The organism is Citrobacter sp. Marseille-Q6884, from assembly GCF_945906775.1.
In the GTDB taxonomy this organism is placed as follows: Bacteria; Pseudomonadota; Gammaproteobacteria; order Enterobacterales; family Enterobacteriaceae; genus Citrobacter.
Window position 1 is genome coordinate 115,344 of the sequence record NZ_CAMDRE010000002.1, and the last position, 461,373, is coordinate 576,716.

414 protein-coding genes, 9 tRNA genes, 3 rRNA genes, 4 pseudogenes and 1 other annotated feature (2 of these 431 running past the window's edge) are annotated in these 461,373 nt (G+C 52.0%); of the genes and pseudogenes, 270 read left to right on the forward strand and 160 right to left on the reverse strand.

From position 1 onward, the window contains the following. From dgcN to N7268_RS15595, 3 genes are all read right to left on the reverse strand, one after another. Positions 1 to 1,220 carry the 5' portion of a diguanylate cyclase DgcN gene (dgcN, locus tag N7268_RS15585; RefSeq protein WP_260863628.1) on the reverse strand. Its footprint begins 7 nt before the window's first position, so only the first 1,220 of its 1,227 coding nucleotides appear in the window; its start codon is at positions 1,218 to 1,220; its stop codon lies off the left edge, out of view. Then, positions 1,213 to 1,731 carry a YfiR family protein gene (locus tag N7268_RS15590; RefSeq protein WP_198906343.1) on the reverse strand — a complete coding sequence of 173 codons (519 nt, stop codon included), beginning with the start codon at positions 1,729 to 1,731 and terminating at the stop codon, positions 1,213 to 1,215. The genes dgcN and N7268_RS15590 overlap by 8 nt, the downstream gene beginning before the upstream one ends. 158 nt (positions 1,732 to 1,889) lie before the next feature. Beyond that, positions 1,890 to 2,264 (reverse strand): DUF2799 domain-containing protein, encoded by a 375-nt coding sequence (locus tag N7268_RS15595; protein WP_260863629.1) that lies wholly within the window; start codon positions 2,262 to 2,264, stop codon positions 1,890 to 1,892. Between the two features lie 216 nt (positions 2,265 to 2,480). On the opposite strand from N7268_RS15595, the gene aroF reads away from it, so the two are divergent. Together aroF and tyrA are read left to right on the forward strand one after the other, a co-directional pair. Beyond that, positions 2,481 to 3,551 carry a 3-deoxy-7-phosphoheptulonate synthase gene (gene aroF / locus N7268_RS15600; protein WP_198906345.1) on the forward strand — a complete coding sequence of 357 codons (1,071 nt, stop codon included), beginning with the start codon at positions 2,481 to 2,483 and terminating at the stop codon, positions 3,549 to 3,551. A gap of 10 nt (positions 3,552 to 3,561) precedes the next feature. Beyond that, positions 3,562 to 4,683, forward strand: coding sequence for a bifunctional chorismate mutase/prephenate dehydrogenase (gene tyrA, locus N7268_RS15605; protein WP_045446352.1), 1,122 nt, complete (start codon positions 3,562 to 3,564; stop codon positions 4,681 to 4,683). A gap of 43 nt (positions 4,684 to 4,726) precedes the next feature. Here tyrA and pheA read toward each other — a convergent pair whose 3' ends face one another. The 4 genes from pheA to bamD all read right to left on the reverse strand — a co-directional run bounded on the left by pheA (position 4,727) and on the right by bamD (position 7,487). Beyond that, positions 4,727 to 5,887 (reverse strand): bifunctional chorismate mutase/prephenate dehydratase, encoded by a 1,161-nt coding sequence (gene pheA, locus N7268_RS15610; protein WP_260863630.1) that lies wholly within the window; start codon positions 5,885 to 5,887, stop codon positions 4,727 to 4,729. Positions 5,888 to 5,909: 22 nt separating this feature from the next. Then, positions 5,910 to 6,035: a sequence feature (Phe leader region), on the reverse strand. Then, on the reverse strand, positions 5,987 to 6,034 hold the full coding sequence (pheL, locus tag N7268_RS15615) for a pheA operon leader peptide PheL (RefSeq protein ID WP_100250063.1): 48 nt from the start codon (positions 6,032 to 6,034) through the stop codon (positions 5,987 to 5,989). Its footprint overlaps the feature before it by 48 nt. 102 nt (positions 6,036 to 6,137) lie before the next feature. Beyond that, the gene (gene raiA / locus N7268_RS15620) at positions 6,138 to 6,476 is read right to left on the reverse strand and encodes a ribosome-associated translation inhibitor RaiA (RefSeq protein ID WP_005130418.1); all 339 of its coding nucleotides are present in this window, start codon (positions 6,474 to 6,476) and stop codon (positions 6,138 to 6,140) included. Between the two features lie 273 nt (positions 6,477 to 6,749). Next, positions 6,750 to 7,487 carry an outer membrane protein assembly factor BamD gene (gene bamD / locus N7268_RS15625; RefSeq protein WP_198906347.1) on the reverse strand — a complete coding sequence of 246 codons (738 nt, stop codon included), beginning with the start codon at positions 7,485 to 7,487 and terminating at the stop codon, positions 6,750 to 6,752. Between the two features lie 131 nt (positions 7,488 to 7,618). Here bamD and rluD point away from each other — a divergent pair, with 131 nt between their 5' ends. The 8 genes from rluD (at position 7,619) to N7268_RS15665 (ending at position 19,057) form a co-directional block, all read left to right on the forward strand. Beyond that, a complete protein-coding gene (gene rluD / locus N7268_RS15630; protein ID WP_260863631.1) occupies positions 7,619 to 8,599 on the forward strand; it encodes a 23S rRNA pseudouridine(1911/1915/1917) synthase RluD in 981 nt (326 codons plus the stop codon). After that, the gene (gene yfiH / locus N7268_RS15635; protein ID WP_260863632.1) at positions 8,596 to 9,327 is read left to right on the forward strand and encodes a purine nucleoside phosphorylase YfiH; all 732 of its coding nucleotides are present in this window, start codon (positions 8,596 to 8,598) and stop codon (positions 9,325 to 9,327) included. The genes rluD and yfiH overlap by 4 nt, the downstream gene beginning before the upstream one ends. Before the next feature lie 129 nt (positions 9,328 to 9,456). Further along, positions 9,457 to 12,030, forward strand: a complete 2,574-nt coding sequence (gene clpB, locus N7268_RS15640; RefSeq protein ID WP_260863633.1) for an ATP-dependent chaperone ClpB — start codon at positions 9,457 to 9,459, stop codon at positions 12,028 to 12,030. Between the two features lie 449 nt (positions 12,031 to 12,479). Then, a 16S ribosomal RNA gene (locus N7268_RS15645) occupies positions 12,480 to 14,021 on the forward strand. 85 nt (positions 14,022 to 14,106) lie between these two features. After that, positions 14,107 to 14,182: transfer RNA gene (locus tag N7268_RS15650), tRNA-Glu, on the forward strand. 221 nt (positions 14,183 to 14,403) lie between these two features. After that, a 23S ribosomal RNA gene (locus tag N7268_RS15655) occupies positions 14,404 to 17,309 on the forward strand. Positions 17,310 to 17,404: 95 nt separating this feature from the next. After that, a 5S ribosomal RNA gene (gene rrf, locus N7268_RS15660) occupies positions 17,405 to 17,520 on the forward strand. The 16S, 23S and 5S rRNA genes sit together here with 1 tRNA gene alongside, the layout of an rRNA operon. A gap of 238 nt (positions 17,521 to 17,758) precedes the next feature. Beyond that, positions 17,759 to 19,057 carry an MFS transporter gene (locus tag N7268_RS15665; protein WP_260863634.1) on the forward strand — a complete coding sequence of 433 codons (1,299 nt, stop codon included), beginning with the start codon at positions 17,759 to 17,761 and terminating at the stop codon, positions 19,055 to 19,057. On the opposite strand, the gene N7268_RS15670 is transcribed toward N7268_RS15665, so the two are convergent. The 5 genes from N7268_RS15670 to trxC form a co-directional block, all read right to left on the reverse strand. Further along, positions 19,054 to 19,389 (reverse strand): YfiM family lipoprotein, encoded by a 336-nt coding sequence (locus N7268_RS15670; RefSeq protein ID WP_409929198.1) that lies wholly within the window; start codon positions 19,387 to 19,389, stop codon positions 19,054 to 19,056. The two genes, N7268_RS15665 and N7268_RS15670, sit on opposite strands and share 4 nt — an antisense overlap. Before the next feature lie 32 nt (positions 19,390 to 19,421). Continuing rightward, positions 19,422 to 20,777, reverse strand: coding sequence for a CDP-diacylglycerol--serine O-phosphatidyltransferase (gene pssA, locus N7268_RS15675; RefSeq protein WP_260863635.1), 1,356 nt, complete (start codon positions 20,775 to 20,777; stop codon positions 19,422 to 19,424). A gap of 114 nt (positions 20,778 to 20,891) precedes the next feature. Then, the gene (locus N7268_RS15685; RefSeq protein ID WP_260863636.1) at positions 20,892 to 23,552 is read right to left on the reverse strand and encodes a bifunctional acetate--CoA ligase family protein/GNAT family N-acetyltransferase; all 2,661 of its coding nucleotides are present in this window, start codon (positions 23,550 to 23,552) and stop codon (positions 20,892 to 20,894) included. A gap of 36 nt (positions 23,553 to 23,588) precedes the next feature. Then, a complete protein-coding gene (gene tapT, locus N7268_RS15690; protein ID WP_260863637.1) occupies positions 23,589 to 24,287 on the reverse strand; it encodes a tRNA-uridine aminocarboxypropyltransferase in 699 nt (232 codons plus the stop codon). Between the two features lie 69 nt (positions 24,288 to 24,356). Further along, positions 24,357 to 24,776 carry a thioredoxin TrxC gene (gene trxC / locus N7268_RS15695; RefSeq protein WP_198903278.1) on the reverse strand — a complete coding sequence of 140 codons (420 nt, stop codon included), beginning with the start codon at positions 24,774 to 24,776 and terminating at the stop codon, positions 24,357 to 24,359. Positions 24,777 to 24,982: 206 nt separating this feature from the next. On the opposite strand from trxC, the gene N7268_RS15700 reads away from it, so the two are divergent. Continuing rightward, the gene (locus tag N7268_RS15700; protein ID WP_198903279.1) at positions 24,983 to 26,062 is read left to right on the forward strand and encodes a tRNA/rRNA methyltransferase; all 1,080 of its coding nucleotides are present in this window, start codon (positions 24,983 to 24,985) and stop codon (positions 26,060 to 26,062) included. A 33-nt stretch (positions 26,063 to 26,095) separates the two neighbouring features. Here N7268_RS15700 and ung read toward each other — a convergent pair whose 3' ends face one another. Then, positions 26,096 to 26,785, reverse strand: coding sequence for a uracil-DNA glycosylase (gene ung / locus N7268_RS15705; RefSeq protein WP_260863638.1), 690 nt, complete (start codon positions 26,783 to 26,785; stop codon positions 26,096 to 26,098). Positions 26,786 to 27,104: 319 nt separating this feature from the next. Here ung and grcA point away from each other — a divergent pair, with 319 nt between their 5' ends. Further along, entirely contained in the window at positions 27,105 to 27,488 is a 384-nt protein-coding gene (gene grcA / locus N7268_RS15710; protein ID WP_198903281.1) for an autonomous glycyl radical cofactor GrcA, read from the forward strand. A gap of 80 nt (positions 27,489 to 27,568) precedes the next feature. Here the strand turns inward: grcA and eamB are convergent, their stop codons facing one another. Next, positions 27,569 to 28,156 carry a cysteine/O-acetylserine transporter gene (eamB, locus tag N7268_RS15715; protein ID WP_260863639.1) on the reverse strand — a complete coding sequence of 196 codons (588 nt, stop codon included), beginning with the start codon at positions 28,154 to 28,156 and terminating at the stop codon, positions 27,569 to 27,571. 102 nt (positions 28,157 to 28,258) lie between these two features. Between eamB and N7268_RS15720 the strand changes: the two genes are divergently transcribed. Next, positions 28,259 to 29,155 (forward strand): LysR family transcriptional regulator, encoded by an 897-nt coding sequence (locus tag N7268_RS15720; protein WP_260863640.1) that lies wholly within the window; start codon positions 28,259 to 28,261, stop codon positions 29,153 to 29,155. Between the two features lie 16 nt (positions 29,156 to 29,171). Here the strand turns inward: N7268_RS15720 and srmB are convergent, their stop codons facing one another. Next, the gene (gene srmB / locus N7268_RS15725) at positions 29,172 to 30,500 is read right to left on the reverse strand and encodes an ATP-dependent RNA helicase SrmB (protein WP_198903284.1); all 1,329 of its coding nucleotides are present in this window, start codon (positions 30,498 to 30,500) and stop codon (positions 29,172 to 29,174) included. Between the two features lie 130 nt (positions 30,501 to 30,630). On the opposite strand from srmB, the gene trmN reads away from it, so the two are divergent. Continuing rightward, positions 30,631 to 31,368: a tRNA(1)(Val) (adenine(37)-N(6))-methyltransferase TrmN gene (gene trmN / locus N7268_RS15730; protein ID WP_260863641.1), complete on the forward strand. Its 738-nt coding sequence runs from the start codon at positions 30,631 to 30,633 to the stop codon at positions 31,366 to 31,368. On the opposite strand, the gene nadB is transcribed toward trmN, so the two are convergent. After that, a complete protein-coding gene (gene nadB, locus N7268_RS15735; protein WP_260863642.1) occupies positions 31,353 to 32,975 on the reverse strand; it encodes an L-aspartate oxidase in 1,623 nt (540 codons plus the stop codon). The two genes, trmN and nadB, sit on opposite strands and share 16 nt — an antisense overlap. A gap of 262 nt (positions 32,976 to 33,237) precedes the next feature. Here nadB and rseD point away from each other — a divergent pair, with 262 nt between their 5' ends. The 12 genes from rseD to acpS all read left to right on the forward strand — a co-directional run bounded on the left by rseD (position 33,238) and on the right by acpS (position 42,936). Then, a complete protein-coding gene (rseD, locus tag N7268_RS15740; RefSeq protein ID WP_198903287.1) occupies positions 33,238 to 33,402 on the forward strand; it encodes a rpoE leader peptide RseD in 165 nt (54 codons plus the stop codon). Continuing rightward, entirely contained in the window at positions 33,399 to 33,974 is a 576-nt protein-coding gene (rpoE, locus tag N7268_RS15745; RefSeq protein WP_003037573.1) for an RNA polymerase sigma factor RpoE, read from the forward strand. The genes rseD and rpoE overlap by 4 nt, the downstream gene beginning before the upstream one ends. Before the next feature lie 31 nt (positions 33,975 to 34,005). Then, positions 34,006 to 34,656 (forward strand): anti-sigma-E factor RseA, encoded by a 651-nt coding sequence (rseA, locus tag N7268_RS15750; RefSeq protein ID WP_198903288.1) that lies wholly within the window; start codon positions 34,006 to 34,008, stop codon positions 34,654 to 34,656. After that, entirely contained in the window at positions 34,656 to 35,612 is a 957-nt protein-coding gene (gene rseB / locus N7268_RS15755; RefSeq protein ID WP_260863643.1) for a sigma-E factor regulatory protein RseB, read from the forward strand. The genes rseA and rseB overlap by 1 nt, the downstream gene beginning before the upstream one ends. Further along, the gene (gene rseC, locus N7268_RS15760; protein ID WP_260863644.1) at positions 35,609 to 36,088 is read left to right on the forward strand and encodes a SoxR-reducing system protein RseC; all 480 of its coding nucleotides are present in this window, start codon (positions 35,609 to 35,611) and stop codon (positions 36,086 to 36,088) included. The genes rseB and rseC overlap by 4 nt, the downstream gene beginning before the upstream one ends. 264 nt (positions 36,089 to 36,352) lie before the next feature. After that, positions 36,353 to 38,152, forward strand: coding sequence for a translation elongation factor 4 (gene lepA / locus N7268_RS15765; RefSeq protein WP_198903291.1), 1,800 nt, complete (start codon positions 36,353 to 36,355; stop codon positions 38,150 to 38,152). 15 nt (positions 38,153 to 38,167) lie between these two features. Then, positions 38,168 to 39,142, forward strand: coding sequence for a signal peptidase I (lepB, locus tag N7268_RS15770; RefSeq protein ID WP_260863645.1), 975 nt, complete (start codon positions 38,168 to 38,170; stop codon positions 39,140 to 39,142). 270 nt (positions 39,143 to 39,412) lie between these two features. Continuing rightward, on the forward strand, positions 39,413 to 40,093 hold the full coding sequence (gene rnc, locus N7268_RS15775; RefSeq protein ID WP_198903293.1) for a ribonuclease III: 681 nt from the start codon (positions 39,413 to 39,415) through the stop codon (positions 40,091 to 40,093). Beyond that, entirely contained in the window at positions 40,090 to 40,995 is a 906-nt protein-coding gene (gene era, locus N7268_RS15780) for a GTPase Era (protein WP_198903294.1), read from the forward strand. The genes rnc and era overlap by 4 nt, the downstream gene beginning before the upstream one ends. Before the next feature lie 30 nt (positions 40,996 to 41,025). Then, the gene (gene recO / locus N7268_RS15785; RefSeq protein WP_260864686.1) at positions 41,026 to 41,754 is read left to right on the forward strand and encodes a DNA repair protein RecO; all 729 of its coding nucleotides are present in this window, start codon (positions 41,026 to 41,028) and stop codon (positions 41,752 to 41,754) included. A 70-nt stretch (positions 41,755 to 41,824) separates the two neighbouring features. Beyond that, positions 41,825 to 42,556: a pyridoxine 5'-phosphate synthase gene (gene pdxJ / locus N7268_RS15790; protein ID WP_260863646.1), complete on the forward strand. Its 732-nt coding sequence runs from the start codon at positions 41,825 to 41,827 to the stop codon at positions 42,554 to 42,556. Continuing rightward, complete coding sequence (acpS, locus tag N7268_RS15795; protein ID WP_198903296.1) at positions 42,556 to 42,936, forward strand: holo-ACP synthase; 381 nt, start codon at positions 42,556 to 42,558, stop codon at positions 42,934 to 42,936. The genes pdxJ and acpS overlap by 1 nt, the downstream gene beginning before the upstream one ends. Here acpS and N7268_RS15800 read toward each other — a convergent pair. Next, positions 42,933 to 43,193 (reverse strand): YfhL family 4Fe-4S dicluster ferredoxin, encoded by a 261-nt coding sequence (locus N7268_RS15800; RefSeq protein WP_003037590.1) that lies wholly within the window; start codon positions 43,191 to 43,193, stop codon positions 42,933 to 42,935. The two genes, acpS and N7268_RS15800, sit on opposite strands and share 4 nt — an antisense overlap. 55 nt (positions 43,194 to 43,248) lie before the next feature. Further along, a complete protein-coding gene (locus N7268_RS15805) occupies positions 43,249 to 44,097 on the reverse strand; it encodes a MurR/RpiR family transcriptional regulator (protein ID WP_260863647.1) in 849 nt (282 codons plus the stop codon). A gap of 117 nt (positions 44,098 to 44,214) precedes the next feature. Between N7268_RS15805 and murQ the strand changes: the two genes are divergently transcribed. The 4 genes from murQ to tadA are packed head-to-tail and all read left to right on the forward strand — an operon-like array spanning position 44,215 to position 47,675. Continuing rightward, complete coding sequence (gene murQ, locus N7268_RS15810) at positions 44,215 to 45,108, forward strand: N-acetylmuramic acid 6-phosphate etherase (RefSeq protein WP_260863648.1); 894 nt, start codon at positions 44,215 to 44,217, stop codon at positions 45,106 to 45,108. Positions 45,109 to 45,117: 9 nt separating this feature from the next. Then, positions 45,118 to 46,482, forward strand: a complete 1,365-nt coding sequence (locus N7268_RS15815) for a PTS transporter subunit EIIC (RefSeq protein ID WP_260863649.1) — start codon at positions 45,118 to 45,120, stop codon at positions 46,480 to 46,482. A 3-nt stretch (positions 46,483 to 46,485) separates the two neighbouring features. Further along, positions 46,486 to 47,121: a phosphatidylglycerophosphatase C gene (yfhb, locus tag N7268_RS15820; protein ID WP_198903300.1), complete on the forward strand. Its 636-nt coding sequence runs from the start codon at positions 46,486 to 46,488 to the stop codon at positions 47,119 to 47,121. Between the two features lie 17 nt (positions 47,122 to 47,138). After that, positions 47,139 to 47,675 carry a tRNA adenosine(34) deaminase TadA gene (gene tadA, locus N7268_RS15825; RefSeq protein ID WP_260863650.1) on the forward strand — a complete coding sequence of 179 codons (537 nt, stop codon included), beginning with the start codon at positions 47,139 to 47,141 and terminating at the stop codon, positions 47,673 to 47,675. A gap of 36 nt (positions 47,676 to 47,711) precedes the next feature. Here tadA and mltF read toward each other — a convergent pair whose 3' ends face one another. Further along, positions 47,712 to 49,265: a membrane-bound lytic murein transglycosylase MltF gene (gene mltF / locus N7268_RS15830; RefSeq protein WP_260863651.1), complete on the reverse strand. Its 1,554-nt coding sequence runs from the start codon at positions 49,263 to 49,265 to the stop codon at positions 47,712 to 47,714. 268 nt (positions 49,266 to 49,533) lie between these two features. Between mltF and purL the strand changes: the two genes are divergently transcribed. The 5 genes from purL to glnB all read left to right on the forward strand — a co-directional run bounded on the left by purL (position 49,534) and on the right by glnB (position 57,856). Continuing rightward, positions 49,534 to 53,421, forward strand: a complete 3,888-nt coding sequence (purL, locus tag N7268_RS15835) for a phosphoribosylformylglycinamidine synthase (protein WP_260863652.1) — start codon at positions 49,534 to 49,536, stop codon at positions 53,419 to 53,421. 532 nt (positions 53,422 to 53,953) lie between these two features. After that, positions 53,954 to 55,384 (forward strand): two component system sensor histidine kinase QseE/GlrK, encoded by a 1,431-nt coding sequence (qseE, locus tag N7268_RS15840; protein WP_260863653.1) that lies wholly within the window; start codon positions 53,954 to 53,956, stop codon positions 55,382 to 55,384. Between the two features lie 22 nt (positions 55,385 to 55,406). Beyond that, positions 55,407 to 56,123: a two-component system QseEF-associated lipoprotein QseG gene (gene qseG, locus N7268_RS15845; protein WP_260863654.1), complete on the forward strand. Its 717-nt coding sequence runs from the start codon at positions 55,407 to 55,409 to the stop codon at positions 56,121 to 56,123. Continuing rightward, positions 56,123 to 57,457 carry a two-component system response regulator GlrR gene (glrR, locus tag N7268_RS15850; RefSeq protein WP_313958464.1) on the forward strand — a complete coding sequence of 445 codons (1,335 nt, stop codon included), beginning with the start codon at positions 56,123 to 56,125 and terminating at the stop codon, positions 57,455 to 57,457. Before qseG ends, glrR begins: the two co-directional genes overlap by 1 nt. 60 nt (positions 57,458 to 57,517) lie before the next feature. After that, a complete protein-coding gene (glnB, locus tag N7268_RS15855) occupies positions 57,518 to 57,856 on the forward strand; it encodes a nitrogen regulatory protein P-II (RefSeq protein WP_002914032.1) in 339 nt (112 codons plus the stop codon). A gap of 100 nt (positions 57,857 to 57,956) precedes the next feature. On the opposite strand, the gene hmpA is transcribed toward glnB, so the two are convergent. Further along, positions 57,957 to 59,147, reverse strand: a complete 1,191-nt coding sequence (gene hmpA / locus N7268_RS15860; protein ID WP_260863655.1) for an NO-inducible flavohemoprotein — start codon at positions 59,145 to 59,147, stop codon at positions 57,957 to 57,959. A gap of 326 nt (positions 59,148 to 59,473) precedes the next feature. Between hmpA and glyA the strand changes: the two genes are divergently transcribed. Further along, on the forward strand, positions 59,474 to 60,727 hold the full coding sequence (gene glyA / locus N7268_RS15865) for a serine hydroxymethyltransferase (RefSeq protein ID WP_198903308.1): 1,254 nt from the start codon (positions 59,474 to 59,476) through the stop codon (positions 60,725 to 60,727). A gap of 68 nt (positions 60,728 to 60,795) precedes the next feature. Here glyA and hcaD read toward each other — a convergent pair whose 3' ends face one another. Genes hcaD through hcaE form a run of 5 tightly spaced genes read right to left on the reverse strand, consistent with a single transcriptional unit; the run spans position 60,796 to position 65,013 of the window. Further along, the gene (hcaD, locus tag N7268_RS15870; RefSeq protein WP_260863656.1) at positions 60,796 to 61,998 is read right to left on the reverse strand and encodes a phenylpropionate dioxygenase ferredoxin reductase subunit; all 1,203 of its coding nucleotides are present in this window, start codon (positions 61,996 to 61,998) and stop codon (positions 60,796 to 60,798) included. Positions 61,999 to 62,007: 9 nt separating this feature from the next. Beyond that, positions 62,008 to 62,820, reverse strand: a complete 813-nt coding sequence (hcaB, locus tag N7268_RS15875; protein ID WP_260863657.1) for a 3-phenylpropionate-dihydrodiol/cinnamic acid-dihydrodiol dehydrogenase — start codon at positions 62,818 to 62,820, stop codon at positions 62,008 to 62,010. Then, entirely contained in the window at positions 62,817 to 63,137 is a 321-nt protein-coding gene (gene hcaC / locus N7268_RS15880; protein ID WP_260863658.1) for a 3-phenylpropionate/cinnamic acid dioxygenase ferredoxin subunit, read from the reverse strand. The genes hcaB and hcaC overlap by 4 nt, the downstream gene beginning before the upstream one ends. Further along, the gene (hcaF, locus tag N7268_RS15885) at positions 63,137 to 63,655 is read right to left on the reverse strand and encodes a 3-phenylpropionate/cinnamic acid dioxygenase subunit beta (RefSeq protein ID WP_260863659.1); all 519 of its coding nucleotides are present in this window, start codon (positions 63,653 to 63,655) and stop codon (positions 63,137 to 63,139) included. Before hcaF ends, hcaC begins: the two co-directional genes overlap by 1 nt. Continuing rightward, positions 63,652 to 65,013 (reverse strand): 3-phenylpropionate/cinnamic acid dioxygenase subunit alpha, encoded by a 1,362-nt coding sequence (gene hcaE / locus N7268_RS15890; RefSeq protein WP_198903313.1) that lies wholly within the window; start codon positions 65,011 to 65,013, stop codon positions 63,652 to 63,654. Before hcaE ends, hcaF begins: the two co-directional genes overlap by 4 nt. A 135-nt stretch (positions 65,014 to 65,148) precedes the next feature. Between hcaE and hcaR the strand changes: the two genes are divergently transcribed. After that, positions 65,149 to 66,042, forward strand: coding sequence for a DNA-binding transcriptional regulator HcaR (gene hcaR, locus N7268_RS15895; protein ID WP_260863660.1), 894 nt, complete (start codon positions 65,149 to 65,151; stop codon positions 66,040 to 66,042). A gap of 3 nt (positions 66,043 to 66,045) precedes the next feature. Here the strand turns inward: hcaR and N7268_RS15900 are convergent, their stop codons facing one another. Next, the gene (locus tag N7268_RS15900; protein WP_260863661.1) at positions 66,046 to 67,239 is read right to left on the reverse strand and encodes an ROK family transcriptional regulator; all 1,194 of its coding nucleotides are present in this window, start codon (positions 67,237 to 67,239) and stop codon (positions 66,046 to 66,048) included. Positions 67,240 to 67,353: 114 nt separating this feature from the next. Between N7268_RS15900 and N7268_RS15905 the strand changes: the two genes are divergently transcribed. The 4 genes from N7268_RS15905 (at position 67,354) to N7268_RS15920 (ending at position 74,211) form a co-directional block, all read left to right on the forward strand. After that, complete coding sequence (locus tag N7268_RS15905; RefSeq protein WP_260863662.1) at positions 67,354 to 70,620, forward strand: DUF5107 domain-containing protein; 3,267 nt, start codon at positions 67,354 to 67,356, stop codon at positions 70,618 to 70,620. A gap of 72 nt (positions 70,621 to 70,692) precedes the next feature. Further along, on the forward strand, positions 70,693 to 72,132 hold the full coding sequence (locus N7268_RS15910; protein WP_260863663.1) for a sugar porter family MFS transporter: 1,440 nt from the start codon (positions 70,693 to 70,695) through the stop codon (positions 72,130 to 72,132). Further along, positions 72,132 to 72,974: an aldose 1-epimerase gene (locus N7268_RS15915; RefSeq protein WP_260863664.1), complete on the forward strand. Its 843-nt coding sequence runs from the start codon at positions 72,132 to 72,134 to the stop codon at positions 72,972 to 72,974. The genes N7268_RS15910 and N7268_RS15915 overlap by 1 nt, the downstream gene beginning before the upstream one ends. Positions 72,975 to 73,062: 88 nt before the next feature. Beyond that, on the forward strand, positions 73,063 to 74,211 hold the full coding sequence (locus tag N7268_RS15920) for a 3-phenylpropionate MFS transporter (protein ID WP_198903319.1): 1,149 nt from the start codon (positions 73,063 to 73,065) through the stop codon (positions 74,209 to 74,211). Here N7268_RS15920 and csiE read toward each other — a convergent pair. The 7 genes from csiE to N7268_RS15955 form a co-directional block, all read right to left on the reverse strand. Continuing rightward, positions 74,206 to 75,483 carry a stationary phase inducible protein CsiE gene (gene csiE, locus N7268_RS15925; protein WP_260863665.1) on the reverse strand — a complete coding sequence of 426 codons (1,278 nt, stop codon included), beginning with the start codon at positions 75,481 to 75,483 and terminating at the stop codon, positions 74,206 to 74,208. The two genes, N7268_RS15920 and csiE, sit on opposite strands and share 6 nt — an antisense overlap. Positions 75,484 to 75,725: 242 nt before the next feature. Next, positions 75,726 to 76,331 (reverse strand): SIS domain-containing protein, encoded by a 606-nt coding sequence (locus tag N7268_RS15930; protein ID WP_260863666.1) that lies wholly within the window; start codon positions 76,329 to 76,331, stop codon positions 75,726 to 75,728. Continuing rightward, the gene (locus N7268_RS15935; protein WP_260863667.1) at positions 76,328 to 77,965 is read right to left on the reverse strand and encodes an FGGY-family carbohydrate kinase; all 1,638 of its coding nucleotides are present in this window, start codon (positions 77,963 to 77,965) and stop codon (positions 76,328 to 76,330) included. The genes N7268_RS15930 and N7268_RS15935 overlap by 4 nt, the downstream gene beginning before the upstream one ends. A gap of 17 nt (positions 77,966 to 77,982) precedes the next feature. After that, positions 77,983 to 78,936: an ABC transporter permease gene (locus N7268_RS15940; RefSeq protein WP_260863668.1), complete on the reverse strand. Its 954-nt coding sequence runs from the start codon at positions 78,934 to 78,936 to the stop codon at positions 77,983 to 77,985. 1 nt (position 78,937) lies between these two features. Further along, complete coding sequence (locus N7268_RS15945) at positions 78,938 to 79,927, reverse strand: ABC transporter permease (RefSeq protein ID WP_198903324.1); 990 nt, start codon at positions 79,925 to 79,927, stop codon at positions 78,938 to 78,940. Continuing rightward, a complete protein-coding gene (locus tag N7268_RS15950) occupies positions 79,920 to 81,428 on the reverse strand; it encodes a sugar ABC transporter ATP-binding protein (RefSeq protein ID WP_260863669.1) in 1,509 nt (502 codons plus the stop codon). The genes N7268_RS15945 and N7268_RS15950 overlap by 8 nt, the downstream gene beginning before the upstream one ends. Before the next feature lie 103 nt (positions 81,429 to 81,531). After that, entirely contained in the window at positions 81,532 to 82,515 is a 984-nt protein-coding gene (locus N7268_RS15955; protein WP_260863670.1) for an autoinducer 2 ABC transporter substrate-binding protein, read from the reverse strand. Positions 82,516 to 82,931: 416 nt separating this feature from the next. On the opposite strand from N7268_RS15955, the gene N7268_RS15960 reads away from it, so the two are divergent. Together N7268_RS15960 and N7268_RS15965 are read left to right on the forward strand one after the other, a co-directional pair. Next, positions 82,932 to 83,570: a DUF1007 family protein gene (locus N7268_RS15960; RefSeq protein ID WP_260863671.1), complete on the forward strand. Its 639-nt coding sequence runs from the start codon at positions 82,932 to 82,934 to the stop codon at positions 83,568 to 83,570. Continuing rightward, positions 83,561 to 84,541, forward strand: coding sequence for a nickel/cobalt transporter (locus N7268_RS15965; RefSeq protein WP_260863672.1), 981 nt, complete (start codon positions 83,561 to 83,563; stop codon positions 84,539 to 84,541). Before N7268_RS15960 ends, N7268_RS15965 begins: the two co-directional genes overlap by 10 nt. 56 nt (positions 84,542 to 84,597) lie before the next feature. On the opposite strand, the gene suhB is transcribed toward N7268_RS15965, so the two are convergent. After that, positions 84,598 to 85,401, reverse strand: a complete 804-nt coding sequence (gene suhB, locus N7268_RS15970) for an inositol-1-monophosphatase (RefSeq protein ID WP_032939467.1) — start codon at positions 85,399 to 85,401, stop codon at positions 84,598 to 84,600. Between the two features lie 118 nt (positions 85,402 to 85,519). Between suhB and trmJ the strand changes: the two genes are divergently transcribed. The 11 genes from trmJ to sseB all read left to right on the forward strand — a co-directional run bounded on the left by trmJ (position 85,520) and on the right by sseB (position 94,229). After that, positions 85,520 to 86,251 (forward strand): tRNA (cytosine(32)/uridine(32)-2'-O)-methyltransferase TrmJ, encoded by a 732-nt coding sequence (trmJ, locus tag N7268_RS15975; protein ID WP_198903329.1) that lies wholly within the window; start codon positions 85,520 to 85,522, stop codon positions 86,249 to 86,251. Between the two features lie 183 nt (positions 86,252 to 86,434). Beyond that, positions 86,435 to 86,926: a Fe-S cluster assembly transcriptional regulator IscR gene (iscR, locus tag N7268_RS15980; protein ID WP_003037674.1), complete on the forward strand. Its 492-nt coding sequence runs from the start codon at positions 86,435 to 86,437 to the stop codon at positions 86,924 to 86,926. Positions 86,927 to 87,038: 112 nt separating this feature from the next. After that, the gene (gene iscS, locus N7268_RS15985) at positions 87,039 to 88,253 is read left to right on the forward strand and encodes a cysteine desulfurase (RefSeq protein WP_198903330.1); all 1,215 of its coding nucleotides are present in this window, start codon (positions 87,039 to 87,041) and stop codon (positions 88,251 to 88,253) included. 23 nt (positions 88,254 to 88,276) lie between these two features. Then, positions 88,277 to 88,663, forward strand: coding sequence for a Fe-S cluster assembly scaffold IscU (gene iscU, locus N7268_RS15990; RefSeq protein WP_132726084.1), 387 nt, complete (start codon positions 88,277 to 88,279; stop codon positions 88,661 to 88,663). A 20-nt stretch (positions 88,664 to 88,683) separates the two neighbouring features. Next, positions 88,684 to 89,007 (forward strand): iron-sulfur cluster assembly protein IscA, encoded by a 324-nt coding sequence (gene iscA, locus N7268_RS15995; RefSeq protein ID WP_003835203.1) that lies wholly within the window; start codon positions 88,684 to 88,686, stop codon positions 89,005 to 89,007. Between the two features lie 108 nt (positions 89,008 to 89,115). Next, positions 89,116 to 89,631 (forward strand): co-chaperone HscB, encoded by a 516-nt coding sequence (hscB, locus tag N7268_RS16000; protein ID WP_260863673.1) that lies wholly within the window; start codon positions 89,116 to 89,118, stop codon positions 89,629 to 89,631. Between the two features lie 14 nt (positions 89,632 to 89,645). After that, a complete protein-coding gene (gene hscA / locus N7268_RS16005) occupies positions 89,646 to 91,496 on the forward strand; it encodes a Fe-S protein assembly chaperone HscA (protein ID WP_260863674.1) in 1,851 nt (616 codons plus the stop codon). A gap of 1 nt (position 91,497) precedes the next feature. Beyond that, a complete protein-coding gene (gene fdx, locus N7268_RS16010) occupies positions 91,498 to 91,833 on the forward strand; it encodes an ISC system 2Fe-2S type ferredoxin (RefSeq protein ID WP_003037690.1) in 336 nt (111 codons plus the stop codon). An 11-nt stretch (positions 91,834 to 91,844) separates the two neighbouring features. Further along, complete coding sequence (iscX, locus tag N7268_RS16015) at positions 91,845 to 92,045, forward strand: Fe-S cluster assembly protein IscX (RefSeq protein ID WP_260863675.1); 201 nt, start codon at positions 91,845 to 91,847, stop codon at positions 92,043 to 92,045. Between the two features lie 53 nt (positions 92,046 to 92,098). Beyond that, a complete protein-coding gene (gene pepB, locus N7268_RS16020; protein WP_198903334.1) occupies positions 92,099 to 93,382 on the forward strand; it encodes an aminopeptidase PepB in 1,284 nt (427 codons plus the stop codon). Positions 93,383 to 93,452: 70 nt separating this feature from the next. Further along, a complete protein-coding gene (sseB, locus tag N7268_RS16025; RefSeq protein ID WP_198903335.1) occupies positions 93,453 to 94,229 on the forward strand; it encodes an enhanced serine sensitivity protein SseB in 777 nt (258 codons plus the stop codon). 36 nt (positions 94,230 to 94,265) lie between these two features. Here sseB and timP read toward each other — a convergent pair whose 3' ends face one another. Further along, positions 94,266 to 94,394: a small toxic inner membrane protein TimP gene (timP, locus tag N7268_RS25220; RefSeq protein WP_409929199.1), complete on the reverse strand. Its 129-nt coding sequence runs from the start codon at positions 94,392 to 94,394 to the stop codon at positions 94,266 to 94,268. 338 nt (positions 94,395 to 94,732) lie between these two features. Continuing rightward, positions 94,733 to 95,584, reverse strand: coding sequence for a 3-mercaptopyruvate sulfurtransferase (gene sseA / locus N7268_RS16030; protein ID WP_260863676.1), 852 nt, complete (start codon positions 95,582 to 95,584; stop codon positions 94,733 to 94,735). 206 nt (positions 95,585 to 95,790) lie between these two features. Here sseA and N7268_RS16035 point away from each other — a divergent pair, with 206 nt between their 5' ends. From N7268_RS16035 to N7268_RS16110, 16 genes are all read left to right on the forward strand, one after another. Further along, positions 95,791 to 100,722 (forward strand): alpha-2-macroglobulin family protein, encoded by a 4,932-nt coding sequence (locus N7268_RS16035; RefSeq protein ID WP_260863677.1) that lies wholly within the window; start codon positions 95,791 to 95,793, stop codon positions 100,720 to 100,722. Next, on the forward strand, positions 100,723 to 103,035 hold the full coding sequence (pbpC, locus tag N7268_RS16040; RefSeq protein ID WP_260863678.1) for a peptidoglycan glycosyltransferase PbpC: 2,313 nt from the start codon (positions 100,723 to 100,725) through the stop codon (positions 103,033 to 103,035). It begins immediately after the preceding gene. Between the two features lie 148 nt (positions 103,036 to 103,183). Next, positions 103,184 to 103,615: a nucleoside-diphosphate kinase gene (gene ndk / locus N7268_RS16045; protein WP_003037710.1), complete on the forward strand. Its 432-nt coding sequence runs from the start codon at positions 103,184 to 103,186 to the stop codon at positions 103,613 to 103,615. Between the two features lie 194 nt (positions 103,616 to 103,809). Beyond that, the gene (locus N7268_RS16050) at positions 103,810 to 104,976 is read left to right on the forward strand and encodes a bifunctional tRNA (adenosine(37)-C2)-methyltransferase TrmG/ribosomal RNA large subunit methyltransferase RlmN (protein WP_137384795.1); all 1,167 of its coding nucleotides are present in this window, start codon (positions 103,810 to 103,812) and stop codon (positions 104,974 to 104,976) included. 283 nt (positions 104,977 to 105,259) lie between these two features. Next, entirely contained in the window at positions 105,260 to 106,261 is a 1,002-nt protein-coding gene (gene rodZ, locus N7268_RS16055; RefSeq protein ID WP_260863679.1) for a cytoskeleton protein RodZ, read from the forward strand. 26 nt (positions 106,262 to 106,287) lie between these two features. Beyond that, on the forward strand, positions 106,288 to 107,406 hold the full coding sequence (gene ispG, locus N7268_RS16060) for a flavodoxin-dependent (E)-4-hydroxy-3-methylbut-2-enyl-diphosphate synthase (RefSeq protein ID WP_198903341.1): 1,119 nt from the start codon (positions 106,288 to 106,290) through the stop codon (positions 107,404 to 107,406). A 109-nt stretch (positions 107,407 to 107,515) separates the two neighbouring features. After that, entirely contained in the window at positions 107,516 to 108,790 is a 1,275-nt protein-coding gene (gene hisS, locus N7268_RS16065) for a histidine--tRNA ligase (protein ID WP_260863680.1), read from the forward strand. Between the two features lie 13 nt (positions 108,791 to 108,803). Further along, the gene (locus tag N7268_RS16070) at positions 108,804 to 109,424 is read left to right on the forward strand and encodes a YfgM family protein (RefSeq protein WP_260863681.1); all 621 of its coding nucleotides are present in this window, start codon (positions 108,804 to 108,806) and stop codon (positions 109,422 to 109,424) included. 10 nt (positions 109,425 to 109,434) lie between these two features. Next, a complete protein-coding gene (bamB, locus tag N7268_RS16075; protein ID WP_198903344.1) occupies positions 109,435 to 110,613 on the forward strand; it encodes an outer membrane protein assembly factor BamB in 1,179 nt (392 codons plus the stop codon). Positions 110,614 to 110,730: 117 nt separating this feature from the next. Then, positions 110,731 to 112,203, forward strand: coding sequence for a ribosome biogenesis GTPase Der (der, locus tag N7268_RS16080; protein ID WP_260863682.1), 1,473 nt, complete (start codon positions 110,731 to 110,733; stop codon positions 112,201 to 112,203). Between the two features lie 300 nt (positions 112,204 to 112,503). Continuing rightward, on the forward strand, positions 112,504 to 114,048 hold the full coding sequence (locus tag N7268_RS16085; RefSeq protein ID WP_260863683.1) for a peptide MFS transporter: 1,545 nt from the start codon (positions 112,504 to 112,506) through the stop codon (positions 114,046 to 114,048). Positions 114,049 to 114,107: 59 nt separating this feature from the next. Then, positions 114,108 to 115,190 (forward strand): Gfo/Idh/MocA family oxidoreductase, encoded by a 1,083-nt coding sequence (locus N7268_RS16090; protein WP_260863684.1) that lies wholly within the window; start codon positions 114,108 to 114,110, stop codon positions 115,188 to 115,190. A 52-nt stretch (positions 115,191 to 115,242) separates the two neighbouring features. Next, entirely contained in the window at positions 115,243 to 115,458 is a 216-nt protein-coding gene (locus N7268_RS16095; RefSeq protein WP_198903348.1) for a zinc ribbon domain-containing protein, read from the forward strand. 219 nt (positions 115,459 to 115,677) lie between these two features. Further along, on the forward strand, positions 115,678 to 117,864 hold the full coding sequence (gene sinH / locus N7268_RS16100) for an intimin-like inverse autotransporter SinH (RefSeq protein ID WP_260863685.1): 2,187 nt from the start codon (positions 115,678 to 115,680) through the stop codon (positions 117,862 to 117,864). A gap of 38 nt (positions 117,865 to 117,902) precedes the next feature. Next, complete coding sequence (locus N7268_RS16105) at positions 117,903 to 118,868, forward strand: SinI family autotransporter-associated protein (RefSeq protein ID WP_260863686.1); 966 nt, start codon at positions 117,903 to 117,905, stop codon at positions 118,866 to 118,868. Between the two features lie 108 nt (positions 118,869 to 118,976). Further along, a complete protein-coding gene (locus N7268_RS16110; protein ID WP_409929200.1) occupies positions 118,977 to 124,544 on the forward strand; it encodes an adhesion domain-containing protein in 5,568 nt (1,855 codons plus the stop codon). Positions 124,545 to 124,574: 30 nt separating this feature from the next. On the opposite strand, the gene xseA is transcribed toward N7268_RS16110, so the two are convergent. Next, positions 124,575 to 125,960: an exodeoxyribonuclease VII large subunit gene (gene xseA / locus N7268_RS16115; RefSeq protein ID WP_260863687.1), complete on the reverse strand. Its 1,386-nt coding sequence runs from the start codon at positions 125,958 to 125,960 to the stop codon at positions 124,575 to 124,577. Positions 125,961 to 126,121: 161 nt separating this feature from the next. Here xseA and guaB point away from each other — a divergent pair, with 161 nt between their 5' ends. After that, positions 126,122 to 127,588: an IMP dehydrogenase gene (gene guaB, locus N7268_RS16120; protein WP_198903353.1), complete on the forward strand. Its 1,467-nt coding sequence runs from the start codon at positions 126,122 to 126,124 to the stop codon at positions 127,586 to 127,588. A gap of 68 nt (positions 127,589 to 127,656) precedes the next feature. Beyond that, on the forward strand, positions 127,657 to 129,234 hold the full coding sequence (gene guaA / locus N7268_RS16125) for a glutamine-hydrolyzing GMP synthase (RefSeq protein WP_260863688.1): 1,578 nt from the start codon (positions 127,657 to 127,659) through the stop codon (positions 129,232 to 129,234). Positions 129,235 to 129,498: 264 nt separating this feature from the next. On the opposite strand, the gene N7268_RS16130 is transcribed toward guaA, so the two are convergent. After that, complete coding sequence (locus tag N7268_RS16130; RefSeq protein ID WP_198903355.1) at positions 129,499 to 129,690, reverse strand: YfgG family protein; 192 nt, start codon at positions 129,688 to 129,690, stop codon at positions 129,499 to 129,501. A gap of 29 nt (positions 129,691 to 129,719) precedes the next feature. Here N7268_RS16130 and N7268_RS16135 point away from each other — a divergent pair, with 29 nt between their 5' ends. Continuing rightward, on the forward strand, positions 129,720 to 129,881 hold the full coding sequence (locus tag N7268_RS16135) for a hypothetical protein (protein WP_260863689.1): 162 nt from the start codon (positions 129,720 to 129,722) through the stop codon (positions 129,879 to 129,881). Between the two features lie 162 nt (positions 129,882 to 130,043). Next, positions 130,044 to 132,314, forward strand: coding sequence for a sensor domain-containing phosphodiesterase (locus N7268_RS16140; protein WP_260863690.1), 2,271 nt, complete (start codon positions 130,044 to 130,046; stop codon positions 132,312 to 132,314). Here N7268_RS16140 and ppx read toward each other — a convergent pair. The 4 genes from ppx to purM all read right to left on the reverse strand — a co-directional run bounded on the left by ppx (position 132,294) and on the right by purM (position 137,829). Then, entirely contained in the window at positions 132,294 to 133,835 is a 1,542-nt protein-coding gene (gene ppx, locus N7268_RS16145; protein ID WP_260863691.1) for an exopolyphosphatase, read from the reverse strand. The genes N7268_RS16140 and ppx overlap by 21 nt on opposite strands. A gap of 4 nt (positions 133,836 to 133,839) precedes the next feature. Next, complete coding sequence (gene ppk1 / locus N7268_RS16150; RefSeq protein ID WP_260863692.1) at positions 133,840 to 135,906, reverse strand: polyphosphate kinase 1; 2,067 nt, start codon at positions 135,904 to 135,906, stop codon at positions 133,840 to 133,842. Positions 135,907 to 136,153: 247 nt separating this feature from the next. Next, a complete protein-coding gene (gene purN, locus N7268_RS16155) occupies positions 136,154 to 136,795 on the reverse strand; it encodes a phosphoribosylglycinamide formyltransferase (protein WP_198903359.1) in 642 nt (213 codons plus the stop codon). Next, positions 136,792 to 137,829 carry a phosphoribosylformylglycinamidine cyclo-ligase gene (purM, locus tag N7268_RS16160; protein ID WP_260863693.1) on the reverse strand — a complete coding sequence of 346 codons (1,038 nt, stop codon included), beginning with the start codon at positions 137,827 to 137,829 and terminating at the stop codon, positions 136,792 to 136,794. The genes purN and purM overlap by 4 nt, the downstream gene beginning before the upstream one ends. A 296-nt stretch (positions 137,830 to 138,125) precedes the next feature. On the opposite strand from purM, the gene N7268_RS16165 reads away from it, so the two are divergent. The 4 genes from N7268_RS16165 to N7268_RS16180 all read left to right on the forward strand — a co-directional run bounded on the left by N7268_RS16165 (position 138,126) and on the right by N7268_RS16180 (position 142,549). Then, positions 138,126 to 139,556 carry a 6-phospho-beta-glucosidase gene (locus tag N7268_RS16165; RefSeq protein ID WP_260863694.1) on the forward strand — a complete coding sequence of 477 codons (1,431 nt, stop codon included), beginning with the start codon at positions 138,126 to 138,128 and terminating at the stop codon, positions 139,554 to 139,556. Positions 139,557 to 139,739: 183 nt separating this feature from the next. After that, positions 139,740 to 140,366: a uracil phosphoribosyltransferase gene (gene upp / locus N7268_RS16170; protein ID WP_096756189.1), complete on the forward strand. Its 627-nt coding sequence runs from the start codon at positions 139,740 to 139,742 to the stop codon at positions 140,364 to 140,366. 96 nt (positions 140,367 to 140,462) lie between these two features. Then, on the forward strand, positions 140,463 to 141,752 hold the full coding sequence (uraA, locus tag N7268_RS16175) for a uracil permease (protein ID WP_260863695.1): 1,290 nt from the start codon (positions 140,463 to 140,465) through the stop codon (positions 141,750 to 141,752). Positions 141,753 to 141,847: 95 nt separating this feature from the next. Next, complete coding sequence (locus N7268_RS16180) at positions 141,848 to 142,549, forward strand: DnaA inactivator Hda (RefSeq protein ID WP_260864688.1); 702 nt, start codon at positions 141,848 to 141,850, stop codon at positions 142,547 to 142,549. A 36-nt stretch (positions 142,550 to 142,585) separates the two neighbouring features. On the opposite strand, the gene arsC is transcribed toward N7268_RS16180, so the two are convergent. Together arsC and bepA are read right to left on the reverse strand one after the other, a co-directional pair. Beyond that, entirely contained in the window at positions 142,586 to 142,945 is a 360-nt protein-coding gene (gene arsC, locus N7268_RS16185; RefSeq protein ID WP_260863696.1) for an arsenate reductase (glutaredoxin), read from the reverse strand. A 12-nt stretch (positions 142,946 to 142,957) separates the two neighbouring features. Then, positions 142,958 to 144,421, reverse strand: coding sequence for a beta-barrel assembly-enhancing protease (gene bepA, locus N7268_RS16190; RefSeq protein ID WP_198903365.1), 1,464 nt, complete (start codon positions 144,419 to 144,421; stop codon positions 142,958 to 142,960). Positions 144,422 to 144,645: 224 nt separating this feature from the next. Here bepA and N7268_RS16195 point away from each other — a divergent pair, with 224 nt between their 5' ends. After that, positions 144,646 to 145,710: an AI-2E family transporter gene (locus N7268_RS16195; protein ID WP_198903366.1), complete on the forward strand. Its 1,065-nt coding sequence runs from the start codon at positions 144,646 to 144,648 to the stop codon at positions 145,708 to 145,710. Positions 145,711 to 145,748: 38 nt separating this feature from the next. Here the strand turns inward: N7268_RS16195 and bcp are convergent, their stop codons facing one another. Continuing rightward, positions 145,749 to 146,219 carry a thioredoxin-dependent thiol peroxidase gene (bcp, locus tag N7268_RS16200; RefSeq protein ID WP_198903367.1) on the reverse strand — a complete coding sequence of 157 codons (471 nt, stop codon included), beginning with the start codon at positions 146,217 to 146,219 and terminating at the stop codon, positions 145,749 to 145,751. Then, a complete protein-coding gene (locus N7268_RS16205) occupies positions 146,219 to 146,791 on the reverse strand; it encodes a glycine cleavage system transcriptional repressor (protein WP_198903368.1) in 573 nt (190 codons plus the stop codon). Before N7268_RS16205 ends, bcp begins: the two co-directional genes overlap by 1 nt. Before the next feature lie 144 nt (positions 146,792 to 146,935). Here N7268_RS16205 and dapA point away from each other — a divergent pair, with 144 nt between their 5' ends. The 6 genes from dapA (at position 146,936) to ypfH (ending at position 153,490) form a co-directional block, all read left to right on the forward strand. After that, complete coding sequence (gene dapA, locus N7268_RS16210) at positions 146,936 to 147,814, forward strand: 4-hydroxy-tetrahydrodipicolinate synthase (protein ID WP_260863697.1); 879 nt, start codon at positions 146,936 to 146,938, stop codon at positions 147,812 to 147,814. A 16-nt stretch (positions 147,815 to 147,830) separates the two neighbouring features. Beyond that, complete coding sequence (gene bamC, locus N7268_RS16215; protein ID WP_260863698.1) at positions 147,831 to 148,865, forward strand: outer membrane protein assembly factor BamC; 1,035 nt, start codon at positions 147,831 to 147,833, stop codon at positions 148,863 to 148,865. Positions 148,866 to 148,975: 110 nt separating this feature from the next. Next, positions 148,976 to 149,689 (forward strand): phosphoribosylaminoimidazolesuccinocarboxamide synthase, encoded by a 714-nt coding sequence (purC, locus tag N7268_RS16220; RefSeq protein ID WP_003835086.1) that lies wholly within the window; start codon positions 148,976 to 148,978, stop codon positions 149,687 to 149,689. A 131-nt stretch (positions 149,690 to 149,820) separates the two neighbouring features. Continuing rightward, entirely contained in the window at positions 149,821 to 150,687 is an 867-nt protein-coding gene (locus tag N7268_RS16225) for a neutral zinc metallopeptidase (protein ID WP_260863699.1), read from the forward strand. Between the two features lie 15 nt (positions 150,688 to 150,702). Next, positions 150,703 to 152,718 carry a tRNA(Met) cytidine acetyltransferase TmcA gene (locus tag N7268_RS16230; protein ID WP_260863700.1) on the forward strand — a complete coding sequence of 672 codons (2,016 nt, stop codon included), beginning with the start codon at positions 150,703 to 150,705 and terminating at the stop codon, positions 152,716 to 152,718. A gap of 73 nt (positions 152,719 to 152,791) precedes the next feature. Further along, entirely contained in the window at positions 152,792 to 153,490 is a 699-nt protein-coding gene (gene ypfH / locus N7268_RS16235) for an esterase (RefSeq protein WP_260863701.1), read from the forward strand. 61 nt (positions 153,491 to 153,551) lie between these two features. Here ypfH and N7268_RS16240 read toward each other — a convergent pair whose 3' ends face one another. The 3 genes from N7268_RS16240 to N7268_RS16250 are packed head-to-tail and all read right to left on the reverse strand — an operon-like array spanning position 153,552 to position 155,267. Continuing rightward, the gene (locus tag N7268_RS16240) at positions 153,552 to 153,752 is read right to left on the reverse strand and encodes a YpfN family protein (RefSeq protein WP_003835080.1); all 201 of its coding nucleotides are present in this window, start codon (positions 153,750 to 153,752) and stop codon (positions 153,552 to 153,554) included. Between the two features lie 27 nt (positions 153,753 to 153,779). After that, the gene (gene dapE, locus N7268_RS16245; RefSeq protein ID WP_260863702.1) at positions 153,780 to 154,907 is read right to left on the reverse strand and encodes a succinyl-diaminopimelate desuccinylase; all 1,128 of its coding nucleotides are present in this window, start codon (positions 154,905 to 154,907) and stop codon (positions 153,780 to 153,782) included. 3 nt (positions 154,908 to 154,910) lie between these two features. Then, positions 154,911 to 155,267 carry an ArsC family reductase gene (locus N7268_RS16250; RefSeq protein WP_260863703.1) on the reverse strand — a complete coding sequence of 119 codons (357 nt, stop codon included), beginning with the start codon at positions 155,265 to 155,267 and terminating at the stop codon, positions 154,911 to 154,913. 389 nt (positions 155,268 to 155,656) lie between these two features. Here N7268_RS16250 and ypfM point away from each other — a divergent pair, with 389 nt between their 5' ends. Further along, a complete protein-coding gene (gene ypfM / locus N7268_RS16255; RefSeq protein WP_001386977.1) occupies positions 155,657 to 155,716 on the forward strand; it encodes a protein YpfM in 60 nt (19 codons plus the stop codon). A 121-nt stretch (positions 155,717 to 155,837) separates the two neighbouring features. Here the strand turns inward: ypfM and acrD are convergent, their stop codons facing one another. Then, positions 155,838 to 158,951: a multidrug efflux RND transporter permease AcrD gene (gene acrD / locus N7268_RS16260; protein WP_260863704.1), complete on the reverse strand. Its 3,114-nt coding sequence runs from the start codon at positions 158,949 to 158,951 to the stop codon at positions 155,838 to 155,840. A 184-nt stretch (positions 158,952 to 159,135) separates the two neighbouring features. Then, on the reverse strand, positions 159,136 to 160,833 hold the full coding sequence (gene narQ, locus N7268_RS16265) for a nitrate/nitrite two-component system sensor histidine kinase NarQ (protein WP_260864689.1): 1,698 nt from the start codon (positions 160,831 to 160,833) through the stop codon (positions 159,136 to 159,138). A 260-nt stretch (positions 160,834 to 161,093) separates the two neighbouring features. On the opposite strand from narQ, the gene aegA reads away from it, so the two are divergent. The 3 genes from aegA (at position 161,094) to N7268_RS16280 (ending at position 164,884) form a co-directional block, all read left to right on the forward strand. Further along, positions 161,094 to 163,073: a formate-dependent uric acid utilization protein AegA gene (gene aegA / locus N7268_RS16270; protein WP_260863705.1), complete on the forward strand. Its 1,980-nt coding sequence runs from the start codon at positions 161,094 to 161,096 to the stop codon at positions 163,071 to 163,073. A gap of 67 nt (positions 163,074 to 163,140) precedes the next feature. Beyond that, the gene (nudK, locus tag N7268_RS16275; RefSeq protein WP_198903379.1) at positions 163,141 to 163,716 is read left to right on the forward strand and encodes a GDP-mannose pyrophosphatase NudK; all 576 of its coding nucleotides are present in this window, start codon (positions 163,141 to 163,143) and stop codon (positions 163,714 to 163,716) included. Between the two features lie 124 nt (positions 163,717 to 163,840). Further along, positions 163,841 to 164,884 (forward strand): DUF1176 domain-containing protein, encoded by a 1,044-nt coding sequence (locus N7268_RS16280; protein WP_260863706.1) that lies wholly within the window; start codon positions 163,841 to 163,843, stop codon positions 164,882 to 164,884. A gap of 15 nt (positions 164,885 to 164,899) precedes the next feature. On the opposite strand, the gene tkt is transcribed toward N7268_RS16280, so the two are convergent. Next, on the reverse strand, positions 164,900 to 166,897 hold the full coding sequence (gene tkt / locus N7268_RS16285) for a transketolase (RefSeq protein ID WP_260863707.1): 1,998 nt from the start codon (positions 166,895 to 166,897) through the stop codon (positions 164,900 to 164,902). A 278-nt stretch (positions 166,898 to 167,175) separates the two neighbouring features. On the opposite strand from tkt, the gene maeB reads away from it, so the two are divergent. The 18 genes from maeB to eutR all read left to right on the forward strand — a co-directional run bounded on the left by maeB (position 167,176) and on the right by eutR (position 184,401). After that, positions 167,176 to 169,455: an NADP-dependent oxaloacetate-decarboxylating malate dehydrogenase gene (maeB, locus tag N7268_RS16290; protein ID WP_260863708.1), complete on the forward strand. Its 2,280-nt coding sequence runs from the start codon at positions 167,176 to 167,178 to the stop codon at positions 169,453 to 169,455. Positions 169,456 to 169,616: 161 nt separating this feature from the next. Next, positions 169,617 to 169,952: an ethanolamine utilization microcompartment protein EutS gene (eutS, locus tag N7268_RS16295; RefSeq protein WP_003037995.1), complete on the forward strand. Its 336-nt coding sequence runs from the start codon at positions 169,617 to 169,619 to the stop codon at positions 169,950 to 169,952. A 12-nt stretch (positions 169,953 to 169,964) separates the two neighbouring features. Beyond that, positions 169,965 to 170,444, forward strand: a complete 480-nt coding sequence (gene eutP / locus N7268_RS16300; protein WP_198903383.1) for an ethanolamine utilization acetate kinase EutP — start codon at positions 169,965 to 169,967, stop codon at positions 170,442 to 170,444. Next, positions 170,422 to 171,126: an ethanolamine utilization acetate kinase EutQ gene (gene eutQ, locus N7268_RS16305; RefSeq protein WP_260863709.1), complete on the forward strand. Its 705-nt coding sequence runs from the start codon at positions 170,422 to 170,424 to the stop codon at positions 171,124 to 171,126. The genes eutP and eutQ overlap by 23 nt, the downstream gene beginning before the upstream one ends. Before the next feature lie 9 nt (positions 171,127 to 171,135). Further along, positions 171,136 to 171,939, forward strand: a complete 804-nt coding sequence (gene eutT / locus N7268_RS16310; RefSeq protein ID WP_260863710.1) for an ethanolamine utilization cob(I)yrinic acid a,c-diamide adenosyltransferase EutT — start codon at positions 171,136 to 171,138, stop codon at positions 171,937 to 171,939. After that, complete coding sequence (gene pta / locus N7268_RS16315) at positions 171,936 to 172,952, forward strand: phosphate acetyltransferase (protein WP_260863711.1); 1,017 nt, start codon at positions 171,936 to 171,938, stop codon at positions 172,950 to 172,952. The genes eutT and pta (N7268_RS16315) overlap by 4 nt, the downstream gene beginning before the upstream one ends. A 38-nt stretch (positions 172,953 to 172,990) precedes the next feature. Beyond that, positions 172,991 to 173,284 (forward strand): ethanolamine utilization microcompartment protein EutM, encoded by a 294-nt coding sequence (gene eutM, locus N7268_RS16320; protein ID WP_003835054.1) that lies wholly within the window; start codon positions 172,991 to 172,993, stop codon positions 173,282 to 173,284. A 113-nt stretch (positions 173,285 to 173,397) separates the two neighbouring features. Next, positions 173,398 to 173,685 (forward strand): ethanolamine utilization microcompartment protein EutN, encoded by a 288-nt coding sequence (gene eutN / locus N7268_RS16325; RefSeq protein WP_198903387.1) that lies wholly within the window; start codon positions 173,398 to 173,400, stop codon positions 173,683 to 173,685. An 11-nt stretch (positions 173,686 to 173,696) separates the two neighbouring features. Then, entirely contained in the window at positions 173,697 to 175,100 is a 1,404-nt protein-coding gene (locus tag N7268_RS16330) for an aldehyde dehydrogenase family protein (protein ID WP_260863712.1), read from the forward strand. Positions 175,101 to 175,122: 22 nt separating this feature from the next. Next, complete coding sequence (eutJ, locus tag N7268_RS16335; protein ID WP_260863713.1) at positions 175,123 to 175,962, forward strand: ethanolamine utilization protein EutJ; 840 nt, start codon at positions 175,123 to 175,125, stop codon at positions 175,960 to 175,962. Then, positions 175,952 to 177,139 (forward strand): ethanolamine utilization ethanol dehydrogenase EutG, encoded by a 1,188-nt coding sequence (gene eutG / locus N7268_RS16340; protein WP_260863714.1) that lies wholly within the window; start codon positions 175,952 to 175,954, stop codon positions 177,137 to 177,139. Before eutJ ends, eutG begins: the two co-directional genes overlap by 11 nt. Positions 177,140 to 177,166: 27 nt before the next feature. Further along, positions 177,167 to 178,399 (forward strand): ethanolamine utilization protein EutH, encoded by a 1,233-nt coding sequence (eutH, locus tag N7268_RS16345; protein WP_260863715.1) that lies wholly within the window; start codon positions 177,167 to 177,169, stop codon positions 178,397 to 178,399. Continuing rightward, positions 178,396 to 179,799 carry an ethanolamine ammonia-lyase reactivating factor EutA gene (gene eutA, locus N7268_RS16350; protein WP_260863716.1) on the forward strand — a complete coding sequence of 468 codons (1,404 nt, stop codon included), beginning with the start codon at positions 178,396 to 178,398 and terminating at the stop codon, positions 179,797 to 179,799. Before eutH ends, eutA begins: the two co-directional genes overlap by 4 nt. Before the next feature lie 11 nt (positions 179,800 to 179,810). Then, positions 179,811 to 181,172 carry an ethanolamine ammonia-lyase subunit alpha gene (gene eutB / locus N7268_RS16355; protein ID WP_003038029.1) on the forward strand — a complete coding sequence of 454 codons (1,362 nt, stop codon included), beginning with the start codon at positions 179,811 to 179,813 and terminating at the stop codon, positions 181,170 to 181,172. 20 nt (positions 181,173 to 181,192) lie between these two features. Beyond that, on the forward strand, positions 181,193 to 182,089 hold the full coding sequence (gene eutC, locus N7268_RS16360) for an ethanolamine ammonia-lyase subunit EutC (RefSeq protein WP_260863717.1): 897 nt from the start codon (positions 181,193 to 181,195) through the stop codon (positions 182,087 to 182,089). 9 nt (positions 182,090 to 182,098) lie between these two features. Continuing rightward, on the forward strand, positions 182,099 to 182,758 hold the full coding sequence (gene eutL / locus N7268_RS16365) for an ethanolamine utilization microcompartment protein EutL (RefSeq protein ID WP_198903394.1): 660 nt from the start codon (positions 182,099 to 182,101) through the stop codon (positions 182,756 to 182,758). An 11-nt stretch (positions 182,759 to 182,769) separates the two neighbouring features. Further along, entirely contained in the window at positions 182,770 to 183,300 is a 531-nt protein-coding gene (gene eutK, locus N7268_RS16370) for an ethanolamine utilization microcompartment protein EutK (protein WP_198903395.1), read from the forward strand. A gap of 48 nt (positions 183,301 to 183,348) precedes the next feature. After that, positions 183,349 to 184,401, forward strand: a complete 1,053-nt coding sequence (eutR, locus tag N7268_RS16375) for an HTH-type transcriptional regulator EutR (RefSeq protein WP_198903396.1) — start codon at positions 183,349 to 183,351, stop codon at positions 184,399 to 184,401. 78 nt (positions 184,402 to 184,479) lie between these two features. Here the strand turns inward: eutR and hemF are convergent, their stop codons facing one another. Together hemF and amiA are read right to left on the reverse strand one after the other, a co-directional pair. After that, positions 184,480 to 185,379 (reverse strand): oxygen-dependent coproporphyrinogen oxidase, encoded by a 900-nt coding sequence (gene hemF / locus N7268_RS16380; RefSeq protein ID WP_260863718.1) that lies wholly within the window; start codon positions 185,377 to 185,379, stop codon positions 184,480 to 184,482. Positions 185,380 to 185,381: 2 nt separating this feature from the next. After that, the gene (amiA, locus tag N7268_RS16385; RefSeq protein ID WP_191228355.1) at positions 185,382 to 186,251 is read right to left on the reverse strand and encodes an N-acetylmuramoyl-L-alanine amidase AmiA; all 870 of its coding nucleotides are present in this window, start codon (positions 186,249 to 186,251) and stop codon (positions 185,382 to 185,384) included. Positions 186,252 to 186,463: 212 nt separating this feature from the next. Between amiA and N7268_RS16390 the strand changes: the two genes are divergently transcribed. From N7268_RS16390 to cysM, 10 genes are all read left to right on the forward strand, one after another. Next, positions 186,464 to 186,889 (forward strand): GNAT family acetyltransferase, encoded by a 426-nt coding sequence (locus N7268_RS16390; RefSeq protein ID WP_198903399.1) that lies wholly within the window; start codon positions 186,464 to 186,466, stop codon positions 186,887 to 186,889. Further along, on the forward strand, positions 186,876 to 187,325 hold the full coding sequence (locus N7268_RS16395) for a DUF2919 domain-containing protein (RefSeq protein WP_260863719.1): 450 nt from the start codon (positions 186,876 to 186,878) through the stop codon (positions 187,323 to 187,325). The genes N7268_RS16390 and N7268_RS16395 overlap by 14 nt, the downstream gene beginning before the upstream one ends. A gap of 59 nt (positions 187,326 to 187,384) precedes the next feature. Beyond that, a complete protein-coding gene (locus tag N7268_RS16400) occupies positions 187,385 to 187,960 on the forward strand; it encodes an RpoE-regulated lipoprotein (RefSeq protein WP_198903401.1) in 576 nt (191 codons plus the stop codon). Positions 187,961 to 188,051: 91 nt separating this feature from the next. Continuing rightward, positions 188,052 to 188,951 (forward strand): Dyp-type peroxidase, encoded by a 900-nt coding sequence (locus N7268_RS16405; RefSeq protein ID WP_260863720.1) that lies wholly within the window; start codon positions 188,052 to 188,054, stop codon positions 188,949 to 188,951. Positions 188,952 to 189,143: 192 nt separating this feature from the next. Then, complete coding sequence (gene ucpA / locus N7268_RS16410; RefSeq protein ID WP_260863721.1) at positions 189,144 to 189,935, forward strand: SDR family oxidoreductase UcpA; 792 nt, start codon at positions 189,144 to 189,146, stop codon at positions 189,933 to 189,935. A gap of 155 nt (positions 189,936 to 190,090) precedes the next feature. Continuing rightward, positions 190,091 to 191,107, forward strand: coding sequence for a thiosulfate/sulfate ABC transporter substrate-binding protein CysP (gene cysP / locus N7268_RS16415; RefSeq protein WP_260863722.1), 1,017 nt, complete (start codon positions 190,091 to 190,093; stop codon positions 191,105 to 191,107). After that, positions 191,108 to 191,941, forward strand: coding sequence for a sulfate/thiosulfate ABC transporter permease CysT (gene cysT, locus N7268_RS16420; protein ID WP_260863723.1), 834 nt, complete (start codon positions 191,108 to 191,110; stop codon positions 191,939 to 191,941). Continuing rightward, on the forward strand, positions 191,941 to 192,816 hold the full coding sequence (gene cysW, locus N7268_RS16425) for a sulfate/thiosulfate ABC transporter permease CysW (protein WP_260863724.1): 876 nt from the start codon (positions 191,941 to 191,943) through the stop codon (positions 192,814 to 192,816). The genes cysT and cysW overlap by 1 nt, the downstream gene beginning before the upstream one ends. Then, positions 192,806 to 193,903, forward strand: a complete 1,098-nt coding sequence (cysA, locus tag N7268_RS16430) for a sulfate/thiosulfate ABC transporter ATP-binding protein CysA (protein WP_198903407.1) — start codon at positions 192,806 to 192,808, stop codon at positions 193,901 to 193,903. Before cysW ends, cysA begins: the two co-directional genes overlap by 11 nt. Before the next feature lie 69 nt (positions 193,904 to 193,972). Then, positions 193,973 to 194,884 (forward strand): cysteine synthase CysM, encoded by a 912-nt coding sequence (gene cysM / locus N7268_RS16435; RefSeq protein WP_260863725.1) that lies wholly within the window; start codon positions 193,973 to 193,975, stop codon positions 194,882 to 194,884. A 51-nt stretch (positions 194,885 to 194,935) separates the two neighbouring features. Here cysM and N7268_RS16440 read toward each other — a convergent pair whose 3' ends face one another. Continuing rightward, positions 194,936 to 195,652, reverse strand: coding sequence for a type 1 glutamine amidotransferase (locus tag N7268_RS16440; RefSeq protein WP_260863726.1), 717 nt, complete (start codon positions 195,650 to 195,652; stop codon positions 194,936 to 194,938). Between the two features lie 13 nt (positions 195,653 to 195,665). Next, positions 195,666 to 196,958, reverse strand: a complete 1,293-nt coding sequence (ptsJ, locus tag N7268_RS16445; RefSeq protein WP_260863727.1) for a transcriptional regulator PtsJ — start codon at positions 196,956 to 196,958, stop codon at positions 195,666 to 195,668. An 82-nt stretch (positions 196,959 to 197,040) separates the two neighbouring features. Between ptsJ and pdxK the strand changes: the two genes are divergently transcribed. Together pdxK and N7268_RS16455 are read left to right on the forward strand one after the other, a co-directional pair. Further along, on the forward strand, positions 197,041 to 197,907 hold the full coding sequence (gene pdxK, locus N7268_RS16450; protein WP_260863728.1) for a pyridoxine/pyridoxal/pyridoxamine kinase: 867 nt from the start codon (positions 197,041 to 197,043) through the stop codon (positions 197,905 to 197,907). After that, a complete protein-coding gene (locus N7268_RS16455) occupies positions 197,904 to 198,143 on the forward strand; it encodes a cytoplasmic protein (RefSeq protein WP_198903412.1) in 240 nt (79 codons plus the stop codon). The genes pdxK and N7268_RS16455 overlap by 4 nt, the downstream gene beginning before the upstream one ends. A gap of 66 nt (positions 198,144 to 198,209) precedes the next feature. Here N7268_RS16455 and crr read toward each other — a convergent pair whose 3' ends face one another. The 5 genes from crr to cysZ all read right to left on the reverse strand — a co-directional run bounded on the left by crr (position 198,210) and on the right by cysZ (position 203,070). Then, positions 198,210 to 198,719 carry a PTS glucose transporter subunit IIA gene (gene crr, locus N7268_RS16460; protein WP_000522253.1) on the reverse strand — a complete coding sequence of 170 codons (510 nt, stop codon included), beginning with the start codon at positions 198,717 to 198,719 and terminating at the stop codon, positions 198,210 to 198,212. A gap of 40 nt (positions 198,720 to 198,759) precedes the next feature. Next, positions 198,760 to 200,487, reverse strand: a complete 1,728-nt coding sequence (gene ptsI, locus N7268_RS16465) for a phosphoenolpyruvate-protein phosphotransferase PtsI (RefSeq protein WP_260863729.1) — start codon at positions 200,485 to 200,487, stop codon at positions 198,760 to 198,762. A gap of 45 nt (positions 200,488 to 200,532) precedes the next feature. Next, complete coding sequence (gene ptsH, locus N7268_RS16470) at positions 200,533 to 200,790, reverse strand: phosphocarrier protein Hpr (protein ID WP_043017126.1); 258 nt, start codon at positions 200,788 to 200,790, stop codon at positions 200,533 to 200,535. A 383-nt stretch (positions 200,791 to 201,173) separates the two neighbouring features. Beyond that, positions 201,174 to 202,145, reverse strand: coding sequence for a cysteine synthase A (gene cysK, locus N7268_RS16475; protein ID WP_260863730.1), 972 nt, complete (start codon positions 202,143 to 202,145; stop codon positions 201,174 to 201,176). A 163-nt stretch (positions 202,146 to 202,308) separates the two neighbouring features. Next, positions 202,309 to 203,070 carry a sulfate transporter CysZ gene (gene cysZ, locus N7268_RS16480; protein ID WP_198903415.1) on the reverse strand — a complete coding sequence of 254 codons (762 nt, stop codon included), beginning with the start codon at positions 203,068 to 203,070 and terminating at the stop codon, positions 202,309 to 202,311. Positions 203,071 to 203,302: 232 nt separating this feature from the next. On the opposite strand from cysZ, the gene zipA reads away from it, so the two are divergent. From zipA to N7268_RS16495, 3 genes are all read left to right on the forward strand, one after another. Further along, positions 203,303 to 204,295: a cell division protein ZipA gene (zipA, locus tag N7268_RS16485; protein ID WP_260863731.1), complete on the forward strand. Its 993-nt coding sequence runs from the start codon at positions 203,303 to 203,305 to the stop codon at positions 204,293 to 204,295. 71 nt (positions 204,296 to 204,366) lie between these two features. Then, positions 204,367 to 206,382 carry an NAD-dependent DNA ligase LigA gene (ligA, locus tag N7268_RS16490; RefSeq protein ID WP_260863732.1) on the forward strand — a complete coding sequence of 672 codons (2,016 nt, stop codon included), beginning with the start codon at positions 204,367 to 204,369 and terminating at the stop codon, positions 206,380 to 206,382. A gap of 1 nt (position 206,383) precedes the next feature. Beyond that, positions 206,384 to 206,602, forward strand: a complete 219-nt coding sequence (locus N7268_RS16495; RefSeq protein WP_260863733.1) for a DUF3820 family protein — start codon at positions 206,384 to 206,386, stop codon at positions 206,600 to 206,602. On the opposite strand, the gene N7268_RS16500 is transcribed toward N7268_RS16495, so the two are convergent. Further along, on the reverse strand, positions 206,599 to 207,597 hold the full coding sequence (locus N7268_RS16500) for a bile acid:sodium symporter family protein (protein ID WP_260863734.1): 999 nt from the start codon (positions 207,595 to 207,597) through the stop codon (positions 206,599 to 206,601). The genes N7268_RS16495 and N7268_RS16500 overlap by 4 nt on opposite strands. Positions 207,598 to 207,686: 89 nt before the next feature. Between N7268_RS16500 and N7268_RS16505 the strand changes: the two genes are divergently transcribed. Continuing rightward, positions 207,687 to 208,613 carry a LysR family transcriptional regulator gene (locus N7268_RS16505; RefSeq protein ID WP_198903420.1) on the forward strand — a complete coding sequence of 309 codons (927 nt, stop codon included), beginning with the start codon at positions 207,687 to 207,689 and terminating at the stop codon, positions 208,611 to 208,613. Here the strand turns inward: N7268_RS16505 and N7268_RS16510 are convergent. Continuing rightward, on the reverse strand, positions 208,604 to 208,942 hold the full coding sequence (locus N7268_RS16510; RefSeq protein ID WP_260863735.1) for a FlxA-like family protein: 339 nt from the start codon (positions 208,940 to 208,942) through the stop codon (positions 208,604 to 208,606). The two genes, N7268_RS16505 and N7268_RS16510, sit on opposite strands and share 10 nt — an antisense overlap. Before the next feature lie 78 nt (positions 208,943 to 209,020). Between N7268_RS16510 and N7268_RS16515 the strand changes: the two are divergent. Then, positions 209,021 to 209,278, forward strand: a pseudogene (locus tag N7268_RS16515) (transposase); the annotation flags it as partial. Positions 209,279 to 209,290: 12 nt separating this feature from the next. On the opposite strand, the gene N7268_RS16520 reads toward N7268_RS16515, so the two are convergent. After that, positions 209,291 to 210,442 carry an IS30-like element IS30 family transposase gene (locus N7268_RS16520; RefSeq protein ID WP_001254932.1) on the reverse strand — a complete coding sequence of 384 codons (1,152 nt, stop codon included), beginning with the start codon at positions 210,440 to 210,442 and terminating at the stop codon, positions 209,291 to 209,293. Next, positions 210,439 to 210,519 (reverse strand): annotated as a pseudogene (locus N7268_RS16525) (hypothetical protein); the annotation flags it as partial. The gene N7268_RS16520 and the pseudogene N7268_RS16525, both read right to left, overlap by 4 nt. Between N7268_RS16525 and N7268_RS16530 the strand changes: the two are divergent. Then, positions 210,507 to 211,412 (forward strand): annotated as a pseudogene (locus N7268_RS16530) (IS3 family transposase); the annotation flags it as partial. The pseudogenes N7268_RS16525 and N7268_RS16530 overlap by 13 nt on opposite strands. Before the next feature lie 140 nt (positions 211,413 to 211,552). Here the strand turns inward: N7268_RS16530 and N7268_RS16535 are convergent. The 4 genes from N7268_RS16535 to N7268_RS16550 all read right to left on the reverse strand — a co-directional run bounded on the left by N7268_RS16535 (position 211,553) and on the right by N7268_RS16550 (position 211,953). After that, positions 211,553 to 211,628 (reverse strand) — tRNA-Lys (locus N7268_RS16535). A gap of 4 nt (positions 211,629 to 211,632) precedes the next feature. Continuing rightward, positions 211,633 to 211,708: transfer RNA gene (locus tag N7268_RS16540), tRNA-Val, on the reverse strand. Positions 211,709 to 211,755: 47 nt separating this feature from the next. Next, positions 211,756 to 211,831 (reverse strand) — tRNA-Val (locus N7268_RS16545). Positions 211,832 to 211,877: 46 nt separating this feature from the next. Further along, positions 211,878 to 211,953, reverse strand: a tRNA-Val gene (locus N7268_RS16550). 258 nt (positions 211,954 to 212,211) lie between these two features. On the opposite strand from N7268_RS16550, the gene gltX reads away from it, so the two are divergent. Beyond that, entirely contained in the window at positions 212,212 to 213,627 is a 1,416-nt protein-coding gene (gene gltX / locus N7268_RS16555; protein ID WP_260863736.1) for a glutamate--tRNA ligase, read from the forward strand. A gap of 56 nt (positions 213,628 to 213,683) precedes the next feature. On the opposite strand, the gene N7268_RS16560 is transcribed toward gltX, so the two are convergent. Beyond that, complete coding sequence (locus N7268_RS16560; protein WP_260863737.1) at positions 213,684 to 214,076, reverse strand: MerR family transcriptional regulator; 393 nt, start codon at positions 214,074 to 214,076, stop codon at positions 213,684 to 213,686. 1 nt (position 214,077) lies between these two features. Then, positions 214,078 to 214,440 (reverse strand): YfeC-like transcriptional regulator, encoded by a 363-nt coding sequence (locus N7268_RS16565; RefSeq protein ID WP_198903424.1) that lies wholly within the window; start codon positions 214,438 to 214,440, stop codon positions 214,078 to 214,080. Positions 214,441 to 214,661: 221 nt separating this feature from the next. Between N7268_RS16565 and N7268_RS16570 the strand changes: the two genes are divergently transcribed. After that, positions 214,662 to 214,737 (forward strand) — tRNA-Ala (locus N7268_RS16570). A gap of 42 nt (positions 214,738 to 214,779) precedes the next feature. Further along, positions 214,780 to 214,855, forward strand: a tRNA-Ala gene (locus N7268_RS16575). A 147-nt stretch (positions 214,856 to 215,002) separates the two neighbouring features. Here N7268_RS16575 and nupC read toward each other — a convergent pair. Continuing rightward, positions 215,003 to 216,205: a NupC/NupG family nucleoside CNT transporter gene (gene nupC, locus N7268_RS16580; protein WP_198903425.1), complete on the reverse strand. Its 1,203-nt coding sequence runs from the start codon at positions 216,203 to 216,205 to the stop codon at positions 215,003 to 215,005. Between the two features lie 344 nt (positions 216,206 to 216,549). Between nupC and N7268_RS16585 the strand changes: the two genes are divergently transcribed. Beyond that, positions 216,550 to 217,788 carry an Nramp family divalent metal transporter gene (locus N7268_RS16585; protein WP_260863738.1) on the forward strand — a complete coding sequence of 413 codons (1,239 nt, stop codon included), beginning with the start codon at positions 216,550 to 216,552 and terminating at the stop codon, positions 217,786 to 217,788. Positions 217,789 to 217,820: 32 nt separating this feature from the next. On the opposite strand, the gene ypeC is transcribed toward N7268_RS16585, so the two are convergent. Then, positions 217,821 to 218,147, reverse strand: a complete 327-nt coding sequence (gene ypeC, locus N7268_RS16590) for a DUF2502 domain-containing protein YpeC (protein WP_260863739.1) — start codon at positions 218,145 to 218,147, stop codon at positions 217,821 to 217,823. A 128-nt stretch (positions 218,148 to 218,275) separates the two neighbouring features. Then, positions 218,276 to 219,274 carry an L-glyceraldehyde 3-phosphate reductase gene (gene mgrA, locus N7268_RS16595; RefSeq protein ID WP_260863740.1) on the reverse strand — a complete coding sequence of 333 codons (999 nt, stop codon included), beginning with the start codon at positions 219,272 to 219,274 and terminating at the stop codon, positions 218,276 to 218,278. A gap of 182 nt (positions 219,275 to 219,456) precedes the next feature. Here mgrA and N7268_RS16600 point away from each other — a divergent pair, with 182 nt between their 5' ends. Continuing rightward, positions 219,457 to 221,109, forward strand: coding sequence for an alpha-keto acid decarboxylase family protein (locus N7268_RS16600; protein ID WP_260863741.1), 1,653 nt, complete (start codon positions 219,457 to 219,459; stop codon positions 221,107 to 221,109). On the opposite strand, the gene N7268_RS16605 is transcribed toward N7268_RS16600, so the two are convergent. Continuing rightward, positions 221,110 to 222,345, reverse strand: a complete 1,236-nt coding sequence (locus tag N7268_RS16605) for an ion channel protein (protein WP_260863742.1) — start codon at positions 222,343 to 222,345, stop codon at positions 221,110 to 221,112. Positions 222,346 to 222,549: 204 nt separating this feature from the next. Between N7268_RS16605 and glk the strand changes: the two genes are divergently transcribed. The 5 genes from glk (at position 222,550) to N7268_RS16630 (ending at position 225,143) form a co-directional block, all read left to right on the forward strand. Then, the gene (glk, locus tag N7268_RS16610; protein ID WP_260863743.1) at positions 222,550 to 223,515 is read left to right on the forward strand and encodes a glucokinase; all 966 of its coding nucleotides are present in this window, start codon (positions 222,550 to 222,552) and stop codon (positions 223,513 to 223,515) included. Between the two features lie 244 nt (positions 223,516 to 223,759). Then, positions 223,760 to 223,933: a hypothetical protein gene (locus tag N7268_RS16615; RefSeq protein WP_260863744.1), complete on the forward strand. Its 174-nt coding sequence runs from the start codon at positions 223,760 to 223,762 to the stop codon at positions 223,931 to 223,933. Continuing rightward, entirely contained in the window at positions 223,934 to 224,347 is a 414-nt protein-coding gene (gene ndhC / locus N7268_RS16620) for an NADH-quinone oxidoreductase subunit A (RefSeq protein ID WP_260863745.1), read from the forward strand. It abuts the gene before it with no gap. A gap of 123 nt (positions 224,348 to 224,470) precedes the next feature. Next, complete coding sequence (locus tag N7268_RS16625; RefSeq protein ID WP_260863746.1) at positions 224,471 to 224,671, forward strand: hypothetical protein; 201 nt, start codon at positions 224,471 to 224,473, stop codon at positions 224,669 to 224,671. 154 nt (positions 224,672 to 224,825) lie between these two features. After that, positions 224,826 to 225,143 (forward strand): DMT family transporter, encoded by a 318-nt coding sequence (locus tag N7268_RS16630; RefSeq protein ID WP_198903438.1) that lies wholly within the window; start codon positions 224,826 to 224,828, stop codon positions 225,141 to 225,143. Positions 225,144 to 225,263: 120 nt separating this feature from the next. On the opposite strand, the gene N7268_RS16635 is transcribed toward N7268_RS16630, so the two are convergent. From N7268_RS16635 to N7268_RS16645, 3 genes are read right to left on the reverse strand one after another with little or no spacing between them, the layout of a single operon-like run. Then, the gene (locus N7268_RS16635; protein ID WP_260863747.1) at positions 225,264 to 226,181 is read right to left on the reverse strand and encodes a M14 family metallocarboxypeptidase; all 918 of its coding nucleotides are present in this window, start codon (positions 226,179 to 226,181) and stop codon (positions 225,264 to 225,266) included. A gap of 34 nt (positions 226,182 to 226,215) precedes the next feature. Beyond that, a complete protein-coding gene (ypdB, locus tag N7268_RS16640) occupies positions 226,216 to 226,953 on the reverse strand; it encodes a two-component system response regulator YpdB (protein ID WP_260863748.1) in 738 nt (245 codons plus the stop codon). Positions 226,954 to 226,967: 14 nt separating this feature from the next. Beyond that, positions 226,968 to 228,665 (reverse strand): sensor histidine kinase, encoded by a 1,698-nt coding sequence (locus N7268_RS16645; RefSeq protein ID WP_260863749.1) that lies wholly within the window; start codon positions 228,663 to 228,665, stop codon positions 226,968 to 226,970. A 388-nt stretch (positions 228,666 to 229,053) separates the two neighbouring features. Here N7268_RS16645 and alaC point away from each other — a divergent pair, with 388 nt between their 5' ends. After that, a complete protein-coding gene (gene alaC / locus N7268_RS16650) occupies positions 229,054 to 230,289 on the forward strand; it encodes an alanine transaminase (protein WP_260863750.1) in 1,236 nt (411 codons plus the stop codon). A gap of 66 nt (positions 230,290 to 230,355) precedes the next feature. Here alaC and ypdK read toward each other — a convergent pair whose 3' ends face one another. Next, the gene (gene ypdK, locus N7268_RS16655; protein ID WP_115193904.1) at positions 230,356 to 230,427 is read right to left on the reverse strand and encodes a membrane protein YpdK; all 72 of its coding nucleotides are present in this window, start codon (positions 230,425 to 230,427) and stop codon (positions 230,356 to 230,358) included. Positions 230,428 to 230,768: 341 nt separating this feature from the next. Between ypdK and N7268_RS16660 the strand changes: the two genes are divergently transcribed. Continuing rightward, positions 230,769 to 231,383: a lysozyme inhibitor LprI family protein gene (locus N7268_RS16660; RefSeq protein ID WP_198903444.1), complete on the forward strand. Its 615-nt coding sequence runs from the start codon at positions 230,769 to 230,771 to the stop codon at positions 231,381 to 231,383. Between the two features lie 44 nt (positions 231,384 to 231,427). Here the strand turns inward: N7268_RS16660 and lpxP are convergent, their stop codons facing one another. Beyond that, positions 231,428 to 232,348, reverse strand: coding sequence for a kdo(2)-lipid IV(A) palmitoleoyltransferase (gene lpxP, locus N7268_RS16665; protein WP_260863751.1), 921 nt, complete (start codon positions 232,346 to 232,348; stop codon positions 231,428 to 231,430). 441 nt (positions 232,349 to 232,789) lie between these two features. On the opposite strand from lpxP, the gene N7268_RS16670 reads away from it, so the two are divergent. Next, a complete protein-coding gene (locus tag N7268_RS16670) occupies positions 232,790 to 233,032 on the forward strand; it encodes a YfdY family protein (protein ID WP_260863752.1) in 243 nt (80 codons plus the stop codon). A gap of 178 nt (positions 233,033 to 233,210) precedes the next feature. Here the strand turns inward: N7268_RS16670 and N7268_RS16675 are convergent, their stop codons facing one another. The 3 genes from N7268_RS16675 to N7268_RS16685 form a co-directional block, all read right to left on the reverse strand. Beyond that, on the reverse strand, positions 233,211 to 233,750 hold the full coding sequence (locus N7268_RS16675) for a DUF2058 domain-containing protein (RefSeq protein WP_260863753.1): 540 nt from the start codon (positions 233,748 to 233,750) through the stop codon (positions 233,211 to 233,213). A 327-nt stretch (positions 233,751 to 234,077) separates the two neighbouring features. Beyond that, a tRNA-Arg gene (locus N7268_RS16680) sits at positions 234,078 to 234,152 on the reverse strand. 75 nt (positions 234,153 to 234,227) lie between these two features. After that, positions 234,228 to 235,169, reverse strand: a complete 942-nt coding sequence (locus N7268_RS16685; RefSeq protein WP_260863754.1) for a formate/nitrite transporter family protein — start codon at positions 235,167 to 235,169, stop codon at positions 234,228 to 234,230. Positions 235,170 to 235,456: 287 nt separating this feature from the next. On the opposite strand from N7268_RS16685, the gene mlaA reads away from it, so the two are divergent. Further along, positions 235,457 to 236,212 carry a phospholipid-binding lipoprotein MlaA gene (gene mlaA, locus N7268_RS16690; RefSeq protein ID WP_096756318.1) on the forward strand — a complete coding sequence of 252 codons (756 nt, stop codon included), beginning with the start codon at positions 235,457 to 235,459 and terminating at the stop codon, positions 236,210 to 236,212. Between the two features lie 72 nt (positions 236,213 to 236,284). Here mlaA and fadL read toward each other — a convergent pair whose 3' ends face one another. Then, positions 236,285 to 237,634, reverse strand: a complete 1,350-nt coding sequence (fadL, locus tag N7268_RS16695; protein ID WP_260863755.1) for a long-chain fatty acid transporter FadL — start codon at positions 237,632 to 237,634, stop codon at positions 236,285 to 236,287. 371 nt (positions 237,635 to 238,005) lie between these two features. On the opposite strand from fadL, the gene N7268_RS16700 reads away from it, so the two are divergent. From N7268_RS16700 to sixA, 4 genes are all read left to right on the forward strand, one after another. After that, a complete protein-coding gene (locus N7268_RS16700; RefSeq protein ID WP_198903449.1) occupies positions 238,006 to 238,290 on the forward strand; it encodes a YfcZ/YiiS family protein in 285 nt (94 codons plus the stop codon). Between the two features lie 175 nt (positions 238,291 to 238,465). After that, positions 238,466 to 239,776, forward strand: coding sequence for an acetyl-CoA C-acyltransferase FadI (gene fadI / locus N7268_RS16705; protein ID WP_198903450.1), 1,311 nt, complete (start codon positions 238,466 to 238,468; stop codon positions 239,774 to 239,776). Then, entirely contained in the window at positions 239,776 to 241,920 is a 2,145-nt protein-coding gene (fadJ, locus tag N7268_RS16710; RefSeq protein WP_260863756.1) for a fatty acid oxidation complex subunit alpha FadJ, read from the forward strand. The genes fadI and fadJ overlap by 1 nt, the downstream gene beginning before the upstream one ends. Positions 241,921 to 242,132: 212 nt before the next feature. Then, a complete protein-coding gene (sixA, locus tag N7268_RS16715) occupies positions 242,133 to 242,618 on the forward strand; it encodes a phosphohistidine phosphatase SixA (protein WP_048234808.1) in 486 nt (161 codons plus the stop codon). A gap of 90 nt (positions 242,619 to 242,708) precedes the next feature. Here sixA and smrB read toward each other — a convergent pair whose 3' ends face one another. Beyond that, positions 242,709 to 243,260, reverse strand: a complete 552-nt coding sequence (gene smrB, locus N7268_RS16720) for an endonuclease SmrB (protein WP_260863757.1) — start codon at positions 243,258 to 243,260, stop codon at positions 242,709 to 242,711. Between the two features lie 166 nt (positions 243,261 to 243,426). Between smrB and prmB the strand changes: the two genes are divergently transcribed. The 25 genes from prmB to N7268_RS16845 all read left to right on the forward strand — a co-directional run bounded on the left by prmB (position 243,427) and on the right by N7268_RS16845 (position 266,740). Then, positions 243,427 to 244,359, forward strand: coding sequence for a 50S ribosomal protein L3 N(5)-glutamine methyltransferase (gene prmB / locus N7268_RS16725; RefSeq protein ID WP_260863758.1), 933 nt, complete (start codon positions 243,427 to 243,429; stop codon positions 244,357 to 244,359). A 38-nt stretch (positions 244,360 to 244,397) separates the two neighbouring features. Continuing rightward, positions 244,398 to 245,483 carry a chorismate synthase gene (aroC, locus tag N7268_RS16730; RefSeq protein ID WP_260863759.1) on the forward strand — a complete coding sequence of 362 codons (1,086 nt, stop codon included), beginning with the start codon at positions 244,398 to 244,400 and terminating at the stop codon, positions 245,481 to 245,483. 3 nt (positions 245,484 to 245,486) lie between these two features. Continuing rightward, positions 245,487 to 246,311 (forward strand): penicillin-insensitive murein endopeptidase, encoded by an 825-nt coding sequence (gene mepA / locus N7268_RS16735; protein ID WP_260863760.1) that lies wholly within the window; start codon positions 245,487 to 245,489, stop codon positions 246,309 to 246,311. Continuing rightward, a complete protein-coding gene (locus N7268_RS16740; protein WP_260863761.1) occupies positions 246,311 to 247,120 on the forward strand; it encodes a sulfite exporter TauE/SafE family protein in 810 nt (269 codons plus the stop codon). Before mepA ends, N7268_RS16740 begins: the two co-directional genes overlap by 1 nt. After that, on the forward strand, positions 247,120 to 247,668 hold the full coding sequence (locus N7268_RS16745) for an elongation factor P hydroxylase (RefSeq protein ID WP_260863762.1): 549 nt from the start codon (positions 247,120 to 247,122) through the stop codon (positions 247,666 to 247,668). Before N7268_RS16740 ends, N7268_RS16745 begins: the two co-directional genes overlap by 1 nt. Positions 247,669 to 247,700: 32 nt before the next feature. Next, positions 247,701 to 247,994, forward strand: coding sequence for a YfcL family protein (locus N7268_RS16750; protein ID WP_260863763.1), 294 nt, complete (start codon positions 247,701 to 247,703; stop codon positions 247,992 to 247,994). A gap of 521 nt (positions 247,995 to 248,515) precedes the next feature. Next, positions 248,516 to 248,743 carry a Flp family type IVb pilin gene (locus tag N7268_RS16755; RefSeq protein WP_260863764.1) on the forward strand — a complete coding sequence of 76 codons (228 nt, stop codon included), beginning with the start codon at positions 248,516 to 248,518 and terminating at the stop codon, positions 248,741 to 248,743. A 328-nt stretch (positions 248,744 to 249,071) separates the two neighbouring features. Further along, on the forward strand, positions 249,072 to 250,013 hold the full coding sequence (locus N7268_RS16760) for a hypothetical protein (protein ID WP_260863765.1): 942 nt from the start codon (positions 249,072 to 249,074) through the stop codon (positions 250,011 to 250,013). 99 nt (positions 250,014 to 250,112) lie between these two features. Continuing rightward, entirely contained in the window at positions 250,113 to 251,522 is a 1,410-nt protein-coding gene (locus N7268_RS16765; protein WP_260863766.1) for a type II and III secretion system protein family protein, read from the forward strand. 13 nt (positions 251,523 to 251,535) lie between these two features. Beyond that, positions 251,536 to 252,660, forward strand: a complete 1,125-nt coding sequence (locus N7268_RS16770; RefSeq protein WP_260863767.1) for a hypothetical protein — start codon at positions 251,536 to 251,538, stop codon at positions 252,658 to 252,660. 45 nt (positions 252,661 to 252,705) lie between these two features. After that, positions 252,706 to 253,995: a CpaF family protein gene (locus N7268_RS16775; protein WP_260863768.1), complete on the forward strand. Its 1,290-nt coding sequence runs from the start codon at positions 252,706 to 252,708 to the stop codon at positions 253,993 to 253,995. Beyond that, positions 253,992 to 254,906 carry a type II secretion system F family protein gene (locus N7268_RS16780; protein ID WP_260863769.1) on the forward strand — a complete coding sequence of 305 codons (915 nt, stop codon included), beginning with the start codon at positions 253,992 to 253,994 and terminating at the stop codon, positions 254,904 to 254,906. Before N7268_RS16775 ends, N7268_RS16780 begins: the two co-directional genes overlap by 4 nt. A gap of 1 nt (position 254,907) precedes the next feature. Continuing rightward, entirely contained in the window at positions 254,908 to 255,765 is an 858-nt protein-coding gene (locus N7268_RS16785) for a type II secretion system F family protein (RefSeq protein ID WP_260863770.1), read from the forward strand. Then, positions 255,759 to 257,066 (forward strand): tetratricopeptide repeat protein, encoded by a 1,308-nt coding sequence (locus N7268_RS16790; RefSeq protein WP_260863771.1) that lies wholly within the window; start codon positions 255,759 to 255,761, stop codon positions 257,064 to 257,066. The genes N7268_RS16785 and N7268_RS16790 overlap by 7 nt, the downstream gene beginning before the upstream one ends. A 112-nt stretch (positions 257,067 to 257,178) precedes the next feature. Beyond that, positions 257,179 to 257,538 (forward strand): hypothetical protein, encoded by a 360-nt coding sequence (locus N7268_RS16795; protein WP_260863772.1) that lies wholly within the window; start codon positions 257,179 to 257,181, stop codon positions 257,536 to 257,538. Between the two features lie 85 nt (positions 257,539 to 257,623). After that, positions 257,624 to 258,166, forward strand: a complete 543-nt coding sequence (locus tag N7268_RS16800; RefSeq protein WP_260863773.1) for a roadblock/LC7 domain-containing protein — start codon at positions 257,624 to 257,626, stop codon at positions 258,164 to 258,166. A gap of 17 nt (positions 258,167 to 258,183) precedes the next feature. Continuing rightward, the gene (locus N7268_RS16805; RefSeq protein ID WP_260863774.1) at positions 258,184 to 258,681 is read left to right on the forward strand and encodes a hypothetical protein; all 498 of its coding nucleotides are present in this window, start codon (positions 258,184 to 258,186) and stop codon (positions 258,679 to 258,681) included. A 72-nt stretch (positions 258,682 to 258,753) separates the two neighbouring features. After that, positions 258,754 to 259,176: a prepilin peptidase gene (locus N7268_RS16810; RefSeq protein ID WP_260863775.1), complete on the forward strand. Its 423-nt coding sequence runs from the start codon at positions 258,754 to 258,756 to the stop codon at positions 259,174 to 259,176. 1 nt (position 259,177) lies between these two features. Beyond that, a complete protein-coding gene (locus tag N7268_RS16815) occupies positions 259,178 to 259,675 on the forward strand; it encodes a TadE/TadG family type IV pilus assembly protein (RefSeq protein WP_260863776.1) in 498 nt (165 codons plus the stop codon). A 16-nt stretch (positions 259,676 to 259,691) separates the two neighbouring features. Then, positions 259,692 to 260,297, forward strand: a complete 606-nt coding sequence (gene tadF / locus N7268_RS16820) for a tight adherence pilus pseudopilin TadF (protein ID WP_260863777.1) — start codon at positions 259,692 to 259,694, stop codon at positions 260,295 to 260,297. A gap of 29 nt (positions 260,298 to 260,326) precedes the next feature. Next, a complete protein-coding gene (locus N7268_RS16825; RefSeq protein ID WP_260863778.1) occupies positions 260,327 to 262,219 on the forward strand; it encodes a pilus assembly protein in 1,893 nt (630 codons plus the stop codon). A 15-nt stretch (positions 262,220 to 262,234) separates the two neighbouring features. After that, positions 262,235 to 262,888: a lytic transglycosylase domain-containing protein gene (locus tag N7268_RS16830; protein ID WP_260863779.1), complete on the forward strand. Its 654-nt coding sequence runs from the start codon at positions 262,235 to 262,237 to the stop codon at positions 262,886 to 262,888. Between the two features lie 256 nt (positions 262,889 to 263,144). Next, on the forward strand, positions 263,145 to 263,678 hold the full coding sequence (locus N7268_RS16835; RefSeq protein ID WP_260863780.1) for a GTP-binding protein: 534 nt from the start codon (positions 263,145 to 263,147) through the stop codon (positions 263,676 to 263,678). A gap of 37 nt (positions 263,679 to 263,715) precedes the next feature. Then, positions 263,716 to 264,075 carry a hypothetical protein gene (locus tag N7268_RS16840; RefSeq protein WP_260863781.1) on the forward strand — a complete coding sequence of 120 codons (360 nt, stop codon included), beginning with the start codon at positions 263,716 to 263,718 and terminating at the stop codon, positions 264,073 to 264,075. Between the two features lie 226 nt (positions 264,076 to 264,301). After that, a complete protein-coding gene (locus N7268_RS16845) occupies positions 264,302 to 266,740 on the forward strand; it encodes a sulfatase-like hydrolase/transferase (protein ID WP_260863782.1) in 2,439 nt (812 codons plus the stop codon). A gap of 51 nt (positions 266,741 to 266,791) precedes the next feature. On the opposite strand, the gene mnmC is transcribed toward N7268_RS16845, so the two are convergent. Next, positions 266,792 to 268,807: a bifunctional tRNA (5-methylaminomethyl-2-thiouridine)(34)-methyltransferase MnmD/FAD-dependent 5-carboxymethylaminomethyl-2-thiouridine(34) oxidoreductase MnmC gene (mnmC, locus tag N7268_RS16850; RefSeq protein WP_260863783.1), complete on the reverse strand. Its 2,016-nt coding sequence runs from the start codon at positions 268,805 to 268,807 to the stop codon at positions 266,792 to 266,794. Between the two features lie 159 nt (positions 268,808 to 268,966). Here mnmC and fabB point away from each other — a divergent pair, with 159 nt between their 5' ends. Both fabB and N7268_RS16860 read left to right on the forward strand, forming a co-directional pair. Continuing rightward, complete coding sequence (gene fabB / locus N7268_RS16855; RefSeq protein ID WP_260863784.1) at positions 268,967 to 270,187, forward strand: beta-ketoacyl-ACP synthase I; 1,221 nt, start codon at positions 268,967 to 268,969, stop codon at positions 270,185 to 270,187. Positions 270,188 to 270,427: 240 nt separating this feature from the next. Then, positions 270,428 to 271,606 (forward strand): MFS transporter, encoded by a 1,179-nt coding sequence (locus N7268_RS16860; protein ID WP_260863785.1) that lies wholly within the window; start codon positions 270,428 to 270,430, stop codon positions 271,604 to 271,606. Here N7268_RS16860 and flk read toward each other — a convergent pair. Then, positions 271,603 to 272,604: a flagella biosynthesis regulator Flk gene (gene flk / locus N7268_RS16865; protein WP_260864690.1), complete on the reverse strand. Its 1,002-nt coding sequence runs from the start codon at positions 272,602 to 272,604 to the stop codon at positions 271,603 to 271,605. The two genes, N7268_RS16860 and flk, sit on opposite strands and share 4 nt — an antisense overlap. 108 nt (positions 272,605 to 272,712) lie before the next feature. On the opposite strand from flk, the gene pdxB reads away from it, so the two are divergent. The 15 genes from pdxB to hisP all read left to right on the forward strand — a co-directional run bounded on the left by pdxB (position 272,713) and on the right by hisP (position 287,080). Next, positions 272,713 to 273,849, forward strand: coding sequence for a 4-phosphoerythronate dehydrogenase PdxB (gene pdxB, locus N7268_RS16870; RefSeq protein ID WP_260863786.1), 1,137 nt, complete (start codon positions 272,713 to 272,715; stop codon positions 273,847 to 273,849). A gap of 67 nt (positions 273,850 to 273,916) precedes the next feature. Further along, on the forward strand, positions 273,917 to 274,930 hold the full coding sequence (locus N7268_RS16875; protein ID WP_260863787.1) for an aspartate-semialdehyde dehydrogenase: 1,014 nt from the start codon (positions 273,917 to 273,919) through the stop codon (positions 274,928 to 274,930). After that, positions 274,930 to 275,742, forward strand: coding sequence for a tRNA pseudouridine(38-40) synthase TruA (gene truA, locus N7268_RS16880; RefSeq protein ID WP_260863788.1), 813 nt, complete (start codon positions 274,930 to 274,932; stop codon positions 275,740 to 275,742). Before N7268_RS16875 ends, truA begins: the two co-directional genes overlap by 1 nt. A 79-nt stretch (positions 275,743 to 275,821) precedes the next feature. Next, positions 275,822 to 276,481: a DedA family protein gene (locus N7268_RS16885; RefSeq protein ID WP_198903484.1), complete on the forward strand. Its 660-nt coding sequence runs from the start codon at positions 275,822 to 275,824 to the stop codon at positions 276,479 to 276,481. Between the two features lie 149 nt (positions 276,482 to 276,630). Further along, entirely contained in the window at positions 276,631 to 277,545 is a 915-nt protein-coding gene (gene accD / locus N7268_RS16890; protein ID WP_198903485.1) for an acetyl-CoA carboxylase, carboxyltransferase subunit beta, read from the forward strand. A gap of 192 nt (positions 277,546 to 277,737) precedes the next feature. Further along, positions 277,738 to 279,006 carry a bifunctional tetrahydrofolate synthase/dihydrofolate synthase gene (gene folC / locus N7268_RS16895; RefSeq protein WP_260863789.1) on the forward strand — a complete coding sequence of 423 codons (1,269 nt, stop codon included), beginning with the start codon at positions 277,738 to 277,740 and terminating at the stop codon, positions 279,004 to 279,006. Next, a complete protein-coding gene (gene dedD, locus N7268_RS16900; protein ID WP_198903487.1) occupies positions 278,996 to 279,652 on the forward strand; it encodes a cell division protein DedD in 657 nt (218 codons plus the stop codon). The genes folC and dedD overlap by 11 nt, the downstream gene beginning before the upstream one ends. Before the next feature lie 246 nt (positions 279,653 to 279,898). Continuing rightward, the gene (gene cvpA, locus N7268_RS16905; protein ID WP_096756345.1) at positions 279,899 to 280,387 is read left to right on the forward strand and encodes a colicin V production protein; all 489 of its coding nucleotides are present in this window, start codon (positions 279,899 to 279,901) and stop codon (positions 280,385 to 280,387) included. A 33-nt stretch (positions 280,388 to 280,420) separates the two neighbouring features. Continuing rightward, positions 280,421 to 281,938, forward strand: coding sequence for an amidophosphoribosyltransferase (gene purF, locus N7268_RS16910; protein ID WP_198903488.1), 1,518 nt, complete (start codon positions 280,421 to 280,423; stop codon positions 281,936 to 281,938). A gap of 97 nt (positions 281,939 to 282,035) precedes the next feature. Further along, positions 282,036 to 282,605, forward strand: coding sequence for a UbiX family flavin prenyltransferase (locus N7268_RS16915; RefSeq protein ID WP_260863790.1), 570 nt, complete (start codon positions 282,036 to 282,038; stop codon positions 282,603 to 282,605). 287 nt (positions 282,606 to 282,892) lie between these two features. Next, the gene (gene argT / locus N7268_RS16920) at positions 282,893 to 283,675 is read left to right on the forward strand and encodes a lysine/arginine/ornithine ABC transporter substrate-binding protein ArgT (RefSeq protein WP_198903490.1); all 783 of its coding nucleotides are present in this window, start codon (positions 282,893 to 282,895) and stop codon (positions 283,673 to 283,675) included. Between the two features lie 245 nt (positions 283,676 to 283,920). Beyond that, the gene (gene hisJ, locus N7268_RS16925) at positions 283,921 to 284,703 is read left to right on the forward strand and encodes a histidine ABC transporter substrate-binding protein HisJ (protein ID WP_003028120.1); all 783 of its coding nucleotides are present in this window, start codon (positions 283,921 to 283,923) and stop codon (positions 284,701 to 284,703) included. Positions 284,704 to 284,902: 199 nt separating this feature from the next. Further along, positions 284,903 to 285,589, forward strand: a complete 687-nt coding sequence (locus N7268_RS16930) for a histidine ABC transporter permease HisQ (RefSeq protein WP_198903491.1) — start codon at positions 284,903 to 284,905, stop codon at positions 285,587 to 285,589. Then, the gene (gene hisM / locus N7268_RS16935; protein ID WP_198903492.1) at positions 285,586 to 286,299 is read left to right on the forward strand and encodes an ABC transporter permease; all 714 of its coding nucleotides are present in this window, start codon (positions 285,586 to 285,588) and stop codon (positions 286,297 to 286,299) included. The genes N7268_RS16930 and hisM overlap by 4 nt, the downstream gene beginning before the upstream one ends. A 7-nt stretch (positions 286,300 to 286,306) precedes the next feature. After that, on the forward strand, positions 286,307 to 287,080 hold the full coding sequence (gene hisP / locus N7268_RS16940; RefSeq protein WP_260863791.1) for a histidine ABC transporter ATP-binding protein HisP: 774 nt from the start codon (positions 286,307 to 286,309) through the stop codon (positions 287,078 to 287,080). 51 nt (positions 287,081 to 287,131) lie between these two features. Here hisP and N7268_RS16945 read toward each other — a convergent pair whose 3' ends face one another. From N7268_RS16945 to yfcG, 4 genes are all read right to left on the reverse strand, one after another. Continuing rightward, positions 287,132 to 287,638 carry a GNAT family N-acetyltransferase gene (locus tag N7268_RS16945; protein WP_260863792.1) on the reverse strand — a complete coding sequence of 169 codons (507 nt, stop codon included), beginning with the start codon at positions 287,636 to 287,638 and terminating at the stop codon, positions 287,132 to 287,134. A gap of 70 nt (positions 287,639 to 287,708) precedes the next feature. Beyond that, complete coding sequence (locus N7268_RS16950; RefSeq protein ID WP_260863793.1) at positions 287,709 to 288,602, reverse strand: TIGR01777 family oxidoreductase; 894 nt, start codon at positions 288,600 to 288,602, stop codon at positions 287,709 to 287,711. 19 nt (positions 288,603 to 288,621) lie between these two features. Next, positions 288,622 to 288,984, reverse strand: a complete 363-nt coding sequence (folX, locus tag N7268_RS16955) for a dihydroneopterin triphosphate 2'-epimerase (RefSeq protein ID WP_005129505.1) — start codon at positions 288,982 to 288,984, stop codon at positions 288,622 to 288,624. A gap of 64 nt (positions 288,985 to 289,048) precedes the next feature. Further along, positions 289,049 to 289,675 carry a GSH-dependent disulfide bond oxidoreductase gene (gene yfcG / locus N7268_RS16960; RefSeq protein ID WP_260863794.1) on the reverse strand — a complete coding sequence of 209 codons (627 nt, stop codon included), beginning with the start codon at positions 289,673 to 289,675 and terminating at the stop codon, positions 289,049 to 289,051. A 215-nt stretch (positions 289,676 to 289,890) separates the two neighbouring features. Here yfcG and yfcF point away from each other — a divergent pair, with 215 nt between their 5' ends. Genes yfcF through yfcD form a run of 3 tightly spaced genes read left to right on the forward strand, consistent with a single transcriptional unit; the run spans position 289,891 to position 291,744 of the window. Beyond that, a complete protein-coding gene (yfcF, locus tag N7268_RS16965) occupies positions 289,891 to 290,535 on the forward strand; it encodes a glutathione transferase (protein WP_260863795.1) in 645 nt (214 codons plus the stop codon). Between the two features lie 55 nt (positions 290,536 to 290,590). Beyond that, on the forward strand, positions 290,591 to 291,142 hold the full coding sequence (gene yfcE / locus N7268_RS16970) for a phosphodiesterase (protein WP_260863796.1): 552 nt from the start codon (positions 290,591 to 290,593) through the stop codon (positions 291,140 to 291,142). Between the two features lie 59 nt (positions 291,143 to 291,201). Further along, positions 291,202 to 291,744 carry an NUDIX hydrolase YfcD gene (yfcD, locus tag N7268_RS16975; protein ID WP_198905356.1) on the forward strand — a complete coding sequence of 181 codons (543 nt, stop codon included), beginning with the start codon at positions 291,202 to 291,204 and terminating at the stop codon, positions 291,742 to 291,744. 86 nt (positions 291,745 to 291,830) lie between these two features. On the opposite strand, the gene pta (N7268_RS16980) is transcribed toward yfcD, so the two are convergent. Together pta (N7268_RS16980) and ackA are read right to left on the reverse strand one after the other, a co-directional pair. After that, positions 291,831 to 293,975: a phosphate acetyltransferase gene (pta, locus tag N7268_RS16980; protein ID WP_260863797.1), complete on the reverse strand. Its 2,145-nt coding sequence runs from the start codon at positions 293,973 to 293,975 to the stop codon at positions 291,831 to 291,833. A gap of 197 nt (positions 293,976 to 294,172) precedes the next feature. Beyond that, positions 294,173 to 295,375, reverse strand: coding sequence for an acetate kinase (ackA, locus tag N7268_RS16985; RefSeq protein ID WP_198903500.1), 1,203 nt, complete (start codon positions 295,373 to 295,375; stop codon positions 294,173 to 294,175). Between the two features lie 338 nt (positions 295,376 to 295,713). On the opposite strand from ackA, the gene yfbV reads away from it, so the two are divergent. From yfbV to N7268_RS17005, 4 genes are all read left to right on the forward strand, one after another. Beyond that, positions 295,714 to 296,169, forward strand: a complete 456-nt coding sequence (yfbV, locus tag N7268_RS16990; protein ID WP_045445597.1) for a terminus macrodomain insulation protein YfbV — start codon at positions 295,714 to 295,716, stop codon at positions 296,167 to 296,169. Between the two features lie 83 nt (positions 296,170 to 296,252). Further along, positions 296,253 to 296,747 carry a YfbU family protein gene (locus tag N7268_RS16995; RefSeq protein ID WP_198903502.1) on the forward strand — a complete coding sequence of 165 codons (495 nt, stop codon included), beginning with the start codon at positions 296,253 to 296,255 and terminating at the stop codon, positions 296,745 to 296,747. Continuing rightward, on the forward strand, positions 296,740 to 297,417 hold the full coding sequence (locus N7268_RS17000) for a sugar phosphatase (RefSeq protein ID WP_260864691.1): 678 nt from the start codon (positions 296,740 to 296,742) through the stop codon (positions 297,415 to 297,417). The genes N7268_RS16995 and N7268_RS17000 overlap by 8 nt, the downstream gene beginning before the upstream one ends. 77 nt (positions 297,418 to 297,494) lie before the next feature. Next, positions 297,495 to 299,327, forward strand: coding sequence for an SLC13 family permease (locus tag N7268_RS17005; protein WP_260863798.1), 1,833 nt, complete (start codon positions 297,495 to 297,497; stop codon positions 299,325 to 299,327). Positions 299,328 to 299,375: 48 nt separating this feature from the next. On the opposite strand, the gene yfbR is transcribed toward N7268_RS17005, so the two are convergent. Then, complete coding sequence (gene yfbR, locus N7268_RS17010; RefSeq protein WP_198903504.1) at positions 299,376 to 299,975, reverse strand: 5'-deoxynucleotidase; 600 nt, start codon at positions 299,973 to 299,975, stop codon at positions 299,376 to 299,378. An 83-nt stretch (positions 299,976 to 300,058) separates the two neighbouring features. Further along, the gene (gene alaA, locus N7268_RS17015) at positions 300,059 to 301,276 is read right to left on the reverse strand and encodes an alanine transaminase AlaA (RefSeq protein ID WP_198903505.1); all 1,218 of its coding nucleotides are present in this window, start codon (positions 301,274 to 301,276) and stop codon (positions 300,059 to 300,061) included. Positions 301,277 to 302,145: 869 nt separating this feature from the next. Here alaA and N7268_RS17020 point away from each other — a divergent pair. The 16 genes from N7268_RS17020 (at position 302,146) to nuoN (ending at position 320,105) form a co-directional block, all read left to right on the forward strand. Further along, complete coding sequence (locus tag N7268_RS17020) at positions 302,146 to 303,126, forward strand: IS5-like element ISKpn26 family transposase (RefSeq protein WP_000019445.1); 981 nt, start codon at positions 302,146 to 302,148, stop codon at positions 303,124 to 303,126. Next, positions 303,108 to 303,362, forward strand: coding sequence for a hypothetical protein (locus N7268_RS25140; RefSeq protein WP_313958418.1), 255 nt, complete (start codon positions 303,108 to 303,110; stop codon positions 303,360 to 303,362). The genes N7268_RS17020 and N7268_RS25140 overlap by 19 nt, the downstream gene beginning before the upstream one ends. A 45-nt stretch (positions 303,363 to 303,407) precedes the next feature. After that, entirely contained in the window at positions 303,408 to 304,346 is a 939-nt protein-coding gene (lrhA, locus tag N7268_RS17025; protein WP_260863799.1) for a transcriptional regulator LrhA, read from the forward strand. A 625-nt stretch (positions 304,347 to 304,971) separates the two neighbouring features. After that, a complete protein-coding gene (gene nuoA / locus N7268_RS17030) occupies positions 304,972 to 305,415 on the forward strand; it encodes an NADH-quinone oxidoreductase subunit NuoA (RefSeq protein ID WP_003028077.1) in 444 nt (147 codons plus the stop codon). Between the two features lie 15 nt (positions 305,416 to 305,430). Beyond that, the gene (gene nuoB / locus N7268_RS17035; protein ID WP_003028075.1) at positions 305,431 to 306,093 is read left to right on the forward strand and encodes an NADH-quinone oxidoreductase subunit NuoB; all 663 of its coding nucleotides are present in this window, start codon (positions 305,431 to 305,433) and stop codon (positions 306,091 to 306,093) included. 85 nt (positions 306,094 to 306,178) lie between these two features. Then, a complete protein-coding gene (gene nuoC / locus N7268_RS17040) occupies positions 306,179 to 307,981 on the forward strand; it encodes an NADH-quinone oxidoreductase subunit C/D (RefSeq protein WP_260863800.1) in 1,803 nt (600 codons plus the stop codon). A gap of 2 nt (positions 307,982 to 307,983) precedes the next feature. Continuing rightward, the gene (gene nuoE / locus N7268_RS17045) at positions 307,984 to 308,484 is read left to right on the forward strand and encodes an NADH-quinone oxidoreductase subunit NuoE (RefSeq protein WP_003028069.1); all 501 of its coding nucleotides are present in this window, start codon (positions 307,984 to 307,986) and stop codon (positions 308,482 to 308,484) included. Next, on the forward strand, positions 308,481 to 309,818 hold the full coding sequence (nuoF, locus tag N7268_RS17050) for an NADH-quinone oxidoreductase subunit NuoF (protein WP_198903508.1): 1,338 nt from the start codon (positions 308,481 to 308,483) through the stop codon (positions 309,816 to 309,818). Before nuoE ends, nuoF begins: the two co-directional genes overlap by 4 nt. A gap of 81 nt (positions 309,819 to 309,899) precedes the next feature. Then, the gene (gene nuoG, locus N7268_RS17055; RefSeq protein WP_198903509.1) at positions 309,900 to 312,626 is read left to right on the forward strand and encodes an NADH-quinone oxidoreductase subunit NuoG; all 2,727 of its coding nucleotides are present in this window, start codon (positions 309,900 to 309,902) and stop codon (positions 312,624 to 312,626) included. Further along, a complete protein-coding gene (nuoH, locus tag N7268_RS17060; protein WP_003028063.1) occupies positions 312,623 to 313,600 on the forward strand; it encodes an NADH-quinone oxidoreductase subunit NuoH in 978 nt (325 codons plus the stop codon). The genes nuoG and nuoH overlap by 4 nt, the downstream gene beginning before the upstream one ends. Before the next feature lie 14 nt (positions 313,601 to 313,614). Next, complete coding sequence (gene nuoI, locus N7268_RS17065; protein WP_005129470.1) at positions 313,615 to 314,157, forward strand: NADH-quinone oxidoreductase subunit NuoI; 543 nt, start codon at positions 313,615 to 313,617, stop codon at positions 314,155 to 314,157. Positions 314,158 to 314,168: 11 nt separating this feature from the next. Next, on the forward strand, positions 314,169 to 314,723 hold the full coding sequence (gene nuoJ / locus N7268_RS17070) for an NADH-quinone oxidoreductase subunit J (protein WP_045445570.1): 555 nt from the start codon (positions 314,169 to 314,171) through the stop codon (positions 314,721 to 314,723). Further along, positions 314,720 to 315,022: an NADH-quinone oxidoreductase subunit NuoK gene (gene nuoK / locus N7268_RS17075; RefSeq protein ID WP_006683663.1), complete on the forward strand. Its 303-nt coding sequence runs from the start codon at positions 314,720 to 314,722 to the stop codon at positions 315,020 to 315,022. The genes nuoJ and nuoK overlap by 4 nt, the downstream gene beginning before the upstream one ends. Continuing rightward, positions 315,019 to 316,860, forward strand: coding sequence for an NADH-quinone oxidoreductase subunit L (gene nuoL / locus N7268_RS17080; protein WP_260863801.1), 1,842 nt, complete (start codon positions 315,019 to 315,021; stop codon positions 316,858 to 316,860). Before nuoK ends, nuoL begins: the two co-directional genes overlap by 4 nt. 251 nt (positions 316,861 to 317,111) lie before the next feature. Continuing rightward, the gene (gene nuoM / locus N7268_RS17085) at positions 317,112 to 318,641 is read left to right on the forward strand and encodes an NADH-quinone oxidoreductase subunit M (protein ID WP_003027692.1); all 1,530 of its coding nucleotides are present in this window, start codon (positions 317,112 to 317,114) and stop codon (positions 318,639 to 318,641) included. A 6-nt stretch (positions 318,642 to 318,647) separates the two neighbouring features. Further along, positions 318,648 to 320,105, forward strand: coding sequence for an NADH-quinone oxidoreductase subunit NuoN (gene nuoN, locus N7268_RS17090; RefSeq protein WP_198903511.1), 1,458 nt, complete (start codon positions 318,648 to 318,650; stop codon positions 320,103 to 320,105). A gap of 58 nt (positions 320,106 to 320,163) precedes the next feature. On the opposite strand, the gene N7268_RS17095 is transcribed toward nuoN, so the two are convergent. Then, entirely contained in the window at positions 320,164 to 321,168 is a 1,005-nt protein-coding gene (locus N7268_RS17095; protein WP_260863802.1) for a chemotaxis protein, read from the reverse strand. Between the two features lie 64 nt (positions 321,169 to 321,232). Then, complete coding sequence (gene rbn, locus N7268_RS17100; protein ID WP_260863803.1) at positions 321,233 to 322,150, reverse strand: ribonuclease BN; 918 nt, start codon at positions 322,148 to 322,150, stop codon at positions 321,233 to 321,235. A 67-nt stretch (positions 322,151 to 322,217) separates the two neighbouring features. On the opposite strand from rbn, the gene N7268_RS17105 reads away from it, so the two are divergent. The 8 genes from N7268_RS17105 (at position 322,218) to menE (ending at position 330,215) form a co-directional block, all read left to right on the forward strand. Continuing rightward, positions 322,218 to 322,670 (forward strand): GNAT family N-acetyltransferase, encoded by a 453-nt coding sequence (locus N7268_RS17105; protein ID WP_260863804.1) that lies wholly within the window; start codon positions 322,218 to 322,220, stop codon positions 322,668 to 322,670. Between the two features lie 53 nt (positions 322,671 to 322,723). Then, complete coding sequence (gene elaB, locus N7268_RS17110) at positions 322,724 to 323,029, forward strand: stress response protein ElaB (RefSeq protein WP_198903515.1); 306 nt, start codon at positions 322,724 to 322,726, stop codon at positions 323,027 to 323,029. Positions 323,030 to 323,133: 104 nt separating this feature from the next. Continuing rightward, the gene (menF, locus tag N7268_RS17115) at positions 323,134 to 324,432 is read left to right on the forward strand and encodes an isochorismate synthase MenF (RefSeq protein ID WP_260863805.1); all 1,299 of its coding nucleotides are present in this window, start codon (positions 323,134 to 323,136) and stop codon (positions 324,430 to 324,432) included. Between the two features lie 84 nt (positions 324,433 to 324,516). Continuing rightward, positions 324,517 to 326,187, forward strand: a complete 1,671-nt coding sequence (menD, locus tag N7268_RS17120; RefSeq protein WP_260863806.1) for a 2-succinyl-5-enolpyruvyl-6-hydroxy-3-cyclohexene-1-carboxylic-acid synthase — start codon at positions 324,517 to 324,519, stop codon at positions 326,185 to 326,187. Next, positions 326,184 to 326,942, forward strand: coding sequence for a 2-succinyl-6-hydroxy-2,4-cyclohexadiene-1-carboxylate synthase (gene menH, locus N7268_RS17125; protein ID WP_260863807.1), 759 nt, complete (start codon positions 326,184 to 326,186; stop codon positions 326,940 to 326,942). The genes menD and menH overlap by 4 nt, the downstream gene beginning before the upstream one ends. A 14-nt stretch (positions 326,943 to 326,956) precedes the next feature. Then, the gene (gene menB, locus N7268_RS17130; RefSeq protein ID WP_260863808.1) at positions 326,957 to 327,814 is read left to right on the forward strand and encodes a 1,4-dihydroxy-2-naphthoyl-CoA synthase; all 858 of its coding nucleotides are present in this window, start codon (positions 326,957 to 326,959) and stop codon (positions 327,812 to 327,814) included. Next, on the forward strand, positions 327,814 to 328,776 hold the full coding sequence (gene menC / locus N7268_RS17135) for an o-succinylbenzoate synthase (RefSeq protein ID WP_260863809.1): 963 nt from the start codon (positions 327,814 to 327,816) through the stop codon (positions 328,774 to 328,776). The genes menB and menC overlap by 1 nt, the downstream gene beginning before the upstream one ends. Positions 328,777 to 328,787: 11 nt before the next feature. Further along, positions 328,788 to 330,215, forward strand: a complete 1,428-nt coding sequence (menE, locus tag N7268_RS17140) for an o-succinylbenzoate--CoA ligase (protein WP_260864692.1) — start codon at positions 328,788 to 328,790, stop codon at positions 330,213 to 330,215. A 9-nt stretch (positions 330,216 to 330,224) separates the two neighbouring features. On the opposite strand, the gene arnF is transcribed toward menE, so the two are convergent. The 8 genes from arnF to nudI form a co-directional block, all read right to left on the reverse strand. Further along, positions 330,225 to 330,611: a 4-amino-4-deoxy-L-arabinose-phosphoundecaprenol flippase subunit ArnF gene (gene arnF / locus N7268_RS17145; protein ID WP_260863810.1), complete on the reverse strand. Its 387-nt coding sequence runs from the start codon at positions 330,609 to 330,611 to the stop codon at positions 330,225 to 330,227. Next, the gene (gene arnE, locus N7268_RS17150; RefSeq protein WP_260863811.1) at positions 330,611 to 330,946 is read right to left on the reverse strand and encodes a 4-amino-4-deoxy-L-arabinose-phosphoundecaprenol flippase subunit ArnE; all 336 of its coding nucleotides are present in this window, start codon (positions 330,944 to 330,946) and stop codon (positions 330,611 to 330,613) included. Before arnE ends, arnF begins: the two co-directional genes overlap by 1 nt. Then, a complete protein-coding gene (arnT, locus tag N7268_RS17155) occupies positions 330,943 to 332,601 on the reverse strand; it encodes a lipid IV(A) 4-amino-4-deoxy-L-arabinosyltransferase (protein ID WP_260864693.1) in 1,659 nt (552 codons plus the stop codon). Before arnT ends, arnE begins: the two co-directional genes overlap by 4 nt. Continuing rightward, positions 332,598 to 333,497 (reverse strand): 4-deoxy-4-formamido-L-arabinose-phosphoundecaprenol deformylase, encoded by a 900-nt coding sequence (gene arnD / locus N7268_RS17160; RefSeq protein WP_260863812.1) that lies wholly within the window; start codon positions 333,495 to 333,497, stop codon positions 332,598 to 332,600. Before arnD ends, arnT begins: the two co-directional genes overlap by 4 nt. Next, positions 333,494 to 335,476, reverse strand: a complete 1,983-nt coding sequence (gene arnA / locus N7268_RS17165; protein ID WP_260863813.1) for a bifunctional UDP-4-amino-4-deoxy-L-arabinose formyltransferase/UDP-glucuronic acid oxidase ArnA — start codon at positions 335,474 to 335,476, stop codon at positions 333,494 to 333,496. The genes arnD and arnA overlap by 4 nt, the downstream gene beginning before the upstream one ends. Beyond that, positions 335,473 to 336,456, reverse strand: a complete 984-nt coding sequence (arnC, locus tag N7268_RS17170) for an undecaprenyl-phosphate 4-deoxy-4-formamido-L-arabinose transferase (protein ID WP_260863814.1) — start codon at positions 336,454 to 336,456, stop codon at positions 335,473 to 335,475. Before arnC ends, arnA begins: the two co-directional genes overlap by 4 nt. Then, positions 336,449 to 337,597 carry a UDP-4-amino-4-deoxy-L-arabinose aminotransferase gene (gene arnB, locus N7268_RS17175; protein ID WP_260863815.1) on the reverse strand — a complete coding sequence of 383 codons (1,149 nt, stop codon included), beginning with the start codon at positions 337,595 to 337,597 and terminating at the stop codon, positions 336,449 to 336,451. Before arnB ends, arnC begins: the two co-directional genes overlap by 8 nt. A gap of 303 nt (positions 337,598 to 337,900) precedes the next feature. Then, on the reverse strand, positions 337,901 to 338,326 hold the full coding sequence (gene nudI, locus N7268_RS17180; protein WP_198903529.1) for a nucleoside triphosphatase NudI: 426 nt from the start codon (positions 338,324 to 338,326) through the stop codon (positions 337,901 to 337,903). Positions 338,327 to 338,554: 228 nt separating this feature from the next. Between nudI and N7268_RS17185 the strand changes: the two genes are divergently transcribed. Next, the gene (locus tag N7268_RS17185) at positions 338,555 to 339,097 is read left to right on the forward strand and encodes a YfaZ family protein (RefSeq protein WP_260863816.1); all 543 of its coding nucleotides are present in this window, start codon (positions 338,555 to 338,557) and stop codon (positions 339,095 to 339,097) included. A 137-nt stretch (positions 339,098 to 339,234) separates the two neighbouring features. Beyond that, the gene (locus N7268_RS17190; protein ID WP_260863817.1) at positions 339,235 to 340,431 is read left to right on the forward strand and encodes a nicotinamide mononucleotide deamidase-related protein YfaY; all 1,197 of its coding nucleotides are present in this window, start codon (positions 339,235 to 339,237) and stop codon (positions 340,429 to 340,431) included. A gap of 70 nt (positions 340,432 to 340,501) precedes the next feature. Here the strand turns inward: N7268_RS17190 and N7268_RS17195 are convergent, their stop codons facing one another. The 4 genes from N7268_RS17195 to glpA all read right to left on the reverse strand — a co-directional run bounded on the left by N7268_RS17195 (position 340,502) and on the right by glpA (position 345,733). Further along, a complete protein-coding gene (locus N7268_RS17195) occupies positions 340,502 to 341,443 on the reverse strand; it encodes an Rpn family recombination-promoting nuclease/putative transposase (RefSeq protein WP_260863818.1) in 942 nt (313 codons plus the stop codon). A 225-nt stretch (positions 341,444 to 341,668) separates the two neighbouring features. Further along, entirely contained in the window at positions 341,669 to 342,859 is a 1,191-nt protein-coding gene (gene glpC, locus N7268_RS17200) for an anaerobic glycerol-3-phosphate dehydrogenase subunit GlpC (protein WP_260863819.1), read from the reverse strand. After that, positions 342,859 to 344,115, reverse strand: a complete 1,257-nt coding sequence (gene glpB, locus N7268_RS17205) for a glycerol-3-phosphate dehydrogenase subunit GlpB (protein ID WP_260863820.1) — start codon at positions 344,113 to 344,115, stop codon at positions 342,859 to 342,861. Before glpB ends, glpC begins: the two co-directional genes overlap by 1 nt. Next, complete coding sequence (gene glpA / locus N7268_RS17210) at positions 344,105 to 345,733, reverse strand: anaerobic glycerol-3-phosphate dehydrogenase subunit A (RefSeq protein ID WP_260863821.1); 1,629 nt, start codon at positions 345,731 to 345,733, stop codon at positions 344,105 to 344,107. The genes glpB and glpA overlap by 11 nt, the downstream gene beginning before the upstream one ends. 270 nt (positions 345,734 to 346,003) lie before the next feature. Here glpA and glpT point away from each other — a divergent pair, with 270 nt between their 5' ends. Together glpT and glpQ are read left to right on the forward strand one after the other, a co-directional pair. Beyond that, positions 346,004 to 347,362: a glycerol-3-phosphate transporter gene (gene glpT, locus N7268_RS17215; RefSeq protein ID WP_260863822.1), complete on the forward strand. Its 1,359-nt coding sequence runs from the start codon at positions 346,004 to 346,006 to the stop codon at positions 347,360 to 347,362. Positions 347,363 to 347,365: 3 nt separating this feature from the next. Next, positions 347,366 to 348,433 (forward strand): glycerophosphodiester phosphodiesterase, encoded by a 1,068-nt coding sequence (glpQ, locus tag N7268_RS17220; RefSeq protein ID WP_260863823.1) that lies wholly within the window; start codon positions 347,366 to 347,368, stop codon positions 348,431 to 348,433. 120 nt (positions 348,434 to 348,553) lie between these two features. Here glpQ and yfaE read toward each other — a convergent pair whose 3' ends face one another. From yfaE to ubiG, 4 genes are all read right to left on the reverse strand, one after another. Next, positions 348,554 to 348,808, reverse strand: a complete 255-nt coding sequence (gene yfaE, locus N7268_RS17225; protein WP_198903538.1) for a class I ribonucleotide reductase maintenance protein YfaE — start codon at positions 348,806 to 348,808, stop codon at positions 348,554 to 348,556. Then, a complete protein-coding gene (gene nrdB, locus N7268_RS17230; RefSeq protein WP_198903539.1) occupies positions 348,808 to 349,938 on the reverse strand; it encodes a class Ia ribonucleoside-diphosphate reductase subunit beta in 1,131 nt (376 codons plus the stop codon). Before nrdB ends, yfaE begins: the two co-directional genes overlap by 1 nt. Positions 349,939 to 350,050: 112 nt before the next feature. Next, positions 350,051 to 352,336, reverse strand: coding sequence for a class 1a ribonucleoside-diphosphate reductase subunit alpha (gene nrdA, locus N7268_RS17235; RefSeq protein WP_260863824.1), 2,286 nt, complete (start codon positions 352,334 to 352,336; stop codon positions 350,051 to 350,053). A gap of 396 nt (positions 352,337 to 352,732) precedes the next feature. Then, complete coding sequence (ubiG, locus tag N7268_RS17240; RefSeq protein WP_260863825.1) at positions 352,733 to 353,461, reverse strand: bifunctional 2-polyprenyl-6-hydroxyphenol methylase/3-demethylubiquinol 3-O-methyltransferase UbiG; 729 nt, start codon at positions 353,459 to 353,461, stop codon at positions 352,733 to 352,735. Between the two features lie 158 nt (positions 353,462 to 353,619). Here ubiG and gyrA point away from each other — a divergent pair, with 158 nt between their 5' ends. Both gyrA and rcsC read left to right on the forward strand, forming a co-directional pair. Further along, entirely contained in the window at positions 353,620 to 356,256 is a 2,637-nt protein-coding gene (gene gyrA, locus N7268_RS17245) for a DNA topoisomerase (ATP-hydrolyzing) subunit A (RefSeq protein ID WP_260863826.1), read from the forward strand. A gap of 121 nt (positions 356,257 to 356,377) precedes the next feature. Further along, a complete protein-coding gene (gene rcsC, locus N7268_RS17250; RefSeq protein WP_260863827.1) occupies positions 356,378 to 359,224 on the forward strand; it encodes a two-component system sensor histidine kinase RcsC in 2,847 nt (948 codons plus the stop codon). Between the two features lie 49 nt (positions 359,225 to 359,273). Here the strand turns inward: rcsC and rcsB are convergent, their stop codons facing one another. Further along, complete coding sequence (gene rcsB, locus N7268_RS17255) at positions 359,274 to 359,924, reverse strand: response regulator transcription factor RcsB (protein WP_003027592.1); 651 nt, start codon at positions 359,922 to 359,924, stop codon at positions 359,274 to 359,276. Between the two features lie 16 nt (positions 359,925 to 359,940). Continuing rightward, entirely contained in the window at positions 359,941 to 362,610 is a 2,670-nt protein-coding gene (rcsD, locus tag N7268_RS17260) for a phosphotransferase RcsD (RefSeq protein WP_260863828.1), read from the reverse strand. A 740-nt stretch (positions 362,611 to 363,350) separates the two neighbouring features. Between rcsD and N7268_RS17265 the strand changes: the two genes are divergently transcribed. The 7 genes from N7268_RS17265 (at position 363,351) to mqo (ending at position 372,662) form a co-directional block, all read left to right on the forward strand. After that, positions 363,351 to 364,475, forward strand: a complete 1,125-nt coding sequence (locus tag N7268_RS17265) for a porin OmpC (protein WP_260863829.1) — start codon at positions 363,351 to 363,353, stop codon at positions 364,473 to 364,475. Between the two features lie 115 nt (positions 364,476 to 364,590). Next, a complete protein-coding gene (gene apbE / locus N7268_RS17270; protein ID WP_260863830.1) occupies positions 364,591 to 365,646 on the forward strand; it encodes an FAD:protein FMN transferase ApbE in 1,056 nt (351 codons plus the stop codon). Positions 365,647 to 365,725: 79 nt separating this feature from the next. Continuing rightward, positions 365,726 to 366,790 carry a bifunctional DNA-binding transcriptional regulator/O6-methylguanine-DNA methyltransferase Ada gene (gene ada / locus N7268_RS17275; protein WP_260863831.1) on the forward strand — a complete coding sequence of 355 codons (1,065 nt, stop codon included), beginning with the start codon at positions 365,726 to 365,728 and terminating at the stop codon, positions 366,788 to 366,790. Next, complete coding sequence (gene alkB / locus N7268_RS17280) at positions 366,790 to 367,440, forward strand: DNA oxidative demethylase AlkB (RefSeq protein ID WP_409929203.1); 651 nt, start codon at positions 366,790 to 366,792, stop codon at positions 367,438 to 367,440. Before ada ends, alkB begins: the two co-directional genes overlap by 1 nt. Before the next feature lie 75 nt (positions 367,441 to 367,515). Then, positions 367,516 to 369,159 (forward strand): multidrug ABC transporter permease/ATP-binding protein, encoded by a 1,644-nt coding sequence (locus tag N7268_RS17285; RefSeq protein ID WP_260863832.1) that lies wholly within the window; start codon positions 367,516 to 367,518, stop codon positions 369,157 to 369,159. A gap of 148 nt (positions 369,160 to 369,307) precedes the next feature. Next, on the forward strand, positions 369,308 to 370,744 hold the full coding sequence (mgtE, locus tag N7268_RS17290) for a magnesium transporter (RefSeq protein ID WP_260863833.1): 1,437 nt from the start codon (positions 369,308 to 369,310) through the stop codon (positions 370,742 to 370,744). A 256-nt stretch (positions 370,745 to 371,000) separates the two neighbouring features. Next, complete coding sequence (mqo, locus tag N7268_RS17295) at positions 371,001 to 372,662, forward strand: malate dehydrogenase (quinone) (RefSeq protein ID WP_260863834.1); 1,662 nt, start codon at positions 371,001 to 371,003, stop codon at positions 372,660 to 372,662. A gap of 46 nt (positions 372,663 to 372,708) precedes the next feature. On the opposite strand, the gene eco is transcribed toward mqo, so the two are convergent. Beyond that, entirely contained in the window at positions 372,709 to 373,206 is a 498-nt protein-coding gene (eco, locus tag N7268_RS17300; RefSeq protein ID WP_260864694.1) for a serine protease inhibitor ecotin, read from the reverse strand. Between the two features lie 413 nt (positions 373,207 to 373,619). Here eco and napF point away from each other — a divergent pair, with 413 nt between their 5' ends. From napF to N7268_RS17375, 15 genes are all read left to right on the forward strand, one after another. Further along, positions 373,620 to 374,111 carry a ferredoxin-type protein NapF gene (gene napF, locus N7268_RS17305; RefSeq protein ID WP_198903557.1) on the forward strand — a complete coding sequence of 164 codons (492 nt, stop codon included), beginning with the start codon at positions 373,620 to 373,622 and terminating at the stop codon, positions 374,109 to 374,111. Continuing rightward, positions 374,101 to 374,364, forward strand: a complete 264-nt coding sequence (gene napD, locus N7268_RS17310) for a chaperone NapD (protein WP_260863835.1) — start codon at positions 374,101 to 374,103, stop codon at positions 374,362 to 374,364. Before napF ends, napD begins: the two co-directional genes overlap by 11 nt. Further along, the gene (gene napA, locus N7268_RS17315; protein WP_260863836.1) at positions 374,361 to 376,847 is read left to right on the forward strand and encodes a nitrate reductase catalytic subunit NapA; all 2,487 of its coding nucleotides are present in this window, start codon (positions 374,361 to 374,363) and stop codon (positions 376,845 to 376,847) included. The genes napD and napA overlap by 4 nt, the downstream gene beginning before the upstream one ends. 6 nt (positions 376,848 to 376,853) lie before the next feature. Then, on the forward strand, positions 376,854 to 377,549 hold the full coding sequence (gene napG, locus N7268_RS17320) for a ferredoxin-type protein NapG (protein WP_260863837.1): 696 nt from the start codon (positions 376,854 to 376,856) through the stop codon (positions 377,547 to 377,549). Then, the gene (gene napH, locus N7268_RS17325; RefSeq protein ID WP_260863838.1) at positions 377,536 to 378,399 is read left to right on the forward strand and encodes a quinol dehydrogenase ferredoxin subunit NapH; all 864 of its coding nucleotides are present in this window, start codon (positions 377,536 to 377,538) and stop codon (positions 378,397 to 378,399) included. The genes napG and napH overlap by 14 nt, the downstream gene beginning before the upstream one ends. Continuing rightward, positions 378,396 to 378,845: a nitrate reductase cytochrome c-type subunit gene (gene napB, locus N7268_RS17330; RefSeq protein WP_198903562.1), complete on the forward strand. Its 450-nt coding sequence runs from the start codon at positions 378,396 to 378,398 to the stop codon at positions 378,843 to 378,845. The genes napH and napB overlap by 4 nt, the downstream gene beginning before the upstream one ends. Positions 378,846 to 378,854: 9 nt before the next feature. Next, positions 378,855 to 379,457 carry a cytochrome c-type protein NapC gene (gene napC / locus N7268_RS17335; RefSeq protein WP_003027548.1) on the forward strand — a complete coding sequence of 201 codons (603 nt, stop codon included), beginning with the start codon at positions 378,855 to 378,857 and terminating at the stop codon, positions 379,455 to 379,457. A gap of 19 nt (positions 379,458 to 379,476) precedes the next feature. Next, positions 379,477 to 380,097, forward strand: coding sequence for a cytochrome c biogenesis heme-transporting ATPase CcmA (gene ccmA, locus N7268_RS17340; protein WP_260863839.1), 621 nt, complete (start codon positions 379,477 to 379,479; stop codon positions 380,095 to 380,097). Then, the gene (gene ccmB, locus N7268_RS17345) at positions 380,094 to 380,753 is read left to right on the forward strand and encodes a heme exporter protein CcmB (protein WP_045445367.1); all 660 of its coding nucleotides are present in this window, start codon (positions 380,094 to 380,096) and stop codon (positions 380,751 to 380,753) included. The genes ccmA and ccmB overlap by 4 nt, the downstream gene beginning before the upstream one ends. A 126-nt stretch (positions 380,754 to 380,879) precedes the next feature. Then, positions 380,880 to 381,617, forward strand: coding sequence for a heme ABC transporter permease (locus N7268_RS17350; RefSeq protein ID WP_260863840.1), 738 nt, complete (start codon positions 380,880 to 380,882; stop codon positions 381,615 to 381,617). Further along, complete coding sequence (ccmD, locus tag N7268_RS17355) at positions 381,614 to 381,823, forward strand: heme exporter protein CcmD (RefSeq protein WP_260863841.1); 210 nt, start codon at positions 381,614 to 381,616, stop codon at positions 381,821 to 381,823. Before N7268_RS17350 ends, ccmD begins: the two co-directional genes overlap by 4 nt. Continuing rightward, on the forward strand, positions 381,820 to 382,299 hold the full coding sequence (gene ccmE / locus N7268_RS17360; protein ID WP_047409891.1) for a cytochrome c maturation protein CcmE: 480 nt from the start codon (positions 381,820 to 381,822) through the stop codon (positions 382,297 to 382,299). The genes ccmD and ccmE overlap by 4 nt, the downstream gene beginning before the upstream one ends. Then, positions 382,296 to 384,251, forward strand: a complete 1,956-nt coding sequence (locus N7268_RS17365) for a heme lyase CcmF/NrfE family subunit (protein WP_260863842.1) — start codon at positions 382,296 to 382,298, stop codon at positions 384,249 to 384,251. Before ccmE ends, N7268_RS17365 begins: the two co-directional genes overlap by 4 nt. Further along, positions 384,248 to 384,805, forward strand: a complete 558-nt coding sequence (gene dsbE / locus N7268_RS17370; RefSeq protein ID WP_260863843.1) for a thiol:disulfide interchange protein DsbE — start codon at positions 384,248 to 384,250, stop codon at positions 384,803 to 384,805. The genes N7268_RS17365 and dsbE overlap by 4 nt, the downstream gene beginning before the upstream one ends. Beyond that, positions 384,802 to 385,851, forward strand: coding sequence for a cytochrome c-type biogenesis protein CcmH (locus N7268_RS17375; RefSeq protein ID WP_260863844.1), 1,050 nt, complete (start codon positions 384,802 to 384,804; stop codon positions 385,849 to 385,851). The genes dsbE and N7268_RS17375 overlap by 4 nt, the downstream gene beginning before the upstream one ends. A gap of 83 nt (positions 385,852 to 385,934) precedes the next feature. Here N7268_RS17375 and narP read toward each other — a convergent pair whose 3' ends face one another. From narP to N7268_RS17415, 7 genes are all read right to left on the reverse strand, one after another. Next, positions 385,935 to 386,582 carry a nitrate/nitrite response regulator protein NarP gene (gene narP, locus N7268_RS17380; protein WP_198903568.1) on the reverse strand — a complete coding sequence of 216 codons (648 nt, stop codon included), beginning with the start codon at positions 386,580 to 386,582 and terminating at the stop codon, positions 385,935 to 385,937. A 565-nt stretch (positions 386,583 to 387,147) separates the two neighbouring features. Further along, a complete protein-coding gene (locus N7268_RS17390; RefSeq protein WP_260863845.1) occupies positions 387,148 to 387,645 on the reverse strand; it encodes an Hcp family type VI secretion system effector in 498 nt (165 codons plus the stop codon). 2 nt (positions 387,646 to 387,647) lie between these two features. Next, the gene (locus N7268_RS17395; RefSeq protein ID WP_260863846.1) at positions 387,648 to 387,995 is read right to left on the reverse strand and encodes a putative T6SS immunity periplasmic lipoprotein; all 348 of its coding nucleotides are present in this window, start codon (positions 387,993 to 387,995) and stop codon (positions 387,648 to 387,650) included. Positions 387,996 to 388,033: 38 nt separating this feature from the next. Continuing rightward, complete coding sequence (locus N7268_RS17400) at positions 388,034 to 388,549, reverse strand: type IV secretion protein Rhs (protein ID WP_260863847.1); 516 nt, start codon at positions 388,547 to 388,549, stop codon at positions 388,034 to 388,036. A 597-nt stretch (positions 388,550 to 389,146) separates the two neighbouring features. After that, positions 389,147 to 389,223, reverse strand: a tRNA-Pro gene (locus N7268_RS17405). Positions 389,224 to 389,298: 75 nt separating this feature from the next. Beyond that, complete coding sequence (gene yejM / locus N7268_RS17410) at positions 389,299 to 391,059, reverse strand: LPS biosynthesis-modulating metalloenzyme YejM (RefSeq protein WP_260863848.1); 1,761 nt, start codon at positions 391,057 to 391,059, stop codon at positions 389,299 to 389,301. Between the two features lie 31 nt (positions 391,060 to 391,090). Next, positions 391,091 to 391,318, reverse strand: coding sequence for a YejL family protein (locus N7268_RS17415; RefSeq protein ID WP_003027506.1), 228 nt, complete (start codon positions 391,316 to 391,318; stop codon positions 391,091 to 391,093). Between the two features lie 134 nt (positions 391,319 to 391,452). Here N7268_RS17415 and yejK point away from each other — a divergent pair, with 134 nt between their 5' ends. Further along, a complete protein-coding gene (yejK, locus tag N7268_RS17420; protein ID WP_260863849.1) occupies positions 391,453 to 392,460 on the forward strand; it encodes a nucleoid-associated protein YejK in 1,008 nt (335 codons plus the stop codon). Positions 392,461 to 392,582: 122 nt separating this feature from the next. Here the strand turns inward: yejK and rplY are convergent, their stop codons facing one another. The 4 genes and pseudogenes from rplY to N7268_RS25235 all read right to left on the reverse strand — a co-directional run. Beyond that, positions 392,583 to 392,867, reverse strand: a complete 285-nt coding sequence (gene rplY / locus N7268_RS17425) for a 50S ribosomal protein L25 (protein ID WP_260863850.1) — start codon at positions 392,865 to 392,867, stop codon at positions 392,583 to 392,585. Positions 392,868 to 392,991: 124 nt separating this feature from the next. Next, complete coding sequence (locus N7268_RS25225) at positions 392,992 to 393,987, reverse strand: DEAD/DEAH box helicase (protein ID WP_409929217.1); 996 nt, start codon at positions 393,985 to 393,987, stop codon at positions 392,992 to 392,994. A 71-nt stretch (positions 393,988 to 394,058) separates the two neighbouring features. Continuing rightward, entirely contained in the window at positions 394,059 to 394,127 is a 69-nt protein-coding gene (locus N7268_RS25230; protein WP_409929219.1) for a hypothetical protein, read from the reverse strand. A 220-nt stretch (positions 394,128 to 394,347) separates the two neighbouring features. Next, positions 394,348 to 394,905: pseudogene (locus tag N7268_RS25235) on the reverse strand (DEAD/DEAH box helicase); the annotation flags it as partial. Here N7268_RS25235 and rsuA point away from each other — a divergent pair. From rsuA to N7268_RS17445, 3 genes are all read left to right on the forward strand, one after another. Then, on the forward strand, positions 394,904 to 395,611 hold the full coding sequence (rsuA, locus tag N7268_RS17435; protein WP_260863852.1) for a 16S rRNA pseudouridine(516) synthase RsuA: 708 nt from the start codon (positions 394,904 to 394,906) through the stop codon (positions 395,609 to 395,611). The pseudogene N7268_RS25235 and the gene rsuA overlap by 2 nt on opposite strands. Positions 395,612 to 395,626: 15 nt before the next feature. Then, the gene (locus tag N7268_RS17440) at positions 395,627 to 396,823 is read left to right on the forward strand and encodes a Bcr/CflA family multidrug efflux MFS transporter (RefSeq protein ID WP_260863853.1); all 1,197 of its coding nucleotides are present in this window, start codon (positions 395,627 to 395,629) and stop codon (positions 396,821 to 396,823) included. A 328-nt stretch (positions 396,824 to 397,151) separates the two neighbouring features. Then, positions 397,152 to 397,496, forward strand: a complete 345-nt coding sequence (locus N7268_RS17445; RefSeq protein WP_198903577.1) for a YejG family protein — start codon at positions 397,152 to 397,154, stop codon at positions 397,494 to 397,496. A gap of 3 nt (positions 397,497 to 397,499) precedes the next feature. Here the strand turns inward: N7268_RS17445 and yejF are convergent, their stop codons facing one another. The 9 genes from yejF to N7268_RS17490 form a co-directional block, all read right to left on the reverse strand. Next, positions 397,500 to 399,089 (reverse strand): microcin C ABC transporter ATP-binding protein YejF, encoded by a 1,590-nt coding sequence (yejF, locus tag N7268_RS17450; RefSeq protein ID WP_260863854.1) that lies wholly within the window; start codon positions 399,087 to 399,089, stop codon positions 397,500 to 397,502. 1 nt (position 399,090) lies between these two features. Next, on the reverse strand, positions 399,091 to 400,116 hold the full coding sequence (locus N7268_RS17455) for an ABC transporter permease (RefSeq protein WP_260863855.1): 1,026 nt from the start codon (positions 400,114 to 400,116) through the stop codon (positions 399,091 to 399,093). Next, on the reverse strand, positions 400,116 to 401,210 hold the full coding sequence (locus tag N7268_RS17460) for a microcin C ABC transporter permease YejB (protein WP_260863856.1): 1,095 nt from the start codon (positions 401,208 to 401,210) through the stop codon (positions 400,116 to 400,118). Before N7268_RS17460 ends, N7268_RS17455 begins: the two co-directional genes overlap by 1 nt. Further along, entirely contained in the window at positions 401,211 to 403,025 is a 1,815-nt protein-coding gene (locus N7268_RS17465; RefSeq protein ID WP_260863857.1) for an extracellular solute-binding protein, read from the reverse strand. 116 nt (positions 403,026 to 403,141) lie between these two features. Next, positions 403,142 to 404,698: a cyclic di-GMP phosphodiesterase gene (locus N7268_RS17470; protein WP_260863858.1), complete on the reverse strand. Its 1,557-nt coding sequence runs from the start codon at positions 404,696 to 404,698 to the stop codon at positions 403,142 to 403,144. A gap of 170 nt (positions 404,699 to 404,868) precedes the next feature. Continuing rightward, positions 404,869 to 405,438, reverse strand: coding sequence for a bifunctional murein DD-endopeptidase/murein LD-carboxypeptidase (gene mepS, locus N7268_RS17475; protein WP_198903583.1), 570 nt, complete (start codon positions 405,436 to 405,438; stop codon positions 404,869 to 404,871). 413 nt (positions 405,439 to 405,851) lie between these two features. Then, a complete protein-coding gene (locus tag N7268_RS17480) occupies positions 405,852 to 406,565 on the reverse strand; it encodes a phosphatase PAP2 family protein (RefSeq protein WP_260863859.1) in 714 nt (237 codons plus the stop codon). Positions 406,566 to 406,598: 33 nt separating this feature from the next. Next, positions 406,599 to 407,585 carry a CobW family GTP-binding protein gene (locus N7268_RS17485; protein ID WP_260863860.1) on the reverse strand — a complete coding sequence of 329 codons (987 nt, stop codon included), beginning with the start codon at positions 407,583 to 407,585 and terminating at the stop codon, positions 406,599 to 406,601. 118 nt (positions 407,586 to 407,703) lie between these two features. After that, positions 407,704 to 409,170: a mannitol dehydrogenase family protein gene (locus tag N7268_RS17490; RefSeq protein WP_260863861.1), complete on the reverse strand. Its 1,467-nt coding sequence runs from the start codon at positions 409,168 to 409,170 to the stop codon at positions 407,704 to 407,706. Positions 409,171 to 409,372: 202 nt separating this feature from the next. Here N7268_RS17490 and uxuA point away from each other — a divergent pair, with 202 nt between their 5' ends. After that, positions 409,373 to 410,563: a mannonate dehydratase gene (gene uxuA, locus N7268_RS17495; RefSeq protein WP_260863862.1), complete on the forward strand. Its 1,191-nt coding sequence runs from the start codon at positions 409,373 to 409,375 to the stop codon at positions 410,561 to 410,563. Positions 410,564 to 410,608: 45 nt separating this feature from the next. Here the strand turns inward: uxuA and N7268_RS17500 are convergent, their stop codons facing one another. Then, a complete protein-coding gene (locus tag N7268_RS17500; protein ID WP_260863863.1) occupies positions 410,609 to 412,081 on the reverse strand; it encodes a PLP-dependent aminotransferase family protein in 1,473 nt (490 codons plus the stop codon). 166 nt (positions 412,082 to 412,247) lie between these two features. Between N7268_RS17500 and torC the strand changes: the two genes are divergently transcribed. The 3 genes from torC to torD are packed head-to-tail and all read left to right on the forward strand — an operon-like array spanning position 412,248 to position 416,511. Then, positions 412,248 to 413,381 carry a pentaheme c-type cytochrome TorC gene (torC, locus tag N7268_RS17505; protein ID WP_260863864.1) on the forward strand — a complete coding sequence of 378 codons (1,134 nt, stop codon included), beginning with the start codon at positions 412,248 to 412,250 and terminating at the stop codon, positions 413,379 to 413,381. 9 nt (positions 413,382 to 413,390) lie between these two features. Continuing rightward, entirely contained in the window at positions 413,391 to 415,889 is a 2,499-nt protein-coding gene (gene torA / locus N7268_RS17510; RefSeq protein WP_260863865.1) for a trimethylamine-N-oxide reductase TorA, read from the forward strand. Next, positions 415,879 to 416,511, forward strand: a complete 633-nt coding sequence (gene torD / locus N7268_RS17515) for a molecular chaperone TorD (protein ID WP_198903591.1) — start codon at positions 415,879 to 415,881, stop codon at positions 416,509 to 416,511. The genes torA and torD overlap by 11 nt, the downstream gene beginning before the upstream one ends. A 56-nt stretch (positions 416,512 to 416,567) precedes the next feature. Here the strand turns inward: torD and yeiP are convergent, their stop codons facing one another. Beyond that, positions 416,568 to 417,140, reverse strand: a complete 573-nt coding sequence (gene yeiP, locus N7268_RS17520; RefSeq protein WP_198903592.1) for an elongation factor P-like protein YeiP — start codon at positions 417,138 to 417,140, stop codon at positions 416,568 to 416,570. A gap of 224 nt (positions 417,141 to 417,364) precedes the next feature. On the opposite strand from yeiP, the gene N7268_RS17525 reads away from it, so the two are divergent. Further along, positions 417,365 to 417,619: a YkgJ family cysteine cluster protein gene (locus tag N7268_RS17525; protein ID WP_198903593.1), complete on the forward strand. Its 255-nt coding sequence runs from the start codon at positions 417,365 to 417,367 to the stop codon at positions 417,617 to 417,619. A gap of 88 nt (positions 417,620 to 417,707) precedes the next feature. Here the strand turns inward: N7268_RS17525 and betA are convergent, their stop codons facing one another. The 4 genes from betA to speB form a co-directional block, all read right to left on the reverse strand. After that, positions 417,708 to 419,396 carry a choline dehydrogenase gene (gene betA / locus N7268_RS17530; RefSeq protein WP_260863866.1) on the reverse strand — a complete coding sequence of 563 codons (1,689 nt, stop codon included), beginning with the start codon at positions 419,394 to 419,396 and terminating at the stop codon, positions 417,708 to 417,710. Positions 419,397 to 419,432: 36 nt separating this feature from the next. Beyond that, a complete protein-coding gene (locus tag N7268_RS17535; RefSeq protein ID WP_260863867.1) occupies positions 419,433 to 420,941 on the reverse strand; it encodes a purine-cytosine permease family protein in 1,509 nt (502 codons plus the stop codon). 129 nt (positions 420,942 to 421,070) lie between these two features. After that, entirely contained in the window at positions 421,071 to 422,582 is a 1,512-nt protein-coding gene (locus tag N7268_RS17540) for an aldehyde dehydrogenase family protein (protein ID WP_260863868.1), read from the reverse strand. An 80-nt stretch (positions 422,583 to 422,662) separates the two neighbouring features. Further along, complete coding sequence (speB, locus tag N7268_RS17545; protein ID WP_260863869.1) at positions 422,663 to 423,640, reverse strand: agmatinase; 978 nt, start codon at positions 423,638 to 423,640, stop codon at positions 422,663 to 422,665. Between the two features lie 153 nt (positions 423,641 to 423,793). On the opposite strand from speB, the gene N7268_RS17550 reads away from it, so the two are divergent. Continuing rightward, a complete protein-coding gene (locus N7268_RS17550; RefSeq protein ID WP_260863870.1) occupies positions 423,794 to 424,705 on the forward strand; it encodes a LysR family transcriptional regulator in 912 nt (303 codons plus the stop codon). A gap of 196 nt (positions 424,706 to 424,901) precedes the next feature. Here the strand turns inward: N7268_RS17550 and setB are convergent, their stop codons facing one another. Then, positions 424,902 to 426,083: a sugar efflux transporter SetB gene (setB, locus tag N7268_RS17555; protein ID WP_260863871.1), complete on the reverse strand. Its 1,182-nt coding sequence runs from the start codon at positions 426,081 to 426,083 to the stop codon at positions 424,902 to 424,904. Positions 426,084 to 426,451: 368 nt separating this feature from the next. On the opposite strand from setB, the gene fruB reads away from it, so the two are divergent. The 3 genes from fruB to fruA are packed head-to-tail and all read left to right on the forward strand — an operon-like array spanning position 426,452 to position 430,225. Next, on the forward strand, positions 426,452 to 427,582 hold the full coding sequence (gene fruB / locus N7268_RS17560) for a fused PTS fructose transporter subunit IIA/HPr protein (RefSeq protein ID WP_260863872.1): 1,131 nt from the start codon (positions 426,452 to 426,454) through the stop codon (positions 427,580 to 427,582). Continuing rightward, on the forward strand, positions 427,582 to 428,520 hold the full coding sequence (gene fruK, locus N7268_RS17565) for a 1-phosphofructokinase (RefSeq protein WP_003027446.1): 939 nt from the start codon (positions 427,582 to 427,584) through the stop codon (positions 428,518 to 428,520). Before fruB ends, fruK begins: the two co-directional genes overlap by 1 nt. Positions 428,521 to 428,536: 16 nt before the next feature. Continuing rightward, entirely contained in the window at positions 428,537 to 430,225 is a 1,689-nt protein-coding gene (gene fruA, locus N7268_RS17570; protein ID WP_260863873.1) for a PTS fructose transporter subunit IIBC, read from the forward strand. 107 nt (positions 430,226 to 430,332) lie between these two features. Here the strand turns inward: fruA and N7268_RS17575 are convergent, their stop codons facing one another. Then, a complete protein-coding gene (locus tag N7268_RS17575) occupies positions 430,333 to 431,631 on the reverse strand; it encodes an anaerobic C4-dicarboxylate transporter (RefSeq protein ID WP_198903602.1) in 1,299 nt (432 codons plus the stop codon). Positions 431,632 to 431,708: 77 nt separating this feature from the next. Beyond that, positions 431,709 to 432,428: an aspartate/glutamate racemase family protein gene (locus N7268_RS17580; protein WP_260863874.1), complete on the reverse strand. Its 720-nt coding sequence runs from the start codon at positions 432,426 to 432,428 to the stop codon at positions 431,709 to 431,711. Between the two features lie 344 nt (positions 432,429 to 432,772). Between N7268_RS17580 and hypT the strand changes: the two genes are divergently transcribed. Beyond that, entirely contained in the window at positions 432,773 to 433,678 is a 906-nt protein-coding gene (gene hypT / locus N7268_RS17585) for a hypochlorite stress DNA-binding transcriptional regulator HypT (RefSeq protein WP_260863875.1), read from the forward strand. Between the two features lie 52 nt (positions 433,679 to 433,730). Here the strand turns inward: hypT and nfo are convergent, their stop codons facing one another. Together nfo and N7268_RS17595 are read right to left on the reverse strand one after the other, a co-directional pair. Then, positions 433,731 to 434,588 carry a deoxyribonuclease IV gene (gene nfo, locus N7268_RS17590; protein WP_260863876.1) on the reverse strand — a complete coding sequence of 286 codons (858 nt, stop codon included), beginning with the start codon at positions 434,586 to 434,588 and terminating at the stop codon, positions 433,731 to 433,733. Positions 434,589 to 434,731: 143 nt separating this feature from the next. Then, positions 434,732 to 435,781 carry a YeiH family protein gene (locus N7268_RS17595; protein ID WP_260863877.1) on the reverse strand — a complete coding sequence of 350 codons (1,050 nt, stop codon included), beginning with the start codon at positions 435,779 to 435,781 and terminating at the stop codon, positions 434,732 to 434,734. A gap of 120 nt (positions 435,782 to 435,901) precedes the next feature. Between N7268_RS17595 and yieE the strand changes: the two genes are divergently transcribed. Then, complete coding sequence (gene yieE, locus N7268_RS17600) at positions 435,902 to 436,780, forward strand: DNA-binding transcriptional regulator YeiE (protein ID WP_198905363.1); 879 nt, start codon at positions 435,902 to 435,904, stop codon at positions 436,778 to 436,780. 190 nt (positions 436,781 to 436,970) lie between these two features. Next, positions 436,971 to 438,440 (forward strand): lysine-specific permease, encoded by a 1,470-nt coding sequence (gene lysP, locus N7268_RS17605; RefSeq protein ID WP_260863878.1) that lies wholly within the window; start codon positions 436,971 to 436,973, stop codon positions 438,438 to 438,440. Positions 438,441 to 438,527: 87 nt separating this feature from the next. On the opposite strand, the gene N7268_RS17610 is transcribed toward lysP, so the two are convergent. Continuing rightward, positions 438,528 to 440,513 carry a ligand-gated channel protein gene (locus tag N7268_RS17610; RefSeq protein WP_260863879.1) on the reverse strand — a complete coding sequence of 662 codons (1,986 nt, stop codon included), beginning with the start codon at positions 440,511 to 440,513 and terminating at the stop codon, positions 438,528 to 438,530. Positions 440,514 to 440,910: 397 nt separating this feature from the next. Further along, positions 440,911 to 441,747: an S-formylglutathione hydrolase gene (gene fghA, locus N7268_RS17615; RefSeq protein WP_260863880.1), complete on the reverse strand. Its 837-nt coding sequence runs from the start codon at positions 441,745 to 441,747 to the stop codon at positions 440,911 to 440,913. 321 nt (positions 441,748 to 442,068) lie between these two features. On the opposite strand from fghA, the gene folE reads away from it, so the two are divergent. The 6 genes from folE to mglC all read left to right on the forward strand — a co-directional run bounded on the left by folE (position 442,069) and on the right by mglC (position 448,990). Then, positions 442,069 to 442,737 carry a GTP cyclohydrolase I FolE gene (gene folE / locus N7268_RS17620; RefSeq protein WP_043000121.1) on the forward strand — a complete coding sequence of 223 codons (669 nt, stop codon included), beginning with the start codon at positions 442,069 to 442,071 and terminating at the stop codon, positions 442,735 to 442,737. A gap of 14 nt (positions 442,738 to 442,751) precedes the next feature. Beyond that, a complete protein-coding gene (gene yeiB, locus N7268_RS17625; RefSeq protein WP_260863881.1) occupies positions 442,752 to 443,909 on the forward strand; it encodes a DUF418 domain-containing protein YeiB in 1,158 nt (385 codons plus the stop codon). Positions 443,910 to 444,053: 144 nt separating this feature from the next. Further along, positions 444,054 to 445,076, forward strand: coding sequence for an HTH-type transcriptional regulator GalS (gene galS / locus N7268_RS17630; RefSeq protein WP_260863882.1), 1,023 nt, complete (start codon positions 444,054 to 444,056; stop codon positions 445,074 to 445,076). Positions 445,077 to 445,373: 297 nt separating this feature from the next. Further along, positions 445,374 to 446,372: a galactose/glucose ABC transporter substrate-binding protein MglB gene (gene mglB / locus N7268_RS17635; RefSeq protein WP_260863883.1), complete on the forward strand. Its 999-nt coding sequence runs from the start codon at positions 445,374 to 445,376 to the stop codon at positions 446,370 to 446,372. Positions 446,373 to 446,443: 71 nt separating this feature from the next. Next, positions 446,444 to 447,964 (forward strand): galactose/methyl galactoside ABC transporter ATP-binding protein MglA, encoded by a 1,521-nt coding sequence (gene mglA / locus N7268_RS17640; protein WP_260863884.1) that lies wholly within the window; start codon positions 446,444 to 446,446, stop codon positions 447,962 to 447,964. A 15-nt stretch (positions 447,965 to 447,979) separates the two neighbouring features. Further along, on the forward strand, positions 447,980 to 448,990 hold the full coding sequence (mglC, locus tag N7268_RS17645; RefSeq protein ID WP_003027393.1) for a galactose/methyl galactoside ABC transporter permease MglC: 1,011 nt from the start codon (positions 447,980 to 447,982) through the stop codon (positions 448,988 to 448,990). Between the two features lie 92 nt (positions 448,991 to 449,082). Here the strand turns inward: mglC and N7268_RS17650 are convergent, their stop codons facing one another. The 5 genes from N7268_RS17650 to N7268_RS17670 form a co-directional block, all read right to left on the reverse strand. Beyond that, complete coding sequence (locus tag N7268_RS17650; RefSeq protein ID WP_260863885.1) at positions 449,083 to 449,322, reverse strand: DUF2542 family protein; 240 nt, start codon at positions 449,320 to 449,322, stop codon at positions 449,083 to 449,085. A gap of 2 nt (positions 449,323 to 449,324) precedes the next feature. After that, positions 449,325 to 450,044, reverse strand: coding sequence for an outer membrane permeability protein SanA (gene sanA / locus N7268_RS17655; RefSeq protein ID WP_198903616.1), 720 nt, complete (start codon positions 450,042 to 450,044; stop codon positions 449,325 to 449,327). Positions 450,045 to 450,209: 165 nt separating this feature from the next. After that, on the reverse strand, positions 450,210 to 451,094 hold the full coding sequence (gene cdd, locus N7268_RS17660) for a cytidine deaminase (protein ID WP_260863886.1): 885 nt from the start codon (positions 451,092 to 451,094) through the stop codon (positions 450,210 to 450,212). Positions 451,095 to 451,242: 148 nt separating this feature from the next. Next, a complete protein-coding gene (locus N7268_RS17665; RefSeq protein ID WP_198903618.1) occupies positions 451,243 to 451,938 on the reverse strand; it encodes a CidB/LrgB family autolysis modulator in 696 nt (231 codons plus the stop codon). Beyond that, positions 451,935 to 452,333 (reverse strand): CidA/LrgA family protein, encoded by a 399-nt coding sequence (locus tag N7268_RS17670; protein ID WP_260863887.1) that lies wholly within the window; start codon positions 452,331 to 452,333, stop codon positions 451,935 to 451,937. The genes N7268_RS17665 and N7268_RS17670 overlap by 4 nt, the downstream gene beginning before the upstream one ends. A 216-nt stretch (positions 452,334 to 452,549) precedes the next feature. Here N7268_RS17670 and dusC point away from each other — a divergent pair, with 216 nt between their 5' ends. Continuing rightward, a complete protein-coding gene (gene dusC / locus N7268_RS17675; RefSeq protein WP_260863888.1) occupies positions 452,550 to 453,488 on the forward strand; it encodes a tRNA dihydrouridine(16) synthase DusC in 939 nt (312 codons plus the stop codon). A gap of 59 nt (positions 453,489 to 453,547) precedes the next feature. Here dusC and ssuB read toward each other — a convergent pair whose 3' ends face one another. From ssuB to ssuE, 5 genes are read right to left on the reverse strand one after another with little or no spacing between them, the layout of a single operon-like run. Continuing rightward, the gene (gene ssuB / locus N7268_RS17680; RefSeq protein WP_260863889.1) at positions 453,548 to 454,315 is read right to left on the reverse strand and encodes an aliphatic sulfonates ABC transporter ATP-binding protein; all 768 of its coding nucleotides are present in this window, start codon (positions 454,313 to 454,315) and stop codon (positions 453,548 to 453,550) included. Next, on the reverse strand, positions 454,312 to 455,103 hold the full coding sequence (gene ssuC / locus N7268_RS17685; protein ID WP_260863890.1) for an aliphatic sulfonate ABC transporter permease SsuC: 792 nt from the start codon (positions 455,101 to 455,103) through the stop codon (positions 454,312 to 454,314). Before ssuC ends, ssuB begins: the two co-directional genes overlap by 4 nt. A 10-nt stretch (positions 455,104 to 455,113) precedes the next feature. Beyond that, positions 455,114 to 456,259: an FMNH2-dependent alkanesulfonate monooxygenase gene (gene ssuD, locus N7268_RS17690; RefSeq protein ID WP_260863891.1), complete on the reverse strand. Its 1,146-nt coding sequence runs from the start codon at positions 456,257 to 456,259 to the stop codon at positions 455,114 to 455,116. Further along, on the reverse strand, positions 456,259 to 457,230 hold the full coding sequence (locus N7268_RS17695) for a sulfonate ABC transporter substrate-binding protein (RefSeq protein ID WP_260863892.1): 972 nt from the start codon (positions 457,228 to 457,230) through the stop codon (positions 456,259 to 456,261). The genes ssuD and N7268_RS17695 overlap by 1 nt, the downstream gene beginning before the upstream one ends. Beyond that, entirely contained in the window at positions 457,223 to 457,798 is a 576-nt protein-coding gene (gene ssuE / locus N7268_RS17700; RefSeq protein ID WP_260863893.1) for an NADPH-dependent FMN reductase, read from the reverse strand. Before ssuE ends, N7268_RS17695 begins: the two co-directional genes overlap by 8 nt. A 243-nt stretch (positions 457,799 to 458,041) precedes the next feature. On the opposite strand from ssuE, the gene pyrD reads away from it, so the two are divergent. Beyond that, the gene (gene pyrD / locus N7268_RS17705; protein ID WP_260863894.1) at positions 458,042 to 459,052 is read left to right on the forward strand and encodes a quinone-dependent dihydroorotate dehydrogenase; all 1,011 of its coding nucleotides are present in this window, start codon (positions 458,042 to 458,044) and stop codon (positions 459,050 to 459,052) included. 166 nt (positions 459,053 to 459,218) lie between these two features. Next, complete coding sequence (gene zapC / locus N7268_RS17710) at positions 459,219 to 459,761, forward strand: cell division protein ZapC (protein WP_198903625.1); 543 nt, start codon at positions 459,219 to 459,221, stop codon at positions 459,759 to 459,761. Here zapC and N7268_RS17715 read toward each other — a convergent pair. After that, positions 459,758 to 460,867 carry a YcbX family protein gene (locus N7268_RS17715; protein WP_260863895.1) on the reverse strand — a complete coding sequence of 370 codons (1,110 nt, stop codon included), beginning with the start codon at positions 460,865 to 460,867 and terminating at the stop codon, positions 459,758 to 459,760. The genes zapC and N7268_RS17715 overlap by 4 nt on opposite strands. 98 nt (positions 460,868 to 460,965) lie before the next feature. Between N7268_RS17715 and rlmKL the strand changes: the two genes are divergently transcribed. Next, positions 460,966 to 461,373 carry the 5' end (the start) of a bifunctional 23S rRNA (guanine(2069)-N(7))-methyltransferase RlmK/23S rRNA (guanine(2445)-N(2))-methyltransferase RlmL gene (rlmKL, locus tag N7268_RS17720; protein WP_260863896.1) on the forward strand. 1,701 nt of this gene lie beyond the right edge of the window, so the window shows 408 of its 2,109 coding nt (coding positions 1-408); it begins with the start codon at positions 460,966 to 460,968; its stop codon lies off the right edge, out of view.

Below are 461,373 nucleotides of genomic sequence, written 5' to 3' on the forward strand. Positions count from 1 at the left end.
TGAAGTATGCGTTCAGAACGCAAATGTTTGGCCTGATACATATTATGATCGGCAAGTTCTTGTAGTTTTTCAGCAGAGGCATGTTCCCACGTCAGCGCAAAACCGATGCTGAGTGTCATGCTTGCCAGATGCCCATTGTGAAGATCAAAAGGTCGGTTAAACTCTTGCGAGAGTGCCGCGCAGATGCGTTGAACTTCGTACTCCGAATGAACGCTGTAAAGCACCATGGCAAATTCATCACCGCCAAGCCGGTACGGTTTATGGCGATTTCCGCCAAATTCAGCCAGCCTTTTGGCAACTTCGATCAGCACACGGTCGCCCGCAGCGTGTCCCCAGGTGTCATTAATAAATTTAAAATTATCGCCATCAAGGAATAACAATGCAGAACTGCTGTGGGCTGTATTGTCATTCATTAACGCATTGATGCTGCTACGAAATGCGGCTCGATTCGCAAGACCGGTAAGAGGGTCATGTAATGCGGTACGTAAAAGCTGTGCGTTCTTCGCCTGCAGCCTGAGTTGCCACTCTTCCATCTCGTCCAGCAGACTATTAAAGTCTTGTGCGAACAGATGAAACTCTTCAATACGTTCTTCAGAGACTCGCCGTGAGAAATTACGGTTGGTGCGAACATCGTGCACTACTTCGGTAATATTCTGCAGCGCTTCCACGACGCCATTGTGTAAATAGCGGGTGAGCATTAATGCAATACCCGATGCCAGCAAAATGCATCCGGTAAGGACGGCCAGCGACAAATAAATAAAATGGCTGATCACACTATCGCGCGCAATCAGGCGCACTTCTCCGATAGCGTTGCCGTTATGCAAAATGGGCTGAGTCACTGGCTGCGGGAAGAGCCAGTGGCTAATCAGGCCGCTGAGTTTGTCGGTGGTATCTTGTGCGTCATACCGCCAGGAGGCGATCACTTTTTGGTTTTTATTGCGCACTTCTGCCACAGAGAATTGACCCTGTTGCCCCAGCGCAGCCAGCGTTTCTGTTGCTGCAAGGCCATCCGAAAAGACCAGCGCTGCTTCAAGCGTATGACTCATGGTTGCGGCGGTCAGAGCCAGATTCTTTTGTGCATATTGTTTTAATGCCAGCACGGAAGAAATACTCAGCAGCAGCCAGATCAGCGTCATGGTGACCAGTACGCTGACGATGCTGATACGCCGTAACGTTCGTTTAAACGTCGGGCGTGCTATAGGAGAAAGATCATTATCCATGCTTTGTATTCCGCGCAAGCATCAATACATCAGGACTGACCCTTACACCACTGCGTGACAGGGAATCCATATTTACGGAAAATCTCACTTCTTCATCATTAATTATGAGGCAAAAGGCGCTGCCAATAACGCAATCGGTATTTTGTTCGGCAATTAATAACAATGCCTTAGTCGGATATTTATTCTTTAATTCCACCTGATAGGTAGGGGATTCTTTGCCAAAATAAAAACCGTCACACTGCGAAACTAAAATTTCTTGTTCCGTATGAATGATGACGGGGCGATAGGGTAATGCTCCAGCGCTGGTATCTTGTAATACGTTAGAAAAACGTGATGAAGAGAAGATACACAGTGTTGGCGGGCCTGAAAGTGTAGGCCAGCGTGTATAACTGACGATGCCGGAAACCATTGAGCGTACAGATTTTGCCTCTTCAGAAACGCTTTGGGCATACAAGGGTAATCCGGTCAGTAGCAGCGCCAGTAGAAGTATGAGTCGGTAAGAAAAGCTCATGAATAGGTACCTACCAGCGTTCGCTGTAATACGTCATAATACATTCGAAATTGTTTGCAATAAAATAACATTATTTTGCCAGGTCGTCATTATACGTGGCAGAGTAATATTGATGATTTAAGGTAAATCTTAATAATATAATTATGCTAACTTACTGTTTAATTTAGTCTTATTGACCCGACACCTTCGTTTTCTCCTTTTTGCCAGGCACTGTGTAACTCACTGACATTTTCGACTGTATCACAACTCAGCGGGAAGGTTTTTCCGGCCAGTCCCCTCGCATAGACAAAATCGCGCTGGCAGATTTTTCGTTGTCCTTCCACATAACCCTTAAGATATTCTCCTCGATCCACGTCGGGGTCATTGTAGTTTTCGGCAAGCATTTCATTATCTTTAACGGCATAGCCCGAAATCGCGTCTTCTATGCCTGCATCGTACCAGTCGGTACTGGTCCAGGTGGGGGCATGGGTATAGGGATCTATCTGACATCCGCTAAGAAGAAATAAAAATACGATACTGGTGAGTCGCTTCATTGCCTGGTCTCCCTGGTTTTTTTAAAGCATAGCGGATCCATAAACTAGCGTGTGTAAATTTAAGTGTACGATTGGTGGGTGATTAATTGGCTGGTAATTTAGTTGTGTAAATTAAAATTTACGGATTGTGGATTGAAATCTTTACCCGTTATGTTATCGTAATCACCTCCTCACTGAGGAATAACTATCGCAAACGAGCTAAACAGGATCACCATCATGCAAAAAGACGCGCTGAACAACGTACATATTACAGACGAACAGGTTCTGATGACCCCAGAGCAACTTAAAGCGGAATTCCCGTTGAGTCTTGCGCAGGAAGCGCAAATTGCCCAATCACGTAAAACCATTTCTGACATTATTGCGGGGCGCGATCCGCGTCTGCTGGTGGTGTGTGGCCCATGCTCAATTCACGATCCTGAAACTGCTCTGGAATACGCTCGTCGATTTAAATCCCTTGCCGAAGAGGTCAGCGATAGCCTCTATCTGGTGATGCGCGTCTATTTTGAAAAACCCCGTACCACCGTTGGCTGGAAAGGGTTGATCAACGATCCTCACATGGATGGCTCTTTTGATGTCGAAGCAGGTCTGAAAATTGCGCGTCAGCTGCTGCTTGAACTGGTGAATATGGGTCTGCCGCTGGCAACAGAAGCGTTAGATCCAAACAGCCCGCAATACCTGGGCGATCTGTTTAGTTGGTCAGCGATCGGCGCGCGTACGACGGAATCGCAGACGCACCGTGAAATGGCTTCCGGTTTGTCGATGCCTGTTGGCTTCAAAAACGGCACTGATGGCAGCCTGGCGACAGCCATTAACGCCATGCGTGCAGCGGCACAGTCACACCGTTTTGTGGGTATTAACCAGGCAGGGCAGGTTGCGCTGTTGCAAACTCAGGGCAACCCGGATGGACATGTGATTCTTCGCGGCGGTAAAGCGCCGAACTACAGCCCGGCAGACGTCGCACAGTGCGAAAAAGAGATGGAACAGGCGGGACTCCGTCCATCACTGATGGTAGATTGCAGTCATGGTAACTCCAATAAAGATTACCGTCGTCAGCCTGCCGTGGCCGAGTCAGTGGTTGCACAAATCAAAGATGGCAACCGTTCAATCATCGGTTTGATGATTGAAAGTAATATTCACGAAGGCAATCAGTCTTCCGAGCAGCCACGCAGTGAAATGAAATACGGCGTGTCCGTAACAGACGCCTGCATTAGCTGGGAAATGACGGATGCATTGCTACGTGAGATTAGTAAAGATTTAAACGGCCAGCTGTCGGCGCGTGTAGCATAAGAGGTTGGTTATGGTTGCTGAATTGACCGCATTGCGCGATCAAATTGATGAAGTGGATAAGGCGCTGCTGGATTTACTGGCACGCCGCCTGGAGCTGGTTGCCGAAGTTGGTGAGGTGAAAAGCCGCTTTGGGTTACCTATCTACGTGCCGGAGCGGGAGGCATCTATGCTGGCTTCCCGTCGCGCGGAAGCCGAAGCGCTCGGGGTGCCGCCAGATCTGATTGAAGATGTATTGCGTCGTGTTATGCGCGAATCCTACTCCAGTGAGAATGACAAAGGCTTTAAAACGCTCTGTCCTTCTTTGCGACCGGTAGTGATCGTCGGTGGCGGTGGGCAGATGGGACGGTTGTTCGAAAAGATGCTCACGCTGTCCGGTTATCAGGTGCGCATTCTCGAACAGCAGGATTGGGATCGCGCGCAGGAAATCGTTGCTGATGCCGGCATGGTGATCGTCAGCGTACCGATCCACGTCACTGAGCAGGTCATCGCAAAGTTACCGCGTTTACCTGCCGACTGTATTCTGGTCGATCTGGCTTCGGTAAAAAACGGCCCGCTTCAGGCGATGCTGGCGGCGCACGACGGTCCGGTCGTTGGGTTACACCCGATGTTTGGCCCGGACAGCGGCAGCCTGGCAAAGCAGGTAGTTGTGTGGTGTGACGGACGTCAGCCGGAAGCGTATCAATGGTTCCTGGAACAAATTCAGGTCTGGGGCGCGAGGCTGCACCGGATTAGCGCGGTTGAGCACGACCAGAATATGGCGTTTATTCAGGCGCTGCGTCACTTTGCGACATTCGCTTACGGGCTGCATCTGGCAGAAGAGAATGTTCAACTGGAACAGTTGCTGGCGCTCTCTTCGCCGATCTACCGTCTTGAACTGGCGATGGTCGGGCGTCTGTTTGCCCAGGATCCGCAGCTCTATGCCGACATTATTATGTCGTCCGAGAGTAACCTTGCGCTGATCAAACGTTATTACAAACGTTTTGGCGAGGCGATTGGTTTACTGGAGCAGGGGGACAAACAGGCCTTTATCGACAGTTTCCGTAAGGTGGAGCACTGGTTTGGCGATTATGCGAAACGCTTCCAGAGTGAAAGCCGTACGCTGTTGCGCCAGGCTAACGACAGCCGCCAATAAGTCACATGCCGGATGGCGTAACGCCCTCCGGCATTGTCACACGTCAGCTCGGATCGACCGGCACCACGTTCTCACTGGGGTAGCAGCCCAGCACTTTCATCGAACGCGTAATCTCACCCAATTCCTTCAATGCTTTTTGCATCTCAGGTGATTCCAGGTTGGCCTGGATATCAAGATAAAACATCTCTTCCCATGGGTTGCCATGGATCGGGCGTGACTCCAGTTTAGTCATAATCAGATTATGGTTACGCAGGACCAGCAGCGCCTCTACTAATGCGCCTGCCTGTTGTCCGGTGGCCATCAGCAGCGTGGTTTTCGCCGGAACCTGGTCGGAAACATTGATTGCCTTACGGGCAAGCACTACAAAGCGGGTAATGTTTAGCGTCTGATTGGCTTCAATATGTTCGAGAACCTGCAAACCATGCAGTACGCCGCCCGCTTCACTGCCCAGAGCCGCTACGCGCGGGGAGTTAGCCTGCGCGACCTTCTCCATTGCAGCTGAGGTGCTCTCGGTATACTCAATTTTCCAGTGTGGATAGCGGTTCAGGAATTTGCTGCACTGCTGGAAGGGCTGGGGATGGCTATATACCGTTTCAATGCTGTCCAGATCGGTGGTTCCTGACACCAGTACACAGTGGTCGATGGTAATGGTCATCTCCCCGACGATAGAAAGACTGGTGTGTTGCAGCAGGTCGTAAACGTCGTTAATTGCACCGGAACTGGTATTTTCAATCGGCACGACGGCGTAGTCGGCCTGGCCGGTTTCAACCTGATTAAATATATCGGCAAATTTCGCGCACCCGCTTTCAATAAATTGCTCAAAATGGCGTGCGGCGTACTGACGTGCGGCGAGGTGAGAATATGAGCCTTTAGGCCCCAGGAAGGCAACGCGGGCAGAGTGCGGGTTGATCTTGTTCAGATGTTGCTGAAGGAGCGCCTGCTGGGTGAGAACGGAGTCTTCGATAATGAGCTGGAACAGTCGGGTAATGTAGTGCGCATCCAGATGATGCGTTTTACCCAACTGAATCAGTCTGTCCAGCAGGTCGCGTTCACGGTCGATATCGCGTACCGGACGATGAGAAAGCAGCTTAGCTTTACCCACTTCGACGGCCAGCCCACGTCGCTCGGCCAACAAAGCCAGTAATTTTTCATCCAGCGTGCTGATCTTTTCGCGCAGCGCCAGTAACGGATTTTCCGATGTCATAGTGTTGCCTTTCTTGTTATCAATAAAAAAGGCCCCCCGTTGTGGGAGGCCTTATTGTTCGTCTTCGCATTCTTTATCACACGACGAAACGCCTCCCATTCAGGGGAAGGTAAAAAAGAATGCGAAGAAGAACGGGACAAGTTTCATGTAATTTTCCTTTGGCTACCTCAGTAAAGTACCCGTACTGTTTTCACCCTGTCAACAAAAAACGCGCCCGAAGGCGCGTTGGCGATACACTCAATGTAAGGGACTACTCTTCTTCTGCTTCGACGAAGTTGGCGTCTTTTACTGAAGTTGTTGCACGACGGGCTTCGCCTTTGTGCTGCACTTTATTGAGCTGCCGTTCCAGCTTGTTGATCAAATCGTTAATTGCGGTGTACATATCTTCGTGTTTTGCACTGGCAACCAGATGTCCGTTCGGTGTGTTGATGGTGGCATCAGCAATGAAACCCTGTGGCTCCTTAGACAGAATGATATGTGGATTAATCAGATGAGTTTGCCATTTATCCAGTTTGGCGAGACGGTCTGCGACATGCTGGCGAATTGCCGGAGTAATTTCCATTTGTTTACTGGTAATGTTCATTGTCATAAATTTTACCTCTTGTCTTTCCCGTCTTGGTGATTCCAGCATACCGTTCTTAATGTCAAAATGTGTGATGTAAATCACATTATTCTGTCGCTTTTTGTCAAGAAAACCTTTTTGTGAGGCACCGCAGGAACAGGCGATATTTAACTTGAGGAATACCGGAAAGCAGGCCATATTTGATGGGATGCGTTGCAGCTAAACCGCTTCAGTTGCGGCGTCAACGGATAAAAAAACGGCAGCCAGAGGGCTGCCGTTTTGCATTCTGTCTGATAGCAATCAGGTATTGCTGTTGTTGGCGGCAATAATTTTCGCCACTTTTTCCGCCTGTGCATTCATCTGCATCTGGCGATAGGCGTTTTCCATCAACGGCAGAGCATTACGCGTTGCTTCTGTGTCCGGGAAGTCACGCAGCATACCTTCTACACGGTTCACGACAGCAACCCATGCGCCACGAGCAGTGTAGTATTCCGCGACGGAGTACTCATACTTCGCCAGGCGATTCTTCAGGAATACCAGACGCTTGGTGGCATCCGTCGTGTACTGACTGTTTGGATATCCACGCACCAGTTTGGAAAAGTCATTAAACGCAGCTCGGGCGTGCTGTGGATCGCGATCGCTGCGATCAACACCAAAGAATCCTTGCAGTGCGCTGTCATCCAACGCCATATTGGTCAGGCCACGCATATACATGACATAATCAATGTTAGGATGAGTCGGGTTCAGACGAATAAAACGATCGATGGCAGCCTGAGCAAGTGGCAGATCGGCGTTTTTGTAGTAGGCGTAGATGAGATCTAATTGCACCTGCTGAGAATACGGTCCAAATGGATAGCGGTTATCCAACGCTTCCAATTGCGTTATTGCCTGTTTCCAGTTACCGTCCTGCAGCTTTTGCTGAGCAGTCGCGTAGATTTCATTTGGCGGATTATCGGGCACCTCTTCCTTTGAACCAGAGCAACCCGCCAAAAACAGGCTCAACGTGGCTGCTGCCACCAGATATTTCATGCGCGTCATGACGTTTTGACTTTCCTCAAAATGTTTTACGGGAGATTCTCTGTTCCTGCTCCCGGTTAAGACCAGCTACAATAGCACACTATATTAAACGGCAAAGCCGTAAAACCCAACGTTAAACAAAGAAGCAGTTTATGGCACAACGAGTAGAACTCACCGCAACAGTCTTTGAAAATCAGCTCGGTCAACGCTTAGATCAGGCTTTGGCCGAATTGTTCCCTGATTATTCGCGTTCACGCATAAAAGAATGGATCCTCGACCAGCGCGTGCTGGTAAATGGTCAACTTTGCGATAAACCGAAAGAAAAAGTGTTGGGCGGAGAGCGTGTCTCCATCAATGCTGAAATTGATGAAGAAATACGTTTTGAAGCTCAGGATATCCCGCTGGATATCGTATACGAAGATGACGATATTCTTGTCATCAACAAGCCTCGTGACCTCGTAGTGCATCCAGGTGCGGGTAATCCTGATGGCACGGTTCTGAATGCGTTACTGCATTACTACCCGCCAATCGCGGATGTTCCTCGTGCCGGTATTGTGCATCGTCTGGATAAAGACACCACGGGGTTGATGGTTGTGGCAAAAACGGTGCCAGCGCAAACGCGTCTGGTGGAGTCGTTACAGTTACGTGAAATCACCCGCGAATATGAAGCAGTGGCGATTGGTCATATGACCGCAGGAGGGACGGTTGAGGAGCCGATTAGCCGTCATCCGACCAAACGTACTCACATGGCCGTGCACCCAATGGGTAAACCGGCGGTGACGCATTACCGCATCATGGAACACTTCCGTGTGCACACGCGTCTGCGGCTGCGTCTGGAAACCGGACGTACGCACCAGATCCGCGTGCACATGGCGCATATCACCCATCCGCTGGTGGGTGATCAGGTCTACGGCGGCCGTCCGCGCCCACCGAAAGGCGCTTCAGACGCGTTTATTTCTACACTGCGTAAGTTCGATCGCCAGGCTCTGCACGCAACGATGCTGCGTCTGTATCATCCAATCTCCGGTATTGAAATGGAATGGCATGCACCGATTCCGCAAGATATGGTTGAGTTGATTGAAGTTATGCGCGCTGATTTCGAAGAGCATAAGGATGATATTGCCTGGCTATGAGTAAGCTAATTGTCCCGCAGTGGCCCCTGCCGAAAGGCGTCGCGGCCTGCAGTTCTACGCGTATTGGCGGTGTGAGTCTGCCGCCTTATGATTCTCTGAATCTGGGAGCGCATTGTGGCGATAACCCGGAGCACGTTGAAGAGAACCGCAAGCGGCTATTTGCTGCGGGCAACTTACCGTCGAAACCCGTCTGGCTCGAGCAGGTGCACGGTAAGGACGTCCTGAAACTCAGCGGTGGACCTTACCTGTCTAAACGTGCGGATGCGTCCTGGAGCAATACACCCGGTACTGTGTGTGCGGTGATGACCGCAGACTGTCTGCCCGTCCTTTTTTGTAATCGTGCGGGAACCGAAGTCGCAGCTGCTCATGCGGGCTGGCGCGGGTTATGTGAAGGCGTACTGGAAGAAACGGTGGCGTGCTTTACCGATAAGCCTGAAAACATTATTGCCTGGTTAGGTCCGGCAATTGGCCCGAGCGCGTTTGAAGTTGGCGCGGAAGTCCGCGAAGCCTTCATGGCAAAAGATCCGCAAGCGGACAGCGCTTTTACACCGCGCGGTGTAAAATACCTGGCCAACATCTATCAGCTTGCACGTCAGCGTCTGGCCAATCTCGGGGTTACTGACATTTACGGTGGTGACCGTTGCACCTTCAGCGAAAGTGAGACTTTCTTCTCTTATCGCCGCGACAATACCACGGGTCGTATGGCAAGTTTTATTTGGCTGATATAACCTAAAGAATCAAGACGATCCGGTACGTGTAATTTTCTTTTCACATAATTCAGGTCATTCACCTTGAATAATTGAGGGATGACCTCATTTAATCTCCAGTAGCAATTTTGACCTGTTATGGGAGGAGTTATGCGTCTGGATCGTCTTACTAATAAATTCCAGCTTGCTCTTGCCGATGCCCAGTCACTCGCATTGGGGCACGACAACCAATTCATCGAACCACTTCACTTAATGAGCGCCTTGCTGAATCAGGAAGGGGGATCGGTTCGTCCTTTGTTAACGTCCGCTGGCATTAATGCTGGCCAGTTACGCACGGCTATTGATCAGGCATTGAGCCGTTTACCGCAGGTCGAAGGTACCGGCGGTGATGTGCAGCCTTCTCAGGAGCTGGTACGTGTTCTGAACCTTTGCGACAAGCTGGCGCAAAAGCGTGGGGACAACTTTATTTCGTCAGAACTGTTCGTTCTGGCAGCGCTTGAGTCGCGCGGTACGCTGACCGATTTATTAAAATCAGCGGGGGCGACCACCGCCAATATCACTCAGGCAATTGAACAGATGCGTGGAGGTGAAAGCGTGAATGACCAGGGGGCTGAAGACCAACGTCAGGCCTTGAAAAAATATACCGTTGATCTGACTGAGCGTGCCGAACAGGGCAAGCTCGATCCGGTTATTGGCCGTGATGAAGAAATCCGCCGTACCATTCAGGTGCTGCAACGCCGTACTAAAAACAACCCGGTATTGATTGGTGAGCCGGGTGTCGGTAAGACAGCTATCGTTGAAGGATTGGCTCAGCGAATCATTAACGGTGAAGTACCGGAAGGTTTAAAAGGTCGTCGCGTACTGGCGCTGGATATGGGCGCGCTGGTGGCCGGGGCGAAATATCGCGGTGAATTTGAAGAACGTTTAAAAGGTGTGCTGAACGATCTTTCGAAACAGGAAGGTAATGTCATCCTGTTTATCGATGAACTGCATACCATGGTGGGCGCGGGTAAAGCCGATGGCGCAATGGACGCCGGGAACATGCTGAAACCCGCACTGGCGCGCGGGGAATTACACTGTGTCGGCGCCACAACGCTTGATGAATATCGCCAGTACATCGAAAAAGATGCGGCACTGGAGCGTCGTTTCCAGAAAGTGTTCGTGGCAGAGCCTTCAGTAGAAGATACCATCGCCATCCTGCGTGGTTTGAAAGAGCGTTATGAGCTGCACCACCACGTGCAGATTACTGACCCGGCGATTGTTGCGGCAGCGACGCTGTCTCACCGTTACATTGCTGACCGCCAGTTACCGGACAAAGCCATCGACCTGATCGATGAAGCCGCATCCAGCATTCGTATGCAGATTGACTCGAAGCCGGAAGAACTTGACCGGCTTGATCGCCGCATCATCCAGTTGAAGCTGGAGCAGCAGGCGTTAATGAAAGAGTCTGATGAGGCAAGTAAAAAACGTCTTGAGATGCTCAACGAAGAGTTGGACGACAAAGAGCGTCAGTATTCTGAGTTAGAAGAAGAGTGGAAAGCGGAGAAAGCCTCACTCTCCGGTACGCAAACCATCAAGGCTGAACTGGAGCAGGCGAAAATCGCTATCGAGCAGGCTCGCCGTGTTGGCGACCTGGCGCGAATGTCTGAGCTGCAGTACGGCAAAATTCCTGAGCTGGAAAAGCAACTGGAAGCAGCCACACAGTCCGAAGGCAAAACGATGCGTCTGTTGCGTAATAAGGTTACCGACGCGGAAATTGCCGAGGTACTGGCGCGCTGGACCGGCATTCCGGTTGCGCGCATGCTGGAAGGCGAGCGCGAAAAACTGCTGCGTATGGAACAAGAACTGCATAGCCGTGTGATTGGGCAGAATGAAGCCGTCGAGGCTGTTTCTAACGCTATTCGTCGTAGCCGTGCGGGCTTGTCTGACCCGAATCGTCCAATTGGTTCGTTCCTGTTCCTTGGACCTACCGGGGTAGGTAAAACCGAACTGTGCAAAGCGCTGGCAAACTTTATGTTCGACAGTGACGATGCCATGGTGCGTATCGATATGTCCGAGTTTATGGAGAAACACTCCGTGTCTCGTCTGGTTGGTGCGCCTCCGGGATATGTCGGCTATGAAGAGGGGGGATACCTGACGGAAGCCGTTCGTCGTCGTCCTTATTCGGTCATTTTGCTGGATGAAGTTGAAAAAGCGCATCCTGATGTGTTCAACATTTTGCTGCAGGTACTCGACGATGGCCGTCTGACTGACGGGCAGGGAAGAACCGTTGATTTCCGCAATACCGTCGTCATTATGACATCGAACCTGGGTTCCGATCTGATTCAGGAACGTTTCGGTGAGCTGGATTACAGCCACATGAAAGATCTGGTTCTGGGTGTGGTGAGTCACAACTTCCGTCCGGAGTTCATCAACCGTATCGATGAGGTTGTTGTATTCCATCCGTTGGGTGAACAGCACATCGCGTCTATTGCGCAGATCCAGTTGCAGCGTCTGTACAAACGTCTGGAAGAACGTGGTTATGAGATCCACATTTCTGACGAGGCGCTCAAATTGCTGAGTGCTAATGGTTACGATCCTGTCTACGGGGCGCGCCCATTGAAACGCGCTATTCAGCAGCAGATTGAAAACCCATTGGCGCAGCAAATCCTGTCTGGTGAGCTGATTCCGGGCAAAACGATTCGTCTGGAAGTCAATGACGATCGCATTGTGGCAGTGCAATAAGTCACAAAACGATGAAAAACGAGCCTTGCGGGGCTCGTTTTTGTTTGAAAACCAGGCAAAATCAGGCAGTAAATAGGTGGGTTGCCTGGAAAGTGAGCGGTTGATAAGTTTTTTGTATTTATAACTTGTCAGCCTGAAATAACTCCCTATAATGCGCCTCCACTGACACGGCACAACGGCACGCAAGCCGCCGGGCCAGCGGGGTTTCACAAAGAACCTCACGAAGAAAAGCGAAATTAAATGCTTGACTTCGAAGCGGGATAGCGTAATATGCACACCCCGCGCTGCTGAGAAAAAGCGAAGCGGCACTGCTCTTTAACAATTTATCAGACAATCTGTGTGGGCACTCAATGATACGGATTCTTAACGTCGCAAGACGAAAAATGAATACCAAGTCTCTGAGTGAACACGTAATTCATTACGAAGTTTAATTCACGAGCATCAAACTTAAATTGAAGAGTTTGATCATGGCTCAGATTGAACGCTGGCGGCAGGCCTAACACATGCAAGTCGAACGGTAGCACAGAGGAGCTTGCTTCTTGGGTGACGAGTGGCGGACGGGTGAGTAATGTCTGGGAAACTGCCCGATGGAGGGGGATAACTACTGGAAACGGTAGCTAATACCGCATAACGTCGCAAGACCAAAGAGGGGGACCTTCGGGCCTCTTGCCATCGGATGTGCCCAGATGGGATTAGCTAGTAGGTGGGGTAACGGCTCACCTAGGCGACGATCCCTAGCTGGTCTGAGAGGATGACCAGCCACACTGGAACTGAGACACGGTCCAGACTCCTACGGGAGGCAGCAGTGGGGAATATTGCACAATGGGCGCAAGCCTGATGCAGCCATGCCGCGTGTATGAAGAAGGCCTTCGGGTTGTAAAGTACTTTCAGCGAGGAGGAAGGTGTTGTGGTTAATAACCGCAGCAATTGACGTTACTCGCAGAAGAAGCACCGGCTAACTCCGTGCCAGCAGCCGCGGTAATACGGAGGGTGCAAGCGTTAATCGGAATTACTGGGCGTAAAGCGCACGCAGGCGGTCTGTCAAGTCGGATGTGAAATCCCCGGGCTCAACCTGGGAACTGCATTCGAAACTGGCAGGCTAGAGTCTTGTAGAGGGGGGTAGAATTCCAGGTGTAGCGGTGAAATGCGTAGAGATCTGGAGGAATACCGGTGGCGAAGGCGGCCCCCTGGACAGAGACTGACGCTCAGGTGCGAAAGCGTGGGGAGCAAACAGGATTAGATACCCTGGTAGTCCACGCTGTAAACGATGTCTATTTGGAGGTTGTGCCCTTGAGGCGTGGCTTCCGGAGCTAACGCGTTAAATAGACCGCCTGGGGAGTACGGCCGCAAGGTTAAAACTCAAATGAATTGACGGGGGCCCGCACAAGCGGTGGAGCATGTGGTTTAATTCGATGCAACGCGAAGAACCTTACCTACTCTTGACATCCAGAGAACTTAGCAGAGATGCTTTGGTGCCTTCGGGAACTCTGAGACAGGTGCTGCATGGCTGTCGTCAGCTCGTGTTGTGAAATGTTGGGTTAAGTCCCGCAACGAGCGCAACCCTTATCCTTTGTTGCCAGCGGTTAGGCCGGGAACTCAAAGGAGACTGCCAGTGATAAACTGGAGGAAGGTGGGGATGACGTCAAGTCATCATGGCCCTTACGAGTAGGGCTACACACGTGCTACAATGGCATATACAAAGAGAAGCGACCTCGCGAGAGCAAGCGGACCTCATAAAGTATGTCGTAGTCCGGATTGGAGTCTGCAACTCGACTCCATGAAGTCGGAATCGCTAGTAATCGTGGATCAGAATGCCACGGTGAATACGTTCCCGGGCCTTGTACACACCGCCCGTCACACCATGGGAGTGGGTTGCAAAAGAAGTAGGTAGCTTAACCTTCGGGAGGGCGCTTACCACTTTGTGATTCATGACTGGGGTGAAGTCGTAACAAGGTAACCGTAGGGGAACCTGCGGTTGGATCACCTCCTTACCTTAAAGAACCGTTCCTTGTAGTGTCCACACAGATTGTCTGATGAAAAGTAAATAGCAAGGCGTCTTGCGATTGAGACTTCAGTGTCCCCTTCGTCTAGAGGCCCAGGACACCGCCCTTTCACGGCGGTAACAGGGGTTCGAATCCCCTAGGGGACGCCACTTGCTGGTTTGTGTGAGTGAAAGTCGCCGGCCGTTATATCTCAAAACAGACTTGCGAGTCTTGTTTGAGATATTTGCTCTTTAAAAATCTGGATCAAGCTGAAAATTGAAACGACACACTGTGTCTGTTCTCCGTAATAAGAACAGATAAATGGTGTGTTCGAGTCTCTCAAATTTTCGCAGCACGATGATGAATCGAAAGAAACATCTTCGGGTTGTGAGGTTAAGCGACTAAGCGTACACGGTGGATGCCCTGGCAGTCAGAGGCGATGAAGGACGTGCTAATCTGCGATAAGCGTCGGTAAGGTGATATGAACCGTTATAACCGGCGATTTCCGAATGGGGAAACCCAGTGTGATTCGTCACACTATCATTACGTGAATACATAGCGTAATGAAGCGAACCGGGGGAACTGAAACATCTAAGTACCCCGAGGAAAAGAAATCAACCGAGATTCCCCCAGTAGCGGCGAGCGAACGGGGAGCAGCCCAGAGTCTGAATCAGCATGTGTGTTAGTGGAAGCGTCTGGAAAGTCGCACGATACAGGGTGAAAGTCCCGTACACAAAAGTGCATATGTTGTGAACTCGAAGAGTAGGGCGGGACACGTGGTATCCTGTCTGAATATGGGGGGACCATCCTCCAAGGCTAAATACTCCTGACTGACCGATAGTGAACCAGTACCGTGAGGGAAAGGCGAAAAGAACCCCGGCGAGGGGAGTGAAAAAGAACCTGAAACCGTGTACGTACAAGCAGTGGGAGCCTCTTTATGGGGTGACTGCGTACCTTTTGTATAATGGGTCAGCGACTTATATTCTGTAGCAAGGTTAACCGAATAGGGGAGCCGAAGGGAAACCGAGTCTTAACTGGGCGTTAAGTTGCAGGGTATAGACCCGAAACCCGGTGATCTAGCCATGGGCAGGTTGAAGGTTGGGTAACACTAACTGGAGGACCGAACCGACTAATGTTGAAAAATTAGCGGATGACTTGTGGCTGGGGGTGAAAGGCCAATCAAACCGGGAGATAGCTGGTTCTCCCCGAAAGCTATTTAGGTAGCGCCTCGTGAACTCATCTTCGGGGGTAGAGCACTGTTTCGGCTAGGGGGTCATCCCGACTTACCAACCCGATGCAAACTGCGAATACCGAAGAATGTTATCACGGGAGACACACGGCGGGTGCTAACGTCCGTCGTGAAGAGGGAAACAACCCAGACCGCCAGCTAAGGTCCCAAAGTCATGGTTAAGTGGGAAACGATGTGGGAAGGCACAGACAGCCAGGATGTTGGCTTAGAAGCAGCCATCATTTAAAGAAAGCGTAATAGCTCACTGGTCGAGTCGGCCTGCGCGGAAGATGTAACGGGGCTAAACCATGCACCGAAGCTGCGGCAGCGACACTATGTGTTGTTGGGTAGGGGAGCGTTCTGTAAGCCGTTGAAGGTGGCCTGTGAGGGTTGCTGGAGGTATCAGAAGTGCGAATGCTGACATAAGTAACGATAATGCGGGTGAAAAACCCGCACGCCGGAAGACCAAGGGTTCCTGTCCAACGTTAATCGGGGCAGGGTGAGTCGACCCCTAAGGCGAGGCCGAAAGGCGTAGTCGATGGGAAACAGGTTAATATTCCTGTACTTGGTGTTACTGCGAAGGGGGGACGGAGAAGGCTATGTCGGCCGGGCGACGGTTGTCCCGGTTTAAGCGTGTAGGTGTGTGTTCCAGGTAAATCCGGTTCACTTTAACACTGAGGCGTGATGACGAGGCACTACGGTGCTGAAGTGACAAATGCCCTGCTTCCAGGAAAAGCCTCTAAGCATCAGGTAACACGAAATCGTACCCCAAACCGACACAGGTGGTCAGGTAGAGAATACCAAGGCGCTTGAGAGAACTCGGGTGAAGGAACTAGGCAAAATGGTGCCGTAACTTCGGGAGAAGGCACGCTGATAGGTAGGTGAAGCGACTTGCTCGTGGAGCTGAAATCAGTCGAAGATACCAGCTGGCTGCAACTGTTTATTAAAAACACAGCACTGTGCAAACACGAAAGTGGACGTATACGGTGTGACGCCTGCCCGGTGCCGGAAGGTTAATTGATGGGGTTATCCGTAAGGAGAAGCTCTTGATCGAAGCCCCGGTAAACGGCGGCCGTAACTATAACGGTCCTAAGGTAGCGAAATTCCTTGTCGGGTAAGTTCCGACCTGCACGAATGGCGTAATGATGGCCAGGCTGTCTCCACCCGAGACTCAGTGAAATTGAACTCGCTGTGAAGATGCAGTGTACCCGCGGCAAGACGGAAAGACCCCGTGAACCTTTACTATAGCTTGACACTGAACACTGGTCCTTGATGTGTAGGATAGGTGGGAGGCTTTGAAGTGTGGACGCCAGTCTGCATGGAGCCGACCTTGAAATACCACCCTTTAATGGCTGGTGTTCTAACGTAGACCCGTGATCCGGGTTGCGGACAGTGTCTGGTGGGTAGTTTGACTGGGGCGGTCTCCTCCTAAAGAGTAACGGAGGAGCACGAAGGTTAGCTAATCCTGGTCGGACATCAGGAGGTTAGTGCAAAGGCATAAGCTAGCTTGACTGCGAGAGTGACGGCTCGAGCAGGTGCGAAAGCAGGTCTTAGTGATCCGGTGGTTCTGAATGGAAGGGCCATCGCTCAACGGATAAAAGGTACTCCGGGGATAACAGGCTGATACCGCCCAAGAGTTCATATCGACGGCGGTGTTTGGCACCTCGATGTCGGCTCATCACATCCTGGGGCTGAAGTAGGTCCCAAGGGTATGGCTGTTCGCCATTTAAAGTGGTACGCGAGCTGGGTTTAGAACGTCGTGAGACAGTTCGGTCCCTATCTGCCGTGGGCGCTGGAGAATTGAGGGGGGCTGCTCCTAGTACGAGAGGACCGGAGTGGACGCATCACTGGTGTTCGGGTTGTCATGCCAATGGCACTGCCCGGTAGCTAAATGCGGAAGAGATAAGTGCTGAAAGCATCTAAGCACGAAACTTGCCCCGAGATGAGTTCTCCCTGAGACTATAAGTCTCCTGAAGGAACGTTGAAGACGACGACGTTGATAGGTCGGGTGTGTAAGTGTAGCGATACATTGAGCTAACCGATACTAATGAACCGTGAGGCTTAACCTTACAACGCCGAAGCTGTTTTGGCGAAAGAGAAGACGATTTTCAGCCTGATACAGATAAAATTAACCGGCGGTAAGCGGGTTAATAAACAGAATTTGCCTGGCGGCTGTAGCGCGGTGGTCCCACCTGACCCCATGCCGAACTCAGAAGTGAAACGCCGTAGCGCCGATGGTAGTGTGGGGTCTCCCCATGCGAGAGTAGGGAACTGCCAGGCATCAAATAAAACAAAAGGCTCAGTCGAAAGACTGGGCCTTTTGTTTTATCCGGCATTCATGAAACATTACGCGACCTACCATTCTCCTCCCTCGAACATATCTGAATCCTTTCTCTGCTAATTAAAACCGTGATCAATCTCTCATAATAACTTATAACAATTATATAACATTTAATTTACCAAAAAACACGACGCATCATTAAAAATTAATCAGATCTTTGGCAGGGGTACAATTCTAATGGCTGATAGCAGTGTAACTGAGAACGGGGCGCTGACAGACAGCGATACCCGTCGTCGCATATGGGCAATTGTTGGAGCATCATCAGGAAACCTCGTCGAATGGTTTGATTTCTATATCTACTCTTTCTGCTCCCTTTACTTTGCCCATATCTTTTTTCCTTCCGGAAATACCACCACGCAACTCTTACAAACCGCTGGCGTATTTGCAGCAGGCTTCCTGATGAGACCGATCGGCGGATGGCTATTTGGCCGGATTGCGGATAAGCATGGGCGCAAAAAGTCGATGCTGTTGTCGGTTTGCATGATGTGCATGGGATCGCTGGTGATCGCTTGCCTGCCGGGGTATGAAACCATCGGCACCTGGGCTCCCGCGCTGCTTCTGCTTGCCAGATTATTTCAGGGACTGTCTGTTGGTGGTGAATACGGGACCAGCGCGACCTATATGAGTGAAGTCGCCGTTGAAGGTAAGAAAGGATTCTATGCATCATTCCAGTACGTTACGCTAATCGGTGGACAGTTACTGGCCTTGCTGGTTGTGGTGATATTGCAACAAACGTTAGAAGATTCAGCGCTCAGAGAGTGGGGCTGGCGTATTCCGTTTGCGCTGGGTGCCGTGCTGGCAATTGTCGCGCTGTGGCTTCGTCGTCAACTGGATGAAACGTCGAAACAGGATGTTCGCGCGCTGAAAGAAGCGGGTTCCCTGAAAGGGCTATGGCGTAACCGTAAGGCTTTTCTCATGGTGCTTGGGTTTACTGCCGCAGGATCACTGTGCTTTTATACATTCACGACCTACATGCAGAAATACCTGGTCAACACAGCAGGTATGCATGCCAACGTTGCCAGCGGGATCATGACGGCTGCGCTGTGCGTATTTATGCTGGTACAACCGCTGTTCGGTGCTTTGTCCGATAAAATTGGGCGACGAACTTCAATGCTGTGCTTTGGTGCATTAGCCGCAATTTTCACCGTGCCTATTCTGTCAGCATTGCAGAATGTGAGTTCCCCCTATGCAGCATTTGCTCTGGTGATGTGTGCGTTGCTGATTGTGAGTTTCTATACCTCTATCAGCGGGATACTGAAGGCTGAAATGTTCCCGGCGCAGGTTCGTGCGTTAGGGGTAGGGCTGTCCTATGCGGTGGCAAACGCTTTGTTCGGCGGTTCTGCTGAATATGTTGCCCTGTCGCTGAAATCTGTTGGAATGGAAACGTCGTTTTTCTGGTATGTCACCGCGATGGCTGCTATCGCATTTTTGGTTTCGCTGATGCTACATCGTAAAGGTAAGGGGTTGCGTCTTTAGTGATGGGCCATTTGCCAGACAGCGTAGCCGGTGGAGGCTCCTGCGACATCCCAGGCAAAGTCCTTCCAGCTCCAGCCGCTTCCTGCGGGGCGGCTGTCCCAGAGCTCTTTGGATGCACCAAGACTAACAGAGAACATTAAACCGATAGCCGCGCTACGGTCACGACTGTTTCCCTGATGCTGGGCGAACTCATTCCCGGCTGCGGCCAGCATGGCTGAGGCGATAAAGTGTTGAGCTTTGTCTTGTCCGCTCCAGCTGTCGTTCGCCATATGGCTACAGCCTGAAAGTACCAGAATACTGGCCAGAATAAACAGGCGCACCGTTGCCTCCATAGAAAAAACCCCGTCACGGGACGGGGTCTTGGTTACAGAATACGGCTGATCAATCTGTCGATTCGAATACGGCGTAATCGACGGATAAGCTTACGCACTTTTACCGGATAGTCGGCAATGCTCTGTAGGTCGCGATAGTGCTTAACGACGGTTGTATGCGTGCGAATAAGCTCCAGCTCTTTTTCGCGCTGAGGGCTTAACTCTTGCTTAGGATCGTGGATAAGAATGGCATTTTCCAGGTCCAGGCGCCAGGCACGAGGGTTAAGATTGTTACCGGTGAGCAACATCCATTTATCGTCTACCCACATTCCTTTCAGATGATAGGTATTGTCATCATCTTTCCATAAACGTACGACTAGCTGATCGGTATTAACGTAATACTGGAGTCGGCTCAGGAAGCGGCGCAGGTTAATTTCGTAAAGATAGGGAAGTGCGCCGATGATCTTAAACGGTTCATTTTCGGGGATGAAAAAGTCGTTGGCGGTTTTATCGCCTACAATGATTTCAACTTTTTTCCCCTCACGCAGCAGCTGAATAATATTGCGAACCAGCACAGCAGGCAGGTTGAAATAAGGCGTACATATCGTGAGCTTATGTTCCGCGCAAGGCATCAGATGGAAAATGGTCTTATTCAGCAGACTGGATTTCCCTAGCCCAACCAGAGGGGTAACAGAGAGCTGTTCATTGTCGGCATCCCCCTGAAAATGGAATGACGCATCCCGTAGTTCCTGGCGGTACAGGCGGATGTCGTTCTTAATTTCCGGACTTTTAGGGCGATGGAGATCATCAAGACGGTTAACGCCGCGGCCATTCATCAGGTTCTGCGTGACCCAATCGTACATGATATCGGCCATTTGCGCGTTGCGAATCAGCTGATAACGGTCATAGCGATATTTATCATGCTGGTGCAAGTAAACATCGTTCAGGCTGGCTCCGCTGTACAGGACGCTGTCATCGATGATAAAGCCTTTGAAATGCAGGACGCCAAGCGCTTCCCGGGTATTAATCGGTACGCCATAGACAGGAATGTCGATACCTGGATTTTCTTGCGCCATTCGGCAGTACCAGTCGGCATTGGTATTAGACGCTGCAGCGCCAATACGCCCACGCTGGGCACGATGCCAGTCGACAAGTACCCGGATATCCAGTTCTGGACGCTGCCGCTTTGCTGCATAGAGCGCGTCAAGTATGCCTTTACCACCGTCATCTTGTTCCAGGTACAGAGCAATGATGCAGATCCGTCGCGTCGCGCTGGCTATTTTCTCCAGCAGTGTCTCCCTGAAATTAGCGGGAGCATAAAAGAAATCTACATCATCAACTGACTGAGAAATCTTAGGTAGTTGGGCAAGGTGTTGTTGATGTTTATTACGCTTAAATTTTGACAACATCACAGTGCATTTCTTCTCTGTTCATTGAAGGGTCCTCTGTGCTTTGCAGACGACATAAGCGGGCAATGATACCACCAGTACCCATTAATGTGGTCAACATTTCCAGTACCTTACTCACGATTCCTCATATTGGGCAAGATTAAGCGTTAGCCCAACAATTCCCTCTTCGAGTTGGACATCGACATTGAACCCGAGTTTTCGAGCCAGGGCGACCATCCCACGATTATTTGGCATCGTAATACCATTCAGGCGTCTAAGTCCGTGATCTCGAGTATATGCAATTAACTTTTCCATCAATCGGCGACCCAGTCCCAGCCCTTTAAGATCCGAGCGAACCAGTACGGCAAACTCTGCGTCTACGTTATCAGGATCGGAGATAGCCCGGGTAACACCCAGGATCTCTTCGTTGTTATCGCGGCAACGGACAGCGACAAATGCCATTTCCCGATCGTAGTCGATCTGCGTCATATTGGCTAAATCTTCATGGGTAAATTCGTTGATCTCACTGAAATAGCGGTAATAAAGATCTTCTTTGGTCACCTGCGAAATGAACTGTTGCAGATGCGGTTCATCCTCCGGCAGGATGGGGCGAAACAGGCAGCGCTCACCGTTTTTCAACTCGACCCATTCTTCAAGCTGATGAGGGTAGGGGCGTACGGCCAGTCTGCTTTCGTTATCGCCCGTAAACGGGGCAATATCCAGCGTGACGTCCAGGGCCGTAAATTCACCGGCAGAGGCCAAAAGCGGATGGATATCCAGACGCTGAATTTCCGGGCAATCGACGATCAGGTTCGATACCTGAACCAGAAGCTGGCTTAAACCGGCGACATCCAATGGTCGTAATGCGCTGCGGGCACGGATCTTTTTATTTTTGATCCCCTGGATCACCAGGTAACGCGCCAGGTTCATGTTTAACGGCGGTAATGCCACAACGGCTTGTTCTTCCGGCCTCCACTCAACGCCACCTTCACCTAACATAATCAGCGGCCCAAACACCGGATCGTGTTCGACGACCACGCGAAGTTCCTGAGCGCCAGCGCGATTGGCCATACTTTGCACTAACAAACCGTGGATACGCGCCTGCGGCCAGGCCATTTTCACGCGATCAAAAATGGCATTGGCGGCCTGCTGCACTTCCGTAGCTGTGCGTAGATATAACATGACCCCCTGAACTTCCGATTTATGCGGGATATCAGGAGAGCGCAGCTTAAGCGCGACCGGGTAACCAATTTGCTCAGCAATGTGCACGGCTTCTGCACTGTCACTGGCGATCCAGGTCGGCAGGGTGTGTAAGCCATAGGCTTGCAAAATGGGCTGCACTTCATGTGTATCCAGTGAGGTCGCCCCCTCAGCAATCGCCTGCTGTAACAGATTGTGCGCCTCGGCAGTGTTGGTGGTCAGGCTATCGGGCAGAGCGGGTGTTTCTCGCAACTGCTTCTGGTTTCGACGGTATTCAACCATATGCATAAACGCGGTGATTGTTCCTTCCGGCGTACGATAGGTCGGCAACCCGGCTTCGCTAAACAATCTGCGAGCTTCTTGCGATGAATACTCACCGCACCAGTTAGTCAGCAGGGAGATGAACTTTCCTCTGGGATGATGCTTAACTGCCTCGATCAGCGCATGCGCGCTCTCGGTGCCTGGAGCTGCCGCGCTGGGGGAGTGAATCACCATCAGGGCGTCGAAATCCTGGCTGGCGAGTAAAATATCCAGCGTTTTGACATAGTGCTCGCTGCTGGCGTCGTCACGCAGATCCAGTGGATTCGCGATATCAACATGGGCGGGCAACGCATCGCGTAATTTCTGGCAGGTCTCTTCACTCAGTGTGGCCAGTTTGCCTTTGCGTGACCACAGTTCATCTAATGCGAGTGCAGCAGGAGCTGCGCCATTGCTGATGATCATCAGCCTGTCACCACGCAGCGGGCGCATATGGCTTAAGGTTTCTACGGCCGAGAAAAGCTCGTGTGTATCTTGTACGCGTAACAGACCCGCTCGCTGAATGGCTGCGTCCCATGCAGGGTCCATCCCGGCGCTGGTGTGCAATAAACGCTGTGCAGCCGGGCTTCGGCCGCTCTTGATCACCAAAATCGGTTTATTGCGTGATGCGCTACGTGCCGCGGAGACAAAGCGTCGGGCATCACTCAGATGTTCCAGGTAGAGCAAAATAGCACTGGTTTTACTGTCGCGGGCCAGATAATCCAGCAGCTCATCAACGTCAATATCCAGACTGTCGCCCAGTGCGATGAAGTAAGAAAAGCCCATTTCTCTCTGCTGTGCCCAGTCGAGTATGGTATTGGATACGGCGGCGGATTGAGAGATAAACGCCAGCTTGCCGCGCTTTATCGGAACGGGGGAAAAGCTGGCGTTAAGTCCCTGCCAGGGCGCGAGAAGTCCCAGACTGTTGGGGCCGAGAAGGCGTATTTTATAGCGTGCAGCACAGGCTAACAGATCGGTGTGCTGCGCTGCGGGCGCTGAGAGAATAATGCAGGTTTTACAGCCCTTTTCGCCAAGTTCCTCCAGCAATGCCAGGTTACGGCTGGCATTGGTACACAAAACGGCAAGGTCAGGAGAAAAAGGCAGACTGCTGATATTGGGCCAGGCCAGAACGCCCAGTACAGCTTTCCAGGCGGGCGTCACGGGTAAAACCGGCCCGTTGAAGCCCCCAGCCAGTAAGTTGCGCATCATCAGGTAACCCGCACGATAGGATTTCATTGATGCCCCAATCACCGCAATGGATTTCGGTCGCAGCAGTGCTTCCAGACCACGTTGACTCATATCGGCTTCCTTAATGACACCAGTGACCGAATGATTTTAAACGCTTTCTGCCGAGCCTGCTGTGACGCTTCCCTGATGTTGGGTTTTTCCTGCCAGATAGCGCGTTTTAAAACGCGTGAAATGTTCGCCTAATCCTTCAGCCGCCTGCGTATCTCCAGCCAGATCCAGTAAGGCAATGGCGACTTCGGCGGTGCAGTATTGCCCTTCGGCATGGGCTTCGCGCAGGTGGTAAGCGGAAAGACGTGATAGATCGACCGAGATCACCGGCAAATTATCGAGGTACGGGCTTTTACGGAACATTTTACGCGCTTCCGGCCAGGTACCATCAAGCATGATAAACAGCGGCGGCTTACCTGCTGGTGGAGTAAAAATCACCTCACGTTTTTCCCCCGCATAGGAGGCCGGAAATACCACCATGGGCTGATAATCCGGGTTTTGCACCAGCTCAAGAAGCGCCTGCGGTGGCTCGGTGCGCGACCACTGAAATGCCGCAGTATTGGGTAAAATATCGGCAATTAAACGACCCGTGTTGCTGGGCTTCATGGGTTCGGTATCAAACATCACGAGGCAAAAACGGCTTTTCGCATGGGAAGGCGAGAGCGTTGCGCACAGGCACTGTTTCAGCGGCAGCAGGCAGCGCTGACAGCGGCGGACGCGGTTACCTCGGGCAAGAAAAGGACGCGTGGCACGGGCAAGGCGCTCGGCGCGTAACTGGAGAACGGCGTTATCGGTCATGGGGAAACACGTTGAAAAACGCTATTGTCGCAGAGGTGAAAACGGGGCACAAGATGTGCCCCGGAGAGATTATAATGATTCGTTCAGCCAGCTATCAAATGGCGCTTTTGGTACGGCGCCATTCAGCATATCGACTACCTCACCTTTCTTGAAGATCATGATGGTGGGGATGCTGCGGATACCAAAACGGGCACTGAGTTCGCGTTCGGCCTCCGTATTCACTTTCACAAAGCGCACTTTACCGCTACGCTCTTCGGCGACATCTTCAAAAATGGGCGCGAAGTTGCGGCACGGCCCACACCATGGAGCCCAGAAATCAACCACTACAGGAAGATCGTCTTTTAACAGCTTATCCAGCGTTTCACCGGTCGCATTGATCACCTCTCCGTCAAACAGGTCGTGACCACAGCGTCCGCATTTAGCCGCTTCCTGAACACGATCGTCGGGAATGCGGTTGATTGCCTGGCAGCTGGTACAAACGGTATTCATAACTAACCTCTGGATGAGTAGGTGGACTTCGCGGCAATAACGCCGACATGTTTCTATTATGTTACATATTATCGGAAAGACTGTTTTAAACAACAATGCGTTTTATTCAATGAGTACAATAGTCATAAGCTTTTAAATGAAATCATGGCTAACGAGGTGCACATCGGGTAATCTGCGCGCTTCGCGCAGAGCAGGTGGAGAAAAACATGAGCGACGAACTGAAGAACAAAAACGGCAAGGTCAAAGTGATGTACGTCCGCAGTGACGATGACTCGGATAAACGCACCCAAAATCCACGTACTGGTAAAGGCGGCGGTCGCCCCGGTACTTCCCGAGCCGAAGGCGGTCGTCGCCCTGCCCGTGATGACAGAAAGGGCCCGAACAGTGAGCGCGGCCGTGAACGTGGTCGTGACCGCGATGTAGAACGCGACCGCAGACGTGAAGATTCTCCGTGGCGTACCGTCTCCCGCGCACCGAACGATGATGCGGTGGAAAAGGCCGATCACGGTGGTATCAGCGGTAAGAGCTTTATCGATCCTGAAGTATTACGTCGTCAGCGTGCGGAAGAAACCCGCGTTTACGGTGAAAATGCCTGTCAGGCTCTGTTCCAGAGTCGCCCGGACGCTATTGTCCGTGCCTGGTTTATCCAGAGCGTGACCCCGCGATTTAAAGAAGCACTACGCTGGATGGCGGCAAACCGTAAAGCCTACCACGTGGTGGACGAAGCTGAGCTGGCGAAAGCCTCCGGAACTGAGCACCATGGCGGTGTTTGCTTCCTGATCAAAAAACGTAATGGCACGACCGTTAAGCAATGGGTTAATCAGGCAGGCGCGCAGGATTGCGTGTTGGCTCTGGAGGATATTGCTAACCCGCACAACCTGGGCGGCATGATGCGTAGCTGTGCCCACTTCGGCGTGAAGGGTGTGGTGGTACAGGATGCCGCGCTTCTGGAGTCAGGGGCTGCTATTCGTACCGCAGAAGGCGGGGCAGAGCACGTCCAGCCGATCACTGGCGACAGCATTGTTGATGTGTTGGATGATTTCCGTCAGGCGGGTTACACCGTCGTGATGACTTCCAGCGAGAAAGGTCAGTCGTTGTTTAATACGACGCTGCCGGAAAAAATGGTGCTGGTGTTAGGGCGCGAGCGCGATGCGCTGCCAGAAGCGGCTTGTTCCGCGGATGACCTGTGCGTTGCGATTGACGGTACTGGCAACGTCGAAACGCTTAATGTCTCCGTCGCGACAGGCGTACTGCTTGCTGAATGGTGGCGTCAGAACAAAGCGTGATAGTAAAAATGCCAGCGAATCGCTGGCATTTTTTTACTCACTTTCTGCGGGTAAGACCGGCATCCAGTCAATGGGTTTTTCACCGCGTTGTTCCAGCCACGCATTTGTCAGTGCAAAGTGATTACAGCCAAAGAAGCCGCGGTGCGCCGAGAGCGGTGACGGGTGCGGTGCCTTCAGGATATGGTGACGGTGCGCATCAATAATTGCCCCTTTCTTCTGCGCGTGCGCGCCCCAGAGCAAAAATACCACTCCTTCACGATGTTCATTGATCAGACTAATGACTTTGTCGGTAAAGGTTTCCCAGCCCAGACTTGCATGGGAATGTGCCTGACCAGCCCGGACGGTCAGAACCGTATTCAGTAACAGCACGCCCTGACGCGCCCAGCTTTCCAGATATCCGTGCGCGGGGCGCGTAAAACCGGGAATAGTGGACTCCAGCTCTTTATACATGTTCAGCAATGAGGGCGGTGTCGCAATGCCTGGACGAACAGAAAATGCCAGTCCATGTGCCTGACCTGGGCCGTGGTAGGGATCTTGCCCCAGGATAACGACTTTAACGTCACCCAGTTCGGTAAAGCGAAATGCGTTAAACACATCTTTTTGCGGTGGGTAAATCGTCATGCCTGACTGACGTTCCCCGGCAACGGTATGCAGTGTGTTTACAAAATAGGGCTGCTGTTTCTCTTCTGCCAGCACATCGTGCCAGGTTAATTCGGTAGCCATCTCGCTCTCCTGCGAATTTTCAATCGCTATAGCTTAACTGCTTCTTTATGAGGCGCAAAATTCTGTACGTTTCTCAAGAGGCTACCCCCTAAAGATAGTTGAAAATTTATGTAAAAAGTTTATCTGCGCATATGGCGTAAGTTGATGTAAAACAATAAAATCCGCCTATCACCACTTTTCATGTGTGGTTTTTGTTGATTTAAATCAAAGATTCAAGGGTGTGTGAGGGGTATATATACACTCAAGCAACAATGGTTTTACCAATTGGCCGGGTAAACGGCCGACCGAAATCAAATAATTTTGCCGGGGAGGCATCAACATGATTACAGGTATCCAGATTACTAAAGCCGCTAACGACGACCTGCTGAACTCTTTCTGGCTGCTGGACAACGAAAAAGGCGAAGCACGCTGCATCGTTGCGAAAGCAGGTTTCAATGCTGATGACGTCGTTGCCGTCAGCAAACTGGGCGAAATCGAATACCGTGAAGTGCCGGTAGACGTACAGCCGGAAGTCCGTGTGGAAGGTGGTCAACACCTGAACGTTAACGTTCTGCGTCGCGAAACGCTGGAAGATGCGGTTAAGCACCCGGAAAAATATCCGCAGCTGACCATCCGTGTTTCTGGTTATGCAGTGCGTTTCAACTCACTGACTCCAGAACAACAGCGCGACGTTATTGCTCGTACCTTTACTGAAAGCCTGTAAGGCTCCCGGGGTAACAGTCCCGATAATCAGATAATTAAAAAGCGGACGGTGTCAGTACACCGTCCGCTTTTTTACATCATTTAGTAAAAAATCCTCACTGCGCAGTACACCAGCAGTAATGCCAGAATGACATTCAATTGCCGTCCATAGCAGCGAAAGATGCGCTGGAAAAGATGGCCAGCCAGCGCCCAGCAGGCATTGCCGAATGTGCCTATCAACGCCAGTAACACGCTAACGCCAATAACCCAGCTCAGCTCTCTTGTATGCGGCAGAACAAATGTGGATAACGCGGTGATGCCATACAGGATGATTTTTACGTTCACGAACTGCAAACCGAAACTCGCCCAAAAGCTAATGGGTTTCGCCTCGAGGCTATCGTTTGAGGCCTTGCTGGTGGCTATTTTCAATGCCAGCCATAAGATATACGCCGCCCCCGCCCAACTGAGCCAGTGGACGATAGCCGGATCAATGACGGCAAGCGAGAATGAAATCCCTGCACACAGCAACATCACGATCAAAAAGCCCAGGCTCATTCCCGCTAACACGTGCGTACTCTGACGAAATCCGTGCGAAGTCGCTGCGCTAAGCGCGAGAATATTATTGGGCCCCGGCGTGAGGGCTGTAATCAATGTATAGGTCCAGAATGCGCTTAAAAGAGTGGGGGTCACTTGTTATCTCCTCTGTTTTAGCAGACAGTACCCGACATGAAACATTTAAAAAAATGAATGTTTTTAAATCCTGGGTTCAATAATATCGATAGGTTGGTGGGAATGGATTTACGTCGGTTTATTACGCTGAAAACGGTGGTAGAAGAAGGGTCATTCCTTCGGGCTTCGCAAAAACTGTGTTGTACGCAATCAACCGTTACGTTTCATATTCAACAACTTGAGCAAGAACTCTCTTTGCAATTGTTCGAAAAAATTGGCCGTCGGATGTGCCTTACCAGTGAAGGGAAAAAACTCATGCCACATGTGCATGAACTGAGCCGGGTGATGTCATCGATCCGCCAGGTGGCAAGACAAGATGCGCCGCCCAGCGGCGAGCTGCGTGTCGCAACAGGTGAAACCCTTCTGGCATATAAAATGCCGCAGGTTTTACAGCGATTTAAACAGCGTGCACCGAATGTGCGGTTGTCCTTACAGTCACTCAACTGTTATGTCATTCGCGATGCATTGCTGGATGATGAGGTCGATCTGGGGGTGTTTTATCGCGTCGGCAAAGATGATGCGCTTGAGATGCTGCCGCTGGGTGAACAATCCCTGGTCCTGGTGGCGTCTCCGAACATTCAGCACGCTGATTTCACTCAACATAGCCAGCATATTCCCTGTAGCTTTATCATCAATGAACCACAATGTATTTTCAGGCAGCGCTTTGAAGGCTTGCTGCGCCAGCGTCAGATTACACTGGAAAACACCATTGAACTGTGGAGCATTGAGAGCATCAAGCAGTGTGTTATGGCGAACCTTGGGATCAGCTTTTTACCCCGTTTTGCCGTCGAACGGGAGCTTAGCACGGGGGCACTGATTGAATTACCGTTCTGTGAAGAACCTGAGTCGATAACCGCATTGTGTGCACATCATGCCGGGAAAGCGGTCAGCCCGGCCATGCGGGTTTTTATGGAATGTGTTGAAGAGAGTTTTATGGCGAATGAAAAAATGCCGGGCTAAAGGCCCGGCATCATGCTTACTCTTTGTCGGATTGCTGAGCGCCTGTTCCGCTCGGCTTACGACGTTTGCCAATGTTTTTGGCGTCGCGGTGACGTTTCTTCACGCGCGGCTTCTCTTTATCTTTTTCTTTTTTCTCGGCGCGCTTCGCCAGCACTTTCTTGGATGGCTTGCCGTTAGATTTCTCACTTGGCGCACGGGTTGTTGGACGTAGTTCGTCAATAACGCGAGCCTTCAGCGGTTCGTCAATATAGCGGCTCGCTTTGCCGAGCAGCAGATGGTCATGCGCTTCAACCAGAGAAATCGCAGTGCCTTTACGGCCCGCGCGACCGGTACGACCAATACGGTGCAGATAGGCGTCACCACTACGCGGCATGTCGTAGTTAAATACGTGGCTGACGTCAGGAATATCGATACCGCGTGCCGCAACGTCGGTCGCCACCAACACGTTCACGCGACCATCGGTCAGTCGTTTGATCGCTTCGTTACGTTTAATCTGCACCATCTCGCCTTCGAGATAGCAGTTATTGATCCCTGCCTGGCGCAGCCAGCCTGCCAGTTCGTGCACACGCTCGCGTTTACGCACAAAGACAATGGAGCGGGTCGCTTCCGGCTGTTTTAACAGATGGATCAGCAGCGCTGTTTTATGCTCGATATTGTCGGCACGGTAGTACCATTGATGGATCTTCTTGCGTTCGCGCGTGGACGGATCCGCAGAAACTTCAACCGGATCTTCCAGCAGACGCTCGGCAAAATCTTTAATCGCATCGCCTTCCAGCGTGGCAGAGAACAGCATGGTCTGCTTACGCCAGCGGGTTTCACCGGCAATATGCTCGATGTCCTGAGCGAAGCCCATGTCCAGCATACGGTCGGCTTCATCAAGGATCAGCGTTTCAACTGCATGGCAGTCGAAGTTCTCTTCTTTGATGTATTGCAGCAAACGACCTGTAGTGGCGACCACGATATCCTGGTTTTCGCTAAAGACTTCCATGTGGTTCATATAAGCCACGCCACCGGTAATGGTGGCGATATCCAGGTGCGTATTTTTGGCCAGTTCACGGGCGTGTTCGGCAACCTGCATCGCCAGTTCGCGGGTCGGCGTCAAAATTAAAATGCGCGGTGGACCGGATTTCTTGCGTGGGAAGTCGAGCAGGTGCTGCAACGCTGGCAGCAAATATGCCGCCGTTTTACCGGTGCCTGTCGGCGCAGAACCGAGTACATCACGGCCATCGAGCGCAGGCGGAATGGCGGCAGCCTGAATGGCGGTCGGGCGAGTGAAACCTTTTTCCTGGAGGGCATCCAGCAGGCTTTCATCGAGTTCAAGTTCGGAAAAAGTCGTTACAGTCATGTTCTACCTCTGTGTGGGGCGCTGATTATAGACGTTACGGCTGCAATCTTCATCTGTTTGTATGGATATACCTTCTCAGGTATTGTTTTTATCCTATGTTTTCGTTTTTTTCCCAGGAAGGTCGTTTTTCATGCCCCAGTCTACATCCGTTGTTCGACGTAATGGATTTACTTTTAAGCAGTTTTTTGTGGCACACGATCGTTGCGCAATGAAAGTCGGCACTGACGGTATTTTATTGGGGGCCTGGGCGCCTGTCGCGGGCGTAAAACGGATCCTTGATATTGGTACTGGAAGCGGTCTGTTAGCCCTCATGCTGGCGCAACGTACAGATGAAAACGTCATTATTGATGCTGTGGAACTGGATGTTGATGCCGCGCAGCAGGCGCAGGAAAACATCTTGCAATCTCCGTGGGGGCAGCGCGTCAGAGTCCATACCGAAGATGCTCAGCAGTGGATACCTCGCCAGACTGTGCGTTTCGATTTGATTATTAGCAACCCACCCTATTATGAGCAGGGAGTAGAGTGCGCCACGCCGCAGCGCGAACAGGCTCGCTACACGACTGCACTTAATCACGAAGCATTATTAACGTTGGCGGCGAATAGCATTACAGAAGAGGGATTTTTTTGTGTGGTGCTGCCGGAGCAGATTGGTAATGCATTTACCCAGCAGGCATTGAGTATGGGATGGCATCTGCGTTTGCGTACCGATGTTGCGGAAACCGAGGCCCGGTTACCGCATCGTGTACTGCTCGCTTTCTCCCCGCAGGCCGGGGAGTATTTTAGCGACAGACTGGTGATCCGTGGACCAGACCAGCGTTATTCTGAAGGTTACACGGCGCTGACCCAGGCCTTTTATCTGTTTATGTGATGACTTAACGGCGAGAGAATCGAGGGGCCGGATGCAGGAAGTTGCTCTGGATAATCCAGCGTGTAATGCAGGCCCCGACTCTCTTTACGCATCATTGCGCAGCGCACAATAAGTTCCGCAACCTGCACCAGATTGCGCAGCTCCAGCAAGTTATTCGACACGCGGAAATGGGCGTAATACTCATCGATTTCCTGTTGCAGCATGGTGATACGGCGCAGAGCACGTTCCAGACGTTTCGTCGTGCGTACGATGCCGACGTAATCCCACATAAACAGGCGCAGCTCATGCCAGTTATGCTGGATGACAACCAGTTCATCCGGGTTTTCTACCCGACTCTCATCCCAGCCGGGAAGGGCGCTGACACCGCGAGCGTAAGGCATTCGTCGGTCGATATCCTCAGCCGCTGACCAACCGTATACCAGACACTCCAGCAATGAGTTTGACGCCATACGGTTGGCGCCATGCAGCCCGGTATAACTCACTTCGCCGATAGCATACAAACCGTCCACATCGGTACGGCCAAAGTCATCGACCATTACGCCACCGCAGGTATAGTGCGCAGCAGGGACTATCGGCACCGGTTCTTTGGTCAGATCGATACCCAGCCCCAGCAGTTTTTCATAGATCATTGGGAAATGCTGACGCACAAATTCTTCTGGCTTATGGCTGATGTCGAGGTACATACAGTCAGCGCCCAGGCGCTTCATTTCGTGGTCAATGGCTCGGGCGACGATATCGCGCGGAGCCAGTTCACCACGCTCATCAAAGTCAGGCATAAAGCGTGTGCCATCCGGGCGTTTCAGGTGTGCTCCTTCGCCACGCAGCGCTTCAGTCAGCAGAAAATTGCGCGCCTGTGGGTGATACAACGCAGTTGGGTGAAACTGGTTAAATTCGAGATTGGCAACGCGGCATCCTGCACGCCATGCCATTGCGATGCCATCACCTGATGAAATATCTGGATTGGTGGTGTACTGATAAACCTTTGATGCGCCGCCGGTGGCCAGTACAACGGATTTTGCATGACAGGTTTCGACGGTTTCTTTATTACGGTTCCATATCCAGGCCCCGACAACCCGACGCGTACCCGGCAGACCGATTTTGTCAGAGATAATCAGGTCTACAGCGTTACTGCGCTCCAGTACCTGAATATTGGGATGATTTTGCGCCTGGCTCACCAGTGTGGTTTCGACTTCTTTGCCGGTCGCATCGGCTGCATGCAGGATCCGTCGGTGGCTATGACCGCCTTCGCGGGTCAGGTGATAGCTCTCCTCGCCATTAGGTTGCACCTGCGTATCAAACAAGACCCCCTGATTGATGAGCCACTGTACGCACGTGCGAGCATTGCTGGCAACGAATTCAACCGCGTGACGATCGCAAAGGCCGGCACCGGCAATCAGCGTATCTTCGACGTGAGAATCGATACTGTCAGTTTCATCGAAAACAGCGGCAATACCGCCCTGAGCATAAAACGTTGAGCCTTCGCTGACGGGCCCTTTACTCAGGACGATGACCTGATGTTTTTCTGCCAGGCGCAGCGCCAGTGAGAGTCCGGCAGCCCCGCTGCCAATGATCAGTACATCACAGGATAATTCAGGCGTTGTGTTCATGATTTTTGTTTAATTTACTAAACAGTGTTTGGTCACCATAGCACCACATTGCGCAGTACTGCACGTTTTATTTTGAATTGTGTTGCAATGACTAAACAGGAAAGAAAAGCATCGCGGGGAGTAAAAGCGCAAAAATATTTTGTGAAGCAGGCCGTTAGCATCAGATTATGTGATGAAATAAAGCGGCTGTTGGGTTACTCTGCAAGCGGTAAATGGGCATTTCTATACAGATAGTGCGTTGATCGGGTTATGTAGACTTATAATGAGAGATAAGACCTGTCTACAACATGACAAACAAAAACAAATGCGTAACGGAACTTTACGAAACTTGAGCACTCTAAGTCGTTGCTTGCTCATAGTGCAGCTGATGGAGTGGCGTTTCGAAAGCGCGTGGAAATTTGGTTTGGGGAGACTTTACCTCGGATGAGCGAGCAGTTAACGGACCAGGTCCTGGTTGAACGGGTCCAGAAGGGAGATCAGAAAGCCTTTAACTTACTGGTAGTACGCTATCAGCATAAAGTGGCGAGTCTGGTTTCCCGCTATGTGCCGTCGGGAGATGTTCCCGATGTGGTGCAAGAAGCATTTATTAAGGCCTATCGTGCGCTGGACTCGTTCCGGGGAGATAGTGCTTTTTATACCTGGCTGTATCGTATTGCAGTCAATACAGCGAAGAATTACCTGGTCGCTCAGGGGCGTCGTCCACCTTCCAGTGATATAGATGCTATTGAAGCAGAAAACTACGAAAGTGGCGGAGCACTGAAAGAAATTTCGAACCCTGAGAACTTAATGTTGTCAGAAGAACTGAGACAGATAGTTTTCCGAACTATTGAGTCCCTCCCGGAAGATTTACGTATGGCAATAACCTTACGGGAGCTGGATGGCCTGAGCTATGAAGAAATAGCCGCTATCATGGATTGTCCGGTGGGTACGGTGCGTTCTCGTATCTTCCGAGCGAGGGAAGCTATTGATAATAAAGTTCAACCGCTTATCAGGCGTTGACGATAGCGGGATACTGGAAAAGGTATTAGGCATGCAGAAAGAAAAACTTTCCGCTTTAATGGATGGCGAAACGCTGGACACTGAGTTACTCAAAGAGTTGACTCACGACCCGGAAATGCAAAAAACCTGGGAGAGTTATCACCTGATTCGCGACTCCATGCGAGGTGATACCGCCGACGTTCTCCATTTCGATATTTCCGCCCGCGTAATGGCTGCCATTGCAGATGAGCCAGTGCGTCAGACGGCGCCTTTGATTCCTGAGGCCCAGCCAGCACCGCATCAGTGGCAGAAAATGCCATTCTGGAAGAAAATGCGTCCGTGGGCAGCGCAACTGACCCAAATGGGTGTGGCTGCGTGCGTATCACTTGCAGTTATCGTTGGTGTCCAGCACTATAATGGGCAATCTGAAACGTCCCAGCAGCCCGAAACACCGGTATTTAATACATTACCGATGATGGGTAAAGCCAGCCCGGTGAGCCTGGGTGTACCTTCTGACGCGACGGCCAATGGCGGTCAGCAACAGCAGGTGCAGGAGCAGCGTCGTCGTATCAATGCCATGTTGCAGGATTACGAACTGCAGCGCCGACTGCACTCCGAACAGCTTCAGTTTGAGCAGGCGCAAACACAGCAAGCCGCTGTACAGGTGCCAGGAATTCAAACTTTAGGAACGCAATCGCAGTAATGAAGCAACTTTGGTTTGCCATGTCACTTGTGGCTGGTAGCCTGTTCTTCTCTGTAAACGCCTCGGCCAATCCCGCGTCCGGGGCGTTGTTGCAGCAGATGAATCTGGCCAGCCAGTCGCTAACCTATGAGCTGTCATTTGTCAGCATCAATAAACAGGGTGTTGAATCCCTACGTTATCGCCATGCTCGCCTGGATAACCGTCCTCTTGCGCAACTGTTGCAAATGGATGGGCCGCGTCGGGAAGTGGTACAACGTGGGAACGAAATCAGCTACTTTGAGCCTGGGCTCGAACCGTTTACGCTGAACGGCGACTACATCGTTGATTCTCTGCCATCCCTGATTTACACCGATTTTAAACGTCTTGCTCCCTACTATGATTTTATCTCAGTGGGGCGTACCCGCATTGCTGACAGACTCTGTGAAGTGATTCGCGTTGTGGCGCGTGACGGTACCCGTTACAGCTACATTGTCTGGATGGACACCGAAACCAAGCTGCCGATGCGTGTCGATCTTCTTGATCGCGATGGCGAAACGCTGGAACAGTTCCGCGTCATCTCCTTTATCGTGAATAGCGGTGTCGGAGACAGCATGCAAACGCTGGCGAAAGCGAATCTGCCGCCGTTGCTGTCCGTACCGGCTGGGGAGAAAACAAACTTCAACTGGAGTCCGTCGTGGCTACCGCAAGGTTTTAGCGAGGTTTCCAGCAGTCGTCGTCCGCTCCCGACGATGGATAACATGCCCATTGAATCACGCCTGTATTCTGATGGCCTGTTCAGCTTCTCTGTCAACGTGAATCGTGCGCAGCAAAACAGCTCCGATCAGTTGCTGCGAACCGGACGTCGTACCGTCAGCACCAGTGTGCGAGATAATGCAGAAATCACCATTGTCGGTGAGCTTCCACCACAAACGGCGAAACGCATTGCAGACAATATCAAGTTCAGGGCCGCACAATGATTAAAGAGTGGGCAACGGTGGTTTCCTGGCAGAATGGTCTGGCGACGGTTAGCTGCGATGTCAAAGCTTCGTGCAGCAGTTGCGCCTCACGGGCCGGATGCGGCAGCCGTGTGCTGAATAAACTGGGACCCCAGACGACGCATACCATTGTGGTGCCCAGCGCAGAGCCGCTGGCCCCCGGACAAAAAGTCGAACTGGGCATAGCCGAGGGAAGCTTATTAGGGTCGGCAATGCTGGTTTACCTGTCTCCGTTGGCGGGGCTGTTCATGATTGCGGCGCTGTTTCAGGTTCTGTTTGGTAGCGATCTCGCGGCATTAAGCGGTGCGGTGCTGGGTGGCGTGGGAGGATTCCTCATCGCTCGTGGTTATTCGCGCAAGCTGGCAGTACGCGAAGCCTGGCAACCGGTTATTCTCAACGTGGCTCTTCCGCCAGATTTACTGCGCGTCGAAAGCCCGGTCTCTGAAACATCTCAATAATACCGTTACCTGATGACGCAAACTTATCAGGCCTGCGGGGTATCCCCACACCAGGCCTGATAAGCTCTTTTCGCCGCCATCCGACAAAAGTTTCACCGACTTTGCAAAGTTGTTTCCAGTTCCCGCTATCCTTGCTCTATGAACATTTCCTCGCCTCAGCGTTGTAGTGTAGAATGCGGCGTTTCACTTAAACAGACGTTAAGCTCAGAACAGCGACTTCTCAGAGCCTGTCGAACCAGGCGTAAGGCACAATAATTACTCTATATGAAGAACATACGTAACTTTTCAATCATAGCTCACATCGACCACGGTAAATCGACGCTGTCTGACCGTATTATCCAGATCTGCGGTGGCCTGTCTGACCGTGAAATGGAAGCGCAGGTTCTCGACTCGATGGATCTTGAGCGTGAGCGCGGTATTACTATCAAAGCGCAGAGCGTGACGCTCGATTTCAAAGCATCTGATGGTGAAACCTATCAGCTTAACTTTATCGACACCCCGGGCCACGTTGACTTCTCGTATGAAGTTTCCCGCTCGCTTGCCGCCTGTGAAGGCGCACTGCTGGTTGTTGATGCCGGGCAGGGTGTTGAAGCGCAAACGCTGGCTAACTGCTATACCGCCATGGAAATGGATCTTGAAGTGGTGCCGGTACTGAACAAAATTGACCTGCCTGCCGCTGACCCTGAGCGTGTAGCGGAAGAGATCGAAGATATCGTCGGTATCGATGCGACGGATGCTGTGCGTTGCTCGGCAAAAACCGGCGTTGGCGTGACCGACGTACTGGAACGCCTGGTGCGCGACATTCCGCCGCCGGAAGGTGACCCGGAAGGTCCATTACAGGCGCTGATTATCGACTCCTGGTTTGATAACTACCTTGGCGTCGTTTCGCTGGTGCGTATTAAAAATGGCACCCTGCGCAAAGGCGACAAAATCAAAGTGATGAGTACCGGACAGGTTTACAACGCTGACCGTCTGGGGATCTTCACACCGAAACAGGTTGACCGTACCGAACTGAAGTGCGGTGAAGTGGGCTGGTTGGTTTGTGCGATTAAAGACATCCTTGGCGCACCGGTCGGCGATACGCTGACGCAGGCTCGCAACCCGGCGGATAAAGCGCTGCCAGGTTTTAAAAAGGTGAAACCGCAGGTTTACGCCGGCCTGTTCCCGGTCAGCTCCGACGATTACGAAAACTTCCGTGATGCGCTGGGTAAGCTGAGCCTTAACGATGCTTCTCTGTTCTACGAGCCAGAAAGTTCTACCGCGCTGGGCTTCGGCTTCCGCTGTGGCTTCCTGGGTCTGCTGCACATGGAGATCATCCAGGAGCGTCTGGAGCGTGAGTACGATCTGGATCTGATCACGACCGCGCCGACCGTAGTTTACGAAGTCGAAACCACGGCGAAAGAGACTATCTACGTCGATAGCCCGTCCAAACTACCGCCGCTGAACAACATCTACGAACTGCGCGAGCCGATCGCCGAGTGTCATATGCTGCTGCCACAGGCTTACCTCGGTAACGTTATTACGCTGTGTATCGAGAAACGTGGCGTCCAGACCAACATGGTTTACCACGGTAACCAGGTGGCGCTGACCTATGAAATCCCGATGGCGGAAGTGGTTCTCGACTTCTTCGATCGTCTGAAGTCTACCTCTCGTGGCTACGCGTCGCTGGACTACAACTTCAAGCGCTTCCAGGCGTCTGACATGGTGCGTGTGGATGTTCTCATCAACAACGAACGTGTCGATGCGCTGGCGCTGATTACGCACCGCGATAACTCTCAGAGTCGTGGCCGTGAACTGGTCGAGAAGATGAAAGATCTAATCCCTCGTCAGCAGTTTGATATTGCGATTCAGGCGGCCATTGGTACGCACATTATCGCGCGTTCAACGGTTAAACAGCTGCGTAAAAACGTTCTGGCGAAGTGCTACGGCGGTGATATTAGCCGTAAGAAAAAGCTGCTGCAGAAACAGAAAGAAGGTAAAAAACGCATGAAGCAGATCGGTAACGTCGAACTGCCGCAGGAAGCGTTCCTCGCCATTCTGCATGTCGGTAAAGACAGCAAATAATCCTAAGGAGTTGGCATGGCGAATATGTTTGCCCTGATTCTGGTGATTGCCACACTGGTGACGGGCATTTTATGGTGCATCGATAAATTTATCTTTGCGCCAAAACGTCGGGAGCGTCAGGCAGCGGCACAGGCCGCTGCGGGTGATTCACTGGATAAAGCAACGCTGAAAAAAGTCGCCCCTAAGCCAGGCTGGCTGGAAACCGGTGCATCCGTGTTCCCGGTACTGGCCATTGTGCTGGTGGTGCGTTCGTTTATTTACGAGCCGTTCCAGATCCCGTCGGGTTCGATGATGCCGACACTGTTAATTGGTGATTTTATTCTGGTGGAGAAATTTGCCTACGGAATTAAAGATCCCATTTACCAGAAAACGTTGATTGAAACGGGTCATCCGAAACGCGGTGATATCGTGGTCTTTAAATACCCGGAAGATCCGCGTCTGGACTACATCAAACGCGCTGTTGGTTTACCAGGCGATAAAGTCACGTACGATCCGGTGGCTAAAGAGGTTACCATTCAGCCTGGTTGCCGTTCTGGTCAGGCGTGTGAAAACGCATTGCCGGTAACGTACTCTGATGTTCAGCCGAGTGATTTCGTGCAGACGTTTGCCCGTCGTAACGGTGGTGAAGCGACCAGCGGTTTCTTCGAAGTCCCGTTAAATGAAACGAAAGACAACGGAATTCGTCTGTCCGAGCGTAAAGAGACACTGGGCGACGTTACGCACCGTATTCTGACCGTGCCGATCGCGCAGGATCAGGTAGGAATGTATTTCCGTCAGCCGGGTCAGCAACTCGCGACCTGGATCGTTCCGCCGGGACAGTACTTCATGATGGGTGATAACCGTGATAACAGCGCGGACAGCCGTTACTGGGGATTTGTACCGGAAGCGAATCTGGTGGGTAAAGCGACTGCTATCTGGATGAGTTTCGACAAGCAAGAAGGTGAATGGCCGACCGGCGTTCGTTTAAGCCGTATTGGCGGGATTCACTAATTGCTGATAATCGTTCACGTTGTCGTCATTATGGCGACAGCGTGAATTATTTCTCGGATAAATTCCCGCAGACTAACGACATCCCTTGTCGTTGTGTATAGAATATTCCCCCGAAGTTTTAGGTTGGCACCGTCAGGTTGCCACGGCACACGAAACAGCGTTGGTTCGTATACAAAAGCATTCAGGTCACGCCGAAATGGCTCACCGAATTGCGTATATCAGGTCTGTTTCGTGTGCTGGATTGTTGACGCATTCATTTATTGGTATCGCATGAACCCCATCGTAATTAATCGGCTTCAACGGAAGCTGGGCTACACTTTTAATCATCAGGAGCTGTTGCAGCAGGCATTAACTCACCGTAGCGCCAGCAGCAAACATAACGAGCGTTTAGAATTTTTAGGCGACTCTATTTTGAGCTTTGTTATCGCTAATGCGCTGTATCACCGTTTCCCACGTGTGGATGAAGGGGATATGAGCCGTATGCGTGCGACGCTGGTACGTGGAAATACGCTGGCTGAGTTAGCCCGTGAATTTGACCTCGGTGAATGTTTACGTTTGGGGCCGGGCGAGCTGAAAAGCGGCGGTTTCCGTCGTGAATCGATCCTGGCGGATACCGTCGAAGCATTAATCGGCGGTGTTTTCCTCGACAGCAATATTCAGACGGTTGAGCAACTGATCCTTAACTGGTATCAAACCCGTCTGGATGAAATTAGTCCGGGCGATAAACAAAAAGATCCGAAAACCCGTTTGCAGGAATATTTGCAGGGTCGCCACCTGCCGCTGCCGTCTTATCTGGTGGTGCAGGTCCGTGGCGAAGCACACGATCAAGAATTTACTATCCACTGCCAGGTCAGCGGCCTGAGTGAACCGGTGGTTGGCACAGGTTCAAGCCGTCGTAAGGCTGAGCAGGCTGCCGCCGAACAGGCGTTGAAGAAACTGGAGCTGGAATGAGCGAAGAGAAAACCTATTGCGGATTTATTGCCATCGTCGGTCGCCCGAACGTGGGTAAATCCACCCTGTTGAATAATCTGCTTGGGCAGAAGATTTCCATCACCTCACGTAAGGCACAGACAACACGTCACCGTATTGTTGGTATCCATACCGAAGGCGCGTATCAGGCGATTTATGTCGATACCCCGGGTCTGCATATGGAAGAAAAACGTGCCATTAACCGCCTGATGAACAAGGCGGCGAGCAGCTCTATTGGTGATGTTGAACTGGTTATTTTTGTCGTGGAAGGCACACGCTGGACGCCGGATGACGAGATGGTGCTCAATAAGCTGCGCGACGGTAAAGCGCCGGTTATTCTGGCTGTCAACAAAGTGGATAACGTGCAAGAGAAAGCCGATCTGCTGCCGCATCTGCAGTTCCTGGCAAGCCAGATGAACTTCCTCGATATCGTCCCGATCTCTGCGGAAACCGGCCTGAATGTCGATACCATCGCGGGCATCGTGCGTAAGCATCTGCCGGAAGCGATTCATCACTTCCCGGAAGATTACATCACCGATCGTTCTCAGCGCTTTATGGCCTCTGAGATTATCCGCGAAAAGCTGATGCGTTTTCTCGGTGCTGAACTGCCGTATTCCGTCACCGTTGAGATTGAACGTTTTATCTCTAACGAACGCGGTGGTTACGACATCAACGGTCTGATCCTCGTTGAACGTGAAGGGCAGAAGAAGATGGTGATTGGCAACAAAGGGGCCAAAATTAAAACCATCGGTATCGAAGCGCGTAAAGACATGCAGGAAATGTTCGAAGCGCCTGTGCACCTGGAACTGTGGGTGAAAGTGAAATCCGGCTGGGCCGATGACGAACGCGCGCTGCGCAGTCTCGGTTACGGCGACGACGTCTAAATCCCTGCAACTTGAAAGACGGCGGGTATGATGGAAGGATGGCAACGCGCTTTTGTCCTGCATAGCCGCCCGTGGAGCGAAACCAGTCTCGTACTGGACGTCTTCACGGAAGAGTCCGGCCGTGTGCGCCTTGTGGCGAAAGGCGCACGTTCCAAACGTTCCAATCTTAAAGGCGCACTCCAGCCTTTTACCCCTTTATTACTTCGCTTTGGCGGACGTGGTGAGGTGAAAACCCTGCGTAGCGCGGAAGCCGTCTCTCTGGCTCTGCCTCTTAGCGGTATCACGCTTTACAGCGGACTGTATATCAACGAGCTCATCTCTCGCGTGCTGGAGTATGAGACCCGTTTTTCTGCGCTTTTCTTCGATTACCTGAACTGCATCCAGGCGCTGGCTGGTGCGACCGGTTCGCCGGAACCTGCCTTGCGTCGCTTTGAACTGGCCTTACTCGGTCATCTGGGTTATGGCGTGGACTTCACCCATTGTGCCGGTAGCGGCGAGCCGGTGGATGACACCATGACCTATCGCTATCGTGAAGAGAAAGGATTTATCGCCAGCGTGGTGATTGATAACAGCACCTTTACCGGGCGGCATTTGAAAGCGCTTGAGTCGCGAGAATTTCCGGATGCTGATACGCTACGTGCCGCGAAACGCTTTACCCGTATGGCGTTAAAGCCGTATCTTGGTGGCAAACCGTTAAAAAGCCGGGAACTGTTCCGGCAATTTATGCCAAAACGCACAGTAAAAACAAACACACCCTAACGCATTTGAGTCGCAGGAAACCCACCTGCAATTTGAAATATGACGGGGATAATGATTAACGAGGATTGTCATGGCTGAATTACTGTTAGGCGTCAACATTGACCACATTGCTACTTTACGTAATGCCCGCGGCACCGCATATCCGGATCCGGTTCAGGCTGCATTTATCGTTGAACAGGCAGGGGCAGATGGCATCACCGTTCATCTGCGCGAAGACCGCCGTCATATTACTGACAGAGATGTGCGCATTCTGCGTCAAACGCTCGATACGCGTATGAATCTGGAAATGGCCGTGACGGAAGAGATGCTGGCTATCGCCGTTGAGACAAAACCGCATTTTTGCTGTCTGGTGCCGGAAAAGCGTCAGGAAGTGACCACCGAAGGTGGCCTGGACGTTGCCGGACAGCGTGACAAAATGCGTGACGCCTGCAAGCGTCTTGCCGATGCCGGTATCCTGGTTTCGCTGTTTATCGATGCAGATGAAGAGCAGATTAAAGCCGCTGCTGATGTTGGCGCGCCATTCATTGAAATTCATACCGGCTGTTACGCGGATGCGAAAACCGATGCTGAGCAGGCCGCTGAGCTGGCGCGTATTGCGAAGGCCGCGACCTTTGCCGCCAGTCTTGGCCTGAAGGTGAATGCGGGCCATGGCCTGACCTACCATAACGTCAAAGCCATTGCGCGTATCCCGGAAATGCACGAGCTGAATATTGGCCATGCGATTATCGGGCGTGCGGTGATGAGTGGTCTGAAGGACGCGGTAGTCGAAATGAAGCGTCTGATGCTGGAAGCGCGTGGCTAATGGCGATTCTGGGATTAGGCACGGATATCGTGGAGATTGCCCGCGTTGAAGGGGTGCTCTCCCGGTCCGGCGATCGTCTGGCTAGAAGAGTCCTGAGCGATAACGAATGGGCTATCTGGGAAACGCATCAGCAGCCGGTGCGTTTTCTGGCGAAGCGATTTGCGGTAAAAGAGGCGGCGGCAAAAGCCTTTGGAACCGGTATTCGTAACGGGCTGGCGTTCAATCAGTTCGAAGTGTTTAACGATGAGCTTGGCAAACCGCGTCTGCGTTTGTGGGGCGAGGCGTTAAAACTGGCGGAAAAACTCGGTGTCGCACATATGCATGTGACGCTGGCCGATGAACGTCATTACGCCTGCGCCACGGTGATTATCGAGAGTTAAAGTTTGTCCGCGTGATGCATCAACACAAACTTATCCCACAGCTGTTCTTCTGTTTCCACATGTGCCGGATCTTTCAAAATCGTATTGGGGATCGGGCACACCTTCTGGCAGGTTGGTGTGTCGTAATGGCCCACGCATTCCGTACATTTGTCGCTGTTAATCTCATAGATACTGTCACCCATCGAAATGGCCTCATTCGGACATTCGGGTTCACACATATCGCAATTGATACACTTTTTGGTGATTAACAGGGCCATCAGGAAACTCTCAAAACATCACAAATCGGGCGGGCATTATACGCGCATTCTTTGCTCAGACCAGTTTTTTTACCAGCGCTTCGCTGTGGCGTATACGCTCCGGCGCGTGTTCCAGATCCTGCTGAACCAACGCCATAAACAGTAAATCGGTGAGCATCATTTGTGCATGCGTTGATGAAATCGCGGCGCTGCGCGTGGCTTGTTCTTCGGCAATCGTATACAAGCAATGACTTGCTCGCTGTTGCAGGGCATTGGGGGTAAATCCGGTGATCGCGAGGATTTTAGCCCCGGTCCGTAACGTTTCATCTGCTGCCAGGTTTAGCTCACGTCGTTCTCCGGTATACGAAATGGCGAGCAGGAGATCATTGGGCGAAAGCGCCTGCACCGTCGCCAGCAGCGCGTGCATATCGCGTTCAACAACCGCATTGAATCCAATCTTCAACAGCTTCCAGGCAAAGTTCTGGGCAACCAGACCTGAAGCGCCAATACCGGTCAGGATAATGCGTCGGGCAGAGCGTAACATCATGACGCTCTCCATCAGTTTCTCTTCGCTGTTGATATCCAGTGTGGCATGCATTGCCGCCACGTTTTCCTTAATCAGTTTTTCGCCAACCAGACGCATGGGATCGTCACCGCGGATCTGATTGTGCACCGGAATGGAATGCGGATTAGGATTGCTGGCCAGCGCTTCGCTGATTGCCAGTTTTAATGCCGGAAACCCTTTAAATCCCATTTTTTGCGCGAACTTCACGACGCTGGACTGGCTGACGCCAGCTTCCGAAGCCAGTTGCTGTGAGCTGAGATGGCGCGCATCGTCCGGGTAGGCAAGGAGATAATCTGCAAGCTTTTTATCGCTTTGTGCGAGGTCCGGGTAACGCTGACGAATGCGAATCAAACAGTTCATGCTGTCTCCTGGCGAAAACGTGATGGCGATTACAAAACAAAATTTCACTCGCCTGGGTGAATATAATATTCCATTATGACGGATTATTATGAATTAAAAATTCCTAAGGAACAAAAAATGAATCTTGGTGCGTTAGTTTCAGAAACCCGCAACCCGCAGACGATGGATCTGGATGCGTTGTCTACGCTTGAGCTGGTTCATCGTTTTAATCAGCAGGATACGCTGGTAGCGGAAGCAGTAAAAGCAACTCTGTCTGAAGTTGCGCAGGCGGTTGATGCGGCAGCTGACGCGCTAAAAGCGGGTGGGCGCATTATTTACATGGGGGCGGGTACCAGCGGGCGCCTTGGCGTGTTGGATGCGTCTGAATGCCCGCCGACATTTGGCGTACCGCACGGCCTGGTTGTCGGGCTGATTGCCGGCGGTCCGGGCGCGTTGCTGAAGGCGGTTGAAGGGGCGGAAGACAATCCGCAGCTAGGGGAAGACGATCTGCGTGCGCTTAACCTCACCGCACAGGATCTGGTGGTTGGCCTGGCCGCTTCCGGGCGTACCCCGTATGTGATTGGCGGTCTGAAGTATGCCCGTTCGACAGGCTGCACGACGGTTGCGATTTCCTGTAACCCGGATTCTCCCATTGCCCGTGAAGCCAACATCGCGATATCTCCGGTGGTTGGCCCGGAGGCTCTGACGGGATCTACGCGCCTGAAATCCGGCACTGCGCAAAAGTTGGTGCTCAATATGATCTCCACCGGGGCAATGGTGAAGTTCGGCAAGGTGTATCAGAACCTGATGGTGGATATGAAAGCGACCAACATCAAACTGGTTGATCGCGCATGTCGCATGGTGGTGGAAGCAACTGGCATCACGCGTGAGGAGGCCCAGGCGCTGCTGAAGCAAACTGACTTTGAGGTTAAACCCGCAATTCTGATGGCGTTGACCGGGGGTGATGCCGCTGAAGCCAGAGCCAAACTTGCCGCTCACCAGGGTTTTTTACGCGCGGCGTTAGAACACTAAGGGGTAGACATGGACAAAACGGCGGTGCTTGCCAGCAACATCCTGCTGGGGATTGGCGGAGAAAAAAACATTCTGCGCCTGGAAAACTGTATGACACGCGTCAGAGTGGAAGTACAGGATGATGGCCAACTGGATATTGCGCGGTTAAAGCAGTTGCCGGGCGTCAGCGGCTATGTCAAACAGGGGGCGCAGCATCAGATTATTGTTGGGCCAGGTAAGGCGGCGAAAGTGGTGGACGCCATGCGCTCGTTGATTGCAGACGGTGGCGAACATCAGGATGTGGGTGACATTGAGCGCAATCGTTCTCAGGCCAAAGCGAAGTACAAAGCGCCCATGAGCGATGCGCTGCGTCAGCTGGCAAACGTCTTTATTCCGCTTATTCCGGCGTTTATCGCCTCTGGTTTGATTACCGGCATTATTAACATCCTCAAACGTCCGGATATTGTGGGGGATTTTGCGACCCATTATCCGAATATGCTGGGGCTGATGGGGATCTTCGGCAGCGCCGTGTTTGCCATTATGAACATTCTCGTTGGGGTGAATACCGCCAAAGTGTTTGGCGGTTCTCTGGCGATGGGCGGTGTCATGGCGGGTATCCTCTCCAGCCCGCAACTGGCGCAGATTACCCTGTTTGGCGAAGCATTGCAGCCAGGGCGCGGTGGGGTGATCGCGGTGCTGCTGGTCGTGGCGCTGATGTGCTGGATCGAGCGTAAATTCCGCGAGGTGCTTCCGGGATCGCTTGAGCTGATCCTGAATCCTCTGTTGACCACCATCATTACCGGAACGATTGCGATTGTGGCGCTGCAACCGCTCGGGGGTTGGATTTCGGAATCCATTGCTCACGGCGCGTCCTGGGCTATCGATCGCGGCGGTTTTCTGGTCGGTGCGGTGCTGGCTGGCACATTTTTGCCGTTAGTGCTTACCGGCCTTCATCAGGGACTGGTACCTATCCATGTTGAACTGGTGCAGGCACATGGCTATAACGCGCTTTTCCCCATCCTGGCGATGGCAGGCGTGGGGCAGATTGGCGCGGCGATTGCCGTACTGATGAAAACCCGCAACGCACGCCTGAAGAAAGTGATTAAAGGTGCATTGCCGGTAGGATTATTGGGCATTGGCGAGCCGTTGATTTTCGGCGTCACGTTGCCGCTGGGCAAGCCGTTTATCGGTGCCTGTCTTGGCGGAGCGGTAGGTGGCGCGCTGATCAGTTACTGGAAGGTCGCGACGGTCATCACCTTTGGTATCTCGGGATTACCGTTGGCACTGACGATTGTTGCCGGAAAAGTGATGCTCTATCTGTTAGGCTATCTGGTAGCGGTTATCGCCGGGTTCCTGTTTACCTGGCTATTGGGGTTCAACGATCCAGAGGACTAAGTTTTGACCAACCACGAGCGTCGCGTTGTATTTTTTGATTTGGACGGTACGTTACACCAGCAGGATATGTTTGGTAGTTTTCTGCGTTATCTGCTGCGTCGCCAACCGTTGAATGCGCTGCTCGTGTTGCCCCTGCTACCGGTTATTGCTGTCGCGTTATTGATAAAAGGGCGCGCCGCCCGTTGGCCAATGAGCCTGCTCCTGTGGGGCTGCACGTTTGGTCGCCGTGAAGCGCGCCTGAAAGCCCATCAGGCGGATTTTGTTCGCTGGTTTCGCCAACACGTTACGGCCTTTCCGTTGGTGCAACAGCGTCTAACGACCTATCTGTTAAGCTCTGATGCCGATATCTGGTTGATTACCGGCTCTCCGCAATCGCTGGTTGAGCAGGTTTACTTTGACACCCCCTGGTTACCGCGCGTGAACATTATCGCCAGTCAAATGGCCCGGGGCTACGGCGGCTGGGTACTGCCGCTGCGCTGTCTGGGTCATGAGAAAGTGATCCAACTGGAACGTCAGATTGGCGCGCCGCTGCACCTTTACAGTGGCTACAGCGACAGCAAGCAGGACAATCCGCTCCTCTCTTTCTGCCAGCATCGCTGGCGCGTCACGCCGCGCGGGGAGTTGCAGCAACTCGAATAGAGTAAACGATAGCGTCTGTGTATAATGCGCCCGCTTTTATTACTGGAGTTCTGCCTTTGTCTGAGAGTGAATTTAGCCACGAATACTGGATGCGTCATGCTTTAACGCTGGCTAAGCGTGCCTGGGATGAGCGTGAAGTCCCGGTTGGCGCGGTATTGGTACATAACAATCGCGTTATTGGCGAAGGCTGGAACCGACCGATTGGACACCACGATCCCACCGCGCATGCTGAAATCATGGCGCTGCGTCAGGGGGGGCTGGTGCTACAAAATTACCGTTTACTGGATGCCACGCTGTATGTCACCCTGGAACCGTGTGTAATGTGCGCAGGTGCGATGGTGCACAGTCGAATTGGTCGGGTGGTCTTTGGCGCCCGTGATGCGAAAACCGGCGCTGCAGGTTCGTTAATTGATGTGCTGCATCACCCGGGTATGAACCATCGGGTTGAGGTCACAGAAGGTATACTGCGGGATGAATGTGCTGCGCTGCTGAGTGATTTCTTCCGTATGCGTCGCCAGGAAATCAAAGCCCTGAAGAAATCTGCCAGTCTGTAAATCGTGGCATGACCGCCTGATGGTCATTCGGTAAAACTATTTCTCCTCCTCCTTCTTCTGCGCAGAAAAAAGCAGAGAAGGGGAGTGGGTCAGATAGTTCGCTGACGTCTGAGAGAGGAATTCAGAGAGCGGGAATTTCTCATGCCCTAAAAGCTCTGCCGGAGAAACCGCCGGGTAATCCTGCGCCAGTTGCTGTGTTTCTATCGCCTGTTTTTCTTTCTCTTGCAGATACCCTACCAGGCTTATCTGGTACTTACGAATATTTTCTACATAGGCGTAAGCTTCATGCCCACGGGCATAGCCATAGGTCAGTTTATTGTAATAGGGCTTTTGACTGAGCAGCGGCAGACGTTGCTTAACGTCGGCCCAGCTGTCCGGGTTGCCTTTGGTTTTTACCGTCAGCGCCCGCGCATCCAGCATATGTGCATATCCCATATTGTAGGCCGCCAGCGCAAACCAGATACGTTCTCCTTCCGGGACGGTATCCGGTACCTTGCTCATCATATCCTGCAGATAACGCGCGCCCCCGCTGATGCTCTGTTCTGCGTCCGTCCGGTCTGTCAGCCCCAGACTCTGGGCCGTATTTTTCGTTAACATCATCAGGCCGCGAACCCCGGTGGGGGAGGTTGCCTGCGCATCCCAGTGCGACTCCTGATAAGCGATCGCCGCGAGCAGTCGCCAGTCTATCTCTTGGGCATACTTTTCAAACAAAGGTTTGAGATCCGGCAATACGCTATCTACCGCGCGTAAAAAAGTGCGGGTATCGACATAATCAAAATCATCGCCATGCCCCAGATATTTCTCCTCCAGCCGCGCCAGCGAACCGTCTTCATTCATGGTGTTAAAGAAATCCAACAGGGCGGCGGACAAGGTATTGTCGTTATCCAGAGGACTAAACCAGGTCACAGGTTGCTCGTCGGAGACATCCAGCGCGACGGCCAGTTCAGGGTGTACGCGCTGGTACAGGCTGATAGCCACTGAATCGGCAATGGTGTAGTCCAGTTTACCGGCGACGACCTCATCAAGCAGTTCCGTCGTTCCCTTTTTGTCATCCACCTTCCAGCTGAGATCGGGATATTTTTTCTCTTTTAGCTGCTGGAGATCGTTTACCACAACGTGCCCGGGCGCGATGGTCAGCTGATTTTCATTCACAGTAGCAAGCGTGCGGGGACGATATTGCCCGACCCGGTACACCAGCTGTTGTGAAACAGAATAGTAGGTGGGGCCAGGCTGATAGTTTTTAACGCGTTCACTGTTGTAGACCAGACCCGCGGCTAAGAGATCCGCTTCACCGTTATCCAGGTCATCAAAAAGCTGACTGATGTTCTGGCGCACCGTGATTTTTAACTTCACACCTAAATAGTCAGCGAACTGTTGGGTCAGCTCATAATCCAGGCCAAACGTTTTGCCGTTGAGCGTGGAGTGCGTTAACGGTGAGTCTATGGTACTGACGCGCAACACTCCCCGCGCTTGGATCGCGGCGATACGATTGTCGGCTTTACCGAACCAGGGGATAGATGGCCAGAGGGCCGCTGCCAGCAGCAGCGTCAATATGCCGATGAACAGATAATTAATCTTTAATTTTTTCAATTAGTTAATTCTCTGAACCGTGCGTTGTCTCAGCCTGCTGTTGTCGTGATTAAGAAGTGAATTAGTCATTAATGTGCGGCATTTTGCTTAAACTTGCGTCAGTTGGCAACTCATTCAGAAATCAGACCGCATTTGATGACAACAGAAGGCCGTGATTTTATTTCGACGCAAACGGTTTCGTCTGTGCGTCAGATTCTTTATAATGACGCCCGTTTCCCCCCTTGCGCACACTTATAAGCGCCTCAGGCGCTTCGAAGACGAGAGACTTATGATGGAAATTCTGCGTGGTTCGCCTGCACTGTCTGCATTCCGTATTAACAAACTGCTGGCGCGTTTTCAGGCGGCCAATCTTCAGGTCCACAATATTTACGCTGAGTATGTCCATTTTGCTGACCTGAATGCCCCGTTAAACGAGGATGAGCATGCGCAACTTGCACGCCTGTTGAAATATGGTCCTGCGCTTCACAGCCATGCCCCTGAAGGAAAACTGTTACTGGTTACGCCTCGTCCGGGCACCATCTCCCCCTGGTCTTCTAAAGCGACTGACATTGCCCACAACTGCGGCTTGCAGCAAATTAGCCGCCTGGAGCGGGGTATCGCCTGGTATGTTGAAGCCTCGACGCTGACCGCTGAACAGTGGCAGGCGGTAGCCGCGCTTCTGCATGACCGCATGATGGAAACGGTCTTCTTTGACTTGAACGAAGCAGAAAAACTGTTTGTTCATCACCAGCCTGCACCGGTTGCCAGTGTGGATCTGCTCGGTGAAGGCCGTCAGGCGCTGATCGATGCCAACCTGCGTCTGGGCCTGGCACTGGCTGATGACGAAATCGACTACTTACAGGATGCGTTTACGAAACTGGGACGCAACCCGAACGATATCGAACTGTATATGTTCGCGCAGGCTAACTCTGAGCACTGCCGCCATAAGATTTTTAACGCCGATTGGGTTATCGACGGTAAAGAGCAGCCAAAGTCGCTGTTCAAAATGATTAAAAACACCTTCGAAACCACGCCGGATCACGTTCTGTCTGCGTATAAAGATAACGCCGCCGTCATGGAAGGTTCTGAGGTGGGTCGCTACTTTGCCGACCATCAGACGGGTCGCTACGATTTCCATCAGGAGCCTGCGCATATCCTGATGAAGGTAGAAACACACAACCACCCGACGGCGATTTCGCCGTGGCCGGGCGCGGCAACGGGCTCCGGCGGTGAAATTCGTGATGAAGGCGCAACCGGACGCGGCGCGAAGCCGAAAGCCGGGCTGGTGGGCTTCTCTGTTTCCAACCTGCGTATTCCAGGCTTTGAGCAACCGTGGGAAGAAGATTTCGGTAAACCTGACCGTATCGTTACCGCGCTGGATATCATGACCGAGGGCCCGTTGGGCGGCGCGGCGTTTAATAACGAATTTGGTCGCCCAGCGCTGACCGGCTACTTCCGTACTTACGAAGAGAAAGTGAACAGCCACAACGGCGAAGAGCTGCGCGGCTACCACAAACCTATCATGCTGGCGGGCGGGATCGGCAACATCCGCGCCGATCACGTGCAAAAAGGTGAGATCGTCGTCGGCGCGAAGCTGATCGTGCTGGGTGGTCCGGCGATGAATATCGGCCTTGGCGGTGGCGCAGCCTCTTCCATGGCGTCAGGCCAGTCTGATGCGGATCTCGATTTCGCTTCCGTTCAGCGCGACAACCCGGAAATGGAACGCCGTTGCCAGGAGGTTATCGACCGTTGCTGGCAGATGGGCGACGCGAACCCGATTCTGTTCATCCACGATGTGGGCGCAGGCGGTTTGTCCAACGCGATGCCGGAGCTGGTGAGCGATGGCGGGCGTGGCGGTAAGTTTGAACTGCGCGATATTCTCAGCGATGAACCGGGTATGAGCCCGCTGGAAATCTGGTGTAACGAATCTCAGGAACGCTACGTGCTGGCGGTTGCCGCTGATCAGCTCCCGCTGTTTGACGAGTTGTGTAAGCGTGAGCGAGCCCCGTATGCGGTGATTGGGGAAGCGACAGAAGAACAGCATCTGACCCTGAGCGATAGCCACTTTGACAACCAGCCGATCGACATGCCGCTGGACGTGCTGCTGGGCAAAACGCCGAAGATGACCCGCGACGTGCAGACGCTGAAAGCCAAAGGCGACGCGTTGGTGCGTGAGCAGATTACGCTGGCGGAAGCCGTTAACCGCGTTCTGCACTTGCCTGCGGTCGCAGAAAAAACGTTCCTCGTGACCATCGGCGACCGTACCGTCACCGGTATGGTATCGCGTGACCAGATGGTCGGTCCGTGGCAGATCCCGGTGGCGAACTGCGCGGTGACCACTGCCAGCCTTGATAGCTATTACGGCGAAGCGATGTCTATCGGTGAGCGCGCACCTGTTGCGCTGCTGGACTTCTCCGCCTCTGCACGCCTGGCGGTGGGCGAGGCGCTGACCAACATTGCCGCCACACAGATTGGCGACATCAAACGTATTAAATTGTCGGCAAACTGGATGGCGGCCGCGGGTCACCCTGGCGAAGATGCCGGGCTGTACGAAGCGGTAAAAGCGGTAGGGGAAGAATTGTGTCCTCAGCTTGGCCTGACGATCCCGGTTGGCAAAGACTCTATGTCGATGAAAACCCGCTGGCAGGAAGGTAGCGAACAGCGTGAAATGACCTCGCCGTTGTCGCTGGTGATTACCGCGTTTGCCCGCGTGGAAGATGTGCGCCACACCATTACGCCGCAGCTCTCAACGGAAGAGAATGCGCTGTTGCTGATTGATCTCGGCAAAGGTCACAACGCCCTGGGGGCGACCGCGCTGGCGCAGGTGTATCGTCAACTCGGTGATAAACCCGCGGACGTGCGCGACGTGGCGCAACTGAAAGGCTTCTATGACGCCATTCAGGCACTGGTCGCGCAACGTAAGCTGCTGGCCTACCACGACCGCTCCGACGGCGGCCTGCTGGTCACGCTGGCGGAAATGGCTTTTACCGGTCACTGTGGTATTGAGGCGGATATCAGTTCCCTGGGGGATGATCATCTGGCGGCGCTGTTTAATGAAGAGCTGGGCGCAGTGATTCAGGTTCGTGCGTCGGACCGTGATGCGGTGCAGGCGATTCTGGCGGCACACGGTCTGGCCGATTGCGTACATCACCTCGGCCAGGCGGTTGCAGGTGATCGCTTCACGCTGACGGCTAACGGACAATCCATCTTCAGCGAAAGCCGCACTCAGTTGCGTATGTGGTGGGCTGAAACCACCTGGCAGATGCAGCGTCTGCGTGACAACCCGGAATGCGCCGATCAGGAGCATAACGCCAAAACTCACGATGCCGATCCTGGTCTCAACGTCAAACTGTCGTTTGATATCAACGAAGATGTTGCCGCGCCGTATATCGCGACCGGTGCGCGTCCTAAAGTGGCCGTGCTGCGTGAGCAGGGTGTCAACTCACACGTTGAAATGGCGGCAGCTTTCCACCGCGCAGGTTTTGATGCCATCGACGTTCATATGAGCGATCTGCTGGGCGGTCGTATCGGTCTGGGCAACTTCCAGGCACTGGTCGCCTGTGGCGGCTTCTCTTATGGCGATGTGCTGGGCGCCGGTGAAGGTTGGGCGAAATCCATTCTGTTCAACAACCGCGTACGCGATGAGTTCGAAACCTTCTTCCATCGCCCGCAAACGCTGGCGCTCGGCGTGTGTAACGGTTGCCAGATGATGTCCAACCTGCGTGAACTGATCCCGGGCAGCGAACTGTGGCCACGTTTTGTGCGTAACCACTCCGATCGTTTTGAAGCACGTTTTAGCCTCGTGGAAGTGACACAAAGCCCTTCTCTGCTGCTGCAGGGAATGGTCGGTTCAATGATGCCGATTGCCGTTTCGCATGGTGAAGGACGTGTGGAAGTGCGTGATGACGCTCATCTGGCCGGACTGGAGAGCAAAGGCCTGGTGGCGCTGCGTTATGTGGACAACTTCGGTAAAGTGACGGAAACCTATCCGGCTAACCCGAACGGGTCACCAAACGGTATTACCGCGGTCACCACGGAAAATGGCCGAGTGACGATTATGATGCCGCACCCGGAACGTGTTTTCCGCACTGTAAGCAACTCCTGGCACCCGGAAAACTGGGGCGAGGACAGCCCGTGGATGCGTATTTTCCGCAATGCGCGTAAGCAGCTCGGCTAATTGCGTCGATAATCATCAAGCCCCTCTGCGTGAGGGGCTTTTTTTGCCACTGCGTTTTAGTGTCGGGAAATGCCGACATAGACAGGGTTACCGCGTCGCTAAAAAGAGACATTTAATTAATTGATTTATATGTGATTTGTTTTTTAAGGCTTCAGGTGTTGCTATTTAGCGACAGAAAGGACAAAAAGCCGTCAACGGACCTTTTAGGATAATTAAACATATTTCCTATATTTATCATTGTGTTAATAAAGTGTTTTGAATATTGGCACAGTTGCTGCATAATATTAACCAGTGGCTCATTCACCCTCTTATGTCAGCCCCTTCGGGACGTGCTACATAAACTTCGAATGACGCACAACAAGGTGCCTGCCGTCCAACTTCTGATAATAGCACTGCTATATCAACCATCGGGCGAAACGTCGAGTTAGGCACCGCCTTATTCCATAACAAAGCCGGGTTAATCCCGGCTTTGTTGTATCTGGCGTTTCCCTCAGTTAGCATCTTTATATTCGAACCCGTTGAGAGTAACGCTTTGAAGAACTGGTCAGTTTTTCCCCGGTCCTTACGTCAGTTAGTGACGCTGGCTTTTTTGCTGATCCTGCTGCCTTTGTTGGTGCTGGCCTGGCAGGCATGGCAGAGCCTGAACGCCCTGAGTGCACAGGCGGCGTTGACAAACAGAACGACGCTGATTGATGCCCGGCGAAGCGAAGCCATGACGAATGCCGCACTGGAGATGGAGCGTAGCTACCGACAATACTGCGTACTGGATGATCCGACGCTGGCGAAGGTCTATCAGGGGCAACGTAAACGTTACAGCGATATGCTGGATGCGCATGCCAGTGTGCTACCGGACAATAAACTCTATCAGGCACTTCGCCAGGATCTCAACGACCTCGCCCAGCTACAGTGTAAAAACAGCGGCCCCGATAGCGTGGCGGCTGCGCGTCTTGAAGCCTTCGCCAGTGCCAATACGGAGATGGTGCAGGCGACGCGTACCGTGGTTTTTTCCCGCGGGCAGCAGCTACAGCAAGAAATTGCCGAGCGCGGACAGTTCTTTGGCTGGCAGGCGCTGGTGCTGTTTCTTGTCAGTCTGGTGATGGTCCTGCTGTTTACGCGGATGATTATCGGCCCGGTTAAAGGCATCGAACGGATGATCAACTGTCTGGGAGAAGGGCGCTCGCTTGGCAATACCGCATTGTTTACAGGTCCACGTGAACTGCGATCCGTAGGTCAGCGCATTATCTGGCTGAGCGAGCGTCTTTCCTGGCTTGAATCTCAACGGCATCAATTTTTACGTCATCTTTCACACGAGCTGAAAACCCCGCTGGCGAGTATGCGTGAAGGAACGGAACTGCTGGCAGATCAGGTGGTTGGTCCGTTAACGCCGGAGCAAAAAGAGGTTGTCGGTATTCTGGATGACAGCAGCCGCAACCTGCAAAAGTTAATTGAGCAGTTGCTGGATTACAACCGAAAGCAGGCGGATGACGTGATTGCGCTAGAGCGCGTGGACATCGCGCCGCTGGTGGAAGGGGTTGTTTCTGCACATAGCCTGCCCGCTCGCTCAAAAATGATACATACTGATGTTGCACTGGCGGCGAGCACTTGCCTCGCAGAGCCAACGTTGCTCATGAGCGTACTGGACAATCTTTATTCCAATGCGGTGCACTATGGTGCTGAATCCGGTACCATTTGCATCCGCAGCAGTTTGCATGGCTCTACGGTATATATTGATATAACTAATACCGGCACACCGATTCCAGAAGCAGAAAAGACCATGATCTTCGAGCCTTTTTTCCAGGGGAGTCACCAGCGAAAAGGGGCAGTAAAAGGAAGCGGGTTGGGGCTGAGTATCGCCAGAGATTGCATCCGCCGTATGCGGGGAAAACTGTATCTGGTTGATGATGATGCGCAAGGCGTGTGTTTCCGCATTGAGCTGCCGCTATCTGCATCGAAAAACCATTAAAATGAACCTAAGTCTGGTGAGTATGCCACACGTTGTTGTCCGAATGCTTAAACGACATTTTTTCCGCCGCGTCTTACTGGTCAGCATGCCGTGCCTGGCGCTGGCAGGCTGCGTATCGAACGCGGTAAACCATATTATCGGCGATCCCTCACACGAGAAGACCCCGACGAATCAACTGGCGGATTACCTGTCAACGGAATGTACGGATATCTGGTCGCTACAGGGTCAGTCTACTGAAACCAATCCTCTGTACTGGTTGCGGGCAATAGATTGTGCCGATCGTCTGATGCCTGCTCAGGCTCGCAGTGAAGCCAGCACGCAACTGACCGATACCTGGCAGGGGACGTTCAAGCGAGGGATCCTGCTCGACAGCGCCCACATGACCTCGCCAGAAAGGCGGGAGTTGGTGACGCGACTGGATGCGTTAAGCCCCCAGGTTCCGGCTCAGGTACGACCGTTGTACCAGGTCTGGCGCAGCAGCCAAACGCTGCAGTTGCAGCTTGATGAAGAACGCCTGCGCTACAGCAAACTCCAGCAAACCACGGACAGCGATCTCGATACTTTGCGCCAACAGCAACAGCATTTGCAGAGTCAGCTCGATCTCACGACCCGTAAGCTGGAGAATCTGACCGATATTGAACGCCAGCTTTCCACGCGCAAGCCCGCCGGTAGCTACAATCCTGATTCCCAGCACGGGAATGATAAACTCACCACTCCTGACGACGGGGTTACGCCATGATTAGTCATAAGCCCGCGCATTTGCTGCTTGTCGATGACGATCCGGGGCTGCTGAAATTACTCGGTATGCGCCTGACCAGTGAAGGTTACAGCGTCGTGACGGCGGAAAGCGGGCAAGAAGGGCTGCGGGTCCTGAACCGTGAAAAGGTGGATTTGGTCATCAGCGACCTGCGTATGGATGAGATGGACGGGATGCAGTTGTTTACTGAAATCCAGAAAGTCCAGCCGGGGATGCCGGTGATCATCCTTACGGCGCACGGCTCCATCCCTGATGCCGTTGCCGCGACCCAGCAGGGCGTCTTCAGTTTTCTCACCAAGCCTGTCGATAAAGACGCGCTGTACAATGCCATTGATGGCGCACTGGAGCAGTCTGCGCCCGCCACTGACGATCGCTGGCGGGAATCCATCGTTACCCGCAGTCCGCTGATGCTGCGCCTGTTGGAACAGGCACGGATGGTGGCGCAATCTGATGTCAGCGTATTGATCAATGGTCAAAGCGGGACCGGGAAAGAAGTCTTCGCCCAGGCCATTCATAACGCCAGCCCGCGTAGCCACAATCCCTTTATTGCGATTAACTGTGGGGCGTTACCGGAACAGTTGCTTGAGTCTGAACTGTTTGGTCATGCGCGCGGCGCTTTTACCGGCGCGGTGAGTAATCGGGAAGGGCTATTCCAGGCCGCGGAAGGCGGGACGCTGTTTCTCGACGAGATAGGCGACATGCCCGCGCCGTTACAGGTCAAATTACTGCGCGTCTTACAGGAGCGCAAAGTCCGACCGCTTGGCAGCAACCGCGATATCGACATTGATGTGCGGATCGTCTCCGCGACACACCGCGATCTGCCCAAAGCGATGGCGCGGGGCGAGTTTCGTGAAGATTTATACTATCGCCTCAATGTGGTGAGCCTGAAAATTCCGGCGCTGGCCGAGCGGACCGAAGACATTCCGTTGCTGGCAAACCATTTGCTGCGCCAGTCAGCCGAGCGGCACAAACCGTTCGTGCGCGCATTTTCGACCGATGCGATGAAACGCTTAATGACCGCCAGCTGGCCGGGAAACGTGCGTCAACTGGTCAACGTCATTGAGCAGTGCGTGGCGTTAACCTCATCGCCGGTGATCAGTGATGCGCTGGTGGAACAGGCGCTGGAAGGGGAAAATACCGCGCTGCCTACATTTGTGGAGGCGCGCAACCAGTTCGAACTCAACTATCTGCGTAAGCTGTTGCAAATCACCAAAGGCAATGTGACCCATGCGGCGAGAATGGCGGGGCGCAACCGGACGGAGTTTTATAAATTACTTTCGCGCCACGAACTGGATGCAAACGATTTCAAAGAATAAATTGACGGATTATGTTACGTTTATCTGATCAAAAGACAGGCGACCTTCCCAAGGATTAGCATGAAAAAGATTGATGCGATTATTAAACCCTTCAAGCTGGACGACGTCCGCGAAGCGCTGGCAGAAGTTGGCATTACCGGTATGACTGTCACGGAAGTGAAAGGGTTTGGCCGTCAGAAAGGCCATACTGAACTGTACCGTGGCGCAGAATATATGGTGGATTTTCTGCCGAAGGTAAAAATTGAAATTGTGGTCACCGATGACATCGTGGACACCTGCGTTGACACCATTATTCGTACCGCGCAGACCGGTAAAATCGGTGATGGTAAGATTTTTGTCTTCGACGTGGCGCGTGTGATTCGTATTCGTACCGGCGAAGAAGACGACGCGGCGATCTAACACCGCGTGCGTTTTGCCGAATGGCGGCGATACCTTATCAAGCCTACGGGAAGTGAAACCTGTAGGCCTGATAAGTGAAGCGCCATCAGGCCATCAATCGTTACAGCACTTTATGCGGGCCGAAACATTCGTAATGAATGTTTTCGTTCTTCACGCCCAGACCAACCAGTTGTTTTGCTGCAAACTGCATAAAACCGACCGGACCGCACAGATAGAACTGCATCGCCGGATCGCTGATTGCGCCTTCCACTTTGTTTAAATCCATCAGACCAACGCTATCAAAGCCGCCTTTAGCGCGATCGACTTCGTTGGGTTCACGGTACCAGGTGTGTGCGTTAAAGCGTGGCAGCGTTTTACCCAGTTCGCTCACTTCATCGGCAAACGCATGCACATCGCCGTTTTCCGCGGCGTGGAACCAGTTGACCTGCGCGGTATGGCCGGATTTTGCCAGCGTATCCAGCATCGCCAGCATCGGCGTCTGCCCAACGCCTGCGGATATCAGAGAGACCGGCGTATCGGTCGCGATATCCATAAAGAAATCACCCGCTGGTGCCGCTAAATGAACGATGTCACCCACATTCGCATGGTTGTGCAACCAGGTGGAAACCTGACCGCCATCTTCGCGCTTAACGGCAATGCGATAGCCTTTACCGTCCGGTTTGCGGGTCAGAGAGTACTGACGAATTTCCTGATGCGGGAATCCTTCCGGCTTCAGCCAGACGCCCAGATATTGTCCCGGATGGTATTCGGCTACCGCACCGCCATCTACCGGCTCAAACTCAAAGCTGGTGATAAGTTTGCTGCGCGGGGTTTTTGCCACGATGCGGAACGGACGCGTGCCTTCCCAGCCGCCATTTTTGTTGGCGTTCTCACTGTAAATCTCGGCTTCACGGTTGATGAAGACATTAGCCAGCACGCCATATGCTTTGCCCCATGCATCCAGCACCTCTTGCCCTGGGCTGAACATTTCGTCCAGCGTTGCCAGCAGATGGCCCCCAACGATGTTGTATTGCTCGGGTTTAATCTGGAAGCTGGTATGTTTCTGGGCGATTTTCTCGACTGCAGGCAGCAGCGCCGCCAGGTTTTCGATGTTGCTGGCGTAAGCGGCAATGGCATTAAACAGCGCTTCACGCTGATCCCCATTACGCTGGTTACTCATGTTGAAAATTTCTTTGAGTTCGGGATTGTGCGTAAACATGCGATCGTAGAAATGAGCGGTCAGTTTCGGACCGGTTTCGACCAGCAGGGGAATAGTGGCTTTCACTGTAGCGATGGTTTGTGCGTCAAGCATACGGTCTTCCTTTATCTGAGACTTTAATGATGTATGTCAAATGCATCTTATAAAAAATACCCCTGCATTGTAAATGGTTCTTTGTTATTTTGCGTTGCAAAGGTTACAACGTGAAAAATCTGCATCACAAACCTGAAAAGAAATCCGTTGAAATTCGTAAGTCCTTTATTCTCCAAAGCCTTGTGTACATTGAAGGTAATCGTTTGCGTAAAATCCTTTGTCAAGACCTGTTATCACAGAATGATTCGGTTATACTGTTGGCCGAAGTCCAACGTGACTGCCTTTTTAGGCCGAAATTCTATTGTTAGCTGAGTCAGGAGATGCGGATGTTAAAGCGTGAAATGAACATTGCCGATTATGATGCCGAACTGTGGCAGGCTATGGAGCAGGAAAAAGTACGTCAGGAAGAGCACATCGAACTGATCGCCTCCGAAAACTACACCAGCCCGCGCGTCATGCAGGCACAGGGTTCTCAGCTGACCAACAAATACGCTGAAGGTTATCCAGGCAAGCGCTACTACGGCGGTTGTGAATATGTGGATATCGTAGAACAGCTGGCGATCGATCGCGCGAAAGAGCTGTTCGGCGCTGACTACGCTAACGTCCAGCCGCACTCCGGCTCTCAGGCTAACTTCGCTGTTTACACCGCGCTGCTGCAACCGGGCGATACCGTTCTGGGTATGAACCTGGCGCAAGGCGGTCACCTGACTCACGGCTCCCCGGTAAACTTCTCCGGCAAACTGTATAACATCATCCCTTACGGCATTGATGAGTCCGGTAAAATTGATTACGAAGACATGGCGAAGCAGGCTCAGGAGCACAAACCGAAGATGATTATCGGTGGCTTCTCTGCTTACTCCGGTATTGTTGACTGGGCAAAAATGCGTGAAATCGCTGACAGCATTGGCGCGTACCTGTTCGTTGACATGGCGCACGTTGCGGGTCTGATTGCCGCTGGCGTTTACCCGAACCCGGTTCCACACGCTCACGTTGTGACCACCACCACTCACAAAACCCTGGCGGGTCCGCGTGGCGGCCTGATCCTGGCGAAAGGCGGTGACGAAGAGCTGTATAAAAAACTGAACTCCGCGGTGTTCCCAAGCGCGCAGGGCGGCCCGCTGATGCACGTGATCGCGGCGAAAGCTGTCGCACTGAAAGAAGCGATGGAGCCTGAGTTTAAAGTTTATCAGCAGCAGGTTGCTAAAAACGCCAAAGCGATGGTGGAAGTGTTCCTGAACCGTGGCTACAAAGTGGTTTCTGGCGGTACTGAGAACCACCTGTTCCTGCTGGATCTGGTTGACAAAAACCTGACCGGTAAAGAAGCTGACGCAGCCCTGGGTCGCGCCAACATTACCGTCAACAAAAACAGCGTGCCAAACGATCCGAAGAGCCCGTTTGTGACGTCTGGTATCCGTATCGGTTCCCCGGCTGTGACCCGTCGTGGCTTCAAAGAAGCGGAAGTGAAAGAGCTGGCTGGCTGGATGTGTGACGTTCTGGACAATATCAACGATGAAGCGGTTATCGAGCGCATCAAAGGTAAAGTTCTGGATATCTGCGCACGCTTCCCGGTTTACGCGTAAGCGTTTGATGTGAAAAAGGCCGCGAATGCGGCCTTTTTTAAGCCCGTTACAGGCAGTGCATCCGGTAGTTATAGCGACTTGAGCGCGACAGATTCACCCTGCAACGTCGTTGTATCAGGCGTTTTCCCCTGTTGAATCCATTTTCTCAGCAAGCGTATTTCCCGTCCCTGATTGAGCGTCACCGCCCCCACAATCACGCCCTCCTGCAGGTTAAACCAGATTGCTTTGTGCGCGTCTGGATTGCTGCGAACGAGCCAGCTATCTCCGTGCATATCGCCGATAAATTGCAGGTTATCGTTGAATTGATCGGTCCAGAACCACGGCGGGGGCAGCACCGGTAACGGGAGACCAAGCATGGCGGCAGCGGCAGTTTGCGCCTGATTATTGGCGTTTTCCCAGCTTTCGCAGCGCTGCAGGGTTCCGTCTGCCCGACGCAGTACCGCCACGTCACCGGCGGCAAAAATATCCGCATCCCGGGTTTGACAGGCATTATCTACCACCACGCCGTTTGCCACCTCGAGTTCAGCTTCATGGGCCAGCCTGTCGTTCGCGATAATCCCGATACCGTAGATCACGCTGTCGGCCTGAAGCTGCTCACCGCTTTGTAATGTCAGCGTGATACTTTCCCCGTCGCAGACCTGTTCAATTGCGTTGTTGAGCATAAGACGTACGCCAGCCTGCTGATGACGCGCGGTCAGGTAGCGTTGGATTGGCGCGGGCGCATTGCGTCCCATCACCGTCGAGGCCAGTTCAATCACGCAAACTTTGCAACCGCGCTGTGTGGCGCTGGCAGCCAGTTCAAGTCCAATGGTTCCGGCTCCGACAATGGCGATGGCGCGTCCGGGCTGGAGTGCGTCCCGCAGACGCGCCGCATCGCCCGCATGGCGCAGGGTAAAGCAACGATCGCCCAGTTTATCCAGCAGTGGCAGAGGACGTGCCGCTGCCCCCGTCGCAATCAACAACCGATCCCACGGATAAATCTCTCCGTTAGTCAGTACCAGCTGATGCGTTTGGCGACCGAGCGTTTGCACGGTCACGCCCAGGTGCAGGTGAACGTTATTGTCCCGCCACCAGTCAGCATTCAGAACCGACTGTAACTGCGGAGTGTCATCCAGCAGCATCGCTTTCGAGAGTGGGGGGCGCTCGTAGGGCAAATGCGGCTCATCGGAAAACAGATGTAACTCGCCGTCAAAGCCATGCTGGCGCAGTGCGGCGGCGGCCATCGCCGCAGCCTGACCACCACCGACGATAGCGATAGTTTTTTTACTCATAACGCCTCCTCAGAGATCCAGTCCGGCGGCAACATGACGAATACCGCGTATGCCCAGACCCGCGTCGGCATTGATCATCACACCACTCAATGTGCGATTGTTGCGTTTTGACGCCAGCATCACATACGGGCCGGTAAAATCCGCAGGTTCAGGAAAGAACTGCAGCGGCAAAATAGCGGCTATTTTTTCCGGCGTCAGCGACTGCATAATCGACGTATCGCTTTGACCCAGCGCCTGCGGGCCGCGCAGGTCGGTCGCCATTCCGCAGGGGCCCACCCCGTTGACGCGTACCTTTGGCGCCAGCTCGTAGGCTAACTGGCGAATCAACCCGGTGGCCGCATGTTTACTGGCGGTATACAAAGGACCGCCGCCGCCGGGGTACCATGCGGCATTGGACAGGGTAAAGATGATGCTACCTTCGCTGGCGATAAGCGCCGGGGCGCAGGCTTTTGCGCCCAGCAGATAACCCAGTACGTTCACGTTAAACAATTCGTGAAAACCGGTCTCCAGCACATCGGCGGCGGTGTTGATTAGCGACGCGTTATGATCCCAGATACCCGCGTTGCCGATAAAACAGTCCAGCGTGCCGTAGCGCGTCAGTATGAGATCCACCGCGCGCTGATAGTCGGCGTAGCAGGTGACGTTGCCCTCAACCGCCAGTACATGTTCACCGAACCGCTGGCGCAGGTTGGCGACTTTGGCTGCGGAAAGCTCCAGCGTGGCGACCCGTGCGCCTTCTTCGATAAAACGCTCGACAAGCGCCAGACCGAGACCGGAGCCGCCACCGGTGATAAAGACCACGTTATCGCGTAAATCGCTCATCTGGCCTCCTCAGGAATATCAACAAACACATCGCTCCCTTCCACGGTTACCGCATAGGTGGTCAGCGGATCGGTAGCGGGCAGGCACAACGCCTTACCGGTTTTCAGGCAAAAACTGGCTGCATGCAGCGGGCACTCCACGGTGGCATCGTCTTCCAGATAGCCTTCCGACATCGAGGCGTTACCGTGGCTACAACGATCGTTAATGGCATAGAACTCGCCGCCAACGTTAAACAGCGCGATGACGGGTGAGGTGTCGAGCCGGAGCGCTTCGCCCTCCGGTAAATCCCCTACGGGGCAGGCATAGATACGACTCATCAGAACAGTACACTCAGGTTGTGGGAGGTGATCACCGCTTGATCCAGCACGATCTCACGTTCCAGTAAACGCCACGCATCGCCCGGCAGACGACGCACTTTGTCTGTGCGCATGCCGATGTAAAAGGTTTCATCGCGCTCTTTTTGGGCGCGATACAGCAGATAGTTGAGGCGTACGGCAAAGACGTCGGGAACCTCGGTTTCACTGACCTGGCAGTTGCTTATCAGATGTCGGGTTCGGGACGGCGGCTCCTCCGCCCAGGCCATGCCCGTTTCCAGACGCGCAATACGGCGTTCGAGCTGGTCTTTGTTGTCGTTGAAAATCCAGGTGGTCGGTGGCTGCACGCCTTTACGGCGGTCGCGGGTCTGGGCATTGACCGTTGTGCGCATGGTATAGCGAATGTCGTCATCCAACTGCGCCAGCCAGTCGCGAAATTTCCAGTCGTCCAACAGGCTGGCTTCGTGGTAGAGAAATTGCGTAATACGATGGTGTAGTTCCTGGGAAACTAAGGTGCTCATTTCATCACCTCCTGCTGGTAAGCGGCGGTTTTCTCCTGCACTTCCTGCCAGCTTTCGCTGCTCAGCAAATCGGCCCAACGCTGATACATCCCGCGTGCAGCGGTTTCCGAGAAGATGTAGTTGGTGATCCCTGGAATGCCATCTTCACGACGTTTCTCCTGGCCCAGCCCCATTTCCAGACACAATTTGGTGTTGCGTGCCCGGTGCCCCTTCAGCAGTTTTTGAATTTCGGTCCAGTTTTCCGAATCATCCTGCTCAAGGAACCCGGCGGGACCAAAGGCGCGGGTGGCGCTGTTTTCAAACGCGGCTTTCACGTCATCAGAGGCGGCTTTATCGGTAATGCAGAACGCCCACACTTCGACCTGATCCGGTCCACGTGGATGCCAGACGCGCAGTGTGGCAGTGCCGTTCAGCCATGACAGCGTTGGGAAAATATTGTTGTGGCCGGCAAGACGCAGGGCACGAACACTGCCCAGACGCTGTTCTGCTTCCGCGTAGGTGTCGCGGTAGTAACTGGAGACTTCACCATCGACCCAGACGTTGGCATCCGGTTTCTCGGTAAAGAAAAATCCACTGCCGTGACCGTCCTGACCGAACTGCAACGCGTCTTTGGCGGTTTCCCACACCGGGCGAGCGGTTTGTCCGTCACCAAGGCGTTTATCGCTACCATCGTCTTTTGCACCCAGCACCTGCACGGCGGAAGCATGGCTGAACAGCGCGTGGTACTGGTCGCTGGCAAACTGTTCCGCAGGGAATTTCCAGTTGCAGTCGATGGTCCATTTCTGCACGCCGCCGACGATTTCTGTTCCGCCTTCGCGGCGATCAAGTACGCCGTCCAGATACCAGGCGATGTCGCCGAGATAATCGCGAAGCGTTGGCGCGGTCGTATCCCAGTTGCCGAAAATCAGCCCTTTGTAGCTCTCCACGCCTGGGACTTCGTTCAGTCCCCAGTGAGATTTGCACAGCCCTTGCGGGTATGCGCGAGGCTCCAGCGGCACGTCGATAAGCTCGCCGTTGATGCCGTACGACCAGCCGTGATACGGGCAGGTAAAGGCGCGGGTATTACCGCAGTCGGCGTAGCTGACGCGCATCGCGCGGTGGCGACACTGGTTGAGAAACGCTTTGATGCTGCCGTCTTTCTGGCGTACGACAACGACCGCATCCTCGCCCATGTACGTGTTAAAAAAATCACCGGGTTTGGGGATTTGGCTTTCGTGGGCGAGGAATAACCAGCAGCGTCCGAAGATGCGTTCCAGCTCCAGTTGGTAAATGTCAGGGTCGGTATAAATGCGTGGGGTTACGCGACCGTTTTGGGTATCGATCAGTTGGTAGATGTCTAAATTTGAGGGTGTGGTCATATTTTTTAATCCCGAAAGCTAAGATGTATTGACCTTCTTTTTTTGTGCCATAAGGATGTTGCTGGTTAGTTATCAATTTGTGAAATAGTAAATTTCTACCAGTTGAGACATTTTTTCGATAACAAGGAGAAGGGCATGGAACTGAGGCACTTACGCTATTTTGTTGCGGTGGCGCAGGCGCTGAATTTCACCCGAGCGGCAGAAAAGTTGCACACTTCTCAACCGTCGCTAAGCAGTCAGATCCGCGATCTGGAGGCCTGTGTGGGCGTTCCGTTGCTGGTACGTGATAAGCGAAAAGTTGCGTTGACGGCGGCGGGTGAGTGTTTCTTACAGGATGCGCTGGTGATCCTCGAGCAGGCGGAAAACGCGAAAATCCGCGCGCGTAAAACGGTGCAGGAAGATAACCATTTTGCCATTGGTTTTGTCCCCTCTGCAGAAGTCAATCTGTTGCCGAAGGTGCTGCCCTTGTTTCGTTTAAAACAGCCTGATACACACATTGAACTGGTGAGCCTGATAACCACCGAGCAGGAAGAGAAGATCCTGCGCGGGGAGCTGGATGTCGGCTTAATGCGTCATCCGGTGTACAGCCCGGAACTGGATTATCTGGAGCTGATTCATGAACCGCTGGTGGCGGTGTTACCGGTCAATCATCCGTTAGCCAATGAGAAAGCGATATCGGCTGAGCAACTGCACGGTGTGAATTTTGTCAGCACCGATCCGGCCTATTCCGGTGCGTTAGCGATGATTGTAAAAAACTGGTTTCAGCAGCAAAAAAGCCAGCCCAATATTGTCCAGGTGGCGACCAATATTCTGGTGACGATGAACCTGGTCGGCATGGGGCTGGGGGTGACTTTGATACCCGGTTATATGAATAATTTTAATACCGGGCAGGTGGTTTTTCGGCCGATTGTTGGCGATGTCCCGACCATCGCGTTACTGATGGCCTGGAAAAAAGGGCCGATCAAACCGGCGCTGGCAGATTTTATCGCCACGGTACACGAGCGTTTGGCCGCGAGTCTGACGGCGTAACGGTTACAGTTCGTTAAGTTGTGATTCGACATACAGATAACCAATTCCCATCAGTTGCTGAGCGCGGTTAAGCTGCCCGAAGCTTATCTGTGTTGCTCTGGCACGCGGGTTATCCCCGTGATCGAACGGATTAAATCCGGTTTGCTGCACCAACGTATTGAGCCAGCTATCGCCAAACGCACAGCTCCGGCCATATAACCATATCTGGTTAATATTTAGTATATTCAGAAAGTTATAAAGACTCAGGCCGATAGCGCTGGCGGCATGCTCGGCCCAGGCCTGAATGCGGACGTCTCCCTGTTTCCAGGCATCGATCAGCTGATCGGTGGTCAGTGTCTCAGGATCGTAATGCGACGTCGGCTGCGATTTCATCCAGACACGCGCCTGCTTTTTCAGTGCGCTTAATGACGCTACCGTTTCCAGACAACCATAACGACCACAGTCACAGGCAACCCCATCGGGATGAATGATGGTATGTCCAATCTGACCGCTGCCATACAGACTACCGCGCCAGATGTTATCGTTAATAACGAACGATGAGCCAATGCCGTAATCGACGTTAATCACGCAAAAATCACCGGTAGCGGCCGGATTTTGCCACTTTTCCGCCAACGCCAGCATCACGCAGTCATTGTCCAGCCGGACCTGGATGCCAAGCATCTCCTCCAGCAGATATTTTATTTCTACCGGCGTTTTCCACGGCGCCTGTGGCATGGTTTTCGATGCGCCGGTAATCGGATCAACCTGGCCATGAACGCCAAGCGCCAGATTAATGGTGACCTCGGGATAGTGCCGACGATATTCCCGCCAGTGTGCCGCTAATGCAGCCAGTAGCGCTTTTGGCGTTTCGGGGTTGATGACTTCATGACGCCAGTCGCCGACGGCGACCAGTCGTGCGTCCGCCAGTTGGCTGGTGATGCTGGTCGGCGTGACGTTGATGCACAGCGTCCAGGCGCCTTTTTCGGGTAAATGATAGCTACCGCTGCTTAAACCGCGCTGGCTTAAGGTTTCTCGCGAATGGCTGATCTTCCCTTCATCCATCAGCTCTTCGAGAATATTGCTGACCGCCGGGATCGACAGGCTGGTGAGCTGCGCCAGCTGTGACTTACTGAGTTGTTTTTCCCGCCATAAATGCGACAAAAAGATCTGTTTGTTCGCCTGACGAACTCTGGCGTTATTGAACCCCGAACGCGGCATACACTTAACTCCCTTAACTATATTGCGTGAGCATTGCGCATTTTAACGCCACTTATCTGCCGCAGAATAGCATCAGGTTGAATTTTTACTTTTGTTTATTGAGTGGAGAGCGGCATGTACGGTTCAGTTAAGGTCTGGCAGGAAACTATCACACTCCCAACGTGGACTGCAGGTGAGGAAGACGCTAACCCAATGTTTCTGGAGAAACGGGTTTATCAGGGGTCGTCAGGTGCGGTGTATCCCTATGGCGTGATTGATACGCTGACCGGTAAACGGGAAATGCGCGATTACCAGGCGGTGTGGATGGAGAACGACTTCATTCGCATTATGCTGTTGCCGGAGTTAGGCGGGCGTATTCATCGTGCGTATGACAAAGTGAAGCAACGCGACTTTGTTTACTACAACGAAGTGGTAAAGCCTGCGCTGGTCGGCTTGCTCGGTCCCTGGATCTCCGGTGGCATCGAATTTAACTGGCCGCAGCACCATCGCCCAACCACCTTTATGCCGGTCGATTTTACGCAGCAGCAGGGTGAGCAGGGAGAATACACCGTGTGGATGGGTGAGGTTGAACCCATGCGCGGTTTGCAGGTGATGACCGGATTCACGCTTTACCCGGATCGTGCCCTGATTGAGATCACCGGAAAAGTGTTTAACGGCAATGCCACACCGCGCCACTTTTTATGGTGGGCGAATCCGGCGGTGAAGGGTGGCGATGATCACCAGAGCGTTTTCCCACCGGATGTGACCGCTGTTTTTGACCATGGTAAGCGTGACGTGTCTGCGTTTCCGATCGCCACAGGCACTTACTATAAAGTGGATTACTCGGCTGGCGTGGATATCTCACGTTACAAAAACGTCCCGGTTCCGACCTCCTATATGGCGGAAAAATCAGACTATGATTTTGTCGGCGCGTGGCATCACGGGGAACGCGGTGGACTGCTGCATGTTGCCGATCACCACGTTTCGCCGGGGAAAAAACAGTGGACATGGGGTTACGGTGATTTTGGTGTCGCCTGGGATCGCAACCTTACCGATGAGAACGGCCCGTATATCGAACTGATGACTGGCGTTTTCACCGATAACCAACCTGACTTTACCTGGCTTGCGCCCTACGAAGAGAAAGTCTTCGTGCAAAACTTCCTGCCCTACAGCGAACTCGGTATGGTGCAAAACGCCAGTACGCAGCTTGCGCTACGCCTGGTGCGTGAAGGCAGCCAGCTCTCTGTTGGCGTTTATGCCATTGCGCCGCTGCGGGATGTGCAGGTCACGCTTTCTGCTGAAGATAAACCGTTCTACGAAAATACGCTCACCCTTGAGCCAGGCCAAAGCTGGCTGGCTGATGTGTCCGATAACGGTCACGCCCGGGTGACGATGACCGTTACTGGTGCTGACGGTACGTCGCTACTGCAGTACGAAGAGCATATTGCACAAGAGTTACCGCTGCCGAAGGCGGCTGTCGCCCCTGCGCAGCCCGAGGCATTATCCAATACCGATGAGCTCTATTTTATTGGGCAGCATCTGGAGCAGTACAACCACGCCAGCCGTTACGCGGAAGATTACTACCGCCGCGCGCTGGAGATAGATCCGCAGGATTATCGCAATAATGTGGCGTTGGGGACGCTGGCACTAAACCGCGCGGACTGGACGCTGGCGGAACATTGCGCGGTTAAGGCGCTGGAGCGGGCGCATAAGCTCAATAAGAATCCGCGTGATGGCGAGGCGAGTATGCTGCTGGCCACCGCACAGGAACGCCAGGGCGACGATGACAGCGCCTGGGACAATTACTATAAGGCCAGCTGGAGCGGTAACTGCCGTGATGCAGCTTTCTGGTCGTTGGCTCGTCTGGCAATGAAACGTCAGGACTATGCCGGCGCGCTGGAAAAGGTAGAGCAAAGCCTGCGTTTTAACGGCAGTAATAACCTCGCCATGGGGCTGAAAGCGCTGGCGCTGGCAAAACTGAATCGCCGTGCCCAGGCGCTGGAATACATCAGCCAGCAGCTCGTGGATTATCCGCTGAGTTATACCCTGCACTATGCCCGCTGGGCTATCTGTCAGGATGACGCCTCCGCACAGGCGCTGATCGCGATTACCGGTCGACGTGGCACAAATGCCTGCGAACTGGCGGGTTGGCTGACCGCGTTGGGGCAGTCGGATGCAGCCCGTGATGTGCTGACTCTGCTCGACAGCCAGGAAACGTTGCCGATGCTGTGGCGGGCATCGCTGGATGATCATCCGCAGCTGTATATCGCGCGTGCCCGTGAGTGTCTGCAAAACCGCGTACGCTTCCCCAATACGCTCGATGAAGTGCAAATGCTGCAAAAGCTGGAACAGAGTGCGTTTGCCCGCTACTTACTGGGCTGTTTCTGGTACAGCAAACGGCGTTATGACGAGGCGGTGTCTTGCTGGCAATTTACCCTTGAGCAGGAGCCGGGTTTTGCTCCGGTGCATCGCTTACTGGGCATTTACGCCTGGAACAAACAGCATGACGCGGCGCTGGCGGGGCGTTACCTGTCGCAGGCTGTCGCGCTGGAGCCACAAAACGCACGCTTCCTGTTTGAACTCGACTATCTCAATAAGTTGATGGCGCAACCGGCTGAGCAGCGTCTGGCAAGGCTTGAGGCCAACAAAGAGGTGGTCTTCCATCGTGATGATCTGACGGTGGAACTGCTGAGTCTGTGGAACGGTCTGGGTCACTATGACGCCGCCGCTGCGGTACTGAACACACGCGTGTTTCATCCCTGGGAAGGCGGCGAGGGTAAAGCGACCGGGCAATATCTGCTCAATCAACAGCATCGGGCGCTGGCGGCGATTCAGGCGGGCGACCTGCAATCGGCCATCGCCTTGTTACAACAGGCGCTGCTCTACCCGCAGAACCTGGGGGAAGGGCGTTTACCTGGCCAGACGGATAACGATATCTGGTACCTGCTTGGCTATTGCGCACAGCAGCAAGGATACATCGAGGAAGCCCGGCAATATTTTGTGCGAGCGACTCGCGGCGGGAGTTCACTTGATGCCGGGCGTTATTACAACGACCAGCCGGTGGATTATCTCTTCTGGCAAGGCATGGCATTGAGAACGCTGGGTGATAACGCGCAAGCGGACAACCTGTTCCACAGTTTCATGCAATGGGTGGAGTCGCAACACGATAAGGTCCCGGATGTCGATTTCTTTGCGGTATCGCTGCCCGACCTGGTGGTGCTGGATACCTCCGCGCAAGCGAAACATCAGCAGCATTGTCTGTTCATCAAGGCGCTTGGAGAGTTGGGACTGGGTAACCAGCCAGCCTGCCAGCATACCCTTGATGAACTTCTGAAACTCAATCCGGCGCATGACAAGGCATTACTGCTGCGTCACGCCATCAACGTAATGCTTTTCCAGTAATACCCTGACCAGGTGGGGGCGACCCCACCTGAAACCTTCTGTTCCCTGCGTTTCCCTGAAAGAGGAATCATAATGAATAATACGCAGACACATTTAAAGATTGGCTATGTCTGGACTATCTGCCTGGTTGCGGCCTGCGGTGGTCTGCTGTTTGGCTACGACTGGGTGGTGATTGGCGGGGCAAAACCCTTCTATGAAGCTTATTTTTCGATTACCGATCCGGCGCAATCTGGCTGGGCAATGAGTTCCGCGCTGGTGGGCTGTATCTTTGGTGCGCTGGTTTCCGGTTGGTGTGCTGATAAGTTTGGCCGCAAAATGCCGCTTATTCTCTCCGCGATCCTCTTCAGCGCTTCGGCGCTGGGAACTGCCGTGGCCAGCAATTTCGATATGTTTATTCTCTATCGTATTGTCGGTGGTGTGGGGATCGGTCTGGCCTCTGCGCTGAGTCCCCTGTATATCGCCGAGGTGAGTCCGGCTGAAAAGCGCGGTCGCTTTGTGGCGGTTAACCAGCTGACGATCGTTATTGGTGTCCTGGCCGCGCAACTGATCAACCTGATGATCGCTGAACCGGTTGCAACGGGCGCCACACAGCAGGCGATCGTGGAAAGCTGGAACGGGCAGATGGGATGGCGCTGGATGTTTGGAGCGGAGTTAGTGCCTGCGGTGGTCTTTCTGGTCCTGATGTTCTTTGTGCCTGAATCTCCTCGCTGGTTGGTGAAAGCGGGGAAAGTCGAGCGGGCGCGTGCCATGCTGCAACGCGTTGGCTCTGCGGAATATGCCGGACAAACCCTGAAAGAGATCGAATATACGCTGCAAAAAGATACCCATAAGGTCGCGTGGTCAACGCTGCTGCAACCCCAGATCAAACCGATCGTCATTATTGGTATGGTGCTTGCCGTATTCCAACAGTGGTGTGGGATCAACGTTATCTTTAACTATGCGCAGGAGATCTTTGCTTCCGCCGGGTTCGACATTAACGGAACGCTAAAATCTATCGTCGCAACGGGCATCATTAATCTGGTCTTTACCCTTGCCGCGCTGCCATTGGTGGACAAAATTGGTCGTCGTAAGCTCATGCTGTTCGGGGCGTCAGGACTGACGGTCATCTATGTGCTGATTGCCGGGGCGTACGGATTAGGTATTCTGGGGTGGCCTGTGTTGGTACTGGTGCTGGCCGCGATTGCGATTTATGCCCTGACACTCGCGCCGGTCACCTGGGTACTGCTGTCCGAAATTTTCCCTAACCGCGTGCGCGGGCTGGCGATGTCCTTAGGCACACTGGCGCTGTGGATTGCTTGCTTCCTGCTGACTTACACCTTCCCGCTGCTGAATGCGAGCCTCGGTGCCTCCGGGAGTTTCCTGCTGTACGGCATTATTTGTGCGCTGGGCTACGTGTATGTTCTGCGTAATGTACCGGAAACCAAAGGCGTCACGCTGGAAGCGCTGGAGGAACAACTGGCCGCGCAGCATAGCAAAACCAGCGCTTCTGCTCAGCCACGAAGCGCGCGCTAATGAACGGTCAGCTGACACTACAAAACGCACATCTGAGGATGTGCGTTGACCCTCAGGGCGGTACGCTGCTGAGCCTGGTTTCGTTACAACATCAACGAACCATTTTACGTGAAGGGCAGGGAAAACAACCGGGCGATTGCGGCTTATTTCCCATGCTGCCCGTTGCTAATCGGGTGGCGGGAAATCGTTTTATGTTGCGCGGCGACGAAGTGGTATTGCCCCAACACGAGGCCGATGAGTTTTTCTTTTTGCATGGCGACGGTTGGCTGAAACGCTGGGAAGTTGTTACGGTTAGCGAGAGCCAGTGCTTGCTGCGACTGCGCAGTCGGCATGCATGCGGCTACGACTATACGGCGGAACTTGGCTATCAGTTGCGACAGAATGAACTTCACGCCTCGCTCACGATAACCCATTGCGGTGAAAAAGCGATGTTGTATGGCTGCGGGTTTCATCCCTTTTTTGCCTTTGATGCCCACAGTACGGTGCAGTTTTCTGCTGGCGGATACTGGCCGGAGGGCGATCTGCATTTACCTTTACCGTGGCAGAGTGATATTCCGCCCTATGCGGATTTTACCTGCGCACAGTATGGGGAGGATGCCTGGCTAAATGTCGGGTATTCCGGCTGGAGCGGACAGGCGGTTATCCGTAATGATGTGATGACGGTCACGCTTTTAGCGCAAACTCCCTGGCTGATGCTGTTCAGAATGTCGGGTGACGAGTTCCTTTGTCTGGAGCCGCAGACGCATCCGGTGAATGCCCACAACCTGCAGGGGCAGCCGGGGTTGCAGGTTTTAGCCAAAGGCGAACAGTGTCATTTCGCGATGCAAATTCGCGTAGAGTAGGGCAAAAATCATGTTATCTGCCTGTTAATACTCCCTTGCGCCAGCCCGTGTTTATCGCCAGACTATCGCCACCAAACGGGAGGGAATCATGGTTTTGCATTCCACGCGCTGGCTGGCGCTCGGTTATTTCACCTACTTTTTTAGCTACGGTATTTTTCTGCCTTTCTGGAGCGTGTGGTTCAAGGGGCTGGGCCTGACGCCGGAAACCATTGGTTTGCTGCTGGGGGCAGGGCTGATCGCACGTTTTCTTGGCAGTTTGCTGATTGCTCCGCGCGTGAGCGATCCCTCTCGTCTGATTTCCGCTTTACGTATCCTGGCACTGTTGACGCTGGTGTTTGCCCTGGCATTTTGGGCCGGAACGAATGTGGCCTGGCTGATGGTGGTGATGGTCGGCTTTAACCTCTTTTTCTCACCGCTGGTGCCGTTAACCGATGCGCTGGCCAATACCTGGCAAAAGCAAATCACCATGGATTATGGTCGGGTGCGTTTGTGGGGGTCGGTGGCCTTTGTGATCGGCTCTGCGCTAACCGGAAAGCTGATTAGCCTTTATGACTATCGGGTGATCCTCGTGCTGTTAACGCTGGGGGTCGCTTCGATGCTGCTGGGCATGATGATCCGCCCGAGTGTGCAACCTGCGGGTGAAAACCGTCAGCAGGAGAGCGCTGGATGGCCTGCCTGGCGTGGACTGATTACGCAGAGCTGGCGTTTTCTCGCCTGCGTTAGCCTGCTGCAAGGGGCGCATGCTGCCTATTACGGTTTCAGCGCCATTTACTGGCAGTCAGCGGGGTATTCCGCATCGGCCGTCGGCTATTTATGGTCGCTGGGCGTCGTTGCCGAAGTGATTATTTTTGCGTTAAGCCACAAGTTGTTCCGACGTTTCAGCGCGCGCGATCTGCTGCTGCTTTCGGCTGTCTGCGGCGTTGTTCGCTGGGGACTGATGGGCTGGAGCACCGAACTGCCGTGGCTTATCGTGGTGCAAATTCTGCATTGCGGGACCTTTACCGTCTGCCATCTGGCCGCCATGCGTTATATCGCTGCGCGCCAGGGAAGCGAAGTGATTCGCTTACAGGCCGTCTATTCGGCCATCGCGATGGGGGGCAGCATTGCCATCATGACCGTGTTTGCGGGTTTCCTGTATCAGCATTTGGGCAGCGGCGTATTCTGGGTGATGGCGTTGGTTGCGCTCCCGGCAATGGCTTTACGGCCGAAAGTGGTCGCGCAAACGCCGGCGTTATGATTCCAGTATTTTGCGGATCTGCTGTTGCTGATGAGGCGTAAGCGCCAGATCGGCATGAATCAGCGGTGGTGAAAACAGCGGCAGCGGCGTGGTGTATGGCGTGATAATCAGCGCCACACCACGCGGCGAACCCTGTTTCTGAAAGTCCTGCATCGGCATATGTTTGACATTCAGCGGCAGCAAAGTCAGCTCGCGTAGCTGTTGTTCTATATGGGCTTCGAGTCGTTCATTATTGCCCGTCAGCAGAATAATTTGCTTCTCGTGCAAATCCTTTTCCTGCATCAGCCATGCGCCGAAAATCACCGCGACCAGCCCGGTTTCTTCCTCTGAAAATTGCACCTCGTATTCTGCTTCGAATCCGTGCAACGACTCGCGCGTGGTGCGTACCAGGCGCGGATACAGTTTGCTGAACTCCTCCGGCAGGGTGTTATCGATACCAATAGCAAACACGCTACGGTTCAGCGCCTGAGCAAGATGCACATACAACTGATCGTTCAGCCCTTGTTCATCGCTGAAGCGAACGTTGCCGTACTCGCGAAAACGTAGCACCAGGCGGGCGATAGCCAGACGCAGACGACGATCCTGTTGGTGGTTATCGCGAAGGGGGTCTGGAATACGGATCATCGAAAACAGCAGCGCCATAAACAGCGACTCGCTAAGCGGTGCCGTCTGCATAACGCGACGTTGCCAGTGACGACCGATTTCTTCGGCGAGCGGATACTCAGCGCAGGATTGCGCCCAGCGCTGCTGCAGCGGATTAAACTCCGGGGCGATCCCCGCATGGTGCTGCAGCAGGCAATACTGTAAAAACAGCCGCAGGAACTGGACGTCACGACATTCAAACGGTTTCTGTAATCGCCGGGAACAGAGATTGATCAGCGCGTGCAGATTGGTGTCGTCATACAGCGTGCGCGCAATACCTTGTTGTTTCAGCTCTGTTTTTAATGCCGGTGTAAACTGATGGGTGATAAACGTCGGGCATAACCGCAGGCCACGCCGGAGCCAATGCAACAGACACAGGCGTTGATTCAGCGATGCTCCTTCGATCCGATAGCCACCGTTCTGAGCGGAGATAATGGTGAGCCGGTGATAGCGCTGGATTTCAAGGTCTGCGCCAATGATATCCTCGCGGACAACATTGTCATCCACGCCATTGAGCGCACTGAACGTCTGCGCTGTGGCGCTTTGCCCTGGCAGAAAAAGCGTCAGCAGCACCTGGCAGCGGCGTTGGGGAGCGGAAAGTACAGATGGCGGGGCAAGCGTTGACATCATCTGTAAGGTCTCCCGAAAGTATGTTTGATAAGAATAGCTAAAGTTTGCTCATAGAAATGGAGAATGGAATGCTTTACGCCAGGAATATTGGCGGATGTCACAGAATTTTTAACCCGAGGAACGATGAGCGGTAGTTAAACGCAGCGCGATAACCCACTTTTTCACTGTTTTATCTGCTGTTTAAACGACAAAAACCCCGCCAGCGGATGACGGGGTTGGGAAATAAAGCAGAACTACGTGGTTTAGATTTTTTGCTGCTGACTGAGTGTTAATCCCACATCACCGCCAGGATGGACTGCCAGCAGGGTCTCCTTTGAGTAGCCGCTTTCGCTCATCAGGCAGGCGCAGGCGGCGTCAAAGATTGCCAGTACCAGCATAATTGACGTGGTTGCCAGCATGTTTAGCGGATCGGCTTCGCGCTGTACGCCGGTGGAAATGACCAGACGCGACGCTTTCGCGATGGCTGAATTCGCATTTTCAGTGACGCTCAGGATCGGCACCTTTCTCGCGGTCAGTCCGGGCAGTAGGCGGGTGAGTTCATCTGAATTGCCTCCGCGCGACAGCATGATAACCAGATCGTCGGCACGTAAAAAACCCAGATCGCCATGTGCGGCATCGGTGGCGTTGAGGTAAATCGCCGGACGCTCCACGCAGGCAAGCATATGTGCCACTTTACGTGCGGCAATACCGGAAGTACCCACGCCAGTGACCACGATTTTTCCCGTGCAATCGCGCAGTTCCGCCATCAGTGACAGCCAGCGTTGCGCCGTCAGATGCTCGCTCAGTCCTGCGAGAGCATCGCTGTAGAGTTGCCATACGCCGCTGGCCTGAGACCAGGAATCACTCATGCATCCTCCTGCATCAGTTGGCGGTACTTCATGTGGTCCTGATACATCTCGTGGAACACCCGATATTTGCGATCGTAGTACTGCTTAATACGGTTGGTTTGCGGAGTAACCGTTTTACCAATCCGGCTCATTGCCGACATCGCTTCCGGGAGGGTGTCAAACACGCCTGCCGCGATGGTTCCCATCATCGCACCGCCCAGCAGCATGGCTTCGCTCTCTTCCGGCAGCAACATCGCGCAGCCGGTGGCGTTGGCATGTTCCTGAACGAAGATCGGGTTTTTCGTGCCGCCGCCGCTGGCCATAATCGTATCAATGGTGTAACCGCTTTGGTTCATCGTCTCGATAATATGACGAGTCCCCAGGGCAATGGCCTGGATAGTCGCCAGATACTGCAACGCCATGTCTTCCGGCGTGCGGGACAGCTTCAGTCCGGTGATAGCACCGGTGAGCGTCGGATTGGCGCGCGGGGAACGGTTACCGTGGAAATAAGGCAGAATGTGCATGTCACGGGTCAGGAACGCGATATCTTCCGGTTCGCCGGCCATTTTGCGCAGCAGCGTATTCAGCACTTCGTAAATCGTTTGCCCCTGAGACTTTGCCTGTGCCAGCAGCGTTTCATAGCACGGATGCGACTGAATCACGTGGTCGATGAGCGCCCCCGTTGCCGACTGTCCGCCTTCGTTGAGCCAGTATTCCGGCAGAACGGCAGAGTAGTATGGGCCCCAGATGCCGCCGATAAAACGCGGCTCTTTAGAAATTGCCATATGCCCGGTAGAGGTGCCGCCGATCAGCGCCACACGACGGTCGAAATCCGCCACCTCGCCGGAAACGCCGCAGGCGCCAAGCGTACCCAGGGTACCGGCGTGGGCATCGATAATGGATACGCTGACGGCGGTTCCCGGAATTAACCCCATTTCGCTGGCGGCACGTGCTGACAGGCCATGTCCGAGTGGCTCGCCCATGGTTTTCACGTAGCGGCCAATTTTAGCGGCATCATGCTCCAGCAGATCTTCCAGCCCAATCTGGCGGAAATAGCTGGCATCCCATTTGTCTTCATGGCCCATGTAGGTCCATTTACACACTGTCGAACACAAGGAACGCGTGTCATCGCCTGTTGCGCGCCAGGTCAGGAAGTCAGGCAGATCAAAGTAGTAGCCTGCATTGGCCCAGGTGTTGGGCATATGCTGTTTCAGCCACAGCAGTTTTGGCGTCTGCATTTCCGGCGAGATAATCCCACCGACATAGTCCAGCACCCGATGGTGTAGCGCGTTAATGCGCTCGGCCTGGGTAATGGCGCGGTGATCCATCCACACAATAATGTTCTGTTCGCTGCGTCCGGAGGGGCTGATGGTCAGCGGTTTACCCTCTTTATCCAGCACCACCAGTGAACAGGTTGCATCAAAACCCAGACCTTTCACCTGAATCGGGTTGATATCTGACTGGTTGATGGCGTCGCGAACCGCGTTACACACTGCCTGCCAGATGTTATCGGAGGACTGCTCAACAAAATCGGCTTGCGGGCGGTAAATCTCGATGGCCCGACTGGCCTGACCGACCATTCTGCCGTTAAGATCAAATACGCCTGCCCGGGCGCTTCCGGTTCCGACATCCACACCAATAAAGTAACTTGCCATAATTTTTTCTCCTGAAATCAGGCTTTACGATTCTGTAATGCGATAAAGAGGATCAGCACCGCGCCCCACAGCGCCATCGTCAGATAGCTACTGACCCCCAGCAAGTTAAGGCCGCTTTCCAGCATTTGCAGCACGATCAGCGCCAGCACCAGGCCGATAATGCGACCGAAGCCGCCATCCGGGTTGATGCCGCCGAGTACGGAAGCAAGGATGGTTACCAGCAGGTAGGATTCGCCGTATCCGGCTTTCGCCGAGTTGAATTTCGCCATCATCAGAATGGCGGCTACCCAGCCGAGCAGAGCCGAAATGACGTATACGGAAATCTGTACCCGAACAGTATTCACGCCGCTGTAGCGGGTTGCCTGTTCATTGGAACCGACGAGATACAGGCTGCGCCCCAATGTGGTGTGTTCGAGCAGTACCCACAGCAGGATCGCCACGAGGAAAAAGAGCAGCAGCGCGACCGGAATCCCGGCAATCGTCGCGTTACCGAGATACTGAATCGCCGCCGGGAAGCCGGAAATGACCGTCCCGTTGGAGAGCAGAATATTCAGCCCGGAGATAAGCGTCATGGTGCCGAGTGTGGCGAGAATAGGCGACACGCCGACCCAGGCGATCAGCGCGCCGTTCAGGGTGCCGATGGCAACCGCCACGGCCGCTCCCGCCAGCAGTGCCAGCACCAGAAACAGCGGATTGTCCGGATGGGTAACGATAACTGCCGCCATCACCAGCGAGCAGGCGTTCGCCCCGGCAATAATCGACAGGTTAATGCCGCCGGTCAGCATGGTCATGCCCATTCCCAGGGCCAGCATGCCGAGGATCGGTAACTGCGAACCGATGGACTGAAAGTTTGCGACGCTGAAAAAACGGCTGCCGAGCAGGGCCGAGAAGACCAGCGCGACGACGATAATAATGACGCATTGCAGACGAATAATGGCATCACCGGGTAAGAATCTGGCGATTGTTTTCATCTCAAAGCTCCCTTGCCAGTTTGCGTTTTTCGTTCCAGGCCGTGGCGCTGATGCTGACCAGGATAATGGCGCCGCTGAACACGGTGTGCCAGTAAGAGGAGACGCTCAGTAGCGTCAGGCCGTTTTGTAAGAAGGCCAGCAGGACAACGCCAAGCAGCGTTCCGGTTAGCGTGCCGCGTCCACCGCTCATGCTGGTTCCCCCGAGAACCACAGCAGCCAGCACTGTCAGCTCAAAACCAAGCAGTGAATTGGGGGCCACCGATTGGGTGATTTGTGCCTGCACCACGGCGGCTACACCCGCCAAAATGCCCATATAGCCATACACATAGAAATGCAATTTCAGCAGGTTCAACCCCAGACGCGAGGCCGCATCACGGTTGCCGCCCATGGCGTAAACCTGGCGGCCAAGACGGGTATAGTTCATCAGCACGGCAGTAAAAATGATTACTGCGGCCAGACACAGAAGGGGCAGCGTCAAACCGTAGTCATAGCCGTCCGCCGCGGTGAACGAGAACCAGTTGATGCCGTTCATAAACCAGTCCGGGAAGCCATACAGCCATGTGCCCTTGGTGGCGTAAACCAGCAGACCGTAGTAAACGTTCAGCGTGGCGATGGTAATGATGATCGCCGGGACGCGCAGCCAGTAGACCAGAAAACCGTTGATGAGCCCGAGCAGCAGACCCACCGCAACGGCAATCGCCAGCGCCAGTGCGAAGTTACCGCCGTGGCCGATAACCCAACTGGCCATCGCGTATTGGGCAATGGCGGTCATGGCCGGGAAAGAGATGTCGATCCCACCAGAAATCAGTACCACAAACAGACCGCAGGCCAGGATGCCAAGAATCGCGTAGCTGGTGGCGACATCCGTCAGGTTCCCCAGTGAGAGAAACTCATCGGTACTGATGCTCAGTCCGACGGCAAGCGCCACGACCAGCAGCCCCAGCCAGAACTCATGTTGCCCGATCAAACGGGATAAACGCAGACTATTCATTGATGACCTCGACCACTTCAGCAATCTCCTCTTCACGACAGTGATGAGGGTTAAATTCCGCTACCAGCTTGCCGCGACGCATCACCAGCACGCGATGGCTGTTGTAATACGCTTCCGGAATTTCATCGCAAATCATCAGCACCGCCATTCCCTGTTCCGCCAGATCGCGGGCGATCTGATAAATGCCTTCTTTGTTAGCGATGTCCACGCCAACGGTAGGTGAGTCGAGGATCAGGATGCGCGGATTGGTCGCCACCCATTTAGCAATGGCGATACGCTGGGCATTCCCGCCGGAAAGTGTTTTGACCGGCAGATGCGGATCGGAGACTTTAATGTTCAGCTCGCGGATCAGGTCAGCGACAAGCGTTTGCGCCTTGCGGTGATCGAGCAGGCCGCTACGGGTATGGAGTTGGTCAAACACCGTCACGATGGTGTTGTCGTAGATCGACTGCTCCATGATAAGCCCCTGTGTCAGGCGATCTTCAGAGACGTAGCCGATCCCATGTTTAATGGCATCGTGGTTGTTGCGAAGCTGGACCGGCTGGCCATTAATACGGATTTCACCGCTTTCCGGGTGCGTCATGCCGAACAGGCTCAGACAGAGCTCGGTACGTCCGGCGCCGAGCAGGCCGACAATGGAAACTATCTCGCCGCCGTGCAGCGACAGATTAATGTTCTGGTATTTACCCCGACGGCTGAGATTGCGCAGCTCAAGCAGTGGCTCTTGCTCAATCGCGGGTCTTTCCGGCAGTGGGCTGTAGTGGAAACGTTGTCCGGTCATCAGGAAGGCCAGCTCGTGGCTGTCCAGTTCGCTGGCAGGATAAGTCCCCACCAGTTTGCCGTCGCGCATCACGCTGATGCGGTCCGCCACTTCCATCACTTCATCAAGACGATGGCTGACAAAGACCACGCAAATCCCGGCGGCTTTCAGTTCGTTGACCACCCGCAGCAGGCCGTTAACTTCCTGGCGGGTCAGAGAGGCCGTGGGTTCGTCCATGATGACTAACCGGGCATCGGCGGCGATTGCCCGACAAATCGCGACCAGTTGTCGGTCGGCAATCGAGAGTTTTTCGACTTTTTTATCCGGGTCGATGTTCACACCGATGCGCTGCATGGCCGCCAGAGCCTGCTGCTTCATGGCTCCACGCCTTACCCAGATATCGCCGCCTGGCAGATAACGGTTAACCGCGATGTTTTCCGCGACGCTAAAATTGGGAAACAACGACAGATCCTGATAAATAACCTGAATACCATAGTGGGAAGAGAGCTGCGGCGTCAGGTGATGGAACAATTTACCGTCGAGTAAAATTTGTGCGCCTTTCTCAGGGCTATAAACCCCGGAGATCACTTTAATAATGGTGCTTTTACCACAGCCGTTCTGACCCGCCAGACAGTGAACTTCACCTTTTTTCAGCGTCAAATTCACCTTATCCAGCGCCAGCACGCCCGGGAATTGTTTGCTGATATTCTCAAGAGTGATAAATGCGGTGGTGTCTGTCATGGACAATACCCCTGCGAGCGTCCGGGGGGACGCTGAGTGTTAGTTTGGTCGATAGCGCCGACCAGACGGTCGGCGTTAGGGTTCCCTGGTGTTGGCTAAGGCCTTAGAAACCGAGTGATTGTGCGTTGTCTTTGGTGACTTCGAGGATCTTGTTAAAGCGGATCACTTTCTTCTCCGTGTCGATATCGGCTTTCCCTAAACCATCGATACTCAAATCGGCGTTGACTTCTTTACCCTGCAACAGCTGATCGGCAACCGTTACCAGTGCGTAGCCCGCGTCTTTCGGATCCCACAGCAGCGCTTTTTTGATGTCGCCACGCATCAGGTAAGGTGCGGCCTGCGCTGGCATCGCGATCCCGACGACGGCGATCTTATCTTTGGCGCGTTTTTTCTGTACGGCCTGGCCTGCACCGATAGGACCCAGTGAGCCGAAACCGATAATCCCTTTCATCTGCGGGTAAGTTTTCATCAGATCCAGCGTGGTGGCATAGGACTTATCGATGCTTTCCGCGACGGGCAGACGGGAGGTGACTTCGAACATCTCTGGATATTTTTCTTTCTGATACTTAATCGCAAAATCCGCCCACGCGTTATGCAACGGCACGGTCAGCGAACCGACATAGATAGCGTAGCCCCCTTTGCCGCCCATATTTTTCGCCAGCTCATCAACGTTGGCCTGCGCGTATTTTTCACTATCAATCGTTTCGATATCCCACTGGCCGATTTGCTCGTCCGGGGATTCGTGCGTCAGGACCACGATGCCTTTATCACGTGCTTTTTTCAGTACGGGTTCAAGGACTTTGGCATCGTTAGGAACCACAATGATCGCATTAACGTTCTTAGCGATCAGATCCTCAATCACTTTGACCTGCTGGGCCGGATCCGGCGTTGACGGACCGGTCTGGTAAGCATTGACATCGAGTTTTTTTGCTGCTTCATTCACGCCGGTTTCCATTCGGTTAAACCAGGGAATACCGGTGACTTTGGCAACCACAGCAATTTCATATTTTTCCGCCGCAAACGACGTGCCGGACAACATGCATGCAGAAACCAGGGTTGCACTGAGTAATGCGAGTTTGAATTTCATAGTTGTACCTTTAGTAGGGGGCAGGGCATGTTACGGCGTGAAGTTAACAACGAATGGAAGAGGGAATGAATCATAAGTTTGAAGAATGTGATGCATGCCCATTATTGTTATTTTATGGATAATTAATGGTTAATTTTTAGTTAAAATTGATGGGTTTTGAATTATTTGTCATCTTTGTGATGTTAATGAATCATTATATTTAAACCAATAATTAACATTAATGCATCATTTGGCGTAAATTGAAGCAACGAAACGTCGTTTTTTCGGTTACGGGAAAATAAGAAATTGTCGAAATTGAGAACTGAATCGATACCGGAAAAGGGTGCTCAACATTTTTCCGTTCGATGATATGCTCACCACTCTTTCGCCAAAGACGTCATCATTGTGGCGGCTTGTATTTTTACCGTGGAGAACTCATGCAACGCGTTAGACGCCTCGCCGTAACGCTATTTCTCGCTGTCCTGTCCTTTCGTGTCGGCGCGCACCCCCACAGCTTTATTCATCTTAAGACCGAGATCGTGAGTGAGAATAACCAGTTTGTGGCGCTGAAGATGCGCTGGACGATGGACGAAATCACCTCTGCCGATCTGCTGTATGACGCGGGCAATGCAAAACCCGGAGATGAGATCTGGAAAAAACTGGCGGCGGAAGTGATGGCCAACGTGCTCGGACAACACTACTTCACTGAAGTGTGGCATAACGGACAAAAGGTAAAGTTTAAAAATCGCCCGACTGAATATGGCATGGCGCGCGAGGCACACCAGGCCGTACTGACATTCACGTTACCGCTGGCTGAGCCGCAGCCGCTGGCCGGGCAGACCTATATGATTTCCACATTCGATCCTACCTACTATGTGGATATGAGCTACGACAAGGACAGCGATGCCGCGCTGACGCAGGAACTAAGCAAGCAATGCCGAATGAGCGTGCATACGCCCACGCCGAATGAAGATACGCTGAGTTTTGCGCAGTCGTTAGATAAAGAAGATGCGCCGCCGGAGGATATGGATTTGGGTAAACAGTTTGCACAGACGGTGAAGCTGCAATGTCAGTAGTGTATCAACAGCGTACAACGACGCGCCGCTGGCTGATGCTGTGGCCGCTGGCGGTCTTTTTGCTGCTGGCAGCAGGAGGGGCGCTGTGGCTATGGCAGGCCTGGCCGCAGGTGATGGTGAAAAGTATCCTCTGGCAGCGGGACGTTAATCAGCAGATGAGCGGTTTGCTGAAAGCGGTTGCCGACAATCCAACCCGCGCCGGGGGCTCGTTGCTGCTGTTTAGCTTTATTTATGGCGTATTGCATGCGCTGGGGCCGGGGCATGGAAAAATTGTCATTACCACCTGGCTGGCGACGCACCCCTCTAAGCTGAAATCGAGTATCGGACTGACGCTGGCCTCTTCCTTATTACAAGGACTGGTGGCGATTACCTTGGTGGTTGTGGTGCTGACCGTCCTGCAACTGCCTGCACGTCAGTTGCATATGAGCAGTTTCTGGCTGGAAAAAGGCAGCTATGCATTGGTTGGCGTACTGGGCGTTTTGCTGTGCTGGCGGGCATTAAAAAAGTTACGCACGCTGCTGCGCCGACCTAAATTTACTGCCTTTACACCGCATCATGTGCATCATGAGCACTGCGGCTGTGGGCATCAGCATTTACCCGATCCCGAACAGATACAACGCGGCGAAGACTGGCGCGCCCGACTGATGATTATTCTCTCTATGGGAATGCGTCCCTGTTCCGGGGCCATTATGGTGTTGCTGTTCAGTAAAGTGGTTGGCGTATTTAGCTGGGGAATGGCCTCTGCGCTGGCGATGGCAGCAGGCACATCCCTGACCATTACCTCTCTGGCCTTGCTGGTACACAGTTTTCGATCACTGGCCGTGAGACTCAGTGGTCATAAGGCGCCTGTGTTGTGGCGACAGATTGGCTGGACGACGCTGGCTTTAGCGGGGGGCGCAATATTGATTGTTGCTGCTGTGGTGATGTGGATGAGCGCAGTGCCGGTGGGCAGGGGATTAAGACCGTTTTGAACAGTCTCGGTGGTTGTAGGCCCGGTAGACGGTAACGCCACCGGGCTCTGCTGAGATTAACGCTTCAGCGCGTCGCTCAGTTCGTCACGCATATTTGCCAGCATGGCTTTAACAACACGCGGGTTACCTGCAACGATGTTGCCGGTCGCCATGTAGTTATGACCACCGGTAAAGTCGCATACCAGCGCGCCAGCTTCACGAGCGATCAGCTCACCTGCCGCGAAATCCCACGGACGCAGACCAATTTCGAAGTAACCGTCAACGCGAGCGGCGGCAACATAGGCCAGATCCAGCGCGGCGGAGCCGGTGCGGCGGAAGTCAGCACACTCGGTAAACATGTTGCCCAGGATCTTCATATAAGAAGCAGCGTGTTGTTTCGCTTTGAACGGGAAGCCGGTAGCGATGATGGTACCATCCAGATCGCGAGCGGTGCTGCCACGCAGACGATAGCCGTTCAGCTGTGCGCCCTGACCGCGCGTTGCAGTGAACAGTTCGTTACGCATTGGATCGTAAACAACAGCGACTTCAGTACGGCCTTTGATGCGTACTGCGATTGATACCGCGAAGTGCGGCAGACGTTTTACGAAGTTGGTGGTGCCATCCAGTGGATCGATAACCCATTGAACATCCTGATCTTCACCAGCGTGCTCACCGCTTTCTTCGGTGATGATGGTGTGCTGAGGGTAAGATTTGCGGATCGTTTCGATAATAATCGCTTCTGCGGCTTTATCGACGTTGGTCACGAAATCATTGCTGCCTTTCTGGCTGGTTTCTACAGAGTCTGGTGTTTCGTAGTGTTTGGCAATTACATTACCCGCCTTGCGCGCTGCGCGCACGGCGATGGTCAGCATCGGATGCATCGGTCTCTCTCACTGGATGTTAAAGAACGGGAAAACGGCGCAGAGTATAGCAGCGAGTTCGGAATATGTCTTCGTTTTATGATAATATGGGCGAATAATCTTTAGCCGAAGAAATACAATGCTGCAAAATATTCGAATTGTGCTGGTGGAGACCTCTCACACTGGCAATATGGGCTCTGTGGCCCGTGCAATGAAAACCATGGGTTTAACCAATCTGTGGCTGGTGAATCCACTGGTAAAACCGGACTCCCAGGCCATCGCCCTGGCGGCTGGCGCCAGTGATGTGATTGGCAACGCCCAGATCGTGGACACGCTGGATGAAGCGCTGGCGGGTTGCAGTCTGGTGGTGGGGACCAGTGCGCGTTCACGCACTCTGCCGTGGCCGATGCTTGACCCGCGCGAATGTGGTTTAAAAAGCGTCGCCGAAGCGGCGAACACCCCGGTGGCGCTGGTCTTTGGCCGTGAACGTGTGGGGTTGACCAACGATGAGCTGCAGAAATGCCATTATCACGTCGCCATTGCAGCCAACCCGGAATACAGTTCGCTGAACCTGGCGATGGCGGTGCAGGTCATTTCTTATGAAGTGCGCATGGCCTGGCTGGCCACGCAGGAAAGCGGTAAGACCGCTGAATATGAAGAAACGCAGTATCCGCTGGTGGACGATTTAGAACGTTTTTACGGCCATCTGGAACAAACGCTCTTATCGACGGGTTTTATCCGTGAGAACCATCCGGGGCAGGTGATGAACAAACTGCGTCGCTTGTTCACCCGCGCGCGTCCTGAGAGTCAGGAGTTGAATATTTTGCGTGGGATGCTTGCTTCTATTGAGCAGCAGAATAAAGGAAAATAGGTCGGATACGCGAAGCGCCTTCCGGCAGATGAAAACGGCACTGAAGGTTAAATACCTGACTAAATTAGTCAAGTAAATAGTTGACTGATTTAGTCGGGAATGTCAGACTTGCCCCTGCTATGCAATACCCCCATTTTACAATAAAAAACCCCGGGCAGGGGCGAGTTTGAGGCTAAGTAAGACATGAGACTGACATCTAAAGGGCGTTACGCCGTGACCGCAATGTTGGACGTTGCGCTCAACTCCGAAACGGGCCCGGTACCCTTGGCTGATATTTCTGAACGTCAGGGTATTTCCCTGTCATATCTGGAGCAGCTGTTTTCTCGTTTGCGTAAAAACGGTCTGGTTTCCAGCGTACGTGGACCAGGCGGCGGATATCTACTGGGTAAAGATGCAGGCAGCATCGCAGTAGGTGAAGTGATTAGCGCTGTTGACGAGTCTGTAGATGCGACGCGTTGCCAGGGCAAAGGCGGGTGTCAGGGCGGCGATAAGTGCCTGACCCATGCGCTGTGGCGTGATTTGAGCGACCGTCTGACCGGTTTCCTCAACAACATTACGTTGGGCGAACTGGTGAATAACCAGGAAGTTCTGGATGTGTCCGGTCGCCAGCACACGCATGACGCTCCACGCACAAACCGTGCACAAGACGCGATCGACGTTAAGTTACGCGCTTAATAATAGTATTTCAGAATCAGGCCGGGGTGTTGGACGCCCCGTTAACTCGGTCGTACATCCAGCCGGTTGCCTGGTTCCTTGCATTGAAGCGATGTACGGAGTTTATAGAGCAATGAAATTACCGATCTATCTCGACTACTCCGCAACCACGCCGGTGGACCCGCGTGTTGCCGAGAAAATGATGCAGTTTTTGACCCTGGACGGAACCTTTGGTAACCCGGCCTCTCGTTCACACCGTTTCGGCTGGCAAGCAGAAGAAGCGGTAGATATCGCCCGTAACCAGATTGCTGACCTGGTCGGTGCCGATCCGCGTGAAATCGTCTTTACTTCTGGTGCGACGGAATCCGACAACCTGGCGATTAAAGGTGCTGCCAACTTTTATCAGAAAAAAGGCAAGCACATCATCACCAGCAAAACCGAACACAAAGCCGTGCTGGATACCTGCCGTCAGCTGGAGCGCGAAGGGTTTGAAGTGACTTACCTCGCCCCGCAGCGCAACGGTATTATCGATCTGAAAGAACTCGAAGCAGCGATGCGTGATGACACCATCCTGGTTTCCATCATGCACGTGAACAACGAAATCGGTGTGGTTCAGGATATCGCGACTATCGGTGAAATGTGCCGTGCGCGCGGCATCATCTATCACGTTGATGCGACCCAGAGCGTAGGCAAACTGCCTATCGATCTGAGCCAACTGAAAGTCGATCTGATGTCCTTCTCCGGCCACAAAATCTATGGCCCGAAAGGTATCGGCGCACTGTACGTTCGTCGTAAGCCGCGTATTCGTATTGAAGCGCAGATGCACGGCGGCGGTCACGAGCGCGGCATGCGTTCTGGCACTCTGCCTGTTCACCAGATCGTCGGCATGGGTGAAGCGTACCGTATCGCGAAAGAAGAGATGGAAACCGAGATGGCGCGTCTGCGCGGTCTGCGTAACCGTCTGTGGAACGGCGTGAAAGATATGGAAGAGGTGTACCTTAACGGTGACCTCGAGCAGGGCGCACCGAACATCCTCAACGTCAGCTTCAACTTTGTTGAAGGCGAGTCGCTGATTATGGCGCTGAAAGACCTGGCTGTATCCTCCGGCTCTGCATGTACTTCTGCAAGCCTGGAACCCTCCTACGTACTGCGTGCGCTGGGGATGACCGACGAGCTGGCACACAGCTCAATCCGTTTCTCTTTAGGTCGTTTTACTACCGAAGAAGAGATTGACTACACCATCAATCTGGTTCGCAACTCCATTGGCCGTCTGCGCGATCTTTCTCCACTGTGGGAAATGTTCAAACAGGGCGTGGATCTGAACAGCATTGAATGGTCACATCACTAATCGGTAGATAAGGAGAATTCTTCATGGCTTACAGCGAAAAAGTAATCGATCACTACGAGAATCCACGTAACGTGGGCTCGTTCGATAACAGCGACGAGAACGTGGGCAGCGGCATGGTGGGTGCACCGGCTTGTGGCGACGTAATGAAGTTGCAGATTAAGGTCAACAATGACGGTATCATTGAAGACGCGCGTTTCAAGACCTACGGCTGCGGTTCCGCTATTGCCTCCAGTTCTCTGGTTACCGAATGGGTGAAAGGGAAATCGCTGGACGAAGCACAAGCGATTAAAAACACCGATATCGCCGATGAGCTTGAACTGCCACCAGTGAAGATTCACTGTTCTATCCTGGCTGAAGACGCGATTAAAGCCGCGATTGCGGATTACAAAAGCAAACGTGAAGCAAAATAATTAAGAATTGAGGTTTTATTATGTCGATTACCCTTAGCGACAGTGCAGCAGCGCGAGTAAATACCTTCCTGGCAAACCGCGGTAAAGGGTTTGGTCTGCGTCTGGGCGTGAGAACCTCCGGCTGCTCAGGTATGGCCTATGTACTGGAATTTGTTGACGAGCCGGCGGCTGAAGATACCGTGTTTGAAGACAAAGGCGTCAAAGTCGTGATCGACGGTAAAAGCCTGCAATTTCTGGACGGTACGCAGTTAGATTTCGTCAAAGAAGGTTTGAACGAAGGGTTTAAGTTCACTAACCCGAACGTGAAAGACGAATGTGGATGTGGCGAAAGCTTCCACGTGTAACGCGCTTACCGATAACCCCACCGTGGTCGCCTGCGCGTGGGGTTTGTTTTACCTGACTCTCTGGTTTTGCCACATCGAACAACAGAGAATCGATGCCCTGAGAATGTTATGGACTACTTCACCCTCTTTGGCTTACCGGCCCGTTATCAGCTCGATACTCAGGCGCTGAGCCTACGTTTTCAGGATCTACAACGTCAGTATCATCCTGATAAATTCGCCAGTGGTTCCCAGGCGGAACAACTTGCTGCTGTTTCGCAGTCCGCCACGATCAACCAGGCCTGGCAAACGCTGCGTCATCCCTTGATGCGCGCCGAATACTTACTGTCTTTACATGGCTTTGATATCCGAAGCGAACAGCACACCGTGCGCGATACCGCATTCCTGATGGAACAACTGGAACTGCGGGAAGAGCTGGATGAAATTGAACAGGCAAAAGACAGTGCACGTCTGGATGCATTGATGAAACGCATCGACGAAATGTACAACGTTCGTCATCAACTGATGGTGGAACAGCTCAATAGCGAGGCGTGGGACGTCGCGGCGGATACCGTGCGTAAACTGCGATTTCTCGATAAACTGCGAAGCAGTGCAGAACAACTCGAAGAAAAACTGCTCGATTTTTAATTTCGGAAGCGAAAATGGCCTTATTACAAATTAGTGAGCCTGGTCTGAGTGCCGCGCCGCACCAGCGCCGTCTGGCGGTCGGTATCGATTTAGGCACCACCAACTCCCTGGTCGCGACCGTACGTAGCGGCCAGGCCGAAACGCTGGCTGACCATGAAGGTCGCCACCTGTTGCCGTCAGTGGTTCACTATCAGCAGCAGGGCTACTCGGTCGGTTACGATGCGCGCGCGAATGCCGCGCAGGATACAGCAAACACCGTCAGTTCGGTAAAACGCATGATGGGCCGCTCACTGGCGGATATCCAGACGCGTTACCCGCACCTGCCTTATACGTTCCAGGCGAGCGAAAACGGCCTGCCGATGATTGAAACCGCTGCCGGTTTGCTTAATCCGGTACGTGTTTCTGCCGACATTCTGAAAGCGCTGGCTGCGCGGGCAACGGAAGCACTGGCTGGCGAACTGGACGGCGTGGTGATTACCGTTCCGGCCTATTTTGATGACGCACAACGTCAAGGCACGAAAGATGCTGCGCGTCTGGCGGGTCTGCACGTGTTGCGTTTGCTGAACGAACCCACCGCAGCGGCTATCGCCTATGGCCTGGATTCCGGTCAGGAAGGTGTGATTGCGGTCTATGACCTCGGCGGCGGTACATTTGATATTTCTATTCTGCGCCTGAGCCGTGGTGTATTTGAAGTGCTGGCAACGGGCGGGGATTCCGCACTCGGTGGCGATGACTTCGACCACCTGCTGGCCGATTACATTCGCGAGCAGGCGGGTGTTGCCGATCGCAGCGACAACCGTGTGCAGCGCGAACTGCTCGATGCGGCTATCGCCGCAAAAATTGCGCTCAGCGATGCCGAGACTGTGGCGGTTAGCGTCGCCGGTTGGCAGGGTGAAATCACCCGTGACACCTTCAATGATCTCATTTCCCCGCTGGTTAAGCGCACATTACTGGCTTGTCGCCGTGCATTGAAAGATGCGGGTGTCGACGCGCAGGAAGTACTGGAAGTAGTGATGGTCGGTGGTTCAACGCGCGTACCGTTGGTGCGTGAACGCGTCGGTGAATTCTTTGGCCGTACGCCGTTGACGGCTATCGACCCTGACAAAGTGGTCGCCATTGGTGCGGCTATCCAGGCGGATATTCTGGTCGGTAATAAGCCGGACAGCGAAATGTTGCTGCTGGACGTTATCCCGCTGTCCCTGGGGCTGGAAACCATGGGCGGTCTGGTAGAAAAAGTTATCCCGCGTAATACCACCATTCCGGTGGCTCGCGCACAGGACTTCACCACCTTCAAAGATGGTCAAACGGCGATGTCCATCCACGTGATGCAGGGCGAACGTGAACTGGTTCAGGATTGCCGCTCGCTGGCGCGTTTTGCACTGCGTGGCATCCCGGCGTTACCGGCGGGTGGGGCGCATATCCGCGTGACCTTCCAGGTCGATGCTGATGGGCTGCTGAGCGTAACCGCCATGGAGAAATCCACCGGCGTTGAATCCTCCATCCAGGTCAAACCGTCCTACGGTCTGACGGACAGCGAAATTGCCTCCATGATTCAGGATTCGATGAGTTTTGCCGAGCAGGATGTCAAAGCTCGCATGCTGGCAGAACAGAAAGTCGAAGCTGCGCGTGTACTGGAAAGCTTATCCGGTGCACTCGCTGCTGATGCCGCGCTGTTAAGCGCCGCAGAGCGTCAGGACATCGACACCGCCGCCGCGCATTTGAGCGAGGTTGCGCAGGGTGATGATGTTGACGCTATCGAACAAGCCATTAAAAACGTAGACAAACAAACCCAGGAATTCGCTGCTCGCCGCATGGACAAATCCGTTCGTAGCGCGCTGAAAGGCCATTCCGTGGACGAGGTTTAATATGCCAAAGATTGTTATTTTGCCTCATCAGGATCTCTGTCCCGATGGCGCAGTTCTGGAAGCTGAGACCGGTGAAACCATTCTCGATGTCGCCCTGCGTAACGGGATCGAGATTGAACACGCCTGTGAAAAATCCTGTGCCTGCACGACCTGTCATTGCATCGTGCGTGAAGGTTTCGACTCTTTGCCGGAAAGCACGGAAGAAGAAGACGATATGCTGGATAAAGCCTGGGGACTGGAGCCGGAGAGCCGTTTAAGCTGTCAGGCACGTGTCACTGAGGACGATTTAGTGGTCGAAATCCCACGTTACACAATCAATCATGCACGTGAGCATTAACAGAGGATAGTATGGGACTGAAGTGGACCGATAGCCGTGAAATCGGCGAAGCGCTGTACGACGCGTTCCCCGATCTCGATCCCAAGACCGTTCGTTTCACCGATCTTCATCAGTGGATCTGCGATCTTGAGGAATTTGATGACGATCCTGCCGCATCCAATGAAAAAATTCTGGAGGCGATTCTGCTAGTCTGGTTAGATGAAGCAGAGTAAGTCACATAACGGGCTGCCAAAAGGCGGCCCGTTTGCTAATAAGGATAAATAAAATGACAGAAGCCATGAAAATTACGCTCTCTACACAGCCTGCTGACGCGCGCTGGGGTGAAAAAGCGACATACAGTATTAATAATGACGGCATTACCCTGCACCTTACAGGTAAAGATGATCTGGGATTGATTCAACGCGCCGCGCGCAAAATTGACGGCCTGGGCATTAAACATGTCCAACTGGACGGAGAAGGCTGGGATACAGACCGCAGTTGGGCATTCTGGCAGGGCTACAAAGGGCCGAAGGGCAGCCGTAAAGTAGAGTGGGCAGCGCTGGACGACGCGCAGAAGCAGGAACTGGATAACCGTCTTAAAATCATTGATTGGGTACGCGATACCATCAATGCTCCGGCAGAAGAACTGGGCCCGGAACAGCTGGCGCAACGTGCGGTCGATCTGCTGTGCGGTGTGGCTTGTGATAATGTTTCTTACCGCATTACCAAAGGTGAAGATCTGCGTGAGCAGAATTATATGGGGCTGCATACCGTAGGCCGTGGTTCTGAGCGTCCGCCAGTATTGTTGGCGCTGGATTACAACCCGACCGGCGATAAAGAAGCGCCGGTTTACGCCTGCCTGGTCGGCAAAGGGATCACCTTTGACTCCGGCGGTTACAGTATCAAACAAAGCGCATTTATGGACTCGATGAAATCCGATATGGGCGGTGCGGCAACGGTGACGGGTGCGCTGGCGTTTGCGATCACACGTGGTTTGAACAAGCGTGTGAAGCTGTATCTGTGCTGTGCGGATAACCTGATTAGCGGTAACGCATTTAAACTGGGCGATATCATTCACTATCGTAACGGCAAAAACGTTGAAGTCATGAATACGGATGCGGAAGGGCGTCTGGTTCTGGCCGATGGTCTGATTGACGCCAGTGCCCAGAAGCCGGAACTGATTATTGATGCCGCTACGCTGACCGGTGCGGCGAAAACCGCATTGGGTAACGATTACCACGCGCTGTTCAGCTTTGATGACGCATTAGCTGCCCGTCTGCTGGCAAGCGCTGCTGAAGAGAATGAACTGTTCTGGCGCTTGCCGCTGGCGGAATTCCACCGTAACCAACTGCCGTCCAATTTTGCAGAGCTGAATAACACCGGCAGTGCCGCTTATCCTGCGGGCGCGAGCACCGCAGCGGGCTTCCTGTCGCACTTTGTGGAAAATTATCAGCAAGGCTGGCTGCACATCGACTGTTCTGCAACCTACCGTAAAGCGCCGGTGGAGCAGTGGTCCGCAGGCGCAACGGGGCTGGGTGTGCGCACCATCGCTAACCTGCTGACCGCGTAATTCATGACTGTATCGCCGGATAGCGCTTTGCTTATCCGGCCTACACGCACTCATCCAATTTGTGGTTCTTATGTCTGAAACAAAAAACGAATTAGAAACGCTGCTGGAACAAGCCGCGACAGAGCCTGCGCATCGTCCGGCATTTTTCCGCACTTTACTGGAATCTACCGTCTGGGTACCGGGCACCGCCGCAGAAGGTGAGGCTGTGGTCGAAGACAGCGCGCTGGATTTGCAGCACTGGGAAAAAGAAGACGGCACGACCGTGATCCCGTTTTTTACCTCCCTTGAAGCTTTGCAGCAGGCGGTTGAAGATGAACAGGCATTTGTCGTCATGCCAGTGCGCACGCTGTTTGAAATGACCCTGGGCGAAACACTGTTCCTTAATGCGAAGCTGCCAACCGGCAAAGAGTTCATGCCGCGTGAAATCAGCCTGCTGATGGGAGATGAGGGAAACCCGCTGAGTACCCAGGAAGTGCTGGAAGGCGGGGAATCGTTAATCCTCTCCGAAGTGGCAGAACCGCCGGCGCAGATGGTTGACTCACTCACCACGCTATTCAAAACCATTAAGCCGGTTAAGCGTGCATTCCTTTGCTCAATTAAAGAGAGTGCGGATGCCCAGCCGAATCTGCTGATTGGTATTGAAGCGGATGGCGACATTGAAGAGATCATTCATGCCGCTGGTAGTGTCGCAACCGACACGTTACCGGGTGATGAACCCATCGATATCTGTCAGGTGAAGAAAGGTGAGAAGGGGGTAAGCCACTTTATTACCGAGCACATCGCCCCCTTTTACGAGCGCCGCTGGGGCGGTTTCCTGCGCGATTTTAAACAGAATCGGATTATCTGACTCAAGGAAAGCCGCCCCGAAGGGCGGCTACCTGGCTTACCTGCCCTGGGTGCTGAGCGTCATGGTGACAGAGTTACCTGAGTCACTCCGATCTCCGTGAAGACACAACGCACCAGAAACAACAAGCACGATACAGACGTACCGTATCTTCATTGTGCGGTCCATGCGAAGACCGCATCACGACAGCACCACTGGCGATAATGCCGTGATAGCAAGCACTACGGTGTGCCTGCGCCTACGGCCATGGAATGACCTTTTCCGAAACCAGTCCCGCTTGCGAGGCGGCGAAAAGGGCCGGGGAAAATAATACCCCAAACATTGAATAGTTTCTCAGCTAATTAACTTGACATAATCCGCATGAAAAGTGATTATTCGTTCACTACGGTGTGTCTGCGTTACTATGGCAACATAGCCCGCTGGGAAGGCCGCGAACTGGACCAGCATAAAAAAACCGCTCATTCGAGCGGTTTTTTTATGGATGAAACAGGCGAGTAAATCAGATTTTATTTAGCTTCAGCCGGTTCTATCGGTAAATCGTTGCGCGCACCCCATTCACTCCACGCGCCGTCATACAGTGACACGTTGGGAACATCGAGAGTGGCAAGCGCCAGTACGACGACCGCAGCAGTCACACCGGAGCCGCAGCTGGCGATAATCGGCCTGTCAAAGCTCACACCGTGGCTAAAGAAGATGGCATCCAGCTCATCGGTCGTTTTCAGCTCACCGTCATGCACCAGTTCCGTCCACGGTACGTTTAACGCACCGGGAACATGACCACGCTTCAGGCCCGGGCGCGGTTCATCAACCTGCGCATTGAAACGGGCTGCCGGGCGAGCATCCACGATCTGTGCCGTTTTTTCATGGCTGGCCAGCAACACATCGGTGACACGTACGACAGCTTCTGCTGTAAACGTGGCGTCAAAATCGCCTTCGGGTAACTCGACGATGCCTGTCTGCAGCGGGAGTTCATCGCGCTGCCAGCCTGCCAGACCTCCCGCCAGAATAGAAACATTTTCCACGCCGAATGTACGCAGCATCCACCATGCGCGCGGGGCGGAAAACAGGTTACCGTCATCGTAGACAACCAGGTGTTTATCCTGATGAACCCCTAATTCGCGCATGGCGACGGCGAAAGCCTCCGGACGTGGCATCATATGCGGTAAGGGTGAGGTGTGGTCAGAGAGCGCTTCGATATCAAAAAAAAGAGCGCCAGGAATATGGCCTGCACGATATTCTTCGCCGACATCGCGATCTTCCTGTCCTGGCGGTGCCATCCGGGCATCAAGAATTTGTATTTCCGGATCGTCAATATGTTCGACAAGCCAGTCGGCAGCGACAAAGAAGGCGGTAGTCATAGGCATCTCCATTTTTACCAGGTTTCGCCAAATTGTCGGATGTTTGATCCAAAGGGACAAGTAAAAGAGGCTGATTTGTCAGGCTGATGCACATTAATCACGAAAATTAAGACAATGCAGGCTTGCTACTGGCTTCCACAACCTGAAATCTCACGCATAATAGTTGTTCTACGTAGCGAACAGGCCACGATGGCCAGGGATGAAAAATGAAACCTATACGCGTAGCAGCCTGCATGCTGATGTTGGCGCTGGTGGGGTGCGATAATAATGATAAGCCATCAACGGCTGCAAAGAATGATGCGCCTGCACCGCAGACCGCCCCTGCAAAAGATCAGGCTCAATTACAGAAGTTAACCCAGCAAAGCCAGGGGAAACCGCTCACGTTACTGGACGCCTCAGAAGTTCAGCTCGATGGTGCGGCGACGTTAGTGCTGACCTTCTCCATCCCACTCGATCCTGAACAGGATTTTTCCCGCGTCCTGCACGTTGTCGATAAAAAAAGCGGCAAAGTGGATGGCGCCTGGGAGTTAGCGCCCAATTTAAAAGAGCTGCGTTTACGTCATCTGGAACCGAACCGTGAACTGGTGGTGACCGTTGAGCATGGTTTACTGGCGCTCAATAAGGCGACGTTTGGCCGCGAGTTTGAAAAAAATATCACCACGCGAGATGTTCAGCCGAGTGTCGGGTTCGCCAGCCGTGGCTCTCTGCTGCCGGGCAAAGTGATCGAAGGCCTGCCGGTGATGGCGCTGAACGTCGATAGCGTCGATGTGAACTTCTTTCGCGTGAAACCAGAATCGCTTGGTGCGTTTGTCAGCCAGTGGGAATACCGTAACTCGCTGTCGAACTGGGAATCCGACAATCTTCTGAAGATGGCCGATCTGGTCTATACCGGGCGCTTTGACCTCAATCCTGCGCGCAATACCCGCGAGAAACTGATGCTGCCGCTGGCAGAGATCAAACCGTTACAGCAGGCGGGCGTTTACGTTGCGGTGATGAATCAGGCCGGGCATTACAACTACAGCAATGCCGCCACGTTGTTCACGCTCAGCGATATTGGCGTTTCCGCGCACCGTTATCACAACCAGTTGGATGTCTTTACTCAGAGCCTGGAAAATGGCGCAGCTCAGCAAGGCATTGATGTCACATTGCTGAATGAGAAAGGACAGACGCTGGCGCAGGCGACCAGTGATGCTCAGGGACACGTGAAGCTTGAAACGGATCAAGAAGCGGCCTTATTGCTGGCACGTAAGGACGGACAAACGACACTGTTGGATCTGAAATTGCCTGCGCTGGATCTGGCTGAATTTGATATCGCCGGTGCGCCGGGGTACAGCAAGCAGTTCTTCATGTTTGGCCCGCGCGATCTTTATCGTCCTGGTGAAACGGTGATCCTCAACGGGCTGTTGCGCGACAGCGACGGTAAAACGCTGCCCGATCAACCGGTGAAACTGGACATCGTGAAACCCGACGGGCAGGTGTTGCGCTCGGTTGTGAGCCAGCCAGAGAACGGTTTATACCGCTTTAACTGGACGCTGGATAGCGGTGCGCCCACCGGCATGTGGCATATTCGGGCAAACACCGGCGACAACCAGTCGCGGATGTGGGATTTCCACGTTGAAGATTTTATGCCGGAGCGGATGGCGCTTAATCTCAGCGCAAGCAAGACGCCGATTACGCCGACCGACAACGTGACGTTTTCGGTTGTGGGTTACTATTTGTATGGCGCTCCGGCGAATGGTAACGCCCTGCAGGGCCAGCTTTTCCTGCGGCCACAGCGAGAAGCGGTCGCGGCATTGCCGGGATTCCAGTTTGGCAATATAGCGGAAGAAAACCTCTCCCGTAGTCTGGATGAAGTGCAACTCACGCTGGATGAAAATGGCCGTGGTGAAGTCACCGCTAACAGCCAATGGCAGGAAGCGCACTCACCTTTGCAGGTCATTTTGCAGGCCAGTCTGCTGGAGTCAGGTGGACGTCCGGTGACGCGTCGGGTAGAGCAGGCGATCTGGCCTGCAGATACTCTGCCGGGGATTCGCCCGCAGTTTGCTGCAAAAGCCGTCTATGACTACCGTACCGATACCACCGTTAATCAACCCATTGTTGATGAAGACAGCAACGCCGCATTCGATATTGTCTACGCCGATGCTAGCGGTGTGAAAAATGCGGTCTCCGGTTTGCAGGTGCGTTTGATTCGCGAGCGTCGGGATTACTACTGGAACTGGTCCGAAGATGAGGGCTGGAAATCGCAGTTTGATCAAAAAGATCTGGTTGAAGGTGAGCAGACACTGGATCTTAAGGCCGATGAAACGGGTAAGGTCAGCTTCCCGGTCGAGTGGGGCGCTTACCGTCTGGAAGTCAAAGCACCGAACGATACGGTGAGTAGTGTGCGTTTCTGGGCTGGATACAGTTGGCAGGATAACAGCGATGGCAGTGGCGCAGTGCGTCCCGATCGCGTCACCCTGAAACTGGATAAACCTACGTATCGGCCTGGCGATACCATGAAGCTACACATTGCGGCACCTGCGGCAGGTAAAGGCTATGCGATGGTGGAGTCCAGCGAAGGCCCGCTGTGGTGGCAGGAAATCGATGTGCCTGCAGACGGCCTGGATCTCTCTATCCCTGTAGATAAAACCTGGAATCGACACGACCTGTATCTCAGTGCTTTGGTTGTGCGTCCTGGCGATAAATCTCGTGCTGCGACACCTAAACGTGCGGTTGGACTCCTGCATTTACCGCTCGGTGATGAAAACCGTCGCCTCGATATGACGCTGGAAAGCCCGGCCAAAATGCGTCCGAATCAGCCGCTGACGGTTAAGATTAAAGCCAGCGTTAAAAATGGCGACGTGCCAAAACAGGTTAATGTGCTGGTATCCGCTGTGGACAGCGGGGTGTTGAATATTACCGACTACGCCACCCCGGATCCGTGGCAGGCGTTTTTTGGGCAGAAACGCTATGGTGCGGATATTTATGATATTTACGGCCAGGTCATTGAAGGGCAAGGGCGTCTGGCCGCGCTGCGTTTTGGTGGCGATGGCGATGCGTTAAAACGCGGCGGCAAACCACCGGTGAATCACGTCAATATCGTGGCGCAACAGGCGCTGCCGGTCACGCTCAACGAGCAGGGCGAAGGTACGGTGACGTTACCGATTGGTGATTTTAACGGCGAGTTGCGGGTAATGGCGCAGGCCTGGACGGCAGATGACTTTGGCAGCAGCGAAAGTAAAGTGATTGTCGCCGCGCCGGTGATTGCTGAACTGAACATGCCGCGCTTTTTAGCCGGGGGGGATACCTCGCGCCTGACGCTGGATGTGACCAATCTGACTGACAAACCGCAGACGCTGAATATTAAGCTTGCTGCCAGTGGGCTGCTGGCGCTGATTGGTCAGGATCCTGAGCCAGTGAATCTGGCGCCTGGCGTTCGCACCACACTGTTTATTCCTGTGCGGGCATTGGAAGGGTTTGGCGATGGCGAGATTCAGGCGGTTATCAGCGGCCTGTCATTACCAGGTGAAGCATTCGCGGATCAACACAAGCAATGGAAGATTGGCGTACGTCCGGCATTCCCGGCGCAAACCATCAATAATGGCGTGGCGCTACAGCCTGGCGAAACGTGGCAGATCCCGCACCCAGAGCTGGCGCCATTCTCGCCGGTGACAATGCAGGGGCAATTGCTGTTCAGCGGCAAGCCCCCGCTGAATCTGGCGCGTTATATCCGCGAGCTGAAAGCCTATCCTTATGGTTGTCTTGAACAAACGGCAAGTGGCTTGTTCCCGTCGTTGTATACCAATGCCGCTCAATTGAAGGCGTTAGGTATTGTGGGTGATAGTGATGAGAAACGCCGTGCCGCAGTCGAGATCGGTATTTCCCGGTTATTGCAAATGCAGCGTGACAACGGCGGTTTCGCTCTGTGGGATAAAAACGGACCAGAAGAGTACTGGCTGAGCGCGTATGTGATGGATTTCCTCGTCCGGGCTAACGAGCAGGGTTATAGCGTTCCGGTAGAGGTGATTAATCGGGGCAATGAGCGGTTACTGCGCTATTTGCAGGATCCGGGCATGATGTCGATTCGTTATAGCGATGACACGGCGGCAAGTCGGTTTGCTGTGCAGGCATATGCTGCGTTGGTGCTGGCTCGCCAGCAAAAAGCCCCGCTTGGCGCATTGCGCGAGATTTGGGAGCGTCGTGCTCAGGCCGCATCGGGATTGCCGCTGTTGCAACTGGGGATTGCGCTGAAGAATATGGGCGATGCAAACCGCAGTGAGCAGGCGCTGACGTTGGCGCTCAATACCCCACGTCGTGATGCGCAACAGTGGATGGCGGATTACGGTAGCCAACTGCGCGATAACGCGCTGATGCTGGCTTTGCTGGAAGAAAATAAACTTAAACCCGATGTGCAAAATACGCTGCTGAACACGCTGTCGGAACAGGCTTTTGGTCAGCGCTGGCTCTCCACTCAGGAAAATAACGCGCTGTTCCTCGCCGCGCGTACGCTCCAGGATTTACCGGGAACATGGCAGGCGCAGACCTCACTTTCCGAACAGCCGCTGGCTGGCGAGAAATCACAAACCCGTAACCTGGATGCCGATCAACTCTCGACGCTGGCAGTAACCAACACGGGTAACCTGCCGTTGTGGCTGCGCCTGGATGTGAGTGGTTACCCGCAAACCTCGCCGATGCCTGCCAGCAACGTGCTGAGTATTGAGCGCCAGGTGCTGGGTACTGACGGACAAAGTAAATCACTCGCGTCTTTACGCAGCGGTGAACTGGTACTGGTCTGGCTGACGGTGAAAGCCAGCCAGAATGTGCCGGATGCGCTGGTGGTTGATTTGCTACCTGCCGGACTGGAGCTGGAAAACCAAAATCTGGCCAACGGCAGTGCCAGCCTGCAGGACAGCGGTAGTGACGTGCAGAATCTGCTTAACCAAATGCAGCAGGCGGATATTCAGCATGTTGAATTCCGTGACGACCGCTTTGTTGCTGCGGTAGCCGTCAATGAAGGCCAACCGGTCACTCTGGTGTATCTGGCTCGCGCGGTCACGCCGGGGACTTACCAGATCCCTGTTCCGCAGGTGGAGTCCATGTATGTTCCGCAATGGCGCGCTACGGGAACGGCAGAGGGACCACTGATTGTCGCACCGTAAATGAGGCATTGGGTTAGTCAACGCGGCGGCTGGATCTGGCTGGCTGCCGCCCCCTTTTTCGTGATAGCGGCACTCTGGGCGGCAGACAAAATCTGGCCGCTGCCGCTTCATGAAGTGAATCCCGCACGTGTTGTGGTGGCGCGCGATGGCACACCGCTATGGCGGTTTGCCGATGCGGACGGGATCTGGCGCTATCCGGTGACGGTTGATGAGGTCTCGCCCCGTTACCTTGATGCGCTGATCAACTACGAAGACCGTTGGTTCTGGAAGCATCCCGGCGTGAATCCGTTTTCCGTTATTCGCGCCGCGTGGCAGGACCTCTCCTCCGGGCGCGTGGTTTCGGGCGGCAGTACGCTCACCATGCAGGTAGCAAGATTACTTGACCCACATCCACGTACCTTTGGCGGCAAATTCCGCCAGCTCTGGCGCGCACTCCAGCTTGAATGGCATCTCCCGAAACGCGACATCCTGACGCTGTACCTCAACCGTGCTCCTTTCGGCGGCACGCTTCAGGGCGTTGGCGCGGCAAGCTGGGCATATCTTGGCAAACCCCCCGCCCAACTCAGTTATTCTGAGGCGGCATTACTGGCTGTACTGCCACAGGCGCCGAGCCGCTTGCGCCCGGATCGCTGGCCGGATCGCGCCGAAGCGGCACGCAACAAAGTGCTTGAGCGTATGGTGATGCAGGGGATCTGGTCCGTCAAACAGGTGCAGGAGTCTCGTGAAGAACCCGTCTGGCTGGCGCCGAGGCAGATGCCGCAGCTAGCGCCGTTGTTCTCACGCATGATGTTGAGCAAAAGCCACAGTGACAAAATCCTGACCACGCTGGACGCCGGATTGCAACGCCAACTGGAAGAACTGGCGCAAAACTGGAAAGGACGGCTTCCGTCGCGCAGTTCTCTGGCGATGATTGTGGTGGACCATACCGATATGAGCGTGCGTGGCTGGGTGGGGTCGGTCGATATGAATGACGACACCCGTTTTGGTCATGTGGATATGGTGAGTGCGATTCGCTCACCGGGATCGGTGCTTAAACCGTTTGTCTATGGGCTGGCGCTGGATGACGGATTGATCCATCCCGCTTCCCTTTTACAGGATGTGCCGCGACGTACCGGAGATTATCGGCCGGGGAATTTTGATAGCGGTTTTCATGGGCCGGTAAGCATGAGCGAAGCACTGGTGCGGTCGCTAAATTTACCCGCCGTACAGGTACTTGAAGCCTATGGACCAAAGCGTTTTGCGGCATCGTTGCGAAACGTCGGCTTACCGTTGTATTTGCCCGCGGGGTCAGCGCCGAATCTTTCGCTGATTCTCGGCGGAGCAGGAGCAAAGCTTGAGGATATGGCCGCGGCGTACAGCGCATTTGCGCGCCATGGAAAAGCGGCAAAACTGCGTTTACAGCCGGACGACCCGCTACTGGAGCGTCCCTTGATGTCTCCTGGCGCTGCGTGGATTATTCGCCGGGTGATGGCTGATGAGGCACAACCGCTGCCGGATAACGCGCTGAGCAGAGTGGCTCCGCTGGCGTGGAAAACAGGTACCAGCTACGGCTATCGCGATGCGTGGGCGATTGGCGTTAACGCACGTTACGTGATTGGCATCTGGACAGGCCGTCCCGACGGCACGCCGGTCGTCGGGCAATTTGGTTTTGCCAGCGCCGTACCTTTGCTTAATCAGATTAATAATATTCTGCTGGCGCGTGGGACCGATCAGCCAGAAGACCCACGTCCCGATTCGGTGACTCGCGGTGTCGTATGTTGGCCGGGCGGGCAATCTCTTCCCGCCGGAGACAGTAACTGTCGTCGCCGATTAGCGACCTGGTTACTGGATGGCAGCCAGCCGCCTACGCTGTTGTTGCCTGAACAGGAAGGCATTAGTGGTATTCGTTTCCCGGTCTGGCTGGATGATGTGGGAAAACGCGTTGCAGCAGATTGTGCCCAGGCGCGCGAACATACATTAATTGTCTGGCCGTTGCCGCTGGAGCCGTGGCTGCCCGTGTCAGAGCGTCGGAGTGCAAGATTACCGCCCGTATCGACAACGTGCCCTCCGCTGGGACAGGACGCGTCTTTACCACTCCAGTTGACAGGCGTGCGTGATGGCGCGATTGTGAAACGCTTACCCGGTTCACCGGAAGCTGCATTGCCAGTGCAAACCAGCGGTGGAACAGGCGAGCGCTGGTGGTTTCTTAATGGTGAGCGGCTGGAAGAACGTGGGGCTCGCCTAACCCTGCGACTGGCGGTAACGGGAGAATACCAACTGCTGGTGATGGATGCTGCCGGGCAGGTTGCGACGGTGAGATTTTCTTTGCAGTAGACCCGTTTGACATCATTTGTTGCCAGAAATCATCTTATTTTAAAGAAATGTTATCTTCATCAATAGTCAATTGCCGGGATGCTCTTTATAATCCGCGCCAGGTCGTACAGATATATAGACAACAACAGAACACATTACAGAGGTTATCATGGCTATTGAACGTACTTTTTCCATCATCAAACCAAACGCGGTGGCAAAAAACGTTATTGGAAGCATCTTTGCGCGCTTTGAAGCAGCAGGGTTCAAAATTGTCGGTACTAAAATGCTGCACCTGACCGTTGAACAGGCGCGTGGCTTCTACGCCGAACACGATGGTAAGCCGTTCTTTGACGGTCTGGTTGAATTCATGACCTCCGGCCCGATCGTGGTTTCCGTGCTGGAAAGCGAAAATGCCGTTCAGCGTCATCGCGATCTGCTGGGCGCAACCAATCCGGCGAATGCGCTGGCGGGTACGCTGCGCGCAGACTACGCTGACAGCTTCACCGAAAACGGTACCCACGGTTCTGACTCCGTTGAGTCTGCAGCGCGTGAAATCGCCTACTTCTTCGGTGAAGGCGAGGTTTGCCCGCGCACGCGTTAATCTCCCGCGTCTTTCGCGCCGCGGGGACGAATTGACGATTTACATATTATTTTCGTTAATGCTTCGTGCAAACGTGGCATCCCTGCGCCAGACTTTGTACAATGCAACGCCCCGGAAGAGCAGACCGCTTGCCGGGGCGTTTCTTTTTAACCCTCCACGGGCCATAACGTGTAACAACGAGGCCGGAAAACATTATGTCTGAATTAGTTAACACCTCTGAAGTCGTCATTGCTGCGGTTCCAAATAAAAATGGAAAAATTAACCTGCTGGATCTGAACCGTCAGCAGATGCGCGAATTCTTCAAAGAGATGGGCGAAAAACCGTTTCGTGCCGATCAGGTCATGAAGTGGATGTATCACTATTGCAGCGACAATTTTGATGACATGACTGACATCAATAAAGTGCTGCGCAACAAGCTGAAGGAAGTCGCTGAAATTCGCGCACCGGAAGTGGTTGAAGAACAGCGTTCATCGGATGGCACCATCAAATGGGCTATCGCGGTAGGCGATCAGCGCGTAGAAACGGTTTATATCCCGGAAGATGACCGCGCGACGCTGTGTGTTTCTTCACAGGTCGGTTGTGCGCTGGAGTGTAAATTCTGTTCTACGGCTCAGCAGGGTTTTAACCGTAACCTGCGGGTATCGGAAATTATTGGCCAGGTCTGGCGTGCGGCGAAGATCGTCGGTGCGGTAAAAGCAACGGGCGTGCGTCCTATCACCAACGTGGTGATGATGGGCATGGGCGAGCCGTTGCTCAACCTGACTAACGTGGTCCCGGCAATGGAAATCATGCTTGATGACTTCGGTTTTGGTCTTTCCAAACGCCGCGTGACGCTGTCCACCTCAGGCGTTGTCCCTGCGCTGGATAAACTGGGCGATATGATTGACGTTGCGCTGGCGATCTCTTTGCATGCGCCGAACGATGAAATCCGTGACGAGATTGTGCCGATTAACAAAAAGTACAATATCGAAACCTTCCTGGGGGCTGTTCGTCGTTATCTGGAGAAATCCAATGCGAACCAGGGACGCGTGACGATCGAGTATGTCATGTTGGATCACATCAACGACGGTACCGAGCATGCGCATCAGTTGGCTGAGCTGCTGAAAGATACGCCGTGCAAGATTAACCTGATCCCATGGAACCCGTTCCCTGGCGCGCCGTATGGCCGTAGCTCCAATAGCCGTATCGATCGTTTCTCCAAAGTGTTGATGAGCTATGGTTTCACGACCATTGTGCGCAAAACCCGTGGGGATGACATTGATGCTGCTTGCGGCCAACTGGCTGGCGACGTCATTGACCGTACCAAGCGTACTCTGCGTAAGCGCATGCAGGGTGACGCAATCGACATCAAGACCGTTTGATGTTGGCGCACTACGGTATAATTCATGTACTGTAGTGCGATATAAGTTATATGAGGGGCTGAGTTGTCGCCGCCGGGTCAATAATAACGGTGCGTTTTTGTCGACTTTAAGGCAGTATGTAGCGGCACAACAAGCGTTTAGCCCTCAGGTTTATGCTGTTTTGTCATAGAGAGTCTGACCGTTTTATACTGTCTGACCAAGGTTAATTGACCAGATGTTTCGCGGTGTGGGTGAGCATTGTGGCTCGCCGGCATCAGAACCCCAATTTACGCAGCTGTAGCGAATGAATACTGAAGCCACGCACGACAAAAATGAAGCACTTACCACTGGCGTTCGTCTGCGCAATGCCCGTGAACAACTCGGATTCAGCCAGCAGGCGGTCGCGGAGCGACTGTGCCTGAAGGTTTCCACGGTACGTGATATTGAAGAAGATAAGGCGCCAGCCGATCTCGCTTCAACATTCCTGCGCGGGTATATCCGTTCTTATGCGCGTCTGGTGCATATTCCTGAAGAAGAACTGTTACCAGGGCTGGAAAAACAGGCTCCGATTCGCCCTGCCAAAGTTGCGCCTATGCAGAGTTTCTCGCTGGGTAAACGTCGTAAAAAACGCGACGGTTGGTTAATGACCTTTACCTGGCTGGTGCTGTTTGTTGTTGTCGGCCTGACAGGCGCATGGTGGTGGCAGAACCATAAGGCGCAGCAGGAAGAGATCACCACGATGGCCGATCAGTCCACCGCTGAACTGAACGCCGGTAAAGATAATGCGCAGAGCGTAGCGCCGGATACCAGCGCTACGGCAAGCCTGGATAACACCCCGGCACCGCAAGCGGGTGCGATGGCTGACGCCACGCAAACGCCAGATGCCACAACGACGCCGGCCCCTACCGCAGAGGCTCAACAGAATGCGGTTGTGGCACCTTCTCAGGCAAATGTTGATACAGCGACCACAGCACCCGCAACGACGCCAGCGCCAGCGGCACCGTTGCCGACTGACCAGGCCGGTGTGACAACGCCAGCCACTGATCCTAACGCGCTGGTAATGAATTTTACCGCTGACTGCTGGTTGGAAGTGACGGATGCGACCGGTAAAAAACTGTTTAGCGGCATGCAACGTAAAGATGGCAATTTAAATCTTACCGGCCAGGCACCGTACAAACTGAAAATTGGTGCTCCGGCGGCAGTGCAGATTCAGTACCAGGGTAAACCTGTCGATCTGAGTCGTTTTATCAGAACTAACCAGGTTGCGCGTCTGACCGTAAATGCCGAACAATCACCGGCTCAGTAACAGACGGCAATGCGGGAGATTTTTTAATGCATAACCAGGCTCCAATTCAACGTAGAAAATCGACACGCATTTACGTTGGGAACGTGCCGATCGGTGATGGTGCGCCCATTGCCGTACAATCTATGACCAATACACGCACCACCGATGTGGCGGCGACGGTCAATCAAATCAAAGCGCTGGAACGCGTAGGCGCGGATATTGTGCGTGTCTCCGTACCGACAATGGATGCGGCAGAAGCGTTCAAGCTTATCAAACAGCAGGTCTCAGTCCCGCTGGTTGCTGATATTCACTTCGACTACCGTATTGCGCTGAAAGTGGCGGAATACGGCGTTGATTGCCTGCGTATCAACCCAGGCAATATCGGTAATGAAGAGCGTATCCGCATGGTAGTCGATTGCGCGCGCGATAAAAATATTCCTATCCGTATCGGCGTAAATGCCGGATCGCTGGAAAAAGATCTGCAGGAAAAATACGGCGAACCGACGCCGCAGGCGCTGCTGGAATCGGCCATGCGTCATGTGGATCATCTCGATCGCCTGAACTTTGATCAATTCAAAGTCAGCGTCAAAGCGTCTGATGTTTTCCTCGCCGTTGAATCCTATCGCCTGCTGGCGAAGCAAATCGATCAACCGCTGCACCTGGGGATCACCGAAGCCGGTGGCGCGCGGAGTGGGGCGGTGAAATCCGCGATCGGCCTTGGCTTGCTGCTGTCTGAAGGTATTGGCGATACGTTGCGTGTCTCCCTGGCGGCCGATCCGGTGGAAGAGATCAAAGTCGGTTTCGATATTCTGAAATCACTGCGTATCCGCGCACGTGGGATCAACTTTATCGCTTGTCCAACCTGTTCCCGTCAGGAGTTTGATGTTATCGGCACGGTGAACGCGCTGGAACAACGTCTGGAAGATATCATTACGCCAATGGACGTTTCGATCATTGGTTGTGTGGTTAACGGTCCAGGTGAAGCGTTAGTGTCAACGCTGGGCGTGACGGGCGGCAACAAGAAAAGTGGTTTGTATGAAGACGGCGTGCGTAAAGACAGACTCGATAACGACGATATGATTACGCAGCTTGAAGCCCGCATTCGTGCCAAAGCCAGCATCCTGGATGAAGCGCGTCGAATCGACGTGCAGCAGGTTGAAAAATAATAACGTGATGGGAAGCGACATGCTTCCCGTGTATGATTGAACCCGCATAGCGCCCGTAGTGTTCGGGAAGCGCTGAGGGTTCATTTTTATATTCAGAAAGAGAATAAACGTGGCAAAAAACATTCAAGCCATTCGCGGCATGAACGATTATCTGCCTGGCGAAACCGCCATCTGGCAGCGCATTGAAGGCACTCTCAAAAACGTGCTCGGCAGCTACGGTTACAGTGAAATCCGCTTGCCGATTGTAGAGCAGACCCCGTTATTCAAACGCGCGATCGGTGAAGTGACCGACGTGGTTGAAAAAGAGATGTACACCTTTGAGGACCGTAATGGCGATAGCCTGACGCTGCGTCCAGAAGGGACGGCGGGCTGCGTACGCGCCGGCATCGAACATGGTCTCCTGTACAATCAGGAACAGCGTCTGTGGTACATCGGACCGATGTTCCGCCATGAACGTCCACAAAAAGGACGCTATCGCCAATTCCATCAGCTGGGTGTCGAAGTGTTTGGTCTGCAGGGGCCGGATATCGATGCGGAGTTGATTATGCTGACCGCCCGTTGGTGGCGTGCGCTGGGTATTTCTGAACATGTAAGCCTTGAGCTGAACTCTATCGGTTCACTTGAAGCCCGCGCCAATTACCGCGATGCGCTGGTGGCGTTCCTGGAACAGCATAAAGAGAAGCTGGACGAAGACTGTAAGCGCCGCATGTACAGCAACCCATTGCGTGTGCTGGATTCTAAAAACCCGGAAGTGCAGGCTCTGCTGAATGATGCACCGGCACTGGGTGACTACCTTGACGATGATTCTCGCGAACATTTCGCGGGCCTGTGCAAACTGCTGGAATCTGCAGGTATTGCCTATACCGTGAATCAGCGTCTGGTTCGTGGTCTTGACTACTACAACCGCACCGTATTTGAATGGGTCACCAGCAGCCTCGGCTCGCAGGGAACTGTTTGTGCGGGTGGTCGTTATGATGGCCTGGTTGAGCAACTTGGCGGTCGAGCGACACCGGCGGTGGGCTTCGCGATGGGTCTCGAACGACTTGTTTTGTTAGTTCAGGCTGTTAATCCGGAATTTAAAGCCGATTCCGTTGTCGATATATACCTGGTTGCTTCAGGCTCGGATACACAGTCTGCGGCCATGACGTTGGCTGAACGTCTGCGCGATGAAGTGCCGGGTGTGAAACTGATGACAAACCACGGTGGCGGCAACTTTAAAAAGCAGTTTGCTCGCGCCGATAAGTGGGGCGCCTGCGTTGCACTGGTACTGGGCGAGTCCGAAGTGGCTGACGGTACTGTTGTAGTGAAGGATTTGCGCTCTGGTGAGCAAACGGCAGTAGCGCAGGATAGCGTTGCCACGCATTTGCGCACTCTACTGGGCTAAGGAGAAGGACAGCGTGGAAATTTACGAGAACGAAAACGACCAGATTGACGCGGTTAAACGCTTCTTTGCTGAAAACGGCAAAGCGTTGGCTGTTGGGGTCATTTTAGGGGTTGGCGCGCTGGTCGGCTGGCGCTACTGGACTAACCATCAAACGGAGTCCGCACGCTCTGCTTCTCTGGCATATCAAAATACGGTCACTGCGGTAAGCGCGGGTAAAGCCGATAGCATTCCTGCTGCAGAGAAGTTTGCAGCGGAGAATAAAAATACGTATGGCGCGTTAGCGTCGATGGAACTGGCGCAGCAGTTTGTTGATAAAAACGAACTTGAAAAAGCCGCTACCCAGTTGCAACAAGGACTGGCAGCCACCAGCGATGAGAATCTCAAAGCGGTGATTAATCTGCGTCTCGCCCGTGTTCAGGTTCAGCTTAAACAGGCTGATACCGCACTGAAAACTCTCGATACCGTTAAAGGCGAAGGGTGGGCAGCCATTGTCGCCGACCTTCGTGGTGAAGCGTTACTGAGCAAGGGTGATAAACAAGGTGCGCGTAGCGCATGGGAAGCGGGCGTGAAAAGCGATGCCTCTCCTGCTCTGAGCGAAATGATGCAGATGAAAATCAATAATTTGTCCATCTGAGAGGGACCCGATGCAATTGCGTAAATTACTTCTGCCAGGGCTGCTTTCCGTTACCCTATTGAGCGGCTGTTCACTGTTTAGTGGCGAAGAAGATGTCGTTAAGATGTCCCCATTACCGGTGGTTGAAAATCAGTTTACTCCGTCCACTGCCTGGAGCACTTCTGTCGGCAATGGTATTGGTGATTTCTATTCCAATCTTCATCCTGCTCTGGCGGATAACGTGGTCTACGCCGCTTCCCGCGAGGGTGTGGTAAAAGCGTTGAACGCGGACGATGGCAAGGAAGTCTGGTCGGTTAATCTTGGTGAGAAAGACGGTTGGTTCTCCCGTGCTTCCGCGCAGCTCTCTGGCGGCGTGACGGTGTCCGGCGGCCATGTTTACATTGGCAGCGAAAAAGCACAGGTTTATGCGCTGAATACCAGTGACGGTACCGCCGCATGGCAGACTAAAGTTGCGGGTGAAGCCCTGTCTCGCCCCGTTGTGAGTGATGGCGTGGTGCTGATCCACACCAGCAACGGTCAATTGCAGGCATTAAACGAAGCTGATGGCGCCATCAAATGGACCGTTAACCTCGATATGCCGTCACTCTCGTTACGTGGTGAATCCGCACCGGCGACCGCTTATGGCGCAGCCATTGTCGGCGGTGATAACGGTCGCGTGAGCGCGGTGCTGATGCAACAGGGCCAGATGATTTGGCAGCAACGTATTTCCCAGGCGACAGGTCCAACTGAAATCGATCGTTTGAGTGATGTGGATACCACGCCGGTTGTCGTCAATGGCGTTGTTTACGCCCTGGCTTATAATGGTAACCTGACGGCGCTGGATCTGCGTAGCGGTCAGATTATGTGGAAACGTGAGCTGGGCTCGGTGAATGATTTCATCGTCGATGGCAATCGTATCTATCTGGTTGATCAGAATGACCGTGTGCTGGCATTGACCACCGATGGCGGCGTGACGCTGTGGACGCAAAGCGATCTGCTGCACCGCCTGCTGACGTCTCCAGTGTTGTACAATGGCAACTTAGTCGTGGGTGATGGCGAAGGCTATCTGCACTGGATTAACATTGAAGATGGTCGCTTTGTCGCTCAGCAGAAAGTTGACAGCTCAGGTTTCCTGACCGAGCCGGTCTCTGCTGATGGCAAACTGCTGATCCAGGCGAAAGACGGTACGCTGTATTCTATTACGCGTTAATCGTCCCGGCCGCTCGCTTTGAAAAACGGCTCCTGGTGCAGGGGCCGTTTTCCTGTTTTTAACAATGGCGCAAAAATGCGTACGTTGTCTGATGATTTTTTAAATGAGGCTTTAAACATGGTACCTGTGGTCGCGCTTGTCGGGCGCCCTAACGTTGGCAAATCCACGTTATTTAACCGTCTAACTCGCACCCGAGATGCGCTGGTTGCGGATTTCCCGGGTCTGACTCGTGACCGTAAGTACGGTCGTGCGGAAATTGAAGGCCGTGAGTTTATCTGTATTGATACCGGCGGTATTGACGGCACCGAAGACGGTGTTGAAACCCGTATGGCGGAACAGTCGCTGTTGGCTATCGAAGAAGCTGACGTTGTCCTGTTCATGGTGGATGCGCGTGCAGGCCTGATGCCTGCGGATGAAGCTATTGCGAAGCATCTGCGTGCCCGACAGAAACCGACTTTCCTGGTGGCGAACAAAACGGACGGGCTTGATCCTGACCAGGCGGTTGTCGATTTTTATTCACTGGGTCTGGGAGAGATTCATCCGATTGCCGCTTCTCATGGTCGTGGCGTTCTCAGTCTGCTGGAGCACGTGCTGCTGCCGTGGATGGATGACGTAGCCCCGCGGGAAGAAGTGGATGAAGATGCGGAATACTGGGCGAAACTGGAAGCTGAAGAAAACGGCGAAGAAGAGCCTGAAGACGATTTCAATCCGCAAGACCTGCCCATTAAGCTGGCGATTGTCGGTCGTCCGAACGTAGGTAAGTCCACACTGACTAACCGCATTCTGGGTGAAGACCGCGTCGTGGTTTACGATATGCCGGGTACGACGCGTGACAGTATTTATATCCCGATGGAACGCGATGAGCGCGAATATGTGCTGATTGATACCGCAGGTGTGCGTAAACGCGGGAAAATTACCGAAGCGGTAGAAAAATTCTCGGTAATCAAAACGCTGCAAGCGATTGAAGACGCTAACGTCGTCATGCTGGTGATTGATGCGCGTGAAGGTATTTCCGATCAGGACTTGTCGCTACTGGGCTTTATCCTCAATAGTGGGCGCTCACTTGTTATCGTCGTCAACAAGTGGGATGGGCTGACCCAGGAAGTGAAAGAACAGGTTAAAGAGACGCTGGACTTCCGTTTGGGCTTTATTGATTTTGCGCGCGTTCACTTCATTTCTGCGCTGCATGGCAGCGGCGTGGGTAACCTGTTTGAATCCGTACGTGAAGCCTATGACAGCTCAACCCGTCGTGTCAGCACCGCGATGTTGACCCGCATCATGACCATGGCGGCAGAAGATCATCAGCCGCCGCTGGTGCGTGGCCGCCGCGTGAAGCTGAAATATGCCCATGCCGGTGGTTATAACCCGCCGATTGTGGTGATCCACGGTAACCAGGTAAAAGACCTGCCGGATTCTTACAAACGCTATCTGATGAACTACTTCCGTAAATCCCTGGAAGTCATGGGGACGCCGATCCGCATTCAGTTTAAAGAAGGGGAAAACCCGTATGCGAACAAACGCAATACACTGACCCCGACCCAGATGCGTAAACGTAAGCGTTTGATTAAGCACATCAAGAAAAGCAAATAAGCATTTCTGCTCTCAAGATAAAACCCGCGCATGTCGCGGGTTTTTTTCGTCTGTTCATCGCCCGTTTTATCTGTGTTATGTCAATCACTATTCGTTTTTTACCAAGTTTAAATCTAAGAAAGTAGACAATTGTCGAATTTTCATCTTAAAGTTCAGGGGTTGGTACTAGACAAAACTAGCATCAGGTTATCAAATGGTTAAAACATTCTTCACCGCATGTAAAAAAACGGCCAGATAAATGACTGGCTGGTGTGCATTGCGGTGTTTATAAGCACGACGACATACCTTTTCGGGAGAATTATGCAATCCTCTGTTCATCAAAAAGAAAGCCGAACGTTCCTCGGCCACCCGTATCCACTCGGCTCACTGTTCTTCACGGAAATGTGGGAACGCTTTTCGTTTTATGGCATTCGTCCATTACTTATCCTGTTTATGGCGGCTACCGTTTATGACGGCGGCATGGGGCTGGCACGTGAAAATGCCTCGGCGATTGTCGGTATTTTTGCCGGTACCATGTATCTTGCTGCGCTGCCTGGCGGATGGCTGGCGGATAACTGGCTCGGGCAGCAGAAAGCGGTCTGGTATGGCTCCATACTGATTGCGCTTGGTCACTTGTCTATCGCGCTTTCCGCGATAATGGGCGACAACCTGTTCTTTATCGGCCTGATGTTTATCGTACTGGGTTCTGGGTTGTTCAAGACCTGTATCTCGGTCATGGTCGGTACACTGTATAAAAAGGGTGATGCGCGACGCGACGGCGGTTTCTCGCTGTTTTATATGGGCATCAACATGGGCTCCTTCATTGCGCCGCTGATCTCGGGCTGGCTGATTAAAACGCATGGCTGGCACTGGGGCTTTGGTATCGGTGGTATCGGAATGTTGGTGGCGCTGATCATCTTCCGTATCTTTGCGGTTCCGGCGATGAAACGCTACGATAGTGAAGTGGGGCTGGACTCCACCTGGAACAGTCCGGTGGTGAAGAGAAAGGGCGTGGGTGCATGGCTGCTGGCGCTGGCCGTCGGTGTGGCAATTGTGGTTACTCTGATTGCGCAGGGCGTCATTGTGATCAACCCGGTTGCTGTTGCCAGTATGCTGGTATACGTGATTGCGGCCTCCGTTGCTCTCTACTTCATCTACTTGTTCGTGTTTGCGGGGTTAAACCGTAAAGAACGCGCCAGGCTGCTGGTTTGCTTTATTCTGTTGATTTCCGCCGCGTTCTTTTGGTCTGCATTCGAGCAAAAGCCAACGTCGTTCAACCTGTTTGCCAATGACTACACTAACCGTATGATCGGTGATTTTGAAATCCCGGCCGTGTGGTTCCAGTCAATCAACGCGCTGTTTATCATCCTGCTGGCACCGGTGTTCAGTTGGGCGTGGCCGAAGCTTGCGAGCATGAACATTCGCCCGAGCAGTATCACCAAGTTCGTTATCGGCATTCTCTGTGCGGCAGCGGGCTTTGGCCTGATGATGCTGGCGGCTCAAAACGTGCTGAGTAATGGCGGTGCAGGCGTTTCTCCTTTCTGGCTGGTGGGCAGTATCCTGATGCTGACGCTGGGTGAACTGTGCCTGAGCCCGATTGGTCTGGCGACAATGACGCTGCTGGCGCCTGACAGAATGCGCGGTCAGATGATGGGGCTGTGGTTCTGCGCCAGTGCGCTGGGTAATCTGGCGGCGGGTCTGATTGGCGGTCACGTGAAGGCCGATCAGCTTGATATGCTGCCCGATCTCTTTGCGCGTTGTTCCATTGCGCTGCTCATCTGCGCTGCGGTACTGATCATTCTCATTGTTCCGGTACGCCGCATGCTGGAAAATGTGCAGACTAAACCGGTTACTAACGCCTCATAAACCTCGATTTTGCCGGGGCAGGCGTTTTGCCCCGGCCATTCAATCGACGAGGTGAGAACATGTTGTTAGGGTTTGTTGGGCTTGGCGCAGTAGTTGAAACGGCATACTTGCCCGCAATACGAAACCTGTTTGGTACTTCGGTGAGTTGTCTCGGATTTGATGTACAACCCGCAAAGCAGCCACAAGGCGTGACACGCTGCGCTTCACTCGCCGAGCTTATTGCTCAGCCTCTTGATACGCTGTTTATCACTACCGCATCCCTGCAGCATCTTGACGTCCTTGAACAGGCGCTGGCCTCATCAATACCGCGTATTGTGGTTGAAAAGCCCATCGTCCCCACACTTCCCCAAATCGAAATACTGAAAGCGCGGCTGGCGATGCCCGGCGTGGCCTCTCGCATATTGGCACTTGACCACTGGATGGCCCGTAATGGCGCGATGCAACTGATGTTGGGGAAACTAAGCCCACAGTGGCATGGCGATACCCGCCAGGATGCACTGGTTTCTGATTTTTCGGACATCGTCAGAATCGAAGGATTTCTGCAGGAGCCGAGCGGCTTCAACGCGGCAGGAGAGCCTATCGCGCTCAACTTTGCTACAGGCGAGCCGGATACGCGCGAACTTCGCCACCCGGATGGTGTGATTCTGGATATTGGCACGCATGTGCTGGCGATGCTGCGTGAAACGGTACGCTACCTGGGTGGCAATGATGATATGGCGTTGCAGGTGGTGACCGCTAAAGACCGTCTGGGCCGCGATATCTGCCAGGACGATCTGAGCACAGCAGAAGGTGAGGCGCATCTGCAAGGACAGATGAGCGGCGTACCACTGGATATCTGGCTCAATAAATACGCGGGGCCTGCCGGAGGGCAAAAAGGCCTGCGGCTTCATCTGCGCGATGGACGAGTTATCAGTTATGACCGACGCGGCGCAGAGGATGTGCTTGAACTGATTGATGGCGGCAGCGTACAGCGCTGGAGCCTCCCCGGAACGATCTACGCTCACTGTCTGGCAGAGCATATCCTGGGGGCGCAAAGTCTGTTTGTGCGTAGCCCGGAAGAGGTGAGTCGTACGACTCAACGCAGACTTGAAGAGGTCGAGCGTCTGCTGACGTTACAGCAACAGTTGCGAGGGGCACATTAAGTGCGCCGTGTTAAAATCAATGCAGTTATGAATCCCTTGTAAAGGAGTCACCATGTCAATTACCTGTCCGGATTGCCACGCGGAACTAACGCCACAAAACGGTGTGGCGCACTGCGAGAATTGCAATAAAGACGTCCAGCTTGAAGCGCGCTGCCCGGAATGCCACAAGCCACTTCAGGTGTTAAAAGCCTGTGGTGCGGTGGATTATTTCTGTCAGAACGGCCACGGTTTGATTTCAAAAAAACGCGTGGAGTTTATTGTGCTTTGACAGAGTAATATCAATCAGGTGTTATTATGATTCGAAACATTCACTATGTGAATGTTTCGAAATGGAAATGGTCGGTAATCTTAAAAAACCAGGTTTAGATATATTTAAGAATTAATTTAGGTTTTCTGAAGTGCATGTTTTCATAGTTCCATAATATAATATTAATGAGGCTGATTAATTCCGCATTAATAATGGGGCCTTGTTTTATAAGGATATATTATGGTGCAATGGATGCGCTTTATTATTTTTATGCTCATTTCTGGTGCGGCATATGCTGTTCCGGACAACCCGATGGAAAAGAGCGAGTCCTCTTCTGAGAACTCACTTCCTGAACTGGGCAGTGAGTCCACGCAAGAGGAACAAAACCACCCAAAAAAGTTACTCAAAGAACAGGGCACAGAGTACGTCATCGGTTCTGCGGCACAAGGGTTTACGAACCTGTCGCCTGAGGCGCTGGAATCGCAGGCCAGAAGCTATTTGCAAGGGCAGCTAACCTCAACAGCTCAATCTTATGTTGAGGGACTGATGTCTCCGTATGGAAAAGTGCGAACGAATTTATCGGTTGGAGAAGGCGGTGACCTGGACGGTTCCTCAATCGATTATTTCGTTCCCTGGTATGATAATCAGCGCACTGTTTATTTCAGTCAATTTTCCACTCAGCGAAAAGATGAACGCACCATGGGTAATATGGGTGTGGGTGTTAGACATGATTTTAATGAATGGTTATTGGGTGCAAATATATTTTATGACTATGACTTTAGTCGTGGGCATCGCCGACTGGGTTTAGGTGCGGAAGCCTGGGCCGATTATTTAAAAATCTCCGCTAATTATTATCATCCACTTTCCGACTGGAAAGACTCCGAAGATTTTGATTTTTATGAAGAGCGCCCAGCACGCGGCTGGGATTTTCGCGCCGAAGCCTGGTTGCCTGCGTACCCTCAACTAGGCGGCAAAGTTATTTATGAGCAGTACTACGGTGATGAAGTTGCGCTGTTTGGTAGCGATAATTTAGAAAAGGATCCTCGTGCCATTACGCTGGGTCTGAACTATCAACCTGTTCCGTTACTGACCATCAGTACGGATTACAAAGCGGGAACGGGCGACAACAACGATCTCAGTGTTAATGCCACACTGAATTACCAATTTGGTATCCCTTTAAAAGACCAGATGAATGCTGAGAATGTGAAAGCATCCCATTCACTGAAGGGAAGCCGCCATGATTTTGTCGAACGTAACAATTTCATCGTGCTGGAATATCGCGAGAAAGCGCCATTAGACGTCACGCTATGGTTAAAAGCGGATGCCAATACGGCGCATCCCGAGTGTGTGATTAAAGATTCTCCGGAAGAGGCTGTCGGGTTGGAGAAATGTAAATGGACGATCAATGCGCTGATTAACCATCATTACAAAATCGTCGCCGCCTCCTGGCAGGCGAAGAATAACGCCGCGCGTACCCTGGTGATGCCGGTCGTAAAAGAAGAGGCGATCTCCGAAGGAAACAATAACCACTGGAATCTGGTTCTGCCCGCCTGGCAATACAGCGCTGACGAAACGGAGCAGCAGAAACTCAATACCTGGCGGGTACGGCTGGCATTGGAAGATGAAAAAGGCAATCGACAAACTTCCGGTGTTGTTGAAGTTACTGTTCAGCAGAACCGAAAAATTGAGCTTATCGTCAATAACCTGGCCCATGTGCCGGATGAAAACAACCATCGTCACGACGCGCGCGCGCTGGCAAATGGTGTTGATGGCGTGGTGTTGGATCTGGATATTACCGACAGTTTTGGTGATGACATCAATGGCAAAGGTAAACCACTGCCTGACGAGAATTTAAGTCTGGAACTGTATGACGCGCAGGATAAGAAAGTCAGCCTGGCGAAGAAATCCTGTGCTGACGATAAACCCTGCGTGTTTATTGCCGCGCAGGATAAAACCAGAGGCACCGTCACGCTGGCCAGTACGCTTGCAGGCACTTTCCGCTGGAAAGTCAAAGCGCAGCCCTATGATGACAGTAACTTGGTCAATGTGACGTTTCTTAATATTGGCACAGGGGGGCTGAATGCCCTTATTTATCGTGTGGGTGCGGAGAACCCCGTCAATTTGATTGACAGTCGAGAGCCGCTGCTTCTTGACAGTACCTACCGTTTTATTCTGTGGCGCGATGCTAATCAAGATGGGCTGTTCCAGCAGGCGGAAAAATTAACCGATGATGAAATGACCCAGTATGACTACCAGTGGCAATTCACCGGACAGAGTGTGCATGGTGAAACCGGGGCGCAGGCCAATACTGCGAATAAAGATATGGTGATCCCTGCCAGCAACCGAGAGGCGCAACAGATGTTTGGGGCGAGTGATGGCGATGGGGTGCAAGGTTATGGGCTGCGTGTCTTATATCGCAAGAGATGAGATGCCCAGTCGCTGAAGTTTGACTAAGGAGAGTGAATATGCAGCAGGAAACAAAACGGCGTTTGACCAAAATCGCGTTGGCATTGGCTTTAGCAGGCTACTGTGCGGTACCCGCGATGGCGGCGGAGGGGCAACTGAAAGCCGGGCAGTGGCAGTCAGTGACAGGGAATACCGGCAGTATTCAAGGGACAATCCCCTGGATCACACGTAGTGCGACAGAGATTACCGAGGCTGATAAAGCGCATGTCACCGTGACGGTTGATCGTGGTAGCCGTACAGCGAGTTCGGAAGGCGACAGACAGTTTCATGTTGGCGATAAAGTGACCGTTAACTGGACCATCGGCGATGAGCAGGGTGATCTGGATGTGAATAATACGGCGACAAAAGCCACCGTGCAGTGGATGAGTTACAGCGATCAATCGGGTTCCGATCCTCAGGAGATCGGCACGAAAGGCAGCGACAGTTACACCATTGCGGACGCGGATGCTAACCGTTACATAGGTATCAAAATGACGCCGACGACGACAACCGGCGATCCCAATGTGGCTCCGGAGATTTTGCTGAACGATTTGTCAAGCAACGCGGGTGGTGGTTCGGACAGTGATGATATTCCAGAAGGTCCGGTATTTGATGATGCAGTACATGCTGTCATTTACGAAGCCGGTACAACAACGAACCTGCTTGGCACGGCAACGACACTCAAAACCAATACCACCTATAAAGTTCTGCTGTGGAAAGATAAAGCAGGGGGCACGCCGGACAAATACGATACAGGTGAAGAGGTTACCAGCCAGTATAACTATCGCTGGCGCTTCACAGGCACCAGTCTGCAGTTGGGGACTGCTGGTGGACTGGTCAATCCGGGTAACAACAACAAAGACCTGGTTATTCCGGTTACGAACGCCGAAGCGAAGGGCGCTTTCGATTACGCAGGCGGTGGCATCACCATCGGCAACGATGGTGTTCAGGGCTACGGTTTGTCTATCGACTTCCAGCGCAAATAACATCACCCCTTGCCATCCCGTATGGGGTGGCGTTTTCCATACGTTTTGCTTAGCGAGAGTCGCTAATCAAAACGTGTTGAACCGAAGAGATTAAGGTGGTTTTTACTCATGGATGGGTATCAGAAACTGGCTAAATGGATGCTATTGGCGCTGCTTATGCCGATGGTGATGTTCTCCGCGCAGGCAGCGTTAAAAGGGGGCCCGTGGATACAACCCGGTATTTCGACAGGTGCGATCAACGGCACCAGCCCCCTGGCGGATAGCGCCAGTGTGCCGGTTTATCAAGGCAGTATTCAACTCGATCCCAGTAAAGAACACACTATCGCGTTTAACGCGATGCCTGGTGACTTCAGCGTAGATGCTACAGCGACCAGTATGGTGCTGATTAACCCTCGAGATACCGAAGGCGATATTTTTAGCAATCCCCCAATGTTACGTTGGGCAAGCCATACCCAACCCGCAGTGTCACTGGTCTGGGCCGAGGCCGCTACGCCAGATACACCACTTAACCCACAGCCTCGCCCGGATCGCTCTTTCTGCGCACAAAACCTGGCGGGGCATCAACTGGTGGCGATCCCCCAATTTGATCAGGATGAAAGCTTACCCTCGCTGGATCTGTTCACGCAGACCGGTGTGCCGAATCAAGGTCTGGTTTTGCTCAGTGAAAAACAGGTGACGCTGAATATCGCCCCCGCTCAGGGAGATTTGGTGACCGTGAGCGCCGCCAGCTATGACAATGCGCTAAAAGCGGCAAAAGCCAAAGTTGGCGACACGCTTACGTTGATGGTGACGACGAAAGACTGCCAGGGAAATCTGCTGGGAAACATCCCGTTTATCATCAAGCGTGGTGATGCCATAAACCGCCAGAATGCGGTAAATAATGCCGGGCCAGTTAAGCTGGACACCACGGAACTGACCACCACCACCACGGAATATTACGGCACAACCAATACCAGCGGTGTGGCGACAGTAAAAGTGACCCAGCCGAATGGTCCGGGTGTTAAAACCCCTTTGACGGTGAGTTTGCCGGGTATCTCGCAAACCAGTGAAACCGCGGTGATCTTCACTGTCCTGACCAGCCCCGATGTTCCACAAGCCAATATGTGGGGACACATGGCGGAAACAATACAGGCTCAGGATTACACCTTTAGTCGCCCGAAACTGGCGGCGGAGGTCGATAATGAAGACGGAACCGTAGTCGATCACAATGAAATTTGGTCTACCTTCACCTGGCACGGCGCGGATAACCACTGCGATATTCTTCCCGGTATGCGTCATTTTGGCGCGCTGGCGAGCGTCATCCCAACGTCAGTGCAGGACGTTGCAGGCTGGCCGGTAATGAACAATTACTACTGGTCATCGCTGGCGGGCACAACCGGGCAGCACCATGCGGCAGATGTCTCCAACCGTAGTGAAGCGCAGAAACCGGATGACAACAAGTTCATCGTCAGTTGTGTCGATAAAGATGCGCCTGACGTTGATCCTGAGCTTACGCTAACGCCGGATAATTATGATGACACCTTACAGGCGGTGAAAGTGGCGGTGGGTGATGAGACACATATGCGTCTGACCATAACCGATAAGAAAAATAATCATCAGCCGCTGGCCTACTACTACTTTTCTGTACACCTTGATGAGGGGGTTAACCGTAAAGGTGAAACGAATACCGACTGGGAACTGAACCCGGTACAGATAGCCACGAACAGCGATTTGCAAAAAGCCGATGATCACAATTATGAAGGCATGACCGATGTGAACGGTCAGGCGACGTTGATCCTGACTCAGCCTGGTGGCGTTGGGGTAAAAACGCATATCACGGCGAAAATGCGCAGCAATTTTACCGCCTCGGATGCGAAAGACGTGATCTTCACCGTGGTCACCAGCCCGGACAGCGGCTATGCCCGTATGTGGGGGCATATGGGCAACGGGATAATGGAAGCCGGTAATCTCTACAAACGCCCGCGGCTGGCGGATGAAACGACCAACGACATCGGTTCGGTGCGTGAAAATAACGAAGACTGGGCGCTTTTCGAACAAAATACCAGCATGGAGGCTGAATGTGGCTCCGGGCATGTTCCTGATCAGCGTTCGCTGGAGAGTTTATACGCCGGCCATCAGGGCAATATCATCGGTACTGAGCACGGTTGGCCGACGGCAAAGCAAAGTTATCTGGCGGCTGTGGCACAGCCTGACACGCATGTGTCCGTCAACCTGGGAAATGGTAGGGTCGATACCTATTCTGCTCTCCAGCCAAACTATCTCACCTGTTCTGCTAACGAGCTGATAGCGAAGGTGGTCGTAGAGACAGATAAAGACAGCTCACCCGATTCGAAGCTGGCGAAAGCAAAAGTGGGTGAAAAAATTACCATGACGGTGCATACCGTCAATGCCGCGAATAATGCGCTAATACCCAATACAGCCTTTACCATCACGGAAGGCATCGGGTTAGTCAGGACCGTACAGCCGTCCGGTTACACTGACCCGACCAGCGGTGCCATCACCCTCAACGGCACACAGTATGGTACTGCGCAGCCGTCGATGGTCTATTCCGGTACGACGGATGCGCAGGGCGTGGCCAGGGTGGAAATCGAACAACCGAACGGCGTGGGTCTACGAACGCCGCTGACGATCACCCCGAGCAATTCCGCACTGCCAAATACCATTAACTACTATGTCATTTTTACTGTCCCGACCAGCCCGGATGTCACCGGCGCGCAAATGTGGGGCCATATGGATAGCACCATTCAGGTCGACTCCATGACCTTTGAACGCCCAAAATTAGCGTCGGAAGTGAGCGGTGAGCAAAGTTCGTTGACCGAAAATAACGAAACATGGGCGCGTGTTGGCCAGGCGGATATCGAAAATACCGTGGCAGGTGGCTGTGGAGAAAATAAGGTGCCGACCCGAACGCAATTGAACGCACTGTACGAGGCTAATCGTAATAACGCGATCCAGAACGTTCACGGTTGGCCGACCCAGCGTGAGGAGTACGGGAGCAGTACGCCTGCCGATAAAACCCCCCATCTGTATGCCATATGGCTGAATAATGGTGCGTTGGTGAATACCAATACGTCACCCCTTTATATGAGTTGCCTGACAACAGCGAATCCACCGGCCAGCAGCATTAGTCTGGATGTCGTGGATCAGGCTCAATGGGACAGTTCGCTTAACGCGGCGAAGCTGAAAAAGGGCGAATCGCTGCAAGTGAAGGTCACGGTGAAAGATGCAGCAGGTCATCCGATGCCGGATACGCCGTTTACGTTGAGCCGTGGTGATGGTTATACCCGTTCTGGTGAGCGTCATACGGCGGGCAGCGGTGACAGTATTGTCGCTCCGGTGATCGTTGATGGCGGGCAGTCTGATGAACTGACGCTAAACGATACTGCTACCGTATATGCGGCAATGACCGGCAGCGATGGCAGTAAAATTCTCACCATTACTCGCCCGGATACACATGGCACGAAGACGGCGCTTACCGCCGCACTTTATGCCGATCCCACGAAAAATGCGGTGCTGGACACGATCTTCACGGTGGTGACCAGCCCGGATAGCGCGAAAGCAAAAATGTGGGGGCACATGCCGGAAACACTGGAGGCGGGTGGATTGACCTTTAAACGTCCGATACTGTTTTCAGAGCTGAGTGGTTCCCCGGGAAATGGGCGTAAAGGGCCGGTAGAAGATAATGAAATCTGGGCGTTGTTTACCGAAACCCAGGCTGGAAAAACCAATAACAGTGGTTGTGGCGTGGCTTATATTCCTTCCCAGTCCGCACTGGTGAGTCTTGCCAGCAACTGGCGCGGGCATAAGGTTGATGGCTGGCCTGTGCTGAAAAGTTATGACACCAGTACGGCGGATGCCGCCAGTGTCGAAAACCGTAATTATCTGGGCGTACAGCTTAGCAACGGTGCTGGTAGTGTACTGGAGTCAAAAGGCGGGTATTTAACGTGTCAGACAACCGCGAACCCGAAAGTGGCACAAATAACGCTGACATCGGAACAGGAGGTTGATGCCGATGGTAATGCTGCCGTGAAGGTGAAAACCGATTATGGGCAGGCGCACGAACAAATGACGCTTAACGTCACGCTTCGAGATGCGCAGGGGAATTTAATGGGAAATACCCCGTTCTTATTGAATCATGGGAAAACACTCAATCGTCAAAATAGCGAGGTAACCGATTATCAGTCGCAATTGATTTTGGTCACCGATCAGGGCAACCATCAAGTGTTTTTGATCAATACTGAGGACAACTATTACGGCACTACCGGAGCGGATGGTAGTGCAACGTTGAAGGTGTATCAGCCCAATCATGGCTGGGGGGTTAGAATCCCCCTGCAGGCGTTGCTGGACGACAGTAGTGTGACATCTCAGCCTGTGAGCGCGATCTTTACGGTACTGACCAGCCCGGATTCAGCAAAAGCCAACTATTGGGGCCATATGCCGGAAACGGCAACGGCGGCCGACGGCACCGTCTTTGAGCGACCAAAACTGTGGAGTGAGCTAGCGGCGACCAGCGGCGCTGGCGGTCCGGTAAGCTATGCGGATGTGAATAATGAACGCTGGCCCGTTCCAGCCGGATCGCAGAACGTGAATAGCAGCACTGCGCCGTGTGAAGAGGCGCGTCATCCATCACTTGAAGAGCTGAAATCGCTGTACAGTCGCTACCCTGGCGGCACGCTTGCAACAGCGATCGGCTGGCCCGTGAAACAAGGGGGTTATGCCTGGTGGACAAATGATGCCTCATGTACCCATACCTATAATGGACGGTGTCAGACGATAGATTTGTCCAACCAAAACGTCGAGATGACCAATACTCTGGCCTACCAGTCTTGTCTGGTGCATCCGCATGCTTCTGTCTCGGGTGTGACGCTAACCTCAACAGCATTTGATGCGACAACCCAGGCGGCGAAGGTGAAGAAAGGCGAAGCCATGCCAATCACGGTCACGGTCAAAGACAGTGCCGGAAAACCGGTGGCTAACGTTGCTTTCACACTAAAACGTGGGGAGGCTTTACCGCGCAATAGCGGTGCGACGCTGTATGGCGATGTGGCGGCAATGGACGATATGACCCTGGCGCCATCGTCAGGCACGGCCTCGATGTTGACGGAGAATGGCAGCGCGATAAGCGGCATCACCGGCGCTGACGGGACGGCGAACTTTACCCTTCGGCAGGACAATACGCCGGGCTATAAAACGCCGATGACGGTGATGTTGACCGATAACACTGCGATTACCGCGACGCTGGATACTATTTTTACCGTGGCAACCAGTCCGGATGTTTCCTCAGCGAATTTTTGGGGGCATATGGCGGATACCGTTGTGGTGAACGGAAAACCACTACATCGCCCGCTGCTGAAATCGGAGCTGCCTGCGAATGCTGTACCGGCAGTCGCGCCGGATGTGAATAATGAAACCTGGGCGCTGGCGCATACCGTCGACAACAGTAAATGGGATCTGGCAAAACAGTGCGATAATATGGATAACGCGCCGGATTACCCGGACCTGGAGGCGCTATATAGCCGCTTCAGCACGCTGGGATGGCCATCTTCCCCGAGCTTCCCTTATCTCTCTTCGGCACGAAACGGCATTCTGTATTGTGGGATGTATGAAGGGAGCGGGGCACAGGATTGCGGGATTCAGCCTGCCAGCACTGCAGGGTTTGCGACCTGCTTTCAGTAAAAAGGTTAACGGATAAGATGCTGGCGCATTTTATCCGTTCCGGGAGTCCACATTTTTCTTGCGAGGTTTGCGCATTTTTGTGATGGCGCTGACTTCGCTCACCACCACACCATCACCAAGGCGGGTTGTTAATGTGTCGCCCGCTTTCACCTGCTTAACCTGTTTCAACACCGCGCCATCGGCGGCGGTGGTCACGCTGTATCCCCGCGCCAGCGTGGAAAGCGGGCTCACGGCTTCAAGATGCGTCACCGCATTGCCAAAGCGTTCGCGAGTGGCGCTCAGCTGGGTGCGCAGGTTCTCCGCCAGACGATACTCCAGTTGCTGAATACGGGTTTGCGTACGGTGAATGCGCGACTGCGGGTTTTGCAGATTCAGACGCTGGACAACACGCTGCTGGCGAGAAACCGCGCGCTTAAGCTGATTATCCAGCGCAAAGCTCATGCGTTTTTGCAGACGTTCCAGCGCAGTTTGCTGACGCGCCAGACGTAACTGTGGATGCTGCTGTTGTAAACGATGATGGATCTGCGTAAAGCGGCGAGTGCGGTTGGCGAGGAAATAATCCATCGCCATTTCCAGCCGCTGCTGACCATTCTGTAGCTGACGCAGCAGTTCCTGTTGATTACGACTGACCATTTCTGCTGCCGCCGAAGGCGTGGGCGCACGCAAATCCCCGACAAAGTCGGCAATGGTGACGTCAGTTTCGTGGCCCACTGCACTGACAACCGGGATACGGCTGGCAAAAATCGCCCGGGCTACGCATTCATCGTTAAAGCTCCACAAATCTTCCAGTGAGCCGCCGCCGCGACCGACGATTAACACGTCGCATTCGCCGCGCGCGTTTGCCCGTTCAATGGCGCGGACAATTTGTCCTGGCGCATCGTCACCCTGAACGGCTGTAGGGTAGATAATGACGGGCAATGACGGATCGCGACGCTTTAGCACGTGCAAAATATCATGCAGTGCGGCGCCGGTTTTTGAGGTGATCACCCCTACGCAGTGAGCGGGGGAAGGCAGAGATTGCTTGTACTGTTGATCGAATAACCCTTCAGCCTGCAGCTTTGCTTTCAGCTGTTCGTACTTCTGCTGAAGCAGGCCTTCACCTGCCGGCTGCATACTTTCAACAATAATCTGGTAGTCGCCGCGCGGCTCGTACAGCGTAATGTTGGCGCGGACCAGCACTTGCTGCCCATGCTGCGGGCGGAACGTAACGCGGCGGTTGCTGTTGCGGAACATCGCGCAACGCACCTGAGCGGCGTCATCTTTCAGCGTAAAATACCAGTGACCGGAAGAGGGCTGGGTGAAATTCGAGATTTCTCCGCTAATCCACACCTGCCCCATCTCTTGCTCAAGCAGTAAACGAACCGTCTGATTCAGGCGGCTTACGGTAAAGATTGAGGTGGTTTGAGAGGATAACATGTGAGCGGGATCAAATTCTAAATCAGCAGGTTATTCAATCGATAGTAACCTGCCCACAGGGGAGCGCAAGGTTTTTTTGCAAAAAAGTGTGGATGCAATCGGTTACGCTCTGTATAATGCCACGGCAATATTTATTAACCACTCTGGTCGAGATATTGCCCATGCTACGTATTGCCAAAGAAGCCCTGACGTTTGACGACGTTCTCCTCGTTCCCGCTCATTCCACCGTTCTGCCGAATACTGCTGACCTCAGCACGCAGTTGACAAAAACGATTCGCTTGAACATTCCTATGCTCTCCGCAGCCATGGACACCGTGACGGAAGCGCGCCTTGCTATTGCACTGGCACAGGAAGGCGGCATCGGTTTTATCCACAAAAACATGTCCATTGAACGCCAGGCGGAAGAAGTTCGCCGTGTGAAAAAACACGAATCCGGCGTCGTTACTGACCCGCAGACCGTTCTGCCAACCACCACCCTGCGCGAAGTGAAAGAATTGACTGAGCGTAATGGTTTCGCCGGTTACCCGGTGGTGACAGAAGATAACGAACTGGTCGGTATCATTACCGGTCGTGACGTACGTTTTGTGACTGACCTTAGCCAGCCGGTTAGCGTATATATGACGCCGAAAGAGCGCCTGGTTACCGTACGTGAAGGCGAAGCGCGTGATGTTGTTCTGGCAAAAATGCACGAAAAACGCGTTGAGAAAGCGCTGGTGGTTGACGACAGTTTCCACCTGCGTGGCATGATCACTGTAAAAGATTTCCAGAAAGCAGAACGTAAACCTAACGCCTGTAAAGACGAGCATGGCCGTCTGCGCGTAGGTGCTGCGGTAGGCGCGGGCGCGGGTAACGAAGAGCGCGTTGATGCGCTGGTTGCGGCGGGCGTTGACGTGCTGCTGATTGACTCCTCTCACGGTCACTCTGAAGGCGTTTTGCAACGCATTCGTGAAACCCGTGCAAAATACCCGGATCTGCAAATTATCGGCGGTAACGTTGCAACGGGCGCTGGCGCACGTGCGCTGGCGGAAGCCGGTTGCAGCGCGGTTAAAGTGGGTATCGGCCCAGGCTCCATCTGTACGACCCGTATCGTCACTGGCGTAGGGGTTCCGCAGATCACTGCCGTTTCCGACGCGGTTGAAGCGCTGGAAGGCACCGGTATTCCGGTTATCGCTGACGGTGGTATTCGTTTCTCCGGCGATATCGCTAAAGCCATCGCGGCGGGTGCCGCTGCTGTCATGGTAGGTTCCATGCTGGCGGGTACTGAAGAATCCCCGGGTGAAATCGAACTGTACCAGGGTCGTTCTTACAAATCCTACCGTGGTATGGGTTCCCTGGGCGCGATGTCCAAAGGTTCTTCCGACCGTTACTTCCAGAGCGATAACGCCGCTGACAAACTGGTCCCGGAAGGTATCGAAGGTCGCGTGGCTTATAAAGGTCGCCTGAAAGAGATTATTCACCAACAGATGGGCGGCCTGCGCTCCTGTATGGGTCTGACCGGCTGTGGTACTATCGACGCGCTGCGTACTCAAGCGGAATTTGTACGTATCAGCGGTGCGGGTATTCAGGAAAGCCACGTTCACGACGTGACCATCACCAAAGAATCCCCGAACTACCGTCTGGGTTCCTGATTTTCTTCGCCCGACTCTGCGTCGGGCGATTTATTTACCCTGTTTCACTTGCCTCGGAACAATCGTCAATGACAGACAATATTCACAAGCATCGCATTCTTATCCTTGATTTCGGATCGCAGTACACTCAACTGGTTGCACGTCGCGTGCGTGAGCTGGGCGTGTATTGCGAACTGTGGGCATGGGATGTTACTGAAGCACAAATTCGCGAATTTAATCCTAGCGGCATCATTCTTTCCGGTGGTCCGGAAAGCACCACTGAAGAAAACAGCCCGCGCGCACCGCAATACGTGTTTGAAGCCGGTGTTCCGGTATTCGGCGTTTGCTATGGCATGCAGACCATGGCAATGCAGCTGGGCGGTCACGTAGAAGGTTCAAATGAGCGTGAGTTCGGTTACGCGCAGGTTGAAGTTCTGACCGACAGCGCGCTGGTTCGCGGCATTGAAGACTCGCTGACAGCAGACGGTAAACCGCTGCTGGATGTGTGGATGAGCCACGGTGATAAAGTGACAGCAATCCCGTCTGACTTTGTTACCGTAGCCAGCACCGAAAGCTGCCCGTTTGCCATTATGGCGAACGAAGAGAAACGCTTCTACGGCGTACAGTTCCACCCGGAAGTGACGCACACCCGTCAGGGGATGCGCATGCTGGAACGTTTTGTACGTGATATCTGCCAGTGTGAAGCCCTGTGGACGCCGGCAAAAATCATCGACGACGCGGTTGCGCGTATTCGTGAGCAGGTTGGCAACGATAAAGTGATCCTCGGCCTGTCTGGTGGCGTTGACTCTTCTGTTACCGCCATGCTGCTGCACCGTGCTATCGGTAAAAACCTGACCTGCGTATTTGTTGATAACGGCCTGCTGCGTCTGAACGAAGCTGAGCAGGTGATGGATATGTTCGGTGACCACTTCGGTCTGAACATCGTTCACGTTCCGGCGGAAGAACGCTTCCTGACCGCGCTGAAAGGTGAGAACGATCCAGAAGCAAAACGTAAGATCATCGGTCGCGTATTCGTTGAAGTGTTCGATGAAGAAGCGCTGAAGCTGGAAGATGTGAAATGGCTGGCGCAGGGTACTATCTATCCTGACGTTATCGAATCTGCCGCGTCTGCGACCGGTAAAGCACACGTCATCAAATCTCACCACAACGTGGGCGGTTTGCCGAAAGAGATGAAGATGGGTCTGGTTGAGCCGCTGAAAGAGCTGTTCAAAGACGAAGTGCGTAAAATCGGTCTGGAGCTGGGTCTGCCGTATGACATGTTGTACCGTCATCCGTTCCCGGGTCCAGGTCTGGGCGTGCGTGTACTGGGTGAAGTGAAGAAAGAGTACTGCGACCTGCTGCGTCGTGCGGATGCTATCTTCATTGAAGAGCTGCACAAAGCTGACCTGTACAACAAAGTGAGCCAGGCGTTCACCGTGTTCCTGCCGGTTCGTTCTGTTGGCGTGATGGGCGATGGCCGTAAGTACGACTGGGTTGTTTCCCTGCGTGCTGTTGAAACCATCGATTTCATGACCGCACACTGGGCGCATCTGCCGTACGATTTCCTCGGCCGTATATCCAACCGTATTATCAACGAAGTGAACGGTATTTCCCGCGTGGTGTATGACATCAGCGGCAAACCGCCAGCAACGATTGAGTGGGAATAATCATCCCCGCTTTGACCTGAATCTGAACAGGTAATACGCGCAAAAGCCCTCTGTTTTTACAGGGGGCTTTTTACTGTCTGCTGTTCCTGATTATCGCCGTAATATCAGCAAGATAAGGAAAAATAAGAATAAGATTCATCATAGCGGCAAGCACAGCATTACGCAGGACGCAGGTGTGAATGTGTTGGGCTGAAAAGGCGTTAACAAAAGATGTGTTCAGGCGGTAATACACCGCCAGTTTCTCGTGAGGTCGGTCAATAAAGGTTAGCGCTGAGCAGGCGTTTCTACGGAGAGTGTGGACTGTTGCGCTTCTTTTTTGTCCTGATGATGATGCCACGCACCGATGGCGGAGTAGACAAAGCGACCGAAGAAGAAGAGAAAACTGATAAGCAATATGATACGGATCATGCGACTGTTAAATCGATGTCGTTTTCGCATACTGGTGGCCTGACTCACAAAAGGTTCCTTCACGTGTACCCAACGAGATGGGCGATACTTACATTAAGGCATACTGTGAGAGAATGGTCAATTCATCGTTATGTAAAAAAGCTTCAACTGTTTTATCTTTTTATGTTATGGAAATTAATTTTATTATTTGCATTAATAATGAATTAACGATAATGAAAAAGAAAAAAAGTAATAAATGATTAATGGGGGGTATTTTTTTTGATATATATCAAACGTCACCCTCAAGTGACCACTAGAATTGGTACGTCATTGTGATGTATCCGCGCATCATTGTTTTAAAGTCTGGTGGGACACCCGGCTGAAAGCTCCCTTCAGGATGTGAGGGATTCGACTGAGCATCTATGAAACTCAATAAAAATTATATTCGTATTAGAGATAAATGGTGGGCATTACCTCTCATCTTACCTTCATTGTTGTTGCCAATATTGAGCACGGCAACGACCTACGCACATATTAGTACTGGCAGTATTATTCTTTTTTATCTGCCTTTAGCACTGATGATTAGCCTGATGCTGTTTTTTGGCTTAGCCGCATTGCCGGGAATTATCGTGGCAATTTTCTGCTATAAATATCCGCAAGTGGGGCTATCAGAAACGCTCTCAATTATTGCGCACTTTATAGTTACAATCGTGCTTAGTTGGGGAGGGTATCGGGTATTTGCGCCACGTCGCAGCAACGTTGCCCATGGAGACTCGCACCTGATGTTCCAGCGCATGTTCTGGCAGGTGTTCTGTCCGGCGACGTTATTCCTGATCCTCTTTCAATTTGCGGCGTTTGTTGGGGTATACGAAAGTAAATCCGGCATGATGGGTGTAATGCCTTTAAATATTACGACACTCATTAACTATCAGGCATTACTGGTGGGGAATCTCATTGGTGTGCCACTGTGTTATTTCATTATTCGAACTCTCCGTAATCCCTTGCATTTACGCGGTTATTTTTCGCAATTAAAACTACAATTTGATAAGAAGGTAACAAAAAAAGAGCTCGCTATCTGGTTGATAATATTGACCGCACTAATGGTATTGCTGTGTATGCCATTAAGTGAGGATAGCTCCATATTTAGCACGAATTACACCTTGTCGCTCTTATTGCCGGTTATGTTGTGGGGGGCAATGCGCTACGGGTATAGATTTATTTCGTTAATATGGGCAGTCATACTTATTACGGCAATTCATCATTATCAGCGCTATATGCCCTGGTATTCGGGCTACGATACGCAGCTTGCGATCACCTCTTCAAGTTACCTGGTTTTCTCCTTCATCGTGAGTTACATGGCCGTGCTGGCCACGCGCCAGCGAATTGTGAGCGCCCGTGTCCGCCGCCTGGCTTATCTGGATCCTGTCGTACATATTCCTAATTTACGCTCTTTAAATCGGGCGTTAAAAAGTACCCCGTGGTCAGCGCTCTGTTATTTGCGCGTGCCGGGGTTAGAGTTACTCGGAAAAAATTACGGCGTCATGCTAAGGATCCAGTACAAGCAGAAACTGTCTCACTGGATTACGGAAAAACTGGCGTCGGATGAGTGTGTCTACCAGATGTCCGGGCACGACCTCGTGTTACGCCTGACGACCGAATCGCACCAGCAACGCATTGAGGCGCTGGATAAGCACATTAAGCAATTTCGCTTTATCTGGGATGGTATGACGTTGCAGCCGCAGGTCGGCGTGAGCTACTGCTATGTACGCTCTCCGGTCAGCCATATCTACCTGCTGTTGGGTGAGCTGAGTACAATTGCCGATCTCTCTCTGGCGACCAATGCGCCCGAAAATTTGCAACGACGCGGCGCCATGCACCTGCAGCGAGACCTGAAAGATAAAGTCGCCATGATGAATCGACTTCAGCAAGCGCTGGAACACGATCATTTCTTCCTGATGGCACAACCGATCTTTGGCGTACGTGGGGATGCGTATCATGAAATCCTGCTACGGCTAAAGGGGGAGGAGGGGGAGACCATTGCGCCTGATTGTTTTTTGCCTGTCGCGCATGAGTTTGGATTGTCATCCAGCATCGATCTTTGGGTGATTGAGCATACGCTGAAATTTATGGCTCAGAATCGGGAAAGCATGCCAGCCCGTCGCTTTGCTATCAATTTGTCACCGACGTCCGTGTGTCGTGCCCGACTCCCGACCGATATCGCTCAATTGCTGGCGAAGTATCAGATTGAAGCGTGGCAACTGGTGTTTGAGGTGACGGAGAGTAACGCATTAACCAATGCAGAGCAGGCTCAGGCAACGTTGTTGCAGTTGCAGGTATTGGGCTGTCAGATAGCGATTGATGATTTTGGTACCGGCTACGCCAGCTATGCGCGGCTGAAAAACGTCAATGCCGATATTCTGAAGATCGACGGTAGCTTTATCCGCAATATGGTATCGAATAGCCTCGACTACCAAATTGTGGCGTCGATTTGCCATTTGGCGCGCATGAAGAAAATGCGAGTGGTTGCAGAGTACGTCGAAAGTGAAGAAATACGCAGTGCGGTCGTTTCGCTGGGTATTGATTATATGCAGGGGTATTTGATTGGCAAACCGCAGCCGTTGGATGCGATCCTGGAAGAACAGGCGCCAGACGTGCTGGCACCTGTCGAAAACTCACGCGGCGATATCGGGTGAGCTCTCTTCTTCAATTTTGAGTCGCCATCCTGTAACGGCTTCCCAGTACTGCTGTTCTTTTTCCAGATCGAGCAACACCAGGGCGTTTTGGCTGAACCAGTCGTGCGGGAAACGCAATGTCCAGTGATTGTCGTCGGTTATCAGCGTCAGCGTTGGCGGCGTTGTCGTCGCCTGACGCTGATTATTCAGCAATACCCCCAGCCGGAGCAGCTGGATTAACGGCAGGAACTGTTTTTTCTTGAACAGGGTGAAACGCGGGAGGTCGTCCAGCTTCACGGCTTTACGGTGATAGCGAACTAACGTCGCCATCATCAACTGCTGCTCCTGGTTGAACCCCGGCAGGTCGCTGTTTTGCAGAATATAAGCCGAGTGGCGGTGCAGGGCGCTGTGGTTAATGTTTAACCCAACTTCGTGCAGCATTGCCGCCCAGCGGAGTAGCGCTTCCAGTTGCGGATTCGCCAGTTTTGGCTGCTGAGCGTGCCACTGTTCATACATCTGCATGGTCGTTTCCAGTACGCGTCGAGCCTGTTCACTGTCGATGTTGTACTGGTTCGCCAGGCTACTGGCGGTACGGCTGCGCACATCCTGGTGGCGAAAACGACCTTCCATTTCATACAGTACGCCTTCACGCAGTGCGCCATCGGAAAGCCGAAGCTCACGGATAGCCAGCGCATCAAAAACGCCGCACAGAATAGCCAGACCCGGCACAAAAACCGCTTTTCGTTCTTCAGACAACCCCGGCAAACTGAGCGCCTCAAAGGAGTTGTGTTTCAGGACTTCACTGGTCAGCTTGTCCAGACGTTCAGGGGTGATAAAACCATCTTTCTCGCCCATCTCCAGCAGTACTTCGTGCGCCGCCTTAATGGTGCCTGAGGCGCCCAGCGCGACGTTCCAGCCCTGAATGCGAAACTGCCAGGTCAATGTCTCCAGTTTTTGCGCTGCCGCCATACGGGCGCGCTGGAAATTTTCCCGGCTAATTGTGCCGCCAGGGAAATACATCTGAGCAAAGCTGACACAGCCCATACGGCGGCTTTCGACCAGTTTGGGCTCGAAATCTTCCCCGATCACCAGCTCCGTCGATCCACCGCCGATGTCGATGACCAGTTTGCGACCTTTCTCTGGCTGTGTATGTTCCACGCCCATAAAAATCAGTCGGGCTTCTTCGTTGCCGGAAATAATTTCAATCGGATAAGGAATGACCTTTTCTGCCCGCTTGAGAAAATCCGTCGCGTTCAGTGCCTGACGCAAGGTATGGGTTCCCACAATACATACGCTTGATGGAGGGAAACCCTGCAGACGTTCTGCGAACAATGACAAACAGCTTAATCCGCGTTCCATTGCCTCTTCGCTCAGCTTGTTGTCTTCGCCGAGGCCGTCCGCCAGATGTACGCGTTGTTTCAGCCGTCCGATAATTTGCATCGCGCCATCAACCACGCGGGCAATGACCATATGAAAACTATTTGATCCAAGATCGACCGCAGCGAACTCCTGCGGTCGTGGTGACTTGTCGTGTATTGGCATAGCGTTAGTCAGGTTGCTCGAGTGATTTGATGTAGTCATAAATCGCCAATTGTGACTGAACCTTACGACGGTTTCCACGAGGCACGTAGCGATTACTCAGTTCTTTATCGATGTAACGGGCTTTCACCGTATCGCTGAACAGGATCTCGATAATATCCAGCACGCGTTGCTTAAGGCGTGGGTCAAGAAGCGGAGTGGCGACTTCGATACGATAATCGATGTTCCTCGTCATCCAGTCTGCGGAGGAGAGATACACTTGCTTATCGCCGCCGTTCTCGAAGATATAGACCCGATCATGCTCAAGGTAGCGGTCAACGATGCTGATGACGCGAATATTGTCACTGATCCCTTCTAAGCTCGGGATCAGCGAACACATACCACGGATCAGTAAATTGACCGGCACTCCTGAACTTGAGGCCGCGTAAAGGCGATCAACCAGCCCTTTATCGACCAGGTTATTCAGTTTTAAGGTGATACCAGAAGGTAATCCCTGCTGCGCATTGGCAATCTCTTTGTCGATCATGCTGTACAGCAGACGCCGGGAGTTTTGTGGAGACACCAGCAGATAATCGAACGTCACCGGACGATACGGGTTCTCAATAAAGTTGAACACCCGGCGGACCTCATTGGTAATGCGAGAATCAGCGGTGAGCAATGAATAGTCGGTATACAGACGAGCCGTTTTTTCGTTGAAGTTGCCGGTACCAATATGGGCGTAGCGTACGACCTCATCGCCTTCTTTACGTGAGATCAGGAACAGCTTGGCGTGAATTTTCAGCCCTGGCGCGGAGAAGATAACGTGTACGCCGGCTTCGGTCAGACGCTTGGCCCAATGAATGTTGGCTTCTTCATCGAAACGCGCCTGCAGTTCTACCACTACCGTCACTTTCTTACTGTTGTGAGCGGCGTGGATCATTGCGTCGATGATGCGCGAGTCTTTTGCCACACGGTAGATGTTGATTTTAATCGCCAGTACGCTCGGGTCAAAGGAGGCCTGACGCAGCAGCTCAAGTACGTGCTCAAAAGTATGGTACGGATAATACAGCAACACATCGCGCTCGCGAATGGCGTCAAATCCGTTACGGAATTTCTCGTTATCAAACCAAATGTGGCGCAGACGCGGCAGCGGTTTGTTGACCAGATTGGCTTTGCCAACGTTAGGGAAGTTAATAAAGTCTTTAAAATTATGGTAACGGCCACCGGGTACGATTGAGTCGTAGCGAGAAATGGTCAGCTTTTCACGCAGAACTTCTACCAGCGCATTTGGCATATCGCGCTGATAAACAAAGCGCACAGGTTCAGCGGTCAGACGCTGCTTCAGACTGGACGACATGAGTTCCATCAGGCTGGATTCCATTTCGTGCACCAAATCGTATTCGGCGTCGCGGGTCATTTTCATCGAATAGGCATTCAGCGCATCGTAATCAAAGAACCCTTTGAAGATGTCATCAAGGCAATAACGTAAGATATTATCCAACAGGATCATTGGCTTGCGACGGCGCGGCGTTTCCGGCGGCAGATTCACAAAGCGGGGAACCTTATCAGACGGAATTTCCAGCAGCGCATAGCGAATGGTATCGCCGCGAATAATCTCCACAGCCAGATAGGTATAGTCGTCTTTCAAAAACTGGACTAAATCTGTTTCGCGGTTAATCAGGATCGGCGTAATGTGCTGGCGAAGATATTGCTTGAAGTAATGGCGTAACCAGCTCTGTTGGTTCACTGACAGCTGGCGTTCATTGATTAAGAAGATTTGGTTGCGAGCCATCTCCAGCAACAATTCGTTGTACAGACCGTCAAATTCCTGATCGGCTTTTAAAACGCGGGCCTGGATTTTACCTAACAGATGGCGGGAGTGAGAGTTTGAACCCTGTTCTTCGCTAATAATGATACGGCGCTTCAGTTCGGCAAAGCGAACTTTGTAAAACTCGTCGAGGTTATTGGAATAGATGCCTAAGAAGCGCATCCGTTCGATCAACGGGTTTGATTTATCAGCAGCTTCCTGGAGTACACGTTCATTGAACGCTAACCAGCTGAGTTCTTTCTCGATATATAGCTTTTCCTGACCCATTACCACTTTTACTCCGTTTCATTCACGGGACACTACCGATTTATTATGGCGAGCATTGCTCTCAGATGTCCAACTGTGCCAGAAAAGTATGACAATAAACCGTCTGATAGCAAAGAGAAAGGGATACCCGTGGTGTAGGCCGGATAAGGCATTGATGCCGCTATCCGGTAATCAGATACTGCAATGCCGAATAGTGACACTGAGGTCTCTTTTCCGGCATGGAGATGGGGTGTCATTGGCGACGGTATTATTCGTCAGCCGCATAACCTTGTGGTGAAAGGCGATTGCCATCCAGCCAGGCGGCGTTATCACGCATCTTCAGGCGACCATCGACAAACCAGCTTACCACCAGCGGGTAAATGGCATGCTCCTGTGCCTGCACACGGGCAGTGACATCCTCTTCGCTATCGCCGTCAAAAACCGGAACCTTCGCTTGTAAAATCACCGGTCCACCGTCCAGTTCGTCAGTCACGAAATGAACGGAAGTACCATGCTCTTCATCGCCGTTTTGCAGCACCTGACGGTGCGTGTGCAGACCAGGATATTTTGGCAGCAAAGAAGGGTGTATGTTCAGCAGACGTCCTGAATAGTGAGCGACAAATGCCGGGCTGAGAATACGCATATACCCGGCTAGCACCACCACATCGGGTGCCCAGGTGTCGATCTCCCGGATCAGTTCCCGATCGAACGCGTCGCGACTGTCAAACTGGCTGGATTCCAGGGAATAGGCTGGAATCGTCGCTTCTCGCGCACGTTCAAGGCCGAACGCATCGGCCTTGTTGCTGAATACTGCACGTATGGTGCCATTGATTTTTTTCTGTTTGCAGGCGTCGATTATCGCCTGCAAATTGCTTCCGTTGCCGGAAATGAGCACCACAATGTTTTTCATTCAATGACCACACGCTGTTCGGAATCAGAAGCTTTGATGATACCGATTTTCCATGCGTTTTCACCTTTTGCCTTCAGCAGGGCGAGGGCGCTTTCCACTTCAGCTTCCGGCAGGGCAATAACCATGCCTACGCCGCAGTTAAAGGTGCGGTACATCTCGTGCTGGCTGACGTTACCGGCGCTTTGCAGCCAGTTGAAGACGGCAGGCCATTGCCATGATGATTCGTCGATAACCGCCTGGGTGTTATCTGGCAGTACGCGAGGAATATTTTCCCAGAAACCACCGCCGGTCAGGTGCGCGATAGCATGGACATCAACCTTCTCGATCAGATCCAGAATGGATTTCACATAGATGCGGGTCGGAGCCAGTAAGTGATCGGCCAGCGGTTTACCTTCAAGCTCGGTTGTTTCCGGGTCACAACCGCTGACTTCGACGATTTTACGCACCAGCGAATAACCGTTGGAATGCGGACCGCTGGAGCCCAGCGCAATCAGTACATCGCCATCAGCCACTTTTGAACCGTCGATAATTTCTGATTTCTCGACCACCCCGACGCAGAAACCAGCCACGTCGTAATCTTCACCGTGGTACATGCCCGGCATTTCAGCGGTCTCTCCACCGACCAGCGCACAACCGGACTGCAGGCAACCTTCGGCAATGCCGTTAATCACGCTGGCTGCGGTATCCACATCCAGTTTGCCTGTCGCGTAGTAGTCGAGGAAAAACAGCGGCTCAGCGCCCTGAACAACGAGGTCATTGACACACATTGCCACCAGGTCAATACCGATGGTGTCGTGGCGTTTCAGATCCATCGCCAGACGCAGTTTGGTGCCGACGCCATCCGTGCCGGAAACCAGTACCGGTTCACGATATTTTTGCGGCAATGCGCACAGCGCACCGAAGCCACCCAGACCACCCATCACTTCCGGGCGACGCGTTTTCTTTACTACGCCTTTGATTCGATCAACCAGAGCGTTACCCGCATCAATATCAACACCGGCATCTTTGTAGCTAAGAGAGGTTTTATCGGTCACTGCCTGGTTCCCCACGTGTTTACTTTGAGTAAAAGTTAAATTCGGCGCAATTCTAACAGGGAAAGCAAACGTTTGCGAGCCTGCTCTGCATTGACTTTTATCTGCTGGATTTTTCAGCACTCTCCGCTCTTGGAGGCATTTGTTTGAACTGTGCCACGAAAATGAAACCGGGTTCATTCTTGTGCTTGAAACCTGCCTGGTGAATACACAGTATCTTACTGAAACCGGTTTCTGTTTTCTGTTATGTACCTCAGAGCATGCGTTTTTGAACAGTGCAATCACCATAGGGGAAAGGTATGTCTGGATTTAAAGCAGATTTCATGTGGGGCGGCGCGGTTGCCGCTCATCAGCTTGAAGGTGGCTGGCAGGAGGGGGGAAAAGGAATGAGCGTTGCCGATGTGATGACGGCAGGGGCTCATGGAGTGGCGCGCGAAATTACCGACGGTGTGATTAGCGGCAAAAATTACCCTAACCATGAGGCTATCGACTTCTACCACCGCTATAAAGACGACATTAAACTGTTTGCCGAAATGGGCTTTAAATGTTTTCGCACATCCATTGCCTGGACACGTATTTTTCCGCGAGGGGATGAAACCCAACCCAACGAGGCCGGATTGCAGTTTTATGATGACCTGTTTGACGAATGCCTGAAATACGGAATTGAACCGGTCATTACGCTGTCGCATTTTGAGATGCCTTATCATCTGGTGACAGAGTACGGTGGCTGGCGTAACCGCAAACTGATTGATTTCTTTGTCCGTTTTGCCCGGGTGGTCTTCACCCGTTACCAGCACAAAGTGAAGTACTGGATGACGTTTAATGAGATCAACAACCAGGCGAACTATCACGAAGATTTTGCCCCCTTTACCAACTCGGGCCTGAAGTACCTACCAGGAGAGGACCGTGAGCCGGTAATGTACCAGGCGGCGCACTATGAGTTGGTCGCCAGCGCATTGGCGGTAAAGGCCGCGCGTGAAATTAACCCGGCATTGCGGGTTGGGTGCATGATCGCCATGTGTCCTATCTACCCGCTGACCTGTGCGCCAGACGATATGATGATGGCGATGAACGCCATGCACCGACGTTACTGGTTTACCGACGTACATGTGCGCGGAAAATATCCGCAGCATCTGCTTAATTACTTTGAACGTCGCGGTTTTGCGCTGGATATCACCGAGGAAGACCGTCAGGCCCTGACTCATGGCTGTGTCGATTACATCGGTTTTAGCTACTATATGTCGTTTGCGACTCAGGCCACGGCGGATAATCCGCAGCTCGATTATGACGAATCGAAAAGCCTGGTTTCCAACCCGTACGTGCAGAAGTCGGACTGGGGATGGCAGATTGATCCGGTGGGTCTTCGCTATGCATTGAACTGGTTTTGGGATCACTATCAGCTACCGCTGTTTATCGTTGAGAACGGGTTTGGCGCGATTGATGTACTGGAGCGTGATGGTACGGTAAACGACCAGTACCGTATCGACTACCTTGCTGCGCACATCCGTGAGATGAAAAAAGCGGTGGTGGAAGATGGCGTGGATCTGATGGGCTACACGCCGTGGGGCTGCATTGATTTAGTGTCAGCGGGGACCGGGGAAATGAAAAAACGCTACGGCTTTATTTATGTCGATAAAAATAATGACGGTAGCGGGACATTAGCGCGCTCTCCGAAGATATCTTTTTCATGGTATCAAAAGGTCATACATACAAACGCTGAATGTTTATAGAATTCAATGCATTGATACCAAACCCCGCCCGTTGTGCGGGGTTTGCTTTATACTCATCATCCAGACGCAAATGACTTTGGTTGATCCATATCAAGCGTATACGGTGTTGCGCCAGAGAGGAAAAGCGGTATAATCCGGCGATTTTTTTTGTGGTTGCCACTCGTCTGAGGAAAGGAGAAGAGTATGAAGATCGTGGAAGTCAAACACCCACTCGTCAAACACAAGCTGGGATTGATGCGTGAAAACGACATCAGCACTAAACGCTTTCGTGAACTCGCCTCGGAAGTTGGCAGTCTGCTGACTTATGAAGCAACCGCCGGTCTGGAAACCGAAAAAGTGACCATTGAAGGCTGGAATGGCCCGGTTGAAGTAGACCAAATCAAGGGTAAAAAAATCACCGTTGTGCCAATCCTGCGTGCGGGTCTCGGTATGATGGAAGGCGTACTGGAAAACGTACCAAGTGCGCGTATCAGCGTTGTGGGAATGTACCGTAACGAAGAAACGCTGGAGCCGGTACCTTACTTCCAGAAACTGGTTTCTAACATCGATGAGCGTATGGCGCTGATCGTTGACCCGATGCTGGCTACCGGTGGTTCGGTTATTGCGACCATCGACCTGCTGAAAAATGCGGGCTGCAGCAGCATTAAAGTGCTGGTACTGGTCGCAGCACCGGAAGGTATCGCCGCACTGGAAAAAGCGCACCCGGATGTTGAGCTGTACACCGCATCTATCGATCAGGGGCTGAACGAGCACGGATACATTATTCCGGGACTCGGCGATGCCGGCGATAAGATTTTTGGTACTAAGTAAATGAACAAATAAAAAGAAGCCGACTTTAAGAGTCGGCTTTTTTTTGAATAAAACAACCAAATCGCTAATAACAAACAACACTCAGAGGAAAACACTATGACGCGCCGTGCTATCGGGGTGAGTGAAAGACCGCCGCTTTTACAGACAATCCCGCTTAGTTTGCAGCACCTGTTCGCCATGTTTGGCGCAACGGTACTGGTGCCAGTTCTGTTCCACATCAACCCGGCTACCGTCCTGCTGTTTAACGGCATTGGTACGTTGCTGTATCTCTTTATCTGTAAAGGAAAAATCCCTGCTTATCTGGGGTCCAGCTTCGCATTTATCTCCCCGGTACTACTGTTGCTGCCGTTAGGGTATGAAGTGGCGCTCGGTGGTTTTATTATGTGCGGCGTTCTGTTCTGCCTGGTTTCTTTCATTGTGAAGAAAGCAGGGACAGGCTGGCTGGATGTGATGTTCCCACCCGCGGCAATGGGCGCAATCGTTGCCGTCATCGGTCTGGAACTGGCGGGTGTGGCTGCGGGCATGGCTGGCTTGCTGCCTGCTGAAGGACAATTACCGGATTCTAAAACCATCATCATCTCTATGGTGACGCTGGCGGTAACGGTATTCGGTTCCGTGCTGTTCCGTGGCTTTATGGCCATTATTCCTATTCTGATTGGGGTGCTGGCGGGCTATGCGCTCTCCTTTGTCATGGGCGTCGTGGATACCACGCCGATTGCACAGGCTCACTGGTTTGCTCTGCCGACCTTCTACACGCCACGCTTTGAATGGGTTGCTATCCTGACCATTCTGCCTGCGGCGCTGGTGGTGATTGCCGAACACGTCGGGCATCTGGTGGTCACGGCCAATATCGTGAAGAAAGATTTGATCCGTGATCCTGGCCTGCATCGTTCGATGTTCGCTAACGGTCTCTCCACGGTGATTTCCGGTTTCTTTGGCTCCACGCCGAATACCACTTACGGCGAAAACATCGGTGTGATGGCGATTACCCGTGTGTACAGTACCTGGGTTATTGGCGGCGCGGCGATTTTTGCCATTCTGCTCTCCTGCGTGGGTAAACTGGCTGCCGCGATTCAGATCATTCCATTGCCGGTCATGGGCGGCGTATCGCTGCTACTTTACGGGGTGATCGGCGCTTCCGGTATTCGCGTATTGATCGAATCAAAAGTGGATTACAACAAAGCGCAAAACCTGATCCTGACGTCGGTCATTCTGATCATCGGCGTGAGTGGCGCGAAGGTGCACATTGGGGCTGCTGAGCTGAAAGGAATGGCGCTGGCGACCATTGTGGGTGTGTGCCTGAGCCTGATCTTCAAAGTGATCAGTTTGCTGCGTCCGGAAGAAGTTGTTCTGGATGCTGAAGATGCCGAGACACCGCAACACTAAGTCTCTGACCGGGCAGCAGTGCTGCCCGGTTCTATCACGACACATTTCTGTGGTAAACTCACCACGATTTTATGAAATCCTGGGTTGAGGTATCTCTGAACACACCGGCACAGCTCTCTTTGCCACTTTATCTTCCTGACGATGAAACGTTTGCAAGTTTCTGGCCGGGGGATAACTCCTCTTTACTGGCCGCGCTGCAAAATGTGCTGCGTCAGGAACATAGCGGGTATATCTATCTTTGGTCGCGTGAAGGCGCGGGCCGCAGCCATTTACTGCATGCAGCGTGCGCCGAACTGTCCGGGCGCGGCGATGCGGTAGGCTATGTGCCGCTGGATAAACGCACCTGGTTCGTACCGGAAGTACTTGACGGTATGGAGCATCTGTCACTGGTGTGTATCGATAACATCGAATGCGTGGCCGGAGATTCCTTGTGGGAGATGGCGATCTTTGATCTCTACAACCGCATACTTGAATCCGGGAAAACTCGCCTGCTGATCACCGGCGATCGCCCGCCAAGACAACTGAATCTCGGGTTGCCGGATCTGGCTTCGCGTCTGGATTGGGGACAGATCTACAAGCTTCAACCACTCTCGGATGAAGATAAACTTCAGGCGTTGCAATTACGCGCCCGGCTGCGTGGGTTCGAACTCCCAGAGGATGTGGGGCGTTTTCTGCTAAAACGTCTGGATCGGGAAATGCGCACTTTATTTATGACGTTGGATCAACTGGATCACGCGTCAATCACCGCTCAGCGCAAACTGACCATTCCGTTCGTTAAAGAGATTTTAAAACTGTAAGCACCGCAGTCGGCATGACGACGGTGCTTGCTGTGGTTAACCGACGATTTCCAGTACCTGCTCTGGCGGACGACCAATCCGCGCCTGACCGTTAGCGACCACAATCGGACGCTCCATCAGTTTTGGATTTTCCACCATTGCCTGAATCAACGCATTTTCACTCAGCTGCGCATCCGCCAGATTAAGCGACTTGTAGAGATCTTCTTTCTGGCGCATGAGTTCGCGGGCGCTGGACATGCCCAGCATCTGCAGCAGCTGACGCAGCGTTGCGGCATCAGCAGGGGTCTCGAGATAAAGCACCACTTCCGGCTCTACGCCGTTGGATTTAAGTAATTCCAGCGTTTCACGACTCTTTGAGCAGCGTGGGTTATGGTAGATCTTAATCGCGTCAGACATTGTTGTTTCCTGTTACATCTTCGTATACGGTTTAAAACGCTCTTGCAGCTGGCGTAGCTGGTCGATACGGGCATCGTACCGGGCCTGTTGCTGGCTGCCCAGTTTCACCTGTGAGCTTGCGCTGCTAAGCATTGAGATAGCCTGGTCAAGGCGTCCTGCCAGGGCATAACCTTCCGCGCGTGCCGCCAGTTCCTGATCGCGGTTATTCAGAGCCGCTTCCGTTTGCGCTAACAGATCCCAGCCGTTGCCGTCGTCTTTATTGTTAAACGTATAACGATTCAGAATGGTTGCCGCTTCTTTGGGTTGTCCTGCCTGCAAATAGGCATTCGCCAGATTAAGCTGCAATACCGGGTTAACGCGCAGATCGCGTGCATTTTTCAGGCGGTTAACGGCGTCGCTGGTTTTCTTCTGGCCGAGATCGATATCGGTGGCCAGGTCGAGATACCAGGCATTATTCGGATCGGCCGCCAGCAGCGGTTGCAGTGCTTTGCGTGCCTCATCATATTTACTGCCTTCCATCGCCTGTAATGCCCGGCCGTACTGCGCGGCACGTTGCTCACGGACGTTGCCTTTAGACCAGTTATCCAGCAGGTCACTGGTCAACTGATTACGGCCAGAGTTGTACATACCCAGTGTACGGGCTTTTGCCAGATAAAAATCTTCAGAGGATTGCACCACCACCGGACGCATCTGATTCGCACGGTTACGCGCATCGGCCAGACGGCTCTCCGGCAGGGGGTGAGTCAGCAGAATTTCAGGGGGACGCGTGGAATAACGCGCTTGATCGAGCAGCTTCTCCAGAAACGTCGGCATCGCCTGTGGATCGAAACCTGAGCGTTGCAGAACCTGAATACCAATACGGTCCGCTTCCTGTTCGTTTTGCTGCGTAAAGCTGATCATCCCCTGACGGGTTCCCGCCAGCGTACCGGTCAATGCCGCCATCCCCGCTTGCGGACTGGCCATCGCTAATAAAATAGAACCTAATGCGCCGACCCATGTCAGTGGCGCGCTACGTTTCTGATCTTCCATGGCGCGCGCCAGGTGACGCTGCGTGACGTGGGAGATTTCGTGCGCCATTACGGATGCCAACTGACTTTCGTTATCGGAATAGCGAAAGAGCGCAGAATGCAGAACGACGTTACCGCCAAAAAAGGCAAAGGCGTTTATTTCATCGTTGTTAATCAAAAAGAAATGGAAGGGCGTTTTTACTGAGTCTGCGTGTGAGACAAGACGCATCCCCAGAGAATTAATGTATTGAGTCAGCAGCGGATCGTTAATTAACGGCGCACTGCCGCGCAGTTGGCGGACGTAATAATCGCCCATCTGCATTTCCTGTCCTATGGAAAGCGTACTCCCTGCTGAGGTTCCCATATCGGGTAAGGTGTCCGCAGTGTCAGCAAATGCGGGCGCGACCTGACCGATGGTCAGGGCAGCAATGAGGGTAGCAACCAGGTTCTTTTTCAACTGCCTGAACATAACCTCTGTCCTGTGTTCTTGGAGATAGCCATTTGACCCATGCTGTGAAGTATCGTTCACACTCTGTCAGCATTGAGAGTGTAACTGTGAAATTTGTTGATGAACACCCAGGAAAAATGTCTTTTCACTTTGCGGATTCAGCCATAAAAAGCGAAGTCTTTTTTGTGACATTTCGATACAATTCGGGATCGCAATCCCGCTATTGAGGTTCATGGAAGGGTTTTATGCTCGAAATGTTGATGCAATGGTACCGCCGCCGCTTTAGCGACCCAGAGGCTATTGCCTTACTGATTATTCTGGTTGCTGGCTTTGGTATCCTTTTCTTCTTTAGCGGACTGCTGGCGCCGCTGCTGGTCGCTATTGTCCTGGCCTACCTGCTGGAGTGGCCTACGGCGCGTCTGGAAAATATTGGCTGTTCCCGACGCTGGGCGACCTCGATTGTGCTGGTGGTGTTTGTCGGTATTTTGATGTTGATGGCGTTTGTGGTGATGCCTGTTGCATGGCAGCAGGGGATTTATCTGATCCGCGATATGCCCGGAATGCTCAATAAACTCTCTGACTTTGCCGCCACGCTGCCACGACGTTATCCGGCGCTAATGGATGCCGGCATCATTGATGCGATGGCAGAGAATATGCGCTCCCGGATGCTCTCCATGGGCGATTCGGTGGTGAAATACTCTTTGGCTTCGCTGGTAGGATTACTGACGCTGGCGGTGTATCTGGTTCTCGTCCCATTGATGGTGTTCTTTCTGATAAAAGATAAAAGTCAGATGCTGAACGCCGTGCGCCGGGTATTGCCGCGTAATCGCGGGCTCGCGGGGCAAGTCTGGAAGGAGATGAACCAGCAAATCACCAACTATATCCGCGGTAAAGTGCTGGAAATGGTGGTGGTGGGCGTAGCGACCTGGCTTGGCTTCCTGTTGTTTGGCCTTAACTATTCCCTGCTGCTGGCGGTCCTGGTGGGCTTCTCCGTTCTGATCCCCTATATCGGTGCCTTTGTGGTGACGATTCCGGTGGTTGGCGTGGCGTTGTTTCAGTTTGGTCTCGGGACAGAGTTCTGGAGCTGTTTCGCCGTGTACCTGATAATCCAGGCGCTGGATGGCAACCTGCTGGTTCCCGTGCTCTTCTCCGAAGCCGTGAACTTGCATCCGCTGGTGATTATTCTGTCGGTGGTGATTTTCGGCGGTCTGTGGGGATTTTGGGGCGTATTCTTTGCTATTCCGCTGGCGACGTTAATCAAAGCGGTCGTGCATGCCTGGCCGGATGGTCAAATCGTTGACGAACCCTAATAGAAAAAGCCGACGGAAGTCGGCTTTTTTCATCATGATCAGGCGTTTTCTTTCAGCCAGTTCAGGACAACATCGTGATGATTGCTGGTTTTGAAGTCATCAAACACATGTTCAATTTTGCCTTCAGCATCAATCAGGAAGCTGATGCGATGGATGCCATCGTAGGTTTTGCCCATAAATGACTTTTCACCCCACACGCCGAACTGCTCACAAACCTGGTGATCTTCATCGGACAAGAGCGTGAAGTTAAGGACTTCTTTCTCTGCAAATCGGGAAAGCTTCTCCGGTTTATCCGTGCTGATCCCCAGCACTTCAACACCCGCTTTTTTTAACTGATCCATGTTATCGCGTAAGCCGCAGGCCTGTACGGTACAGCCGGGCGTCATGGCTTTCGGGTAGAAATAAACCAGAACACGCTGTCCCTGGAAGTCGGTTAAATTTACTTGCTCTCCGTCTTGATCCGGCAAGCTAAATTTCGGTGCGAGATCACCGGCTTTCAGTGGGTTCATTACTTAACTCCATCCTGTTCATCATGCTGTGAGTAATTGACGACGTTAATACTGCCTTGCGCATTGAGTTCTGTACAGAGTGCTTTGAAGGCATCCTCAATTTTTGCCGAATCATGTGACGCAGGGCTATGTGCCGTAATTTGAATGAACAGTTGCGCAGACTTTCCGTTTTCAGCCGGTTGGGTGCGAGAAACCAGTTCTGCAATATTCATTTGGTGGCTGTCAAAAAGCGCGGTAAAGCGTTCAATCAAATGAGGAGAGTCGGGGACATCGACCTGAACCCACACCGTGGCGGGCATCGCCGGACGAGGGCGAGCGGTCGTACGTTTCATCACAATCAATAAATCCAGCTCTGCGCCTTTCAACGGCAAGGTTGATTCAATCAGGGTGATGGCATTCCAGGTACCGGACAACAGCATGATAAACGTAAACTCGTCACCCAGCATGGCCAGTCGGCTGTCTTCGATATTACAGCCGCAACTGCTGACATGACGGGTGATGGTGTTCACAATTCCCGGGCGATCGGCACCCAGCGCAGTAATGACCAGATAGTGTTGCGATGACGGTGTCAAACCTGTTCTTCCTATGAGAGTGAGGTAATCATAAGGAAAGCATAAAAAAAACATGCATACAACAATCAGAAGGGCTCTGGTCGCTTGCTTTTATTGTCGTACCAAACGTACCATTGAGACACTTGTTCGCACAGAGGATGGCCCATGTTCACGGGAAGTATTGTCGCGCTTATCACGCCGATGGATGAGAAAGGTAAAGTCTGCCGGTCGAGCCTGAAAAAACTGATTGATTATCATGTCGCCAACGGTACCTCGGCGATCGTTTCGGTTGGCACCACCGGTGAATCCGCCACGTTGAGCCATGAGGAACATGGCGATGTGGTGCTGATGACGCTGGAGCTGGCCGACGGGCGTATTCCGGTCATTGCCGGAACCGGCGCCAATGCGACCGCAGAAGCCATTAGTCTGACGCAGCGTTTCAACGACAGCGGTGTTGTCGGCTGCCTGACGGTGACGCCTTACTACAACCGCCCAACTCAGGAAGGCCTGTTCCAGCATTTCAAAGCCATCGCTGAACATACTGACCTGCCGCAAATTCTGTATAATGTGCCGTCCCGTACTGGCTGCGATATGCTGCCGGAAACCGTTGGTCGTCTGGCGAAAATTAAAAATATTGTCGCTATCAAAGAGGCCACAGGGAACTTAAGTCGTGTTCACCAGATCAAAGAGTTGGTTTCAGACGATTTTATTCTGCTCAGCGGTGATGACGCGACGGGACTGGACTTTATGCAGCTCGGTGGTCATGGCGTGATTTCCGTTACGTCTAACGTCGCGGCACGCGATATGGCTGAAATGTGCAAACTGGCGGCACAAGGGCACTTTGCCGAGGCGCGGGTGATTAATCAGCGTCTGATGCCGTTACACAACAAACTATTTGTCGAACCCAATCCTATCCCGGTGAAATGGGCATGTAAGGAGTTGGGACTTGTGGCGACCGATACGCTGCGTCTGCCGATGACGCCTATCACGGACAATGCCCGTGAAATCGTTAAAGCGGCGCTTAAGCATGCCGGTTTGCTGTAAAGTTTAGGGAGATTTGATGGCTTACTCAGTACAAAAGTCGCGCCTGGCCAAGGTTGCGGGTGTTTCGCTTGTTATGTTGCTCGCGGCCTGTAGTTCTGACTCGCGCTATAAGCGCCAGGTGAGCGGTGATGAATCCTATCTGGAGGCTGCACCGCTTGCTGAGCTTCACGCGCCAGCTGGGATGATTCTGCCGGTTACCACGGGTGATTATACTATCCCGGTGACGAATGGCAGCGGTGCCGTCGGTAAAGCGCTGGATATTCGCCCACCGGCTCAGCCGTTAGCGTTGGTCAGCGGCGCACGTACCCAGATCGCGGGGGATACGGCGACGTTACTGGTAGAAAATGGACGTAGCAATACGCTGTGGCCTCAGGTCGTGAGTGTTATTCAGTCTAAAAACTACACCATCGCAAAACGTGATGATGCCAGCCAGACGCTGACAACGGATTGGGTTGACTGGAACCGTCTGGATGAAGACGAACAGTACCGTGGTCGTTATCAAGTCTCGGTAAAACCGCAGGGCTATCAGCAGGCGGTGACGGTGAAATTGATTAACCTCGAACAAGCCGGTAAGCCAGTAGCCGATGCGGCGTCAATGCAGCGTTATAGCGCTGAGATGATGAACGTTATCTCTGCCGGTCTGGATAAGAACGCCACCGACGCGGCGAATGCTGCGCAGAACCGTTCTACCGCAACGATGGATGTTCAGAGCGCCGCTGATGACACCGGTTTACCGATGCTGGTGGTTCGTGGGCCGTTTAACGTGGTGTGGCAGCGTCTGCCGGCAGCCCTTGAGAAAGTGGGCATGAAAGTGACCGACAGCACCCGTTCTCAGGGCAGCCTGGCCGTAACCTACAAACCGCTTTCTGATAGCGGCTGGCAGGAACTGGGCGCATCCGATCCGGGTCTGGTCTCCGGTGACTACAAACTGCAGGTCGGTGATTTAGACAACCGCAGCAGTATGCAGTTTATCGATCCGAAGGGGCATACCCTGACGCAAAGCCAAAACGACGCGCTGGTCGCTGTCTTCCAGGCCGCGTTCAGTAAGTAAAAATAAAAGGCTGGATAACTCCAGCCTTTTTTTCTGATATGATACGCAAACGTGTGCGTCGGCAGAAAAACGCAATTTTTATCGTTAATTCACACCCAGGAGTAATAAAGATGCAAAAGCAAGCTGAGTTGTATCGTGGTAAAGCGAAGACCGTATACAGTACGGAAAACCCGGACCTGTTGGTGCTCGAATTCCGCAATGATACGTCAGCAGGGGATGGCGCGCGCATTGAACAGTTTGACCGTAAAGGCATGGTGAACAACAAATTCAACCATTTCATTATGACCAAACTGCAAGAAGCGGGCATTCCGACCCAGATGGAGCGACTGCTTTCTGATACCGAATGTCTGGTGAAAAAACTGGAGATGGTACCGGTTGAGTGCGTGGTGCGTAACCGCGCGGCAGGTTCTCTGGTGAAGCGTTTAGGTGTTGAAGAAGGTATTGAACTGAATCCACCGCTGTTTGATCTGTTCCTGAAAAACGATGCTATGCACGATCCAATGATTAACGATTCTTATTGTGAAACTTTTGGTTGGGTGAGCAAAGAGAATCTGGCACGTATGAAAGAGCTGACCTACAAAGCCAACGACGTGCTGAAAAAGATGTTCGATGACGCAGGCCTGATTCTGGTCGATTTCAAGCTGGAGTTTGGTTTGTATAAAGGTGAAGTCGTACTGGGCGACGAGTTTTCACCGGATGGTAGCCGTCTGTGGGATAAAGAAACCCTGGATAAAATGGATAAAGATCGCTTCCGCCAGAGTCTGGGCGGCCTGATCGAAGCCTATGAAGCTGTCGCACATCGCCTGGGTGTGAAGTTAGACTAATCTCGCCTATTGAGCCGGCGATCGCTCTCCGGCTCATCAATTTCCCCGCATTTTGATTACTGTTTCTTATGGTAATCCTGTTCCGAAGCGCCTACGATCATCATCATAATGAATAAAAAGTTGAGGTGATTATGCGCTGGCAAGGGCGTCGTGAAAGTGACAATGTAGAAGACAGACGTAATAGCTCTGGTGGTGGCCCTTCTATGGGCGGGCCGGGCTTTCGTTTGCCCAGTGGTAAAGGCGGCATCATTCTGCTGATTGTGGTGCTGGTGGCGGGTTACTATGGCGTGGATCTCACCGGGCTTATGACCGGTCAACCCGTGTCGCAACAGCAATCAACGCACTCCATTAGCCCCAATGATGATGAAGCGGCAAAATTCACCTCAGTGATTCTGGCGACGACGGAAGATACCTGGGGGCAGCAGTTTGAAAAAATGGGCCGTACTTATCAGCAACCCAAACTGGTTATGTACCGCGGTGCTACGCGTACCGGCTGTGGTGCAGGTCAGTCCGTGATGGGACCGTTTTACTGCCCGGCAGATGGCACGGTGTATATCGACCTTTCATTCTATGACGACATGAAAACTAAACTGGGCGCTGATGGTGATTTTGCTCAGGGGTATGTTATTGCCCATGAAGTGGGTCATCACGTCCAGAAACTGCTGGGAATTGAACCGAAAGTCCGTCAGATGCAGCAGAATGCGTCACAAACCGAAGTGAACCGTCTTTCCGTACGCATGGAACTGCAAGCCGACTGCTTTGCCGGTGTCTGGGGTCATAACATGCAACAGCAGGGCGTGCTGGAGTCAGGCGATCTGGAAGAGGCGCTGAACGCCGCCCAGGCCATTGGCGATGACCGTCTGCAACAGCAGGGGCAAGGGCGCGTCGTGCCTGATAGCTTTACGCACGGAACCTCTGAGCAGCGTTACAGCTGGTTTAAACGCGGTTTTGATAGCGGCGATCCGGGACAATGTAATACCTTTGGCAAAGGCATTTAAATCATTGAGGCAGGGATGTCGGACAACACAGCGCTGTATGCACTAACGGAACAAATGGCCCGGGAAGGGATCCGCCGTTTACTGATTATCAGTGGCGAGAGCATCTGGTGTCAGACGCAGGCGTTAGCGCTACGCGATACCTTGCCCGGAGACTGGCTGTGGGTGGGCACTGACACTCCCTCTACGCCCGCTTGTACACCCCAGGCGCTGCAAACGTTACTGGGGCGCGAGTTTCGTCATGCCGTCTTTGATGCCAGCCAGGGATTCGACGCCGCCGCGTTTGCCGCATTAAGCGGTACGCTGCGCGCCGGGAGCTGGCTGGTATTGCTGACACCGCCCTGGCAGCACTGGAAAACCCATCCTGACGTGGATTCAGTGCGCTGGAGCGACTGCGTTCAACCGATCCCGACACCACATTTTGTTGAACACATCAAACGTGTCGTTACCCGTGACGGGCAAGCCCTGCACTGGCAGCAGCACCAGCCATTTTCCTGCCCGCACTTTCCTGAGCGCACTCACTGGCAAGCCGCAAACGGCGAGCCTCAGCCTGAACAGGCGGTGATTTTACAGCATCTGCTGGCGATGCCGCCTGGAGTAGCAACGGTGACTGCGGCGCGTGGTCGGGGTAAATCAGCATTAGCAGGGCAGTTAATTTCTCGCCTCAAAGGCACTGCCATTGTGACGGCGCCGGCGAAAGCGGCGACCGATGTGCTGGCGCAATTTGCCGCAGAACGTTACCGCTTTATGGCGCCGGATGCACTGTTAGCCAGCAACGAAACCGCTGACTGGCTCATCGTGGATGAGGCCGCCGCGATACCGGCACCGCTATTGCATCAACTGGTCTCGCGTTTTCCCCGCACGCTGCTGACCACCACCGTCCAGGGCTACGAGGGAACCGGGCGAGGGTTTTTGTTGAAATTCTGCGCCCGTTTTCCCGCGCTTCGTCGTTATGAGTTACAGCAGCCTGTCCGGTGGGCGCAGGGGTGCCCGCTGGAGAAAATCGTCAGCGATGCGCTGGTGTTGGATGATGAAACCTTCACGCATGCGCCCCTGGGCGAGATCCGTTTCTGCGCATTCGAAGCCAATGCCTGGCATAACAACCCGACGCTGCCGCTGGCGGTATATCAGTTGTTATCCGGGGCGCATTACCGTACTTCACCGCTGGATCTTCGCCGAATGATGGACGCGCCAGGTCAGCATTTTCTTCAGGCATCGGCCGCTGATGCGGTGGCTGGCGCTGTCTGGCTGGTGGATGAAGGGGGATTATCCGCGGAATTAAGCCAGTCAGTCTGGGCCGGGTATCGCCGCCCTCGGGGAAACCTCGTGGCACAGTCGCTGGCTGCACATGGGGGAGACCCGCTGGCGGCAACGCTTATCGGGCGAAGGGTAAGCCGTATTGCCGTGCATCCCGCTCGCCAGCGGGAAGGCATTGGACAGCAGTTGATTGTGCAAGCGCAGGCGTATTCCTCACAGTGTGACTATCTTTCCGTTAGTTTTGGTTACACGGCTGAACTCTGGCGTTTCTGGCAGCGCTGCGGTTTTGTGTTAGTGCGGATGGGCAACCATCGGGAAGCCAGCAGCGGTTGCTATACCGCGATGGCATTACTCCCCGTCAGCAAGGCGGGGCAGCACCTTACCGAACGAGAGCATCTGCGCCTGCGTCGTGACGCTGAGGTGCTGGCGCAGTGGAACGGCGAGACCCTTCCGGTCGTCCCGTTGAAAGAGACTACGCTTAATGATGATGACTGGAATGAGCTGGCGGGGTTTGCCTTTGCGCATCGACCCTTACTGACATCATTAGGGTGTTTGAACCGTCTGCTCAGTCACAGTCATCTCCCGCTCCCTGCGCTGCGTGGGCGCTTACATGAGAAAAGCAGTGATGCAAATCTGTGCGAGCGACTGAAGTTATCCGGTCGTAAAGCGCTGCTGCTGGCTCAGCGCGCAGAGGCGGCACAGGCGTTATTACAGCTGGATGAGGAGCGTGGCCAACAGCTACATAATCGCATTATGCAATGGCAATTTTTTCACTAACTTCTTCAATTTCCTGGCATGGTCATTGCGATTAAGCGGCGTAAAATCACTCTCATCAGTTAAGGAGATCGCCATGAAACATGACCATTTTGTTGTTCAAAGTCCCGATAAACCCGCTCAACAGTTGCTGCTGCTGTTTCATGGCGTAGGCGATAATCCTGTTGCCATGGGTGAAATCGGCTCCTGGTTCGCCCCCCTGTTCCCGGACGCGCTGATCGTCAGCATTGGCGGCGCTGAATCTTATGGTGGGACTTCCGGTCGCCAATGGTTCTCCGTGCAGGGCGTGACAGAAGAGAATCGTCAAGCGCGTGTAGATGCCATCATGCCGGTGTTTATCGAAACCGTTCGCTACTGGCAAAAGCAGAGCGGCGTTACGCCTCAGGCGACCGCGCTGATTGGTTTTTCTCAGGGGGCAATTATGTCGCTTGAGAGTATCAAAGCCGAGCCGGGGCTGGCATCGCGCGTCATTGCGTTTAATGGCCGTTACGCCAGCTTGCCGGAAGTCGCAACCACGGCCACGACGGTTCATTTGATTCACGGAGGCGAAGATCGGGTGATTGAATTATCTCACGCCGTTGCCGCTCAGGAGGCGTTAATTCGCGCGGGAGGTGACGTGACGCTGGATATTGTCGAAAACCTGGGACATGCCATTGACGATCGCAGCATGCAGTTTGCACTCGATCACCTGCGTTTTACCGTACCGAAGCACTACTTCGATGAAGCGCTGAGCGGGGGTAAACCTAACGATGACGATGTGATTGAGATGATTTGATACGCAGGCCGGATAAGGGCGCGCTGCTACGCGGCACCTTATCCGGCCTGTGGGTTATCGCTTATTTCTTCGGCTGATCTTTGTTCGGCCAATCGTCGTCGTCATCCCATTTATCGTTGAAGTCACGATGTGGTGGGAGCTCCGGTTTATTCGCGAGAAATTTCTTGTGATCGACGCGCTTGAGATCTTTAATCACATTCAGCAGTACGCCTACCAGAAACACCAGCACTAAAATCCACCAATATTTTGCCAGCCAGTCCATGCAGATTTCCTCTAGCAGGAACACTCATCAGGCGACGAGTTGTTCCATGATACGTTGATACATACGGGCAAGCAGCTGCAGGTCGGCGGCATTAACGCATTCATTTATTTTATGAATGGTGGCATTGACCGGCCCAAGTTCTACCACCTGCGCCCCCATGCGGGCAATAAAGCGCCCGTCGGACGTCCCGCCTGTGGTCAGTAACTGCGGTTTAATTTCATTATAGTGCTCAATAGCGTTCACCACGGCATCAACCAGTTTACCGCGTCCGGTCAGGAACGGCTGACCGGAAAGCCACCAGTCTACGGTGTAACGCAATTGGTGTTTATCCAGCAGTTCCAGCACCCGGGATTTGATCATTTCATCATTCAGCTCGGTGCTGAAGCGGAAGTTGAACTGGATAAACAGTTCGCCTGGGATGACGTTGTTGCTGCCGGTACCCGCCTGAATATTAGCGATCTGCATGCTGGTTGCAGGGAAAAACTCATTGCCCTGATCCCACTCAATCGCGACCAGTTCATTCAGCATTGGCGCTGCACGGTGAACCGGGTTGTCGGCCAGATGCGGATACGCCACGTGACCTTGTACGCCGTGAATAGTCAGGTTACAGGTCAGAGAGCCACGACGTCCGTTTTTTACCACGTCACCGACGATCTCGGTGCTGGAGGGTTCGCCGACCAGGCAATAATCCAGTCGCTCATTACGTGCCATCAGCGCTTCGACAACCTTAACGGTGCCATTTTTTGCGCTGGCTTCTTCGTCTGAGGTTATCAAAAATGCCAGACGGCCCCGGTGATTGGGATGCTGAGCGACAAAACGCTCTGCAGCCACGACCATCGCTGCCAGTGACCCCTTCATATCGGCAGCGCCACGTCCAAACAACATGCCATCGCGGATGGTCGGTTCAAACGGAGGGTTGATCCAACGATCAACATCGCCAGCAGGCACCACGTCAGTGTGACCCGCAAATGCCAGGGTCTCACCTTGTCCGCGCCATGCCCAAAAATTCTGTGTGTCACCAAAATCCATACGCTCAACGGTAAAACCTACCGCGCGCAGGCGTTCAATCATTAACGCCTGGCACCCGGCATCATCCGGGCTCAGGGAAGGACGGCGAATAAGCTGCTGTGTCAGCTCAATAACCGGGCACGACATAGACTACACCTCATTAAAAAACTGCATATAACTGGATTCACTGAAACCCAGCAGCATAGGCTTACCCGGCGCGCAGAGCAATGGGCGTTTGATAATTGCAGGCATTTCAATCATCAGCGAGGCGGCTGCGTCGGCATGGGTGATTTGATTACGCGTTGCTTCATCCAGTTTACGCCATGTGGTTCCACGGGTATTGAGCAACGGCTCCCAGCCTAACTCGTCGATAAAGGACTGTAATAGCGCGTTGTCCAGACCATCGACACGATAGTCATGAAAACGGTAATCGATACTATGCTCTTCCAGCCAGCGTCTGGCTTTTTTAATCGTATCGCAGTTTTTAATACCATAGAGGGTAATCATTTGAATCCTTATTGACGTAATTTGAATATTTATTCTAAGTCTGGCTGATGCCTGATAATACATTTTGTCATTCATTCGTTATAGAAAAATATAACATTGTTGAGGAAGCGTGAATAATGATTCCTGAAAGTTCCAAAACTCTCTTGTGAACGTCATTTCAGAATTTCCCTGCTTGCATCAGGCTGTTTTTCCATCAGAATTGGCAAAGTAGTAGATGATGTATGAATATTTCAAAATATTGCAGCAGGTCACATAAAATTTATGGGTATAGCGCATAGTGATGACATGAACCCCAAACACGGGAGAGTGTAATCACAACCATCGGTTAAATTATCTTCTTTTACTAAGAATGATTACGTAGAATACCCATAATAATAAGAGAGGTTGTTATGATTGAACGTGAACTGGGGAACTGGAAAGACTTTATCGAAGTGATGCTTCGTAAATAAATTTCTGGATGAAATCCTGATCCTGAAAAGGATAACAAAAAGGCGACTCAACGTAAGTCGCCTTTTTTGTGCCTGATGAAATGCGCGAACACCGCATCAGGCTTCAGAGAGGTGGGTCGTATTATTCCGGCTTAGGCTTCAATGGGAAGCGTCTGCGCACCAGCACAAAGAACAGCGGCACGAAGTAGATCGCCAGAATGGTGGCCGATATCATCCCACCCATTACGCCGGTCCCGACTGCGTGCTGACCACCGGAGCCCGCGCCGCTGCTAATTGTCATTGGCAGCACCCCAAAGATAAACGCCAGTGAAGTCATTAAAATCGGACGTAAGCGCTGGCGACACGCATGCAGCGTGGCATCAAGCAGATCGTGTCCTTTTTCATTCATCTCATTGGCGAATTCCACAATCAATATTGCGTTTTTCGCGGAAAGCCCGATAACGGTTAATAATCCGACCTGGAAATAAACGTCGTTTTCCAGACCGCGTACCCATGTGGCCAGCAGCGCGCCAATCACCCCGAGCGGTACAACCAGCATCACGGAGAACGGAACCGACCAGCTTTCATACAACGCGGCCAGACACAGGAACACCACCAGCAGTGAGATCGCATACAGGGCAGGGGCCTGAGCGCCAGACAGGCGTTCCTGATAAGACATCGCTGTCCATTCGAGGCCAAATCCGGCCGGTAACTGATGCACCAGGGATTCCATCACATCCATTGCCGTACCGGTACTGACGCCGGGCGCGGCTTCGCCGACGATCTCAACGGCAGAGTAGCCATTATAGCGTTCAAGGCGTGGTGAACCGGTCTCCCAGCGGGAGGTCGCAAATGCCGAGAAAGGCACCATGCCGCCGCTATTATTGCGTACGTACCAGAGGTTGATGTCGTCAGGGAGCATGCGATATTTAGCCGCCGCCTGTACGTAGACCTTCTTCACGCGACCCCGATCCATAAAGTCATTAACGTAACTGGAGCCCCAGGCGGTCTGTAGCGTGTCGTTGATGTCATCAATAGAAACACCCAGCGCCTGGGCTTTACGCTGGTCGATATCAATTTGTAGCTGCGGGCTGTCATCCAGGCCGTTATGGCGTACGCGGGTCAGCGAACTGTCTTTACCGGCGAGTTCAATTAACGTGTCCCGTGCGGCCATTAACGCATCATGACCTGCTCCGGCGTGATCCTGCAGTTCCATGTCAAAACCTGCGGAGCTACCAAGACCGCTAATCGCGGGAGGGCTACTGGCAAAAACGCGCGCCTCTTTAATCTTGCTAAAGGCTTTGGTAGCGCGTTCGATAATGGCAAAAGAGGTCCCCGTGGTGGTGCCACGTTCATCCCAGTCTTTTAAGCGGACAAACATACGCGCCACGTTTTGTCCGTTCCCGCCAGGGCCGGAACCGACCGTGGAAAAGACCGACATAATGTTGTCTTTCTCGTGGGTGAAGTAATACTTCTCCACTTCTTCCACCACTTTTAACGTCTGTTGCTGCGTCGAGCCGCTGGGCAGCTGTATCGACGTGGTAAACATACCGCGGTCTTCCAGCGGCAGAAAAGAGGTTGGCAGTCGCAGGAACAGGAACACCATCCCGCCGAGCAGCAGGACGTAGATCAGGATCCAGCGCAGGCTGCGGTGCAAAATCCTGGCAACGCCTTTTTCATAGCGTTCGGCATTGCGGTTGAACACGCGGTTAAACCAGCCGAAGAACCCGGTTTGTCCGTGGTGCTCACCTTTATGCAGCGGTTTGAGCAGCGTGGCGCACAGGGCAGGAGTCAGGATCATCGCCACCAGCACGGAGAGCACCATGGCGGCAACAATCGTAATCGAAAACTGTCGATAGATAGCCCCGGTTGTGCCGCCGAAGAAAGCCATCGGCACAAACACGGCTGACAGCACCATGGCGATACCGACCAGCGCGCCCTGAATTTGTCCCATGGATTTTCGCGTCGCTTCACGCGGCGAGAGGCCTTCCTCGCTCATGATGCGCTCGACGTTTTCCACCACCACAATGGCGTCATCGACCAGCAGACCGATTGCCAGTACCATCGCGAACATCGTCAATGTGTTCACACTGTAACCAAAGGCGTAGAGCACAGAGAAGGTGCCCATCAGGACCACGGGGACGGCAATCGTGGGAATCAGCGTCGCGCGGAAGTTTTGCAGGAACAGATACATGACCAGGAATACCAGCGCGATGGCTTCCAGCAACGTTTTTACTACGTCGATAATCGACGCTTTTACGAAGGAGGTGGTTTCATATGCCACCTTGTATTCCAGACCATGCGGGAAATACTGAGACAGCTCATTCAGGCGATTGAGAACCAGATTCGCCGTCGCCATCTCATTGGCGCCAGAAGCCAGCTTCACGCCAAGGCCGGAAGCGGGATTACCGTTAAACCGGCTGAGGTAGTCGTACTTTTCTGCGCCCATTTCAACCGTTGCCACATCACCCAGTTTGACCTCAGAGCCATCCTGATTGACGCGTAGCGTAATTGCGCGGAATTCATCCGGTGTTTGCAGCAGCGACTGCGCATTGATGGTTGCGTTCAGCGCCTGCTTATCCACTGACGGTGTACCGCCAAGTTGTCCGACGGCGATCTGCGCATTCTGTGACTCAATCGCGTCGGTCACATCTTTGGCCGTCATCTGGACGCTGTTAAGTTTTGCGGGATCAAGCCAGATACGCATGGAGTATTGCGAGCCGTAAGCGTCAATATCCCCGACGCCGTTAATACGGCTGAGGGGGTCCTGAATATTACTTGCGACGTAGTCCGCGATGTCCTGCTTGTCCATGGAACCATCGGTGGAGACAAACGCGATGGTCAGAATATTGGTATCCCCGGTCTTACGAACGGTTACCCCTTGATCCTGTACGGCCTGCGGGAGTTTACGCATCGCCGATTGCAGCTGATTTTGCACCTGCTGTACGGCTTCATCTGGATCGGTCCCGGCGATGAAACTGAGCGTCACCGTCGCCTGGCCCGTGCCGCTGCTTTGCGATGACATGTACATCAGATTATCGAGCCCGGTCATGTTCTGCTCGATGACCTGGGTTACGGTATTTTCCAGCGTTTGTGCTGATGCGCCAGGATAGTTGGCGGTCACTCGCACATTTGGCGGCGCCAGATCAGGATATTGCTCAACGGGCAGCGAAAAAATAGCCAGGGTTCCTGTCAGACACAGCAGGATTGCTAACACCCAGGCAAAAATGGGGCGATCGATAAAAAAATTCGCCATTAAAAGGGGACCTCGTGGTTCTGCATTTAATATTAGGTATGACTTGCTTCACTGTAGCGGCAAGGTACGAGCCAAACGTGGAGAAAAAAAGAAGATAATGTAAATTATCATGCCCGTTTACAGTGTACCTTTCGTGCCAACGCCGTCAGGCCTGGAGACGGGCTTTCCGGCGCGTTGCCGTTCTTTATGTTAGCTGACTGTCCGTTTCTGCCGATCGAAAGCTGATACTCACCAGCGTGCCGCCCCCGGAAGGTTGCGAGAACGTCAATGTGCCGCCGAGTCTTTCTGCTCGCTCACGCATTATATTTAACCCGTAATGTCCTGCAGGCTCGTTAGGCTCCCCAATGCCGACGCCGTTATCCCGAATATAAACGGTATGATTGCCATCTGGCGCAGTCACGCAGCTCACGGCAATTTCGGTCGCACTGGCATGTTTAATGGCATTGAGCACCGCTTCACGGACGATCTGTAACAAATGCACCTGCATTTGTGCATCCAGCGCCAGCGTTGGCAGTCGACAATCGAGAGTGAGTTTAGCTGCGGTTTGATTTTGCAGCGTTTCCAGCATTTCATGCAGCGCAGAGGGCAAGTCAGCCTGCTGTAAGGTCAGGCGGAATGTGGTGAGCAGTTCCCGTAGCTGGCGGTAAGCGTCGTTCAACGCCTGAGAGAAGTCCGCCATGATGCTTTGCGCCTGTGCATTATCTTCCGGGAGCGAACGTCGCAGCAGCGTGAGCTGAATGCGTAAATAGGAAAGCACCTGCGCCAGCGAGTCGTGGAGTTCACGGGCGATAGTCGCGCGCTCTTCCATGAGTAACAGCTGCTGAAAGTGTTTTTGCGCCTGATTAAAGTACAGCCCGCGTCCCAGCATGGTCGAAACGCTATTTAACAGCGGGGTAGAGGCGTTCACATTAGGGCTTTGCCAGTGTAGCTCGCCGTAGACGGTCTCCTGCATCGTCACCGGCAAGATCTGCATTGGCAGTTCCGGGCTTTCGGTCCCTTCGCTGATACGCCAGTTATCGCCCACGGTCAGTTCCAGAAAATACGCGGCGTCATGTTCGCGGACAATTTGTAAAATATGGCGGAAACAGTGCACATCAATTTGGCTGGTATTAAGCGCCTGAGAGCACTGATACAACACTTCCAGGCGGCGATTGGCTTCGTGGAGATCGTGGGTTTTCTCGGCAACAGACGCTTCCAGTGAGCGGTACAGTTTCTGCAGCTCACTCGACATCTGGCTAAAGGTTTTCGCCAGTAGCCCCAGTTCGTTGGGCAGCCCCGTATCCAGCGGAGGGATATCAAACTGACCATGTTCAATGTGCTGGCTGGCCATCACCAGTTTATTGAGCGGACGCACCACCTGCTGGCGAATACGCCGTAGGGTGAAAAAGACCAGAGTGAAGATGCCGATCCCACCTGCCAATGAGATCCCAAAAACCAGCATGACTTTGCGCTCGGCATAATGCTGCAGCGCCAGTACGAAGAGGTCAATTTGATCGACATAGCTGTTGATATTGGCTTGATACCATTCCAAATCGCCAGTCGTCAGTCGGGCGTTCATTTCCAGCCAGTTTGCATGCAGACGTCCATAGCGGCTTTTTACCGCCTGTGGGACATACCAGGCGTTCAGATTCTGTAATGCCGGGGCGTTTAGCGCCTGCTGGAATAACTGTCGGTGAGCGTTGAGCTGGGGGCTGTGGCTTTGCAGATCGTAACCCAGGCGGTAACTCTGCATACGCAAAGAGCCGGCGATATTAATGGCTTCCGCATCCCGCAAACTGCTGGTCAGTGTCAGAAGTGCAATACCTGTCGAGAGAATCGACAGCAGCACAATATAGAAAAAAGCCTTGGCCAGGCTGGCCGATACAGGACGTTTTACCGTCACTTGCGCATCCTCACACCCTACACGTAGTGCCTTCATGCAGCTTAAACGCGCCAGTGTATTTGATAAATGTTAACAAAATTGCCGGAAACAGAATGGTAACTGAAACGCAATTTCATATGCGATGGAATAAATTGATCTGCCACAGGTTCTGGATAAATAGTTGTGCTTCCTGGGCAAATGTACATTGCCGCCCTCTTCAGGGTCGGTTAATAACAATCTTATAAAGAATAAGGTTTTTGCAACCAAAAAAGAAGGAAGCCATGAATCGTTTTATTATGGTCAATAGCCAACAGTGCCTGGGATGCTATGCCTGCGAGGTCGCTTGTGTCATGGCCCACAATGGTGAGCAACATGTCCTGAGCCAACGGCATTTTCAGCCCCGAATTACTGTTGTCAAACATCAGCAACAACGCAGTACGGTGACCTGCCACCACTGCGAAGATGCTCCTTGTGCCAGAAGCTGCCCGAACGGTGCAATCAGTCACGTCAATGACAGCGTTCAGGTTAACGCGCAAAAGTGTATTGGCTGCAAATCCTGCGTCGTTGCTTGTCCTTTTGGCACCATGCAGATCGTACTCACTCCCGTTGCGAAAGGGAAGGTGAAAGCGACTGCGCATAAGTGCGATCTGTGTCAGGGGCGTGAAGCGGGACCTGCCTGCGTGGAAAACTGTCCGGCACAAGCGTTACGGATGGTGACGGAAACCTCGCTCACCGATCTGTCGAAAGCACGACGGCTGCGTACAGCCAGTCAGGAGAGTCAGCCCTGGCATGCCAGCGTCAACGAAATGCTCCCTCATGTCACCACGAAGCTGGAACAAATGCAGGCTACACCGCCGCGTGGTGAGCCAGACAAGCTGCCGATTGAGGCGCGCAAAACCAGCTTTGATGAAATTTATCTGCCTTTTCGTACGGCACAGGCCGAGCAGGAAGCTTCCCGCTGCCTGAAGTGCGGTGAACACAGTATTTGCGAGTGGACTTGCCCGTTGCACAACCACATTCCCCAGTGGATTGAACTGGTGAAAGCCGGGAATATTGATGCGGCGGTTGAGCTTTCTCACCAGACTAACTGCCTGCCGGAGGTCACCGGGCGCGTGTGCCCACAGGACAGGCTTTGTGAAGGCGCCTGTACTGTGCGCAACGAGCATGGCGCGGTCACCATCGGCAATATTGAACGTTACATTTCTGACCGTGCGTTGAGCAAAGGCTGGCGGCCTGATTTGGGCGATGTGCAAAAAGTGGATAAGCGTGTCGCGATCATTGGCGCGGGACCTGCCGGACTGGCCTGCGCGGATGTGTTAGTGCGAAATGGCGTTAGTGCCACCGTGTACGACCGCCACCCGGAAATCGGCGGTTTGCTGACCTTTGGTATTCCGGCCTTCAAGCTGGATAAATCGTTACTGGCGCGTCGGCGTGAAATTTTCAGTGCGATGGGCATTGATTTCAAACTTAACTGCGAAGTGGGTAAGGACGTTACGCTGGAATCGTTGCTGGACGATTACGACGCCGTGTTTGTGGGCGTAGGCACCTACCGTTCAATGAAAGCGGATCTGCCGAATGAAGACGCGCCTGGCGTTTATGACGCGCTACCTTTCCTGATTGCCAACACCAAACAGGTGATGGGGCTGGATGAGTTGCCGGATGAGCCGTTTATTGACACCGCCGGGCTGAACGTCGTTGTGCTGGGCGGTGGTGATACCGCAATGGACTGTGTGCGTACCGCACTGCGCCATGGTGCAAGTCAGGTGACCTGTGCGTATCGTCGTGATGAAGCCAACATGCCCGGCTCGAAGAAAGAGGTTAAAAACGCGCGTGAAGAGGGCGCTAACTTCGAATTTAACGTCCAGCCGGTCGAGTTGGTGCTGAATGATAAAGGGCGCGTCAGCGGTGTACGCTTCTTACGTACTCAGCTTGGAGAGCCTGATGCGCAGGGGCGTCGTCGTCCGGTGCCTGTTGCGGGAAGTGAGTTTGTCATGCCTGCGGATGCGGTCATCATGGCCTTCGGTTTCCATCCGCACGGTATGCCGTGGCTGGAAACGCACGGCGTGAAGGTTGATGACTGGGGCCGCATTGCTGCCGATGTCGAGAGCGCTTACCGTTATCAAACGACCAATCCGAAGATCTTTGCGGGGGGAGATGCGGTGCGTGGGGCCGATCTGGTGGTCACCGCAATGGCGGAAGGGCGGCATGCCGCGCAGGGGATTGTAGACTGGCTGGGCGTAAAATCAGTCAAATCTCACTAACCTGAGGCCAAGACAAACCGGGTTTCACGGCGTAGTATTATTTCTCACTTCTCGCCGTGGAGCCGGTATGTCGCAAAAATTTACGCTCATCAAAGATAAAGTGCTTTCTGATAACTATTTCATCCTGCGCAATATTACCTATGAACTGACTCGCAGCAATGGCGAGGTCATTCGCCACAAACGCGAGGTTTACGATCGCGGCAACGGCGCCACGATTTTGCTCTATAACCCGGAGAAAAAAACCGTGGTACTGATTCGTCAGTTTCGCGTAGCCACCTGGGTTAACGGGAATGAGAGTGGGCAACTGATAGAAACCTGCGCCGGATTGCTGGACAACGACGAGCCGGAAGCCTGCATTCGCAAAGAGGCGATCGAAGAGACCGGTTATGAAGTGGGTGAGGTGCGTAAACTGTTCGAGCTCTATATGTCGCCCGGCGGCGTAACGGAATTGATCCACTTCTTTATCGCGCAATACAGCGACAGCCAGCGGGCGAATGCGGGCGGCGGTGTCGAAGATGAAGATATCGAAGTCCTGGAATTGCCGTTCACGCAGGCGCTGGAGATGATCAAGACTGGGGAGATCCGTGATGGCAAAACGGTGCTCTTGTTGAACTACCTGCAGTCATCGCATTTGATGGATTGAGTCAGCGAATTTATATTTCTTTACAAAATAGCGGGCCAATCCGACAATTCTTATTGAGCCTTATCAGTCCAGCCAGGAAGATACCGATTAGGCTGTGTGTTTTCATTTCGGAGTTGTACCGTCCATGCGCTATCGCGTTATTCTCGTCTTCTTGCTCGGTTTGCTGCCGGTTAGCTTCCTGTGGGCGGCGCCTGCTCAGCAGATGTTTTCCGACTGGCAGGTGACCTGCAATAACCAGAATTTTTGCGTGGCGCGAAATACGGGCGAACATCATGGCCTGGTCATGACGCTGAGCCGCAGTGCCGGGGCGCATACCGATGCAGTTTTGCGTATTGATCTGGGCGGCCTGGAGCCTCAGGATGCCAAAGCGGCTGATATTGCCCCCCGCCTGCTGCTGGATGGCAAACCCCTCCCGTTGACGGGCGAACACTGGCAAATCACCCCCTGGCATGTGATGACCGACGATCCGGCAACCATTAGCGCATTTTTGCAGGCCGTTCAGGATGCGAAAGCGATTACCCTGCAAAAAGGTGTGCAAACCCTCTCGCTGACAGGATTAAAAGCGGCGCTATTGTTCATAGACGCGCAGCAAAAACGGGTCGGAAGCGAAACCGCATGGATCGAAAAAGGTGACGAACCGCCGCTCAGCGTACCTCCGGCTCCGGCTCTGAAAGGGGTCGCTGTCGTCAACCCAACACCAACACCGCTTTCCCAGGAAGAACGCAATGAGCTGCTGGATTACGGTAACTGGCGGATAAACGGTATTCGTTGTTCGCTCGATCCCATGCGCCGTGAAGTGCGTGTTTCTGCATTAACGGATGACAAAGCGCTGCTGATGATCGGCTGTGAGGCTGGGGCCTATAACACCATCGATCTGGCGTGGATTGTCTCCCGCACCAAACCGTTGACCTCGCGCCCTGTACGTTTGAGTCTGCCGTTTAAAACGGAGGCTGAAAGTAACGATATGGAGCTGACAAACGTCACCTTTGACGAAAAATCGCGGGAGCTTATTACGCTCGCCAAAGGACGCGGATTGTCGGATTGCGGTATCCAGACGCGCTGGCGTTTTGACGGCCAGCGTTTTCGTCTGGTGCGTTATGCGCAGGAGCCAAGCTGTGATAACTGGCATGGCCCCGACGCCTGGCCCACACTGTGGATCACGCGTTGATTGAGTGCCTGTGCCTTATCCGCTCTTCAGCACCTTATGTGCTTTCTCAACGATGTTATCTACCGTAAAGCCAAAGAAGGGGAACAACTTGTCCGCAGGCGCCGATTCCCCGTAGCCGGTCATGCCGACAATCGCCCCTTTCAGCCCGACGTATTTGTACCAGTAGTCGGCAATACCGGCTTCTACCGCCACGCGCGCGCTCACATTGGCAGGCAGAACCGATTCCCGGTACGCCTCATCCTGAGCGTCGAAAATATCCGTTGAGGGCAGGGAAACCACGCGGACGTTACGACCTTCCCCCGTCAGTTTTTCCGCCGCCAGCAGCGTAATTTCCATTTCTGAACCGGTAGCAATCAGGATCACATCCGGCTTACCGCCGCTGTCTTTCAGGATATAGCCACCGCGGGCAATCTCTTTCACTTGCTCAGGCGTTCTTTCAACCTGTGCCAGATTTTGTCTGGAGAGGATGAGCGCAGTGGGACCATTATGGCGTTCAACCGCCAGCTTCCAACCGACCGCGGCTTCAACCTGATCGCACGGACGCCAGGTGCTGAAGTTGGGCGTCAGTCGCAGGCTGGCGAGCTGCTCAACGGCCTGATGGGTCGGGCCATCTTCCCCTAATCCGATAGAGTCATGGGTATAGACCATGATTTGTCGGGCTTTCATCAGCGCCGCCATGCGTGCGGCATTGCGGGCATATTCGACGAACATCAGGAACGTCGCGGTATACGGGACAAAACCGCCGTGATGGGCAATGCCATTGGCAATCGCGGTCATACCAAATTCGCGTACGCCATAATGAATGTAGTTTCCCGCCGGATCGTCCTTCAGAGAGGCCGAGCCTTTCCAGATGGTCAGGTTGCTCGGGGCGAGATCTGCTGAGCCGCCAAGCAGTTCAGGCAACATCGGGCCGTAGGCATTCAGGGTATTTTGCGACGCCTTGCGGGTGGCGATTTTGGCCGGATTCGCCTGCAATTCAGCAATGTATTTCTGGGTGTTTTTTTCCCACTCTTCGGGCAGCCCGCCGCTCATCCGCCGGGTAAATTCTGCCGCCAGTTCCGGGTGCGCACGTTGATAGTCGGCGAATTTCGCCTTCCAGCTCTGCTGCGCTTTTTCACCTTTTTCGCGCGCATCCCAGGCCCGGTAAATGTCTTTGGGGATGTCAAATGCAGGGTGATGCCAGCCCAGCTTCTGCCGGGTTAGCGCAACTTCTTCTTCTCCCAGCGCTGCGCCGTGCGCTTCTTCTTTCCCGGCCTTATTCGGCGAGCCAAAACCAATGACCGTTCTGCAAATGATCAGCGATGGCTTATCGGTGACGTTTTGCGCTTCCTGAATCGCTTTCTTCACGGCTTCCGGGTCGTGGCCGTCTATCTCGTGTACCACATGCCAGTGATAGGCTTCAAAGCGTTTTGCGGTATCGTCGGTAAACCAGCCTTTGGTTTCGCCATCAATCGAAATCCCGTTGTGATCGTAAAAACCAATCAGCTTGCCCAGCCCCAGCGTCCCCGCCAGCGAGCATACTTCATGCGAAATCCCCTCCATCAGGCAGCCGTCGCCCATAAAGACATAGGTGAAGTGACTGACAATCTCATGATCCGGCTGATTAAACTGGGCGGCCAGCGTACGCTCCGCTATCGCCAGCCCGACCGCATTGGCGAGCCCCTGACCCAGCGGCCCGGTGGTGGTTTCCACACCTGGCGTGTAGCCAATCTCCGGGTGGCCTGGCGTTTTGGAGTGTAACTGACGGAAGTTTTTTAACTCCTCTAACGGCAGGTCGTAGCCGGAAAGATGCAGCAGGCTGTACAGCAGCATGGAGGCGTGGCCATTGGACAGAATAAAGCGGTCACGATCGTACCAGGTGGGATCGGCCGGGTTATGCTGCAGAAAATCGTTCCACAATACTTCGGCGATATCGGCCATTCCCATCGGGGCGCCGGGGTGGCCAGAGTTAGCTTTTTGGACGGCATCCATACTCAGCGCACGAATGGCATTGGCAAGCTCTTTACGGGTCATGGAAATACTCCTTGAAAAGTAAAGCGTTAGATGCGTGTTTTGATTCACACTTTTGAGAGAATTGCAGCCGTTGTCAGCAAAAAGCATAGCAGACAGGCATGGTATTGCTGGCTTAAGCAGGTAACATGGTCGTTATAAATTGATAACAAATTCTTTATTTGGATGGTGAGAGTTTGGTGACCTTCAAAGTTTGCGCCGCTGACTGAGGTGATAATGTGCGGCTCAATAGAATGGTTACCCGCGCCACTTTTTGATAGAGACATGAAAGGAACAATAAGATGGATGACCAGTTAAAACAAAGCGCCCTTGATTTCCACGAATTTCCAGTACCAGGTAAAATCCAGGTTTCTCCGACCAAGCCTCTTGCCACCCAGCGCGATCTCGCACTGGCCTACTCACCAGGGGTGGCTGCGCCATGCCTTGAAATTGAAAAAGATCCGCTGGCGGCTTACAAATACACCGCGCGCGGCAACCTGGTTGCGGTGATCTCCAACGGTACTGCGGTACTGGGCCTCGGTAATATCGGGGCACTGGCAGGCAAGCCGGTGATGGAAGGTAAAGGCGTTCTGTTTAAGAAATTCGCCGGGATTGACGTGTTCGACATTGAGGTTGATGAACTTGACCCGGATAAATTCATCAACGTTGTGGCGGCGCTGGAGCCGACGTTTGGCGGCATCAACCTCGAAGATATCAAAGCGCCGGAATGCTTCTACATTGAGCAAAAGCTGCGTGAGCGCATGAATATTCCGGTATTCCACGACGACCAGCACGGGACGGCGATCATCAGTACTGCAGCCATCCTGAACGGCCTGCGCGTCGTAGAAAAGAATATTTCTGATGTGCGTATGGTGGTGTCCGGCGCAGGTGCAGCGGCGATTGCCTGTATGAACCTGCTGGTGGCGTTGGGCATGCAGAAGCACAACATCGTGGTTTGCGACTCCAAAGGTGTGATTTACAAAGATCGTGAACCGAACATGGCGGAAACCAAAGCGGCATACGCGGTCGTGGATGACGGTAAACGTACGCTGGATGACGTCATTGAAGGCGCGGATATTTTCCTTGGCTGCTCCGGCCCGAAAGTGCTGACGCAGGAGATGGTTAAGAAGATGGCACGCGCGCCGATGATCCTCGCGCTGGCAAACCCGGAACCGGAAATCCTGCCGCCGCTGGCAAAAGAAGTGCGTTCTGATGCCATCATTTGTACCGGTCGTTCCGACTACCCGAACCAGGTTAACAACGTACTGTGCTTCCCGTTCATCTTCCGTGGTGCGCTGGATGTTGGTGCTACTGCTATCAACGAAGAGATGAAACTGGCCGCTGTACATGCCATTGCCGAGCTGGCGCATGCTGAGCAAAGCGAAGTGGTGGCATCCGCTTATGGCGATCAGGATCTGAGCTTTGGACCGGAATACATCATTCCTAAACCGTTCGACCCGCGGCTGATCGTTAAGATCGCGCCGGCTGTGGCAAAGGCGGCGATGGACTCCGGCGTGGCGACGCGTCCCATTGCGGACTTCGACGCCTACATCGATAAACTGACCGAGTTTGTCTACAAAACTAACCTGTTCATGAAGCCGATTTTCTCGCTGGCACGTAAAGCGCCGAAGCGCGTGGTGCTGACGGAAGGGGAAGAGGCGCGTGTACTGCATGCTACGCAAGAGCTGATCACGTTGGGTCTGGCGAAGCCGATCCTGATTGGTCGCCCGAGTGTGATCGAAATGCGTATTCAGAAACTGGGTCTGCAGATCAAAGCGGGCGTTGATTTTGAGATCGTCAACAATGAATCCGATCCGCGCTTTAAAGAGTACTGGAGTGAGTACTATCAGATCATGAAGCGTCGCGGTATCACGCAGGAGCAGGCGCAGCGCGCGGTGATCGCTAACACGACGGTGATTGGCGCGATCATGGTGCAGCGTGGCGAAGCGGATGCGATGATCTGCGGTACTATTGGCGATTACCATGAGCATTTCAGCGTGGTGAAAGCGGTGTTTGGTCACCGCGAAGGCGTGCATACGGCAGGCGCGATGAACGCCCTGTTGCTGCCAAGTGGTAACACCTTCATTGCTGATACCTACGTCAACGACGACCCCAGCCCGGATGAGCTGGCGGAAATCGCCGTGATGGCAGCGGAAACCGTTCGCCGCTTTGGCATCGAACCCAAGGTCGCGCTGTTGTCGCACTCTAACTTTGGCTCTTCTAACTGCCCATCGGCCAGCAAAATGCGTGAAGCGCTTGCGATTATCAAGGAGCGCGCACCGGATCTGATGATCGACGGTGAAATGCATGGCGACGCCGCGCTGGTGGAAAGTATTCGTAATGACCGAATGCCGGACAGCCCGCTGAAAGGCTCAGCCAATATTCTGGTGATGCCGAACATGGAGGCTGCGCGAATCAGTTATAACTTGCTGCGTGTTTCCAGTTCTGAAGGCGTAACGGTGGGTCCGGTGTTGATGGGCGTGGCGAAACCGGTTCATGTATTAACGCCGATCGCTTCTGTTCGTCGTATCGTGAATATGGTGGCGCTGGCCGTCGTCGAAGCGCAAACACAACCGCTGTAATTCCACGTTTTTTTATTTCCGGCGCGGGTTTCTCCCGCGCCTTTATATTTTCCCTTGTCTTAGTGATCTACTTCACCTTTTAAACCTGGTTGCCGAATTTTGTTATTTACTCTGACAAAAAATTGCCACGATGAGGACAGTTTCAGCAGAGGCGGTGAGCAATGGAAAAAGAACGCATCATTCAGGAATTTGTGCCGGGGAAACAGGTCACGCTGGCGCATCTGATTGCGCACCCAGGCGAAGAACTGGCGAAAAAGATCGGCGTTCCCGAAGCGGGCGCTATCGGCATTATGACCTTGACGCCAGGTGAAACCGCGATGATTGCCGGTGATCTTGCCATGAAGGCGGCGGATGTACATATCGGTTTTCTCGATAGATTCAGCGGCGCGTTGGTGATCTACGGATCGGTCGGCGCGGTAGAAGAAGCGTTATTGCAGACGGTGAGCGGTCTGGGCCGGTTATTAAATTTCACATTGTGCAACCTGACAAAAAGTTAATCAGAGGCGGCGATGAAACGTATTGCTTTTGTCGGTACGGTGGGGGCGGGAAAAACAACGCTCTTTAATGCGCTACAGGGAAATTATTCCCTCGCCAGAAAAACGCAGGCGGTGGAGTTTAATGAAAACGGCGATATCGACACACCGGGAGAATATTTTAGTCATCCGCGCTGGTACCACGCCTTAATTACCACGCTGCAGGATGTCGATACGTTGATTTATATTCACGCTGCAAATGATTTAGAAAGTCGCTTACCTGCCGGGCTGTTAGATATCGGCGCCTGTAAACGACAAATCGCCGTTATCAGCAAAACGGACATGCCGGATGCCGACGTCGCCGCAACGCGTCAGCTACTGCGTGGGATGGGGTTCGAAGAGCCCATTTTCGAACTCAATAGTCATGACCCGCGCAGCGTGCAGCACCTGGTGGATTATCTGACTGAGCTCAGCCAAAAGGAGGAAAGGGCAGGTGAAAAAACTCATCACAGCTAATGATATTCGTGCGGCCCACGCACGCGGCGAACAGGAAATGTCGGTTGTTCTGCGCGCCAGCATCATCACCCCAGAGGCTCGCGAAGTCGCTGAGCTACTGGGCGTCACCATCACTGAATGCGACGAATCCGCGCCGGTCGCCGCCGCTGCTGCGCCTGCTTCGATGGATGACGGTAAATCGGAAAGCCAGCGTATTCGCGAAACCATCATTGCGCAACTGCCGGAAGGACAGTTTACCGAAAGCCTCGTCGCGCAACTGATGGACAAAGTGATGAAGGAGAAACAGTCGCTGGAGCAGGGTGGAATGCAGCCGAGCTTTACCTCGGTCACCGGCAAAGGCGGCGTGAAAGTCATCGATGGCAGCAGCGTGAAGTTCGGTCGTTTTGACGGCGCGCAGCCGCACTGTGTTGGCTTAACCGATCTGGTGACTGACAAAGATGGCAGCAGTATGGCCGCCGGGTTTATGCAGTGGGATAACGCTTTCTTCCCCTGGACGCTGAACTACGACGAAATCGATATGGTGCTGGAAGGCGAACTGCACGTTCGTCATGAAGGCGAAACCATGATTGCGAAGGCCGGGGATGTGATGTTTATTCCGAAAGGCTCCAGCATTGAGTTTGGCACGCCATCGACGGTGAAATTTCTGTATGTCGCCTGGCCTGCGAACTGGCAGTCCTGCTAAGGCGGATGTATGAAGGATTTCATTACCGAAGCATGGCTCAGAGCGAATCATACGCTCAGCGAAGGGGCTGAAATTCATCTCCCCGCTGATGCTCGCCTGACGCCGTCTGCCCGGGAATTACTGGAAAGCCGACATCTGCGCATTAAGTATATCGACGAGCAGGGCAGCCTGTTTATTGACGATGAAGAACAGCAACTGCAACCGGTGCACGGTTTAACCAGTAGCGATACGTATTCACCGGCGAGCTGTGAACTGTGTCATCAGCCAGTGGCAAAGAAACCTGACACATTGACGCATCTGACGGCTGACAAGATGGTGGCGAAAAGCGACCCGCGTCTGGGATTTCGCGCGGCGCTGGACAGCACCATCGGCATGGCGGTGTGGTTGCAGATTGAACTACCGGAAACGTGGCAGCCGTGGCTGGCGGACATTCGTTCGCGTCTGGGCAACATTATGCGTGCTGACGCCATGGACGAGCCTCTGGCCGCGCAATCTATCGTCGGTTTGAGTGATGAAGATTTGCATCGGCTTTCGCATCAGCCACTGCGCTATCTGGACCACGATCACCTGGTGCCTGAAGCCAGCCAGGGACGCGATGCTGCGCTGCTCAATCTGCTGCGCACCAAAGTCCGTGAAACAGAAACGGTGGCAGCCCAGGTATTCATCACCCGCAGTTTTGAAGTGCTAAGACCGGACATTCTGCAGGCATTGAACCGTCTGTCGAGCACGGTCTACGTGATGATGATTCTGAGCGTGGCGAAGCATCCGCTGAGCGTCAGCCAAATCCAACAGCGACTGGGAGAGAAACCATGATCATTGAACGTGCTCGCCAGCTCGCCCAACGCTCACCGGCGCGAGTGGTGTTCCCGGATGCGCTGGATGTTCGGGTACTGAAAGCGGCGAATTATTTGCATCAGCACGGTCTGGCGCATCCCATTCTCGTCGCCAGCCCGTTTGCGCTGCGTCAGTTTGCGCTCGGTCACCGGGTGGCAATGGATGGTATTCAGGTCATCGATCCGCAAAGCAACCTGCAAATGCGTGAAGAGTTTGCGCAGCGCTGGCTTGCCCGCGCGGGTGAAAAAACACCGCCGGATGCGTGTGAAAAGCTTAACGATCCGCTGATGTTCGCCGCAGCCATGGTCAGTGCCGGTAAAGCCGACGTGTGCATTGCGGGCAACCTGTCGTCAACCGCGAACGTTCTGCGTGCAGGGCTGCGCATCATTGGATTACAGCCTGGTTGCAAAACGTTGTCGTCAATTTTCCTGATGCTCCCGCAATACCTCGGACCGTCATTAGGATTTGCCGATTGCAGCGTCGTGCCGCAACCCACAGCCGCACAACTGGCGGATATTGCGATTGCCAGTGCGCAGACCTGGCAAGCGATTACCGGCGAGGAGCCGCGTGTTGCCATGCTCTCCTTTTCCAGTAATGGCAGTGCGCGCCACCCCAATGTCGCTAACGTACAGCAGGCAACGGAGATCGTTCGTGAGCGCGCGCCTGAGCTTACCGTTGACGGTGAACTGCAGTTTGATGCCGCTTTTGTCCCGGATGTCGCGGCACAAAAAGCGCCTGCCAGTCCGCTGCAGGGCAATGCCAATGTGATGGTATTTCCCTCGCTGGAGGCAGGAAATATTGGTTACAAAATCGCCCAGCGTCTGGGGGGATACCGTGCAGTAGGGCCGCTGATTCAGGGGCTTGCCGCACCGCTTCATGATCTCTCCCGCGGCTGTAGCGTACAGGAAATTATCGAACTGGCGTTGGTGGCAGCAGTGCCGCGCCAGACTGACGTGAGTCGTGAAAACGTCTCACACACACTGGTTGTTTAGGTCCCGTTCTGGACCCCTTCTACAGAGAGGAAAGCACAATGGAAGCATTAGGAATGATTGAAACCCGGGGCCTGGTTGCACTGATCGAGGCTTCTGACGCAATGGTTAAAGCGGCGCGTGTGAAACTGGTTGGCGTGAAGCAGATTGGCGGCGGTTTGGTGACCGCAATGGTTCGTGGCGATGTGGCGGCCTGTAAAGCCGCAACGGATGCCGGCGCGGCGGCTGCACAGCGTATTGGTGAACTGGTTTCTGTACATGTTATCCCGCGTCCGCACGGCGATCTGGAAGAAGTGTTCCCGATCAGCTTTAAAGGCGACAGCAACGACATGTAAGTAGTCCATGTGGCGCCACGGATTCATTGCTGGCGTCACCCTCTCTCCTTTTTACATTACCTTCTGCGGAGGGTAGGGGGAGGTTTTACCTGAAATATGCCACGGAGGCGGGTATGAAACTGGCAATCGTCACAGGACAAATTGTTTGTACCGTTCGCCATCAGGGACTCGCGCACGACAAGCTGCTGATGGTGGAAATGATTGATGCTCAGGGAAATCCCGACGGGCAGTGTGCTGTTGCTATCGACAGCATCGGGGCGGGAACCGGTGAGTGGGTGCTGCTGGTAAGCGGCAGTTCAGCCCGTCAGGCACACCGTAACGAATCATCCCCAGTCGATTTGTGCGTGATTGGCATTGTCGATGAAGTGGTATCTGGCGGTCAGGTCATTTTTCATAAATAGGACTGAACATCATGAATCAACAGGATATTGAACAGGTCGTGAAAGCGGTGCTGCTGAAAATGAAAGACAGCAGCCAACCCGTCAGTGCCGTTCAAGAAATGGGCGTTTTTGCCTCCCTGGATGACGCAGTGGCGGCAGCAAAACTGGCCCAACAAGGGCTGAAAAGCGTCGCGATGCGCCAGTTGGCCATTCACGCCATTCGTATTGCTGGCGAAAAACACGCCAGAGAATTAGCGGAACTTGCCGTCACTGAGACTGGCATGGGACGCGTCGAAGATAAATTTGCCAAAAATGTGGCGCAAGCGCGCGGTACACCGGGCGTGGAATGTCTCTCTCCTCAGGTACTGACCGGTGATAACGGTCTGACGCTGATTGAAAACGCGCCGTGGGGCGTGGTGGCCTCGGTAACCCCGTCCACCAACCCGGCTGCGACCGTCATTAATAATGCGATCAGCCTGATTGCCGCAGGCAACAGTGTGGTCTTCGCGCCGCATCCGGCGGCAAAAGGGGTTTCTCAGCGCGCCATTACTCTGCTTAACCAGGCGGTGGTTGCCGCTGGCGGCCCGGCAAACCTGCTGGTGACCGTTGCCAACCCGGATATCGAAACCGCACAGCGTCTGTTCAAGTACCCTGGCATTGGCCTGCTGGTAGTGACCGGCGGTGAAGCGGTGGTTGATGCTGCGCGCAAACACACCAATAAGCGTCTGATTGCAGCGGGTGCGGGTAATCCGCCAGTGGTGGTGGACGAAACCGCCGACCTGGTCCGCGCCGCGCAGTCCATCGTGAAAGGTGCATCGTTCGATAACAACATCATCTGCGCTGACGAAAAAGTGTTGATCGTGGTGGATAGCGTTGCCGACGAACTGATGCGTCTGATGGAAAGTCAGCATGCGGTAAAACTCACGGCGGCTCAGGCGGAGCAACTTCAACCGGTGCTGCTGAAAAATATCGATGAGCGCGGCAAAGGTACGGTCAGTCGTGACTGGGTCGGGCGCGATGCAGGAAAAATTGCGGCGGCGATTGGCCTGAACGTACCAGAGCAAACCCGACTGTTGTTCGTCGAAACGTCTGCCACGCATCCGTTTGCCGTAACCGAACTGATGATGCCGGTACTGCCGGTGGTGCGGGTGGCAAACGTCGATGAAGCCATTGAACTGGCGGTAACGCTTGAAGGCGGCTGTCACCACACGGCGGCGATGCACTCACGCAATATCGACAACATGAACCGTATGGCTAACGCCATTGATACCAGCATTTTCGTCAAGAACGGACCGTGCATTGCCGGTCTTGGGCTCGGCGGTGAAGGCTGGACCACCATGACCATTACGACACCAACCGGGGAAGGGGTGACCAGTGCGCGCACGTTTGTGCGTCTGCGTCGCTGTGTGTTGGTCGATGCGTTTCGCATCGTATAGCGCGTACTAAGGAGAAGACGAGATGGCGCATGACGAACAACGTTGGCTCACACCCAGACTGCAAAAAGCGGCAACGCTGTGTAACCAGACGCCTGCCGCGAGTGAATCACCGCTGTGGTTGGGCGTTGATTTGGGAACCTGTGACGTGGTGTCGATGGTTGTCGACAGCGACGGGCAGCCGGTAGCGGTTTGCCTGGACTGGGCCGACGTCGTGCGTGACGGCATCGTCTGGGACTTTTTCGGTGCCGTGACCATTGTGCGTCGCCATCTCGATACGCTTGAGCAACAACTGGGTTGTCGTTTTACCCACGCGGCAACCTCGTTTCCACCCGGCACCGATCCGCGCATCTCGATTAACGTGCTGGAGTCTGCCGGACTGGACGTGAGCCACGTACTGGATGAGCCGACGGCGGTGGCGGATCTGCTGAAACTGGATAACGCCGGCGTCGTGGATATCGGTGGCGGGACAACCGGTATCGCCATTGTGAAACAGGGTGTGGTGACTTACTCCGCCGATGAAGCCACGGGCGGGCACCATATTTCCCTGACGCTGGCCGGTAATCGCCGAATTCAACTGGAAGAGGCCGAGCAGTACAAGCGCAGCAACGGCAAGGAAATCTGGCCAGTGGTGAAACCGGTTTACGAAAAGATGGCGGAAATCGTTGCCCATCATATCGCAGGGCAAGGGATAACAGATTTATGGCTGGCGGGCGGGTCCTGTATGCAGCCGGGCGTCGAGGAGCTGTTCCGTAAGCGTTTCCCGGAGCTGCAGGTGCATTTACCGCAGCACAGTCTGTTTATGACTCCGCTGGCCATTGCGAACAGCGGAAAAGAAAAAGCGGAAGGAATCTATGCAAGCTGAATTGCAGAGCGCGCTCTTTCAGGCATTCGATACCCTGAATCTGCAACGTATTAAAACGTTTAGCGTTCCACCGGTCACGCTGTGTGGACTGGGTTCGCTTAGCGCCTGTGGGCAGGAAGCGCAGACGCGCGGACTGACACATATGTTCGTGATGGTGGATAGCTTCCTGCATCAGGCCGGAATGACTGCCGGGCTTGAACGCAGCCTCGCGATGAAAGGTGTGGCGATGACCGTCTGGCCATGTCCGATGGGCGAGCCTTGCATCACGGACGTTTGCGCGGCGGTGGCGCAGTTGCGTGAGTCGAAATGTGATGGCGTGGTGGCCTTTGGTGGTGGTTCTGTACTGGATGCCGCGAAAGCGGTGGCATTGCTGGTGACGAATCCCACTCAGACGCTGGCCGACATGACGGAACAGAGCGTATTGCGCCCGCGACTGCCGCTGATTGCCGTCCCGACTACCGCCGGGACAGGGTCAGAAACCACTAACGTCACGGTGATTATCGACGCCGCGACCGGACTGAAAAAGGTGCTGGCTCACCCGACGCTGATGCCGGATGTGGCCATTCTCGATGCCGCGCTGACCGAAGGTGTGCCCGCGCATGTGACGGCAATGACCGGCATTGATGCGCTGACGCATGCGGTTGAGGCTTACAGCGCGCTGAATGCGACACCGTTTACCGACAGCCTGGCGATTGGTGCGATTGCGATGATCGGCAAAGCGTTACCGAAAGTGGTGGGATACGGCCAGGATCTGGCGGCGCGCGAAAGCATGCTGCTCGCCTCCTGCATGGCAGGTATGGCGTTTTCCAGCGCGGGTCTGGGGTTGTGTCATGCGATGGCGCACCAGCCGGGTGCGGCGTTGCATATTCCGCACGGTCAGGCGAACGCCATGCTGCTGCCGACGGTGATGGGCTTTAACCGCATGGTCTGTCGTGAGCGCTTCAGCCAGATCGGACGGGCATTAACCAACAAGAAATCAGACGATCGTGACGCCATCAACGCCGTCATTGAGCTGATTACCGAAGTCGGTCAGACCAAACGGCTCGCTGACGTTGGTGCGAAGCCCGAGTATTACAGCGTATGGGCGCAAGCCGCGCTGGAGGATATTTGTATTCGCAGTAACCCACGCACTGCCACGCAGGCTGACATTATTGCGTTGTATGCGGCGGCACAATAAATACACATATGACAGGGAGTAGGGGCTATGGGAATTAACGAAATCATCATGTACATCATGATGTTCTTTATGCTGATTGCCGCCGTGGACAGGATCCTGTCGCAGTTCGGCGGTTCGGCGCGTTTCCTCGGTAAGTTCGGTAAGAGCATTGAGGGATCCGGCGGTCAGTTTGAAGAAGGTTTTATGGCAATGGGCGCGCTGGGTCTGGCGATGGTCGGTATGACCGCGCTGGCGCCGGTATTAGCAAAAGTGCTCGGGCCGGTGATTATTCCGCTGTATGAAATGCTGGGCGCGAACCCGTCGATGTTTGCCGGGACGCTGCTGGCATGTGACATGGGCGGCTTCTTCCTGGCGAAAGAACTGGCGGGCGGCGACGTGGCAGCATGGCTGTACTCCGGTCTGATCCTGGGGGCAATGATGGGGCCGACGCTGGTTTTCTCCATTCCGGTTGCGCTGGGGATCATTGAACCGTCAGACCGTCGTTATCTGGCGCTGGGCGTACTGGCCGGTATTGTCACCATCCCCATCGGCTGTATCGCAGGGGGGCTGGTGGCGATGTACTCCGGCGTTGAAATCAACGGGCAGCCAGTGGAGTTCACCTTCGCGCTGATCCTGATGAACATGATTCCGGTGCTGATCGTTGCCGTGCTGGTCGCGCTGGGGCTGAAATTCATCCCGGAAAAAATGATCAATGGTTTCCAGATCTTCGCGAAATTCCTCGTGGCGTTGATCACCATCGGTCTGGCGGCGGCCGTCATTAAATTCCTGCTCGGCTGGGAACTGATCCCGGGTCTCGATCCTATCTTCATGGCTGCGGGCGACAAACCGGGTGAAGTGATGCGCGCTATCGAAGTGATCGGCTCCATCTCCTGCGTCCTGCTCGGTGCGTATCCGATGGTATTGCTGCTGACCCGTTGGTTCGAAAAACCGCTGATGAGTGTCGGTAATTTGCTGAAAATTAACAACATAGCGGCTGCTGGTATGGTCGCCACGCTGGCGAACAACATCCCGATGTTCGGCATGATGAAAAATATGGATACCCGCGGCAAAGTGATCAATTGCGCTTTCGCCGTCTCAGCCGCCTTTGCTTTGGGTGACCACTTAGGTTTCGCCGCCGCGAATATGAACGCCATGATCTTCCCGATGATTGTCGGCAAGCTGATCGGCGGCGTAACCGCGATTGGTGTCGCTATGCTGTTAGTACCGAAAGACGAAAACGTTCCTGTTGAAGCGGAAACGAACGCGGAGGCGCAATCGTGAATACTCGCCAGCTATTGAGCGTCGGTATCGATATCGGCACCACCACCACCCAGGTGATCTTCTCCCGCCTGGAGCTGGTTAACCGTGCGGCAGTGTCGCAGGTGCCGCGCTACGAATTCATCAAACGCGAAATTAGCTGGCAAAGCCCGGTCTTCTTTACACCTGTCGATAAGCAGGGCGGGTTGAAAGAGGCTGAGCTCAAGGCGTTGATCCTCGCTCAGTATCAGGCGGCGGGTATTGCGCCTGAGAGCGTCGATTCCGGTGCCATCATTATTACCGGGGAAAGCGCGAAAACCCGCAATGCCCGTCCGGCGGTGATGACGCTCTCCCAGTCGTTGGGCGACTTTGTGGTGGCAAGCGCCGGTCCGCATCTGGAGTCGGTGATTGCCGGTCACGGGGCGGGCGCGCAAACCCTGTCAGAGCAACGACTGTGCCGCGTGCTGAATATCGACATCGGTGGCGGCACGTCGAACTATGTGCTGTTCGACGCCGGAAAAGTCAGCGGCTCAGCCTGCCTGAACGTGGGTGGGCGACTGCTGGAAACCGATGGTCAGGGGCGGGTGGTGCATGCGCACCCGCCTGGGCAGATGATTGTCGATGACGTTTTTGGTGCGGGCACTGACGTCCGCTCGCTCAATGCTGCGCAACTGATTCAGGTCGCGCGGCGAATGGCGACGCTGATCGTTGAGATTATTGACGGTACGCCCTCTGCACTGGCACAGACGTTGATGCAAACCGGTCTTCTGCCTGCGGGCATCAAGCCGGAGGTGATTACGCTTTCTGGTGGAGTGGGCGAGTGCTACCGCAATCAGCCCGCCGATCCTTTCTGTTTTTCCGACATTGGACCGCTGTTAGCCACGGCGCTGCATGAACATCCGCGTCTGCGCGAGATGAACGTGCAGTTCCCGGCGCAAACCGTGCGCGCCACGGTCATTGGCGCCGGGGCACATACGCTGTCGCTTTCAGGCAGCACCATCTGGCTGGAAGGTGTGGCGCTTCCGCTGCGCAATCTGCCGGTGGCGATCCCGGTGGATGAGACTGATTTGGTGGCGGCCTGGCAGCAGGCGCTGATGCAGCTCGATCTCGACCCGCAAACCGATGCCTATGTGCTGGCGCTGCCTGGGTCGCTGCCAGTGCGTTACGCCGCGCTGTTAACGGTCATTGACGCGCTGCTGGCCTTTGTCGCGCGTTATCCGAATCCGCATCCCCTGCTGGTGGTAGCCGAGCAGGATTTTGGTAAAGCCCTGGGCATGCTGTTACGCCCACAGTTACAGCAACACCCGCTGGCGGTCATCGATGAGGTGGTTGTCCGGGCGGGGGACTATATCGACATTGGTACGCCTCTTTTTGGCGGATCGGTTGTGCCGGTGACGGTGAAATCACTCGCATTTCCTTCCTGAGGGAACGACTTATGAAACTAAAGACCACATTGTTCGGCAATGTTTATCAGTTTAAGGATGTAAAAGAGGTGCTGGCAAAAGCCAACGAACTGCGTTCGGGGGATGTGCTGGCAGGTGTAGCCGCGACGAGTTCGCAGGAACGTGTGGCGGCCAAACAGGTGTTGTCGGAAATGACGGTAGCGGATATCCGCAATAACCCGGTGATTTCCTATGAGGAGGACTGCGTGACGCGTCTGATTCAGGATGACGTCAACGAAACGGCCTATAACCGCATCAAAAACTGGAGCATCAGTGAGCTGCGTGAGTACGTGCTGAGTGATGAAACCTCTGTCGATGACATTGCGTTTACACGCAAAGGGTTAACGTCGGAAGTGGTCGCCGCAGTGGCGAAAATTTGCTCCAACGCGGATCTGATCTACGGCGGTAAGAAAATGCCGGTGATCAAAAAGGCCAACACCACCATCGGTCTGCCGGGCACCTTTAGCTGTCGTTTACAGCCGAACGACACCCGTGATGACGTGCAGAGCATTGCGGCACAAATCTACGAAGGGCTCTCCTTCGGCGCGGGTGATGCGGTGATCGGCGTAAACCCGGTAACGGATGACGTGGAGAACTTAAGCCGCGTGCTCGATACCGTGTATGGCGTGATCGACAAGTTCAACATTCCAACCCAGGGCTGCGTACTGGCTCACGTCACCACTCAGATCGAAGCGATTCGCCGCGGCGCGCCGGGCGGACTGATTTTCCAGAGTATCTGCGGCAGCGAGAAGGGCTTAAAAGAGTTTGGCGTTGAGCTGGCGATGCTGGATGAGGCACGTGCAGTCGGTGCTGAGTTCAACCGTATCGCCGGGGAAAACTGCCTGTACTTTGAAACCGGACAAGGCTCCGCGCTCTCTGCTGGCGCGAACTTCGGTGCCGATCAGGTGACGATGGAAGCGCGTAACTACGGGCTGGCGCGTCACTACGATCCGTTCCTGGTTAACACCGTGGTGGGCTTTATCGGGCCGGAGTATCTCTACAACGACCGTCAGATTATTCGCGCGGGTCTGGAAGATCACTTCATGGGCAAGCTCAGCGGCATCTCGATGGGCTGTGACTGCTGCTACACCAACCATGCCGACGCTGACCAGAACCTCAACGAAAACCTGATGATTCTGCTCGCCACCGCTGGCTGCAACTACATCATGGGCATGCCGCTCGGTGACGACATCATGCTCAACTATCAGACCACCGCGTTCCACGACACGGCGACCGTACGCCAGTTGTTAAACCTGCGTCCTTCGCCGGAGTTTGAGCGCTGGCTGGAAACCATGGGCATTATGGCAAACGGTCGCTTGACCAAACGGGCGGGCGATCCGTCACTGTTCTTCTGATGATGCGGGGATGACTTACGATGGATCAAAAACAGATTGAAGAAATTGTACGCAATGTAATGGCGTCAATGGGTGAGTCGCAACCGCAGGCTCAAGCGCCATCAGCACCAGCAAATTGCAGTACGACACAATGTGCCGCACCCACCGGTGAAAGCTGCGCGATGGACTTAGGCTCAGCCGAAGCCAAAGCGTGGATTGGCGTTGAAAATCCGCACCGTGCTGAAGTGTTAACTGAACTGCGCCGCAGTACCGCTGCGCGCGTCTGTACTGGCCGCGCGGGCCCACGTCCGCGTACTCAGGCGCTGTTGCGTTTCCTGGCTGACCACTCACGTTCGAAAGATACCGTTCTGAAAGAAGTGCCTGAAGAGTGGGTGAAAGCCCAGGGGCTGCTGGAAGTACGCTCAGAAATCAGTGACAAAAACCTCTACCTGACTCGCCCGGATTTGGGGCGTCGCCTGAGTGCGGAAGCGGTAGATGCGCTGAAATCGCAGTGTGTGGCGAACCCGGATGTTCAGGTGATTGTGTCCGATGGCCTGTCTACCGATGCCATCACCGCAAACTACGAAGAGATCCTGCCGCCGCTGTTGTCCGGTTTAAAACAGGCCGGGCTGAAGGTGGGCACGCCGTTCTTTGTTCGTTATGGCCGCGTGAAAATTGAAGATCAGATTGGCGAACTGCTGGGCGCGAAAGTGGTGATTCTGCTGGTCGGTGAACGTCCGGGGCTGGGGCAGTCAGAAAGCCTTTCCTGCTACGCCGTCTATTCACCGCGCGTAGCGACCACCGTAGAAGCTGACAGAACCTGCATTTCGAACATTCACCATGGCGGTACACCACCGGTTGAAGCGGCTGCGGTAATTGTGGATTTGGCCAAACGCATGCTGGAACAAAAAGCATCCGGCATCAATATGACCCGTTAAGGAGGCATCATGCCAGCATTAGATTTGATTAGACCTTCAGTCACCGCGATGCGCGTGATTGCCTCGGTAAATGACGGTTTTGCCCGCGAACTTAAATTGCCACCACATATACGTAGCCTCGGACTCATCACGGCAGATTCTGATGATGTCGCGTATATTGCCGCTGACGAAGCGACAAAACAGGCAATGGTGGAAGTGGTTTATGGCCGCTCGCTGTATGCCGGTGCGGCGCACGGTCCCTCTCCAACCGCAGGTGAAGTGCTGATTATGCTCGGCGGACCGAACCCGGCGGAAGTCCGTGCGGGTCTGGATGCGATGGTGGCCAATATTGAAAGCGGCGCAGCGTTCCAGTGGGCGAATGATGCAGAAAACACCGCGTTTCTCGCGCACGTAGTCTCGCGTACCGGTTCCTATCTTTCCGCCACGGCGGGATGTCGGCTTGGCGATCCAATGGCTTATCTGGTGGCGCCACCGCTGGAAGCGACATTTGGTATTGATGCTGCGTTGAAATCTGCCGATGTACAACTGGTCACTTACGTACCACCGCCGTCAGAAACGAACTATTCGGCAGCATTTTTGACCGGTAGTCAGGCTGCCTGTAAAGCCGCGTGTAACGCCTTTGCCGATGCCGTTCTGGATATTGCCCGTAATCCGGTACAGCGTGCGTAAGAGAGGTTGCGATGATCAATGCACTGGGATTACTGGAAGTGGATGGCATGGTGGCTGCCGTAGACGCGGCGGATGCCATGTTAAAGGCCGCGAACGTGCGTCTGTTAAGCCACGAAGTGCTCGATCCTGGCAGGCTGACGCTGGTGGTGGAAGGCGATCTGGCGGCGTGTCGTGCGGCGCTGGATGCCGGCAGTGCTGCGGCACAGCGTACAGGCCGTGTCATCAGCCGCAAGGAAATAGGGCGGCCGGACGATGACACCCAGTGGCTGATCGGCGGTTTTAAGCGTGCGCCGAAAAAAGCAGAACCGAAACCAGTACCGAAGCCAGACGTGAAATCAGAGAAAGCACAGGAAACCCCCGTGACATCTGAATCCGCTAAGGAATTACTGGCGCTGTTAGGATCTGTCCGTCAGGGAATGACGGCAGGGGAAGTGGCCGCGCACTTTAGTTGGTCACTTGATGAAGCCAGAAATGCGCTGGAGCAGCTCTTTTCTGGCGGAGCGTTGCGTAAACGCAGTAGTCGCTATCGCTTAAAAAATTAACCTGTCGGAGGGCCGGGAGCTTCAGAGAAGCTTCCGGCTTAAAAGATCATGAAAAAGAACCGTACTGCAAACCTGCACCATCTTTATCATGAAGTATTACCCGAAGACGTTAAACTGACGCCGAAAGTGGAGGTGGACAACGTTCACCAGCGGCGAACAACGGATGTGTATGAGCATGCTCTGACTATTACTGCCTGGCAGCAGATCTACGATCAGCTTCATCCGGGGAAATTTCATGGCGAGTTCACGGAAATCCTGCTCGATGATATTCAGGTGTTCCGTGAATACACCGGTCTGGCCTTGCGTCAGTCGTGTCTTGTCTGGCCGAATTCCTTTTGGTTTGGCATTCCGGCAACGCGCGGCGAGCAGGGTTTTATTGGTACCCAATGTCTTGGCAGCGCAGAAATCGCGACCCGCCCGGGAGGGACGGAGTTTGAACTGAGTACGCCGGACGATTACACCATTCTTGGCGTCGTGATCTCCGAAGAGGCGATTGCCCGTCAGGCCAACTTCCTGCATAACCCGGAAAGGGTGCTGCATATGTTGCGTAACCAGTCTGCGCTGGAAGTGAAAGAGCAACATAAAGCGGCGCTGTGGGGCTTTGTGCAGCAGGCGCTGGCCACGTTCAGCGAAAATCCGGAGAATCTTCGCCAGCCTGCGGTGCGTAAAGTGTTAGGCGATAACCTGCTGCTGGCAATGGGCACTATGCTGGAAGAGGCGCAGCCGATCATGACTGCCGAGAGCATCAGCCATCAGAGCTACCGTCGGCTACTGTCGCGTGCGCGTGAATATGTGCTGGAAAATATGTCTGAGCCGCTGACCGTGCTTGACCTGTGCAACCAGCTACATGTCAGTCGCCGTACGTTGCAAAATGCGTTTCATGCCATCCTCGGCATCGGACCTAATGCCTGGTTAAAACGCATTCGTCTGAATGCGGTGCGCCGTGAGCTTATCAGCCCGTGGTCACAGAGTACGACGGTAAAAGATGCTGCTATGCAGTGGGGATTCTGGCACTTAGGGCAGTTCGCCACCGATTACCAGCAGCTGTTTGCGGAGAAACCGTCACTGACTCTGCACCAGCGCATGCGCCAGTGGGCGTAATGGGCACCGGGGTGTGAATGTTGTGCCGGAGGCGACGCTTGCGCGTCTTATCCGGCCAGGGGAAAAGAGGGTCTGGGATCAGACCCAGTCGCGCACTTGAATAAAGTCGCTGAGGGCAGCTTCCGGGCTGTTCGCTTCAGGCTGCCAGTCATATTCCCACCGCACCAGCGGCGGCATCGACATCAAAATTGATTCGGTACGCCCGCCGGTCTGCAGGCCAAACAACGTACCGCGATCCCACACCAGATTGAACTCGACATAACGCCCACGCCGATAAAGCTGGAAGTTACGCTCACGCTCGCCCCAGCGCATCGCTTTTCGACGCTCAACGATAGGCAGGTAGGCATCGGTATACCCTTTGCCAATGGCCTGCATAAAGCTGAAACAGTGGTCGAAGTCAGGCGTATTGAGATCGTCAAAGAACAGACCGCCAATACCGCGCTGCTCATTACGGTGTTTGAGGAAAAAGTAGTCATCGCACCACTTTTTGTAACGCGGATAAACGTCTTCGCCAAACGGTAAACACAAATCGCGCGCGGTACGGTGCCAGTGAATGGCATCCTCTTCAAAGCCGTAGTAGGGCGTTAAATCAAAGCCGCCACCAAACCACCAGACGGCATCGGCTCCGGGTTTCTCAGCAATAAAAAACCGGACGTTAGCATGGCTGGTGGGAAGATAAGGATTGAGCGGATGCACAACCAGCGATACGCCCATTGCTTCAAAGCTGCGCCCGGCAAGTTCAGGTCGATGGGCGGTAGCGGAGGCGGGCATTGCGTCACCGTGAACGTGGGAGAAATTCACTCCCGCTTGTTCAAAGATTGAGCCGTTACGCAGCACCCGGCTGCGCCCGCCGCCACCCGCTTCGCGCTGCCAGCTGTCTTCAACAAATTCAGCGCCGTCTACGGCGGATAATTGCTGGCAAATATCATCCTGCAAACTGAGCAGGAACTGTTTCACGCGCTGTGCATCGGGCTTCATGATTAACGTTTCTTCGAATGTGCTTTCTGGTTATCAAACCAGTGGAAATAGCTGATGATGCCATTGGCGATAGCGGTGGCGATTTTCTGGCGAAACGCCGTCGTGCCCAGCAGCCTTTCTTCTTCCGGGTTGGTAATAAACGAGGTTTCAACCAACACCGAAGGAATTGAAGGTGATTTTAGCACCACGAAGGCGGCTTGTTCCGTACTGCGACTGTGCAGACGGTGCACCGGTTTGATTTTCTTAAGAATATGCGAACCCAGCGTCAGGCTGTTTTTGATGGTATCGGTCTGCACCAGATCGAACAGTACCTGCTGGAGCAAATGATCTTTATCGGTCGCCTTTTTTCCGGCGACTTCATCGGCGCGGTTTTCACGATCGGACAGATACTTAGCCATGGCGCTACTGGCTCCGCGATTGGATAAGGCAAAGACCGACGCACCCGCCGCGCTCGGATTCGTAAACCCGTCGGCGTGGATCGACATAAACAGATCGGCACCATGCTTGTGGGCAATCTCGACGCGGTCGTACAGAGGAATAAACGTATCGCCAGAGCGGGTCAGGCGGGCATCAATCCCCTGGTTGCGTAAAATGGAGCGCACGTTTTTGGCAATCGCCAGCACCACGTGTTTTTCCTTCGACCCGTTGCGGCCAATCGCACCGGTATCAATGCCTCCGTGACCAGGATCAAGGACAACCACGCGCTTGGCGCCTGATTTTTTTGCCTTCGGTTTGCTGTGACCATTGCTGGTTTTTAGCGCTTCTTCTTTTGCGATGGCTTGCGACATGCCTGACAGCGTCAGGGCGGCCAGCCCGGCTTTCAGCACCTGGCGGCGCGATGTGAGTGTTTTTAGTGGTTTAAAAGTGCTCATACGGCCTGAGTTGTAAAAATAATGTTCCAGACGTTATATCGTATCGCGTAGTCCGTTGCGACGGATCAGGATAAGAATTGTTTTACTTTTCATTTCAATACGTGACAGTTCCGTATTATGCCATTTTTTCTGCCGCTTCGCGTCAGATATTGGCTAAATCAGCGGTTCGCGCCATAATCGCTTTTTAACGTCCTGAAAAGGAAACCAATACCATGGAAATACGCGTTTTTCGCCAGGAAGATTTCGAAGAGGTGATCACCCTCTGGGAGCGCTGTGATCTGCTGCGTCCATGGAACGATCCCGAAATGGACATTGAACGTAAAGTGAATCACGACGTCAGCTTGTTCCTTGTCGCTGAAGTGAACGGTGAAGTGGTCGGCACGGTGATGGGTGGCTATGACGGTCACCGTGGTTCAGCCTATTATCTGGGCGTACATCCCGAATTTCGTGGCCGCGGCATTGCCAATGCGCTGCTCAACCGGCTGGAGAAAAAGCTCATTGCCCGCGGTTGCCCGAAGATTCAAATCATCGTGCGTGACGATAACGACGTCGTGCTGGGCATGTATGAACGTCTGGGATATGAACATAACGATGTGCTCAATCTGGGCAAACGCTTGATCGAAGATGAAGAGTACTGAGTTCCATCCCGCCGACTATGACGGTCATGGTCGCCTGCGTCTGCCTTTTCTCTTCTGGTGCGTGTTGCTGCTTCAGGCGCGAACCTGGGTGCTGTTTGTCATTGCCGGATCGTCCCGTGAGCAGGGCAACACATTACTGAATCTGTTTTACCCCGACCATGATGCATTCTGGCTGGGGTTACTTCCCGGCGTTCCGGCGGTGCTGGCATTTTTGCTCAGCGGGCGACGCTTTGCGTTTCCAGCATTATGGCGCGGATTACGCGGAGGGCTGATTCTGGCCCAACTGGTACTGCTCTGCTGGCAGCCGGTTTTGTGGTTTGGCGGAGATCCTGTTAATGGCGTGGGGCTGGCGCTGCTGGTGGCCGATATCGTCGCGCTGGTGTGGTTGTTAACCAATCAACGTCTGCGAGCCTGTTTTTCTCCCGAAAAAGAATAACGGCACTTTTCTGTGAAACCGGACTCAAAGCAGCGTCGATAAATAAGGAAGGAAGTGAAATGAAATCACTGCGTTTGACTTTATGCGCGATACCGCTGGTGTTGACCGGCTGCTCTACGCTTTCGTCGGTAAACTGGTCTGCCGCGAATCCATGGAACTGGTTTGGTTCTTCAACCGAGGTCACTGAGCAGGGCGTGGGTACGCTCACCGGCGCGACGACACTGGATGAAAAAACCATTGCTGATGCGCTGGATGGCGATTATCGCCTGCGCAGCGGTATGAAAACCGATAACGGCAACGTGGTGCGCTTTTATGAAGCAATGAAAGGCGACAAGGTGGCGATGGTGATCAATGGCGACCAGGGAACCATCAATCGAATTGATGTGCTGGACAGCGATATTTCGTCAGCAGCGGGTGTAGAAATCGGTACACCGTTTAGCGACCTTTACACTAAAGCGTTCGGACATTGCCAGAAAGCGACCGGGGACGACAGCGCCAGCGTTGAGTGTAAAGCTGAAGGAAGTCAACATATTAGCTATGTCTTTTCCGGTGACTGGAGCGGGCCTGAAGGTTTAATGCCGTCGGATGATACGCTGAAAGACTGGAAAGTAAGCAAAATTATCTGGCGGCGTTAATTTGCGTCTGAACAAATCGGCTTACTAAAAAACGGGTAGAATAGGACCATCAATGCCACGATGTCGTGGCAGCTTTTTTTCAGGAGGAACAATGTCTCAGGTTCAGAGTGGCATTTTGCCAGAACATTGCCGTGCGGCGATTTGGATTGAAGCCAATGTAAAAGGTGATGTCGAGGCCCTGCGTGCGGCCAGCAAAGCGTTTGCCGATAAGCTGGCAACCTTTGAAGCGAAATTCCCGGATGCGCATCTGGGGGCAGTGGTCGCATTCGGTAACAAAACCTGGCGTGCATTGAGCGGTGGCGTTGGCGCGGAAGAGTTAAAGGATTTTATCCCTTACGGTAAAGGCCTCGCGCCAGCAACCCAGTATGACGTGCTGATCCATATCCTTTCCCTGCGCCATGACGTGAATTTCTCCGTTGCGCAGGCAGCGATGGACGCGTTTGGCGACTGCATCGACGTGAAAGAAGAGATCCACGGTTTCCGCTGGGTAGAAGAACGCGATCTGAGCGGTTTTGTGGATGGCACGGAAAACCCGGCAGGGGAAGAAACGCGCCGTGAAGTTGCGGTCATCAAAGATGGCGTCGATGCTGGCGGCAGCTATGTGTTCGTACAGCGTTGGGAACACAATCTCAAGCAGCTTAACCGCATGAGCATCCACGACCAGGAGATGATGATCGGTCGTACCAAGGAAGCCAACGAAGAGATCGACGGCGATGACCGTCCAGCGACTTCTCACCTGAGCCGTGTGGATCTCAAAGAAGAAGGTAAAGGGCTGAAGATTGTTCGCCAAAGCCTGCCGTACGGTACCGCCAGCGGTACGCACGGTCTCTACTTCTGCGCTTACTGTGCGCGTCTGTACAACATCGAACAACAACTGTTGAGCATGTTCGGCGATACCGACGGTAAACGTGATGCCATGCTGCGTTTCACCAAACCGGTGACCGGCGGTTACTACTTCGCGCCGTCCCTGGATCGTCTGTTGGCGCTGTGATATTGCCTTGCCGGATAGCGGCGTGAACGCTGTATCAGGCCTACGCGCAAATCCCCATCCCCGCACGCGCGGGGATTTTTTTATCTGAGATTAACCTGATTTAGTGAGCTATTCCTCAGCACCAATTTGTTATTGCTGTATCTTCTGCGTTAATGGAGTGTAAGGCTCCATAATCAAAAGGAGAAGATTGAAATGGGAAAACTCACGGGCAAAACAGCATTGATTACAGGCGCATCTCAGGGCATTGGCGAAGGGATCGCCAGAACGTTTGCACGCCATGGCGCGAACTTAATCTTGCTGGATATCTCCGATGAGATTGAAAAACTGGCGGATGAACTGGGAGGACGTGGTCATCGTTGTACAGCGGTTCACGCAGACGTCAGAGATTTTGCTTCCGTTGCGGCGGCGGTAGCACGTGCGAAAAAGAGTGAAGGCAAAATCGATATTCTGGTCAACAATGCGGGCGTATGTCGCCTTGGCAGCTTCCTTGAAATGAGCGATGAAGATCGCGACTTCCATATTGATATCAACATCAAAGGTGTCTGGAACGTCACGAAAGCCGTTCTGCCGGAGATGATTGCGCGTAAAGACGGACGCATCGTGATGATGTCATCCGTGACCGGTGATATGGTGGCCGATCCAGGCGAAACGGCGTATGCATTGTCGAAAGCTGCGATTATCGGCTTAACCAAATCCCTGGCCGTGGAATATGCGCAGTCCGGCATTCGCGTCAATGCCATTTGCCCTGGCTACGTACGCACGCCGATGGCGGAAAATATTGCGCGTCAGTCCAACCCGGACGATCCTGAATCGGTATTAACCGAAATGGCGAAAGCGATCCCGATGCGTCGTTTGGCATGCCCGCTCGAAGTTGGCGAACTGGCGGCGTTCCTGGCATCGGATGAGTCCAGCTATTTAACTGGCACGCAAAACGTGATTGATGGCGGCAGTACCCTGCCTGAAAGCGTGAGCGTTGGCGTCTGACCGACGCCTGTCTCCTCCCCGCGACTGGGGGGGAGGTACCCTTATTCTCTTTTCAACTTTCAAATCATCAAACGGTATATAAAACCGTTACTCCTTTAGCACTCGTTATAAATATGATGACCAATAGAAAGTCATTTAATTTATAAGGGTGCGCAATGGCCGTTAACTTACTGAAAAAAAGAAATCTGACGCTGGCGGCACTGCTGTTGCTGGTGGGTCAGGCGCAGGCAACGGAACTGCTGAACAGTTCATACGATGTCTCCCGCGAGCTGTTTGCCGCCCTTAACCCGCCGTTTGAGCAGCAATGGGCGAAGGATAATGGCGGCGATGCGCTGACGATAAAACAATCTCATGCCGGGTCATCAAAACAGGCGCTGGCGATTCTGCAGGGGTTAAAAGCTGATGTCGTGACCTATAACCAGGTGACAGATGTGCAGATCCTGCATGACAAAGGAAAATTAATTCCAGCGGACTGGCAGTCGCGTCTGCCAAATAACAGCTCGCCATTCTATTCCACCATGGGCTTCCTGGTTCGCAAGGGTAATCCGAAGAATATCCATGACTGGAACGACCTGGTCAGAACCGATGTGAAGCTCATTTTCCCGAACCCGAAAACCTCCGGTAATGCGCGTTATACCTACTTAGCGGCATGGGGCGCGGCGGATAACGCTGACGGTGGCGATAAAGCCAAAACCGAACAGTTTATGACGCAGTTTCTGAAAAATGTTGAGGTATTTGATACCGGCGGCCGCGGTGCGACGACGACGTTTGCCGAGCGTGGTCTGGGCGACGTACTGATCAGCTTTGAATCAGAAGTGAACAACATTCGTAAGCAGTATGAAGCGCAGGGGTTTGAAGTCGTTATCCCGAAAACCAATATTCTTGCTGAATTCCCGGTCGCCTGGGTGGATAAAAACGTCCAGGCCAATGGCACCGAAAAAGCGGCGAAGGCGTATTTGAACTGGCTCTACAGCCCGCAGGCACAGACCATCATTACGGATTACTACTACCGTGTGAACAACCCGGAAGTCATGAATAAGCTGAAAGATAAATTTCCGCAGACAGCGCTGTTCCGCGTAGAGGATAAGTTTGGCTCATGGCCGGAAGTCATGAAAACCCACTTCACCAGCGGCGGTGAGTTAGACAAGCTGTTAGCGGCGGGGCGTAAGTAAATGTTTTCTGTTTCTTCCCGGCGCGTGCTGCCCGGCTTTACCTTAAGCCTGGGCACCAGCTTACTGTTTGTCTGCCTGATATTGCTGCTGCCGCTCAGTGCGCTGGTAATGCAACTGGCGCAAATGAGCTGGGCGCAATACTGGGATGTGATTACCAATCCACAGGTTGTGGCGGCCTATAAAGTGACGCTGCTGTCAGCGTTTGTGGCATCCATTTTTAACGGCGTTTTCGGTCTGTTGATGGCGTGGGTCTTAACCCGCTATCGCTTTCCGGGACGTACGCTGCTGGATGCGCTGATGGATTTACCGTTTGCGCTGCCAACGGCGGTGGCCGGTTTAACGTTGGCTTCTCTGTTCTCGGTCAACGGGTTTTACGGCGAGTGGCTGGCGAAGTTTGATATCAAAGTGACGTACACCTGGCTCGGTATTGCGGTGGCGATGGCTTTTACCAGTATTCCGTTTGTCGTTCGTACCGTGCAGCCGGTACTGGAAGAGTTAGGCCCGGAGTATGAAGAAGCGGCGGAAACGCTGGGCGCAACCCGCTGGCAGAGTTTTCGCAAAGTGGTTTTACCGGAGCTTTCCCCGGCGCTGGTTGCGGGCGTTGCGCTCTCTTTCACCCGTAGTCTGGGCGAGTTTGGCGCCGTTATCTTTATCGCCGGGAACATCGCCTGGAAAACGGAAGTGACCTCGCTGATGATTTTTGTTCGCTTGCAGGAGTTTGACTACCCGGCCGCCAGCGCGATCGCTTCGGTGATCCTCGGTGCGTCGTTGTTGCTGCTGTTTTCGATTAACACCCTGCAAAGTCGCTTTGGGCGACGTGTGGTAGGTCACTGATGGCCGAGATAACGCAATTGAAACGCTATGGCGCACCCCGTATCAACTGGGGTAAATGGTTTCTGATCGGCACGGGGATGCTGGTGTCTGTGCTCATCCTGCTGGTGCCGATGATCTATATCTTCGTGCACGCGTTCAGCAAAGGCCTGATGCCGGTGTTACAGAACCTGGCCGATCCGGACATGCTGCATGCCATCTGGCTGACGGTACTGATTGCGCTGATTGCGGTGCCGGTGAACCTGGTGTTTGGCGTGTTGCTGGCCTGGCTGGTGACCCGCTTTAACTTTCCTGGACGCCAGTTGCTGTTGACGTTGCTGGATATCCCGTTTGCCGTGTCGCCGGTTGTGGCTGGTCTGGTCTATCTGCTGTTTTACGGCTCTAACGGTCCGCTCGGTGGCTGGCTGGATGAACACAACCTGCAGGTCATGTTCTCGTGGCCGGGCATGGTGCTGGTCACCATCTTCGTGACGTGTCCATTTGTGGTGCGAGAGCTGGTGCCGGTCATGCTAAGCCAGGGCAGTCAGGAGGATGAGGCGGCGATCTTACTTGGCGCCTCCGGCTGGCAGATGTTCCGTCGCGTGACGTTGCCTAATATCCGCTGGGCGCTGCTTTATGGCGTGGTGCTGACCAATGCTCGCGCAATTGGCGAGTTTGGCGCGGTATCGGTGGTATCCGGTTCGATTCGCGGCGAAACGCTGTCGCTGCCGTTACAGATTGAATTACTGGAGCAGGACTACAACGCCGTCGGCTCCTTTACCGCCGCGGCGTTATTAACGCTGATGGCGATCGTTACCTTGTTTTTGAAGAGCATGCTGCAATGGCGTCTGGAGAACCAGGAAAAACGCGCGCAGCAGGAGGAAAATCATGAGCATTGAGATTGCCAATATTAAGAAGTCTTTTGGTCGCACCCAGGTGCTGAACGATATCTCACTGGATATTCCTTCAGGTCAGATGGTCGCGCTGCTGGGGCCTTCCGGCTCGGGTAAAACCACGTTGCTGCGCATTATTGCCGGGCTGGAGCATCAGTCCAGTGGGCATATCCGTTTTCACGGTACTGACGTCAGTCGTCTGCATGCCCGTGACCGGAAAGTCGGTTTCGTCTTTCAGCATTACGCCCTGTTTCGCCATATGACCGTCTTCGACAATATCGCGTTCGGTTTGACGGTATTGCCACGTCGCGAGCGTCCGAATGCCGCGGCGATTAAAGCGAAGGTCACTAAATTACTGGAAATGGTGCAACTGGCTCATCTGGCGGAACGCTTCCCGGCGCAGCTTTCCGGTGGGCAAAAACAGCGTGTTGCACTGGCGCGTGCGCTGGCGGTAGAGCCGCAGATCCTGCTGCTTGATGAACCCTTCGGCGCGCTCGATGCGCAGGTGCGTAAAGAACTGCGTCGCTGGCTGCGTCAGTTACACGAAGAGCTGAAGTTCACCAGCGTGTTTGTGACACACGACCAGGAAGAGGCGACGGAAGTGGCTGACCGCGTGGTGGTGATGAGTCAGGGGCATATCGAGCAGGCTGATGCGCCGGATCAGGTATGGCGCGAACCGGCAACCCGCTTTGTGCTGGAATTTATGGGCGAGGTTAATCGCCTGCAGGGGACGATTCGCGGTGGGCAGTTCCATGTGGGCGCGCATCGTTGGCCGCTGGGCTATACGCCTGGGTATCAGGGACCTGTCGATTTGTTCCTGCGCCCATGGGAAGTGGATGTGAGCCGCCGTACCAGCCTGGATTCTCCTTTGCCTGTCCAGGTACTGGAAGCCAGCCCGAAAGGTCACTACACCCAATTAGTTGTGCAGCCGCTGGGGTGGTATAACGAACCGCTGACGGTGGTGATGCAGGGCGATGATACCCCGAGCCGCGGCGAGCGGCTGTTTGTCGGGCTGCAAAATGCGCGTCTGTATCATGGCGATCAGCGCATTGAAACGCGTGAAGCGGAGCTTGCTCTGGCAGAATCGGCCTGATAGCTTAATTCGTATGTTTATCGCCCGGAGGCGCATTCCGCGATCCGGGCTTTTTTATGGACAGTGCTCGTGAACACATTAGAACAAACAATTGGCAATACACCTCTGGTCAAACTGCAACGCCTTACGCCGGATAACGGCAGTGAAATTTGGGTCAAGCTGGAAGGGAATAATCCGGCGGGATCGGTGAAAGACCGGGCGGCGTTATCGATGATCGTCGAAGCGGAAAAGCGCGGGGAGATTAAGCCAGGCGACGTGCTGATTGAGGCAACCAGCGGGAATACCGGTATTGCGCTGGCAATGATTGCGGCATTGAAAGGCTACCGCATGAAGCTGCTGATGCCGGATAACATGAGTCAGGAGCGACGTTCGGCAATGCGTGCTTATGGCGCTGAACTGATTCTGGTCAGCAAAGAGCAAGGAATGGAAGGCGCCCGCGATTTGGCACTGGAAATGGCTGAGCGCGGCGAAGGAAAGCTGCTCGATCAGTTTAACAATCCCGATAATCCGTATGCGCATTACACGACCACCGGGCCAGAAATCTGGCAGCAGACCTCAGGCCGCATTACGCATTTTGTCTCCAGTATGGGCACCACAGGCACCATTACGGGCGTGTCGTGTTTTCTGCGCGAACAGGAAAAACCGGTCACAATTGTTGGCCTGCAGCCGGAAGAAGGGAGCAGTATTCCCGGCATTCGCCGCTGGCCTGCGGAATATATGCCCGGCATTTTTAACGCCGCGTTGGTCGATGAAGTTTTAGATATTCATCAGAACGATGCAGAAAACACCATGCGTGAACTGGCGGTGCGTGAAGGCATTTTCTGCGGCGTCAGCTCGGGCGGTGCCGTGGCCGGTGCGATGCGGATTGCAAAAGCGAATCCGGGAGCGGTGGCGGTGGCGATCATCTGCGATCGTGGCGACCGCTATCTTTCAACGGGGGTCTTTGGCGAAGAACACTTTAACCAGGGTGCCGGGATTTAACGTCGTTAAGAGATGCCAGATCGTCGCAGCGCCATCCGGCATCTCTGTCCATTACCCGCGGTGTTTCTCTACCAGCAGGTCGAGGAACTGCCAGAGTTTTTCATTCATCTGCTGATAATCCCATTCACGCATTTCAGCCACTGAGCGAATAAAACGCTTTCCTTTCGCCTCGGCCAGTTCCTGCTCCGAGTGCAGTATCAGGCCTTCTACCGCTTCAGCGGTGAACTCCATATGACACTGGAAGCCATAGACAAAATTACCGTATTGCACGATTTGACGCGGACAGCCTTCGCTTGTCGCGAGGATTGTCGCCTGGTCTGTCAATCCCGGCATATCATTGTGCCAGTGACCGACCATCAACGGCGAACCAAAGTGGGCAATAAGCGGATGTTGCTTGCCCGCTTCCGTCAGCGTAATGGGGTAATGACCAATCTCTTTTTCCGGGCTTTGGCACACTTTCGCACCCAGCGCTTCACCAATCAGCTGTGAACCTAAACAGATCCCAACTACAATTTTACGGGCGGAAACGGCCTGGTTGATTAGGTGTTGTTCGGCCTGAGAGTCAAAATACGGGCACTCTTCACGCGTGGTGCGTGGTGACTGCGGACCCCCAAACACGACCAGCATATCGAAACCCTCTGCATTGGCGGGAACCGCTTCTCCGGCGTAAACGCGCGACCAGCTGAGGGTATAACCACGCTCTGTGGCCCATGGCAGGTAAGCGCCAGCAGATTCAAATGACTCATGAATAACAAAGTGAACTCGCACGTTTTCTCTCCTGTTAGCGCTGCAGCGCCTGATGGATATCAGCCGCCAGCTTAGTCATATCGCTGTCCTCTAATGTTGACAGCGTAATGCGCAGACCGTGTGAAGGGGTGTTAAGGCCGAACACTTCACCTTCACGTACCAACCAGCCTGATTTCGCCAGCGCGAAGGCAAGCGGCTGGCTATGTTTTTCCAGTGGTAGCCACAGGTTCAGGCCATCACCGGCATGTACCTCAATCCCCTGTAGTCTGAGGGCGTGGGCAAGTTTTTGTTGTTGAGCGGCATAAAACTGCTGAGTCTGTGCCAGAGAGCGCTGATATTCATCGTCGCTCAGGCAGGCGCAGACTAAGTCCTGTAACAGATGGCTGACCCACTGGCTGCCGGAATTGAGTCGTAAGCGAAGTTTAGCGGAGGTAGCCGGGTCGCTGGCGACGATCGCAAGGCGCAGATCAGGGCCTAACGTTTTTGACATTGACCGGATCACGGCCCAATGTTTGGTTTGCGCCGAAATCACCGGATGCCAGCGGGAAGCGGACAGCAGGGCAAAGTGATCGTCAATAATCACCAGTGTTTGCGGATACTTTGCCAGGAGCGCCTGCAGGCTGGCTGCACGGGCCGCGCTCAGGCTACATCCTGTCGGATTGTGCGCACGCGGGGTGAGAATGACCGCCCGCGCCCCATTCTCCAGTGCACGCTCCAGCATCTCCGGCTGCATGCCTTCGGTGTCCACATTGACCGGGCTGGCGGTAAATCCGGCATAACGCAGCATATTGATGCTGCTCAAAAAGCAAGGGTCTTCAACGGCAACGCTGTCGCCGGGCAGCAAATGTGCGCACAGCAGACGTTCAATGGCATCAATGGCACCGCTGGTGATATCAATTTCGCCTGTACCCGGTAGCGCATCCTGCATCCAGTCTGTTGCCCATGCCTTCAGACCCGGCGACACTGCGGTATCGCCATACAAACGCGGATTCTTATTTATTTGCGCGAAATAACGACTGAGATCGGGCAGACGTGCGGGGGCAGGGTTGCCGCCGGACAGATCGGTCAGAGGCGTGTCCGGGTTACTCCCCTCAAGTGCGATGGGGGAGTCCATACTCTTTACTGCCGTACCGTTTCGCCCCTGACTGAGCGCCAGCCCGGAAGTCACCAGCCGTTTATATGCCGCTGCGACAGTGTTGCGGTTGACGTTCAACGCCGCAGCCAACTCTCGCACCGGCGGCAGCGTTTCTCCAGGCGACAGGAGGCCTGTGGAGATATGTTGGCGGACACTGTCAAAAATTTCGTTAGCGGTTTTTCCGTCGATCATTATTGACCTATGACAAAATGAATTTTAGCATATGACGATAATAGTGGGGTGTTAGCCCGCTGTCCAGCGAGAGGAGAGGGTAATGGAGCAGGAGAGTGAAATACAGTCAGTGCTCTTCGACGACAAGCATCGGGCGTTACAGACCGATATCGTCGCCGTCCAGTCACAGGTGGTGTATGGCAGCGTAGGCAACAGTATTGCTGTCCCAGCCATCAAAGCGCAGGGGTTACGGGTGACGGCGGTCCCCACGGTGTTATTCAGTAATACCCCACATTATGAGACTTTCTACGGCGGCGTTATCCCGGCTGACTGGTTTAGTGGTTATCTCAGCGCATTAAATGAGCGCGACGCCTTGCGTGAACTCAAAGCGGTGACCACGGGATATATGGGCAGCGCGGAGCAAATCGTTCTGCTTGCACAGTGGCTGAAAACCATTTTGGTTACGCATCCTGGCCTGTGCATTTTGGTCGATCCGGTCATCGGTGATACGGACAGCGGTATGTATGTGAAGGCCGAAATCCCGGAAGCTTATCGCAACTACCTGCTACCCCTGGCTCAGGGATTGACGCCGAATGTGTTTGAACTGCAAATGTTGAGCGGAAAACCGTGTCGTACCCTTGATGAAGCGATTACGGCGGCAAAATCGCTGCTTTCTGACACGCTCAAATGGATCGTGATCACCAGCGCGCCCGGGGAAACTCAGGAGGTCATCAACGTCGCGGTAGTGACGGCTGAAACGGTTGAGGTATTCACGCATCCGCGAGTGAAAACTGATCTTAAGGGAACCGGCGATCTGTTCTGTGCTGAACTGGTGAGTGGGATTGTGACAGGGAAATCACTCACCGCAGCGACACACGATGCCGCGCAGTGTGTGCTGGAGGTCATGACATGGACGCACCAGTGCGGCTGTGATGAGTTAATTCTGCCACCGGCAGGGGAGGCGCGATGAAGAGTTATCGGCTGGTGGTTCGCCAGCATGGGCGTATGGTTGGCCATTTTGATACCAGTGGGACAGACGCGCTGGAAGATATTTGCGTGGCGCGGGCCATGTTTGGTATTGCCGGAGGATACGACTGCGAATTGCTGGTTGCTGACTCGGAAAAACGGATGCTGGAAAGCGGACCGGAAGGGATGAAAATCCTGATGCGCGAGAAGTGTTATCGCCCGGTGACATCTGCCCTGTAATACCGGATGTGAAGTGGATAAAAAAATGGCGCCAAACGGCGCCATTCTTCACTGCTGCGGCAAGAATTACTTCTTGATGCGGATAACCGGGGTTTCACCCACAGTCACGCTACCGGACAGTTTGATCAGCTCTTTGATTTCGTCCATGTTGGAGATAACAACCGGAGTCAGGGTAGACTTGGCTTTCTCTTCCAGCAGCGGCAGATCGAATTCAATTACCGGGTCACCGACTTTTACGCGTTGACCTTCTTCAGCGATACGTTTGAAGCCTTCGCCTTTCAGTTCAACGGTATCAATACCGAAGTGAACAAACAGCTCAATGCCGCTATCAGATTCGATAGAGAACGCATGGTTGGTTTCAAAGATTTTGCCGATGGTGCCATCAACAGGGGCAACCATTTTGTTACCGGTTGGTTTGATAGCGATGCCATCACCAACGATTTTTTCAGCAAAAACTACATCCGGCACGTCTTCGATGTTGACGATCTCGCCAGAGAGCGGAGCAACAATCTCAATAGTTCCGGTGTCTTTCTTATCATCAGAAACCAGAGATTTCAGTTTATCGAACAAACCCATGATCTTCTCCTAAGCAGTAAATTGGGCCGCATCTCGTGGATTAGCAGATTGTTTTTTCTTCAATGAACTTGTTAACCAGCGTCATTAACTCGTCCGTTGTCGGTTGAGCAAGAGCCTGCTCTGCTAACACCTTCGCATCTTCGAAGTTCGTGTTACGGATAATCTTCTTAATGCGCGGGATAGAAATGGCGCTCATAGAGAATTCGTCCAGACCCATCCCCAGCAACAGAAGTGTAGCACGTTCGTCGCCTGCAAGCTCACCACACATGCCGGTCCATTTGCCTTCAGCATGAGAAGCATCAATAACTTGCTTGATCAGCGTCAGAACAGATGGCGACATCGGTTGGTAAAGGTGTGAAATCATATCATTACCACGGTCAACTGCCAGGGTGTACTGCGTTAAATCATTGGTACCGATACTAAAGAAATCGACTTCTTTGGCTAAATGACGTGCAATCGTTGCCGCAGCAGGTGTTTCCACCATCACGCCAATCTCGATGCTTTCGTCAAATGCTTTACCTTCGTCACGCAGTTCCTGTTTGTAGATTTCAATCTCTTTGCGCAGTGCACGCACTTCTTCAACAGAGATGATCATCGGGAACATAATGCGCAGTTTGCCGAAAGCAGAGGCACGCAGGATAGCGCGAACCTGGTCACGCAGGATCTCTTTACGATCCATCGCGATACGCACGGCACGCCAGCCCAGGAACGGGTTCTCTTCTTTCGGGAAGTTCATGTACGGCAGTTCTTTATCGCCGCCAATGTCCATGGTACGTACGATAACAGCCTGAGAGCCACAGGCTTCTGCAACGGCTTTATACGCAGCAAACTGTTCTTCTTCAGTCGGCAGCGATTCACGATCCATGAACAGGAATTCGGTGCGATACAGACCTACGCCTTCTGCGCCATTGCGCTCAGCGCCTTCAACGTCGCGAACGGTACCGATGTTGGCGCAAACTTCTACCTGATGACCGTCCAGCGTGATAGCCGGCAGATCTTTCAGTTTAGCGAGTTCCGCTTTCTCGGTCGCAACCTGCTCCTGAACGGCACGCAGTTGCTCGATAACGTCGTTGGTTGGGTTGACGTAAACCTGGTTGTTTACGGCATCCAGAATTAAATAGTCGTCGTTTTTCACCTGAGAGGTGACGCTACCGGTACCTACGATGGCAGGCAGTTCCAGAGAACGCGCCATAATGGAGGTATGGGAGGTACGTCCACCCGCGTCAGTGATGAAACCCAGCACCTTTTGCAGGTTCAGCTGTGCGGTTTCTGACGGCGTCAAATCAGCGGCAACCAGAATCACTTCGTCCTGGATAGCGCTCAGGTCGATAATTGCCAGACCCAGGATGTTACGCATCAGGCGTTTACCGATGTCACGTACGTCAGCCGCACGTTCTTTCAGGTATTCATCATCCAGCTCTTCCAGGGCTGTGGCCTGACCTTCGATAATTTCATGCGCAGCTGCGTCAGCCGTCATGTGCTTATCTTTAATCAGGGCTATGATTTCCTGCTCCAGCTCCTCATCTTCGAGCAGCATGATATGCCCTTCAAAGATGGCTTCTTTTTCTTCACCGAACGTTTCACCAGCTTTGGTTTTGATCGCTTCCAGTTGCGCAGATGCCTTGGCACGACCGCTCAGAAAACGTTCAACTTCCTGATCAACCTTGTCGGCAGAAATTTTTTTCCGGTCAATGACGATTTCGTCTTCTTTCAGCAGCAGTGCTTTGCCGAAAGCGATACCCGGGGATGCTAAAATGCCTGAAATCATAACCCTACCTTACTTGTGACTGATATTTAAAAGAACTCGTTGAACTTACTCGAGTTCAGCCATCAGTTTAACCAGATGTTCAACTGCTTTCTGTTCGTCTTCGCCTTCTGCGGAAAGGGTAACAACGGTTCCCTGAGTCAGGCCCAGAGTCTGCAGTTTAAACAGGCTTTTTGCGCTGGCGCTTTTGCCGTTGGAAGTCACAGTAATTTCAGAAGAAAAGCCTTTTGCTTCTTTAACAAACTGAGCAGCAGGGCGAGTATGCAGACCGTTCGGAGCGGTAATGGTAACTTCTTGCTGGAACATTATATTTCCCCAACTTATAGGTTTAGTGTTGTGGAACTAAAGTCTAGCCTGGCGGCTCAACTTTAGCCTGTATTGTTAGCATCGGCGTAAACTGGACGCGACACAAAAGGAGTTCGGTGCAATCCGTTGCTGGCAACTTCTTGCCGCTGACGTTTCGTTCGTCATTAAACATTATGCCGCGAAAGGAAGAGTTGAACCAAATCATAAAATCGATTCAGCTATCGCTTTTCCTGTAACGATTAATTTCGCGCATCAAAATAATTAGTTTGGTTAAATACCAGTTCCGGCAGGCTGAATCAATGCCAGGTGAGGTGAAACTTTGAAGCAGGCCACAAAAAAGCACCCAAAAGGGTGCTTTTTTACGCGTTATTAACATGCTGGCATTACTGTTGCAGTTCTTTCTCTGTGAAGAGATCGGCAAACAGTGCAGTGCTCAGATAACGCTCACCCGATGACGGTAGAATAACCACTATATTCTTATTGGTAAAGGTTTCATCTTCCTGCAGCTTAAGCGCAGCAGCAACAGCAGCCCCGGAAGAGATCCCCGCCAGAATACCTTCTTCTTCCATCAAACGACGCGCAGTAGAGATCGCCTCATCGTTGGTGATGGCGACAACTTTATCAATAAGCTTCAGATCGAGGTTGCCCGGAATGAAGCCTGCGCCAATACCCTGAATTTTGTGCGGGCCTGGTTTCAGCTCTTCACCTGCCAGGGCCTGGGCGATAACCGGAGAATCGGTAGGTTCGACGGCAACGGTGATTAAATCCGTTTTACCTTTCGTCCCTTTGATGTAGCGGGTCACGCCGGTCAGCGTACCGCCGGTACCGACGCCGGAGATAAACACGTCAATCTGACCATCGGTGTCTTCCCAGATTTCCGGGCCGGTGGTTTTTTCGTGGATTTCCGGGTTGGCCGGGTTGCTGAACTGCTGAAGCAGCAGGAATTTGTCTGGATCGCTGGCCACAATCTCTTCGGCCTTCTGAATCGCGCCTTTCATTCCTTTTGCGCCTTCCGTCAGAACCAGATTGGCGCCCAGCGCTTTCAGCAGCTTACGGCGTTCAATGCTCATGGTCTCCGGCATGGTCAACGTGAGCTTGTAGCCACGTGCTGCGGCAACATACGCCAGCGCAATCCCGGTGTTTCCGCTGGTGGGTTCCACCAACTCTACACCCGGTTTCAGTACGCCACGTTTTTCGGCATCCCAAATCATATTGGCACCGATACGGCATTTGACGCTAAAGCTCGGGTTGCGTGATTCCACCTTCGCCAGAATGCGTCCGTTACCGATACGGTTCAGTCGAACCAGCGGCGTATGACCGATAGTCAGCGAGTTGTCTTCAAAAATCTTACTCATGGCCTGTCCTTAACTGTATGAAATTAGGATACCGCTTCAGCATACCTGTTGAGAAAGTATGGGGAAGTAAGGAATTCGCATATCTATATGCTGAAGGGAAATAATAGACACCAGTATGGAATAAGGGGCGGCATAAGCCACCCCTGTTTTACACACTTTTGCATTACTTCCATAACGCATGTTTAGCACGATAGCAGTCAACCCACATCGCCGTGGCGCCGCATACCGCAACCGGCATGATGAACAGATTGAGCACCGGAATCATGGTGAACAAGCTGGTCAGTGCGCCAAACTGCATATTGGTGACTTTGCGTGTGCGCAGAGCCGTGCGCATCTCTTTAAACGGAACTTTGTGGTTATCGAACGGGTAATCGCAATACTGAATGGCCAGCATCCATGCGCTGAATAAGAACCACAGTACCGGTGCGATAGTTTGCCCAATCCCTGGAATAAAGTAGAGGATCAACAATACAAGGGCGCGCGGGAGATACCAGGCCAGCTTCTGCCATTCACGCTTCATTATCCGTGGCACATCTTTCATGATGCCGAAAACGCCGACATCCGGCGGAGTTGCGCCCGTTAAACGCGCTTCCAGTTGTTCTGCCAGCAAACCGTTAAACGGCGCGGCAATCCAGTTGGCAAGCGTGGAGAAAAAGTAACCAAACACCAACAGCACGGAAAGCGTTATAATCGGCCACAGGAGATAGCTAAGCCATTGCAGCCAGTCCGGGACATGACTCATCAGTGAAGGGATCCAGCTATCCAGTTGGCTGAATAGCCACCAGAATGCACCGCCCATCAGGAGGATATTGACCAGCAGAGGTAAGATGACAAAGCGACGGATCCCAGGCTGGGTGATGAGCTTCCATCCCTGAGAGAAGTAATAAAAACCGCTGCGTGATATAACTGCAGATGATGAAACCATAGTCAGGATATGCTCCGTATTATATAAACCCCTGGGTAAACTTTGCTTATCTTACTCGGTTGTCGAGCATAGGCCAGTTCGGAAATGTTCGAAAAAACAGCAAAAAGCACGATTTTATTCATCTTTATGCAGTGAAAGTCGAGAGTGCACTTGCACTTGACGTAATCGACAAATACTCTTAGTAAGTAAATGTTTGCCGTGGTGGCAAGGTGTTAGAACAACAGAGAATATAATGATGCAGGATTTGCGTCTGATATTAATCATTGTTGGCGCGATCGCCATAATCGCTTTACTGGTACATGGTTTCTGGACTAGCCGTAAAGAACGGTCTTCTATATTCCGCGATCGCCCACTGAAACGCATGAAGTCTAAACGTGATGACGAGGATTCGTTCGACGACAACGTCGAGGAAGACGAAGGCGTGGGCGAAGTTCGCGTGCATCGTGTGAATCATGCTCCCGGCAATGCTCAGGAACATGGCGTTCCTCCTCAGTCGCCGCAACACCAGTACCAGCCGCCGTATGCGTCTGCTCAGCCGCGTCAACCCGCGCAGCAGCCCGCTGAAGCGCAGGTACCGCCGCCGCATGTTCAGCAGCCTCATCAGCCTGTACAACATCAGCAGCCTCAGCAGCCGGTACATCAGCCGATGCAGCCGCAGCCTGTCGCTCCGCAGGTTCAGCCTACAGCGCAGCCAGTGCAGCAAGCCCCGCAAACTTTCCAGCCAGCGGAGCCGGTTGTTGAGTCGCAACCACAGCCTGAACCGGTGGTCGAAGAAGCGCCGGCAGTTGCTGAAAAACCGCAGCGTAAAGAAGCGGTGATCATTATGAACGTCGCGGCCCATCACGGCAGTGAGCTTAACGGTGAAGTCCTGCTGAGCAGCATTCTGCAGGCTGGCTTTAAATTTGGCGATATGAATATCTTCCATCGTCATCTCAGCCCGGATGGCAGTGGCCCGTCGCTGTTCAGCCTTGCTAACATGGTGAATCCGGGAACCTTTGATCCTGAGATGAGCGGTGATTTCACAACGCCAGGCGTCACTATCTTTATGCAGGTGCCATCCTACGGAGATGAGCTGCAAAACTTTAAGCTGATGCTGCAGTCCGCGCAGCACATTGCCGATGAAGTCGGTGGTGTGGTGCTCGACGATCAACGTCGAATGATGACGCCGCAGAAACTGCGCGAGTATCAGGACCGCATCCGCGAAGTGAAAGAATCTAACGCCTGATTTTTTTCTGGCGTGACATCCCTTTTCTGAACCCCCGCCTGTCGGGGGTTTTTTATCATTGATGGTGCGATATGGAATCAATCGAACAACAACTGACAGAGCTGCGAACCACGCTTCGCCATCATGAGTATCTTTACCATGTGATGGACGCACCGGAAATTCCCGATGCGGAGTACGACCGCCTGATGCGCGAATTGCGTGAGCTGGAAGCCCAACATCCTGAATTGCTTACGCCCGACTCGCCAACTCAACGTGTAGGGGCCGCTCCGCTGGCGGCATTTAGCCAGATCCGCCATGAAGTGCCGATGTTGTCACTGGATAACGTCTTTGATGAAGAGAGTTTTCTCGCCTTCAATAAACGCGTGCAGGACAGGCTGAAGAGTACCGACAAGCTGACCTGGTGCTGCGAACTGAAGCTGGATGGTCTGGCGGTCAGTATCCTGTATGAAAATGGCGTACTGGTCAGTGCCGCAACGCGCGGCGATGGTACTACGGGCGAGGACATTACCTCCAATGTGCGTACCATTCGCGCTATCCCGTTAAAACTGCGTGGTGACAATATTCCGGCTCGTCTGGAAGTGCGTGGAGAAGTGTTCCTCCCGCAGGCTGGGTTTGAAAAAATCAATGAAGAAGCGCGCCGTACGGGCAACAAAGTGTTTGCGAACCCGCGTAACGCTGCGGCAGGTTCATTACGTCAGCTCGATCCGCGTATTACGGCGAAGCGACCGCTCACTTTCTTCTGCTATGGGGTGGGGGTACTGGAAGGCGGCGAACTGCCCGATACCCATCTGGGTCGCTTGCTGCAATTCAAAGAGTGGGGACTTCCGGTCAGTAACAGGGTGACGCTGTGCGATTCGCCTGAAGCTGTTCTGGCGTTCTACCATCAAGTGGAAGAGGACCGACCGACACTCGGCTTCGACATTGACGGTGTGGTGATTAAAGTCAACTCAATGGCGTTGCAGGAACAACTCGGCTTCGTTGCTCGCGCGCCGCGCTGGGCCGTGGCGTTTAAGTTTCCGGCGCAGGAACAGATGACGTTTGTGCGTGATGTGGAGTTTCAGGTAGGACGTACCGGCGCGATTACTCCCGTCGCCCGTCTTGAACCTGTCCAGGTTGCCGGGGTGCTGGTCAGTAATGCGACGTTGCACAATGCTGATGAAATCGAGCGTCTGGGATTGCGTATCGGTGACAAAGTGGTGATTCGTCGGGCTGGTGATGTGATCCCACAGGTTGTTAACGTGGTGCTTACTGAGCGCCCGGAAGAAACGCGGGAAATTGAATTTCCGACCCAATGTCCGGTCTGTGGCTCTGACGTTGAACGTGTGGAAGGCGAGGCGGTCACCCGCTGTACCGGTGGCCTCATCTGCGGCGCTCAGCGTAAGGAATCACTTAAACACTTTGTCTCCCGCCGTGCGCTGGATGTTGATGGCATGGGCGACAAAATCATTGATCAACTGGTCGAGAAAGAGTACGTCCATACACCGGCCGATCTCTTTACGCTGACGGCGGGTAAACTCACCGGACTGGATCGCATGGGACCCAAGTCGGCGCAAAACGTGGTAAATGCGCTGGAAAACGCGAAGGAAACAACCTTTGCCCGCTTCCTCTATGCGCTTGGTATTCGCGAAGTGGGTGAAGCGACCGCTGCGGGTCTGGCTGCCTATTTTGGCACCCTGGATGCGCTGGAAGCCGCCACCATTGACGAGCTGCAAAAAGTCCCTGATGTCGGGATTGTGGTGGCCACACATGTGTTTAACTTCTTTGCCGAAGAGAGCAACCGCGAGGTGATCGCGCAGTTGCTGGCGCAAGGAATTCACTGGCCTGCACCTGTCGTTATCAATGCCGAAGAGATTGATAGCCCCTTTGCGGGTAAAACGGTGGTGCTCACCGGGAGCCTGAGCCAGATGTCTCGTGATGATGCGAAAGCGCGATTGACCGCGCTGGGGGCAAAAGTGGCGGGCAGTGTGTCGAAGAAAACCGATCTGGTGATTGCGGGCGAAGCGGCGGGCTCAAAACTGGCAAAAGCGCAGGAGCTGGGGATTGCCGTGATTGATGAAGCTGAAATGATCCGCTTACTGGGTGCCTGAGATGGAAAAAGAGCAGCTGATAGACATCGCCAATACCGTGATGCCCTTTGGTAAATATAAAGGGCGTCGGCTGATTGATGTTCCGGAAGAGTATTTGCTGTGGTTTGCCCGTAAGGATGAATTTCCGCCGGGTAAGCTCGGTGAACTGATGCAAATTACGCTGCTCATTAAAACAGAGGGGCTGATACAGTTAGTGCTGCCCCTGAAACGCCCGCTTTAAGCCTTCGCGGCGCGGTTTTTTTGCTGCGCCTGTAATACGTCAGTCTGGCGCTTATAACGACGCGCCAGCACGGCGCACACCATGAGCTGAATTTGATGGAAGATCATCAACGGCAGTACCATCATCCCAATCACTGACGTTGGGAACAAAATATTCGCCATTGGGACACCATTCGCCAGACTCTTTTTCGAGCCGCAGAATACAATGGTGATCTCATCGGCTTTGTTGAAGCCGCATTTCCGCGCCACAAAAGTGTTTATCCCGATCACCAGTGCCAACAATACGATGCTGACAACAACGATAAACAGCAGAGACCCCACTCCCACTTTGTGCCAGATACCGTTAACCACTGCTTCGCTGAAAGCGGAGTAAACCACCAGCAAAATGGAAGACTGATCCGTTTTCGCTATCCATTTCTTATGCCGCGAAACCCACTCACCAATCCACGGGCGCGAGAGATGCCCCAGCACGAACGGTAGCAGCAGTTGCAGCATGATTTTTCCAACCTGCTCCAGACTGCCGCCGGCACCATGTATATTCATCACCAGCCCGACCAGCAGCGGCGAGAGAAAAATACCCAGCAGGCTGGAGGCTGAAGCGGAGCAAACGGCCGCGGCCACGTTACCGCCGGCCAGCGACGTAAAGGCGATAGCAGACTGGACCGTCGCAGGCAAAATACACAGGTACAGAAAACCGGTATACAGCATCGGATCAACATTGACCGGCGCCCACCAGGCGAACAGCACCCCCAGCACCGGGAACACCACAAAAGTGCTGCACATGACCCACAGATGTAGACGCCAGTGACTCCCGCCGGCAATGATGGCTTCACGCGAGAGCTTTGCCCCGTGCATAAAAAACAGCAGGGCGATAGCGGCGGTGGTTAGGCCTTCAAAGAAAGGAACAAAACCGCCTTCAGCCGGAAAAAAGGAGGCCAGTAAAACGACCGCAATAAGCGTTAGCGTGAACGGATCAAGGATACGAAAAAGTTTCATAAAAGCTCCTGAAATTCGGTAGCAACATTTTGCTTTTTTCTGTTTGAGAAATAAAATTGATTTATTGCATCCATATATGAATGAAATAGATGAATTATTCTCTGCGTCAGTTGCGTATCTTTGTCACCGTCGCTCAGGCCAAAAGTTTTAGTCGGGCGGGGGATATTATTGGTTTAAGTCAGTCTGCGGTCAGTCATAGCGTCAAGGAGCTGGAAAGGCAGACGGGTGTCAGGCTGCTGGATCGCACAACGCGAGAAGTGGTGCTGACGGAAGCAGGGCAACAGCTGGCGGCACGGTTGGAGCGTGTTCTGGATGAGCTGCATAGCACGTTACGTGAGGCCGGTCAGGTGGGGACACAATTAACTGGCACGGTACGTGTGGCGGCCAGCCAGACGATCTCTGCTCATCTCATTCCGCAGTGTATTGCACAGAGTAATCAGCTTTATCCCGCTATCGATTTTGTGCTGCACGACAGGCCACAGCAGTGGGTGCTGGAGAGTATCCGTCAGGGGGAGGTGGATTTCGGCATTGTGATCGATCCCGGGGCGGTGACGGATCTGCAATGTGAAGCGGTATTATCCGAACCCTTTTTGCTGTTGTGCAGGCAGGATCATCCGTTAGCGGAGCGTGAGTGGGTTAACTGGCAGGATCTGCAGAATGAACGCCTGGTGCTGCAGGATTACGCTTCCGGCAGTCGGCCGCTGATTGACGCGGCGCTGTCTCATTTTGCCATCAATGCGGACATCGTTCAGGAGATCGGGCACCCGGCGACTATTTTTCCGATGGTGGAAGCGGGGATTGGTATCAGCGTATTACCCGCGCTGGCGTTACCGCTACCGCAGGGAAGCCATCTGCAGGTCAAACGCCTGACACCCGTGGTTGAACGGCAACTGATGCTGGCGCGACGCAAAAACCGGTCGCTCTCAACCGCCGCTCAGGCATTGTGGAATGTCGTGCGTACGCAGGCCAGTGAGTTAACCGCCGGTCGAGTATGCGATCCGCTGTATCAGATATAAATATCCACCTGATGCGCATCGGAAGGGGTATTAATTCCTTCAGCTTTCAATGCGGTCTGCTCCTGTTTCTGTTGTAACTCTTCAGCCTGTTGGCGCTGAAGCTGGGCCAGTTGCGCTTGCAGCATCTTAATTTGTGTCTGAATCAGCTCTTGCTGTTTTTGTTTCTCTTCCGCGCTGCCGCCGCCATTCGGGATGTCTTTCAATTGCTGCGTCAGTTTGGTTATTTTTTGGGTGATCTGCGCAATTTGGGCAGAGAGAGAGTTGCCGGCAGAGGCTTTGCCGCTGCTGTTACTTTGAACTGAAGGGGTTGAGATGTTGATGGTCGTCATACGGAGTGAAGTGGTTTACTGAATTTGGCCACCTGAACAGAGGTGATATGCTCATCTCAGAACAATACAGGTGTCCCAATGAAAAAAAGAAATTTCAGCGCAGAGTTTAAACGCGAATCCGCTCAACTGGTCCTTGATCAGAACTACACCGTTGCAGCTGCGGCCAGTGCTATGAATGTGGGTCTTTCTACCATGACGCGATGGGTAAAGCAGTTGCGGGATGAACGACAGGGCAAAATACCTAAAGCCTCCCCTATAACCCCGGAACAGATTGAAATACGTGAGCTGAAGAAAAAGCTACAACGCATTGAAATGGAAAACGACATATTAAAAAAGGCTACTGTAGATTCAATCTGTCAATGCAACACCCCTTTCAATTATCTCTTTCGGTGTTTTGAACTTCAGTGTCTTTCTCGGTCTGTTGTTTAGCTGAGCAGCAACCAGATCTAGTTCATGTTGAGTATATTGGGCAAGACATGTCTTTTTAGGAAAGTACTGCCGAATTAGCCCATTTGTGTTCTCATTTGTTCCCCGCTGCCAAGGACTCTGAGGATCGCAGAAGTAAACTTTAACGCCGGTGCTGACAGTAAATTCTAGATGTCTGGCCAGTTCCATTCCTCTGTCCCATGTCAGTGATTTTCTGAGTTCTGACGGTAAACTCAGGAATTTGTCGGTAAGAGCCTGATTTACTGAGACAGAATCTTTGCCCCTGAGTCTAAGGATGATCGTATAACGTGATTTTCGGTCTACAAGTGTGGCTATATGAGAGTTTTTTGTACCTGAGACTAAATCGCCCTCCCAATGCCCCAGAGAGCGTCTGTTATCGATATTTCGGGAACGTTCGTGAATTGGTGTTCCGTTCACTATGTTAATCGTACCTCTTTCGCCTTTGCGGGTATGACGCCTGCCATGGCGAAGGCTATGCGACCGTCGCAGATGCTGTATATTCAGGTGGTGTAGCGCTTCACGGCTACGAAAGTACAGCGTTTTATAAATTGTCTCAGGTGATATTCGCAGCGTTTTTTGACGTGGTTTTGTTCGCCTTAACCATCCTGATATTTGCTCTGGAGACCATTTCATCTCCAGCTTTTCCAGAACAAGCTTTCGCAATGGTAAATTTTGATCCAGTAAGCACGGTTTTGGCCTTTTCGCCATTCTGTTGGCTCGGTTATTAGCATCAACAGCTTTGTAATAGCGTCTGCCCCGATTACGCTGAACTTCACGTGAGATCGTCGAAGGACTGCGATTCAGCGCAGTAGCTATCGCACGAATGCTCATTTTGGCTGACAAACCAGCTCGTATCTCCTCGCGCTCAGACAGTGTCAGGTGAGCTACAGCCCGCTTACGCTCATGGGGTTTTATGCCGCCAGTATCCCTTAACATAGTGAAGATCGTTCCGGGTTTTGAACCCAGGATATTCGCTATTTCACTGAAGCCTGTTCCGTTCTTCCATAGTTCAAAAACAGAGGCTTTTTCCTCTGCTGTAAATGTTCGTCTCATTCAAAAAACCTCCGCAACCCCATGTTTTCACATAACTGTTGCGTTGACCAATTGAATCTACAACCGCGCTCTTGATGTCAGACTCCCTGAACAGTTCTCGTTAATCGGGAAACTCAGAGCGCAGTATCCTGTGGTCACACTCTGCCACGTGTTCGGGGTTCATCGCAGCAGCTACAAATACTGGGAAAAAAGCCCCGAAAAGCCAGACGGCAGGCGAGCGGTGTTACGCAGTCAGGTTCTGGAGCTGCATAACATCAGCCATGGCTCTGCTGGCGCAAGAAGTATAGCGATTATGGCAACCCTGAGAGGCTTCAGAATGGGACGCTGGCTTGCCGGCAGGCTCATGAAAGAACTGGGGCTGGTGAGTTGTCAGCAACCTACCCACCGGTATAAACGCGGTGGTCATGAACACATCGTTATCCCGAATCGCCTTGAGCGACAGTTCGCAGTGACAGAGCCTAATCAGGTGTGGTGCGGCGATGTGACGTATATCTGGACAGGCAAGCGTTGGGCTTACCTCGCTGTTGTTCTCGATCTGTTCGCAAGGAAACCGGTGGGCTGGGCAATGTCATTCTCACCAGACAGCAGGCTGACCATCAAAGCGCTGGAAATGGCGTGGGAAACTCGCGGTAAACCAGCCGGAGTGATGTTCCACAGTGACCAGGGTAGCCACTATACAAGCAGGCAGTTCCGGCAGTTACTGTGGCGTTGCCGGATCAGGCAGAGTATGAGCCGACGTGGAAACTGTTGGGACAACAGCCCGATGGAACGCTTCTTCAGAAGTCTGAAAAACGAGTGGGTGCCAGTGACAGGTTATATAAACTTTAGCGAAGCTGCTCATGCGATCACAGACTATATCGTCGGTTATTACAGCTCGCTAAGGCCGCATGACTATAACGGTGGGTTACCCCCAAACGAATCGGAAAACCGATACTGGAAAAACTCTAAAGCTGTGGCCAGTTTTAGTTGACGACTTCAGAGTCCTCACGCCATAAAACATGAGTATCGGCATTTGGCTGTTGATCTTCAGTATGATTAAACGTAAATGACGCGTTTAAATCTTATAAATCGCAGATAGCAAAAAAGCGCCTTTAGGGCGCTTTTTTACATTGGTGGGTCGTGCAGGATTCGAACCTGCGACCAATTGATTAAAAGTCAACTGCTCTACCAACTGAGCTAACGACCCGAAGTGGTGGGTGATGACGGGATCGAACCGCCGACCCCCTCCTTGTAAGGGAGGTGCTCTCCCAGCTGAGCTAATCACCCACTTCGGTACTTCACATTTTTTGTAAGAAATCCAGCTGGCGAGAAAGTGGTGGGTGATGACGGGATCGAACCGCCGACCCCCTCCTTGTAAGGGAGGTGCTCTCCCAGCTGAGCTAATCACCCACTTCTCAATTTCTTACATTACACGGCGGAGACTACATAAAGTAGTTGGTGGGTGATGACGGGTTCGAACCGCCGACCCCCTCCTTGTAAGGGAGGTGCTCTCCCAGCTGAGCTAATCACCCCCGCTGTGTGGAGTCGCATTATAGGGAGAGTTGAAAATGAGTCAACGCATTTTCAAAAGAAATTGTTCGTTCGTCGTAAATTTAAACAAAACGATCGCAAAACAATCCGCACGGCATGATTTGTATACGAAAATGGCAAAGCGTGATGTTCCAACCTGAACAACATTGAGGAATCAGACCACGGTGATAGAATACCAGCCTGATAATCTTCCCAGGATTTGCCGGTTGTCGGCATCTTTATAAACGTAAGGCCATTTCATGAAAATCAAAACTCGCTTCGCGCCTAGCCCGACAGGTTATCTGCACGTCGGCGGTGCGCGTACTGCTCTTTATTCCTGGCTTTTTGCACGTAACCATGGCGGTGAGTTTGTGCTGCGTATTGAAGACACCGATCTCGAACGCTCCACACCGGAAGCTATTGAAGCCATTATGGATGGCATGAACTGGCTGAATCTGGAATGGGATGAGGGTCCGTACTTCCAGACCAAACGTTTTGATCGCTATAACGCCGTCATTGATGACATGCTGGAAGCGGGCACCGCGTATAAATGCTACTGCTCCAAAGAGCGTCTGGAACAGTTGCGTGAAGAGCAGATGGCGAAAGGTGAGAAGCCGCGTTACGACGGTCGCTGCCGTCATGGTCATGAACATCATGCAGACGATGAGCCTTGTGTGGTGCGTTTCGCTAACCCGCAGGACGGTTCCGTTATTTTTGATGACCAGATCCGTGGGCCGATCGAATTCAGCAACCAGGAGCTGGACGATCTGATCATCCGCCGTACCGATGGCTCCCCAACCTATAACTTCTGTGTTGTGGTTGACGACTGGGATATGGAAATCACCCATGTTATTCGCGGTGAAGACCATATCAACAACACCCCGCGTCAGATCAACATCCTGAAAGCACTGAACGCGCCGGTGCCGGTTTACGCGCACGTATCGATGATTAATGGCGATGACGGTAAAAAGCTGTCCAAACGTCATGGCGCGGTGAGCGTAATGCAGTATCGTGACGACGGCTACCTGCCGGAAGCGTTGCTGAACTATCTGGTACGTCTGGGCTGGTCCAGCGGCGATCAGGAAATCTTCACTCGTGAAGAGATGATCAAACTGTTCTCTCTGGGCGCGGTGAGCAAGTCTGCGAGTGCGTTCAACACGGAGAAACTCCAGTGGCTGAACCATCATTACATCAATACGCTGGCACCAGAGTATGTGGCGACGCATCTGCAATGGCACATTGAACAAGAAAATATCGACACCCGCGTAGGTCCGCAGTTGTCCGAGCTGGTGAAACTGCTGGGTGAGCGCTGCAAGACGCTGAAAGAGATGGCGCAGAGCTGCCGCTACTTCTACGAAGACTTTGCTGAGTTTGATGCTGACGCAGCGAAAAAACACCTGCGTCCGGTTGCACGTCAGCCGCTGGAAGTGGTGCGTGACAAGCTGGCTGCTATCAGCGAGTGGACGGCAGAAAACGTGCATCATGCGATTCAGGCAACCGCTGATGAGCTGGAAGTCGGTATGGGCAAAGTCGGGATGCCGCTGCGTGTCGCTGTGACTGGCGCAGGTCAGTCTCCTGCGTTAGACGTAACGGTGCATGCGATTGGTAAATCTCGCAGCATTGAACGTATTAACAAGGCGCTGGCGTTTATTGTGGAACGTGAAAATCAGCAGTAAGACTCGTTGATACAGATAAAAACGGCAGGAGAACATCCTGCCGTTTTTTTTGGTGTTTATTCAGATTCATCAATACCCAGACGGGCGAGAAAACTGCGGATACCTTCACGGGAAAGAAAGAGTGCCAGTTTTTCCTGTTCTGTCGGTGACATGTTATCCACTGCGTTAACGATTTGACGCCACGCAGGGTTACGAACGACGTGTGTATATTCTGCAAGCGGCTCTTCAGCCTGATAAAACTCAGGGACCTTGCGGAACGCGGGAATATTGAGTAGAAACTCGCGGACACCGCCATCAATATGAATAAGCCTGGCACGACCCCCTTTCACGCCGGGAAACTTTTCGGTCTTCCAGTTTTGTTCTCTGACCCAGCGATTGACGGTTTGTTTGGCGACACCAAGACACTCAGCCAGTTCTTCGGTCGTCATTTTGCTGCGTAATTTTTTCATATTATTTGTTGTCGCGGATCCCTAAGCGTTGTAACAGACCCGTAATGCCTTCACGCAGGATCAATGACGTAAACATTTTCTGTTCTGATGGCGTCATTTCTTGGGCGAGTCTTATCAGCAGTGCTTCGATAGAGGTATCACCTGCTGATGAAAAATTATCTGATAGGCCTTCAGCAGAACGCTCAGCACTGCGGATATATTCACGAACTTGTTCGGTAACGTGAACCAGACGGGCTTTTCCGCCCTGAACGCCTGGTTTTGGTGATGTAGCCCAGCCTTCCTTGCGAACCCATTTATTGATTGTCTGTCGGCTGTATCCGGTCAGATTAGCAAGTTCTTCTGGCGTCATCCGTTCCTTGAACATAACGATTCCCTGAGTAGTCGTGGGGTTAATTAGGGGGTCATTTTATAGCACCATTTTAGTCGAAACCGTGACGCGTTTAACTACTGAATGCGAGTTGCTGCGCAATGTTCTTCATTTGTCTGCTTTTTCAGCGATTGAATTCTGTGAGTTCATTTTGCCGTTGACACATGCGAAGGGAATTCATATGATGCCGCCCGTCAACTCGACAAGCTTTACGTGACGGGGCTATAGCTCAGCTGGGAGAGCGCTTGCATGGCATGCAAGAGGTCAGCGGTTCGATCCCGCTTAGCTCCACCAAATTTAATCCCAAAGAATTTGGTACGTACGTAAAAGCATCGTGGGGCTATAGCTCAGCTGGGAGAGCGCTTGCATGGCATGCAAGAGGTCAGCGGTTCGATCCCGCTTAGCTCCACCAAAATTGAAACCCTCGCTGAAAAGCGGGGGTTTTTTGTTTCTGCTTCCTGCCTGATTCTCTCGTTTCTTTGCACCGATAGCCAAATTGCGGGCATAAAAAAACCGGGGAGAATCTTAATCTCCCCGGTCTTATTACTACGATGTTGCCTTACAGCACCAGCGCTGCGATAGATGCAGACAGCACGCTCACCAGCGTAGAGCCGTAAACCAGCTTCAGACCAAAGCGGGAAACCACGTTGCCTTGCTCTTCGTTCAGGCCTTTAATTGCGCCTGCGATAATCCCGATAGACGAGAAGTTAGCAAAGGAAACCAGGAACACAGAGAGGATACCTTCCGCACGTGGAGAGAGCGTAGAGGCGATTTTCTGCAGATCCATCATCGCAACGAATTCGTTGGAAACCAGTTTGGTCGCCATGATACTGCCCACCTGCAGTGCTTCGCTGGACGGCACACCCATCACCCATGCAACCGGATAGAAGATGTAACCCAGGATGCCCTGGAAGGAGATGCTGTAGCCAAACCAACCGGTTACGGTAGCGAACAGGGCGTTCAGCGCGGCAATCAGCGCGATGAAACCAATCAGCATCGCTGCAACGATAATGGCAACTTTGAAACCTGCCAGGATGTACTCACCCAGCATTTCGAAGAAGCTCTGGCCTTCGTGCAGGTTGGACATCTGGATGTTTTCTTCGCTGGCATCAACGCGGTAAGGGTTGATAAGCGACAGTACGATAAAGGTGCTGAACATGTTCAGAACCAGTGCCGCAACGACATATTTTGGTTCCAGCATGGTCATGTACGCGCCCACGATGGACATGGAAACAGTGGACATTGCCGTTGCTGCCATGGTGTACATGCGGTTGCGTGACATTTTGCCGAGAATATCTTTATAGGCGATAAAGTTCTCAGACTGACCCAGGATCAGGGAGCTGACGGCGTTGAAGGATTCCAGTTTACCCATACCGTTAACTTTGGATAACAGGAAACCAATTGCGCGGATGATAACCGGCAGAACGCGGATGTGCTGCAGAATACCGATCAGAGCGGAAATGAAGACGATAGGGCAAAGCACTTTCAGGAAGAAGAATGCCAGGCCTTTATCGTTCATGCTGCCGAAGACAAAGTTTGTCCCTTCATTAGCGAACCCGAGCAGTTTTTCAAACATCTCGGAGAAGCCTCTCACGAAGCCCAGACCGACATCAGAGTTCAGGAAGAACCAGGCCAGTAACACTTCGATAACAAGCAATTGAATAACATAACGAATGCGAATTTTTTTACGGTCACTGCTTACCAGCAGTGCGAGTACCGCAACCACGGCAAGGGCCAGGATAAAATGAAGAACGCGGTCCATATTTGCTCCAAATATGAGGCAGGTTTAATTTCCGTGCACATTCTATGTAACAACACCAAAGAAAACGAGATCAAACACACACTATAATAAGGACCTGTGACGAGATTCAAAATTAGTGATCAGCGATACACTTCCGTTATGTTTAGTATGGAAGTGAAAAGTTATGTCATTGTGCTAATCTCATAACAATAATCAAACATCTCGCCGGTATTTCCAGATTTCTTATTAATCCATAGACCAACGCTATCAGAGAAATCAATTTCACCCATCAAAATGAATTTGATAATCATTCTCAATAGGCGTAGCTTGAAACATAGCAAAGGCTATGTTTCTGAGGTACTAAAATGACGAACGATCGCGTTGAGAGTAGCAGTGGACGGGCAGCGCGCAAGTTGAAGCTCGCATTAATGGGACCTGCGTTCATCGCGGCGATCGGGTACATCGATCCGGGTAACTTTGCCACGAATATCCAGGCAGGGGCGAGCTTTGGCTATAAACTGCTGTGGGTCGTCGTCTGGGCAAATCTGATGGCGATGCTGATTCAGGTGCTGTCCGCAAAGCTGGGGATTGCCACAGGCAAAAATCTGGCAGAACAAATTCGCGATCATTATCCGCGCCCGGTGGTCTGGTTTTATTGGGTGCAGGCCGAAATTATCGCCATGGCGACGGATCTGGCTGAGTTTATCGGTGCGGCAATTGGCTTCAAGTTGATTCTTGGCGTTTCGTTGTTACAAGGGGCTGTACTTACCGGTATTGCAACCTTCTTGATCCTGATGCTGCAGCGCCGTGGACAAAAACCATTGGAAAAAGTGATTGGCGGGCTACTGTTGTTTGTGGCTGCGGCGTACATCGTCGAGCTGATTTTTTCCCAACCTAACCTGGCGCAGTTGAGCAAGGGGATGATTATTCCCAGTCTGCCCAATTCTGAAGCCGTATTTCTGGCAGCCGGTGTGCTCGGCGCTACGATTATGCCACACGTCATTTATCTGCATTCTTCTTTAACCCAGCATCTGCACGGCGGGACGCGGCAACAGCGCTATGCGGCCACTAAATGGGATGTTGCCATTGCGATGACGATTGCCGGGTTTGTGAATCTGGCGATGATGGCAACGGCAGCGGCTGCATTTCACTTTAGCGGGCATACCGGTATTGCCGACCTTGATCAGGCTTATCTGACGCTTGAGCCATTATTGAGCCACGCTGCGGCGACGGTTTTTGGTTTAAGCCTGGTGGCAGCAGGTCTCTCCTCTACCGTTGTCGGGACGCTGGCGGGGCAGGTTGTTATGCAAGGGTTTATCCGCTTTCACATTCCATTATGGGTACGCCGTACCGTCACCATGATGCCGTCGTTTATCGTTATTTTGATGGGGCTGGACCCCACCCGTATTCTGGTGATGAGCCAGGTATTGCTCAGTTTCGGTATTGCACTGGCGCTGGTACCGCTGCTGATCTTTACTAGCGACAGCAAACTGATGGGCGATTTGGTGAACACCCGTTGGGTAAAACAGCTTGGCTGGATGATTGTTGTGTTGGTGGTGGCGCTGAATATCTGGCTGCTGGTGGGAACCGCGCTCGGTTTGTAAAAACAAAAGAGCCCGCAGGCTCTTTTGTTACATTAATGATGGTGTTTATGACCTCGTCCATGACCCCGGTGGTCGTCACGGTCGTTCCAGCCTTCACGATAACCGCGCTCGTAGGCTTTACGTTTATCCCAACCGCGATGATAGCCGTTGTCATGACGCCACCAACGGTTTTTGCGCCATTCGTAGTTATTGTGCCAGTAGTCCCGGTCACGCCAGCGCCCACCATCCCAGTAGTTACCGTAATTGTCGCGATCGCCAATTTGTAATTTTATTGATGGCAGCAGGGTGATTTCACCAGCGTTTGCAGCCAGCGGTGTAAAAGCCAATAAGACTGCCGCCAGAATCAGTGACCTGAACATGTTTTCTCTCCTTCACGATCGAGCCGTAGCCGGCCTGTTAACGTAATATTACGGGGCAGTAAAGCCCCGTTTCATCGCCTTAACTCTTAAATCACGAGGGAGAGCACTTTTTGTTAATAAATGTGTCTTTATTTCAAACAACCCAGGATTACATCAATCTCCGCACATTCCTCGGCAGAGAAATGCCGGTTCGCCAGCATGCCCACCGCATCTTCTATTTGCGCAGGTTTACTGGCGCCAATCAGAACCGAGGTGACCTTATCTTCCCGTAACACCCAGGCTAACGCCATTTGGGAGAGCTTTTGTCCCCGTCGTTCAGCCAGCGCGTTGAGTAAGCGAACCTTCTCTAGTTTCTCTGGCGTTATCTGATCCGGGTTCAGAAAACGGCTGCCACTTGCGGCACGAGAATCGGCAGGAATCCCGTTCAGGTATCTGTCCGTTAATTGCCCGCCCGCTAACGGAGAGAAGGCGATACTGCCAACCCCTTTTTCCTGTAGCAGAGTGAGCAAGCCGCCTTCGACCCAGCGTTCAAACATGGAATATTTAGGCTGGTGAATCAGGCATGGCGTGCCCAAATCATCGAGGATCTCAATGGCCTGCCTGGCAAGATCGGCAGGATAGTTCGACAGACCGACATAGAGCGCTTTGCCCTGACGGACGATATGATCCAGTGCCTTCATGGTTTCTTTGAGCGGTGTTTCCGGATCGGGGCGATGGTGATAGAAGATATCCACATACTCCAGCCCCATCCGTTTCAGGCTTTGGTCGAGGCTGGCAATCAGGTATTTACGCGAACCCCAGTCCCCATAAGGACCTTCCCACATGGTGTAGCCTGCTTTGGTGGAGATAATGAGCTCATCACGCCACGGTAAAAAATCTTCCTGCAAGATACGTCCGAAATTACGTTCTGCCGACCCCGGCGGCGGACCATAGTTGTTGGCGAGATCAAAATGGGTGATGCCCAGATCGAAAGCACGCTGCAACAACGCCCGGCTGTTCTCTACCTGCGTGGTATCGCCAAAGTTGTGCCATAAGCCCAGAGAAATGATGGGGAGCTTTAATCCGCTCTGGCCACAGCGGCGATACGCCATTGTCTGGTAACGATTTTCATCAGCCTGATAAACCATGAAGCCTCCTGTCGGATAAGGTGTGTCATTGAGTGTATACGTTTACACAAGGTCGACTGCAATTAAATTTTTGGATGAAAACTGTACATCTTACTTTCCACCCCCTTCACAGCGACTTCCCTGGACAGGCATCACAGTTCTTCGATACTCAACATGAGGTTACCGTCAGAAGGATAGCTGTCATGCAAACCCCGTATTCCGTTGCTGATTATCTGCTGGACAGGTTGGCAGGTTGTGGTATTGGCCATCTCTTTGGTGTGCCGGGTGATTATAATTTGCAATTTCTTGATCACGTGATTGCCCATCCCGATGTGTGTTGGGTCGGGTGTGCCAACGAATTAAATGCGGCTTACGCGGCGGATGGCTACGCCCGGGTCGCAGGGGCGGGGGCGATACTCACCACATTTGGTGTGGGAGAGCTAAGCGCGATTAATGGCATAGCAGGTAGCTACGCAGAATACGTCCCCGTTTTGCATATTGTGGGGGCGCCATGTCGCGGTGCTCAGCGTCGTGGCGAGCTTATGCATCACACCCTCGGCGACGGGGATTTTCAGCATTTTTATCGCATGCAACAGGCGGTGACCACGGCCAGCGCAATACTGGATGAACAAAATGCCTGCTACGAAATAGACCGTGTGCTCTGGGCAATGCTCACTGAGCGCAGACCCGGTTACCTGATGCTTCCTGCCGATATTGCGAAGCAGCCCGCCACGGCACCGCGCGACATGCTGATTGTTCCGCTGAATGAACCGGAAAGCAGTGTAGCAGACGCGTTTCGCTACCAGGCTCGTGAGCAACTGCTGGACAGCCCGCGAGTGGCATTGCTGGCGGATTTTCTCGCGCAACGTTTTGGTTTACAGCCCGTATTGCAACGCTGGATGGCGGAAACGCCGATGGCTCACGCCACGCTGTTGATGGGGAAAGGACTTTTTGATGAGCGTCATCCGGCGTTTGTGGGGACTTATAGCGCCGGAGCCAGTAGTGATTTTGTGCGCCAGGCGATAGAGGATGCCGACACGGTTATCTGTGTCGGCACGCAATTTGTCGATACGTTAACCGCCGGTTTTACCCAACAATTGCCGCAGGAGCGTACCATTGAGGTTCAGCCGCATGCCTCACGTATCGGAACTCGCTGGTTCAATATCCCTATGGAACAGGCGGTCACCACGCTGCGTGAGGTGTGTCTGGAATTGTCATTTTCTCTCCCCCCTGAGCATCCTTCGGTCAGGGCAGTCCCGATTGAAAAAGGGCCGCTGACGCAGGAAAACTTCTGGCATACCGTGCAGCACTATCTGGCACCTGACGATATTATCCTTGTCGATCAGGGCACGGCGGCCTTTGGTGCCGCGACGCTCTCATTACCTCCGGGGGCTGAAGTGCTGGTCCAGCCGCTATGGGGGTCTATTGGCTACGCGTTACCGGCCGCATTTGGTGCACAAACAGCATGCCCGGAGCGTCGGGTGATCCTGATCATTGGCGATGGCGCTGCGCAACTCACTATCCAGGAACTGGGGTCAATGCTCAGAGAGGGGCAGTCGCCGGTTATTTTGCTGCTCAATAACGACGGCTATACCGTGGAGCGAGCTATTCACGGGGCAGACCAACGCTATAACGATATTGCGGGCTGGAACTGGACGCTGGTGCCGCAGGCGTTAAGCCGTGAATGTCAGGCGGAATGCTGGCGTGTGACTCAGGCTATCCAACTGGAGGAGGTGTTGAATCGCCTGGCGTCTCCACAGCGGCTTTCGTTGATTGAAGTGATGTTACCGAAAGCCGATTTGCCTGAATTGTTGCGCACGGTCACCCGTGCGCTGGAGTCCCGTAACGGAGGGTAGTTACTTATCAGGACGTTCGGCGATCATCATCGGTTTTCCTGCTAACAGCAGCCAGGCAGGGAGCATCACGATGCACAGCAGCGGCAGCAGGGTGGAATCGGGTACCACCACTGCTGCCATAAACAGGCTCAACCATGCATCACGTGTGACAACCAGCACCAGGCCCAGAATGGAGCAAGAGACCGTTATAGCCGCAGGAACAGCTTCGACATGGGCATGCAGCATAAGTCCCAGCGCCACGCCAACGAACACCGCCGGAAAAATACGTCCACCGCGAAAACCGCTGGCGGCGGCGACCACCAGTGCGGCCAGCTTAATGATGGCGAGCATGAAATAGTCCGATGCGCCCAGCGTCTGGCTAAAAGCCATTTGCTGCATTTCATCCAGACCTTTAAATAGCGTCATCGGCCCACCGATAACGCCCAAAATACCGAGGATAAAACCGCCAACCCCAAGGATCAGCACCGGGTGTTTCAGGCGATGCATCAGGTGATGCAAACGCGGTAAACACCACACTGCCACCATGCCCGCGGCAATGGCGATAGCGGCGACGATCGCCCCGCTGAAGATATCGGTCAGCTGCATTTGCGTGTAGCGAGCAATGGGTAACGAAAAATGGGGATGGAAGAACAGACTGGTTGTCAGTGCGCCAGCTGCGGCTGCCATTAACGGGGCAAACAGGCGATCCCATAAGGGAACATCACTGGAGCCATTCAGGGTTTGAGAAAATATCAGTGCGGCAGCTACCGGGGTGCCAAATAGCGCGCCGATGGTGCCAGCAGAGGCGAGAATGGTCCAGTCCAGTTTACCTATACGGGGAAACAGGCGGCTGCCGATTGCGACGGCCAGGGCGATATTCACGGTCATAATCGGGTGTTCCGGACCCAAACTGACGCCACCTGCCAGACCCAGAATAAGCGCTGCCAGCAGGCCTGGTAATGCTGACGTTGGAACCGGCATACCGATGAGGGGTTCACAGGCAGGATCCGGCCCGGCATGGCCCTGGCTGTAGCGAATGATTAACCCGACCATTATCCCGGTCAGGGTGAGCATTCCGATAATCCAGAACGGGGAATCATGGGCAATACCGATGCTAACGGGCAGACGTTCCCATAAAAATTGCTGTAAAACGGAGGCGGCTTTCATTACCACCAACAACACCAGACTGGAGGCTACGCCAATAATCAATGCAGGCGCTGATAACAAGAGCATCGTTCTGGCTCGCGGATGGAGCATTTTTTATTCCTTCATACAGAGTCATCGATGTAGTTTGCACAGTCTGCCTGGCGGCATCGCTGCAAATGGTGCTGAAACGATAAAGTAATTCTGTGACCTGGATCGATATTCCAGGGGCGTCAGCCTCCAGGCCGTTGTTGTTATGCCCCCATGAATTTACAGTGTGGCAAAGATTCATTTTGACTTTAGCGGAGCAGTAGAAGAATGACAAAATATGCTTTAGTAGGTGATGTTGGCGGCACCAACGCGCGTCTTGCTCTGTGCGATATTGCCAGCGGCGAGATTTCGCAGGCAAAAACCTATTCGGGGCTGGATTATCCCAGTCTGGAAGCCGTTGTTCGCGTATACCTGGATGAGCATAGCGTCAGCGTTGAGGACGGGTGTATTGCTATTGCCTGTCCGATTACCGGCGATTGGGTGGCGATGACCAACCACACCTGGGCATTTTCTATTGCTGAAATGAAAAAGAATCTCGGCTTCAGCCATCTGGAGATCATTAACGATTTCACCGCCGTGTCGATGGCGATCCCGATGCTGAAAAAAGAGCATTTGATTCAGTTTGGCGGCACTGAGCCTGTTGAAGGCAAACCCATTGCGGTTTATGGCGCGGGAACTGGCCTGGGTGTGGCGCATTTGGTACACGTTGATAAACGTTGGGTGAGCCTGCCAGGCGAAGGGGGCCATGTGGATTTTGCGCCGAACAGCGAAGAAGAGGCGATTATCCTTGAGGTCCTGCGCGCAGAGATTGGTCACGTTTCGGCGGAACGCGTATTGTCCGGTCCGGGGCTGGTGAATTTGTACCGTGCAATCGTGAAGTCTGACGGGCGGCTGCCGGAAAATCTGCAACCGAAGGATATCACTGAGCGCGCGCTGGCTGATTCCTGTATTGATTGTCGTCGTGCATTGTCGCTGTTTTGCGTCATTATGGGGCGATTCGGTGGTGATCTGGCATTAACGCTGGGCACGTTTGGCGGCGTTTACATTGCGGGTGGCATTGTGCCGCGTTTCCTCGCGTTCTTTAAAGCGTCAGGTTTTCGCGGCGGTTTTGAAGATAAAGGACGTTTTAAAGCTTACGTGCAGGACATCCCCGTTTATCTGATTGTGCATGACAACCCTGGTCTGCTGGGGTCCGGTGCCCATCTGCGCCAGACGCTCGGTCATATTCTGTAAGACCATTGCCGGATGGCGCACGGTGCGTCTCCGGCATATTCATCTGTTTATCCCTTTTCTGTTTGAAAATTAATGCGTTATGCATAGCGCTGTGTCTGGCGTTGCCAGAATTATTGCCTTAAACACTGGGCAGTAAAAATAAGTGATGTTATAGTGATCAGCGATTTAACATTATATCTACCTGAGGACGACCTCTGGTACGATCCATCAATCGGGACGGCCCATTCTTCACCAGGAAGATCTTATGGACCGTTCATGTCTCTGCAGTTCAGCAACGTCATTACTTTTATTGTTCGCCTCTGATGCTTTTGCGTTCAGCATTCTGCCTCAATCTCCGTTGCGCGTGGTCGACTGTCGCTCTTTTAGCTGGCTTGCCCTGGGGGCAGGCTGTCATCTGACCGACAATCAGGAGGTCTGAATGAGCCCGAATATGGGGGAATTCTCCCATCACTGGCCACTGGCGATATTTATCATCGGTGCGATTTCCATCAGTGCGTTACTGCTTCTGTTAGCCCGATTTTTGGGTGGGCGTTCCTCCGGACAGAGTAAACATGAACCTTTTGAATCCGGGATAGTGCCTGTCGGCAGCGCACGGTTGAGGCTGTCCATTAAATTTTATCTGGTCGCGATCCTTTTTCTCATTTTTGAGGCGGAAGCATTGTTCCTGTTCGCTTATGCCATATCGGTAAGGGAAGTCGGCTGGAGCGGTTTTATTGCGGCAGGCATCTTTGTGCTGATCCTCCTGGTTGGGCTTGTTTACGAATCACGTATGGGGGTGCTGAATGGCGGGCATGACAGAAAAATAACCACCCGAAAGAGAATTGAAGACTGAAAACCGGCATGTGTGACGAGAGTATGCGCCAAATAAACATCGACAACGAATTTAGCGCCGGGACGACCCGTCGTGTTCCGTTAAATCAAGGGACGACCCTTAACAGGATGATAAGGTTTTATCATGAGTAAATTCGTGTGGTTATTCACGCTGGTTGGTTTTCTTTCTGGATTTTTTATCAGTCAGTTGCTTGGACAGTTATCCGTATTCCCGGCAGATACGATGCCGTGGGTATATATAACGCTTTCTCTGGGAATGGCATGTCTGGGTGGGCTAACAGGTCGTTTCTTTAGTTGGATTGTGAAAAAAACGGAGTTGAATTAATAGCTCCGAAAGCGATGTATGTGACGGAGCGGGGGGGGGAACACGACCGGCTTCGTCTGTTATCAATACTGATACCGGTTATTTCGGAATCCGTGCAGGACGACCTGCCGCGATATCATTTCCTTAGGGACGACCCTTGTTTAAGGATATTACGATGGCATGGTTATCTCTGTTTCTGGCAGGTATTTTTGAAGTGGTATGGGCATCTGCGATGAAAGAATCGCACGGCTTTACACGGCTTATACCCAGCGCAGTGACCCTCTTCTTTATGCTTTTCAGTTTCGGTCTGTTGGCGTATTCCATGAAGTCATTGCCTCTGGGGACCGCTTACACGATTTGGGTGGGGATCGGCGCTGTGGGCGCTTTTGTTGTGGGAATCACGCTGTTTGGTGAAGCCATTAACTTTACCCGTCTGCTTGCCGTCGGGCTGATCATTTCCGGTGTCGTATTGCTCAAACTTGCCACGAAATAAAGGCGTGTGCCTGCCTGTTCGTGAGTTTCAGTAATACGGGCTGGGAGGCAAAAACGGGGGAATGACGCAGAACACGTCGAAGATCACTTACAGGCCGGGATAGCCTCCCGGCCTGAACCATCAGTTTGCTAAAGCGAATTCAATCGCACGGCGGATAGCGACAACCTGTGCCTTGATGCATTCCGCCAAAGAGGTTTCAGCACTGTCGGGATACACTTCCGTTGTTGTCGTAAACGGGGCGCCGGTGATCGTTGCGCATAAATGATATGCGTTGTTGTCGTATTCAACGACACCGGGGCAAATTACCGGATAACCGAGCATGGTTCCGCTGGCATCTGAAGGGGCAATATGCGTCACGTCTTTCACCGCGGAAATGATAGCGTGCTGGAAGTCGAGCCGTGAGTTCTGCGTGTCACTGACCAGGTAAAATCCATCAGGAATATACTCCGGTTTATACTGCACCCCTTCCCTGGCAGCCAGGGCAGGACCGAATTCACTACCATCGGTATCTGTCGTTTCATGCAGATCAATGTGTACGACAAACTGTCCTTTTAGCGGGGCGATGAGCGCCATCAACAGCTGTGATTCTTCCGCATTGCCCTCCGGGTAAAATTGTCTATTGGGATCGACGGCATGGTAGTTCCACCGGGCAATGTGCTCATAAGCCCAGGGGCTGACACAGGGCACAACCAATAAGTTAACTTTTCCCGCATATTCATGCTGGCACTGCGAGAGAAAATCCAGAGCACCCATAACGCCGCTGGTTTCATAACCATGAACGCCACCCGTAATGAGCGCGATGGGCAGACTATCGTCCCAGTCTTTTGATTTCACGGCCATCAACGGGTAAACATCATCACCATAATGCAACTCGCCGTACTGATTAATCTCATCGCGGTGTGTTAACTGCTGGAGTACATCAAGGACATCGTTCTTATAGTATCTGGAACGTGTCTGGCGTTGGCGCCACTGTTTCTTTTCATTCTCAGTCCAGGGCTGCCCCGGCGTACCGATTGGGTAAAACTGTGTTGTTGTCATATTTCACTCTACGGGGTCATAAAAGTGTTAAGCGCTATAGATGCATTAACTGCCTGAACTCTTTCACTTTACTTCGGCTGACCGGGATTTCAAATTCCAGATCTTTTAACCGCAAAATGTACGTGTTATTGAACCAGGGTTCGATCTCGCGAATTTTGTTGAGATTCACGCAAAATGACCGATGGCAGCGGAAGAAATGTGAAGCGGGCAGCTTGCTGCAAAATTCGGTGATGTTCATCGGCATGACGTACGATTCACGCCGCGTGTAGACAAACGTCATTTTTTCATGCGCTTCAGCATAGTAGATATCGTTGATCGGCGTGACGATGATCCGCTCATCTTTGATCAGGTTAATGGTGTCATTTTCACGCGTCACGGGACTGGCCGGTGTGGTTCCCGTTTGCTGCTGTTGCTGCCACGCCGTTTCCAGCTTTTGCAGCATGCCGACAATTCGTGACTCCTGGTATGGCTTCAGAATGTAGTCAAAGGCTTCGAGTTCAAACGCTTCAACGGCATGTTCTTTCCATGCGGTGATAAACACGATAAAGGGTTTATGCGCAAACTGACTGATGTTTTGCGCCAGCAGCACGCCATCCAGCGAGGGAATATTGATATCCAGAAAAATAGCGTCAACGCGGTTGTGCTGCAGATATTTCAGTACGTCCAGACCATCGTCAAACGTGCCGGCGATCTCCATCTGGCTGTGCTCTTTTATCAGCCAGCTAAGTTCCTGTTGGGCCAGGAATTCATCTTCAACAATGATGACTTTCACAACTTCACTCCTGGTTAAAGCAATAGGGTCGCAGGTGCGGCAGCGGGGGAGTGCTGGTTAGGCACAAAAAATGCGATCTCTGTACCCGGCTCCAGACGGCGAATATGTAATCCCTCGCCATAGAGCAGCTTCACGCGATGATGCACATTTAACAAACCAATTTTATTACCGGGCATTTCGTTGGACTCGACTCGCTCAATCACTTTCGGATCAATACCGTGGCCCGTGTCTCTGACGGCGATCCGTACCCGATTACCACACTCCGCAACGCTGATCGTGACCACGCCTTTCCCTTTACAGGGCTGAATTCCATGAACAATGGCGTTTTCTACCAGCGGCTGAATCAGCAAACTGGGAATATAGCAGTTTACCTCTTCATCAATATCATAAATAACGGTGAGCTTATCGCCAAAGCGCGCCTGCTCGATGGCGATGTAATCCTTGATTTGATACAGCTCTTTCTTGATGTCGATCTGCTCATCGTCTTTTAATTCAATATTATAGCGAAGATAACGCGATAAATTAAAAATGAGCTGACGTGCGGTGTCCGGATTCAGGCGAATAGAGGATGAAATCGCATTGAGTGCATTAAACAGGAAATGAGGATTTATTTTACTTTGCAGCGCGCGTAGCTCTGCCTTATTTGCCATTTCGCGTAACTGCTCGGCACGGGAAACTTCAAGCTGAGTGGAGATAATCTGCGATAGCCCGATCGCCATTTCCTGCAATGAGGAGGTTATCTGGTGGGCGTGGCAATAGTAAATCTTCAGCGTACCGGTCACGATGCCTTTTTCCCAAAGCGGGATGACCAGCATGGAGTGTATTTCCGGTGTGCGATGCGCTTCATCATTGTTTTTAATGATGATTTTTCCGTAATTTATCGCCTGCTGAGTCGTAGGGCTAACGAAATCATCGCTATCACGGTAGTTAAGTTCTCCGACGCCGACGTAAGCCAGAACGTGCTGGGTATTGGTAATGGCGACCGCATCCGCATGGATATCATGACGTATAATTTCGCATACCTGACGTAATGATTCGCTGTTTACGTGGCGAAAGAGCGGCAGGGTTTTGTTGGCGATATCCAGAGCCAGTTTGGCCTGCTTTGCGGCGCTGGCTTCTTTCTCTCCTTCAACGCTTTGTACCAGCATGACGATAAAGCCAATGCAGACGCTGCCGAGGATCATCGGGATACCGATTTTTGAGACAATATCCAGCCCCAGCGCGGTGGTGGGGGCCCAGGCGACGACCAGAATCATCGTCAGCGTTTCACATAACATGCCGCCTAAAATCCCTGCGCGCCAGTGACGCACTTTGGGGATCTTGCGGTTGATCCAACCGGCAATACAACCCGCCAGAATACTGGTAATAAAACACGGAACAGCGGTAACACCGCCAGTATCGATCAGGTAGCGGTGAATGCCCGCAATGACGCCCGTGATGACGCCGACCCACGGGCCGAACAAAATCCCTCCCGACATGACCGCGATAATACGTACGTTAACCAGTGAACCTTCTACCGGTACGCCGGACCAGGTACTGAACAGGGCAAACATTGAGAAAATGGTGGTAACGGCGAGCAGCTCTTTCGGAGAGTGCGCTGACTTGTGCAACAGTTCGCGAAACAGGCGGATACGAATCAGGAAAAACAGGCAGAACAGCATTAGCGCTGCCCGATCAAACACCGCCAGCAGCATATTGAATATTTCGTGCACGGGAGACTCTTGCGAAAGGATTAAACCTCTATGATAGGTAACCGGAGACAGGATGACCAGCATACCTGCATGTGCTGCCTAATGAGGAAAAACCATAATATTAAAAGGGGATTGTAACGAAGAGGTTAGTTTACAAGAAAATCTCAGGAGTGGTTGAGTTGTATGGTAAATTTTAAAGTATCAAAATGTTAATGATTAGTGATAATTGAAGTGGTTTAAAATAAGTGATTTCCCTTTTTCTTTTTTCTGTTCCTCTTTTCTGTGCATAAAAAATATTTTTGTTTACCTCTCGACAGAGGGAAATTGATCAGGCTATTTTCTAAACGTGCCACCCATCGTGGCAGCGTCGCTCGGACGGTCCGGGCGCTAACGTTAATCTGAGGATATTATGGCTGACTCCCGCCCTGAACGTCGCTTTACGCGTATTGATCGCCTTCCCCCTTACGTTTTTAACATCACAGCAGAACTGAAAATGGCTGCGCGTCGGCGCGGCGAAGATATTATTGATTTCAGTATGGGGAATCCCGATGGGGCAACGCCTCCTCACATTGTCGAAAAACTGTGTACTGTGGCACAGCGTGCAGATACGCACGGTTATTCCACTTCTCGCGGTATTCCACGGCTACGTCGGGCGATTTCCCGTTGGTATCAGGAGCGTTATGACGTTGAAATCGATCCTGAGTCCGAAGCCATTGTGACCATCGGCTCCAAAGAGGGGCTGGCGCACCTGATGCTGGCCACGCTGGATCACGGTGACACGGTCCTTGTGCCAAACCCGAGTTATCCTATCCATATTTACGGTGCCGTCATTGCCGGTGCGCAGGTGCGTTCTGTGCCGCTGGTGGAAGGTGTCGATTTCTTTAATGAACTGGAGCGAGCGATTCGCGAAAGTTACCCGAAACCGAAGATGATGATCTTGGGTTTCCCCTCCAACCCGACAGCACAGTGCGTTGAACTGGAGTTCTTCGAGAAAGTGATTGCGCTGGCTAAACGTTACGACGTGCTGGTGGTTCATGACCTGGCCTATGCCGATATTGTCTATGATGGCTGGAAAGCGCCGTCGATTATGCAGGTGCCCGGTGCGCGCGATGTTGCGGTTGAATTTTTCACCCTGTCGAAAAGCTACAACATGGCGGGCTGGCGTATTGGTTTTATGGTTGGCAACAAAACGTTAGTGAATGCATTGGCTCGCATTAAGAGCTATCACGATTACGGGACTTTTACGCCGTTGCAGGTGGCGGCTATTGCTGCGCTGGAAGGCGACCAACAGTGCGTACGGGATATTGCTGAGCAATACAAGCGTCGTCGTGACGTGCTCGTTAAAGGGCTACACGAAGCGGGGTGGATGGTCGAAATGCCCAAGGCGTCGATGTATGTCTGGGCGAAAATCCCGGAACAGTATGCGGAGATGGGGTCACTGGAATTTGCCAAGAAACTGCTGAATGACGCGAAGGTATGCGTTTCGCCGGGGGTTGGTTTTGGTGATTACGGTGATACGCATGTGCGCTTTGCGTTGATTGAGAACCGGGATCGCATCCGTCAGGCGGTTAGGGGGATTAAAGCCATGTTCCGTGCAGATGGCTTATTGCCTGCCAGTAAATCCGCCGCTGAAAATGCCGACTAACAGAAGCTAAACCCCCAAAAGCAAACAGGAGCCAGATGGCTCCTGTTTTTTGCTGCATCTTCAAATTTAGATCATCAGGGCAAAAGTACCGGCCCAAACGATGACCATAAATGAAACGCCCATAAAGAAATATTTCACTTTTCATCTCTCCGCGTACAAAAGTACGCAAAATGAACATACGCTTACCTGACAGAGAGCTGATGCTTACAAGAACAAAAGGGAGAAAACCCCTCGTCTGCTGTATTGCATCACCTCAGAATTCTGAGCTTTAGTGCTCCAGACGGCGCTAATGTACGCCTAAAAATGGGGCGAAACAAGAGGCATTTTTTTATTTAATTTTAATAACTTACAAGTGTCGTGATTCGGCGACAGTTTGATTTCTGACGGTAATAAATCACCATTGAGCGACGCAATGGTTACTCAGAGAATTCTCATATCGCCATGAGGTTAATGCGGTTAATTTTTCGCGTAATTTGATAATGAAAAGGTTAAAAATGACCAGATTAATGATGCTAGCGCTCGTTTTAACACCACTGACGTCGATGGCGGCCTCGCCGCTGGCGTTTAATTTCAGCTGCGCAAGTATTGGTGGTGTGAATAGTGATGGTAAAGGTAATGTCTGGATAGATGGTGCGAAAGCAACTGTTAAGACAGTCAACGAGAATTTTTGGGAAGCGAAAAGCGGTAAGAACACCGTGTCGATTTCCCGCAAAGATGATGGCAACCCCGATGTCTCCTGGACGGGGCCTGACCGCAAGCATGGGATTTGTCTGCCTGAAGATAATATCGATTTTTCTCCGACAAAGGCCTCACCTCAGACTGGACCGTCTTTCTCATGTTCTGCTGTCGAGAAGGGAAGTATGGAGGAGATCGTTTGCCAGAACCCGTCGCTTTCAGCCATGGACCTGAAATTAAACGGGATGTATAAGCAAGCGCTCGTTAAATCGAAAAATGATCCGATGCTGAAAGCGGAACAACGCGGTTGGATAAAAGGGCGCAACGAGTGCTGGAAAGAACAGGATAAGCCAGCCTGTATTTCCCGAGAATATACGCAGCGAATGACTGAACTACAGAACAAATGGCACGTTAAGTAGTTCAGCGGCAGAAGGAAAAAAGAAAGGCCTTTCGGCCTTTCTTTTTAGACATACAGCGAGGCTTCACCCATCGGGCGAGTTTTGAAACGACGATGGATCCAGAGATACTGCTCGGGGGCACGCATGATCTCTTTCTCAATAATTTTGTTCATATAAGCTGCGGCCTGGTTTTCATCTGCCGGATAACCTTCCATTTCTGGGGTGATAAACAGGCGGTAACCAGAGTTGTCCGCTTTTCTCACCATGGTAACTGTCAGCATCGCAGCACCCGATAACCGCGACAGCACATAGGTACCGTTGGTGGTGGCGACATTTTTGACAGCAAAGAAGGGCGCAAATGAACTTCCCTTACGGCCGTAGTCCTGATCGGGAGCAAACCATACGGCTTCCCCTTTTTTCAGTGCGCTGACAATACCACGCAGATTATTTCTGCCGATCATCGCTTTGTTTGAGCGCATACGACCGCGAGTCTGTATCCACTCCATCAATTTATTGTTATGCGGGCGATACGTTGCCATCATCGGTTGGCAAAGCCCCATAACGCGCCCGCCCAGCTCCAGAGACATAAAGTGTACGCCTACTACCATCACGCCACGGTTATGCGTCTGGGCACGTTTCAGGTTGTCCAGACCTTCAACATCAAACCATTTGCGGACCCGGCGGTCAGGCCAAAACCAGGCCATACCTGTTTCCAGTAACGCCATACCGAGTGAGCGAAAGTTCTCTTCGACCAGCTTGTCTCTCTCTTCCTGTGACCGATTTGGGAAACAGAGTTCAAGATTTTTACGTGCAATAGATTCACGGCGCTTTAAAAATGGACGTGCGAGCGTACCGGTACGGGTACCCAAAAAGCACAATACGGGGTAGGGGAGTTGCACCAGTAACCAGAGCACACCGACACCAAACCATGTGAGCCAGTAGCTCGGATGCAAAAACGCGCGTGAAAATTTACATTGGGGGAACATAAGCACCTGCTGTTGATACGAAAAATATGTATCGCGAAGATTCTTTGTCTACAGCGGTACACTCTGCTACTGATCGTTAGGCCGCCATGAACGGCAATGGTTCCTGTAAATAGTGTAAAGCTGCGTCAGGACATAACCACGGGAGGGCGTGAATGATCGGAGGCATAATGTACCACTTGAAGATTAATCACAGCCAGAAATAAATAATCAATAATCGTAAATGTTTTTTGATGGGCATAAACAAAAAATGAAGTTATATATAATCTGTTGTTTTTATGATGATTAAATAAAAGCTGGGTTAATAATCCAGCAGAAACAGGGCGTTGCTATTGTAACGTAAATGTTGCTCAAATTGCGTGCTGATAGGAATTGTCTTAGAATATAAAATGAATGGAGTGTAAGGACTTACGCGAAGTTTTATGGCAGACAGGAGGTACCGCGATGCTCTATTTTTGGACTTTTCTCATACTGAGTATTCTCTGTGTCAGTTGCTACATCTGGCAGGTACTGGGCGTTTGGGCGTCAGTCAGTTCATTTATCGGCATGGCCATCCTGACGGCATTAATTTACATCGTTACCATGCGGTTGACTAGTGGTGATGAAATGGTCACAGGATTGTTTCTTTTTCTTGCTCCAACATGCGGTTTGATCATTCGCTTTATGGTGGGGGACGGTAAGCATTAACGTGATGCGTCATGATTGAAAATAAACTCAAATTTCACGTTGATGTTTTTTTTAGCTTTTATGCGATGATTCTTAAGTGCCAGCATGGCTGGCACTTTTTGTCTCTAAAGGGCTGACGCTGAGCCTGATTGTTGATATCGACTACGTAAAAGATATCTTTATTAAGATGTAATTGTTTTTACCACATCAAATCATCAGGCACGACGAAATCAGCATACGGATCGTCTTCATCCTTGTCTTCCTGACTCAGCTCGCAATTTAATACAATATAATCGGCATCGCGCTGCGCAATTTTATCGGCCACGATTGCCGGTATAATCGCGTATTCGCTATCACGGTCACTTTCTGCAGTCAGACGCGCAATGGCAAGACGCCCTTTGATCAATTGCGCCTGGGTGGTCTTATCAACGTATATTTTCTTAATGAGATTATTATCGGTAAAGTTATAACCGATATCGCCATTTGCAATGGTGATTTTGTTCATCTCAATAAGCTGCTTTATCTGCGCTTTATATTCTTTAGACAATGCAGCTTGCTTTTGCTGATCGCTGAGTTGTTTGTCTCGCTCAATTTGTGCCTTTTTATTCTCTTCCACAGCTTCTCTGGCTTCACGAGCCTGTACACGCGACTTTTTCGCCGTCCTCTGTACTTTCGCCATTTTTTTGCTGCTGACCAGACCTGCTTTAAGCATCTGCTCTTGTAGGGTGAGTTTTGTCATGTTCGCTTCTGAATCCAGTAAAATCGTTACCAGGATTATAACCTTAACGTTAGACGGGATGCCAGATTACGGGGATGGTGAAAAGTATGGCATTGATAATAAACACAATTTTATAATTTAGCGGTCAATATTCAGATGTAAAACGTTGCTAAGCAATGCCTGCATTTCTGATAACTGGCGGCCGGTACGGTTTATCTTTCGTCTTTGCCGAATCGATCTGCTTGAGGGATAGCATGGGTAAAATGATTTACTCGTTTTTTACCCGCTGAAGCATGCGGCTGTCAACGTTCTATTGCGAGCTAATGCGGAGAGTGGCGAACTGTGAAATGGTGTCCCCTGCAGGAATCGAACCTGCAACTAGCCCTTAGGAGGGGCTCGTTATATCCATTTAACTAAGGGGACGAGGCGGCGCGATTATAGCGTTTTTTCCTCGCAGCGGTAAGCCTCAGGCCGCCTGACTGCTCAAACAGTCACCATTCAGGACTGTTTTTTCTGGTTTTTCTGCTTTTTTTCATCCTGCTCAGTCCGTAACCGGGCTTCTTCTTTACGTTTATTGCTCATGTCGTTGCGGATCTGCGCATGGCTCATCAGCGCAAAAATGAAGGTTCCACCGCAGATATTTCCGGCAAGCGTTGGCAACGCAAAGGGCCAGATGAAATCTCCCCAGTGCAACGTGCCGTTAAAGACCAGATAGAGAATTTCAACCGAACCCACGACGATGTGCGTGGTATCGCCTAACGCAATCAGCCAGGTCATTAGAATAATGACTACAATTTTTGCTGCACCTGCAGCGGGAAACATCCAGACCATTGTCGCGATTAACCAGCCGGAAATAATGGCGTTGGAAAACATTTCAACGGGACTGTTTTTCATGACGTCCATACCAATTTTGACAAAGGCGTCACGGGTTGTTTCATCAAAAATCGGCATGTATTCAAAAGCCCATGCGGCGATGCCGGTGCCAAGAATATTACCCAGCAACACCACGCTCCACAGACGCATTAATAGGCCGAAATTACCGAGGGTGGGGTTTTGCATGACCGGCAGTACGGCAGTCACGGTATTCTCGGTAAAGAGTTGCTGACGCGCCATAATGACAATGATAAACCCGAAGGTATAACCGAGATTCTCTAGCAGAAATCCGCCAGGAACCCCCTCAAGTTGTACGTGAAAAATGCCCTTTGCCAGTAACGAGGCACCCATTGATAGCCCGGCTGCAATCGCTGACCACAGCAATGCCATCGCATCACGTTCCATCTCTTTTTCCCCGTCCTGGCGAATATGTTCGTGAATGGCCATTGCACGGGAGGGAAGCCGATCCTCGTCAAGCTCAATTTTTTTACCCTTTAACTTTTCTTCGCTTTCAACTTCGAGTTCGTCGCTGTGTTGATCGATTTTTTCTTTTTCGATGTCATTCATACCGGGACCCTGAATAAGCACGCATAGCTAAAGCGTAGCGCTTTTATCCTCTTTTCAGCGGGAGAAATTCTGAAATCGCAAAAATGGTAACATCTGTTTTTATTGGGTTCGGTAGAATAGAAACACCGCGATCTCTGTATTACCAGGCTATGATCAAATCAGTAAGGCAGGGTATGTAGACATCGTTTGACGTGCTGTTACAATCGCTCACATCTAAACAGGCGGATACGTCATTGTTCCGTCACGGATGGCAATCAGCGATAGCCATAATATACAGGGAGACACTTATGAAGCTTCGCCTGTCGGCGCTTGCGCTGGGAACCACACTTTTGGTGGGGTGTGCGAGCTCCGGTACAGAACAGCAGGGGCGCTCGGATCCATTTGAAGGGTTCAACCGCACCATGTACAACTTCAACTTTAATGTGTTGGATCCGTATGTTGTTCGACCAGTGGCAGTAGCCTGGCGTGATTATGTTCCGCAACCCGCCCGAAATGGTTTGAGCAACTTCACGGGTAACCTCGAAGAACCGGCTGTAATGGTTAACTATTTCCTGCAAGGTGATCCTTATCAGGGGATGGTGCATTTTACCCGTTTCTTCCTGAACACCCTGTTAGGTATGGGTGGCTTTATTGATGTTGCCGGTATGGCGAATCCGAAACTGCAGCGCGTTGAACCACACCGCTTTGGTAGCACGCTAGGTCATTACGATGTCGGTTATGGCCCGTATATGCAGCTTCCGTTCTACGGCAGCTTTACCGTGCGTGACGACGGTGGTGATATGGTAGATACACTGTATCCAGTGCTGTCGTGGCTGACCTGGCCGTTGTCGGTTGGTAAATGGACTATTGAAGGGATTGAAACCCGCGCGCAACTGCTCGATTCCGATGGTCTGCTGCGTCAATCTTCCGATCCGTACATCATGGTGCGTGAAGCTTATTTCCAGCGTCATGACTTCATTGCGAACGGTGGGAAACTCAAACCAGAAGAAAATCCGAACGCACAAGCGATTCAGGATGATTTAAAAGATATCGATTCCGAGTAAGGAATTGGCGCAAATAAAAAGGTGAGCTAAAAAGCTCACCTTTTTTACGTTTGTGACCCGTCCTGAAGAAAATCAGAATGCGTAGTTAAAGTTGGTACCGAACAGCCAGGCTTTACCTTCAGATTTGAAGGAGTATGCCGCTACACCTTCACCCTCGGTGAATTTCACGCTTTGACCGTGCATATAAGATGCGCCAACATCAATAGAAGCATCTTCATTAAATGCGTATGTGGTACCCGCGCTCAGCCACAGGCGATCCTGGTCTGGAATGGAAATAGAGCGCTTATTAGCTGGAACCGGGCTATCGTCATAGGCGATACCAGTACGGAACGTCCAGTTTTTGTCATAATAATAAGTAGTACCTAACGCAATGCGATAAGCATCTTTAAAGCTTTCGTCTTTATAGAAGAGTTGCTGGCCGCTATTACCGGTGGCTTTTAGCTCCTGGAATTGACTCCAACTGGTATATGCCAGGCTATAATGGATCGCCCATTGTGGCGCAATACGGTTGTAACCAGATATTTCCCACATTTCAGGCAGATTTAGCGTCAGAGAACCGCTTTGCGTTGCTCCACCTGTACCGTATGGCAGACTTGAAAGCCCCATATTGGCAAAAATATTGTTCAAATTAGGGTTAATTGAGCTCTTATAATCGCCTTCAAAGTCGATTTCTATTTCGGAACGATAAGTCAGGCCCCAGCGGTTATTTTTGTCGAGTTCATAAAGAATACCCGCGTTCCAACCGAATCCCCACTCGTCACCTTTCAGATGGGCAATTTGAGAATCTGGTGTATTAATGCCGTTGGTCCATGATGCTGGAACACCATTATTGACGAGTTGCTGTGAAAGGAGAGGACCCAGAGAACCAGCATAACGCTCGATTTTCGCTTTTGCATAAACAGCATCGAAACCGAGACCGAAGCTCCAGCTATTATTCAGACGATAGGCACCACTAAGGTTAAGGTTTAGTGTTTGCAGGTCGGTTTTACCACCATAGATCCCCGCAGCGTAGTTGTTGTTAAATTCGGTTGCGAGACCATAGTTAGAGGTTATTGATGCACCCCAACCAAACTGATCGTTGATCGGTGCCACATAATGCAGATTTGGCACCCATGCCGTTGGTGCAATATTGTCTGCATCAGCATTTTGACCCGTTAAGTTAGAGTGACCAGTAACATTAACGTCTGGATCAATATACACCGCACCTGCAGAAAAAGTCGGGCGGTCAAACATCATAATCAGTGCCGGGTTACGACTGGCGTTACCTGCGTCATCCGCGATCGCGCCTTCACCCGAATATGCCCGGCCAAGGCCAGAGGAAGAAAATTCGTTTAACTGAAAGCCTGCAGACCAGGCCTGTGTGGAGATAATTGCCACTGCGACTGCGAGAGCAGACTTTGTAAACAGGGTTTTCTGGCTCATGACCATAACCTCATAGATTTATTTTTATACAAACAATGTTACATGCCGTAACAGGAGCGCGAAGTGTAGGGTCTGAGGTTCGAGAGAGAAATCAGACCAGTGGCGAGAGTATAGGTCTGACCAGATAGAATGTTGCAAGTATGTTTATAAGTTTTTTCAATTATGATCTTAAAAACGCGATCCAGCTGGCAAAATTGCGGGGGGCCGCACTCACCTGTTTGGGTGATTTTTGTTTTAGATCATTTTTAAGTGTGATTTCGGTCACTTATCTCATTTCATACAATTAACGACTGGAGAGGCGAATAATGGCGGCGTAAAATATCCCCATCGTTTATCTGGCACCTCAGGTGCGAATACAGAGGAAATCTACAATGAGTAAATGCAGTGCTGATGAAACCCCGGTTTGCTGCTGTATGGATGTTGGCACCATCATGGACAACTCCGATTGCACCGCGTCATACAGCCGCGTGTTCGCGAATCGCGCAGAGGCAGAAGAAACACTGGCCGCTCTGACCGAGAAGGCGCGTGGTGTGGAATCTGAACCTTGTAAAATCACCTCGACTTTTACCGAAGAGTCAGACGGTGTGCGTCTGGATATCGACTTTGTTTTCGCTTGCGAAGCTGAAACGCTAATCTTCCAGTTGGGTCTGCGTTAATCCCTTCTTCAAATGCCCTTGTCCAGTTCAGGCAAGGGCATTTTCGTAACAAGCAGTGATTATTCACTGTGTCATAGCTCCCACTTTCTTTTCTCTCCGCTTGGCTAAATGTAAAAAATTGGTTAAGACTGTGATCAGGTCAGACCACTTATTTTATTTTTTACAGGGGAGTGTTATGAGTCAGGCTTTACCGCTGGTTACCCGTCAGGGCGATCGCATCGCCATTGTGAGCGGACTGCGTACGCCATTTGCCCGCCAGGCGACCGCGTTTCATGGCATTCCCGCCGTTGATTTGGGAAAAATGGTCGTGGGGGAGTTGCTCGCACGCAGTGAAATACCTGCCGAAGCGATCGAGCAACTGGTATTTGGTCAGGTCGTGCAAATGCCTGAAGCTCCCAATATTGCCAGGGAAATCGTATTAGGCACTGGGATGAATGTTCATACGGATGCTTACAGTGTAAGCCGGGCTTGCGCTACCAGCTTCCAGGCAGTGGCGAATGTCGCGGAAAGCCTGATGGCAGGCTCGATTCGCGCGGGAATTGCTGGCGGGGCGGATTCTTCCTCTGTGCTGCCAATTGGTGTGAGCAAGACCCTGGCACGAGTGTTGGTGGACGTGAATAAAGCCCGAACCACCGGCCAGCGTCTTAAACTCTTTTCCCGACTGCGTTTGCGTGACCTGATGCCCGTTCCACCTGCCGTCGCTGAGTACTCCACCGGTTTACGGATGGGAGATACCGCTGAGCAAATGGCAAAAACGTATGGCATCACGCGTGAGCAACAGGATGCACTGGCGCATCGTTCTCATCAACGTGCCGCTCAGGCCTGGGCGGAGGGGAAGTTGGCAGATGAGGTGATGACCACTTACGCGCCACCGTTTAAACATCCCTTTTCAGAAGATAACAATATTCGCGGCGACTCTACGTTAGCGGATTACGCCAGACTGCGCCCTGCGTTTGACAGAAAACACGGCACGGTAACGGCAGCAAACAGTACTCCTTTGACAGATGGTGCTGCTGCCGTGATTTTAATGACCGAATCCCGCGCGAAAGAGCTGGGACTGGTGCCACTGGGTTACTTGCGCAGCTTTGCGTTTACCGCCATTGATGTCTGGCAGGATATGCTGCTTGGACCTGCGTGGTCGACACCGCTTGCGCTGGAACGTGCGGGTCTGACGATGGCCGATTTAACGCTGATTGATATGCACGAAGCCTTTGCCGCACAAACACTGGCAAATCTCCAGCTACTGGGCAGCGAACGTTTTGCCCGAGAAGTATTGGGCCGAACGCATGCTACAGGCGAAGTGGATGACAGTAAATTCAATGTCCTGGGTGGCTCAATAGCCTATGGGCACCCCTTTGCTGCGACCGGTGCTCGGATGATCACCCAGACTCTCCATGAATTACGACGTCGTGGCGGTGGGTTTGGTCTGGTGACCGCTTGTGCGGCGGGTGGTCTGGGTGCGGCAATGGTTCTGGAGGCGGAATAATGGAAATGACATCGGCTTTTACGCTACATGTGCGTCTGGATAACGTGGCGGTGGTTTCCATTGATGTTCCCGGCGAGAAAATGAATACCCTGAAAGCGGAGTTTGCTTCGCAGGTTCGGGCCATTCTGAAACAAATTCGTGAAAACAAGGCGCTGCGCGGCGTCGTGTTCATCTCAGCAAAACCAGATAATTTCATCGCTGGGGCGGATATCAACATGATAGGCAGTTGCTGTAGCGCGCAGGAAGCCGAAACGCTGGCCCGCCAGGGGCAGCAGATGATGGCGGAAATCAATGTGTTGCCGATCCCGGTTATCGCCGCGATTCACGGCGCATGCCTGGGCGGTGGTCTGGAGATGGCGCTGGCATGCCATCATCGTATTTGTACTGACGATGCCAAAACGGTGTTAGGTTTGCCGGAAGTTCAGTTAGGTTTGCTGCCAGGTTCCGGGGGGACACAGCGATTACCACGTCTGGTTGGCGTGAGTACCGCGCTGGATATGATCCTGACGGGTAAACAATTACGAGCCAAACAGGCGCTGAAAGTTGGGCTGGTAGACGAAGTGGTACCGCACACTATTCTGCTGGAAGCGGCGGTCGAGATGGCCAAAAAGGACAACTCTGCGCAGCGAAGCCTCCCTGTGCGCGAACGCGTGTTGGCAGGGCCGCTTGGGCGGACACTGCTGTTTCGAATGGTCGGTAAAAAGACGGCACAAAAAACACAGGGGAACTACCCTGCGACGGAACGTATCCTTGAGGTGATAGAAACCGGTCTGGCGCAGGGAAGCAGCAGTGGCTATGACGCCGAAGCCCGTGCATTTGGCGAACTGGTCATGACGCCTCAGTCCCAGGCATTACGTAATATCTTTTTTGCTAACACCGAAGTGAAAAAAGATCCCGGCAGCGATGCACAACCAGCTCCACTGAATAGCGTTGGCGTTTTGGGCGGTGGTTTGATGGGGGGGGGTATTGCATACGTGACGGCCTGTAAAGGTGGCCTGCCAGTACGCATTAAAGATATTAATGCTAAAGGAATCAATCACGCGCTGAAATACAGTTGGGATCAACTTGAAACGAAAGTGCGTCGGCGTCATCTTAAAACCGGTGAGCGTGACAAACAACTGGCGTTGATTTCGGGATCAACCGACTATCGCGGTTTTGCTCATCGGGATCTGGTTATTGAAGCGGTTTTTGAAGATCTGCCATTAAAACAACAGATGGTGGCCGAAGTTGAGAAAAATTGTGCTTCCCACACTATTTTTGCCTCTAACACCTCATCTTTACCAATTAGCGACATTGCCGCTACTGCTGCCAGACCTGAGCAGGTCATTGGCTTGCACTTCTTTAGTCCGGTGGAAAAAATGCCGCTGGTGGAGGTCATCCCTCATGCGACAACCTCTGAACAAACCATTGCCACTACGGTTAAGCTTGCGAAAAAACAGGGTAAAACACCCATTGTGGTACGTGATAAAGCTGGGTTCTATGTTAATCGTATTCTTGCGCCATATATCAATGAGGCGATCCGCTTACTTATCGAAGGTGAGCGCGTTGAGCATATTGATGCCGCACTGGTAAAGTTTGGTTTTCCGGTAGGACCGATCCAACTTTTGGATGAGGTTGGAATTGATACCGGGACTAAAATTATACCTGTACTGGAGGCGGCTTATGGAGAACGTTTTAGCGCACCTGCAAATATTGTTGCTTCAATTTTGAATGATGATCGCAAAGGTAGAAAAAATGGTCGTGGTTTCTATCTTTATGGTGCGAAAGGGCGTAAAAGCAAAAAACAGGTCGACCCTGCAATTTATACGCTTATTGGCGCACAGGGGCAGAGCCGACATACTGCCCCGCAGATCGCAGAGCGGTGTGTCATGTTAATGCTTAACGAGGCAGCGCGCTGTTTCGATGAGAAGATAGTCCGCAGCGCAAGAGATGGTGACATTGGTGCTGTGTTTGGTATTGGTTTTCCGCCATTTCTGGGCGGCCCGTTCCGGTATATGGATTCACTCGGGGCGAGTGAAGTGGTTGCGATTCTGCAGCGACTGGCGACGCAATATGGTTCCCGGTTTACTCCGTGTGAGCAGTTATTGCGGATGGCGGAACGCGGTGAACGTTTCTGGAATAACGGGGAAACTGACCTGAATTAATGAGGTCAAAGGTAGGATGAATCCGCACTGAATGTATGAGTCATGCTCAAAATGTAAACAGAGATTGACTATACTTACGCCATTGAGGTAAAAAACAGCGTTTCATTCGGTGAATGGATAAGGCACAATGCCGGCCACCAACATCGTTACCACGGTCAATAGGGGCTGTGAGTCAGCGTGTTGGTGATTCTGGTTAACAAAAGCGGTGCAATATGCAAGTTTTTATCATGCGTCACGGCGACGCGGCCCTCGATGCCGCCAGTGATTCGGTTCGTCCCTTAACCTCTTGTGGTTGTGACGAATCTCGCCTGATGGCGAACTGGCTGAAAGGTCAAAAAGTGGATATCGAACGTGTTCTGGTGAGCCCGTTCCTGCGAGCCGAACAAACGCTGGATGTCGTAGGTGAGTGTATGAACCTGCCAACCGGTGTGGATGTTTTGCCGGAGCTGACTCCCTGCGGCGATGTCGGTCTGGTCAGCGCCTATTTGCAGGCTCTGGCCAACGAAGGTATCGCAACGGCGCTGGTGATCTCTCACTTACCTTTAGTGGGATATCTGGTGTCAGAGCTTTGCCCTGGTGAAACACCGCCAATGTTTACCACATCAGCGATTGCCAGTGTAACGCTTGATGAGAGCGGAAAGGGCATTTTCAACTGGCAGATGAGCCCGTGTAATTTGAAAATGGCAAAAGCGATTTAATCGAAATCGCTATGTGTTCAGGGCCGGATAAGGCAAAAAGCCATCCGGTAATAAAAAGAGCCGCAAATGCGGCTCTTTGTGTTTTCGCTCTCAGGGAAGTTCTGGCGGTAACCACTCTTCAACTTCAATGAGAACCAGTAGCGCAGCGTCACCACCATATTCTTTAGGCGCCTGATGGAAGGCCATAACATGCGGATGCTGTGCCAGCCATAGCGGCGTTTGCTGTTTAAGAATGTGCTTCCCGTGGCCGTGCATCACACAGGCACAAAAGACATGTTCACGACGGCAGGCGGCAATGAGAGCGCCTAACTCCTGTTTGGCCTGCTGTTGTGTCAGCCCGTGCAAATCAAGAAACAGTTCCGGGGAATAATCGCCACGGCGCATTTTCTTTAGTTCGAAATGGCTGACATCGGTACGTAGATATCGCACCGGACCGTCAGTATTGAGCAGTGGCTGAAATTCATCAGAGAAATAGTGGCTGGCATCAACCTGTTCCTGCAATAACCTCTTGACCGGGACCTCGGTGGTTTTTTTACGTGGCGGTCGATGAACAATCGTGTCTTGCTTAATTTGACGAGTACCGGTCATCAGCTGGCGAAACAGCGTCTGGTCCTCCTCGCTGAGCGATGTTTTCTTTTTCATGTGAGCGTCTCATCTTTTATTTTCCGTTAGTTTAACCCGACTCGACGGGCATCCGATCGCTTAAAACGCAATTTTCACGTTCAGTCTCCGCGTGAATGCTGATTTATCGCCGCCTTCGTGGCAAACTAGCCGCCGAATTTAATGCGAGCATGCCCTGGAGGAATACGTGGATAAAATTTTCGTTGATGAAGCAGTGAGTGAACTGCATACCATTCAGGACATGTTGCGCTGGGCGGTTAGCCGTTTTAGCGCGGCGAATATCTGGTATGGCCATGGAACCGATAACCCGTGGGATGAAGCGGTGCAACTGGTGCTGCCTTCGCTTTACCTGCCGCTGGATATTCCTGAAGATATGCGCACAGCGCGTCTGACCTCCAGCGAGCGTCATCGCATTGTTGAACGTGTTATTCGTCGCGTCAACGAGCGTATCCCGGTTGCCTACCTGACGAATAAAGCCTGGTTCTGTGGACATGAATTCTATGTCGATGAACGTGTACTGGTTCCTCGTTCCCCGATTGGCGAACTGATCAATAATCGTTTTGCCGGGCTTATCAGCGAGCAGCCTCAGCATATTCTGGATATGTGTACTGGCAGCGGCTGTATTGCTATCGCCTGTGCATATGCTTTCCCGGAAGCGGAAGTCGATGCGGTGGATATTTCCACTGACGCGCTGGCGGTGACCGAACAGAATATTGAAGAACATGGCCTCATCCACCACGTCACGCCGATCCGTTCCGATTTGTTCCGTGATCTGTTGAAAGTTCAGTATGACCTGATTGTGACCAACCCACCGTATGTCGATGCAGAAGATATGTCCGATCTGCCTAACGAATATCGCCACGAGCCTGAACTGGGTCTGGCGTCCGGTAGCGATGGACTTAAACTCACTCGCCGCATTTTGGGTAACGCGCCTGACTATCTGTCGGATAACGGCATTCTGATTTGTGAAGTCGGAAACAGCATGGTACATCTGATAGAACAATATCCAGATGTGCCGTTTACCTGGCTGGAGTTCGATAACGGCGGGGATGGCGTATTCATGCTGACCAAAGAACAGCTGATCGCTGCTCGCGAACATTTCAACATCTACAAAGATTAATACACGCGCACAAACACAACATTTATAACGGAGCCGTGATGGCAGGAAACACAATTGGGCAACTCTTTCGCGTAACGACCTTCGGCGAATCACACGGGCTGGCGCTCGGTTGTATTGTTGATGGTGTTCCGCCAGGTATTCCTTTGACAGAAGCCGACCTGCAGCACGATCTCGACAGACGTCGTCCGGGGACTTCGCGTTACACTACGCAGCGTCGTGAGCCGGATCAGGTAAAGATCCTTTCAGGCGTGTTCGAAGGTGTAACAACAGGCACCAGCATCGGTTTGTTGATCGAGAATACAGACCAGCGTTCGCAGGACTACGGCGCGATTAAAGATGTTTTTCGTCCGGGTCATGCCGACTACACCTACGAGCAGAAATACGGTCTGCGCGACTACCGTGGAGGTGGACGTTCATCTGCGCGCGAAACGGCGATGCGTGTGGCGGCTGGCGCGATTGCCAAAAAGTATCTGGCAGAAAAATTTGGTGTTGAAATCCGTGGCTGTCTGACCCAGATGGGCGATATTCCGTTAGAGATTAAAGACTGGTCTCAGGTGGAACAGAACCCATTCTTTTGCCCGGACCCAGGGAAAATTGAGGCGCTGGACGAACTGATGCGTGCGCTTAAAAAAGAGGGTGACTCCATCGGGGCGAAAGTGACCGTTGTCGCTAACGGCGTACCTCCGGGATTTGGCGAACCTGTTTTCGATCGTCTTGACGCTGATATCGCTCATGCGTTGATGAGCATTAATGCGGTAAAAGGCGTGGAGATTGGTGACGGTTTTGATGTTGTCGCGCTGCGAGGCAGTCAGAATCGAGATGAAATCACCAAAGAAGGCTTCCAGAGTAATCATGCTGGCGGCATTCTGGGCGGCATCAGTAGCGGACAACAAATTGTTGCCCATATGGCGTTGAAACCGACTTCCAGTATTACTGTTCCCGGGCGAACCATTAACCGCTTTGGCGAGGAAGTCGAAATGATCACTAAAGGACGTCATGATCCGTGTGTTGGGATCCGCGCAGTGCCGATTGCTGAGGCGATGCTGGCGATTGTGTTGATGGATCACCTGTTGCGTCAACGGGCGCAAAATGCGGATGTGAAGATAGACATTCCTCGCTGGTAAAAAATGAAAAAAATGGCACTTGCGGCGCTGGCTCTTTTTGCCAGCGCCGCCTGTATGGCGGCAACGCCGTGGCAGAAAATTACCCCCCCGATTGCGGGGAGTGCGCAGTCGATTGGCGCATTCTCCAATGGCTGTATTGTTGGGGCAGATACGCTGCCTGTGCAGTCAGACCATTATCAGGTAATGCGTACCGATCAGCGTCGTTATTTCGGCCATCCTGATCTGGTGACATTTATTCAGCGTCTGAGTACTCAGGCCAATAATCTGGGGCTGGGAACGGTATTAATAGGCGATATGGGTATGCCAGCAGGTGGACGCTTCAATGGCGGACACGCGAGCCATCAGACTGGGCTGGATGTTGATATTTTCCTGCAATTGCCGAAAACACGTTGGACGCAGGCACAACTGCTGCGACCACAGGCGTTGGATCTGGTTTCACAGGATGGTAAACGCGTCGTTCCATCGCTCTGGAAACCGGAGATTTTCAGCCTGATCAGGCTGGCTGCAAAAGATAATGATGTTACGCGAATTTTCGTGAATCCGGCAATTAAGCAGCAACTTTGTCTGGATGCAGGGAGCGACAGGGACTGGCTGCGAAAAGTGCGACCATGGTTCCAGCACCGTGCTCATATGCATGTACGGCTACGTTGTCCTGCTGACAGTCTGGAGTGCCAGGACCAGCCGTTACCTCCACCGGGTGATGGTTGTGGTGCGGAGTTGCAAAGCTGGTTCGAACCTCCTAAACCTGGAACAACTAAGCCTGAGAAGAAGACACCGCCGCCATTGCCGCCTTCCTGCCAGGCGCTACTGGACGAGCATGTACTCTAATGGATAATTTTTCCGCGCTGTTTATGGTGTCTCCGCTACTTTTGGGCGTCCTTTTTTGTGTGGCTATGCTGGCAGGATTTATTGATTCTCTGGCTGGAGGAGGTGGCTTACTCACCATCCCGGCACTGATGGCGGCTGGCATGCCGCCTGCGCAGGCACTTGCCACCAATAAGCTACAGGCATGTGGCGGCTCGATTTCCTCATCCCTCTATTTTATTCGTCGCGGCGTGGTGAACCTGGCTGAGCAGAAACTCAATATCGCCATGACGTTTATCGGTTCGATGAGTGGCGCCTTACTGGTTCAGCATGTGCAGTCAGATATTTTACGGCAAATTCTGCCCGTCCTGGTTATCTGTATCGGCCTTTACTTTCTGCTGATGCCTAAAATAGGTGAAGAAGATCGGCAGCGTCGGCTGTATGGTTTGCCTTTTGCGTTGGTGGCTGGTGGCTGTGTCGGCTTTTACGATGGTTTTTTTGGCCCGGCAGCGGGATCATTTTACGCGTTATCTTTTGTCATGCTTTGTGGCTATAACCTGGCAAAATCGACAGCACATGCCAAGGTCTTGAACGCCACATCCAATATTGGTGGGCTATTACTGTTCGCCCTTGGCGGCAAAGTGATTTGGGCGACTGGTTTTGTGATGCTCATTGGCCAGTTTATTGGCGCGCGGATGGGGTCACGTTTGGTGCTCAGCAAAGGACATAAACTTATTCGGCCGATGATCGTCATTGTCTCTGCAGTGATGAGTGCCAAGCTACTTTACGATAACCATGGACAGGAGATTCTCCACTGGCTGGGGATGAACTAATGAACAATACCCATCACTACCAACAGCTAATTGATCTTTTTAACGATTGCTTTGCTGACGAATTTAATACCCGTCTGATTAAAGGCGATGACGAACCAATCTATCTTCCTGCTGATGCAGAATTACCGTATCACCGTATTGTTTTTGCACACGGTTTCTACGCCAGTGCGCTGCATGAAATTTCACACTGGTGCATTGCCGGTAAAGCGCGTCGTGAATTGGTGGATTTCGGCTACTGGTATTGCCCGGATGGTCGGGATGCGAAAACGCAATGTCAGTTTGAAGACGTAGAAGTGAAACCGCAGGCGTTTGACTGGTTGTTTTGCATGGCGGCGGGGTATCCGTTTAACGTCAGCTGCGACAACTTGGAAGGGGACTTTGAACCGGATCGCGTGGTATTCCAGCGCCGTGTGCATGCCCAGGTGATGGAGTATCTGGAGAAGGGGATTCCCGAACGTCCAGCGCGTTTCATTAAAGCGTTGCAGAATTATTATCACACGCCTGAACTTAAGGCGGAACAATTCCCGTGGCCAGAAGCGCTCAATTGAAGCCAATGCCACGTTTACAATGAGGAAAGAAGATGATCGCGGAGTTTGAATCACGCATTCTGGCATTAATCGACGATATGGTAGAGCACGCCAGCGATGATGAGTTGTTTGCCAGTGGATATTTGCGTGGGCACCTGACGCTGGCGGTTGCTGAACTGGAGGGGGGCGATGATCACTCCGCCCAGGCAGTGCATGCCAGTGTGACTAACAGCCTCGAGAAGGCCATAAACGCAGGGGAGCTTTCTCCGCGTGATCAGGCGCTGGTTAGAGATATGTGGCAGAGCCTTTTTGAACAGGCAAGTGCCAAGAACCTTCCTTTAGAGTAATTTCCCGCCAATTTTGCGTTAACACATCAATTAATAGCATTCCTGTCCGGTGAATCCTGCCACCGGACAGCCTGTATTTTTACTATGTCACATCTTCTTCTTAACCGGAAAAATGAATCCTGGGCTCAGGTTAATGTGGAATCCTACCTTTCTGAATTTATTTGAACATAAATGATTTATTCATAATATCAATGGTTAATTTATATTTAATGTTTATATTGAAATAAGGCATTCCTCAATAAAAGCTAATTATTAAGGAATGCCTCTATAAATACTGTTGTTGAAATTCGTTATTCGAATATGTTGTATTTTGGGGTAAGGAAATCATTCTTTTTTGTGATTTAAATATAATCTTAAACGCAGGGTATGCGGATGAGATAGGGCAGGGAGATAGTTCATAATACCTTAGCTATATAGCTAGGGAATATTAGGATATCTGAGTTATATGGCTACACTTCTGTCCTGAACATGAAGGACAGAGAAGATGTAAATATAATGATATTAATTTTAGGGATTGAAAAATGAACGATCTGCTGATTAAAGCATATGTCAAAGGAATCACAGGGATTCAAAATGTACGCGATTTTGCCAAAAGCGAACGCGGTGTCACTGCAGTGGAATATGCGATTGTGCTTGGCGGGGTTGCAGCTGTTGTTGCAGTAATCTTCGGGAAAGGCGGTACAGTGGATGACTTACTGACGGCAATCTTCAAACAGGTATCCCAAACTGTTATGAGTTCAATGAAATAATATTAACGGCTATTTCATAGAATGTCTCTATATGGGCAAAATATATCTTTGCCCATATAATAACATTTAGTTATTAATTAAACATAAGAAAAAGTTATTGTTTGAATATTGATTCGTTTAAGTTTAATGATGTTGGAAATATTTTTCTACTGTGCGCAAGTACAGTTAGTGCGGTAGCTATTCCTTAATGGAAATAAAATAACATATATTAACTTATGTCGATTGACGATGAATTTATAGTTTTTTCTATCTGATCAGTAAATTTGATACACATGTAGATTCGATGTGTCTATTAATCATTCTCTTAAAATGGATTTTGAGGTAATCAATGAGCAAAAAGTATTCATTAATAATTAATATTGCCATGATTGTTATAGGCATTATTGGGATGCTGCTTTATTTTATTTCAAATAATAGAAAGGTAGTGCAGTCTCAACAAACACAACAAGTGCAACAGGTAGAAGTCCCTCAGGAAAGGATATCTGTTGCGGTAGCAAAAAAAGACTTAATCGCAGGTATGGTTCTGACATCCAGTGATTTTACACAAGAGTCACGAACAGTCGCAAAAGATAGTGATGAAATTAAAAACTTCCAAATAAATGACTCTATAAATGAATGGATGCTAAAAAATGCTATCAAAGCAGGTACTGAAATTCCTGTTCACTCGTTAATAAAACCTGGAACAGACGAATATATTAATATGTCAGTAAAACCAGGTCAGATTGTATATGGGTTTTCAATTCAGAGGGCAGATAGTTATTTGTTCACTAATCTTAAAGCTGGAGAGGGGGTAGATATTTATCTCTCCTACAATTTACTGCAAGCAACATCTGATGATGGCCACGTGACAACGACCCCAACAATAGATACAGAGCAAGGTATAATCTCTAATCGTCGCTTTAAACTACTATTTAAAAATAAAAAAATACTCTCTATTCAGACCACGGTAAAGGGGTTAGCAGAAAAAGTAGTGTCAGAAAGTACAACACCGATGAGCAAAGAAGGCTTTATGTTGGTTGAACTGACGCCAGATGAGGTACGTATATTAAAAGGGTTGGATGGTGGTAGATTTTATATATTTCCAACTACAGATGGTATAACTCAGCCCGAGATTAATCCTGAAAACTCGGTACTCATTGGCGCTGAAGGTCAATGGCCGATTGATAATAGAAATATTTTGTTTAACGAAATAAAAACTATAGAAAAGAAAGAAGAACCTGTGGAAGAAAAAAAGGTTAGAGAATACCGTGGCGCAAGTGAGAGTAAATAGAAAATATAAGCCATTATATTTTTGTTATTATTAATAATCTTTATTTTAATGTGCCCCATCATTTATTGATGACACACTTTATGACTAAAAGGATGAAGTATGTTTACAAAAGCAAGGGTGTTTGCGCTGCTATTAACATTGCCCACTTTAATGTCAATGGCTCTGGCAGAGGATTTAGTCATTAAAGAAGGACAGTCAAAAAATATATCATCACCACAAAAAATTGACACGGTATTTGTTTCTAATCCTGAAGTTGCAGATTACAAAGTCATTGATAATAAAAAAGTAGTCTTGTTTGGGAAAAAAGCGGGTGTTGCTGATTTAACATTCTACGGTAGTAAAGGAAAAGTATTGCGACAGCTGACTGTGTCGGTTGACAGTTTAGCAGGAGCACTGGCTGCAAAAGTAAATAAACAATTCCCCGGAACGAATATTAACATTGAACGTTACATGAGCGTGGATAAAGCCACGTATGTCATTACTGGGGATGTGGCCAACGAAGAAGTACGAGACCAAATTTATGACACTGTCGGTGGACTTGTTGGTACAGTGAAAAAAGAAAAGGATGTCACTTATAGCGACGATGGTGGAGTAGGTTCAATTAATGTTGAACACTTGTCTAAGCGTCGTTGGGATAACGTTATTGACCGTATGACAGTCCTTTCATCACCACAACAAGTTAATGTCAAGTTGACAGTCGTAGAAGTCACAAAACAGTTTACCGATGCCCTCGGGATCGAATGGAGTAGCTTAACGCTAGACAGTATCATAAATGGCGGCTCGTCTGTAAATAATACTGGTGTTTTTAGTTTGATCGGATTTAAAGGCGGCTTTGATGCGGGTAACATCAGTACCGTGATCAATGCAGTGAAAAATGACAGTATTGCCAGGGTGTTGGCGCAGCCTAACTTGACTGTGTTATCGGGTGAGTATGCCAGCTTTTTGGTCGGTGGAGAAATACCCATTGTCGTTGATAGCGGTGGCAGTAGCTCAACTTCAGTTGAATATAAAGAATATGGTATTCGTCTTAATATCGGTGCAAAAGTTAATCGCAATGATAAGATACGACTTTTTGTTGCTAATGAACTCAGCAATGTAACGGGCAGTTATACCTATAATTCTTACAGCATCCCAACAATTAATACCCGAAAAACCCAATCAACCATTGAATTAGCCGACGGTGACAGTTTTGTCATTGGCGGTTTGCTGAGCGAATCCGATAAAGAAAGTTTATCAAAAGTTCCGTATGCAGGGGAAATACCAATCCTCGGGGCATTTGCCAGAAGTTCGCAGGCAGAACGGGAAAAAAGTGAGTTGGTTGTATTTGCTACGGTTAAATTAGTGAAGCCAGTCTCAGCGGCAGAAAGCTATAAACTGCCGGTACCACAGTTCCATAAGACCTCTGTCGATAAACTATTCTTCAATGTCGGCGTCGCTGCTGAGCATAATGACAGACTGGAAAAAAATGAGGGAAGAAATTTTATCTCCCGTGGTGGTTTTGTTCGATAAGTGAGAATTGAAAATGTTAGATCTGACGAAACTGAATAAAGCTGCCGCAGAGGCCGCTGTTAGCAAATCCTCTTTTGGAAAAACTTCGATAATCTCAGCTCGTTCTCATGTTTCCTCGGGGCTTTCTACCCAGGTTAGAATGAACGGTGGCCAGGATATTAATATTATCAATATATCTTTCGAGAATATGATTGATAACGCGGAAATTTCATCAAGTGAATATGTTATTATTGATATAGCAGATTTTCGTGATGTCCAAGTGATAGAACAGAAAATAAAATTCTTGTTTCCAGTATCTACAAAAAAATTATTTGTAGGTGATGTGGATTCTATTATTTTCTGTGATGAAATGAAAAGAATTGGAGCTTTATATTTACATATTGAATCGCAACTGATGATGCTTGGCGCTGCGCTTAAAAAAACAGACGAGCAGGTTAGCGCAGCTAGCTATACGCAGAAGTTAAGTATCCTTGGGTGCAAAGGAGGAAGCGGAACATCGTGTGTGGCGTTATGGCTTTTCAAAGCATTCGGTGATCTCAGTAATTTACCTGTACTTTTAGTCCAGGGACATACGAGTACACCTGATTTAGATCTTATTTCAGATGCAACCCTGACGCGAGATGGAGTGATCACTAAAATTAATGCACATCAAGGAATGAAGATAGAAACTGATGAAGAAGCATGGAAGTTCGAATTACCAGATTATCAAAGTTATAATATTGTTATCTTTGATCACAACATCACCACGCAAACTCGTGATAAATTAGCTTTCGTTATACCTGGGTCGGATTTTATTTTTATTGTAGTAACACGAGAGTTATCCTCAGTACGCAACGCCAGACTTATTATTGATGAACTTGAGCGAACATCTTCGCTGCAGGATAGTTCAAAAAATATCATTATCCTAAATGAAAACCACCAATCTAAACCTGATGAGTTATCAAATGAAGATATCGAAAACTATCTTGGTAAAAATATAGATATTGTTAGCCCATATAGAAAGGATATTAAGAAAAAAATATTGCAGTCTGACCTTGATTCTTTTGCTGCGAAAATGTTGGGGAGAAACAATGGTGACAGCAAAGATGCTCTCGGCAGAAAATGGTTTAACCTCTCATCTATTTTTAAACGGAAATAAGTAGTGCACTGATATTAAATTACAGTTGTTTATCATGGATGATTTATGAATAGATCGAGCTCGTTTATATATTTTAGACAGGAAGTACTTAAAGCTATTAATCTCGAGCAGATTGAAGGGATTAAAGATAACAGGGTTGAACTTGTCAATGAAGTCAACAGCGTAGTCCGTGCAGTTATTAATAATAACCGCACGGAAAACTATCTTTCAGCACCGGAACGGCAGGAATTATGTGAACTGGTTGTCGATGAAATTACAGGTTATGGTCCTTTACGTGAACTAATGGAAGATGATTCCGTCAGTGATATTCTGGTCAATGGCCCTGACAGGATTTTTGTAGAACGCAAAGGTCGTCTGGAATTATCAGATAAGCAGTTCATCAACAACGATCAGTTAACCGATATTGCGCGAAGACTGGTTGGTAAAGTCGGTCGCCGTATCGATGATGCACAACCGTTAGTGGATGCCCGTATGCCAGATGGTAGCCGCTTAAACGTAGTAATATCGCCTATTTCTATTGACGGAACGTCAATGTCAATTCGTAAATTTGGCAAAGGAAAGATTAACCTGGGAGAGTTAATTAAATTTGGCAGTATGAACGAAATGATGGCTAACTTTTTGGTTATTGCAAGCCGTTGTCGAGTCAATATTATTGTTTCTGGCGGAACAGGTTCAGGCAAAACGACGCTACTGAATTCAATGTCTCAGTATATTGAAGAGAGTGAGCGAGTCCTTACTCTTGAAGATGCGGCTGAGCTTCGTTTACAACAAGCGCATGTACTAAGGCTTGAGACAAGGTTAGCGGGGTCCGAGAACCAGGGGCAAATCACAATGCGAAATCTGGTGATAAATGCCCTGCGTATGCGGCCTGATCGTATTATCATTGGGGAATGTCGTGGTGCAGAGGCCTTTGAAATGCTGCAGGCTATGAACACGGGCCATGATGGCTCTATGTCGACTCTTCATGCAAATAATCCACGTGATGCACTGGCCCGCTTGGAAAGTATGATAATGATGGCAAATGCGGCTTTGCCACTTATCGCGATCAGACGCAATATATCTAGTGCAGTGAATATTATTGTTCAGGCATCTCGTTTACCTGATGGTTCAAGAAAAGTAACAAATATTACAGAAATAATGGGTATGGAAGGTGAAAATATTATCTTACAAGATATATTCTCATATACAGCAAATCCAGAGCGCGACCAAAACGGTATGATTACAGGGACTTTTACCTGCAATGGACTATTGCAACGCTCTGCTGTTTATCGTCAGGCTCTTGTTCATGGCTACCTTGAACCGTTGCGCCAACTTTTTGGGAATAAAGTATCATGATGATAATTATCATATCCACCATTATTCTTATCCTTGGTGCAACACAAATCTATTTTGCACTAAAAAGGTCCAATGAGATAAAAAGTAAAATCTTGGCTACGAATATAATTGCCACGAGAGAAAATGATGAGAAAGGTAATGCATTACGCGATTTATTAGAGGTCATAAAAGGAAAAATAAAAAAGGCTCACTCTAACCTAATCGGTAAAAATAGAGAGTTAGTCCCAGTTCATACTGGTGTGATAGTTGTTGTAAGTTGTGCTCTATTATATGTAAATTCTGAATTTTTACAGTTTAATAATTTAATTGTGCTTGTGATAGGGATTATTTCCACTATCTATATTCTTTATATGAGACAAGTCAAAAAAAGTCGCAGAGATTTTGAACGGGATTTTTCAGAAGCTTTAAATATCATCAACAGTTCAGTGAGGGTTGGTCGCCCTGTAATGCAAGGATTCGAAGAATGTGCCCAGCGAATAAACAGTGATTTTGGTCAGGAATTTAGGCGCATATTGATGCGCTTAGATATTGGTGATGATCCTGAACGTGTATTTATGGAAGCATATAAACGCTATCCATATAGTGAGTTTTTTTCGTTTGTTATTACCGTTCTTATTAACATGAAAGGTGGAGGGCAAGTCAGTGAAGTTATGTCTCGCTTGACTCAGCTTATCTCTGCCAGTAAGACTTTAGATCGAAAAAAAATTGCTATGACAGCAGAAGCAAGAATGTCAGTAAAAGTATTAGTAATTATTCCTGTATTCTTCTTTTTCTTTCTGAAGTTCCTCGCCCCTGAAAACTTTGAAATACTGGTTGGTACAGATGCCGGGCGCTATATTCTTTATTATGCGGTTGGCAGTATTCTTTTTGGATTATTTTTAGTATGGTCGATGATGAATAAGGTAGGGTAAGATGATATATGCTATCTCTTTTCTGGTTTTCATAATAGGTATGCGCAGTACCTTGTTATTAGTTTACCGTCATAGACGTATTCAAAAGGTTGAAAAGCTTGTAAATTTCTCTGAAAAAAAAGATGAGAAAAAGAATATGTTCACCAGCGCGGGTGCTATAGTAGAAACCCAGTTGGATAAGACTTTTAAAAAGAACAGTAAAGTTGTCTCAGCTGCATCTGCCTTGGATCAAAACGTAAAAGTGAAAGCAGCATTATTTGCAGTGATGGCACTTCCTTACCTGATAGGAATATATTTAGGCTTTTTTGAATACGATCAACAAAAATTTACAATGATAATGTTTGGTATGCTTTCGTTCATTATCATTGTTCCGGCTAGAGTTCAAGCTGCCGTAATAAATAGAAGAAAACGTAGAATAGCCAACGATGTGCCATACGCAATAGACTTGTTAGCTGTATGTATCCAATCTGGCATGACTGTAGAAGCGTCGCTAGGATATATTGCATATAAATTAGAGGTTATTAACAAAGATCTGTCATCAGTACTCATTCGCACAGTTTTAAGAGCTGATGTTAGCGGTATTAATGCTGCGTTGGAGCAACTATCCGATGAAATAAATAACGAGGAAATGAGAATGCTATCTTCAGCATTACTTCAGAGTACAAAATTTGGATCTTCAATTTATAATGTACTGATTGATTTATCGAAAGAAATTAGACAGATGCAGATACTTGCTATGGAGGAAAAAGTTGCTGCACTTTCAGCAAAAATGACATTCCCGATGATTGCATTCATTCTCTTTCCCCTGATCGCAATCGTTGCTGGTCCGGGCCTGATTAAGATGAGCTCAACATGGTAAAAAAAATTCTTCCCATATTAATGCTTGCTGTTCTTACTGGTTGTTCAGGTGGTTTAACTAATGCATCAGATGATGATCAAAAAGAATATATACTGACTCAACTCAATGATTATCAGGGTTTGATTGAAATTTATAGAAAAAAACTAAGTGCGAATGACAACGATGATGATCGATATCACTTATCGGAACTTTACCACAATATAGGAGACTTTGGTTCCTCCAATGTTTATCTTGACCCTTTGGTCGAAAAGAAAAAAGATGAAAAGTATCTGATTTTGCAAGCCAAAAACTATCTGGAATTAGGGCAGGAAGCTAATTCAGCTAAGATAATAAGTACGCTGCTTGCAAAAAATGGTGAAAGTGGTGAGTTATGGAATTTGCAGGGAGTTTTACTTGCACAACAGGGTAAATATTCAGAAGCGATTACATCTTTTGAAAAAGCGCGTGGCTTATTTTATAACGAAGAGATCGTTATTAACAATCTTGCAATGATGGCGATCCTACAGCAGGATTATTTGAAAGCAAGAAATTATCTCTTGCCACTATACTCGCGTAAACAATATCGTCCACAAACTGTTTATAATCTTGTTTATGCCCTTGTCAAATCAAACGACTTTGAAAGTGCAAGAAAAATTATTATAGATGAGAAAATTGGAACATCCAGTCCAGAAACCATAATTAATTCACTATTAACATTATCTCCACGAGAGCAATTTAATATGCCTCAACAAGAGATAACGAGTGGACAAGTAGCAGTATCTACTAAAACTCTTTCTGAGCAACGAACAGAAAATGTGGCAGCGACAGTAGCACCCCAAAATAGTAACCTGCTGATTTCACAGTCTACAGGAAATGATAAAGCATCCGAAGATGTTAATAATGCAAAGATACAACCTTGCTCTTCAGAAAGAAATACTGACAGCAATATTGATAAGTTTAAAGGAAGTATTCCTAACGCAAAATTTATCGAGAAAATGACATCAGCCACTATAACAAATGGTGAACGATTAGCTTTGTACTCTTCTTATCCTATTAATTATATCATGCTACCTCAGGTGCAGAGTAATCAAATAGAAATTGAACTATTCACCGCACAGCCAGCTAAAAATATTTATCAATCTCAGTTGGCCATTATGAAGTCACATCCATCACTTCAGAAAATAGAAATAGTCAATCAGGGGAATAGTAGCTCCATATTGCGAATTGTCACATTGCCCTGCATAAAGGGAAATAACATAATACGTTCTTCTGTCAAAGGTAAATTTAAAGAAAAATTGGTTGTTGATATTTTATACAAATGATGGCCAATAAGAACATTATTTAGCATATTATCAGTCCGCAAGAATTCTGCAACAACATACCTTACCACTTGTCCATAGCTATCTTATGGATAAGTAGCGTATTGGAGTAGATATGGAAAATGAAGTAGATAAACTATTAAAGGAATTGTCGGATATTGATGGGGTACGTAAAGTTGCAGTGATTAATAACGTTGAGAAAAAAATTGCTCGTGGAATTAATATGGATGAAAGCTCTACTGTTCTGGTTAGAACATTAAGTGATGTCGTAAGATCCAATATGAAATATTCTCGGTTAACAGCAAGGAAAAATGAAATTGAAGATGTTTTAATAACCTATTTCGATGAAATTCATTTATTGAAACCTCTCTCAAGAACTGCGAAATATTTTATTTATATTAGTATATCCAGAGGGGCAAATATAGCTTTGACGCGTATTAAATTAAATGAAAGGTTAACTATGTATCTGAAATAGGTAACTGGTTTTATACAACCTGATGGGGTGATTATCTGCGCAGTCAGATCAATCAATGTCAATGAATTTGTTTTGGTGAATTGCTATGGATTTACATAAATTGCCATTCGATATAAATAATGGACAAGCTGCAGAGAGCGAACAAGTAGTGGTGGATTTGTCTGCAGGCAACCAGGAAGAAAACAAAGTTTCTACTGTGGCAGCAGATTCTGATGACACTGTTAGTCATATTCCAGAAGAGTTAATTAGTGCACTGAAGTTAGAACTTGAATCTTTTTCGAAAGAAAATGCGATACTAAAAAATATTCTTATTTCAACTGCTGATGGGTTTGAAGTCGCTTCCTTATTGACTTCTGGTTATGAGTTACATGTGCGAAAAGTATCTGCTTTAACGAGTTCTTTGCTGGGCATTAGTTCAGCAATGCTAAAAGAGGTTGGAGAGGGGGAGCAAAATGCTGTTTTCATGGAGAGCGACGACAGCATGATCCTTTTTAATCGAATTCCAGTTGAGCAAAAAATGCTTTGCTTGATGGCTGTAACAAGTAAAGATGAGTCTATAGGTCAAATTTTTTGGCGTGTTCGAAAACTTTCGGACAATGTGATCGAAATTTGTAATAAATATATTTAATATTACCAGGGTGTATCATGAACGATTCTTTTTTGTTTGACTGCGTTGTTACCTTATGTTCATCTGACCATATCAGTGGTTTTATATCCCCAAACCCAGTAATCGACAGTCGAGATAAGATCACTGCGCAACGCTTATCTTTTTTATATAAATTAGTTAAGCAAGTAAAAGATAATATCGAGCAACAAAATAATCTTGGGAGCCAAGCGAAAAATAAATATTGCTTTGAGCGAGCGATACAACTCACCAGTTCTGATATTTCATCTGGGGTAATTGCTGTTGAACCTATACTATATGATCGCGATGAAAAAATTTCTGAAGTTATTGCCTTTTATTTTAATATGATTGCTAAATCATTAATTGGACTATCAATTGAATTATCAACTGAAAAAGAGTGCGAAGTTATAATTGAAAAATCGCCTGAAATTAAAGATACCTTAATTGAATATAAAACGGTTGTAATTCCTGTTTATAAAAAAATGAAAAAGAGCAAGATAAAAAAAGGTAAGCGATAAAATATTGCCATATTGCCCACTATATTTAAAATGTAGAGGGCAATGTTTTTTAATTAAATAAAAATAATTATTATGATTCAAATATTAACTTTCTTTATATTCTCTCTTCTTGCAGTTTCTTGTGTAACAGATGTTCTTTACAGGACTATTAAAAACAATTTTGTTTCACTCATATTTATTAGTTCTTGCGGATTAGCTTTCTGTTTTTCAAATATTAATGTTTTAGTTCCTCTCTTATTTTTGCTCATAGGCTTTATTTTAACTGTGGTAGGAATTATTGGCGCAGGGGATATAAAGCTTATCGTTGCCCTGTTGATAGGAATGCCACAAGATCATATTTCCATGTTTTTCTTTGCTATGGGGTGTTTGGGCTCACCATTAGCTATTTTAATTACAATGCTAAGCAATTTTTTTCTTAAGAAGAAAGACAGAACTATACCTTTTGGGATCGCTATTACATTTGGTTATATTGCAGCAATGTGGGGAGTTATTTAACATGCGGAAGTTGAAGCGGCTATTTAGCAAAGAAGATGGTGCTGCGACGGTAGAGTTTGCTTTTGTGGAGATACCATTTATTATCTCTCTTTTATTTATTATGGAACTATGTCGAATAATTTATATTATGTCTTCAGTGGATCTCATCCTTTCTGAGGCCAGCACTGAAACGGCAATATCAACTAAGGCATCTGATAAAGATAGTCATTTTGAACAAATGGTTAATGATATGGCAAAAGGTTGGGCATTGTTATTAGTCGGTGATAATGTAAAGATAACAACTAAAATAGAATACTGCATGTCAATTGATCACCTTAAAGATGGTAAGTGCTTTCCTGTTTCTCAAAGTTATGATGCCTCTGCCACAGGAGAATTAGCTATTTATAGCGTTACAGTCCCATATAGGCCTTTATTTTTTATGTTTCCTGGTGCTTTTGTAAAAAATAATATGATGCGGAAAATAGTGTTAGTGCAGGAACATAAATTGGATAGACAGTAAGATAATTAAGGTAAAAATGGCTATGTTAATTAAGAATTTCAGATCTGAAAAAGGCTCTGCCGCCGTGGAGTTTGCATTTTATATTTTTATTTTCACGCTTATTTGTGGGGTTTTAATGGATATGACTTTCTCTTTAATAAAAAAAAGTGAACTGGAAAGAGTCAATAATTCATTAATGTCTGTTTTACGAGAAAGAAACGCATTTTATGATGGTAGATCTATACCAAGTGCTCTGGATTTTAATCAAATTAAAGAGGTAGCTAACACGCTTTTGGGGACAACTGATAAATCCTATCAATTGGAGCTACGTATAGCATTGCCAGCAAGTGGGTCAGTTCCTGATCCAGGTGTTCGCCCTTCGTTTGCCGAAGCTATATTTAATACTCAAAAGATAAATGGCTGTGAAATAGATATGAATGTATCCAATATAACACAATTAGGAAGTCTTTCCGTTTTTGGGCAGCCCCCAGCTAGTGCTGATCCTAATGGAATGTGGTATCCCGTTTACGAACTTACGATATGCATGCCTGGTGCTGTAAGCTATTTTAATCAGTTTATGGGTATTTTTAATAAAAAACTAGCTAGCTTGTATATAAAAAATGTTGCGATTCCCCGCCTTTGATATTTTAAAAGAGGCTCAGGTGTATATATATGAATTTTATTAAATTGAACTCTGCGAAGTTTATCAAAGAAAACCGTGGTGCTGTAACAGTAGCTACCGCAATTGTATTTCCTGTGCTGATTGGTTTTTATTCTGTTGCAATTGATGGCGCAAGATTTAATTCTGAGCGTTCTCGTCTAAATGATGCTATTAATCAAAGTGTTTATGCATTGGCGGTACAAAATAATCCTAATGCCAGCGATGCAGCCGTTCAGAGCGAAAATAAACAGCTTGTTGCTGATTATCTTTCATATTATCTGCCACATATTCAGCCGGACCAAAATAACATAGACGTTATCGCAACGCCTTATGTCGATCAGGCTACCGGTGTGACAGGCGTCGATTATCAGGTAACAGCTCAAGAGATATCGCATCCAATTTTTGATATGAAAAGAAATGATGCAGATAGTACTGCTTTTAATAGCAATGTGACTATTAGTAGTAATAATTTTTCCGGTAAAGCCCGTCGTACAACCATCCCGGAGACAATTCCAACCGATTATGCTTTTGTCGTCGATTTTTCAGGTTCTATGCAAAAACCATCAGACGATCCAAGTATAACTCGTGAACAAGTTATGAAACAAGTCGTATTGACGCTTGGTAAACAGGTTTTTGACTTACAAAATGGAAGTACAATGGGATTAGTGCCTTTTTCTACTGGTGTTCCTGTTGTATTAGATAAAACGAACTATGCTAGTAATTCGAGTAAAGAGATAGGATGTGGTTATATTGGTGCTTTGAAAAGTGACTACGCGAAGCTAGATATGGAATTTTGGTACAATAAGCTTAGTTCCAATCTTTTTAAAGCTGACCTTTTTAATTCAAGAGGTATTCTTAAGAGAAAGGTTCTTCCGCAAGAAACTATTGATAGTTATGTCGAAAAAACAAATAATGAATTGAGGCTATGGTATATTAACACTATTGCTAAATCGTATGGCTATACAGGTAATAAAGCAAAAAACTGGTTGGTAAAAGATAAAGGATATTGTAAGATCGTCGATTCAAAAGGGAATGTCATTAGTGGTTCTGCATTGGATAATATAGTATGGAAAGATGTCGATAATGCTAATATTCATTGTGATGCGGACCTAAAGTCGGATATCAATAATCCAACCAATGCTGATTTGTTTGAAAGTCAATTATCGGCCTTTCTCGAATTTAGTCAATTCGATATGATCTATGGTAATATTCTTAACGAACAAACTATGGATATTAGTGCAACTCTCTCGGGTGACTATCTTTTTGACGATAAAAATATAAAATCTTTTGTCGCATTCCAAAGTAGGCCACAAAATACGCCATTTACAAGTTCATGTTATTACGCATATACGGAAACTTATCAATTGGTTCCTGAAGATCCCATGGAGGTATTTGTTGCCCATACTGACCACTTTTATGAGGATGTAAAAAAAATACAGAAACCATCATACTACCCAATTGAGTTGACCGATGACATTAGTTTGTTATCTGATTTCAATCAGATGCTTCCTGGTGGAAATACAGACACATTGTCAGGTTTATTGCGATCCGTCCCATTAATCGCAAAAGGAAAAAATGAAAGAAAAATAATATTTGTAATAACAGATGGTAGAGACTCATATCCATCGTTTCGTCAAAAATTAATGACAGAGAATAACCTTTGCAATGTCATTACTGATGGTTTAAAAAAATATCCAAGCGGTACGGTGACGGATGATGCGCAAATTTATTATATATCGTTGACTGATGATCTAGAGGGGCGTGATTTAGCTCAGGAGTGGCAAAATATGTGTGTTGGGCAAGGTCGTAGTTATACTGCAACCAGTCTTAATGCTTTATTGGCGCTTATCGGAAATATTATGTTTAAAAACAGAATCGATTATGTCAATGCTAACGAAAAGTAGCAGAAGGTATGACTGATGCTCGATTTTCCTGCTCTTGCTTTACAATGTGGGCCTGAAGTTGCTACTGAAGTGATTCAACGTATCGTCACCGTTGAATCATCCTTTAACCCCTTTGCAATTGGTGTCGTAGGAGGCAGGCTTCAGCGTCAGCCTAAAACTAAAGAAGAAGCTGTTGTAACTGCACAATATTTAGCAAGTAATGGTTGGAATTTTTCGATGGGGCTTGGACAAATCAATCGTTATAACTTGTCTAAGTTCGGGCTTGATTATGAATCTGTCTTTGAACCTTGTCATAACCTACGAGCTGCGGCGTCAATTTATCAGGACTGCTTTGACCGTGCGGCTAAAACGTCTGACTTTGCCAGTGCGAGAATGAAGGCGTACTCTTGCTACTACAGTGGTAATTTTAACCGTGGTTTTATCGCTGATGTAGGAGGGGGGAGCAGCTATGTTGAAAGAATCGCAAATGTAAACATCGATAAGACTGCAGAGGGAGTATCTCCAATTTTGGTGATCCCTTCAGGTACGAGGAAAAGTGGCCTCTCTTCGCAAAGCAAACCTGCATCGAGTCGTAAATCTCAGTACTCGGATGTTGATGCTCACCGCTTAAGGAGGTTAGATGGAAAAGCCTCTACTTCAGGGGGAATTAAGCAACTACGCGGAGAGTAGATGTTATTTTATGTTAGCGATAAAATACATTCATTCATATTGTTTATATATATTTCAAATGACGTCTTAACTATAATAATATTTATTTTTGGGATGTATTGCTTGGTATTATTTAATCTGTTAATTCATGATAAATAAATATCATTTTTTATCTTTTTAACTAGTCATTCTATTTTTTTTGTGGTTATAATTACTCCCTGAGACAGGATGGATGATAAGCGTAAGGTGCTCCTTTTTTACAACTGGTGCTCTATATATGGATGAATTCAAAATATTATTCGCAGGGCCTACTGGGGCGGGTAAAACTACAGCAATAAATACTGTAAGTGATGTGTCTGTTGTAAGTACAGAAGTACCTCGTTCCTCGTTGGACACAGAATCTGAAAAAAGCCAGTTGATACCCAAAAATACCGTGACTATCGGTATCGATTATGGCGAGTTTAGCTTTGATGATAATACACGAGTCAGGCTATATGGTGTTCCCGGCCAGCTACGTTTTGAGTTTCTATGGGAACTGATTCATAAAGGCGCGAGCGGAACGATTATATTATTCGACATTACCAGTAATGCCTTCTCTGATGAAATAGATTTCTTTATCAATCGTTTTCATGAAGTACTTCTTACTGATAAATGTATTATCGGTATCAGCAAGTATTCAGATGAGTATTCACCCAGGGTTACTGAATTACTGGACTTGATGGGTAAGTATAAAGTTGATGTTCCTGTTATCGCTGTAGATATCAGGAATAAGGAGGATGTACTGAAGTTGTTGACCATGCTTGTTAAGTGAAATTAGGAATTGAACATTATTTTTTAAGGGATTTATCATGAGTAATATTACTGAGTCATTGAATTCACTGATGGAAGTTTCTGGTGCTATCGTTGCATCTGTGGTTGATTCGAATAGTGGTATGATGTTAGGGCAAGCTGGTTCAGGTATTAATTTGGAGCTGGCATCTGCTGGCAACACTGAAGTGGTACGTGCGAAACTCAGAACAATGGAAACATTGAAGCTGAATGATAAAATTGATGATATTCTGATTACATTAGGCAAGCAGTATCATATTATTTGTCCTATCGACAAAAACCCAGGGCTGTTTATCTATTATGTATTGGATAAATCCAAAGCAAATCTTGCTCTGGCACGTCACCATGTTCAGGAAGTTGAATCTCAGTTAGTTGTATAATCTATAGCTTAACCTGCAAGTATTATAACTTGCAGGTTTTTAAAGATTTTAAGTCAGTGGTGTTTATCACTGGCTTTTTATTTTTTACACCCCCTTAAATTCAGAATTCTCATCCCTCACTCTGCAGTTTACCACTTATGTAACATTATATATGTGTTCATTTTTTATATTCTTATAGTTGAGTTGAATTCGTAGCTGTATTTTTCATCCAAAAGGATCTGGTTCCATGAGTTTAGGAAATAATGTGTGGACATTTTTATCAATTGCATTATATCTCACTTCTTTTTACTTTTTCTTTAAGTGTGTTAAACGCGGAGTGGCGGGGACTTTTATCGCAGTGATCGTTGTTGTTATTTCTGTTGTTTTTAGCTTGCTATCAGGTGGATATCTTGTATCGGACTGGTTTACAGGTGTTGGCTTTGATGACTCTGTATTTTATCATTTAAGATTTGGTGTTAAAGGTGCTGATTTTAGTGATTTCTATTTTTTAATGCTTACGTTTGCATCTTTACAGTTAACGTTTTTAGTATTTATAGTAAAATATATTAGGAAATACATTTCCAGCCAGAGACAAAAAATAAAATGGATTCCCCTTTTTGAAGGGGCGGTAATGGTTTTTTGTGCATTCTTTTGTGCCCCTGCTTCCTCTAATTTATTTGTGTATATATTTTTTGCACAAGATGCTGAGGGTTTTTCTACATACTTTATTAAACCTCAGATACAGACTAGTGTCGAACATCCTAAAAATATTATTTATTTCTATCTGGAGAGTCTTGAAAAAAACTACATGAATGAAGAGCTATTTCCAGGATTGCTGCCAGAACTTCATAAGATAGAAAGCGAAAGTGTTAGCTTCAGCAATGTAGGTCAAACAGTCGGTGCTAACTGGACGATAGCCGGGATGGTATCCAGTCAGTGCGGCTTACCGTTATTGTCTTTGTTTACAAATAATAATTTTCATATGGATAACTTTATGCCCAATGCAATATGCCTGGGCGATATTTTGAAATCTAAAGGATACCATCTGGAATTCATGGGGGGGGCTGAAAAAGACTTTTCAGGTAAAGGCCTATTTTATTCAAGTCATGGTTTTTCAAATATACAAGGGAAAAAAGAATTTTTAAAAGAACATGTTGGATATAATTATATTAATAAATGGGGGCTTTATGACGATACCCTATATGATATGATTATTCAGCGTGTCAGAGCCTTGCGTAAGGCTAAAAAACCATGGGGATTATTTTCTATCAATATAGGCACACACCAACCAGAAGGTTTTCTGGCTCGTCAGTGCAAAGATTTTAAATATCGTGACGGTAGTGATAATCTGCTTAATGCGGTTCATTGTACCGATCGGCTACTTGGGCAACTCTATAAAAAACTAAAAGATGAAGGTGTGCTGAACGATACCGTCATCGTTTTTGCATCAGATCATTTAGCTCCTGTAATGGTAAAAACGTATGATACCCTTAATAAAGTTGAACGTCATAATTTACTGATGATTACAGGTGCAGGGGTTACACCAGGACAGAATAATCGTACAGGAACTACACTTGATATCTCTCCGACACTACTCAATTATTTACAATTTGGTTCGCACCCTATTGCGCTTGGACGTGATTTGAATGGCAATTTACCTACCTTGGCGGAAAGATTAACTTCTCAAAACCGAAGAGATAAAAAGCTATTTGCATGGCGGACAGTGATAGATATGTCATTTTGGGGGTATCCTGAATTCAAAGGTAATATCACTCTTGATTCTCAGTCCCGGCAGATATACATCGGTGATGACAAAATAAAGTATCCTTCCTTAATCCGCTATACACCAACCGGGAAAATAGAGGAAATCTATTATGGCAACGAACACCCCGAAGCCAGCGAAGATAATCTTTACCTTCCGGCATATTATTTGGCTAATGGAATAAGTAATAATCAGCTATTTTTATGGGTTGACACATGCCGTACCCTATCAACCCTTAATCGAGATTTACGTAAGTTTGATCAGCAATATTGTTTTTACAACGGTTCACTGTCATCGAAGCATTCAACGTCAGGATTGGTATCAACAGGGGGAGGGAATCTCATTATCCAAAATGAGGTTGGTACGGATTTCTCTGTCGAGCAGGCAAAAAACTATCGTCAGAAACTTCAGAATTTGAACCTTATTCGTTGGGATACATTGCACTTGCTATCGGAGAGCACATCAATTTTCCCGTCGAATGAATTATTGGCGTCTGGGTCTGATTCAGCTATCAAGAAATCTGCTATTTCAGGTACCGAGGTAGCAGAATCTGGGCTGACGCTTGCTCGTATCGTATATGAGTCGCAGTCAAATACAGGGGTGACTACTTACGTTGAGAATCTGGGGCCGCTTTCAGTGTGCGATAAAACCGCTGCGCCTTTGCAAATTAAGTCGCTGATTAAAAATTCGCCGCTAGATAATGCATATAAACCCCTGTTTTATATCGTCATCGGTACAGTGGACGTTAAATGTCAGGAGGGGATTCTGAATCCACCTGTCGATTTGCACCTACAGAATCTAAGCAGGCTTACAGTAGGTACACCCTACATTGCCATCACGGATCCTGATTTCAATATCAAATATGAAAATGCTGGTCAGGCCGATCAGATGATTGGTCTTAAAGTTACGGTTAACGATAAGTAGATTAGTATTTTTTAAATTGTGTGCCGGGTACGTAGTCGTACCCGGGATTTATTAACCATTAACAGGCCGGATGACGGCTTTTCCCTTCAATAATTTTCTCACCCAGAGTCGATTCGGATTGAGTGCCGCAAGAGTTTCTGCATCCATCGGCACGGGTTCATTGCTCATTTGTGCAGCAAGAATTTCTGCGCACAGTGGGGCAGAACAGAGTCCACGTGAACCTAATGCACCCAGCATAAATAAGTCACGGTATACCGGTGCGCTCGTGGTATTTTCTTTGGACTCTGCCAGATGTGCATACTGACTGAGCGTTGCGTCATAATCCGGTACATTACCGACCATCGGCAGGTGATCGCGAGTGGCACAGCGGACTCCACTGCGTGCCGCCTGCTCACTGACATCCACCTCTTTTGCCCATTCGGCATGTGGGAAACAGTCGATTAAACGTTGGCGGTTTTGTTGCTGATCGTCTTCGCGATAACGCGTTTCTTCACACCCGCGATGATAACTGGCACCTATGCAGTGCTGCTGATTCAGTGGATTCTGCGGCGTGAGGTAGCCATCGTAGCACAGCACCTGACGTAAGGCTGAAAGCGAAGGTGTGGTGGGAATATGACTGACCTGGCCGCCGACCGAGTAAACAGGTAACGGCAGTGTCTGACTAAAGCGATTAATAAGGTGACCATTAGTCAGAACCACCACTTCGTGTTCAGTTGTTTCGCCAGTAGCAAACTGTAATTGCCAGTTTTCCTGCTGTTGGGACAAAGATTCCAGCGTGTGCAGGTATTGTGTTCTTAATCCCAACGCTTCGGCATGTTCTAGTACGGCCGTCGTTAACTCTGCTGGGCATAACCAGCCCCCTGTAGGATAGTAAATACCGCCGCAGCCTGTCGCTACGCCAGTGTTTTGCTCAACCTGTGCTGCGTCAACGGCGACAGCGAGTGCGTCGGGTAATTCTAGCGACAACATATGGGCGATTTTCTGCTGACTTTTTTCGTCCCACGCGAGCTGAGTGACGCCGCTCCAGTCATGTGCATAATCTACCGGCAGGGCATCATACAGACGGCGAGCAAAGGTAAATGCGGTGGGGAAAAAAAGATTGATAGCGGCATCATGTTTACTGAGCAGAGGATAGAGCGCCCCCTGACGATTGCCAGATGCTCCTTGCGCTGGCTTTTCGTTAGCGCAATAGAGCGTAACCTGCCAGCCACGACGTAACAGAGCCAGCGAGAGTAAGGCGCTGGAAATACCCCCTCCGATTATCGCCACATCTCGTTTCTCAGTGCCTGAGCGTGCAAACCAGGGCATGGGTGAGGGCGGGGCAATATGTTGCTCCATCACACCGCACAACATCTCTCGTTTTCGCCCAAAACCTTTGCATTTCCGCATCGTAAATCCGGCTTCCTGCAGCCCTCGACGGACAAAGCCTGCCGATGTGAAGGTCGCCAGCGTACCACCCGGTCGGGCCAGTTGAGCCATTGCGTTAAATAACGTTGGGTTCCACATATCCGGATTTTTAGACGGCGCGAAACCGTCCAGAAACCAGGCATCGACCTGTTTGTTCAGGGATTCATCCAGTTTACTGGTGAGATCGTTAATATCGCCAAACCACAAGTCCAGTGTAACCCGTCCTTCATCAAGCAACAGTCGATGGCAGCCCGCGAGAGGTAGTGGCCATTGGGCTTGTAATCGTTCAGCCCACGGGGCAAGTTCAGGCCAGTGCTGATGGGCTAATGTCAGATCGTCGCGCGTGAGCGGGAATTTTTCAAAGCTGATGAAATGCAATCTTTTCAGGGACGCGTCAGGGTGTGTGTTGCGAAAGTCTGTAAATGCCTGCCAGAGAGTCAGGAAGTTAAGCCCGGTACCAAACCCGCTTTCTGCGACCACAAATAATTGGCGTGAATGCGTTGGAAATCGCTCTGCAAGATGGTTTCCACCGAGAAAGACGTAACGGGTTTCTTCTAGTCCGTTATCGTTAGAAAAATAGACATCATCAAAATCTCGGGAAACAGGTGTACCCTCAGCATTGAATTCGAGGTTGGCGGGTTGTATAGCGTATTGTTTCACGTAAGTTACTCGTCTGGCAGGCTGTGCCCCGATCTTAGCGATGAGTGCCTGGCTGCGCAAATTTCCACATAAATTGGCTGATCGGACTTGTTCGGCGTACAAGTGTACGCTATTGTGCCACTCGAAACTTTAAAATAGTGCGACTTACAGAGGTATTGAATGAAACGTGCAGTGATTACTGGCTTGGGCATCGTTTCCAGCATCGGTAATAACCAGCAGGAAGTCCTGGCATCTCTGCGTGAAGGACGTTCAGGGATCACTTTCTCTCAGGAGCTGAAGGACTCCGGCATGCGTAGCCACGTTTGGGGCAACGTAAAACTGGATACCACTGGCCTCATTGACCGCAAAGTTGTGCGCTTTATGAGCGACGCATCCATCTATGCATTCCTTTCTATGGAGCAGGCCGTTGCTGATGCCGGCCTCTCTGCAGAAGTTTACCAGAACAACCCGCGCGTTGGCCTGATTGCAGGTTCCGGCGGCGGTTCCCCGCGTTTTCAGGTGTTTGGTGCTGACGCAATGCGTAGCCCACGTGGTCTGAAAGCGGTTGGCCCGTATGTGGTCACTAAAGCGATGGCATCCGGTGTTTCTGCCTGCCTCGCAACGCCGTTCAAAATCCATGGCGTAAACTACTCCATTAGCTCTGCCTGCGCGACATCTGCACACTGTATCGGCAACGCTGTTGAACAAATTCAGCTGGGCAAACAGGACATCGTTTTTGCTGGCGGCGGCGAAGAGCTGTGCTGGGAAATGGCGTGCGAATTCGACGCAATGGGCGCGCTGTCTACCAAATACAATGATTCCCCGGACAAAGCTTCCCGTACCTATGATGCTAACCGCGACGGTTTTGTTATCGCTGGCGGCGGCGGTATGGTTGTTGTTGAAGAGCTGGAACATGCTCTGGCACGTGGTGCGCATATCTATGCGGAAATCGTCGGTTACGGCGCAACATCCGATGGTGCAGATATGGTTGCTCCGTCAGGTGAAGGCGCTGCACGCTGCATGCAGATGGCTATGCAGGGTGTTGATACCCCGATTGATTACCTGAACTCTCACGGTACGTCTACTCCTGTAGGCGACGTGAAAGAACTGGGTGCAATCCGTGAAGTCTTCGGCGACAACAGCCCTGCAATCTCTGCAACCAAAGCGATGACCGGTCACTCTCTGGGTGCGGCTGGCGTTCAGGAAGCTATCTACTCGCTGTTGATGCTGGAGCACGGTTTTATCGCGCCGAGCATCAACATTGAAGAGCTGGACGAGCAGGCTGCTGGTCTGAACATCGTCACCAAACCGACAGAGCAAGCGCTGACCACCGTGATGTCCAACAGCTTCGGCTTCGGCGGTACTAACGCCACGCTGGTTATGCGTAAGCTGAAAGCCTGAGTTTGACACTGACATCCGTCATTGACTGATGGCGTTTCGCTAATCAGGTCAAAAGGGAGCCGAATGGCTCCCTTTTTTATGGCGTTGACAACAGGTCCAATTTACAGGCAGACTCCGCGTTCAACATTATCCTCATGATAATGCGTAAGCGTTTAACGTTATCCAACGCACCTTAATCCTGATAGTCAGGTAGAGGGGGCGTGGCATTTCCTCGCCTTACTCTGCATTCTGGAGTAACGCATGACAGCAGTAACCCAAAAAGAAAAAACACCTTCGGCGAACGTTTCGCTCTTTCGTATCGCTTTTGCCGTTTTCCTGACCTATATGACGGTCGGTTTACCCTTACCTGTAATCCCCCTGTTCGTGCACCATGAGCTGGGCTATGGCAATACCATGGTCGGCATTGCCGTGGGCATTCAGTTTCTGGCGACGGTATTAACGCGAGGCTATGCCGGTCGCCTGGCCGATCAATATGGCGCTAAGCGCTCAGCGCTACAGGGCATGTTCGCCTGTGCTCTGGCAGGCGCTGCATGGCTATTGGCTGCGCTATTGCCTGTCTCGATTCCCGTTAAATTTGCACTGTTGATTGTGGGACGTTTAATCCTGGGTTTTGGCGAAAGTCAGTTGTTGACTGGTACGCTGACCTGGGGAATGGGGCTGGTAGGCCCCATGCGTTCTGGCAAGGTGATGTCGTGGAACGGGATGGCAATTTATGGCGCACTGGCTGCTGGCGCGCCGCTGGGCCTGATTATCCACAGTCATTTTGGATTTGCCGCGTTGGCAGGAACGACGATGGTTTTACCGCTGCTGGCGTGGGCATTTAATGGCACCGTACGTAAAGTACCGGCCCATGCGGGAGAACGCCCGTCGTTATGGAGCGTGGTCGGGCTCATCTGGAAACCGGGTCTGGGTCTGGCGTTACAAGGCGTTGGATTCGCGGTTATCGGTACGTTTATTTCACTCTACTTTGCCAGCAAAGGCTGGGCGATGGCCGGTTTCACCCTGACCGCGTTTGGTGGCGCTTTTGTGTTGATGCGTATCCTGTTCGGTTGGATGCCGGACCGGTTTGGCGGGGTCAAAGTAGCCATTGTTTCCCTGTTGGTTGAAACCGCCGGATTGATCCTTCTCTGGCTGGCGCCGACGGCCTGGATTGCGTTATTGGGCGCGGCGTTAACCGGGGCAGGGTGTTCGTTGATTTTCCCTGCGCTGGGAGTGGAAGTTGTGAAACGTGTTCCCGCTCAGGTGCGGGGCACGGCGTTGGGAGGATATGCTGCATTTCAGGATATCTCTTACGGCGTAAGCGGTCCTCTCGCGGGCGTGCTGGCCACCGCGTACGGCTATCCCTCGGTATTTCTTGCTGGGGCGATTTCCGCGGTGGTGGGTATTATCGTGACGCTGCTTGCTTTGAGAAAAGGCTAAACAACGAGCCAGAAAACTACTAAAGCAATCATTAATGCCACAAACAGCAGCCCCGGTCGTGCCGACAGCGATTTAACGGTTTCAATCACCGGCGTGAACGGGCTGTAAATAGGCTGAAGATGGCGCGGATCATTTGACTCACGATCCCGCTCTACGCGACGCAGGAAGATTTGATTCAGCAGATCCTGCACCTGAACCGTTGTCAGAATCGTGTGAGGCTGGATCTGATATGTCTGCTGCGCGTAGTCTTTGATTGCGGCAAATTCATTAGGCTCTAACGGCTGCTTCAGCGCTGCCTGTAGTGTTTGCAGCGTTGGGGCATTTTGCAGGCTCAGCGTTTGCCGCGCTTGCAGCCAGGTGACCAAATGGGTGAATTGCTTTGCCGGGATCAGCTCACCGCTCTTCACGCCTGACAGCTCCAGCATGGATTGCCAGATAAGCTTACCGGATTCCCCGGTAGCGGCAGCCAGCCTGGTGACCAGTTGATTCAGTGTGTTGTGCTCGGCAGGCAGTAAGGGGCGATCGGTCGCCGGACGCTGCTGTGGCTGCGGAATAGAAAGTTGCCCTTGTTGCAGAAGCGTCAGCACATTTTTCAACTGCTCCGGTGTGAGCTGGCTGAGCGCCGTTTGCCCATACTGTTGACGGATAAAATCGCTCACGGCCTGGCGGTTATTTCCCTGGCTGAGTAACTCGGTGAGTTGCGACAACACCTGGCGATTGGCGTGATTCTGCTGAGCAACGCTAAGTCGTTGGGTCAGATTTTGTTCTGCGGCGGGAAAATGGCGCGATTGCAGCGGCGTATCGCTTTTCACGCCAAGATCGTGCTTCATCCCGGCCCACACTTCGGCACTCTGCTGCTGGGTGAGCGAAATCAGACGAGTAATAAGCCGTTCCAGCACGGTACGTTGCTGCGTGGATAACGGTTGTTCACCCGCCACAGAAGAGGCATGTTGGCCTTCACCGGGAGGGCGGGCTGGAGTACCAGAAATGGGCTGCATCATCTCTATTCCTTAAATCAAAGCGAACCAGGTCTCGCAGTATGCCTGGCGGCGAGATTATGGCACACTTGCCCGGTTAACTCTCGTTCTCAAACAGGTGCGAAAGACGTGAAAATTCTCGTTGATGAAAATATGCCCTATGCCCGCGAACTGTTCAGTCGTTTGGGGGAGGTCAAAGCGGTTCCCGGTCGTCCGATTCCCGTCTCAGAACTGGATGATGCGGATGCGTTAATGGTGCGCTCGGTGACGAAAGTCAACGAATCCCTGCTGAGCGGAAAACCGGTTAAGTTTGTGGGGACTGCAACTGCCGGTACGGACCATGTGGATGACGCCTGGCTTGCGCAGTCGGGGATTGGTTTCTCCGCAGCGCCCGGATGTAACGCCATTGCGGTTGTTGAATATGTCTTTTCCGCACTGTTAATGCTGGCGGAACGCGACGGTTTCGCGTTACGCGATCGTACAGTAGGCATCGTAGGCGTTGGCAACGTGGGCGCGCGTTTGCAGGCCCGACTGGAAGCGTTGGGGATCCGCACGTTACTTTGCGATCCACCGCGAGCCGATCGGGGTGACGAGGGCGATTTTCGCTCGCTGGAAGCACTGGTTGAGCAAGCCGATGTGCTGACCTTTCATACGCCGTTGTTTAAAGACGGTCCGTACAAAACGTTGCATTTGGCTGACGAGGCGCTCATAAGCCGACTGAAACCAGGAACCATCCTGATTAATGCCTGCCGTGGGCCGGTCATTGATAATACCGCGTTACTGAATCGACTTAATGCCGGGCAGTCGTTGAGCGTTGTGCTGGATGTCTGGGAAGGCGAGCCGGATCTGAATGTGGCGCTACTGGAGAAAGCGGATATTGGTACGGCACACATTGCCGGTTATACCCTGGAAGGGAAAGCGCGCGGCACCACTCAGGTCTTTGAGGCCTATAGCAAGTTTATTGGTCGCGAACAGCACGTGGCATTGAACACGCTGTTGCCTGCGCCGGAATTCGGTCGTATTACATTGCATGGTCCGTTAGATCAGCCGACGCTGAAAAGGCTGGTGCATTTAGTGTATGATGTGCGCCGCGATGATGCGCCACTGCGTAAAGTCGCTGGAATTCCGGGTGAATTTGATAAACTGCGTAAAAACTATATTGAGCGCCGTGAATGGTCGTCTCTATACGTAATGTGTGACGATGCTGCTGCAGCTACCTTGTTGTGTAAGCTGGGTTTTAACGCCGTTCATCACCCGGCACATTAATGTCTTCTTAATGCTCCCTGTCGAATAATGCGACAGGGACGCTTATGTATTTCTGGAGTAAATCACCATGTCTGAAGGCTGGAATATTGCCATTCTGGGGGCCACGGGCGCCGTCGGCGAAGCCCTGCTCGATACACTGGCGGAACGCCAGTTCCCGGTCGGTGAGATTTATGCGCTGGCACGTAATGAAAGTGCGGGTGAACACCTGCGTTTTAGCGGTAAATCGATCATTGTTCAGGATGTTGCTGACTTTGACTGGACACAGGCGCAACTGGCATTTTTTGTTGCGGGTGCGGAAGCTACCGCTGCCTGGGTAGAAGAAGCCACCAATGTAGGTTGTCTGGTGATTGACAGCAGCGGTCTATTTGCTCTTGAGCCAGATGTTCCGCTGGTGGTACCGGACGTTAACCCGTTCGTGCTGGCTGATTACCGCAACCGTAATGTCATTGCGGTACCCAATAGCCTGACCAGCCAACTGCTGTCTGCGCTGAAACCGCTTATTGATGACGGCGGCGTTGCGCGTATTTCGGTGACCAATATTATCTCTGCTTCCACGCACGGTAAAAAAGCCGTAGATGCCTTGGCAGGGCAGAGTGCAAAACTGCTTAACGGTATGCCGATCGACGACAACGATTTCTTTGGCCGCCAACTGGCGTTCAATATGCTGCCGTTATTGCCAGATCGCGAAGGCAGCGTGCGTGAAGAGCGTCGGATCGTCGATGAAGTGCGTAAAATCATGCAGGACGATGGACTGATGATCTCCGCAAGCATTGTGCAGTCACCGGTGTTTTACGGTCACGCGCAGATGGTGAACTTTGAAGCACTGCGCCCGCTGGCGGCAGAAGAAGCGCGCGATGCGTTTGAGCGTGGCGAAGATATCGTGCTGTCAGAAGCGACCGATTATCCAACCCAGGTGGGTGATGCTTCTGGTTCACCGCATCTTTCTGTTGGCTGTGTGCATAATGATTACGGCATGCCGGAACAGGTTCAGTTCTGGTCTGTTGCTGACAATGTGCGCTTTGGCGGCGCGTTGATGGCGGTAAAAATTGCTGAAAAACTGGTGCAGGAGTATCTGTACTGATGTCAGACCTGCAACAGCCGCCTGTACATAAAATTGCGCTGGGCATTGAATACGATGGCAGCAAATATTATGGCTGGCAGCGTCAGAACGAGGTGCGTAGCGTTCAGGAAAAGCTGGAAAAAGCGCTTTCACAGGTCGCCAATGAGCGCATTAATGTCTTTTGTGCCGGGCGTACAGATGCAGGCGTTCATGGTACGGGACAAGTGGTTCATTTTGAGACCACCGCGCAGCGTAAAGATGCGGCATGGACGTTGGGGGTAAATGCAAATTTGCCTGACGACATTGCCGTGCGTTGGGTGAAAGCGGTTCCCGATGATTTTCATGCCCGATTTAGCGCGACGGCTCGCCGTTATCGCTACATCATCTACAATCATCGGTTGCGTCCTGCGGTTTTAGGTAAAGGCGTCACGCATTACTATGAGTCTCTGGATGCTGAGCGTATGCATCGTGCGGCTCAATGCCTGATTGGTGAAAATGATTTTACCTCGTTTCGGGCAGTACAGTGCCAGTCGCGCACGCCATGGCGCAACGTGATGCACATCAACGTCACGCGTCACGGCCCGTATGTGGTGGTCGATATCAAAGCAAATGCCTTTGTACATCATATGGTCAGGAATATTGTCGGCAGCCTGATGGAAGTAGGTGCCCACAACCAGCCGGAGAGCTGGATAGCAGAGTTGTTAGCGGCGAAGGACAGAACGCTGGCAGCGGCAACGGCGAAAGCGGAAGGTTTGTATCTGGTTGCGGTGGATTATCCTGACCGGTTTGACCTGCCAAAACCGCCAATGGGCCCGCTGTTCCTGGCGGACTAATTCAAAAATGTACTCAACATCGGTCAGGCTGCAGCATACGAACCGGCATCCTGAAAGATGAAGAGTAAAAGGCATAAATATGGACCTGATTTATTTTCTCATCGATTTTATCCTGCACATTGATGTGCACCTGGCTGAGCTGGTCGCGGAATACGGTGTTTGGGTATACGCCATTCTGTTTCTGATTCTGTTTTGTGAAACCGGATTGGTGGTAACGCCGTTTCTGCCTGGCGATTCGCTGTTATTCGTCGCAGGCGCGCTTTCTGCGTTGCCAGGCAATGATTTGAATGTCCATCTGATGGTGGCGCTAATGATTGTGGCGGCGATAGTGGGCGATGCGGTGAACTACACGATTGGTCGGTTGTTTGGTGAAAAACTCTTCAGCAATCCGAACTCTAAAATTTTCCGCCGTAGCTACCTGGATAAAACCCATGCGTTCTACGAACGTCATGGCGGCAAAACGATTATTTTGGCGCGCTTTGTCCCTATCGTTCGTACATTTGCGCCATTTGTTGCAGGTATGGGGCATATGTCCTACCGTCATTTTGCGATGTATAACGTTGCCGGGGCGCTGCTGTGGGTATTGCTGTTTACCTACGCCGGCTATCTGTTTGGCGATCTGCCGGTGGTTCAGGAAAACCTGAAATTATTGATTGTGGCGATTATCGTCCTCTCTGTATTGCCAGGTGTTATTGAAGTGATTCGTCACAGACGTGCTGCGTCACGCGCTGCAAAATAGAAAGTAACTCAGCGGTTCGACCACTTTTTTATCCAAAGTTTCGGGCTGTTATGTTTTAATGTGCAACATTCATGGTCTGTTAGGGGCAAAAATGGCATTATGCGCCCCTTATAACAAAACTGACTAAGGTTCAGGCAGAAAGGTCACCAATGAGCTGGATTGAACGAATTAAAAGCAACATTACTCCCACCCGCAAGGCAAGCATTCCTGAAGGGGTGTGGACCAAGTGTGATAGCTGCGGTCAGGTTTTATACCGTGCTGAGCTGGAACGTAATCTTGAGGTCTGTCCGAAGTGTGACCATCATATGCGCATGTCGGCGCGCAATCGCCTGCATAGCCTGTTAGATGAAGGTTCTCTTGTGGAACTGGGTAGCGAGCTTGAGCCGAAAGACGTGCTGAAGTTTCGTGATTCCAAGAAATACAAAGACAGACTCGCGTCTGCGCAGAAAGAAACTGGCGAGAAAGATGCGCTGGTGGTAATGAAAGGCACACTGCATGGTATGCCGGTTGTTGCTGCTGCATTCGAGTTCTCTTTTATGGGCGGCTCCATGGGTTCCGTGGTTGGCGCACGTTTCGTTCGTGCCGTAGAGCAGGCGCTGGAAGACAACTGTCCGCTGATCTGCTTCTCCGCGTCAGGCGGGGCGCGTATGCAGGAAGCGCTGATGTCACTGATGCAGATGGCAAAAACCTCTGCCGCACTGGCGAAAATGCAGGAGCGCGGTTTACCGTATATTTCTGTGCTGACCGACCCAACAATGGGTGGCGTTTCAGCGAGCTTCGCAATGCTGGGTGATCTCAACGTTGCTGAGCCGAAAGCGTTGATCGGTTTTGCCGGTCCGCGCGTTATCGAGCAAACTGTACGTGAGAAACTGCCGCCGGGATTCCAGCGTAGTGAGTTCCTGATTGAAAAAGGCGCGATTGATATGATCGTTCGTCGCCCGGAAATGCGCCTGAAACTGGCGAGTGTTCTGGCGAAGCTGATGAATCTCCCTGCGCCAAACCCGGATGAACCGCGTGAAGGCGTGGTGGTACCGCCGGTACCCGATCAGGAATCAGAGGCCTGATAGTTTACTCTATGGATTTCGAGTTGCAGGAAGGCAGCAAGAGAGTGCATCCCGATGAACTTACACCGTTAAGTGAGTCGGGCGAGCGAGTACCGCTAACACTCCTGCAACTTGAAAGGCGACGAGTACAAAAGGGCAGGGCCGGTCGGCGCTGCCTTTTGCTTTTCTCAACGTAACGAATCTACGGGCATCATGGACAATAAACGTATTCCTCAAGCCGCGTCGCCCCTGGCGTCGTGGCTTTCTTATCTGGAAAACCTGCACAGTAAAACCATCGATTTGGGCCTTGAGCGCGTCAGTCAGGTCGCCCGTAAGCTGGGCATACTGAAACCTGCGCCTTTTGTTTTTACAGTGGCGGGAACGAACGGTAAAGGTACGACCTGCCGTACGCTGGAGTCTGTACTGACCGCGGCGGGTTACAAAGTCGGGGTGTACAGCTCTCCCCATCTGGTGCGTTATACAGAACGCGTTCGCGTTCAGGGACGTGAGCTCCCGGAAGGCGCACATACCGCTTCTTTTGCTGAGATTGAAACGGCACGTGGCGAAATTTCGCTGACCTATTTTGAATATGGCACGTTGTCGGCGTTGTGGCTGTTTAAACAAGCCCAGCTTGATGTGGTGATTCTGGAAGTGGGTCTGGGTGGACGTCTTGATGCTACCAATATCGTCGATGCTGATGTCGCGGTAGTCACCAGTATTGCACTTGACCATACCGACTGGCTGGGACCGGATCGCGAAAGTATTGGCCGTGAAAAAGCAGGGATTTTCCGCGCAGAAAAACCGGCTATCGTCGGCGAGCCGGAAATGCCTTACACCATCGCGGATGTGGCGCAAGAGACCGGGGCATTTTTACAGCGTTGTGGTGTGGACTGGCGCTATGCCGTCACAGAGAACGACTGGTCCTTTACAGATAGCCACGGTACGCTGGCGCACCTGCCATTACCACAGGTTCCGCAACCGAATGCCGCGACCGCACTGGCTGCGCTTCGGACCAGTGGGCTTAATGTGAGTGAACAGGCCATTCGTGAGGGCATTGAGCAGGCCATTTTACCGGGACGCTTCCAGATTGTGAGCGAGTCGCCACGGGTGATTTTCGACGTCGCCCATAATCCTCATGCGGCAGAATATCTAACCGGACGTCTGAAAAAGTTAGTGAAAAACGGGCGCATACTTGCGGTTATCGGTATGCTACATGATAAAGACATTGCCGGTACGTTGGCCTGGTTGAAAAGCGTGGTTAACGATTGGTATTGTGCGCCCCTGGAAGGGCCGCGTGGTGCGACCGCAGAACAACTGCTGGAGCATCTGGGTAACGGTGAAGCCTATGGCAGCGTTGCTGAGGCATGGCATGCGGCGCTGGCAAATGCAAAACCAGAAGATACCGTGTTGGTGTGTGGATCGTTTCACACTGTCGCACATGTCATGGAAGTCATAGACGTGGGGAGAAGCGGTGGCGAGTAAGTTTCAGAATCGATTAGTTGGCACCATTGTGCTGGTTGCGCTTGGGGTGATTGTGCTTCCCGGGCTGCTTGACGGGCAGAAGAAGCATTATCAGGACGAGTTTGCGGCGATCCCGCTGGTGCCTAAACCCGGCGATCGCGATGAGCCTGATATGATGCCTGCGGCGACGCAGGCTCTGCCGACACAGCCACCTGAAGGGGCGGCAGAAGAGGTACGTGCGGGTGATGCTGCCGCGCCGTCGTTGGATCCCTCGCGCCTGGCGACGACAAGCAGTGCGGATCTTGATCCAATACCGGCGCCTGTCGAACCGCCTAAACCCAAACCGAAGCCGCAACCTGTTGCCGTCACTCCGGCACCGGCGCCTGCGCCAAAACCTGTCGCTGAAGAAACGCCTGCTCCGACAGGGAAGGCGTACGTTGTGCAACTCGGTGCGTTGAAAAATGCCGATAAGGTCAACGAGATCGTGGGTAAACTTCGTGGCGCTGGCTTCCGGGTATATACTTCCCCGTCAACGCCAGTGCAGGGTAAAATCACCCGTATTCTCGTGGGGCCTGACGCTTCCAGGGATAAACTGAAAAACTCGTTGGGCGAGCTGCAGAAAATCTCCGGATTGAGCGGCGTCGTGATGGGTTACAGCCCGAACTAAGGTAGGGTGCCTGATGACGATGCTTCGCGTCTTATCGGGCCTACTGTATCGATATGTTGTAGGCCGGAGAAGGTGCTCGCACCGCTTCCGGCAATGCCCGAAGAGGCAAAAAGTTCGATGGCGTTGAAGATTTTTTCAGCGCCATTTTTATTTACGCGTGGCAAGGAAATCCCTACGCAAACGTTTTCTTTTTCTGTTAGAATGCGCCCCGAACAGGACGACAGGGCGTAAAATCGTGGGACACATATGGTCTGGATTGATTACGCCATTATCGCGGTGATTGGTTTTTCCTGTCTGGTTAGCCTGATCCGTGGCTTTGTTCGTGAAGCATTATCGTTGGTGACTTGGGGTTGTGCTTTCTTTGTCGCCAGCCATTACTACACTTACCTGTCTGTCTGGTTTACGGGCTTTGAAGACGAACTGGTTCGAAATGGGATTGCTATCGCGATACTGTTTATCGCGACACTTATCGTCGGCGCTATCGTTAACTTTGTGATAGGCCAGCTGGTGGAGAAAACAGGGCTGTCAGGTACTGACAGGGTGCTGGGGATCTGCTTTGGTGCTCTGCGAGGAGCGTTGATCGTCGCCGCCATACTGTTCTTTCTCGATACGTTTACCGGTGTGTCGAAAAGTGAAGACTGGAGTAAGTCGCAGCTTATCCCGCAGTTCAGTTTTATCATCAGATGGTTCTTTGACTATCTGCAAAGCTCGTCAAGTTTCTTGCCCAAAGTATAAACTTTGGGTCGTTGCTGAACGAGGAAAAGACGTATGTGCGGTATTGTCGGTATCGCCGGTGTTATGCCGGTAAACCAGTCGATTTATGACGCGTTAACGGTGCTTCAGCATCGTGGTCAGGATGCCGCGGGCATCATCACTATTGATGCCAATAACTGCTTCCGCTTGCGAAAAGCGAACGGGATGGTGAGCGACATTTTTGAAGCTCGCCATATGCAGCGTTTGCAGGGCAATATGGGCATCGGCCATGTGCGTTACCCAACGGCTGGCAGCTCCAGCGCCTCCGAAGCTCAACCTTTTTACGTTAACTCACCGTATGGTATTACGCTTGCCCACAACGGCAACCTGACCAATGCGCATGAGCTGCGTAAAAAGCTGTTTGAAGAAAAGCGCCGTCACATCAACACCACTTCCGATTCTGAAATTCTGCTGAATATTTTCGCCAGCGAGCTGGATAACTTCCGCCATTACCCGCTGGAAGCCGATAATATTTTTGCTGCGATCGCTGCTACCAACCGTCAGATCCGCGGCGCATATGCCTGCGTGGCGATGATTATCGGTCACGGCATGGTCGCCTTCCGCGATCCTAACGGTATCCGTCCGTTGGTGCTCGGCAAACGCGATATTGGCGATGGTCGTACCGAATATATGGTTGCCTCCGAAAGCGTGGCGCTGGATACGCTGGGCTTTGAATTCCTGCGTGACGTTGCACCAGGCGAAGCGGTCTACATCACTGAGAAAGGCCAGCTGTTTACCCGCCAGTGTGCAGATAACCCGGTCAGCAACCCGTGCCTGTTCGAATACGTCTACTTTGCGCGTCCTGACTCCTTTATCGACAAAATTTCCGTCTACAGCGCTCGTGTGAATATGGGCACCAAGCTTGGCGAAAAAATTGCGCGCGAGTGGGAAGATCTGGATATCGACGTGGTGATCCCGATTCCGGAAACCTCATGTGATATTGCGCTGGAAATCGCCCGTATTCTCGGCAAACCGTACCGTCAGGGATTTGTGAAAAATCGCTATGTCGGTCGTACCTTCATCATGCCGGGTCAGCAACTGCGTCGCAAATCCGTACGCCGTAAGCTGAATGCGAACCGCGCTGAATTCCGCGATAAGAATGTGCTGCTGGTGGATGATTCCATCGTGCGGGGAACGACCTCAGAACAGATTATCGAGATGGCGCGTGAAGCGGGAGCGAAGAAGGTGTATCTGGCCTCCGCTGCACCGGAAATCCGCTTCCCGAATGTTTACGGCATTGATATGCCGACGGCGACAGAACTGATTGCCCACGGGCGTGAAGTCGACGAGATCCGCCAGATAATTGGCGCAGACGGTCTTATTTTCCAAGATCTGAACGATTTGATTGAAGCCGTACGCGCTGAGAACCCGGATATTCAGCAGTTTGAATGTTCCGTGTTTAACGGTGTGTACGTGACCAAAGATGTTGACCAGCAATATCTCGATTTTCTGGATACTTTGCGTAACGACGATGCCAAAGCGGTACAACGTCAGAACGAAGTCGAAAACCTCGAAATGCACAACGAAGGTTAATTATCCTTCTTCAGGTAAGGGCGCAGCCGCGCCCTTACTTGCAACTCCTCGCAAAATCCTGCAAAGTCAGCCCTGAAGCAAGAAAGGGCGAATAAACATGAAACGACTCATCGTAGGGATCAGCGGCGCAAGCGGTGCCATTTATGGCGTGCGCCTGTTACAGGTTTTACGTGATGTCGCGGATGTGGAAACCCATCTGGTGATGAGCCAGGCGGCGCGGCAGACGCTGGCGCTGGAAACCGATCTGTCCGTACGTGACGTACAGGCATTAGCAAATGTGAATCACGATACGCGTGATATTGCCGCCAGTATCTCATCGGGCTCTTTCCAGACGGCCGGAATGGTCATCCTTCCCTGTTCAATTAAGACACTCTCTGGCATTGTCCACAGCTATACTGATGGGCTGCTGACCCGTGCCGCTGACGTGGTATTGAAAGAGCGCCGACCGCTGGTGCTGTGTGTCCGTGAAACGCCGCTGCATCTTGGGCATCTACGGCTTATGACACAGGCGGCAGAAATTGGCGCGGTAATTATGCCACCTGTCCCGGCGTTTTATCATCGCCCGCAAACACTTGATGACGTGATTAATCAAACGGTTAATCGGGTACTCGACCAGTTTGATATCAGTCTCCCGCAAGATCTCTTCACCCGCTGGCAGGGCGCATAAGCCGCTCCGTCAGTGTGCGTCGCTGCATTCGTTGCCCTGTTTCAGGGCAATTTTGTAACCGCGATCATATCCTCAACATTTAATTCGTTAAAACACAACGAAACGCTGCGGTTCAACCGTCATACCTGCTATCTTCAAAATCAGGACAATATTGCAACGTTTTATTAACATATTTAACGTCGAATATCCTCATCGACGCGAAAATGGCATAAGACCTGCATGAAAAAGTCTGCAAACACACAACACAACGTAAAACATAATAAAATTACGCCACTTGAGGGTTATGTATGAAGAAGACGGTTCTTGCTTTGTCTTTGCTGGTAGGACTTTCCGCAACCGCGGCCAGCTACGCAGCACTTCCGCAGACAGTTCGTATTGGTACAGATACAACCTACGCACCTTTTTCCTCTAAAGATGCCAAAGGAGATTTTGTCGGGTTTGATATCGATCTCGGCAATGAGATGTGTAAGCGTATGCAGATCAAATGTACCTGGGTTGCCAGTGACTTTGATGCGCTGATCCCCTCGCTGAAAGCGAAAAAAATTGATGCGATCATCTCCTCGCTTTCTATCACTGAAAAACGCCAGCAAGAGATTGCCTTCTCAAACAAACTTTACGCAGCAGACTCGCGTCTGATCGCCGCGGAAGGTTCCCCCATCCAGCCGACGCTTGATTCACTGAAAAGTAAACATGTCGGCGTACTGCAGGGCTCGACTCAGGAAGCCTATGCCAATGATAACTGGCGCAGTAAGGGCGTAGATGTTGTTGCCTATGCGAACCAGGATCTTATCTATTCTGACCTGACGGCAGGCCGTCTGGATGCGGCGCTGCAGGATGAAGTGGCAGCCAGCGAAGGCTTCCTGAAACAACCTGCTGGTAAGGGCTATGCGTTTGCAGGTCCTTCCGTAAAAGACAAAAAATATTTCGGTGACGGTACCGGGATCGGTTTACGTAAAGATGATGTCGAGCTGAAAGCCGCTTTTGATAAAGCGCTGGGTGAACTGCGTCAGGATGGCACCTACGACAAAATGGCGAAAAAGTATTTTAACTTTAATGTCTACGGCGATTAATACGCCGATACGGGAATGGATTGCACCGTAGGGGTTAACCATTACGGTGCATGATGAATTCAGTGCACTGTTTTGGTGCTTTTATCGCTGACTAAATGAGCATGAATGCATACTTAAGCGTTTTTCATGCAAAATAATACTGCCGGCAGGGTAGAATGCTTTGCCTTGTCGGCCTGATTAATGGCACGATAACTGCACCTGGTCCTGTAAAGATCCCCTATAAAGACAGTCTGTTGAGGATAGTTATGAAAAAACTGGTGTTGTCTCTTTCTCTGGTCCTGGCTTTCTCCAGTGCTACCGCAGCATTTGCAGCCATTCCGCAAAAAATTCGTATCGGTACCGATCCTACCTATGCCCCGTTTGAATCAAAAAATGCACAGGGTGAATTGGTTGGTTTTGATATCGATCTGGCGAAAGAGCTCTGCAAACGTATTAATACACAATGTACTTTCGTGGAAAACCCGCTGGATGCACTGATCCCTTCGTTAAAAGCGAAGAAAATCGACGCGATCATGTCTTCACTTTCCATCACGGAAAAACGTCAACAAGAGATCGCCTTTACCGACAAGCTTTATGCCGCTGACTCTCGCCTGGTTGTCGCGAAAGATTCTGCTATCCAGCCGACGATTGAGTCTCTGAAAGGTAAACGTGTTGGTGTGCTGCAGGGCACCACCCAGGAAACCTTTGGCAACGAACATTGGGCGCCAAAAGGTATTGAGATTGTCTCCTATCAGGGCCAGGACAATATCTATTCTGACCTGACTGCCGGACGTATTGACGCCGCTTTCCAGGATGAAGTCGCTGCCAGCGAAGGCTTTCTGAAGCAGCCCGTCGGTAAAGATTACAAATTCGGCGGCCCGTCTGTAAAAGACGAGAAACTGTTCGGCGTCGGTACCGGCATGGGCCTGCGTAAAGACGATAACGAACTGCGCGAAGCGCTGAATAAAGCATTTGCAGAAATGCGTGCTGACGGTACTTACGAGAAGTTGGCGAAAAAGTACTTTGATTTTGATGTTTACGGCGGTTAATCACCGCAGGTGCTGATAAAGCCCATAGAGGGTGGACATGCCGGGGTGATGCCTGATGGCGCGGTGTTTTTCAGGCCTACAGGGTAGCGTGATTTGTAGGCCTGATTAGACGCTGTAGCGTTGCCATCCGTATGAACCCGGTTTGTCGCCGTTCTCAAAAGAGGCTTGTTACTCCACCACACACGACAGGACAGGCAGCATGTTGTATGGCTTTTCAGGTGTTATTTTACAGGGCGCGATTGTTACGCTGGAGCTGGCTCTCAGCTCTGTCGTGCTGGCAGTCTTGATAGGTCTTGTCGGCGCGGGCGCGAAGCTATCGCAAAGTCGGGCAATGGGGCTTATTTTCGAAGGGTATACGACGCTTATTCGCGGCGTACCCGATCTCGTCTTGATGCTGCTCATTTTTTACGGGTTACAAATCGCACTTAATTCAGTGACCGATGCAATCGGGACCAGCCAGATCGATATTGATCCGATGGTGGCGGGGATTATCACCCTCGGCTTTATCTATGGCGCCTACTTTACCGAAACTTTCCGTGGCGCGTTTATGGCGGTTCCCAGAGGCCATATCGAAGCGGCGACGGCATTCGGTTTTACCCGCTCACAGATTTTTCGCCGCATTATGTTTCCGGCCATGATGCGCTATGCCTTACCGGGGATTGGTAATAACTGGCAGGTTATTCTCAAGGCCACGGCGCTGGTGTCGCTGCTCGGTCTTGAAGATGTGGTGAAAGCCACCCAACTTGCCGGTAAGAGCACATGGGAACCGTTCTATTTTGCCGTGGTATGCGGGGTCATCTATCTGGTGTTTACCACTGTATCTAATGGTGTGCTGCTTTACCTTGAGCGCCGCTATTCCGTGGGTGTGAAGAGGGCTGACCTGTGATTGAGATTATTCAGGAGTACTGGAAATCCCTGCTGTGGAGCGATGGCTATCGCTATACGGGCGTGGCGATCACGCTGTGGTTGCTGATCTCTTCCGTGGTGATGGGCGGGATTCTGGCGCTGTTTTTGGCGATCGGCCGCGTTTCCAGCAATAAGTTTATTCAGTTTCCTATCTGGTTATTTACCTATATTTTTCGTGGAACGCCGCTTTACGTTCAGTTGCTGGTGTTTTATTCCGGTATGTACACGCTGGAGATCGTCAAAGGGACGGACTTCCTCAATGCGTTTTTCCGCAGCGGTCTGAATTGCACCGTGCTTGCGCTAACGCTGAATACGTGCGCTTATACCACTGAGATATTTGCCGGAGCTATCCGTTCAGTGCCACATGGCGAGATTGAAGCTGCGCGTGCCTACGGTTTCTCCTCATTCAAGCTGTATCGCTGCATTATTTTGCCTTCCGCATTACGTATTGCGTTGCCTGCATACAGTAACGAAGTCATTTTGATGCTGCACTCTACGGCGCTGGCATTTACGGCCACGGTGCCGGATTTGTTGAAAATCGCCCGCGACATTAACTCGGCAACTTACCAGCCATTTACCGCGTTCGGTATTGCCGCGGTACTGTATTTGATGATTTCGTATGTCCTGATCAGTCTGTTCCGTAAAGCGGAAAAACGCTGGTTGCAGCATGTAAAACCTTCGACGCACTGAGAACATGATGTCTGAGAATAAATTAAACGTAATCGATTTACACAAACACTATGGCGAACATGAAGTGTTGAAAGGGGTGTCGCTGCAGGCCAATGCGGGTGATGTTATTAGCATTATTGGTTCGTCAGGTTCCGGCAAAAGTACCTTTCTGCGCTGCATTAACTTTCTTGAAAAGCCGAGCGCCGGCTCCATTGTTGTAAGCGGCCAGAATATCGCGCTGGTGCGCGACAAAGACGGTCAACTGAAAGTGGCGGATAAAAACCAGCTACGCCTGCTGCGTACGCGACTGACGATGGTCTTTCAGCACTTTAACTTGTGGAGCCATATGACCGTGCTGGAAAACGTCATGGAAGCGCCGATTCAGGTGTTGGGTTTAAGCAAGCAGGAAGCGCGTGACCGTGCGGTGAAGTACCTGGCTAAAGTGGGCATCGACGAACGTGCGCAGGGAAAATACCCAGTGCACCTGTCTGGTGGTCAGCAGCAGCGCGTATCCATCGCGCGTGCATTAGCCATGGAGCCAGAAGTTCTGCTGTTCGATGAGCCGACATCTGCGCTTGACCCGGAGCTGGTAGGCGAAGTGTTGCGTATTATGCAACAGCTGGCTGAAGAGGGAAAAACCATGGTGGTCGTGACCCACGAAATGGGGTTTGCCCGCCATGTTTCAACGCACGTGATTTTCCTGCATCAGGGCAAAATCGAGGAAGAGGGGGAACCAGAGCAGGTTTTTGGTAACCCGCAAAGCCCGCGTTTGCAGCAATTTCTCAAAGGATCGCTGAAATAACGCTGTGATTACCCACAATGTGACGTAGTCAGCCGGGGGCGACCCCGCTGACTATTGACCGCTTTCGAGACGATAAACCCAGTCGTCGTAGGCTATTCCATCAATCTCATACGCTTTTTCCAACACCTGAGTGCGTACAAATCCTGTCTTTTCCAGAATACGCACTGACGCTTTATTCTCCGCTAATACATAGGCGTTTATCGCCGTGACGCTGGTGCGTTGAAAGGCATAGTCGCATACCGCGCGAACGGCCTCGCTGGCGATACCTTTTCCCTGTGCGAGTGGCATGATGGCGTAGCCAAGATCGGCTTCCTGGGGATAAAGGTGGCTAATCTGTAAGCCAATGTCGCCCAGTGCAGTCGGATTGTTATGCTGTCGGATAACGAAGGTATGCTGTGCGGCAAGACGTCTGGCGAATAACAGGCGAGTGTCTTTCGCCGGGGCGATAGAACTCATGAAACGCATAACATCGGGATTCTCGTGCATTCTCAGAAAGAATGACCAGTCGGAGAGTTGATACAAAGAGAGGGTGAGTCGGGGAGTCATTATTATTGCCATCACGTCGCCATTGCGGAAATCAGAAATATCACTTTATCACCGCAACGGCGACCATGAATAGCGTCGGGAACTATCGGATGACATCCGCCAGCGCTTCCTCTAAATCGTACCAACGAAATGCAAAACCGGCAGCCTCCAGCCGTTTGGGTAACGCCCGCTGTCCGCCTAACACCAGCACGGAGGACTCCCCCATCAGTAACCGCATAGCGGTCGCGGGCACGCGTACGATGGCCGGGCGGTTCAGGGCATGGCCCAACGCGTGCGCAAATTGTTCGTTACGCACCGGGTAGGGTGAGACCATGTTGAAGGGGCCGCGTAAATCGTTATCCAGCAACCAGATAATACCGTTGATCATATCGTCGATATGAATCCAGGCCAGATACTGGCGCCCATTACCGATAGGCCCACCTAAGCCCAGGCGAAACGGAGGGATCATCTTCGCCAGAATCCCGCCAGCGGAGGCCAGCACGACACCGGTGCGCAGGAGACACACGCGTGTTTTATCACTTTGCGCACCGCTGGCGATTTGCTCCCATCGGGCGCATAACTTATGGGTAAATTCGTTATGCGGTGGCTCATCTTCCGTGACGACAATTTCGCCTAAATCACCGTAGTATCCAGCCGCAGAACCGGAAATCAGTACGGAAGGCGGCGAGTCACTGGCATTGATCAAATCGACCAGTTTCTGTGTGATACCCCAGCGACTCTGGCACAGACGTTCTTTTTGCTCGGCACTCCAGCGTTTATCTGCGATAGGCTCGCCGGCAAGGTTAATGACAGCGTCTATGTCATTGAGGTTGTGTCTACCCTCGAGCCCTTTCCAAAGCGTGACCCGGGAGACCAGAATCTGTCGGGCTTTATCAGGGGTACGTGTCACAACGGTAATCTGATGCCCCAGTTCCAACAGTCGGGGGATCAGATGGCGTCCAATCAGGCCAGTACCACCGGTTATCAGAATCTGCATGTCGCCTCCCGGATAACGATTAGCGCTGCCAGCTCAACGTCATGGAAACAGAGTCGGCATAACGCAATGCGTGAAGTTTATCGATCTCTACTTCAGCATAAGTGACCCAGTGATGTTCGCGTGCGATATCGAGCACATCTTGAGTTAATTTTTCTAACAATGAGAAGCGGTTACTCTCGACATGCGAAATGATGCTCTTGGTGATCGTGCGATAATTCAGCGCGTCATTGATATCTTCGCTGGTGCGAGCTTTATCGGCGGGGTAGTGGATGGCGATGTTGATGACGATATCCTGTCGGTTAAGAATCTCCTCTTCTTTGATGCCGATAAAGGTGCGCAAACGAAGGTTTTTTATACGAATAATAGCGTCAGGTTGTGACATTGCAGGTTTCCTCCATGTATGAACCTTTACATGATACACGAGAACCTAATTGCGTGACTTCTTCTCACTCTGTCGCTTGTTGCATTGCGCGTTCCGTAGCAGGACGCGTACGGATGCGTTCGTGCCAATTGTTGACCGCCGGATAGTTATCGAGATCGATGCGCTGGCGCTGGTGAGCGTTAATCCATGGCCAGCAGGCGATATCGGCGATGCTGTAGTGATCGCCACCCAGCCAGGGGGAGGTTTCCAGCCGTTTATTCATGACGTTGTACAGACGCTGTGTTTCAACCTGATACCGCTCAATCGCGTACGGGATAGTCTGTGGCGCAAAGTGATTAAAATGGTGATTTTGTCCCAGCATGGGACCCAAACCACTCACCTGCCAGAAAAGCCACTGCAGCGTGGTATGACGTTCACGTAATTCACCACTGAGCAACTTGCCGCTCTTTTCTGCCAGGTAAAGTAAAATCTCGCCCGACTCAAACAGGCTGAGCGGTTTCCCACCGTCTTCCGGAGCATGATCGATAATGGCAGGGATTTTATTGTTTGGAGAGATAGCCAGAAAATCGGGGTGAAATTGATTACCTTTGCTGATATCTACACGGATTAAACGGTACTTCAACTGCGCCTCTTCCAGAAACAACGTAATTTTGTGTCCGTTAGGCGTTGGGGTGTAGTAGAGATCAATCATCTTAACTCCCGTTTTCTACATTGTGTCTGGTAATAACAAGTATATACCCTAAATAATTCGCGTTGGATGAAGCCCGTATGGCCGGGCAAAAGCCAGCGTACAGGCAACGTAAAGTATGAAAGGGCAACCAGCGCGCGTGCGTGAGTTTTCCTCAGGTGACAGACTCAGAAAGACTCTATATTTTGAAAGTAAGCTAATACACTTCTGAGGATACTATGAGCAAACCTGCAATTACGCTGTGGTCAGATGCTAACTTTTTCTCCCCGTACGTGTTGTCTGTTTATGTCGCTCTGCAAGAGAAAGGGCTGCCTTTCACACTGAAAACTGTCGATCTCAGCAGTGGCGAGCATTTACAGCCGTCCTGGCAAGGGTATGCGCTCACGCGTCGCGTACCGGTGCTTGAGATTGATGGTTTTGAACTGAGCGAATCCTCGGCGATTGCAGAGTTTCTTGAAGAGCGTTTCGCGCCGCCGCAGTGGGAACGAATTTACCCTCACGATATCCAAAAACGGGCCCGCGCTCGTCAGGTTCAGGCCTGGCTGCGTAGCGATCTGATGCCTGTACGCGAAGAGCGTGCAACGGACGTGGTCTTTGCTGGTGTGAAGAAAGGTCCGCTCAGCGAAGCAGGGCGGTTGAGCGTAGAAAAACTGTTCGCTACAGCGAGCAGCTTACTGGCTCATGGTAAGCCCAATTTATTTGGTGAATGGTGTATCGCAGACAGTGATTTAGCGCTAATGCTTAATCGTCTGGTGCTTAACGGCGATGATGTCCCGGAACCGTTGGCTGAATATGCTGCGTTCCAGTGGCAACGTGCGTCAGTACAGCGTTTTATTGCGCTTTCAGCGAAGCGTTCCTACTGATCATCAGGCCGTAATCCAGTATTATTAAAAGGTATTTTACGACGAGGAGTGAGTGATGAAACTGATGTTCGCATCGGACATTCATGGTTCGTTGCCAGCCACGGAATGCGTTCTTGATCGATTTGCTCAAAGCGGTGCGCAATGGCTGGTGATATTGGGTGATGTATTAAATCACGGGCCGCGTAATGCGTTGCCGGAAGGCTATGCGCCCGCTCAGGTTGCTGAGCGTCTGAATGAGCATGCTTCGCGTATTATTGCGGTGCGGGGCAACTGTGACAGCGAAGTGGACCAAATGCTCCTGAATTTTCCGATAACCGCGCCCTGGCAGCAAATTCTGACAGAAAAGCAGCGTCTTTTTTTGACGCACGGACATCTTTTTGGTCCGGGAAATCTTCCCCCCCTAAGTCCCGGGGATGTGCTGGTTTATGGGCATACTCATCTGCCCGTTGCCGAGAAACGTGAGCATATCTATCATTTTAACCCAGGGTCGGTCAGCCTTCCGAAGGGGGGCTTTAAGGCAAGCTATGGGATTCTGGATGATGACATTCTCAGCGTAATGGCACTCAATGATCAAAGTATCATTGCACAGATAGAGATTAATCCGTAATTTACCCCACAAACGTAAACGCGCCGTAAGAGCGCTAGAGAAAAGAAGGTTTCCTGATGGTGGAACAGCGTCGTTTGGCAAGTACGGAATGGGTGGATATTGTGAATGAAGACAACGAAGTCATTGCACAATCCAGCCGGGAACAAATGCGGGCGCAATGCTTACGTCACCGTGCAACGTACATCGTTGTGCATGATGGCATGGGAAAAATTCTGGTTCAGCGTCGCACAGAGACAAAAGATTTTCTACCTGGAATGCTGGATGCCACTGCTGGCGGCGTCGTTCAGGCAGATGAGCATCTTCTGGACTCTGCTCGTCGTGAAGCAGAAGAGGAACTGGGCATTGCGGGTGTACCGTTTGCCGAGCACGGGCAGTTTTATTTTGAAGATAAAAACTGTCGTGTGTGGGGGGCGCTCTTTAGCTGTGTTTCCCACGGACCGTTTGCGCTCCAGGAAGAAGAAATCAGCGAAGTTTGCTGGCTGACGCCGGAAGAAATCACCGCGCGCTGTGACGAATTCACGCCGGATTCACTGAAAGCGCTGGCGCTGTGGATGACCCGTAACGCGAAGAATGAAACCGCCGCGGCGGAAGAAACAGACTAATACTGTTTTGCACAGTAAAAAGGCAGCCTGATGGCTGCCTTTTTTGTCTCATTACCGGATAACCTGTTCGATTATCCGGCGAGATATTACTGCTGCTGCTGAGAAGACTGGATCGCAGTCAGAGCGATGGTGTAGACGATATCATCTACCAGCGCACCACGAGACAGATCGTTCACCGGCTTGCGCATACCCTGCAGCATCGGCCCGATGGAGATCAGGTCGGCTGAACGCTGTACCGCTTTGTAGGTGGTGTTACCGGTGTTCAGATCCGGGAAGATGAACACGGTAGCGCGACCTGCAACCGGAGAGTTCGGCGCTTTGGATTTCGCAACGTCAGCCATCACAGCGGCGTCGTACTGCAGCGGGCCGTCAATCATCAGGTCAGGACGTTTTTCCTGCGCCAGACGTGTCGCTTCGCGAACTTTCTCTACATCGCTACCCGCACCAGAGGTACCGGTGGAGTAGGAGAGCATTGCTACGCGCGGTTCGATACCGAAGGCAATCGCGGATTCAGCAGACTGGATGGCGATTTCGGCCAGCTGTTCTGCAGTCGGATCCGGGTTGATCGCGCAGTCGCCGTAAACATAAACCTGATCCGGCAGCAGCATGAAGAACACGGAAGACACCAGGGAGCTACCCGGTGCAGTTTTGATCAGCTGCAGCGGCGGACGAATGGTGTTCGCGGTGGTGTGAACGGCACCGGATACCAGACCGTCAACGTCGTCCTGTTCCAGCATCAGAGTACCGAGAACCACGTTGTCTTCCAGCTGTTCGCGGGCAACGGTTTCGGTCATCCCTTTGTTTTTACGCAGTTCGACCAGGCGAGCAACGTAGCTTTCGCGAACCACATCCGGGTCAACGATTTCTACGCCTGCACCCAGCTCAACGCCCTGAGATGCGGCAACGCGAGTGATCTCATCCGGGTTCCCCAACAGTACGCAAGTCGCGATACCACGTTCAGCACAGATGGCTGCCGCTTTAACGGTACGTGGTTCGTCGCCTTCCGGCAGAACAACACGTTTACCGGCTTTACGCGCCAGTTCAGTCAGCTGATAACGGAATGCTGGCGGAGACAGACGACGGCTACGCTCAGAGGTCGCCGTCAGAGATTCGATCCAGTCAGCGTTGATGTAGTTCGCAACGTATTCCTGAACTTTTTCGATACGCTCGTGATCGTCAACCGGAACTTCCAGGTTGAAGCTCTGCAGGCTCAGGGAGGTCTGCCAGGTGTTGGTGTTTACCATGAATACCGGCAGACCGGTTTCGAATGCACGTTCGCACAGTTTAGTGATGCGCGCGTCCATTTCGTAACCGCCAGTCAGCAGCAGGGCACCGATTTCCACGCCGTTCATTGCTGCCAGGCATGCTGCAACCAGTACGTCCGGACGGTCAGCGGAAGTGACCAGCAGAGAACCTGCACGGAAGTGTTCCAGCATATGCGGAATGCTGCGTGCGCAGAAAGTCACAGACTTAACGCGACGGGTATTGATATCGCCTTCGTTAACGATGGTGGCGTTCAGGTGACGCGCCATATCGATTGCACGTGTTGCGATCAGATCAAAGCTCCATGGCACCGCGCCGAGAACAGGCAGTGGGCTGGATTCTTGCAGTTTTGCCGGATCAACTTTGATCACTTTCGCTCTGGAGGAGTCGTCGAAAATCTCGGACAGATCCGGGCGAGTACGGCCCTGCTCATCAACCGGTGCGTTCAGTTTGTTAACGATAACGCCGGTGATGTTGGTGTTTTTGGCGCCGCCGAAGCTGCTACGAGTCAGTTCAATACGCTCGTTCAGCTGTTCCGGGGTGTCAGTACCCTGAGACATAACGAAGACGATTTCTGCGTTCAGCGTTTTCGCGATCTCAAAGTTCAGGGACTGAGCGAACTGATGCTTACGGGTTGGAACCAGGCCTTCAACCAGCACCACTTCAGCGTCTTTGGTGTTCGCGTGATAGTTCGCGATGATCTCTTCCATCAGCACATCTTTCTGATTGCTGGAAAGCAGAGATTCAACGTGGCTCATCTTCAGCGGCTCAGCAGCCGGCAGAGAAGAGTTAGCACGTACGATAGCGGTAGTCTGGTCTGGCGCATCGCCACCGGCGCGCGGTTGAGCGATTGGCTTAAAGACGCTCAGACGAACGCCTTTGCGTTCCATAGCGCGGATCACGCCGAGGCTGACGCTGGTCAGGCCGACGCTGGTTCCGGTAGGGATCAGCATAATAATACGGGACACGGTTTATCCTCTTTCGTTACCGCCCGTTTCAGGCGGGTTACAAAACGGCACCACCAGCTCCCGTCATACTTCAAGTTGCATGTGCGTTGGCTTTCTTCGCTCACCCCAGTCACGTACTGGTGTACGCTCCTGGGGATTCGCTACGTCGCCGCCTTCCTGCAACTCGAATTATTTAGGGTGTAGCTGGCGGTGTGAAATCAGGCAGTCAGACGGCTCGCGTCTTGCGCGATAACCAGTTCTTCGTTGGTTGGGATAACCACCGCAGGACGGGTACCTTCTTTGTTGATGAAGCCAGATTTGCCGAAACGAGCGGCCAGGTTACGTTCGTGATCAACTTCAAAGCCCAGAACGCCCAGTTTGCCCAGAGACAGTTCACGCACCATCGCTGCGTTTTCGCCGATACCGCCGGTGAAGACAACAGCATCCAGACGACCATCCATCAGCGCGGTGTAAGAACCGATGTATTTCGCCAGACGGTGGCAGTAAACGTCCATTGCACGTTTAGCGTCTTCTTTGGTGGTGTAGTTATCTTCAACATAACGGCAGTCGCTGGTGACTTCGGTCAGACCCAGCAGGCCAGACTCTTTGGTCAGCATTTTGTTGATCTGGTCAACGCTCATGCCCAGGGTGTCGTGCAGGTGGAAGATGATCGCCGGGTCGATGTCACCGGAACGTGTACCCATCACCAGACCTTCCAGCGGGGTCAGACCCATGGAGGTATCAACACATTTACCGTTACGGATAGCAGAAACAGAACCGCCGTTGCCCAGGTGGCAAGTGATGATGTTCAGTTCATCAACCGGTTTGTTCAGCATTTTTGCCGCTTCCTGAGTCACGAAGAAGTGGCTGGTACCGTGTGCGCCGTAACGACGAACGCCGTGCTCTTTGTACAGGCTGTACGGCAGAGCGTAGAGGTAAGATTCTTCCGGCATAGTCTGATGGAACGCAGTGTCAAATACAGCCACGTTTTTGTCTTTCAGATTAGGGAAGGATTTCAGTGCTTCTGCAATACCGATCAGGTGAGCCGGGTTATGCAGCGGAGCGAAAGAAGCAGAATCTTTGATGCCCTGGATAACGGAATCGTCGATCACTACGGAGCTGGTATACTTCTCGCCGCCGTGTACGATACGGTGACCAATTGCTGTCAATTGCGCAGACAATTCTGGTTTTTGTGCCAGAATAGTGTTAACGATAAAGTTCAGCGCTTCACTGTGAGCGGCGCCTGCACCTAAAGCCGCTTCTTGTTTACCGCCGTCCATTTTCCACTTGATACGTGCTTCTGGGAGATGGAAACATTCGGCTAAACCAGAAAGGTATTCTTCACCGTTTACTGCATCGATGATGGCAAATTTCAGTGAGGAGCTACCGCAGTTCAGAACCAGTACTAACTTACTCGACATGGAAGTACCTATTTATGATACGTGGCTAAAAAAACGTCAGGAGCCATAGAGCGTAGCGCATGATGACACCGACGTTTATGATTAACATCATGCGCCATTCTTTTTTTGGGCACGATGGAATAAATACCTTTGAGTCTATGTCATTTTGCGTATTTTTCAGCCAATGGCATACTGTATGCCAATTTGACGACTCAATGATTTTGGACTAAAGGCCTTACAGGCCGACACAGGATACCTGATTGTGGGTATCGAAGACAAAATGTTTTGAACGATGTCCCGTGTAGTTGTTGTTTTGCACAAATTTTTTAATTTTTATATGTGAAGTTGAGGTAACCGCCATGTCCACACCGGATAATCGCTCCGTAAATTTTTTTAGTTTGTTTCGCCGGGGGCAGCATTATGCAAAGACGTGGCCGATGGAAAAGCGCTTAGCGCCCGTTTTTGTTGAGAATCGCGTGATTCGTATGACGCGTTACGCGACGCGTTTCATGCCGCCTATCGCCGTATTCACCTTATGCTGGCAAATTGCATTGGGCGGTCAGTTGGGACCGGCCGTGGCCACGGCGTTGTTCGCGCTGAGTTTGCCAATGCAGGGCATGTGGTGGCTGGGTAAGCGCTCGGTTACGCCGTTGCCGCCTTCGATTCTCAATTGGTTTTATGAAGTTCGGGGTAAATTACAAGAGGCCGGGCAGGCGCTGGCACCCGTTGAAGGGAAGCCTGATTACCAGGCGTTAGCTGACACGCTTAAGCGCGCCTTCAAACAACTGGATAAAACTTTCCTCGATGATTTGTAATTGATCCCTGATTACGCATATAAAAGAAGGCACAAGATGCCTTCTTTTTTTTCATCTCAGTAGTAGTGATACAGGAGTCCCAAATGGAAATGACCAACGCTCAACGTCTTATTTTGTCTAACCAGTACAAAATGATGACTATGCTCGACCCTGGCAACGCCGAGCGTTATCGTCGCTTGCAGACGATTATTGAACGCGGTTACGGCTTGCAGATGCGCGAGCTTGATCGTGAGTTTGGTGAATTAACGGAAGAAACCTGCCGTACGATTATCGATATTATGGAGATGTATCACGCATTACATGTGTCCTGGACTAACCTTAAAGATGCGCAAACCATTGATGAGCGCCGCGTGACGTTTCTGGGCTTTGATGCCGCAACAGAAGCCCGTTTCCTCGGGTACGTCCGTTTTATGGTGAACGTGGAAGGTCGCTATACCCATTTTGATGCCGGCACGCATGGCTTTAATGCCCAAACGCCGATGTGGGAAAAGTATCAGCGTATGCTGAACGTCTGGCATTCCTGCCCGCGTCAGTATCATCTGAGCTCAAATGAAATTAACCAAATCATTAATGCCTGAGGGGGCGAGCGTGCAGTGCAAAGGCTTTCTGTTTGATCTGGACGGAACACTGGTTGATTCCCTTCCAGCAGTAGAACGAGCATGGTGTAACTGGGCCGACCGCTTTGGCCTTGATCACGATGAAGTGCTGGGCTTTATTCATGGCAAGCAGGCGATTACGTCCCTGCGACACTTTATGGTGGGTAAGTCTGAAGCGGAGATCGCCGCAGAGTTTACGCGTCTGGAGCAAATAGAAGCGACTGAAACTGCCGGGATCACCGCGCTGCCTGGCGCGATTGAATTACTGAATCACCTGAATAAAACGGGGATTCCCTGGGCGATTGTGACTTCAGGTTCAATGCCGGTGGCGCGGGCGCGTCATCGTGTTGCGGGCCTTCCTGCGCCAGAGGTGTTTGTCACTGCCGAACGCGTGAAAAGAGGTAAGCCAGAACCCGATGCGTACCTGCTAGGCGCTCAGCTGCTTGGTTTGACGCCACAAGAGTGTGCCGTGGTCGAGGATGCGCCAGCAGGCGTGCTTTCCGGGCTTGCGGCAGGGTGTCATGTTATTGCGGTTAACGCCCCGGAGGAGACTCCGCGTCTGGATGAGGTAGACTTTGCATTGACCAGTCTGGAACAGATTTCTGTGACCAAACAACCCAACGGAAATGTGGTCGTGACAAGAAATACCTGATTATGATTTAGCCCCAGATTGTTGGGGCTTTTTTATGGCAGAATCAGTCCATCCCCCTCATTTTACAAGGATAAGTTGTGAACGGTGAATTGATATGGGTTCTCTCATTGCTGGCGATTGCCGTCGTCTTGTTTGCAACTGGCAGAGTGCGTATGGATGCCGTCGCTCTGCTGGTCATTATTGCCTTTGTTCTGAGTGGAACATTGAGCATTTCAGAGGCCTTTTCCGGGTTCAGCGATCCTAACGTTATTTTGATAGCGGCGTTATTTATCATTGGCGATGGCCTGGTACGAACCGGTGTTGCGACGGTGATGGGGGCCTGGCTGGTGAAGGTGGCAGGCAGTAGCGAAGTAAAAATGCTGGTGTTGCTGATGATAACCGTCGCCGGACTTGGCGCGTTTATGAGTTCGACAGGCGTTGTCGCCATCTTTATACCGGTTGTCCTTAGCGTTTCCATGCGCATGCAAATATCCCCCTCACGTCTGATGATGCCGCTCAGTTTTGCCGGGCTAATCAGCGGCATGATGACGCTGGTGGCTACGCCGCCAAACCTGGTCGTCAATAGTGAGTTACTGCGCGAAGGGCTTAACGGTTTCAGCTTTTTTAGCGTCACGCCGTTGGGTCTGGTGGTGCTCGTGTTTGGCATCATTTATATGTTGCTGATGCGCTTTATGCTGAAAGGCGACGATTCCGGCCAGCAGGGCGATGGCTGGAAACGCCGGACCTTTCGTGACCTTATCAAAGAGTATCGCCTGACGGGGCGCGCCCGCCGCCTGGCAATTCGCCCGGGGTCGCCGATGATTGGCCAGCGTCTTGACGATCTTAAACTCCGCGAACGCTACGGCGCGAACGTGATTGGTGTCGAGCGCTGGCGGCGTTTTCGCCGCGTCATTGTGGATGTTAACGGGGTTTCAGAGTTTCGAGCCCGCGACGTTTTGTTGATCGATATGTCCGCCGCCGATGTGGATTTGCGTGAATTTTGTAGCGAACAACTGCTGGAACCCATGGTGCTCCGCGGTGAATATTTTTCTGAGCAGGCACTCGACGTTGGGATGGCCGAGATTTCACTGATCCCTGAATCGGAGTTGATTGGTAAAACGGTGCGGGAAATCGCATTTCGTACGCGCTATGGGCTGAATGTCGTTGGCGTGAAGCGAGATGGAACGGCGATGAGCGGGGTGGTGGTGGATGAACCACTGCTGATGGGCGACATTATTCTGGTGGTCGGAAACTGGAAACTCATCACCCTGTTGGGAAAAAAAGGGCGCGACTTTGTGGTTCTGAACATGCCTGTCGAGGTGAGTGAAGCTTCACCTGCACACAGCCAGGCGCCGCATGCAATTTTCTGTCTGGTGCTGATGGTCGCCCTGATGCTGACGGATGAAATCCCCAATACGGTTGCTGCGATCATCGCTTGTCTGCTGATGGGTAAATTTCGCTGTATTGATGCCGAGAGTGCTTATAAAGCGATTCACTGGCCGAGCATTATTTTGATCGTTGGGATGATGCCTTTTGCACTGGCGCTACAAAAGACCGGGGGTGTGGATCTGGTCGTGAAAGGCTTGATGGATGTCGGTGGGGGTTATGGCCCGTATATGATGTTGGGCTGTCTGTTTGTGCTGTGTGCCACCATCGGACTCTTTATCTCCAATACGGCGACGGCGGTTCTGATGGCGCCAATTGCGCTGGCGGCGGCAAAGACGATGGGGGTTTCGCCGTATCCTTTCGCGATGGTGATTGCGATGGCGGCTTCCGCAGCCTTTATGACACCGGTTTCTTCACCCGTAAACACGCTGGTACTGGGGCCGGGCAACTACAGTTTCAGCGACTTCGTGAAAATTGGCGTGCCGTTTACGATTATTGTTATGGCAGTATGCGTGGTCATGATCCCGATGCTGTTTCCGTTTTGATTTTTAAGTCAATTACCGGATGGCAACAAGTCGCCATCCGGTAAAACATCACAAAGGGGAGTCCTGGCTAATCTCATCCAGCGACAAGTGAAAGCTTGGTACGAACACCTCTAAAAAATAGTCCATCTCTTCACTACGACGTGACTCCAGTGTTTTTTCCAGCCGTGTTTTCGCCAGCAGGAACTCATTATTACCGGCTGACAATTCTTCCAGACACTTCAGATAGGCGCAAAGCGCATCCGCCTGCTTAACAATCGCTCTCTCTTCATCGCTGCTGGCGTGTTCATCAATGAGCGGAGCAAAAATGTCGCGCAGTTCATCAGGAACCATATCGACCAGTTTCTGCTGGGCAATTTTCTCTATGGCTTTGTATTCCTGGGCAATTTGCGAATTGAAGTATTTAACCGGGGTAGGGAGGTCGCCGGTCAGCACTTCGGAGGCATCGTGATACATTGCCAACAGCGCAATCCGTTCGGCATTAACCTGGCCACCAAATTTACGATTCTTGATAGCCGCGAGCGCATGGGCGACCATCGCAACCTGCAGGCTATGCTCAGACACGTTTTCGGTACGCACATTGCGCATCAGCGGCCAGCGGTTAATGAGCTTCAGACGGGAGAGGTGGGCAAAAAAATGGCTCTGCTTCATAACGACCCTTACTCAGTGACTTCAGTAAAGGTATTTTGCGCAGAGAGTGCTACCGGATGCAAACCCAGTAGCACTTTGCGTGGTTACAGCTGACGATAACCTGACAGGAAACGCTCAAACTTGCTCAGTGACATTTCAATATCGTCAATACGCGGCAGCGTCACGATACGGAAGTGATCCGGCCATGGCCAGTTGAAAGCGGTACCCTGAACCAGCAGCACTTTTTCCTGTAACAGGAAGTCGAGCACCATCTTCTGGTCGTCATGAATATTGAACCGCTTCGCGTCAATTTTCGGGAACATATACAATGCGCCGCGTGGCTTAACGCAGGAGACGCCGGGAATATCGTTGAGCAATTCCCATGCGCGGTTGCGCTGCTCATACAGGCGTCCGCCTGGCATGATGAATTCGCTAATGCTTTGGTATCCACCCAACGCGGTCTGGATGGCATGCTGCGCAGGAACGTTGGCGCACAAACGCATAGAGGCCAGCATTTCGAGGCCTTCGATATACCCTTTGGCGTGCTTTTTCGGCCCGTTCAGTACCATCCATCCCTGGCGGAAGCCCGCGACGCGATAGGTTTTTGACAAGCCGTTGAATGTGATAGTCAGCAGGTCAGGAGCCATGGCCGCGATAGAGTGGTGTTCGGCGTCATCGTAGAGAATTTTATCGTAAATCTCGTCAGCAAAAATAATGAGATTATTTTGGCGAGCAATCTCAACAATCTCCATCAGCAGCTCTTTGGAATAAACGGCGCCGGTTGGATTGTTGGGGTTGATGATGACGATCCCACGTGTACGCGGGGTAATTTTGGCACGAATATCGTCAAGATCCGGGAACCAGTCTGAAGACTCATCACATAAATAGTGTACGGCGTTACCGCTGGAGAGCGACACCGCCGCGGTCCACAACGGATAATCCGGCGCCGGCACCAGCATTTCGTCCCCACTGTTCAGCAAGGCTTGCATCGCCTGGACGATCAATTCGGAAACCCCGTTCCCGATATAAATGTCTTCCACCGTTACGTCACGCATTCCACGGGCCTGGTAATGCTGCATGATCGCTTTTCGGGCTGAATAAAGACCTTTTGAGTCGCAATATCCTTGCGCTGTTGGCAAATTGCGGATCACATCAACCAGAATTTCATCGGGGGCTTCAAACCCAAATGGCGCCGGGTTGCCGATATTCAGTTTCAGAACCTTATTGCCTTCTTCTTCCAGGCGCTTTGCTTCCTTCAGAACCGGGCCGCGAATGTCATAACAGACGTTTTCTAATTTGCTGGATTTTTCAATGGGGGACATGAATCTTGACCTTTTTAGCTGTGAATGCCACTCCCTGCCGTGGAAGTCAGCACAGAACAATGTACTCCCAGGACGGTGAGTTTTGAAGGGTCTTTAGTAGAAGATTTTGAATGATGTGTAGTTATAATTCACTTTTAATAGCTGTAAAATGACAATAAATAAGAGTTATATTCTATATGTATTTATATTTATAGCTTTTAATTTTGCATCGGCGCTTTGATTGTGGTCGTTTATTTGGCTAAAAATAGTTAACTTATCGGTTACCTGAAGTACCGCTTGTCACTCCGCATTTGTTGACGTTATTCGAAAATACTGAGGTATCTGCCCTGCAGACTGTTACCGGCATGATCTGCTTGCGGCGGAGTGTGACGTTATTGTTAAGCATAATTAATGAATGCGGGCGATCTTAATTAATTATTATTTAATATTTAAACATCATTTATTGATTGAGTTAATAATACGAAAATCACGATCCTGAGATAACACATTTTTGCATAGAATTATTCGCGATAACACTTATAAATATAGTGGTTTTAGGTTAAGATAAGTCTCAAGAAATGACGTGTAGTGCGTGTTTTATGATAATTATCATGTATGTTGATTGTTTATAACATACTGAAAAGATAGTTTTTAATGTGTAAATTAGTGTCCATCAACTATTTTTTATATTTACAAAATTTACATGTTTTCCATTAGTCAGAATCATCCAAAAGCTAAAAGGTTGGCTCTTTCTCGTTGCTATATTCCGATAAGTGACGCGGATATTTTATCGCGCAGAAAGAGAATGGCTTCGTTTGTTAGGGAAGGTGCGAACAAGTTCCTGATATGAGATCATCATATTCATCCGGAGCGCATCCCAGAGGGACATCATGAGCCATCAACTCACCTTCGCCGATAGTGAATTCAGCACTAAGCGCCGTCAGACCCGAAAAGAGATTTTCCTCTCCCGCATGGAGCAGATTCTGCCATGGCAGAATATGACCGCTGTCATCGAGCCGTTTTATCCCAAGGCGGGCAATGGCCGACGGCCCTATCCGCTGGAGACCATGCTGCGTATTCACTGCATGCAGCATTGGTACAACCTGAGCGACGGTGCCATGGAAGATGCCCTGTACGAAATCGCCTCCATGCGCCTGTTTGCCCGATTATCCCTGGATAGCGCCCTGCCGGATCGCACCACCATCATGAATTTCCGCCACCTGCTCGAGCAGCATCAACTGGCCCGTCAATTGTTCAAGACCATCAATCGCTGGCTGGCCGAAGCAGGCGTCATGATGACCCAAGGCACTTTGGTGGATGCCACCATCATTGAGGCACCCAGCTCTACCAAGAACAAAGAGCAGCAACGCGATCCGGAGATGCATCAGACCAAGAAAGGCAATCAGTGGCACTTTGGCATGAAGGCCCACATTGGTGTCGATGCCAAGAGTGGCCTGACCCACAGCCTAGTCACCACCGCGGCCAACGAGCATGACCTCAATCAGCTGGGTAATCTGCTTCATGGAGAGGAGCAATTTGTCTCAGCCGATGCCGGCTACCAAGGAGCGCCACAGCGCGAGGAGCTGGCCGAGGTGGATGTGGACTGGCTGATCGCCGAGCGTCCCGGCAAGGTAAAAACCTTGAAGCAGCATCCGCGCAAGAACAAAACGGCCATCAACATCGAATACATGAAAGCCAGCATCCGTGCCAGGGTGGAGCACCCGTTTCGCATCATCAAGCGGCAGTTCGGCTTCGTGAAAGCCAGATACAAGGGGCTGCTGAAAAACGATAACCAACTGGCGATGTTATTCACCCTGGCCAACCTGTTTCGGGTGGACCAAATGATACGTCAGTGGGAGAGATCTCAGTAAAAACCGGAAATAACGCCAGAAATGGTGGAAAAAATAGCCTAAATAGGCTGATTCGATGTGTTTGCGGGAAAAAAATCGGCCCAGATCCGCGAAATTTTAATCAGCGAGTCAGCTTGGGAAGAAATGACCTGCTTATTCGCACCTTCCTTAGACCAATTACATCCTTAATTTCACTTGGTTACACTAACGTGAAACTGCAAAGGAGGCACATGGCAAATGGAGTGGTTTGTTTCTGAATGCACAGCATTAACCCGGTATGATCCGCGAGTAAGTGAAAAATTATGATAAATGCAAATCGTCCGATAATTAACCTCGATCTCGATCTGCTGAGAACCTTCGTTGCTGTTGCCGACCTGAATACCTTCGCGGCTGCGGCAGCTGCGGTATGTCGCACTCAGTCTGCGGTGAGTCAGCAAATGCAGCGCCTTGAACAACTCGTGGGGAAAGAGTTGTTTGCGCGTCATGGACGTAACAAACTGCTGACTGAGCATGGGATCCAGCTGTTGGGTTACGCCAGAAAAATCCTGCGTTTTAATGATGAGGCGTGCTCATCATTAATGTTTAATAATCTTCAGGGAGTGTTAACTATTGGCGCCTCTGATGAATCGGCGGATACCATACTGCCTTTTCTGCTCAACCGTATAAGTTCGGTTTATCCGAAACTTGCGTTGGATGTGAGAGTCAAGCGTAACGCCTGGATGGCGGATATGCTGAAATCTCAGGAAGTGGATTTGATTGTGACCACCAACCGTCCTGATGATTTTGAGTGTCTGAATCTGCGCACTTCTCCGACGCATTGGTATTGTGCAGCTGAATATATCCTGCAAAAAGGCGAGCCGGTTCCTCTGGTACTGCTCGACGATCCGAGCCCGTTTCGCGATATCGTACTCTCGACGCTGAATGCTGCGCAGATCCCGTGGCGTCTGGCTTATGTCGCATCAACATTGCCAGCCGTACGCGCAGCGGTGAAAGCCGGACTGGGCGTGACGGCTCGCCCTGTAGAAATGATGAGCCCGGATTTACGTGTTCTTGGGGGCGCCGATGGATTACCGCCGTTGCCTGAGACGGAGTATCTTCTGTGCTGCGATCCGACGACGCAAAATGAGTTGGCTCAGGTCATCTTTAAATCGATGCAAACCTATCAAAACCCATGGCAATACAATCAGTTTACCCCTGAAGGGGGAGATGATTCATTGATTGTCGAAGGCGACTTTGAGTAATGCGCCATAACTAATTGTTAGCCATTGTAAGTGTAAAAAAGAGCTACTGATGATGAAAAAACATCCGGCAGCTCTTTTTTTATACAAATAACGGTGGCTAATGTAATTTTGCCAATCAAAACTGAGGAAAATCAGGAGGTAAAAAAACAGACTGTAATTCGTATAAAAAATAAACAGGCGAGACGCTATTTGTTGCCATGTTAAAAAACTAGAGAAATTGTTGCTGTTTTTTATGGTGAATTAACAAAAGCGTGTCACAGATCAAGAAAATACTCCCATTTAGGGGGAGGCATCTGAGCGAATTCCTGTCAAAATAGACACGTATTATCTTTTTACTTCACAACGGACACGATTCAACAACATTAATCCGGACCGATGATGCGATCGAAATCAGTCTAAATAGCACTAAATGTTAATGGTATTGGGTTGCTGTAAAATAATGTGAAGAAACTTTTGTTAAAGTTGACAAAAGGTTATAGAAAGGAGTAAAAAACCCCATCAATTGGCTGTATAAATGGTTTTCTACAGTGATTGTAAGGTTTTTTTTATTCCTCCCCATGAATCGATGTGGCGTTCATCTGCCGAAAAGAGCAGAGAATTTGGCGCTACTTTTGATGAGTAAGCAATGAGTATGTCAACATCCACTGAAATCATCGCTCATCACTGGGCATTCGCTATCTTTCTTATTGTTGCCATTGGCCTGTGCTGCCTGATGCTCGTCGGCGGTTGGTTTTTAGGTGGTCGCGCACGCGCGAGATCTAAAAACGTGCCGTTTGAATCAGGTATCGACTCGGTCGGCACCGCCCGCTTGCGCCTGTCTGCCAAGTTTTATCTGGTAGCCATGTTCTTCGTTATCTTCGACGTTGAAGCGCTGTATCTGTTCGCATGGTCAACGTCTATCCGTGAAAGCGGCTGGATTGGCTTTGTGGAAGCTGCAATTTTTATTTTTGTGTTACTGGCAGGTCTGGTTTATCTGGTGCGTATTGGCGCGCTGGACTGGACGCCCGCGCGTTCACGCCGCGAGCGTATGAACCCGGAAACGAACAGTATCGCTAATCGTCAACGCTAACCGCGAGGCATTAAGATGGATTATACGCTCACCCGCATAGATCCTAACGGTGAGAACGACCGTTACCCCCTGCAAAAACAGGAGATCGTAACCGACCCCCTGGAGCAAGAAGTTAACAAAAACGTGTTCATGGGCAAACTGCATGACATGGTTAACTGGGGCCGTAAAAACTCAATTTGGCCATATAACTTTGGCCTTTCCTGCTGCTACGTTGAGATGGTGACCTCGTTTACCGCCGTGCATGACGTTGCCCGTTTTGGTGCAGAAGTACTGCGTGCATCGCCGCGTCAGGCTGACCTGATGGTGGTTGCCGGTACCTGCTTTACCAAAATGGCCCCGGTTATTCAGCGCCTGTACGATCAGATGCTGGAGCCGAAATGGGTTATTTCCATGGGCGCATGCGCTAACTCCGGCGGTATGTACGATATTTATTCGGTCGTGCAGGGCGTTGATAAATTTATTCCGGTCGATGTGTACATCCCGGGATGCCCTCCGCGTCCGGAAGCGTACATGCAGGCGCTGATGCTGCTGCAAGACTCCATTGGCAAAGAACGCCGTCCGCTCTCCTGGGTGGTTGGCGATCAGGGCGTTTATCGCGCCAATATGCAGTCAGAGCGCGAGCGTAAGCGCGGCGAACGTATTGCTGTTACGAATCTTCGTACACCAGACGAGATTTAATTTGCGCCTGTCGGCAGCAGCACTTCCTTCGCTTATCACTACATAAATAGCGCGAAGCACTGCCGACCACCACGGACCATTTGCAATGGTGAACAATATGACCGACTTAACCGCGCAAGACGCTGCATGGCAAACACGGGATCACCTTGATGACCCGGTCATTGGCGAACTGCGCAACCGTTTTGGGCCGGATGCCTTTACCGTTCAGGCGACTCGCACCGGGGTACCCGTTGTTTGGGTCAAGCGTGAACAATTACTGGAAGTTGGCGATTTCTTAAAGAGACTGCCGAAACCTTACGTCATGCTGTTTGACTTACACGGCATGGACGAACGTCTGCGTACGCACCGCGAAGGGTTACCTGCCGCGGATTTTTCCGTTTTCTATCACCTGATCTCCATTGAACGCAATCGCGATATCATGCTCAAGGTGGCATTGTCTGAAAACGACCTGCGTGTGCCAACGTTCACCAAACTGTTCCCGAACGCCAACTGGTATGAGCGTGAAACCTGGGAAATGTTTGGCATTGATATCGAAGGCCACCCGCACCTGACGCGTCTGCTGATGCCGCATACCTGGGAAGGCCATCCGCTGCGTAAAGATTACCCGGCGCGCGCCACCGAATTCGATCCGTTTGAGCTGACCAAAGCCAAACAGGATCTGGAAATGGAATCACTGACCTTCAAACCAGAAGACTGGGGCATGAAGCGTGGAACCGAAAATGAGGACTTCATGTTCCTCAACCTCGGTCCTAACCACCCGTCATCCCACGGTGCATTCCGTATTGTTCTGCAGCTGGACGGCGAAGAGATCGTCGACTGCGTGCCTGACATCGGCTACCACCACCGTGGCGCTGAAAAGATGGGTGAACGTCAGTCCTGGCACAGCTACATTCCGTATACTGACCGTATCGAATACCTCGGCGGCTGCGTAAACGAAATGCCGTACGTGTTGGCGGTAGAGAAGCTGGCAGGCATTACTGTCCCGGATCGCGTCAACGTCATCCGTGTCATGCTTTCTGAACTGTTCCGCATCAACAGCCACCTGCTGTACATCTCCACGTTCATTCAGGACGTCGGCGCCATGACGCCAGTGTTCTTCGCCTTTACCGACCGTCAGAAAATCTATGACGTAGTGGAAGCGATCACCGGTTTCCGTATGCACCCGGCCTGGTTCCGTATCGGCGGCGTTGCACACGATCTGCCGCGTGGCTGGGACAAACTGCTGCGTGATTTCCTGGACTGGATGCCGAAGCGTCTGGATTCTTATGAGAAAGCCGCGCTGCGTAACACCATCCTGAAAGGCCGTTCGCAGGGCGTTGCTGCTTACGGCAAGAAAGAAGCGCTGGACTGGGGTTGTACGGGTGCTGCGCTGCGCGCGACTGGTATTGATTTCGACGTGCGTAAATCACGTCCGTACTCTGGCTATGAGAACTTTGACTTTGAAGTTCCGGTTGGTGGCGGTGTATCCGACTGCTATACCCGTGTCATGCTGAAAGTTGAAGAACTGCGTCAGAGCCTGCGCATCCTTGAGCAGTGCCTCAACAACATGCCGGAAGGCCCGTTCAAAGCGGATCACCCGCTGACAACGCCGCCGCCGAAAGAGCGCACGCTTCAACATATCGAAACCCTGATCACCCACTTCCTGCAGGTTTCGTGGGGTCCGGTTATGCCGGCGAATGAGTCCTTCCAGATGGTTGAAGCGACCAAGGGTATCAACAGTTACTACCTGACCAGCGATGGCAGCACCATGAGTTACCGTACGCGTATTCGTACCCCGAGCTATGCGCACTTGCAGCAGATCCCGGTAGCCGTACGTGGCAGTCTGGTGTCTGACCTGATCGTGCATCTGGGTAGTATCGATTTTGTTATGTCAGATGTGGACCGCTAATTATGCACGAGAATCAACAACCACAAACCGAGGCTTTTGAGCTGAGTGCGGCTGAGCGTGAAGCGATTGAGCACGAGAAGCACCACTACGAAGACCCGCGTGCGGCGTCCATTGAAGCGCTGAAAATCGTTCAGAAACAGCGTGGCTGGGTGCCGGATGGGGCGATCTATGCGATCGCCGATGTGCTGGGTATCCCGGCCAGCGACGTTGAAGGTGTTGCAACCTTCTACAGCCAGATCTTCCGCCAGCCGGTAGGTCGCCACGTGATCCGCTATTGCGACAGCGTGGTGTGCCATATCAACGGCTACCAGGGGATCCAGGCTGCGCTGGAGAAAAAACTCAACATCAAGCCGGGGCAGACGACTTTTGATGGTCGCTTTACGCTGCTACCGACCTGTTGCCTGGGGAACTGCGACAAGGGGCCGAACATGATGATCGATGAGGATACTCATGCTCACCTGACCCCGGAAGGCATTCCCGAACTGCTGGAGCGGTATAAATGAAAACCATTATCCGTACTCCCGAAACACATCCGCTGACCTGGCGTCTGCGTGATGACAAACAGCCGGTATGGCTGGACGAATACCGCAGCAAAAACGGTTACGAAGGTGCGCGTAAGGCACTGACCGGGCTGTCGCCGGATGAAATCGTCAACCAGGTAAAAGATGCTGGCCTGAAAGGGCGCGGCGGCGCGGGCTTTTCCACGGGTCTGAAGTGGAGCCTGATGCCGAAAGACGAATCCATGAACATCCGTTACCTGCTGTGTAACGCTGATGAAATGGAGCCGGGCACCTATAAAGACCGTCTGTTGATGGAACAGCTGCCGCACCTGCTGGTGGAAGGCATGCTGATCTCCGCGTTTGCGCTGAAAGCGTACCGCGGTTACATCTTCCTGCGCGGTGAATATATCGAAGCGGCTGTACACCTGCGTCGTGCGATTGCTGAAGCCACCGAAGCCGGTCTGCTTGGCAAAAACATTATGGGCACCGGTTTTGATTTCGAACTGTTCGTACACACCGGGGCAGGGCGTTATATCTGTGGTGAAGAAACCGCGCTGATCAACTCCCTCGAAGGTCGTCGTGCTAACCCTCGCTCCAAGCCGCCGTTCCCGGCAAGCTCTGGCGCATGGGGTAAGCCGACCTGCGTTAACAACGTCGAAACCCTGTGTAACGTACCGGCTATTCTCGCTAACGGCGTGGAGTGGTATCAGAATATTTCGAAGAGCAAAGACGCCGGCACCAAGCTGATGGGCTTCTCAGGTCGCGTGAAGAATCCGGGACTGTGGGAGCTGCCGTTCGGTACCACCGCGCGTGAGATCCTCGAAGATTACGCCGGCGGTATGCGCGATGGCCTGAAGTTCAAAGCCTGGCAGCCGGGTGGCGCAGGAACCGACTTCCTGACCGAAGCGCACCTTGACCTGCCGATGGAGTTCGAAAGCATTGGTAAGGCGGGTAGCCGTCTGGGTACCGCGCTGGCAATGGCGGTTGACCACGAGATTGGCATGGTGTCGCTGGTGCGTAACCTCGAAGAGTTCTTTGCCCGTGAATCTTGCGGCTGGTGTACACCATGCCGTGACGGTCTGCCGTGGAGCGTGAAAATTCTGCGTGCGCTGGAGCGTGGCGAAGGCCAGCCAGGGGATATCGAGACACTTGAGCAACTGTGTCGTTTCCTCGGTCCGGGTAAAACCTTCTGTGCACACGCACCGGGTGCGGTTGAGCCGCTGCAGAGCGCCATTAAATATTTCCGCGAAGAATTCGAAGCTGGCATCAAGCAGTCCTTCAGCAATACCCATGCAATTGGTGGTATTCAGCCGAACCTGCTGAAAGAGCGCTGGTAATTGCGGGTTTACCCCTGCATCGCGATAAGTCATTCGATTAACGCTTAGTCCCTGACTAAGATAACTGGAAGCATGCTGACTATGGCTACGATTCATGTAGACGGCAAAGAATATGAGGTCAACGGAGCGGACAACCTGCTAGAAGCTTGTCTGTCCCTCGGCCTTGATATTCCGTACTTTTGCTGGCACCCGGCGCTGGGAAGCGTCGGTGCTTGCCGCCAGTGTGCGGTGAAGCAATATCAAAACGCGGAAGACACGCGTGGTCGCCTGGTGATGTCTTGTATGACACCCGCCACCGAAGGCACCTTTATTTCTATTGATGACGAAGAAGCGAAACAGTTCCGCGAAAGCGTGGTGGAATGGTTGATGACTAACCACCCACACGACTGTCCGGTCTGTGAAGAGGGCGGTAACTGCCACCTGCAGGATATGACGGTTATGACCGGTCATAGCTTCCGTCGCTATCGTTTCACCAAGCGTACCCACCGCAACCAGGATTTGGGGCCGTTCATCTCTCACGAAATGAACCGCTGCATCGCCTGCTACCGCTGTGTTCGCTACTACAAAGATTATGCTGACGGCGCAGATCTGGGCGTCTATGGCGCACATGACAACGTCTACTTTGGTCGCCCGGAAGACGGTACGCTTGAGAGCGAATTCTCCGGTAACCTGGTAGAAATTTGCCCGACCGGTGTATTCACCGATAAAACGCACTCCGAGCGTTATAACCGTAAATGGGACATGCAGTTTGCGCCGAGCATCTGCCAGCAATGTTCTATCGGCTGTAACACCAGCCCGGGTGAGCGCTACGGTGAACTGCGTCGTATCGAAAACCGTTACAACGGTACCGTTAACCACTACTTCCTCTGCGACCGTGGTCGTTTTGGCTATGGTTACGTGAACCTGAAAGACCGTCCGCGTCAGCCGGTACAGCGTCGTGGTGATGATCTGATCACCCTGAACGCCGAGCAGGCGATGCAGGGCGCGGCAGACATTCTGCGTCAGTCGAAGAAAGTGATCGGCATTGGCTCCCCGCGTGCCAGCGTAGAAAGTAACTTCGCGCTGCGTGAACTGGTGGGTGCGGAAAACTTCTATACCGGTATCGCTCAAGGCGAACTGGAACGTCTGCAACTGGCGCTGAGCGTACTGCGTGACGGCGGTATTCATACCCCGGCCCTGCGCGATATCGAATCTTATGATGCGGTACTGGTGCTGGGTGAAGATGTGACTCAGACCGGCGCGCGCGTTGCGCTGGCGGTCCGTCAGGCGGTGAAAGGTAAAGCACGTGAAATGGCTGCGGCGCAAAAAGTCGCCGACTGGCAGATTGCGGCTATCCTCAACATCGGTCAGCGTGCCAAGCATCCGTTGTTCGTCACCAACGTTGACAGCACCCGTCTGGATGACATCGCGGCGTGGACTTACCGTGCGCCGGTTGAAGATCAGGCTCGCTTAGGTTTTGCTATCGCCCATGCGCTGGATAACAACGCGCCAGCGGTTGACGGCATTGACCGCGACCTGCAGAACAAAATTGACGTCATCGTTCAGGCTTTGGCCGGGGCGAAGAAACCGCTGATTATCTCCGGGACTAACGCCGGTAGCGCCGAAGTGATTCAGGCGGCTGCTAACGTGGCGAAAGCGCTGAAAGGTCGTGGTGCTGATGTCGGTATCACGATGATCGCGCGCTCGGTTAACAGTATGGGCCTGGGTATGATTGGCGGCGGTTCTCTTGAAGATGCGCTGACTGAGCTGGAAACCGGTCGTGCTGACGCCGTCGTGGTGCTGGAAAACGATCTGCATCGTCATGCTTCGGCCACGCGTGTTAACGCTGCACTGGCAAAAGCGCCGCTGGTGATGGTGGTTGACCATCAGCGTACGGCGATCATGGAAAACGCGCATCTGGTGCTTTCCGCCGCAAGCTTTGCCGAGAGCGACGGTACGGTCATTAACAACGAAGGCCGCGCACAGCGTTTCTTCCAGGTGTATGACCCGTCCTACTACGACAGCAGCACCGTTATGCTGGAAAGCTGGCGCTGGTTGCATTCACTGCACAGCACTGTACAAAACCGCGAAGTGGACTGGACGCAGCTCGATCACGTTATCGATGCCGCCGTTGCAGCGCTGCCGCAGCTGGCAGGCATTAAAGATGCCGCGCCGGACGCGAGCTTCCGTATTCGTGGTCAGAAACTGGCACGTGAGCCGCACCGTTACAGCGGTCGTACTGCAATGCGTGCGAATATCAGCGTACACGAACCACGTCAGCCGCAGGATAAAGACACCATGTTCGCCTTCTCGATGGAAGGGAACAACCAACCGTCTGCACCGCGTTCGCAGATTCCGTTTGCCTGGGCACCAGGCTGGAACTCCCCACAAGCGTGGAACAAGTTCCAGGATGAAGTGGGTGGCAAACTGCGTCATGGCGATCCGGGCGTGCGTTTGATTGAAGCCTCTGCAGGTGGTCTGGATTACTTTACCACCGTTCCAGCGAGCTTCCAGGCGCAGGATGGTCAGTGGCGTATCGCACCGTACTACCATCTGTTTGGTAGCGACGAAATGTCCCAGCGCGCGCCGGTCTTCCAGACGCGTATGCCGAAACCGTACATCAAACTCAACCCGGCTGATGCCGCGAAGTTGGGCGTTAATGCCGGTACACGCGTTTCCTTCAGCTATGATGGCAATACGGTCACGTTGCCCGTTGAAATTTCTGAAGGATTAACGGCAGGGCAGGTTGGTTTGCCGATGGGTATGCCTGGCATCGCGCCGGTTCTGGCAGGTGCGCGTCTTGAGGATCTGCAGGAGGCACAACAATGAGTTGGATTACACCCGATCTGATTGAGATCCTGCTGAGCATTCTCAAAGCGGTCGTGATCCTGCTGGTGGTGGTCACCTGCGGGGCATTCATGAGCTTTGGCGAACGTCGTCTGCTGGGTCTGTTCCAGAACCGTTACGGACCGAACCGTGTTGGCTGGGGCGGTTCGCTCCAGCTGGTGGCGGACATGATCAAGATGTTCTTTAAAGAAGACTGGATCCCGAAATTCTCGGATCGCGTCATCTTTACGCTGGCACCGATGATCGCCTTCACCTCACTGCTGCTGGCTTTTGCCATCGTGCCGGTGAGTCCGAACTGGGTGGTTGCTGACCTGAACATCGGGATTCTGTTCTTCCTGATGATGGCGGGCCTCGCGGTATACGCGGTGCTGTTCGCCGGTTGGTCGAGCAATAACAAATACTCGCTGCTGGGTGCAATGCGTGCGTCTGCACAAACGCTCAGCTACGAAGTGTTCCTCGGGCTTTCCCTGATGGGCGTGGTGGCGCAGGCCGGTTCATTTAATATGACCGACATCGTCAACAACCAGGCTGATATCTGGAACGTCATTCCGCAGTTCTTTGGTTTTGTCACCTTTGCCATCGCGGGCGTAGCGGTATGTCACCGTCACCCGTTTGACCAGCCGGAAGCCGAGCAGGAACTGGCCGATGGTTACCACATTGAATACTCCGGTATGAAATTCGGTCTGTTCTTTGTGGGTGAGTACATCGGTATCGTCACCATTTCTGCGCTGATGGTTACCCTGTTCTTCGGTGGCTGGCATGGCCCGTTCTTACCACCATTCGTCTGGTTCGCGCTGAAAACCGCGTTCTTCATGATGATGTTCATTTTGATTCGTGCGTCGTTACCGCGTCCTCGTTATGACCAGGTAATGTCCTTCGGCTGGAAAGTCTGTCTGCCGCTGACGCTCGTCAACTTGCTGGTAACGGCGGCTGTCATTCTCTGGCAGGCGCAATAAGGGACACAAAGACCATGACCTTAAAAGAATTGTTAGTAGGCTTCGGCACCCAGGTACGCAGTATCTGGATGATCGGCCTGCATGCGTTCGCGAAACGCGAAACGCAGATGTACCCGGAAGAGCCGGTCTATCTACCGCCGCGTTTTCGCGGACGCATCGTGCTGACGCGCGATCCTGACGGTGAAGAGCGTTGCGTTGCGTGTAACCTGTGTGCGGTAGCCTGTCCGGTAGGTTGTATCTCTCTGCAAAAAGCAGAGACCAAAGACGGCCGCTGGTATCCGGAGTTTTTCCGCATTAACTTCTCACGCTGCATTTTCTGTGGCCTGTGCGAAGAAGCCTGTCCGACAACGGCTATTCAGCTTACCCCTGATTTTGAACTGGGTGAGTACAAGCGTCAGGACCTGGTTTACGAGAAAGAGGATCTGCTGATCTCCGGTCCGGGCAAATACCCGGAATATAACTTCTACCGGATGGCAGGTATGGCAATCGACGGCAAAGATAAGGGCGAAGCAGAGAACGAAGCCAAGCCTATCGACGTCAAGAGCCTGTTACCGTAAGGAGAGGGGCAATGGAGTTCGCTTTTTATATCTGTGGCCTGATAGCCATTCTCGCAACCTTGCGGGTGATCACCCATACCAATCCGGTACACGCACTGCTGTATCTGATTATTTCGCTGCTGGCGATTTCCGGGGTGTTCTTCTCGTTGGGCGCTTACTTCGCGGGTGCGCTGGAAATTATCGTCTACGCGGGCGCCATCATGGTGCTGTTCGTGTTCGTGGTAATGATGCTCAACCTCGGTGGCTCTGAAATTGAACAAGAACGTCAGTGGCTGAAACCACAGGTGTGGATTGGTCCGGCGATTCTGTCGGCCATCATGCTGGTGGTGATTGTCTACGCCATTCTCGGTGTTAACGATCAGGGTATCGACGGTACGCCAATTAGCGCGAAAGCGGTCGGTATTTCCCTGTTCGGACCTTATGTTCTGGCGGTTGAGCTGGCTTCAATGCTGCTGTTGGCAGGCCTGGTTGTGGCCTTCCACGTCGGTCGCGAAGAGCGTATGGGTGAGGTGCTGAGCAACCGTACCGACGATCGCGCGAAAAGAAAAACGGAGGAGCACGCATGATCCCCTTACAACATGGACTGATCCTCGCGGCTGTCTTATTCGTACTGGGCTTAACGGGTCTGGTTATCCGTCGCAATCTGCTGTTTATGCTGATCGGGCTGGAAATCATGATTAACGCTTCCGCGCTGGCCTTTGTGGTCGCCGGTAGCTACTGGGGCCAGACCGATGGTCAGGTGATGTATATCCTCGCCATCAGCCTCGCGGCTGCTGAAGCGAGCATCGGACTTGCGCTGTTGCTGCAACTTCATCGCCGTCGCCAGAACCTGAACATCGATTCAGTAAGTGAGATGCGTGGATGAACATGCTTGCCTTAACCATTATTCTGCCATTGATTGGCTTTGTACTACTGGCGTTCTCTCGCGGTCGTTGGTCAGAAAATCTGTCCGCTACCGTGGGTGTCGGGTCGATTGGCCTGGCTGCGCTGGTGACTGCGTTTGTTGGCGTTGATTTCTTCGCTAACGGCAAACAAGCATTTAGCGTGCCGCTGTGGACGTGGATGTCCGTTGGCGACTTCAACATCGGTTTCAACCTGGTGCTGGATGGTCTGTCGCTGACCATGCTCTCGGTGGTGACCGGCGTGGGCTTCCTGATCCACATGTTCGCGTCCTGGTACATGCGCGGTGAAGAGGGGTACTCCCGTTTCTTCGCTTACACCAACCTGTTTATCGCCAGCATGGTCGTTCTGGTCCTGGCGGATAACCTGCTGTTGATGTACCTCGGCTGGGAAGGCGTGGGTCTGTGTTCCTATCTGTTGATCGGCTTCTACTACACCGATCCGAAGAATGGCGCAGCTGCAATGAAAGCGTTTGTCGTGACCCGTGTGGGTGACGTCTTCCTCGCTTTCGCACTGTTCATTCTTTACAACGAACTGGGCACGCTGAACTTCCGCGAAATGGTTGAACTGGCGCCTGCGCACTTTGCCGACGGCAATAACATGCTGATGTGGGCAACACTGATGCTGCTGGGCGGCGCGGTAGGTAAATCGGCACAGCTGCCGTTGCAGACATGGCTTGCAGACGCGATGGCGGGTCCAACCCCAGTCTCCGCGCTGATCCACGCCGCAACGATGGTTACCGCGGGTGTCTACCTGATTGCGCGTACCCATGGCCTGTTCCTGATGACCCCGGAAATCCTGCATCTGGTGGGGATTATCGGTGCGATCACGCTGGTGCTGGCAGGTTTCGCTGCGCTGGTGCAGACCGACATCAAACGCGTTCTGGCGTATTCCACCATGAGCCAGATTGGCTACATGTTCCTGGCGCTCGGCGTTCAGGCATGGGATGCGGCAATTTTCCACCTGATGACGCACGCCTTCTTTAAAGCGCTGCTGTTCCTGGCCTCCGGTTCGGTGATTCTGGCTTGCCATCACGAACAGAACATCTTCAAGATGGGCGGCCTGCGTAAGTCTATTCCGCTGGTGTATCTCTGCTTCCTGATTGGTGGTGCGGCGCTGTCGGCTCTGCCGCTGATTACCGCAGGCTTCTTCAGTAAGGATGAGATCCTGGCCGGTGCGATGGCGAATGGTCATATCAATCTGATGGTTGCAGGTCTGGTCGGCGCGTTTATGACCTCTCTGTACACCTTCCGAATGATTTTCATCGTGTTCCACGGTAAAGAACAAATTCACGCTCACGCAGGGAAGGGGATTACCCACCACCTGCCGCTGATTGTGCTGATGATTCTGTCCACCTTTGTTGGCGCGCTGATTGTACCGCCGCTGCAGGGTGTGCTTCCGGCAACAACCGAGCTTGAGCATGGTCGCGTGATGACGCTGGAAATTACCTCCGGTATCGTAGCGATTGCGGGCATCCTGATTGCAGCCTGGCTGTGGCTGGGTCAACGTACTCTGGTGACCTCAATTGCCAACAGTGCGCCGGGTCGCCTGCTGGGGACCTGGTGGTATAACGCCTGGGGCTTCGACTGGCTGTACGACAAAGTGTTCGTTAAGCCGTTCCTTGGCATTGCCTGGCTGCTGAAACGCGACCCGATGAACTCAATGATGAACATCCCGGCGATCCTTTCCCGCTTTGCAGGTAAAGGCCTGCTGTTAAGCGAGAACGGTTATCTGCGCTGGTATGTAGCATCCATGAGCATTGGCGCTGTTGTTGTGCTGGCACTGTTGATGGTACTGCGTTGAGTTTGTTGGCTGGATGAACGATTGCCGGAAGGCGCTGCGCTTATCCGGCCTACAAACCCAAAAATAATTTTTAGAATTCGTTGAAAATCTGTTCCTGAAGTACAGGCGTCATCGGCGAAGTCAGACCGGATACCGCCAGCGCAGAGCAACCGGAGCGTACTGAAGTACGCGAGGATTGCGAGCACTGCCGGGATTTGGGCTGACGAGTGAGATAGCCTGAGCAGGAGTAAATATAAGGGACATACTTAGCTATGTTATTACCCTGGTTGATATTAATCCCCTTTATCGGTGGCTTTCTGTGCTGGCAGACCGAACGCTTTGGCGTGAAGGTGCCGCGCTGGATCGCGCTGATTACCATGGGACTGACGCTGGCGCTTGGCCTGCAACTGTGGTTGCAGGGCGGCTATTCACTGACGCAATCCGCTGGCATTCCGCAGTGGCAGTCTGAATTTGTCCTGCCGTGGATCCCACGTTTTGGCATTTCTATCCATTTAGCTATCGACGGTCTGTCGCTGCTGATGGTGGTGCTGACCGGTCTGCTCGGTGTTCTGGCGGTACTGTGTTCCTGGAATGAAATCGAAAAATACCAGGGCTTCTTCCACCTGAACCTGATGTGGATCCTCGGCGGCGTAATCGGCGTGTTCCTTGCCATCGATATGTTCCTGTTCTTCTTCTTCTGGGAAATGATGCTGGTGCCGATGTACTTCCTGATCGCGCTGTGGGGGCATAAAGCTTCTGACGGTAAAACGCGTATCACGGCGGCAACTAAGTTCTTCATCTATACCCAGGCGAGTGGTCTGGTGATGTTGATTGCCATCCTGGCGCTGGTATTTGTGCACTACAAGGCGACCGGCGTCTGGACCTTCAACTATGAAGAGCTGCTGAATACCCCGATGTCCCACGGTGTGGAATATCTGCTGATGCTGGGCTTCTTCATCGCCTTCGCGGTGAAAATGCCGGTGGTTCCGCTGCACGGTTGGTTGCCGGATGCGCACTCCCAGGCACCGACCGCAGGTTCTGTTGACCTCGCGGGGATTTTGCTGAAAACCGCAGCCTACGGTCTGCTGCGTTTCTCCCTGCCGCTGTTCCCGAACGCGTCGGCGGAGTTCGCGCCTATCGCTATGTGGCTGGGTGTTATCGGTATTTTCTACGGCGCGTGGATGGCCTTTAATCAGTACGATATTAAACGTCTGATTGCCTACACCTCTGTCTCTCACATGGGCTTCGTGCTGATTGCTATCTACACTGGCAGCCAGCTGGCTTACCAGGGCGCGGTCATTCAGATGATTGCACACGGTCTGTCCGCAGCGGGTCTGTTCATCCTGTGTGGCCAGCTGTACGAACGTCTGCATACCCGTGATATGCGTATGATGGGCGGCCTGTGGGGCAAAATGAAATGGTTGCCGGCGCTGTCGATGTTCTTCGCTGTGTGTACGCTGGGTATGCCAGGCACCGGTAACTTCGTTGGCGAATTTATGATTCTGTTCGGTAGCTACCAGGTGGTTCCGGTCATTACGGTGATCTCGACCTTTGGTCTGGTATTTGCCTCTGTTTACTCGCTGGCGATGCTGCATCGCGCTTACTTCGGTAAAGCGAAAAGCCAGATTGCCAGTGTTGAACTGCCAGGGATGTCGCTGCGTGAGCTGTTTATCATCCTGTTGCTGGTCGTGCTTCTGGTACTGCTTGGCTTCTATCCGCAGCCGATTCTGGATACCTCGCATTCTGCGATGAGCAACATCCAGCAGTGGTTTGTTAATTCCGTTACTACTACAAGGCCGTAAATCGCCATGACAATAACTCCACAACACCTGATTGCGCTGCTACCGCTGCTGATCGTCGGCTTGACGGTGGTGGTTGTGATGCTCTCCATTGCGTGGCGACGCAATCACTTCCTCAATGCCACGCTGTCGGTCATTGGGCTTAACGCCGCGCTGGTTTCGCTCTGGTTTGTTGGCCAGGCGGGCGCAATGGACGTCACCCCGCTGATGCGGGTTGACGGTTTCGCTATGCTCTACACCGGGCTGGTGCTGCTGGCGAGCCTTGCCACCTGTACTTTTGCCTACCCGTGGCTGGAAGGCTATGACGACAACCGGGAAGAGTTCTACCTGCTGGTGCTGATTGCGGCGCTGGGCGGCATTTTGCTGGCCAACGCCAACCATCTGGCGGCGCTGTTCCTCGGTATCGAGCTGATCTCTCTGCCGCTGTTTGGTCTGGTTGGTTATGCGTTCCGTCAGAAACGTTCGCTGGAAGCCAGTATCAAATACACCATCCTGTCTGCCGCAGCCTCTTCCTTCCTGCTGTTCGGTATGGCGCTGGTGTACGCGCAGTCCGGCAACCTGTCGTTCGTCGCGCTCGGTAAGAGCCTTGGTGACGGCATGCTGCACGAGCCGCTGTTGCTGGCGGGCTTCGGTCTGATGATCGTCGGTCTGGGCTTTAAACTCTCTCTGGTGCCTTTCCACCTGTGGACACCAGACGTATACCAGGGCGCTCCGGCTCCGGTTTCCACCTTCCTGGCGACGGCGAGCAAAATCGCTATCTTCGGGGTGGTGATGCGTCTGTTCCTCTACGCACCGGTTGGCGACAGTGAAGCCGTCCGCATCGTGCTGGGTGTGATTGCCTTTGCTTCCATCCTCTTCGGTAACCTGATGGCGCTGAGCCAGACCAATATCAAACGTCTGCTTGGTTACTCTTCCATCTCTCACCTCGGCTATTTGCTGGTGGCGCTGATTGCGCTGCAGAGCGGCGAGATGTCAATGGAAGCGGTGGGTGTATACCTGGCCGGTTATCTGTTCAGCAGCCTCGGCGCGTTCGGCGTGGTCAGCCTGATGTCCAGCCCGTATCGTGGCCCGGATGCGGATTCACTGTTCTCTTACCGTGGTCTGTTCTGGCACCGTCCAATCCTCGCGGCAGTGATGACGGTGATGATGCTGTCTCTGGCGGGTATCCCGATGACGCTGGGCTTTATCGGTAAGTTCTACGTACTGGCTGTCGGTGTGCAGGCCAACCTGTGGTGGCTGGTTGCCGCCGTGGTGGTCGGTTCCGCGATTGGTTTGTACTACTACCTCCGCGTTGCCGTGAGCCTGTACCTGAGCGCTCCGCAGCAGCTTAACCGCGATGCGCCGTCTAACTGGCAGTACAGCGCGGGCGGTATTGTGGTGCTGATCTCTGCGCTGCTGGTTCTGATTCTCGGTGTCTATCCGCAACCGCTGATCAGCATCGTGCAGCTGGCTGCACCGCTGATGTAAGCGACACACTGATACGAAAAAACCCGCCTCGGCGGGTTTTTTTATGCGGCAAAGAAGGTCAGGCAGAAAGCTGACGGCTCACCAGCGGTCCACTGATATCTTTCGCGGCACGTTCCATCACTTCCTGAATCACAGAAGAGAGCTCGTTGATCTCAAATTTTGCTACATAGCCATCTGCTTTCACTCTGCGCACATGATCTTCATTGGCACTGCCTGAAAGGGATGAGTGGATCACGACCGGGATCTTCTTCAGACGCTCGTCGCTCTTAATTTTGCGGGTTAGCGTAAAACCGTCCATCTCCGGCATTTCCAGATCGGTGAGTACCAGCGCAATTTTCTCGCTCACAGGCTTACCTTCCGCCAGCGCTTCCTGAGACAACTGCTGAATCTTATCCCACGCATCTTTGCCCGTGACATGCATCAGATGCGGGATCTCCATCGCATTCAGCCCTTTTTCCAGCATAGCGCGGGCGACTTTTGAGTCTTCTGCCACAATGGCCACCGCACCCGGCGTAACGCTGAATTTGTTGGTTTTCAGGTTGGTGGCGCGCAGGTCATGATTTGACGGCACGATGTCATACAGGATTTGTTCGACGTCGAGTACCAGCGCCAGGTTGTTGGTCTCTTTATTGTCGTCCAGACAGGCGATACTGGTGATATAGCGGCCATTGACGGCTTTCTCGGCGGTATGCACCTGCTGCCAGTCCAGGCGCATAATATTTTCCACTGACTCCACCGCAAATGCCTGCACGCTGCGGGCATACTCCGTGATCAACAGGATGTTAAGTCCGGTCTCTGGCTTACAGCCCGCGACGGCAGGCAGGTCAATCACCGGGATCACCTGATCGCGAATATTCACCATGCCCAGCAACGGGGCTTTCATGCCTGCCGGGCGTGTAAACGTGGGCATTGGTACGATTTCACGCAGTTTGAATACGTTGATGCCAAACAGCTCTGATTTCTGCTCTTCAACAGATTTGCCGAGGCGAAACAGCAGCAGTTCAAAGCGGTTAGACAGGGTTAGGTTTGTCCTGTCATCAATGTCTTTCTGGAAATTGTTCATCCTGTCCTCAGTGTGAAAGCCAGCTATTCCACTGTTATCGGCACTGAGGCGGAAAAATAGAGCACTAAACCGTGAAAATGGCGAAATCGTGAGCCAGTTCGGTGGCCGGAAACAGCGCTCTGCACTCGTCGAGTAAACGCTGGCAGCCTTTTTCATCGTAGCGAGAACTCACGTGGGTCATTATCAGACGACCTACGCCAGCCTGCAGAGCCAGCTGCGCGGCCTGTCGGGTTGAACTGTGCCCCCGGCTGTTGGCTTTTTCCTCCATTGAGGAATCCAGCGTGGTTTCATGCACCATTACGTCCACCCTTTTTGCCAGTTCGAGGGCGCCCGCGCACGGTGCTGTATCACCGAAAATTGCGACGGATTTGCCCGGTGTTGCCGGTGCAAGAAAATCGGACCCGTTTATCGAGCGGCCATCGTCCAGCACAATCGTTTTCCCGGCTTTCAGATCCTGAAACCACGGTCCCGGTTTCACTCCCGCTGTTTTAAGCGCTTTAGCATCCAGCGCGCCGGGTTTGTCATGTTCCTCAACCCGATAACCGTAGCACTCCAACGGATGTTCCAGCGCGAAAGCCGTGACTTTGCGCAAGCCGTCATCAAGAATCTCACCGGCGGTGATTTCCACAATTTCCAGCGGATAATCAGTCCATGAGCCGCTCAGACGCAGTGCCGTTTCAGTAAATTCACGCAGCCCTTTTGGACCGTAAAGCGTTAACGGCTGGACGTTCCCCGCCATCGAACGACTACAGAGCAGACCGGGTAAACCGAAAAGGTGGTCGCCATGCAGATGGCTGATAAAAATACGCTCAAGCTTTCCGGGATTAAACGGAGTGGTGAGCATCTGGTGCTGCGTCCCTTCGCCGCAATCGAAAAGCCACAACCCCGGTTGGGTGGGGTGTTGCAGATTGAGTAATATTGCCGTTACATTGCGTGAGTGTGTGGGGACGCCTGCAGACGTGCCTAAAAATAGTAATTCCATCTTTGCGTTACACTTTTCGCCATCATTGAGGCAGGGTGTTCAGGTTAACACAACAAAGGGGCAGACAATGATTCACTGGCAAGATCTCCACCATACTGCGCTGACCGTACAGCAACTGTATGCCGTTCTCCAGTTACGCTGTGCGGTGTTCGTTGTAGAGCAACAGTGCCCGTACCAGGACGTGGACGGCGATGACTTAGTGGGGGAAAACCGTCACATCCTGGGATGGCATAACAACCAACTGGTGGCGTATGCGAGGATTCTGAAAAGTGACGACGATCTGGAACCGGTTGTGATTGGCCGGGTGATTGTAAGCGAAGCGCTACGCGGTGAAAAACTGGGACAACAACTGATGACGCAGACGCTGGCATCCTGCTCACAACACTGGCCGCACAAGGCGTTATACCTGGGGGCGCAGGCGCACCTGCAAGCATTCTACGCCCGCTTCGGTTTTATGGCGGTAACGGATGTCTATGATGAGGATGGCATCCCGCATATCGGCATGGCACGCGAGGCGTAAATCGCCACCGTTGTCTATAGTTAGCGGATACGTTAACTGAAGGGGAGAAAATAATGACTTTTCATTCTGATGAATCACGTATCGACGACGACCTGGAACTACTCAGTGAAACGCTGGAAGAAGTGCTACGTTCTTCAGGCGATCCTGCCGACCAAAAGTACCTTGAGTTAAAAGCGCGGGCGGAGCTGGCGCTGGAGGAGGTGAGAAACCGCGTAAGCCATGCCTCTGACAGCTATTACTACCGCGCGAAGCAGGCCGTATGTCGCGCTGATGACTATGTGCATGAAAAGCCCTGGCGTGGGATCGGCGTCGGCGCAACCGTCGGTTTGGTGATGGGATTATTGCTGGCACGGCGATAAATCCAGGTTCCTTACCGCGTTAATATGTACTCCCTAAACGGGGGTACTGCTTTTTCTGTCCAGTACCCCGTATAATGAGAGGTTTTTAACAGGGAGAGGTCTGCGTGCATTCAATCACTACTGCGCTGGAAAGTCTGATGCGCCATCTGTCGCAAGAGATACCAGCAGCACCTGGAATTCATATTTACGACATACCTTTCCCTCTTAATGATGCATTTGACGCTTTAGGCTGGCTGGCCAGTCAGCCTGTCTGGCCGCAGTTTTACTGGCAACAACGTAACGGCGATGAAGAAGCCGCTGTATTGGGCGCGGTGGCGATATTCTCCTCGCTGGCATCAGCCCAGCAGTTCTTACGTCAGCATGACAATCATCCTGAACTGCGTATCTGGGGTCTGAATGCGTTTGAGCCGCAAGACGGTAATCTGTTGTTACCTCGCCTGGAGTGGCGGCGCTGCGCCGGGGTGGCGACTTTACGATTACATTTGTACAGCGACGTTTCTCTGCGCGAAGATGCCGCGAACGCCAGGGCATTTCTCGGCGCGCTGGCCAGCGTTAAACCTCTCCCTGCTTTACGTCTGACATTAACCGGTGAACAGCACTGGCCGGATAAAGCGGGCTGGACGCAGCTGATCGAACGGGCTACGCAGACTATTGCCCAGCAGGAGCTTGATAAAGTGGTGCTGGCGAGGGCGACCGATTTACAGTTTTCTCATTCGGTGAATGCCGCTGCGGTAATGGCTTCCAGCCGCCGCCTGAACCTCAACTGTTACCATTTTTTTATGGCCTTCTCCGCCGAATCCGCCTTTCTTGGCTCGTCGCCAGAGCGTCTGTGGCGGCGGCGTGACACCGCGCTGCGTACTGAAGCGCTGGCTGGAACCGTTGCGAATCATCCTGACGATCACCGGGCATGGCAGCTTGGCGAATGGCTGATGAAGGATGATAAAAACCAGCGCGAAAATATGCTGGTGGTGGAGGATATTTGCCAGCGGTTACAAAACTGTACGCAGACACTCGACGTGTTACCGCCCCAGGTGCTCAGACTGCGCAAAGTCCAGCACCTGCGTCGCTGCATCTGGACGGCGCTGAATCAGCCCGACGACACGCTATGCCTGATGCAACTGCAGCCGACGGCCGCCGTGGCGGGCATTCCGCGTGAACTGGCGCGAAGCTTCATTCAGCATAATGAACCTTTTGAGCGCGAATGGTATGCCGGTTCTGCGGGATATCTCTCCCTGCGACAAAGCGAGTTCTGCGTATCGTTGCGCTCGGCGAAAATTACCCGAAACGTCGTGCGTCTGTACGCCGGGGCAGGGATCGTGCGTGGCTCAGATCCTGAACAAGAATGGCAGGAAATTGAGAATAAAGCCGCAGGACTGCGCACTTTATTACAGATGGAAGGATAATGAGTTGTATATTACCGATTCACATCAAAAATCCTTTTTTTCGATTCTTTATACTGTGTCGCAATATTGATACCGGACAATCTCATGTCAGTAAGCGCATTTAACCGACGCTGGGCGGCGGTCATACTGGAAGCATTAACTCGTCACGGCGTCAGGCATGTTTGTATTGCCCCTGGCTCCCGTTCGACACCGTTGACCCTGGCAGCAGCGGAAAACCCGGCTTTTATACATCATACCCATTTTGACGAACGCGGACTGGGTCATCTGGCATTGGGGCTGGCAAAAGTCAGCAAGCAGCCGGTTGCGGTGATTGTGACCTCCGGGACGGCGGTGGCGAATCTGTATCCGGCGCTCATCGAAGCGGGCCTGACCGGTGAAAAACTGATTTTACTCACGGCGGACCGACCGCCAGAACTGATTGACTGCGGGGCGAATCAGGCGATTCGTCAGGCGGGCATGTTTGCCTCCCATCCGTCGCAAACGCTCTCTTTACCACGCCCGACGCAGGATATTCCGGCGAGCTGGCTGGTCTCCACCATTGATAACACGCTGGCTTCACTGCACAGTGGCGCGGTGCACATTAACTGCCCGTTTGCGGAACCGCTGTATGGCGATATGGACGACACGGGACTTGCCTGGCAGCAGCGCCTTGGCGACTGGTGGCAGGATGACAAACCGTGGCTTCGCGAAGCGCGTCGGCTGGAAAGTGACAAGCAACGTGACTGGTTTTTCTGGCGCCAAAAACGCGGCGTCGTGATTGCCGGTCGTATGAGCGCAGAAGAGGGCAAGAAAGTTGCACTGTGGGCGCAAACGCTGGGCTGGCCGCTGATTGGCGACGTGTTGTCGCAAACCGGACAACCGTTGCCGTGTGCCGACCTGTGGCTGGGTAATGCGAAAGCGGTGGCCGAGTTAGAGCAGGCGCAGATTGTGGTGCAGCTTGGCAGCAGCCTGACCGGAAAACGGTTGTTGCAGTGGCAGGCCAGTTGTAACCCGCAAGAATACTGGATTGTCGATAATATCGAAGGACGCCTGGACCCCGCTCATCATCGTGGGCGCAGGTTAGTGGCAAAACCGGGCGACTGGCTGGAACTGCACCCGGCGGAGAAACGTCAGCCCTGGTGTGTTGCGATCCCACGCCTGGCAGAACAAGCCTGGCAGGCGGTCAAAGCGCGTCGTGACGTCTTTGGCGAAGCGCAGCTGGCGCATCGTATTCGGGAATATCTGCCGGAACAAGGGCAGTTGTTTGTGGGTAACAGCCTGGTGGTTCGCCTGATTGATGCGCTTTCGCAGCTTCCGGCTGGCTATCCGGTATACAGCAATCGCGGCGCGAGCGGGATTGACGGTCTGTTGTCTACTGCCGCGGGTGTGCAGCGAGCCAGTGCGAAATCAACGTTGGCAATCGTCGGTGACTTGTCCGCACTCTATGACCTGAATGCGCTGGCGTTATTGCGCCAGGTCTCCGCACCGTTTGTCCTGATCGTGGTGAATAATAACGGTGGTCAGATTTTCTCTCTGCTGCCAACGCCGCAAAGCGAGCGTGAACGCTTCTATCTGATGCCGCAAAATGTGCATTTTGATCATGCGGCAGCGATGTTTAACCTCAAGTATCATCGCCCGGAAAACTGGGAACAGCTGGAAAGTGCGCTGGCGAATGCCTGGCGTACGCCGGCAGCAACGGTGATTGAGCTGGTGGTGAATGAGACTGACGGGGCGCAAACCCTGCAGCAACTGTTGGCGCAGGTAAGCCACTTATGATCCTGCACGCGCAGGCGAACGAAGGCCAGACAGGGTTTCCCTGGCTGGTGTTTCTGCACGGTTTCTCTGGCAATTGTCAGGAATGGCAGACGGTCGGCGAGCAGCTTCACCCCTATTCGCGGTTGTATATCGACCTGCCGGGGCACGGTGGGTCTGCTGATATTCGCGTGAACGGATTCGATGACGTCAGCGAATTGCTGCGTAATACTTTATTTAGTTACAACATACTTAACTACTGGCTGGTGGGATATTCTCTCGGAGGCCGAGTCGCCATGATGGCGGCCTGTCAGGGGATGCCCGGTCTTTGCGGCCTGGTGATTGAAGGTGGGCATCCGGGGTTACAATATGAAGATGAACGCCTTCAGCGTCGCCTTTCGGATGGTCGCTGGGCGGCGCGTTTTCGCGGCGAACCGTTGCGTGATGTCTTCAATGACTGGTATCAGCAACCGGTTTTTGCCTCATTAGATCCCGCGCAACGCCAGGCGCTGGTGGCACTGCGTAGCCAGAATAAGGGTCACACCCTGGCCGCTATGCTGGAGGCTACGTCGCTGGCTGTGCAGCCTGATTTACGCGCGCAGCTGAGTGAGTGCCCATTTCCGTTTTATTATTTATGTGGTGAACGTGATGATAAATTCCGCGCGCTGGCGACGGAATTATCTGTACCGAACCATGTGATTCGTAACGCCGGACACAACGCGCACCGGGATAATCCCGCAGGCGTGGTGGACTGTCTGGCACAGATTCTGCGTCGCTGACTAAAGGACATTTTATGATCTATCCTGATGAAACAATGCTTTACGCACCGGTAGAATGGCTCGATTGCTCTGAAGGCTACACCGACATTCGCTATGAAAAATCCACCGACGGTATCGCAAAAATCACCATTAATCGTCCGCAGGTACGCAACGCATTTCGCCCTGTCACCGTCAAAGAGATGATTCAGGCGCTGGCGGATGCGCGTTATGACGACAACGTCGGCGTGATTATCCTGACAGGTGCAGGCGACAAAGCGTTTTGCTCTGGCGGCGATCAGAAAGTGCGCGGTGACTACGGCGGATACCAGGACGACTCCGGTGTGCATCACCTGAACGTACTGGACTTCCAGCGTCAAATTCGTACCTGTCCGAAGCCGGTTGTGGCGATGGTTGCGGGTTATTCCATCGGTGGCGGCCACGTGCTGCACATGATGTGTGATCTGACCATTGCGGCGGAAAACGCCATCTTCGGTCAGACTGGCCCGAAAGTCGGTTCATTCGACGGTGGCTGGGGTGCTTCTTACATGGCGCGTATCGTCGGTCAGAAGAAAGCGCGTGAAATCTGGTTCCTGTGCCGTCAGTACGATGCAAAACAGGCGCTGGATATGGGACTGGTTAATACCGTGGTTCCGCTGGCGGATCTGGAAAAAGAGACCGTACGCTGGTGTCGCGAAATGCTGCAAAACAGCCCGATGGCGTTGCGTTGCCTGAAAGCGGCTCTGAACGCTGACTGCGATGGTCAGGCCGGTCTGCAGGAACTGGCAGGTAACGCTACCATGCTGTTCTACATGACGGAGGAAGGTCAGGAAGGCCGCAACGCCTTCAACCAGAAACGTCAGCCTGACTTCAGCAAATTTAAACGGAATCCGTAATGCGTAGCGCGCAGGTATACCGCTGGCAGATCCCCATGGACGCGGGGGTGATTCTGCGCGACAGGCGGTTAAAAACGCGTGACGGGTTGTACGTTTGTCTCCGTGATGGCGAGCGCGAAGGGTGGGGAGAGATCTCCCCACTGCCGGGCTTCAGCCAGGAAACCTGGGAAGAAGCGCAAACCGTGCTGCTGAGCTGGGTGAACGGCTGGTTGCAGGGAGATTCATCCTTACCACAGATGCCTTCAGTGGCCTTCGGCGCAAGCTGTGCACTGGCTGAACTTGAGGGTGTATTACCGCAGGCAGCAGACTATCGCGCTGCGCCACTGTGTACGGGCGATCCTGACGATCTGATTCTGCAACTGGCCGACATGCCGGGTGAGAAGGTCGCGAAAGTGAAAGTCGGTCTGTATGAAGCGGTACGCGACGGTATGGTGGTCAACCTGCTGCTTGAGGCGATCCCGGAACTGCATTTGCGTCTTGACGCTAACCGTGCCTGGACGCCGCTGAAATCACAGCAGTTCGCGAAGTACGTCAACCCTGAATACCGCGGGCGTATTGCTTTCCTCGAAGAGCCGTGTAAAACCCGCGATGATTCGCGTGCGTTTGCGCGTGAAACCGGGATTGCTATTGCCTGGGATGAAAGTCTGCGCGAAGCGGATTTTACCTTTATGGCCGAAGACGGTGTGAGTGCGGTTGTTATCAAACCCACGCTGACGGGCAGTCTGGATAAAGTTCGCGAACAGGTTGCAGCGGCGCACGCGCTGGGGCTTACGGCGGTGATCAGTTCATCGATTGAGTCGAGTCTGGGTCTGACCCAACTGGCGCGGATTGCCGCCTGGCTGACACCGCAGACCATTCCCGGTCTGGATACGCTGAACCTGATGCAGTGTCAGCAGGTTCGCACCTGGCCAGGCAGTGCATTGCCGTGTATTGACGTTGATGCGCTGGAACGTCTGTTATGACCCTGCAGGACATGCCCGATAGCGCAAGCTTATCGGGCCTTCATACTCCACCCGTTAATCCTGATTTTCATGACTGGCCGTGGCGTCACTGGCGTCAGGTTCGGGGGGATTTGCCCGCTTTACGTCTCAACGATGAGAGACTCAGCTGGCGTGACCTTTGCGCGCGGGTAGATAGTCTGGCAAGCGGTTTTGCTGCACAGGGCGTGGCAGAAGGCGATGGTGTTCTGCTACGCGCCTGGAATCATCCCCAAACGTTACTGGCCTGGCTGGCATTGTTGCAGTGTGGCGCCCGGATATTACCGGTTAATCCACAACTGCCTCAGTCGCTGCTGGAGGAACTGATCCCCGGTTTAACGCTGCGTTTTGCGCTGGTGCTGGAAGGCGATAACACGCTTTTGACGCTGACGCCGCTGCAGATAGAGGCGCGTACTGGCGAGCATGCCGTCGCCTGGCAGCCTCAGCGTTTGAGTTCAATGACGCTGACCTCCGGCTCAACCGGACTGCCTAAAGCGGCCGTTCATACCTGCCAGGCGCATCTGGCGAGCGCACAGGGGGTGTTGTCATTAATGCCTTTTGACGCAGAGGATGACTGGTTGCTCTCGCTGCCGCTATTTCATGTTTCCGGTCAGGGCATTCTCTGGCGCTGGTTATTTGCAGGCGCGCGATTAACCGTACGCGACAAACAGCCGCTGGAGCAGATGCTGGCCGGTTGTACCTACGCTTCACTCGTTCCCACGCAGCTTTGGCGTTTACTGGTCAATAAAACGCCGGTAACGCTAAAAGCGGTATTACTGGGTGGCGCGGCGATCCCGGTCGAACTGACCGAACAGGCGCGTGAGCAGGGGATTCGCTGCTGGTGCGGTTACGGGCTGACAGAATTTGCCTCAACGGTTTGCGCGAAAGAAGCGGATGGCCTGGCGGATGTCGGTTCTGCCTTACCGGGCAGAGAAGTCAAAATTGTGGATAACGAAGTCTGGCTAAAGGCCGCCAGTATGGCGCAAGGTTATTGGCGAAATGGTCAACTTATCCCACTGGTGAATAGCGAGGGCTGGTTTGCCACCCGCGATCGCGGGGTATTAAATGACGGTAAGTTAACCATTGTGGGGCGCATGGACAATCTGTTCTTTAGCGGCGGAGAAGGTATTCAGCCGGAAGAAGTGGAGCGTGTTATTGCCACGCATCCGCATGTGCTGCAAGCCTTTATTGTTCCGATAGAGGACAACGAGTTTGGGCATCGCCCTGTGGCAGTGGTTGAATATGACGCTGAAGCCGGAAATCTTGACCTGGCTGAATGGGTCAGCGATAAGCTGGCGCGTTTTCAGCAGCCGGTGTGTTGGCTGACATTACCACCAGAACTGAAAACAGGCGGGATTAAAATCTCTCGCCGCGCGTTGCAGAATTGGGTCAATGCCAGTCAAACCAGACAGACGACAACATGAGCGTCAGGTTCAGCGGGATAAGGGACGATTAGGCAGAAAAATCGTCATTAATCCCGCCATGATGCACAGTACGCCTACCAGTGCCTTCACTGAAAATGTTCCCTGCCAGCCTGGCAACAGGATTGATGCGACCCATACCAGCACATAGCTGAGGCTGAGCAGGGCATAAGCCTTGCTCAGTGCAAGCTGGTGCAGGGCTTTGTGCCAGCAGATAACCGACAGCAAATATCCCACCAGTCCGGCATACAATGTTAGCGCTCCAGCCTGGATAGACAATGCGGCGGAGACAAACGCCATCAGATGCTGAATGGGCGGCAGATTATCCATTGCGTAGCCGAGGCTCAACTGTGCGGCAGAAGTGATAATGACGCTACACAATCCCCAGAAGATCCCCATCAGACTGCGCTCCCAAGAATAAAAATACCGGTAATGATTAAACCCACTCCCAGCCAGTGACGGGCAGTGACGGGTTCACGCCATATTTTCCACGCCGCCAGCGTGACCCAAACGAAATTCAGGCTGAGCATGGGATAAGCAATGCCGACGGGAATATTTTGCAACACCGCAAGCCATAGCAGCATGGCCAGCCCCAGGCTGACCAGCGCGAGTCCAACCCACCGGGCAATATGACGTTTACGCGCCCGGCCTGACACCGGGCGAGTTGCCTGCTTCTGGCAGAGTTGTCCGCATACGCTGAGCAGGCTGGCGAGGACTAACACTATCCAGATCATTTGGGTCGATACTGAATCATAACCAGGCGCCCCTGATTATCGATATTGTCAGCGGGGGGAAGGGCAAGCTGATTGATATCGTCATCTCTGGAAACCGACAATACGAGCGTAATGACGCCTTCCTGTCGATGCTGCGCCAACCAGTCGGCAAAGTCATTTTTGCTGATAAAGCGTCCTCTGGCATCCGGGTAGTTGAGACCGTATTTTAATTCCCCCGTCTGCCTGTACATGATGATGTCATCGCGTTTCAGGCTCCAGGCCAGCCCTGCGGCAACGCCAACGCTGTCGGTGAGAATATAACGGCTCGACTCCAGCGACTCTTTGGTCATCTCAACAAAAAACTGCGGCTGTTTGGACTCCATCACCCGGTCGGGTATTGAGAAACCGAAGAGTAGCGCCAGTCCCAGCGGGCAAAACGCCGCCAGCTTCCAGTTTTTTGCGCCACTATTTAGCGTATACCAGCCAAATAACGTCCAGATGATAAAAATGCCCCATGAACAAAATACTTTATAGGTTTCAACCGATGTCCAGACGGGGGACTTTAGCGGTCCCAGCGTGGAAACGAAAAACGTTGCCACAATACCGAGTACCCCAAACAAGACATTGATCCCGCCATTAATGCGCAGGGCAACGGCACCTTTCTCTTCTGCCTGTAATCCATAACGCGCAGTCAGGATCGCCAGCGGGGCGAAGCAGGAAAGAATATAGGTCGGCAGCTTTCCTTTCGCGATGCTGAAGAACAGAAGCGGCATGATAATCCAGCACAGCAGATACAGGGCGCTGCGCGGAACATCCCGTTCACGCCATCCAGTACGCAGTGCGCCGGGTAACAAAGCAAGCCAGGGCAGACTGCCGATGATCAGTACAGGCAAGTAATACCAGAATGGGGCTTTATGTTGGGCATCAGCCTGGGCAAAGCGCTGAATGTGCTCGACCCAGAAAAAGTAGTGCCAGAAGTCCGGCTCGCGCTGGGCAATCGCTATCCCCCATGGGAGCACGATGGCGATGCAGCCTGCTATCGCCAACAAGCCATAGAGCACCGTGTCCTTCCAGCGTTTTTGTATGAAAACCCACGGCAGTACGCTGAAAACGGGAACGGCGAGCGCGAGGAAACCTTTGGTCATCACCCCCATGCCGCAGGTCAGTCCTAATAGCAAGAAGGCGGTGATTTTGCGCGTTCTGGTCGTGGCCTGCATCCCCTCCCAAAAGCAGCACATGCCTGCCATTAGCCAGAGCGCAATGATGGGATCAAGTACCGCGTAGGTGCCGATGCTGTAAACCGAAACAAACGTTAAAAAGATAACTGAAGAAAGTACGGCAGTACGCTTATCCTGCCATAACCGCATGGCGAGCCAGGCGACCAGCAAAGCCGTTAGCAATGTCGCAAAAATGGCACCGGCTCTGACGCCAAAGTTGTTTGTGCCAAACAACCATTGCCCGATACTGTTTAACCAGTATCCGGCGATGGGTTTTTCAAAATAGCGTAAACCTAAAAAGTGCGGGACAATCCAGTCGCCAGAGGCCAGCATTTCCCGGCTGATTTCAGCATAGCGCGTTTCATCGGGCTGCCAGAGCAGGCGGCTATTGATGGGGAAAATAAAATACAGCGCAACAAATGCGAGGTATGCCAGGGTGTAACGCAGGGATTTCATCATGTCATACTCACCGGTTGCTGGCAGCCAACCCATCCCTCTCTGCCGGGAATGTTGCCACGTACAATCTGCCCTGATGGCAGCGTATTGATATCCTCCGGTAACAGATCCCCGAGCGGACAAAAAGCGATACCTGCATCGGCGGCGCGAACAAGCAGATCGTCAAAATCCTGATGGCAGGCGATGCCCTCAACCTCCGCATGAATGGTATAGACCGGAGTACCTGTGCTCATCAGCATGTGCGAGAGAATCCAGGCATTAAAATCGACGGCCTGTACTTCCAGACCAACAACTTCATCCCATGTTGGCAAGGTGACGGGGATTTGCGGCGTACCGAATTTCCCTGTCTCAAGTACGGGACGGAATATCGTGGTGCCCCGGCAGTCGCTGTTATAGCGCAGGTTGAAGGCTTCTTTTGCGTGGGCGACGCGTTCGTCGGCACGCCAACCCGCAACGGCTGAGCAGGTGACGGGCTGGCCGGTGATCGCTTCAAGGGCAGTGATGCCCTGCGCAATATCATCGATCAGCTGTTTGTCATTCCAGTTCCCGCTGCGTGCCTGCCAGGCGTGATGATCCCAGGCGTGTAATCCAGTTTCGTGAGTCCGGGCTGCCTCATGAATAATGGCTGCATTGGCCTGACCGATCTCTTTTCCCGGCCATGCGGTGCCCGCCAATAAAATATCCCATCCGTAGAGAGAAACGGCGTTTGAGCGCAGCATTTTCCACAGAAATTGCGGTTTCACCAGGCGCCAGAGATGGCGCCCCATGTTGTCAGGACCGACGCTAAAGAAAAAACTTGCCCGAACGTTATGTCGGTTCAATGTTTCGAGCAGGCGGGGGACGCCTTCGCGCGTTCCCCTGAAGGTATCGACATCAATACGCAAGCCTGCTTTGATCATGATGAATGTTCCGTAATGTCCACGCTGCGTAAGAAGAAATCCAGAGTCTCTTCGACGGTTTCCTGCATCTCGATAGTGGGCTCCCAGTTCAGACAGCGTTTTGCATTACGAATATTGGGCTTACGGTGTTCAACGTCCTGATAACCTTTACCATAGTAGCTGCTGCTTTCGACGTCACGGAAACCCGCAAACGGCGGAAAGTGCGGGCGCAGCGGATGTTTTTCAAAGCAGGTCAGCAGCATTTGCGCCAGCTCCTGAATACTCGCTTCGTTATCCGGGTTGCCGATGTTGATAATCTCACCGTCGCAACGTCCGCCCTCGTTTTCAATGATGCGGAACAAGGCTTCTATCCCATCGCGAATATCGGTAAAACACCGTTTCTGCTTACCCCCTTCAATCAACTTAATGGGCGAACCTTCCACCAGATTCAGGATCAATTGCGTGATGGCGCGCGAGCTACCGATACGCGCGGCATTCAGGCTATCCAGACGCGGTCCCATCCAGTTAAACGGACGGAATAAGGTGAAGCGCAATCCCTCTTTTTCACCGTATGCCCAAATTACGCGATCCAGAAGTTGCTTGGAAACAGAGTAGATCCAGCGTGGTTTATTCACTGGACCGACAATCAGGTTTGAGCTGTCTTCATCGAACACTTTGTCGTTACACATCCCGTAAACTTCTGAGGTTGAAGGGAAAATGATGCGCTTCTGGTATTTCACGCAGTAGCGAATAATTTTCAGGTTCTCTTCAAAATCGAGCTCGAATACACGCAGGGGGTTGCGGGTGTATTCAATGGGCGTGGCAATCGCCACCAGCGGCAGGACGACATCGCATTTTTTCACATGATATTCAATCCATTCGGAGTGAATGCTGATGTCACCTTCCACAAAGTGAAAACGCGGATGTTGCAGAAAACGGCTTATGGCATCGCTGCCAATATCGAGCCCATACACTTCGTAGTTATCTTCACGCAGCAAACGTTCAGTCAGGTGATTACCAATAAAACCATTCACGCCGAGAATCAGCACGCGGGTACGGCGTTTGCTGGTGGAAACTGACGGAGTATTCAGACGAGAACCCACCACCAGACCCAGTACCTGAGCCAGTTGCGACCCCTGCATCGTGATGCCATCGCCTGATTGCCCGGTAATGATTTCAAGCGCGCCATCGGCGCAGGCGATCAGTAAGGGTGAAACCGAAATAACCGTTCCGGGTTGGGCTGCGGGGGCATCAGAGTGCGGGCGTGATGTCCAGACGGTGAACTTCTGTGTCCCTACATAGCTGAATGCGCCAGGCCAGGGAGCGCTCACGGCACGCACCATGTTATGCAACTGCGCCACGGTCTTGTTCCAGTCGAGAGCGCTGTCGTCCGGGCTGCGGCGACCAAAACAGGTGGCGTCTGCTTCCTGCTGTGCACACTCTTGCTGGTTGCCCATTTTGATTGCGGGCAAGGCCTGCTCAAGAACCTGGCGTGCCGCCTGGCACAGCTTATAGTGCAACGTTAAGGCGACGTCATCAGGTGAAATGGCAACGCGCTGTTGAGCCACAATGGCTCCGGCATCCGCGCGCTTAACCATGCGGTGAAGCGTAACGCCTGTTTCGGTTTCACCATTGACCAATACCCAGTTCAGCGGGGCACGACCCCGATATTTTGGCAGCAGCGAACCGTGAAGATTAAACGCGCCTTTAGGCGCAAGATTGAGGATGTCATCGCTCAGTAAGTGGCGGTAGTAAAACGAGAAGATCACGTCAGGGGCGAGCTGGCTGATCCGTTCAATCCACAGCGGGTGATTGATTTCATCCGGTGCGTAAACGGGGATGCCTGCGCTGGCCGCCAGGCGGGAAACCGAGCCAAAAAATGCGTTCTCACCAGGGTTATCGGTGTGCGTAAAAATAGCAGCGATGTCATAACCTGCATCTAACAAGGCTTGAATTCCCTGACATCCCATATCGTGATAGGCAAATACAACGGCTTTCATGCGTGGTGTTCCTCGGTTGATGGCGTGGTGTGTGGGCGGATAACGTGTTGAACAAAGTAGCGGGGGCGTGCGCGGACATCGTTATAGATACGACCGATGTATTCGCCGAGTAATCCCATGCCAATGAACTGTGCGCCGATAAACGTAAACAGCACGGCAAACAGCATAAATACCCCTTCTGCAGCCCACTGTGGGCCAAACGTCAGGCGAAGTACGACCAGCAGAACGGATAAGGTAAAGCCCGTTGCGGCAATGACGCTGCCCAGCAGACTCAACATACGCAGCGGTGTGGTGGTCAGACAGGTCACCAGGTCATACATCAGGTTGATCAGACGCATGAAGCTGTATTTCGAGTCGCCAAATTCACGTTCTGCATGGTGCACCGGGATTTCCGTCGCGCGGCGGGCAAAAATGTTGGCCAGAATGGGGATAAAAGTGCTGCGTTCCTGGCAATGCAACATGGCATCCACGATGTGACGGCGGTAGGCGCGAAGCATGCAGCCGTAATCGCCCATCGCTTTACCGGTTGTGCGCTGAATCAAATGATTGATCATCCGCGAAGCTGTCTTACGAAACACGCTATCTTGTCGGTTCTGGCGAACCGTTCCGACCACATCGAAGCCTTCCTCTGCTGTCGCGACCAGCCGCGGGATCTCCTCCGGCGGGTTTTGCAAATCGGCGTCCAGCGTGATGATCAACTCTCCGGTGACATGGCTGAAACCCGCCATAATCGCTGAGTGTTGTCCGTAATTTCGGTTGAGCAGAATAGAAACGATATGGCTGCCCTGGGCCTGCGATGCCTCCATCATCAGCTGCGCGGAATTGTCGCTACTGCCGTCATCGATCAGCAGAATTTCATACTCTTTACCCAGTTTTTCGCAGGCGGTGCTGGTTCGCTTAATTAACTCGGGCAGACTTTCCTGTTCGTTAAAAACGGGAATAACCACCGAGACTTTTTTGATAGGCGTGGCGTCAAACATGATCATGTCCTGCTATCTGGCGAAGTGCCGTGATGACGCGTTGCGTATCATCGGCGGTCATGTCGGGAAATAACGGCAGTGAACAGATACGCGCGCTATTCCACTCGGTATTGGGAAGTGAAAGGGAGGGGAAGCGTTCGCGATAATACTTCTGCGTGTGGGCGGCGCGAAAATGCAGGCCGGTACCAATGCCTTTGGCCTTCAGCGCTTCCATCAACGCGTCACGGCTCAGGCCGCAGCGGGCTTCATCGACACGGATAATAAACAGGTGCCATGCGTGAGCATGTGGCCATTGCGGGAGCGCCAGCGGTTGGAAAGGGGTATCGGCCAGCGCGTGCTGGTACTGTTGTGCAATGTGCGCGCGGCGCGCATTCAGTTGCGTCAGTTTATCCAGTTGAGTCAAAGCGATAGCCGCATTGATGTCGGTCAGATTGTACTTGTATCCCGGTGAGAGAACTTCTGCCTGCGGCGCGCGACCGTAGGTTTGTCGGTCATATGCGTCTACGCCCAGACCGTGAAATTTCAGACTGCGCAGTCGCTCGGCGAGTTGTTTGTCGTCGGTAACTATCAGGCCACCTTCCGCGCAGGTGATATTTTTGATGGCATGAAAAGAGAAGATTGCCGTACCGCGAGCGCCAACATGACGCCCCTTATAATGTGTTCCAACGGCATGGGCAGCGTCTTCAATAACCGGAATACCGTAGCGCTCGCCGATGGCGTAAATGGCATCAAGATCGGCGGGTGCGCCGGCATAATGAACCGGAATAATGGCTTTGGTTCGCGGGGTGATAGCCGCTTCAATTTGCTCTGGTGTGACCATGAGGGTATCTCTGTCGATATCGATCATGACCGGTGTAGCCCCCAGCAGGACAATCATGTTGAGCGTTGAAACCCATGTCATGGACGGCGTGATGACCTCATCGCCTTCACCGACCCCCAGAGCCATCAGCGTGATGTGCATACCTGCGGTGGCGGAACAGACGGCAACGGCATTCTGGTTTCCCGTGAGCCGACAGAAGGCTTCTTCCAGTTGCTGATTTTTCGGGCCGGTGGTAATCCATCCTGAGTCCAGAACCGCCTTAACCGCAGCAAGCTCTTCAGCCCCCATTGCCGGGCGGGAGAAAGGCAAAAAGTCAGACATCATTATTCCTTCAAGCCATGAAACGCGACAGCATGCTTATTTTTGAAGACAAACAGGCGTGCGTTAATTATTTCATTAGGCTGTTAAGGTTAATGATGGAAGGTTAATTTATCCTTAAGGACTTAAGGTGACGAAAATACAGCGCGGTTAACGTGATAGTTATATTATATACTTGAAAAATAATGTTTTTTTACTATGGTTTATTTACGGTAAAGCAGAACGGCATTGTTTTTTTACTGATGAAAAACAACAATGCCGTGATCAGGAAAACGAAGGTTACGGTGTTAAAAAAGGTTTTTCTACTTACAGTAACCCTTTCAATTTTAACGTCTTGCGGGTGGCGACGTTTAAGTCATAGTGCGCGAGATCTTCTGGTTTGACCCAGGCGAAATCCTGAAACTCTTCGTTAATCTTCACTTCACGATTAGCGGAAACGCAATCGAAGATAAGATAAATCATGTAAATTTCTTCCTGGCGACCATCGGCATACGTTTTGGTGCGGATATCATCACTGAAGGTCCAGGGGGTAATTTCTGACAAGACAAGATGCTCGCCTAGCTCTTCTCGTATTTCCCGCCGCAAGGCTTCTTCGATACGTTCTCCCGGCTCAACGCCGCCACCAGAAAGCGCCCATTGGCCAGGGAAGACGCCGCGATCGTCGGCCATTTTGCACAGTAAATAACAGCCTTCATTTTGAATTAATGGGCAAACAATCGTCCTTTGACGCACAGTGATATTCCTTACAAGAAGAGATGAAGTAAAAAGCATACGGGAGCTGATGCGCGGGTTAAAGGGGTTTTTGTCAATTCTGCTGTCACGTATTGAAACGGTTTTGGGTAGTATTTCGTTACAATATGTTATCGGATCGCTTTTTTAGCTCATTGATTCCTTTGCTTTTGGCAGTACAATCCTGCGGTTTTGGGGCACATTTATTACTTGCTTGCAGGAAAGGGTAAAATGAAAAAAAGCGCACTGTTAGGACTCGCCGGGATGCTGTTCGTTTCCGCATCGGCTAATGCCATAAGTATCAACGGTCAGGCTGGTGAAGATTACACCAATATCGGCGTCGGTTTTGGTACTGAGTCAACCGGATTAGCGGTAAGCGGTAACTGGATGCATAACGATGACGACGGCGATGCGGCTGGTTTGGGTCTGGGTCTGAATATTCCACTTGGACCGCTATTGGCCACCGTTGGCGGTAAAGGTATTTACACCAATCCGAACGATGGCGAAGAAGGTTATGCAGCAGCTGTTGGCGGCGGTCTGCAGTGGCCGATTGGCGACAGCTTCCGTCTGTTTGGTGAGTACTATTACTCTCCGGACTCGCTCTCCAGCGGTATCGACAGCTATGAAGAAGCAAATGCTGGCGCGCGTCTGACGATTATGCGCCCACTGAGCATCGAGGCCGGTTATCGTTATCTGAATCTGGCAGGTAAAGACGGCAACCGTGACAATGCGATTGCTGATGGCCCGTACGTAGGGGTTAGCGCCAGCTTCTGATGTCACTGGCGCGGCGATATGCTGCGCCTGTTTTTACCTCTTTTCCTCTCTCATGTTTCCCTCTTCATATTCTCTCTGAATGCATGTTACTCCCGCATTGCGTTATAGTGTTTTCATGACAAAAGCAGGAGAGCACAATGTTAAATGTGGAGATGTTGTCCACCGGGGATGAAGTGTTGCACGGGCAGATCGTCGATACGAATGCCGCCTGGTTGGCTGATTTTTTCTTTAATCAGGGATTACCCCTCACGCGCCGCAACACCGTGGGCGACAATCTTGACGATTTGGTCGCCATTTTGCGCGAGCGTAGCGAACACGCCGATGTGTTGATCGTGAATGGCGGGCTCGGGCCAACCAGTGATGATTTGAGCGCGCTGGCGGCGGCAACCGCGAAAGGCGAGGGGCTGGTACTGCATGAAGGCTGGCTGGCGCAGATGGAGAGCTTTTTCCGCGAGCGTGGACGCGTGATGGCGCCGAGCAACCGTAAACAGGCTGAACTGCCTGCCAGTGCAGAGTTTATCAATAATCCGGTCGGGACGGCGTGCGGGTTTGCCGTGAAGCTGAACCGCTGTCTGATGTTTTTCACGCCAGGCGTACCGTCAGAATTTAAGGTGATGATCGAACATGAGATCCTGCCGCGCTTACGTGAGCGTTTCTCTCTCTCTCAACCGCCGTTATGTCTACGATTAACCACCTTTGGCCGCTCTGAAAGCGACCTGGCGCAAAGCCTGGATTCTCTGCCTTTACCTGCGGGTGTGACAATGGGGTATCGCTCATCGATGCCCATCATCGAGTTAAAACTGACCGGGCCGGATTCTCAGCGGGAAGCGATGTTGGCGCTGTGGCCTGAGGTGAAACGGGTGGCCGGGCAGAATATGATTTTTGAAGGCACAGAAGGGCTACCCGCGCAAATTGCTCGCCGTTTGCAGGAAAAACAGTACAGCCTGACGCTGAGCGAACAGTTCACGGCGGGGTTAGTAGCGCTTCAGCTCTCCCGTGCTAACGCGCCTCTGCTTGCCAGCGAGGTGGTTCCCTCGCAGGAGGAAACCCTGGCGCAAACGACGCACTGGATCACCGAGCGCCGTGGCAAGCATTACGCCGAGCTGGCGCTGGCGGTATCGGGTTTCGAAAACGAACATATTAACTTTGCACTGGCCACGCCGGAGGGTACGCACGCCTTGCGTGTCAGACTGAGCGCTAACCGCTATAGTCTGCCAGTGCGTCAGGAAGTGTGTGCGATGATGGCGCTGAATATGTTGCGTCGTTGGCTAAACGGCCAGGAGATCGCCAGCGAGCATGGCTGGATTGAAGTGGTTGAGTCGCTGACGCTTTAATCATTGACCGGGAAGGTCGCTGACCTTCCCATCCTGACGTTTGACCGCAAAATACGCTGAAATACCCGTTTTACGTTGTTACCTCATCAGGCAACAGTCCGGTAATGACCCTAACCAAATCGCGGTCGATCCCTTTTGCCAGCATCATGCGAGCAATACGCAACGCTTCTTCTTGTGTACCTTGTTGTAACCCATGTTGCATTCCCTGTTGTATCCCTTGTTTTATCCCTTCTTGTAAACCATTGTGGTGGCCTTCTTGCCGGAGTCTCTCTGCAATCGTCATCAATTGCTCCTTATTGTGAGGGGAACGTTCAGCGACTTGACGGATAAATTCACTGCTACGGGCGGCATCGCCGTACTGTAGTAAGTAATTAAACAGCGTTTGCAGATGGTTGTCATTATCGATACCTGTAACTAACAGCGAGACCAGTCTGTCAACCAGCCCCATCAGATCGCGATCGCGGATATGTTTTTGCATCAGTTCAAGCAGGGCTATGCGCTGGTGTTGCATGATCTCATCGTCAGGGATCACGGTGATATCAATCAGCGGAAATGCTTCCGAGTAGAGTTGCCGGGCCAGTTGCGGATAGTCAAATTCATCCATCCAGTTGAGTGACCAGGGATACGGGCTCTGTTGACCATGATAAAACAGCATCGGAATCACCACGGGCAGCGTTTTGTTCCCGGCATCAAGATGATGCTGCATCGCGGCGATAGCATAACGCATCAGGCGAAAAGCCATATGCTGAGCGGCGGTACTTTGATGCTCGATAACGCAATAAATATAGCCGTCACCTTCGCGGGTTTTTAACGACCACAGCACGTCAGAATAGTAAGCCCTGAGGTCTTCTTCGATAAACGTAGTCGATTCCAGTTTGAGCGTTTGCAAATCACATATTTTGCGTAAGGTAACGGGAAGATGAATATCGAGAAAATCACGAGCGACTTCAGGATACGATATGATCTTTTTAAACACCGCATCATGTGGTGTGGGTGTGGTTGAGAGTGTCATGATTGTCCGCCACCTGAAATTCAAGATGGCGTGACATTAATCCTCTCCGATGAAGCATGCATGCACGAGTTTTGGTCTTTGCGCAGTCGAATCAGAGATAAAGATGGTCAACTGCAACCTGTTCAATTTTTTGGAATGTTAGACGCAAAAAAGCCTGATAAGCATCGCTCCATCAGGCTTGAAATCAAAGGCAGGCCCGGTATGCACACCGACCGGGCAACAGGGTTAACCTAATGCTTTGGCGAGCAGGGTGATGGGGTGTTCACAGCGAAGGCTGGTGGACATCTCAATCTGCCATTTACAGGTTTCGCAGTCGGTGACCACGATATCAGCGCCGCTTTCTTCAATCTGCTTAAACAACGGTGCGCCAATAGACTGCGAGGTCGGATAGTTTTCCTTTTTAAAACCGTAAGTCCCGGCGATCCCGCAACACTGAGAATCCAGCACGGTGAGTTCCAGCCCCGGGATTTTTCGCAGCAACTCCAGCGTATAGAGCGTCCAGCCCATTTTTTCCATATGGCACGGCGTGTGATAAACCACTTTAAGCGGCAGCGTTTTCAGCGGTAGCGTTTTCCCTTCATCCAGCTTGCGCCATAGCCAGCGGGTCGCCAGTTCAATGTGTTCACGCAAACCTGAGTTATCGACATCCAGCACTTCAGGATATTCATCGCGTAGCGCAAAAGTACAGGTTGAAGAGGTGGCGATCACCGGAATACCTTTTCCGTCGATCGCTTCTCTGAGCGATGCTACGTTGCTGACTGCCTGTTTACGCGCTTTATCAGTGAATCCGTTGGCGATAAGCGGTACACCGCAGCACTTCTCTTTGCTCAGTAACTGTACGCCGGTCCCCATGGCATTCAGCACCTTAATCAGGTCTTTGCCGAGCTGAGGATGGTTGTAATTCACAAAGCAGCCGTGAAAGAAGGCGACCTGATCCTGATACTGCGTCTGCTGTGCTGCAATGCTCCGGTACCAGCGGCGGAACGTCCCAAAAGAATACTTTGGTAGCGTACGGCGATGATCGATTTTCAAAGCGTAATCGAGCAGCTGACGCACCGGTTTTAGCGAGGTGGCGGTGTTCACGATTGGCGCGAATGGGGTAGAGACACTGCCCATCAAATCGGTATGGCTTAATACAAAGTTGCGCAGTGACGGGCGCGAGGTGTCATATTTGGCGCGTGCACGCTGGATAATATCGCCAATTTTCACATCCGAAGGACAGGCGACTTCGCAGCGTTTACAGTTGATGCAATATTTCAGCGCATCGTCATACAGTGCACCGTCTTTCAGACGCAGACGCTCTCCGTCCGGGCCGGCCTGTTTAGGGCCTGGGTAGCTCGGGTTAACGCGGCTGACCGGGCAGGCAGTGGTGCACACCGTGCATTTGATACAACTTTCAAAACGTGTGTCGCTCATTACAGGCCTCCTGCACGTTTCGCAATGTGATGGGCGGCGTGCAAGGCGCTTACTGCGCACACACCGCCTCCGCAACCCTGGGCGATAGGGTCAAATCCGGCAAGTACCGAGCCGATGGCATACATGTTTTCTACGGTTTTTCCCGCCAGTGACGGGCGTAGTGTCGCATCGGTTATCACGCCAAACTGCTGCCACGGTTGTGGGTCAAAAACGTCACGCTGATACCACTGCGCACGGGTTGCGGTTTGCTGTACATCCAGACCCAGAATCGGTTCGTGGACGGCTTCGCGCGTGGCGACCAGACCGCTACTGAAGAAACTGCCGCTGGCCAGTACGGCGAAGCGCGGGCGCAGGGGAATATCGGCATGGTTGCGCGTCCAGATTTCGCTTACCACGCCTTCCTGGCAGGTGATTTTTTTCACTTCATCGCCAGGCATCCAGATCCCGCCCTGGCGTACAAACTGACGTTGCAATTTATTGTGCAGACGCATTCCCAGTACGGAAGGGGGTAAGGTGGGTAACAGCGTTAGCGAGCAGGGAAGTCGCTCGTTGAGCCATTGCCACAGTCGGGTATCCGCCAGGCCAAAGCAGGCTGGCATAATGATCATATCGCAGGTTTTTGCCACTGGCAGCAGCGCGTCGTAGAGCAGTGGCCACTTATCTTCGTTATCTAACAGACGGGCGATGTTGACGGCGCGAAATTCTGTTGGGTTATCGCGCAGAACATCCAGCTCTGGCAATTCGATTTCAGCGGTTTCGACGCTGAGGTTACGCTGGCGTAAGGATGCCGCCGCCAGGTGTGCCTGAAAATCCAGTAAACCGCTAATGCCCACCACGCAGATGCGCTGTGCGGCCAGCGGCCAGACCGGAACTTCCGGTGAGCTGAGCCATGTGGATCGCAAGGTGCCCAGCGGGGTCACACGTTGATGTACCTGATGAACCTCACCCTGCAAACCGGCGTCACACTCTTCCAGCAGGTTTTGTGCCTGCTGCGCCAGTTCCAGCACCGCGTGGGTTCCGATGGTGCTATAGGGATGCGCAGGTGCCTGCGTGCGCAGTGCGTTCAGGCCTGCTTCAATATCTGTCACCGGCTGCCCATCTGGCAGGGTGCTGAGCAAATCCAGTGAGCCAGAGGAGAAATGCAGTGCGCTTTGGCCACGGGTGACGATAGTGCAGCGCAACCCGCTTTTTTGCAGTTGCAGGCCGCACAGCAGACCGGCGAGGCCGCCGCCGATAATGACGGTATCAAATTTCATCCTGGTGCTCCTTTTCCAGACCACACAACCCTTGATATACCCAGCGAGTGAACTCGCTTTCGCGCAGCGCATCCCCCCATGCGATGGGCTGCACGCCTTTCCAGCGTTCATTGAGGAACTCGGAAAGCTGAGTGATGGACTGTGCGGCGGTGGTGACATTAAAGCGTTGCAGCAAACCTGCGGCACGGCAGGCACACAGCTCACCCTGGCATGTTCCCATTCCGACGCGGGTGCGGCGACGTAAATCCAGCAAGCTGTTAACGGTTAAATTTTCGACGGCGTATTGCACTTCGCCTGCGGTGACGGCTTCGCATTCACAGACCAGGCTGCGGTGTTGACGTCCTTCGCTAAGCCAGACCGGTGTGCGATCGCCATGACGATAGACCGCTGAACCGCGTAGTGGGGCAGGCAAAGAGATCACGCGTTTAAGTGTATGTTCGGTCGATTCCTGCGATCCAGGCAGTGCCGTATCCGCCGTGGTGCAAGGGCGGGTATTGCCCAGTTTGCGGCAAACGGCGTCGGTGGCCCACTCAGCCATCAGGCGGTAGGTCATCAATTTACCACCGGTAATGGTGATAAAGCCGTCCAGCCCGTCGCGCTCAGCGTGATCAAACAGGACGATGCCGCGACTGACGTTACGACCACTCGGATCGTCGTCGCTGGCAACCAGCGGTCGCACACCGGAGTAGGCGCGCAGAATCCGCGTTTTCGCCATAATCGGCGCCAGTTTCTCGCCTTCACGCAGTAAGATATCCACCTCTTCTGCCGTGACGCGGTTGCTGTCGATATCGTCGTAATCGATATGCTGTGAGGTTGTACCGATCAGTGAGATGGTGTCGCCGGGCACCAGAATATCGGCGTCAGACGGCTTACGGCAGCGGTTAATGACGTGCTGGTTGATTCGATGATCCATAATCAGCAGTGAGCCTTTGGCCGGGAACATGCGAATGCTCAGATCGGCATACTCTGCAATACGTTGACCCCAGATCCCGGCGGCATTCACGACGACTGGCGCATGCAGGGACTGCATATCGCCCGTCAGGTGGTTACGTACATTCACGCCGCAGACGGTCGTACCTTCACGAATCAGCCCTGTCACTTCATGTGCCGTTAAGATGACGGCGCCATGTTCTCTCGCGTCCAACATATTGGCGGCGGTTAAGCGGAAGGGATCGACGGTACCGTCCGGTACTTTTACTGCGCCAATCAGCTGCGGGTTAACCGACGGTTCGATAATCCGCGCTTGTTGCGGGTCAATCGCTTCTGCCCGAATCCCGGCCTCTTCACAGGCGCGAATAAAGGTGGCCTGGAAGGAGAGTTCATCTTCCGGCAGCGTAATAAACAGACCGTCCGTTGGTTCCACGCAGTGGCGGGCGATTCGTTTCAGAATTTGGTTTTCGCTGATGCATTCGCGGGCAGATTCAGCGTCGGTGACGGCGTAGCGCGCACCGCTGTGCAGCAGGCCGTGGTTGCGTCCCGTAGCGCCCGTAGCGATATCGTGGCGTTCTACTAAGATGACGCGCAATCCGCGTAGGGCACAGTCGCGTGCGATCCCGGCACCTGTTGCTCCACCACCAATGATAATCACGTCACTTGTTTGCGAGTCGCGAGTTTTCATTGTTTTTCCTCACAGTTCGTTTTTTATCATTTAGCCACATAAAAAACATGGATTGTTTGATTTCGCGCATAATCGCTCATAATTCGAAAATGAAACGTGATTTCGTGCGTCTTTATGAACATTTGTCATAAATCTGTAACAATATGTGCTGTAATTCACATTATTGCGACCAATGTTTCCTTAACATCGCGGCCACACTGGGAGCGGTAGGGTTGTTACGACAAACTGCAGTGTTTCCTTCGAATGAAAGACGGCCACGGAGGCTACAATATGTTGAGTATTTTTAAACCTGCGCCACATAGAGCGCGTTTACCTGCAGCGGAGATCGATCCCACCTATCGTCGATTGCGCTGGCAGATTTTCCTGGGGATATTCTTTGGTTATGCCGCGTACTATCTGGTACGTAAAAACTTTGCTTTAGCAATGCCTTATCTGGTTGAACAGGGTTTCTCTCGTGGCGATCTGGGCTTTGCGTTGTCTGGTATCTCCATTGCTTATGGCTTTTCAAAATTTATCATGGGCTCCGTTTCGGACCGCTCGAATCCGCGCGTTTTCCTGCCTGCGGGTTTGATTCTGGCTGCCGCGGTGATGTTGTTCATGGGCTTTGTGCCATGGGCGACTTCGAGCATTGCGATTATGTTCGTGTTGCTGTTCCTGTGCGGTTGGTTCCAGGGGATGGGGTGGCCACCGTGTGGTCGTACTATGGTGCACTGGTGGTCGCAGAAAGAACGTGGCGGCATCGTTTCCGTCTGGAACTGTGCGCATAACGTCGGTGGCGGCCTGCCTCCGCTGCTGTTCCTGCTGGGGATGGCCTGGTTTAATGACTGGAAAGCGGCGCTTTACATGCCGGCATTTGGTGCCATTGTCGTTGCCCTGTTTGCTTTTGCTCTGATGCGCGATACGCCGCAGTCCTGTGGCCTGCCGCCAATCGAAGAGTACAAGAACGACTATCCGGATGATTACAACGAGAAAGCAGAAGAAGAGCTGACGGCGAAGCAGATCTTCATGCAGTACGTATTACCGAACAAGCTGTTGTGGTACATCGCTATTGCGAACGTGTTTGTCTATTTACTGCGTTACGGCATCCTCGACTGGTCGCCGACCTACCTGAAAGAAGTGAAGCATTTCGCACTGGATAAATCATCCTGGGCTTACTTCCTGTATGAGTATGCGGGTATCCCGGGTACGCTGCTGTGCGGCTGGATGTCGGATAAAGTCTTCCGTGGTAACCGTGGTGCCACCGGTGTGTTCTTTATGACACTGGTGACCATCGCAACCATCGTCTACTGGATGAACCCGGCAGGTAATCCAAACGTCGATATGATTTGTATGATCGTGATTGGCTTCCTGATTTACGGCCCGGTCATGTTGATTGGTCTGCATGCGCTGGAACTGGCACCGAAAAAAGCAGCAGGTACCGCGGCGGGCTTTACCGGACTGTTTGGTTACCTGGGCGGTTCTGTGGCCGCGAGCGCCATTGTGGGTTACACCGTTGACTTCTTCGGCTGGGATGGCGGCTTCATGGTGATGATCGGCGGCAGCGTGCTGGCGGTGATTCTGCTGATTGTCGTGATGATCGGTGAGAAACGTCATCATGAAGAGATGATGCTGAAGCGTAATGGGGGCTAATCGATGAAAACCACATTGAAAGGTCTCAGTACGGCACTGATGCTGGCAGGTATGGTGGTAAGCAGTACTGCGATTGCCGCCGATAAAGTGGTGATTGCACACCGTGGCGCAAGCGGATATTTACCGGAGCATACGTTGCCAGCAAAAGCGATGGCCTATGCGCAGGGCGCGGATTACCTGGAGCAGGATTTGGTAATGACAAAGGACGACCACCTGGTCGTCCTGCATGACCACTATCTTGACCGGGTGACCGATGTTGCTGAGCGTTTCCCGGATCGTGCACGTAAAGATGGACGTTACTACGCCATCGACTTTACGCTGGATGAGATCAAATCGCTGAAATTTACCGAAGGCTTCGATATCGAAAAGGGTAAGCACGTTCAGACGTATCCCGGGCGTTTCCCGATGGGTAAATCTGATTTCCGCGTACATACATTCGAAGAAGAGATCGAATTTGTTCAGGGTTTAAACCATTCCACCGGGAAAAACATCGGTATCTATCCAGAAATCAAAGCGCCATGGTTCCATCACCAGGAAGGGAAGGACATTGCTGCTAAGACGCTGGAAGTGTTGAAAAAGTATGGTTACAGCGATAAACAGGACAAGGTCTACCTGCAAAGTTTTGATGTGGCGGAGCTGAAGCGCATCAAAAACGAGCTGGAACCCAAAATGGGGATGGATCTGAATCTGGTGCAACTGATTGCTTACACCGACTGGAATGAAACGCAGGAGAAAAAGCCGGACGGTAGTTGGGTGAATTACAACTACGACTGGATGTTTAAACCGGGCGCGATGAAGCAGGTGGCTGAGTATGCCGACGGCATTGGCCCGGACTACCATATGCTGGTGGATCAGAAGTCGAAGAAGGGCAATATTGTGTTGACCGGAATGGTTCAGGATGCGCATCAGAATAAGATGACGGTGCATCCTTATACCGTGCGGGCCGATCAGTTGCCGGACTATGCGACTGACGTGAATCAACTGTATGACATCCTGTATAACAAAGCGGGCGTGGACGGGCTGTTCACCGACTTCCCCGACAAGGCAGTGATGTTCCTGAATAAGAAGTAACAGTACCAGGCCTACGGTGTTTGCGCATCGTAGGCCTTTTCGATGTAATGCCTGTCGGTATTCAGCTCAAACCGTCTGCGAGATGTTGTGCGGATCCCCACGCATGAAGTTCGTTCAATGCTACATCTCTATCTCAATATCACCGTTTGCCCGACAACAGCAGGGCAATATTTCACCCGGCTGAATAAAGGCTAACGGCTCGGCAATCCAGTCAACCTGTCCCGCCAGCAGGCGGGTACGACAGGAGCCGCAGTAACCTTCACGGCACTGATATTCGACCTCAACATTGTGCGATTCGAGCGCGGTAAGCAGGGAAGAATGTTCATCCTGGCACAACAACTGTGCGCCAGAGATGCGCAGGGTAATGCGGCCCATCAGAGCTGGAAATTACTCAGATCGTCGGTATCGACTTCAGAATCGATTTGGCCGACCAGATACGAACTCACTTCCACTTCCTGCGGGGCAACCTGAACGTTATCAGACACCAGCCAGGTGTTGATCCACGGGATCGGGTTAGAGCGCGTCTGGAATGGCAGATCCAGTCCGACTGCCTGCATACGGATGTTGGTGATGTACTCGACGTACTGGCAGAGAATATCTTTGTTCAGACCAATCATCGAGCCGTCACGGAACAGGTAATCGGCCCACTCTTTTTCCTGCAGCGCAGCCTGGACGAACAGGTCGTAGCATTCCTGCTTGCACTCTTCGGCGATCTCCGCCATTTCCGGGTCGTCTACGCCGCTGCGTAACAGGTTCAGCATATGCTGCGTACCGGTCAGGTGCAGGGCTTCATCGCGGGCGATCAGGCGAATGATCTTGGCGTTGCCTTCCATCAGTTCGCGCTCTGCAAAGGCGAAAGAGCAGGCAAAACTGACGTAGAAACGGATCGCTTCCAGCGCGTTAACGCTCATCAGGCACAGATACAGTTTTTTCTTCAGCTCACGCAGATTCACGACAACCGTTTTGCCATTGACCGTATGCGTGCCTTCGCCCAGCAGATGCCAGTAGCTGGTCATCTCGATCAGTTCGTCGTAGTAGCTGGAGATGCCTTCCGCACGTTTTTGGATCTGCTCGTTAGTCACGATATCGTCAAACACGACCGCCGGATCGTTAACGATATTGCGGATGATATGGGTGTATGAGCGAGAGTGGATGGTTTCCGAAAACGCCCACGTTTCTACCCAGGTTTCCAGTTCCGGGATCGAAATCAGCGGCAGCAGCGCCACGTTCGGGCTACGTCCCTGAATGGAGTCCAGCAGCGTCTGGTACTTCAGGTTGCTGATGAAGATGTGTTTTTCATGCTCCGGCAGCGCCTGATAGTCGATACGGTCGCGGGAAACATCAACTTCTTCCGGTCGCCAGAAGAAGGAGAGCTGCTTTTCGATCAGTTTTTCGAAGATATCGTATTTTTGTTGATCGTAGCGGGCCACGTTGACCGGTTGGCCGAAGAACATCGGCTCTTTAAGCTGGTCATTTTTCGTCTGTGAAAATGTGGTATATGCCATGAATGTGTCCTGTTTGGAGTTTAATGCCGGATGGCGCAGGGCGTATCCGGCCTACAACACCGATGTATTTGTCGCCGGATAAGGTGTTAACGTCTTATCCGGCATCACAATATCAGATCTTACATGCGCCGCTTTCGCAGCCATCGTCCTGAATGGACGGCACCAGATCGTCCTGTGCATCTTCCGCGCCGTCGCGGGTGTTCTGATAGTACAGTGTTTTCACACCAAATTTGTAGGCGGTGAGCAAGTCTTTCAGCAACTGCTGCATCGGTACTTTCCCTGACGGGAAACGAGACGGATCGTAGTTGGTGTTTGCTGAAATCGACTGGTCGATAAACTTCTGCATGATGCCGACCAGTTGCAGGTAACCGTCATTATTCGGCATTTCCCACAGCAGTTCATAGGCATTTTTCAGGTGTTCGTAGTCCGGCACGACCTGGCGCAGGATACCGTCCTTCGACGCTTTGATGCTGACGTAACCGCGCGGTGGCTCGATGCCGTTGGTCGCGTTGGAGATCTGCGAAGAGGTCTCGGATGGCATCAGGGCAGACAGCGTGGAGTTACGCAGGCCGTGAGTCTTAATGGATTCACGCAGCTGTTCCCAGTCGTAATGCAGCGTTTCGCTGACGATCGCATCCAGATCTTTCTTGTAGGTATCGATCGGCAGAATACCTTTTGCATAGGTGGTTTCGTTAAACCACGGGCACGCGCCTTGCTCTTTCGCCAGCTCGTTAGAGGCTTTCAGCAGATAGTACTGAATAGCTTCAAAGGTTTTGTGGGTCAGGTTATTGGCGCTACCGTCAGAGTAACGTTTGCCGTTTTTCGCCAGCCAGTAGGCATAGTTGATCACGCCAATACCCAGCGTACGACGACCCATTGCACCGCGTTTTGCGGCCGGAATTGGATAATCCTGGTAATCCAGCAGCGCATCCAGGGCACGTACTGCCAGGACCGCCAGCTCTTCCAGTTCGTCCAGGCTCTCAATAGCGCCGAGGTTAAATGCCGACAGCGTACACAGGGCAATCTCACCGTTTTCGTCGTTAACGTCAGTCAGCGGTTTGGTCGGCAGGGCAATTTCCAGGCACAGATTGGACTGGCGCACTGGCGCGACAACCGGATCAAACGGGCTGTGCGTGTTGCAGTGGTCCACGTTCTGAATGTAGATACGACCCGTAGAGGCACGCTCCTGCATCATCAGGGAGAACAGTTCAACGGCTTTCACACGCTGTTTGCGGATGCTGTCGTCGTTTTCATACTGCACGTACAGGCGCTCGAACTCATCCTGATCGGCGAAGAACGCATCGTACAGACCTGGAACGTCAGACGGGCTGAACAGCGTGATGTCGCCGCCTTTCAGCAGACGGGTGTACATCAGTTTGTTGATCTGCACACCGTAGTCCATGTGGCGCACGCGGTTGCCTTCCACGCCGCGGTTGTTTTTCAACACCAGCAGGCTTTCAACTTCCAGATGCCACATCGGGTAGAACAGGGTGGCCGCACCGCCGCGGACGCCGCCCTGAGAGCAGGATTTCACTGCGGTCTGGAAGTGCTTGTAGAACGGGATACAACCCGTGTGGAACGCTTCACCGCCGCGAATCGGGCTACCCAGAGCACGAATGCGACCGGCGTTGATACCGATACCGGCACGCTGGGAAACGTATTTCACAATCGCGCTGGAGGTGGCGTTGATGGAATCCAGGCTGTCGCCGCACTCGATCAGTACGCAGGAGCTGAACTGACGGGTCGGGGTACGCACGCCGGACATGATCGGCGTTGGCAGCGAAATTTTGAACGTAGAAACGGCGTCGTAGAAACGTTTTACGTATTGCAGACGCGTTTCACGCGGATAGTTAGAGAACAGGCAGGCCGCCACCAGAATGTAGAGGAACTGCGCACTTTCATAAATCTCACCGGTGACGCGGTTTTGAACCAGATATTTGCCTTCTAACTGCTTAACCGCAGCGTATGAGAAGGTCATATCGCGATCGTGTTCGATAAACGAGTCCATCTGCTTGAACTCTTCTTCCGTGTAGTCTTCCAGCAGATGATTATCGTATTTACCCATCTCAACCATTTTGACAACGTGGTTGTAAAGCGCAGGGGGTTCGAACTCACCATAGGCTTTTTTGCGCAGGTGGAAAATCGCCAGGCGGGCTGCCAGGTACTGATAATCCGGCGCGTCGCGGGAGATCAGGTCTGCGGCAGCTTTGATGATCGTTTCATGAATATCGGAGGTCTTGATACCGTCATAAAACTGAATGTGTGAGCGCAGCTCGACCTGAGAAATCGATACGTTATTCAGTCCTTCTGCCGCCCAATCCAGAACTCGGTGGATTTTGTCGAGATTGATGCGCTCTGTACTACCATCACGCTTTGTCACCAGCAGACTCTGATTCATGTGGTTTTTTACCTGTCCGTGAAAGAAAAAATATCCCCCATATTATCCACAGTGCCATGTTGTGACTAAGTCTGTGGATAAATACTATATGTAGGGGTTGTTTGATAAAATAGACGCTATATGGTGAGTATTCTAGTAGGGATTCTTTTCAGTACAAGAGTTGATTTTGAGGTTAAATTGAGGTTGCAAAAGGGTAAGAATCGCTAAGTGCGCGTCTTACAAGGCCTGGCGAGGATGTCAATAATTGAGAAAAAAAATAGAAAATTTGATCGAGTGCTGATTTCTTCATCGAAGGCGAAGAAAGTTCCTATGATCTGGCGCAAAAATTGCCGGGCGTAACTATTCAGGATTGCCAGGCCGGGGACGCTGCGCACTTTACCCGGCCTGGTGGGGCGATTACTCCGCTTTCGCGTGGGTATGCACCATATAGTTAACGTCTACACCCGGACCGAGCTTGAAGGTGTTGGTGATCGGGTTGTAATGCAGACCGGTCATGTGACGTTCTTGCAGCACCGTCTGATCTACCCAACCTAACAGCTCCGCAGGCTTAATGAATTTTTTCACATCATGCGTTCCTTTTGGCACCATGCGCAGAATGTATTCAGCCCCGACCACGGCCATCAGCCAGGATTTTCCGTTACGGTTGAGCGTGGAGAAAAACACCTCGCCGCCGGGTTTGACCAGTCTGGCGCAGGCTCTGACCACCGATTCCGGGTCCGGGACGTGTTCCAGCATCTCCATACAGGTGACAACATCGTACTGGTGCGCGTGTTTTGCGGCGTGTTCTTCCACGGTTTCTTGTACATACTCAACCTGAATACCGCTTTCCAGCGCATGCAGTTTTGCCACCTGCAACGGTTCAAAACCCATATCCAGACCGGTGACCGTAGCACCTTCGCGCGCCATGCTCTCCGCCAGAATGCCGCCGCCGCAGCCGACGTCGAGAACCTTTTTACCAAACAGGCCGCCTGACCGCCCCGAAATGTAACCCAGGCGCAGCGGGTTAATGCGGTGCAGAGGTTTAAATTCACCCTCGAGATCCCACCAGCGCGACGCGACTGCTTCGAATTTGGCTATTTCTTCATGGTCAACGTTGTGAGTTACCGGAGGTTTTTCGGCATTCATTGGGGGTTCTACTCCTAAATTAGCAATGCAAACGAGTATATCAGCCTGACGGGACGAATAAAGCCTCTCTCTGGGGGAATCCATTTACCGGAATCTTTACGGGTGTGTTATAATTTGCGACCTTTGAATCCGGGATACAGTAGAGGGATAGCGGTTAGATGAGCGACCTTGCGAGAGAAATTACACCGGTCAACATTGAGGAAGAGCTGAAGAGCTCCTATCTGGATTATGCGATGTCGGTCATTGTTGGCCGTGCGCTGCCAGACGTCCGAGATGGCCTGAAGCCGGTTCACCGTCGCGTACTTTACGCCATGAACGTATTGGGCAACGACTGGAATAAAGCCTATAAGAAATCTGCCCGTGTCGTTGGTGACGTCATCGGTAAATACCACCCTCATGGTGATACCGCTGTTTACGACACCATTGTTCGTATGGCGCAGCCATTCTCCTTGCGTTACATGCTGGTGGATGGTCAGGGTAACTTTGGTTCTGTCGATGGCGACTCCGCTGCAGCGATGCGTTATACGGAAATCCGTATGTCGAAAATCGCCCACGAGCTGATGGCTGACCTGGAAAAAGAAACGGTTGATTTCGTCGATAACTACGACGGTACCGAGCGTATTCCAGATGTTATGCCGACCAAAATTCCTAACCTGCTGGTCAACGGTGCCTCCGGTATCGCGGTAGGTATGGCGACCAATATTCCGCCGCACAACCTGACGGAAGTGATTAACGGCTGTCTGGCCTATATTGATGATGAAGACATCAGCATTGAAGGGCTGATGGAACACATCCCAGGTCCGGACTTCCCAACTGCTGCGATCATTAACGGTCGTCGTGGTATTGAAGAAGCTTACCGTACTGGTCGCGGCAAAGTGTACATTCGCGCTCGCGCGGAAGTCGAAGCTGACGCGAAAACCGGTCGTGAAACCATCATCGTGCATGAAATTCCGTATCAGGTGAACAAAGCGCGCCTGATCGAGAAAATCGCGGAGCTGGTAAAAGACAAACGCGTTGAAGGCATCAGCGCACTGCGTGACGAGTCTGATAAAGACGGTATGCGCATTGTGATTGAAGTAAAACGCGACGCGGTCGGGGAAGTGGTTCTGAACAACCTTTACTCCCAGACCCAACTGCAGGTGTCCTTCGGTATCAACATGGTTGCGCTGCACCATGGCCAGCCGAAGATCATGAACCTGAAAGACATCATTGCTGCTTTCGTACGTCACCGTCGCGAAGTGGTGACACGCCGTACAATCTTTGAACTGCGTAAAGCCCGCGATCGTGCACACATCCTTGAAGCGCTGGCGATTGCGCTTGCCAACATTGATCCGATCATTGAACTGATCCGTCGTGCGCCAACTCCGGCAGAAGCAAAAGCGGCGCTGGTTGCGCGTTCGTGGGATCTGGGTAACGTATCCGCGATGCTGGAACGTGCCGGTGATGACGCTGCGCGTCCTGAATGGCTGGAACCTGAGTTCGGCGTGCGTGATGGTCAGTACTACCTGACTGAACAGCAAGCCCAGGCGATTCTGGATCTGCGTTTGCAGAAACTGACCGGCCTTGAGCATGAAAAACTGCTCGACGAATACAAAGAGCTGCTGGAGCAGATCGCTGAACTGCTGCACATTCTGGGCAGTGCCGATCGCCTGATGGAAGTTATCCGTGAAGAGATGGAGCTGATTCGTGAGCAGTTCGGTGACGAACGCCGTACTGAAATTACCGCGAACAGCGCTGACATCAACATCGAAGATCTGATCAGCCAGGAAGATGTTGTCGTGACCTTGTCTCATCAGGGCTACGTTAAATATCAGCCGTTAACCGATTACGAAGCACAGCGTCGTGGCGGTAAAGGCAAATCAGCGGCACGTATTAAAGAAGAAGATTTTATTGACCGCCTGCTGGTGGCTAACACCCATGACACGATCCTCTGCTTCTCCAGCCGCGGTCGTCTGTACTGGATGAAAGTCTATCAACTGCCAGAAGCGAGCCGTGGCGCGCGCGGACGTCCAATCGTCAACCTGCTGCCGCTGGAAGCCAACGAACGCATTACCGCTATTCTGCCAGTACGCGAGTATGAAGAGGGCGTGAACGTCTTTATGGCAACTGCCAGCGGTACCGTGAAGAAAACGGCGCTGACCGAGTTCAGCCGTCCGCGTTCTGCCGGTATCATTGCGGTGAACCTGAACGAAGGCGACGAACTGATTGGCGTTGACCTGACCTCCGGTACGGATGAAGTCATGCTGTTCTCTGCTGCCGGTAAAGTGGTGCGCTTCAAAGAAGATGCCGTCCGTGCAATGGGTCGTACCGCGACCGGTGTACGTGGTATTAAGCTGGCAGGAGAAGACAAAGTCGTTTCTCTGATTATTCCGCGCGGCGAAGGTGCCATTCTGACCGTCACGCAGAACGGCTACGGTAAGCGTACTGCAGCAGAAGAGTATCCGACCAAGTCGCGTGCAACGCAGGGCGTTATCTCCATCAAAGTGACCGAGCGCAACGGTTCCGTTGTCGGCGCGGTGCAGGTTGAAGATAGCGACCAGATCATGATGATTACTGATGCCGGTACGCTGGTGCGTACGCGCGTGTCTGAAATCAGCGTGGTAGGGCGTAACACGCAGGGCGTGATCCTCATTCGCACAGCGGAAGATGAAAACGTGGTGGGTCTGCAACGTGTTGCTGAGCCGGTAGATGATGAAGAACTCGATTCTATCGACGGAAGCGCTGCTGAAGGGGACGATGATATCGCACCTGAAGCGGAAAGCGATGACGATGCGGCGGATGACGCTGACGAGTAATTAACGTGTGATGAAAAGGGCCGGAGAAATCCGGCCCTTTTTTCATTGGCATTGCGGCAAAAGCCATTTACCGCTACCTTAACCACACTCTATTGATATCCTGAGGCGGAGCTTCGCCCCTTTGAAATACCTTGCTTCCGTTCATGCAACCCTAAAAGTTTCACGCTATCTGTTCAGAGCGCTGGCGCTACTGGTCTGGTTTTTGATTGCTTTAGCGTCTGTGTTCTACATTGTGAATGCTCTGCACCAGAGAGAGTCTGAGATCCACCAGGAGTTTAACCTCAGCTCCGATCAGGCTCAGCGTTACATTCAGCGCACGTCTGACGTGATAAAAGAACTCAAATATATTGCTGAAAATCGCTTAACAGCGGAAAACGGCGTGATGTCTTTGCGTGCGCGGGATGATAAAACCGTTGTGCCCAATTTTGAGCCACTATTTGCCGATTCCGACTGTGCGGTGATGGGGAATGCCTGGCGTGGCTCACTGGAATCACTGGCGTGGTTTATGCGCTACTGGCGCGACAATTTTTCCGCTGCTTATGATTTGAATCGCGTGTTTCTGATCGGCAGCGATAACCTCTGTATGGCCAATTTCGGCCTGCGTGATATGCCCGTCGAACGTGACGAAGCCCTGAAGGCGCTGCATGAGCGCATCATCAAATACCGCAATGCGCCACAGGAAGAGAACGGCAATAACCTGTTCTGGATAAGCCAGGGGCCGCGTCCTGGCGTGGGCTATTTTTACGCGTTGACGCCGGTGTATCTCGCCAATCGTCTGCAGGCACTACTGGGTGTCGAACAGCCGATTCGCATGGAGAACTTCTTCACGCCGGGTAACTTGCCGATGGGCGTAACCATCCTTGATGAAAACGGCCATGCGCTGATTTCGCTGACGGGTCCCGAAGGCAATATAAAAGCCGAGCCGCGCTGGATGCAAGAGCGGACCTGGTTTGGCTACACGCCAGGTTTTCGCGAACTGGTGCTGAAGAAAAATCTGCCGCCATCATCACTCAGTATTGTTTACTCCGTCCCGGTTGATCTGGTGCTGGAGCGGGTTCGTATGCTGATCCTGAACGCCATCCTGCTGAATGTGCTGGTGGGCGCAGCGCTCTTCACGCTGACGCGGATGTACGAGCGACGTATTTTTCTACCTGCGGAGAGTGATGCGCAGCGACTGGAAGAGCACGAGCAATTTAACCGTAAAATCGTCGCGTCTGCGCCGGTCGGCATTTGTATTTTGCGCACCATTGACGGCATTAACATTCTGAGTAACGAGCTGGCGCATACCTACCTGAACATGCTGACGCATGAAGACAGACAGCGGCTAACGCAAATTATCTGCGGCCAACAGGTTAATTTTGTCGATGTCCTCACCAGCAACAATACCAATTTGCAAATTAGCTTCGTACATTCACGCTACCGTAATGAAAACGTGGCGATTTGCGTTCTGGTGGATGTGAGCGCGCGTGTCAAAATGGAAGAGTCGCTGCAGGAGATGGCGCAGGCGGCGGAACAGGCAAGCCAGTCTAAATCGATGTTCCTTGCAACGGTAAGCCATGAGTTACGCACACCGCTGTATGGCATTATCGGGAATCTCGATCTGCTGCAAACCAAAGAATTACCCGGCGGGGTGGATCGCTTGGTGACGGCGATGAACAATTCCTCCAGCCTGCTGTTGAAAATCATTAGCGATATTCTCGACTTCTCAAAAATCGAGTCTGAACAGCTGAAGATTGAACCACGTGAGTTTTCGCCAAGAGAAGTGATGAACCATATTACGGCGAACTATCTGCCGTTGGTGGTTCGTAAGCAACTGGGATTATATTGCTTCATTGAACCGAATGTTCCGGTGACATTAAACGGTGATCCAATGCGCTTGCAGCAGGTGATTTCTAACCTGCTGAGCAATGCGATTAAGTTCACCGACACCGGCTGCATTGTGCTGCACGTTCAATGTAGCGGTGATTATCTCAGCATTCGGGTGCGCGATACCGGGGTGGGCATTCCGGCCAAAGAAGTCGTGCGCCTGTTTGATCCCTTCTTCCAGGTCGGGACGGGCGTACAGCGCAATTTCCAGGGAACCGGGCTGGGTCTGGCTATCTGTGAAAAGCTGATTAGCATGATGGACGGGGATATTTCCGTTGATTCTGAGCCGGGAATGGGGAGCCAGTTTACGCTGCGTATTCCTCTTTATGGCGCGCAGTATCCGCTTAAAAAAGGTGTTGAAGGGCTTTCCGGTATGCGTTGCTGGCTGGCCGTGCGCAATGCCTCACTGTATCATTTTATCGAGTCCAGCCTGTTGCGTACCGGTATGAAGGTTCAGCGTTATGAAGGTCAGCAACCCGATGCGGATGATGTTCTGATTGTCGATGACGTGCTGGAACAGGCGTGGCAGGGACGTGCGGCCGTGGTGTTCTGCCGCCGTCATATTGGTATTCCGCTGGAGAGAGTGCCCGGCGAATGGGTGCATAGCGTGGCATCGCCTCACGAGTTGCCCGCGCTACTGGCGCATATTTACCGTGTTGAGCTGGACAATGAAGAGCTTTCCAACGCGCTACCCGCACCGGATAAAATCGCCTCTTCTAACGAGGATATGATGATTCTGGTGGTGGACGATCATCCTATCAATCGCCGTTTGCTGGCCGATCAGCTGGGATCGTTAGGGTATCAGTGCAAAACCGCCAATGACGGTATAGACGCTCTTAATGTCTTGAGCAAAAACGCGATTGATATCGTACTGAGCGACGTCAACATGCCGAATATGGACGGTTATCGTCTGACGCAGCGCATTCGTCAGTTAGGGTTAACGCTGCCGGTTATTGGCGTGACGGCTAACGCGCTGGCGGAAGAGAAGCAGCGCTGCCTTGAATCAGGTATGGATAGCTGCCTGTCGAAGCCGGTGACATTAGATGTGCTGAAACAAACGTTGACGGTCTATGCAGAGAGAGTCAGAAAAAATCGGGCATAAAAAAAGCCTGATAGCGCAATGCTTATCAGGCTCTTTTATGTGTTGTGAATTACTCTTTGTCTGACGGGCTCAGCGTCACGGAGGAGAGGTAATTCAACAGGGCGATATCGTTCTCCACGCCGAGTTTCATCATGGCGGACTTTTTCTGGCTGCTGATGGTTTTAATACTGCGGTTCAGCTTTTTAGCAATTTCAGTCACCAGGAAACCTTCGGCAAACAGGCGCAGAACTTCACTCTCTTTAGGTGACAGGCGTTTGTCACCGTAACCGCTGGCGCTGATTTTCTCCAGCAGGCGGGAAACGCTTTCCGGCGTGAATTTCTTACCCTTTTGCAGCGCGGCCAGCGCTTTCGGCAAATCGGTTGGCGCACCTTGCTTAAGCACGATCCCTTCAATGTCGAGATCCAGTACTGCACTCAGGATAGCCGGGTTATTGTTCATGGTCAGAACGATGATCGACAGGCTCGGGAAATGACGCTTGATGTATTTAATTAACGTGATCCCGTCACCGTATTTATCCCCCGGCATGGAGAGGTCGGTAATCAACACATGGGCATCTAATTTAGGTAAATTGTTGATCAGTGCAGTGGAGTCTTCAAATTCGCCGACAACATTTACCCACTCGATTTGCTCAAGTGACTTACGAATACCGAACAGTACGATCGGATGGTCATCGGCAATAATTACGTTCATCGTGTTCATGTATTGGGCTACCTTGCTACAGCAAGCTCTTGACGTAGGCGTCAATGTCGCTGATGTACTTTTCTATACCTGGAGCATCTTTCTCTTGAATAAGATGTTCCAGCGCTTCACATAACTGCTTGCCGGGTACCAGATTAAGCATGGCAAACACGCCTTTCAGGCGATGGGCCGTTTGGGCTAACGCAGCGAAATCGCTGGTTGCTGCCTCAGTATACAACCTCTTAACATCATCCGGTACTGTGTCTACAAAGAGAGCATAATAACCGCTGGCATGAAGTTCGGCATTTTCATCTCCACCGAGGGGGAGGTCCTGGATCTCTTCCTGCGCCAGCTGCTCTTCTATTAGCTCAAGGACAGCTTCCTGCATAGCATTGCTCATATTAAAGTTGACGCGCAACTGACCAGGGCCAATTTTTCGCACGCCGGACTCATCATCGCTTAAAAGCAAGCCCGAGGCAGTAAGATTAGACGGATTATCCGTTAAAAAGAGATCATATTCTTGACTATTCAACCGTTCATCGGGCGTGATGCAGGTTGCACCCCAGTTTTCCAGCTGACGTAATACAATGCTACGTACGTCATTGGAGGTGACATCAACCATAATACAGACGTCATCCAACAGGCGTTCTTCAATGTCAGCATGTTGATCATGCGGCGGCATTTTAACATGGACTATATAGCGAGTTCCAAGTTCTTCCCGCGCTTTAATATTTAAATGCCCGCCCAGTTTGCGGGCTAACTGATCGCACAACCAAAATGTGAGCGGATTGGCTTTGCCATAACGATCGCTCTGCGTTTCATTAATATACGGAAAGTGCAGATTATCAATTTCATTCAGCGTTACGCCTTCGCCGGTATCCAGAATACGCAAGGTCAGACGTTCTGTCTCTGAATCATCCTGGTCAACTTCAAGTGTAATTTTACCTATCTGGGTGGTGGTTACCGCATATTGAATGAGCAACAGCAAAATACGACGCAGGGCATCGCGGTCGCCGCGGCGTTCATCATTGGCGCTGAGGTGGTTTTTAATCAGCAACTGCAGCCCTTTGCGTTTAATAACCGGCAGAACCTCTGGCACCACTTCGTCAATTAACGATTGAACGGAAAACAGCGTCTGTTCGCTTTTCCAGGTATCGCTCTCCAGAATATTGGCTAACTGGATTTCGTCTACCATACGCACCAGCACGTCGGCCTGGTTAGCCAGTTTCAGGCTGTCGGGTGTATTGAGCGAAGCAGCGTTAATGGCCAGAACTCTGGCGGGTTCTTTCAGGCTGTTACCGATATTCTGCATAAAGGCGGTGCGAGCCTGCTGATTCTTTTCATACAGTCGCTGCGCTTGTTTTAGCTTCTTATTGACCAGCACTTCTTTGTCCTGGTCGCGGATGATAAAGATCTGCGTACGCGGTGAAATCTGGCTGCGAAAGAGTCTGATTTCGTACAATTCATTATTGATGGTGGCTTGAATAACGCCCTGATGCTGCTCCGCCATACTGGTAATGTTTTGCAGATTTAAATGCGGCAGCAGGTGGTCGGCAATTTTATTGCTGATCACCGTTCGGTTTGCTTCCTGGTCGTGTACCAGCAAACCCAGTGGCAGCAGGGAAACGATCTCTTCATTGATGGCCCGAAGAACCCGCAGTTCATTATTGGCGGCAAGGTTAGGCGCCACTTCGGTCGAACGGGCAGGGAGGTTGCGGAAAGTGGTATAGCCGAACAGCGCCAGAGCAAGCAGGATTATATTCAGCAAAAGCGGCAGCAGGATATTTTGCAGCGTATCCAGCAGCAAGGAACCAAACGGTACCTGCCAGACCAACCGCATATCCGTTGAGTTGAGCGCGGAGGAGATCTCAATTTTCGCGTTGTTGAAGCTGATGTTTACGCTGTCAGGCGACTCTTTCTCATTAATATGCTCGACCGTCGAGGAGGCGTCGGGTTCCAGATAGAAACTGTCCAGCGGCATGCCGGGTGGGATCAGGTCATTAATAGGCAGATCAAATGCGACTACCGTCGCCAGATGCCCCGGCTGATTAAACGTGGTGCGCAGGGTAAAGTAATGACCATTTTGCCAGACCAGACGGCGTAGCGAGGAAAAGCTTTCGCGCTCATCCAGCGCATTGGCCTGCTGCAGCATTTCAGCACGGCGCGAATCGACAATGTTGCCAATGGTGGATTCTTTAAAGCCGGAGGAGAGATCTTTCAGCGGCAGCGTCGAGATGAGGATCAGGCTGTTGTCCTGACCATTCAGATAGTACATGGACCAGGGGACGTTCTCTGCACCCCATAGCGTATCAAGGTAAGTTGAAATACGCTGGGTCATTTCCAGCGTGGAGCTATCATGCGAACCGAAAATCAGCGCTTCGGTTTTTCTTCGGGGTTTCTCAAGATAGTAGATATCTTGTTTCAGGCGAGTTTCCTGCAGCCCCTCAGCGCCGGGTGAATTCGTTGTGGCGGCAATATTGTCATAGATCTGCCAGGTCACGTATCGCCAGGTATCTACTCTTTTATGAATAGCATGGGTGATATCGACAATCTGATAGCTTTTATCTTTAAGCCAGGTGTTGACTGCACTCTGGACCATCACGCCCATCATCACTAACAGAACAATAATCAGCAATAAGAAGAAACGGGTAATGCTTCCCGGGAGCAGGGAGAATCGGGTAGATGCCGTTGTGTCAGACTGACTCATTCGTGTTTATGACCTGTTATAGCGATGCTAATGATGAAGGGGCAGTATAAAGGGTAATGTATGAATTGCCATACTCACACAACGCCCATCACACTGCATTTTTTACCCGCTGTTTCGCCGCCATCATCGCAATGTCAATGTGTACAGCGCGCGGGAGCAGGTACAAATATAAATGATGTATGTATAAATTTAGCATTAAATAACAAGAAATTATTTGCCGGACTTATATCTGATGAGTGCGAGTGGAGATAGTTAATAGTCGTTATAGTTTTCACGCGGTAGCACAGAAAAGTCAGTTTTGTGTAAAGAAGGGTAAAAAAAAACCGAACGCAGAGCATTCGGTTGAAATAGGGGTAAACAGACATTCATGAATGAATGACGGTAATAAATAAAGTTAATGATGATAGCGGGTCTATTTTAGTTGCGAGTGAAGATTTTGTTTTGGCATTCAGTGCTATACGAATTTTTAATGTATTTTATTGATTTATAAATAAAATTATATGCATCTTGACTATTCGTGCTTATTTGCCTCATTTTTGTATTTTAAAAAAGTTCCCTCATATTAACATTTTGAAACATCTGTGTAGATAAATGAAACACCTTAAAAGTTTTAGTATCATATTCGTGTTGGATTATTCTGTGTTTTTGCGGAGAATGAAGTTGCCGACTGGTTAATGGACGTTAATCAGTATGCAGTGGCATAAAAAAGCAATAAAGGCATATAACAGAGGGTTAATAACATGAAAGTTAAAGTACTGTCCCTCCTGGTACCGGCTCTGCTGGTAGCAGGCGCAGCAAATGCGGCTGAAATTTACAATAAAGACGGCAACAAATTAGACCTGTATGGCAAAGTCGATGGCCTGCACTATTTCTCCGACAACAAAGGTGATGATGGTGACAAGACCTATATGCGTATCGGCTTCAAAGGCGAAACCCAGGTTAACGACCAACTGACCGGTTACGGCCAGTGGGAGTATCAGATTCAGGGTAACGCGCCTGAATCTGAGAACAACGCCTGGACGCGTGTGGCATTTGCGGGTCTGAAATTCGCTGATGCAGGTTCTTTCGACTACGGTCGTAACTATGGCGTGACTTATGATGTAACGTCCTGGACCGACGTTCTGCCGGAGTTCGGCGGCGATACTTATGGTGCTGACAACTTCATGCAGCAGCGTGGTAACGGTTTCGCAACCTACCGTAATACTGACTTCTTTGGTCTGGTTGATGGCCTGAATTTTGCTCTGCAGTATCAGGGTAAAAATGGTAGCGTAAGCGGTGAAAACGACACCGGTCGCGGCACGTTGAAACAGAACGGTGACGGCTTCGGTGGATCTCTGACTTATGATCTCGGTGCTGGCTTCGGTATTGGTGGTGCGATCACAACCTCTAAACGTACTGCAGACCAGAACGCTGCTGGCGTGTACGGTAGTGGCGACCGTGCTACGGTTTACACTGGCGGTCTGAAATATGATGCCAACAATGTCTATCTGGCGGCGCAGTACTCCCAGACCTATAATGCGACCCGTTTCGGCGATTCTAAATCTACTAATGCAAATGACATCTATGGTTTTGCTGATAAAGCGCAGAACTTCGAAGTTGTTGCTCAGTATCAGTTCGACTTCGGTCTGCGTCCGTCTGTGGCTTACCTGCAGTCCAAAGGTAAAGATATCAGCAATGGTACCACCAATTTTGGCGATCAGGATCTCGTGAAATATGTTGATGTTGGTGCGACTTACTACTTCAACAAAAACATGTCTACCTATGTTGATTACAAAATCAACCTGCTGGATGACAATGAGTTCACCCAACGTGCCGGTATTGCTACCGATGATATCGTAGCACTGGGTCTGGTTTACCAGTTCTAATTTGCGTTTATCGCTATCAAAGGCCCTTCGGGGCCTTTTTTAATGCCGTTTTTCTGACGTACAAACAAGACTTTTTGGTGTACTCTTGCGTCCGTTCGCATGAGGATAATCACGTATGGATATGATTTTTTGTCGTGCAGCCCTGCTGGCTGTAACGATCTTTTTTGTGGGATGTGATAATGCCCCGAAACCCGCTCAGACAACCGCACCAGCAGTCACGGTACTGGAAGGGAAGACCATGGGCACCTTCTGGCGAGTCAGCGTTGCCGATATCGATGCCAAACGCGCCGGGGAATTGCAGTCGAAGATCCAGACGCAACTTGATGCTGATGACCAACTCCTTTCCACCTATAAAAACGACTCTGCGCTGATGCGCTTTAACCTGTCGGGCAGCCTGTCGCCGTGGCCTGTTAATGATGCAATGGCTGATATCATCACGTCGGCGCTACGCATTGGCTCAAAAACCGATGGCGCGATGGATATCACCGTAGGACCGTTGGTCAATCTGTGGGGCTTTGGCCCTGATCACCAGCCATTGCATATTCCCACCCAGGAACAAATTGACGCCGCCAAGGCAAAAACCGGGCTGCAGCATCTGAAGGTGGTTAATGAGGCCCATCAGAATTACCTGCAAAAAGATTTACCGGAACTGTATGTGGATCTCTCGACCGTGGGAGAAGGCTATGCTGCCGACCATCTGGCCAGGCTGATGGAGCAAGAAGGGATTGCGCGCTATCTGGTGTCCGTGGGAGGCGCACTGAACAGCCGGGGAATGAATGGTGAAGGGCATCCGTGGCGTGTCGCGATCCAGAAACCCACCGATCGTGAAAACGCGGTGCAGGCGATAGTCGATATTAACGGGCACGGCATCAGTACTTCCGGCAGTTACCGCAACTATTACGAACTCGATGGCAAACGACTGTCCCATGTTATCGATCCTAAAACCGGTCGACCGATTGAGCACAATCTGGTGTCCGTGACGGTGATTGCGCCGACGGCGTTGGAGGCAGACGGGTGGGACACCGGGCTAATGGTACTTGGAACAGATAAAGCCAAAGAGGTCGTACGCCGTGAAGGGCTGGCGGTGTATATGATTGTCAAAGAGGGCGAGGAATTCAAAACCTGGATGTCGCCGCAGTTTAAAAGCTTTCTCATCAGCGATAAAAATTAAAAAGCAAGATTGCGGGTTTTTGCATCCTGCAATGCGGACACACTGAACCTAAGCGCTATGCTTAACAAAGGAGTCCAAAATGAAAAACGTTTCACATCTGACGGATGATGACCGCTGGCAATCTGTATTGGATCGCAATACAGAGGCTGACGGTCAGTTTGTTTTTGCCGTTCACACCACCGGTATTTTTTGTCGGCCATCCTGCCGGGCAAAACATGCGCTGCGTAAAAACGTCAGTTTCTTTGCGGATGCCGAGCAGGCACTGGCAGCCGGATACCGGCCTTGTAAGCGCTGCCAGCCGGATAAAGCGAGTGCGCAACAACAGCGGCTGGATAAAATTACCCGTGCCTGCAAATTGTTAGAGCAGGAGATCCCCCTTACGCTGGACGATCTGGCACAGCAGGTGGCGATGAGTCCGTTTCATTTACATCGCCTGTTCAAAGCCACGACGGGCATGACCCCGAAGGCCTGGCAGCAGTCCTGGCGTGCCCGCCGTCTGCGCGATGCCCTGGCGAAAGGAGAGCCGGTAACTCAGGCGGTTCTTAACGCCGGGTTTCCTGACAGCAGCAGTTACTACCGCAAGGCCGATGCCGCATTGGGCATGACGGCAAAGCAATTTCGTAAAGGCGGCGACAGGTTATCGGTTCGTTATACCCTGGCAGATTGCATACTGGGTCGTTGCCTGGTCGCGGAAAGTGAACGTGGTATTTGCGCGATTTTACTCGGCAATGATGATGCAACGTTGATATCGGAACTGCACGCGTTGTTTCCCACGGCGCAGGACGCCCCTGCGGATGCGGATTTCAGTCAGCATGTGAGTGAAGTGATTGCGGTGATTAATTCGCGAAATACACCGCTGTCACTGCCGTTGGATATCCAGGGCACGGCATTTCAGCAACAGGTGTGGCAGGCGTTACGGACGATCCCTTGTGGCGAAACGGTGAGCTATCAGCAACTGGCTAATGCCATTGGCAAACCGAAGGCCGTGCGTGCGGTGGCCAGTGCCTGTGCGGCGAACAAACTGGCTATCGTGATCCCGTGTCATCGGGTGATCCGCGGTGATGGTGCGCTTTCAGGTTACCGCTGGGGGATTGCCCGCAAGGCGCAACTGCTGCAACGTGAAACAGCCGACGAGGAAACATAATGCTCGATCTCTTTGCGGATGAGAAACCCTGGCAGGAACCGCTGGCATCGGGTGCAGTGATCCTGCGACGTTTTGCCTTTGAGGCTGCCCCTTCTTTAATACAGGCGATCGCCGCCGTTGCCAGCCAGTCGCCGTTTCGTCAGATGGTTACGCCTGGTGGTTATACCATGTCGGTGGCGATGACCAACTGTGGTCATCTGGGCTGGACAACGGATCAGCAGGGCTATCTTTATTCACCGTTCGATCCGTTGACCGGCGCACACTGGCCGCCGTTACCGAATGCTTTTGCCGACCTGTGCCATCAGGCCGCCATTGCTGCGGGCTACCCGGATTTTCAACCCGATGCCTGTTTGATTAATCGCTATTCGCCCGGGGCAAAGCTGTCATTGCATCAGGATAAGGACGAGCCCGACCTGCGTGCGCCTATCGTATCGGTTTCGTTGGGCCTGCCGGCCATCTTTCAGTTTGGTGGTTTGCGGCGTAACGATCCGTTAAAGCGCCTGCTGCTGGAACACGGTGATGTGGTGGTCTGGGGTGGGGAATCACGACTGTTCTACCATGGTATCCAGCCGCTTAAGACAGGCTATCATCCTCTGACGGCCGACTGCCGTTACAATCTGACATTTCGTCAGGCAGGTAAAAAAGAATAAAAATAAGAATTATTATTGCTGTCGGCGAAGAGATGTTTAAACTGCGGGCTGTTATCATTTGTCCGGGTTGTTTGCATGGAACTTTTACTTCTTGTCTGGCGGCAGTATCGCTGGCCATTTATCAGCGTCATGGCCCTCAGCCTTGCCAGCGCGGCGCTGGGGATTGGGCTGATTGCATTTATCAACCAGCGCCTGATTGAAACGGTCGATACCACGCTCATGGTTTTGCCGGAATTTCTCGGCCTGCTGCTTTTGCTGATGGTCGTTACCCTCGGCTCACAACTGGCGCTGACCACGCTGGGACATCACTTTGTCTACCGTCTGCGTAGCGAATTCATTAAACGTATTCTGGATACCCACGTCGAGCGTATCGAACAGCTCGGTAGCGCCTCGTTACTGGCCGGTTTAACCAGTGATATCCGCAACATTACCATCGCATTTGTCCGTCTACCGGAGCTGGTGCAGGGGATCATTTTGACCGTCGGTTCGGCGGCGTATCTGGCAATGCTCTCGACCAAAATGCTGTTAGTGACGGCAATCTGGATGGCAATCATCATCTGGGGCGGATTTGTGCTGGTAGCGCGGGTGTATAAACACATGGCGACCCTGCGTGAGACAGAAGACAAACTGTACAACGATTACCAGACTGTACTGGAAGGGCGGAAAGAACTGACGCTCAACCGTGAACGTGCTGAGCATATCTTCAACCAGCTGTACGTCCCGGATGCCAAAGAGTACCGCCACCACATTATCCGTGCTGATACCTTCCACCTGAGCGCGGTTAACTGGTCGAACATTATGATGCTGGGCGCAATAGGCCTGGTTTTCTGGATGGCGAATAGCCTGGGCTGGGCAGATACCAACGTGGCGGCGACCTATTCGCTGACGCTGCTGTTCCTGCGCACACCGTTGCTGTCTGCCGTCGGCGCGCTGCCAACGCTACTGACTGCGCAGGTCGCGTTCAACAAACTGAATAAATTCGCGCTGGCGCCCTTTAAGGCTGAATTTCCGCGAGCCGCCGCGTTCCCAAACTGGAAAACCCTGGAGCTGCGTAATGTCGTTTTCCATTACCAGGACAATCCGTTCTCCGTAGGACCGGTGAATCTGACCATTCATCGTGGAGAGTTGATCTTCCTGATTGGCGGCAACGGTAGCGGGAAATCCACGCTGGCGATGCTGCTGACCGGCCTGTATCAGCCGCAGTCGGGCGAGATCTTACTCGACGGAAAAGCGGTTTCTGTCGAAAAGCCGGAGGATTACCGTAAGCTGTTTTCCGCCGTGTTTACCGATGTCTGGTTGTTTGACAAGCTACTGGGACCGGAAGGAAAAGAGGCTAACCCGGCGCTGGTGGCGAAGTGGCTGGAACATCTGAAGATGGCACACAAACTGGAGCTTAACGACGGGCGTATCCTCAACCTGAAGTTGTCAAAAGGGCAGAAAAAGCGCGTGGCACTGCTGCTGGCCGTAGCGGAGGAGCGCGACATTATTCTGTTGGATGAATGGGCGGCCGATCAGGATCCGCATTTCCGTCGTGAATTCTACCAGGTGCTGTTGCCATTAATGCAGGATATGGGCAAAACCGTTTTTGCGATTAGCCACGACGATCACTATTTTATTCATGCGGATCGTCTGCTTGAAATGCGTAACGGTCAGTTGACTGAACTCCTGGGTGATGAGCGCGACGCTGCTTCGCGTGATGCCGTAGCCCGCACCGCGTAACACGGTATGCCCGATAGCGCTCTGCTTTTCGGGCATTTGACTGACGAGTGAATCGCCGTTTTTTTATCCACCCGGCAACACCGTTTATTGTTATTTACATAATTCAGCATCATGATTGATCATATTTCATATCATGGATTTATGATTAATGTCCGTAATAAACAAAAACAGCGCCAGGCTGCGTGACGAAGAACGTGCGCGTCTTATCTGGCTACTGACCACTGACAAAGCGATTATTTCCACGCTGTTGGGCAAGCTTACCCTGGCTGAGCAATATGACGTCGGTACATTAGCCGACGATATTGCTGAGGTAGGGGCGCTGGTGGCTCATCTGCCGCCGCCCGATCTGGCGGATACCCTTGAAGCATTGCCGTCCGAAGAGCGTCATGCCCTATGGCGACTGATCCAAAGCGATAAACGTGGCTACGTGCTGCTTGAAGCGTCCGAAAACGTCTGGGATGACCTGATCGACGAAATGTCCGACCGGGAGTTGCTCGACGCGCTGCAATACCTTGATATCGATGAACAGATTTACCTTGTTCAACATTTACCGCGTAACCTCACGGGCCGGTTGCTGGCGACGTTACCGGCAGAAGAACGGGCACGTGTTCGCCAGGTGTTGCACTACGAGAAGAATCGCGTCGGGGCGATCATGGAGTTCGAAGTCATCACCGTGCGTCCTGACGTGACGCTGGAGGTGGTGCAACGCTATCTGCGCCGGCTGGGAAAAATGCCGGAGAACACCGATAAACTGTTCGTGACCGACCGCGATAAAGTGCTCGTTGGCGAGCTCACGTTGACCTGCATTTTACTCAACGACGTGCAGCGAAAAGTCAGCGAGGTGATGGAAGACGATCCGCTCACCTTTGCGCCTGAAGACATTGCCGAACACGCTGCGCGAACGTTTGAACGTGATAACCTGGTCAGTGCGGCGGTCGTAGACCCGTCAGGCAAGCTGATGGGGCGATTGACCATCGATGAGATTGTCGATGTCGTCTATGAAGAGACCGATACCGATCTACGTCGGATGGGGGGGCTAAGCGCCGAAGAGGATGTGTTCGCCCCGGTCACCAAAGCAGTAAAAACTCGCTGGGCATGGCTGGCGATAAATTTATGTACGGCATTTATCGCTTCGCGCGTGATTGACGGTTTTGAACACACGATCTCGCAACTGGTGGCGCTGGCGTCGTTAATGCCCATTGTGGCGGGAATCGGCGGGAACACCGGCAATCAAACCATTACCATGATTGTCCGCGCGCTCGCGCTGCAAAATATTCAACCCGGAAACCTGACCTTCCTGATCCTGCGTGAAATGGGCGTGGCGCTGATCAATGGCCTTGTCTGGGGCGGGATCATGGGCGGAATCACCTGGTGGCTGTACGACGATATGGCACTCGGTGGTGTGATGACCCTGGCGATGATGCTCAATCTGCTGATGGCGGCATTGATGGGGGTGATCATCCCGATGACGATGGTGAAGCTCGGACGCGACCCGGCAGTGGGTTCCAGCGTGATGATCACCGCCATCACCGACACCGGTGGATTCTTTATTTTCCTCGGTCTGGCCACCATTTTTCTTCTTTAAACCCTCAGGTTACCGCACACACCACAGGCGTTGTGCGGTAACGCACAACGTGGTGTCTCTGCGCCTGACGAATGGGTTTACAGCGACGTCTCTCAAAAAAACCATAAAAAATCAACTTATCAATAACAGTTTTAAAATTAAAATATAATTTATAAACAATATTTAATTATTGTTACTTAAGTGTTACCGTTGGTGCCGCTCGATTTTCACCTGCAATAAAGCGAAAAAGCGATATTAAAAGTAAGGCATTAACATTATGAAAAAAGTGACTGCCATGCTCTTCACCATGGCATTAGGGCTGAATGTTGTCTCTATGGCGGCAAAAGCGAAAGCGACTGAAGAGCAGGAAACGGATGTACTGTTGATTGGCGGGGGCATCATGAGTGCCACGCTGGGAACCTATCTTCAGGAGCTGGAACCGCAGTGGTCTATGACCATGGTTGAGCGGTTGGATGGCGTTGCCCAGGAGAGTTCGAACGGCTGGAACAATGCCGGTACAGGGCACTCAGCCCTTATGGAACTGAACTACACGCCTAAAAAAGCAGATGGCACCGTTAGCATCGAAAAGGCCGTCGAAATTAACGAAGCGTTCCAGATTTCTCGCCAGTTTTGGGCGTATCAGGTCAACAATGGCGTGATGCATGACCCGCGTTCATTTATCACTACCGTTCCTCATATGAGCTTTGTCTGGGGTGATGAGAACGTGAATTTCCTGCGTGCCCGCTATGCGGCATTGCAGCAGAGCTCGTTGTTCCGTGGCATGCGGTACTCTGAAGATCACGCACAGATCAAAGAGTGGGCACCGCTGGTAATGGAAGGGCGCGATCCGAAACAAAAAGTCGCAGCCACACGTACTGAGATTGGTACTGATGTGAACTACGGCGAAATTACGCGCCAACTAATTGCATCGTTGCAGAAAAAGCCCAATTTTGCGCTGCAGCTGAGCACTGAAGTGCGTGGTTTTAAGCGTAACGCGGATAACAGCTGGACCGTTACGGTTGCCGATCTGAAAAACAATGAAGCGGAACACGATATCAAGGCGAAGTTCGTCTTTATCGGCGCCGGCGGTGCTGCGCTGAAACTGTTGCAGGAGACCGATATCCCGGAAGCGAAAGGCTACGCCGGATTCCCGGTTGGCGGACAGTTCCTGGTTGCGGAAAACCCGGATGTGGTGAATCGCCACCTGGCCAAAGTGTACGGTCAGGCGTCAGTAGGCGCACCGCCGATGTCCGTACCGCACATCGATACCCGTATTCTGGATGGCAAACGCGTGGTGCTGTTTGGGCCATTCGCGACGTTCTCCACCAAGTTCCTGAAAAACGGTTCACTGTGGGATCTGCTCAGCTCGACCACGACTTCCAACTTCATGCCGATGGTGAACGTTGGGCTGGATAATTTCGATCTGGTGAAATATCTGGTTAGTCAGGTGATGCTCAGCGACGACGACCGTTTTGCCGCGCTGCAGGAATACTACCCGCAGGCGAAAAAAGAAGACTGGCGTTTGTGGCAAGCGGGTCAACGCGTACAGATCATCAAAAGTGATGCGGAGAAGGGCGGCGTTCTGCGTCTGGGCACCGAAGTGGTGAGCGATAAAGAGGGTACGATTGCTGCATTGTTGGGCGCATCGCCGGGTGCATCCACCGCGGCACCGATCATGCTGCATCTGATGGAAAAAGTGTTTAAAGATAAAGTGGCCAGCCCGGAATGGCAGGCGAAGCTGAAAACGATTATTCCGTCTTATGGCACAAAACTTAACGGTAATGTCCAGGCTACGGAACAAGAGCTGCAATATACCAGCGAGGTTCTGGGTCTGAAATACGACAAGCCGCAGGTTGCCGATGTCGCGCCTTTACCGCAGTTGAAACCGCAGGCACAACCACAGCCTGAACAGAAAGCGGTCGCCGATATCGCGCTGTAAGCAAAATGCCTGGTGGTGATGTGAATGCACCATCAGGCATTATTGATTAACGGACTACGGCGTTCTGGACGTTCTCGTCTGCTTTCCAGATACGGTATTTCACTTCCACGTTTTCCGGGGTGTATACCACGATCGGCAGCTTGCTGTTGTAGCGCAGCATACCGTCTTCACCCAGATACGCGGTGATGAATTTCTTCTCTTTCTTGCCGTCCGGGCAGGCCATCATGGTTGAAACCGGAGAGGTAACTTTGTCGAATACGTAGTAGTCATAACCCCAACCTTCCAGCGTTTTGCTGTCCAGTTCCCCGCCAAGGCGATGTCTGTTGCAGTCCACTTCCAGCGTTTGTCCAATCAACAGTTCTACTTTGAGAGTAGATTCATCTTTCTCAGGAGCCAGCTGGATAACCTGGCGCTTCATTCCTTTTTCTGCTTTCGGATAAGGCGCGACTTTTTCCAGCGGCTGAGTGTTGGCATCATGGGTTGCAGCCCATGTTGTGGTGCTGGCGAAGGTGGCTAACAGGACGGCAGGGACAATTGTCTTCATCTTATTGTTCACAGTGTTTCCTTTCATCTTTCTTCTGAACGTGTTGATGGTAGGTTAGCATATTCAGAATATCTATAAATCTAAATTTACCTATATTTTAAGTGTATCGGTTGAATGTGTGCTTATTTGCTAGTGATATATTCTAAGAATAATCTCAATAATAAGATTATTCTCTGTTTTGGTTTGTCGTTATATAACTATGTATATAACTCATTGAAATGTGAGTAAAATCGCGTTTTTTCCCGCCAACTCCACACTCTTTTGATCCGGCAACAGCATTTACCCCGATTGGGGTATGCACCTCTAACACATCCTGAAATATCTTACTGTTAAAAATAACTACTTATAAATAGTGCGGTTTTTATTGTCGTTCAACCCGCGCAGGGAGAGCGTCATTCTGGAAGGACAATGTCATGGTTGATTTATCCCGTCGAGGCATGTTGACAGGCAGTTGGCGTAACGCCAGCAATGGGATCCGTCCGCCATGGAGCAGGGAAGCATCTCACTTTTTTACCCATTGCCTCCGTTGTGACGCCTGCATCCAGGCGTGTGAAACCGACATCCTGCAGCGAGGTCAGGGGGGCTATCCGAGCGTAAATTTCAAACACGGCGAATGCAGCTTTTGTTACGCCTGCGCACAAGCCTGTTCCGAATCACTCTTTCTTCCGCGCCACACCAGGGCATGGGATCTGAATTTTACGATCGGTGAAAGCTGTCTCGCGCATCAGTCTGTTGAATGTCATCGCTGTCAGGATAGTTGTGAACCCATGGCCATTACTTTTCGCCCCACACTGTCCGGTATTTATCAGCCACAGCTCGACAATCAGGCATGTAACGGATGCGGCGCATGTGTCGCTATTTGTCCGGTATCAGCCATCAATGCGGAGTACAACCATGGACACTAACTGGCAGGTCTGTAGCCTGGTCGTTCAGGCCAAAAGTCAGCACATCAATGATATCGCCAAACAGTTACGTTCGTTTCCAGGTTGCGAAGTTGCGCTTAGCGATGTGGAAAGCGGCCAACTGATCGTCGTGGTAGAAGCTGAACAAAGTGAAATGCTAATGAAAACAATTGAGTCAGTACGCAACGTTGCGGGCGTACTGGCGGTGTCGCTGGTTTATCACCAGCAGGATGAGCAAGGTGAGGAAACACCATGAAACTCAGTCGTCGTAGCTTTATGAAAGCTAACGCCGTTGCGGCCGCTGCGGCGGCTGCCGGGTTAAGCGTGCCGGGCGTTGCCCGCGCGGTCGTCGGTCAGCAAGAAGCGATCAAATGGGACAAAGCCCCGTGCAGATTTTGCGGCACGGGCTGTGGCGTATTGGTCGGGACGCAGCAAGGGCGTGTTGTGGCATGTCAGGGCGATCCAGATGCGCCGGTTAACCGTGGTCTTAACTGCATCAAAGGTTACTTCCTGCCGAAGATCATGTACGGAAAAGACCGTTTAACGCAGCCGATGCTGCGCATGAAAGACGGCAAATATCATAAAGAAGGTGAGTTCACGCCAATCACCTGGGATCAAGCCTTCGATGTGATGGAAGAGAAATTCAAAACGTCGCTGAAAGAAAAAGGACCAGAAGCGATTGGCATGTTTGGTTCCGGTCAGTGGACTATCTGGGAAGGCTACGCGGCAGCGAAGCTGTTCAAAGCGGGTTTCCGCTCAAACAACATTGACCCGAACGCACGTCACTGCATGGCATCGGCGGTAGTGGGCTTCATGCGTACCTTTGGTATGGATGAGCCGATGGGCTGCTATGACGATATCGAGCAAGCGGATGCGTTCGTTCTTTGGGGCTCGAACATGGCGGAGATGCACCCGATCCTGTGGTCGCGCATCACTAACCGTCGTCTGTCCGATCCGAATGTTAACGTCGCTGTGCTCTCGACCTTCCAGCATCGTAGTTTTGAACTGGCCGATAACGGTATCGTCTTTACGCCGCAGAGCGACCTGGTGATCCTCAACTATATCGCCAATTACATCATTCAAAACAATGCGGTAAACCAGGAGTTCTTCAGCAAACACGTCAACTTGCGCAAAGGGGCGACGGATATCGGCTACGGCTTACGCCCAACGCACCCGCTTGAGAAAGCCGCGAAAAATCCGGGTTCCGATGCATCCGAACCGATCAGTTTCGAAGAGTACAAGGCGTTTGTTGCCGAATATACGCTGGATAAAACTGCAGAGATGACCGGTGTTCCGAAAGATCAGTTGGAACAACTGGCGCAGCTGTATGCTGATCCGAAGAAGAAAGTCATCTCCTACTGGACGATGGGCTTTAACCAGCATACCCGTGGTGTATGGGCCAACAACCTGGTCTACAACCTGCATCTGTTGACCGGCAAAATTTCCCAGCCGGGTTGCGGCCCGTTCTCACTGACCGGCCAGCCTTCCGCCTGCGGTACCGCACGTGAAGTCGGGACGTTCTCACACCGTCTGCCTGCGGACATGGTGGTGACAAACGAAAAACACCGCGATATCTGTGAAAAGCACTGGAATATTCCTGCGGGGACGATTCCGGCGAAAGTGGGTCTGCACGCGGTAGCACAAGACCGCGCCCTGAAAGACGGCAAGCTCAATGTCTACTGGGTGATGTGTAACAACAACATGCAGGCCGGACCGAACATCAACGAAGAGCGTATGCCGGGCTGGCGCGATCCGCGTAACTTTATCATCGTTTCCGATCCTTACCCGACGGTCAGCGCGCTGGCAGCCGATCTGATCCTACCGACGGCGATGTGGGTCGAGAAAGAAGGGGCTTACGGCAACGCCGAGCGCCGTACTCAGTTCTGGCGTCAGCAGATTAAAGCGCCGGGTGAAGCGAAATCGGATCTCTGGCAGATGGTGCAGTTTGCCCGTCGTTTCAAAACCGAAGAGGTCTGGCCTGAAGCGCTGCTGGCACAGAAGCCGGAGTTACGCGGTAAAACACTGTATGACGTCCTGTTCGCCACACCGGCGGTGACGAAATTCCCGGTGAGCGAACTGGCAGAAGATCAACTGAACGATGAGTCCCGCGAACTGGGCTTCTACCTGCAAAAAGGGTTGTTCGAAGAGTACGCCTGGTTTGGTCGCGGTCATGGGCACGATCTTGCCCCCTTCGACGATTACCATAAGGCGCGCGGTTTACGCTGGCCGGTGGTTGAAGGTAAAGAGACCCAATGGCGCTACAGCGAAGGTCATGACCCGTACGTGAAGGCCGGCGAAAGCTACAAGTTCTACGGTAAACCAGACGGCAAAGCGGTGATTTTCGCGCTGCCATTTGAGCCGGCAGCGGAAGCACCGGATAAAGAGTATGACCTGTGGCTCTCTACCGGGCGTGTGCTGGAACACTGGCATACCGGCAGTATGACGCGCCGCGTGCCAGAACTGCACCGTGCCTTCCCGGAAGCCGTGCTGTTTATTCATCCTCTGGATGCGAAAGCGCGCGATCTGCGTCGTGGCGATAAGGTCAAAGTGGTTTCCCGTCGTGGTGAGGTGATTTCGATTGTGGAAACACGCGGTCGTAACCGCCCACCGCAGGGTCTGGTGTACATGCCGTTCTTCGATGCCGCTCAGCTGGTGAACAACCTGACGCTGGATGCGACAGATCCGCTTTCTAAAGAAACGGATTTCAAGAAGTGCGCTGTGAAACTGGCGAAGGTGTAACGCGTTATGTCCCGGTCAGCTAAACTCCAAAATGGCCGCCGCCGCTTTCTGCGCGATATGGTTCGCGCAGCGGGCGGGCTGGCCGCCGTTGGCGTGGCGCTGGGGTTGCAACAACAAACGGCACGCGCAACCGGTGTACGGCTGCGCCCGCCCGGGGCCGTGAATGAGAGTGCTTTCGCCAGCGCCTGCGTACGCTGCGGGCAGTGCGTGCAGGCATGTCCTTATGACACGCTGAAGCTGGCGACGCTGGCCTCCGGGCTGGCGGCGGGGACGCCGTATTTTATCGCTCGCGACATTCCCTGCGAAATGTGTGAAGACATTCCGTGCGCCAAAGTGTGCCCAAGCGGGGCGTTGGATCGGGATATCGAATCCATTGATGATTCACGCATGGGGCTGGCGGTGCTGCTGGATCACGAGAACTGCCTCAATTACCAGGGACTGCGCTGCGACGTCTGCTATCGCGAGTGCCCGAAAATCGATGAAGCCATCACCCTGGAACTGGATCGCAACATGCGTACCGGCAAACATGCGCGGTTTCTGCCTACCGTGCATAGCGATGCCTGTACCGGATGTGGCAAATGCGAAAAGGTGTGTGTGCTGGAGCAACCGGCCATAAAAGTGCTGCCGTTGTCACTGGCAAAAGGGGAGTTGGGACACCATTACCGCTTCGGCTGGCTGGAGGGGAACAATGGCAAATCGTAAACGTGATACCGGGCGCGAAGCACGGGCGAAAAAAGGCTGGTGGCGGAGTCACCGTTGGTTGGTGTTACGTCGTCTGAGCCAGTTTCTGGTGTTGGCGATGTTTCTCAGCGGTCCCTGGTTTGGCGTGTGGATCCTGCACGGCAACTACAGCAGTAGTCTGTTGCTGGATACCGTTCCCTTAACCGATCCGTTGATTACGCTGCAAAGTCTGGCCAGTGGGCATCTGCCCGCAACGGTCGCGTTAACCGGGGCGATCATCATTACGGTGTTGTATGCCCTTGCCGGCAAACGCGTATTTTGCAGTTGGGTCTGCCCAATGAATCCGGTGACTGATTTAGCCAGCGGGTTGCGCAGACGGTTTGACCTGAATCAGTCCGCAACCCTTCCCCGGCATATACGGTACGTCCTGCTGATCGTCATCCTGGTCGGTTCTGCTCTGACAGGCACGTTGTTGTGGGAGTGGATAAACCCGGTGTCTCTGCTGGGACGTAGCCTGGTCATGGGGTTCGGTAGTGGGGCGCTGCTGATTATTGCCCTGTTTTTGTTTGATTTACTGGTCGTTGAGCATGGCTGGTGCGGGCACCTTTGCCCATTGGGCGCGCTGTATAGCGTCGTGGGAAGTAAAGGGGCATTAACCGTTTCGGCGAAAGGCCGCGAGAGATGTAACCGCTGTATGGATTGTTTTCATGTTTGCCCGGAACCGCATGTGCTACGTGCGCCGGTGCTGGATGAGCAAAGCCCGGTGCAGGTAACCAGTCGCGATTGCACGGCCTGCGGTCGCTGTGTGGATGTCTGTTCTGAGGATGTTTTTACAATAACAACACGATGGAGTTCGGGAGCGAAATCATGAAAAGCCATGACCTGATTAAAGCGCTGAGTCAATGGACGGCCGCGCTGGCCCTGGTAGTGAGTGGGGCAGTTTGGGCTGCAAACGGAGTGGATCTGAGCCAGTCGCCGGAAGTCTCGGGGACGCAGGAAGGGGCGATTCGCATGCCGAAAGAGCAAGAGCGTATGCCGTTGAACTATGTGAATCAGCCACCGATGATTCCGCACAGCGTTGACGGTTACCAGGTGACGACCAACACCAACCGCTGCCTGCAATGCCACGGTGTGGAAAGCTATCGCACCACTGGCGCGCCGCGCATTAGCCCGACGCACTTTATGGACAGCGACGGCAAAGTACTGGCCGAGGTCGCTCCGCGTCGTTATTTCTGCCTGCAGTGCCATGTTCCGCAGGCTGATGCGGCACCGATTGTCGAAAATACCTTCACCCCCTCGAAAGGTTACGGGAAATAAGAGGTCATTATGGAAAATTCTAACCGTAAACCAGGCTGGATTAAGCGCGTCTGGCAATGGTGGCGTCGCCCCAGTCGTCTGGCGCTCGGCACGCTGTTGTTAATCGGCTTTGTGGGCGGCATTATTTTCTGGGGCGGCTTTAATACCGGTATGGAAAAGGCCAATACTGAAGAGTTCTGCATTAGCTGTCACGAAATGCGCAACACGGTATACCAGGAATACATGGAAACCGTACACTACAACAACCGTAGTGGTGTACGTGCGACTTGCCCTGATTGCCACGTCCCGCACGAGTGGGGCCCGAAAATGATTCGTAAAATCAAGGCCAGCAAAGAGCTGTACGCGAAAGCACTGGGGTTAATAGATACACCGCAGAAATTTGAAGACCACCGTTTGACGATGGCGCAAAATGAATGGCGGCGTATGAAAGACAATAATTCGCAAGAGTGTCGAAACTGCCATAATTTCGAGTTTATGGATTTAACCGCCCAGAAAGGCGTTGCGGCCAAAATGCATGATCAGGCCGTGAAAGATGGGCAAACATGTATTGACTGTCATAAAGGGATAGCACACAAACTGCCTGATATGCGTGAAGTCAAACCGGGCTTTTAACAGGATGTAAATATTCAGGATGCTTGAGGCCAGAGAACTGCTCTGTGAGCGGGATGACAGAATACTGTTCAGTGAGCTGTCATTTCGCGTAAACGCAGGTGAATGGGTGCAAATTACCGGGAGTAACGGCGCAGGGAAAACCACTCTGCTGCGGTTGCTTACCGGGCTGGCTCGTCCAGACGCCGGAGAGGTTTGCTGGCAAGGGCAACCGCTGCATCAGGTGCGTGACAGCTACCATCAGGAATTACTGTGGATCGGACATCAGCCGGGGATTAAAACCCGGCTTTCGGCGTTGGAGAATCTGCGTTTTTTTCATCACGATGGTGATACCACACAGTGTCTTTCAGCGCTCGAGCAGGCGGGGCTTGCCGGATATGAAGATATCCCGGTAAATCAGCTTTCTGCCGGTCAACAACGCCGTGTGGCGCTGGCTCGCCTCTGGCTGACGCGCGCCCGGCTGTGGATCCTCGACGAACCGTTCACGGCAATTGATGTGAATGGCGTTGATCGACTGACTCAGCGTATGGCACAGCATACGGAGCAGGGCGGTATTGTCATCCTCACCACTCACCAGCCTTTAAACGTAGAAACCAATAAAGTGCGGCGCATTGCGCTGACCCGTGAGAGGGCTGCGCAATGATGTGGCGAATTTTCCGTTTAGAGCTTCGGGTTGCGTTCCGTCATAGTGCGGAGATCGCCAACCCGCTATGGTTCTTCCTGATTGTGATTACTTTATTTCCGCTGAGTATTGGCCCGGAGCCACAGCTACTGGCACGCATTGCGCCGGGCATTATTTGGGTCGCGGCGCTGCTGGCATCGTTACTGGCGCTGGAGCGGTTATTTCGTGACGACCTGCAGGACGGTAGCCTGGAGCAGTTAATGCTGCTGCCATTGCCGCTGCCGGCAGTGGTGCTGGCGAAGGTGATGGCGCACTGGGTGGTGACAGGCCTGCCGTTGTTGATCCTTTCGCCGCTGGTGGCATTGCTGCTGGGAATGGATATGTACGGCTGGCAGATTATGGCGCTGACGCTGCTGCTCGGTACCCCGACGCTGGGGTTTCTCGGTGCGCCAGGGGTTGGGCTAACGGTGGGCTTAAAGCGCGGCGGTGTGCTGCTAAGCGTACTGGTGCTGCCGCTCACGATTCCACTACTGATTTTTGCGACCGCGGCAATGGACGCGGCCTCCATGCACTTACCCGTTGAAGGGTATATGGCGATTCTTGGTGCACTGCTGGTTGGAAGCGCGACGCTAAGTCCTTTTGCGACGGCTGCCGCGTTACGGATCAGTGTGCAATAACCTGTTGTCTGATGGCGTGACGCTATCAGTCTGCAGGAGCAGGCAGTGTATCGGCCGGATAAGGCGAAACCGCCATCCGGCATAACGGAAGTTTCATTTGTTTTGCTTGAGTCTGGTGACTGAACTATGTGGAAAATACTTCATCAACTGGCGATGCCCCCACGGCTCTATCAGATCTGTGGCTGGTTTATCCCGTGGCTGGCGATTGCCAGCGCAGTGATACTGGCCGCAGGCTGGATCTGGGGGTTTGGTTTTGCGCCTTCGGATTATCAGCAGGGACAGAGTTATCGCATTATCTACCTGCATGTTCCTGCGGCCATCTGGTCGATGGGGATTTATGCATCCATGGCGGTTGCCGCGTTTATCGGTCTGGTCTGGCAGATGAAAATGGCTAACCTGGCATTGGCTGCGATGGCGCCAGTCGGCGCTGTGTTTACTTTTATCGCGCTGGTGACCGGTTCTGCATGGGGTAAACCAATGTGGGGAACCTGGTGGGTATGGGATGCCCGACTCACTTCTGAACTGGTGCTGTTGTTTCTCTATGTCGGCGCCATTGCGCTGTGGCACGCGTTTGATGACCGCCGCGTGGCGGGCCGTGCTGCCGGTATTCTGGTGCTGATTGGCGTGGTGAACTTACCGATTATTCACTACTCGGTAGAGTGGTGGAATACCCTGCACCAGGGATCAACCCGTATGCAGCAAAGTATTGATCCGGCGATGCGCACACCGCTTCGCCTGGCGATCGTCGGCTACTTGCTCCTGTTTATCACGCTGACGCTGATGCGTATGCGTAATCTGATTTTGTTGATGGAAAAACGCCGCCCATGGGTGAGTGAACTGATCTTAAAAAGAGGCCGCCAATGACCCCTGCATTTGCATCCTGGAGTGATTTTTTCTCGATGGGCGGTTACGCCTTGTATGTGTGGCTGGCGGTGGTGCTGAGCGTGATCCCGCTGATTGTCCTGGTGCTGCATTCAGCGTTACAGCATCGCGCGATTTTACGTGGCGTGGCGCAGCAGCGGGCGCGAGAAACGCGCATGCGTGCGGCACAACAACGGGAGGCAGCGTGAATATTCGGCGTAAAAATCGGTTATGGATAGCCTGTGCGGTACTGGCTGGTCTGGCATTGACCATCACGCTGGTGCTCTATGCGCTGCGTTCAAACATCGACCTGTTCTACACACCGGGCGAAATTCTCTATGGTAAGCGAGAGACCCAGCAGATGCCTGAAGTCGGCCAGCGTCTTCGCGTTGGCGGCATGGTGATGCCGGGAAGCGTCAAGCGCGATCCGCAATCGCTGAAGGTGAATTTCAGCATCTATGACGCCGAGGGCGTGGTGGATGTCACGTATGAAGGTATTTTGCCGGACCTGTTCCGTGAAGGGCAGGGCGTGGTCGTTCAGGGGGAACTGGATAAAGGCAATCATGTACAGGCAAAAGAGGTTCTGGCTAAACATGATGAGAATTACACCCCGCCGGAAGTTGAAAAGGCGATGCAGGAAAACCATCGTCGCCCGGAAAGCGTTTATAAGGATAAAACGTCATGATGCCTGAAATTGGCAATGGCCTGTTGTGTCTTGCGCTTGGCATTGCATTACTGCTTTCAGTCTATCCGCTGTGGGGTGTAGCGCGTGGCGATGTCAGAATGATGGCCTCTGCGCGACCTTTTGCCTGGGCGTTGTTTATCTGCGTGATGGGCGCGTTTCTGGTCTTGATTAACGCCTTCGTGGTCAATGATTTTACGGTGACCTATGTCGCCAGTAACTCCAATACCCAACTCCCGGTGTGGTATCGCGTGGCGGCAACGTGGGGCGCACATGAAGGCTCACTGTTGCTGTGGGTGCTGTTGATGAGCGGCTGGACGTTCGCCGTGGCGCTGTTCAGTCAGCGGATGCCTCTGGATATCGTCGCCCGAGTCCTGGCGGTAATGGGCATGGTCAGCGTGGGTTTCCTGCTGTTTATCCTGTTTACCTCGAACCCGTTTTCTCGCACGTTGCCTGACTTTCCCATTGAAGGGCGCGACCTGAATCCACTGTTGCAGGACCCTGGACTTATTTTCCATCCACCGTTGCTGTATATGGGCTATGTCGGCTTCTCCGTGGCGTTTGCGTTCGCGATTGCCGCGCTGATGAGCGGGCGTCTGGACAGCACTTTTGCCCGTTTTTCCCGTCCGTGGACGCTGGCGGCGTGGGTATTTCTGACGCTGGGCATTGTGCTTGGTTCCGCCTGGGCGTACTACGAACTTGGCTGGGGCGGCTGGTGGTTCTGGGACCCGGTCGAAAACGCCTCGTTCATGCCGTGGCTGGTGGGGACTGCGCTGATGCACTCTTTGTCGGTAACCGAACAACGTGCCAGCTTTAAGGCCTGGACGCTGTTGCTCTCGATTTGCGCATTCTCTCTGTGCCTGTTGGGGACATTCCTCGTGCGTTCAGGCGTACTGGTATCGGTGCATGCGTTTGCCTCCGATCCCTCGCGCGGGATGTTCATTCTTGCTTTTATGGTGGTGGTCATCGGCGGTTCGCTACTGCTCTTTGCCGTGCGAGGGCATAAAGTTCGCTCGCGGGTGAATAACGCACTCTGGTCGCGAGAGTCTCTGCTTCTGGGAAACAACGTTCTGCTGATTGCCGCCATGCTGGTGGTGCTGTTGGGCACGCTGCTGCCGCTGGTGCACAAGCAACTGGGTCTGGGCAGTATTTCGATTGGCGAACCGTTCTTTAATACCATGTTTACATGGCTGATGGTGCCGTTTGCGTTGCTGCTGGGGATTGGACCGCTGGTGCGCTGGGGGCGTGACAGACCACGTAAACTGAAAACGTTGCTGATTATCGCGTTTGTCACGACGCTTGTGCTCTCTCTGCTGCTGCCGTGGCTCTTTGAAGATCGCATCGTGGCCATGACGGTCGTCGGTATGGCAATGGCATGCTGGATCTTTGTGCTTGCCATCTCTGAAGCGTGCCTGCGAATTTCTCGCGGCACCCGGTTGACGCCGAGTTACTGGGGGATGGTGTCAGGTCACGTGGGGCTGGCTATCACGATTGTCGGTATTGCCTTTAGTCAGAACTATAGCGTTGAACGCGATGTGCGTATGAAGGCGGGCGATAGCGTCAGTATCCATAACTACCAGTTCACCTTCCGCGAAGTGAAAGATATTACCGGACCTAACTACCGTGGCGGCGTCGCTATTATCGGCGTTACGCGTGAGGGTAAACCGGAAGCGATCCTGCATGCGGAAAAACGCTTTTATAACAGCACCAGTTCGATGATGACCGAAGCGGCGATTGACGGCGGGCTGACGCGTGACCTGTACGCCGCCTTGGGTGAAGAACTGGATAACGGCGCATGGGCTGTGCGTCTGTACTACAAACCGTTTATTCGCTGGATTTGGGCCGGAGGATTGCTGATGGCGCTGGGCGGATTGTTCTGCCTGTTTGATCCACGCTATCGCCAGCGCGTGCGTCCTCGCACGGCTGCGCAAAAAGACGCTCCGGAGGCGGTATGAAGCGCAACGCACTCTTAATTCCGTTTATTATTTTTCTCGTTATTGCGGCAGCGCTTTTGTGGCAGTTGGCGCGTAATGCCCAGGGTGACGATCCCACGAATCTGGAATCCGCTCTGATCGGTAAACCTGTGCCCACATTCCGTCTGGAGTCACTGGAAAACCCGGGCCAGCATTATCAGGCTGATGTGCTGACTCAGGGCAAACCGGTGTTGCTAAACGTCTGGGCAACCTGGTGCCCTACCTGTCGCGCTGAACACCAGTATCTGAATCAGCTCTCCGCGCAGGGCGTTCGGGTCGTGGGTCTGAACTATAAAGACGATCGTCAGAAGGCCATTGTCTGGCTGAAAGAGCTGGGCAATCCTTACGCGCTGAGTTTGTTTGACGGTGACGGTATGCTCGGCCTGGATTTGGGTGTTTACGGCGCGCCGGAGACTTTCCTGATCGACGGTAAAGGTATTATTCGCTACCGCCATGCGGGCGATTTAAACGCCCGCGTGTGGGAGAGCGAAATCAAACCGTTGTGGGATAAGTACAGTAAGGAGGCTGCGCAATGAGATTTCTACTGGGCATGCTGATGCTGGTTGTCTCTGGCTCAACGCTTGCGACCATTGATGTGATGCAGTTTAAGGATGAAGCGCAGGAACAGCAATTCCGCCAGCTGACTGAGCAGTTGCGCTGCCCGAAATGCCAGAACAACAGCATTGCCGACTCTAACTCGATGATTGCCACCGACCTGCGTCAGAAAGTTTACGAACTGATGCAGGAAGGAAAAAGTCAGAAAGAGATCGTCGATTACATGGTGGCGCGTTACGGCAACTTCGTCACATACGATCCGCCGTTGACGCCGCTTACCGTGCTGCTGTGGGTAATGCCTGTCGTGGCGATTGGTTTGGGAGGCTGGATTATTTTTGCCCGCTCTCGCCGGCGCGTACGAGTGAAGCAGGAGGAATTTCCTGACGATATTCTTCCCGATGGAAAGCGGGGCGGGTTGTTGCTGTTTATACCGGGAATAGTGATCGCACTGGCTGTTGGCGCGGTGAGCTATTACCAAACCGGTAATTATAAACAGGTCAAAATCTGGCAGCAGGCCACTGCACAAACGCCTGCATTATTAGAACGTGCACTGGATCCGAAAGCTGAACCGTTGAATGAGGAAGAGATGACACGGCTGGCGTTGGGGCTACGCACACGTCTGCAATCGGATGCCGGGAATATTGAAGGTTGGATCATGCTTGGGCGTATCGGCATGGTACTGGGAAATGCCAGTACGGCGACCGAAGCGTATGCAAATGCTTACCGTCTTGATCCGAAAAATAGCGATGCCGCGCTGGGTTATGCGGAAGCGCTGACCCGCTCCTCCGATCCGGAAGATAACCGTCGGGGAGGGGAGTTGCTACGCCAACTGGTCAGAAGCGAACATGCTAACGTACGTGTGTTGAGCATGTATGCGTTTAATGCATTTGAACAGCAGCGCTTTGGCGAAGCGGTGGCCGCCTGGGAGATGATGCTGAAACTGTTACCAGCCAACGACACACGTCGGGCAGTGATAGAACGCAGTATAAAACAGGCGCTGGAGCAACTCACGCCGCAGGAAAAATAAGACCTGATCGCCCGATGGCGCTGTGCGCATTGGGCGCAGAAGGGGAATGCTGGCCGGGGAGTTTTATCCGGCCAACATGTTGTTTACTGCATACCGCGCGTTTGCAAAAACAGGATGGTCGCAGCCACTCGAGAGCGCACGTTAAGTTTGCGCAGCAGGTTGCGAATATGCACCTTCACCGTTTGCTCAGAGATGTTCAACACCGATGCAATCTGTTTGTTTGATAACCCTTGAGCCAGCTCGTGTAAAACATCCAGTTCGCGTTCGGTCAGTATGCTGAATGGATCTTCTTGCTCGCCAAACAGTTCACGTTCACGCAAATACTCACTGACGCGTTCGCTGAATACCTTACCGCCATTGGCTCCCTTCCTGATAGCCTCAAGCAGCACTTCCGGATCGCTGTCTTTGAGCAGATATCCATCAGCCCCGGCATCAATCAGTGCATAAACATCGCTGGCAGAATCAGAAACCGTAAGGATGATGATTTGCGCGGTGACGCCATCGCGACGTAACGCATTCAGCGTATCAAGCCCACTCATGCCTTTCATGTTGAGATCTAACAGGATCACATCCAGATCAAGACGATTCGCCAAATCGATCGCACTCGCGCCATCGCCCGCTTCGGCAACCACTTCAAACGCGGGGTCCAGTTGCAATAATTGACTAATTCCTCGCCGCATCAGAGGATGATCGTCGACAATAAGCACCTGAAAAGGCATTGCTTCAGGCATGTTATTCTCCTGGGTATTTATTAGTATCATTATTGTTTTCAGCGCGCGAATCGTCCAGATTCAGCGAGCTGATGAGAGAATAAATTTTACCCTAATTTGTGCATGGGTAAGTAGCAAAACCTATGCAGAAAGGGGAGTAAATAACAGGAAATGGTGAAAAGCAGACATAAAAAAACCAACCGCAGAGGGTTAATGCTTGACCGCTAAGCTTTTGAAGGTCGTCGTGACGCGCGATCCTGTACATCAGTCAGCGTAAATTACCTTGTAGACACCTGCTGCCCCACATTCCGGCGAATGCCTGGGTGGCCGAAGTTTGATCTGTTCAGTGACGTTTCAACACGAACTTTTTCAACAGGCGATCGAACTGGCTGAAATATTTAGATATTTTGAAATTTTTAGCCAGTTCGGTAGGCAAACCCTGCAACTGCTTTTCGTCTATAAGTTATCCTGCTTTTGCTGTTGGATCGAACATATCAAATCAAGTAATTGTACGAATCTATACCCAGGTTTTTTACACCCTTGATCTGCCCCTTAAGCGGACTGCACCAGACGCAATGTTCATTTATTATTTCTGTTCTTCTTTCTTTGCTGCTTTCATCCATGCATCATCGTATTTAATATTCCCTCTTACGTAATTCCATGTGATGCCACGGAACCTTAGTCCTATGACTTCATGCATATTAGGTGAAGAACTCCCCGGATAGTAGACATGGGTGAAATATACAGAGGAAATAACAACGCTTTCTAGCTCTATATTATAAATTTCGGCTTCAATTCCAGTCTCAACAATTTCATAGTATTTTATTACTGCTTTCTGTAATCGTTTGGATTCACATACAGCAATAGCAAGGTAAGGACTTACTTTGTCTAATTGTTTATGTAATATAATAGGATCATGTTGCCTTGTCCCTGTCATGTTTCCTGTGTGGCTATCTACACCTTGTTTTACACCATAGCTACTATTCATGATTTCTATAGCGCCTTCTCTACCAGGCGCTATACAATCACCTGCAATTTGCATCCCATTTTCATCATACAGAAATAAATAAGCTGGTAATGACATTTTTAATACTCCGTGTTTGTCAGTTGTCCATTGTTATCAATAAAGAAGCGATGTATGTAATTCCTACCATTCAGACCATATGACACGGCATAGCTATAACCATATTCCCATTTCACATTGATACAATCATTGGGGTATGAAAGATTTAATCCTTCATCACTTTTTACAACCTTGTACCCTTTGTCCTGATTTAATTCAATTCGGTAATAATTCAATACATCATTTTTGTCTACACTAAAACAAAGCCTTTCATCATTGATGTATGTATATCGTGCATGTGGTGCAGGTTTACCACCGGGGCAGCCAGTAATGGTAAGGATTAACGGGAGAATTAATAAAATCTTTTTCATCCGGGGAATCCCTTCATTACTGATCTATATTTGGATATTCAAGAATGAACAGATTCATTAGGATTGTAATCACGGTATACGTGCAAATCACTGTGACCATACAGGCCATAATTCATCAAAAGCCAATAATCACTTGCTATTGATGCTTGCTGCTCTAACCCATAGTGAAGGAAATCAGCTTTATCGAGACTGTAGGTATAATCAGCGAAACGAGAGAATAAACCTCTTGTTCTAACAAACATTCCCTTCTGTGCCTGCCATGCGTGAACCATCTCATGCATGAATCGGTGTTTCTTTTCTAATATGTCCAAAGAGAAATCAGGTGAATAGGTTCCTTCTCTGAACCAGAGTTCACCGTTTGGTGTCATTGCAACATCAATGGGCTGCATGTTGAAGGGTAGATAGCTTTCACGGTGTACCCAAATGCGGCTATAGATGAGGCTGCTACCGAATAGCATTCTAGCAAGCGCTATCTCACCTAATGTTAGCTGCCTGATCCCTCCGGGATGTATTGGCGTACCTGATGTGGGAGTTATTAGATCATCAACTGGCATTCAGTATCCCTCTGATTCTTGTCAGTATTAGTCATTAATCGTATATTATTAAAGATGGAGAGGGGAAAGAAATATCCTGGAAAAATTCTTAAAATAAAAAGAATTTAAATAAAACCAGAACGAAGTGAACCTTTACTACAGTATTGGCACGTAGTGCAACCTGATCAGGTTAAATATTTACCTGCTTGCTGTCGTCGTGCCATGCTGTTGGGGCGACAAAGCCTCCTGGCTTTTGCTCTGAAGTGTTGTTATCGATGTTCCCGCTCACCAACTCACCTTTGACTATCCAGCCGTAGACGGCCTGACACCACAAGGATGACTGTAGCGTCAGGCCCAGTTGTAGAGCAGTTCAATGTAATCGAAGATATCGAAACCAACCGAGTCCTCATTGGATCAATCCGGAGAACGGACACCAGGAAGAGTTGCCCAGAGACGTTGGTACCAGGGCGGCTGAATTCGATGATTGTCTGGTGATGTAATGTTGAAATTATGCGGTGAAATGACGGGGGTTATTCCCCAGTAATTCCCCATAGCTTCCCCGCACGGAAAACAGACATAAAAAAACCAACCGCTGAGGGTTGGTTTTTTTGGGATTTTTGGTCGGCACGAGAGGATTTGAACCTCCGACCCCCGACACCCCATGACGGTGCGCTACCAGGCTGCGCTACGTGCCGACGCTTATGGCTGCTAATACTACTGCTTTCCGGCGCGAATGCAAGAGGATGCCTTGCTAACTGATTTATAATTAATCAGTTAGCAATAAATCGCTTCTCATCCGTCAACACTTGCAACAGCAGGCTCAGCTGTGGTTTCTGGTCGTTTATCTTCTCACCGTGCAAATCATAGGTCTGGTAATTACCGTTATTGTTCAGCACCAGCGTCATTTCTGGCGTGGTAATCGCCATTGTGCTGTTGTCGGCGGCCGTAACCCAATAATGGCGGCGCGCGGCATTAAACAGATCCTGACCCTGCGAGTACTCGTTCGCAGGTGTGCTGACGTGGAGCAGGCGCTGCATGAGCGTGGTCATCAGGTCGGTATGATCGGTCAGACTATTGATTCGCTGTGCAGGTGTCCCCGGCCAGTGAATGATCAGAGGAACCTGGAGGTGTCCGCGTGACCAGGCGAAGTTATTTTCTTCTGGCGACAGTGGAATACCGCGACCCGCAGTAATGATGACCACCGTATTGTCCAGCTTGCCTGACTCACGCAGGGCGCTGAGGATCCGGTTGATGTTTGCATCCACATCCTGAGCGGCGCTGGCGTACCGTTTAGCAAACCCTTTCTGGTTGCTGTCGTCAATGTTCGTACCGTTAAACGAAACCCACGAGAACCAGCGGTTATCTTCCTGCGCATAGCGGCCCAGCCAGCTAATCCACTGGTTCGCCGTTTGTTCATCCGATTGCGTTTGTACGCTCGGCATGGAGAAGTCTGACAACAGCGCTTGCCGATAAAGCGGGCTGGTAAAGCCATCAGAGGAGAATAACCCCAGCTGATAGCCTTGCTGGTTCAGCGCTGAGATCAGCGCAGCAGGGGTTCTGGTCGCCAGAATACCGTCCATATAGCTCGGTGATACGCCATAGAACAGACCAAAAATACCGTTATCGGTGGTGTTCCCTGAACTCATGTGGCGCGTGAAAGAAATGTTCTGTCCGGCGAATTCAGCCATTGCAGGCATCTGTTTTTCATAACGCGAGTAGTTCAGACCGTCTACGGTGATCAGCAGGACATTCTGACCAGTGCCCATGTCCCGATAGCGCAGGTCGCTGAGCGGATACTGCACTGAGACCGCTTCCGGGTTACCTTGCTCCACCAGGCGGCGCTGATACTCTTGCGCGTCCAGCAGGCCATGTTTTTCCAGAAACCGACGAGCGGTCATCGGATAAGACAGCGGCAGGTTTGCGCGCTGCATGGTAATGGGGCGATAGAAATTAGCATCCGCCCAGATATACACCACGTGCGAGGTGATAAATGAAACGAAAAAGAATGCGGCCAGGGGCTTCGCGAAATGGCGACGACGCGTCAGGCTGCGCAGTTTTTGCCAGCTCCATGTCGCAAACAACATTTCAATCAACAGAATGATCGGCACGCTGATAAACATCAGCTGCCAGTCACGCGCGGTTTCATTCTGGTCAGGGTTAATGACCACTTCCCAGACGATGGGATTGAGATGCAGGTGGAAGCGAGTAAAGACTTCGCTGTCGATCAACAGCAGCGTCATGCCTACCGTCGCCAGTATGGCTGATAAAAATCGCATCAGCCTCTGGGACATGACGATAAACGTCAGAGGAAACAGGATCAGCAGGTAGGTGGCAAACACCAGGAAGCTAAAATGCCCGACAACGCTCAGATACGAGTAAACACGACCTGCAAGCGTTGTCGGCCAGTCTGCGACAAACAGGTAACGGCTGCCGAGCACCATGGCCAACAGCATGTTGAACAGGGCAAACCAGTGCCCCCAGCTAACCATCTGGGAGACTTTCTCACGGTAGCGCTGATGATGAGTTACCATAAACTGTTGTTCGTTTCCCCAGAGCAGGCTCTTAGTGCGCTTGGTCGTCGTTTACCGAAGACTGTAATGCGCGGGCAAAAGAGTTCGCAATCGCCTGGCGTTGTGCCGGTGCGATACTTGTATTGATAAGGTTTGTGACCATGTTTCCCAGTACCATCAGGGAAAGATCGGTCGGGGCCTTATGTTTTTCCAGTACGTTGAGCATTTCATTCAGCAATTGTTCAACGTGTTCGTCACTATAGCGGGAAATTTGTGGCATAAATCGAAATCAGTCTGTTCATGAAAGGGCAACATATTACCGTAGCGACAGTTTTTTTTCTGCTTTTTTATCTTCTATTGCGTCACTGCCCGGCAGGTGGTTGAATACCGCCCGGTCTTAAAGGAGAGTTTATCATGAGTCTGGATATCAACCAGATTGCCCTGCACCAGCTTATCAAGCGTGATGAGCAGAACCTTGAGCTGGTCTTGCGCGATTCATTACTGGAACCGACAGCGACCGTTGTCGAGATGATGGCTGAGCTGCACCGGGTGTATAGCGCAAAAAATAAAGCGTATGGCCTTTTCAGTGAAGAGAGTGAACTGGCGCAAACCCTGCGTTTGCAACGTCAGGGGGAAGAGGATTTTCTGGCGTTCAGCCGTGCTGCGACAGGACGCTTGCGTGACGAGCTGGCGAAATATCCGTTTGCCGACGGCGGAATCGTTCTGTTCTGCCATTACCGCTATCTGGCGGTAGAGTACTTGCTGGTCGCAGTGCTGAATAACTTAAGCAGCATGCGCGTGAACGAAAATCTGGACATCAACCCTACGCACTACCTGGATATCAACCATGCAGATATCGTGGCGCGTATTGATCTGACCGAATGGGAAACCAACCCGGAATCTACGCGCTATCTGACGTTCCTGAAAGGTCGGGTAGGGCGTAAAGTCGCTGACTTCTTTATGGATTTCCTCGGCGCCAGCGAAGGTCTGAACGCCAAAGCGCAAAACCGTGGCCTGCTGCAGGCCGTTGATGACTTTACCGCTGAGGCACAGCTGGATAAAGCAGAACGCCAGAACGTACGTCAGCAGGTTTACAGCTACTGCAACGAGCAGCTTCAGGCGGGTGAGGAGATTGAGCTGGAGTCGCTGTCGAAAGAGCTTTCCGGCGTCAGCGAAGTCACTTTCAGTGAATTTACCGCTGATAAAGGGTATGAGCTGGAAGAGAGTTTCCCGGCAGATCGCAGTACGTTGCGCCAGTTAACCAAATTTGCCGGAAGCGGTGGCGGATTAACGATTAACTTTGATGCCATGTTGTTGGGGGAGCGCATTTTCTGGGACCCGGCGACGGATACGTTAACCATTAAAGGTACACCGCCCAATTTACGCGATCAGCTACAGCGTCGCACGTCAGGCGGAAAGTAAAGCCGTTGATGCCGGATGGTGGTGTAAATACCTTATCCGGCCTACAGGTTTCGTTTCCATCGGCAAACAAACCCCATAAAAAAACCCCGCCGAGGCGGGGTTTTTCTTCAACTTGTTGGCGATTACGCGCGAACGAAGTCGATGTGAGTCAGCTTCGGCTTGTAAGCGTGACGCTGTACAGCCTGAGCTTTAACTTTTACTTCTTTACCGTCAACAACGATGGTCAGAACTTCGCTGTAGAATTCAGCTTTAGCTTGCATGTTCATAACTGCATCGTGATCCAGTTCGATAGCAACCGGGGCTTCTGCGCCACCGTAGATGATTGCCGGGAACTTGTTAGCGGCACGCAGGCGGCGGCTCGCACCCTTACCCTGCTCTTTACGTACTTCTGCATTGATAGTAAACATTTAAATCTCTCTTTAATAATTCCTGTTACAGGCGACCCAGCAACAGGTAGATGATCTGCTTTGCGTATGCAAAAGCGGGCGAGATTGTATACTCAAATGGCTGGTACATCAATTAAAAGTACGATTAACCGCGTAATTCATGTGCCCGGCGGAAGCGACCTTCGTAATCGAAGACCTTTTCACGGACTTGCCAGTACTGACCTTTCATGCGGGCGACAACAAAGTCGGGATGGCGTAACAGAACCTGCTGGGCGAGGATATCGGCGGCGGTTATCCAGCGTAATGGAATACCCGGCGTTCGGGTATGCGGGCGAATAAATAACTGCTCAAATGCGGTGCGTTGCGCGGGCGTGTGCAAGCGAAAACGTTCACTGACATCAGCGCCATCTTCGTCGTAATAGGTAATTTTCAGCCATTCCCCTTTTTCATCCTGGCCATTCTGTAACACCATGCCACTGCAGCGCAGAACCAGCGCGTCTTTGAGTCTGAGGGCGGCTTTTAACATATCATCGGGATCGACTAATACCGTGTCACACTCCCGACAGCGGCGGGCAGCGATGTCATTTTCCGCGTTACACTGGGGGCAGTTTTTAAAGCGGAAGCGGAAATCGCACTGTTCGCGGTGGCCATCATCATCTTCAAACCAGCCCTGGCAACGGCGGCCAAAATGTTCAATCAATGTGCCGTCGGCAGTCATTTTCCCCCAGAAGGAGTTGGCAAATCCGCAGGCCGGGCAAAAAACCTGCACCGGCACATTGTCACTTTTCCCTTTTGGCGATCCCACTTCCGGGGCATACAAATCATGTGGATTGCCTGCGTAATCAAGAATGAGGCAGTCCGTTTTACCCGGCGCAAGTCGCAACCCGCGTCCCACGATTTGTTGGTAAAGACTGACTGACTCGGTGGGGCGCAGGATAGCGATGAGATCGACGTGCGGGGCATCGAATCCGGTGGTCAATACCGAGACATTGACCAGATAACGAAAGCGTTGCGCTTTGAAGTCTTCAATAAGCACATCGCGTTCAGCGCCGGGGGTGTCTCCGGTAATCAGTGCAGCATCGTCCGCGGGTAACAGGCCTACAATCTCTTTGGCGTGCTCAACGGTCGCGGCGAAAATCATCACCCCTTTGCGCGCCTGTGCAAACTCGATGATCTGGCTGATAATATGTGGCGTTATCCGCTGCTGCTTATTCAGTTCCCGATTAAGGTCAGCTTCGCTGAACAAACCGTTGCTCTGTGCTTGCAGGCGGCTGAAGTCATACTGAACGACCGGCATGTCGAGGCGTTCCGGCGGCGTCAGGTAGCCGTGCTTGATCATATAGCGCAACGGTAATTCATAAATGCAGTCGCGAAACAGCGCTTTTTCATCGCCACGGACCATACCATGATAATGAAAATGGTAAATCCAGCCTTTGCCGAGGCGAAAGGGCGTAGCGGTCAGTCCGAGCAGACGCAAGTGTGGGTTGACATTTGTCAGGTGAGTCAGGATTTGCTGGTACTGGCTCTCTTCATCATCACCGATGCGATGACATTCATCGACGATTAACAGGGAGAACTCCCCCTGAAATACCTCAAGGTTACGTGCGACTGACTGCACGCTACCAAACACCACCTTACCGTGACTCTCTTTACGCTTCAGCCCCGCGGCAAAAATATCGGCTTCCAGCCCCAGCGCGCGATACTTTGCGTGGTTTTGCGCGACCAGCTCTTTGACATGTGCCAGCACGAGTACACGACCACGCGCCACGCGCGCCAGTTCGGCAATCACCAGGCTTTTACCCGCGCCGGTTGGCAGGACAATGACCGCCGGTGTACGGTGGTGTCGAAAGTGGTTGAGCGTGGCATCCACGGCTTCTTGCTGATAGGGGCGGAGTGTAAAAATCATGGTCTCACAACGGTAAACAGTCACAGGGAATAGTATGCCATGAATCATTTCCCTTGAGGGATGGAGTAACGTCGTTATACTGAGCGGAAAACGGCTCCACTTTTCGGGCATAACGCTCGATTTCCGTATTGTTACAGGCAAAATCACACTCATGCGACTTGATAAATTTATCGCTCAGCAACTCGGCGTTAGCCGCGCTATTGCCGGGCGTGAAATCCGTGGTAACCGCGTTACCGTAGATGGTGAAATCGTTAGAAATAGCGCGTTTAAGCTGCTGCCAGAACACGACGTAGAATATGATGGCAATTCGCTGGCTCAACAAAATGGCCCACGCTATTTTATGCTTAATAAACCTCAGGGCTATGTTTGCTCAACGGATGACCCGGATCACCCAACGGTGCTCTATTTTCTTGATGAGCCCGTGGCGCACAAACTGCATGCGGCAGGACGTCTGGATATCGACACGACCGGGCTGGTGCTGATGACCGATGATGGACAGTGGTCGCATCGTATCACTTCGCCCCGTCATCATTGCGAGAAAACCTACCTGGTGACGCTGGAATCCCCCGTGGCAGAGGATACCGCTGAGCAGTTTGCGCATGGCGTGCAACTGCATAACGAAAAAGATCTGACCAAACCCGCGGTACTGGAAGTGATTACCCCAACCCAGGTGCGCTTAACGATCAGTGAAGGGCGCTATCATCAGGTTAAACGGATGTTTGCCGCGGTGGGGAACCACGTTGTGGAATTACACCGTGAGCGGATCGGCGCCATTAAGCTTGATGAAGATCTTGAGCCTGGTGAATACCGTCCATTGACCGAAGAAGAAATTGCCAGCGTTAACTTAACCCCTCGTTAATTTCAGGAGCGAAATGTGACCACCCGGCAGAACTCTTCAATTGCCATTGTTTTTATCCTTGGCTTATTGGCCATGTTAATGCCGTTGTCGATTGATATGTATCTTCCGGCATTGCCGGTGATCTCCGCTCAGTTTGGCGTGCCTGCCGGCAGTGCGCAGATGACTCTCAGTACCTATATTCTGGGATTTGCGGTAGGGCAACTGATCTATGGCCCAATGGCAGACAGCATTGGGCGCAAACCGGTCATTTTGGGTGGAACATTGATTTTCGCCGCGGCGGCGGTCGCTTGTGCACTGGCACAAACGATCGATCAATTGATCACGATGCGTTTCTTCCACGGTCTGGCTGCTGCTGCGGCAAGCGTCGTGATCAATGCGTTGATGCGCGATATTTATCCGAAGGAAGAGTTCTCGCGCATGATGTCCTTCGTCATGCTGGTCACAACGATTGCCCCGCTGATGGCGCCTATCGTCGGGGGCTGGGTGCTGGTGTGGTTGAGCTGGCACTACATCTTTTGGATCCTGGCCGTGGCGGCTATTCTGGCTTCAGTGATGATATTCACGCTGATCAAAGAGACGCTGCCCGTTGAGCGGCGACAACCGTTTCGCTTGCGCACCACAATAGGTAATTTCGCCTCGTTGTTTCGCCATAAGCGTGTATTGAGCTATATGTTAGCCAGCGGATTTAGCTTTGCAGGAATGTTCTCTTTCCTCAGCGCCGGGCCATTTGTCTACATTGAGATCAACCACGTCTCGCCGCAGCATTTCGGCTATTACTTTGCGCTAAACATCGTCTTCCTGTTTATCATGACGATAATTAACAGCCGGTTTGTCCGTCGGGTTGGCGCATTGAATATGTTCCGCACTGGCTTGTGGATCCAGTTTGTCATGGCGGGCTGGATGGTATTCAGCGCGTTGTTCGGCGTAGGGTTCTGGGCGCTGGTGGTGGGTGTTGCGGCCTTTGTTGGCTGTGTGTCGATGGTGTCATCTAACGCGATGGCGGTCATTCTTGATGAGTTCCCGCATATGGCAGGTACGGCGTCATCGCTGGCCGGTACTTTCCGTTTTGGCATTGGCGCCATTGTTGGGGCGCTGTTATCACTGGCGACCTTTAACTCGGCCTGGCCGATGATATGGTCGATCGCATTTTGCGCAACCAGTTCAATTCTCTTCTATCTCTACGCAAGCCGTGCCAGAAAAACGGTGATCTAATACACAACCTGGGGGCCGTAAGGCCTCCAGAGTTGATGTACATCAACCCCCAATTCATCAATCTCCCTGTTTATGTTTATTTTATGTAAAATCAATTTATGTAAAAAGTCACACCATTGTAGTTAAAAAGGTTGAGTTAGATCTCAGAAACGAGTACATATAGCCCGCAACGCTGTCCGAGCGAATAAATAAATTTAAATACCAGGCTAACTAAGCCGCATGCGGACTGGGTGTAAACGTTTACCAACTGTCTAAAGACGTAATGTCAATGATGTGTTAATATTGGTGTAAAATAATTGTGAAGTAATTGTGCTTCCGGGGAAAGAAAGTGAATACATTACAACTCTCAATCGTTCATCGTCTGCCGCAGTGCTATCGTTGGTCGGTGGGTTTCGCAGGTTCAAAGGTTGAACCGATTCCGCAAAACGGCCAGAGTACAGAGAACAGCCTGGTGGCGCTCAAATTGCTCAGTCCCGACGGTGACAGTGCGTGGTCAGTCATGCATAAACTCAGTCAGGCGCTCAGTGACATTGAAGTCCCGTGTTCCGTTCTCGAGTGCGAAGGGGAGCCGTGCCTGTTTGTTAATCGTCAGGATGAATTTGCCGCAACCTGTCGACTGAAAAATTTCGGCGTGGCGATCGCGGAACCTTTTTCAAACAACAATCCATTTTGAGCGTCAGCTTAGCGCGAGCAGCTGACGCGTATATGCCTGTTGTGGCGCGTTAAACACGTGCTCGCACTGTCCCTGTTCCACGACCTCTCCCTGCCGTAGCACAATTACCTGATGGCATATCGCCCGTACAACGTGTAAATCATGGCTGATGAAGATGTAGGCCAGGCGATGCTTTTCTTGCAATGATTTTAGCAACGTCAGGATTTGCGCCTGTACGGTTCTGTCGAGCGACGATGTAGGCTCGTCCAGAATGATCAGTGACGGTTTTAATATCAAAGCCCTGGCAATCGCAATGCGCTGGCGTTGCCCCCCGGAAAATTCCGCGGGATAACGATGTCGCGTTTCGCAATCCAGCCCCACTTCCGTCATGACCGCTTTTACCTGTGCTTCGCGCTGTTCAGCCGAAAGAATGGGCTGATGAACCCGTAATCCCTCTTCAATAATCTGCAAGACACTTAAGCGTGGATTTAGCGAAGAATTGGGATCCTGAAAGACCACCTGGATACGGTGGCGTACAGGCAACAGCTGGCGACGCGTTAAGGTATGCAGCGCCTGACCATCAAACACAATGCGCCCTTGTGATGCGATGAGCCTCAGTAGCGCCAGACCGGTGGTGCTTTTCCCGGAACCGGATTCCCCTACCAGCCCCAATGTCTCACCCGGTTTTAGCGAAAAACTGACGTTATTGACTACTACGTTATGGTCCACCACGCGCTTGAGGATCCCTTTGCGAACGGGAAACGCGACACGGAGTTGCTCCACTTCCAGTAGTGGAGATTGCCCGAAGGGTAACGGGACGGGCTCGCCGGAAGGTTCGCTATTTAATAATTTTTGCGTGTAGGGATGGGCGGGGGCAGCGAGCAGTGTTCCGGCTCGATTTTGCTCGACACACTGACCGTTCTGCATGACGGCAACGGAGTCAGCCAGCCTTTTCACTATGCTGAGGTTATGGGTGATAAACAGCAGACCCATGTTTAACTCACGCTGTAACTCCCGCAGCAGTTGCAGGATCTGCGCCTGAACGGACACATCCAGCGCGGTAGTCGGCTCATCGGCAATGAGCAGTTCAGGGCGAGTTAACAGCGCCATCGCGATCATCACGCGCTGACGTTCGCCGCCGGAAAGCTGGTGCGGATAATCAGCCAGACGTTTTGCCGCATGACGAATACCGACGCGCTCCAGGCAGTTCAGTATTTCTCCTCTGGCGGCTTCCCGACGCATTCCCCGATGAAGCGACAACACTTCATAGAGCTGCTTTTCCAGACAATGGAGCGGGTTCAGCGATACCATTGGCTCCTGGAAAATCATCGCGATTTTATTACCGCGAACGCCGCGAAGCGTCTGCTCGCTTGCGTGGAGTAATGATTCACCGTGAAAGCGAATGTCACCTCCTGTGTACACCACCGGGGGAGAGGGCAACAAACGTAGAATGGAAAGCGCGGTGACGCTTTTACCCGAGCCAGATTCCCCCACCAGCGCCAGCGTTTGTCCCGCCTCAACGCGCAGAGAAACATCGTTGACGACGGTACGCACCGTTTCCTGTTGGCGAAAACCGACGGATAAATTCTCAATGGTGAGCAGAGGTTGTGTCATTTTATATCGCCTTGTTCGGGTCAAATGCGTCACGTACCGCTTCACCAATGAAAATCAGGAGCGAGAGTAAGAGGGCGACAGAGACAAAGGCGGTGATCCCAAGCCATGGCGCCTGTAGGTTGTTTTTACCCTGTAACAGGAGTTCTCCCAGCGAGGGTGATCCGAGCGGTAAACCGAATCCCAGGAAATCCAGCGAGGTTAAGGTCGTGATCGAGGCGCACAAAATAAAGGGTAAAAAAGTCAGGGCCGCGACCATCGCATTCGGCAACATATGACGCAGGATAATGTTACGATCGCTCACACCAAGTGCCTGAGCGGCGCGAATGTAATCAAAGTTTCGCGTGCGTAAAAACTCCGCGCGCACCACGCCGACCAGACTCATCCAGCCAAATAATACCGTAATGGCCAACAGCCACCAGAAATTGGGTTGTACGACGCTTGAGAGCAGAATAATCAGAAACAGCGTTGGCATGCCCGACCACACTTCAATGAAGCGTTGTCCCCAGAGATCCACCTTTCCGCCATAATAGCCTTGCAGTGCCCCGGCCATGACCCCCATGACGCTGGAACACAGGGTTAACATTAATCCAAACAGAACCGAGATCCGTGTGCCGTAGAGAATGCGTGCCAGAACGTCGCCACCATTGGCATCTGTGCCCAGCCAGTTCTGTGCAGACGGTGGAGAAGGGAAGGGGTTATCGGTGGCAAAGTTAATGCTGGTGGCGCCAAAGCGCACAGGCGCCCAGAGGATCCATCCGTGATTCTCCAGGCGCTGACGTAGCCATGGATCCTGATAATCGGCTTGGGTTGCGAGCGGGCCGCCAAAATCGCTTTCGCTATATTTTTTGACCAGCGGAAAATACCAGCTGCCGTCATAGCGCACCAGCAGCGGTTTATCATTGGCAATCAGCTCGGCGCAGAGGCTGAGTCCGAACAGTACCAGAAAAATCCACAGCGACCAGTAGCCGCGGCGGTTATGGCGAAAACGCGCCCAGCGGGCCTGATTAACGGGGCTTAATCGCGACATTAGCGTCCCTCAAAATCAATGCGGGGATCAACCAGCGTGTAGCTGATATCGCTCAGGATATTGAGCAGCAGACCAATCAGGGTGAAGATATAGAGTGTGCCGAACATCACCGGATAGTCGCGTGATACGGTTGATTCATAACCCAGTAACCCCAGACCATTCAGTGAAAACATCACTTCAATCAGCAGCGAACCGGTGAAAAACATGCTGATAAACGTGGCAGGAAAGCCGGCTATCACCAACAACATGGCGTTACGGAAAACGTGTTTCCACAGAATATTCTTCTCGCTAACGCCTTTGGCTCGTGCGGTGACGACGTACTGTTTGCGCACCTCATCAAGAAATGAATTTTTGGTCAGCATGGTCAGTGCAGCAAATCCGCCAACAACGGTCGCCAGTACCGGTAACGTGATATGCCAAAGATAGTCGGTAATTTTTTGATACCAGGGCAGGGCATCAAAATTGGCAGAAACCAGACCGCGTAGCGGGAACACGTCGTAGTAACTGCCGCCAGCAAAAAAGACAATCAATAATATGGCAAACAAGAAAGCAGGGATCGCATAGCCGATAATAATGAATGCACTGCTCCAGACATCAAAACGACTGCCGTTGTACACCGCTTTGCGAATGCCTAACGGGATCGACACCAAATAGATGATGAGCGTACTCCATAAACCCAGCGTGACCGAGACGGGCAGGCTCTCTTTAATCAGCGTGAGTACCGAGGCACTGCGAAACAGGCTGTCGCCAAAATCGAAACGAACATAGTCCCACAGCATCTTGAAATAACGTTCATGTATGGGTTTGTCGAACCCGTATCGACGGGTGATTTCGGCGATGACTTCGGGGTCAAGGCCACGGGCGCCACGGTAATTGCTGTCGCTGATATTCCCTACGCCGGTTTGCGCATGGCTTGCGCGTATGCCTTCACCGCCTGCGCCGGGTAGCGCGCCGCTTTGCCCGAATTCAATGGCGGCGACAGCTTGTTCAACCGGACCGCCAGGGGCAATCTGCACAATGAAAAAGTTGATTGTAATGATGGCCCATAGCGTGGGGATCACCAGCAGCAGACGTCGAATCAGATAAGCGCCCATTTATTCCCCCTGTCGTCTGGCTGCGGGAAGTTTTGCCGCTTTGTTGACGTCATACCACCAGTTTTCCACCCCAATGGTATAAATGGGACGAATAGCAGGTTGCGAAAATTTATCCCACCATGCGAGGCGATCTTCAGCCATGAACCACATCGGCAACATGTAATAGTTCCATGTTAAGACTCTGTCCAGTGCCCGGCCCAGTGGGAGTAGTTTGGCTTTATCACCCTGAGCGGCAACGATCTGATTAATCAGTTTATCAATGACCGGACTTTGTACGCCGGGGGCGTTATAGCTGGAGTTAATGTATTCGGAGGCCCAAAGAATTTGCAGATCCGAACTCGGCCACGGCATGGCGCGATAGACCCTGGGCATCATGTCATAGTCGCGATTGCGCAAGCGGTTTGTGATTTGCGAGTTATCAACCTGGCGGATTTTCATCGTTATCCCCAGCCGTTGCAGATTGTGCTGGAACGGTAACACCCACTGGCTATTACTGCCTGCGGGTAGCAATAACTCAAACGTCAGCGGCTTGCCGTTAGTGCTGTTCACCCGCTGCTGCCCCTTCAGCACCCATCCGGCCTGATCCAGCAAGGCATCGGCTTTTAACAGGTTTTCACGATCGTAGCCATCGCCTGTAGAGGTGGGAGGCTGATAGATTTGGTTGAAAACCTCTGGAGGAAGCGCTTTTTTCATGGGGGCCAGAATGACCAGTTCATCCGCATCGGGATAATGTCTTGCGGCATACTCGGTATTTTGAAAATAGCTGTTTGTCCTGCTCCAGGCATTATAAAACAATGCTTTATTCATCCATTCGAAATCAAAAGCCAGCGTGATAGCTTCACGTACACGTCGGTCGTTGAACATCGGGCGTTGGATATTAAAGGCTAACCACCGCGTATCCTGCGCGGATTCGTTTTTTTGCTCAGCTTTGACGATGTAACGACGCGCAAAATTTTTTCCGGTATAGCGGGTTGCCCAGTTTTTTGCATCATTCTCAAGACGCAGGTCAAATGCACCGGCCTTAAAGGCTTCGAAGGCCACGTTGTCATCCAGATAGTAGTCATAGCGGATGGTATCGAAATTCCAGCGCCCGCGGTTAACGGGGAGGTTAGCGGCCCAATAATCTTTGACGCGTGAATAGACAATGTACTGCCCCATTTTCCATTGCGTGATGCGGTAAGGGCCGCTGGCAAGCGGGGGCGATGATAATGGGTCGCTGAGCTTGTGATCTTTCCAGTACTTCTCTGGCATGACGGGTAATGAAAACAGGCTGAGCATGTCTTCTTTACCCGGTTTGGCTAACTCAATACGTACGGTTAACGGTGCAATCGCTTTGACGGTAGTGCCTTTGTAAACCAGACGAAATTGCGGCACACCTTCGGTCATAAACTTTTGGAAGGTGAAGGCGACGTCGCGGGCGGTGATGGGCGAGCCGTCGTGAAAACGCGCGCGCGGATTAAGGGTGATCTCTACCCAAGAGTAGTCATCAGCATAACGCGCACGATCCGCGATGAGCGGGTAGTAGCTACCAGGTTCATCGTCAGAGGTGGTAAACAGCGTATCGTAGAGAGATTCTGTTCGTGCTCCGGCGTTCCCACGCAGCGAATACCGGTTAAAGTTATCGAAGGTGCCAATGGCTGCGAGGGTGATTTTCCCCCCTTTGGGAGCCGCAGGATTAACATAATCGAAGTGATTAAAATTGAACGCGTATTTGGGTTCACCCAGCACGGCAAACGCGTAGCTTTCTTTGATCGATTGCGCCTGTACGCTAAACCCCATCAGGGCGATGAACAGCAGTAATACGCGTCGGATCATATAAAGGTGGTTTCCTTTTCCTGTCACCTGCCGCTATCAGACAGGCATTCATGCCTGAACAATGCGTGATGCGGGCGTTATTGTCATGTGCTAGTCCACATTCCATCACGCCATCATCACCATTTTGGCATATCGGGCTTAGCCATCCAGCGTACAAAGTCATCAAGGGTCAGCGGACGGCTGACCCAATATCCCTGAAAAAAACTAACGCCATGGGCGCGTAGCCAACGGGCTTGTTCCAGTGTTTCAACCCCTTCAGCAACGGTCAGCATATTGAGGCGCTTGGACAGAGTCAATACGGCATCCAGTACCGGGGACGTCACGGTTTCTGTACCAATGGCATTGACGAAACCGCGATCGATTTTAAGGTAATCGACGGTAAAGCGCTCCAGGTAGATAAGGGCGCTATGCCCGGTACCAAAATCATCAATGGCAATTTCGATCCCGACAGAATGCAGCCATTCAAACAATTGCGTCGCTTCGCGATGGTTGAGCATATCGCGCTCGGTAATTTCGAGGACGATATGAAAATACTGTGGCGGCAGCGAGGCGTTCAGTTGCTGAATATCGTGTTTAAAACTTTCGCCGTGCAGATGCGTTGGCGCAATGTTGATACCCAGCTTCGCCCCAACAGGTAACACTTTTTTCAGTGTCGGGGCATCCTGGGAGATCAGTTTGAACAGATGCTGAGTCAAGGGCACGATCATCTGCTGTGATTCAGCATAGTTAATAAATGCATCAGGTGGGATTTCGCCTGCGGTCGGGTGACGCCAGCGCAATAAAACTTCAACACCTTTGACTTCCAGAGTCTGCATCTCCATCACGGGCTGGTAGACCACATAAAACTGGTCGTGCTTGATCGCCTCCAGGATCTCTTTTCCTGGCCGTAAACGGACGGTGTAAATGTAGTAACAGAGCAGTGCGGCAATAGCGCCCGCCATGCAGCCCAACATAATGGCATACCACACGTCGTTGTACGTCCATTCGTCGGTGTACAACCGTATCTTCAGTGGCAGGTTTCCTATCGTCACCTGACGCGAGGGGATGTCAGGGAGGGCGGCCACCTTCATTAATTCTGTTGAAAAGGTCGAGATCGCGGTATCGCCGATGATGACGGCAAAGCCCTTAAAATCATCCTGTCGGGCCGTATAAAGCAGATAGGGCGCCAGGTTGATATTCAGAGAGGCAAAGACGCCACTGCGCTGCAGTGAGGGATTCAGGTACCACATCATAATGGCCGGTTTGTTCGGCATCATAGGCGTACCAGACTGGAGCACCATATCGAGTTTTTTGCTGATGTCGAGATCAGGTATCAATGACTGGATAGGCGAGTCCATCGAACCGGTCGCTGAAGAGCAATAAGCGATACCTTCTTTGACCAGCAAAAACGCGCGAATGTTCATGGTAAAGGCAGCGCTGGCGGTGAGTTTAGCGGCGACTTGCTGACAACTGTTTGCGATGAGAGGTTGTAGAGCCTGGGCAGTCGAACTGAGTTCTGCGAAGTGATTTTCGACATGATGCTGTATATCGGATGCCAGCGTTTGGTACTTCACTTCTCGATTATGGTAGGACATGAAAAACTGCAGTGTACTCACGAGTAATGCGACAACAAGCCCCGTTACAATGCAGGTGAGCAAGATTTTCCGTCCGGAAGAAGAGGCGCGTCTGAACATAGTTCCTTATGTTTACCTGAAGTAACTGCTTAATCTGTAAGACTATAGCCTGGATTGATTTGTATTGTGAGATTTTTCTTAGTCCAGGGTACAAAACAAAAAGCACCGCCGAAGCAGTGCTTTTTGATATGTCTCATCAGGATAGCCAAGGGATAGCTGCCAAACGAAAATTAACTGCGGCTCAGAACCCGGCGAGCTTCGTTGTAACGTTTGTTCCAGTAAGGCTCGTTCATACTGGAAATAACAACGCCACTGCTGGTTGAAGCATGCACAAACTGATTATTGCCGATATAGATTCCAACGTGACGGCCAGTAGAGCCAGCGCGGAACAGCACTAAATCGCCTGTACGCAGATTCTTGCGTGAAACGGATTTACCCGTTTCTTGTTGTTCGTAGGTTGAGCGAGGAAGCTCTAAACCAAATTGTTCACGGAATGTACGCTGTACAAAGCTTGAACAATCAATGCCTTTTTTGGTGCTGCCGCCAAGGCGGTAACGCACACCTTTCCAGTCAGCATACTGGTCCATAATACGCGATTTAACGTCGATATTACGTACCATGTTTTCAAATTCATCCTGAGAGGCTTGCAGTGAAGAGTTATCTGCGTTGGCCACAGCATGCGTCTCAGAATGCATATTCTTTGCGGTGTTCGTTGTGCTACATGCAGAAAGCAGAACCGCTACTGCTATCGCGGGTATGCCCCGCAAGATATATCTCAAAATCGGTTGAGATCTGACCATTTTGTTTGTTTTCCCTTGAAGTCCTTAACGATAAATATCGTTATAAAAAATGCCAAACGTGACGAGACTAATTACCTGCGGACGATGAGACAATTCTTTAAGGTCAAATCTGTGGCAGAACGCACAAATTTATTCGTAAAGAGAATAATTATCCCGCGAGGCAAAACGAGTTCGAGATTACCCGATCGCTACGGTCATTGCGAGTCATTTTATGTGATTTCTTATAAGAAAAAGTGATACAGAAAGTGAATAAACGGCATTGGTTAAAATAGAAACAGATGGTGCAAAAAGTATGCAACACATTCATTTTCAACAGGAATATGATGACAGGAGAATGACAGCCAGAATGATGAATTATCAACCAACATCATCAGGAAATCAGAAGTATTCCTGATGATGTTAATTACTTTGCGTTATTTGTTTAAAAATTGTTTGTTTTTGCCGGGCAGATAATGAGTAAAAAGCGTCACCAGCTTGTCGCTTAATGGCGTCATTAAGCACCAGGGCAAGCCAATCAATACGACCGTCATTGAACCCACCACAATATCTGTCAGCCAGTGGGCACCGATCATTACGCGCGGGAAAGCAAAAACCACAGCGATAATAAGGCCGATCAAACCTGCGACTTTTCCGAAATAACGCAACATAAATGCGGAAAAAATAAGCAGCATCATGCCATGATCACCAGGGAAACTGTCTTTCGACGCATCTTTGGTTGGAATATGCAGCAGTTCACTGACGCGATTAATATTCTCTATCATGAGCGTGGGGCTGGCGCGTTTAACCGGAATCAGCGCCTGGCCTAACTGGTTTAATACGACTGCGGTGAGCAGCATGACCAGGCCGATGCCCACAATGCGTCGGCGACCTTCCGGCGTTTCTTTCAGCCAGTAATGCAGCATCAACGCGCCCATCGCCAACAACGAGCAACCATCAAATGCCCGATTATTCGTGATAGCAACAACCCAGAGGAAGAGTGGGCTTTCGACCAGCTTCTGATTAAAGAAGTGGAAGACCGCGTAATCAATCGAAAACCAGAATCCATGCCCGGTCGGCATGTACCATGACAGAAACAGCGCCAGACCTGCGATATTCAGCAGGAGTATATAAGGGTATCGGGTTTTCATCGTCGTTTACCATTGCTAAAAAACGGGGCAACCTTACGCGCAATCGTCTAAACGAAGCCTCAACAGTGCGCTCTGTAATGCATTCCAGTCGGTTTCGGTGTCTGAGATGAGTTCAATGCGACTGTCCGGAGGCGCGACATTTTGCGTCTCAATGTTCCAGTCATCTCCCTGACGGTTGATACGCACTAACCCTTCTTTAATACGCATGACGCCCTTTACACGGCCAACGGGGGCAAGGCGCGACCATTCCAGCAGACCGATAATGTCAAACACGGTGTCGGCGTCAAAAATCCAGCCACAGGCCTGATGACCCTGACCGCTGTTCAGACTGCGACGCCAACGTTGTTGCCCTGGTAAACTCAGCGCCGCCAGCCCTTTTTTATCGGCATGCTGATGAGCGTGTGCCGCACTGGCGGGAAGTTCTGCCAGATTCAGCCGCGGGAGATCCAGCAGTTGCCCGTCAATGTTCCCGTGATCGGCATGAATCAGCTGGCGGTTACCGCCGTAGTGCTGCCACCAGATCTGCAGGGCAGCTTCGCTTTCTGCAGTGGCGCGATCGGATTTGTTAGCGACAACGATATCTGCGGCGGCTAACTGATCGCGGAAATTATCATTGGCGACGCTTTTTTCATCCAGTAATAAACGAGGATCAAGGAGACAGAGCGTGGCGCGCAGGTCAATCCACGGTTCGTAAACCGGTGCGGTCAGTAAATCCAGGATCTGTTTGGGATGGCCAAGACCGGTGGGTTCAATCAACAACCGGTCGGGTTTCCCCTGGCGCAGCAGCGTATTAAGCCCAACCTGCATAGGCAGACCGTTCACGCAACACATGCAGCCACCGGGGATCTCTTTGAGCAGCGCGCCGCTGTCTGCCAGCAACGCACCGTCAATACCGACCTCGCCAAACTCATTGACCAACACGGCCCACTTCTCGGCGGGGTCTTTGTTCGCTAATAGATGAAGAATCGAGGTGGTTTTGCCACTGCCGAGAAAACCGGTGATGAGATTGGTTTTGGTCACGTTTGCTCCAGAATCAAGAATTACCGTAGGGCTTGTCATAATCCTGGCGAAAAATGAACAAAAAGAGAAGGGAAGAGAGGACGAAGAGGGGCTTCGTCCTTTTTAATGGCAGAAATTGTTAATTATTTAACGTATCCATGACAGCCTGGCGTGCACCGTGTTGAGCGAGTCGTTGCCAGGCCTGCTCGACGGCAGCGACAAATCGTGGGTTCTGCGCAAGGTCGGTGGCGAAGATTTCGTGCAGTGAAAGCAGTGCTGTGACACGTTCTGATTCTGTACTGCCTGCAACAATGGCGCGAATTTTGTCACTTAAGGGATCGCGTATATCAATATCTGCTCCTGAATCGTCAACGCCGCTGACGTAGCGCATCCAGCCGGCAATGCCCAGTGCCAACAGGGGCCATTCGCTTTGACGGGCTAAATGAATACGGATGCCCTCCAGCATACGCTGCGGTAATTTCTGGCTGCCGTCCATCGCGATTTGCCAGGTTTTGTGTTTCAGCGCCGGGTTCGCAAAGCGTTCCAGCAGGTTCGTGGCATACTGATTTAAATCGACATTAGTGATCTGCAGCGTGGGGGCTTGTTCATTGAGCATCAGGCGATAAGCGGCTTCACGAAACGCACTGTCTTGCATACAGTCGCTGATGTGCTGAAACCCCGCCAGATATCCGAGATACGCCAGAAACGAATGACTGCCGTTCAGCATGCGTAGCTTCATTTGTTCCCACGGCAGCACGTCATCAACCATCTGTACGCCTGCGCTCTCCCATTGCGGGCGACCGGAGACAAAATGGTCTTCAATAACCCACTGGATAAAGGGTTCACAGCTGATTGCACAAGGGTCGGCGACGCCAAGTTGCTGGGCAATCTCCTCCAGTGACTCTTCGGTAGCGGCAGGGACAATACGGTCCACCATGGTACCCGGGAAACTCACCTGTTCGAGTATCCACTTTGCCAGCTCAGGCGAGCGTTTTTCAGCCATCCCCAGCACAGCGTTTTTTACCACATGACCGTTATTGGGAATGTTATCGCAGGAAAGAACGGTAAAAGGTTGCAGTCCGCGTTCACGTCGGCGGTGCAGGGCTTCGACGATAATACCCGGCGCTGAGTGCGGCTCGTCCGGTGTTTGCAGATCATGGGCGATACGTGGATTAGTGATATCCAGCGACCCCGTTGCCGGGTCAATGCAGTATCCCTTTTCCGTGATGGTTAACGAAACGATAGCCACCTGCGGTTCACAGAATTTTTCGATAATGGCAGCCAGTGAATCCAGCTTTGCATTCAGGCATTCGCGGACGGCGCCGACCACAATGGGCTGATTGCCGTTTGAGCCTTTTTCTAACACCGTATATAAATGATCCTGTGCGCGAAGTTGACTCATCAGTCGATCACCGCTGAACAGGCTTATCTCACAAATTCCCCAGTCTCCACCCAGCGCGTTCAATACGCGGTCGGTCAATAACGCCTGATGAGCGCGATGAAAAGCACCGAAACCAAAATGCACGATTCGCGTTTTTAATTGTTGGCGATCGTAGCGCGGCATCAATACATTTTCCGGGAGTGAAGCAGAGGCAATAGTTTTCATTAAATACACCTGATTAACCATTAATTAACAATGGCAGTATAAAGTTATATGACAGCAAGTTAAATTGGTGTGCCTGATTTATCCATGGAGTGTGAGCTGGATCAATCAATCATCGGCGTCATATTGATCCTGCAGCAGATGCCTGTATGGTAGTCATCATTCAGGTAGCTTAATTTGGTATAACAACTTGTGAGGTGAAGCAATGGAACAAACCTGGCGTTGGTACGGACCTAACGATCCGGTATCGCTTGATGATGTGCGTCAGGCAGGCGCAACGGGCGTTGTGACCGCCTTGCACCATATCCCCAACGGTGAAGTATGGCCCGTTGAAGAGATTCAAAAGCGACAGGCGATTCTGGCTGAAAAAGGGCTAACCTGGTCGGTTGTGGAAAGTATTCCTGTTCACGAAGATATTAAAACGCGTTCCGGGCAGTATCAAACATGGATTGCGAATTATCAGCAGAGTATTCGCAATCTGGCAGCCTGCGGCATCGATACCGTGTGCTATAACTTTATGCCGATCCTCGACTGGACGCGTACTGACCTTGAATATCAATTGCCGGATGGCTCTAAAGCGCTGCGTTTTGACCAGATAGCGTTTGCCGCATTTGAGTTGCACATCCTGCAACGCCCGGGCGCTCAAGCGGATTACACGGCTGAAGAACAGCAGCAGGCGTTGGCCTATTTCAATGCGATGAGTGATGCGGATATTGAAAAGCTGACCCGCAACATTATCGCCGGTCTGCCGGGGGCGGAAGAAGGTTATACGCTGGACCAGTTCCGCGCTCGCCTGGCGGAATATGACGGTATCAGCAAAGATGATCTGCGAAACAATATGGCTGTTTTTCTGCGCGCGATTGTACCAGTAGCGGAAGAAGTCGGCGTTCGCCTGGCCGTGCATCCTGACGATCCGCCGCGTCCGATCCTGGGTCTGCCCCGTATCGTTTCGACCATTGAAGATATGCAATGGCTGAAAGAGACGGTCGATAGCATCTATAACGGTTTCACGATGTGTACCGGTTCGTACGGCGTGCGCGCGGATAACGATCTGGTGAAAATGATTGAAACGTTTGGCGATCGCATCCACTTCACGCACCTGCGTTCGACCTGTCGTGAAGACAACCCTAAAACCTTCCACGAAGGCGCGCATTTGCAGGGTGATGTGGATATGGTCGCGGTCGTGACGGCGATCCTGACAGAAGAACAGCGACGCAAAAAGGCCGGCGACCTGCGTCCTATCCCGATGCGTCCTGATCATGGTCATCAGATGCTTGACGATCTGCACAAGAAAACCAATCCAGGCTACTCCGCCATTGGTCGTCTGAAAGGGCTGGCAGAAGTGCGTGGTGTCGAACTGGCGCTGAAACAAACGCAGTTCCGCGACCTGCTGTAATCCCGTTCACAGGGATTGAGCGTCCGGCTCGATCCCTGTCATCCTCTAAGGCTGCAATAACGCCTGCTCCAGCACCATCAATACCTTTCTTATTTGTGGGATCTGTAACCCGCCAAAGCCGAAAAACGCAACTTCGTCGCTATTTTCTTTGCGCCATGCGCTTTCTGAGCCATTTTCAATGTTCTGTAGCGTATCAAAACGAACCCCTGCCTGCAGGCAGCGTTCCTGCAGCGTTGCCATGATGTCGGCCGACCATGCGACGCGTAAAGAGAGGTGCAGGCCAGCCGTTGCGCCATCAATTCTTCCGTCGGGAAACAGGGTGCACAGGCCGTTGCGTAAGAGCGTAAGGCGTTCTGCGTAATGGCAGGCCAGCTTGCTGATATGGGTATAGAAAACCTGGTTCTGCATCAATTCGGCCAAAAACTGCTGCAATAACCACTGACTGCCGTTGTTGTTGAGCGCCTTCATATTCTGTACTGCCGGAAGCAGCTCATCAGGACAAATGAGATAGCCAAGTCGTGCGCCTGGGCCCAGTGTTTTTGAAAATGTCCCCATATAGATAACCCGATTGTGATAATCCATCGCTTTGAGCGCAGGAAGGGGATTCTCACCGTAAGTAAAAACGGCATCATAATCATCTTCTATGATGTAGGCTCCGACGCGCTGTGCCCACGTCAGCAAAGCGCTGCGTCGTTCCAGCGAAAGTACACTTCCCATCGGATACTGATGTGCAGGTGTCACATAACAAAGTTGAGTTTCATATTCGGGTAATTTATCTGTACACAACCCATGGTTATCCACAGGAATTGACGTAATGTCGGCGCCGTAATAATTAAAAAGATGCCATGCACCAGAGTAACAAGGGGATTCGGTCACAATATGACACTTTTTTTTCTGACATATCGCATGATGAAGAATAAATATCTGGCTGAGCAGAGATAAGCCTTCCTGAATCCCGTTAGTAATGATGATATTGTCTGCGCGAGTATTAATTCCTCGGGATAAATTCAGGTATCTTACCATTTGCTCACGCAACGAAAATAATCCATTTGGTGAATGATAACGGGTAAATAATTGTTCTTTAAGCATGCTGGGCGAGTTATTCCATTTACGCCAACTGGACCAGGGAAAGGCATTCGGATCCGGCACGCCCATACGGCAATAGAACTCACGCCCCATCTCGCCATAGACATCCGTGGAGACCCCGGCAGGTTTGGGTTTTGCCGGAGGGGAACCCTCGGTCGCGGGCAGAAGCGCAGGGGTTCTTCGCATCGGCGTGGTGAAGACCACCTCATAGCCGATACCCGGTCTACTCTTAATTAACCCTGACGCCATCAGTTTTTCATAGGCCATCACAACCGTGATTTTGGCAACATTCAACGTCTGCGCCTGTTCGCGAATTGAGGGCAATTTATCCCCGCACAGTAAATCACCCTGCTGAATAGCCTGAAAATAAAATTGAAATATCTGTAATTGCAACGGTGTACGGCTTTCTCTGTTGAGAGACAGTGTCAGCATGAGAAATTCCTTATTGAAATAATAGGCACATAGTACGAGCTTCTTTTTTTTACTATTTTGACCCGCCTCATGGTGTGAATGCTGTTCCTATAATCTGCCCGCAGTGTCTCTATTTCCAATTTTTAATATCCCGTAGCGTGTGGATATTAAAATAATGGAGGCAAGTATGTCGTGGATAAGAAAAAATGCGCTCTGGTGCGCATTCGGCGGGGCTGTCGCAATGGCCTTCGTCATTTGGGGCTCGTGGCAAGGCATACACTACACCAGCACTACCGAGTTTTGTTTATCCTGCCACTCCATGCGCACGGTGGGGCAGGAGTATCAAACCAGCGCGCATTTCCGTAATGCGTCTGGCGTGCGGGCAGAGTGCAAAGACTGCCATATTCCTCCCGGAATTATCCCTACGCTGGTACGCAAGACAGAAGCCTTAAACGATTTGTACCACACCTTTATCTCTCCTTCGATCGACACCCCAGAAAAGTTTGAAGCAAAGCGCGCTGAACTGGCTCAGCGGGAATGGGCGCGAATGAGCGCCAATCACTCAGCGGCCTGTAAATCGTGTCACAGCTACGACGCGATGGATCATGGCAAACAATCTGCAAATGCGGCGGCACAAATGACCGCAGCGGCGGCGAAGGACAGCAATTGTATTGACTGCCATAAGGGCATTGCGCATCACAAACCGGATATGAGCAGCGGTTTTCGTGAGCGTTACAAGCAATTGCAGCGCCAGGGAGAGGCCCCAACTGAGGCCAGCACACTGTTTTCGATTGGCGAAAAGTCGCTAACAGCAACAGCGGGAAGCCCGGCCGGGAAAGCGCTGCTTTTTCCTGCTACACCGGTCAAGGTGTTGAAAAAAGAAGGGAACAACCTACAACTGGAAATGGTGGGTTGGCGTGAAAGTAAAGGCCGTGGACGAGTGATCACGCAGTACATGGGCAAACGCGTCTTCTCCGCCGTTCTCGATGACTCCCTGATGGCTAACGTCAACGTCCTGCAAACCCAGATTGATCCCGACTCACACCAGGAATGGCAGCAGGTGAGGATTACCGCGTGGACCTCAGCACAGGGACTTATCAGCGCGATCTCTCCTTTGTGGGAATACTCGGATCAAATGCTGCAATCCACCTGCAGCGCCTGTCACAGCACACCACCCACTACGCGTTATACCGCGAACGGCTGGATCGCCGGACTCAAAGCGATGTCAACGTATTACCGGCTTAATCCGGTGGAAGAACGCACGTTATTGAAATATCTCCAGACCCATGCCAGCGATGTGTCTGAAACCCAAAAACAGTAAGGATGACTTATGGATATTCAAGACTTTAACCCGTCTCGCCGCCGTTTTCTGACCGGAATGCTGGCGGTGGGCGCTGCCAGTGCGCTGGCGCCTAATCCGTTGATATCAAAAGTATGGGCCGCGGGGGAGAACCCTGAACAGTGGATCCAGTCTGGCTCACATTATGGCGCTTTTGAAGCCAAAGTCGTGAATGGCGAATGGACAGAAACGCGTCCATTTAAACATGACAAATACCCTTGCGATATGCTCAACGCGGTACGTGAAATTGTCTACAACCCTTCACGAGTACGCTATCCCATGGTTCGGCTGGACTGGCTGCGTAAGCGTGAAAAATCAGATCGTAGCCAGCGTGGAGATAACCGTTTTGTGCGGGTGAGTTGGGATCAGGCGTTGGATCTGTTTTATGAAGAGCTGGAACGGGTGCAAAAAACCTACGGATCTTCCGGGGTCTTTACCGGGCTGGCGGACTGGCAAATGGTTGGGAAGTACCATAAGGCCGGTGGCGCCATGGACAGAGGATTGGGTCTGCACGGCAGTTATGTCACCACCGTCGGTGACTACTCGGCGGCAGCGGCGCAGGTGATTTTGCCTCACGTCATCGGCTCGCTTGAAGTCTATGAACAGCAAACTTCACTCCCGTTGGTCATTCAAAATACCCAAACCATCGTGTTGTGGGGATGTGACCCAATCAAAAATTTGCAGATCGAATTTCTGGTGCCCGATCACGACGCGTTTGGCTACTGGCAGCAGATCAAAGAGGCGGTCGCTCAGGGAAAAATGCGTGTTATCAGCGTGGATCCCATCCGTAGCAAATCGCAAAATTTCCTCGGCTGTGAGCAGATTGCGCTGCGACCGCAAACCGACGTCGCCTTATTGCTCGCGCTTGCGCATACGCTGTATGAAGAAAAATTGTACGACACCGCCTTTATTAACGATTACACCGTCGGTTTTGACCAGTTCTTGCCTTACCTGACAGGGGAGACAGACAAGCAGCCGAAGAATGCTGAATGGGCCGCTGAAATCTGTGGGCTGACGGCTGAACAGATCCGGGAGTTCGCCCGTCTTTTAGTTAAAGGCCGGACGCAGTTTATGGGCGGATGGTGCGTGCAACGTATGCACCATGGAGAGCAGTACCCCTGGATGCTGGTGGTACTGGCCAGCATGATGGGGCAAATCGGTTTGCCTGGCGGCGGCGTGGGATTTGGCTGGCACTATAACGGTGGCGGGACGGTGACGTCAGCGGGGCCGGTGCTGTCCGGGCTTGGGAGTATTAACAACCCACCTGAGGCGAAGTATAAAGCGGATTTTCGTGGCGTCTCGGAGCATATCCCCACCTCACGCATTGTTGACTGCCTGCTTGAGCCGGGCAAAAAGATTGCCTTTAACGGCGAAACATTAACGTATCCCGACATCAAAATGGCGATCTACAGCGCGGCCAATCCGTTCCATGCTCAGCAGGATCGTAACCGAATGATTGAAGCCTGGAAAAAGCTGGAAACGGTGGTGGTGCTGGATCACCAATGGACCGCCTCCTGTCGTTTTGCCGATATTGTCCTGCCTGTCACCACGCGCTTTGAGCGTAATGATATTGAGCAGTTTGGGACTCACTCGAATAAAGGGCTGATGGCGCTGCATCAAATCGTTAAACCGCAATTTGAAGCACGCCATGACTTTGATGTGTTTGCCGGGTTGTGTAAACGTTTTGACAAAGAAGCGGTTTACCGTGAAAACCGTGATGAAATGCAGTGGGTTCAGTCGATTTATGACGAAGGGGTGAAGATGGGCGCTTCGCTCGGCGTCACCTTGCCGGATTTTGATACGTTCTGGAAGGGCGAAGGTTATGTTGAGTATCCGGCAGGGCAACCGTGGGTACGTCACGGAGAGTTTCGTGACCAGCCCGATCTGAATCCGCTGGGCACACCGTCAGGTCTGATAGAAATCTACAGCAAAACCATTGCGGGTTTTCAATACGAAGATTGTCCGGGGCACCCGGTGTGGATGGAGCCGTTTGAGCGCAGCCATCGCGGTAAGGGCACTCAATATCCGCTGCATCTTCAATCCTGCCATCCCGATAAACGCCTCCATTCTCAGTTGTGCTCAAGCGATGCGTTTCGCAATACCTATGCGGTGGCCGGCAGAGAACCGCTCTACATCAGCGAACAGGATGCAACCGCGAGAGGGCTAAAAGCCGGTGATGTTGCGCGTGTATTTAACGCTCGTGGCCAGGTACTGGCCGGGGTGGTCATTAGCCCCGACTTTACCCCCGGCGTGATTCGCATTCATGAAGGGGCGTGGTATTCCCCACAGGAAGGTGGAAAAGCCGGGACACTGTGCACCTATGGCGATCCTAACGTGCTGAGCGCAGATATTGCCACCTCACAGCTGGCGCAAGGGCCTTCTGCGCATACCGTGCTGGTGGAGGTTGAACGGTATCAGGAAAAAGCGCCGGAGGTGACGGGGTTTGGTGGACCTGAAATCGTGAAAGAGGAGGGGGCAAGTGCAGCATAATCTTATCAGTCAACAACGGGCGGCGGTGTACCAGTGGTTTTCGCAGCTACTATTTCGCGAATTGAGCGAGCAGCAGCTTGCCAGCCTGGAGAAAGAAGAGAATCTGACGTGGATAGCATCACTGGCGGCCATTCCTGGCGTCTCTTCTGATGTGAAAAACTTTGAGCGGAGTCTGGCGAGGGTTCTGCGGCGCGAATCGCGGCAACTGGAGCTGGCAGCAGATTTTGCCTCGTTGTTTTTGATAGCGCCGCCTGGCGGGGTTTCACCGTATGCGGGGCATTATCCACATACCACGGCGGCTGAAGAACGCAGGCAAATGAACGTACTGCTCGTGGAGCAGGGGCTGGCGCCACGGGAAAATGAGCCTTCCGATCATATTGCGGTACAGCTGGCGCTGATGGCTCGTCGGGTCGCGAAAGAGGAGGAGGTATCCGCACAATATTACTTTTTGCATCATCACATCATGTGTTGGGCTCCCCTGCTACGGGAAAGCTGTTTACAACGGGATGCTGAGGGGTTTTATCCTGAGGCGGTGAGTGTGATAGTGAGTTTTATGCGAGAGGATGAGCAGTACCTGGAATCCCTTTTGATGGATGATTTTTATCTCAGTAGTCAGCGTTGAAAATAACAAAGGGACAGCAAATGCTGTCCCTTTTCGCTGATACGGTAGCAGAATAATTAGTCTGCACGGCCCATATAGCGGCGTTCTTCGATATGAATACGGATTTTTTCACCCGCACTCAGATACTCAGGAACCTGGATAACCAGACCGGTGGTCAGGGTTGCTGGTTTGTTACGCGCACTTGCTGATGCGCCTTTAATGCCAGGTGCTGTTTCCACGATCTCCAGATCCACCGTCTGCGGCAGTTCAAGCGCCAGCAGTTGGCCATCCCAGAGCAGAACCTGCATATCTGGCATCCCGCCTTCAGGGATGAACAGCAGTTCTTCTTCAATCTGGTCTTTGGTGAAGGTATACGGGGTATAGTCTTCTTTATCCATAAAGACATATTCGTTGCCATCGACGTAGGAAAAATCAACGCCACGACGGCTCAGGGTAACGGTGTCAACGATATCGTCGCCTTTGAAGCGTTCTTCGACTTTCAGACCGGTGCGCACATCAGAAAAACGCATTTTGTACAGTGTGGCCGCACCACGTGCTGACGGAGATTGAATATCGATATCTTTTACAATCAGCAGTTTGCCATTGTAATTCAGTACCATACCTTTTTTAATTTCGTTCGCTCTTGGCATCGAAAGAATCCTGTAGTGAGGAGTGTCTAAAATATCGCGTCAAACTACTCGCGCCGGGCCATTCAGGCAAGTGGAATTCACACTTTTGCTGGTGCAAAAAAGGTGGTATACACTCCATCCTTCCCATCGCCTCCTGGCGCTAGCCGCCTTGATGTTTCGGGAAGCGTGTGTGTACACAGTTCGCGAGTGCACAATCCGATGGTTTACGATAAAGAGAATACTGTATGGAATGCCGTCCGGATTGTGGTGCATGTTGCACAGCACCGTCTATCTCCAGCCCTATCCCTGGCATGCCTGATGGCAAACCCGCTAATGTAAGGTGTGTTCAATTGTCTAATGACAACTTATGTAACATTTTCGGGTCAAAACTACGGCCAAAAGTGTGCGGTAGTCTTCAACCTTCGCCAGATATGTGTTCAACGGATCGTGACGCTGCTATGACTTATCTGATTCATCTGGAGTCCAGTACAGCACCATAAGTCTCTGTAGTGCATCAATCCAGCCAGCCTCACAAAATAAACAACACCGCCGCCATCTCTGGCGGCAGCTTGCCTTCAACAAACAGTATCAGACGGCAACATCGCGACGAGGTATGCTGGTACGTTGTTGAATTTCCCAGCGGTCGGCAAGGCCTACTCGCACATCAGACGGTGCCAGCATCGCACGGCCACGAATCAAATCCGCCGCGCGTTCTGCCAGCATAATCGTCGGTGCGTTCAGGTTGCCATTAGGCTCGGTCGGGAACACCGATGAGTCCACCACTCTCACGCCTTGCAGGCCATGAACGCGCAGTTCGGAATCGACCACCGCGAGACTGTCTTCACCCATCTTGCAAGAACCACAGGGGTGCATAGTACTTTCCATATTGGCGCGCACAAAAGCATCGATCTCTGCGTCTGTTTTCACATTCGGGCCTGGGGCCAGTTCCACACCACGGAACCTGTCCATTGCTTGCTGGCCAATTATCTCACGCGTCAGGCGCACACATCGGCGGAAGCCTTCACGGTCTTCTTCGCGTTCCAGATAGTTAAAACGGATTTCCGGATGCTGATACGGGTCAGCGGAACGTACACGTACATAGCCACGGCTTTTGGGTTTATTGGGGCCAGTCAGCACCATAAAACCATGTCCTTTGAATGGCTTGTCGCCGTCATAGCGCATTGCCGCAGGCAGGAAGTGGAACTGGATATCAGGCCAGCGTAGCCCCTTAGCGGAGCGAATAAATCCGCCAGCTTCAAAATGGTTGCTTGCCCCTAAACCGTCTTTGAACAGTAACCAGCGCAGGCCAATCATTGCCTTAGAGAACAGCCCCATTTTGCCGTTGAGTGACACCGGCTCTTTACATTCGAATTGAATGTAAATTTCGGAGTGATCTTGCAAGTTTTCCCCCACGCCGGGTAAGTCGTGTTTCACCTCAATGCCCGCTTTACGCAGCACGTTGGCCGGGCCAATACCGGAACGCTGGAGCAGGTGAGGGGAACCGATAGGACCCGAGGAGACTATCACCTCACGGGTGCAGTGCACGATATGGACCACCCCGTTTTGCTCATATTCAACACCCACCACACGCTTGCCTTCGAGTATCAGTTTACGGCTCATTGCATGGGTGATGACGCTCAGATTCGGACGCTCCATTGCAGGGCGCAAATAGGCGTTTGCCGTCGACCAGCGCACGCCATTTTTGACCGTCATATGCATGGCGCCAAAACCTTCTTGCATGTAGCCGTTAGTATCTTCGGTTTTTATGTAGCCTGCCTGTACACCGGCATCTACCCAGGCACCATACAGTGGGTTTTGCATATTGTTGCCGTTGTTGGTGCTAAGCGGGCCTTCTGAGCCTCGGTAGTCATCACCACCAAACTTGAAGTTTTCCGCTTTACGGAAATACGGCAAACAGTTGCGGTAACCCCAGTTTTTCGCCCCTAACGACTCCCATTCATCAAAGTCAAAAGCATGACCGCGAATGTAAACCAGACCGTTTATTGACGATGACCCACCCAGCACTTTGCCACGTGGGCAGTGCAGGCGGCGGCCATCCAGATAAGGCTCGGGTTCGGTTTCATAGTGCCAGTTGTATTTTTTGGTGTTCATCGGTATTGAGAATGCGCTCGGCATCTGAATGATGATGCTCTTATCACTCCCACCGAATTCGATCACCAATACCTTGACACCAGGGTCTTCTGTCAGACGGTTGGCCAGTACACAGCCTGCGGATCCGGCACCGACGATGATGTAATCATATCGTTTGGTAGACATAATATTTTTGCTCCATTTGGGCTCTGGACAATCGTCTCAGGCACGTTTTTTCGTCCCGGTGGTGTACTCCGGCATATGGGTTTCGATATGTGCAATTACCGTCTCTTCATGATGCAAATTGAGCGAGCGGCAGGCTATGTAGTAGGTGATGCTGGAGACGATAAGCCCGACAAGCCACGCCAAATCTACACTGCCCATCGCCCTGGCAATTGGGCCGATGAACACTTCCCGGTTGCCATCAAAGATGCAGAAGAAGGGGATCATCGCCACAAAGCCTACAAAGTAAGACAGCAAACCGCGCCCACCCCAACGGCCATAAATGTTGTCGTGCGGTAAGAAGAAATGTGGAATGGCATAGCGGCCGCGGCGCACGAAAAAATAGTCGGTGAGGTTGACCGCCGTCCACGGCACCAGAAAGTAAAGCATCACCACCAGGTAGATGTTGAGTACCGATAAACCGGAGCCTGAGTTGTAGATGCTCATAGCGACGCCCAGTTGCAAAAACACCACGAAGATAATCGCCACTACGCGTGCTTTAGCAGTCGGTTCTATCTTCTTAAAGGAGTCAACACTGGTGATGGTGGTGAGTTTGGCGCTGTAGATATTCATCGCGATAACGGGCAGGAAGGAAAGGATAGTGATGGCGACCACTACCGTACCCAGATGCGGCGCGAAGCCCGCACCCACCGCGTTAAGGGCGACCAGCACATTGGTGACGTGCAGATGAGCCGCCAGCCAGCCACCGACAGAAATCATCCATGCACCCGACAGCGATGCCCCTAAAAACACCGCCGCGATAAGCTTGCCGCTCGAGGTGTTTTTCGGTAGGTAACGTGAATAATCAGAAACATACGGTGCATAGGCGATGTTATAACTGGCCGCTGCCGCGAACTGGGCAACAAAACCAGTCCAGTTAAAGCCTAACGGCGATCCCTGAATGGCTCCTTCTACCGCTGGAGCGCCATGTACCCAGCCCATTAGCACCGCGAGGGTGACCAGACCATACAATGGCAGCGATAAATACAGTGACCATCTAAAGGTTTTGTGCATCCAGTCGTGACCGAGAATAGCCAGAATGGTGGCAGGCACCGTGACTGCGAGTGCGACTTGTATCGGGTCCCAACTGAACAGGGTTTTTAGCCCCTGCATCATCAGCACCAGGTTGACAATGTTAAAGCCTGCAAACACAAACAGCGTGGCAATTAATACCAGCACTACCCCCCGGTAACCAAACTGGGCGCGTGACTGAATCATCTGTGGCAGCCCGAGGTGCGGCCCTTGTGAACCATGGAAGGCCATGAACAGTGTGACAAACATGATGCCCAGCGTTCCGCCGATGGTGGTCCAAATCGAATCAAGACCGACACTTGGCCCGACAAAGCCGATGGTCATGGTAAAGAAGGTAAAGTTGCCGACAAACCAGAAAGGCCCCTGGCTTGAGAGTTTATCGGTGCGTTCATGTTCTGGTACAAAATCTATTGAGCGTCCTTCGATAGTGCTTTGCTCTCTGTAACTCCCTTTCACGTCTGTAGGTTGAGTTTGCATGATGTACCCCATGAGCAATAAGGGTGAAGCAATAAAATTCATCAAGCCAGCCACTGGCCTGTTCGCGTTCAATGCGCTACTGGGCCCCAGGCGAGCAGCATCATGCTGAAAGCCTGGGCAGGGGGGACGTTACGACGGCAGCGTTATCCAGACGGTTTTGGTCTCCATCAGGTAGTCGAGTTGTTCAGGTCCGAGATCCTTACCAAAACCAGACTCTTTATAACCACCAAACGGCAGGGCTGGGTCGATGGTACTGTGCGCGTTCACATACACTGAACCGGCTTTGAGTTTTGGGATCAGGGTGTGTACACCGGCAAGATCGTTGGAATAAATGGCGGCGGCCAGGCCATAGGGGGAATCGTTGGCAAGGGTAATAGCCTCCTCGACAGTATCAAACGGTGCGGTTACCAGCACCGGGCCGAAGATCTCTTCCTGGACAATTCGCATCTCATTGCGGCAGTGGGCAAAGATAGTTGGCTCAACAAAGAAGCCGTTTCCTTGCCGTGCGTGGCCACCGTAGTACAGTGTCGCGCCTTCGTTAATGCCCGCTTCAATGTAAGACAGTACGGTGTCTTTTTGTCTGGCAGATACCAGCGGGCTGATGAAGCACTCCTCGTCCAGACCCGGCGCTATTTTTAGCGTCGCGGTGTAGTCGGCAAGCGCTGCCAAAAACGGGTCATAAATACTGCGGTGGATATAGACACGCGTACCGGCATCGCACACCTGACCTGAGTTAAAGAACACACCGTTGGCAACAGCCTGGGCTGCTGCCGGGATATCAGCATCTTCTAAAACCAGAACCGGAGATTTACCTCCCAGCTCAAGGGTGACACGCTTGATATTTTCAACAGCAGTCTGCCCGACGGCTCGGCCAACAGGGGTTGAGCCGGTGAAGGTGACTTTGTCGATACCAGGGTGGCTGGTCATAGCCGCGCCAATCACGCTGCCATACCCGGTGATGATATTAACGACGCCGTCCGGGATACCCGCTTCCTGGACCAATTCGGCAAAGCGCAATGTTGAGAGTGAAGTAAGCTCTGCAGGTTTAATCACCGCGGTACAGCCGACCGCCAGTGCGGCCGCTAATTTCCACGCCATGGTCTGGAGCGGGAAATTCCACGGCACAATGGCGGCCACTACGCCAAGCGGCTCTTTGCGGGTATAGGCCAGATAATTGCCTGGCAGCGATGGCTCGACGGTGCGGCCATGCAGTTTAGAGGCCCAGCCTGCAAAATAGCGGAAGGTATCAATAGTGCCCTGGATATCAACAGCACGCGCCTGGGCTACCGATTTACCCATATCGATGGACTCAATTTCAGCCAGTTCATCGGCGTTGGCTTCAATCAGGTCAGCCAGACGGTGCATCAGCCGCTCACGCTCAAGGGGCTTCAGACCACGCCACTCACCGTGGTCAAATTGATGGCGGGCGGCGGCTACTGCGCGGTCAAGATCAGCGGTGGTGGCAAGTGGAATAGTGGTGAGTACGCCTTGTGTGGACGGCTCGATAACTGCACTCACCTCACCGGTGCTGCCCGTTACCCACTGGCCGCCAATGAACATTTTCTGCGGCTTAGTTAAAAAACACCGCGTTGCCTCGGAGATACCGTATTGGTCGAGATACTGTTGTACTGTTGCGTCCATTTGCATGTCCTCTCTTTTTTTATACCCAAATTTTGTCCCCCGGGTTTGGGGGAAGGGTGGCAACACCACGCCGAATTTAGTTAGCGATACCGGGCTTGCTTGCGCGCATGGAAAATGAAACCAATGCTGTTCATCAATAACTGGGCGGCAAGAATCGAGGTCACGCCCGTTGGGTCATAAGCCGGGGCGACTTCCACCAAATCCATACCGATAACGTTGCCGCCACTGCGTTTAGCGAGAGCCTGAATGATTTCCAGCACCTCGTAATACTGGAAGCCGCCATGACTTGGTGTGCCAGTGCCCGGTGCGATAGACGGATCGAAACCGTCGATATCAATGGTCAGGTAGTAGTTACAGTTCTCTGGAATTTGTGCGAGTACACCCTCAGTACCTAAACGGCGTACATCGCGTACTGACAGAATGTTGGAGCCTGCAGCGCGAGCGGAGTCATAGTCGCTGCGGTTAGATGAAGAGACGTTACGAATACCCAACTGGGTCATGCCGACGATATGGTTCATTTCTGAGGCGCGGCGTAACGGGCTGCCATGGCCATAGCGCACGCCGTGACGCTCATCGACAAAATCAAGGTGGGCATCAAAGTGAACGATGTGAACCGGACCCAGACCTTCATAGGCTTTGATGACCGGGGCGTGTATTGAATGATCGCCACCCAAAACAATCGGCATAGCGCCGGAGGCAAGAATTTTACGCACTGCCAGTTCAATATTGGCGTTACTGCTTACCATATCGGTATGGACGATATCCGCATCACCAACATCAACCATGCGCACCTGGTCTTCAGTCAGGTAGAGCACATCATCTTCATGGTCATAAGCACCAGCATGGCCGAATGAAAATAACGTGGACGCCTCACGAATACTGCGTGGTCCGAAACGGGCACCAGAGCGCCATTGGGTGCCCATATCATTGGGTGCGCCGAGAATAGCAACATCAGCATCTATTTCTTCCCAATTAAGGCAAACCGGCGATTTGGCAAAAGTACAATGTCCGACGAATGGCAAATTTAATCGCCCTGTCTCATAGTTATTGTTTCCCATTTTATTTCCCCATTCTCTGTGGATATTTTGATGCGACGTGGCACAAGTCATTTGCCATGACATTGACTATGGACAACAATTTGAGGGATAAAAATAGAAAATATCAGATGTTCATATCGGTAATTCCGAAGCAATGGGTGAAGGGAGCAAAGCGTGAATCAACTGCACAATATTGATCTGAAGTTGCTGAGGATTTTCATGACAATTGTGAACTGCAATGGCTTTTCAGCCGCGCAGGCCGCATTAAATATCAGTCAATCCACCATCAGCGAACAGATGACCAGTCTTGAAACGCGACTTGGCGTCAAATTGTGCGAAAGAGGGCGTAGCGGATTTCGTCTTACCGAATATGGAGCGGCCACTTACGAGGCGGCACAACGCCTGCTGCTGGCAGTGGACACGTTCTGTATGGATACCTCAGCGCTAAAGCAGCATATTTCAGGCAGGCTTTATCTGGGCATTATTGATAACACGGTTACCGACAGTGGCAGCGTACTGTCACGCGCGTTGCGTGGGTTTGTCTCGCATGGGCACGACGTGCAACTGGATATTTACATCGGCACCCCTGCAGAGCTTGAAGCCCGTGTGTTGGATGGGCGTTTACATGTTGCGATAGGTCATTTCCCGTTTGAGGTAGCCGGGTTGTCATATACTCATATATATGACGAACCAGATGGCCTGTATTGCAGTTGTTATCACCCGCTGTTTAATAACTTGCCCAGTGGCGAAGCGCTTATTGAAACTATCCGCGATAGTCAAATAGTGGCGCGGAGTTTCTTGCAACAGCGTGATTTGCAATTGCTTAAATCAGGCAGTGCGGCAGCAACGGTGGATAACGTTGAGGCACAGGCTATTTTAATTCTGACGGGTGCTTATATCGGTTTCTTGCCAATGCATTACGCCCGCCAATGGGTGGATTCCGGCCAGATGCGCCAGATTGTCCCGGAGCAATTTGGTTCGAAATGGCCTTTTTCATTGATAACCAGGCGCACCTCCACGCAACCCGCTGTACTGCGAGTGTTTATGGAAGCGTTGATGAGACATGTACATGCGATTTCGCTTTGAGGTTTAAATTGCCACAGACACGCCAGACAATTCCCTTTATCAGCGTTTTCCTTTTGAATTCGGACATATCAGGATTATGAAATGTCGTAGTATCAAGTTCGGGGTTATATCGGTTTGCAGCCCAGTGCGGAAATGTGGGACAAACGATGCACCAGGCCATGCTGTAACGGATTGAACTTGAAGCGCTGAGGGCACCTTAAACGTCTTTGATGCGCGCCAGGCAAAATACGCTGGCGATAATCATCACCAGCGCAAACCAGAATACCGCGTGATAATTCCAGATTTCAGCGGCGATACCGGCCAGCGAGCCTGCAATAATCCAGCCTACGCGAATCGTGTTTGTGTACAGTGTTGTGGCTGAACCCGCTTGACCCGGCATTAAATCCTGAAAATAGAGCATCCCAATCCCGCCGAGAATCCCGATGTAAATCGCGTTCAGCAGCTGTAAGCTGAGGAGAATGACCGGAGAGTGAGCCAGCAGCATTCCGGCATAAAAGAAAAATCCGGCGACCACCGCAATTCTCATCAACAGGCGTTTACCCAGGCGCTTAGCAAAATAGCCCGCGATAAGCATCGTTGGGATCTCCAGCCCGGCGGCTGTCCCCATCATGATGCCAGCCAGTTTTTCCGGCAGGTGCAGTTCGTTGATAATAAACAGCGGCATATTAATAATGTAGAGGCTGTTGGTTCCCCACATTAATGTGCAGATAACAAAAAGCAGCAGCGTATCACGGCGATTACGACGTGGCGCCTCAACGGCACCTGTTGCGAGGGGCACGTTTTTGTTCATCGACGGTAAGAATAACCAGACCATCACGCCGCAGACGATAAAGGCGACGGCGGCGCTGAGATACATCACCGTAAAGCTGAAACCCATTGCCAGCGCGTAGGCGAGGGGAGGGCCAATCACCCACGCCAGCGAAACCTGAGCGCGCAGTATTGAGCTGAACATTACGGCTTCGCGCCCCGTGCGATCGGCATGCTCGCGAGCGAGAGCAAACATTTGCGGGTTGGCGGTTGAACCAAAGCTACTCAGAAAAACGCCGACAAACAGCAAAATAAAATAGTTACGGTTCCACGCAAACAACACGCAGGCCAGCATCCCCAGCACGCAGCAAAATACGATCAGGTTTTTACGGTCGCCTTTTTTATCAGAGCGCCCCGCCAGAAATTGACTCACCAGAATGCCAATAACGGCGCTGCCGGTAAAAAAGAAACCCACCATTCCCGGGCGAGCATGAACTTCATCGGTCAGAAAAAGGCTGAGCGTTGGCGTCTGCAATGCCCCGGCGATACCCGTGAGAAATGCGACAAGCAGGAACGCCGAAGACGTTAAATCAAACGCCTTAGGTGTGGCGGCTACGGGGGTGTTATGCATGTTTTGATATCAGTGGTGTGAAGAGAGGCGGAGTTTACGCTGCCCGCCAGAAAATAAACAGGGAGGTAAATCAAAATCGGCATGAAAAATCAAAATGGCATTTCAGTCAGCGCGTATCGGTTGCTGAAGATGCTGAACGTGATTCCTTTACGGGGTTTTTACGTCAGCATTTTTTAACCTGTTGATACAAAAATGTGCGTTATATCTAAATTCAGCAAGTAAATTGATGACTTTACTTGCTTGCTGACGCAGAAAGATCAAGACTTCTTGAAACGTTTCAGCGTCATCTTGTCGAGTACGATGGAGTCGGGTGGCGCCTTTTTTCTCATGTTGGCTGAATCGTTTCAATTCAGCAGGAGAGGAGAACCATGTTCCAGTTATCTGTGCAGGATATTCACCCGGGCGAACAGGCCGGGAACAAAGAAGAGGCCATTCGTCAGGTTGCTGCTGCGTTAGTACAGGCAGGCAACGTTGCGGAAGGCTACGTCGATGGCATGCTGGCGCGTGAACAACAGACGTCCACTTTCCTCGGCAACGGTATCGCCATTCCACACGGCACAACGGACACACGCGATCGCGTGCTGAAAACCGGCGTGCAGGTATTCCAGTTTCCGCAGGGTGTGACCTGGGGGGAAGGCCAGGTTGCGTATGTGGTTATCGGTATTGCAGCCAGTTCGGATGAACACCTTGGCTTACTGCGTCAGCTGACGCATGTGTTGAGCGATGATTCCGTTGCTGAACAGCTGAAATCGGCAACCACGGCTGAAGAGCTGCGTGCCTTGCTGATGGGCGAAAAGCAAAGCGAGCAGCTCAAGCTTGATAACGAAACGCTGTCGCTGGATGTTCTCGCCAGTTCGCTGGTGACCCTGCAAGCGTTGAACGCTGCGCGACTGAAAGAAACCGGTGCGGTTGATGCCACGTTTGTGAGTCGGGCGATTAATGAACAACCGATGAATCTCGGTCAGGGGATCTGGCTGAATGATTGCGCGGAAGGCAATCAACGCAGTGCTATTGCGGTCAGTCGTGCGGCTAACCCGTTTGAAGCGCAGGGTGAGACAGCAGCCATGCTGATCACCGTCGCCATGACCGACGATCAGCCCGTTGCGGTGCTGAAGCGCCTTAGCGATCTGTTGCTGAACAATAAAGCTGACCGTTTGCTGAAAGCGGATGCGGCGACCGTGCTGGCGTTGCTGACCCGCGATGACGCCTTAACAGAAGATGTACTGAGCGCTGAGTTTGTGGTGCGCAATGAGCATGGTTTACACGCCCGTCCGGGCACCATGCTGGTGAATACAATTAAACAATTTAACAGTGAAATTACCGTGACAAATCTTGATGGAACCGGCAAACCGGCAAATGGACGTAGTTTGATGAAAGTTGTGGCTCTGGGTGTGAAGAAAGGACATCACTTGCGTTTTACCGCACAGGGTGACGATGCTGAATTAGCGCTGAAAGCGATTGGCGATGCCATCGCGGCCGGTCTTGGGGAGGGCGCATAATGAGCAGACGTGTTGCAACTATCACCCTGAACCCGGCGTATGATCTGGTCGGTTTTTGTCCTGAAATTGAACGCGGTGAAGTGAACCTGGTAAAAACGACCGGCCTGCATGCGGCGGGTAAAGGTATCAACGTCGCGAAGGTTCTGAAAGATTTGGGTATCGACGTCACGGTTGGCGGTTTTCTGGGTAAAGACAACCAGGACGGCTTTCAGCAACTGTTCAGCGAACTGGGTATCGCCAACCGTTTTCAGGTGGTGCAGGGGCGTACCCGCATCAACGTGAAGCTTACCGAAAAAGACGGCGAGGTTTCCGACTTCAACTTCTCCGGGTTTGAAGTGACGCCAGCCGATTGGGAACGCTTTGTTAACGACTCTCTGAGCTGGCTGGGTCAGTTCGATATGGTCTGCGTCAGCGGCAGCCTGCCGACCGGCGTTAGCCCTGAAGCATTCACCGACTGGATGACGCGTCTGCGCAGTCAGTGTCCATGCATTATCTTTGATAGTAGTCGTGAAGCGCTGGTGGCAGGTCTTAAAGCGGCTCCATGGCTGGTGAAGCCCAATCGTCGTGAACTGGAAATCTGGGCCGGTCGCAAACTGCCAGAAATGAAAGATGTCATTGACGCGGCGCATGCGCTGCGTGAACAGGGAATTGCGCATGTGGTGATTTCACTCGGTGCGGAAGGTGCGCTGTGGGTTAACGCTTCGGGTGAGTGGATTGCGAAACCGCCGTCAGTTGAGGTGGTCAGCACTGTAGGTGCGGGTGATTCGATGGTTGGCGGCCTGATTTATGGCCTGCTGATGCGCGAGTCCAGCGAACATACTTTACGTCTGGCGACAGCTGTTGCCGCTCTGGCGGTAAGCCAAAGTAATGTAGGCATTACCGATCGTCCTCAGTTGGCCGCAATGATGGCGCGCGTCGACTTAAAACCGTTTAACTGACAGCAGGAGAGGCATAATGAAAACGCTGCTGATTATTGACGCTAATCTCGGCCAGGCTCGTGCTTATATGGCGAAAACTCTGCTTGGAGCGGCGGCGCATAAAGCGCATCTGGATATTATTGATAACCCGAACGATGCGGAGATGGCGATTGTCCTTGCCGACTCGCTCCCAAACGATAGCGCGCTGAACGGCAAAAAAGTCTGGCTGGGCGACATTGCTCGTGCTGTTGCTCATCCTGAGCTATTTCTGAGCGAAGCAAAAGGTCATGCGAAACCGTACAGCGCACCGGTTGCGGCTGCGCCAGCGGCAAGCAGTGGTCCAAAACGCGTAGTGGCCGTCACCGCTTGCCCAACGGGTGTCGCACATACGTTTATGGCTGCTGAAGCCATTGAAACCGAAGCTAAAAAACGTGGCTGGTGGGTAAAGGTTGAAACCCGTGGATCGGTAGGTGCGGGCAACGCCATTACCCCGGAAGAAGTGGAACAGGCCGATCTGGTGATCGTCGCGGCTGACATTGAAGTTGATCTGGCAAAATTTGCCGGAAAACCCATGTATCGCACCTCCACCGGTCTGGCGCTGAAGAAAACGAAGCAAGAGCTGGATAAAGCGGTAGAAGAGGCCACGCCTTATCAACCCACCGGGAAAGGTCAGGCTTCAGCAACTGAAGGCAAAAAAGAGAGCGCTGGCGCATACCGTCACCTGCTGACGGGCGTGTCCTACATGCTGCCGATGGTGGTGGCAGGCGGTCTGTGTATTGCGCTGTCCTTTGCATTTGGTATTGAAGCATTTAAAGAACCGAATACGTTGGCGGCGGCGCTGATGCAGATTGGCGGTGGTTCAGCTTTCGCGCTGATGGTGCCGGTTCTGGCGGGATACATTGCGTTTTCCATCGCCGATCGTCCGGGTCTGACGCCAGGTCTTATCGGCGGTATGTTGGCGGTTAGCACCGGTTCCGGGTTTATCGGTGGGATCATCGCCGGTTTCCTTGCGGGTTATGTCGCGAAGTTGATCAGCACTAAGCTGAAACTCCCGCAGAGCATGGAAGCGCTGAAACCGATTCTGATCATTCCACTGCTTTCGAGTCTGGTGGTGGGGCTGGCGATGATTTACCTCATCGGCAAACCGGTGGCCGGTATTCTGGAAGGTCTGACCCACTGGCTGCAAACCATGGGGACAGCGAATGCGGTACTGCTGGGCGCTATCCTTGGCGGAATGATGTGTACTGATATGGGCGGCCCGGTTAACAAAGCGGCCTATGCTTTCGGCGTGGGGCTGCTGAGTACGCAAACTTATGCGCCGATGGCTGCCATCATGGCTGCGGGTATGGTGCCGCCGCTGGCACTGGGTCTGGCGACACTTGTTGCGCGTCGTAAGTTCGACAAGGCGCAGCAGGAAGGGGGCAAAGCAGCGCTGGTTCTGGGTCTGTGCTTCATTACCGAAGGGGCGATTCCGTTCGCGGCGCGTGACCCGATGCGTGTTCTGCCTTGCTGTATCGTCGGGGGAGCGCTGACAGGTGCTATCTCCATGGCGGTGGGCGCGAAACTGATGGCACCGCATGGGGGACTGTTCGTTCTGCTGATTCCTGGCGCCATTACGCCGGTTCTGGGTTACCTGCTGGCCATTGTTGCCGGTACGCTGGTAGCGGGTCTGGCTTATTCCTTCCTCAAACGCCCTGAGGCGGAAGCGGTAGAGAAAGTCGCGTAATTTCACGTTGAAAGCTGGGGCAGAGATTTCTCTGCCCTTTTTTTATGCGTAATGGTTATCTGCTTGCGTGCACTGGGGCGAGAAAATGAACGCCCCTGTTACGCGATTCAGGCAATCATTGGCGCAATGATAAAACCAAAGGCGACACCCGCAATAATCCCGCCTAACCCAGGCAACATAAACGGATGGTTTAACACATACTTACCCACGCGCGTTGTGCCGGTGGAGTCGAACTCCATCGCCGCCAGCGAAGTGGGATAGGTCGGCAGAACGAACACGCCGGTTACCGCCACATAGGAGGCCAGTATTGCCCAGGTCGGTACACCGAGAGCCACGGCGAGCGGGATAATCAGCGGCGTGGTTGCACCCTGTGAATAGAGGAGGGCGCAGGTACCAAAGAGCACCAGTGCCAGCAGCATAGGATAGGCCCGCAGAATATCGCCCGCGATTGCTTTAATTTCCGCTAAGTGAGCATCGATGAATGTTGTGCCTAATGTCACAATCCCGAGGATCACTGCCAGCGAACTCATTCCTGAGCGAAAAGTGGAGGTCAGCACGATGGCATCGGTGGAGGTTTTGCAGAACACCACCATCAGGCACGCGGCGGATAACATGCAGACAATAATGATATCCCGGGTATTCATGGGATTACCGATGTCGAATCCGGGGCGTAGCTGCGGACATGCGGCAAGAATGACGATCACCACCGTAGCCAGCATAAACAGGCCGACTGAGAGTCTGGCGCCTGGTGTTGTGCTGTTCTGCCCTTCATATTTACGCACCAGGCCTTTTTGCAGGCGTTCCAGATACACTTCATCATCCTGCAGCTCGCATCCCTGGCGAGACGCGATAAAGGCGGCCACCATCGCGGCAACAAACGACGCGGGCAGACACACCGCCATTACCTGAATAAAGCTGACACCGTTGCCTTCCATGATCGTCAGCATCGCCGCCATGGCGGCACTGATCGGTGAGCCGGATATCGCCACCTGGGATGCCACAACAGAGCCTGCGAGAGTACGGGATGGACGAATACCTGACTCTTTTGCAACCTCTGCGATCACCGGCAGGGTAGAAAAGACGATAAATCCGGTTCCCGCCATAATGGTCATCGACCAGGTAATAATTGGCGCAATAATATTTATATACTTAGGATTTCGGCGCATAAAATTACCGGCAATGCGCACCAGATAATCCATGCCGCCTGCGGCCTGTAGCGCAGATGCCGCCACGACAACCGTCATAATAATCAGAATAACATCGACCGGCGGGGAGCCAATGGAAAGACCAAATCCCAGTGTGAGAATGGCCAGCCCCAGCCCACCGCATAAACCGATACCAATTCCGCCGAAGCGGATACCAAAAAATATTGCGCCTAATACCACGATAATTTCTAGCCAAATCATAATGGTCTCCGCCTGACAATCATTTGTCATTAAAGGTGAGTGTTTATTTAATGTGATTATTGAATGATGCTTATTTTTTATTGCGCCAGAAGATGATGTTTACCTACTCTGTTCTCATACCATTTAATACCTGCGCGAACTAACGAACCGGTAGAATCAATATATTTGTCTGGGGACTGTTTGACGGCATTGGCAAGGATGACAGGAACTTCTGTGCAACCCAGCACGATGACTTCAGCACCACGTGAGAACAGTATTTCTGCTTGTTCATTCATTATTTCTTGCGCACGTGTCATCTCACCCGCTTTTAAGCAATAAATACTTTCCATCACTTTTTCCTGACTGGATTTATCAGGGCTGATGCAGGTCAAGCCCAGTGATTCGATGCCTTTCTGATAGAGTCCCATGTAGAGCGTGGCATTGGTTGCCAGTAGCCCGATACGTTTTTTTCCGCATTTTTCGACCTCACCGATTGTCGTTTCAACAATACTCAGTAGGTCGATATGGCAGACTTCTTTTAATTCCTTAAACCAAAAATGGGCGGTATTACACGGGATCACAATACATTCCGCGCCCGCGTCTTCGAGTTTATGCAGATAATCTCGCATAGCGGGTAACGGTGAGCGTCCATCATGCATTAGCGCCTCGGTCCGGTCGGGAATATCGGGAATAGATGAGATAATTAAGGGAATATGTTCCTGATCGCGTTGTGCAGCGGTAAAAGTGACAAATTTATTAAAAAGATCGACAGTTGCAGCAGGCCCCATACCGCCAAGTACGCCAATTAACCCTTTCACGATGGTTACCTCGTTTAATCGTTAATAAATAACCGGAGTGTTTTATTTCTTGCGGTAATGTTTAACAGCTGATAGCACCAATGAGAAATGCAATAATGTTTGTGTTAATGCAAAAGGCGCATAGCTGTCTGTGCGGTGGTTTTGTCAGACTGGCGGCGTAGTGCAAAACATGTCGTGTATGGCTGGATGCGAACAGATATCGCGGGTATTGAGTGCTCAGGCGGTAATGTCAAAAACGAAGGTGTTATGCAAAAAACGAATCATTAATGACGAAGAGATCAATGATCAGTGCCGAATTTTTCAGGCATGATGCTTTATGCTAATGGACATATTTAAAGACCTGTGTGGCAGAGATGAAAAACATTGAGACAAAATGGTTATATGATTTTCTGACGCTGGAAGCGTGTCGTCATTTTTCCCAGGCCGCCGAGGAGCGCAATATCTCTCAGCCTGCATTTAGCCGGCGGATCAAAGCGCTCGAATCCGCCGTGGGCGTCATGCTATTTGATCGCACGACGTCCCCGCTGCAACTGACAGAAGAGGGGAAGTTATTTCATTCGCAGACCCGAAGCCTGCTGCAGCAGCTTGAGTGCAATCTGGATGAATTAAGTGGCCACAACCTGCTGGGGGTGCCGAATATTAAAATTGCGGCGGCACATTCTTTGTCGTTAACGATGCTACCCAAACTGGTCCATTCGATGGCTGCTTATGGCGAAGAGTTTGTTTATCACGTCGAGGCTATTGATGTCGTACAGGCGGTGAATACGCTGCGTGAAGGGAAAAGTGACTTTATCATGTCATTTCGCGATGAAGACCTGATGCAGTCGCCGTTTTGTGGTCTGAAAGTGTTTGAATCTGAGCTGTATCCGGTTTGTGCGGCTGATGCGCAGGGTAGACCGCTGTTTGATATCTGGCAGCCGCAGGTGCCGATCCTGAATTACACCAGTGCGTCTTATATGGGGCGGTTGGTGAATCGTCATCTGGCGGAAGTTGGCGGCATTGCGGCGCGCACGTTATTTATGTCTTCGATGAGTGAATTGCTGAAAAATATGGCGCTCGATGGGCATGGTATCGCCTGGCTTCCCGCGTGGTCGATCGTGAATGAACTGCAGGCAAAACGGTTGGTTTCCTTGGCAACACCGGCGTTGAGGGTGCCCATCCAGGCTTATATTTACAGAATGGATACCCGGTTGAATAAAACGGCTGAACATTTTTGGAGTATTTTACATAACCGCATGCCCGATCTTTGATGTGATACGCCTGCCGCACGCCAGAAATGCGGATGTGCGGCAGGCGTATTTATCAGGCAACGGCTTTTTCAGTTTGCTGCGCTTTCAACCATGCAATTTCTTCTGCCCAGATATCCGGGTTGATGGTCTCAAGAACCAGTGGAATCCCGTCAAAACGCGAGTCCTGCATAATCCAGCGGAAGGCGTCGTGACCGATATTGCCTTCACCTAAGCTGTGGTGGCGGTCAACGCGGCTGCCAAATGTGCTCTTGGCGTCGTTGAGGTGCATACCCCGTAAATAGCTAAAGCCGACGATACGCTCAAATTCTGCAAACGTCTTTTCGCACTCCGCGGGAGTACGCAGATCGTATCCGGCGGCGAAAGCGTGGCAGGTATCAATGCAGACGCCGACACGGGACTTATCTTCCACGCCGTCAATAATGGCCGCCAGATGCTCAAACTTAAATCCAAGATTACTGCCTTGTCCGGCGGTATTTTCAATGACCGCCGTGACACCCTGGGTTTGCGCGAGGGCAATATTGATTGACTCCGCGATCCGCGCCAGACATTCATCTTCCGGGATCTGCATCAAATGGCTGCCCGGGTGAAAGTTAAGCAGAGATAAGCCAAGCTGTTCGCAACGCTGCATTTCATCAATAAATGCATCACGCGATTTTTCCAGCGCGTCGCTGACCGGATGGCCGAGGTTAATCAGGTAGCTGTCGTGGGGCAGGATTTGCGCGGAGGTAAAGTGATACTTCTCGCAGGCAGATTTGAAGTCATCAATGATTTCGCTGGTCAGCGGCGCGGCGCGCCACTGGCGCTGATTTTTGGTGAACAGGGCGAATGCGGTTGCTTCGATTTCAGCGGCTCGAATCGCGGCGTTAGCCAGACCGCCAGCGGCGCTTACGTGCGCTCCAATATATTTCATACGTTATATACCCTAAATAATTCGAGTCGCAGGACAAAAATGCCTGAGCGTTTCTGTCCTGCAACCTGAAGTATGTCGGGGAAAAACCCGCCATACTCAAAAGGGGAAAGTATAGCGGGTTAACGGGAGGGAGTCGTGGTCGTTTATGCCATCAACGCGTGGATAGCGACGTTAATCGCACCACCACCCACAATCAGCCAGACAAACAGAACCAGCGCCATCAGCAAGGGTTTCGCACCGGCTTTCTTCAGCGCACTGACGTGAGTGGTAAGTCCCAGTGCCGCCATCGCCATTGCCAGCAGGATGGTATCCAGCGTAACCAGCATGTTCACAACAGACTGTGGCAACAGGTGGAACGAGTTGAAAATCGCAACCACAATGAACAGGATGGCAAACCACGGAATCGTAATTTTGCTTTTCTCACCACCGGTCGCCGGAGACAGCTGTTTGACACGGGCGGCCAGGATGATGAGGAACGGAGCCAGCATCATGACACGTAGCATTTTAGCGATAACGGCGGCGTTTTCTGCGTCCGGGGTGATCGCGTGTCCAGCGGCGACAACCTGTGCGACTTCATGCATGGTTGAGCCAATATAGATGCCGTAGGTTTCCGGGCTAAACCAGTGTGCCAGCAGCGGATACATCGCCGGGTACAGGAAGATGGCAATCGTACCGAAGATAACCACAGTGGCGACCGCTACCGTTACTTTACTGGCCTCTGCTTTCACTACCGGTTCTGTTGCCAGCACCGCGGCTGCACCGCAAATGCTGCTCCCGGCGCCAATAAGCCAGCTGGTGTGTCTGTCCAGACCAAATACTTTTTGTCCAAGGAAGCAGGCCAGCATAAAGGTGCTGCTCAGGGTCAACACATCAATCACGATACCGCTGACCCCAACATCAGCAATTTGTGCGAATGTGAGGCGGAAACCGTAGAGGATGATCCCCAGGCGTAACAGATGTTGTTTGGCAAACAGCACGCCGCCATCACAGCTTTTCCAGATGTGCGGATAGACGGTATTGCCGAGCACCATCCCCAATAAAATGGCCAGGGTGAGGGCACTGAACCCGGCACCTGCTACGGCGGGGATGGAACCACCCCACAAAGCGGCCCCGGTGATAACTGCACTCAGGGCAAGTCCCGGAATAAAATGCCACGCTGTACGACGATGATTCTGTAAGGTGATTTCTGTCATATCCTTCTCCTTTATCTGGGTAAAAGAGTACGGCGAAGTGGTTTAAAAATAAAATTGATTATATATTTATAATTAATCTCTATAAGTGGTAAGCAACGGCTGCTCTGGTGGAAAATGACTATGCACATCACCCTGCGACAACTTGAAGTATTTGCTGAAGTGCTGAAAAGCGGCTCGACGACGCAGGCATCGGTCATGTTGTCATTGTCGCAGTCGGCGGTGAGCGCAGCGCTGACGGATTTGGAAGGGCAACTGGGCGTTCAGCTGTTTGACCGTGTGGGTAAACGCCTGGTGGTCAATGAACACGGGCGTTTGCTTTATCCCCGTGCGCTGGCGCTGCTGGAACAAACCATGGAGATTGAACAGCTGTTTCGTGAGGATAACGGCGCGATTCGCGTGTATGCCAGCAGCACCATAGGTAATTACATTTTACCTGCCATGATCGCGCACTATCGGCGGGATTTTCCCGATCTGCCGCTGGAACTGAGCGTGGGCAACAGTCAGGATGTGATCAATGCCGTGCTGGATTTTCGGGTAGACATCGGGCTTATCGAAGGGCCTTGCCACAGTACGGAAATTATCTCTGAACCGTGGCTGGAGGATGAGCTGGTGGTGTTTGCCTCACCATCTTCACCGCTGGTTCAAGGACCTGTGACGCTGGAACAGCTGGCAGCGTCGCCGTGGATCCTGCGCGAACGCGGCTCCGGTACGCGTGAGATTGTCGATTATCTGCTGTTGTCGCACTTGCCGAGATTTCAGATGGCCATGGAGCTGGGTAATTCAGAGGCCATTAAACATGCGGTGCGTCACGGGTTAGGCATTAGCTGCCTGTCGCGGCGGGTCATTGAAGAACAACTGCAAGCGGGCACCCTGAGTGAAGTTCCGGTACCCCTGCCGCGTCTGGTGCGTACGCTCTGGCGAGTCCATCATCGTCAAAAGCATCTCTCCAACGCGTTGCTGCGCTTTTTACGCTATAGCGATCACGACCAGGCCGGTTAACGTTTCGGCATCCGTTCCCTCCGTTGCCTGATGACATGTGCTTATCAGGCCAGCATGCGTGCAATTCTCTGCTTTACTTATAATCCACGGCCAGTCATGAAGGTCTCTTATAACAGCGTATTTGTGCCGGAAGAATGGTGTTTCGTCTGCTACAATCGCGCCTCATTTTTTGGATGGATAGCATTTTCACATGGTTTCCGAAACTAAAACCACAGAAGCGCCCACGCTACGTCGTGAACTGAAGGCGCGCCACCTGACGATGATTGCCATTGGTGGCTCCATCGGTACGGGTCTTTTTGTTGCATCTGGTGCAACTATTTCTGCGGCGGGTCCAGGCGGCGCGCTGTTTTCTTATATCCTGATTGGCCTGATGGTGTACTTCCTGATGACCAGTCTCGGCGAGCTGGCTGCGTACATGCCGGTTTCCGGTTCGTTCTCCACTTACGGTCAGAACTATGTAGAAGAAGGCTTTGGCTTCGCGCTGGGCTGGAACTACTGGTACAACTGGGCGGTGACCATTGCCGTTGACCTCGTGGCCGCACAGCTGGTGATGAGCTGGTGGTTCCCGGATACGCCAGGCTGGATCTGGAGTGCGCTGTTCCTTGGCGTCATTTTCCTGCTGAACTACATTTCCGTTCGCGGCTTTGGTGAAGCGGAGTACTGGTTTTCGCTGATCAAAGTGACCACCGTTATTATCTTCATCATTGTTGGTGTGATGATGATCATCGGTATCTTCAAAGGCGCTCAGCCGGTGGGCTGGAGCAACTGGACGACGGGTGATGCTCCGTTTGCCGGTGGTTTTGCCGCCATGATCGGTGTGGCGATGATCGTCGGTTTCTCCTTCCAGGGAACGGAACTGATTGGTATCGCGGCGGGCGAATCTGAAGATCCTGAGAAAAACATTCCGCGCGCGGTGCGTCAGGTGTTCTGGCGAATCCTGCTGTTCTATGTGTTCGCGATTTTAATCATCAGCCTGATTATTCCGTACACCGATCCAAGCCTGCTGCGTAATGATGTGAAAGACATCAGCGTCAGTCCGTTCACGCTGGTCTTCCAGCATGCCGGTCTGCTCTCTGCGGCTGCGGTAATGAACGCGGTGATCCTGACGGCGGTATTGTCGGCGGGTAACTCCGGTATGTATGCCTCCACGCGTATGCTCTACACCCTGGCGTGCGACGGTAAAGCACCACGCATTTTCGCCAAACTGTCTCGTGGCGGCGTACCGCGTAACGCACTGTATGCGACCACGGTGGTGGCGGGTCTGTGCTTCCTGACATCCATGTTTGGTAACCAGACCGTATACCTGTGGCTGCTGAATACTTCCGGGATGACCGGCTTTATTGCCTGGCTGGGGATTGCCATTAGCCACTATCGTTTCCGTCGCGGTTATGTGCTGCAGGGACATGATGTGAAAGATCTGCCGTATCGCTCAGGTTTCTTCCCGTTGGGCCCGATCTTTGCGTTCGTGCTGTGCCTGATTATCACGCTGGGACAAAACTACGAAGCGTTCCTGAAAGATACTATTGACTGGGGCGGCGTCATGGCGACCTACATCGGTATCCCACTGTTCCTGATTATCTGGTTTGGCTACAAGCTGACAAAAGGAACCCATTTCGTTCGTTACAGCGAAATGCACTTCCCGGAACGTGTGAAGAAATAGCATTTGCGTTAACGTCTGCCGCACTCCGGCAGACAAAAAATAAAACCCCGGCATGTTGAGTGCCGGGGTTTTTTTATCAGGCAGAACTTAGAAGCTGTAGGTCATGCCAACGGTATAACGACGTCCATCGAGCACGGTATCGTAGGTATCGTAATCAATTTGTTTATCCAGAACGTTATATACACCCGCGGTTAAGAGCAGATCTTTGTTAGCGTAGTAACGCAGACCCACGTCAACCTGGGTATAGGACGGTGTTCCTTGAGCCATCGACGTACGGCTCAGGTATTCCGATGTTTTACCGCGCAAGTTCAGACGGCTCCAGAAGCCAAGATCCTGCGTGGCCTGCCAGTCCAGCGTGGTGTTAAACATATGCTTCGGCATTTTGTTTAACGGCTGACCAGAGAACTGACCGCTTTTCTGTTCGGATTCCGTCCAGGTATAGTTCGCCGTCCAGTTGATGTCAGAGGTTATTTTCCAGCCAAAGGTGGATTCTACGCCACGCATATTGGCCTTATCGACGTTAACCCGGTCGCTGACAAAATCGTAATGCGTACCCCCGATGGTGCAGGCGGGATCCGCGCTGCTGTTACAACGACGTACTTCGGTAATTTTGTCTTTAAAGTCGGTGTTAAACAGGGTGACGCCCGCGTTGAGGTCGTTGCCGTTATCCCACAGTAAACCGATCTCTTCACTCAGGCTTTTCTCCGGTTTCAGATCCGGGTTGCCGACAATGATACCGTTCAGACGACCACCGCCGGTGACCTGCCCCCAGTTAGCGGACGACTGGCGCAGATCCGGTGCGCGATAGCCCGCAGAGACACCGCCTTTTAAGGTCCATTGATCGCTAAGATGCCATACGCCATAGCCGCGTGGTGTCCAGTTGTCGCCGTAGTTCTCATCTTTGTCCATACGCAGGCCGCCGGTCAGCGTAAAGGTGTCGGTGATGGCCCATTCATCTTCGGCAAACAGCGCCCAGCTCCAGCGGGTCAGCTTGTTCAGACCATCCGCCGCTTCCAGTTGGTTGCCGTTATCGCGCAGTTTTTCATAACGATACTGTCCACCCGCCGTCAGGGTGTGTGCCCCGAGGAAGATCTGGTTCTGGTTATTGAAGATGGTGTTGTAGGACTTCATCTGGCGACCTGGGTTGTCGGTCTCTTCCTGCTGGATATAGCTGGTGGAGTTGAAGTCGTCGTAATAACCGCTGTGGGTGAGTGAATATGTGGTGTGCACATATTTGTTTTCGCTTTTACTGTTGGGCTTACAGCTTCCGTTGCGGCAGCTTTCCTCGGCCATGGATTTGCCGGGGGTACTGTCGCGATCCTGTAGTTCACGTGCGTAATCGAAGTCGATGTCGTTTTTATCATCCGGTGTGAAGTTCAGGGTCAAGCCGCCGTTACGCAGGCGTTGCTCATTGTAGCCATTGACGATCTCATCTTCCGCGCGATGGGAGAACAATCCGGTGACTTTCGCGCCGAGTAATCCGTCAATCAGCGGCCCGGCTGCATACGCGTTTGTCTGGTAAAGATCGCCGGAGTCTCTGTCTTCCTGGAAGGTGGCATCGCCATGCAGGGAGCCTGTCCAGGCTTTGGTATTCGAGACTTTTTTGGTGATCACGTTAATCACGCCGCCCATCGCATCAGAGCCGTAAAGCGAGGACATCGGGCCACGGATCACTTCGATACGTTCGATCGATTCCAGCGGTGGCAGCCAGCCTTGCTCAATACCTGAGTTATCGCTGTTAGGGCGTGTACCACGCGTGCTGATACGTTTTCCGTTGACCAGGAAGAGCGTGTATTGCGACGCCATACCGCGAATGCTGATATCACTGCTACTCCCACCGCCCGTCACCACGACGCCTGGCACATCTTTTAGCGCATCGGTGACATCACGGTAGGCTTTATCCTCAATTTGCTGCTTGGTGATGACAGAAATAGAGGCGGGGGCATCCTGAATTTTTTGCTCGAACCCTGTGGCGGTGACGACGACAGTATCCTGGTCTGCAGCGTAGACGAGAGAGGGGAGACTGGCGACGCATACTGCGGCAGCAACAGCCTTAACGTGAGGTATAGTCATTTGTATCATTCCATTTAAATGAATTTACCCGTCATTCTTCAAGCTACAGGTGCGTTGGCTGCGTACGTTACCCCGATCACGGACTGATGTTCGCTCCCGGGGATTGACTCTCTGCTGCCTTCCCGCAACTTGAATGAGTGAGGGTATGAATCAGCGCGTCATATGAAAGGCCATGACAATTGTATGTATTTGTCTTTTAAGGACTCTTTTCAGTAAATAAGCGGGGTGAATTGTACAAAACTATGAATTATTGTAAACACAAATGATAATAGAAATCATTTGTGTTTGATGTTAGTTGAGGGGAAAACCTTTCTGTTCAATAAGATAGAGGGAAAATAAAAAAGGAGAAAAATGAGGAAATGATGGAGAAACAAAGAGGGCTGGCGCCCTCAGGGGGTTACTTCAACAGATGTTGCGCGTGGAAGCGCAGGTGATCTTCAATGAACGACGCAATAAAGTAATAGCTGTGATCGTATCCGGGCTGGATGCGCAATGTCATTGGCCATGCGGTCTGGCGGGCAGTTTCAGCCAGTACAGCAGGCTGGAGCTGATTGGCGAGGAATTGATCGCTATCACCCTGATCAATCAGCGTCGGAATCGCATCGTCGGGCTGACTGGCTAACATCAGCGCGCAGCTATCCCACTCGGCCCATGTCGATTTATCCTCGCCCAGATAGGCGCGAAAAGCCTTCTCGCCCCACGGCACGCGGCAGGGGTTGACGATCGGCGCAAAAGCGGAAACGCTGGTATATTTACCGGGATTTTTCAGCGCCATAATTAGCGCACCGTGACCGCCCATCGAATGCCCGCTGATGGCACAGCGATCGCTGACGTTAAACTGCGACTGAATCAGCGTCGGAAGCTCATCACGCAAATAATCATACATGCGGAAATGCGTTGCCCACGGCTGCTGCGTCGCGTTGAGATAAAACCCTGCTCCCAGGCCTAAATCATAGCCATCATCATTAGCGACCTGCTCGCCGCGTGGACTGGTATCCGGCATCACCAGTACTATTCCCAGCTCAGCGGCAATACGCTGCGCGCCCGCTTTAGTGGTGAAATTCTCATCATTGCAGGTCAGGCCTGACAGCCAGTACAGTACCGGCGGCGGGGTGTTATCGCGTGGTGGCGGAAGAAAAATACTGAAGGTCATGGCGCACTGTAAGGTGGTCGCGTCGTGACGCCAGCGTTGCTGCCAGCCTTCAAAACAGCGGTGCTCTTCGAGCATTTCCATGCGTGGCTCCTTGTTGTGTTGAACCTGAATGTGTTTGCGAACTCAACATAATACAGATTATTCATTCCGCTGTGAGTAACTTTCACTTTCGCTATAGGCAAACATACTTCATCATCTACATAACCTTACATTAACACTTTGCTTCATTTAGTCGGGCAGTGAGTGGAATCAGTGCGCTAAAAGGCAGCGCCAATTTCAATAATTATCACTGTGAATACTGGATTATGTGCGCCGCCTCACGCACAATGTTCTGGCTGTGACACAGCCTAAAAACTTTGCCCCACGCAGGGCAGAGGCGCCACACCTGCAGGAGAAAAAGAAATGTCATCACTCAGTAAAGAAGCGGCCCTGGTTCATGAAGCACTGGTCGCGCGTGGACTCGAAACACCGCTGCGCCCGCCCGTGCATGAGATGGATAACGAAACGCGCAAACGACTTATCTCCGGCCATATGACCGAGATTATGCAATTGCTCAATCTTGATTTGAGCGATGACAGCCTGATGGAAACGCCGCATCGCATTGCGAAAATGTATGTGGATGAGATTTTCTCCGGCCTCGATTACGCGAACTTCCCGAAAATCACCGTCATTGAAAACAAAATGAAGGTTGATGAGATGGTTACCGTTCGCGATATCACGCTGACCAGCACCTGTGAGCATCACTTTGTCACTATCGATGGCAAAGCGACGGTGGCCTACATTCCAAAAGAGTCTGTGATTGGCCTGTCGAAGATTAACCGCATTGTGCAATTTTTCGCACAGCGTCCGCAGGTTCAGGAGCGTCTGACGCAGCAAATTCTGACCGCGCTGCAAACGCTGCTCGGTACAAATAATGTGGCGGTTTCAATCGATGCCGTGCATTACTGCGTGAAAGCGCGCGGTATTCGCGATGCGACCAGCGCCACGACGACCACTTCTCTTGGCGGATTGTTTAAGTCCAGCCAGAATACGCGTCAGGAATTCCTGCGCGCCGTTCGTCACCACAACTGATTAGGGCAGGAGCCATGGAGCGTAATGTCACGCTGGATTTTATTCGTGGCGTCGCCATCCTCGGTATCCTGCTTCTCAATATTAGCGCCTTTGGTTTGCCAAAGGCGGCCTACCTGAACCCTGCCTGGTACGGCAACATTACCTTATCGGACGCCTGGACATGGGCGGTGCTCGATCTCTTCGCACAGGTCAAATTCCTCACGCTGTTCGCTCTCTTATTCGGTGCCGGCCTGCAAATGCTGCTACCGCGAGGCAAACGCTGGATCCAGTCGCGACTCACGCTGTTGGTTCTGCTGGGTTTTATTCACGGTTTAGTGTTCTGGGATGGCGATATTCTGCTGGCATACGGCTTAATTGGTCTTATCTGCTGGCGGCTCATCCGCGACGCCCCTTCGGTAAAAAGCCTGTTTAATACTGGCGTACTGCTCTATCTGGTGGGTATCGGCGTATTGCTACTGCTCGGTGTTATCTCCGGGAGTGAGACCAGCCGGGCCTGGACGCCGGATGCTTCTGCGTTGCTGTATGAAAAGTACTGGAAGGTTAACGGCGGTATGGAAGCGGTCAGTAATCGCGTCGATATGCTGTCGAACAGCCTGCTGGCACTGGGGGCGCAGTATGGCTGGCAGCTTGCGGGAATGATGCTGCTCGGTGCGGCATTGATGCGCAGCGGCTGGCTAAAAGGGCAGTACAGCCTGCAGCATTACCGTCGTACCGGCGTTTTGCTGGTCATTATTGGTATCGCCATAAACCTGCCAGCCATCATCGCACAATGGCAACTGGGGTGGGCATATCGCTGGTGTGCTTTCTTATTACAGACACCGCGTGAGTTAAGCACACCGTTCCAGACTATCGGTTATGCCGCATTGATGTTTGGTTTCTGGCCGCAGTTGAGCCGCTTAAAAGCGGTTATTGCGATTGCCTGCGTCGGGCGTATGGCACTGACCAACTATCTTCTGCAAACTCTCATCTGTACCACACTGTTTTATCAGTTCGGTTTATTTATGAAATTTGATCGGCTGGAACTGCTGTGGTTCGTCATTCCTGTCTGGGGTATTAACCTTCTTTTCTCCGTCATTTGGCTACGTTTTTACCGGCAAGGCCCTGTCGAATGGCTATGGCGTCAGTTAACCCTGCGTGCTTCAGGGATATCATTACCGCGAACATCAAGATAACGATCTGGATCACATTCATTAACAAAATGGATGTAAGCGTTTTCATTCCTGTGACATCACTCACGTAGCCCTTACCGTTGTGCTGACAAAATACACAGCCTGGGGTGTCTGCGGGCAGCCGCAATCTTAAACAGGGTAGTGAATATGATCACCATACGTGATGTGGCACGGCAGTCTGGCGTTTCTGTAGCAACCGTTTCCCGGGTACTGAACAACAGTGCGCTGGTGAGTCCCGATACTCGCGAAGCGGTAATGAAGGCAGTTGCACAGCTTGGCTATCGACCTAATGCCAATGCGCAAGCGTTGGCGACACAGGTGAGTGACACTATCGGGGTGGTGGTGATGGACGTTTCAGATGCGTTTTTTGGCGCACTGGTTAAAGCCGTGGACCTGGTTGCCCAGCAGCATCAAAAGTATGTGCTGATTGGTAACAGTTACCATGAGGCTGAAAAAGAACGTCATGCCATTGAAGTCTTGATCCGCCAGCGTTGTAACGCGCTGATTGTTCACTCTAAAGCGCTAAGCGATCGGGAACTGGGTGAGTTTATGGATCAGATCCCCGGTATGGTACTGATCAATCGCATCGTCCCGGGATACGCCCATCGGTGTGTCTGTCTGGATAATATCAGCGGGGCGAAAATGGCCACCCGCATGCTGATCAATAATGGGCATCAACGCATTGGCTATCTGGCATCAAGTCACCGCATTGAAGATGACGAGATGCGTAAAGAAGGGTGGCTCAGCGCATTGAAAGAACACGGGATTACGTCAGCGGAGAGTTGGATCGGAACCGGTTCGCCTGATATGCAGGGAGGGGAATCCGCGATGGTAGAACTGCTGGGGCGCAATTTGCAACTGACGGCCGTTTTCGCCTACAACGACAATATGGCCGCCGGTGCGCTGACTGCGCTAAAAGACAACGGCATCGCCATTCCATTACACCTGTCTATTATTGGTTTTGACGATATCCCCATCGCGCGTTACACCGACCCGCAACTGACGACGGTGCGCTATCCCATTGCATCTATGGCGAAATTGGCGACAGAGCTGGCGCTACAAGGCGCAGCTGGAACGCTGGATCCGGCGGGGACACACTGCTTTATGCCGACACTGGTGCGTCGTCATTCTGTGGCATTGCGGCAGAATGCGGCATCGATCACTAACTGATAATGTCGGGCTATGTAACCGCTTTCAATATGTGAGTAAATTCACAGTATCTTAACAATGCGATAGCTATGATGACACTGTTTGTTGCGCTGTAACTACTATGTAACGGTGAATAATCACTTTCATCGAGGTATAGGCGTCTTAAACAAAAATTAAAGCCTGTTTTTGGAGCGTTGCCAGACACGGAAGAAATATTTTTTAAAAGTGAGCTTCGGCGTTCAGTAACACTTTAGTAACGTTCTGCCCTGCCGAGCATTTATCTCAAGTACTACCCTGCATAATAAAACCGGAGATACCATGAACAAGAAGGTGTTGACCCTGTCTGCTGTAATGGCAAGCATGTTATTCGGCGCGGCTGCGCACGCTGCTGATACCCGCATTGGTGTGACTATCTACAAATATGACGATAACTTTATGTCTGTGGTGCGTAAGGCTATCGAAAAGGATGCCAAAGCGGCACCTGATGTACAGCTGCTGATGAACGACTCCCAGAACGATCAATCCAAACAAAACGATCAGATTGATGTGTTGCTGGCAAAAGGCGTTAAAGCGCTGGCTATCAACCTGGTTGACCCGGCAGCAGCAGGTACGGTCATTGAAAAAGCACGCGGCCAGAACGTACCGATTGTGTTCTTCAACAAAGAGCCATCGCGTAAAGCGCTGGACAGCTATGACAAAGCCTTCTACGTCGGTACCGACTCTAAAGAATCCGGCATCATTCAGGGCGATCTTATCGCGAAACACTGGGCTGCAAACCCGAACTGGGATCTGAACAAAGACGGCAAAATTCAGTTCGTTCTGCTCAAAGGCGAACCGGGACACCCGGATGCTGAAGCACGTACCACTTACGTGATTAAAGAGCTGAACGACAAAGGCATTAAAACTGAGCAGCTGCAGTTAGATACCGCGATGTGGGACACCGCTCAGGCAAAAGATAAAGTTGATGCGTGGATGTCTGGTCCAAATGCCAACAAAATTGAAGTGGTGATTGCGAACAACGACGCCATGGCAATGGGCGCAGTTGAAGCGCTGAAAGCGCACAACAAAACCAGCGTTCCGGTATTTGGCGTGGATGCGCTGCCAGAAGCGCTGGCACTGGTTAAATCTGGCGCAATGGCCGGTACCGTGCTGAACGATGCTAACAACCAGGCGAAAGCCACCTTCGATCTGGCGAAAAACCTGGCTGAAGGCAAGGGCGCGGCTGATGGCACTAACTGGAAAATTGACAACAAAATTGTTCGTGTTCCGTACGTAGGTGTCGATAAAGATAATCTGGCTGAGTTCACCAATAAATAAGTTCTTCGTCTGTGGGCGCAATATCCTTGCGCCCTTAATAACGCACTCTGCAAGGCCAACAAGGTATAATTATGGTCAGCACTCATACTCAGTCGTCAGGCGAATACTTGTTGGAAATGAGCGGCATCAACAAGTCCTTCCCCGGCGTTAAGGCTCTTGATAATGTCAATTTGAAAGTCCGCCCACATTCTATTCATGCCTTAATGGGAGAGAACGGAGCCGGCAAGTCAACATTATTAAAATGCCTTTTTGGGATCTATCAAAAAGATTCCGGCAGTATTTTATTTCAGGGTAAAGAAATCGATTTTCATTCTGCTAAAGAAGCGCTTGAAAACGGTATCTCAATGGTGCATCAGGAATTAAACCTGGTATTACAACGTTCGGTGATGGACAACATGTGGCTGGGGCGTTATCCCACCAAAGGCATGTTTGTCGATCAGGACAAAATGTACCGTGATACCAAAGCGATATTTGATGAACTGGATATTGATATCGATCCGCGCGCGCGTGTCGGGACATTATCTGTTTCACAAATGCAGATGATAGAAATTGCCAAAGCATTTTCCTATGACGCCAAAATTGTCATCATGGATGAACCGACCTCTTCGTTAACGGAGAAAGAGGTTAATCATCTGTTCACCATTATCCGTAAGTTGAAAGAACGTGGATGCGGTATCGTTTATATTTCTCACAAAATGGAAGAGATCTTCCAGCTGTGCGATGAAATTACCGTACTGCGCGATGGCCAGTGGATTGCAACCCAGCCGCTGGATGGGCTGGATATGGATAAGATCATCGCCATGATGGTGGGACGTTCACTGAACCAACGTTTCCCGGATAAAGACAACAAGCCCGGCGAAGTGATTCTGGAAGTGCGTAACCTGACATCTCTGCGTCAGCCGTCGATCCGTGATATCTCTTTTGATCTGCACAAAGGGGAGATCCTCGGTATTGCGGGTCTGGTGGGGGCGAAACGCACCGACATTGTTGAAACGCTTTTTGGTATTCGTGAGAAATCTTCGGGTACGATTACGCTACACGGCAAAAAAATTAATAACCACAGTGCGAATGAAGCCATTAACCATGGTTTTGCACTGGTAACAGAAGAACGTCGTTCAACCGGTATTTATGCTTATCTGGACATTGGTTTTAACTCGTTAATATCCAATATCCAAAATTACAAAAATAAAGTCGGTCTGCTGGATAATTCTCGGATGAAGAGCGATACCCAGTGGGTTATTGACTCGATGCGCGTAAAAACACCGGGTCATCGTACGCAAATTGGTTCGCTTTCCGGTGGTAATCAGCAAAAGGTTGTTATCGGTCGCTGGTTGTTAACACAGCCGGAAATACTGATGCTTGATGAACCGACACGCGGGATTGATGTCGGGGCAAAATTTGAAATTTATCAGTTAATTGCAGAACTGGCGAAAAAAGGAAAGGGGATTATTATTATTTCCTCCGAAATGCCAGAACTGTTAGGTATTACCGATCGTATTCTGGTGATGAGCAATGGTCTCGTTTCTGGAATTGTTGACACTAAGACAACAACGCAAAACGAAATCCTCCGTCTTGCGTCTTTGCACCTTTAAGATTAGGGGCTCCTCATGAGTGCGTTAAATAAGAAAAGTTTTCTTACTTATCTGAAAGAAGGCGGAATTTACGTTGTTCTTTTAGTTTTGCTGGCGATTATTATTTTCCAGGACCCCACATTCTTAAGTTTACTGAACTTGAGTAATATTCTGACGCAATCTTCTGTGCGTATTATTATCGCACTGGGTGTGGCCGGACTGATTGTTACCCAGGGGACTGACCTGTCAGCGGGGCGACAGGTTGGCCTGGCGGCGGTGGTGGCGGCAACGCTGCTGCAGTCGATGGAGAATGCCAACAAGGTGTTCCCGGAAATGGCCACCATGCCGATCATTGTCGTCGTGCTGATTGTCTGCGTGATTGGCGCCATTATCGGCCTGGTGAACGGTATCATCATTGCTTATCTGAATGTGACGCCGTTTATTACCACTCTCGGTACCATGATCATCGTCTACGGTATCAACTCCCTGTATTACGACTTTGTCGGGGCATCGCCAATTTCTGGCTTTGACAGCGGATTCTCGACCTTTGCGCAGGGCTTTATTGCGCTGGGCAGCTTCCGACTCTCCTACATTACCTTCTACGCGTTAATTGCCGTGGCCTTTGTTTGGGTACTGTGGAACAAGACCCGCTTTGGTAAAAACATCTTCGCTATCGGTGGTAACCCTGAAGCGGCGAAAGTTTCCGGTGTTAACGTTGCGCTGAACCTGCTGATTATCTATGCGCTGTCTGGTGTGTTCTACGCGTTTGGTGGTTTGCTGGAAGCAGGGCGTATCGGCTCTGCGACGAACAACCTCGGCTTTATGTATGAACTGGATGCGATTGCGGCGTGTGTGGTTGGCGGCGTATCGTTCAGTGGTGGGGTCGGGACGGTCTTCGGCGTGGTAACCGGTGTCATTATCTTCACCGTTATCAACTATGGTCTGACCTACATTGGTGTGAACCCTTACTGGCAGTACATCATTAAGGGCGGCATTATCATCTTCGCCGTTGCGCTGGACTCACTGAAGTACGCACGTAAGAAGTAATGCGATAAACGAAAAAGCCCGGAGCTGCTCCGGGCTTTTTTACATTCTGCGTAACAGCGTTGCGCATCTGCCAGTCAATGTCACTTCATCGCTTATCGATAAAAGACTAAATACACCACCATCCCGACAGACAAGCATCCAAACCCGGCGTAAACAACAACGTAAGACCAGAATTGCACGGGCTCTTCATGACGATAAGCGTAAACCGGCTCTTGCGCGTTCTTCTTAATTTTATCCACTGCCCCTGTGCGTAGTCCTTTCCAGGCTTCGCGGAAACAAAACACAGGGATCAGCAAAAAGGCCAAAACGACGAAGAGGGTTTGTACATCCATGCTTATTTTCCTTGTTTCTTTTGTAATTCGAGTAATTGTTCCGGCGTGACCGCCGGATAACCCTGCGCATCATCGGGTACCTGGTGCATTGCGGGGATTGGCACCAGCGGACCTAAAAACCGCGGTTCACGTTTGAAAATATAAAGATCGGCAAGCGCGCCAAAACGGGCGCCAAATTCGCGCACCCGTACGGTCAGCATATCTTTTGGCGAAGGTACGGCGTAGCACTGAGCCTGAATGCCCATATGTAGCGCAATAAACAACGCGCGCTCACAGTGGAATCGCTGAGTAATGATGATGAAATCGTTGGTATCGAATACTTTTCGGGTACGCACAATGGAGTCGAGTGTACGAAATCCGGCGTAATCAAGCACAATGTCGGCAGGATCGACGCCAGCGGCTATCAGATCTTTACGCATCGTCATCGGCTCATTATAACTTTGCAGCGCGTTATCGCCGCTGAGCAGCAGGTAGTTAACCTTGCCGCTGTTGTAGGCGTTTAAGGCGCCCTGAATACGGTAGCGGTAATACTGGTTAATCACACCGGTACGATAGTATTTCGCTGTGCCTAATACCACGCCGACCTGGCGATAGGGTAAATCCTGCAGTTCGTCGTAGATGTAGGGCGCGGTTTTCCAGCTCATCCATCTGTCGAGGCCAAGCACAGTTAACAGCAGCAAGCCGATCAGGACTAACAGGCTGTAAAACACGCGCTTTAACATGCAGAAAACTCGATAATTGGATGGAATTTCAATCAGGCTACTGTACCCGACGGCGTAGCGCAAGAAACAGCAGTCTGATTGAGGGGATTTTAGGCACTGTTGCCCGATGGTGCTGTGCTTATCTGGCCTGGACGCAAACCACGTATCAGGCCGGAAAGAGGCTTATTAACCCAGCAGTACGCGGTCGATATTATTGCAACCTAATGCTTTCAGCGTTGCTGCGGTGGCGTCCCACTGGATCAGTGGCGCATCGGCTTTTTCTGCCAGCACGGCGCGCTGAATGTCTGGATAGTCATAGCCGTTCAGATTCAGCAGGTTTAATGCACCCTGCAGGGGAGGGAGCGTTGGGTTGAAAGCGGCGTTTTCAGCATAGCTACCGGCAAAAATCTGGCCGTCTTTGCACTCTAGCGCAACGCCGCTTGGCGCGTGACTGTAAGGCATATGGCAGCGATTAGCCGCGGCAATTGCCGCCTGGCTCAGTGCATCGCCTTTCAGCGCAAAACCGTGATTCTGGTCATCCATCAGCAGGGTTTTGATGTCCAAATCTTTCGGGCCGAAAGCGTCCGGCAGGTAGTCGCGCAGCGCGTGCGGCTCGCGTCCTGGCAGATGAATGCGTAAATCCAGTCCGCTGTTCAGTTCGTTCATAAACTGACGGCAATGACCGCAAGGCGTGTAGTTAACGGTGATGGCGGCGAGTCCTTTTTCACCGCGCAGCCAGGCGTGACTGATGGCGCTTTGCTCGGCGTGAACAGTTTGCTGCATCGTCGCGCCGAGGAATTCCATATTCCCACCGAAATACCAGGTACCACTGATGCCGCGCGCAATGGCGCCGACGTTAAAGTGGGACAGGTCAGTTCGAGCGCAAGCTGCTGCCAGCGGCAGCAGAGCGAATGCCAGCGTGTCTTCGTCCAATCCCGATTCGCGTTTAAGCAAAGAGACCTGCTCCGCCGTCAGCATGGCAGGGAAATGCTCATCTGCCAGCAGGGGGGCCAGGGCCGATTGCAAGTTATCCGCGAGTTGGGCAAAAGCAGTTTGAAAACGTGGATGCATGGCGATGCCTCATAACAATGTAATGGAATCGTAGTTTACGGGCCTGTTACGGCTTTATATGTGATCCAAATCTCATTGCTTATGCAACTTATGAAACTTAAATTAAAAATGTGCAACGTATCGCAAATAAATGACCTAAAAATCGGGATTAACGCACGATTGCCAGGATCACCGGGAACAGGAATGGGGCAACCAGCGAGGTAATAATCCCGCAAATGACCAGCGCCAGAGAACCAAAAGCGCCTTCCTGGTAATCCAGTTCGGCACAACGTGCCGTGCCGAGGGCGTGCGAGGCGGTACCCATCGCCAGCCCACGTGCGGCCTTAGTATGAATACGCATTGCATTTAACAGGATATGACCAAACACGGCACCGAGAATACCGACAAAAATGACGCACACTGCGCTGATTGCCGGAATACCGCCAATACTGCCACCCACAGCCATTGCGATCGGCGTTGTGACCGATTTAGGCATGATAGACGCAGCAATTTCCGGTGATGCTCCCAGCAGCAAGGCGATGGTGGTACCGGTTACCATTGCCACGACGCTGCCGGCAAAACAGATGGCAATAATGGATTTCCAGCGGGCGCGGATCTGGTGTAACTGCTCATAGAGCGGATAAGCCAGAGCCACCACGGCAGGTTGGAGTAAATTGTTGAGAACCTCGCTGCCTTTGAAGTAGTGATCGTAGGGAATACCGGTCAGAAGCAGAAAAGGAATAATAACGACCATGGCGACGAGCAGAGGGTTGAGCAGCGGCATTTTAAACCGCATAGCCAATCTACGTGCGCCAAAAAATACCGCCAGCGTGAGGGGTAACGACCACCAGATATACGACATCATTTTTTAGACCCTTTTTGCCCAACGATTTTGCGTTCACCGTGTACAAGGTGGGAGCTCCAGCTCACGACCAGGAAAACGACCAGCGTACTGATGGTGCAGGAGACCACCACCGGACCAAACTGGGCGCGTAGCAAGTCAAAGTACTGCATGATCCCAACGCCAATGGGCACAAACAGCAGAGCCATGTAGCGGATCAGGATATAGCAACCTGGATTCACCCATTTCGCTGGCAGGATCTGTAATGCCAGCAGGACAAACAGAATCAGCATGCCGATAATGCTGCCCGGAATAGTGATAGGTAGCAGCGATGCCAGAAAAATACCGGCGTAAAGGCAGGCATAAATCAGCACGAAAGCGCGTATATATTGCCAGATAATATTCAGTGACTTGCTCATATTTGAAACCCTTGACGAGACTGATTCATCATACAATTAAACTTTAAAACGTGCTACCGATCACACCATGAATTCTAAGCATAGTGGAAATAGATAACGGGAACAGTGGCGAAAGGCGACCCTGAAAAGAGAATAGCGGTAAGAACGTATCCTCTGTGCTTTCAACCCTCCTTCAGAGCAGTTAACATAGCGCCTCTCTTTTTTACAGGTAATGATATGCGAGTTTTACTGGCGCCGATGGAAGGTGTGCTCGACTCTCTGGTGCGCGAGCTACTGACGGAAGTGAATGATTACGATCTCTGCATCACCGAGTTTGTCCGGGTGGTGGATCAACGCCTGCCGGTAAAAGTGTTTCACCGCATTTGTCCTGAGTTACTCAATGCCAGCCGGACGACATCGGGTACGCGTGTTCGCATACAGCTGTTGGGTCAGTATCCACAATGGCTGGCGGAGAACGCGGCCCGCGCGGTAGAACTGGGATCGTTCGGTGTCGATCTGAACTGCGGTTGCCCCTCAAAATTGGTTAACGGCAGCGGTGGCGGCGCTACGCTCTTGAAAGATCCTGAGCTTATCTATCAGGGTGCCAAAGCGATGCGCGAGGCGGTTCCCGATCATTTACCGGTGACCGTAAAAATCCGTCTGGGCTGGGACAGCAGCGACAGGCAGTTTGAAATTGCCGACGCCGTCCAGCAAGCAGGTGCCAGCGAACTGGTGGTGCATGGTCGTACCAAAGAGCAGGGCTACAAAGCCGAACATATTAACTGGCAGGCGATTGGCGAGATCCGCCAGCGGCTGACCATTCCGGTGATTGCGAATGGTGAAATCTGGGACTGGCAGAGCGCGCAAGATTGCATGGCCGTGACGGGGTGTGATGCGGTGATGATCGGACGCGGCGCGTTAAATATTCCCAATCTTAGCCGTGTGGTGAAATTCAATGAGCCACGCATGCCATGGCCTGACGTGGTGGGGTTATTGAAAAAATACACCCGGCTGGAAAAGCAGGGCGATACCGGGTTGTACCATGTGGCGCGTATCAAACAGTGGCTGGGCTATTTACGTAAAGAGTATTCAGAAGCGACAGTCCTGTTTCAGGAGATTCGCGCGTTAAATAATTCACCGGATATCGCGCGTGCGATTCAGGCCATTGATGTTTAACTGAACGCTGACGCAATGGTGTTGTTGGCCGGATAAGCGACAAGCGCTATCCGGCATCATCAGCCGTGTTTACGTGCGGGCTGTTCTGTGTATCCTCTCTGCATGACCCGGTTTAAGACTTCCGCTTCCAGCTCAGCCAGCCGCACAGAACCCAGCCGACGCGGGCGTGGAATATCCACCGTCAGATCCAGACCAATTTTCCCGTCTTCAATCAGCAATACGCGGTCAGCCATAGCCACGGCTTCGCTGACATCATGTGTCACCAGCAGAACGGTAAATCCGTGCTCTTGCCACAACGAAACAATCAGATCCTGCATGTCCAGGCGCGTTAGGGCATCCAGTGCGCCGAGGGGTTCATCCAGCAGCAGCAGCCCGGGGCGGTGGATTAAGGCGCGCGCCAGCGCCACGCGCTGTTTTTGCCCACCGGAGAGGGCGGCAGGCCACTCGGCCGCCCGGTTTTCCAGCCCAACCGAGGTGAGCGCCTGACCGGCTGCATCACGCCAGTGGCCTTTCAGACCCAGACCCACGTTATCGATCACGGATTTCCACGGCAGCAGACGTGCATCCTGAAACATCATGCGCGTATCGTCCTGCATGTCCGCCAGTGGCGTGGTTCCGGCGAGTATTTCACCGGCTGTCGGGGATTCCAGCCCAGCCAGCAGACGCAATAATGTACTTTTTCCGCCACCGCTGCGACCGACCACGGCGACAAACTGCCCGGCAGGAATATGCAAATCTAACTGATTGAGGACGGTATTTGCGGCGTAGCGCTTGGTTACAGCGCTCAGCAGCAGCGGCGTTCCCTGATTTAAACGAGCGGTTTTCATACTGTCGCCTCCTTCACATGATAAGCGGGATTCCAGCGAAGCCAGATACGTTCCAGTAATTGGGCGCTGACGTCGGCAAGTTTACCGAGCAGGGCATAAAGAATGATGGCGACCACCACCACATCGGTTTGCAAAAATTCACGGGCATTCATGGCCAGGTAACCAATGCCGGCATTGGCAGAAATGGTTTCCGCGACAATCAGCGTGAGCCACATCAGCCCGAGGGCAAAACGTACGCCCACCATAATCGAGGGCAGGGCGCCGGGTAAGATGACATGAATAAAAAGTGAAACACCGGATAAGCCGTAACTGCGCGCCATCTCGACCAGCCCGCGGTCGATATTGCGGATCCCGTGCCAGGTGTTGATGTACATCGGGAACAGGGTGCCCAGCGCGACAAGAAAGATCTTGGCGGATTCATCAATTCCAAACCACAAAATAACCAGCGGGATCAGCGCCAGGTGTGGAACGTTACGCAGCATTTGCACAGAGGTATCCAGCAGACGCTCGCCCCAACGCGATAACCCGCTGATCAGCCCCAGCGCCAGGCCAAGCGATCCGCCGATAGAAAACCCGATCAATGCCCGCCAGGCGCTGATTGTCAGATGCTGCCAAAGCTCGCCGCTAGCTGACAGCGTCCAGAAGGCTTCCACCACACCCTCCGGGGAGGGCAGAATGCGGGTGGAGAGCCAACCCATGGAAGAAGCCAGTTGCCATAGCGCCACCAGTGCGGTCGGTAAAAACCAGGGAGCCAGGCGTAGCAACCCTCTTTCATTTCGTGTCGCCATCATCTGCTCCTTAGCTTTGTGCAACCTTGCGTGGGATAAATGCGTTAGCGACCGCTTCGCCCTGCTGATGAAGGCGCTGTGGCTGCGGAATGTCCGGGATTGCCACATCCAGGTGTGGGAACAACAGCTCTCCGACTTTCCAGGCTTCCTCCAGGTGCGGGTATCCGGATAACACAAAACTGTCGATACCCAATGCCGCATATTCGTTTATGCGCGCCGCAACCGTGGGACCGTCGCCGACCAGTGCCGTGCCTGCGCCGCCGCGTACCAGCCCGACACCAGCCCACAGGTTAGGGCTAATTTCCAGCTTGTCGCGCTTGCCATTGTGCAACGCAGCCATTCGATGCTGACCGACGGAGTCTGTTCTGGAGAATGCGGCCTGCGCTTTCGCAATGGTTTCGTCATCAAGATGCGCGATCAGGCGATCCGCTGCTCGCCACGCCTCTTCGGTGGTTTCGCGTACGATCACATGCAGGCGAATGCCGAAACGGATCTTTCGTCCAAGTGCTGCTGCTTTTGCTCGTACTTGCTCAATTTTCTCTTTCACCTGTTCGGGTGGTTCGCCCCAGGTCAAATAAAGATCAACCTGCTCGGCGGCAAGATCCTGCGCCACATCAGAAGACCCTCCGAAATAGAGCGGGGGATGAGGTTGTTGCACTGGTGGGAAAAAGAGCTGCGCGCCGCGAACGTGAATATGCTTACCGCTGAAATCCACGGTTTCACCTTGCAACAAGCGTCGCCATACGTGGGTAAATTCCGCTGAGGCTTCATAACGTTCAGCGTGATCGAGAAAAACGCCATCACCCGCCAGCTCTTGTGGGTCACTACCCGTTACCAGGTTAAACAGCGCCCGACCATTGGACAACCGGTCAAGCGTGGCGGCCTGACGAGCCGCAACCGTGGGTGAGGTTACGCTCGGACGCAGTGCGACCAGAAATTTTAATCGCTGGGTGACCGGGATCATTGAGGCAGCCACCAGCCAGGCATCTTCACATGAGCGACCGGTCGGGATCAGTACGCCGGTAAAGCCCAGACGATCGGCCGTTTGCGCGATCTGTTGTAGGTAGCTGTGATCGACCGGACGGGAGCCTTGTTCGGTGCCCAGATAGTGCCCGTCACCGTGCGTCGGTAAAAACCAAAACATATTCAGACTCATCATTTTGCTCCTGTCTGCGAGGTGGGTTGCCAGATTCGCTGGCGAATATCGACTTTTTTCGGCACCAGACGGTTGTCATAAAACAGATCGGCGGTTTGTTGCTGCAATGTGGCGACAGTCGCGCTAACGGGCGTAATGGTGGTTGGGGGACGATGATCCAGATAAGAGGCAATGACCGGTTCGGGTAGCCCCATGGTTTTTGCCAGGAGTGTAATGCTCTGTTCGCGTTGGCTGAGGGTTAAGGCATCGGCCTGGCTAAATGTGTCGAGGACACCGAGGACAAACGCCCCATTTTTCTCAGCATAAGGACGCGCAGCGAGATAAAACGAACCCGTCTGTTTGAGGTCGGTACCGTCTTTCAGGACACGGACGTCACCTTGCAATAAGGCAGCGGAGTAGTACGGATCCCAGATGGCCCACGCATCGACATTCCCCTGTTGAAAGGCCGCACGCGCATCGGCGGGGGTCAAATAAGTGGGTTGAATATCGGTAAACTTCAGTCCGGCTTGTTGCAGCGCACGAAGCAGGAGATTGTGCGCGCTGGAGCCTTTCTGGAAGGCGACTTTATGCCCTTTGAGTTCCGCAACAGTGTGAATCGGGCTGTCTTTCGGCACCAAAATCACTTCGGCCTTTGGTTTGGGTGGTTCGACGCCGACGTAGACCAGATCGGCTCCGGCGGCCTGGGCAAAGATCGGTGGAATATCCCCGGTACTGCCCAGATCGATACTGCCGATATTTAAGGCCTCCAGCATTTGCGGCCCGGCCGGAAACTCGACCCATGAGATCGTTGTTTGCGGGTAGCGCTTCTCCAGGAGTTGATGGCTTTTGGCCAGCACCATACTGACGCTCCCTTTCTGATAACCAATGCGCAGCGAATCAGGCGCAACATCTGCGGCCTGAATCTGCGATGAGAGCGACAGCAATCCCGCGAGCGCCAGCCATGGCGTGTGACGTTTGAGCAAATTAAGCATGGGCGGCGCCTCGCAGGGGGTGCAACTGCGGGAGCGGTATGTCGCGACGATGTAACGCCAGCCAGAACGTGTCGAGCGCGTTGTCCAGACGTGACTGCAGGTTCGGCGTAAACTGGGGTTTATGCTGATACTCGATGACCTGCGAATCATCAGCAAAGACGCCGTGTAGAATTTCCTGGGCTTTGAGTGCGCTCAACACCGGTTTTAAGGCGTAATCGACCGCCAGTAAATGTGCTACCGTGCCGCCGGTTGCCAGCGGCAATACCACTTTACCTTCCAGCGCCCGCTCGGGTAACAGGTCGAGCAGCGTTTTCAACGCACCTGAGTAAGCGGCTTTATAGACTGGGGTGGCCACAATCAGTCCGTCTGCCGCCTTTAATTGCTCGATAAACGTTTTCAGCGCCGGGCTGTCAAACCGCGCATAGATCAGATCTTCGGGCTCAAAATTATGAAGATTCCAGTGGTAAACGTCGACATCCTGCCCGTTCAGTTTTTCTCGCGCATATTCCAGTAACGCACTGGAGCGAGAGGGAAAGCGTGGGCTTCCCGCCAGAGTGATAACGCGCATAATTTCCAGACTCTCCTTATAACCAATTGTTCTCTTTTGTTTAACATTGATAACAATTTGTGCAGTCTGGCAGAGAGATTTTGTTTACCGAAATGATTTATACGGCATAGAAAAGCTGAAAATTGCATAAAACGGAGATCGGAAGAAAACGTTTGCTATTTATTGCCGCAGGTCAATTCCCTTTTTGCTCGCGATCGCACATAATACGCCCCCGGTTTGCACACCGGGAATCCAGGAGAGTTCATGTACTACCCCTTCGTTCGTAAAGCCCTTTTTCAGCTCGATCCAGAGCGCGCTCATGAATTGACATTCCAGCAATTACGTCGCATTACGGGCACGCCGCTCGAAGCGCTTGTTCGCCAAAAAGTCCCCGCAAAGCCGGTCAACTGCATGGGGCTGACGTTTAAAAACCCGCTCGGTCTTGCCGCAGGGTTGGATAAGGATGGGGAGTGCATCGATGCACTCGGTGCGATGGGATTTGGCTCGATTGAGATCGGCACTGTAACGCCACGTCCTCAACCGGGTAATGATAAGCCGCGCTTGTTCCGTCTGGTCGATGCGGAAGGTTTGATCAACCGTATGGGGTTCAATAATCTGGGTGTTGATAACCTGGTGGAGAACGTTAAAAAATCCCATTTTGACGGCATCCTCGGGATTAATATTGGTAAGAATAAAGATACCCCGGTAGAGAATGGCAAAGATGACTATCTGATTTGTATGGAAAAAGTCTATGCCTATGCCGGTTATATTGCGATTAATATCTCATCGCCTAATACGCCAGGCTTACGTACGCTGCAATATGGCGAGGCGCTGGATGATCTGCTGACGGCAATTAAAAATAAACAAAACGAACTGCAAGCGATCCACCATAAATATGTTCCGGTGGCGGTAAAGATCGCCCCGGATCTTTCTGTGGAAGAACTGATCCAGGTTGCCGACAGTTTAGTTCGCCATAATATCGATGGCGTGATTGCCACGAACACAACGCTCGATCGTTCCCTGGTTCAGGGAATGAAAAATTGCGATCAAATGGGTGGTCTGAGTGGCCGACCGTTACAATTAAAAAGCACAGAAATTATTCGTATGTTGTCCCACGAGTTAAATGGACAACTGCCTATTATCGGTGTGGGCGGTATCGACTCGGTCATTGCTGCCCGTGAGAAAATAGCGGCGGGTGCTTCACTGGTTCAGATTTATTCCGGATTTATTTTTAAAGGTCCGCCATTGATTAAAGAAATCGTAACCAATATCTGAACTTTGCCTTAATCCGACAGCCAGGGCTTTATTTCTAGCCCTGGTTGTTTTATATTCCTTTACTGTTGCTTATTTAAACATTTTACGCTTTTATTATTAGGGCAATAAACGAAGCGGTAAAAGGATGCCGCCGCAATGGTGATGATTACGGAAAGGAGAGAGACTGATGCGAATTAAACCTGACGATAACTGGCGCTGGTATTATGATGAAGAGCACGATCGTATGATGCTCGATTTAGCCAATGGCATGTTATTTCGCTCGCGTTTTGCTCGCAAAATGCTCACCCCTGATGCTTTTTCGCCGTCTGGTTTTTGTGTTGATGATGCCGCGCTTTATTTTTCCTTCGAAGAAAAATGTCGCTATCTGGATTTAGCCAAAGAACAAAAAGCAGAACTGGTGCTTAATGCGCTGGTGGCTATTCGTTATCTCAAACCGCAAATGCCTAAAAGTTGGCACTTTGTGGCGCATACCATTAACTGGTCGCCCGTGGTCGGTGACGCGGCCTGCGTTTATTTAAGTGATACCGAAGAGCAGGTAAATCTGCTAGTGGTAGAGCCGGGTGAAAATGCGGCGCTTTGCTTGCTTGCGCAGCCTGGCGTGGTGATTGCCGGGCGCACCATGCAGCTTGGCGACGCGATTAAAATCATGAATGACAGACTGAAACCGCAGATCCCTGCTGACAGTTTCAGCCTTGAGCAGGCGGTTTAACTTTCCAGCCTGATTGCTGTTTTCGGCACACAACTGCAGCAAAGAATCGTCCCGTCATCGCCAATGGCTGATTTTTTCAACGGACTGACTTCACCGTCTACCAGCCGAATCCGGCAGCATCCGCAGATTCCCGCCCGGCACGAATAGGGAACACGGATCCCCTGGTTCTCCAGTTGTTCAAGCAACACCTGCTGATTGTTCCCGCGAAAGGTTTGTCCCTGCCAGTCAATGAGCACCGTGGCATCAGGTTGCTGTTGCTGTGGTACGGTATCATCAGATTCAGCCGCACCGTAAACTCTGCCCGGACCGGTTGCCAGAATTTCGACATCATCCCCGACGCGGATCACGCCGCTGTTACGCGCAATCAAATTCTGACCAAAATCGACATCGCCATTATCCGCTGCTGTACGGAAGGTTTGCAGCGTCGCCAGCGGCTCGCCTGACGGATGTTTCTGGCCTTTTTCCGGGCTGACCGTTGTGAAAATACACCGGCTACAGGGCTTGGCGACATCAAAAATAACGTCACCAATACGAATCACCTTCCAGGTATCTTCTTCCCAGGCTCCAGCCCCGGAAACCACCAGATTGGGGCGAAACTGCTCCATTTTGACACTTGCCGGACAGCGCTGTTGTAAATCACGCAGGGACGCGTCATTCGTCAGGAGAAACGGATAACCATCGGCGAAAGATAAAGGGACGCTCTGGTGGCGCTTCACCCGCCGTGTCAGATGGGGGCCAACCCAACGTAGCTGTACCTCGCGGGAGAAAAAGCCGCTCAGCCATTGGTTGATCGCGTCCGGCGCGATACGTGCGGTAAAGTGATTTCCCCAGACCTCGGTCGGCGCATCCTGGGTTGCGAAGTCATCAAAGCGTACTACCGCGCTGCTGCCGTCCGGCGCCGTGAGATGCAGCCCGTCATACAAAGGAGAAGGGGTGAAACGCACCATCTGCGGAAACTGTCGCGCGGTAATAAACGTTCCGTCGGGTTCGGTAATCATAAAGATGCGATCAAAGGCCAGACCACTCACGTCTGCCAGGGCGTGCGTTAGCCCAATGCCGCGCATTGATTTAACCGGATGAATAAAAAGTCGGGTTAACGTTACCACTGTACAGTCCCTCGAACGAAAATAAGCCTTCAACTTTATGACAAGGACGTGAGATTAGCTATAATGCGCGGCAATTTTCTCGGAGTAAAAGTGACATTATGAATTCTCTGTTTGCCAGTACGGCCCGTGGGCTGGAAGAGCTGTTAAAAACTGAACTGGAAAACCTCGGCGCGATGGAGTGCCAGGTCGTTCAGGGTGGGGTCCATTTTAAGGGCGACACGCGGCTTATTTACCAGAGCCTGATGTGGAGCCGCCTGGCCTCGCGCATTATCCTGCCAATGGGAGAGTGCAAGGTCTACAGCGATCTGGATCTGTACCTCGGTGTTCAGGCAATCGACTGGACAGAGATATTTAATCCAGGCGCGACGTTTGCGGTGCATTTTAGCGGTCTGAACGAGACCATTCGTAACAGTCAGTACGGCGCGCTGAAAGTCAAAGATGCGATTGTGGATGCCTTTACCCGCAAAAATCTGCCGCGTCCGAATGTGGATCGTGAATCCCCTGAT

Bases quoted from the DNA above. Each gene is read 5' to 3' on its own strand.
- N7268_RS15590 (WP_198906343.1), bottom strand. From the start codon at position 1,731: ATGAGCTTTTCTTACCGACTCATACTTCTACTGGCGCTGCTACTGACC.
- N7268_RS15595 (WP_260863629.1), bottom strand. From the start codon at position 2,264: ATGAAGCGACTCACCAGTATCGTATTTTTATTTCTTCTTAGCGGATGT.
- aroF (WP_198906345.1), top strand. From the start codon at position 2,481: ATGCAAAAAGACGCGCTGAACAACGTACATATTACAGACGAACAGGTT.
- tyrA (WP_045446352.1), top strand. From the start codon at position 3,562: ATGGTTGCTGAATTGACCGCATTGCGCGATCAAATTGATGAAGTGGAT.
- pheA (WP_260863630.1), bottom strand. From the start codon at position 5,887: ATGACATCGGAAAATCCGTTACTGGCGCTGCGCGAAAAGATCAGCACG.
- raiA (WP_005130418.1), bottom strand. From the start codon at position 6,476: ATGACAATGAACATTACCAGTAAACAAATGGAAATTACTCCGGCAATT.
- bamD (WP_198906347.1), bottom strand. From the start codon at position 7,487: ATGACGCGCATGAAATATCTGGTGGCAGCAGCCACGTTGAGCCTGTTT.
- rluD (WP_260863631.1), top strand. From the start codon at position 7,619: ATGGCACAACGAGTAGAACTCACCGCAACAGTCTTTGAAAATCAGCTC.
- yfiH (WP_260863632.1), top strand. From the start codon at position 8,596: ATGAGTAAGCTAATTGTCCCGCAGTGGCCCCTGCCGAAAGGCGTCGCG.
- clpB (WP_260863633.1), top strand. From the start codon at position 9,457: ATGCGTCTGGATCGTCTTACTAATAAATTCCAGCTTGCTCTTGCCGAT.
- N7268_RS15665 (WP_260863634.1), top strand. From the start codon at position 17,759: ATGGCTGATAGCAGTGTAACTGAGAACGGGGCGCTGACAGACAGCGAT.
- N7268_RS15670 (WP_409929198.1), bottom strand. From the start codon at position 19,389: ATGGAGGCAACGGTGCGCCTGTTTATTCTGGCCAGTATTCTGGTACTT.
- pssA (WP_260863635.1), bottom strand. From the start codon at position 20,777: ATGTTGTCAAAATTTAAGCGTAATAAACATCAACAACACCTTGCCCAA.
- N7268_RS15685 (WP_260863636.1), bottom strand. From the start codon at position 23,552: ATGAGTCAACGTGGTCTGGAAGCACTGCTGCGACCGAAATCCATTGCG.
- tapT (WP_260863637.1), bottom strand. From the start codon at position 24,287: ATGACCGATAACGCCGTTCTCCAGTTACGCGCCGAGCGCCTTGCCCGT.
- trxC (WP_198903278.1), bottom strand. From the start codon at position 24,776: ATGAATACCGTTTGTACCAGCTGCCAGGCAATCAACCGCATTCCCGAC.
- N7268_RS15700 (WP_198903279.1), top strand. From the start codon at position 24,983: ATGAGCGACGAACTGAAGAACAAAAACGGCAAGGTCAAAGTGATGTAC.
- ung (WP_260863638.1), bottom strand. From the start codon at position 26,785: ATGGCTACCGAATTAACCTGGCACGATGTGCTGGCAGAAGAGAAACAG.
- grcA (WP_198903281.1), top strand. From the start codon at position 27,105: ATGATTACAGGTATCCAGATTACTAAAGCCGCTAACGACGACCTGCTG.
- N7268_RS15720 (WP_260863640.1), top strand. From the start codon at position 28,259: ATGGATTTACGTCGGTTTATTACGCTGAAAACGGTGGTAGAAGAAGGG.
- srmB (WP_198903284.1), bottom strand. From the start codon at position 30,500: ATGACTGTAACGACTTTTTCCGAACTTGAACTCGATGAAAGCCTGCTG.
- trmN (WP_260863641.1), top strand. From the start codon at position 30,631: ATGCCCCAGTCTACATCCGTTGTTCGACGTAATGGATTTACTTTTAAG.
- nadB (WP_260863642.1), bottom strand. From the start codon at position 32,975: ATGAACACAACGCCTGAATTATCCTGTGATGTACTGATCATTGGCAGC.
- rseD (WP_198903287.1), top strand. From the start codon at position 33,238: ATGAGAGATAAGACCTGTCTACAACATGACAAACAAAAACAAATGCGT.
- rpoE (WP_003037573.1), top strand. From the start codon at position 33,399: ATGAGCGAGCAGTTAACGGACCAGGTCCTGGTTGAACGGGTCCAGAAG.
- rseA (WP_198903288.1), top strand. From the start codon at position 34,006: ATGCAGAAAGAAAAACTTTCCGCTTTAATGGATGGCGAAACGCTGGAC.
- rseB (WP_260863643.1), top strand. From the start codon at position 34,656: ATGAAGCAACTTTGGTTTGCCATGTCACTTGTGGCTGGTAGCCTGTTC.
- rseC (WP_260863644.1), top strand. From the start codon at position 35,609: ATGATTAAAGAGTGGGCAACGGTGGTTTCCTGGCAGAATGGTCTGGCG.
- lepA (WP_198903291.1), top strand. From the start codon at position 36,353: ATGAAGAACATACGTAACTTTTCAATCATAGCTCACATCGACCACGGT.
- lepB (WP_260863645.1), top strand. From the start codon at position 38,168: ATGGCGAATATGTTTGCCCTGATTCTGGTGATTGCCACACTGGTGACG.
- rnc (WP_198903293.1), top strand. From the start codon at position 39,413: ATGAACCCCATCGTAATTAATCGGCTTCAACGGAAGCTGGGCTACACT.
- era (WP_198903294.1), top strand. From the start codon at position 40,090: ATGAGCGAAGAGAAAACCTATTGCGGATTTATTGCCATCGTCGGTCGC.
- recO (WP_260864686.1), top strand. From the start codon at position 41,026: ATGGAAGGATGGCAACGCGCTTTTGTCCTGCATAGCCGCCCGTGGAGC.
- pdxJ (WP_260863646.1), top strand. From the start codon at position 41,825: ATGGCTGAATTACTGTTAGGCGTCAACATTGACCACATTGCTACTTTA.
- acpS (WP_198903296.1), top strand. From the start codon at position 42,556: ATGGCGATTCTGGGATTAGGCACGGATATCGTGGAGATTGCCCGCGTT.
- N7268_RS15800 (WP_003037590.1), bottom strand. From the start codon at position 43,193: ATGGCCCTGTTAATCACCAAAAAGTGTATCAATTGCGATATGTGTGAA.
- N7268_RS15805 (WP_260863647.1), bottom strand. From the start codon at position 44,097: ATGAACTGTTTGATTCGCATTCGTCAGCGTTACCCGGACCTCGCACAA.
- murQ (WP_260863648.1), top strand. From the start codon at position 44,215: ATGAATCTTGGTGCGTTAGTTTCAGAAACCCGCAACCCGCAGACGATG.
- N7268_RS15815 (WP_260863649.1), top strand. From the start codon at position 45,118: ATGGACAAAACGGCGGTGCTTGCCAGCAACATCCTGCTGGGGATTGGC.
- purL (WP_260863652.1), top strand. From the start codon at position 49,534: ATGATGGAAATTCTGCGTGGTTCGCCTGCACTGTCTGCATTCCGTATT.
- qseG (WP_260863654.1), top strand. From the start codon at position 55,407: ATGCCACACGTTGTTGTCCGAATGCTTAAACGACATTTTTTCCGCCGC.
- glnB (WP_002914032.1), top strand. From the start codon at position 57,518: ATGAAAAAGATTGATGCGATTATTAAACCCTTCAAGCTGGACGACGTC.
- hmpA (WP_260863655.1), bottom strand. From the start codon at position 59,147: ATGCTTGACGCACAAACCATCGCTACAGTGAAAGCCACTATTCCCCTG.
- glyA (WP_198903308.1), top strand. From the start codon at position 59,474: ATGTTAAAGCGTGAAATGAACATTGCCGATTATGATGCCGAACTGTGG.
- hcaD (WP_260863656.1), bottom strand. From the start codon at position 61,998: ATGAGTAAAAAAACTATCGCTATCGTCGGTGGTGGTCAGGCTGCGGCG.
- hcaB (WP_260863657.1), bottom strand. From the start codon at position 62,820: ATGAGCGATTTACGCGATAACGTGGTCTTTATCACCGGTGGCGGCTCC.
- hcaC (WP_260863658.1), bottom strand. From the start codon at position 63,137: ATGAGTCGTATCTATGCCTGCCCCGTAGGGGATTTACCGGAGGGCGAA.
- hcaF (WP_260863659.1), bottom strand. From the start codon at position 63,655: ATGAGCACCTTAGTTTCCCAGGAACTACACCATCGTATTACGCAATTT.
- hcaE (WP_198903313.1), bottom strand. From the start codon at position 65,013: ATGACCACACCCTCAAATTTAGACATCTACCAACTGATCGATACCCAA.
- hcaR (WP_260863660.1), top strand. From the start codon at position 65,149: ATGGAACTGAGGCACTTACGCTATTTTGTTGCGGTGGCGCAGGCGCTG.
- N7268_RS15900 (WP_260863661.1), bottom strand. From the start codon at position 67,239: ATGCCGCGTTCGGGGTTCAATAACGCCAGAGTTCGTCAGGCGAACAAA.
- N7268_RS15905 (WP_260863662.1), top strand. From the start codon at position 67,354: ATGTACGGTTCAGTTAAGGTCTGGCAGGAAACTATCACACTCCCAACG.
- N7268_RS15910 (WP_260863663.1), top strand. From the start codon at position 70,693: ATGAATAATACGCAGACACATTTAAAGATTGGCTATGTCTGGACTATC.
- N7268_RS15915 (WP_260863664.1), top strand. From the start codon at position 72,132: ATGAACGGTCAGCTGACACTACAAAACGCACATCTGAGGATGTGCGTT.
- N7268_RS15920 (WP_198903319.1), top strand. From the start codon at position 73,063: ATGGTTTTGCATTCCACGCGCTGGCTGGCGCTCGGTTATTTCACCTAC.
- csiE (WP_260863665.1), bottom strand. From the start codon at position 75,483: ATGATGTCAACGCTTGCCCCGCCATCTGTACTTTCCGCTCCCCAACGC.
- N7268_RS15930 (WP_260863666.1), bottom strand. From the start codon at position 76,331: ATGAGTGATTCCTGGTCTCAGGCCAGCGGCGTATGGCAACTCTACAGC.
- N7268_RS15935 (WP_260863667.1), bottom strand. From the start codon at position 77,965: ATGGCAAGTTACTTTATTGGTGTGGATGTCGGAACCGGAAGCGCCCGG.
- N7268_RS15940 (WP_260863668.1), bottom strand. From the start codon at position 78,936: ATGAAAACAATCGCCAGATTCTTACCCGGTGATGCCATTATTCGTCTG.
- N7268_RS15945 (WP_198903324.1), bottom strand. From the start codon at position 79,927: ATGAATAGTCTGCGTTTATCCCGTTTGATCGGGCAACATGAGTTCTGG.
- N7268_RS15950 (WP_260863669.1), bottom strand. From the start codon at position 81,428: ATGACAGACACCACCGCATTTATCACTCTTGAGAATATCAGCAAACAA.
- N7268_RS15955 (WP_260863670.1), bottom strand. From the start codon at position 82,515: ATGAAATTCAAACTCGCATTACTCAGTGCAACCCTGGTTTCTGCATGC.
- N7268_RS15960 (WP_260863671.1), top strand. From the start codon at position 82,932: ATGCAACGCGTTAGACGCCTCGCCGTAACGCTATTTCTCGCTGTCCTG.
- N7268_RS15965 (WP_260863672.1), top strand. From the start codon at position 83,561: ATGTCAGTAGTGTATCAACAGCGTACAACGACGCGCCGCTGGCTGATG.
- suhB (WP_032939467.1), bottom strand. From the start codon at position 85,401: ATGCATCCGATGCTGACCATCGCCGTGCGCGCAGCGCGCAAGGCGGGT.
- trmJ (WP_198903329.1), top strand. From the start codon at position 85,520: ATGCTGCAAAATATTCGAATTGTGCTGGTGGAGACCTCTCACACTGGC.
- iscR (WP_003037674.1), top strand. From the start codon at position 86,435: ATGAGACTGACATCTAAAGGGCGTTACGCCGTGACCGCAATGTTGGAC.
- iscS (WP_198903330.1), top strand. From the start codon at position 87,039: ATGAAATTACCGATCTATCTCGACTACTCCGCAACCACGCCGGTGGAC.
- iscU (WP_132726084.1), top strand. From the start codon at position 88,277: ATGGCTTACAGCGAAAAAGTAATCGATCACTACGAGAATCCACGTAAC.
- iscA (WP_003835203.1), top strand. From the start codon at position 88,684: ATGTCGATTACCCTTAGCGACAGTGCAGCAGCGCGAGTAAATACCTTC.
- hscB (WP_260863673.1), top strand. From the start codon at position 89,116: ATGGACTACTTCACCCTCTTTGGCTTACCGGCCCGTTATCAGCTCGAT.
- hscA (WP_260863674.1), top strand. From the start codon at position 89,646: ATGGCCTTATTACAAATTAGTGAGCCTGGTCTGAGTGCCGCGCCGCAC.
- fdx (WP_003037690.1), top strand. From the start codon at position 91,498: ATGCCAAAGATTGTTATTTTGCCTCATCAGGATCTCTGTCCCGATGGC.
- iscX (WP_260863675.1), top strand. From the start codon at position 91,845: ATGGGACTGAAGTGGACCGATAGCCGTGAAATCGGCGAAGCGCTGTAC.
- pepB (WP_198903334.1), top strand. From the start codon at position 92,099: ATGACAGAAGCCATGAAAATTACGCTCTCTACACAGCCTGCTGACGCG.
- sseB (WP_198903335.1), top strand. From the start codon at position 93,453: ATGTCTGAAACAAAAAACGAATTAGAAACGCTGCTGGAACAAGCCGCG.
- timP (WP_409929199.1), bottom strand. From the start codon at position 94,394: ATGGACCGCACAATGAAGATACGGTACGTCTGTATCGTGCTTGTTGTT.
- sseA (WP_260863676.1), bottom strand. From the start codon at position 95,584: ATGACTACCGCCTTCTTTGTCGCTGCCGACTGGCTTGTCGAACATATT.
- N7268_RS16035 (WP_260863677.1), top strand. From the start codon at position 95,791: ATGAAACCTATACGCGTAGCAGCCTGCATGCTGATGTTGGCGCTGGTG.
- pbpC (WP_260863678.1), top strand. From the start codon at position 100,723: ATGAGGCATTGGGTTAGTCAACGCGGCGGCTGGATCTGGCTGGCTGCC.
- ndk (WP_003037710.1), top strand. From the start codon at position 103,184: ATGGCTATTGAACGTACTTTTTCCATCATCAAACCAAACGCGGTGGCA.
- N7268_RS16050 (WP_137384795.1), top strand. From the start codon at position 103,810: ATGTCTGAATTAGTTAACACCTCTGAAGTCGTCATTGCTGCGGTTCCA.
- rodZ (WP_260863679.1), top strand. From the start codon at position 105,260: ATGAATACTGAAGCCACGCACGACAAAAATGAAGCACTTACCACTGGC.
- ispG (WP_198903341.1), top strand. From the start codon at position 106,288: ATGCATAACCAGGCTCCAATTCAACGTAGAAAATCGACACGCATTTAC.
- bamB (WP_198903344.1), top strand. From the start codon at position 109,435: ATGCAATTGCGTAAATTACTTCTGCCAGGGCTGCTTTCCGTTACCCTA.
- der (WP_260863682.1), top strand. From the start codon at position 110,731: ATGGTACCTGTGGTCGCGCTTGTCGGGCGCCCTAACGTTGGCAAATCC.
- N7268_RS16085 (WP_260863683.1), top strand. From the start codon at position 112,504: ATGCAATCCTCTGTTCATCAAAAAGAAAGCCGAACGTTCCTCGGCCAC.
- N7268_RS16090 (WP_260863684.1), top strand. From the start codon at position 114,108: ATGTTGTTAGGGTTTGTTGGGCTTGGCGCAGTAGTTGAAACGGCATAC.
- N7268_RS16095 (WP_198903348.1), top strand. From the start codon at position 115,243: ATGTCAATTACCTGTCCGGATTGCCACGCGGAACTAACGCCACAAAAC.
- sinH (WP_260863685.1), top strand. From the start codon at position 115,678: ATGGTGCAATGGATGCGCTTTATTATTTTTATGCTCATTTCTGGTGCG.
- N7268_RS16105 (WP_260863686.1), top strand. From the start codon at position 117,903: ATGCAGCAGGAAACAAAACGGCGTTTGACCAAAATCGCGTTGGCATTG.
- N7268_RS16110 (WP_409929200.1), top strand. From the start codon at position 118,977: ATGGATGGGTATCAGAAACTGGCTAAATGGATGCTATTGGCGCTGCTT.
- xseA (WP_260863687.1), bottom strand. From the start codon at position 125,960: ATGTTATCCTCTCAAACCACCTCAATCTTTACCGTAAGCCGCCTGAAT.
- guaB (WP_198903353.1), top strand. From the start codon at position 126,122: ATGCTACGTATTGCCAAAGAAGCCCTGACGTTTGACGACGTTCTCCTC.
- guaA (WP_260863688.1), top strand. From the start codon at position 127,657: ATGACAGACAATATTCACAAGCATCGCATTCTTATCCTTGATTTCGGA.
- N7268_RS16135 (WP_260863689.1), top strand. From the start codon at position 129,720: ATGGGCGATACTTACATTAAGGCATACTGTGAGAGAATGGTCAATTCA.
- N7268_RS16140 (WP_260863690.1), top strand. From the start codon at position 130,044: ATGAAACTCAATAAAAATTATATTCGTATTAGAGATAAATGGTGGGCA.
- ppx (WP_260863691.1), bottom strand. From the start codon at position 133,835: ATGCCAATACACGACAAGTCACCACGACCGCAGGAGTTCGCTGCGGTC.
- ppk1 (WP_260863692.1), bottom strand. From the start codon at position 135,906: ATGGGTCAGGAAAAGCTATATATCGAGAAAGAACTCAGCTGGTTAGCG.
- purN (WP_198903359.1), bottom strand. From the start codon at position 136,795: ATGAAAAACATTGTGGTGCTCATTTCCGGCAACGGAAGCAATTTGCAG.
- N7268_RS16165 (WP_260863694.1), top strand. From the start codon at position 138,126: ATGTCTGGATTTAAAGCAGATTTCATGTGGGGCGGCGCGGTTGCCGCT.
- upp (WP_096756189.1), top strand. From the start codon at position 139,740: ATGAAGATCGTGGAAGTCAAACACCCACTCGTCAAACACAAGCTGGGA.
- uraA (WP_260863695.1), top strand. From the start codon at position 140,463: ATGACGCGCCGTGCTATCGGGGTGAGTGAAAGACCGCCGCTTTTACAG.
- arsC (WP_260863696.1), bottom strand. From the start codon at position 142,945: ATGTCTGACGCGATTAAGATCTACCATAACCCACGCTGCTCAAAGAGT.
- bepA (WP_198903365.1), bottom strand. From the start codon at position 144,421: ATGTTCAGGCAGTTGAAAAAGAACCTGGTTGCTACCCTCATTGCTGCC.
- N7268_RS16195 (WP_198903366.1), top strand. From the start codon at position 144,646: ATGCTCGAAATGTTGATGCAATGGTACCGCCGCCGCTTTAGCGACCCA.
- bcp (WP_198903367.1), bottom strand. From the start codon at position 146,219: ATGAACCCACTGAAAGCCGGTGATCTCGCACCGAAATTTAGCTTGCCG.
- dapA (WP_260863697.1), top strand. From the start codon at position 146,936: ATGTTCACGGGAAGTATTGTCGCGCTTATCACGCCGATGGATGAGAAA.
- bamC (WP_260863698.1), top strand. From the start codon at position 147,831: ATGGCTTACTCAGTACAAAAGTCGCGCCTGGCCAAGGTTGCGGGTGTT.
- purC (WP_003835086.1), top strand. From the start codon at position 148,976: ATGCAAAAGCAAGCTGAGTTGTATCGTGGTAAAGCGAAGACCGTATAC.
- N7268_RS16225 (WP_260863699.1), top strand. From the start codon at position 149,821: ATGCGCTGGCAAGGGCGTCGTGAAAGTGACAATGTAGAAGACAGACGT.
- N7268_RS16230 (WP_260863700.1), top strand. From the start codon at position 150,703: ATGTCGGACAACACAGCGCTGTATGCACTAACGGAACAAATGGCCCGG.
- ypfH (WP_260863701.1), top strand. From the start codon at position 152,792: ATGAAACATGACCATTTTGTTGTTCAAAGTCCCGATAAACCCGCTCAA.
- N7268_RS16240 (WP_003835080.1), bottom strand. From the start codon at position 153,752: ATGGACTGGCTGGCAAAATATTGGTGGATTTTAGTGCTGGTGTTTCTG.
- dapE (WP_260863702.1), bottom strand. From the start codon at position 154,907: ATGTCGTGCCCGGTTATTGAGCTGACACAGCAGCTTATTCGCCGTCCT.
- N7268_RS16250 (WP_260863703.1), bottom strand. From the start codon at position 155,267: ATGATTACCCTCTATGGTATTAAAAACTGCGATACGATTAAAAAAGCC.
- acrD (WP_260863704.1), bottom strand. From the start codon at position 158,951: ATGGCGAATTTTTTTATCGATCGCCCCATTTTTGCCTGGGTGTTAGCA.
- aegA (WP_260863705.1), top strand. From the start codon at position 161,094: ATGAATCGTTTTATTATGGTCAATAGCCAACAGTGCCTGGGATGCTAT.
- nudK (WP_198903379.1), top strand. From the start codon at position 163,141: ATGTCGCAAAAATTTACGCTCATCAAAGATAAAGTGCTTTCTGATAAC.
- N7268_RS16280 (WP_260863706.1), top strand. From the start codon at position 163,841: ATGCGCTATCGCGTTATTCTCGTCTTCTTGCTCGGTTTGCTGCCGGTT.
- tkt (WP_260863707.1), bottom strand. From the start codon at position 166,897: ATGACCCGTAAAGAGCTTGCCAATGCCATTCGTGCGCTGAGTATGGAT.
- maeB (WP_260863708.1), top strand. From the start codon at position 167,176: ATGGATGACCAGTTAAAACAAAGCGCCCTTGATTTCCACGAATTTCCA.
- eutS (WP_003037995.1), top strand. From the start codon at position 169,617: ATGGAAAAAGAACGCATCATTCAGGAATTTGTGCCGGGGAAACAGGTC.
- eutP (WP_198903383.1), top strand. From the start codon at position 169,965: ATGAAACGTATTGCTTTTGTCGGTACGGTGGGGGCGGGAAAAACAACG.
- eutT (WP_260863710.1), top strand. From the start codon at position 171,136: ATGAAGGATTTCATTACCGAAGCATGGCTCAGAGCGAATCATACGCTC.
- pta (WP_260863711.1), top strand. From the start codon at position 171,936: ATGATCATTGAACGTGCTCGCCAGCTCGCCCAACGCTCACCGGCGCGA.
- eutM (WP_003835054.1), top strand. From the start codon at position 172,991: ATGGAAGCATTAGGAATGATTGAAACCCGGGGCCTGGTTGCACTGATC.
- eutN (WP_198903387.1), top strand. From the start codon at position 173,398: ATGAAACTGGCAATCGTCACAGGACAAATTGTTTGTACCGTTCGCCAT.
- N7268_RS16330 (WP_260863712.1), top strand. From the start codon at position 173,697: ATGAATCAACAGGATATTGAACAGGTCGTGAAAGCGGTGCTGCTGAAA.
- eutJ (WP_260863713.1), top strand. From the start codon at position 175,123: ATGGCGCATGACGAACAACGTTGGCTCACACCCAGACTGCAAAAAGCG.
- eutG (WP_260863714.1), top strand. From the start codon at position 175,952: ATGCAAGCTGAATTGCAGAGCGCGCTCTTTCAGGCATTCGATACCCTG.
- eutH (WP_260863715.1), top strand. From the start codon at position 177,167: ATGGGAATTAACGAAATCATCATGTACATCATGATGTTCTTTATGCTG.
- eutB (WP_003038029.1), top strand. From the start codon at position 179,811: ATGAAACTAAAGACCACATTGTTCGGCAATGTTTATCAGTTTAAGGAT.
- eutC (WP_260863717.1), top strand. From the start codon at position 181,193: ATGGATCAAAAACAGATTGAAGAAATTGTACGCAATGTAATGGCGTCA.
- eutL (WP_198903394.1), top strand. From the start codon at position 182,099: ATGCCAGCATTAGATTTGATTAGACCTTCAGTCACCGCGATGCGCGTG.
- eutK (WP_198903395.1), top strand. From the start codon at position 182,770: ATGATCAATGCACTGGGATTACTGGAAGTGGATGGCATGGTGGCTGCC.
- eutR (WP_198903396.1), top strand. From the start codon at position 183,349: ATGAAAAAGAACCGTACTGCAAACCTGCACCATCTTTATCATGAAGTA.
- hemF (WP_260863718.1), bottom strand. From the start codon at position 185,379: ATGAAGCCCGATGCACAGCGCGTGAAACAGTTCCTGCTCAGTTTGCAG.
- amiA (WP_191228355.1), bottom strand. From the start codon at position 186,251: ATGAGCACTTTTAAACCACTAAAAACACTCACATCGCGCCGCCAGGTG.
- N7268_RS16390 (WP_198903399.1), top strand. From the start codon at position 186,464: ATGGAAATACGCGTTTTTCGCCAGGAAGATTTCGAAGAGGTGATCACC.
- N7268_RS16395 (WP_260863719.1), top strand. From the start codon at position 186,876: ATGAAGAGTACTGAGTTCCATCCCGCCGACTATGACGGTCATGGTCGC.
- N7268_RS16400 (WP_198903401.1), top strand. From the start codon at position 187,385: ATGAAATCACTGCGTTTGACTTTATGCGCGATACCGCTGGTGTTGACC.
- N7268_RS16405 (WP_260863720.1), top strand. From the start codon at position 188,052: ATGTCTCAGGTTCAGAGTGGCATTTTGCCAGAACATTGCCGTGCGGCG.
- ucpA (WP_260863721.1), top strand. From the start codon at position 189,144: ATGGGAAAACTCACGGGCAAAACAGCATTGATTACAGGCGCATCTCAG.
- cysP (WP_260863722.1), top strand. From the start codon at position 190,091: ATGGCCGTTAACTTACTGAAAAAAAGAAATCTGACGCTGGCGGCACTG.
- cysT (WP_260863723.1), top strand. From the start codon at position 191,108: ATGTTTTCTGTTTCTTCCCGGCGCGTGCTGCCCGGCTTTACCTTAAGC.
- cysW (WP_260863724.1), top strand. From the start codon at position 191,941: ATGGCCGAGATAACGCAATTGAAACGCTATGGCGCACCCCGTATCAAC.
- cysA (WP_198903407.1), top strand. From the start codon at position 192,806: ATGAGCATTGAGATTGCCAATATTAAGAAGTCTTTTGGTCGCACCCAG.
- ptsJ (WP_260863727.1), bottom strand. From the start codon at position 196,958: ATGATCGACGGAAAAACCGCTAACGAAATTTTTGACAGTGTCCGCCAA.
- pdxK (WP_260863728.1), top strand. From the start codon at position 197,041: ATGGAGCAGGAGAGTGAAATACAGTCAGTGCTCTTCGACGACAAGCAT.
- N7268_RS16455 (WP_198903412.1), top strand. From the start codon at position 197,904: ATGAAGAGTTATCGGCTGGTGGTTCGCCAGCATGGGCGTATGGTTGGC.
- crr (WP_000522253.1), bottom strand. From the start codon at position 198,719: ATGGGTTTGTTCGATAAACTGAAATCTCTGGTTTCTGATGATAAGAAA.
- ptsI (WP_260863729.1), bottom strand. From the start codon at position 200,487: ATGATTTCAGGCATTTTAGCATCCCCGGGTATCGCTTTCGGCAAAGCA.
- ptsH (WP_043017126.1), bottom strand. From the start codon at position 200,790: ATGTTCCAGCAAGAAGTTACCATTACCGCTCCGAACGGTCTGCATACT.
- cysK (WP_260863730.1), bottom strand. From the start codon at position 202,145: ATGAGTAAGATTTTTGAAGACAACTCGCTGACTATCGGTCATACGCCG.
- cysZ (WP_198903415.1), bottom strand. From the start codon at position 203,070: ATGGTTTCATCATCTGCAGTTATATCACGCAGCGGTTTTTATTACTTC.
- zipA (WP_260863731.1), top strand. From the start codon at position 203,303: ATGATGCAGGATTTGCGTCTGATATTAATCATTGTTGGCGCGATCGCC.
- ligA (WP_260863732.1), top strand. From the start codon at position 204,367: ATGGAATCAATCGAACAACAACTGACAGAGCTGCGAACCACGCTTCGC.
- N7268_RS16495 (WP_260863733.1), top strand. From the start codon at position 206,384: ATGGAAAAAGAGCAGCTGATAGACATCGCCAATACCGTGATGCCCTTT.
- N7268_RS16500 (WP_260863734.1), bottom strand. From the start codon at position 207,597: ATGAAACTTTTTCGTATCCTTGATCCGTTCACGCTAACGCTTATTGCG.
- N7268_RS16505 (WP_198903420.1), top strand. From the start codon at position 207,687: ATGAATTATTCTCTGCGTCAGTTGCGTATCTTTGTCACCGTCGCTCAG.
- N7268_RS16510 (WP_260863735.1), bottom strand. From the start codon at position 208,942: ATGACGACCATCAACATCTCAACCCCTTCAGTTCAAAGTAACAGCAGC.
- N7268_RS16520 (WP_001254932.1), bottom strand. From the start codon at position 210,442: ATGAGACGAACATTTACAGCAGAGGAAAAAGCCTCTGTTTTTGAACTA.
- gltX (WP_260863736.1), top strand. From the start codon at position 212,212: ATGAAAATCAAAACTCGCTTCGCGCCTAGCCCGACAGGTTATCTGCAC.
- N7268_RS16560 (WP_260863737.1), bottom strand. From the start codon at position 214,076: ATGAAAAAATTACGCAGCAAAATGACGACCGAAGAACTGGCTGAGTGT.
- N7268_RS16565 (WP_198903424.1), bottom strand. From the start codon at position 214,440: ATGTTCAAGGAACGGATGACGCCAGAAGAACTTGCTAATCTGACCGGA.
- nupC (WP_198903425.1), bottom strand. From the start codon at position 216,205: ATGGACCGCGTTCTTCATTTTATCCTGGCCCTTGCCGTGGTTGCGGTA.
- N7268_RS16585 (WP_260863738.1), top strand. From the start codon at position 216,550: ATGACGAACGATCGCGTTGAGAGTAGCAGTGGACGGGCAGCGCGCAAG.
- ypeC (WP_260863739.1), bottom strand. From the start codon at position 218,147: ATGTTCAGGTCACTGATTCTGGCGGCAGTCTTATTGGCTTTTACACCG.
- mgrA (WP_260863740.1), bottom strand. From the start codon at position 219,274: ATGGTTTATCAGGCTGATGAAAATCGTTACCAGACAATGGCGTATCGC.
- N7268_RS16600 (WP_260863741.1), top strand. From the start codon at position 219,457: ATGCAAACCCCGTATTCCGTTGCTGATTATCTGCTGGACAGGTTGGCA.
- N7268_RS16605 (WP_260863742.1), bottom strand. From the start codon at position 222,345: ATGCTCCATCCGCGAGCCAGAACGATGCTCTTGTTATCAGCGCCTGCA.
- glk (WP_260863743.1), top strand. From the start codon at position 222,550: ATGACAAAATATGCTTTAGTAGGTGATGTTGGCGGCACCAACGCGCGT.
- N7268_RS16615 (WP_260863744.1), top strand. From the start codon at position 223,760: ATGGACCGTTCATGTCTCTGCAGTTCAGCAACGTCATTACTTTTATTG.
- ndhC (WP_260863745.1), top strand. From the start codon at position 223,934: ATGAGCCCGAATATGGGGGAATTCTCCCATCACTGGCCACTGGCGATA.
- N7268_RS16625 (WP_260863746.1), top strand. From the start codon at position 224,471: ATGAGTAAATTCGTGTGGTTATTCACGCTGGTTGGTTTTCTTTCTGGA.
- N7268_RS16630 (WP_198903438.1), top strand. From the start codon at position 224,826: ATGGCATGGTTATCTCTGTTTCTGGCAGGTATTTTTGAAGTGGTATGG.
- N7268_RS16635 (WP_260863747.1), bottom strand. From the start codon at position 226,181: ATGACAACAACACAGTTTTACCCAATCGGTACGCCGGGGCAGCCCTGG.
- alaC (WP_260863750.1), top strand. From the start codon at position 229,054: ATGGCTGACTCCCGCCCTGAACGTCGCTTTACGCGTATTGATCGCCTT.
- N7268_RS16660 (WP_198903444.1), top strand. From the start codon at position 230,769: ATGAAAAGGTTAAAAATGACCAGATTAATGATGCTAGCGCTCGTTTTA.
- lpxP (WP_260863751.1), bottom strand. From the start codon at position 232,348: ATGTTCCCCCAATGTAAATTTTCACGCGCGTTTTTGCATCCGAGCTAC.
- N7268_RS16670 (WP_260863752.1), top strand. From the start codon at position 232,790: ATGCTCTATTTTTGGACTTTTCTCATACTGAGTATTCTCTGTGTCAGT.
- N7268_RS16675 (WP_260863753.1), bottom strand. From the start codon at position 233,750: ATGACAAAACTCACCCTACAAGAGCAGATGCTTAAAGCAGGTCTGGTC.
- N7268_RS16685 (WP_260863754.1), bottom strand. From the start codon at position 235,169: ATGAATGACATCGAAAAAGAAAAAATCGATCAACACAGCGACGAACTC.
- mlaA (WP_096756318.1), top strand. From the start codon at position 235,457: ATGAAGCTTCGCCTGTCGGCGCTTGCGCTGGGAACCACACTTTTGGTG.
- fadL (WP_260863755.1), bottom strand. From the start codon at position 237,634: ATGAGCCAGAAAACCCTGTTTACAAAGTCTGCTCTCGCAGTCGCAGTG.
- N7268_RS16700 (WP_198903449.1), top strand. From the start codon at position 238,006: ATGAGTAAATGCAGTGCTGATGAAACCCCGGTTTGCTGCTGTATGGAT.
- fadI (WP_198903450.1), top strand. From the start codon at position 238,466: ATGAGTCAGGCTTTACCGCTGGTTACCCGTCAGGGCGATCGCATCGCC.
- fadJ (WP_260863756.1), top strand. From the start codon at position 239,776: ATGGAAATGACATCGGCTTTTACGCTACATGTGCGTCTGGATAACGTG.
- sixA (WP_048234808.1), top strand. From the start codon at position 242,133: ATGCAAGTTTTTATCATGCGTCACGGCGACGCGGCCCTCGATGCCGCC.
- smrB (WP_260863757.1), bottom strand. From the start codon at position 243,260: ATGAAAAAGAAAACATCGCTCAGCGAGGAGGACCAGACGCTGTTTCGC.
- aroC (WP_260863759.1), top strand. From the start codon at position 244,398: ATGGCAGGAAACACAATTGGGCAACTCTTTCGCGTAACGACCTTCGGC.
- mepA (WP_260863760.1), top strand. From the start codon at position 245,487: ATGAAAAAAATGGCACTTGCGGCGCTGGCTCTTTTTGCCAGCGCCGCC.
- N7268_RS16740 (WP_260863761.1), top strand. From the start codon at position 246,311: ATGGATAATTTTTCCGCGCTGTTTATGGTGTCTCCGCTACTTTTGGGC.
- N7268_RS16745 (WP_260863762.1), top strand. From the start codon at position 247,120: ATGAACAATACCCATCACTACCAACAGCTAATTGATCTTTTTAACGAT.
- N7268_RS16750 (WP_260863763.1), top strand. From the start codon at position 247,701: ATGATCGCGGAGTTTGAATCACGCATTCTGGCATTAATCGACGATATG.
- N7268_RS16755 (WP_260863764.1), top strand. From the start codon at position 248,516: ATGAACGATCTGCTGATTAAAGCATATGTCAAAGGAATCACAGGGATT.
- N7268_RS16760 (WP_260863765.1), top strand. From the start codon at position 249,072: ATGAGCAAAAAGTATTCATTAATAATTAATATTGCCATGATTGTTATA.
- N7268_RS16765 (WP_260863766.1), top strand. From the start codon at position 250,113: ATGTTTACAAAAGCAAGGGTGTTTGCGCTGCTATTAACATTGCCCACT.
- N7268_RS16770 (WP_260863767.1), top strand. From the start codon at position 251,536: ATGTTAGATCTGACGAAACTGAATAAAGCTGCCGCAGAGGCCGCTGTT.
- N7268_RS16775 (WP_260863768.1), top strand. From the start codon at position 252,706: ATGAATAGATCGAGCTCGTTTATATATTTTAGACAGGAAGTACTTAAA.
- N7268_RS16780 (WP_260863769.1), top strand. From the start codon at position 253,992: ATGATGATAATTATCATATCCACCATTATTCTTATCCTTGGTGCAACA.
- N7268_RS16785 (WP_260863770.1), top strand. From the start codon at position 254,908: ATGATATATGCTATCTCTTTTCTGGTTTTCATAATAGGTATGCGCAGT.
- N7268_RS16790 (WP_260863771.1), top strand. From the start codon at position 255,759: ATGGTAAAAAAAATTCTTCCCATATTAATGCTTGCTGTTCTTACTGGT.
- N7268_RS16795 (WP_260863772.1), top strand. From the start codon at position 257,179: ATGGAAAATGAAGTAGATAAACTATTAAAGGAATTGTCGGATATTGAT.
- N7268_RS16800 (WP_260863773.1), top strand. From the start codon at position 257,624: ATGGATTTACATAAATTGCCATTCGATATAAATAATGGACAAGCTGCA.
- N7268_RS16805 (WP_260863774.1), top strand. From the start codon at position 258,184: ATGAACGATTCTTTTTTGTTTGACTGCGTTGTTACCTTATGTTCATCT.
- N7268_RS16810 (WP_260863775.1), top strand. From the start codon at position 258,754: ATGATTCAAATATTAACTTTCTTTATATTCTCTCTTCTTGCAGTTTCT.
- N7268_RS16815 (WP_260863776.1), top strand. From the start codon at position 259,178: ATGCGGAAGTTGAAGCGGCTATTTAGCAAAGAAGATGGTGCTGCGACG.
- tadF (WP_260863777.1), top strand. From the start codon at position 259,692: ATGGCTATGTTAATTAAGAATTTCAGATCTGAAAAAGGCTCTGCCGCC.
- N7268_RS16825 (WP_260863778.1), top strand. From the start codon at position 260,327: ATGAATTTTATTAAATTGAACTCTGCGAAGTTTATCAAAGAAAACCGT.
- N7268_RS16830 (WP_260863779.1), top strand. From the start codon at position 262,235: ATGCTCGATTTTCCTGCTCTTGCTTTACAATGTGGGCCTGAAGTTGCT.
- N7268_RS16835 (WP_260863780.1), top strand. From the start codon at position 263,145: ATGGATGAATTCAAAATATTATTCGCAGGGCCTACTGGGGCGGGTAAA.
- N7268_RS16840 (WP_260863781.1), top strand. From the start codon at position 263,716: ATGAGTAATATTACTGAGTCATTGAATTCACTGATGGAAGTTTCTGGT.
- N7268_RS16845 (WP_260863782.1), top strand. From the start codon at position 264,302: ATGAGTTTAGGAAATAATGTGTGGACATTTTTATCAATTGCATTATAT.
- fabB (WP_260863784.1), top strand. From the start codon at position 268,967: ATGAAACGTGCAGTGATTACTGGCTTGGGCATCGTTTCCAGCATCGGT.
- N7268_RS16860 (WP_260863785.1), top strand. From the start codon at position 270,428: ATGACAGCAGTAACCCAAAAAGAAAAAACACCTTCGGCGAACGTTTCG.
- flk (WP_260864690.1), bottom strand. From the start codon at position 272,604: ATGCAGCCCATTTCTGGTACTCCAGCCCGCCCTCCCGGTGAAGGCCAA.
- N7268_RS16875 (WP_260863787.1), top strand. From the start codon at position 273,917: ATGTCTGAAGGCTGGAATATTGCCATTCTGGGGGCCACGGGCGCCGTC.
- truA (WP_260863788.1), top strand. From the start codon at position 274,930: ATGTCAGACCTGCAACAGCCGCCTGTACATAAAATTGCGCTGGGCATT.
- N7268_RS16885 (WP_198903484.1), top strand. From the start codon at position 275,822: ATGGACCTGATTTATTTTCTCATCGATTTTATCCTGCACATTGATGTG.
- accD (WP_198903485.1), top strand. From the start codon at position 276,631: ATGAGCTGGATTGAACGAATTAAAAGCAACATTACTCCCACCCGCAAG.
- folC (WP_260863789.1), top strand. From the start codon at position 277,738: ATGGACAATAAACGTATTCCTCAAGCCGCGTCGCCCCTGGCGTCGTGG.
- cvpA (WP_096756345.1), top strand. From the start codon at position 279,899: ATGGTCTGGATTGATTACGCCATTATCGCGGTGATTGGTTTTTCCTGT.
- purF (WP_198903488.1), top strand. From the start codon at position 280,421: ATGTGCGGTATTGTCGGTATCGCCGGTGTTATGCCGGTAAACCAGTCG.
- N7268_RS16915 (WP_260863790.1), top strand. From the start codon at position 282,036: ATGAAACGACTCATCGTAGGGATCAGCGGCGCAAGCGGTGCCATTTAT.
- argT (WP_198903490.1), top strand. From the start codon at position 282,893: ATGAAGAAGACGGTTCTTGCTTTGTCTTTGCTGGTAGGACTTTCCGCA.
- hisJ (WP_003028120.1), top strand. From the start codon at position 283,921: ATGAAAAAACTGGTGTTGTCTCTTTCTCTGGTCCTGGCTTTCTCCAGT.
- N7268_RS16930 (WP_198903491.1), top strand. From the start codon at position 284,903: ATGTTGTATGGCTTTTCAGGTGTTATTTTACAGGGCGCGATTGTTACG.
- hisP (WP_260863791.1), top strand. From the start codon at position 286,307: ATGTCTGAGAATAAATTAAACGTAATCGATTTACACAAACACTATGGC.
- N7268_RS16945 (WP_260863792.1), bottom strand. From the start codon at position 287,638: ATGGCAATAATAATGACTCCCCGACTCACCCTCTCTTTGTATCAACTC.
- N7268_RS16950 (WP_260863793.1), bottom strand. From the start codon at position 288,602: ATGCAGATTCTGATAACCGGTGGTACTGGCCTGATTGGACGCCATCTG.
- folX (WP_005129505.1), bottom strand. From the start codon at position 288,984: ATGTCACAACCTGACGCTATTATTCGTATAAAAAACCTTCGTTTGCGC.
- yfcG (WP_260863794.1), bottom strand. From the start codon at position 289,675: ATGATTGATCTCTACTACACCCCAACGCCTAACGGACACAAAATTACG.
- yfcF (WP_260863795.1), top strand. From the start codon at position 289,891: ATGAGCAAACCTGCAATTACGCTGTGGTCAGATGCTAACTTTTTCTCC.
- yfcE (WP_260863796.1), top strand. From the start codon at position 290,591: ATGAAACTGATGTTCGCATCGGACATTCATGGTTCGTTGCCAGCCACG.
- ackA (WP_198903500.1), bottom strand. From the start codon at position 295,375: ATGTCGAGTAAGTTAGTACTGGTTCTGAACTGCGGTAGCTCCTCACTG.
- yfbV (WP_045445597.1), top strand. From the start codon at position 295,714: ATGTCCACACCGGATAATCGCTCCGTAAATTTTTTTAGTTTGTTTCGC.
- N7268_RS16995 (WP_198903502.1), top strand. From the start codon at position 296,253: ATGGAAATGACCAACGCTCAACGTCTTATTTTGTCTAACCAGTACAAA.
- N7268_RS17000 (WP_260864691.1), top strand. From the start codon at position 296,740: ATGCCTGAGGGGGCGAGCGTGCAGTGCAAAGGCTTTCTGTTTGATCTG.
- yfbR (WP_198903504.1), bottom strand. From the start codon at position 299,975: ATGAAGCAGAGCCATTTTTTTGCCCACCTCTCCCGTCTGAAGCTCATT.
- alaA (WP_198903505.1), bottom strand. From the start codon at position 301,276: ATGTCCCCCATTGAAAAATCCAGCAAATTAGAAAACGTCTGTTATGAC.
- N7268_RS17020 (WP_000019445.1), top strand. From the start codon at position 302,146: ATGAGCCATCAACTCACCTTCGCCGATAGTGAATTCAGCACTAAGCGC.
- lrhA (WP_260863799.1), top strand. From the start codon at position 303,408: ATGATAAATGCAAATCGTCCGATAATTAACCTCGATCTCGATCTGCTG.
- nuoA (WP_003028077.1), top strand. From the start codon at position 304,972: ATGAGTATGTCAACATCCACTGAAATCATCGCTCATCACTGGGCATTC.
- nuoB (WP_003028075.1), top strand. From the start codon at position 305,431: ATGGATTATACGCTCACCCGCATAGATCCTAACGGTGAGAACGACCGT.
- nuoC (WP_260863800.1), top strand. From the start codon at position 306,179: ATGGTGAACAATATGACCGACTTAACCGCGCAAGACGCTGCATGGCAA.
- nuoE (WP_003028069.1), top strand. From the start codon at position 307,984: ATGCACGAGAATCAACAACCACAAACCGAGGCTTTTGAGCTGAGTGCG.
- nuoF (WP_198903508.1), top strand. From the start codon at position 308,481: ATGAAAACCATTATCCGTACTCCCGAAACACATCCGCTGACCTGGCGT.
- nuoG (WP_198903509.1), top strand. From the start codon at position 309,900: ATGGCTACGATTCATGTAGACGGCAAAGAATATGAGGTCAACGGAGCG.
- nuoH (WP_003028063.1), top strand. From the start codon at position 312,623: ATGAGTTGGATTACACCCGATCTGATTGAGATCCTGCTGAGCATTCTC.
- nuoI (WP_005129470.1), top strand. From the start codon at position 313,615: ATGACCTTAAAAGAATTGTTAGTAGGCTTCGGCACCCAGGTACGCAGT.
- nuoJ (WP_045445570.1), top strand. From the start codon at position 314,169: ATGGAGTTCGCTTTTTATATCTGTGGCCTGATAGCCATTCTCGCAACC.
- nuoK (WP_006683663.1), top strand. From the start codon at position 314,720: ATGATCCCCTTACAACATGGACTGATCCTCGCGGCTGTCTTATTCGTA.
- nuoL (WP_260863801.1), top strand. From the start codon at position 315,019: ATGAACATGCTTGCCTTAACCATTATTCTGCCATTGATTGGCTTTGTA.
- nuoM (WP_003027692.1), top strand. From the start codon at position 317,112: ATGTTATTACCCTGGTTGATATTAATCCCCTTTATCGGTGGCTTTCTG.
- nuoN (WP_198903511.1), top strand. From the start codon at position 318,648: ATGACAATAACTCCACAACACCTGATTGCGCTGCTACCGCTGCTGATC.
- N7268_RS17095 (WP_260863802.1), bottom strand. From the start codon at position 321,168: ATGAACAATTTCCAGAAAGACATTGATGACAGGACAAACCTAACCCTG.
- rbn (WP_260863803.1), bottom strand. From the start codon at position 322,150: ATGGAATTACTATTTTTAGGCACGTCTGCAGGCGTCCCCACACACTCA.
- N7268_RS17105 (WP_260863804.1), top strand. From the start codon at position 322,218: ATGATTCACTGGCAAGATCTCCACCATACTGCGCTGACCGTACAGCAA.
- elaB (WP_198903515.1), top strand. From the start codon at position 322,724: ATGACTTTTCATTCTGATGAATCACGTATCGACGACGACCTGGAACTA.
- menD (WP_260863806.1), top strand. From the start codon at position 324,517: ATGTCAGTAAGCGCATTTAACCGACGCTGGGCGGCGGTCATACTGGAA.
- menH (WP_260863807.1), top strand. From the start codon at position 326,184: ATGATCCTGCACGCGCAGGCGAACGAAGGCCAGACAGGGTTTCCCTGG.
- menB (WP_260863808.1), top strand. From the start codon at position 326,957: ATGATCTATCCTGATGAAACAATGCTTTACGCACCGGTAGAATGGCTC.
- menC (WP_260863809.1), top strand. From the start codon at position 327,814: ATGCGTAGCGCGCAGGTATACCGCTGGCAGATCCCCATGGACGCGGGG.
- menE (WP_260864692.1), top strand. From the start codon at position 328,788: ATGCCCGATAGCGCAAGCTTATCGGGCCTTCATACTCCACCCGTTAAT.
- arnF (WP_260863810.1), bottom strand. From the start codon at position 330,611: ATGGGGATCTTCTGGGGATTGTGTAGCGTCATTATCACTTCTGCCGCA.
- arnE (WP_260863811.1), bottom strand. From the start codon at position 330,946: ATGATCTGGATAGTGTTAGTCCTCGCCAGCCTGCTCAGCGTATGCGGA.
- arnT (WP_260864693.1), bottom strand. From the start codon at position 332,601: ATGATGAAATCCCTGCGTTACACCCTGGCATACCTCGCATTTGTTGCG.
- arnD (WP_260863812.1), bottom strand. From the start codon at position 333,497: ATGATCAAAGCAGGCTTGCGTATTGATGTCGATACCTTCAGGGGAACG.
- arnA (WP_260863813.1), bottom strand. From the start codon at position 335,476: ATGAAAGCCGTTGTATTTGCCTATCACGATATGGGATGTCAGGGAATT.
- arnC (WP_260863814.1), bottom strand. From the start codon at position 336,456: ATGTTTGACGCCACGCCTATCAAAAAAGTCTCGGTGGTTATTCCCGTT.
- arnB (WP_260863815.1), bottom strand. From the start codon at position 337,597: ATGTCTGACTTTTTGCCTTTCTCCCGCCCGGCAATGGGGGCTGAAGAG.
- N7268_RS17185 (WP_260863816.1), top strand. From the start codon at position 338,555: ATGAAAAAAAGCGCACTGTTAGGACTCGCCGGGATGCTGTTCGTTTCC.
- N7268_RS17190 (WP_260863817.1), top strand. From the start codon at position 339,235: ATGTTAAATGTGGAGATGTTGTCCACCGGGGATGAAGTGTTGCACGGG.
- N7268_RS17195 (WP_260863818.1), bottom strand. From the start codon at position 341,443: ATGACACTCTCAACCACACCCACACCACATGATGCGGTGTTTAAAAAG.
- glpC (WP_260863819.1), bottom strand. From the start codon at position 342,859: ATGAGCGACACACGTTTTGAAAGTTGTATCAAATGCACGGTGTGCACC.
- glpB (WP_260863820.1), bottom strand. From the start codon at position 344,115: ATGAAATTTGATACCGTCATTATCGGCGGCGGCCTCGCCGGTCTGCTG.
- glpA (WP_260863821.1), bottom strand. From the start codon at position 345,733: ATGAAAACTCGCGACTCGCAAACAAGTGACGTGATTATCATTGGTGGT.
- glpT (WP_260863822.1), top strand. From the start codon at position 346,004: ATGTTGAGTATTTTTAAACCTGCGCCACATAGAGCGCGTTTACCTGCA.
- glpQ (WP_260863823.1), top strand. From the start codon at position 347,366: ATGAAAACCACATTGAAAGGTCTCAGTACGGCACTGATGCTGGCAGGT.
- yfaE (WP_198903538.1), bottom strand. From the start codon at position 348,808: ATGGGCCGCATTACCCTGCGCATCTCTGGCGCACAGTTGTTGTGCCAG.
- nrdB (WP_198903539.1), bottom strand. From the start codon at position 349,938: ATGGCATATACCACATTTTCACAGACGAAAAATGACCAGCTTAAAGAG.
- nrdA (WP_260863824.1), bottom strand. From the start codon at position 352,336: ATGAATCAGAGTCTGCTGGTGACAAAGCGTGATGGTAGTACAGAGCGC.
- ubiG (WP_260863825.1), bottom strand. From the start codon at position 353,461: ATGAATGCCGAAAAACCTCCGGTAACTCACAACGTTGACCATGAAGAA.
- gyrA (WP_260863826.1), top strand. From the start codon at position 353,620: ATGAGCGACCTTGCGAGAGAAATTACACCGGTCAACATTGAGGAAGAG.
- rcsB (WP_003027592.1), bottom strand. From the start codon at position 359,924: ATGAACACGATGAACGTAATTATTGCCGATGACCATCCGATCGTACTG.
- rcsD (WP_260863828.1), bottom strand. From the start codon at position 362,610: ATGAGTCAGTCTGACACAACGGCATCTACCCGATTCTCCCTGCTCCCG.
- N7268_RS17265 (WP_260863829.1), top strand. From the start codon at position 363,351: ATGAAAGTTAAAGTACTGTCCCTCCTGGTACCGGCTCTGCTGGTAGCA.
- apbE (WP_260863830.1), top strand. From the start codon at position 364,591: ATGGATATGATTTTTTGTCGTGCAGCCCTGCTGGCTGTAACGATCTTT.
- ada (WP_260863831.1), top strand. From the start codon at position 365,726: ATGAAAAACGTTTCACATCTGACGGATGATGACCGCTGGCAATCTGTA.
- alkB (WP_409929203.1), top strand. From the start codon at position 366,790: ATGCTCGATCTCTTTGCGGATGAGAAACCCTGGCAGGAACCGCTGGCA.
- N7268_RS17285 (WP_260863832.1), top strand. From the start codon at position 367,516: ATGGAACTTTTACTTCTTGTCTGGCGGCAGTATCGCTGGCCATTTATC.
- mgtE (WP_260863833.1), top strand. From the start codon at position 369,308: ATGTCCGTAATAAACAAAAACAGCGCCAGGCTGCGTGACGAAGAACGT.
- mqo (WP_260863834.1), top strand. From the start codon at position 371,001: ATGAAAAAAGTGACTGCCATGCTCTTCACCATGGCATTAGGGCTGAAT.
- eco (WP_260864694.1), bottom strand. From the start codon at position 373,206: ATGAAGACAATTGTCCCTGCCGTCCTGTTAGCCACCTTCGCCAGCACC.
- napF (WP_198903557.1), top strand. From the start codon at position 373,620: ATGGTTGATTTATCCCGTCGAGGCATGTTGACAGGCAGTTGGCGTAAC.
- napD (WP_260863835.1), top strand. From the start codon at position 374,101: ATGGACACTAACTGGCAGGTCTGTAGCCTGGTCGTTCAGGCCAAAAGT.
- napA (WP_260863836.1), top strand. From the start codon at position 374,361: ATGAAACTCAGTCGTCGTAGCTTTATGAAAGCTAACGCCGTTGCGGCC.
- napG (WP_260863837.1), top strand. From the start codon at position 376,854: ATGTCCCGGTCAGCTAAACTCCAAAATGGCCGCCGCCGCTTTCTGCGC.
- napH (WP_260863838.1), top strand. From the start codon at position 377,536: ATGGCAAATCGTAAACGTGATACCGGGCGCGAAGCACGGGCGAAAAAA.
- napB (WP_198903562.1), top strand. From the start codon at position 378,396: ATGAAAAGCCATGACCTGATTAAAGCGCTGAGTCAATGGACGGCCGCG.
- napC (WP_003027548.1), top strand. From the start codon at position 378,855: ATGGAAAATTCTAACCGTAAACCAGGCTGGATTAAGCGCGTCTGGCAA.
- ccmA (WP_260863839.1), top strand. From the start codon at position 379,477: ATGCTTGAGGCCAGAGAACTGCTCTGTGAGCGGGATGACAGAATACTG.
- ccmB (WP_045445367.1), top strand. From the start codon at position 380,094: ATGATGTGGCGAATTTTCCGTTTAGAGCTTCGGGTTGCGTTCCGTCAT.
- N7268_RS17350 (WP_260863840.1), top strand. From the start codon at position 380,880: ATGTGGAAAATACTTCATCAACTGGCGATGCCCCCACGGCTCTATCAG.
- ccmD (WP_260863841.1), top strand. From the start codon at position 381,614: ATGACCCCTGCATTTGCATCCTGGAGTGATTTTTTCTCGATGGGCGGT.
- N7268_RS17365 (WP_260863842.1), top strand. From the start codon at position 382,296: ATGATGCCTGAAATTGGCAATGGCCTGTTGTGTCTTGCGCTTGGCATT.
- dsbE (WP_260863843.1), top strand. From the start codon at position 384,248: ATGAAGCGCAACGCACTCTTAATTCCGTTTATTATTTTTCTCGTTATT.
- N7268_RS17375 (WP_260863844.1), top strand. From the start codon at position 384,802: ATGAGATTTCTACTGGGCATGCTGATGCTGGTTGTCTCTGGCTCAACG.
- narP (WP_198903568.1), bottom strand. From the start codon at position 386,582: ATGCCTGAAGCAATGCCTTTTCAGGTGCTTATTGTCGACGATCATCCT.
- N7268_RS17390 (WP_260863845.1), bottom strand. From the start codon at position 387,645: ATGTCATTACCAGCTTATTTATTTCTGTATGATGAAAATGGGATGCAA.
- N7268_RS17395 (WP_260863846.1), bottom strand. From the start codon at position 387,995: ATGAAAAAGATTTTATTAATTCTCCCGTTAATCCTTACCATTACTGGC.
- N7268_RS17400 (WP_260863847.1), bottom strand. From the start codon at position 388,549: ATGCCAGTTGATGATCTAATAACTCCCACATCAGGTACGCCAATACAT.
- yejM (WP_260863848.1), bottom strand. From the start codon at position 391,059: ATGGTAACTCATCATCAGCGCTACCGTGAGAAAGTCTCCCAGATGGTT.
- N7268_RS17415 (WP_003027506.1), bottom strand. From the start codon at position 391,318: ATGCCACAAATTTCCCGCTATAGTGACGAACACGTTGAACAATTGCTG.
- yejK (WP_260863849.1), top strand. From the start codon at position 391,453: ATGAGTCTGGATATCAACCAGATTGCCCTGCACCAGCTTATCAAGCGT.
- rplY (WP_260863850.1), bottom strand. From the start codon at position 392,867: ATGTTTACTATCAATGCAGAAGTACGTAAAGAGCAGGGTAAGGGTGCG.
- N7268_RS25225 (WP_409929217.1), bottom strand. From the start codon at position 393,987: ATGATTTTCGCCGCGACCGTTGAGCACGCCAAAGAGATTGTAGGCCTG.
- rsuA (WP_260863852.1), top strand. From the start codon at position 394,904: ATGCGACTTGATAAATTTATCGCTCAGCAACTCGGCGTTAGCCGCGCT.
- yejF (WP_260863854.1), bottom strand. From the start codon at position 399,089: ATGACACAACCTCTGCTCACCATTGAGAATTTATCCGTCGGTTTTCGC.
- N7268_RS17455 (WP_260863855.1), bottom strand. From the start codon at position 400,116: ATGTCGCGATTAAGCCCCGTTAATCAGGCCCGCTGGGCGCGTTTTCGC.
- N7268_RS17460 (WP_260863856.1), bottom strand. From the start codon at position 401,210: ATGGGCGCTTATCTGATTCGACGTCTGCTGCTGGTGATCCCCACGCTA.
- N7268_RS17465 (WP_260863857.1), bottom strand. From the start codon at position 403,025: ATGATCCGACGCGTATTACTGCTGTTCATCGCCCTGATGGGGTTTAGC.
- N7268_RS17470 (WP_260863858.1), bottom strand. From the start codon at position 404,698: ATGTTCAGACGCGCCTCTTCTTCCGGACGGAAAATCTTGCTCACCTGC.
- mepS (WP_198903583.1), bottom strand. From the start codon at position 405,438: ATGGTCAGATCTCAACCGATTTTGAGATATATCTTGCGGGGCATACCC.
- N7268_RS17480 (WP_260863859.1), bottom strand. From the start codon at position 406,565: ATGAAAACCCGATACCCTTATATACTCCTGCTGAATATCGCAGGTCTG.
- N7268_RS17490 (WP_260863861.1), bottom strand. From the start codon at position 409,170: ATGAAAACTATTGCCTCTGCTTCACTCCCGGAAAATGTATTGATGCCG.
- uxuA (WP_260863862.1), top strand. From the start codon at position 409,373: ATGGAACAAACCTGGCGTTGGTACGGACCTAACGATCCGGTATCGCTT.
- N7268_RS17500 (WP_260863863.1), bottom strand. From the start codon at position 412,081: ATGCTGACACTGTCTCTCAACAGAGAAAGCCGTACACCGTTGCAATTA.
- torC (WP_260863864.1), top strand. From the start codon at position 412,248: ATGTCGTGGATAAGAAAAAATGCGCTCTGGTGCGCATTCGGCGGGGCT.
- torA (WP_260863865.1), top strand. From the start codon at position 413,391: ATGGATATTCAAGACTTTAACCCGTCTCGCCGCCGTTTTCTGACCGGA.
- yeiP (WP_198903592.1), bottom strand. From the start codon at position 417,140: ATGCCAAGAGCGAACGAAATTAAAAAAGGTATGGTACTGAATTACAAT.
- N7268_RS17525 (WP_198903593.1), top strand. From the start codon at position 417,365: ATGGAATGCCGTCCGGATTGTGGTGCATGTTGCACAGCACCGTCTATC.
- betA (WP_260863866.1), bottom strand. From the start codon at position 419,396: ATGTCTACCAAACGATATGATTACATCATCGTCGGTGCCGGATCCGCA.
- N7268_RS17535 (WP_260863867.1), bottom strand. From the start codon at position 420,941: ATGCAAACTCAACCTACAGACGTGAAAGGGAGTTACAGAGAGCAAAGC.
- N7268_RS17540 (WP_260863868.1), bottom strand. From the start codon at position 422,582: ATGGACGCAACAGTACAACAGTATCTCGACCAATACGGTATCTCCGAG.
- speB (WP_260863869.1), bottom strand. From the start codon at position 423,640: ATGGGAAACAATAACTATGAGACAGGGCGATTAAATTTGCCATTCGTC.
- setB (WP_260863871.1), bottom strand. From the start codon at position 426,083: ATGCATAACACCCCCGTAGCCGCCACACCTAAGGCGTTTGATTTAACG.
- fruB (WP_260863872.1), top strand. From the start codon at position 426,452: ATGTTCCAGTTATCTGTGCAGGATATTCACCCGGGCGAACAGGCCGGG.
- fruK (WP_003027446.1), top strand. From the start codon at position 427,582: ATGAGCAGACGTGTTGCAACTATCACCCTGAACCCGGCGTATGATCTG.
- fruA (WP_260863873.1), top strand. From the start codon at position 428,537: ATGAAAACGCTGCTGATTATTGACGCTAATCTCGGCCAGGCTCGTGCT.
- N7268_RS17575 (WP_198903602.1), bottom strand. From the start codon at position 431,631: ATGATTTGGCTAGAAATTATCGTGGTATTAGGCGCAATATTTTTTGGT.
- nfo (WP_260863876.1), bottom strand. From the start codon at position 434,588: ATGAAATATATTGGAGCGCACGTAAGCGCCGCTGGCGGTCTGGCTAAC.
- N7268_RS17595 (WP_260863877.1), bottom strand. From the start codon at position 435,781: ATGACAGAAATCACCTTACAGAATCATCGTCGTACAGCGTGGCATTTT.
- yieE (WP_198905363.1), top strand. From the start codon at position 435,902: ATGCACATCACCCTGCGACAACTTGAAGTATTTGCTGAAGTGCTGAAA.
- lysP (WP_260863878.1), top strand. From the start codon at position 436,971: ATGGTTTCCGAAACTAAAACCACAGAAGCGCCCACGCTACGTCGTGAA.
- N7268_RS17610 (WP_260863879.1), bottom strand. From the start codon at position 440,513: ATGACTATACCTCACGTTAAGGCTGTTGCTGCCGCAGTATGCGTCGCC.
- fghA (WP_260863880.1), bottom strand. From the start codon at position 441,747: ATGGAAATGCTCGAAGAGCACCGCTGTTTTGAAGGCTGGCAGCAACGC.
- folE (WP_043000121.1), top strand. From the start codon at position 442,069: ATGTCATCACTCAGTAAAGAAGCGGCCCTGGTTCATGAAGCACTGGTC.
- yeiB (WP_260863881.1), top strand. From the start codon at position 442,752: ATGGAGCGTAATGTCACGCTGGATTTTATTCGTGGCGTCGCCATCCTC.
- galS (WP_260863882.1), top strand. From the start codon at position 444,054: ATGATCACCATACGTGATGTGGCACGGCAGTCTGGCGTTTCTGTAGCA.
- mglB (WP_260863883.1), top strand. From the start codon at position 445,374: ATGAACAAGAAGGTGTTGACCCTGTCTGCTGTAATGGCAAGCATGTTA.
- mglA (WP_260863884.1), top strand. From the start codon at position 446,444: ATGGTCAGCACTCATACTCAGTCGTCAGGCGAATACTTGTTGGAAATG.
- mglC (WP_003027393.1), top strand. From the start codon at position 447,980: ATGAGTGCGTTAAATAAGAAAAGTTTTCTTACTTATCTGAAAGAAGGC.
- N7268_RS17650 (WP_260863885.1), bottom strand. From the start codon at position 449,322: ATGGATGTACAAACCCTCTTCGTCGTTTTGGCCTTTTTGCTGATCCCT.
- sanA (WP_198903616.1), bottom strand. From the start codon at position 450,044: ATGTTAAAGCGCGTGTTTTACAGCCTGTTAGTCCTGATCGGCTTGCTG.
- cdd (WP_260863886.1), bottom strand. From the start codon at position 451,094: ATGCATCCACGTTTTCAAACTGCTTTTGCCCAACTCGCGGATAACTTG.
- N7268_RS17665 (WP_198903618.1), bottom strand. From the start codon at position 451,938: ATGATGTCGTATATCTGGTGGTCGTTACCCCTCACGCTGGCGGTATTT.
- N7268_RS17670 (WP_260863887.1), bottom strand. From the start codon at position 452,333: ATGAGCAAGTCACTGAATATTATCTGGCAATATATACGCGCTTTCGTG.
- dusC (WP_260863888.1), top strand. From the start codon at position 452,550: ATGCGAGTTTTACTGGCGCCGATGGAAGGTGTGCTCGACTCTCTGGTG.
- ssuB (WP_260863889.1), bottom strand. From the start codon at position 454,315: ATGAAAACCGCTCGTTTAAATCAGGGAACGCCGCTGCTGCTGAGCGCT.
- ssuC (WP_260863890.1), bottom strand. From the start codon at position 455,103: ATGGCGACACGAAATGAAAGAGGGTTGCTACGCCTGGCTCCCTGGTTT.
- ssuD (WP_260863891.1), bottom strand. From the start codon at position 456,259: ATGAGTCTGAATATGTTTTGGTTTTTACCGACGCACGGTGACGGGCAC.
- N7268_RS17695 (WP_260863892.1), bottom strand. From the start codon at position 457,230: ATGCTTAATTTGCTCAAACGTCACACGCCATGGCTGGCGCTCGCGGGA.
- ssuE (WP_260863893.1), bottom strand. From the start codon at position 457,798: ATGCGCGTTATCACTCTGGCGGGAAGCCCACGCTTTCCCTCTCGCTCC.
- pyrD (WP_260863894.1), top strand. From the start codon at position 458,042: ATGTACTACCCCTTCGTTCGTAAAGCCCTTTTTCAGCTCGATCCAGAG.
- zapC (WP_198903625.1), top strand. From the start codon at position 459,219: ATGCGAATTAAACCTGACGATAACTGGCGCTGGTATTATGATGAAGAG.